This is a genomic window from Salarchaeum japonicum, from assembly GCF_020614395.1.
GTDB classification, from domain to species: domain Archaea; phylum Halobacteriota; class Halobacteria; order Halobacteriales; family Halobacteriaceae; genus Salarchaeum; species Salarchaeum japonicum.
Genome location: NZ_CP085324.1, coordinates 1 through 433046 on the forward strand (window position 1 = coordinate 1; position 433046 = coordinate 433046).

Annotated in this window: 483 protein-coding genes and 8 tRNA genes (1 of these 491 running past the window's edge); 227 read left to right on the forward strand and 264 right to left on the reverse strand. The window is 68.5% G+C overall.

Annotated features, from left to right (window positions below; genetic code table 11):
• Positions 1-22 precede the first annotated feature (22 nt).
• The gene (locus LI334_RS00005) at positions 23-1024 is read left to right on the forward strand and encodes an AAA family ATPase (RefSeq protein WP_227261116.1); all 1002 of its coding nucleotides are present in this window, start codon (positions 23-25) and stop codon (positions 1022-1024) included.
• Between the two features lie 13 nt (positions 1025-1037).
• On the opposite strand, the gene LI334_RS00010 is transcribed toward LI334_RS00005, so the two are convergent.
• The 6 genes from LI334_RS00010 to LI334_RS00035 all read right to left on the reverse strand — a co-directional run bounded on the left by LI334_RS00010 (position 1038) and on the right by LI334_RS00035 (position 6208).
• Entirely contained in the window at positions 1038-1529 is a 492-nt protein-coding gene (locus tag LI334_RS00010) for a dihydrofolate reductase (protein WP_227261117.1), read from the reverse strand.
• Entirely contained in the window at positions 1526-2518 is a 993-nt protein-coding gene (gene thyA, locus LI334_RS00015; RefSeq protein WP_227261118.1) for a thymidylate synthase, read from the reverse strand. The genes LI334_RS00010 and thyA overlap by 4 nt, the downstream gene beginning before the upstream one ends.
• Positions 2519-2563: 45 nt before the next feature.
• Complete coding sequence (locus LI334_RS00020) at positions 2564-3442, reverse strand: ABC transporter permease (protein WP_227261119.1); 879 nt, start codon at positions 3440-3442, stop codon at positions 2564-2566.
• Positions 3439-4431 carry an ABC transporter ATP-binding protein gene (locus LI334_RS00025; RefSeq protein WP_227261120.1) on the reverse strand — a complete coding sequence of 331 codons (993 nt, stop codon included), beginning with the start codon at positions 4429-4431 and terminating at the stop codon, positions 3439-3441. The genes LI334_RS00020 and LI334_RS00025 overlap by 4 nt, the downstream gene beginning before the upstream one ends.
• Before the next feature lie 46 nt (positions 4432-4477).
• Positions 4478-5089, reverse strand: coding sequence for a hypothetical protein (locus LI334_RS00030; RefSeq protein ID WP_227261121.1), 612 nt, complete (start codon positions 5087-5089; stop codon positions 4478-4480).
• A 150-nt stretch (positions 5090-5239) separates the two neighbouring features.
• Positions 5240-6208, reverse strand: coding sequence for a TIGR01177 family methyltransferase (locus LI334_RS00035; RefSeq protein WP_227261122.1), 969 nt, complete (start codon positions 6206-6208; stop codon positions 5240-5242).
• 108 nt (positions 6209-6316) lie between these two features.
• On the opposite strand from LI334_RS00035, the gene LI334_RS00040 reads away from it, so the two are divergent.
• Complete coding sequence (locus LI334_RS00040; RefSeq protein WP_145844647.1) at positions 6317-6877, forward strand: TATA-box-binding protein; 561 nt, start codon at positions 6317-6319, stop codon at positions 6875-6877.
• A gap of 185 nt (positions 6878-7062) precedes the next feature.
• Here the strand turns inward: LI334_RS00040 and hisG are convergent, their stop codons facing one another.
• Positions 7063-7905 carry an ATP phosphoribosyltransferase gene (gene hisG / locus LI334_RS00045; protein WP_227261123.1) on the reverse strand — a complete coding sequence of 281 codons (843 nt, stop codon included), beginning with the start codon at positions 7903-7905 and terminating at the stop codon, positions 7063-7065.
• A gap of 74 nt (positions 7906-7979) precedes the next feature.
• Here hisG and LI334_RS00050 point away from each other — a divergent pair, with 74 nt between their 5' ends.
• The 3 genes from LI334_RS00050 to LI334_RS00060 all read left to right on the forward strand — a co-directional run bounded on the left by LI334_RS00050 (position 7980) and on the right by LI334_RS00060 (position 11705).
• Positions 7980-9269, forward strand: coding sequence for an amidohydrolase (locus LI334_RS00050; RefSeq protein WP_227261124.1), 1290 nt, complete (start codon positions 7980-7982; stop codon positions 9267-9269).
• A 126-nt stretch (positions 9270-9395) separates the two neighbouring features.
• Positions 9396-10229 carry a hypothetical protein gene (locus tag LI334_RS00055; RefSeq protein WP_227261125.1) on the forward strand — a complete coding sequence of 278 codons (834 nt, stop codon included), beginning with the start codon at positions 9396-9398 and terminating at the stop codon, positions 10227-10229.
• A gap of 192 nt (positions 10230-10421) precedes the next feature.
• On the forward strand, positions 10422-11705 hold the full coding sequence (locus tag LI334_RS00060; RefSeq protein ID WP_227261126.1) for an adenosylhomocysteinase: 1284 nt from the start codon (positions 10422-10424) through the stop codon (positions 11703-11705).
• Between the two features lie 6 nt (positions 11706-11711).
• On the opposite strand, the gene LI334_RS00065 is transcribed toward LI334_RS00060, so the two are convergent.
• Positions 11712-13136, reverse strand: a complete 1425-nt coding sequence (locus tag LI334_RS00065; protein ID WP_227261127.1) for a hypothetical protein — start codon at positions 13134-13136, stop codon at positions 11712-11714.
• Positions 13137-13176: 40 nt separating this feature from the next.
• Positions 13177-13971, reverse strand: a complete 795-nt coding sequence (locus tag LI334_RS00070) for a formate/nitrite transporter family protein (RefSeq protein ID WP_227261128.1) — start codon at positions 13969-13971, stop codon at positions 13177-13179.
• 86 nt (positions 13972-14057) lie between these two features.
• On the opposite strand from LI334_RS00070, the gene hjc reads away from it, so the two are divergent.
• On the forward strand, positions 14058-14558 hold the full coding sequence (gene hjc / locus LI334_RS00075; RefSeq protein ID WP_227261129.1) for a Holliday junction resolvase Hjc: 501 nt from the start codon (positions 14058-14060) through the stop codon (positions 14556-14558).
• Here hjc and LI334_RS00080 read toward each other — a convergent pair.
• Complete coding sequence (locus LI334_RS00080; RefSeq protein ID WP_227261130.1) at positions 14555-15346, reverse strand: hypothetical protein; 792 nt, start codon at positions 15344-15346, stop codon at positions 14555-14557. The two genes, hjc and LI334_RS00080, sit on opposite strands and share 4 nt — an antisense overlap.
• A gap of 39 nt (positions 15347-15385) precedes the next feature.
• The gene (locus LI334_RS00085) at positions 15386-16033 is read right to left on the reverse strand and encodes an SWIM zinc finger family protein (RefSeq protein ID WP_227261131.1); all 648 of its coding nucleotides are present in this window, start codon (positions 16031-16033) and stop codon (positions 15386-15388) included.
• A gap of 284 nt (positions 16034-16317) precedes the next feature.
• Between LI334_RS00085 and LI334_RS00090 the strand changes: the two genes are divergently transcribed.
• The gene (locus LI334_RS00090; protein ID WP_227261132.1) at positions 16318-16518 is read left to right on the forward strand and encodes a DUF7472 family protein; all 201 of its coding nucleotides are present in this window, start codon (positions 16318-16320) and stop codon (positions 16516-16518) included.
• On the opposite strand, the gene priL is transcribed toward LI334_RS00090, so the two are convergent.
• Positions 16515-17588, reverse strand: coding sequence for a DNA primase regulatory subunit PriL (gene priL / locus LI334_RS00095; RefSeq protein ID WP_227261133.1), 1074 nt, complete (start codon positions 17586-17588; stop codon positions 16515-16517). The two genes, LI334_RS00090 and priL, sit on opposite strands and share 4 nt — an antisense overlap.
• 84 nt (positions 17589-17672) lie before the next feature.
• Between priL and LI334_RS00100 the strand changes: the two genes are divergently transcribed.
• Complete coding sequence (locus LI334_RS00100) at positions 17673-18260, forward strand: protein sorting system archaetidylserine decarboxylase (protein WP_227261134.1); 588 nt, start codon at positions 17673-17675, stop codon at positions 18258-18260.
• 21 nt (positions 18261-18281) lie between these two features.
• Here LI334_RS00100 and LI334_RS00105 read toward each other — a convergent pair whose 3' ends face one another.
• The gene (locus LI334_RS00105) at positions 18282-19025 is read right to left on the reverse strand and encodes a DNA polymerase sliding clamp (protein WP_227261135.1); all 744 of its coding nucleotides are present in this window, start codon (positions 19023-19025) and stop codon (positions 18282-18284) included.
• 114 nt (positions 19026-19139) lie between these two features.
• Between LI334_RS00105 and LI334_RS00110 the strand changes: the two genes are divergently transcribed.
• Positions 19140-19808: an SOUL family heme-binding protein gene (locus tag LI334_RS00110; RefSeq protein WP_227261136.1), complete on the forward strand. Its 669-nt coding sequence runs from the start codon at positions 19140-19142 to the stop codon at positions 19806-19808.
• A 24-nt stretch (positions 19809-19832) separates the two neighbouring features.
• Entirely contained in the window at positions 19833-20603 is a 771-nt protein-coding gene (locus tag LI334_RS00115) for a 23S rRNA (uridine(2552)-2'-O)-methyltransferase (RefSeq protein WP_227261137.1), read from the forward strand.
• Here the strand turns inward: LI334_RS00115 and LI334_RS00120 are convergent.
• Genes LI334_RS00120 through tatC form a run of 3 tightly spaced genes read right to left on the reverse strand, consistent with a single transcriptional unit; the run spans position 20600 to position 23672 of the window.
• Positions 20600-21280, reverse strand: a complete 681-nt coding sequence (locus tag LI334_RS00120; RefSeq protein ID WP_227261138.1) for a queuosine precursor transporter — start codon at positions 21278-21280, stop codon at positions 20600-20602. The two genes, LI334_RS00115 and LI334_RS00120, sit on opposite strands and share 4 nt — an antisense overlap.
• Entirely contained in the window at positions 21273-21446 is a 174-nt protein-coding gene (locus LI334_RS00125; protein WP_227261139.1) for a ribbon-helix-helix domain-containing protein, read from the reverse strand. The genes LI334_RS00120 and LI334_RS00125 overlap by 8 nt, the downstream gene beginning before the upstream one ends.
• A 24-nt stretch (positions 21447-21470) precedes the next feature.
• Positions 21471-23672 (reverse strand): Sec-independent protein translocase TatC, encoded by a 2202-nt coding sequence (gene tatC, locus LI334_RS00130; RefSeq protein WP_227261140.1) that lies wholly within the window; start codon positions 23670-23672, stop codon positions 21471-21473.
• Positions 23673-23769: 97 nt separating this feature from the next.
• Here tatC and LI334_RS00135 point away from each other — a divergent pair, with 97 nt between their 5' ends.
• From LI334_RS00135 to rpiA, 4 genes are read left to right on the forward strand one after another with little or no spacing between them, the layout of a single operon-like run.
• Positions 23770-24930: a twin-arginine translocase subunit TatC gene (locus LI334_RS00135; RefSeq protein WP_227261141.1), complete on the forward strand. Its 1161-nt coding sequence runs from the start codon at positions 23770-23772 to the stop codon at positions 24928-24930.
• A 39-nt stretch (positions 24931-24969) separates the two neighbouring features.
• Positions 24970-26961 carry a MutS-related protein gene (locus LI334_RS00140; RefSeq protein WP_227261142.1) on the forward strand — a complete coding sequence of 664 codons (1992 nt, stop codon included), beginning with the start codon at positions 24970-24972 and terminating at the stop codon, positions 26959-26961.
• Positions 26962-27005: 44 nt separating this feature from the next.
• Positions 27006-28130 carry an ORC1-type DNA replication protein gene (locus LI334_RS00145; RefSeq protein WP_227261143.1) on the forward strand — a complete coding sequence of 375 codons (1125 nt, stop codon included), beginning with the start codon at positions 27006-27008 and terminating at the stop codon, positions 28128-28130.
• Between the two features lie 37 nt (positions 28131-28167).
• Entirely contained in the window at positions 28168-28845 is a 678-nt protein-coding gene (gene rpiA, locus LI334_RS00150; RefSeq protein WP_227261144.1) for a ribose-5-phosphate isomerase RpiA, read from the forward strand.
• A 44-nt stretch (positions 28846-28889) separates the two neighbouring features.
• Here the strand turns inward: rpiA and LI334_RS00155 are convergent, their stop codons facing one another.
• Positions 28890-29057: a DUF1931 family protein gene (locus LI334_RS00155; RefSeq protein WP_145844708.1), complete on the reverse strand. Its 168-nt coding sequence runs from the start codon at positions 29055-29057 to the stop codon at positions 28890-28892.
• A 175-nt stretch (positions 29058-29232) separates the two neighbouring features.
• Between LI334_RS00155 and LI334_RS00160 the strand changes: the two genes are divergently transcribed.
• Together LI334_RS00160 and LI334_RS00165 are read left to right on the forward strand one after the other, a co-directional pair.
• Positions 29233-29472: a GIY-YIG nuclease family protein gene (locus tag LI334_RS00160; protein WP_227261145.1), complete on the forward strand. Its 240-nt coding sequence runs from the start codon at positions 29233-29235 to the stop codon at positions 29470-29472.
• A 61-nt stretch (positions 29473-29533) separates the two neighbouring features.
• On the forward strand, positions 29534-30910 hold the full coding sequence (locus tag LI334_RS00165; RefSeq protein WP_227261146.1) for a phosphoglucomutase/phosphomannomutase family protein: 1377 nt from the start codon (positions 29534-29536) through the stop codon (positions 30908-30910).
• On the opposite strand, the gene LI334_RS00170 is transcribed toward LI334_RS00165, so the two are convergent.
• From LI334_RS00170 to LI334_RS00180, 3 genes are read right to left on the reverse strand one after another with little or no spacing between them, the layout of a single operon-like run.
• Complete coding sequence (locus LI334_RS00170) at positions 30903-31280, reverse strand: GNAT family N-acetyltransferase (protein WP_319799819.1); 378 nt, start codon at positions 31278-31280, stop codon at positions 30903-30905. The genes LI334_RS00165 and LI334_RS00170 overlap by 8 nt on opposite strands.
• On the reverse strand, positions 31264-31467 hold the full coding sequence (gene samp2 / locus LI334_RS00175; RefSeq protein WP_227261147.1) for a ubiquitin-like small modifier protein SAMP2: 204 nt from the start codon (positions 31465-31467) through the stop codon (positions 31264-31266). The genes LI334_RS00170 and samp2 overlap by 17 nt, the downstream gene beginning before the upstream one ends.
• Positions 31468-31474: 7 nt before the next feature.
• Positions 31475-32482, reverse strand: coding sequence for a bactofilin family protein (locus LI334_RS00180; protein WP_227261148.1), 1008 nt, complete (start codon positions 32480-32482; stop codon positions 31475-31477).
• A gap of 120 nt (positions 32483-32602) precedes the next feature.
• Between LI334_RS00180 and LI334_RS00185 the strand changes: the two genes are divergently transcribed.
• Positions 32603-33565: a replication factor C small subunit gene (locus tag LI334_RS00185; protein ID WP_227261149.1), complete on the forward strand. Its 963-nt coding sequence runs from the start codon at positions 32603-32605 to the stop codon at positions 33563-33565.
• A 131-nt stretch (positions 33566-33696) separates the two neighbouring features.
• On the opposite strand, the gene LI334_RS00190 is transcribed toward LI334_RS00185, so the two are convergent.
• The 3 genes from LI334_RS00190 to LI334_RS00200 all read right to left on the reverse strand — a co-directional run bounded on the left by LI334_RS00190 (position 33697) and on the right by LI334_RS00200 (position 35731).
• On the reverse strand, positions 33697-34125 hold the full coding sequence (locus tag LI334_RS00190; protein WP_227261150.1) for a hypothetical protein: 429 nt from the start codon (positions 34123-34125) through the stop codon (positions 33697-33699).
• An 86-nt stretch (positions 34126-34211) separates the two neighbouring features.
• On the reverse strand, positions 34212-34688 hold the full coding sequence (locus tag LI334_RS00195) for a TspO/MBR family protein (protein WP_227261151.1): 477 nt from the start codon (positions 34686-34688) through the stop codon (positions 34212-34214).
• Positions 34689-34717: 29 nt separating this feature from the next.
• A complete protein-coding gene (locus LI334_RS00200) occupies positions 34718-35731 on the reverse strand; it encodes a glutathione S-transferase family protein (RefSeq protein WP_227261152.1) in 1014 nt (337 codons plus the stop codon).
• Positions 35732-35840: 109 nt separating this feature from the next.
• Here LI334_RS00200 and alaS point away from each other — a divergent pair, with 109 nt between their 5' ends.
• Entirely contained in the window at positions 35841-38615 is a 2775-nt protein-coding gene (gene alaS / locus LI334_RS00205; RefSeq protein ID WP_227261153.1) for an alanine--tRNA ligase, read from the forward strand.
• Here the strand turns inward: alaS and LI334_RS00210 are convergent.
• On the reverse strand, positions 38609-39793 hold the full coding sequence (locus LI334_RS00210) for an HD domain-containing protein (RefSeq protein ID WP_227261154.1): 1185 nt from the start codon (positions 39791-39793) through the stop codon (positions 38609-38611). The genes alaS and LI334_RS00210 overlap by 7 nt on opposite strands.
• Before the next feature lie 194 nt (positions 39794-39987).
• Between LI334_RS00210 and LI334_RS00215 the strand changes: the two genes are divergently transcribed.
• Positions 39988-40674 (forward strand): type 1 glutamine amidotransferase, encoded by a 687-nt coding sequence (locus LI334_RS00215; protein ID WP_227261155.1) that lies wholly within the window; start codon positions 39988-39990, stop codon positions 40672-40674.
• Here LI334_RS00215 and LI334_RS00220 read toward each other — a convergent pair.
• Together LI334_RS00220 and LI334_RS00225 are read right to left on the reverse strand one after the other, a co-directional pair.
• A complete protein-coding gene (locus LI334_RS00220; protein ID WP_227261156.1) occupies positions 40671-41042 on the reverse strand; it encodes a thiol-disulfide oxidoreductase DCC family protein in 372 nt (123 codons plus the stop codon). The two genes, LI334_RS00215 and LI334_RS00220, sit on opposite strands and share 4 nt — an antisense overlap.
• The gene (locus LI334_RS00225; protein WP_227261157.1) at positions 41035-41508 is read right to left on the reverse strand and encodes a cupin domain-containing protein; all 474 of its coding nucleotides are present in this window, start codon (positions 41506-41508) and stop codon (positions 41035-41037) included. Before LI334_RS00225 ends, LI334_RS00220 begins: the two co-directional genes overlap by 8 nt.
• A gap of 96 nt (positions 41509-41604) precedes the next feature.
• Here LI334_RS00225 and LI334_RS00230 point away from each other — a divergent pair, with 96 nt between their 5' ends.
• Positions 41605-41922, forward strand: a complete 318-nt coding sequence (locus LI334_RS00230) for a 4Fe-4S dicluster domain-containing protein (RefSeq protein ID WP_227261158.1) — start codon at positions 41605-41607, stop codon at positions 41920-41922.
• Here LI334_RS00230 and LI334_RS00235 read toward each other — a convergent pair.
• Positions 41919-42080 (reverse strand): DUF6757 family protein, encoded by a 162-nt coding sequence (locus LI334_RS00235; protein WP_168219932.1) that lies wholly within the window; start codon positions 42078-42080, stop codon positions 41919-41921. The two genes, LI334_RS00230 and LI334_RS00235, sit on opposite strands and share 4 nt — an antisense overlap.
• A gap of 46 nt (positions 42081-42126) precedes the next feature.
• Positions 42127-42924 carry a PHP domain-containing protein gene (locus tag LI334_RS00240; RefSeq protein WP_227261159.1) on the reverse strand — a complete coding sequence of 266 codons (798 nt, stop codon included), beginning with the start codon at positions 42922-42924 and terminating at the stop codon, positions 42127-42129.
• Positions 42925-43025: 101 nt separating this feature from the next.
• Between LI334_RS00240 and LI334_RS00245 the strand changes: the two genes are divergently transcribed.
• On the forward strand, positions 43026-43310 hold the full coding sequence (locus tag LI334_RS00245; protein ID WP_227261160.1) for a DUF5789 family protein: 285 nt from the start codon (positions 43026-43028) through the stop codon (positions 43308-43310).
• Between the two features lie 212 nt (positions 43311-43522).
• Complete coding sequence (locus LI334_RS00250) at positions 43523-43696, forward strand: DUF5786 family protein (RefSeq protein ID WP_227261161.1); 174 nt, start codon at positions 43523-43525, stop codon at positions 43694-43696.
• Here the strand turns inward: LI334_RS00250 and LI334_RS00255 are convergent.
• Both LI334_RS00255 and LI334_RS00260 read right to left on the reverse strand, forming a co-directional pair.
• Complete coding sequence (locus tag LI334_RS00255; protein ID WP_227261162.1) at positions 43683-44366, reverse strand: DUF7530 family protein; 684 nt, start codon at positions 44364-44366, stop codon at positions 43683-43685. The genes LI334_RS00250 and LI334_RS00255 overlap by 14 nt on opposite strands.
• On the reverse strand, positions 44363-45241 hold the full coding sequence (locus LI334_RS00260) for an NAD(P)H-binding protein (protein WP_227261163.1): 879 nt from the start codon (positions 45239-45241) through the stop codon (positions 44363-44365). Before LI334_RS00260 ends, LI334_RS00255 begins: the two co-directional genes overlap by 4 nt.
• 75 nt (positions 45242-45316) lie before the next feature.
• Between LI334_RS00260 and LI334_RS00265 the strand changes: the two genes are divergently transcribed.
• Both LI334_RS00265 and LI334_RS00270 read left to right on the forward strand, forming a co-directional pair.
• Positions 45317-45541, forward strand: a complete 225-nt coding sequence (locus tag LI334_RS00265) for a DUF7561 family protein (RefSeq protein ID WP_227261164.1) — start codon at positions 45317-45319, stop codon at positions 45539-45541.
• Between the two features lie 26 nt (positions 45542-45567).
• The gene (locus LI334_RS00270) at positions 45568-47340 is read left to right on the forward strand and encodes an ATP-dependent DNA helicase (protein WP_227261165.1); all 1773 of its coding nucleotides are present in this window, start codon (positions 45568-45570) and stop codon (positions 47338-47340) included.
• A gap of 117 nt (positions 47341-47457) precedes the next feature.
• Here LI334_RS00270 and LI334_RS00275 read toward each other — a convergent pair whose 3' ends face one another.
• Together LI334_RS00275 and LI334_RS00280 are read right to left on the reverse strand one after the other, a co-directional pair.
• On the reverse strand, positions 47458-48468 hold the full coding sequence (locus LI334_RS00275; RefSeq protein WP_227261166.1) for a class I SAM-dependent methyltransferase: 1011 nt from the start codon (positions 48466-48468) through the stop codon (positions 47458-47460).
• Positions 48461-49564: a 60S ribosomal export protein NMD3 gene (locus tag LI334_RS00280; protein ID WP_227261167.1), complete on the reverse strand. Its 1104-nt coding sequence runs from the start codon at positions 49562-49564 to the stop codon at positions 48461-48463. The genes LI334_RS00275 and LI334_RS00280 overlap by 8 nt, the downstream gene beginning before the upstream one ends.
• A gap of 153 nt (positions 49565-49717) precedes the next feature.
• On the opposite strand from LI334_RS00280, the gene radA reads away from it, so the two are divergent.
• Positions 49718-50752 (forward strand): DNA repair and recombination protein RadA, encoded by a 1035-nt coding sequence (radA, locus tag LI334_RS00285; protein WP_227261168.1) that lies wholly within the window; start codon positions 49718-49720, stop codon positions 50750-50752.
• Positions 50753-50838: 86 nt separating this feature from the next.
• On the opposite strand, the gene LI334_RS00290 is transcribed toward radA, so the two are convergent.
• The 4 genes from LI334_RS00290 to LI334_RS00305 form a co-directional block, all read right to left on the reverse strand.
• Positions 50839-51264, reverse strand: a complete 426-nt coding sequence (locus LI334_RS00290) for an iron-sulfur cluster assembly scaffold protein (protein ID WP_227261169.1) — start codon at positions 51262-51264, stop codon at positions 50839-50841.
• A gap of 187 nt (positions 51265-51451) precedes the next feature.
• A complete protein-coding gene (locus tag LI334_RS00295) occupies positions 51452-52705 on the reverse strand; it encodes an aminotransferase class V-fold PLP-dependent enzyme (protein WP_227261170.1) in 1254 nt (417 codons plus the stop codon).
• Between the two features lie 78 nt (positions 52706-52783).
• Positions 52784-53074, reverse strand: a complete 291-nt coding sequence (locus LI334_RS00300) for a DUF424 domain-containing protein (protein WP_227261171.1) — start codon at positions 53072-53074, stop codon at positions 52784-52786.
• Positions 53071-53808 (reverse strand): tetratricopeptide repeat protein, encoded by a 738-nt coding sequence (locus LI334_RS00305; protein ID WP_227261172.1) that lies wholly within the window; start codon positions 53806-53808, stop codon positions 53071-53073. Before LI334_RS00305 ends, LI334_RS00300 begins: the two co-directional genes overlap by 4 nt.
• Before the next feature lie 54 nt (positions 53809-53862).
• Here LI334_RS00305 and thpR point away from each other — a divergent pair, with 54 nt between their 5' ends.
• On the forward strand, positions 53863-54417 hold the full coding sequence (thpR, locus tag LI334_RS00310; RefSeq protein WP_227261173.1) for an RNA 2',3'-cyclic phosphodiesterase: 555 nt from the start codon (positions 53863-53865) through the stop codon (positions 54415-54417).
• On the opposite strand, the gene LI334_RS00315 is transcribed toward thpR, so the two are convergent.
• The 3 genes from LI334_RS00315 to LI334_RS00325 all read right to left on the reverse strand — a co-directional run bounded on the left by LI334_RS00315 (position 54414) and on the right by LI334_RS00325 (position 56711).
• On the reverse strand, positions 54414-54797 hold the full coding sequence (locus LI334_RS00315; protein ID WP_227261174.1) for a DUF7522 family protein: 384 nt from the start codon (positions 54795-54797) through the stop codon (positions 54414-54416). The genes thpR and LI334_RS00315 overlap by 4 nt on opposite strands.
• 367 nt (positions 54798-55164) lie before the next feature.
• Positions 55165-55791: a rubrerythrin family protein gene (locus LI334_RS00320; protein ID WP_227261175.1), complete on the reverse strand. Its 627-nt coding sequence runs from the start codon at positions 55789-55791 to the stop codon at positions 55165-55167.
• A 59-nt stretch (positions 55792-55850) separates the two neighbouring features.
• Positions 55851-56711: a sulfurtransferase gene (locus tag LI334_RS00325; RefSeq protein WP_227261176.1), complete on the reverse strand. Its 861-nt coding sequence runs from the start codon at positions 56709-56711 to the stop codon at positions 55851-55853.
• Positions 56712-56921: 210 nt separating this feature from the next.
• On the opposite strand from LI334_RS00325, the gene LI334_RS00330 reads away from it, so the two are divergent.
• Positions 56922-57710, forward strand: a complete 789-nt coding sequence (locus tag LI334_RS00330) for a sulfurtransferase (RefSeq protein WP_227261177.1) — start codon at positions 56922-56924, stop codon at positions 57708-57710.
• On the opposite strand, the gene LI334_RS00335 is transcribed toward LI334_RS00330, so the two are convergent.
• Entirely contained in the window at positions 57703-58692 is a 990-nt protein-coding gene (locus LI334_RS00335; RefSeq protein WP_227261178.1) for an AI-2E family transporter, read from the reverse strand. The genes LI334_RS00330 and LI334_RS00335 overlap by 8 nt on opposite strands.
• Positions 58693-58774: 82 nt before the next feature.
• Here LI334_RS00335 and LI334_RS00340 point away from each other — a divergent pair, with 82 nt between their 5' ends.
• The gene (locus LI334_RS00340; RefSeq protein WP_227261179.1) at positions 58775-59893 is read left to right on the forward strand and encodes a thiamine ABC transporter substrate-binding protein; all 1119 of its coding nucleotides are present in this window, start codon (positions 58775-58777) and stop codon (positions 59891-59893) included.
• Positions 59854-61755: an ABC transporter permease gene (locus LI334_RS00345; protein ID WP_227261180.1), complete on the forward strand. Its 1902-nt coding sequence runs from the start codon at positions 59854-59856 to the stop codon at positions 61753-61755. Before LI334_RS00340 ends, LI334_RS00345 begins: the two co-directional genes overlap by 40 nt.
• Before the next feature lie 138 nt (positions 61756-61893).
• On the opposite strand, the gene LI334_RS00350 is transcribed toward LI334_RS00345, so the two are convergent.
• A complete protein-coding gene (locus tag LI334_RS00350; protein ID WP_227261181.1) occupies positions 61894-62571 on the reverse strand; it encodes a class I SAM-dependent methyltransferase in 678 nt (225 codons plus the stop codon).
• Positions 62572-62766: 195 nt separating this feature from the next.
• Between LI334_RS00350 and LI334_RS00355 the strand changes: the two genes are divergently transcribed.
• The 7 genes from LI334_RS00355 (at position 62767) to LI334_RS00385 (ending at position 72145) form a co-directional block, all read left to right on the forward strand.
• Positions 62767-63204 (forward strand): DUF2391 domain-containing protein, encoded by a 438-nt coding sequence (locus tag LI334_RS00355; RefSeq protein WP_227261182.1) that lies wholly within the window; start codon positions 62767-62769, stop codon positions 63202-63204.
• Between the two features lie 132 nt (positions 63205-63336).
• On the forward strand, positions 63337-66333 hold the full coding sequence (locus LI334_RS00360; RefSeq protein ID WP_227261183.1) for a PKD domain-containing protein: 2997 nt from the start codon (positions 63337-63339) through the stop codon (positions 66331-66333).
• Positions 66334-66564: 231 nt separating this feature from the next.
• Positions 66565-68616: an excinuclease ABC subunit UvrB gene (gene uvrB, locus LI334_RS00365; protein WP_227261184.1), complete on the forward strand. Its 2052-nt coding sequence runs from the start codon at positions 66565-66567 to the stop codon at positions 68614-68616.
• 38 nt (positions 68617-68654) lie between these two features.
• On the forward strand, positions 68655-69629 hold the full coding sequence (locus LI334_RS00370) for an ABC transporter ATP-binding protein (RefSeq protein ID WP_227261185.1): 975 nt from the start codon (positions 68655-68657) through the stop codon (positions 69627-69629).
• Positions 69626-70474, forward strand: coding sequence for an ABC transporter permease (locus tag LI334_RS00375; protein ID WP_227261186.1), 849 nt, complete (start codon positions 69626-69628; stop codon positions 70472-70474). Before LI334_RS00370 ends, LI334_RS00375 begins: the two co-directional genes overlap by 4 nt.
• Before the next feature lie 154 nt (positions 70475-70628).
• Entirely contained in the window at positions 70629-71708 is a 1080-nt protein-coding gene (locus tag LI334_RS00380; RefSeq protein WP_227261187.1) for a sulfite exporter TauE/SafE family protein, read from the forward strand.
• A complete protein-coding gene (locus LI334_RS00385) occupies positions 71708-72145 on the forward strand; it encodes a universal stress protein (protein ID WP_227261188.1) in 438 nt (145 codons plus the stop codon). Before LI334_RS00380 ends, LI334_RS00385 begins: the two co-directional genes overlap by 1 nt.
• Here LI334_RS00385 and LI334_RS00390 read toward each other — a convergent pair.
• The gene (locus tag LI334_RS00390) at positions 72142-72333 is read right to left on the reverse strand and encodes a hypothetical protein (RefSeq protein ID WP_227261189.1); all 192 of its coding nucleotides are present in this window, start codon (positions 72331-72333) and stop codon (positions 72142-72144) included. The two genes, LI334_RS00385 and LI334_RS00390, sit on opposite strands and share 4 nt — an antisense overlap.
• A gap of 135 nt (positions 72334-72468) precedes the next feature.
• Positions 72469-73557, reverse strand: coding sequence for an SPFH domain-containing protein (locus LI334_RS00395; protein WP_227261190.1), 1089 nt, complete (start codon positions 73555-73557; stop codon positions 72469-72471).
• Between the two features lie 204 nt (positions 73558-73761).
• On the opposite strand from LI334_RS00395, the gene LI334_RS00400 reads away from it, so the two are divergent.
• Positions 73762-76161: a ribonucleoside-diphosphate reductase subunit alpha gene (locus LI334_RS00400; RefSeq protein WP_227261191.1), complete on the forward strand. Its 2400-nt coding sequence runs from the start codon at positions 73762-73764 to the stop codon at positions 76159-76161.
• Positions 76161-77156 (forward strand): ribonucleotide-diphosphate reductase subunit beta, encoded by a 996-nt coding sequence (locus LI334_RS00405; RefSeq protein ID WP_227261192.1) that lies wholly within the window; start codon positions 76161-76163, stop codon positions 77154-77156. The genes LI334_RS00400 and LI334_RS00405 overlap by 1 nt, the downstream gene beginning before the upstream one ends.
• Here the strand turns inward: LI334_RS00405 and LI334_RS00410 are convergent.
• The 3 genes from LI334_RS00410 to LI334_RS00420 form a co-directional block, all read right to left on the reverse strand.
• Complete coding sequence (locus tag LI334_RS00410; RefSeq protein ID WP_227261193.1) at positions 77138-77614, reverse strand: acyl-CoA thioesterase; 477 nt, start codon at positions 77612-77614, stop codon at positions 77138-77140. The two genes, LI334_RS00405 and LI334_RS00410, sit on opposite strands and share 19 nt — an antisense overlap.
• A gap of 163 nt (positions 77615-77777) precedes the next feature.
• Positions 77778-79514, reverse strand: coding sequence for an excinuclease ABC subunit C (locus tag LI334_RS00415; protein WP_227261194.1), 1737 nt, complete (start codon positions 79512-79514; stop codon positions 77778-77780).
• Positions 79515-79541: 27 nt separating this feature from the next.
• The gene (locus tag LI334_RS00420) at positions 79542-80099 is read right to left on the reverse strand and encodes a hypothetical protein (RefSeq protein WP_227261195.1); all 558 of its coding nucleotides are present in this window, start codon (positions 80097-80099) and stop codon (positions 79542-79544) included.
• Positions 80100-80185: 86 nt separating this feature from the next.
• On the opposite strand from LI334_RS00420, the gene LI334_RS00425 reads away from it, so the two are divergent.
• The 9 genes from LI334_RS00425 (at position 80186) to LI334_RS00465 (ending at position 87973) form a co-directional block, all read left to right on the forward strand.
• Positions 80186-80629 carry a pyridoxamine 5'-phosphate oxidase family protein gene (locus LI334_RS00425; RefSeq protein WP_227261196.1) on the forward strand — a complete coding sequence of 148 codons (444 nt, stop codon included), beginning with the start codon at positions 80186-80188 and terminating at the stop codon, positions 80627-80629.
• A 45-nt stretch (positions 80630-80674) separates the two neighbouring features.
• Positions 80675-82111: a sensor histidine kinase gene (locus LI334_RS00430; RefSeq protein ID WP_227261197.1), complete on the forward strand. Its 1437-nt coding sequence runs from the start codon at positions 80675-80677 to the stop codon at positions 82109-82111.
• Positions 82112-82136: 25 nt separating this feature from the next.
• Entirely contained in the window at positions 82137-82388 is a 252-nt protein-coding gene (locus LI334_RS00435; protein ID WP_227261198.1) for a hypothetical protein, read from the forward strand.
• A gap of 35 nt (positions 82389-82423) precedes the next feature.
• Positions 82424-83230, forward strand: a complete 807-nt coding sequence (locus LI334_RS00440; protein ID WP_227261199.1) for an ABC transporter permease — start codon at positions 82424-82426, stop codon at positions 83228-83230.
• A 48-nt stretch (positions 83231-83278) separates the two neighbouring features.
• A complete protein-coding gene (locus LI334_RS00445; RefSeq protein WP_227261200.1) occupies positions 83279-84190 on the forward strand; it encodes an ABC transporter ATP-binding protein in 912 nt (303 codons plus the stop codon).
• On the forward strand, positions 84187-85020 hold the full coding sequence (locus LI334_RS00450; protein ID WP_227261201.1) for an ABC transporter permease: 834 nt from the start codon (positions 84187-84189) through the stop codon (positions 85018-85020). Before LI334_RS00445 ends, LI334_RS00450 begins: the two co-directional genes overlap by 4 nt.
• Positions 85021-85199: 179 nt before the next feature.
• The gene (locus LI334_RS00455; protein WP_227261202.1) at positions 85200-85781 is read left to right on the forward strand and encodes a DUF7090 family protein; all 582 of its coding nucleotides are present in this window, start codon (positions 85200-85202) and stop codon (positions 85779-85781) included.
• Between the two features lie 59 nt (positions 85782-85840).
• Positions 85841-86755 (forward strand): malate dehydrogenase, encoded by a 915-nt coding sequence (gene mdh, locus LI334_RS00460; RefSeq protein WP_227261203.1) that lies wholly within the window; start codon positions 85841-85843, stop codon positions 86753-86755.
• A gap of 180 nt (positions 86756-86935) precedes the next feature.
• Positions 86936-87973, forward strand: a complete 1038-nt coding sequence (locus LI334_RS00465) for a zinc-dependent alcohol dehydrogenase family protein (RefSeq protein WP_227261204.1) — start codon at positions 86936-86938, stop codon at positions 87971-87973.
• Here LI334_RS00465 and LI334_RS00470 read toward each other — a convergent pair.
• Both LI334_RS00470 and LI334_RS00475 read right to left on the reverse strand, forming a co-directional pair.
• A complete protein-coding gene (locus tag LI334_RS00470; protein WP_227261205.1) occupies positions 87970-88209 on the reverse strand; it encodes a ferredoxin in 240 nt (79 codons plus the stop codon). The two genes, LI334_RS00465 and LI334_RS00470, sit on opposite strands and share 4 nt — an antisense overlap.
• 39 nt (positions 88210-88248) lie before the next feature.
• Positions 88249-88701: a Rieske (2Fe-2S) protein gene (locus LI334_RS00475; RefSeq protein ID WP_227261206.1), complete on the reverse strand. Its 453-nt coding sequence runs from the start codon at positions 88699-88701 to the stop codon at positions 88249-88251.
• 56 nt (positions 88702-88757) lie between these two features.
• Here LI334_RS00475 and LI334_RS00480 point away from each other — a divergent pair, with 56 nt between their 5' ends.
• From LI334_RS00480 to LI334_RS00490, 3 genes are read left to right on the forward strand one after another with little or no spacing between them, the layout of a single operon-like run.
• Complete coding sequence (locus tag LI334_RS00480) at positions 88758-91001, forward strand: ATP-dependent DNA helicase (RefSeq protein ID WP_227261207.1); 2244 nt, start codon at positions 88758-88760, stop codon at positions 90999-91001.
• Complete coding sequence (gene cgi121, locus LI334_RS00485) at positions 90998-91486, forward strand: KEOPS complex subunit Cgi121 (protein WP_227261208.1); 489 nt, start codon at positions 90998-91000, stop codon at positions 91484-91486. Before LI334_RS00480 ends, cgi121 begins: the two co-directional genes overlap by 4 nt.
• A 38-nt stretch (positions 91487-91524) precedes the next feature.
• Positions 91525-91893 carry a DUF5789 family protein gene (locus tag LI334_RS00490; protein WP_227261209.1) on the forward strand — a complete coding sequence of 123 codons (369 nt, stop codon included), beginning with the start codon at positions 91525-91527 and terminating at the stop codon, positions 91891-91893.
• A 65-nt stretch (positions 91894-91958) separates the two neighbouring features.
• Here LI334_RS00490 and LI334_RS00495 read toward each other — a convergent pair.
• Both LI334_RS00495 and LI334_RS00500 read right to left on the reverse strand, forming a co-directional pair.
• Positions 91959-92032: transfer RNA gene (locus LI334_RS00495), tRNA-Gln, on the reverse strand.
• Positions 92033-92060: 28 nt separating this feature from the next.
• Complete coding sequence (locus LI334_RS00500) at positions 92061-92639, reverse strand: homing endonuclease associated repeat-containing protein (protein WP_227261210.1); 579 nt, start codon at positions 92637-92639, stop codon at positions 92061-92063.
• 109 nt (positions 92640-92748) lie between these two features.
• On the opposite strand from LI334_RS00500, the gene LI334_RS00505 reads away from it, so the two are divergent.
• The 3 genes from LI334_RS00505 to LI334_RS00515 are packed head-to-tail and all read left to right on the forward strand — an operon-like array spanning position 92749 to position 94844.
• On the forward strand, positions 92749-93321 hold the full coding sequence (locus LI334_RS00505) for an IMP cyclohydrolase (RefSeq protein WP_227261211.1): 573 nt from the start codon (positions 92749-92751) through the stop codon (positions 93319-93321).
• A gap of 24 nt (positions 93322-93345) precedes the next feature.
• Positions 93346-94011 (forward strand): metallophosphoesterase family protein, encoded by a 666-nt coding sequence (locus tag LI334_RS00510; protein WP_227261212.1) that lies wholly within the window; start codon positions 93346-93348, stop codon positions 94009-94011.
• A 38-nt stretch (positions 94012-94049) separates the two neighbouring features.
• On the forward strand, positions 94050-94844 hold the full coding sequence (locus LI334_RS00515) for an aldo/keto reductase (protein WP_227261213.1): 795 nt from the start codon (positions 94050-94052) through the stop codon (positions 94842-94844).
• On the opposite strand, the gene LI334_RS00520 is transcribed toward LI334_RS00515, so the two are convergent.
• Positions 94841-95296, reverse strand: coding sequence for an RDD family protein (locus LI334_RS00520; protein WP_227261214.1), 456 nt, complete (start codon positions 95294-95296; stop codon positions 94841-94843). The genes LI334_RS00515 and LI334_RS00520 overlap by 4 nt on opposite strands.
• A gap of 91 nt (positions 95297-95387) precedes the next feature.
• Positions 95388-96572 (reverse strand): aspartate kinase, encoded by a 1185-nt coding sequence (locus LI334_RS00525; RefSeq protein WP_227261215.1) that lies wholly within the window; start codon positions 96570-96572, stop codon positions 95388-95390.
• Positions 96573-96680: 108 nt separating this feature from the next.
• Here LI334_RS00525 and LI334_RS00530 point away from each other — a divergent pair, with 108 nt between their 5' ends.
• Entirely contained in the window at positions 96681-97061 is a 381-nt protein-coding gene (locus tag LI334_RS00530; protein ID WP_227261216.1) for a hypothetical protein, read from the forward strand.
• On the opposite strand, the gene LI334_RS00535 is transcribed toward LI334_RS00530, so the two are convergent.
• The 3 genes from LI334_RS00535 to LI334_RS00545 are packed head-to-tail and all read right to left on the reverse strand — an operon-like array spanning position 97058 to position 98807.
• The gene (locus LI334_RS00535) at positions 97058-97771 is read right to left on the reverse strand and encodes a Zn-ribbon domain-containing protein (RefSeq protein WP_227261217.1); all 714 of its coding nucleotides are present in this window, start codon (positions 97769-97771) and stop codon (positions 97058-97060) included. The two genes, LI334_RS00530 and LI334_RS00535, sit on opposite strands and share 4 nt — an antisense overlap.
• 1 nt (position 97772) lies before the next feature.
• On the reverse strand, positions 97773-98153 hold the full coding sequence (locus LI334_RS00540; RefSeq protein ID WP_227261218.1) for a DUF2073 domain-containing protein: 381 nt from the start codon (positions 98151-98153) through the stop codon (positions 97773-97775).
• Between the two features lie 6 nt (positions 98154-98159).
• Complete coding sequence (locus LI334_RS00545; protein WP_227261219.1) at positions 98160-98807, reverse strand: Era-like GTP-binding protein; 648 nt, start codon at positions 98805-98807, stop codon at positions 98160-98162.
• Between the two features lie 863 nt (positions 98808-99670).
• On the opposite strand from LI334_RS00545, the gene LI334_RS00550 reads away from it, so the two are divergent.
• Positions 99671-101146 carry a Cdc6/Cdc18 family protein gene (locus tag LI334_RS00550; protein WP_227261220.1) on the forward strand — a complete coding sequence of 492 codons (1476 nt, stop codon included), beginning with the start codon at positions 99671-99673 and terminating at the stop codon, positions 101144-101146.
• A 3-nt stretch (positions 101147-101149) separates the two neighbouring features.
• Here the strand turns inward: LI334_RS00550 and LI334_RS00555 are convergent, their stop codons facing one another.
• Positions 101150-101836 carry a S26 family signal peptidase gene (locus LI334_RS00555; RefSeq protein WP_227261221.1) on the reverse strand — a complete coding sequence of 229 codons (687 nt, stop codon included), beginning with the start codon at positions 101834-101836 and terminating at the stop codon, positions 101150-101152.
• A 125-nt stretch (positions 101837-101961) separates the two neighbouring features.
• On the opposite strand from LI334_RS00555, the gene LI334_RS00560 reads away from it, so the two are divergent.
• The 6 genes from LI334_RS00560 to LI334_RS00580 all read left to right on the forward strand — a co-directional run bounded on the left by LI334_RS00560 (position 101962) and on the right by LI334_RS00580 (position 107247).
• Entirely contained in the window at positions 101962-103701 is a 1740-nt protein-coding gene (locus LI334_RS00560) for a DNA-directed DNA polymerase II small subunit (protein ID WP_227261222.1), read from the forward strand.
• 52 nt (positions 103702-103753) lie between these two features.
• Positions 103754-105259 (forward strand): MATE family efflux transporter, encoded by a 1506-nt coding sequence (locus LI334_RS00565; protein WP_227261223.1) that lies wholly within the window; start codon positions 103754-103756, stop codon positions 105257-105259.
• A 30-nt stretch (positions 105260-105289) separates the two neighbouring features.
• Complete coding sequence (locus LI334_RS13130; RefSeq protein WP_424524774.1) at positions 105290-105379, forward strand: hypothetical protein; 90 nt, start codon at positions 105290-105292, stop codon at positions 105377-105379.
• A gap of 1 nt (position 105380) precedes the next feature.
• Entirely contained in the window at positions 105381-106148 is a 768-nt protein-coding gene (locus tag LI334_RS00570) for a DUF7089 family protein (RefSeq protein ID WP_227261224.1), read from the forward strand.
• A 38-nt stretch (positions 106149-106186) separates the two neighbouring features.
• Complete coding sequence (locus LI334_RS00575; protein ID WP_227261225.1) at positions 106187-106717, forward strand: Sjogren's syndrome/scleroderma autoantigen 1 family protein; 531 nt, start codon at positions 106187-106189, stop codon at positions 106715-106717.
• Between the two features lie 137 nt (positions 106718-106854).
• Positions 106855-107247 (forward strand): universal stress protein, encoded by a 393-nt coding sequence (locus tag LI334_RS00580; protein ID WP_227261226.1) that lies wholly within the window; start codon positions 106855-106857, stop codon positions 107245-107247.
• Here the strand turns inward: LI334_RS00580 and LI334_RS00585 are convergent.
• The 11 genes from LI334_RS00585 to LI334_RS00635 all read right to left on the reverse strand — a co-directional run bounded on the left by LI334_RS00585 (position 107244) and on the right by LI334_RS00635 (position 121534).
• Positions 107244-109649 carry a DEAD/DEAH box helicase gene (locus LI334_RS00585; protein ID WP_227261227.1) on the reverse strand — a complete coding sequence of 802 codons (2406 nt, stop codon included), beginning with the start codon at positions 109647-109649 and terminating at the stop codon, positions 107244-107246. The two genes, LI334_RS00580 and LI334_RS00585, sit on opposite strands and share 4 nt — an antisense overlap.
• 222 nt (positions 109650-109871) lie before the next feature.
• A complete protein-coding gene (locus tag LI334_RS00590) occupies positions 109872-110432 on the reverse strand; it encodes a dolichol kinase (protein WP_227261228.1) in 561 nt (186 codons plus the stop codon).
• Entirely contained in the window at positions 110429-112153 is a 1725-nt protein-coding gene (gene glyS, locus LI334_RS00595; protein ID WP_227261229.1) for a glycine--tRNA ligase, read from the reverse strand. Before glyS ends, LI334_RS00590 begins: the two co-directional genes overlap by 4 nt.
• Complete coding sequence (locus LI334_RS00600; protein ID WP_227261230.1) at positions 112150-113001, reverse strand: CBS domain-containing protein; 852 nt, start codon at positions 112999-113001, stop codon at positions 112150-112152. The genes glyS and LI334_RS00600 overlap by 4 nt, the downstream gene beginning before the upstream one ends.
• 41 nt (positions 113002-113042) lie before the next feature.
• Positions 113043-113612, reverse strand: coding sequence for a DUF7529 family protein (locus LI334_RS00605; RefSeq protein ID WP_227261231.1), 570 nt, complete (start codon positions 113610-113612; stop codon positions 113043-113045).
• Positions 113613-113658: 46 nt separating this feature from the next.
• Positions 113659-114216 carry a DUF7555 family protein gene (locus LI334_RS00610; RefSeq protein ID WP_227261232.1) on the reverse strand — a complete coding sequence of 186 codons (558 nt, stop codon included), beginning with the start codon at positions 114214-114216 and terminating at the stop codon, positions 113659-113661.
• A gap of 1 nt (position 114217) precedes the next feature.
• Positions 114218-115771 (reverse strand): ABC transporter ATP-binding protein, encoded by a 1554-nt coding sequence (locus LI334_RS00615; protein WP_227261233.1) that lies wholly within the window; start codon positions 115769-115771, stop codon positions 114218-114220.
• Positions 115768-116964: an ABC transporter ATP-binding protein gene (locus LI334_RS00620; protein WP_227261234.1), complete on the reverse strand. Its 1197-nt coding sequence runs from the start codon at positions 116962-116964 to the stop codon at positions 115768-115770. Before LI334_RS00620 ends, LI334_RS00615 begins: the two co-directional genes overlap by 4 nt.
• Complete coding sequence (locus LI334_RS00625; protein ID WP_227261235.1) at positions 116964-118442, reverse strand: ABC transporter permease; 1479 nt, start codon at positions 118440-118442, stop codon at positions 116964-116966. The genes LI334_RS00620 and LI334_RS00625 overlap by 1 nt, the downstream gene beginning before the upstream one ends.
• Position 118443: 1 nt before the next feature.
• Positions 118444-119541: an ABC transporter permease gene (locus LI334_RS00630; protein ID WP_227261236.1), complete on the reverse strand. Its 1098-nt coding sequence runs from the start codon at positions 119539-119541 to the stop codon at positions 118444-118446.
• A gap of 154 nt (positions 119542-119695) precedes the next feature.
• The gene (locus LI334_RS00635) at positions 119696-121534 is read right to left on the reverse strand and encodes an ABC transporter substrate-binding protein (protein ID WP_227261237.1); all 1839 of its coding nucleotides are present in this window, start codon (positions 121532-121534) and stop codon (positions 119696-119698) included.
• Between the two features lie 172 nt (positions 121535-121706).
• Between LI334_RS00635 and LI334_RS00640 the strand changes: the two genes are divergently transcribed.
• The 3 genes from LI334_RS00640 (at position 121707) to serA (ending at position 124042) form a co-directional block, all read left to right on the forward strand.
• Complete coding sequence (locus LI334_RS00640) at positions 121707-121871, forward strand: DUF7556 family protein (protein ID WP_227261238.1); 165 nt, start codon at positions 121707-121709, stop codon at positions 121869-121871.
• A 35-nt stretch (positions 121872-121906) separates the two neighbouring features.
• The gene (locus LI334_RS00645) at positions 121907-122326 is read left to right on the forward strand and encodes a PPC domain-containing DNA-binding protein (protein ID WP_227261239.1); all 420 of its coding nucleotides are present in this window, start codon (positions 121907-121909) and stop codon (positions 122324-122326) included.
• Positions 122327-122458: 132 nt separating this feature from the next.
• Positions 122459-124042, forward strand: coding sequence for a phosphoglycerate dehydrogenase (gene serA, locus LI334_RS00650; RefSeq protein ID WP_227261240.1), 1584 nt, complete (start codon positions 122459-122461; stop codon positions 124040-124042).
• Here the strand turns inward: serA and LI334_RS00655 are convergent.
• The 11 genes from LI334_RS00655 to LI334_RS00705 all read right to left on the reverse strand — a co-directional run bounded on the left by LI334_RS00655 (position 124039) and on the right by LI334_RS00705 (position 135789).
• Positions 124039-125712: a histidine kinase N-terminal 7TM domain-containing protein gene (locus tag LI334_RS00655; RefSeq protein WP_227261241.1), complete on the reverse strand. Its 1674-nt coding sequence runs from the start codon at positions 125710-125712 to the stop codon at positions 124039-124041. The two genes, serA and LI334_RS00655, sit on opposite strands and share 4 nt — an antisense overlap.
• A gap of 16 nt (positions 125713-125728) precedes the next feature.
• Positions 125729-126976: a threonine synthase gene (gene thrC, locus LI334_RS00660; RefSeq protein WP_227261242.1), complete on the reverse strand. Its 1248-nt coding sequence runs from the start codon at positions 126974-126976 to the stop codon at positions 125729-125731.
• Positions 126977-127023: 47 nt separating this feature from the next.
• A complete protein-coding gene (gene argF, locus LI334_RS00665; protein ID WP_227261243.1) occupies positions 127024-127899 on the reverse strand; it encodes an ornithine carbamoyltransferase in 876 nt (291 codons plus the stop codon).
• The gene (locus LI334_RS00670) at positions 127887-128897 is read right to left on the reverse strand and encodes a [LysW]-lysine hydrolase (protein WP_227261244.1); all 1011 of its coding nucleotides are present in this window, start codon (positions 128895-128897) and stop codon (positions 127887-127889) included. The genes argF and LI334_RS00670 overlap by 13 nt, the downstream gene beginning before the upstream one ends.
• Complete coding sequence (locus LI334_RS00675) at positions 128894-130021, reverse strand: aspartate aminotransferase family protein (RefSeq protein WP_227261245.1); 1128 nt, start codon at positions 130019-130021, stop codon at positions 128894-128896. Before LI334_RS00675 ends, LI334_RS00670 begins: the two co-directional genes overlap by 4 nt.
• A complete protein-coding gene (locus LI334_RS00680) occupies positions 130014-130844 on the reverse strand; it encodes an acetylglutamate/acetylaminoadipate kinase (RefSeq protein WP_227261246.1) in 831 nt (276 codons plus the stop codon). Before LI334_RS00680 ends, LI334_RS00675 begins: the two co-directional genes overlap by 8 nt.
• Entirely contained in the window at positions 130845-131873 is a 1029-nt protein-coding gene (gene argC, locus LI334_RS00685; protein WP_227261247.1) for an N-acetyl-gamma-glutamyl-phosphate reductase, read from the reverse strand.
• Entirely contained in the window at positions 131870-132778 is a 909-nt protein-coding gene (gene lysX, locus LI334_RS00690) for a lysine biosynthesis protein LysX (protein WP_227261248.1), read from the reverse strand. Before lysX ends, argC begins: the two co-directional genes overlap by 4 nt.
• A gap of 1 nt (position 132779) precedes the next feature.
• Entirely contained in the window at positions 132780-132944 is a 165-nt protein-coding gene (gene lysW / locus LI334_RS00695) for a lysine biosynthesis protein LysW (protein WP_227261249.1), read from the reverse strand.
• A gap of 194 nt (positions 132945-133138) precedes the next feature.
• The gene (gene argH / locus LI334_RS00700) at positions 133139-134584 is read right to left on the reverse strand and encodes an argininosuccinate lyase (protein ID WP_227261250.1); all 1446 of its coding nucleotides are present in this window, start codon (positions 134582-134584) and stop codon (positions 133139-133141) included.
• A complete protein-coding gene (locus LI334_RS00705; protein WP_227261251.1) occupies positions 134581-135789 on the reverse strand; it encodes an argininosuccinate synthase in 1209 nt (402 codons plus the stop codon). The genes argH and LI334_RS00705 overlap by 4 nt, the downstream gene beginning before the upstream one ends.
• 255 nt (positions 135790-136044) lie before the next feature.
• Between LI334_RS00705 and LI334_RS00710 the strand changes: the two genes are divergently transcribed.
• Together LI334_RS00710 and LI334_RS00715 are read left to right on the forward strand one after the other, a co-directional pair.
• Positions 136045-136227, forward strand: coding sequence for a DUF7554 family protein (locus tag LI334_RS00710; RefSeq protein ID WP_227261252.1), 183 nt, complete (start codon positions 136045-136047; stop codon positions 136225-136227).
• 39 nt (positions 136228-136266) lie between these two features.
• The gene (locus tag LI334_RS00715; protein WP_343750018.1) at positions 136267-136791 is read left to right on the forward strand and encodes a 2'-5' RNA ligase family protein; all 525 of its coding nucleotides are present in this window, start codon (positions 136267-136269) and stop codon (positions 136789-136791) included.
• On the opposite strand, the gene LI334_RS00720 is transcribed toward LI334_RS00715, so the two are convergent.
• Both LI334_RS00720 and LI334_RS00725 read right to left on the reverse strand, forming a co-directional pair.
• Positions 136788-138980 (reverse strand): ATP-dependent DNA helicase, encoded by a 2193-nt coding sequence (locus LI334_RS00720; RefSeq protein WP_227261254.1) that lies wholly within the window; start codon positions 138978-138980, stop codon positions 136788-136790. The two genes, LI334_RS00715 and LI334_RS00720, sit on opposite strands and share 4 nt — an antisense overlap.
• 45 nt (positions 138981-139025) lie before the next feature.
• Positions 139026-139970, reverse strand: a complete 945-nt coding sequence (locus tag LI334_RS00725; protein ID WP_227261255.1) for a cation diffusion facilitator family transporter — start codon at positions 139968-139970, stop codon at positions 139026-139028.
• A 77-nt stretch (positions 139971-140047) separates the two neighbouring features.
• On the opposite strand from LI334_RS00725, the gene LI334_RS00730 reads away from it, so the two are divergent.
• Complete coding sequence (locus tag LI334_RS00730; RefSeq protein WP_227261256.1) at positions 140048-140443, forward strand: hypothetical protein; 396 nt, start codon at positions 140048-140050, stop codon at positions 140441-140443.
• Positions 140440-140955 carry a metallophosphoesterase gene (locus LI334_RS00735; protein WP_227261257.1) on the forward strand — a complete coding sequence of 172 codons (516 nt, stop codon included), beginning with the start codon at positions 140440-140442 and terminating at the stop codon, positions 140953-140955. The genes LI334_RS00730 and LI334_RS00735 overlap by 4 nt, the downstream gene beginning before the upstream one ends.
• Before the next feature lie 107 nt (positions 140956-141062).
• Here the strand turns inward: LI334_RS00735 and LI334_RS00740 are convergent, their stop codons facing one another.
• Positions 141063-141635, reverse strand: coding sequence for an ArsR/SmtB family transcription factor (locus tag LI334_RS00740; RefSeq protein ID WP_227261258.1), 573 nt, complete (start codon positions 141633-141635; stop codon positions 141063-141065).
• A gap of 76 nt (positions 141636-141711) precedes the next feature.
• On the opposite strand from LI334_RS00740, the gene LI334_RS13035 reads away from it, so the two are divergent.
• Positions 141712-141840: a DUF7859 family protein gene (locus LI334_RS13035; RefSeq protein ID WP_264476814.1), complete on the forward strand. Its 129-nt coding sequence runs from the start codon at positions 141712-141714 to the stop codon at positions 141838-141840.
• On the opposite strand, the gene LI334_RS00745 is transcribed toward LI334_RS13035, so the two are convergent.
• Positions 141837-142853 (reverse strand): threonine aldolase family protein, encoded by a 1017-nt coding sequence (locus LI334_RS00745; RefSeq protein ID WP_227261259.1) that lies wholly within the window; start codon positions 142851-142853, stop codon positions 141837-141839. The two genes, LI334_RS13035 and LI334_RS00745, sit on opposite strands and share 4 nt — an antisense overlap.
• 85 nt (positions 142854-142938) lie before the next feature.
• Between LI334_RS00745 and LI334_RS00750 the strand changes: the two genes are divergently transcribed.
• Together LI334_RS00750 and LI334_RS00755 are read left to right on the forward strand one after the other, a co-directional pair.
• Positions 142939-144042: an aminopeptidase gene (locus tag LI334_RS00750; protein WP_227261260.1), complete on the forward strand. Its 1104-nt coding sequence runs from the start codon at positions 142939-142941 to the stop codon at positions 144040-144042.
• Positions 144043-144292: 250 nt separating this feature from the next.
• Positions 144293-144445 (forward strand): hypothetical protein, encoded by a 153-nt coding sequence (locus tag LI334_RS00755; protein WP_227261261.1) that lies wholly within the window; start codon positions 144293-144295, stop codon positions 144443-144445.
• Between the two features lie 214 nt (positions 144446-144659).
• On the opposite strand, the gene LI334_RS00760 is transcribed toward LI334_RS00755, so the two are convergent.
• Positions 144660-144734 (reverse strand) — tRNA-Arg (locus tag LI334_RS00760).
• A gap of 38 nt (positions 144735-144772) precedes the next feature.
• Positions 144773-145681, reverse strand: a complete 909-nt coding sequence (locus LI334_RS00765; RefSeq protein ID WP_227261262.1) for an amino acid kinase family protein — start codon at positions 145679-145681, stop codon at positions 144773-144775.
• Between the two features lie 81 nt (positions 145682-145762).
• Here LI334_RS00765 and LI334_RS00770 point away from each other — a divergent pair, with 81 nt between their 5' ends.
• Together LI334_RS00770 and LI334_RS00775 are read left to right on the forward strand one after the other, a co-directional pair.
• A complete protein-coding gene (locus LI334_RS00770; protein WP_227261263.1) occupies positions 145763-146293 on the forward strand; it encodes an AAA family ATPase in 531 nt (176 codons plus the stop codon).
• On the forward strand, positions 146290-146697 hold the full coding sequence (locus tag LI334_RS00775; RefSeq protein WP_343750017.1) for an RNA-binding domain-containing protein: 408 nt from the start codon (positions 146290-146292) through the stop codon (positions 146695-146697). The genes LI334_RS00770 and LI334_RS00775 overlap by 4 nt, the downstream gene beginning before the upstream one ends.
• Here the strand turns inward: LI334_RS00775 and LI334_RS00780 are convergent.
• From LI334_RS00780 to LI334_RS00805, 6 genes are read right to left on the reverse strand one after another with little or no spacing between them, the layout of a single operon-like run.
• A complete protein-coding gene (locus LI334_RS00780; protein ID WP_227261265.1) occupies positions 146694-147680 on the reverse strand; it encodes a hypothetical protein in 987 nt (328 codons plus the stop codon). The genes LI334_RS00775 and LI334_RS00780 overlap by 4 nt on opposite strands.
• Positions 147681-147719: 39 nt before the next feature.
• Complete coding sequence (locus LI334_RS00785; protein ID WP_227261266.1) at positions 147720-148277, reverse strand: magnesium transporter; 558 nt, start codon at positions 148275-148277, stop codon at positions 147720-147722.
• Positions 148278-148856, reverse strand: coding sequence for a magnesium transporter (locus LI334_RS00790; protein WP_227261267.1), 579 nt, complete (start codon positions 148854-148856; stop codon positions 148278-148280).
• 43 nt (positions 148857-148899) lie between these two features.
• The gene (locus LI334_RS00795) at positions 148900-150072 is read right to left on the reverse strand and encodes an MFS transporter (protein WP_227261268.1); all 1173 of its coding nucleotides are present in this window, start codon (positions 150070-150072) and stop codon (positions 148900-148902) included.
• A complete protein-coding gene (locus LI334_RS00800; RefSeq protein ID WP_227261269.1) occupies positions 150073-151458 on the reverse strand; it encodes a signal recognition particle protein Srp54 in 1386 nt (461 codons plus the stop codon).
• A gap of 52 nt (positions 151459-151510) precedes the next feature.
• Positions 151511-151981 carry a cupin domain-containing protein gene (locus LI334_RS00805; RefSeq protein WP_227261270.1) on the reverse strand — a complete coding sequence of 157 codons (471 nt, stop codon included), beginning with the start codon at positions 151979-151981 and terminating at the stop codon, positions 151511-151513.
• A 75-nt stretch (positions 151982-152056) separates the two neighbouring features.
• Here LI334_RS00805 and LI334_RS00810 point away from each other — a divergent pair, with 75 nt between their 5' ends.
• Positions 152057-152509 (forward strand): hypothetical protein, encoded by a 453-nt coding sequence (locus LI334_RS00810; RefSeq protein ID WP_227261271.1) that lies wholly within the window; start codon positions 152057-152059, stop codon positions 152507-152509.
• Here LI334_RS00810 and ftsY read toward each other — a convergent pair.
• The 5 genes from ftsY to LI334_RS00835 form a co-directional block, all read right to left on the reverse strand.
• The gene (gene ftsY / locus LI334_RS00815; protein WP_227261272.1) at positions 152495-153649 is read right to left on the reverse strand and encodes a signal recognition particle-docking protein FtsY; all 1155 of its coding nucleotides are present in this window, start codon (positions 153647-153649) and stop codon (positions 152495-152497) included. The two genes, LI334_RS00810 and ftsY, sit on opposite strands and share 15 nt — an antisense overlap.
• Before the next feature lie 3 nt (positions 153650-153652).
• Positions 153653-154120 carry a prefoldin subunit alpha gene (pfdA, locus tag LI334_RS00820; RefSeq protein WP_227261273.1) on the reverse strand — a complete coding sequence of 156 codons (468 nt, stop codon included), beginning with the start codon at positions 154118-154120 and terminating at the stop codon, positions 153653-153655.
• A gap of 114 nt (positions 154121-154234) precedes the next feature.
• Positions 154235-154900 carry a translation initiation factor IF-6 gene (locus tag LI334_RS00825; RefSeq protein ID WP_227261274.1) on the reverse strand — a complete coding sequence of 222 codons (666 nt, stop codon included), beginning with the start codon at positions 154898-154900 and terminating at the stop codon, positions 154235-154237.
• A gap of 3 nt (positions 154901-154903) precedes the next feature.
• Entirely contained in the window at positions 154904-155185 is a 282-nt protein-coding gene (locus LI334_RS00830; RefSeq protein ID WP_145845049.1) for a 50S ribosomal protein L31e, read from the reverse strand.
• Positions 155185-155337 carry a 50S ribosomal protein L39e gene (locus LI334_RS00835; RefSeq protein ID WP_145845054.1) on the reverse strand — a complete coding sequence of 51 codons (153 nt, stop codon included), beginning with the start codon at positions 155335-155337 and terminating at the stop codon, positions 155185-155187. The genes LI334_RS00830 and LI334_RS00835 overlap by 1 nt, the downstream gene beginning before the upstream one ends.
• A gap of 320 nt (positions 155338-155657) precedes the next feature.
• Here LI334_RS00835 and LI334_RS00840 point away from each other — a divergent pair, with 320 nt between their 5' ends.
• On the forward strand, positions 155658-157058 hold the full coding sequence (locus tag LI334_RS00840; protein WP_227261275.1) for a sodium-dependent transporter: 1401 nt from the start codon (positions 155658-155660) through the stop codon (positions 157056-157058).
• Here the strand turns inward: LI334_RS00840 and ligA are convergent.
• Positions 157055-159205 carry an NAD-dependent DNA ligase LigA gene (ligA, locus tag LI334_RS00845; protein ID WP_227261276.1) on the reverse strand — a complete coding sequence of 717 codons (2151 nt, stop codon included), beginning with the start codon at positions 159203-159205 and terminating at the stop codon, positions 157055-157057. The two genes, LI334_RS00840 and ligA, sit on opposite strands and share 4 nt — an antisense overlap.
• A gap of 106 nt (positions 159206-159311) precedes the next feature.
• Here ligA and LI334_RS00850 point away from each other — a divergent pair, with 106 nt between their 5' ends.
• Positions 159312-160484, forward strand: a complete 1173-nt coding sequence (locus tag LI334_RS00850) for a pyridoxal-phosphate-dependent aminotransferase family protein (protein WP_227261277.1) — start codon at positions 159312-159314, stop codon at positions 160482-160484.
• 12 nt (positions 160485-160496) lie between these two features.
• On the opposite strand, the gene LI334_RS00855 is transcribed toward LI334_RS00850, so the two are convergent.
• Together LI334_RS00855 and LI334_RS00860 are read right to left on the reverse strand one after the other, a co-directional pair.
• Complete coding sequence (locus LI334_RS00855) at positions 160497-161654, reverse strand: MFS transporter (RefSeq protein WP_227261278.1); 1158 nt, start codon at positions 161652-161654, stop codon at positions 160497-160499.
• Between the two features lie 39 nt (positions 161655-161693).
• Entirely contained in the window at positions 161694-162242 is a 549-nt protein-coding gene (locus tag LI334_RS00860; protein ID WP_227261279.1) for a DUF7344 domain-containing protein, read from the reverse strand.
• Positions 162243-162420: 178 nt separating this feature from the next.
• On the opposite strand from LI334_RS00860, the gene LI334_RS00865 reads away from it, so the two are divergent.
• The 4 genes from LI334_RS00865 (at position 162421) to LI334_RS00880 (ending at position 167110) form a co-directional block, all read left to right on the forward strand.
• Positions 162421-163698 (forward strand): O-acetylhomoserine aminocarboxypropyltransferase/cysteine synthase family protein, encoded by a 1278-nt coding sequence (locus LI334_RS00865; RefSeq protein WP_227261280.1) that lies wholly within the window; start codon positions 162421-162423, stop codon positions 163696-163698.
• Positions 163695-164852 carry a homoserine O-acetyltransferase MetX gene (gene metX, locus LI334_RS00870; RefSeq protein ID WP_227261281.1) on the forward strand — a complete coding sequence of 386 codons (1158 nt, stop codon included), beginning with the start codon at positions 163695-163697 and terminating at the stop codon, positions 164850-164852. Before LI334_RS00865 ends, metX begins: the two co-directional genes overlap by 4 nt.
• 61 nt (positions 164853-164913) lie before the next feature.
• The gene (locus tag LI334_RS00875) at positions 164914-166218 is read left to right on the forward strand and encodes an O-acetylhomoserine aminocarboxypropyltransferase/cysteine synthase family protein (RefSeq protein ID WP_227261282.1); all 1305 of its coding nucleotides are present in this window, start codon (positions 164914-164916) and stop codon (positions 166216-166218) included.
• A gap of 55 nt (positions 166219-166273) precedes the next feature.
• Positions 166274-167110, forward strand: a complete 837-nt coding sequence (locus LI334_RS00880) for a hypothetical protein (RefSeq protein ID WP_227261283.1) — start codon at positions 166274-166276, stop codon at positions 167108-167110.
• On the opposite strand, the gene serB is transcribed toward LI334_RS00880, so the two are convergent.
• Both serB and LI334_RS00890 read right to left on the reverse strand, forming a co-directional pair.
• On the reverse strand, positions 167097-167738 hold the full coding sequence (gene serB / locus LI334_RS00885; RefSeq protein WP_227261284.1) for a phosphoserine phosphatase SerB: 642 nt from the start codon (positions 167736-167738) through the stop codon (positions 167097-167099). The two genes, LI334_RS00880 and serB, sit on opposite strands and share 14 nt — an antisense overlap.
• A gap of 51 nt (positions 167739-167789) precedes the next feature.
• A complete protein-coding gene (locus LI334_RS00890) occupies positions 167790-169514 on the reverse strand; it encodes a flippase activity-associated protein Agl23 (RefSeq protein ID WP_227261285.1) in 1725 nt (574 codons plus the stop codon).
• A 109-nt stretch (positions 169515-169623) separates the two neighbouring features.
• Here LI334_RS00890 and LI334_RS00895 point away from each other — a divergent pair, with 109 nt between their 5' ends.
• Positions 169624-173145: a DNA polymerase II large subunit gene (locus LI334_RS00895; protein WP_227261286.1), complete on the forward strand. Its 3522-nt coding sequence runs from the start codon at positions 169624-169626 to the stop codon at positions 173143-173145.
• 161 nt (positions 173146-173306) lie between these two features.
• On the opposite strand, the gene LI334_RS00900 is transcribed toward LI334_RS00895, so the two are convergent.
• Positions 173307-174473, reverse strand: coding sequence for an ABC transporter permease (locus tag LI334_RS00900; RefSeq protein ID WP_227261287.1), 1167 nt, complete (start codon positions 174471-174473; stop codon positions 173307-173309).
• Between the two features lie 101 nt (positions 174474-174574).
• On the opposite strand from LI334_RS00900, the gene LI334_RS00905 reads away from it, so the two are divergent.
• Positions 174575-175510, forward strand: coding sequence for an ABC transporter permease (locus LI334_RS00905; protein WP_227261288.1), 936 nt, complete (start codon positions 174575-174577; stop codon positions 175508-175510).
• Between the two features lies 1 nt (position 175511).
• On the opposite strand, the gene LI334_RS00910 is transcribed toward LI334_RS00905, so the two are convergent.
• Positions 175512-176825 carry a phosphoribosylamine--glycine ligase gene (locus LI334_RS00910; protein WP_227261289.1) on the reverse strand — a complete coding sequence of 438 codons (1314 nt, stop codon included), beginning with the start codon at positions 176823-176825 and terminating at the stop codon, positions 175512-175514.
• Between the two features lie 48 nt (positions 176826-176873).
• The gene (locus LI334_RS00915; RefSeq protein WP_227261290.1) at positions 176874-178004 is read right to left on the reverse strand and encodes an outer membrane protein assembly factor BamB family protein; all 1131 of its coding nucleotides are present in this window, start codon (positions 178002-178004) and stop codon (positions 176874-176876) included.
• Between the two features lie 169 nt (positions 178005-178173).
• Between LI334_RS00915 and LI334_RS00920 the strand changes: the two genes are divergently transcribed.
• The gene (locus tag LI334_RS00920) at positions 178174-178467 is read left to right on the forward strand and encodes a DUF7130 family rubredoxin-like protein (RefSeq protein ID WP_227261291.1); all 294 of its coding nucleotides are present in this window, start codon (positions 178174-178176) and stop codon (positions 178465-178467) included.
• Here LI334_RS00920 and LI334_RS00925 read toward each other — a convergent pair.
• On the reverse strand, positions 178464-178817 hold the full coding sequence (locus LI334_RS00925; protein WP_227261292.1) for a NifU family protein: 354 nt from the start codon (positions 178815-178817) through the stop codon (positions 178464-178466). The two genes, LI334_RS00920 and LI334_RS00925, sit on opposite strands and share 4 nt — an antisense overlap.
• Positions 178818-178855: 38 nt before the next feature.
• Positions 178856-179176, reverse strand: coding sequence for a DUF5783 family protein (locus LI334_RS00930; protein WP_227261293.1), 321 nt, complete (start codon positions 179174-179176; stop codon positions 178856-178858).
• A gap of 127 nt (positions 179177-179303) precedes the next feature.
• Here LI334_RS00930 and LI334_RS00935 point away from each other — a divergent pair, with 127 nt between their 5' ends.
• Positions 179304-179516, forward strand: a complete 213-nt coding sequence (locus LI334_RS00935; protein ID WP_227261294.1) for a hypothetical protein — start codon at positions 179304-179306, stop codon at positions 179514-179516.
• On the opposite strand, the gene LI334_RS00940 is transcribed toward LI334_RS00935, so the two are convergent.
• Genes LI334_RS00940 through hemL form a run of 5 tightly spaced genes read right to left on the reverse strand, consistent with a single transcriptional unit; the run spans position 179508 to position 184835 of the window.
• Entirely contained in the window at positions 179508-180917 is a 1410-nt protein-coding gene (locus tag LI334_RS00940) for a single-stranded-DNA-specific exonuclease RecJ (protein ID WP_227261295.1), read from the reverse strand. The genes LI334_RS00935 and LI334_RS00940 overlap by 9 nt on opposite strands.
• A gap of 39 nt (positions 180918-180956) precedes the next feature.
• On the reverse strand, positions 180957-181676 hold the full coding sequence (locus LI334_RS00945) for a uroporphyrinogen-III synthase (protein WP_227261296.1): 720 nt from the start codon (positions 181674-181676) through the stop codon (positions 180957-180959).
• A complete protein-coding gene (gene cobA, locus LI334_RS00950) occupies positions 181669-182415 on the reverse strand; it encodes a uroporphyrinogen-III C-methyltransferase (RefSeq protein ID WP_227261297.1) in 747 nt (248 codons plus the stop codon). The genes LI334_RS00945 and cobA overlap by 8 nt, the downstream gene beginning before the upstream one ends.
• Positions 182412-183530: a hydroxymethylbilane synthase gene (hemC, locus tag LI334_RS00955; protein ID WP_227261298.1), complete on the reverse strand. Its 1119-nt coding sequence runs from the start codon at positions 183528-183530 to the stop codon at positions 182412-182414. Before hemC ends, cobA begins: the two co-directional genes overlap by 4 nt.
• A 39-nt stretch (positions 183531-183569) precedes the next feature.
• Positions 183570-184835, reverse strand: coding sequence for a glutamate-1-semialdehyde 2,1-aminomutase (gene hemL / locus LI334_RS00960; RefSeq protein ID WP_227261299.1), 1266 nt, complete (start codon positions 184833-184835; stop codon positions 183570-183572).
• 106 nt (positions 184836-184941) lie between these two features.
• Between hemL and LI334_RS00965 the strand changes: the two genes are divergently transcribed.
• The gene (locus tag LI334_RS00965) at positions 184942-185775 is read left to right on the forward strand and encodes a VOC family protein (RefSeq protein WP_227261300.1); all 834 of its coding nucleotides are present in this window, start codon (positions 184942-184944) and stop codon (positions 185773-185775) included.
• 90 nt (positions 185776-185865) lie between these two features.
• Here LI334_RS00965 and LI334_RS00970 read toward each other — a convergent pair whose 3' ends face one another.
• Positions 185866-187695, reverse strand: a complete 1830-nt coding sequence (locus tag LI334_RS00970) for an ammonium transporter (protein ID WP_227261301.1) — start codon at positions 187693-187695, stop codon at positions 185866-185868.
• A gap of 395 nt (positions 187696-188090) precedes the next feature.
• Positions 188091-189125 carry a porphobilinogen synthase gene (hemB, locus tag LI334_RS00975; RefSeq protein WP_227261302.1) on the reverse strand — a complete coding sequence of 345 codons (1035 nt, stop codon included), beginning with the start codon at positions 189123-189125 and terminating at the stop codon, positions 188091-188093.
• 83 nt (positions 189126-189208) lie between these two features.
• Here hemB and LI334_RS00980 point away from each other — a divergent pair, with 83 nt between their 5' ends.
• Positions 189209-190450: an MFS transporter gene (locus LI334_RS00980; RefSeq protein ID WP_227261303.1), complete on the forward strand. Its 1242-nt coding sequence runs from the start codon at positions 189209-189211 to the stop codon at positions 190448-190450.
• Between the two features lie 93 nt (positions 190451-190543).
• Here LI334_RS00980 and LI334_RS00985 read toward each other — a convergent pair whose 3' ends face one another.
• The 4 genes from LI334_RS00985 to LI334_RS01000 all read right to left on the reverse strand — a co-directional run bounded on the left by LI334_RS00985 (position 190544) and on the right by LI334_RS01000 (position 194752).
• A complete protein-coding gene (locus LI334_RS00985; RefSeq protein ID WP_227261304.1) occupies positions 190544-192655 on the reverse strand; it encodes a (Fe-S)-binding protein in 2112 nt (703 codons plus the stop codon).
• Positions 192656-192747: 92 nt separating this feature from the next.
• Positions 192748-193476, reverse strand: a complete 729-nt coding sequence (locus LI334_RS00990; RefSeq protein WP_227261305.1) for an energy-coupling factor transporter transmembrane component T family protein — start codon at positions 193474-193476, stop codon at positions 192748-192750.
• A complete protein-coding gene (locus tag LI334_RS00995; RefSeq protein ID WP_227261306.1) occupies positions 193470-194171 on the reverse strand; it encodes an energy-coupling factor ABC transporter ATP-binding protein in 702 nt (233 codons plus the stop codon). Before LI334_RS00995 ends, LI334_RS00990 begins: the two co-directional genes overlap by 7 nt.
• Positions 194171-194752 carry a biotin transporter BioY gene (locus LI334_RS01000; RefSeq protein ID WP_227261307.1) on the reverse strand — a complete coding sequence of 194 codons (582 nt, stop codon included), beginning with the start codon at positions 194750-194752 and terminating at the stop codon, positions 194171-194173. Before LI334_RS01000 ends, LI334_RS00995 begins: the two co-directional genes overlap by 1 nt.
• A 111-nt stretch (positions 194753-194863) precedes the next feature.
• On the opposite strand from LI334_RS01000, the gene LI334_RS01005 reads away from it, so the two are divergent.
• Entirely contained in the window at positions 194864-195460 is a 597-nt protein-coding gene (locus tag LI334_RS01005; RefSeq protein ID WP_227261308.1) for a conditioned medium-induced protein 4, read from the forward strand.
• A 33-nt stretch (positions 195461-195493) separates the two neighbouring features.
• Complete coding sequence (locus LI334_RS01010; protein WP_227261309.1) at positions 195494-196141, forward strand: CRISPR-associated protein Cas4; 648 nt, start codon at positions 195494-195496, stop codon at positions 196139-196141.
• Here LI334_RS01010 and LI334_RS01015 read toward each other — a convergent pair.
• The 3 genes from LI334_RS01015 to LI334_RS01025 are packed head-to-tail and all read right to left on the reverse strand — an operon-like array spanning position 196124 to position 197505.
• Complete coding sequence (locus LI334_RS01015; protein WP_227261310.1) at positions 196124-196705, reverse strand: L-threonylcarbamoyladenylate synthase; 582 nt, start codon at positions 196703-196705, stop codon at positions 196124-196126. The two genes, LI334_RS01010 and LI334_RS01015, sit on opposite strands and share 18 nt — an antisense overlap.
• A complete protein-coding gene (locus LI334_RS01020; protein ID WP_227261311.1) occupies positions 196706-197215 on the reverse strand; it encodes a peroxiredoxin family protein in 510 nt (169 codons plus the stop codon).
• On the reverse strand, positions 197215-197505 hold the full coding sequence (locus LI334_RS01025) for a glutathione S-transferase N-terminal domain-containing protein (protein ID WP_227261312.1): 291 nt from the start codon (positions 197503-197505) through the stop codon (positions 197215-197217). Before LI334_RS01025 ends, LI334_RS01020 begins: the two co-directional genes overlap by 1 nt.
• Positions 197506-197637: 132 nt before the next feature.
• On the opposite strand from LI334_RS01025, the gene LI334_RS01030 reads away from it, so the two are divergent.
• Positions 197638-198963, forward strand: coding sequence for a hemolysin family protein (locus LI334_RS01030; protein ID WP_406675875.1), 1326 nt, complete (start codon positions 197638-197640; stop codon positions 198961-198963).
• Here LI334_RS01030 and LI334_RS01035 read toward each other — a convergent pair.
• Together LI334_RS01035 and LI334_RS01040 are read right to left on the reverse strand one after the other, a co-directional pair.
• On the reverse strand, positions 198960-200117 hold the full coding sequence (locus LI334_RS01035) for an inorganic phosphate transporter (RefSeq protein ID WP_227261314.1): 1158 nt from the start codon (positions 200115-200117) through the stop codon (positions 198960-198962). The two genes, LI334_RS01030 and LI334_RS01035, sit on opposite strands and share 4 nt — an antisense overlap.
• A 37-nt stretch (positions 200118-200154) precedes the next feature.
• Complete coding sequence (locus LI334_RS01040) at positions 200155-200838, reverse strand: DUF5828 family protein (protein ID WP_227261315.1); 684 nt, start codon at positions 200836-200838, stop codon at positions 200155-200157.
• 207 nt (positions 200839-201045) lie between these two features.
• On the opposite strand from LI334_RS01040, the gene upp reads away from it, so the two are divergent.
• The 4 genes from upp to LI334_RS01060 are packed head-to-tail and all read left to right on the forward strand — an operon-like array spanning position 201046 to position 202747.
• A complete protein-coding gene (upp, locus tag LI334_RS01045; RefSeq protein WP_227261316.1) occupies positions 201046-201720 on the forward strand; it encodes a uracil phosphoribosyltransferase in 675 nt (224 codons plus the stop codon).
• Positions 201721-201760: 40 nt separating this feature from the next.
• Positions 201761-202126 carry a hypothetical protein gene (locus tag LI334_RS01050; RefSeq protein ID WP_227261317.1) on the forward strand — a complete coding sequence of 122 codons (366 nt, stop codon included), beginning with the start codon at positions 201761-201763 and terminating at the stop codon, positions 202124-202126.
• Positions 202127-202165: 39 nt separating this feature from the next.
• A complete protein-coding gene (locus tag LI334_RS01055) occupies positions 202166-202369 on the forward strand; it encodes a DUF7569 family protein (protein ID WP_227261318.1) in 204 nt (67 codons plus the stop codon).
• 30 nt (positions 202370-202399) lie between these two features.
• Positions 202400-202747 carry a hypothetical protein gene (locus tag LI334_RS01060; RefSeq protein WP_227261319.1) on the forward strand — a complete coding sequence of 116 codons (348 nt, stop codon included), beginning with the start codon at positions 202400-202402 and terminating at the stop codon, positions 202745-202747.
• Between the two features lie 94 nt (positions 202748-202841).
• On the opposite strand, the gene LI334_RS01065 is transcribed toward LI334_RS01060, so the two are convergent.
• The 5 genes from LI334_RS01065 to hisA are packed head-to-tail and all read right to left on the reverse strand — an operon-like array spanning position 202842 to position 207486.
• Positions 202842-204971: a S9 family peptidase gene (locus LI334_RS01065; RefSeq protein ID WP_227261320.1), complete on the reverse strand. Its 2130-nt coding sequence runs from the start codon at positions 204969-204971 to the stop codon at positions 202842-202844.
• A gap of 44 nt (positions 204972-205015) precedes the next feature.
• The gene (locus tag LI334_RS01070) at positions 205016-205636 is read right to left on the reverse strand and encodes an IMPACT family protein (protein WP_227261321.1); all 621 of its coding nucleotides are present in this window, start codon (positions 205634-205636) and stop codon (positions 205016-205018) included.
• On the reverse strand, positions 205636-206139 hold the full coding sequence (locus tag LI334_RS01075) for an amino acid-binding protein (protein ID WP_227261322.1): 504 nt from the start codon (positions 206137-206139) through the stop codon (positions 205636-205638). The genes LI334_RS01070 and LI334_RS01075 overlap by 1 nt, the downstream gene beginning before the upstream one ends.
• Complete coding sequence (gene hisB, locus LI334_RS01080) at positions 206140-206727, reverse strand: imidazoleglycerol-phosphate dehydratase HisB (protein ID WP_227261323.1); 588 nt, start codon at positions 206725-206727, stop codon at positions 206140-206142.
• Positions 206728-206757: 30 nt separating this feature from the next.
• The gene (gene hisA / locus LI334_RS01085; RefSeq protein WP_227261324.1) at positions 206758-207486 is read right to left on the reverse strand and encodes a 1-(5-phosphoribosyl)-5-[(5-phosphoribosylamino)methylideneamino]imidazole-4-carboxamide isomerase; all 729 of its coding nucleotides are present in this window, start codon (positions 207484-207486) and stop codon (positions 206758-206760) included.
• Between the two features lie 81 nt (positions 207487-207567).
• On the opposite strand from hisA, the gene LI334_RS01090 reads away from it, so the two are divergent.
• The 6 genes from LI334_RS01090 (at position 207568) to LI334_RS01115 (ending at position 212125) form a co-directional block, all read left to right on the forward strand.
• Positions 207568-208722 carry an inorganic phosphate transporter gene (locus LI334_RS01090; protein WP_227261325.1) on the forward strand — a complete coding sequence of 385 codons (1155 nt, stop codon included), beginning with the start codon at positions 207568-207570 and terminating at the stop codon, positions 208720-208722.
• A gap of 52 nt (positions 208723-208774) precedes the next feature.
• Complete coding sequence (gene fer / locus LI334_RS01095; protein ID WP_227261326.1) at positions 208775-209164, forward strand: ferredoxin Fer; 390 nt, start codon at positions 208775-208777, stop codon at positions 209162-209164.
• Positions 209165-209311: 147 nt separating this feature from the next.
• Positions 209312-210280 (forward strand): A24 family peptidase, encoded by a 969-nt coding sequence (locus LI334_RS01100; protein ID WP_227261327.1) that lies wholly within the window; start codon positions 209312-209314, stop codon positions 210278-210280.
• 37 nt (positions 210281-210317) lie between these two features.
• Positions 210318-210623, forward strand: coding sequence for a hypothetical protein (locus LI334_RS01105; RefSeq protein WP_227261328.1), 306 nt, complete (start codon positions 210318-210320; stop codon positions 210621-210623).
• A gap of 37 nt (positions 210624-210660) precedes the next feature.
• On the forward strand, positions 210661-211035 hold the full coding sequence (gene hisI / locus LI334_RS01110) for a phosphoribosyl-AMP cyclohydrolase (RefSeq protein ID WP_227261329.1): 375 nt from the start codon (positions 210661-210663) through the stop codon (positions 211033-211035).
• The gene (locus LI334_RS01115; RefSeq protein WP_227261330.1) at positions 211019-212125 is read left to right on the forward strand and encodes a DUF7118 family protein; all 1107 of its coding nucleotides are present in this window, start codon (positions 211019-211021) and stop codon (positions 212123-212125) included. Before hisI ends, LI334_RS01115 begins: the two co-directional genes overlap by 17 nt.
• Here the strand turns inward: LI334_RS01115 and glmM are convergent.
• Both glmM and LI334_RS01125 read right to left on the reverse strand, forming a co-directional pair.
• On the reverse strand, positions 212122-213468 hold the full coding sequence (gene glmM / locus LI334_RS01120; RefSeq protein WP_227261331.1) for a phosphoglucosamine mutase: 1347 nt from the start codon (positions 213466-213468) through the stop codon (positions 212122-212124). The genes LI334_RS01115 and glmM overlap by 4 nt on opposite strands.
• A gap of 36 nt (positions 213469-213504) precedes the next feature.
• Positions 213505-213912 (reverse strand): hypothetical protein, encoded by a 408-nt coding sequence (locus tag LI334_RS01125; protein WP_227261332.1) that lies wholly within the window; start codon positions 213910-213912, stop codon positions 213505-213507.
• 65 nt (positions 213913-213977) lie between these two features.
• Between LI334_RS01125 and LI334_RS01130 the strand changes: the two genes are divergently transcribed.
• On the forward strand, positions 213978-214757 hold the full coding sequence (locus LI334_RS01130; protein WP_227261333.1) for an HVO_0234 family beta-propeller protein: 780 nt from the start codon (positions 213978-213980) through the stop codon (positions 214755-214757).
• On the opposite strand, the gene LI334_RS01135 is transcribed toward LI334_RS01130, so the two are convergent.
• Positions 214754-215572 carry an ArsR/SmtB family transcription factor gene (locus tag LI334_RS01135; protein WP_227261334.1) on the reverse strand — a complete coding sequence of 273 codons (819 nt, stop codon included), beginning with the start codon at positions 215570-215572 and terminating at the stop codon, positions 214754-214756. The genes LI334_RS01130 and LI334_RS01135 overlap by 4 nt on opposite strands.
• 87 nt (positions 215573-215659) lie before the next feature.
• Here LI334_RS01135 and LI334_RS01140 point away from each other — a divergent pair, with 87 nt between their 5' ends.
• Entirely contained in the window at positions 215660-216502 is an 843-nt protein-coding gene (locus LI334_RS01140; protein ID WP_227261335.1) for a ribose-phosphate diphosphokinase, read from the forward strand.
• Here LI334_RS01140 and ileS read toward each other — a convergent pair.
• The gene (gene ileS, locus LI334_RS01145) at positions 216499-219708 is read right to left on the reverse strand and encodes an isoleucine--tRNA ligase (protein WP_227261336.1); all 3210 of its coding nucleotides are present in this window, start codon (positions 219706-219708) and stop codon (positions 216499-216501) included. The two genes, LI334_RS01140 and ileS, sit on opposite strands and share 4 nt — an antisense overlap.
• 48 nt (positions 219709-219756) lie before the next feature.
• The gene (locus LI334_RS01150) at positions 219757-219984 is read right to left on the reverse strand and encodes a hypothetical protein (RefSeq protein ID WP_227261337.1); all 228 of its coding nucleotides are present in this window, start codon (positions 219982-219984) and stop codon (positions 219757-219759) included.
• 169 nt (positions 219985-220153) lie between these two features.
• Between LI334_RS01150 and LI334_RS01155 the strand changes: the two genes are divergently transcribed.
• From LI334_RS01155 to LI334_RS01165, 3 genes are read left to right on the forward strand one after another with little or no spacing between them, the layout of a single operon-like run.
• Positions 220154-220723: a GNAT family N-acetyltransferase gene (locus LI334_RS01155; RefSeq protein ID WP_227261338.1), complete on the forward strand. Its 570-nt coding sequence runs from the start codon at positions 220154-220156 to the stop codon at positions 220721-220723.
• A 37-nt stretch (positions 220724-220760) separates the two neighbouring features.
• Positions 220761-221201: an HIT family protein gene (locus tag LI334_RS01160; RefSeq protein WP_227261339.1), complete on the forward strand. Its 441-nt coding sequence runs from the start codon at positions 220761-220763 to the stop codon at positions 221199-221201.
• A gap of 51 nt (positions 221202-221252) precedes the next feature.
• Positions 221253-221993, forward strand: a complete 741-nt coding sequence (locus LI334_RS01165; protein ID WP_227261340.1) for an AAA family ATPase — start codon at positions 221253-221255, stop codon at positions 221991-221993.
• Here the strand turns inward: LI334_RS01165 and LI334_RS01170 are convergent.
• Positions 221985-222431 (reverse strand): DUF7858 family protein, encoded by a 447-nt coding sequence (locus LI334_RS01170; RefSeq protein WP_227261341.1) that lies wholly within the window; start codon positions 222429-222431, stop codon positions 221985-221987. The two genes, LI334_RS01165 and LI334_RS01170, sit on opposite strands and share 9 nt — an antisense overlap.
• Positions 222432-222602: 171 nt before the next feature.
• On the opposite strand from LI334_RS01170, the gene LI334_RS01175 reads away from it, so the two are divergent.
• A complete protein-coding gene (locus LI334_RS01175) occupies positions 222603-223433 on the forward strand; it encodes a transcription initiation factor IIB (RefSeq protein WP_227261342.1) in 831 nt (276 codons plus the stop codon).
• Here the strand turns inward: LI334_RS01175 and LI334_RS01180 are convergent.
• From LI334_RS01180 to LI334_RS01205, 6 genes are read right to left on the reverse strand one after another with little or no spacing between them, the layout of a single operon-like run.
• Positions 223415-224077 (reverse strand): nucleotide-binding protein, encoded by a 663-nt coding sequence (locus LI334_RS01180; RefSeq protein ID WP_227261343.1) that lies wholly within the window; start codon positions 224075-224077, stop codon positions 223415-223417. The two genes, LI334_RS01175 and LI334_RS01180, sit on opposite strands and share 19 nt — an antisense overlap.
• The gene (locus LI334_RS01185) at positions 224074-224532 is read right to left on the reverse strand and encodes a DUF7857 domain-containing protein (protein ID WP_227261344.1); all 459 of its coding nucleotides are present in this window, start codon (positions 224530-224532) and stop codon (positions 224074-224076) included. The genes LI334_RS01180 and LI334_RS01185 overlap by 4 nt, the downstream gene beginning before the upstream one ends.
• A 32-nt stretch (positions 224533-224564) precedes the next feature.
• A complete protein-coding gene (locus LI334_RS01190; protein ID WP_227261345.1) occupies positions 224565-225305 on the reverse strand; it encodes a DUF7856 family protein in 741 nt (246 codons plus the stop codon).
• Positions 225302-225640, reverse strand: coding sequence for a DUF7855 family protein (locus tag LI334_RS01195; RefSeq protein ID WP_227261346.1), 339 nt, complete (start codon positions 225638-225640; stop codon positions 225302-225304). Before LI334_RS01195 ends, LI334_RS01190 begins: the two co-directional genes overlap by 4 nt.
• Positions 225641-225675: 35 nt before the next feature.
• Positions 225676-225957 carry a DUF7854 family protein gene (locus LI334_RS01200; RefSeq protein WP_227261347.1) on the reverse strand — a complete coding sequence of 94 codons (282 nt, stop codon included), beginning with the start codon at positions 225955-225957 and terminating at the stop codon, positions 225676-225678.
• Positions 225957-228050 carry a minichromosome maintenance protein MCM gene (locus tag LI334_RS01205; protein WP_227261348.1) on the reverse strand — a complete coding sequence of 698 codons (2094 nt, stop codon included), beginning with the start codon at positions 228048-228050 and terminating at the stop codon, positions 225957-225959. Before LI334_RS01205 ends, LI334_RS01200 begins: the two co-directional genes overlap by 1 nt.
• Positions 228051-228150: 100 nt before the next feature.
• Between LI334_RS01205 and LI334_RS01210 the strand changes: the two genes are divergently transcribed.
• Together LI334_RS01210 and LI334_RS01215 are read left to right on the forward strand one after the other, a co-directional pair.
• Positions 228151-230373, forward strand: a complete 2223-nt coding sequence (locus LI334_RS01210; protein ID WP_227261349.1) for a thermonuclease family protein — start codon at positions 228151-228153, stop codon at positions 230371-230373.
• Positions 230374-230466: 93 nt separating this feature from the next.
• Positions 230467-230883 (forward strand): DUF7522 family protein, encoded by a 417-nt coding sequence (locus tag LI334_RS01215; protein ID WP_227261350.1) that lies wholly within the window; start codon positions 230467-230469, stop codon positions 230881-230883.
• Between the two features lie 119 nt (positions 230884-231002).
• Here the strand turns inward: LI334_RS01215 and LI334_RS01220 are convergent, their stop codons facing one another.
• Genes LI334_RS01220 through LI334_RS01235 form a run of 4 tightly spaced genes read right to left on the reverse strand, consistent with a single transcriptional unit; the run spans position 231003 to position 232865 of the window.
• Positions 231003-232025, reverse strand: a complete 1023-nt coding sequence (locus tag LI334_RS01220; protein WP_227261351.1) for a tyrosine-type recombinase/integrase — start codon at positions 232023-232025, stop codon at positions 231003-231005.
• Complete coding sequence (locus LI334_RS01225; RefSeq protein ID WP_227261352.1) at positions 232022-232276, reverse strand: hypothetical protein; 255 nt, start codon at positions 232274-232276, stop codon at positions 232022-232024. Before LI334_RS01225 ends, LI334_RS01220 begins: the two co-directional genes overlap by 4 nt.
• The gene (locus tag LI334_RS01230; RefSeq protein ID WP_227261353.1) at positions 232273-232548 is read right to left on the reverse strand and encodes a hypothetical protein; all 276 of its coding nucleotides are present in this window, start codon (positions 232546-232548) and stop codon (positions 232273-232275) included. Before LI334_RS01230 ends, LI334_RS01225 begins: the two co-directional genes overlap by 4 nt.
• The gene (locus tag LI334_RS01235; protein ID WP_227261354.1) at positions 232545-232865 is read right to left on the reverse strand and encodes a hypothetical protein; all 321 of its coding nucleotides are present in this window, start codon (positions 232863-232865) and stop codon (positions 232545-232547) included. The genes LI334_RS01230 and LI334_RS01235 overlap by 4 nt, the downstream gene beginning before the upstream one ends.
• A 252-nt stretch (positions 232866-233117) precedes the next feature.
• On the opposite strand from LI334_RS01235, the gene LI334_RS01240 reads away from it, so the two are divergent.
• From LI334_RS01240 to LI334_RS01270, 7 genes are all read left to right on the forward strand, one after another.
• The gene (locus LI334_RS01240; protein ID WP_227261355.1) at positions 233118-233411 is read left to right on the forward strand and encodes a MarR family transcriptional regulator; all 294 of its coding nucleotides are present in this window, start codon (positions 233118-233120) and stop codon (positions 233409-233411) included.
• On the forward strand, positions 233408-233713 hold the full coding sequence (locus tag LI334_RS01245) for a hypothetical protein (protein ID WP_227261356.1): 306 nt from the start codon (positions 233408-233410) through the stop codon (positions 233711-233713). Before LI334_RS01240 ends, LI334_RS01245 begins: the two co-directional genes overlap by 4 nt.
• Positions 233714-233756: 43 nt before the next feature.
• The gene (locus tag LI334_RS01250; RefSeq protein WP_227261357.1) at positions 233757-234506 is read left to right on the forward strand and encodes a hypothetical protein; all 750 of its coding nucleotides are present in this window, start codon (positions 233757-233759) and stop codon (positions 234504-234506) included.
• Positions 234507-234688: 182 nt separating this feature from the next.
• Positions 234689-235546 (forward strand): hypothetical protein, encoded by an 858-nt coding sequence (locus LI334_RS01255; RefSeq protein WP_227261358.1) that lies wholly within the window; start codon positions 234689-234691, stop codon positions 235544-235546.
• Positions 235547-236000: 454 nt separating this feature from the next.
• On the forward strand, positions 236001-236507 hold the full coding sequence (locus LI334_RS01260; protein WP_227261359.1) for a hypothetical protein: 507 nt from the start codon (positions 236001-236003) through the stop codon (positions 236505-236507).
• Positions 236508-236604: 97 nt separating this feature from the next.
• Positions 236605-237612, forward strand: coding sequence for a hypothetical protein (locus LI334_RS01265; RefSeq protein ID WP_227261360.1), 1008 nt, complete (start codon positions 236605-236607; stop codon positions 237610-237612).
• Between the two features lies 1 nt (position 237613).
• Positions 237614-238144 (forward strand): hypothetical protein, encoded by a 531-nt coding sequence (locus LI334_RS01270; protein ID WP_227261361.1) that lies wholly within the window; start codon positions 237614-237616, stop codon positions 238142-238144.
• A 9-nt stretch (positions 238145-238153) separates the two neighbouring features.
• Here the strand turns inward: LI334_RS01270 and LI334_RS01275 are convergent, their stop codons facing one another.
• On the reverse strand, positions 238154-238819 hold the full coding sequence (locus LI334_RS01275; RefSeq protein WP_227261362.1) for a hypothetical protein: 666 nt from the start codon (positions 238817-238819) through the stop codon (positions 238154-238156).
• Positions 238820-238879: 60 nt separating this feature from the next.
• A complete protein-coding gene (locus tag LI334_RS01280; RefSeq protein WP_227261363.1) occupies positions 238880-239467 on the reverse strand; it encodes a tyrosine-type recombinase/integrase in 588 nt (195 codons plus the stop codon).
• Between the two features lie 162 nt (positions 239468-239629).
• Between LI334_RS01280 and LI334_RS01285 the strand changes: the two genes are divergently transcribed.
• On the forward strand, positions 239630-239827 hold the full coding sequence (locus LI334_RS01285; protein WP_227261364.1) for an antitoxin VapB family protein: 198 nt from the start codon (positions 239630-239632) through the stop codon (positions 239825-239827).
• Entirely contained in the window at positions 239824-240222 is a 399-nt protein-coding gene (locus tag LI334_RS01290) for a PIN domain-containing protein (protein WP_227261365.1), read from the forward strand. Before LI334_RS01285 ends, LI334_RS01290 begins: the two co-directional genes overlap by 4 nt.
• Positions 240223-240238: 16 nt before the next feature.
• On the opposite strand, the gene LI334_RS01295 is transcribed toward LI334_RS01290, so the two are convergent.
• The 21 genes from LI334_RS01295 to LI334_RS01390 all read right to left on the reverse strand — a co-directional run bounded on the left by LI334_RS01295 (position 240239) and on the right by LI334_RS01390 (position 249343).
• Positions 240239-240424: a hypothetical protein gene (locus tag LI334_RS01295; RefSeq protein WP_227261366.1), complete on the reverse strand. Its 186-nt coding sequence runs from the start codon at positions 240422-240424 to the stop codon at positions 240239-240241.
• Entirely contained in the window at positions 240421-240831 is a 411-nt protein-coding gene (locus LI334_RS01300) for a hypothetical protein (protein ID WP_227261367.1), read from the reverse strand. Before LI334_RS01300 ends, LI334_RS01295 begins: the two co-directional genes overlap by 4 nt.
• Complete coding sequence (locus LI334_RS01305) at positions 240828-241028, reverse strand: hypothetical protein (RefSeq protein ID WP_227261368.1); 201 nt, start codon at positions 241026-241028, stop codon at positions 240828-240830. The genes LI334_RS01300 and LI334_RS01305 overlap by 4 nt, the downstream gene beginning before the upstream one ends.
• A gap of 2 nt (positions 241029-241030) precedes the next feature.
• Positions 241031-241489, reverse strand: a complete 459-nt coding sequence (locus LI334_RS01310; RefSeq protein ID WP_227261369.1) for a hypothetical protein — start codon at positions 241487-241489, stop codon at positions 241031-241033.
• On the reverse strand, positions 241489-242073 hold the full coding sequence (locus LI334_RS01315) for a hypothetical protein (protein WP_227261370.1): 585 nt from the start codon (positions 242071-242073) through the stop codon (positions 241489-241491). The genes LI334_RS01310 and LI334_RS01315 overlap by 1 nt, the downstream gene beginning before the upstream one ends.
• A complete protein-coding gene (locus tag LI334_RS01320) occupies positions 242074-242640 on the reverse strand; it encodes a hypothetical protein (RefSeq protein ID WP_227261371.1) in 567 nt (188 codons plus the stop codon).
• Positions 242637-243029, reverse strand: coding sequence for a hypothetical protein (locus LI334_RS01325; RefSeq protein WP_227261372.1), 393 nt, complete (start codon positions 243027-243029; stop codon positions 242637-242639). The genes LI334_RS01320 and LI334_RS01325 overlap by 4 nt, the downstream gene beginning before the upstream one ends.
• 3 nt (positions 243030-243032) lie before the next feature.
• A complete protein-coding gene (locus tag LI334_RS01330; protein WP_227261373.1) occupies positions 243033-243389 on the reverse strand; it encodes a hypothetical protein in 357 nt (118 codons plus the stop codon).
• Between the two features lie 91 nt (positions 243390-243480).
• A complete protein-coding gene (locus tag LI334_RS01335) occupies positions 243481-243759 on the reverse strand; it encodes a hypothetical protein (protein WP_227261374.1) in 279 nt (92 codons plus the stop codon).
• Between the two features lie 3 nt (positions 243760-243762).
• Positions 243763-244485 carry a hypothetical protein gene (locus tag LI334_RS01340; RefSeq protein WP_227261375.1) on the reverse strand — a complete coding sequence of 241 codons (723 nt, stop codon included), beginning with the start codon at positions 244483-244485 and terminating at the stop codon, positions 243763-243765.
• Between the two features lie 2 nt (positions 244486-244487).
• Positions 244488-244991: a hypothetical protein gene (locus LI334_RS01345; RefSeq protein WP_227261376.1), complete on the reverse strand. Its 504-nt coding sequence runs from the start codon at positions 244989-244991 to the stop codon at positions 244488-244490.
• Between the two features lies 1 nt (position 244992).
• Complete coding sequence (locus LI334_RS01350) at positions 244993-245283, reverse strand: hypothetical protein (RefSeq protein WP_227261377.1); 291 nt, start codon at positions 245281-245283, stop codon at positions 244993-244995.
• Between the two features lie 114 nt (positions 245284-245397).
• The gene (locus LI334_RS01355; RefSeq protein ID WP_227261378.1) at positions 245398-245544 is read right to left on the reverse strand and encodes a hypothetical protein; all 147 of its coding nucleotides are present in this window, start codon (positions 245542-245544) and stop codon (positions 245398-245400) included.
• Complete coding sequence (locus tag LI334_RS01360; protein ID WP_227261379.1) at positions 245544-246338, reverse strand: ATP-binding protein; 795 nt, start codon at positions 246336-246338, stop codon at positions 245544-245546. The genes LI334_RS01355 and LI334_RS01360 overlap by 1 nt, the downstream gene beginning before the upstream one ends.
• A complete protein-coding gene (locus LI334_RS01365; RefSeq protein ID WP_227261380.1) occupies positions 246335-246913 on the reverse strand; it encodes a hypothetical protein in 579 nt (192 codons plus the stop codon). Before LI334_RS01365 ends, LI334_RS01360 begins: the two co-directional genes overlap by 4 nt.
• A gap of 7 nt (positions 246914-246920) precedes the next feature.
• Positions 246921-247448: a DNA polymerase V family protein gene (locus LI334_RS01370; RefSeq protein WP_227261381.1), complete on the reverse strand. Its 528-nt coding sequence runs from the start codon at positions 247446-247448 to the stop codon at positions 246921-246923.
• On the reverse strand, positions 247445-247861 hold the full coding sequence (locus LI334_RS01375) for a hypothetical protein (protein ID WP_227261382.1): 417 nt from the start codon (positions 247859-247861) through the stop codon (positions 247445-247447). The genes LI334_RS01370 and LI334_RS01375 overlap by 4 nt, the downstream gene beginning before the upstream one ends.
• Positions 247862-248500 carry a hypothetical protein gene (locus tag LI334_RS01380; protein WP_227261383.1) on the reverse strand — a complete coding sequence of 213 codons (639 nt, stop codon included), beginning with the start codon at positions 248498-248500 and terminating at the stop codon, positions 247862-247864.
• Positions 248497-248619 (reverse strand): hypothetical protein, encoded by a 123-nt coding sequence (locus tag LI334_RS13040; protein ID WP_264476815.1) that lies wholly within the window; start codon positions 248617-248619, stop codon positions 248497-248499. The genes LI334_RS01380 and LI334_RS13040 overlap by 4 nt, the downstream gene beginning before the upstream one ends.
• Positions 248616-249083, reverse strand: coding sequence for a hypothetical protein (locus tag LI334_RS01385; protein WP_227261384.1), 468 nt, complete (start codon positions 249081-249083; stop codon positions 248616-248618). The genes LI334_RS13040 and LI334_RS01385 overlap by 4 nt, the downstream gene beginning before the upstream one ends.
• On the reverse strand, positions 249080-249343 hold the full coding sequence (locus LI334_RS01390; RefSeq protein ID WP_227261385.1) for a hypothetical protein: 264 nt from the start codon (positions 249341-249343) through the stop codon (positions 249080-249082). Before LI334_RS01390 ends, LI334_RS01385 begins: the two co-directional genes overlap by 4 nt.
• Positions 249344-249547: 204 nt before the next feature.
• Between LI334_RS01390 and LI334_RS01395 the strand changes: the two genes are divergently transcribed.
• On the forward strand, positions 249548-249763 hold the full coding sequence (locus LI334_RS01395) for a hypothetical protein (protein ID WP_227261386.1): 216 nt from the start codon (positions 249548-249550) through the stop codon (positions 249761-249763).
• A 14-nt stretch (positions 249764-249777) separates the two neighbouring features.
• On the opposite strand, the gene LI334_RS13045 is transcribed toward LI334_RS01395, so the two are convergent.
• The 5 genes from LI334_RS13045 to LI334_RS01415 all read right to left on the reverse strand — a co-directional run bounded on the left by LI334_RS13045 (position 249778) and on the right by LI334_RS01415 (position 251584).
• Positions 249778-249906 (reverse strand): hypothetical protein, encoded by a 129-nt coding sequence (locus tag LI334_RS13045; protein WP_264476816.1) that lies wholly within the window; start codon positions 249904-249906, stop codon positions 249778-249780.
• On the reverse strand, positions 249903-250109 hold the full coding sequence (locus LI334_RS01400; protein WP_227261387.1) for a hypothetical protein: 207 nt from the start codon (positions 250107-250109) through the stop codon (positions 249903-249905). The genes LI334_RS13045 and LI334_RS01400 overlap by 4 nt, the downstream gene beginning before the upstream one ends.
• Positions 250102-250641: a CopG family ribbon-helix-helix protein gene (locus tag LI334_RS01405; RefSeq protein WP_227261388.1), complete on the reverse strand. Its 540-nt coding sequence runs from the start codon at positions 250639-250641 to the stop codon at positions 250102-250104. The genes LI334_RS01400 and LI334_RS01405 overlap by 8 nt, the downstream gene beginning before the upstream one ends.
• Before the next feature lie 138 nt (positions 250642-250779).
• Complete coding sequence (locus LI334_RS01410; protein ID WP_227261389.1) at positions 250780-251226, reverse strand: SWIM zinc finger family protein; 447 nt, start codon at positions 251224-251226, stop codon at positions 250780-250782.
• A gap of 285 nt (positions 251227-251511) precedes the next feature.
• Positions 251512-251584 (reverse strand) — tRNA-Pro (locus LI334_RS01415).
• A gap of 67 nt (positions 251585-251651) precedes the next feature.
• On the opposite strand from LI334_RS01415, the gene LI334_RS01420 reads away from it, so the two are divergent.
• Positions 251652-253571 carry an SLC13 family permease gene (locus LI334_RS01420; protein ID WP_227262343.1) on the forward strand — a complete coding sequence of 640 codons (1920 nt, stop codon included), beginning with the start codon at positions 251652-251654 and terminating at the stop codon, positions 253569-253571.
• On the opposite strand, the gene LI334_RS01425 is transcribed toward LI334_RS01420, so the two are convergent.
• The 4 genes from LI334_RS01425 to LI334_RS01440 form a co-directional block, all read right to left on the reverse strand.
• Positions 253568-253708, reverse strand: coding sequence for a rubrerythrin-like domain-containing protein (locus LI334_RS01425; protein ID WP_227261390.1), 141 nt, complete (start codon positions 253706-253708; stop codon positions 253568-253570). The two genes, LI334_RS01420 and LI334_RS01425, sit on opposite strands and share 4 nt — an antisense overlap.
• A gap of 66 nt (positions 253709-253774) precedes the next feature.
• Positions 253775-255835: a DEAD/DEAH box helicase gene (locus LI334_RS01430; protein ID WP_227261391.1), complete on the reverse strand. Its 2061-nt coding sequence runs from the start codon at positions 255833-255835 to the stop codon at positions 253775-253777.
• A 28-nt stretch (positions 255836-255863) separates the two neighbouring features.
• Positions 255864-257840, reverse strand: coding sequence for a prolyl oligopeptidase family serine peptidase (locus LI334_RS01435; protein WP_227261392.1), 1977 nt, complete (start codon positions 257838-257840; stop codon positions 255864-255866).
• Between the two features lie 173 nt (positions 257841-258013).
• Entirely contained in the window at positions 258014-258379 is a 366-nt protein-coding gene (locus tag LI334_RS01440) for a cupin domain-containing protein (RefSeq protein ID WP_227261393.1), read from the reverse strand.
• 79 nt (positions 258380-258458) lie between these two features.
• On the opposite strand from LI334_RS01440, the gene LI334_RS01445 reads away from it, so the two are divergent.
• Positions 258459-259613, forward strand: a complete 1155-nt coding sequence (locus tag LI334_RS01445; protein ID WP_227261394.1) for a CBS domain-containing protein — start codon at positions 258459-258461, stop codon at positions 259611-259613.
• On the opposite strand, the gene LI334_RS01450 is transcribed toward LI334_RS01445, so the two are convergent.
• The 3 genes from LI334_RS01450 to LI334_RS13050 all read right to left on the reverse strand — a co-directional run bounded on the left by LI334_RS01450 (position 259610) and on the right by LI334_RS13050 (position 261152).
• A complete protein-coding gene (locus LI334_RS01450; protein WP_227261395.1) occupies positions 259610-260809 on the reverse strand; it encodes a glycosyltransferase family 2 protein in 1200 nt (399 codons plus the stop codon). The genes LI334_RS01445 and LI334_RS01450 overlap by 4 nt on opposite strands.
• Before the next feature lie 102 nt (positions 260810-260911).
• Positions 260912-260984 (reverse strand) — tRNA-His (locus LI334_RS01455).
• Positions 260985-261029: 45 nt separating this feature from the next.
• Positions 261030-261152 (reverse strand): hypothetical protein, encoded by a 123-nt coding sequence (locus tag LI334_RS13050; RefSeq protein WP_264476817.1) that lies wholly within the window; start codon positions 261150-261152, stop codon positions 261030-261032.
• Between the two features lie 79 nt (positions 261153-261231).
• Here LI334_RS13050 and LI334_RS01460 point away from each other — a divergent pair, with 79 nt between their 5' ends.
• Complete coding sequence (locus LI334_RS01460) at positions 261232-261687, forward strand: DUF5814 domain-containing protein (RefSeq protein ID WP_227261396.1); 456 nt, start codon at positions 261232-261234, stop codon at positions 261685-261687.
• Here LI334_RS01460 and LI334_RS01465 read toward each other — a convergent pair.
• From LI334_RS01465 to LI334_RS01475, 3 genes are read right to left on the reverse strand one after another with little or no spacing between them, the layout of a single operon-like run.
• Positions 261684-262085 (reverse strand): CopG family transcriptional regulator, encoded by a 402-nt coding sequence (locus LI334_RS01465; protein WP_227261397.1) that lies wholly within the window; start codon positions 262083-262085, stop codon positions 261684-261686. The genes LI334_RS01460 and LI334_RS01465 overlap by 4 nt on opposite strands.
• Positions 262086-262130: 45 nt before the next feature.
• A complete protein-coding gene (locus tag LI334_RS01470; protein ID WP_227261398.1) occupies positions 262131-262724 on the reverse strand; it encodes an RPA family protein in 594 nt (197 codons plus the stop codon).
• The gene (locus LI334_RS01475; protein WP_227261399.1) at positions 262725-263657 is read right to left on the reverse strand and encodes a replication factor A; all 933 of its coding nucleotides are present in this window, start codon (positions 263655-263657) and stop codon (positions 262725-262727) included.
• A 124-nt stretch (positions 263658-263781) separates the two neighbouring features.
• On the opposite strand from LI334_RS01475, the gene LI334_RS01480 reads away from it, so the two are divergent.
• Entirely contained in the window at positions 263782-264774 is a 993-nt protein-coding gene (locus LI334_RS01480; RefSeq protein WP_227261400.1) for a mannose-1-phosphate guanylyltransferase, read from the forward strand.
• On the opposite strand, the gene LI334_RS01485 is transcribed toward LI334_RS01480, so the two are convergent.
• Entirely contained in the window at positions 264771-265238 is a 468-nt protein-coding gene (locus tag LI334_RS01485) for a Tfx family DNA-binding protein (protein WP_227262344.1), read from the reverse strand. The genes LI334_RS01480 and LI334_RS01485 overlap by 4 nt on opposite strands.
• Positions 265226-265666 (reverse strand): TRAM domain-containing protein, encoded by a 441-nt coding sequence (locus LI334_RS01490; RefSeq protein WP_227261401.1) that lies wholly within the window; start codon positions 265664-265666, stop codon positions 265226-265228. Before LI334_RS01490 ends, LI334_RS01485 begins: the two co-directional genes overlap by 13 nt.
• A 241-nt stretch (positions 265667-265907) precedes the next feature.
• Here LI334_RS01490 and LI334_RS01495 point away from each other — a divergent pair, with 241 nt between their 5' ends.
• A complete protein-coding gene (locus LI334_RS01495) occupies positions 265908-268151 on the forward strand; it encodes a DUF2298 domain-containing protein (RefSeq protein WP_227261402.1) in 2244 nt (747 codons plus the stop codon).
• A gap of 15 nt (positions 268152-268166) precedes the next feature.
• Here the strand turns inward: LI334_RS01495 and LI334_RS01500 are convergent, their stop codons facing one another.
• Complete coding sequence (locus tag LI334_RS01500; protein ID WP_227261403.1) at positions 268167-269162, reverse strand: radical SAM protein; 996 nt, start codon at positions 269160-269162, stop codon at positions 268167-268169.
• A gap of 115 nt (positions 269163-269277) precedes the next feature.
• On the opposite strand from LI334_RS01500, the gene LI334_RS01505 reads away from it, so the two are divergent.
• Positions 269278-270357 carry a DUF373 family protein gene (locus LI334_RS01505; RefSeq protein WP_227261404.1) on the forward strand — a complete coding sequence of 360 codons (1080 nt, stop codon included), beginning with the start codon at positions 269278-269280 and terminating at the stop codon, positions 270355-270357.
• Here LI334_RS01505 and LI334_RS01510 read toward each other — a convergent pair.
• Positions 270354-271193: a polyprenyl synthetase family protein gene (locus LI334_RS01510; RefSeq protein WP_227261405.1), complete on the reverse strand. Its 840-nt coding sequence runs from the start codon at positions 271191-271193 to the stop codon at positions 270354-270356. The genes LI334_RS01505 and LI334_RS01510 overlap by 4 nt on opposite strands.
• A gap of 82 nt (positions 271194-271275) precedes the next feature.
• On the opposite strand from LI334_RS01510, the gene LI334_RS01515 reads away from it, so the two are divergent.
• The 3 genes from LI334_RS01515 to LI334_RS01525 are packed head-to-tail and all read left to right on the forward strand — an operon-like array spanning position 271276 to position 272436.
• Positions 271276-271572, forward strand: coding sequence for a hypothetical protein (locus tag LI334_RS01515; RefSeq protein WP_227261406.1), 297 nt, complete (start codon positions 271276-271278; stop codon positions 271570-271572).
• Positions 271569-271922 (forward strand): hypothetical protein, encoded by a 354-nt coding sequence (locus LI334_RS01520; protein WP_227261407.1) that lies wholly within the window; start codon positions 271569-271571, stop codon positions 271920-271922. The genes LI334_RS01515 and LI334_RS01520 overlap by 4 nt, the downstream gene beginning before the upstream one ends.
• Entirely contained in the window at positions 271915-272436 is a 522-nt protein-coding gene (locus LI334_RS01525; RefSeq protein WP_227261408.1) for a DUF7504 family protein, read from the forward strand. Before LI334_RS01520 ends, LI334_RS01525 begins: the two co-directional genes overlap by 8 nt.
• 63 nt (positions 272437-272499) lie before the next feature.
• On the opposite strand, the gene LI334_RS01530 is transcribed toward LI334_RS01525, so the two are convergent.
• The 3 genes from LI334_RS01530 to LI334_RS01540 are packed head-to-tail and all read right to left on the reverse strand — an operon-like array spanning position 272500 to position 275400.
• On the reverse strand, positions 272500-273471 hold the full coding sequence (locus LI334_RS01530; protein ID WP_227261409.1) for an electron transfer flavoprotein subunit alpha/FixB family protein: 972 nt from the start codon (positions 273469-273471) through the stop codon (positions 272500-272502).
• Positions 273468-274268, reverse strand: a complete 801-nt coding sequence (locus tag LI334_RS01535; protein ID WP_227261410.1) for an electron transfer flavoprotein subunit beta/FixA family protein — start codon at positions 274266-274268, stop codon at positions 273468-273470. Before LI334_RS01535 ends, LI334_RS01530 begins: the two co-directional genes overlap by 4 nt.
• A gap of 49 nt (positions 274269-274317) precedes the next feature.
• Positions 274318-275400, reverse strand: coding sequence for a helix-turn-helix transcriptional regulator (locus LI334_RS01540; RefSeq protein WP_227261411.1), 1083 nt, complete (start codon positions 275398-275400; stop codon positions 274318-274320).
• Between the two features lie 96 nt (positions 275401-275496).
• Between LI334_RS01540 and LI334_RS01545 the strand changes: the two genes are divergently transcribed.
• Entirely contained in the window at positions 275497-276723 is a 1227-nt protein-coding gene (locus LI334_RS01545) for a DUF7094 domain-containing protein (protein ID WP_227261412.1), read from the forward strand.
• Positions 276724-277182: 459 nt separating this feature from the next.
• Here the strand turns inward: LI334_RS01545 and LI334_RS01550 are convergent, their stop codons facing one another.
• Complete coding sequence (locus tag LI334_RS01550) at positions 277183-277806, reverse strand: methyltransferase domain-containing protein (protein WP_227261413.1); 624 nt, start codon at positions 277804-277806, stop codon at positions 277183-277185.
• Positions 277807-277897: 91 nt separating this feature from the next.
• Between LI334_RS01550 and ahaH the strand changes: the two genes are divergently transcribed.
• From ahaH to LI334_RS01610, 12 genes are read left to right on the forward strand one after another with little or no spacing between them, the layout of a single operon-like run.
• On the forward strand, positions 277898-278230 hold the full coding sequence (gene ahaH / locus LI334_RS01555; RefSeq protein WP_227261414.1) for an ATP synthase archaeal subunit H: 333 nt from the start codon (positions 277898-277900) through the stop codon (positions 278228-278230).
• Positions 278217-280349 (forward strand): V-type ATP synthase subunit I, encoded by a 2133-nt coding sequence (locus LI334_RS01560; RefSeq protein ID WP_227261415.1) that lies wholly within the window; start codon positions 278217-278219, stop codon positions 280347-280349. Before ahaH ends, LI334_RS01560 begins: the two co-directional genes overlap by 14 nt.
• A 6-nt stretch (positions 280350-280355) precedes the next feature.
• Positions 280356-280634 (forward strand): F0F1 ATP synthase subunit C, encoded by a 279-nt coding sequence (locus LI334_RS01565; RefSeq protein WP_227261416.1) that lies wholly within the window; start codon positions 280356-280358, stop codon positions 280632-280634.
• Position 280635: 1 nt separating this feature from the next.
• Positions 280636-281220 carry a V-type ATP synthase subunit E gene (locus tag LI334_RS01570; protein WP_227261417.1) on the forward strand — a complete coding sequence of 195 codons (585 nt, stop codon included), beginning with the start codon at positions 280636-280638 and terminating at the stop codon, positions 281218-281220.
• Complete coding sequence (locus LI334_RS01575; protein WP_227261418.1) at positions 281217-282272, forward strand: V-type ATP synthase subunit C; 1056 nt, start codon at positions 281217-281219, stop codon at positions 282270-282272. Before LI334_RS01570 ends, LI334_RS01575 begins: the two co-directional genes overlap by 4 nt.
• Positions 282269-282610, forward strand: coding sequence for a V-type ATP synthase subunit F (locus LI334_RS01580; protein ID WP_227261419.1), 342 nt, complete (start codon positions 282269-282271; stop codon positions 282608-282610). Before LI334_RS01575 ends, LI334_RS01580 begins: the two co-directional genes overlap by 4 nt.
• Positions 282607-284364, forward strand: a complete 1758-nt coding sequence (locus tag LI334_RS01585) for an ATP synthase subunit A (protein ID WP_227261420.1) — start codon at positions 282607-282609, stop codon at positions 284362-284364. The genes LI334_RS01580 and LI334_RS01585 overlap by 4 nt, the downstream gene beginning before the upstream one ends.
• Positions 284364-285800 carry an ATP synthase subunit B gene (locus LI334_RS01590; protein ID WP_227261421.1) on the forward strand — a complete coding sequence of 479 codons (1437 nt, stop codon included), beginning with the start codon at positions 284364-284366 and terminating at the stop codon, positions 285798-285800. Before LI334_RS01585 ends, LI334_RS01590 begins: the two co-directional genes overlap by 1 nt.
• Before the next feature lie 4 nt (positions 285801-285804).
• Positions 285805-286461: a V-type ATP synthase subunit D gene (locus LI334_RS01595; protein WP_227261422.1), complete on the forward strand. Its 657-nt coding sequence runs from the start codon at positions 285805-285807 to the stop codon at positions 286459-286461.
• Between the two features lie 45 nt (positions 286462-286506).
• The gene (locus LI334_RS01600; protein WP_227261423.1) at positions 286507-286902 is read left to right on the forward strand and encodes a DUF6276 family protein; all 396 of its coding nucleotides are present in this window, start codon (positions 286507-286509) and stop codon (positions 286900-286902) included.
• Positions 286903-286944: 42 nt separating this feature from the next.
• Complete coding sequence (locus tag LI334_RS01605; protein WP_227261424.1) at positions 286945-288498, forward strand: succinic semialdehyde dehydrogenase; 1554 nt, start codon at positions 286945-286947, stop codon at positions 288496-288498.
• On the forward strand, positions 288495-289556 hold the full coding sequence (locus LI334_RS01610; RefSeq protein ID WP_227261425.1) for an SDR family oxidoreductase: 1062 nt from the start codon (positions 288495-288497) through the stop codon (positions 289554-289556). The genes LI334_RS01605 and LI334_RS01610 overlap by 4 nt, the downstream gene beginning before the upstream one ends.
• On the opposite strand, the gene prf1 is transcribed toward LI334_RS01610, so the two are convergent.
• Both prf1 and argS read right to left on the reverse strand, forming a co-directional pair.
• A complete protein-coding gene (gene prf1, locus LI334_RS01615) occupies positions 289553-290809 on the reverse strand; it encodes a peptide chain release factor aRF-1 (RefSeq protein ID WP_227261426.1) in 1257 nt (418 codons plus the stop codon). The genes LI334_RS01610 and prf1 overlap by 4 nt on opposite strands.
• A 336-nt stretch (positions 290810-291145) precedes the next feature.
• Positions 291146-292897 carry an arginine--tRNA ligase gene (gene argS, locus LI334_RS01620; RefSeq protein WP_227261427.1) on the reverse strand — a complete coding sequence of 584 codons (1752 nt, stop codon included), beginning with the start codon at positions 292895-292897 and terminating at the stop codon, positions 291146-291148.
• Between the two features lie 90 nt (positions 292898-292987).
• Between argS and LI334_RS01625 the strand changes: the two genes are divergently transcribed.
• Positions 292988-293233, forward strand: coding sequence for a hypothetical protein (locus LI334_RS01625; protein ID WP_227261428.1), 246 nt, complete (start codon positions 292988-292990; stop codon positions 293231-293233).
• Here the strand turns inward: LI334_RS01625 and LI334_RS01630 are convergent.
• On the reverse strand, positions 293230-294138 hold the full coding sequence (locus tag LI334_RS01630; protein WP_227261429.1) for an ABC transporter substrate-binding protein: 909 nt from the start codon (positions 294136-294138) through the stop codon (positions 293230-293232). The genes LI334_RS01625 and LI334_RS01630 overlap by 4 nt on opposite strands.
• A 37-nt stretch (positions 294139-294175) precedes the next feature.
• The gene (locus tag LI334_RS01635; protein WP_227261430.1) at positions 294176-294349 is read right to left on the reverse strand and encodes a hypothetical protein; all 174 of its coding nucleotides are present in this window, start codon (positions 294347-294349) and stop codon (positions 294176-294178) included.
• A gap of 110 nt (positions 294350-294459) precedes the next feature.
• On the opposite strand from LI334_RS01635, the gene twy1 reads away from it, so the two are divergent.
• The 4 genes from twy1 (at position 294460) to LI334_RS01655 (ending at position 297824) form a co-directional block, all read left to right on the forward strand.
• Complete coding sequence (twy1, locus tag LI334_RS01640) at positions 294460-295401, forward strand: 4-demethylwyosine synthase TYW1 (protein WP_227261431.1); 942 nt, start codon at positions 294460-294462, stop codon at positions 295399-295401.
• A gap of 62 nt (positions 295402-295463) precedes the next feature.
• Positions 295464-296165: a CTP-dependent riboflavin kinase gene (locus tag LI334_RS01645; protein WP_227261432.1), complete on the forward strand. Its 702-nt coding sequence runs from the start codon at positions 295464-295466 to the stop codon at positions 296163-296165.
• Entirely contained in the window at positions 296165-296818 is a 654-nt protein-coding gene (ribB, locus tag LI334_RS01650; RefSeq protein ID WP_227261433.1) for a 3,4-dihydroxy-2-butanone-4-phosphate synthase, read from the forward strand. Before LI334_RS01645 ends, ribB begins: the two co-directional genes overlap by 1 nt.
• Before the next feature lie 70 nt (positions 296819-296888).
• Positions 296889-297824, forward strand: coding sequence for a branched-chain amino acid transaminase (locus LI334_RS01655; protein ID WP_227261434.1), 936 nt, complete (start codon positions 296889-296891; stop codon positions 297822-297824).
• Here the strand turns inward: LI334_RS01655 and LI334_RS01660 are convergent.
• Complete coding sequence (locus LI334_RS01660) at positions 297821-298402, reverse strand: DUF502 domain-containing protein (protein ID WP_227261435.1); 582 nt, start codon at positions 298400-298402, stop codon at positions 297821-297823. The two genes, LI334_RS01655 and LI334_RS01660, sit on opposite strands and share 4 nt — an antisense overlap.
• 38 nt (positions 298403-298440) lie before the next feature.
• Positions 298441-299277, reverse strand: coding sequence for a proline dehydrogenase family protein (locus LI334_RS01665; protein WP_227261436.1), 837 nt, complete (start codon positions 299275-299277; stop codon positions 298441-298443).
• Positions 299278-299360: 83 nt separating this feature from the next.
• On the opposite strand from LI334_RS01665, the gene LI334_RS01670 reads away from it, so the two are divergent.
• From LI334_RS01670 to LI334_RS01690, 5 genes are all read left to right on the forward strand, one after another.
• Positions 299361-299906 carry a CDP-2,3-bis-(O-geranylgeranyl)-sn-glycerol synthase gene (locus LI334_RS01670; protein WP_343750008.1) on the forward strand — a complete coding sequence of 182 codons (546 nt, stop codon included), beginning with the start codon at positions 299361-299363 and terminating at the stop codon, positions 299904-299906.
• Between the two features lie 49 nt (positions 299907-299955).
• Positions 299956-300483: an orotate phosphoribosyltransferase gene (pyrE, locus tag LI334_RS01675; protein ID WP_227261438.1), complete on the forward strand. Its 528-nt coding sequence runs from the start codon at positions 299956-299958 to the stop codon at positions 300481-300483.
• 72 nt (positions 300484-300555) lie between these two features.
• The gene (locus LI334_RS01680; protein ID WP_227261439.1) at positions 300556-301272 is read left to right on the forward strand and encodes a phosphoribosyltransferase family protein; all 717 of its coding nucleotides are present in this window, start codon (positions 300556-300558) and stop codon (positions 301270-301272) included.
• Positions 301273-301379: 107 nt separating this feature from the next.
• Positions 301380-302816, forward strand: a complete 1437-nt coding sequence (locus LI334_RS01685) for an NCS2 family permease (RefSeq protein ID WP_227261440.1) — start codon at positions 301380-301382, stop codon at positions 302814-302816.
• Positions 302817-302862: 46 nt separating this feature from the next.
• Positions 302863-303108, forward strand: coding sequence for a glutathione S-transferase N-terminal domain-containing protein (locus LI334_RS01690; RefSeq protein WP_227261441.1), 246 nt, complete (start codon positions 302863-302865; stop codon positions 303106-303108).
• On the opposite strand, the gene LI334_RS01695 is transcribed toward LI334_RS01690, so the two are convergent.
• Positions 303105-304064, reverse strand: coding sequence for a transcriptional regulator (locus LI334_RS01695; RefSeq protein ID WP_227261442.1), 960 nt, complete (start codon positions 304062-304064; stop codon positions 303105-303107). The genes LI334_RS01690 and LI334_RS01695 overlap by 4 nt on opposite strands.
• Before the next feature lie 90 nt (positions 304065-304154).
• Here LI334_RS01695 and LI334_RS01700 point away from each other — a divergent pair, with 90 nt between their 5' ends.
• Together LI334_RS01700 and LI334_RS01705 are read left to right on the forward strand one after the other, a co-directional pair.
• On the forward strand, positions 304155-305411 hold the full coding sequence (locus tag LI334_RS01700) for a tRNA(Ile)(2)-agmatinylcytidine synthase (RefSeq protein WP_227261443.1): 1257 nt from the start codon (positions 304155-304157) through the stop codon (positions 305409-305411).
• Positions 305412-305605: 194 nt separating this feature from the next.
• Positions 305606-305827 (forward strand): DUF7511 domain-containing protein, encoded by a 222-nt coding sequence (locus tag LI334_RS01705; protein ID WP_227261444.1) that lies wholly within the window; start codon positions 305606-305608, stop codon positions 305825-305827.
• Here the strand turns inward: LI334_RS01705 and LI334_RS01710 are convergent, their stop codons facing one another.
• The 3 genes from LI334_RS01710 to LI334_RS01720 all read right to left on the reverse strand — a co-directional run bounded on the left by LI334_RS01710 (position 305828) and on the right by LI334_RS01720 (position 309104).
• Entirely contained in the window at positions 305828-306895 is a 1068-nt protein-coding gene (locus LI334_RS01710) for a pyridoxal-phosphate dependent enzyme (RefSeq protein ID WP_227261445.1), read from the reverse strand.
• Positions 306892-307848: a succinylglutamate desuccinylase/aspartoacylase family protein gene (locus LI334_RS01715; protein WP_227261446.1), complete on the reverse strand. Its 957-nt coding sequence runs from the start codon at positions 307846-307848 to the stop codon at positions 306892-306894. The genes LI334_RS01710 and LI334_RS01715 overlap by 4 nt, the downstream gene beginning before the upstream one ends.
• 65 nt (positions 307849-307913) lie before the next feature.
• Entirely contained in the window at positions 307914-309104 is a 1191-nt protein-coding gene (locus LI334_RS01720; RefSeq protein ID WP_227261447.1) for a potassium channel family protein, read from the reverse strand.
• Between the two features lie 87 nt (positions 309105-309191).
• Here LI334_RS01720 and citZ point away from each other — a divergent pair, with 87 nt between their 5' ends.
• Positions 309192-310343 carry a citrate synthase gene (gene citZ / locus LI334_RS01725; RefSeq protein WP_227261448.1) on the forward strand — a complete coding sequence of 384 codons (1152 nt, stop codon included), beginning with the start codon at positions 309192-309194 and terminating at the stop codon, positions 310341-310343.
• Positions 310344-310386: 43 nt separating this feature from the next.
• On the opposite strand, the gene LI334_RS01730 is transcribed toward citZ, so the two are convergent.
• Complete coding sequence (locus LI334_RS01730; RefSeq protein ID WP_227261449.1) at positions 310387-310590, reverse strand: hypothetical protein; 204 nt, start codon at positions 310588-310590, stop codon at positions 310387-310389.
• A gap of 269 nt (positions 310591-310859) precedes the next feature.
• Here LI334_RS01730 and ilvA point away from each other — a divergent pair, with 269 nt between their 5' ends.
• Positions 310860-312071, forward strand: a complete 1212-nt coding sequence (gene ilvA / locus LI334_RS01735) for a threonine ammonia-lyase (protein ID WP_227261450.1) — start codon at positions 310860-310862, stop codon at positions 312069-312071.
• A gap of 1 nt (position 312072) precedes the next feature.
• Here ilvA and LI334_RS01740 read toward each other — a convergent pair whose 3' ends face one another.
• Positions 312073-313020: a hypothetical protein gene (locus LI334_RS01740; RefSeq protein ID WP_227261451.1), complete on the reverse strand. Its 948-nt coding sequence runs from the start codon at positions 313018-313020 to the stop codon at positions 312073-312075.
• A gap of 80 nt (positions 313021-313100) precedes the next feature.
• On the opposite strand from LI334_RS01740, the gene LI334_RS01745 reads away from it, so the two are divergent.
• The 3 genes from LI334_RS01745 to LI334_RS01755 all read left to right on the forward strand — a co-directional run bounded on the left by LI334_RS01745 (position 313101) and on the right by LI334_RS01755 (position 313778).
• On the forward strand, positions 313101-313481 hold the full coding sequence (locus LI334_RS01745; protein WP_227261452.1) for a Rid family detoxifying hydrolase: 381 nt from the start codon (positions 313101-313103) through the stop codon (positions 313479-313481).
• Entirely contained in the window at positions 313482-313667 is a 186-nt protein-coding gene (locus LI334_RS01750; RefSeq protein ID WP_227261453.1) for a hypothetical protein, read from the forward strand. It begins immediately after the preceding gene.
• Between the two features lie 29 nt (positions 313668-313696).
• Positions 313697-313778: transfer RNA gene (locus tag LI334_RS01755), tRNA-Ser, on the forward strand.
• Between the two features lie 182 nt (positions 313779-313960).
• Here LI334_RS01755 and LI334_RS01760 read toward each other — a convergent pair.
• The 3 genes from LI334_RS01760 to LI334_RS01770 are packed head-to-tail and all read right to left on the reverse strand — an operon-like array spanning position 313961 to position 315405.
• Positions 313961-314833, reverse strand: coding sequence for an E3 ubiquitin ligase family protein (locus tag LI334_RS01760; RefSeq protein ID WP_227261454.1), 873 nt, complete (start codon positions 314831-314833; stop codon positions 313961-313963).
• Positions 314834-314879: 46 nt separating this feature from the next.
• Positions 314880-315128: a hypothetical protein gene (locus LI334_RS01765; RefSeq protein ID WP_227261455.1), complete on the reverse strand. Its 249-nt coding sequence runs from the start codon at positions 315126-315128 to the stop codon at positions 314880-314882.
• A 37-nt stretch (positions 315129-315165) separates the two neighbouring features.
• Positions 315166-315405 (reverse strand): hypothetical protein, encoded by a 240-nt coding sequence (locus tag LI334_RS01770; RefSeq protein WP_227261456.1) that lies wholly within the window; start codon positions 315403-315405, stop codon positions 315166-315168.
• A 179-nt stretch (positions 315406-315584) separates the two neighbouring features.
• Between LI334_RS01770 and thsB the strand changes: the two genes are divergently transcribed.
• Positions 315585-317249 carry a thermosome subunit beta gene (thsB, locus tag LI334_RS01775; protein WP_343750004.1) on the forward strand — a complete coding sequence of 555 codons (1665 nt, stop codon included), beginning with the start codon at positions 315585-315587 and terminating at the stop codon, positions 317247-317249.
• A gap of 103 nt (positions 317250-317352) precedes the next feature.
• Here the strand turns inward: thsB and lrp are convergent, their stop codons facing one another.
• Positions 317353-317811: an HTH-type transcriptional regulator Lrp gene (gene lrp / locus LI334_RS01780; RefSeq protein WP_227261458.1), complete on the reverse strand. Its 459-nt coding sequence runs from the start codon at positions 317809-317811 to the stop codon at positions 317353-317355.
• 126 nt (positions 317812-317937) lie between these two features.
• Here lrp and glnA point away from each other — a divergent pair, with 126 nt between their 5' ends.
• Complete coding sequence (gene glnA / locus LI334_RS01785) at positions 317938-319311, forward strand: type I glutamate--ammonia ligase (protein ID WP_227261459.1); 1374 nt, start codon at positions 317938-317940, stop codon at positions 319309-319311.
• Here the strand turns inward: glnA and LI334_RS01790 are convergent.
• The 6 genes from LI334_RS01790 to LI334_RS13055 are packed head-to-tail and all read right to left on the reverse strand — an operon-like array spanning position 319308 to position 324932.
• The gene (locus LI334_RS01790) at positions 319308-320111 is read right to left on the reverse strand and encodes a phosphatase PAP2 family protein (protein WP_227261460.1); all 804 of its coding nucleotides are present in this window, start codon (positions 320109-320111) and stop codon (positions 319308-319310) included. The two genes, glnA and LI334_RS01790, sit on opposite strands and share 4 nt — an antisense overlap.
• Positions 320112-321275, reverse strand: coding sequence for a YihY/virulence factor BrkB family protein (locus LI334_RS01795; protein ID WP_227261461.1), 1164 nt, complete (start codon positions 321273-321275; stop codon positions 320112-320114).
• A gap of 31 nt (positions 321276-321306) precedes the next feature.
• Entirely contained in the window at positions 321307-322419 is a 1113-nt protein-coding gene (locus tag LI334_RS01800) for a tRNA (guanine(26)-N(2))-dimethyltransferase (protein ID WP_227261462.1), read from the reverse strand.
• Positions 322420-322461: 42 nt separating this feature from the next.
• Positions 322462-323772 carry a malate synthase AceB gene (gene aceB, locus LI334_RS01805; protein WP_227261463.1) on the reverse strand — a complete coding sequence of 437 codons (1311 nt, stop codon included), beginning with the start codon at positions 323770-323772 and terminating at the stop codon, positions 322462-322464.
• Positions 323765-324814 (reverse strand): isocitrate lyase/PEP mutase family protein, encoded by a 1050-nt coding sequence (locus tag LI334_RS01810; RefSeq protein WP_227261464.1) that lies wholly within the window; start codon positions 324812-324814, stop codon positions 323765-323767. Before LI334_RS01810 ends, aceB begins: the two co-directional genes overlap by 8 nt.
• Positions 324807-324932 carry a hypothetical protein gene (locus LI334_RS13055; protein WP_255473823.1) on the reverse strand — a complete coding sequence of 42 codons (126 nt, stop codon included), beginning with the start codon at positions 324930-324932 and terminating at the stop codon, positions 324807-324809. Before LI334_RS13055 ends, LI334_RS01810 begins: the two co-directional genes overlap by 8 nt.
• Positions 324933-325139: 207 nt before the next feature.
• Here LI334_RS13055 and LI334_RS01815 point away from each other — a divergent pair, with 207 nt between their 5' ends.
• Positions 325140-325478, forward strand: a complete 339-nt coding sequence (locus LI334_RS01815; protein ID WP_227261465.1) for a hypothetical protein — start codon at positions 325140-325142, stop codon at positions 325476-325478.
• A 276-nt stretch (positions 325479-325754) separates the two neighbouring features.
• Positions 325755-326909: an MFS transporter gene (locus LI334_RS01820; protein ID WP_227261466.1), complete on the forward strand. Its 1155-nt coding sequence runs from the start codon at positions 325755-325757 to the stop codon at positions 326907-326909.
• A gap of 43 nt (positions 326910-326952) precedes the next feature.
• On the opposite strand, the gene hisH is transcribed toward LI334_RS01820, so the two are convergent.
• From hisH to LI334_RS01840, 4 genes are read right to left on the reverse strand one after another with little or no spacing between them, the layout of a single operon-like run.
• Positions 326953-327663, reverse strand: coding sequence for an imidazole glycerol phosphate synthase subunit HisH (hisH, locus tag LI334_RS01825; protein ID WP_227261467.1), 711 nt, complete (start codon positions 327661-327663; stop codon positions 326953-326955).
• 47 nt (positions 327664-327710) lie between these two features.
• Positions 327711-328298: a uracil-DNA glycosylase gene (locus LI334_RS01830; protein WP_227261468.1), complete on the reverse strand. Its 588-nt coding sequence runs from the start codon at positions 328296-328298 to the stop codon at positions 327711-327713.
• Between the two features lie 24 nt (positions 328299-328322).
• Positions 328323-328865 (reverse strand): endonuclease dU, encoded by a 543-nt coding sequence (locus tag LI334_RS01835; RefSeq protein WP_227261469.1) that lies wholly within the window; start codon positions 328863-328865, stop codon positions 328323-328325.
• Entirely contained in the window at positions 328862-329038 is a 177-nt protein-coding gene (locus tag LI334_RS01840) for a DUF5786 family protein (RefSeq protein WP_227261470.1), read from the reverse strand. The genes LI334_RS01835 and LI334_RS01840 overlap by 4 nt, the downstream gene beginning before the upstream one ends.
• 69 nt (positions 329039-329107) lie before the next feature.
• On the opposite strand from LI334_RS01840, the gene LI334_RS01845 reads away from it, so the two are divergent.
• Both LI334_RS01845 and LI334_RS01850 read left to right on the forward strand, forming a co-directional pair.
• Positions 329108-329719, forward strand: coding sequence for an MBL fold metallo-hydrolase (locus LI334_RS01845; RefSeq protein WP_227261471.1), 612 nt, complete (start codon positions 329108-329110; stop codon positions 329717-329719).
• Between the two features lie 88 nt (positions 329720-329807).
• A complete protein-coding gene (locus tag LI334_RS01850; RefSeq protein ID WP_227261472.1) occupies positions 329808-329957 on the forward strand; it encodes a 50S ribosomal protein L40e in 150 nt (49 codons plus the stop codon).
• A gap of 60 nt (positions 329958-330017) precedes the next feature.
• On the opposite strand, the gene LI334_RS01855 is transcribed toward LI334_RS01850, so the two are convergent.
• Together LI334_RS01855 and LI334_RS01860 are read right to left on the reverse strand one after the other, a co-directional pair.
• On the reverse strand, positions 330018-330176 hold the full coding sequence (locus LI334_RS01855) for a hypothetical protein (RefSeq protein ID WP_227261473.1): 159 nt from the start codon (positions 330174-330176) through the stop codon (positions 330018-330020).
• Positions 330173-330673 carry a DUF367 family protein gene (locus LI334_RS01860; protein WP_227261474.1) on the reverse strand — a complete coding sequence of 167 codons (501 nt, stop codon included), beginning with the start codon at positions 330671-330673 and terminating at the stop codon, positions 330173-330175. The genes LI334_RS01855 and LI334_RS01860 overlap by 4 nt, the downstream gene beginning before the upstream one ends.
• A 78-nt stretch (positions 330674-330751) precedes the next feature.
• On the opposite strand from LI334_RS01860, the gene LI334_RS01865 reads away from it, so the two are divergent.
• Positions 330752-331072, forward strand: a complete 321-nt coding sequence (locus LI334_RS01865; RefSeq protein WP_227261475.1) for a nuclear transport factor 2 family protein — start codon at positions 330752-330754, stop codon at positions 331070-331072.
• Here LI334_RS01865 and serS read toward each other — a convergent pair.
• From serS to LI334_RS01905, 8 genes are all read right to left on the reverse strand, one after another.
• Positions 331069-332442: a serine--tRNA ligase gene (gene serS, locus LI334_RS01870; protein ID WP_227261476.1), complete on the reverse strand. Its 1374-nt coding sequence runs from the start codon at positions 332440-332442 to the stop codon at positions 331069-331071. The two genes, LI334_RS01865 and serS, sit on opposite strands and share 4 nt — an antisense overlap.
• Positions 332443-332492: 50 nt before the next feature.
• Positions 332493-332696, reverse strand: coding sequence for a hypothetical protein (locus tag LI334_RS01875; RefSeq protein WP_227261477.1), 204 nt, complete (start codon positions 332694-332696; stop codon positions 332493-332495).
• 1 nt (position 332697) lies between these two features.
• The gene (locus LI334_RS01880; RefSeq protein WP_227261478.1) at positions 332698-333159 is read right to left on the reverse strand and encodes a universal stress protein; all 462 of its coding nucleotides are present in this window, start codon (positions 333157-333159) and stop codon (positions 332698-332700) included.
• Positions 333159-334847 carry a sodium:solute symporter family transporter gene (locus LI334_RS01885; protein WP_227261479.1) on the reverse strand — a complete coding sequence of 563 codons (1689 nt, stop codon included), beginning with the start codon at positions 334845-334847 and terminating at the stop codon, positions 333159-333161. Before LI334_RS01885 ends, LI334_RS01880 begins: the two co-directional genes overlap by 1 nt.
• A complete protein-coding gene (locus LI334_RS01890) occupies positions 334847-335233 on the reverse strand; it encodes a DUF4212 domain-containing protein (protein WP_227261480.1) in 387 nt (128 codons plus the stop codon). The genes LI334_RS01885 and LI334_RS01890 overlap by 1 nt, the downstream gene beginning before the upstream one ends.
• 42 nt (positions 335234-335275) lie before the next feature.
• Complete coding sequence (gene acs, locus LI334_RS01895; RefSeq protein WP_227261481.1) at positions 335276-337270, reverse strand: acetate--CoA ligase; 1995 nt, start codon at positions 337268-337270, stop codon at positions 335276-335278.
• Between the two features lie 84 nt (positions 337271-337354).
• Positions 337355-339031 carry a bacterio-opsin activator domain-containing protein gene (locus LI334_RS01900; RefSeq protein WP_227261482.1) on the reverse strand — a complete coding sequence of 559 codons (1677 nt, stop codon included), beginning with the start codon at positions 339029-339031 and terminating at the stop codon, positions 337355-337357.
• A 108-nt stretch (positions 339032-339139) separates the two neighbouring features.
• Positions 339140-341050, reverse strand: coding sequence for an acetate--CoA ligase (locus LI334_RS01905; protein ID WP_227261483.1), 1911 nt, complete (start codon positions 341048-341050; stop codon positions 339140-339142).
• 93 nt (positions 341051-341143) lie between these two features.
• On the opposite strand from LI334_RS01905, the gene LI334_RS01910 reads away from it, so the two are divergent.
• The 4 genes from LI334_RS01910 to LI334_RS01925 all read left to right on the forward strand — a co-directional run bounded on the left by LI334_RS01910 (position 341144) and on the right by LI334_RS01925 (position 346291).
• On the forward strand, positions 341144-342055 hold the full coding sequence (locus LI334_RS01910; RefSeq protein WP_227261484.1) for an MBL fold metallo-hydrolase: 912 nt from the start codon (positions 341144-341146) through the stop codon (positions 342053-342055).
• 9 nt (positions 342056-342064) lie between these two features.
• Positions 342065-343996, forward strand: a complete 1932-nt coding sequence (locus LI334_RS01915) for an AMP-dependent synthetase/ligase (protein ID WP_227261485.1) — start codon at positions 342065-342067, stop codon at positions 343994-343996.
• Between the two features lie 119 nt (positions 343997-344115).
• Positions 344116-345981 carry a cation:proton antiporter domain-containing protein gene (locus LI334_RS01920; protein ID WP_227261486.1) on the forward strand — a complete coding sequence of 622 codons (1866 nt, stop codon included), beginning with the start codon at positions 344116-344118 and terminating at the stop codon, positions 345979-345981.
• Between the two features lie 31 nt (positions 345982-346012).
• Positions 346013-346291, forward strand: a complete 279-nt coding sequence (locus LI334_RS01925; RefSeq protein WP_227261487.1) for a hypothetical protein — start codon at positions 346013-346015, stop codon at positions 346289-346291.
• A gap of 52 nt (positions 346292-346343) precedes the next feature.
• On the opposite strand, the gene LI334_RS01930 is transcribed toward LI334_RS01925, so the two are convergent.
• On the reverse strand, positions 346344-347489 hold the full coding sequence (locus tag LI334_RS01930; protein ID WP_227261488.1) for a thiolase family protein: 1146 nt from the start codon (positions 347487-347489) through the stop codon (positions 346344-346346).
• 125 nt (positions 347490-347614) lie between these two features.
• On the opposite strand from LI334_RS01930, the gene LI334_RS01935 reads away from it, so the two are divergent.
• From LI334_RS01935 to LI334_RS01945, 3 genes are read left to right on the forward strand one after another with little or no spacing between them, the layout of a single operon-like run.
• Entirely contained in the window at positions 347615-349384 is a 1770-nt protein-coding gene (locus LI334_RS01935; RefSeq protein ID WP_227261489.1) for a flippase activity-associated protein Agl23, read from the forward strand.
• Between the two features lie 41 nt (positions 349385-349425).
• Complete coding sequence (locus LI334_RS01940; protein ID WP_227261490.1) at positions 349426-350763, forward strand: ATP-binding protein; 1338 nt, start codon at positions 349426-349428, stop codon at positions 350761-350763.
• Positions 350764-351588: an MBL fold metallo-hydrolase gene (locus tag LI334_RS01945; RefSeq protein WP_227261491.1), complete on the forward strand. Its 825-nt coding sequence runs from the start codon at positions 350764-350766 to the stop codon at positions 351586-351588.
• Here LI334_RS01945 and LI334_RS01950 read toward each other — a convergent pair.
• The 3 genes from LI334_RS01950 to LI334_RS01960 are packed head-to-tail and all read right to left on the reverse strand — an operon-like array spanning position 351585 to position 353995.
• Positions 351585-351932 carry a hypothetical protein gene (locus LI334_RS01950; RefSeq protein WP_227261492.1) on the reverse strand — a complete coding sequence of 116 codons (348 nt, stop codon included), beginning with the start codon at positions 351930-351932 and terminating at the stop codon, positions 351585-351587. The genes LI334_RS01945 and LI334_RS01950 overlap by 4 nt on opposite strands.
• 48 nt (positions 351933-351980) lie before the next feature.
• Positions 351981-352952 carry a DUF5787 family protein gene (locus LI334_RS01955; RefSeq protein ID WP_227261493.1) on the reverse strand — a complete coding sequence of 324 codons (972 nt, stop codon included), beginning with the start codon at positions 352950-352952 and terminating at the stop codon, positions 351981-351983.
• 29 nt (positions 352953-352981) lie between these two features.
• Positions 352982-353995: a lysylphosphatidylglycerol synthase transmembrane domain-containing protein gene (locus LI334_RS01960; RefSeq protein ID WP_227261494.1), complete on the reverse strand. Its 1014-nt coding sequence runs from the start codon at positions 353993-353995 to the stop codon at positions 352982-352984.
• Between the two features lie 100 nt (positions 353996-354095).
• Here LI334_RS01960 and LI334_RS01965 point away from each other — a divergent pair, with 100 nt between their 5' ends.
• The 10 genes from LI334_RS01965 to rdgB are packed head-to-tail and all read left to right on the forward strand — an operon-like array spanning position 354096 to position 360061.
• Positions 354096-355334 (forward strand): translation initiation factor IF-2 subunit gamma, encoded by a 1239-nt coding sequence (locus LI334_RS01965; RefSeq protein WP_227261495.1) that lies wholly within the window; start codon positions 354096-354098, stop codon positions 355332-355334.
• 1 nt (position 355335) lies between these two features.
• The gene (locus LI334_RS01970; RefSeq protein ID WP_227261496.1) at positions 355336-355716 is read left to right on the forward strand and encodes a DUF188 domain-containing protein; all 381 of its coding nucleotides are present in this window, start codon (positions 355336-355338) and stop codon (positions 355714-355716) included.
• Positions 355717-356277: a DNA-directed RNA polymerase gene (locus LI334_RS01975; RefSeq protein ID WP_227261497.1), complete on the forward strand. Its 561-nt coding sequence runs from the start codon at positions 355717-355719 to the stop codon at positions 356275-356277.
• Positions 356278-356475 (forward strand): transcription elongation factor subunit Spt4, encoded by a 198-nt coding sequence (gene spt4 / locus LI334_RS01980; protein WP_227261498.1) that lies wholly within the window; start codon positions 356278-356280, stop codon positions 356473-356475.
• Entirely contained in the window at positions 356475-357011 is a 537-nt protein-coding gene (locus LI334_RS01985; protein ID WP_227261499.1) for a GTP-dependent dephospho-CoA kinase family protein, read from the forward strand. The genes spt4 and LI334_RS01985 overlap by 1 nt, the downstream gene beginning before the upstream one ends.
• A gap of 52 nt (positions 357012-357063) precedes the next feature.
• Positions 357064-357390, forward strand: coding sequence for a 30S ribosomal protein S24e (locus tag LI334_RS01990; protein ID WP_227261500.1), 327 nt, complete (start codon positions 357064-357066; stop codon positions 357388-357390).
• Entirely contained in the window at positions 357390-357521 is a 132-nt protein-coding gene (locus LI334_RS01995; RefSeq protein ID WP_227261501.1) for a 30S ribosomal protein S27ae, read from the forward strand. The genes LI334_RS01990 and LI334_RS01995 overlap by 1 nt, the downstream gene beginning before the upstream one ends.
• 15 nt (positions 357522-357536) lie before the next feature.
• Positions 357537-359180, forward strand: coding sequence for a bifunctional N(6)-L-threonylcarbamoyladenine synthase/serine/threonine protein kinase (locus LI334_RS02000; protein ID WP_227261502.1), 1644 nt, complete (start codon positions 357537-357539; stop codon positions 359178-359180).
• A 28-nt stretch (positions 359181-359208) separates the two neighbouring features.
• On the forward strand, positions 359209-359481 hold the full coding sequence (locus tag LI334_RS02005; protein WP_227261503.1) for a DUF5808 domain-containing protein: 273 nt from the start codon (positions 359209-359211) through the stop codon (positions 359479-359481).
• 37 nt (positions 359482-359518) lie between these two features.
• A complete protein-coding gene (gene rdgB / locus LI334_RS02010) occupies positions 359519-360061 on the forward strand; it encodes an RdgB/HAM1 family non-canonical purine NTP pyrophosphatase (RefSeq protein ID WP_227261504.1) in 543 nt (180 codons plus the stop codon).
• A 104-nt stretch (positions 360062-360165) separates the two neighbouring features.
• On the opposite strand, the gene LI334_RS02015 is transcribed toward rdgB, so the two are convergent.
• On the reverse strand, positions 360166-360639 hold the full coding sequence (locus LI334_RS02015; protein ID WP_227261505.1) for a DUF7384 family protein: 474 nt from the start codon (positions 360637-360639) through the stop codon (positions 360166-360168).
• Between the two features lie 81 nt (positions 360640-360720).
• Positions 360721-361494, reverse strand: coding sequence for a DUF6517 family protein (locus LI334_RS02020; RefSeq protein ID WP_227261506.1), 774 nt, complete (start codon positions 361492-361494; stop codon positions 360721-360723).
• An 83-nt stretch (positions 361495-361577) separates the two neighbouring features.
• Here LI334_RS02020 and LI334_RS02025 point away from each other — a divergent pair, with 83 nt between their 5' ends.
• The 10 genes from LI334_RS02025 (at position 361578) to LI334_RS02070 (ending at position 373833) form a co-directional block, all read left to right on the forward strand.
• The gene (locus LI334_RS02025; RefSeq protein ID WP_227261507.1) at positions 361578-362735 is read left to right on the forward strand and encodes an MFS transporter; all 1158 of its coding nucleotides are present in this window, start codon (positions 361578-361580) and stop codon (positions 362733-362735) included.
• 54 nt (positions 362736-362789) lie between these two features.
• Complete coding sequence (locus tag LI334_RS02030) at positions 362790-363329, forward strand: ribbon-helix-helix protein, CopG family (RefSeq protein WP_227261508.1); 540 nt, start codon at positions 362790-362792, stop codon at positions 363327-363329.
• Positions 363330-363483: 154 nt separating this feature from the next.
• Positions 363484-364761: an ABC transporter substrate-binding protein gene (locus LI334_RS02035; RefSeq protein WP_227261509.1), complete on the forward strand. Its 1278-nt coding sequence runs from the start codon at positions 363484-363486 to the stop codon at positions 364759-364761.
• 77 nt (positions 364762-364838) lie between these two features.
• On the forward strand, positions 364839-366893 hold the full coding sequence (locus tag LI334_RS02040; protein WP_227261510.1) for a hydantoinase/oxoprolinase family protein: 2055 nt from the start codon (positions 364839-364841) through the stop codon (positions 366891-366893).
• Positions 366893-368593 (forward strand): hydantoinase B/oxoprolinase family protein, encoded by a 1701-nt coding sequence (locus tag LI334_RS02045; RefSeq protein ID WP_227261511.1) that lies wholly within the window; start codon positions 366893-366895, stop codon positions 368591-368593. Before LI334_RS02040 ends, LI334_RS02045 begins: the two co-directional genes overlap by 1 nt.
• Positions 368590-369708 (forward strand): MFS transporter, encoded by a 1119-nt coding sequence (locus tag LI334_RS02050; protein WP_227261512.1) that lies wholly within the window; start codon positions 368590-368592, stop codon positions 369706-369708. The genes LI334_RS02045 and LI334_RS02050 overlap by 4 nt, the downstream gene beginning before the upstream one ends.
• A gap of 37 nt (positions 369709-369745) precedes the next feature.
• Positions 369746-370948 carry a branched-chain amino acid ABC transporter permease gene (locus LI334_RS02055; RefSeq protein ID WP_227261513.1) on the forward strand — a complete coding sequence of 401 codons (1203 nt, stop codon included), beginning with the start codon at positions 369746-369748 and terminating at the stop codon, positions 370946-370948.
• Positions 370948-372351: a branched-chain amino acid ABC transporter permease gene (locus tag LI334_RS02060; RefSeq protein ID WP_227261514.1), complete on the forward strand. Its 1404-nt coding sequence runs from the start codon at positions 370948-370950 to the stop codon at positions 372349-372351. Before LI334_RS02055 ends, LI334_RS02060 begins: the two co-directional genes overlap by 1 nt.
• Positions 372344-373129 (forward strand): ABC transporter ATP-binding protein, encoded by a 786-nt coding sequence (locus LI334_RS02065; RefSeq protein ID WP_227261515.1) that lies wholly within the window; start codon positions 372344-372346, stop codon positions 373127-373129. The genes LI334_RS02060 and LI334_RS02065 overlap by 8 nt, the downstream gene beginning before the upstream one ends.
• The gene (locus LI334_RS02070; protein WP_227261516.1) at positions 373126-373833 is read left to right on the forward strand and encodes an ABC transporter ATP-binding protein; all 708 of its coding nucleotides are present in this window, start codon (positions 373126-373128) and stop codon (positions 373831-373833) included. The genes LI334_RS02065 and LI334_RS02070 overlap by 4 nt, the downstream gene beginning before the upstream one ends.
• Positions 373834-374030: 197 nt before the next feature.
• On the opposite strand, the gene LI334_RS02075 is transcribed toward LI334_RS02070, so the two are convergent.
• Positions 374031-374102: transfer RNA gene (locus tag LI334_RS02075), tRNA-Thr, on the reverse strand.
• A gap of 42 nt (positions 374103-374144) precedes the next feature.
• On the reverse strand, positions 374145-374813 hold the full coding sequence (locus LI334_RS02080) for a DUF7114 family protein (protein WP_227261517.1): 669 nt from the start codon (positions 374811-374813) through the stop codon (positions 374145-374147).
• Between the two features lie 112 nt (positions 374814-374925).
• Between LI334_RS02080 and LI334_RS02085 the strand changes: the two genes are divergently transcribed.
• Positions 374926-375600, forward strand: coding sequence for an enoyl-CoA hydratase/isomerase family protein (locus tag LI334_RS02085; protein ID WP_227261518.1), 675 nt, complete (start codon positions 374926-374928; stop codon positions 375598-375600).
• Here the strand turns inward: LI334_RS02085 and LI334_RS02090 are convergent.
• From LI334_RS02090 to LI334_RS02100, 3 genes are all read right to left on the reverse strand, one after another.
• Positions 375595-376407 (reverse strand): NAD+ synthase, encoded by an 813-nt coding sequence (locus tag LI334_RS02090; protein WP_227261519.1) that lies wholly within the window; start codon positions 376405-376407, stop codon positions 375595-375597. The genes LI334_RS02085 and LI334_RS02090 overlap by 6 nt on opposite strands.
• A 158-nt stretch (positions 376408-376565) precedes the next feature.
• A tRNA-Gly gene (locus LI334_RS02095) sits at positions 376566-376636 on the reverse strand.
• 41 nt (positions 376637-376677) lie between these two features.
• Positions 376678-377319 carry an SdpI family protein gene (locus LI334_RS02100; protein WP_227261520.1) on the reverse strand — a complete coding sequence of 214 codons (642 nt, stop codon included), beginning with the start codon at positions 377317-377319 and terminating at the stop codon, positions 376678-376680.
• A gap of 60 nt (positions 377320-377379) precedes the next feature.
• On the opposite strand from LI334_RS02100, the gene LI334_RS02105 reads away from it, so the two are divergent.
• Positions 377380-377781 carry a hypothetical protein gene (locus tag LI334_RS02105; protein WP_227261521.1) on the forward strand — a complete coding sequence of 134 codons (402 nt, stop codon included), beginning with the start codon at positions 377380-377382 and terminating at the stop codon, positions 377779-377781.
• 113 nt (positions 377782-377894) lie between these two features.
• Here the strand turns inward: LI334_RS02105 and LI334_RS02110 are convergent, their stop codons facing one another.
• Genes LI334_RS02110 through LI334_RS02125 form a run of 4 tightly spaced genes read right to left on the reverse strand, consistent with a single transcriptional unit; the run spans position 377895 to position 380211 of the window.
• Positions 377895-378152 (reverse strand): glutathione S-transferase N-terminal domain-containing protein, encoded by a 258-nt coding sequence (locus LI334_RS02110; protein ID WP_227261522.1) that lies wholly within the window; start codon positions 378150-378152, stop codon positions 377895-377897.
• Positions 378153-378184: 32 nt separating this feature from the next.
• Positions 378185-378865 (reverse strand): Nmad3 family putative nucleotide modification protein, encoded by a 681-nt coding sequence (locus LI334_RS02115; protein WP_227261523.1) that lies wholly within the window; start codon positions 378863-378865, stop codon positions 378185-378187.
• Positions 378866-379756, reverse strand: a complete 891-nt coding sequence (locus LI334_RS02120) for an acyltransferase (protein WP_227261524.1) — start codon at positions 379754-379756, stop codon at positions 378866-378868.
• 56 nt (positions 379757-379812) lie between these two features.
• Positions 379813-380211 carry a hypothetical protein gene (locus LI334_RS02125; RefSeq protein ID WP_227261525.1) on the reverse strand — a complete coding sequence of 133 codons (399 nt, stop codon included), beginning with the start codon at positions 380209-380211 and terminating at the stop codon, positions 379813-379815.
• Positions 380212-380317: 106 nt separating this feature from the next.
• Here LI334_RS02125 and LI334_RS02130 point away from each other — a divergent pair, with 106 nt between their 5' ends.
• Entirely contained in the window at positions 380318-381370 is a 1053-nt protein-coding gene (locus tag LI334_RS02130; RefSeq protein ID WP_227261526.1) for an aldo/keto reductase, read from the forward strand.
• 233 nt (positions 381371-381603) lie between these two features.
• On the opposite strand, the gene LI334_RS02135 is transcribed toward LI334_RS02130, so the two are convergent.
• Positions 381604-381999: a hypothetical protein gene (locus tag LI334_RS02135; RefSeq protein ID WP_227261527.1), complete on the reverse strand. Its 396-nt coding sequence runs from the start codon at positions 381997-381999 to the stop codon at positions 381604-381606.
• A 207-nt stretch (positions 382000-382206) separates the two neighbouring features.
• Complete coding sequence (locus LI334_RS02140; protein WP_227261528.1) at positions 382207-383679, reverse strand: heme-binding protein; 1473 nt, start codon at positions 383677-383679, stop codon at positions 382207-382209.
• Positions 383680-383801: 122 nt separating this feature from the next.
• On the opposite strand from LI334_RS02140, the gene LI334_RS02145 reads away from it, so the two are divergent.
• Complete coding sequence (locus tag LI334_RS02145) at positions 383802-384323, forward strand: PadR family transcriptional regulator (protein WP_227261529.1); 522 nt, start codon at positions 383802-383804, stop codon at positions 384321-384323.
• On the opposite strand, the gene LI334_RS02150 is transcribed toward LI334_RS02145, so the two are convergent.
• From LI334_RS02150 to pyrH, 3 genes are read right to left on the reverse strand one after another with little or no spacing between them, the layout of a single operon-like run.
• Complete coding sequence (locus tag LI334_RS02150; protein ID WP_227261530.1) at positions 384312-386102, reverse strand: site-2 protease family protein; 1791 nt, start codon at positions 386100-386102, stop codon at positions 384312-384314. The two genes, LI334_RS02145 and LI334_RS02150, sit on opposite strands and share 12 nt — an antisense overlap.
• A gap of 39 nt (positions 386103-386141) precedes the next feature.
• Positions 386142-387776 carry a lysine--tRNA ligase gene (gene lysS, locus LI334_RS02155; RefSeq protein ID WP_227261531.1) on the reverse strand — a complete coding sequence of 545 codons (1635 nt, stop codon included), beginning with the start codon at positions 387774-387776 and terminating at the stop codon, positions 386142-386144.
• Positions 387773-388486 (reverse strand): UMP kinase, encoded by a 714-nt coding sequence (pyrH, locus tag LI334_RS02160; RefSeq protein WP_227261532.1) that lies wholly within the window; start codon positions 388484-388486, stop codon positions 387773-387775. The genes lysS and pyrH overlap by 4 nt, the downstream gene beginning before the upstream one ends.
• A gap of 87 nt (positions 388487-388573) precedes the next feature.
• Here pyrH and LI334_RS02165 point away from each other — a divergent pair, with 87 nt between their 5' ends.
• From LI334_RS02165 to LI334_RS02180, 4 genes are all read left to right on the forward strand, one after another.
• Positions 388574-389350, forward strand: coding sequence for a molybdopterin synthase (locus tag LI334_RS02165; protein ID WP_227261533.1), 777 nt, complete (start codon positions 388574-388576; stop codon positions 389348-389350).
• Positions 389351-389563: 213 nt separating this feature from the next.
• Positions 389564-389812 (forward strand): DUF7123 family protein, encoded by a 249-nt coding sequence (locus LI334_RS02170; protein WP_145845667.1) that lies wholly within the window; start codon positions 389564-389566, stop codon positions 389810-389812.
• A gap of 39 nt (positions 389813-389851) precedes the next feature.
• On the forward strand, positions 389852-390796 hold the full coding sequence (locus tag LI334_RS02175) for an AEC family transporter (protein ID WP_227261534.1): 945 nt from the start codon (positions 389852-389854) through the stop codon (positions 390794-390796).
• 25 nt (positions 390797-390821) lie between these two features.
• Complete coding sequence (locus tag LI334_RS02180; RefSeq protein ID WP_227261535.1) at positions 390822-391934, forward strand: site-2 protease family protein; 1113 nt, start codon at positions 390822-390824, stop codon at positions 391932-391934.
• On the opposite strand, the gene thiL is transcribed toward LI334_RS02180, so the two are convergent.
• Positions 391931-392767, reverse strand: a complete 837-nt coding sequence (gene thiL / locus LI334_RS02185) for a thiamine-phosphate kinase (RefSeq protein ID WP_227261536.1) — start codon at positions 392765-392767, stop codon at positions 391931-391933. The genes LI334_RS02180 and thiL overlap by 4 nt on opposite strands.
• Positions 392768-392856: 89 nt before the next feature.
• Here thiL and LI334_RS02190 point away from each other — a divergent pair, with 89 nt between their 5' ends.
• Together LI334_RS02190 and LI334_RS02195 are read left to right on the forward strand one after the other, a co-directional pair.
• Positions 392857-393873: a lysylphosphatidylglycerol synthase transmembrane domain-containing protein gene (locus tag LI334_RS02190; RefSeq protein WP_227261537.1), complete on the forward strand. Its 1017-nt coding sequence runs from the start codon at positions 392857-392859 to the stop codon at positions 393871-393873.
• A 39-nt stretch (positions 393874-393912) separates the two neighbouring features.
• On the forward strand, positions 393913-394368 hold the full coding sequence (locus tag LI334_RS02195) for a 30S ribosomal protein S19e (protein ID WP_227261538.1): 456 nt from the start codon (positions 393913-393915) through the stop codon (positions 394366-394368).
• Positions 394369-394436: 68 nt separating this feature from the next.
• Here the strand turns inward: LI334_RS02195 and LI334_RS02200 are convergent, their stop codons facing one another.
• Together LI334_RS02200 and LI334_RS02205 are read right to left on the reverse strand one after the other, a co-directional pair.
• Entirely contained in the window at positions 394437-394925 is a 489-nt protein-coding gene (locus LI334_RS02200) for a universal stress protein (RefSeq protein WP_227261539.1), read from the reverse strand.
• Between the two features lie 74 nt (positions 394926-394999).
• Complete coding sequence (locus LI334_RS02205; RefSeq protein ID WP_227261540.1) at positions 395000-395557, reverse strand: hypothetical protein; 558 nt, start codon at positions 395555-395557, stop codon at positions 395000-395002.
• Between the two features lie 113 nt (positions 395558-395670).
• Between LI334_RS02205 and LI334_RS02210 the strand changes: the two genes are divergently transcribed.
• The 5 genes from LI334_RS02210 to truA all read left to right on the forward strand — a co-directional run bounded on the left by LI334_RS02210 (position 395671) and on the right by truA (position 399772).
• Positions 395671-396435 (forward strand): beta clamp domain-containing protein, encoded by a 765-nt coding sequence (locus LI334_RS02210; RefSeq protein ID WP_227261541.1) that lies wholly within the window; start codon positions 395671-395673, stop codon positions 396433-396435.
• Positions 396436-396669: 234 nt separating this feature from the next.
• Positions 396670-397023, forward strand: coding sequence for a DNA-binding protein (locus LI334_RS02215; RefSeq protein ID WP_227261542.1), 354 nt, complete (start codon positions 396670-396672; stop codon positions 397021-397023).
• A complete protein-coding gene (locus tag LI334_RS02220; protein WP_227261543.1) occupies positions 397024-397614 on the forward strand; it encodes a DUF7411 family protein in 591 nt (196 codons plus the stop codon).
• A 76-nt stretch (positions 397615-397690) separates the two neighbouring features.
• The gene (gene hisS, locus LI334_RS02225; protein WP_227261544.1) at positions 397691-398986 is read left to right on the forward strand and encodes a histidine--tRNA ligase; all 1296 of its coding nucleotides are present in this window, start codon (positions 397691-397693) and stop codon (positions 398984-398986) included.
• Positions 398987-399772, forward strand: coding sequence for a tRNA pseudouridine(38-40) synthase TruA (gene truA, locus LI334_RS02230; protein WP_227261545.1), 786 nt, complete (start codon positions 398987-398989; stop codon positions 399770-399772).
• Here the strand turns inward: truA and LI334_RS02235 are convergent.
• Entirely contained in the window at positions 399760-401076 is a 1317-nt protein-coding gene (locus tag LI334_RS02235) for a M28 family peptidase (RefSeq protein ID WP_227261546.1), read from the reverse strand. The two genes, truA and LI334_RS02235, sit on opposite strands and share 13 nt — an antisense overlap.
• 90 nt (positions 401077-401166) lie before the next feature.
• On the opposite strand from LI334_RS02235, the gene pepF reads away from it, so the two are divergent.
• From pepF to LI334_RS02260, 5 genes are all read left to right on the forward strand, one after another.
• A complete protein-coding gene (gene pepF / locus LI334_RS02240) occupies positions 401167-402957 on the forward strand; it encodes an oligoendopeptidase F (protein WP_227261547.1) in 1791 nt (596 codons plus the stop codon).
• Positions 402958-403004: 47 nt separating this feature from the next.
• Positions 403005-404231, forward strand: coding sequence for a proteasome-activating nucleotidase Pan2 (pan2, locus tag LI334_RS02245; protein WP_227261548.1), 1227 nt, complete (start codon positions 403005-403007; stop codon positions 404229-404231).
• A gap of 44 nt (positions 404232-404275) precedes the next feature.
• Positions 404276-404755, forward strand: coding sequence for a pyruvoyl-dependent arginine decarboxylase (locus tag LI334_RS02250; RefSeq protein WP_227261549.1), 480 nt, complete (start codon positions 404276-404278; stop codon positions 404753-404755).
• Positions 404756-404851: 96 nt separating this feature from the next.
• Positions 404852-405424: a DUF7110 family protein gene (locus LI334_RS02255; protein WP_227261550.1), complete on the forward strand. Its 573-nt coding sequence runs from the start codon at positions 404852-404854 to the stop codon at positions 405422-405424.
• A 50-nt stretch (positions 405425-405474) separates the two neighbouring features.
• The gene (locus tag LI334_RS02260) at positions 405475-405840 is read left to right on the forward strand and encodes a DUF5811 family protein (protein ID WP_227261551.1); all 366 of its coding nucleotides are present in this window, start codon (positions 405475-405477) and stop codon (positions 405838-405840) included.
• A 1-nt stretch (position 405841) separates the two neighbouring features.
• Here the strand turns inward: LI334_RS02260 and LI334_RS02265 are convergent, their stop codons facing one another.
• Together LI334_RS02265 and infB are read right to left on the reverse strand one after the other, a co-directional pair.
• Positions 405842-406102 (reverse strand): hypothetical protein, encoded by a 261-nt coding sequence (locus LI334_RS02265; RefSeq protein WP_227261552.1) that lies wholly within the window; start codon positions 406100-406102, stop codon positions 405842-405844.
• A 268-nt stretch (positions 406103-406370) separates the two neighbouring features.
• A complete protein-coding gene (gene infB / locus LI334_RS02270; protein ID WP_227261553.1) occupies positions 406371-408173 on the reverse strand; it encodes a translation initiation factor IF-2 in 1803 nt (600 codons plus the stop codon).
• A gap of 120 nt (positions 408174-408293) precedes the next feature.
• Here infB and LI334_RS02275 point away from each other — a divergent pair, with 120 nt between their 5' ends.
• Together LI334_RS02275 and LI334_RS02280 are read left to right on the forward strand one after the other, a co-directional pair.
• On the forward strand, positions 408294-408536 hold the full coding sequence (locus tag LI334_RS02275; RefSeq protein ID WP_227261554.1) for a PRC-barrel domain-containing protein: 243 nt from the start codon (positions 408294-408296) through the stop codon (positions 408534-408536).
• Positions 408536-408994, forward strand: coding sequence for an NOB1 family endonuclease (locus LI334_RS02280; RefSeq protein WP_227261555.1), 459 nt, complete (start codon positions 408536-408538; stop codon positions 408992-408994). The genes LI334_RS02275 and LI334_RS02280 overlap by 1 nt, the downstream gene beginning before the upstream one ends.
• Here LI334_RS02280 and LI334_RS02285 read toward each other — a convergent pair.
• The 3 genes from LI334_RS02285 to LI334_RS02295 are packed head-to-tail and all read right to left on the reverse strand — an operon-like array spanning position 408991 to position 411159.
• Positions 408991-409122 carry a CopG family transcriptional regulator gene (locus LI334_RS02285; RefSeq protein WP_227261556.1) on the reverse strand — a complete coding sequence of 44 codons (132 nt, stop codon included), beginning with the start codon at positions 409120-409122 and terminating at the stop codon, positions 408991-408993. The two genes, LI334_RS02280 and LI334_RS02285, sit on opposite strands and share 4 nt — an antisense overlap.
• A gap of 58 nt (positions 409123-409180) precedes the next feature.
• Positions 409181-409882, reverse strand: a complete 702-nt coding sequence (locus LI334_RS02290; protein WP_227261557.1) for a CPBP family intramembrane glutamic endopeptidase — start codon at positions 409880-409882, stop codon at positions 409181-409183.
• The gene (locus tag LI334_RS02295) at positions 409882-411159 is read right to left on the reverse strand and encodes a glucose-6-phosphate isomerase (protein WP_227261558.1); all 1278 of its coding nucleotides are present in this window, start codon (positions 411157-411159) and stop codon (positions 409882-409884) included. The genes LI334_RS02290 and LI334_RS02295 overlap by 1 nt, the downstream gene beginning before the upstream one ends.
• An 85-nt stretch (positions 411160-411244) precedes the next feature.
• Between LI334_RS02295 and LI334_RS02300 the strand changes: the two genes are divergently transcribed.
• Positions 411245-411715, forward strand: coding sequence for a DUF5812 family protein (locus LI334_RS02300; RefSeq protein WP_227261559.1), 471 nt, complete (start codon positions 411245-411247; stop codon positions 411713-411715).
• Here LI334_RS02300 and LI334_RS02305 read toward each other — a convergent pair.
• Complete coding sequence (locus LI334_RS02305; protein ID WP_227261560.1) at positions 411703-412308, reverse strand: hypothetical protein; 606 nt, start codon at positions 412306-412308, stop codon at positions 411703-411705. The two genes, LI334_RS02300 and LI334_RS02305, sit on opposite strands and share 13 nt — an antisense overlap.
• A gap of 76 nt (positions 412309-412384) precedes the next feature.
• On the opposite strand from LI334_RS02305, the gene LI334_RS02310 reads away from it, so the two are divergent.
• The 4 genes from LI334_RS02310 to LI334_RS02325 are packed head-to-tail and all read left to right on the forward strand — an operon-like array spanning position 412385 to position 416526.
• Positions 412385-412984 (forward strand): metal-dependent hydrolase, encoded by a 600-nt coding sequence (locus LI334_RS02310; protein WP_227261561.1) that lies wholly within the window; start codon positions 412385-412387, stop codon positions 412982-412984.
• A gap of 51 nt (positions 412985-413035) precedes the next feature.
• Positions 413036-413926: a protein translocase subunit SecF gene (gene secF / locus LI334_RS02315; RefSeq protein WP_227261562.1), complete on the forward strand. Its 891-nt coding sequence runs from the start codon at positions 413036-413038 to the stop codon at positions 413924-413926.
• Positions 413923-415452 carry a preprotein translocase subunit SecD gene (locus LI334_RS02320; protein ID WP_227261563.1) on the forward strand — a complete coding sequence of 510 codons (1530 nt, stop codon included), beginning with the start codon at positions 413923-413925 and terminating at the stop codon, positions 415450-415452. Before secF ends, LI334_RS02320 begins: the two co-directional genes overlap by 4 nt.
• Before the next feature lie 39 nt (positions 415453-415491).
• Positions 415492-416526, forward strand: coding sequence for a sensor histidine kinase (locus LI334_RS02325; protein ID WP_227261564.1), 1035 nt, complete (start codon positions 415492-415494; stop codon positions 416524-416526).
• Here LI334_RS02325 and nucS read toward each other — a convergent pair.
• The 3 genes from nucS to LI334_RS02340 are packed head-to-tail and all read right to left on the reverse strand — an operon-like array spanning position 416513 to position 419220.
• The gene (nucS, locus tag LI334_RS02330) at positions 416513-417262 is read right to left on the reverse strand and encodes an endonuclease NucS (protein ID WP_227261565.1); all 750 of its coding nucleotides are present in this window, start codon (positions 417260-417262) and stop codon (positions 416513-416515) included. The genes LI334_RS02325 and nucS overlap by 14 nt on opposite strands.
• Before the next feature lie 46 nt (positions 417263-417308).
• A complete protein-coding gene (gene rnhB / locus LI334_RS02335; RefSeq protein WP_227261566.1) occupies positions 417309-417947 on the reverse strand; it encodes a ribonuclease HII in 639 nt (212 codons plus the stop codon).
• Positions 417940-419220: a tRNA pseudouridine(54/55) synthase Pus10 gene (locus LI334_RS02340; protein ID WP_227261567.1), complete on the reverse strand. Its 1281-nt coding sequence runs from the start codon at positions 419218-419220 to the stop codon at positions 417940-417942. The genes rnhB and LI334_RS02340 overlap by 8 nt, the downstream gene beginning before the upstream one ends.
• A gap of 72 nt (positions 419221-419292) precedes the next feature.
• On the opposite strand from LI334_RS02340, the gene trmY reads away from it, so the two are divergent.
• The 4 genes from trmY (at position 419293) to LI334_RS02360 (ending at position 421537) form a co-directional block, all read left to right on the forward strand.
• Positions 419293-419886: a tRNA (pseudouridine(54)-N(1))-methyltransferase TrmY gene (trmY, locus tag LI334_RS02345; protein ID WP_227261568.1), complete on the forward strand. Its 594-nt coding sequence runs from the start codon at positions 419293-419295 to the stop codon at positions 419884-419886.
• Between the two features lie 47 nt (positions 419887-419933).
• A tRNA-Pro gene (locus LI334_RS02350) sits at positions 419934-420006 on the forward strand.
• 246 nt (positions 420007-420252) lie between these two features.
• Positions 420253-420954: a hypothetical protein gene (locus LI334_RS02355; protein ID WP_227261569.1), complete on the forward strand. Its 702-nt coding sequence runs from the start codon at positions 420253-420255 to the stop codon at positions 420952-420954.
• A 40-nt stretch (positions 420955-420994) separates the two neighbouring features.
• Positions 420995-421537: an NUDIX domain-containing protein gene (locus LI334_RS02360; protein WP_227261570.1), complete on the forward strand. Its 543-nt coding sequence runs from the start codon at positions 420995-420997 to the stop codon at positions 421535-421537.
• Here the strand turns inward: LI334_RS02360 and LI334_RS02365 are convergent.
• Entirely contained in the window at positions 421522-423471 is a 1950-nt protein-coding gene (locus LI334_RS02365; RefSeq protein ID WP_227261571.1) for an outer membrane protein assembly factor BamB family protein, read from the reverse strand. The genes LI334_RS02360 and LI334_RS02365 overlap by 16 nt on opposite strands.
• A gap of 79 nt (positions 423472-423550) precedes the next feature.
• Between LI334_RS02365 and tgtA the strand changes: the two genes are divergently transcribed.
• Entirely contained in the window at positions 423551-425050 is a 1500-nt protein-coding gene (gene tgtA / locus LI334_RS02370; RefSeq protein ID WP_227261572.1) for a tRNA guanosine(15) transglycosylase TgtA, read from the forward strand.
• The gene (arcS, locus tag LI334_RS02375; protein WP_227261573.1) at positions 425047-426804 is read left to right on the forward strand and encodes an archaeosine synthase subunit alpha; all 1758 of its coding nucleotides are present in this window, start codon (positions 425047-425049) and stop codon (positions 426802-426804) included. Before tgtA ends, arcS begins: the two co-directional genes overlap by 4 nt.
• On the opposite strand, the gene LI334_RS02380 is transcribed toward arcS, so the two are convergent.
• Positions 426805-427575, reverse strand: a complete 771-nt coding sequence (locus LI334_RS02380; RefSeq protein WP_227261574.1) for an HpcH/HpaI aldolase family protein — start codon at positions 427573-427575, stop codon at positions 426805-426807. It abuts the gene before it with no gap.
• 51 nt (positions 427576-427626) lie between these two features.
• Positions 427627-429429, reverse strand: a complete 1803-nt coding sequence (locus LI334_RS02385; RefSeq protein ID WP_227261575.1) for a S9 family peptidase — start codon at positions 429427-429429, stop codon at positions 427627-427629.
• 102 nt (positions 429430-429531) lie between these two features.
• Here LI334_RS02385 and LI334_RS02390 point away from each other — a divergent pair, with 102 nt between their 5' ends.
• Positions 429532-430218, forward strand: a complete 687-nt coding sequence (locus tag LI334_RS02390) for an AzlC family ABC transporter permease (protein WP_227261576.1) — start codon at positions 429532-429534, stop codon at positions 430216-430218.
• Entirely contained in the window at positions 430215-430535 is a 321-nt protein-coding gene (locus LI334_RS02395) for an AzlD domain-containing protein (protein WP_227261577.1), read from the forward strand. Before LI334_RS02390 ends, LI334_RS02395 begins: the two co-directional genes overlap by 4 nt.
• Here LI334_RS02395 and LI334_RS02400 read toward each other — a convergent pair.
• Genes LI334_RS02400 through LI334_RS02410 form a run of 3 tightly spaced genes read right to left on the reverse strand, consistent with a single transcriptional unit; the run spans position 430532 to position 431858 of the window.
• On the reverse strand, positions 430532-430900 hold the full coding sequence (locus LI334_RS02400; RefSeq protein ID WP_227261578.1) for a DoxX family protein: 369 nt from the start codon (positions 430898-430900) through the stop codon (positions 430532-430534). The two genes, LI334_RS02395 and LI334_RS02400, sit on opposite strands and share 4 nt — an antisense overlap.
• A 42-nt stretch (positions 430901-430942) precedes the next feature.
• Entirely contained in the window at positions 430943-431173 is a 231-nt protein-coding gene (locus tag LI334_RS02405) for an Lrp/AsnC family transcriptional regulator (protein ID WP_227261579.1), read from the reverse strand.
• A gap of 1 nt (position 431174) precedes the next feature.
• The gene (locus LI334_RS02410; RefSeq protein WP_227261580.1) at positions 431175-431858 is read right to left on the reverse strand and encodes a potassium channel family protein; all 684 of its coding nucleotides are present in this window, start codon (positions 431856-431858) and stop codon (positions 431175-431177) included.
• A gap of 82 nt (positions 431859-431940) precedes the next feature.
• Between LI334_RS02410 and LI334_RS02415 the strand changes: the two genes are divergently transcribed.
• Positions 431941-432174, forward strand: coding sequence for an Lrp/AsnC family transcriptional regulator (locus LI334_RS02415; protein ID WP_227261581.1), 234 nt, complete (start codon positions 431941-431943; stop codon positions 432172-432174).
• Here LI334_RS02415 and tmk read toward each other — a convergent pair.
• Positions 432171-432746 carry a dTMP kinase gene (gene tmk / locus LI334_RS02420; RefSeq protein ID WP_227261582.1) on the reverse strand — a complete coding sequence of 192 codons (576 nt, stop codon included), beginning with the start codon at positions 432744-432746 and terminating at the stop codon, positions 432171-432173. The two genes, LI334_RS02415 and tmk, sit on opposite strands and share 4 nt — an antisense overlap.
• Before the next feature lie 82 nt (positions 432747-432828).
• Here tmk and LI334_RS02425 point away from each other — a divergent pair, with 82 nt between their 5' ends.
• Positions 432829-433046 carry the start of a complex I NDUFA9 subunit family protein gene (locus LI334_RS02425; protein ID WP_227261583.1) on the forward strand. The gene runs 661 nt beyond the window's last position, so 218 of the gene's 879 nt are visible here — the first part of the coding sequence; its start codon is at positions 432829-432831; the stop codon falls past the right edge of the window.

The following is a 433046-nucleotide window of genomic DNA, read 5'->3' on the forward strand; positions in this document are numbered from 1 at the left end:
CCGCGCCGCGACTCCTTCCGGTATGGACGACCCGCTCTGGATAGAGACGCACGCGCCCTCCCTCGACGACATCCCGCAGGAGGACGTGCGCGAACGCCTCCAGGACGCCGTGGACGAACCCGTGAACCTCGTGCTCCACGGGCCCGTCGGCGTGGGGAAGACCGCGGCGGTGCGCGCGCTCGCGGCCGCCGCACACGAGAGCGAGAACGACCTGTTCGAGTTGAACGTGAAGGACTTCTTCGGGATGACGAAAAAGGAGATAGCGAACGACCCCCGGTTCGAGCACTTCATCACGCCGAAACGCAAGCGCGAGTCCTCGAAGGCCGACCTCATCAACTACGTGCTGAAGGAGTCCGCGAGCTATCCGCCGGTGTCGGGCGACTACACGACCGTCCTGCTCGACAACGCCGAATCCATCCGCGAGGACTTCCAGCAGGCGCTCCGCCGCGTGATGGAACAGCACCACGAGGCGACCCAGTTCGTCATCGCGACCCGCCAGCCGACGAAGCTCATCCCGCCGATTCGCTCGCGGTGCTTCCCGGTCTCCGTGCGCGCGCCGACGGCGGACGAGACCGTCGGCGTCCTCCGCGACATCGTCGAAGCCGAGGAGGTCGCGTACGAGGACGACGGCCTGGAGTACGTCGCGGGGTACGCCGCCGGCAACCTCCGGAAGGCCGTCACCGCCGCACAAGCCACGTACGAGGCGGAGGGCGAGGTGACGATGGACGCCGCCTACGAGACCCTCCAGGACGTGGGACTGGACGACGAGATTTCGGGGATGCTGGACGACGCCGAGGCCGGCGACTTCACGGACGCGCGCTCCACCCTCGACGACCTGCTCGTGGACGAAGGCCTGGACGGAACCGAAGTCCTGGACGAAATCCTCAGAGTCGGCCGCTCGCGGTACGCGGGCGACGACCTCGCGGAACTCCACGAACTCGCGGGCGACGTGGACGTGATGCTCGCCGAGGGGAACAGCGACCGCGTCCAACTCGGGCGGATGCTCGCGGAACTCGGGCGCTAGCCGCCGTGCGGCCTTACGATTCGTCGGTTCGTCGGCGGTAGGTGACGAACGCGAACTCCTCGCGGTCGTCGCGCTCGACTTCCGCCCAGTCCTCGCGATTCCAGTCCGGGAAGTGGGTGTCGCCCTCGTACTCCTCGCGGAGTTCGGTGAGAATCAGTTCGTCGGCGTCGGGGAGGAACTGGCGGTAGACGGTTTCGCCGCCGACGACGTACGCCTCGTCGTCGCGGGCGCGGGCGGCTGAGACGGCTTCCTCGACGCTTCCGACGCCGACGACGCCGTCCGGGAGGCCGTCGGGATTGCTGGTGAGGACGACGTTCGTGCGGTCGGGGAGCGGGCCGCCGATGCGCTCGCGGATGCTCTCGAACGTCCGCCGACCCATGATGACGGGATGGCCGGTCGTGGTTTGCTTGAAGTGCGCGAGGTCTTCGGGGTAGTGCCAGGGCATCCCGCCCTCGCGGCCGATGACGCCGTTCGCGGCGACGGCGGCGACGATGCTGAGTTTCATTCCGCCACGCCGAAGTCCAGGCCGGGATGCGACTCGTAGTCCGAGAGCGCGATATCGCCGAATTCGAGCGCGTCGAGGGGTTTGTCGGCGACGTCGATGTCGGGCTTGGGCTTGGGGTCGCGGGAGAGCTGTTCGAGGAGGCCGGGGACGTGGTCGTACGGCTTCCCGCGCGGGTCGGTGCTCCCCGCGGGGGCTTCGGCTTCGACCCACGATTTCACGTCGAGCGGGTCGTCGTCGGCGAGCCGGGACTGGAGTTCGGCGAGGTTATCGCCGTACCAGTCGCCGCGCGCGCCCTCGCCGCAGTAGACGTGGGCGTCCACGACGGTGTGCGCGAACGTCCCGGGTTCGAAGCCGGTGCGTTGAGCAATCGCGGTGAGGAGGAGCGCGTACGCCGCGAGGTTGAACGGCACGCCGAGCGCGATGTCGCCCGAGCGCTGGGTGAGGTGGAGGTTCAGCCGGTCGCCCTGGACGTTGAACACGAACGTGTAGTGACACGGCGGGAGCGTGGAGACGGCGGCGTTCGCGGGATGCCAGGCGTTCACGACGATACGCCGCGAGTTCGGGTTCTCCTCCAGCTGGTCGAGGACGTACTGAATCTGGTCGAACGTCCCCTCGTCGTTCACCCAGTCATTCTCCTCGCCAGCCCACGTCTCGCCCGGCAGTCCCTCGTCCGGGATGGGGTAGCGCCGCCAGAACCGGCCGTAGGCGGTGTCGAGGTGGCCGTCCTCGTCCGCCCACTCGTCCCAGATACCGGTCTTCTCGCGGAGGTCGCGGACGTGCTCCTCGCCGGAGAGGTACCAGAGGAGTTCGTGCAGCATCGACTTCCAGCGGAAGCCGTCCATCTTCTTCGTCGTCAGGAGCGGGTAGCCGTCCGCGAGGTCCGTCTCGTAGTGCCGGCTGAACGCCGAAATCGTATCGACGCCCGTCCGGTTCGGCTTGTGGTTGCCGCCCCGGAGGGTCTCGGATACGAGCCCGAGGTACTGTTCCATACGCGTGCAGAACGCGCCTGCACCCTAAAGTGGTACTCCTCTCGGTCAGCGCGCGTCGGCGCTGGTGGCGCGCGCCATGTAGTAGACGGCGACCGCGCCGAGCGCGAGGTCGAGCGCGCCGAGCACGGCGACCGCGGGGACGAGCGTGTCCCACATCCCGCCGAACGCGGTGACCTCGATGACGGTCATGGTGTCCCGGCCGAACATCAGCGCGCGGGCGGCGTCCACGCCGTACGTGATGGGGTTGAAGGCGGCGACGGTCTGCACCCAGCCCGGCAGGCTCTCCAGGGGGAGGAAGGCGCTGGAGAGGAAGAGCAGGGGGAACTGGAGGACGTTCACGGCGATCATCGTGGACTCCTGGTCGCGGGTGGCGAGCGCCATGACGTTAGAGAACGCCGTGAACCAGATGGAGAAGAGGATGCCGACGGCGACGATGCCGAGCGCGCCGAGGACGCCGGTGTCGATGTAGTCGGTGAAACTCCCGCCCTCGCCGAGGAGGAGGAGGACGTAGCCGAACGCGAGGATGATGACGACCTGGACGACGATGCGGATGACCTCGGAGAGCGACTTCCCGAAGAACACCGCGCCGCGGTGCATCGGCGAGACGAGCGCCTTCTCGAACATCCCGGACTCGATGTCCTCCACGAGGCCGACGCCGGACGTGGTCGCGGCGATGAGCGACACCTGGATTGCGATGGCGGGCACGAGGTAGGTGACGTAACTCACGTCGCCGCCGACCATGCCGCTAATCGCACCGCCCGCGAGGTTCCCGAACACCTCCGTGAACAACACGAGGAACATGATGGGGTTCAGGAGGCTGAACGTCACCACGAACGGGTTGCGGATGGTGCGAATCAGCCAGCGCTTGAGGTTCACCCAGGTGTCCACGACGAAGCCGTTTCCGGCCGCGCGGCCGTCGCTCATTCGCCATCACCCGCGTCGGCGTCGTCCGCGGGGTCGGCGTCGTACTCCTCGCCGGTGATGGCGAGGAACACGTCGTCCAGGGTCGGACTCCGGACGTTGAACCCGGTGACGGTGAGGCCGGCGTCGGAGAGCGCGACGAGGAGGTCGGTGCCGTGCCGGCGCGCCTCCGCGGACGTGACGACGATGCCCGCGTCGGTCGTCTCGACGGCGTCCGGGCCGTCCACGAGCCGCGAGTCGAGCGCGAGGTCGCGGGCGCGCTCGACCTCGTCCGCGGTCGGGTCGTCGAGGTCGATTTCGAGCACGTCGCCGCCGACTCGCGACTTGAGTTCCTGCGGGGAGCCGTCCACGGCGATTTCGCCGTCCCGGATGACCGCGATGCGGTCGCAGAGGTGGTCGGCCTCCTCCAGGTACTGCGTCGTGAGGAAGATGGTGGTGCCGCGGTCGTTCACGCGCTCGAAGTACTCCCAGAGGCGGTTTCGCGCCTTCGGGTCGAGGCCCGTCGTCGGTTCGTCCAGGAAGACGATCGGGGGTTCGTGGACGAGCGCGGTCGCCACGTCGAGGCGTTTTTTCATCCCGCCCGAGAAGTCCTTCGCCTGCTTGTCCGCCACGTCCGCGAGGTCGACGAGGTCGAGGAGTTCGTCGATGCGGTCGCCGCGCGCGTCGGCGCGGACGCCGTACGCCTCGCACGCGAACCGGATGTTCTCCCGTGCGGTCAACTGGGGGTCGATACTCGTCTCCTGGGCCATGTACCCGATGGATTTGCGAACCTCGCGGGGGTCGTCCTCGACGTCGTAGCCGTTCACCGTCACCGACCCCGCGGTCGGTTTCAGGAGGGTGACGAGCGTCTTGATGGTCGTCGTCTTCCCCGCGCCGTTCGCGCCGAGGAACCCGAAGAACTCGCCCTCCGGCACGTCCATCGACACGTCCGTGACGGCCTCGGTTCCGTCGGCGTACGTCAACGCCAGGTGGTCGGCATCTATCGCGCTCACACGGGGAGGAAGGAACTCAGCCGACTAAGCCGTTTTGACTGAACGGTCAGTCACTTTCGGTGGTTGCGTAGTAGAGCGCCGGGAGACCGAGCGGGAGCGCGAGCACGCCGAACGCGCCCGCCGCGACCACCGCCCGGTCGCCGTCGGTTCGAGCGACGAGGAACGCGGCGACGCCGACGGCGGCGATAGCGTACGCGAGCGTGCTCCAGACCGTGACGTACGACGAGCAGTACGCCCAGCAGACGAACGTGTACGCGGGCGCGTTCCACGTCGCCGGGTCGGGCTTCGGCCAGAAGTACCGGCAGTACGTGGTGAGCGCAACCATCAGGACGGCGGGCAATCCGACGAGCCACGTCGAGCGACGGAGGCCGGTCGCGGGGGCGTATCGGCGGTACGCCGCGAGCAGCGCGAACGGGAGGCCGAACACCCACAGCCAGACGGCGAGCGTGTACGACACCGGCCAGTGCTCGATGCGGGGTTGCGCGTAGGGGAGGCGGAGCGACGGCGGGAGCGTCGCCCACGGGAACGAGGGGTCGGGGACGGGGTTCGTGACGAACGCGACAAGGCCGAGGAGCGTGCCGGCGACGAGCGCGTACACGCCCCAGTCGGCGGCGCGGTCGAGACGACCGGGGAGGGACGGGGTAGCCGGACGTGGCATGTGGGGTCGTACGTACTCGTCGTTCACGGGCGTTTCCCGTTCGAAACCCCGGCGAAACACCCGTCTCCTCGAACAGTCCCGAACGGGTACCAGGGAAAACGTCGGAATCCGAACCGGGTTGGCGTCATCGGCGAGCGCCGCGAGCGCCGGTCACTCCAGGACGAGGACGTGCCGGTCGAGCGAGCGGTGGACGCGCCGCACGAACCGGGATTCGACGGTCCAGCCCGCGGCCGTAGCCTCGTCCCGCCAGTCGCGGTCGGCGACGAGCACGCACCGCCCGGTGGTGACGCGTTCGACCTCGGAGAGCGCGCCGCCCACGAGGTCGCGGAGACCGTGCGTCTCGATTTTCGACTGTCGGCCGTATGGCGCGTCGAACACCGCCGCATCGACCGCGTCCGCGCGGAGGGGCAGGCGGGTGGCGTCCCCGCGCCACACCGCGAAGTCGTCGGCGTACTCGCGGAGGTTCTCTCGCGCCCCCCGCACCATCTTCTCCTGCGCGTCGTTCCCGAGCGGGCGCGCGCCGACCAGGCCGGCCTCGATGAGCACGCCGCCCGTCCCGCACATCGGGTCGAGGAGGCGGGTTCCCGACCGCGCGCCGGCGAGGTTGACGAGGGCGCGGGCGAGCATCGGATCCATCGACCCCGGCTGGAAGAACGGGCGCTTCGTGGGTTTGCGGGCGTCGTAGTCGCGGTCGGTCGCGACCGCGAGCCAGCCGAGCGCGCACGCGTCGTCGCTGAACGCCGCGCGCAGGACGAAGTCGGGGTCGTCGAGGTCCACGGAAAACCCGCGGTCTGTGAGGACGCCGCCGAGTTCGCGCTCCGCGCGCTGCGTGTCCACGCCCGCGCTCCCCCGTACGTCCGTCGCGCGCACCGCGACCGTCCCCTCGATGCCGACGTTCGCGGCGTCCAGGAGGGTCGCGGCGCTCTCGACGCTCGCGTCCGTGCGGCCGACGAGGCGGCTCGCGTACCGCGTGAACGCGAGGTCGGCGGCGCGGTCGAGGTCGAGCGACGGCGCGACGGCGAGACCGGGCGCGACCAGGTCGGCGTCCGGCGCGGCGGCCGCGCGCGCCTCCGCGAGCGCGAAGTCGTCGTCCGACCCGACGAGTTCGAGGAGGTACACACCGGCGGTTGGGGGCGTCCACACAAGGCGTTTGTTAAAAGCAGGTAGGCGTCCGGCTCGCCGGACCGCCAAACTTTATAAAGGTTAAATACGATATTTAAGTCGTATATGACCGACCCCAAGGAAACCATCAACATTGAAAACGTGGTCGCCTCCACGGGAATCGGCCAGGAGCTCGACCTTCAGAGCGTCGCCATGGACCTCGAAGGTGCCGACTACGACCCCGAGCAGTTCCCCGGCCTCGTCTACCGCACCCAGGAGCCGAAGAGCGCCGCGCTCATCTTCCGCTCCGGCAAAATCGTCTGCACCGGCGCGAAATCCACCGCAGACGTCCACGAAAGCCTCCGCATCGTCTTCGACAAACTCCGCGAACTCAACATCGAAGTCGAAGACGACCCCGAAATCGTCGTCCAGAACATCGTCACCTCCGCCGACCTGGGCCGCCAACTCAACCTCAACGCCATCGCCATCGGATTGGGCCTCGAAAACATCGAGTACGAACCCGAACAGTTCCCCGGCCTCGTCTACCGCCTCGACGAACCCGAAGTCGTCGCCCTCCTCTTCGGCTCCGGCAAACTCGTCATCACCGGCGGCAAGAAACCCGAGGACGCCGAACACGCCGTCGACAAAATCGTCAGCCGCCTCGAAGAACTCGGCCTGCTCGAGTAAATTTTTGCGTCGGGGGTTCGCTCTGCGAACCCCGCTCGCAAAAAGTAACATAAAAAGGCCGCTCGCCGACGGCGAGCGGTGAATCCGCTCGTTCGGGCTCTTCGAGCCGCTCACTCGCGGAACAGAGGCGTTTCGTTCCGGCGAAGGCCACAGAACCCGGCGAACGCCTCCGCGACTAGTCCCGATTACTCGACGAGTCGCTCGATTTCGGTGACCAGCACGTCGCTCGCGCCCTTCTCTTTGAGGTCGGTGATGGTCTGGAAGACCTCGCGTTCGGGGACGACGGCGTGGACGGCGACGGTGTTCGGTTCGTCCACGTCCAGCACCGTCGGGCCGCCGAGACCGGGAATCACGTCCTCGATTTCGTCGAGGCGGTCGGCGGGCGCGTTCAACATCAGGTAGCGCTTGTCCTCCGCGGCGATGACCGAATCCAAGGCGGTCTCGACCTGGCTCGCCTTCTCGCTCTCGACGTCCGGACGGGCGAACAGCCGGACGGAGCTCGCGAGCACTTCGTCCACGATTTCGAGGCGGTTCACGCGGAGCGTCGTCCCCGTCGAGGTGATGTCGATGATGGCGTCCGCCATCTCCACGTGCGGCGTGAGTTCGGTCGCGCCCGACACCTCCACGATGTCGGGCGAAACGTCCGCGTCCGCGAAGTAGTCGCGGGCGACCCGCGGGAACTCGGTGGCGACGGTCTTTCCCGCGAGGTCATCGACCGACGCCAGGTCGTCCTCCTCGGGGGCGGCGAGGACGAGCCGACACTCCCCGTAGCCGAGGTCGAGGCGGTCTTCGAGGTCGACGCCGGACTCCCGAACCTGGTCGAGGCCGGTGATGCCGAGGTCGGCCGCGCCGTCCGCGACGTACTCGGGGATGTCGGCGGCGCGCGCGAACAGCACCGTGATGTCGGGGTCGACGGTGTCGGCGTAGAGCTGGCGGTCGGCGGTCGGTTCTATCGAGAGCCCCGCGCGGTCGAGCAGGTCGACGGTCGGGTCGTGCAGTCTGCCCTTGTTGGGGACGGCGATTCGCATAGCGGGGATTGGCGGGCGACCGGCAAAGAGGTATGCACCAATAGATTCAGGACTCCGAAGCCGCGAGAGGGGGTATGACGACGCTCGAAATCACCGGTGGGCGGGTGCTTCGCCCCGACTTCTCGGTCGAACGCGCGGACGTGCTGGTAGACCAGGACGCGGGCGAGATTCTGGACGTGGGCGACGTACCCGAAGGCGACGAGACGCTGGACGCCGCGGATTGCCTGGTGATGCCCGGGCTGGTGAACGCGCACACGCACGCCGCGATGACGCTCCTCCGCGGGTACGCGGACGACAAACCCCTCGACGCGTGGCTGCAGGAGGACATCTGGCCCGCGGAGGCCGAACTCACGGCGGCGGACGTGCGCGCCGGCACCGAACTCGCGCTCGTGGAGATGATTCGCGGCGGCGTGACGGCGTTCGCCGACATGTACTTCGAGGAACCGGCGGTCGCCGACGCCGTCGCTGACGCGGGCGTGCGGGCGCGACTCGGCCACGGCGTCGTCACCGTCGGGAAGGACGACGAGTCGGCGCGCGCGGACAACGAGGAGAGCCTCGACTTCGCCCGCGAGTACGACGGCTACGCGGACGGCCGCGTGAAGACGGTGTACGCGCCGCACAGCCTCACCACCGTGGACGACGCCCTCCTCGCGGAGTTCACCGCGGAGGCGCGCGGCGCGGGAGTTCCCCTGCACTTCCACGCGAACGAGACCGCGGGCGAAGTCGAACCCATCGTCGAGTCCGAGGGCGAACGACCGCTCGCGCACGCGGACGACCTCGGGATGCTCACCGAGGACGACTTCCTCGCGCACGGCGTGCACGTGGACGGCGAGGAGATCGACCTGCTCGCGGCGCGCGGGACGGCGGTCGTGCACTGCCCGGCGTCGAACATGAAGCTCGCGTCCGGGATGGCTCCCGTCCAGCGACTCCGGGAGGCGGGCGTGACGGTCGCGCTCGGCACGGACGGCGCGGCGTCGAACAACGACCTCGACGTGTTCGACGAACTGCGGGACGCCGCGATGCTCGGGAAGCTCGCCGCCGAGGACGCCGCCGCCGTGCCCGCCGAGGCCGCGGTGGAGATGGCGACCGCGGGCGGCGCGGACGCGCTCGGGTTCGACTCGGGCCGCGTCGAGGCGGGCGCGAACGCCGACCTCGCCGTCGTGGACTTCGACGCCCCCCACCTGACGCCCGTCCACGACCACGTCAGCCACCTCGCGTACGCCGTCCGCGGGAGCGACGTGCGTCACACCGTCTGCGACGGCCGCGTGCTCATGGAAGACCGCGACCTCGTCACGCTCGACGAGGCGGAAATCAGGGGGCGCGCCGCCGACCGCGCCGCCGACCTCGCGGAACGCGCCGACTAACCCCGAATCCGCTGTTTTCGCGGCGCGTGAACTTTCCTGAACGGGTTTTCGCGCTCGCTCGAACCGAGTGAACGGGTCGAACGCTCATCCCTCCTTTTCTCCGTCCCGGTGGTAGGGTGGGATGCGATGCGCTCGATGAAATTCACCGCCGCGCTCGTCGCGGCCATGGCAGTACTCGCGGTCGCAACGCCCGCGGTCGCCGGCGCGACGGCGACCGGCGAACTGAGCGTCGGCGTCGACCAGCCCGACGCCGGGAGTGACGCGACCGTCACCGTGACGGCGAACGACACCGCGGTCGCGAACGCGACCGTGAACGTCACGGAGACAACGAACACCACGTACAACGGCACGGGGACGTACGCGACGGACGCGAACGGCACCGTCGTCCTCCCCGCGCCCGACACGAACGTCACCGTGGCGGTGACGGCGACGCACAACAACACCACGGCGTCCGCGACCGTGACGCTCCTCGCGGAGACGAACGCGAGCGAGAGCGAGGAGAACGAGACGGTCACCGAGGAGAGCCCGTTCGGCCAGCAGGTCGAGCAGTTCATCGCCGCGACGTTCGCTGACGGCGCGGTGGACGGCCGCGTGCTCGCGGACTTCGTCACCGCGAACAACCCGGGCGCTGACGACCGGCCCGACCACGCCGGCCCGCCCGAAGACCGTCCCGGTCACGATGACGGCAACGAGACCGACGACGTGAACGAGACCGCGGAGAACACCACGCAGGGCCCGCCCGAAGACCGCGGCCCGAACGGTGACGACGCGAACGAGAACGCCGAAAACGACAGACAGGGCCCGCCTGAAGACCGCGGCCCCGACCACGAGGCGTCCACGAACGACGACGCTGACGACGAAGACGACGAAGACGATGAAGACGATGAAGACGACGAGGAGGACGACGACGAGTCGGCGGGTAACGGGAACGGTCGCGAGAGCGCGCCCGGCCTGAACTAACGCGCTCGCCGCGTACCGAGCGGTCGGTTGAGGCGGCCACCGGTCTTTTTCCGAACGCGCTCGAAGTACGGGTGTCGTCGCGGTGCCGACGCGACGGTTGGTCGTATCGGAACCACCCCGGCGGTTCGCCGTCTCCCACCCTCACGCGGTTCTCTTCGGTAGGGTTTTGGGTCGCGTACGTAAGGGATACGTATGGAAACGGCCGCACCCATCAGCGAACGCGTCTCCGACGTGGACGCGAAACACGAGTCGGGCCGACAGAAGATAGACTGGGCCCGCGAACACATGCCGATTCTCTCCGCGCTCGAAGACGAGTTCACCGCGGAGCGCCCGCTCTCGGGCGAGGTCGTGGGGATGGCCCTCCACGTGGAGGCGAAGACGGCGGCGCTCGTCGAACTGCTCGCGGAGGGCGGCGCGGAGGTCGCTATCACGGGCTGTAACCCGCTCTCGACGCACGACGACGTGAGCGTCGCGCTCGACGCCCACGAGAACATCACGTCGTACGCCGAGCACGGCATCGACGACACCGAGTACTACGAGGCCATCGACGCCGTCATCGACCACGAACCCACCATCACGGTGGACGACGGCGGCGACCTCGTCTTCCGCATCCACGAGGAGTACCCCGAGCTCGTGGAGTCCATCATCGGCGGCACGGAGGAGACCACCACGGGCGTCCACCGCCTCCGCGCGATGGACGCGGACGGCGCGCTCGACTACCCGATGTTCAACGTGAACGACACCCCGATGAAGCACCTCTTCGACAACGTGCACGGCACCGGGGAGTCCGCGCTCGCGAACATCGCGATGACCACGAACCTCTCCTGGGCCGGCAAAACAGTGGTCGTCGCCGGGTTCGGGTACTGCGGGCGCGGCGTCGCGAAGAAGGCGCGCGGACAGAACGCGCACGTCATCGTCACCGAAATCGACCCGCGGCGCGCGCTCGAAGCCCACATGGAGGGCTACGAGGTCACGAGCATGGACGACGCCGCCGAGCGCGGCGACGTGTTCGTCACCACCACCGGAAACCGGGACGTAGTCACCGCCGACCACTTCGAGGACATGAAGGACGGCGTCGTGCTCGCGAACGCCGGGCACTTCGACGTGGAGATCAACCTCGAAGACCTCCGGAACCTCTCCGTGAACGAACGCGAAGTCCGCGAGGGCGTGCAGGAGTACGAACTCGCAGACGGCTCCCGCGTGAACGTGCTCGCCGAGGGCCGCCTCGTCAACCTCGCCAGCCCGGTCAGCCTCGGGCACCCCGTCGAAGTGATGGACCAGTCGTTCGGCGTGCAGGCCGTCTGCGTCCGCGAACTCGCGACGCACGGCGACGGCTACGACGACGGCCTCCACGACGTGCCGGACGCGCTCGACCGCGAGGTCGCTGAACTCAAACTCGACGCCGAGGGCATCGAACTCGACGAGCTCACGGACGTCCAGCGCGAGTACATGGACTCCTGGCAGCACGGCACGTAAGCGCCGTTACTCGTCCGACTCCGTTCTTTTGAGCGCCGCGACTGTTCCGCCGACGAGCGCCGCGAGTCCCGTGCCGACGCCGAACCCGGGCGTGCTCCCGGACGCGGCGTCAGTCGAGGTGCCGGTGTCGGTCGCGGTGTCGGTCGTCGCGGCGCGCGTCGTCGTTGCGTCGGTGGTGGTCGAGATGTCGAGCGTGTCGCGGGAGACACCGGGGAGGACGAAGTACTGGGGGTCGGCGGGGACGCCGGGGAGGCCGTCCGAGTTGACGTACCGGTCGAGCCAGTCGTCCATCGGTTCGCCGGCGTAGCGCGCGACGGCGTTCTCGAACCCCTGGTAGGACGTGAGGGGGAACGAGGTGTCCGCGAGCGCGTCGATGAGCGCGCGGTCGCCGCCGGAGCGCGCCTGAATCTCGGCGTCGAGCGCGGCGAGCACCTGCGAGCCCTTCCGGTAGTGGGCGCTGGTGCCGGTCCACGTGTACGGCTGTGCGAGCACGATGTCGGTGTAGCCGGCGTCGTAGTTCTCGTTCGTGTCGAGTCCGTTGTGGAACTCGGTGAAGCTCGCGAGACCGCGATTGAAGAGCGTGAGACGCGCGTAGTACTCCGCGCTCGCCTCGGTCAGCCACCGCATCCGTCCGCCGCCGAACGTTCCGAACATGACGTGCGCGAACTCGTGGGGGAGCACGCCGTTGAGCGACCCGGAGGGGACGGCGGCGGCGGAGACCACCATGTCGGTCGTAGACGCCATCCCGCGGGGGCTGATGCGTTCGCGGGGAAGGAGGAAGAGCGCCGTGTCGGTGTAGCGTTGGCGCTGCGAGAGGTGGGTCTGCTGAAACGCGAGTTCCTCGAAGAGCGCGGCGGTGTCGATGTCCCGCGAGACCGCGTCGGGGACGACGACGGTCGCTTGCGCGTCGCTCACGAACTCGCGGACGGTCGTGTGCGGGCCGGCGAACGCGAACGACGAGGTGGCGACGCCCTCGCCGTCGAACGACCGCGAGCGGGACACGTCGCGCAGGTCTCGGTCGGGGGAGCTGACGCCGAGCGACGGTATCCACACGAACGCGGAGTCGGCGGCGACGTACCCCCAGTTCTGCGTGGTGAGGGAGTCGCCGACGGCCGACGAGTCGGCGGGGAGGAAGACAGTCTGGCGAGGGGAGTCGGTGCCGTCCCAGACGTACTCGCGGCCGTCGCGCTCGAAGCCGTCGGACTCGACGGTGAACCCGGACGGCATCGCGGAGATGGAGAAGGAGGACACCGAGTCGGGAACGTCGTACTCGTAGTCGAAGCGGATGCGGGGTGCGTCCCAGTCGGCGGACACCGTCACGGACACCGAGAGCGTGCCCGCGGACTGGGAGGCCCGAACCGACCGAGCGGGGAGCGCGGTCAGCGCGGTGGTGGTCGCGGCGGCCCCGAGAACCTCTCGACGAGATTTCATACACCCACTATCGGGTTTGGGAATAAAAATTTTCGGCGGGTCACTCCTCGCCCCGCACGACGTAGCCGTACTTGAGGAGCGCGACGAACAGCGACCCGCCGACGACGTTCCCCGCGGTCGCGAGCAACAGGAAGCCGGCGTACGTGGAGACGCCGACCGCGGACGAGGAGAGGACGGCGGCGAGCACCTCGACGTTCCCCGCGATGGAGTGCGGGAGGTGCGCGAGCCCGATGCCCATGGTGACGAGCCAGACGAGGACGATGCGCGCCATCGTGGAGTCCGCGGCGGTGATGAGCCAGGAGAGCAACCCCATCAGCCAGCCGGCGAGCACGCCGCCCATCAGGAGGACGAGCGGCGGATGGGAGACCAGCGGCACCGCGAGGTGTTCGAAGGCGTCCGGGCCGGCGACCCCGTACGCGGGCGCGAGCACGACCATCGCCGCCGCGAACACCGCGCCGGCGAGGACGTTCCCCGTGTAGACGAGTCCCCACAGGCGCGCGAGCCTGCGCACGGAGGCGCGGCCGTCGAGCACGGGGAGGACGGCGAGCGTCGTGTGCTCGGTGAACAGTTCGGAGCGCCCGAGGATGACGAACACGAACCCGAACGTGTACGCGTTCGCGACGAGCAGGGTCGTCACCGGCTCGGGGAGCGTGCCGCCGACGAGCGTGAGCACGACGGCCATGAAGAACGGCCCGAACCCGATGTCGAGGCCCGCGGATATCGCGGACAGGAAGAGCGCGCCCGCGGGCCGTTCGAGTTCGTCCGTCCCCTCCTCGATTTGCGCGGCGAGGATGTCCGTCTTCGACTTCTTGTCCACGGGGTCGCTGTCGCTCACTGTCCCGCGGTTCGACCGTCCGGAGGAAAAACCGCGCGGCCGCGGCGACACGTGTCGCTCTTTACCGCGGGCGTCAAAGGAGGGGTATGGTCAGGAACCGGAAGGGCGACCGGCGGGAGCGCGAACTCGTGAACCGCCTCGACGAGGCCGGGTTCGCGGTGATGCGCGCGCCGGCGTCCGGGAGCGCGACCCAGCGCGAACTCCCGGACGTGCTCGCGGGCGACGGCGAGAGCTTCTACGCCGTGGAGGCGAAGTCGTCGTCGGGCGACCCCATCTATCTCACGGGCGAGGAAATCGAGGCGCTCGTCTACTTCTCCCAGAACTTCGGCGCGCGCCCGAAGGTCGGCGCGCGCTTCGACCGCGAGGACTGGTACTTCTTCCACCCGCACGACCTCCACCAGACGGACGGCGGGAACTACCGCGTGAAGAAGGAGACGGCGCTCGAATCGGGCGAAACCATCGCCGACCTGAAAGCCGCGAGCGACGACGGTGGGAGCGACGCGAACCGCGCCGAGAACGCGCGGAAGGTGTTGAACGCGGTGGCGCAGGGCGTCCTCGACGTGGACGAGGCCGCCGAGATGCTCTAGGTGCGCCACGCGCGCCGCGCGAGGACGAGGCAGACGACCGCGCCCAGCCAGCCGAGGAGCGTCGGAATCGACCGCACGAGCATCGTGTTCTCCACGCGCTCGCAGAACCCGTCTCCCTCCGAGCCGCAGGACGTGAACCCGCCGCTCGAGTACCGGTGGGCGGTGGCGAACACGACGTAGTAGTCGCCGTCGTCGCGGAGGACGCGACCGGCGTCGTCGAGTTCGTGGAACGTCGTCACGGAGCCGTCGGCGAGCACACGCTGGACGGTCGGGCCGGCGTCACCCGCGGGCATCGAGAGGGCGCGCAGGGCGGCCGCGGCCGGGACGCGCTCGTGCCCGACCCGGTAGGCGTCCTCGCCCTCGACGGGGACGCCGGTGCGGCGGTAGAACTGGCCGTCGCCGCCGAGGAAGTAGGGGTTCTCGGCGGGCGTGGCGAGCATCTCGTAGGGGACGGTGACGTTCACCTCGCCCGCGCCGATGGCGTGTTCGAGCGTGCACGCGCGGTCGTAGGGCACGTCCGCGCAGAGGACGCCGTCGAGCGGGAAGCGGTCTTCGGTGTCGTCGTCCGCGAGGCTGTGCACGACGAGGGAGTCGTCCGTGGGTTCGACGCGGTGCGCTTCGTACTGGTAGGCGTGGTCTGCGCCGAGGAGAAGGCCGTTCGTGTAGAGCGGGTTGGCGAGCAGGACGAGCGCGACGAGGAGGTAGAACGCGCCGCGTCGCGGAACCTCGACCGTGATGGTGTCGGGTGCGTCGGACGAGTCGGGCGGGTCGGACGGCGTGGAGGGCACGCGAGACGCGTCACCACGCGAATCCTTAAACGTCGGGTGTCAGTCGGGCCGACCGAGGGATTCGAGGCGGCTCCGCGGGAACGCGTACCGTTTGAGGTCGGTCGGCGCGAGGTCGTCGGGCGTGAGGTCGCGGCCGATGGGGTAGAGGACGTCGACGACCACGTCCGTCTCCGGGTAGCCGCGGTTGGTCGGGTAGTCGGCGACGGTGGTGTTCCAGCCGGGAACCTCGACGGTGTTCGCGCGGTCGCGGGTGGTGCGGGCGACGACGAGGAGGTCGCCGCGTTCGCGGTCGCGGACGAACCGGCCGGTGTCGAGCGTGCAGGAGTCGCAGTAGACGGGACTGGGTTCGTCCGCGGCGACGTACACCGGGCGCTCGCAGTCCGCGCAGGCGGCCTCGCGCTGGCCGGGCGCGGGGACGCGGCCGGCGGTCACGTCGATGGCGACCCGCCGGAGGTGTTTACAGCGCGCGCGGCGGTGCCGGTAGTCCGGGCACGTGCAGCGGCTCTCGGGGAGGTGGACGGTGTAGACGGTGTCGTACTCGGTCACGACCTCGTAGCGTCCGCCGCCGAGCGGGGTGACGGCCATGCGTTCGGTGCGCGCGCGGTCGGCGCGCGTCCGCGTGGGGCCGCCGGGGGAGAGCGCGGTCGGTTCGCTGGTCGTGGTGCTGGTGTGTTTCGAGGGCACCATGGGAGTGCGTAGGGACTCGGCGACCGTAAGGCGCTCAGTTCCGGTAGACGTTTACGCGCTCGTTCGGGCGTCAGGGGCGTGCAGGCGGCCGTTCCGCGGCGTCGGGCGGGGGCCGCGCAAGTCGCGAACGCCCGACGGCGAGTGTCACGTCACGCCCCCGGTTGGCCGCGGTATCCGTCATGAAGTCTCGGAAGACGGAGGGAGCGAGCGGTGGGCGTGCGAGCGGTGGGCGTGCGAGCGGGCGCTTCGAAGCCCTTTTGGCGTGTTCTCGGGAAGCCCTTGGTATGGCATTCGAGCGGGAGAAACTGGTCGAGGCCGGCTGGGCGACGTTCGGCGTGGTCGTGTTCATCGCGGCGCTGGTCGGAACCGCGTCCGTGAACGGTGAGTCGCTCGGTCGTCAGGGAACGCTCGCGGTCGTCGGGAGTCTCGTCCTCTTCCTCGTCGTGATGGGCGGAATCGGGTTCTACCTCTCGACGCGCGACTAGGCCTCCGACTGGTCGTTCTGGTCGCGCCAGTCGTCGAGTTCGTCCTCGTCGGCGTCGTCGAGTTTCGCCTCGTAGTAGGAGAGCGGGTGGCTGATGTGGTCGCAGAGCGCGTCCGGGTTCACGCAGTCGCCGTACGACTTCATCGTGGCGCAGGCGGGCGCGGTGTACTCGGTGGGACTGCTCTCGCCCTGAATGTGGTCGGTCTGGTAGCGCGTCATCTCCTCCCCGAACCCGGGGTTCACTTCGTATATCTGGACGATTTCGTCCGTGCTGAGCCCGATGTTCGCGAGGAACGCCGTGATGGCGAACCGGCTGTGGTGGGGGAGGTGGTCGCCGCGCTGCACGCGTTCGAGGAGGTTCGTCATACAGGGCGGGAACAGTTCGGGGACGACGGTGTCGATGTCCCGAGTGAGGTCGAGTTCGGAGAGCACGGTCTTCACCTCCGAGACGGCTTCGCCGAGTTCGCTCCCGATGGCGTCCGGCACCGAGAGCGGGAGGCCGTCCGCGACCCGGTCTTCGACCGCCTGCCGGAGCAGGTCGTCGAGTTCGAGGCCGGACACGGGAACGCGGCCGTCGTCCAGCCGGCGGTTGACGAGCCGCCAGTCCTCCCCGCGGATGCTGGAGGAGAGCAGGAGGTAGGTGGCGACGCCGACGTCGAACCCCTCCTCGGTGGGGGTGACGTGGTCGCGGAGGTCGAACTCGCGGAGCAGGTCGTCGCGGGAGACGCGTTCGTCGCCGCCGACGCTCGCGAGGTCGTCGTCGGTCGTGAAGTCGTCGCGGAACCGCTCGTAGGCGGTGTTCGCCTCGCCCTGCGCGTACCGCCGCACGAGGATGTTCTCGTCCACGAGCGAGACGATGACGCGCGCCACCGGATAGGAGAGGAGTTCGACGCGCGTGCTGTGCGCGGCCTCGCCGATTTCGCGGTCGGTGACCGCGGTGGTGACGCGCTCCAGCGCGCGCTCCACGACCGCGTCGTCGTTCTGCACCACGTCCGCGAGATCCACGCCGGCCTCCTGAACCGCCGTGCGGGCGCTCGCGAGGAACGGGTATCGGGCGTGGCGCGCGTCCATTCGTTCACGTGGTCGTTCCGAACCCGAATAAACGCCGCGGATAGCGACCGAACCACCCAAACCCCCGGCGCGCGAACGCTGCGTGTGCAATTCGCCCCCGGCGCGCGACGGCTCGCGGCGTACGCGCTCGTCGCCGCGCTCCCGTTCGCCTTCGTCCCGCTCGGCCTCGCCGTCGTCGTGCTCGCGCCCGCGTTCGTGCTCTGGTTCCACCGCGACCCCGACCGTGACACGCCGGCGTCGGGCGTCGTCGCGCCCGCCGACGGCACGGTCTCCGTGATTCGTGAGGAGGACGACTGGCTCCGCGTTGGCGTCTACATGAGCGCCGCCGACGTGCACGTCAACCGCGCGCCCAAATCGGGGTTCCTCGAACACGTCACGCACACGCCCGGCGCGCACAAGCCCGCGTTCTCGAAGGACTCAGACCGGAACGAGCGCGTCACCCTCCAGTTCGACGACTACGAGGTCGTGCTCATCGCGGGCGCGTTCGCCCGCCGCATCCACCCCCACCTCGACCCCGGGCGGACGGTGGAACGCGGCGGCCGCATCGGCCACATCAGTTTCGGCAGCCGCGCCGACGTGAAACTCCCGCCGACCTACGAGAAATCCGCGCTGCTCGTCGAAGAAGGCGACACCGTCCGCGCGGGCGAGACAGTGCTGGTAGAAGAACAGTAGGAGACGCCGAAATCCGGGTTGTTAGTCGCTCTGGATGCGGGGGGCGAGCATGTAGGTGACGCTCCCCTGGCCTTCCGCGAGGTCGAAGTGGAGTTTGACCGGGAACTCCTCGCCGAGTTCGGCCGTGATTTCCGCGTCCTTCGGAATCGCCTTGTTCATGTCCTTGAGGTAGTCGAGGCTGAACAGGCTGTGCGCGGGGCCGACTTCGAGGTCGATGAGGTCGTCCGCGTCGAGTTCGAGATGGACGTCGTCCGTGTCGCCCTCCGCGTCCACGTAGAACAGTTCGGACGTGTCGTCCACGCCGAGCGCGATGTGGTCGGAGACCATGTCGGCGGCGCGGACGGCGCGGTCGAGGTCGCCGCCCTCGATGACGACGGTCGCGGGGAGGTCGAGGTCGGGGAGGTCGGGTTCCTGCCGGATGCTGTCGGGGTCGATGAGCGCGAGCGTGTATTCGAGGCCCTCGATCTGAATGTGGAGCTTCCGGGTCTCCTCGTCGAGTTCGAGGTGGATGAGCTGGCCGGCGTCCGCCATTCCGGCGATGTCTTCGAGCCGGGAGAGGTTGACGCCGATGAGACCGCCGTCGGCGTCGTACGACTCGAAGGCGTCGCTGGAGAGTTCGAGGTCGACCATGCCGACGTTCGCGGGGTCGACGGCGCGAATCGCGAGTCCGTCCTCGTTGAGGTGGATCTTACATTCGTCCACCAGCACGCTCACGGCGTCGAGTGTCGTGCGGAGCGTGTCGGCGCTAATAATCGCCTTGAACATCTTGTCCAGAGGTAGAACGAGGTGACATAAAAAGGCACACGGTACGCGCGCGTGCGTGAAGCGCGTGACGCGACCCCGAACCGGCTTTACCGGTGGGCGTCCTACTCGTCGCGTATGGACGCGCGGACGACCCTGAAACTGGCCGGCGGTGCGGTCGGCGCGGCGGCGGGCGCGCTGGGCGCGTGGACGCTCGCGGACGCCCTGGCGAAGTGGCGGGTGGAGACGCTCGACTACACGCACGTCGCCGACCTCGACGGCGTGGAACTCCGGCGCTACCCGGAGACCGTTCGGGTGGAAACCACGGCTCCCTCCGAGCGCGCGGCGTTCCGCCGACTCTATCGCTACATCGACGGCGCGAACGAGGGCGGCGACGCCGTCGACGCGACCGCGCGCGTCGAGACCGGCGAGCGGGTGGCGATGACGGCCCCAGTCGAGACCGAGGACACGGACGGTGGCGTGACGATGTCGTTCTTCCTCCCGGCGTCGTACACGCCGGAGACCGCGCCCGAGCCGTCGAACGACGCCGTCTCCCTCGCCGTCGAACCGCCGAAGACGGTCGCGGTGCTGTCGTTCTCGTGGTGGACGCCCGAATTCCGGGTGCGGCGGAAGCACGCGGAACTGCTCGACGCGCTCGACGCCGCGGACATCGACGCGGTGGGGGAGCCGGCGCTGTGGCGGTACGACGCGCCGGCGACGCCGCCGTTCCGGCGGACGAACGAGGTCGTCGTCGCGGTCGAGTCCGGGAGCGTCCGCCGGTATCTCGCGGGCGAACGAAGCACGTAACCGCTCGCGGGCTCATTTTCGGGTATGAGCGGGAAGGACGAGTACTACAACCGCGCGAAACAGCAGGGGTATCGCGCCCGGTCGGCGTACAAACTGAAGCAACTCGACCGGGAGCTGGAGCTCCTGCCGTACGGCGCGACCGTGGTCGATTTGGGGGCCGCACCGGGCGGCTGGATGCAGGTCGCCGCGGAGGAAGTCGGGTCTGGCGGTCGCGTTGTCGGCGTGGATCTCCAGCGAATCGACGACATCGAGGACGTGCCCGCGGCCGTGGAGACGGTGCGGGGCGACATGACCGAGGACGACACGAAGGCGGAGGTGCGGGAGGTCGCGGGCGGCGACGTGGACGTGGTGGTGTCGGACATGGCGCCGAACATGACCGGCGAGTACAACCTCGACCAGGCGCGCTCCGTCTACCTCGCCCAGCAGGCGCTCGCGACGGCGCGCGACCTCCTCACGCCCGGCGGGCACTTCGCGGTGAAGGTGTTCGAGGGCCCGGACTTCGACGCGTTCGTGGAGGACGTGGAGGAGTCGTTCAGTTTCGTTCGCGTCACCAGCCCCGACGCCTCCAGAGAGTCCTCCTCCGAGCTGTACGTCGTCGGGAAGAACTACGTGAACGCGCCCGTCGCGGCCGGCGACACCCTCACCGTCACCGTCGAGGACGAGGGCAAGGAGGGCGACGGCATCGCGTACGTCGAGGGGTTCACGGTGTTCGTCTCCGGCGCGAGCGAGGGCGACGAACTCGAAGTAGAAATCGAGGACGTGAAGCCGAACTACGCGTTCGCCTCGAAAGTTTAGCGCCGGAAGTACGCGACCGTTCCGTAGACGAACGGCGTGTCGGCGAGCGCGATGGCGAGTTTCAGGACGTACTGACCGACGATGAGCGACGCGACCATCGAGAGTTCGTACGCGCTCCCGACGCCGAGGTACGTCGGCGCGAGGTAGAACGCGACCGTGACGAAGATGACGGTGTCGATGGCCTGACTCGTCGCCGTGGAGGCGATGTTGCGAAGCCAGAGGTACTTGTTATCCGTGCGGCGGCGGATGGCGTGGAAGACGTAGACGTCCCAGTTCTGGCTCACGACGTACGCGAGCAGACTGCCGGCGACGATGTTCGCGCTCGACCAGAGCACGCGGCTGAACTCGGCCTGGCCGACGCCGGAGAACGGCGCGATGGGGGCTTCGATGGTCGTCCAGACGAGCGCGAGCATCACGAGCGTCATCGCGAACCCGACGTTCACGAGCGTTCGCGCGGCGTTCCGGCCGTAGAGTTCGCTGTAGCAGTCGGAGGCGAAGAACGTGAGCGCGTACGCGAGCGCCGCGCCCGGCATCACGAGCGAACTCCCCGTGACGGGGATGCTGAACGGCAACTGGAACATGAGGAGTTTCGACGCGGTGAGCTGACTCGTGACGAGCGCGGTCATGAAAATCCCGATGAGGACGACGCGGCCCGTCGCGAGCGCGTCCCTACTCATCGTCGAGCCTCCCGTGGCGGGCGTCGATTTCGTCGAGCTGGTCGAGCGTCTTCCGGATGCAGGCGCGGAGCGCTTCGCTCCGGTTGACGAACTTCCCGTTCTCGCCGACGTGCGCGTCGAGGTCGTCGAGGAGTTCCTCGGGCACGTCCACGCTTATCTTCGGCATACCCGAGTATTCGCAGGGTATTACTTAGGCCGTGCGTTCCGCGGGTGTCGGGCCGCCGCCGCGTCGGCCGCCGAGCGTCACCACCCAGAGCACGCCGAGGCCGACGAAGTACGCGGCGGAGAGCGGGACGCCGACGATGAGCATCGTGTACACCGTGTCCGGGGTGAGGAGCGCGCCGAGCGCGAAACTCACGAGCACGGCGACCCGCCAGCGCTCCCGCATGGTGTGGTAGGAGACGATGCCGCCGCCGTGGAACAGCGCCATCGAGATGGGGACGTCCATCAGGAGGCCGATGCCGGCGGTGGTGAGGAACACCATCCAGAGGAAGTTGCTGATGCGGTAACTGATGACCATGTCCGCGCGGAGCGCGTCCGCGACGAGGTACGTGATGACGTTCGGCGCGACGAACAGGTAGCCGAGCGCGCTCCCGACGGCGAGGCCGCCGAACGCGCCGCCCGCCCAGACGACGATGGTGCGGCGGTCGCCGGTGAGGATGCCGCGCTCCGCGAGCACCGGCCACGCGTAGTAGACGACGAGCGGGAGGGTGGCGAGGGCGGCGGCGACGGCGCTCACCTTCGCCTCGAAGACGAGCGCCTCCACGGGGTGGAGGGTGATGGGCCACTGCATCGCGGTCGCGGCGGTACCGGGGTCGGCGGCGGGGCCGGCGCTGGCGTTGCTCGCGGTGCGAACGTCCGCGGGCAGGCGGCCGATGAAGTCGTCGCGGAGCGTCGCGAGCCCGCCGTAGTAGAGGAAGCCGAACGAGGCGACGAGCACGCTGAGGAACACCGCGGCGATGCGGAACGCGCGCCCGCGGAGCGCGCCGAGCACGGCGAGGATGTCCTCGTAGTACCCGCCAACGTCGTCCTCCGTCGTCTCGTCCTCGGTGAACGCGTCCAGCATTCCCGCGGTGCGCTTCGTGATCGTGCCCGCCTCCTCTTCTTCGGCCTCGGCTTCCGCGGCCTGCTCCTCGCGCTCGTCCGCGGCGTCGTCGAAGCGGTCGAGGATGGCCTGGGCCTTCTCGTCGTCGCCGTCGTCGATGGCGGTGCGGGCGGCGTCGAGCGCCTCCTCCTCGTCCATCGCCACGAACCGCTCCTCGGGGGCGGCGCGGACGCCCGCGGCGTCCAGCACGTCGAGGTTGAGGTTCTCCGGGCTCGGAACCTGCCCGCCGTACACTTCGGCTTCCGCGGACGCGGCGCGTTCGATGGCGACGAACACGACGTACGCGAGCGCGCCGACCAGCGCGACCGCGCCGACGGCGATACCGACGGGGAGCGGGTCGTACTGGGGGAGGAGGTAGGCCTGCGGGTAGATGGTGCCGGAGAGCGCGTCGTTCACGCGCGTGACGACGCCGTAGCGGTACGCGCCGTACCCGAGCGCGAACCCGACGACGGCGACGGCGAGCGGGAGGTTCCAGCGCGCGCGGAGGACGCCGGTGACGTCGATGCGTTCGCTCCCGCGCTTCGCGGTGACGACCAATCGCGTGATGTAGAGGCTGACGCCGTAGAGCAGGCAGAGCGGGAGCGCCCAGAGGATTTGCGTGAAGGGGTCGGGCGGGGAGAACACCGCGCCGAACGCGAAGATGCCGACGACGGCGTACTTCCACTTATCGCGGAACGTCTCGTACTGGACGACTTCGGCGTACGCGAGCGCGGACATCACGAGCGGGAGTTGCGCCGCGAGACCGAAGGACACCGCGAGCATCAGGATGAACTCCGTCCACATCACGATGGAGTACATCGGCGCGAGACCGGCCTTCACGGCGTAGTCCGCGAGGAAGTAGAAGACGATGGGGAAGAACAGCCCGTAGGCGTACGCGACGCCGAGCGCGAACAGGAGGACGGCGGCAACGCCGAGCACGACGAGGTGCCAGACCTTCACCTGCACGTCGGGGAGGATGCCGCGCTCCTTCAGGGGGTCGCGGGCGTGGTAGAAGAGGACGGGGACGGTGGCGAGGACGCCCGTTATCAGCCCGATCTTCACCTGCATCAGGATGACGTCGAACGGCGTCTGCGTGATGATGCGGGCCTCGGTGGCGAGGAGGTCCGCGCGGAGTTCGGGCCAGATGAGGAGGCGCATCGCGAGCACGCCGCCGAGCAGGCCGACGACGAAGAAGACGAACGCGACCTGGAGTTTCTTCTGGAGGGTGCGGAGCGTGACGCCGACGGTCTCGCGGCCGACGCCGACAGCGCGCGCTGCGTCCTCGCGTACGCCGCCCGAACTACTCATTCCCTTGCGGGTAGCCGACTCCGAGTTATCAATCTTCTCGTCTGGGCCACGAAGTAAAAAGCCTATAACGCGGGACGCGCGTATCTCCGCGCAACGAATGGGTGACGGCGAGGACGCGGAGCGCGCCGACACCGGGGAGGCCCGGCGGCCCGGCGCGGACGTACCGGTCGGAGACCACGACGAGTCACAGCACCCGAAACCCGACGACGGGAGCAACGCGTCCGCCGACACCAGCGGGGAGCGCGAGCCAGACGACGACGCGAACGAGGCGTCCGCGGACGACGTGACGCCCGCGGTGCGGCGGGTCGAACCGACGCCCGCAGTCCGCCGAGTCGCGCCGACGCCCGCCGTCGAGCGCGTCGAGGACGCGGAGCCGACGCTCGCGGAGCCGGAGCGCCCGCTCGAAGACGAGGCGACGGTGGAGAGCGACGAGGCGTTCCCGGACATGCCCGAGGACTCGATGGGCGGCGCGACGCCCGTCGAGCGGAAGAACGAGACGGTCGGGGGCGTCGAGGGCCCGGAGACGGACGAGGAACTCCCGCTCGCCGACCACGTCGAGGAGATGATAAAACGCCTCGCCATCGTCGTCGGCGTCGCGGGCCTCGTCAGCATCGCCGTCTGGCCGCTCGGCGAGGAAGTCATCAACCACCTCTGGTACGCCGTCATCCCCGCGACTCCGCCCGCGCCCACCGGAACCGCGGGCCGCGGCGCACCCCACCTGTACCAGCCGCTCGAACTCCTCATCACCCAGTTCAAGGTCGCGAGCCTCGCCGGCCTCATCGCCGCCCTCCCCGTGTTCGTCTACCAGACGTACGCGTTCATGCGCCCCGGCCTCTACCCGAACGAACGCCGATACTACCTCGCCGCCGTCCCGATGAGCCTCGTGCTCGCCGTCCTCGGCCTGACGTTCGCGTACTTCGTCGTCCTCCCCGCCGTCTTCGGCTACTTCTACAACTACAGCCAGCCCGTCGCCGACATCGCGTTCGCCCTCTCCGACACCTTCAACCTCATCCTCATCCTCATGGGCTACCTCGCCGTCGTCTTCCAGATCCCCCTCTTCATCATGCTCGCCATCATGATGGGCATCACGACCCGGCGGTGGCTCGAAAGCCGCCGCCTCCTCTTCTGGGGCGCGTTCCTCGGCATCTCCTTCCTCTTCACGCCCGACCCCACCGGCGTCGCCCCCATCCTCGTCGCCGTCACCATGGTCGTCCTCTTCGAAGGAACGCTCGGCGCGCTCCGCTGGACCGGGAACTGAGGTAAGGTTTTTCCGGTGGGGCGAGTAGAGAGTTGTCGAATGGAACTGGAGGACGTGCCGGGCGTCGGCGCGAAGACGGCGGAGTCGCTCCGCGAGTTGGACGACCCGGAGGGCGCGCTGGAACGCGGGGACGTGGCCGCCGTCGCGAGCGCGCCCGGCATCAGTGAGGGGCGGGCGGCGCGCGTCGTCCGGGGGGCGATTCGCGCGCGCCACGACGACCCGGGCGGCTTCCTCGCGACCGACCGCGCCCGCGAACTCTACGAGGACGCGCTCGCGCTCCTGACGGAGCGCGCGGTGACGAGCTACGGCGAGAAGCGCCTGCGGACGCTGTACCCCTCGCGGAGTCCCGACCGCATCGCGGAGGTCCGGGAGTTCGTGGATAGGGCGCGTTCGCGGGAGGTCGAAGAGGGCGTGCTGGACGCGCTCGCGGGCGTCGAACCGCTCGCGGAGCCGGAGGGCGTGCGGGTGCGCGACAGGTGTCTGGCGACGACGGACGCGGAGACGTACAGCGAGGCGCAGGAACTGATTCCGGAGGTGAGCGTGGAAATCGTCGAGGACGCCCGGGGGCTCGCGGAACTCGCGCGCGGCTACTCGACCGTGGTCGCGCTGGACGAGGCGTTCGCGGGCGTGGACGTGGAGGGCGACGTGCGCGTCGAACCGAACGCCCTCGAACACCCCGCGGAGGTGGTGCCGGAGCGCGCGCTCGCGTTCTTCGCGGAAAACCGCGACCGCCTGGAGGCCGCGGTCGCGGTGCACCGCCGGAGCAGTCTCAACCCGCCGCTCGACCTCGACACGCTGGAGGGCGCGCTCTCCCGCCTCGACGCGGACGGGAGCGTCGCCGGCGACGACGAACTCGACCGCCTCACGAACGCCGTGGACGACCTCGATGCGGCCGTCTCCACCGCCGAATCGGTGGCGAACGACCGGCTCCGGGAGGCGATTCAGGAGCGGGACGTGACCATCGAGGGGGCCGATTTGTTGTCGCTCGTGGAGCGCGGCGCGGGCGTGGACTCCCTGCTTTCGCGCGAACTGGCGGACGAGTTCGACGCGGCGGTCGGGGCGGCGCGCGACCACCTCGTGGACGCGCTCGACCTGACGGAGGGCGAGGCGAGCATCGCCCGCCAGGTCTTCGCGGACGACCCGACGTTTCCCGTGGAGCGCGAGGAGGACGCCGTCTCGCGGCTTCGAGAGGAACTCGCGGCCGCGCGCGACCGGCGGGCCGCGCGGCGGAAACGCGAACTCGCCGCCGACCTCGCGGACGCCCGCGGGGACGCGACGGCGCTCGTGCGGGCGGCGCTCGAACTCGACGTGGAACTCGCCGTCGCGCGGTTCTGCGACGACTTCGACTGCGCGACGCCGGAGCGCGCGGGCGACGGGTTCGACATCGAGGGCGGACGCTCGCCCCTGCTCGACGTTCCCTTCGAGGACGTGGAGCCGGTGGATTACGGCGCGGACGGCGTCGCGCTCCTCTCCGGCGTGAACTCCGGCGGGAAGACGAGCACGCTCGACCTCGTCGCGACGGTGGTCGTGCTCGCGCACATGGGCCTCCCCGTCCCCGCGGAGTCCGCGCGCGTGCCAGAAGTCGAGGAACTCCACTACTACGCGAAGTCCCAGGGGACGCTCGACGCGGGCGCGTTCGAAGCCACGCTCCGAGATTTCGGCCGGCTCGCCACGGGCGCGTCCGAGGCGACGACGCTCGTGCTGGTGGACGAACTCGAATCCATCACGGAACCCGGGGCGTCCGCGAAGATCATCGCGGGCATCCTCGAAGCGCTCGACGACGCGGGCGCGAGCGGCGTGTTCGTCAGCCACCTCGCGGGCGAGATCCGGGACGCCTGCGGGTTCGACGTGACCGTGGACGGCATCCAAGCCGTGGGACTGGAGGACGGCGAACTCGTCGTGAACCGCTCGCCCGTGAAGAACCACCTCGCGCGCTCGACCCCCGAACTCATCGTGGAGAAACTCGCGGACGGCGACGAGGGAAGCGACCGCGAACGCGCGTTCTACCGGCGCTTACTGGAGAAATTCTAGGCCCTGCAGTACTGTTAAGTGGACTGCGGCGAATCTCTCGCGTGATGGCCGAGGACCCCGAGGAGGGGATGCTGTCGTGGGACGAGACGGTGTTCCGCGACGAACACGTCTTCGAAATCGACTACGTCCCCGAGGTGTTCCGGCACCGCGAATCCCAGCTTCAGACCCTCCAGTACGCGCTCCGGCCCGCGGTCCGCGGGAACCGCCCGCTGAACGCGATGGTCAGGGGGCCGCCCGGCACGGGGAAGACGACGGCGGTGCAGAAGCTGTTCGGGGAGCTCGGCGCGCAGACCGGCGTCCGCACGGTGCGGGTGAACTGCCAGCACGACTCGACGCGGTACGCGGTGTTCAGCCGCATCTTCGAGGCGATTTTCGACTACGAGCCGCCTTCCTCCGGTATCTCGTTCAAGAAGCTGTTCAATCAGGTGACGGACAAGCTCGTGGAGCGCGAGGAAGTCCTGGTGGTGGCGCTGGACGACGTGAACTACCTGTTCTACGAGAACGAAGCGTCGGACACGCTGTACTCGCTGTTGCGGGCGCACGAGACCCACGCCGGCGCGAAGGTCGGCGTCATTCTCGTCTCGTCCGACCTCGACCTGAACGTTATCGAGGAACTCGACGGCCGCGTGCAGTCCGTCTTCCGTCCCGAGGAAGCCTACTTCCCCGTCTACGACCGCACCGAAATCGCGAGCATCCTCGGCGACCGCGTGAAAGCCGGGTTCCGGGACGGCGCGGTCTCGACCGAACTCCTCGACCGCGTGTCCGAGTTCACGGCGGACGCGGGCGACCTCCGCGTCGGCATCGACCTCCTCCGTCGCGCGGGCCTGCACGCGGAGATGCGCGCGAGCCCCGTCGTCGAGGAGGAGGACGTGGACGCCGTCTCCGAGGAGGCGAAACACCTCCACCTCGCCCGGCGACTGGACGGCCTCACGGAGAACGAGCGCGCGCTGATGGAGGTCGTCGCCGACCACGACGGCGAGCGCGCGGGCGACGTGTACGAGGTCTTCTCCGAGCGCACCGACCTCGGGTACACGCGGTACACGGAGATCGTGAACAAGCTCGACCAGCTCGACCTCATCCGCGCGGAGTACGAGAGCCTGGAGGGCCGCGGGCGTTCGCGCGTGCTGAGCCTCGAACACGACCCGGGCGCGGTTCGCGAGCGCCTGTAGTGAGTGTTTTTTGCCGGCGGAGTTCGACCACCCACGTATGAGTGACACGCAGGCGTTGAAGCGACGCGCGGGCGAGTCCGCCGCGAACCTCGTGGAGGACGGGATGGTCGTCGGTCTCGGCACGGGAAGCACGGCCGCGGAAGCAATCCGAGCGCTCGGCGACCGCGTCGATGCCGGACTCGATATCGCGGGCGTCCCGACCTCGTATCAGTCCCGCGAACTCGCACGCGAGGCGGGCGTCCCCCTCACCACGCTCGCCGACGTGGACACGCTCGGCATCGCCATCGACGGCGCAGACCAGATAGTGGGCGCAGACCTCGTGAAGGGCGGCGGCGCGGCGCACGCCCGCGAGAAGTACGTGGACGCCGCCGCGGAGCGCTTCGTCGTCGTCGCCGACCCCTCGAAAACCGCATCGGTGCTCGACCACCCCGTGCCCGTGGAGGTGTTGCCGGACGCGAAACCCGTCGTCGCGGACACCGTCCGCAACCTCGGCGCGGAACCCTCGCTCCGGGAGGCCGAGCGGAAGGACGGCCCGGTCGTCACCGACAACGGGAACCTCGTGTTGGACTGCGACTTCGGCGAGCTCCCGAACCCCGGGGCGACCGCGCTCGACCTCGACGCGGTTCCGGGAATCGTCGAACACGGCGTGTTCCCGTCGATGGCGGACGAGGTACACGTGGGAACCGAGGACGGCGTGACGGTCGAGTACCCGTAGCCCGGGCTACGCGGCGCGAAAAATACGAAAGGAACGAAGCCTGTTTAGAGGTCTCGCGGCTGAACGGTCTTGCGACCGTTCTCCTCGGCGCGGCGCGCCGCGTCGGCGAGAATCTCCTCGACTTCCTCGTCGAGGGCGTCGTAGAAGTCCGAAGCAACGTTCTTGTCGTCGAGCGCTTCCTTCACTGCGGCTTTGACGATGAGGTCTGCCATACACGCCGTTTTTTCCCGCCCCGCTTAATAAGACTTCCCATAAGAGAACGGCCACACCGGCCTCACTGGGGCGGTTTTCGCCAGAATTCGACCCTATCCACCCCGTCGAATATACCTCCATCGGCTCGCAGGAGGAACGGAAACCCCCAAGCCCGCGGGACGCGACGACTCGGCCGTGTCCCACTACGTCTACGTGCTCGAATGCGCCGACGGCACGTACTACACGGGCTACACCACCGACGTGGAGCGCCGCGTCGCCGAACACGACGCCGGCGACGGCGCGAAGTACACCCGCGGCCGCACGCCCGTCACCCTCCGGCACGTCGAGGAGTACGACACGAAGTCCGCCGCGATGAGCCGCGAGTACGAGATAAAACAGCTCTCCCGCCGACGGAAGGAACGGCTGGTGGAGTGACCGGCATCCCGCGTGGGGTGTGAAGCGAGGCGTTTTACGGGGTGGCGGTGAGAGTCCCGGTATGGACGAAATCGCGTTCGGAACCGACGGCTGGCGGGAGACGCTGGACGTGTTCACGGACGACCGGGTGCGGATGGTCGCGCAGGGCGTCGCCACCTACCTCGACGAGGCGGGCCGGAGCGGGGAGACGGTCGCGGTGGGGTACGACGCGCGGGAGACCTCGGAGGGGTTCGCGGACGAGGTGGCGCGGGTGTTGGCGTCGAACGGCTTCGACGTACTGCTGCCGGAGCGGGACTGTCCGACGCCGCTGGTGGCGCACGCCATCGTGGAGCGCGACCTCGCGGGCGCGGTGGTCATCACGGCCTCCCACAATCCGCCCGAGTACAACGGCGTGAAGTTCATCCCGGCGGACGGCGCGCCCGCGCTCCCCGAGGTCACGGAGGCCATCGAGTCACACCTGGACGAGCCGACGGTGAAGCCCGAGGCGGACTGGGGCGAGGTCGAGGAGGTGGACTTCGTGAGTCCCCACCGCGAGCACGCGCTCGACCTCGTGGACGCCGACCTCTCGGGGCTGACGGTGGTGTACGACGCGATGCACGGGAGCGGCCGCGGCGTCACCGACGAACTCCTGCGCGCCGCGGGCGCGGAAGTGATTTCGCTCCGGGACGAGCGCGACCCGGACTTCGGGGGAACGCCGCCCGAACCCGACTACGCGAACCTCGAAGGCCTCGAAATCGCCGTGGACGAGTACGACGCCGACCTCGGCGTCGCGAACGACGGGGACGCGGACAGGGTGGCGGCGGTCGCGCCCGACCGCGGCTACCTCGACGGGAACCAGTTCTTCGCCCTGCTCTACGACTACCTGCTCGAAACCCGCTCGGGGCCGGCGGTGCGCACGGTGTCCACGACGTTCCTCGTCGACCGCATCGCGGAGGCGCACGACGCCGACGTGGTCGAAGTGCCGGTCGGGTTCAAGTGGGTGGCCGAGGCGATGGGCGACCACGACGCGCTCGTCGGCGGCGAGGAGTCCGGCGGGTACTCGGTTCGCGGGCACGTCCGGGAGAAGGACGGCGTGCTGATGGCGCTGTACGCCGCGGCCGCCGCGAACGACGGCGGTATCGACGAGCGCCTCGACCGCATCAGCCAGGAGTACGGCGACATCCACCAGGAGAAGACGAGCCTCGACTGCCTCGAAGAGCGCAAACAGCCGGTGCTCCGCGAGCTCGCAGACCGCCTACCCGAGACGGTGGCGGGCGAGCGCGTGGAGCGCGTGAACGACGCGGACGGCTTCAAAATCCTGCTCGCTGACGGGTCGTGGCTGCTCGTCCGGCCGTCGGGGACGGAGCCGAAGATGCGGGTGTACGCCGAGGCCGGGAGTCAGGAGCGCGTCGCGGAACTGCTCGACGCGGGCCGCGACCTCGTCGAACCCCTCATCTGAGCGTCCCGCGGTAGCGGTCTCCCCGTTCCTCGATGTCGAAGCCGAGCGACGCGTAGAACGGCCTGACTTCGCGGCGGAAGTCGGCGGTGAGCGGCCGCCAGCGCTCCGCCGCGGACTGGACGAGGCGGGAGCCGATGCCGGCGTCCCTGCGGGCGCGACGGACGGCGATTGCCTCGACGTGCGCGCCGGTCTCCCGGGGGAGGGTGAGGAGCGCGCCGACGACGCGGTGGTCGTCGTCCGCGACGAACACGCCGCCCGCCGCGATGCGTCGCTCGACGGTGTCGCTGTCCACATCGAGCATCGCGCCGTCCAGCACCCGCATCACGCCGAGGTGGTCGCGGGCGACCGCGCGTCTAACGCTGACCGCCACGGATGAGCCGGAGAACCTTCACGGAGTCCGTTTCGACGGGCTGGTCTTCCGGGACGGGCCGACCGTCCACCATCACCGACACCTCGTGGGGGCTGAGGCCGACGCGGTCGAGGAGGTCGGCGTACGTCGCGTCCGAGACGTCGAACTCGTGGGTGTCGTCGCCCACGACTTCGACCGTGACGTGCATACCGGGGTTAGGCCGCGGGCCCGTTTGAGGGTGTCGCGTCCGCGTCGCCGTCCCCGCCGCGGCGGGCGCGATACGCGCCGACGAGCGCGCGGACGAGCGCGCCGACGCCGACGAGGAACACCGCGAGCTGGACGAGTGCGCCGACGAGCGGCGCGAGGTCGAGAACGCCGACGAGGAGGACGCCGACGAGGAGGGCGAGCCAGCGGTTCTCCATCTCGCGAATCGAGAGGATGTACCGGCCGAGCGCGTAGTTCCCGGCGACAAACCCGACCGTGAGGAGGACGGCGTACGCGACGACCCCGAGGATGGTGACGGGGATGCCGATGAGCGTGAACGCGACGAGTATCAGGAGGAGGGGGACGCCGACGAGGAAGCCGACGGCGACGAGCGCGGCGCGGCCGGGCGCGTCCACGGCGGCGTCCGCGACCCGGTCGGTGAATCGGGGGAGGACGGCGACGAGGAGCGCGCCGACGACGAGCGTGGAGAGGACGCCGGAGACCGCGCCGACCCAGTCGGGGATGGCGGGGAGCGGGCCGAACCCGCCGGTGCCCTGGACGACGCCGCCCTCGACGGTCGCGCCGGGCGCGCTGACGAGGTCGCCGTCGTAGGAGAGCGTGCCCGCGACGACGGCGGTGTCGGTGAGCGTGACGGTGTCCGCGGCGGCGTTCACGTCGCCGCCGACGCGTCCGGCGATGGTGACCGTGCCGCCGGCGGCGGTGAGGTCGCCCCGGACGACCGCGCCGTCGTCGATTTCGACCGTCCCGCCGAGCGCCGTCACGTCGCCCGTGACGGTGCCGTAGACGACGACGGTGCCGCCGAGCGCCGTCACGTCACCGTCCACCGTGCCGTGAACGACGACCGCGCCGCCGAACGCGGTGAGACCGTCCACCGTCTCGTTCTCCGCGACGACGACCGTGTCGCCCGCGCGGGTGTCCGCGGCGGCGCTCCCGGGGACGACCGCGAGCGCGAGCACCGCCACGAGGAGGAGGGCCAGCAGACGCTGTGTGCGTGCCATACGGGGAGTGAGGTCGCCCGAGGAGATAAGCGTTCGTCGCGCGACAGGACTGGCGCGTGCGAGCACGCGACCCACCGGGGTCTCGCGGAACTTAAGGCGCGCCCGCACCTCCCCCAAGGCATGAGTGAGAGCGCGGGCCGCCAGGAGATCTGGGTCGAGAAGTACCGACCCGAGCGCCTGGAGGACGTCGTCGGCCACGAGAACATCATCTCCCGCATCGAGAGCTACGTCGAACAGAACGACCTCCCCCACCTCCTGTTTGCCGGGCCGGCGGGCGTCGGAAAGACCGCGACGAGCGTGAGCATCGCGAAGGAAGTGTACGGCGACGACTGGCGCGAGAACTTCCTCGAACTCAACGCGAGCGACGAACGCGGCATCGACGTGGTGCGCGACCGCATCAAGAACTTCGCGCGCGCGAGTTTCGGCGGCTACGACTACCGCATCATCTTCCTCGACGAGGCGGACGCCTTGACGAGCGACGCGCAGTCCGCGCTCCGCCGGACGATGGAGCAGTTCTCCAACAACACCCGCTTCATCCTCTCCTGTAACTACAGCTCGCAGATTATCGACCCCATCCAGTCGCGGTGTGCGGTGTTCCGGTTCAGCCAGCTCAGCGACGACGCCGTCGCCGCGCAGGTGCGGAACATCGCCGAACGGGAGGGTATCGAGTACACCGACGACGGCGTGGACGCGCTCGTGTACGCCGCGGACGGCGACATGCGCCGCGCCATCAACAGCCTGCAGGCCGCCGCCGCGACCGGCGAGCGCGTCGAGGAGGACGTCGTGTACGGAATCACCGCGACCGCGCGCCCCGAGGAAATCGAGGAGATGGTCACTTCGGCCATCACCGGCGACTTCGTCGCCGCGCGCAGCGTCCTCGACGAGATGCTCACCGAACGCGGCCTCGCCGGCGGCGACATCATCGACCAACTCCACCGCTCCGTCTGGGAGTTCGAGCTAGAGGAAGAGGCCGCCGTCCGCCTCATGGACCGCGTCGGCGAAGCCGACTACCGCATCGCCGAAGGAGCCAACGAAAAAGTCCAGTTAGAGGCACTGTTGGCCTCCGTCGCACTCGAAAACTAATCCACGCTTTTAGCGGAGGTTTTCCGGCCGAGCGAACGCGAGGCCGGAAAAAGTCCGTGCAGAAAGTCCAGCTAGAAGCGCTGCTCGCGTCCGTCGCACTCGAAAACTAGGGTTTCGGTTCTCCGTCTGTTCTATTCGACGAGGTCGCTGAGCGGGTCGTCGGGGACGGTGTGGTGGACGTCGCCGTAGAGGACTTCGGAGCACTCGGCGACGAAGCCGATGAGGCGGGAGCCGGTCTCGTAGTCGAAGGTGAACGCGACGCCGCCCTGGGGGTCGGTGGGGTCGCGGAGGTTGAGGATGAGGCCGATGTCGAAGAGGTGGAGGGAGGCGGTGAGGGAGGTGAGTTCGACTTCGTCGTCGCCGCGTTGGACGAGTTCGCGGTACTCGTTCTGGTAGAGTTCGACCATGAGTTCGCAGCGTTTCTGGACGAGGTCGCGGGGGAGGTCGTCGCGGACGTACGAGAACGTCACCTCCTCGCCCTGGTAGTCGAAGACGAGGCGGAGGTTCGGCCCGAGGCGCTCCCGGAGATGGGTGGTGAGCGCGGCGGTATCACGGGACATACAGGAGTGAGGGGCGCGAGAGGGAAAACTGTACGCCACGGTTCGACCCGTCCGGGGCTGTGGCGGTGCGAACGGCGGGAGACAGGTCAGTTCAGTCGGTAGAACTCGTAGTTGAGGAACGCGGCGAAGGACACCCAGGCGAGGTAGGGGACGAGGAGGATGGCGGCGGTGCGGTTCACCCGGGAGAACGCGGCGATGGTGGCGACGATGAGCGCCCAGAGGCCGGCGATGACGGCGAGGCCGCCCGCGATGTTCTCGCCGCCGAAGAAGACGAGCGTCCACGCGACGTTGAGCGCGTACTGCGCGACGAACAGCCCGAACGCGAGTTCGCGCTCGCGGCCGCGGCCGTCGCGGAGGACGAGGTAGGCGGCGACGCCGAGCAGGAAGAACAGCGTCGTCCAGACGGGGCCGAACACCCAGTTCGGCGGCGCGAACGCGGGCCTGACGAGCGTCGCGTACCACGACCCGCTGCCGGTCGCGGTGACGAGCGCTGGCGCGGCCCCGACGGCTTCGCAGACCAGGACGGCGAGCGCGAGTCCGGGGAGGTCGTCGCGGGAGAACATACGCTCCCGTTGGCGCGCATCCCCCTAAGTTACGCGGCGAGCACGTCCGGCAGGTCGCCGGGGAGGTCGTCGCGGGCGTGCGGCGCGAAGAAGTCGGGGTCGGGGCCGATGGGAACCCGGCGCTTCGGGTTGATGTCGCCGTGGCTCCGGTAGTAGTGCTGTTTCACGTGCCACATGTCGCAGGTCGCCTCGACGCCGGGGAGCTGGCAGAGTTCACGGAGGTAGCCCCAGAGCGCGTCGTAGTCCGTGATTTGGCGGTAGTTGCACTTGAAGTGGTTGTGGTAGACCTCGTCGAACCGATAGAGGGTGGTGAACATGCAGACGTCCGCGAGCGTGAGCGAGTCCCCGACGAGGAAGCGCTGCTCGGAGAGCCGGGCGTCGTACTCTTCGAGGGCGTCGAAGAGGTCGCGGACGGCGTCGTCGTAGGCGTCCTGGGACTCCGCGAACCCGGCGCGATAGACGCCGTTGTTGATGCGGGGATAGACGTCGTCGATGACGTCGTCGATTTCGCCGCGGTCGCCCTCGGGGTAGAGGTCGACGCCGTTGTCGTACTCCGAAAAGGCGGTGGCGAACATCCGGATTATCTCCTCGGACTCGTTGTTCACGATGGTGTCTTCTTCCGTGTCCCAGAGGACGGGGACGGTGACGCGGCCGGTGTAGTCGGAGTCGGCCTCCCGGTAGACCTCGCGGAGGTAGTCGGAGCCGAACAGGTGGTCTTCGGTGCTTCCGGGTTTCGAGGCGTCGAACTCCCAGCCCTGGTCGTACCGGACGGGGTCGACGACGCTCACCGAGATGTCGTCTTCGAGGCCGAGGAGGGCGCGCACGGTGAGCGCGCGGTGCGCCCACGGGCACGCGTAGGAGACGTAGAGGTGGTAGCGTCCCGACGCGGGTTCCGGGCCGTCGGTGACGACCTCGTCCGGGCGCTTCCGAGAACCCCGAATCCAGTCCCGGAAGGAGGTTTCGGCGCGCTCGAACTCCCCGGACTCGTCGTGTTCTAGCATCTCCTCGTCCGTGTGCCACTCGCCGTCGACCATTCGTCCCATACACGAGGCCTGGGGCGGACGCCGCAAAAAGACGAGGGCCACGGCGACCGATGCGGGTGTCGTGCGGAAGTACAAGGGTTTTACCGACAGGACGGCCTACCTGTGCGCAATGAGCGACCTCACCGAGGAGTACCGTCTCGACTACTTCGAATCAGAGGGCTTCACGCGAAAATCCTGTACGGAGTGTGGAGCGAACTTCTGGACGCGGGACGACGAGCGGGAGACGTGCGGCGAACCCCCCTGTGAGGACTACGGGTTCATCGACGACCCCGGGTTCGACGACGAGTACACCCTCGAAGAGATGCGAGAGGAGTTCCTCTCCTTCTTCGAGGAGCACGACCACGAACGCATCAGTCCGTATCCGGTGGCGGCGAACCGCTGGCGGGACGACGTTCTCTTGACGCAGGCGTCTATCTACGACTTCCAGCCGCACGTCACGAGCGGGCAGTCCCCGCCGCCCGCGAACCCGCTCGCGGTGAGTCAGCCCTGCATCCGCATGCAGGACATCGACAACGTCGGGAAGACCGGACGCCACACGATGGCGTTCGAGATGATGGGCCACCACGCCTTCAACGCGGACGAGGGCACGGACTACGCGTACGAGGGCGAGGTGTACTGGAAAGACCAGTGCGTCGAGTACTGCGAGGAGTTCTTCGCGTCGTTCGGCGTCCCCAAGGAGGACGTGACGTTCATCGAAGACCCCTGGGTGGGCGGCGGGAACGCCGGCCCCGCGTTCGAAGTCATCTACAAGGGCCTCGAACTCGCGACGTTGGTCTTCATGTCGATGGAGCAAGACCCGGACGGCGAGTACGAGATGAAGGACGGGAACACGTACGCGCGGATGGACCGCCGCGTCGTGGACACCGGCTACGGCCTCGAACGCTGGACGTGGATGAGCCAGGGCACGCCCACCGTCTACGAGGCCATCTATCCCGAGATGATTGCGACGCTGAAGGAGAGCGCGGGCATCGAACTCAGCGATGAGGAAGCGGAACTCGTCCACCGCGCGTCGAAGCTCGCGGGCCACCTCGACATCGACGAGGTGGAGGACATGGACGCCGCGCGCGACAATCTCGCGGACAAACTCGACGTGGAGACGGAGCGCCTGCACGACCTGATGCGGCCGCTCGAAGACCTCTACGCCATCGCCGACCACTGCCGCACGCTCGCCTACATGTTCGGCGACGGTATCGTGCCGTCGAACGTCGGCACGGGCTACCTCGCGCGGATGGTGCTCCGGCGGACGGTTCGCCTGATGGACACCGTCGGCGTGGCGGACGACCTCGCCGACCTCGTGGACGTACAGGCAGAGCGGCTCGGGTACGAGAACCGCTCGACGATTCGAGACATCGTGCGCAAGGAGGTCGGGAAGTACGAGGAGACGCTCGAACGCGGGAGTCGGAAGGTCGAGCAGTTGGCGCGCGACCACGCCGAGCGCGGCGAGCCGATTCCCGCTTCGACGCTCGTGGATCTCTACGACAGCCACGGCCTCCAGCCGGACATGGTGGAGGAAATCGCGTCCGAAGAGGGCGCGGAGGTGGACGCGCCGGACGACTTCTACTCGCTCGTCGCACAGCGCCACGACTCCGCGGAGGCGTTCGAGGAGGAGGAGTCGCGGGACGAACGCCTCGGCGACCTGCCGGAGACGGAGGCGCTCTACTACGAAGACCAGGAGCGCACGGAGTTCGAGGCGGTCGTGCTGGACGTGTTCGAGCGCGAGATGGACGGCGAGACGGTGTACGACGTGGTGCTCGACCAGACGCGGTTCTACCCGGAGGGCGGCGGGCAGCCCGCAGACCGCGGGACGCTCTCGACGGACGACGCGACCATCCAGGTGCAGGACGTGCAGAAGCGCGACGGCGTCGTCCTCCACCGGACGAACGAGAACCCGGGGAAGGGCGAGTTCGTGCGCGGCCAGGTGGACTGGGAGCGCCGCGAGCGCCTGATGGCCCACCACACCGCCACCCACATCGTCGTGCACGCGGCCCGCCAGGTGCTGGGCGAGCACGTCCGGCAGGCGGGCGCACAGAAGGGCGTGGACTCCTCGCGCATCGACATCCGGCACTACGAGCGCCTCGACCGGGAGACGGTGAAGGAGATAGAGCACCGCGCGAACGAGGTCGTGCGGGAGAACACGACCGTCCACCAGGAGTGGCCCGACCGGAACGAGGCGGAGGCCCAGCACGGCTTCGACCTCTACCAGGGCGGCATCCCCGCCGGGGAGAACATCCGCCTCATCCACGTCGGCGACGACGTGCAGGCCTGCGGGGGGACGCACGTCTCCCGGACGGGCGACATCGGCACCATCAAAATCCTGAACACGGAGCGCGTGCAGGACGGCGTGGAGCGGTTCACGTTCGCCGCGGGCCGCGCGGCCATCGAGCACGTCCAGGAGCAGGAGGCGTACCTGCTGGACGCCGCGAACACGCTCGACGTGACGCCGGACGAACTCCCCGAAACGGCACAGCGGTTCTTCACGGAGTGGAAGGAGCGCGGCAAGCAGATAGAAGACCTCAAGGAACAGCTCGCGGAGGCGCGCGCCGGCGGCGGCGCGGACGCCGAAGAAGTCGAGGTCGCGGGCACCACGGCGGTCATCCAGCGCGTGGACGGCGACATGGACGAGCTCCGCGCGACCGCGAACGCGCTCGTCGAGGACGGCAACATCGCGGTCGTCGGCTCCGGGGCCGAGGGCGCGCAGTTCGTCGTCGGCGTCCCCGATGGCGTGCCCGTGAACGCCGGCGCGGTCGTCAGTGAGTTGGCGAGCCTGGTCGGCGGCGGCGGCGGCGGTCCGCCGGACTTCGCGCAGGGCGGCGGTCCCGACAGCGAGAAACTGGACGACGCCCTGGAGAGTGCGGCCGAAATCCTCGAATCGGTCGCTCAGTAATCGACGGCGTCCCCGACGCCGGAGAGGCCGAGTTCGCGCTCGGCGGCCGCACCGACCGCCTCCGCGTGTTCTTCGGGTGCATAGACGCCGAAGCGCCACTGAACTTCCTGCGAGTGTTGCATGCCTTCGACGAGCGGGCTGTGGTCGGCGAGGCGTTTCGTGTCTCCGTTGACGACGACGCGCGCGCTGGATTCGGGCATCGACGGCCGGCCGGGGGTGTCCACGACGACGTGCTTCTCGGGGACGCCCGCCGCGTCCGCGATATCGCGCGCGAACGCCCGAACCCGGTCGTGGTCGGCGACCACCACGTCCTCGGGGACGGCGTCGCGCTCGCACCAGGCCGCGCGCTTGTAGAGGTCGCGTTCGGCGAGGCGGCGGACGAACTCCTCGGTTTCGTCGTGGTCGCGGAGGGCGGCGAGGAGTTCGTCGTCGGTCATGCGCGCGAACGCGGCGACGGCGAGGTCGCTCGTGTCGAGGAGGCGTTCGCTCGCGCGTTCGAGCATCCCGCCGGCGATGCGGGAGACGTGGTGGCGGTAGACGGTCGCGTTCATCAGCGCGCGGGCGACGAGGAGGGATTCTGCGGTGGCGACGTTCCCCTCCGCGAGCACGAGGTCGTCGTCGCGGAAGGTGAGCGCGCGCACGAGTCGGCCGTGGTCGACCGTGCCGTAGGGGACGCCGGTGTGGTGGGCGTCGCGGACGAGGTAGTCCATCCGATCCACGTCGAGTTCTCCGGCGACCAGCTGGCCGAGTTTACCGTTGCCGGCGATGAGGTCGGCGACGCCGCCGGGGTCGAGGCCGTAATCCGCGAGCACGTCGGCGACGGGGCCGTCCGCGAGAAGGTCGGTCACGTCGTCGTGGTGGCGGCCGAGGCGGCGCTCGATGATGCCCTCGGTCTGGTGGCCGTAGGGGCCGTGACCCACGTCGTGGAGGATGGCGGCGGCGCGGGCTTTGTCGGCGCGCGCGCCGGAGACGTCGAGGTGGGCGAGCGCGCGGTCGGCGAGGTGGTAGACGCCGAGGCTGTGCTCGAAGCGCGTGTGGTTCGCGGACGGGTAGACGAGGCGGACGGTGGAGAGCTGTTTGATGTGGCGGAGCCGCTGGACTTGGGGGGTGTCGAGGAGGGCGGACGCGACGCCGTCCACCTCGATGTAGTCGTGGACGCTGTCCTTGATGGCGCGCATGGTGGAGAGCGCGACGGGAAGCCCGTTATCTCTCCCGGTTCAGTTCTTTCCGCGACCGCACGCGCTTTATGCCGGCCCGCCCATCCGTATCGTGTGGTGTGATAGTTCACCACAACCACTTCCATCCCCGCTTCGATACCGACGCAGAGTGACACCGCCGAAATGCATTTTCACGCGGACGCAGTACGCGGGGTATGAGCACCCCGCGTATCGCGTTCGTCAACGCCGCGCACGACGGCGCTGACACCCTGAAGAACTTCCGCCGCGAACTCGACGCCGACCTGGTGGAGTTCCACGTCACGGAGGGCACCGTCCCGACGGACTTCGAGTTCGACGCCGCCGTGGTCTCCGGGAGTCGCGCGTCCGTCTACTGGGACGAGGACTGGATTCAGCCCACCCGCGAGTGGGTCGGAGAGGCCGCAGAGCGCATGCCCGTGCTCGGCGTCTGTTTCGGCCACCAGCTCCTCGCGGACGCGCTCGGCGGCACCGTCGAGGGGATGGACGAGTACGAAATCGGCTACCGCACCGTCTCGAAAACCCGGGACGACCCCCTGCTCGATGGGTTGGGCGAGGAGTTCCTCGTGTTCACCACGCACTCCGATGCCGTGACGGAACTCCCGCCGGACGCAGAGCTGCTCGCGGAGAACGACTACGGCGTCCACGGGTTCCGGAAGGGCGACGCGGTCGGCGTCCAGTTCCATCCCGAGTACGACATGGAGACCGCGGAGAGCGTCACCCGCCGGAAGGACGACCTCCCCGCGGAGCGCAAGGACGCCGTCACCGACGGTATCACGCCCGAGAACTTCGAGAAGGCCTGCGAGGCGAAACGGTTGTTCGAGAACTTCACGGAGTACGCGCGGTCGGCGAGCGCGGCCGACTAATCCGTCGCGGGCGGGTCGCAACGCACGATTTTCCCCCACCAGTCGCGGCGGTCGGCACCCCACCGGTAGAGTTTCTCGCGGAGCGACGGGTAGCCGGGAACCTCGCGCAACACCGCGACGGCGGCGTCGAAGACGGGATGGATGCGCGCGAGCGCCTGCTCCATCGCTTCGCCGCAGTCGTAGACGGCGTCGTCGGTGAGGAGGTGCGCGCAGGTCTCGTAGTCGTCGGGGAGGCGCGCGCGCTGGTCGGGCGTGAGTTCGTGAAATCCCACGAGTTCGAACTCCCCGAGGTCGTCCGCGACGCGCGCACACCACGTGCAGAACCCGCACTCGTCGTCGTAGACGAGTCTCGGGGGATGCTCACTCATCGGTGAATCGCCCCGTCTCGCCCCCGCAGTTCTCGCAGCGCGCGACGATGGACTCGCGGTCGTCCGCGAGTTCGATAGTCTGGGTCGTCTCCGCCTCGCACTCCTCGCAGTACCGGAGAATCGTCGTCTCCCCGGCCTCCCGGGGCGCGCCGACGGCGAGCACGATGGCGCGGTCGGCGTGCTCGTTCACCGCGTGCTTGTACTCGCCGGGCGCGAAGCGCGCGAGTTCGCCCGACCGCACCGGCACGCTCTCCTCCTCGGTGCGGAACGTGACGGTGCCGGCCTGCACGTAGAACACCTCCTCCTGTGATTCGTGGGCGTGATAGCCGAAGGACGTGCTGTCGCCCTCGTCCAGTTCGTAGTAGTTCAGGGAGACGTTCGTCGTCCCGAGCGCGTCCGCGAGCGGATAGCTCACGTCCGCCGGACTCATTCGGGAGGAGAACTCGGAGAGTCGAACCTTGCGCATACCCAGTGTTGGGGTGCGCGACGTTTCAATTGTGGTGGCCGGCGTCCAGCGAGGGCGCTGCGCGCCAATTAAGTAGCGCGACACGAACCATCGAGTATGGCTATCGACCCGAGTTTCGACGAGAACAGGGAGGTCGTGGATTCGCACAACGGCCACGACGTCTGGGGGCCCGTGGACGAACCGGAGAAACTGGGGATTCACGGCACGCACGTCGCGGTGGACTTCGATATCTGTAACGCGGACGGCGCGTGCGTGGAGGACTGTCCCGTGGACGTGTTCGAGTGGGTGGACACGCCCGGGCATCCGGAGTCGGAGCGGAAGGCCGACCCGGCGAACGAGATTCAGTGCATCGACTGCATGCTCTGCGTCGACGTGTGTCCGGTGGACGCTATCGACGTGGATTCGAGCCGTTAGGCGCGGTCGATGTCGAGCTGCTCCCGGAGGTCGTGGAGGGCGTCCGAGTCCGCGAGTTCCTCCAGGCGGTCCTGGAAGTGGTCCTCACAGAGGCCGACCTGGAGGCCGTCCTTCTCGACGGACACGTCGGCGCTCCGGTCGCAGTAGTGACAACGCATACTCGATAGTCCGGCCCGCAGCTACCTTAACTTGGTGCCTCCGGCGTTATAGGCGGTCTCGGAGGCGGTCGTACTCGGCTTCGCTCACGCCCGCTTTCGCGAGTTCGGTGCCGTGGGCGTCGGTGCCGCCGGTGGCGAGGAGGTCGTGTTCGTCGATGGTGTCGCGCACGCGGTCGAAGCCGGCGTCGGTCGGGTGTTGGCCGACGGGCCGGTCGTAGGGGTAGTGGAGTTCGACGGCGTCGAGGTCGCTCGCGCGGGCGAGCGCGGCGTCGGGGTGGTCGTACCGGAGGGGGTGGGCGAGGCCGACGACGCCGCAGGCGTCGCGGAGGAGGCGGACGCCTTCGTCGTAGCCGGTCACGTCGCGCGCGACGTAGCAGGGTTCGTCGTCGCCGATGAGGTCGTCGAACACGCCGGACACGTCGTCGTACCGGGTGTCGGGGTGGGCGACGACGGCGCGCGCGATGTGGGGGCGGCCGATTCCCTCGCGGGCGTCGAGGTCGAGGTCGATATCGAGGTGGGATTCGACGTTCTCGATGATGCGGCGGCCGCGGGTCTCGCGGTCGCGCTGGAGGCGGTCGAGTTCGGCGGTGAGCGCGTCCGTGGGGGTGACGCCGTACCCGAGGAGGTCGATCTGTTCGTCGGGGGTTTCGACCCGGAGTTCGATGCCGTGAATCAGTTCGACGCCCGCGCGGGTGGTGACGGGCGGGAGGTCGGGCTGGACGCGGTCGTGGTCGGTGATGGCGACCGCTTCGAGGCCGGCGTCGGCGGCGGCGGGCGCGACCTCGCCGGGTTCGAACGTGCCGTCGGAGCGGGTCGTGTGGACGTGGAGGTCCGCGTGCACCATACGGGACGCTGAACGGCCAGCGGCTTGTGTTTAAGGAAACTATTATTCTACACCATCGTTCATGGAGAACGTTCTTAATGGTCTATCATCCAGAAGCGTGTATGACGCTCAGAGACGCCGCGCGACTGCTCGAAACCCAGGAGTACCCGACCACCGCCGACGACATCAAGACCACCCACGGCGACTTCGAACTCGACCTCCCCAACGGCACCGAGACCCTCGGGGACATCATCGACCGCGCCGGCGACGACACCTTCGACGACGCCACCGCCGCCCAGCACGCCCTCATGGGCGCAGTGGGCGGCGAAGCCATCGGTCGCCGGAACTACTCCGACCGCGACCCCACCCCCATGGGCGTCGACGGCCCCACCCAGGTTTCGTTTTAATCCCCCGACCCCGTAGGTTCACGGCCGCGGCCACGACCCCGGCCGCACTCCGCTGACGATTCTCTCACGAGCCGCGCGTTCTGCGTCCGAACCCACACCGATTCGATTCTGTGGTGTCCGAACGGTCGATTCGATACGGATTTCGTGTCACTTGTCGTGCTAGTCGGCGATACATTGATATGGCAAAGCCGCTAACCTTGGTTTGTCTTACCATGTCAATCGGGTCTTACGACGAAGCCGAACACGAGCGCCGCGAACGCAAGAACTCGTCCGTCGATACGACGAACGACGACACCCGCACGCAGTACGAGGGAACCGTCGAGTACGACTCGGGCGAGTCCGCGGACGACCTGCTCGAAACCTTCCAGCGCATCAAGAAGAACTGAACCGAGCGACCGCCACCACACTTCCTACCGCGAGTACGTGTCCCGCGACGGCGAGCGCCAGCACCGGCTGGTCGCCGAGCAGGGGGACGAGGACGAGTTGGAGGAGCGCGAACCCGACGTTCCGCGAGTCGAGCGCGCGCAGTTCCGCGGCCGTCTCGCCGTCGAACGAGTACCGGAGTTCGCGGTAGGCCGCGAGCACGGCCGCCCACCAGCCGGTGCCGATGCGGTAGCAAACGTCCCAGAGCACGAGCAACGCGAGGGCGACGGCGGGCGCGGCGGGCGACGGCCCGAACAGCTGTTCGAGGAGCGTCGCGCCGTCCCGCGGATCGACGACGAACAGGTAGGTGACGAGCGCGACGTACGCGAGCACGCCGAGCACGACTTCGACGCTCGACCCGAACAGGAGGCGCGTGTAGTCGTCCGGGAGCGAGAGCGTGCGGACGCGCCGCCCCATGTCGAGCATGAACGCGCTCCCGGCGGCCGCGACGGCGACGGCGACCGTGCCGGGAACGACGGCGTTCCAGTAGCCGTAGGCCGCGGCGGCGGCGAGCACGAGCGCCTCGAACAGGACGAACTGGACGGCGACCGCGAGTCGGTCGGGGAGCGAGAGCCCGGGAATCGCGCCGACGATGCTCTCGTACACCCACGTGCGACCGTACCGGTCGCTCACGCGTCCTCCGCGAGCGCGGCTCGCACGGCGTCCTCGAACGCGGTCGGCGTCACGTCACACAGCTCGCGGAGGCGGTCGTCCTCGCAGACGACCGGGTTCTTCAGGCCCTCGACGAGCGGGCGCGCGACGGACGTGGGTACGTCGGTGACGAGCGCGAGCCAGTACGACGACAGCCGCGGGGAGAGCACGGGCACGGGCAGGAGGTGGAGCGCGTTGTCGGTGACGCGCGCGGTCGTGCGAAGCATCTCCTCGTACGTAAGCACGTCCGGCCCCCCGATTTCGTAGGTCTCTCCCGCGGTCTCCGGGTGGGCGAGGACGCACGTGAGGTACGCGACAACGTCCGCGATGGCGATGGGCTGGCAGGGCGTGCGCACCCAGCGCGGCGTCACCATCACGGGGAGGTGTTCGACGAGCTGGCGCACCACGGAGAAGCTCGCGCTCCCCGCGCCGACGATGACGGCGGCGCGGAGGACGGTGAGGTCGTAGTCGCCGTCCGCGAGCAGGTGTTCGACCTCGCGCCGGGAGCGGAGGTGGTCGGAGAGGTCGTCGCGGTCGCCGCCGAGGCCGCCGAGGTAGACGGCGCGCTCGACGCCCGCGTCGCTCGCGGCGGCCGCGAAGTTCCGAGCGCACCGCCGGTCGCGCTCCTCGAAGTCGCCGCCCGACCCCATCGAGTGCACGAGGTAGTAGGCGGCGTCCGCGCTCGGGAGCGAGAGGTCGTCGTCGAGCAGGTCGCCCGCGGCCACCTCGACGCCGTCGGGCGGGTCGTATCGGTCGGGGTCGCGAACCACCGCGACCACGTCGTGACCGGCGTCCGCGAGCGCGGGGACGAGGCGACCGCCGACGAACCCGGTCGCGCCGGTGACGAGCACGCGCATACCAGTAGATGGGCGGGAGACGCCATAGGTGTGGGGGAGCGGGAGGCCTATACGGCGCTCGCTCCTTCACGACCCATGGCGAAATCCACGTGCGACTGCTGTGGCGACCCCGTCGCCATCTCCGGGGGCGCGGGCGACTTCTGGGACTTCGGCGACCTGGAGAAGGCGTCCTCGGGCGGCCTGACGCTCGAACTCCGGGACGACACGGAGTTCTTCCTGTGTTTCGACTGCATCGAGGCGCTCCCCGAGAACCCGACCGCCGAGGACGTGGCGGACGTTCGGGAGAGTCGCACGACCTAAGGCGCTCCCCGCGCTCCACACCTGACGTGAACCCCGCCCGCATCCACGAGGAGTTCCCCGCGCCGAGCTATCGCGGCGCGCAGGAGCAGGCGCTCTCCGACGTGCGGGACGCGTTCGCGGACGGGAACGACGTGGTGCTGGTGCGCGCGCCCACCGGGAGCGGGAAGAGCCTGCTCGCCCGCGCCATCATGGGGTGCGCGCGGCAGGCGGGCGAGGCCGGCCCCGCGGAACCCGTGGGCGCGTACTACACGACGCCGCAGGTCAGCCAACTGGACGACGTGTCCTCGGACGACCTGCTCTCCGACTTCAAACTCATCCGCGGGAAGTCGAACTACACGTGCATCCTCCCGGACGAGCAGGACACGCCGGTCGACCGCGCGCCCTGCGCCCGCGAACGCGGCTACGACTGCGCGGTCAAACACCGCTGTCCGTACTTCTCCGACCGCGCCATCGCCTCTTCCCGCGAGTTCGCGGCGATGACGCTCGCGTACTTCATGCGCACCGCCGGGAGCGAGGTGTTCAGAGCCAGGGACGTCTGCGTCATCGACGAGGCGCACGGCCTCGCGGAGTGGGCGGAGATGTACGCGACAATCGACCTCTCGCCCGCGAGCGTCCCCGTCTGGGGCGACGTCTCGATACCCGACGTGGACGGGGACGTGGAGGCGGCGGCGCGGTTCGCGGACTCCCTGGTGCGCGTCTGCGAGTCGCGGAAGGACGAGCTCGTCGGCGTGGACGAACTCACCGCCGAGGAAGCCCGCGAGCGCGACCGACTCCAGGAGCTCATCGGGGAGCTGGAGTGGTTCGCGGAGGACTCCCGCGACCACGAGTCCGCGACGACGTGGGTCGTCGACCAGTCCGAGCGCGGCATCACGATCAAGCCGATGAACCCCGAGCGGTACCTCCAGCACACCGTCTGGGATCGCGCGGAACGGTTCGCGTTGCTCTCCGCGACCATCCTGAACAAGGAGGCGTTCTGTCGCGGCGTGGGGCTCGACCCGTCAAACGTCGCATTGGTGGACGTGCCGCACACGTTCCCGGTGGAGAACCGGCCGCTGTACGACGTGACCCGGGGGAAGATGACGTACGACGAGCGCGACGAGACGCTTCCGAAGGTCGCGCGGGTGGTGGCGAGAGTGATGCAGAAACACGACGACGAGAAGGGAATCGTGCACTGCCACTCCTATGGCATCCAGGAGCGCCTCCGCGACCACCTCCGCGAATTAGGCGTGGCGGGCCGAGTGCGGACGCACACCTCGGAGAACCGGGACAACGAACTGGACGCGTGGAAGGCGAGCGGGAAGCCCGAGGTGTTCCTCTCGGTGAAGATGGAGGAAGCCCTGAACCTGGAGGGCGACCTCGCGCGCTGGCAGGTGGTGTGCAAGGCACCGTTCCTGAACACGGGCGACTCCCGTGTCGCGCGCCGCCTGGAGGACGGCCAGTGGGCGTGGTACTACCGGAGCGCCCTCCGCACCATCATTCAGGCCGCGGGCCGCGTCGTCAGAGCGCCCGACGACTACGGCGCGACCTACATCGCGGACGACTCCGTGCTCGACGTGTTCGAGCGCGCCCGCACTGACATGCCCGAGTGGTTCGCGGAACAGGTAGACCGGATGACGACGCCCGCCCTCCCCGAGTTGGACGCGGACGCCGCGCGCGCCGGCGTGAACGACATCGAACACGCCACCCAGCAGACCCAGCAGACCGACCGCGGGCGCGCCACGAGCGACGACGCGGACGGCGAGTCGGGGAGCGGGCGGGAGCGCCGGAGTCCGATGGCGGACGTGTGGGACGTGGACTAGACCGAGGAGACGACGTAGAACACCGCCGACGTGAGCATGACGACGGCGAAGAATATCGCGAGGAGCTGTTGACGGTTCATACTGGCCGTACCGAGCGCTGGCCCTTCTGTGTTCCCCCTACGCGAGACGAACGTCGGCGACGACGTGCCAGACGCCCTCCGCGTGGGATTTCACGCGCCGAACCGCGACGGATTCGACGGCGCGGTCTGCGTTCCGTGCGGCCGCTTCGACGCGCTCGCGGGGCGCGTCGGGGAGGTCGGTTTCGTGGACGGTGGCGTGCGCGTGGAGGGTTCCACCGGGCGCGAGGGCGTCGAGCGCGGTGGCGAGGTAGTCGGCGTCCGGGTCGAGCGCGTCGTAGTACCCCATCACGACGCGGTCGGCGGTCGTCTCGACGTCCCGGCAGTCCCCGAGCACGAGGTTCATCGAGTCCGAGACCTCGTTGAGCTGGGCGTTCTCCGCGAGGTAGCGGAACGCGTCGGGGTTCTTCTCGACGGCGGTCACGTCCGCGCCGGCGCGCGCCATCGGGAGCGCGAAGTACCCGATGCCGGCGAACATGTCGAGCACGCGCTCGCCCTCGACGGCGAGGTCGCCCATCCGGGCGCGCTCGTGCTGGTTTCCGGGCGAGAACATCACGCGCGAGAGGTCGAGCGCGTACTTCGTGCCGTGCTCGACGTGGACTGTCTCGGTGTCGCCGCTCCCGGCGAGCACGGTGACCGTGGGCGTGCGGAACTCCCCGCTGACGGGGCCGCGGTCGAGGACGGTGTCGGCCTCCCGATGGAGGGTAAGGAGCGCGTCCGCGACCTCGCCCGGTCGCGGGCAGTCCGTGAAGTCCGCGAGCAGCACGTCGCCGACGACCGCCCACGAGGACGGCGCGCGCTCGCGTTCGGCCTCGCTCCAGCCGCGCTCGCGGAGCAGGTCGTCCAGGCCCCGGGAGCGGTAGTCCGGGTCGGTCTGTTCGACGGTGGCGAGCACGTCCGTCTCGGCGGGCGCGGCGAGCACGGGGAGTTCGACGCGGTCGTCGTCGCGCTCGCGGACGCGTCGGTCGTCGTCGTACACGCCTTCGGCGCGCAGGCTCTCGATGCTGGCCTCGGCGTCGGGTTTCGCGACGAGGACGGCGAGGTCAGGCATCGGGGAGGACGTGGATGCCCTCGCGGCTCCGGAGGACGGGGACGGTGTCGCTCGACTCGTCCATGTAGTCCGGGCGCGCGACGGTCTTCGCCTCGTACGTCTCCGGGTCGAGGAGTTGGACGGCGTTCTCGTCCTCCACGGTGACGACGGTGGTGTCCACGGCGTCCTCGGTGGTGCCGAGTTTCCGGGCGTCGGGCGCGTCCCCGACCTCGTAGCTCGCCTCGTACGGCTCGCCCGTCGTCACGCGCACGCCCTTGAGGTTCCCACGAACCGAACGCACGAGCACGGGGCCTCCGTCGTCGTCTTCGAGGTCGATGACGTCGCCGGCGACGAACTCGGGGAGGCGAACCGCGAACGTCACCCGGTACACCTCGTTGCCGTCCTCGTCCTCGGTGACGAGCGTCTCCGAGTCGGAGAAGGAGCCGCCGAACTCCTCGGTGAGTTTGCGGCTGACGTTCTTCCCGATTTTCGTCGTGGAGAGCTTCATGTCGAGGCCCTCCGGTTTCTCCGAGAGTTCGGTGACGAACGCGTTCCGGTCGCCGGTCGCCTCCATGTCCGCGACGATGTCGTTCGCGATTTCCTTCGCGCGCTCCGTCTCCTCGGTGGTGGGCGTGCGGTCGCCGACGGCGCGCACCTGGACGACGCTCGCGTAGTAGTCGCCGGCGATGCGGCCACAGCGCAGGCAGGTCTCCTTCGAGATGCGGACGGGAACGGTGACCTCCTCGGTCATCGGTTCGCCGCGAACGATCCCCGAAAAGCGGCAGTGCATCCGGATGGTGGTCGCGTCCACCTGCTCGGGGCGCACCTGCCAGTCGAACTCGCTCGCGCCGACGTGCACGCCGAGCGCCTCCGTCGTCTCCTCGATGGCGATGTCGGTGTAGTCCTGCGCGCCCACGTCCACCCAGCGGTTCCCGCGGTGAACCGCGCCGCAGCGCGCGCACACCCGAACCTCGATGGTGTCCGGGACGTCCACGAGGTCGAAGTCGTCGAAGTAGCAGTCGTTGCAGAGCGCCCGCTCGCGTCGCGTCGCCCCCGTCTCCGCTTCCGTCGTGGGGTCGCCACAGCGCGGGCAGAACGTGGCGGACTCGGTACTCATAGGATTGCGAAGGCGACTGACGCGGTTAAGTCCCGCGCACCGGGTTTCAACCTTCGCACGCGGACGGACGCGACCCCCGCCACGCCCGCCAGTTTCACTTTCACTCCGGTGTTTACGAGGGTTTAAGGTCGTATGGGCGAAAGAACAGGGTACATGCCAGCAGACGCAGACCTCGAAACCCTCTCCGGCGTCGGGCCCGCCACGGCCGAGAAACTCCGCGACGCGGGCTACGAGTCCTTCCAGAGCATCGCCGTCGCCAGCCCCGGCGAACTCTCGAACACCGCGGACGTCGGCGACTCCACGGCCGCCGACATCATCCAGAGCGCCCGCGAGGAAGCCGACGTGGGCGGGTTCGAGACCGGGAGCGCCATCCTCGAACAGCGCCAGCGCATCGGGAAACTCACGTGGAACGTCCCCGACGTGGACGAACTTCTCGGCGGCGGCGTCGAAACCCAGTCCATCACGGAAGTCTACGGCGAGTTCGGTGCCGGAAAGTCCCAGGTCACGCACGAACTCGCGGTGACGGCCCAGCTCCCCCAGGAGCAGGGCGGCCTGCACGGCCGCGTCATCTTCCTCGACAGCGAGGACACCTTCCGCCCCGAACGCATCGACGACATGGTTCGCGGCCTCTCCGACGAACAGCTCGCGGCGACGATGGAAGACCGCGAAATCGAAGGTGAACCCGGCGACGACGACGCGATGGAGGAACTCATCCAGGACTTCCTCGACAAGATTCACGTCGCGAAAGCCTTCAACTCCAACCACCAGATGCTCCTCGCCGAGAAGGCGAAGGAGATCGGGAGCGAGTACGAGGACGACGACTACCCCGTCCGCCTCCTCTGCGTGGACTCCCTCACCGCGCACTTCCGCGCCGAGTACGTCGGCCGCGGCGAGCTCGCGAACCGACAGCAGAAACTCAACAAGCACCTCCACGACCTCGAAAAGGTCGGGAACCTCTACAACAGCGCCGTCGTCGTCACGAACCAGGTGCAGTCCAACCCCGACGCGTTCTTCGGCGACCCCACGAAGCCGGTCGGCGGGAACATCCTCGGCCACAAGTCCACGTTCCGCATCTACCTCCGGAAATCCAAGAACGACAAGCGCATCGTCCGCCTCGTCGACGCGCCCAACCTCGCCGACGGCGAAGCCGTCATGCGCGTCCAGGACGGCGGCCTGAAACCCGAATAACGCGACGACGCTCCACGACGTCCGGCGCTCTATCTATTCGCTCTGGTATCCGAAAAACCGCGAACCGACGAGAGAGAAGAATCGGGTTATTCGTCGTCTTCGGTGCTGGTGGCGGCTTTTTCGAGTTCGCCCTGGTAGACGCGCGCGCCGTCCTGCACGACCTTCTCCGCGAGCACCGCGCACTTGATGCGCATCGGCGTCACCTCGACGCCGAGCATCTCCAGTACGTCGTCGCGGTCGAGGTCGTCGACCTCGTCGAGCGTCATCCCCGGGAGTTTCCCGGAGAGCATGCTCGCGGACGCCTGACTGATGGCGCAGCCGTCGCCGTCCCACGCGACGGTCTCGATGGTTTCGCCGTCGTCGGCGAGAGTCACGTCGAACTCGATTTCGTCGCCACAGGAGGGGTTGTAGCCCTCGTGGGTGAACGTCGGGTCCGGCAGTTCCCCGTAGTTCCGGGGGTTCTTGTAGTGGTCGAGGATCTGCTGCCGGTACATGTCCGAACCCATGCTCATACGGAATACGTGGGTCGTGCGGCGTAAAAGCCTACCGTGCGGCCGTACGGTTTCGCAGGCCGGAGGAGACACCTGGGGTGTGTCGTTTCGGGCGCGGCTCGCGCAGACGCTCGTGGGCGTGTTCGGGGCGTACGGCTACAGCGGCCTGCTCGGCGCGGAAGAAGTGGTGGGAGAGCGTCTGCAGTAGTCAGGCGAAGATGTCCTTCGCGGACTCGATTCCCTCGACGAGCGCGTCGAGTTCCTCGACGGTGTTGTAGAGGTAGAAGGACGCGCGGACGGACGCGGCGATGTCCATCTTCTGGTGGAGGGGCTGGGTGCAGTGGTCGCCGGCGCGGATGGCGACGCCGTGGTCGTTGAGGATGCTGGAGAGGTCGTGGGCGTGCACGCCGTCGAGGTTGAAGGAGACGAGTCCGGCGCGCTCCTCGTCCTCGCGGGGGCCGTAGATTTCGAGGCCGTCGATTCGACTGAGGCGGTCGTAGGCCTCGGCGGTGACGCGTTCTTCGTGCGCGCGGATGTTCTTCAGGCCGAGGTCGTCGAGGTAGTCCGCGGCGACGGCGAACGCGATTCCCTCCGCGATGAGGGGCGTGCCGGCCTCGTACTTCCAGGGGAGGTCGTTCCACGAGGAGTCCTCGTAGGTGACGCGGCGAATCATCTCGCCGCCGTACATGAACGGCTCCATCTCCTCCAGAATCGCCTTCTTCCCGTAGAGACCGCCGACCCCGGTGGGGCCGGCCATCTTGTGGCCGCTGAACGCGTAGAAGTCCACGTCCAGGTCTTCGACATCGACGGGGCGGTTCGGGACGGCCTGCGCGCCGTCCCCGAAGATGAGCGCGTCGTGTTCGTGCGCCATGTCCGCGAGCTCGCTCAGGGGGTTCACGGTGCCGAGGACGTTCGAGACGTGCACCACCGACACCATCGCGGTGTCGGGGCCGATGAGTTCCTTCGCGTGCTCCATGTCGAGGCTGCCGTCCTCGGGGTCGACGCGGATGTACTTCACCTCGGCCCCGGTGCGTTTCGCCATCTGCTGCCAGGTGACGAGGGTGGAGTGGTGTTCCATCTCCGTGAGGACGATTTCGTCGCCCTCCCCGAGCTCGTTCAACCCCCACGCGTACGCGACGAGGTTCGCGGCCTCAGTCGTGTTCTTCGTGAAAATCATCTCCTCGCGCTCGCCGCTCGCGCCGACGAACTCCGCGAGTCGGTCGTGGGCCTCCTCGTACGCGATGGACGCCTCCTGACTGAGCTGGTGGATGCCGCGGTGGACGTTCGCGTTGTACCCGCGGTAGTAGTCGCCGAACGTGTCGATGACCTCGTTCGGCGTCTGCGTGGTCGCCGCGTTGTCGAAGTAGACGAGGGGAACCCCGTCCCCGACCTCCCGGTCGAGAATGGGGAAGTCCTCGCGAACCCGCTCGACGTCGAGCGGGCTCTGTTCACCCGTAGCCATGTACGAAAGGAGGGTTCGGAGGCGTTTGGTTCCTTCGATGCACCGGGGTTTCGCCGGCGTGCGCGACGACGTGGGCGCTCAGAGCCGGAGGACTTGGGCGTGCCGGGTGTCCGCGATGTCGAGGACGACTGTCTCGTCCACGAAGCCCTCGTCGATGGCGAACTCGACGGTGCGCGTGCCGACGAGGTTCGCGACGCTCGCGCGGGTGAGGCTGTCGAGCACGTCGTCCTCGCCGACTTCGTCGCCGCCGTAGAACTCTTCGGTGACGGTGAGCGACACGTCGCCGTCCTCGAACGTCTCCCCGATGAGGCCCGTGTCGCAGACCGTGACGAGGAGTCCCTGGTCGGTCTGTCGCTCGCTGACGATCATTCCTGGTCGACGAGGCGCTGCTCCTGCTCCTTCCGGATGCGGTCGGCCCGCGCCTCGACCTCGCCGGCCTCCTCCTCGCGGCCGAGTTCGTCGAGCGCGCGAGACTTCTCCTGATAGACGTCCGCCTGCTTGAATCCGAGTCGGATGGCGTTATCCAGGCATTCGAGGGCTTCCTCGTGGCGGCCGCGCTCGTTCTCCATGAACCCGAGGTTGTACCAGGCCTGCGGGAGGCGGTCGTCCTTCCGAACCGCGCGCTCGGCGTGGTAGATGGCTTCCTCGTCGTCGCCGAACTCCCAGAGCGCGTACGCGAGGTTCGTCTCCGCCTCCGCCGCGAACGGGCCGTCCTCGTCGATGAAGACGGCTTCGCGGTGCGCGCCCGCAGCGTCGTCCCACTCCTCCATCTCGGCGTGCGCGACGCCCTTGTTCACCCACGCTTCCTGCGCGGTCTCGTCGTCGTCCGCGTACCGGGCGGCGCGCTCGAACGCGTCCGCGGCCTGCTCGTGGCGGTTGATACCCATGTAGTTCAGGCCCACGTCGATGAGGTCGTCCGCGTCCACGTCCTGCGTGGAGAGGTTCCGCTCGTCGAGGCTGTCAGCGACGACGCGGGAGTCCACGGGGTCGACCTCGTTCAGGTCGGGTTCGAGCTCCGGCGGGTCGAGGTCGAACCCCTCGTAGGGGTCGTCGAAGCCCTGGCCCTCGGAGAAATGATGGCGTTCGTCCTCTCGGTCAGTCATACCCGCGAATATGGGAGGGACGGGGTTAAGGGCTACGCAGACCGACTCCCGGCCATGCGGCTGTTCGTCTCCGTCGACCTCCCCGAATCCCTGCACGACGCCGTCGCGGCCGTCCAGGGCGAGTTCGCGGACGCAGACGGGCTCTCCTTCACCGACCCCGCGCAGAGTCACGTGACGGTGAAGTTCCTCGGCGACGTGCCCGACGGCGAGGCCGGGGCGGTCGCGGACGCGCTCGAAACCGCCGTCGCGGACGCGGGCGTGGAGCCGTTCGACGCGACGTACGGCGGGCTCGGCGTGTTCCCGAACCTCGACTACATCAGCGTGCTCTGGCTCGGCGTCGAAGCCGGGACGGAGCCGTTCGTCCGCCTGCACGAGGCCGTAGAGCAGGAGTTCGTCGCGTTCGGGTTCGACCCGGACGACCACGAGTTCACGCCGCACGTCACGCTCGCGCGGATGCAGCACGCCGGCGGGAAAGACCGCGTGCAAGAACTCGTGCGGGAGTGGTCGCCGACGGTCGGGACGGCGCGCGTCTCCGAGGTCAGGCTGACGAAGAGCACGCTCACCCACGAAGGGGCGGAGTACGAGACGGTCGCGTCGGTCTCGCTCTAGTCCCGGCGGTCTTCGAGCACGGATTCGAGCGCGTTCGCGGCCTCGTCGAATTGCGTGACGGTGAGGCCGTCCGTGGTGACGAAAACGCCGTCGCGTTCGGTGGCGACGCGGAGGAGGAAGCCGTTCTCGAACGACCGAACCGTGTACTGGTACTCGCCGAGTTCCGAGCCCTTGTACGTGTCCTGGGTGAGCTGGAACGCCTGCCACTCGTGGCCGATGAAGGAGGAGAGGTCGGCGTCCTGTTCGAGGTCGTCGCGGAGGTAGAGCTGTTCGTAGTCCGTGCGCGTGAAGAACGTCAGCGAGCGCAGGCTATCGCCGAGCGCGGTGCGCGCGACGGTGACGAATCGGCTCGCTGCGTCGTCCGACAGGGGAGCGGTCATACCCCTGTCTGCACACCCGGGCGGTATAGAACTACTCCCGAACCGGGGGGCGCTCACGGCGGCGCGTCCTCGCTCGCGGGCGGGCGCGCCGCCGGGGTTTCGCGCTCCCGTCCCGCGCTCCTCTCAGAGCACGCCACCTGCTCGCCCCGCCATCCTACTTCAACCCACGCCACGGGCGCGGAGCGGGCGCGGGGCGGTTAGCGGAAGCGGAGCGGGGCGGTTGGCGGGACGCGTTCGCGCGAACGAGCGGTTCGAAGAACCCGGAAGTGAGCGGGATTGACCGGTTGCCGGAGGCGACCGGCATTTTTCGTGCAGGGTTTTGCAGTGAGTGGGTCGCGAAGCGACCCCGAACTGGAAAACGGTGCGTCTAGCAGACCGGTTTAGGGTTGACGCCGAGGGATTCGAGTTGTTGGGTGTATTCGTCGTAGGCGGCTTGGATGGTGTCGGTGGCGGCGTCGATGGCGCGCTGGTAGTCCTCGGCGGTGTCGCAGACGGCGTCGAGGAGGTCGCGGGCGCGGACGTCCTGGTCGTCGAGGTCGCCCTTGAGGTCGCGGAACAGTTGTGCGGTCTGGGGGTCGGCTTGCCCGACGAAGAACCCGACGTACTGTTCCTTGGATGCGCGGGTCGCGAAGAGGCGGCCGACGTATCCGCCAGCGCGTTCGATGGGGTCGTCGAGCGCGCGGAGGCGGTCGTGCATCGCGGAGACGTCCTCGCTCGGGACGTGGTCGTCGAGTTTGGCGGTGACGCGGTCGTAGTGGTCTGCTTCCTCGTCTGCGGTCTCCTGGTAGCGGTCGCTCGCGGGGTCGTCGCTCGTGTCCGCCCACTCCTGGAAGGTCTCGTAGGCGGCGTACTCCGCGTCCGCGGCGGCGCGCAGCACGTCCTCGGTCTCCATCTCGCCGCCGGTGGCGGCGTACAGCGATTTCGATGAGCCGAGCCGGGAGAGCGCGGTGTCGTTCTCCTCGCGAACCCGCTCGAACACGTCGTCGGGAGTCATACATAGAGCGTGGACTGCTGGGGCCTTCTAGGCATCGTCCGCGGAAAGAAGGGTGCGAGTTATTCGCCCTGTTCGATGGGAGCGTCGACGAGGTTCCCCCACTCGGTCCACGAGCCGTCGTAGTTGGTGACGTCGTCGTAGCCGAGGAGTTCGCTGAGCGCGAACCACGCGATGCTGGAGCGTTCGCCGATGCGGCAGTACGCGACGACTTCCTGGTCGTTCGTCACGCCGGCGTCCTCGTAGAGGTCGGCGAGTTCGTCCTTCGTCTTGAACGTGCCGTCCTCGTTAACGGTCGCGGCCCACGAGACGTTCTGCGCGCCGGGGATGTGGCCGCCGCGCTGCGCGGTCTCCTGGAGTCCCGGGGGCGCGAGAATCTCGCCGGAGTACTCCTCGGGCGAGCGCACGTCCACGAGCGGGATGCCGCGGTCGATTGCGGTCTCCACGTCGTCCCGGTAGGCGCGGATGCCGTCGAAGGGGCCGCGCGCCTGATAGTCCTGTTCGGGGAACTCGGGAACCTCGTCCGTGGTCGGGTAGTCGTTCGCCACCCAGTAGTCGCGGCCGCCATCGAGGAGTTTCACGTCCTCGTGGCCGTAGTACTTGAACTGCCAGTAGGCGTACGCGGCGAACCAGTTCGAGTTGTCGCCGTACAGGACGACGGTGGAGTTCTCGGTGATGCCGTGGGAGCCGAGGAGGTCGGCGAAGTCCTCCTTTTCGAGGATGTCCCGCTGCACCTGGTCTTGGAGTTGGGTCTCCCAGTTGAACCCGACCGCGCCGGGCGCGTGGGAGTCGTCGTAGGATTCGGTGTCAACGTCGACCTCGACGAGCCGGTAGTCGGGGTCGTCGGACTCGAACTCGTCGAGGTGCTCCTCGACCCAGTCCGCGCTCACGAGCACGTCGTTCGCGTAATCGTCTTCTGCCATGCTATCCGGGTATTGTTCGGCCACCCACATAACCTCATCCGCCGTCGGCAGGAACCCCCTCTCGACACGAGTGGAGGCAAGTATATCCGGCTATTCGCGGCTTGTTCCGCGTTCACCGAGAGTTATCCAGATACAGCGGCGCTTTTTGCCGGTAGTTCGTCCGAGTGTCGCGTCCCGCGAGGCTAAGGACGGGCCGTTCGTAGGCCGGGTATGAGCGAGACGGACGACCTCGTGGTGTCGGCGTCGTGGGTCGCGGAGCGCCTGGACGACCCGGGCGTGCGCGTGGTGGACGTGCGGGACGCCTGGGAGTACGACGGCATCGGGCACGTCCCGAGCGCGGTGAACGTCCCGTTCGATGCGTTCCGCACGGCGGACGGCGAGTCCGGGATGATGCCGCCGCGCGAGGACTGGACCGGACTGCTCTCGGACGCGGGCGTCGAATCCGACACGCACCTCGTGGCGTACGACGACACGCACGGCGTGTTCGCGGCGCGCTTCCTCGTCACCGCGCTCTACCACGGCCACCCGATAGAGCGCCTGCACCTGCTCGACGGCGACTTCAGTTCGTGGACGCGCGACCACGAGGCATCCGCGGAGGCGGTGTCGGTCGAACCGACGACGTACGACCCCGAGCCGCCGGAGACGACGCCGTTCGTCGGCGCGGACGCCGTGGCGGCGGCGAGCGAGGGCGACGCCGTGGTCGTGGACACGCGCGAACCCGGTGAGTACGACGAGGGCCACATTCCGGGCGCGGTGAACCTCGACTGGAAGGCGCTCGTGGACGAGGGGACGCGCGGCATCAAGCACCCGGACGAACTGGAGGTCGCGCTCGGCGAGAAAGGCATCGTGCCCGGCGAGCGCGTCGTCCTCTACTGCAACACGGCCCGCCGCATCAGTCACACGTTCGTCGTGCTGCGGTGGCTGGGGTTCGCGGACGTGCAGTTCTACGAGGGGAGCCTGACGGAGTGGCGGGAACTCGGGCGGGACGTGGCTACGTAGTGCGGTTCCGGGTCTGTTCTGCGGCGAGGAGGCGGATGGCTTCCGCGAGGAGCGCGGCGACGAGCGGTCCGGCGATGATGCCGACGGGGCCGAGCGTGAGGAGGCCGCCGACGAACCCGACGAAGTAGAGGCTTCCCGGCAGGTTCGCGGTCTCGCGGGCGAGGCGCGGCCGGATGAGCACGTCCGGGAGCCACGCGACCAGCACGCCGGCGACGACGACGACGAGGACGGCGCTCGTCACGTCGCCCGTGGTGAGGTGGTAGCCGGCGAGCGCGAGGACGACGATGCTGGGGCCGACGACGGGGAGGAACTGGAGGACGCCGGCGGCGAGCGCGAGCGTCGGGAACGGCCCGTACCCGAGCGCGAAGAAGACGGGGAGGGCGATGAGGAACGTTCCGAGGCCGGTGGCGGCCTGGAGGACGTAGATGGCGTAGAGGGTGGCGCGGGCGCGGCCGGCGAGCGCGCTCGTCACGTCGTGGTAGGTGTGGGGGATGGCGGCGAGGACGGCGCGTTCCACGTCCCGGTGGTGGATGAGGAGCGCGAAGACGAGGAAGGCGAACACGGTGAGTTTGAGGCCGAGCGTGGGGAGGGCGGTGGCGGCGTCCACGGCGACGGCGCTCGCGGCCTCGCGGGCGGCGGCGAGGAGCGTGCTCACGTCCACGACGACGGGCGTGTCGAGGACGACGAACGTGAACTCGGCGGGTATCTCGCGGATGAACTGCACGATGTCGTCGGCGCGGCGCGCGAGCAGGAGCGTGACGGAGGCGAGCGCGAGCAGGACGCCGGTGGTGACGGCGACGGTGGTCGCGGCGGCGGCCGGCCACGGCGGGAGGCGGTCGTTGAGGCGGCGGTGGAGCGGCGCGAGGAGGTAGGTGACGGTGAGCGCGAAGAACACGGTTCCCAGCACGTCGAAGAGGACGGCGGCGGCGAGGGTGGCGAGCGCGGCGACGAGGGCGGTGAGGGCGACGCGTCTGGACGGCACGCCCGGAGGTTCTCCAGCCCCCGAGTTAACGCTTCGGTCGGAAACGCCCGATTTATGTACCACCTAGTGAAACAACCGAGTAATGAAGCGGCGTACGTACCTCAAGACCGGCGGCGCGGCGGCCATCGCGGGACTCGCGGGCTGTCTGAACGTCAGCGAGTCGAACGACGGCACGACCACCGACACGACCACGGGAGGCACGACCGAGGGGACGACGACCGGGACGGCGAGCGAACCCGACGAACCCCTGACCATCGCGACCTACGACTCCTTCTTCGGGGACGAGGGCACCGCGGGGAACTGGCTGAAGCAGGCGTGGGAGGCAGAGCGCGACACGAAAATCGAGTTCACCGCGCCGTCGAACGGCGTCAACGAGTTCATCAGCCGGAAGAAGCAGGGCGCGAGCATCGACGCGGACCTCTTCGTCGGCCTGAACACGGGCGAGCTCGTGCGCGTTGACGAACAGCTCCCGGACGCGACCCTGTTCGACACGCCGGGCGGTCTCTCGCACGCGAGCCGAATCAAGGACAGCCTCCAGATCGACCCCGAGCGCCGCGCGCTCCCCTACGACACCGGCTACATCAGCCTCGTCTACGACAGCACGGAAATCGAGGAGCCGCAGACGTTCGACGACCTCACGAGTCCCGCCTACCAGGGCGCGCTCCTCGCGGAGAACGCGCAGACGAGCGACCCCGGGCGGGCGTTCCTCCTCTGGACGATTCACGAGATGGGCGCGGACGGCTACCTCGACTACTGGCAGGACCTCGTGGAGAACGACGTGCGCATCCTCGACGACTGGCAGCCCGCGTACAACGCGTACATGAACCGCGAGCGTCCCATCGTCGTCTCCTACTCCACCGACCAGGTGTACTACCACGGCGAGGACGAACTCCCCCGCCACCAGATCGGGTTCCTGAACGACCAGGGGTACGCGAACCCCGAGGCGATGGCGCGGTTCGCGGACACGAACCAGCCCGAGACCGCCGCGGCGTTCATGGACTTCGTGCTCACCGACGAGGCGCAGGCGAACATCGCGGTGAACAACGTCCAGTTCCCGGCGACGACGACCGCCGACCTCCCCGACGAGTACGACCAGTACGCGCACGAGCCGCCGGAGCCGGTGACGTTTACGTACGAGGAACTCGCAGGAAACCTCGACGGATGGATAAACGAGTGGGCGCGCCAGATAGCGAGCAACTAGCGCCGACGCCGGCGCGAGCGCTCCTGCTCGCGACCGGATTGGCGACCCTGCTCGTCCTGCTCGTCGTCTTCTACTACCCGGTCTGGACGGTGTTCGAGAACGCCGTCCTCAGAGATGGGTACGGCGTGTTCAGCGCGCTCGCAGACCCGCTCGCGGCGGTGACGCCCGACGTGTTGCTCGGCGTTCTCAGCGACCCGTTCTTCCTCGGCGCGGCGCACACGCTGTTCGAGGCCCCGCTCCGCGTGCCCGGGGACGCCGCGGCGTGGACCGTCGAGTTCCTCGCGACCGCGCGGCCCGCGCTCGTCTCCCGGCCGCCGTTCGTCGTGCTCGTCCACGAGGCGGGGAACGTCGAGTTCGGACTGTTCGGATTCACCGCCTATCAGGCGGTTCTCTCCACCGTTCTGAGCGTCCTGCTCGGCGTGCCAGGCGCGTGGGTGCTCGCTCGCTTCGAGTTCCCCGGGCGGAGCACGCTGAAGTCGCTCACCATCCTCCCGTTCGTCCTGCCGTCCATCATGGTGGTCGCGGGGTTCGTCGCGACGTTCGGCACCTTCGGCACCGTGAACGACGTGCTCGCCTGGCTCGGGTTCGGACGGGTGGAGATGCTGTACACGCTCGAACTCGTCGTGCTCGCGCACGCGTTCTACAACGCGCCGCTGGTGACGCGGATGGTCGGGACGGCGTGGGAGAACGTGAACGCGAACGCCGTCGAGACCGCGCGAAGCCTCGGCGCGGGCCGCGTGCGGTCGTTTACGGACGTGGTGCTCCCCCAGCTCGTGCCCGCGCTCGCCGCGAGCGCGCTCCTCACGTTCGTCTTCACGTTCATGACGTTCCCCATCGTCCTCGGGCTGGGCGGCCTGCGGCTCGCGACCGTGGAGGTGTGGCTGTACGCGAGCGTGAACCAGCTCGACTACGAGACGGCGGCGGCGCTCGGCACGCTCGAAACCGCGTTCTCGCTGTTCTTCATGTACGTCTACCTCCGGTACGAGGCGCGGCGCGCGAGCAGCGGCACGGGGAAACCGCTCCCGCGCGCCCGGCTGTTCTCCGCGGACACGCTCCGCGACTGGCTCTCCCGCGCGGGAATCGCCGCCTACGGCCTGGTGATAGTCGTCGTGTTCGTCCTGCCGCTCGCGAGCATGGTTCTCGCGAGCGTCGGCGGCCTCGACGACCCGACGCTCGAATGGTGGCGGCTCCTGGTCGAGCGCCAGGGCGGGAGTCGAACGGAGCCGTCGGTGGCGGTCTGGAACTCCCTGCTGTTCGGGCTGGGCGCGCTCGCGGTCGCGCTCCCGATGGGCGTCGTCGTCGCGGCGTTCAGCACCCGGGGCGGCCGCCTCCGCAAACTCGGCGACACCGTCCTCATGGCTCCCATCGCCGTCTCCGGCGTCGTCGTCGGGTTCGGGTTGCTCCAGGGGCTCGTGTTCGGCGTCGATATCGGCTCCTATCGCGTGAGCGTCGTCGGCCCCGCCGTGGTCGTGATGGCGCACGCCGTCGCCGGCTACCCGTTCGTCGTGCGGAACGTCGCGCCGATGCTCGCCGACCTCGACGACCGACTCGTGGAGGCCGCGCGGAGCCTCGGCGCGGACCGCGCTCGCGCGCTCTGGGACGTCGAACTCCCGCTCGTCTGGCCGGGCGTCGTCGCGGGCGCGGCGTTCGCGTTCGCCATCAGCATCGGCGAGTTCGACTCCACGGTCATCCTCGCGGGCGAGAACACGTACACGATGCCCGTCGCGCTCAAGCGCTTCCTCGTGGACAGAACCGCCGGCCCGAGCATCGGCCCCGCGGCCGCGATGGGCACCGTCCTCCTCGTCGTGACCGCGGTGAGTTTCGTCGTCATCGACTACGTCGGCGGGCGCTACCGGCCGTAACTCCACGCGAAACGGGGAGGTCGCGTCAGAACGAGAGCGGCGTCGAGAGGCCCGGGAGGGTGCGTGGGACGGGACTGTGTGGCACATCCCATTCCCGACACCCCGAACCAACCCCTGTTTCGAGTGGAGCGGGCGCGGTCAGGGTGCGACGCCGACGGTGAGGAGCGTGCCGAGTCTGCGGTAGCGCTCGACCATCTCCTCGCGCGTGTCGAACTCCTCCGTCGGGAACGCAGCGGCGTCCGGAATCTCGATTTCGCGGTCGGCGACGTTGTCCTGCTCCGCCACGACCAGTCCCGCCTCCCGGAAGTTCCGCCGGTAGTCCTCGCGACTCCACCGCGTCATCTCGACGCTGATGGAGTCCTGCCAGGCGTGCGAGTACGTGTTCTCCTCGTAGTAGTTCACCGCGCAGTAGAACGTCCCGCCCGGACGCAGCACCCGCCGCACCTCCGCCAGCGTCTCCAGGGGGTCGGCCGAGTAGTAGAACGCCTCCATCGAGAACACGTGGTCGACGCTGTCCGTCGCGAACGGCAGACTCCCGAAGTCGCCCACGACGTACCCGACGCGGTCGTCCTCGGTGTACGAGCGCGCGTTCCGCGCCATCTCCGGCGCGCCGTCCAGGCCGTACGCCCGCCCCACGTCGCGCTGGCGGAGCGCGCGGAGCGCGTACCCGCTCCCCGTCCCGAGGTCGAGCACCGTGTCGCCCGCCTCGACCGGCATCCGCGCGAGCACGTGCTTCGCCGTGTGCCAGTGTCGCTCCTCCATGCCCTTATCGCGGCCCGACGCCGCCCACTCGTCGAACTCCTCGCGAACGCTCATACCAAGGGAAGGAGGAGTGGACAAGTATCGGTTGTGGTGTCGGAGAGCACGAACAGCGAGAGTGCTCTCCGAATAAGCGAGCGGGGAACGGAGTGACCCGCGAACAGGATAACTCGAACAGCGTGAGAGTCCGCCGAACGAGCGAGCGCCGCTGGGCGTCGAAAGTGCCTTTTGGGTGGTGGTTCTGTGGCTGGTATGGTCGGGCGAGGGAAGCGGTACGCGTTGGCTGACACGGCCCAGCAGGTGGTGGGCGGGTTCCTGTTGGCGGGGCCGTTCGTGGTGACGGAGGAGGTGTGGGTGCTCGCGGGAGGGATGCGGTGGTATCACGTGCTCGTGACGGTGCTCATCGTGTCGGGTATCGGGTACGGCGCGCTGTACAAGGCGGACGACGACCGCGACCCGGACAGGGAGGCGGAGGTCGGTGGGGTGCCGGTGCGGTTCCTCAGCCTCCTGCTCGTCGCGTTCGGGTCGGTGTTGGTGTTGGCGTTCGCGTTCGGCGCGCCCTCGACGTTCGCGGAGGCGGCGGGCGTGGCGGCGGAGCCAGTGGCGCTCGCGGCGCTCACGTTGAAGGCGACGTGCGTCGGCGCTATCTTCTCCGTGGTCGGCGCGGCCACCGCCGACTCCGTCTTTTAAACCACCCTGATTTTTCGGTTTTCGGCGACGTAAACTCCACACGCACGTACGGCCCGATATCAGCGGCCACAACGTTCAAGAGTGGTAAATCGGCGAGAAGGCCTTTCCGTGTGAGTGGCGTCCAACTGACAAATGACTCACCGAAGTGGGCGAGCCGCCGTACTCGCCCTCGCCGCGATGCTCGTCGTCGCCCCCATCGCGACGAGCATCGCCGCGCAGAGCGCGGCCGCGGCGACCGGCGACACCGACCCGGTCGTGAAGTTCGCGTACGTCGATAGCAGTTCGGGGAACGTTACGCTCGCGACGGCGTCCGGCGACACGATAGACATGGGCGTGAGCGCGGAAATCGTCGGTCGCGCCGCGAACCTCGACGACGACTACTACGTCGAGGTTCCGTACGTCAACGAGAACAACGAACTCCGCGCCATCGACCGCACCGGCGAGGACGTGTTGCTCGCCGACCAGGCGAAGAAGTCGAAGACCAAGGTCGCCGTCGGTGACTTCGACGGCGACGGCACGAACTCCGTCTACTACGCGAGGGAGACGTCCACGAGCGGCGGGGACTTCCTGATGCGCGTGAACTATTCGAGCGCCGGGTCGCCCCAGTTCGTCACCGACGACTTCGAAGTCGAGGCCGCGGTGGGCGTCGGGAACTTCTCGGCCGACGCGGGCGACGAACTCGCGTTGGTCGGGCAGGCGTCCGGCCAGGTGATGGTGTGGGACGGCTCCAGTTCGACCCGCCTGAGCGATAAGAACCCCTCGAACCCCGGCGCAATCGGCGCACCCCGAGACTTCGACGGGGACGGCACGGCGAGCGTGCCGATAGTGGACGGGAGCGGGAACGTGCGGTTGCTGTACGCGAACGGAACCTCCGAGAGCATCCACGCGGGCGCGAAGAAAGACCCAATCGCGGCGGTGGACTGGGCCGGAGACGCGACGCCCGAACTCCTCTACCTCCAGTCGAACTCGCCAGCGAACCTCGCGTACACGTACCTGAACGGTACCGCGGACACCGTGACGCTCGACGGGAGCGAAGTCAATCCCGCGCTCGGCGCGGGCGTCGCGGCCGCCGCGGACACCGACGAACCCCTCGAATTCTCGAACTTCTCCGTGACGAACGAGTCGAACAGTCTACGGGTGTCGTTCGACGCGACCGAAGACCTCCAGTCGGTCTCGGTGACCGTCTCGGGGCCGGACGGCACCGACCTGTCGCTCTCGGACTTCGACGAGGTGTCGTTGAGCGGTGACTACACGTACGTCGCGAACTACACGCCGGTCGCGGACGGGACGTACGAGGGGACGCTCGAATCCGGGACGGCGATGGACGGCGACGCGGCGAGTCCTGGCGTGACGGACAGCGCGACGATCGACCGGATGTTCGACGTGACGAACCTGAACGCGACCGCCGCGCCCGGCCAGGACGTGAACGTCTCGTTCGAGGCGACCGACGCGCTCGACTCGCTGACGCTCACCGTTGACGGCGCGGAGAACGCGACCCTCGACCTCGACAATTTCTCGACGAGCGATTCGAGCGCGCCCTACGTCTACAACGGCACGTACGACGGGAGCAGTGACGGGAACTACACCGTGACGTTCGACTCCGCGACCTCGCCCGAGGGGACGGACGACGACGACCTCGTGGACGAGGTGACTATCGACCAGGTGTTCCGGACGTGGAACTTCACGCTCGCGAACGAGTCCGGGAAGCTCGGCGTGTCGTTCGAGGCGGACGAGCGGTTGAGCGCGACCACCGTCGATATCACGGGGCCGTCGAACCGCACGCTCGGCGTGGACGACTTCTCGGTGAGCGACACGGACGACGGCTACCGGTACGGGACGGCGTACGTTCCGGACGCGAACGGCGAGTACAACGGCACGCTCGCGTCCGCGACCTCGCTCGACGGACAGGAGACGAGTCCCGGGTACGAGGACAACGCCACCATCGACCGCGGATTCACGGTCTGGAACCTCACGCTGAACACGACCGCGGACGGCGACCTCCGGTTCGGGTTCAACTCGACCGCGGGCGTGGAGAGCGCGTCGCTCGGCCTCTCGGGCGCGGAGAACGAGACCCTCGACAGGAGCGACCTCGACGAAATCTCGTCCAGCGACCCCTACCGGTACGAGGGGACGCACGCGGTGGCGACGGACGGGAACTACACGCTCGCGCTCGACTCGGCGTCCACGGGGGTGAACACGTTCGACGGGACGCTCACGGCGAACGCGACGCGGAACCAGACCGGCGTCGCGCTGGTGAACGCGACCCTGCGTGACGCGACGAACGCCGACGGTATCGTGAACGCCTCCGACGCGGTGACCATCACCGCGAACGCGACGGGTGACGTGGGGAGCGTGACCGCGGACGCGTCCGCGTTCGGCGCGGGCACGGTCGAACTCACGCACGCGAGCGGCGACACGTACACCGCGACCGTGGGCGTCGATGCGGACGACACCGCCGGGAACGAGACCGCCACCGTCACCGCCCGCGACGGCCAGGGCGCGGTCGCGACCGACACCTCGGGCGACATCCTGCTCGACGCGGTCGCCCCGACCGTCGCCGTCGGCGCGAACCGCACCGTCGATGTCGGGGAGTCCGTGACGTTCGCGCCGGACACCGCGAGCGACGACGCGTCCGGCGTCGCCGACTACACGTGGAACCTCGGCCCCGCGGTCGCGGACAACCGCACGACCACGTACGCCTACGAGACCGCCGGAACGTACACGGTCAGCCTCGCGGTCACCGACGACGCCGGGAACACCGAAACCGCCGCCCTCACCGTGACCGTCACCGCCGACACCACCACGGACACGCCCACGGAGACGACCACCACGGAGACGGCGACCGACGAATCCACCACGACGACGGCGACCGCGACAACGACCACGACCACGGTGACGACGACGGACGGCGCGCCGGCTGCGACGGCGGACGACACGACCACCACGACCGCCGCGACGACGACCGCCGCGACGGCAACGACGACGACCACGACGGCTGCCGCCACGTCCACGACCGACACCGACCCGAACGCGACGAGCACGGAATCCACGGCGAGCGTGCCCGGGTTCGGCGTCGTCGTCGCAGTCCTCGCGCTCCTCGGCGTCGCGCTGCTCGCGCGCCGCGACTGACGCCGCGAACCCAACCGACGTTTCGGTGGGCGCGGCGCTCACGTTCCACTTTTTCCACCCTCCCGCTGGTCGGGCGCAAAACCTGGAGGAAAAATCCCGGCGTTTCGGTGGGCGCGGCGCTCACGTTCCACTTTTTCCACCCTCCCGCTGGTCGGGCGCAAAACCTGGAGGAAAAATCCCGGCGTTTCGGTGGGCGCGGCGCTTACGTTTCTTCGTCCCCATGAATCGGTAATGAGTGATTCCGAGGGTGCGTTGCAGCCGGACCGGCCGGACGCGGAGCAGCCGTTTCGGGTGGACGCGCCGTTCGACCCCGCGGGCGACCAGCCCGAGGCCATCGAGCAGTTGGCGGCGGGGTTCGAGAACGGCGTGGACAAGCAGACGCTGCTCGGGGTGACTGGGTCGGGGAAGACGAACACCGTCTCGTGGACTATCGAGGAGATTCAGAAGCCGACGCTGGTCATCGCGCACAACAAGACGCTCGCCGCGCAGTTGTACGAGGAGTTCAAGAACCTCTTCCCGGATAATGCAGTAGAATACTTCGTCTCCTACTACGACTACTATCAGCCGGAGGCGTACGTCGAGCAGACGGACACGTACATCGACAAGGACGCGTCCGTGAACGAAGAGATCGACCGCTTGCGGCACTCCGCGACGCGGTCGCTTCTCACGCGGGACGACGTCATCGTGGTGGCGTCCGTGTCCGCCATCTACGGGCTGGGCGACCCGTCGAACTACGTGGACATGAGCCTCGAACTCGCCCGCGGACAGGAGATAGACCGGGACGAACTCCTGGGGCGGCTCGTAGACCTCAACTACGAGCGCAACGACGTGGACTTCACGCAGGGCACGTTCAGGGTGCGCGGGGACACGGTCGAAATCTTCCCGATGTACGGTCGGTACGCCGTCCGCGTGGAGTTCTGGGGCGACGAAATCGACACGCTCCGCAAAATCGACCCGTTGGAGGGTGAGGTGCAGTCGGAGGAACCCGCGGTGCTCGTCCACCCGGCGGAGCACTACTCGATTCCCGAACAGCGTCTGGAGAACGCCGTCGAGCGCATTGAGTCGGACATGGAAGACCGCGTCGAGTACTTCGAGCGGCAGGGCGACCTCCTCGCCGCCCAGCGCATCGAGGAGCGCACGACGTTCGACCTCGAAATGCTCCGGGAGGCCGGGTACTGCTCGGGCATCGAGAACTACACGCTCTACTTCTCCGACCGCGAGCAGGGCGACGCGCCCTACACCCTCCTCGACTACTTCCCCGACGACTTCCTCACGGTCATCGACGAGTCACACCGAACCGTCCCCCAAATCAAGGGCCAGCTCGCGGGCGACAAGTCCCGGAAGGAGAGCCTGGTCGAGAACGGCTTCCGCCTGCCGACGGCGTACGAGAACCGCCCCCTCTCCTTCGAGGAGTTCGAGGAGAAGACCGACCAGACGCTGTACGTGTCCGCGACGCCGAGCGACTACGAGCGCGACGTGTCCGGGAACGTCGTGGAACAGATCGTCCGCCCGACCTACCTCGTCGACCCGAAGGTGGAGGTGTCGCCCGCGGACGGCCAGATAGAGGACTTGATGGAGCGCATCCAGAACCGGGCGGAGCGCGACGAGCGCGTGCTCGTCACGACGCTCACGAAGCGCATGGCCGAAGACCTCACCGAGTACTTAGAGGAGGCCGGGGTGGCCGTGGAGTACATGCACGACGAGACGGACACGCTCGAACGGCACGAACTCGTCCGCGGCCTCCGACTGGGCGAGTTCGACGTGCTCGTGGGTATCAACCTCCTCCGGGAGGGATTGGACATCCCGGAGGTGTCGCTCGTGGGGATTCTGGACGCCGACCAGCAGGGGTTCCTGCGCTCGCGCACCAGCCTGATTCAGACGATGGGACGGGCCGCGCGGAACGTGAACGGCGAGGTCGTCCTGTACGCGGACGAGACGACGGACGCGATGGCGGACGCCATCGACGAAACCCAGCGCCGCCGGAGAATCCAGGAGGAGTTCAACGAGGAGCACGGCACGACCCCGACGACGATAGAGAAGGCGGTGTCGGAGACGAACCTCCCCGGCGCGAAGACCGACACGAGCGACGTGACCGGCGACGGCCCCGCCACCGAGGCGGAGGCACGGGAACGCATCGAGGTCCTGGAGGAGCGGATGCGGGAGGCCGCGGACAACCTCGAATTCGAACTCGCGGCGGACATCCGCGACCGCGTGCGCGACCTCCGGGAGGAGTGGGACTTCGAGACGAAGGACGCCGGCGTCGAACCCGAGGCGGACTGGTAGTCCGGTGGATTGATAGGCCGACTCACCAATCCCCGGGTGTGTCCGCCCTCCAGACAACGTCGCTGACGAAGCGGTTCGGCGAGTTCGTCGCCGTGGACGGCATCGACCTCGACGTCGAATCCGGTGAAGTGTACGGCTTCCTCGGGCCGAACGGCGCGGGGAAGTCCACCACTATCGACATGCTCCTCGGGTTTCTCGACCCGAGCGAGGGGAGCGCGACCGTGCTTGGCCACGACGCAACCCGGGAGTCCCGGGCGGTTCGCCAGCGCACCGGCCTCCTGCCGGACGGCCTCGAACTCTACGAGAACCTCACGGGCCGCGAGCACGTCGCGTCCGCCATCGAGACGAAAGGCGCGAACGACGACCCCGACGAACTCATCGAGCGCGTCGGTCTCGCGCCGGAGGCCGCGCGCCGCCGCACCGGCGGGTACTCGAAGGGGATGAAACAGCGCCTCGGCCTCGCCATCGCGCTCGTCGGCGACCCCGACCTCCTCGTGCTCGACGAACCGTCGTCCGGCCTCGACCCCGAGGGCATCAAGCGCCTCCGCCGCATCGTCGAGGCGGAAGCCGACCGCGGCGCGACCGTCTTCTTCTCCAGTCACATCCTCGAACAGGTGGAGAAGGTCTGCGATAGGGTGGGCATCATGAGCGGCGGCGAACTCGTCGCCGTGGACACCATCGACAACCTCCGCGCGGAACTCAGCGCGGAGTCCGTCATCGAGGCGGACGTGGACGGCGCGCCGAACCTCGCATCCGTCGAGGCCGTCGAGGGCGTGACCGCCGTCAGCGAGCGCGGCGACACTGTCGAACTCACCGTGAATCGCCCCGCGGCGAAGATGCCGGCGCTCCGCGCGCTCGACGACACCGCGCCCGTCGTGGACGTGACCATCGACGACGCGTCCCTCGAAACCCTCTTCGAGCGGTACACGAACGGCGACGAGACGCCCGCGACCACCGGCGACGAGACGGCGGAGGAGAGCGCGCCCGCGGACGCCGGGGGTGAGTCGGCGTGAGCCTCCGCACCGTCGCGCGCGACGACCTGAAGAACGCCGCGCGGTCGTACGTCGTGCTCGGCGTCGTCGGCGTGTTCGCCGCGCTCGTCGCGCTCGTGTTCGTCTCCGAGCGCAACATCTACCCCGACCCCTACCGGACGCTGTTCGACGTGTCATTCATGACGTTCCTCGTGTTCCCGCTGTTCGTCGCGCCGCTCTCCTACCTCGCCGTCGCGGGCGACCGGGAGTCCGGCGTCGTCAAGTACGTGCTCGGCCTCCCGAACTCCCGGCTCTCGTACGTCCTCGGGAAGTTCGCGTCCCGCGCGAGCGTCACGCTCGGCGCGGTCGTCGTCGCCCTCCTCGTCGGGTTCGTCGTCGCGCTCGCGACGTTCGAGAACGCGCCGAACCTCGGCCGGTTCGCCACGTTCGCCGGGGTGTCCGCGCTCTACGGCGTGTCGCTCACCGGCCTGTTCGTCGGCGTGTCCGCCGCGACCAGGCGTCGCTCCCGGGCGATGCTCGGCGTGTTCGGCGCGTACTTCCTGCTCGTCCCGTTCTGGTTCGGGTTCCTCCCCATCGTCAACATCGGCACCGTCCTCGACGCCGTCGCGACCACGTTCGGCACCACCGTCACCGAGTCCACGCGGTCGTTCGTCAACGCGCTCTCCCCCGCGACCGCCTACCTCTACGCCACCGAACCCGTCTACAGCGGCGTCACCGACCAGTACCCGCAACTCGCGGGGACGTTCGGCGGCGAGTCGTCCCGCATCGAAGCCCAGCTCTGGTTCAACGTCCTCACGATGGCCGCGTGGGGCGCGCTCGGCCTGCTCGCCGGCTACGCGTCCTTCCGGCGCTCCGAACTCGGGTAGACTCGTCAGGCCTCGCCCGTATATCAAGACTTTTCCACCGAAACGGGTGTATAGGCTTGCTATGTCGAGTACGAGTATCCCCCGAGAGGCGCAGGTGGCGAACCCCGGGCGCGTTCGCGTTCCCGCACCGAGTCGCCGCGAGGTGTTCACATAGATGTCGTCGTACGACCGCGCGGTGAAGACGTTCCTCAAGTACCAGCACGTGTTCGTGTTCACCGCGCCGCTCCTCTTCATCGCGGGCGTCGTCGGGTTCGCGCCGACCGGTGACGCGGGCGGCACGGGCTACTGGCTCGAATACTGGTGGCTGTTCCCGTTCTTCCTGCTCGGCGCGACCATCGTCAACACCGTCGGCATCAGTGGGTCGGCGCTGTTCGTGCCGTTCCTCATCTTCGTCTTCCCCCTGCTCGCGCACCCGCTCGAACCGGAGACGCTCGTGAAGGTCGGCCTCATCAGCGAGGCGTTCGGCTTATCGAGTTCGTCCATCGCGTTCATCCGGTACGGACTCGTAGACCGCCGGCTCGCGCTCTCGCTCGTGCTCGGCGGCATCCCGTTCGTCGTCGGCGGCGCGCTCCTCTCCTTCGTCATCCCCGAGTGGGTGTTCCACGGCCTGCTCGCGCTCGCGCTGTTCGCGGCGTCCTACCTCCTGTTCCGCATCGACCTCGCGCACGGCGACGAATCCGAGGGCGAGGCGGCGACCGACGGCGGCCACCCCGGCGATGACGAGGCACTCCCGGACGACAGCGACAAACTCGGCCCCGCGGGCGTCCGCACGGACGACGAGGGCCAGGTGACGCGGGTCGACCGCGACGGCGAGGACTACCGGTACTCGCGCTCCGGCTACCTCGAACGGTTCGGCACGTACAGCGTCGGCGGCGTCTTCCAGGGGCTCGCCGGGTTCGGCATCGGCGAACTCGGCATCATCTCGATGCTCCGCACCGAGGTGCCGGTGCGGGTCGCCATCGGCACGAACCACATCGTCGTCGCCACCACGGCCATCATCGCGTCGCTCGTCCACGTGTTCGGCGGCGGGCTGGTCGGCGGGCACTCGCTCAGCCTCGCCTCGACGCCGTGGAACATGGTCGTGTTCACGGTGCCGGCGACGGTGACGGGCGGCCAGATCGCGCCCTACGTCTCCGCGGCGCTCGACACGGACACCATCAAGTCGGGCGTCGGCGGCCTGTTCGCGATAATCGCCGTCGCCCTCTTCGTGATGGCGTCCGGAGGTGTCATCTGATGTACGACGACATCCTCCTCCCGACGGACAACAGCGCGGGCACGGCGGCGGCGGTGACGCACGCGAGCGAACTCGCCTCGACGTACGACGCGACGGTGCACGTGCTCGCCGTGATGGACACCCGGAACCGCTTCGAGAGTCCGAGCAGCGGCATCGCGTCCGACGCCTGGGACGACGCGGAGCGCGAACGCGCCGAGGACGCCGTCGCGGAGACGGCCGCGATGCTCCCCGAGCGCGTCGAAATCGAGGAGGTCGTGCGGAGCGGCGTCCCCCGCACCGTCATCCTGGAGTACGCCGAGGACGCGGGCGTGGACATGATAGTGATGGGGACGCACGGACGCACGGGGCTCGACCACTACCTCATCGGGAGCGTCACGGAGAAAGTAGTTCGGCGCGCGCCGGTTCCGGTCGTGAGCGTCCGACCGAGCGACGACTAGTTCTCGTAGACGTTCGCCTGCTGTTCGACGTACCGACCCGGCCACTCGCGGACGTGCGTCCGGAGGCGCTCGTAGACGCGCCAGAGCGCGTCGAGCGGCGTCGGTCGGTCGTCCGTTTCGTCCGTCACGTCCGGCGGGCGCGGGACGTCCGCGCCCACGGCGTCGGAGGAACTGTCGTCGAAACTCATCACACCCACCTATTATTCATGATAGACAATAAATGCCGTGGGTGGGGTCGCGGTCGCTATCGGCGCGGCCGGACGGCGGACGCGACGCTGTCGCGGACGGACGGCGGTGAAAACGGGAGTGGAGGACGGTGAGGGTTACTGGCGTTCTGCTTCCGCGAAGTCGGCCTCGTAGTCGTCGATGCCGATGAGTTCGCGCGTCTCCGCGTCGAAGTCGAGGCTCTCCAGGCCGGTGCCGGATTCGACGCCGCCGGAGAGGTGAGTGCCGTACCGGCCCACCAGACTCGTGAGTTCCTGGGGGATGACGAAGGTCGTGGAGGGCGAGCGGCCGATGGCTTCGAGGGATTCCATGCCGCGTTCGACGATGGCGCGTTCGCCCATCGACTCCGCCGAGCGCGCGCGGAGGACGGTGGCGACGGCGTCGCCCTGGGCTTCGAGAATCTGGCTCTGTTTCGACCCCTGCGCGCGGATGATGGCGGCCTGCTTGTCGCCCTGCGCGGTCTCGATGGCGGACTGGCGTTCGCCCTGCGCTTCGAGAATCATCGCGCGGCGGCGGCGCTCCGCGGACGCCTGCTGTTCCATCGCGCTCACGACGCCCTGACTCGGCATCACCGTCTGCACCTCGACGCCCTCGATGCGGACGCCCCACGCGTCGGTGGGCTCCGCGAGCTCGTCGTCGATGCGCTGATTGATGGTGTCCCGGCGGGAGAGCGTGTCGTCCAGTTCCATGTCGCCGATGACGGCGCGGAGCGTCGTCTGCGCGAGCGACGCGGTGGCGTTCCGGTAGTCCTCGATTTCGAGGAACGCGCGCTCGGCGTCCATCACGCGGACGTAGACGACGGCGTCGGCGTGGACGGGCGAGTTGTCGCGCGTGATGGCGTCCTGCTGGGGGACGTCGAGGGTCTGCGTCCGCATGTCGAACGCGTACGTGTGGGAGACGAACGGCGGGACGACGTGGATGCCGGGGTCGAGTAAGCCCCTGTATTCGCCGAAGACGGTGAGCGCGGCTTTCTCGTAGGCCTGCACGACTTCGACGGAGGCGGTGACGGTGGCGGCGGCGAGCACGAGGAGGAGCGCGCCCGCGGCGTACAGCGGCGAAAGGATGGAGAAGAGGACGGCGGCGAGGGCGAGCACGGCGAGCGCTCCGAGGACGCCGACGAGGCGGCGGGGGAGGCCGCCGGCGGTGAGCCGGCCGAGCTGGTAGAACAGGTCGTCGCGTCCGCTCATGTGTGGTGGTTCGCCACGAGTGACATAAAGCCACGGCACGCACGTTAAACTGTACTTTATCTTGTGCAAGTGTGTTGGAAAACCTTATGTCGGTTCCGGCGCACTACATCGAGTACGCCCGACGCGCCGAATCCGTCGGGAGCGACCGAACAGCCGCCCTTCTCCGGGAGCGACAGCTCCGGCCAGCGGCGGCACTCACCACACATGAGCCAGCAACACCAGACCGCGACCGTATCGCTCCGCGCGGTGCTCGACCGCGCCCGCGACGGCCACGAGGACGCCATCGACGACGCCACCGCGAGCGACCTCGTCGCCGCCGCCGAACGCAACAGCTACGCCGACGCCAGCGCGCGCGAACAGTACGACGCCCTCACCGACACGCTCACCGCGCGCATCGACCGCGACCCCGCCTACGACGCCGTCGCCGCGCGCGTCCAGCGCGAACGCGACCGCCGCGAACGCCTCGACGACCCCACCAGCGACGCCGCGTACCGCGAGTCCCTCGTCGACGGTATCGAGCGCGGCGTCGCCGCGGACATCCTGGACGAGCGCATGCTCACCTACGACCTCGACGCGCTCGCCGACTCCCTGGAACTCGACCGCGACGACCGCCTCGACTACACCGCGATGGACACCCTCTACCAGCGGTACTTCCTCCGAGACGACGACTCTCCAATCGAACTCCCGCAGACGTTCTGGATGCGGGTCGCGATGGGCGTCGCGCTCCGCGAGGACGAGGGCGACCGGCAGGCGTACGCCGAGGAGTTCTACGACATGCTCTCCACCCTGCGGTTCGTCCACTCCACGCCCACGCTCTTCCACGCCGGCACCACGCACGCCCAGCTCTCCTCGTGCTACCTCACCACCATCCCCGACGACCTGGACGGGATCTTCGAAGGCTACCACGAGCACGCGAAGCTCTCGAAGTGGTCGGGCGGCCTCGGGAACGACTGGACGCCCGTCCGCGCCACCGGCGCGGAAATTTCCTCCACTGGCGTCGAGTCCACTGGCGTCGTCCCCTTCCTCAAGATTTCGAACGACGTGACGGGGGCCATCAACCGCTCCGGGAAACGCCGGGGCGCGGCCGCCGCCTACCTCGCGTGCTGGCACCTCGACTTCCCGGACTTCCTCGACCTCCGGCGGAACACCGGGGACGAGCGCCGCCGCACCCACGACCTCAACACCGCCGCGTGGGTGCCCGACCTCTTCATGGAACGCGTCCAGAACGACGGCGAGTGGACGCTGTTCTCCCCCGACGAGGTTCCCGACCTCCACGAGACCTACGGCCAGGAGTTCGTCGAGAAGTACGAGGAGTACGAGCGCCTGGCGGACGCCGGGGAAATCGAGAACTACGAGCGGCGGGACGCGAGCGACCTCTGGCGGACGATGCTCACCCGGCTGTTCGAGACCGGCCACCCCTGGATTACGTTCAAAGACCCCTGCAACGTCCGGTCGCCGCAGGACCACGCGGGCGTCGTGCGCTCCTCGAACCTCTGCACGGAAATCACGCTCAACACCTCCGAGGAGGAGACCGCGGTCTGCAACCTCGGGTCGGTGAACCTCTCCCGGCACGTCACCGAGTCCGGCCTGGAGCGCGAGAAACTCCGGGAGACCATCGGGACGGCGATGCGGATGCTTGACAACGTCGTCGATTTGAACTTCTATCCGAGCGAGAAGTCGGAGCGCTCGAACATGCGCCACCGGCCCGTCGGCTTGGGCGTGATGGGGTTCCACGACGCCCTGCTCACCCAGCGCGTCCCGATGAACTCCGCGGACGCGCTCGACTTCGCGGACCGCGCACAGGAGTTCGTCGCCTACCACGCCATCGAGTCCTCGACGGAGCTGGCGGCCGAGCGCGGCGCGTACGAGTCCTTCGAGGGGTCGAAGTGGAGCCGGGACATCCTCCCGCAGGACACGGTCGAACTCCTCGAAGAAGAGCGCGGCCGCGAGACACCCATCGAGGTCGAAGAACGCCTCGACTGGAGTCGGGTGCGGGAGAAGGTTAGCGAGTACGGGATGCGGAACTCGAACACGATGGCGGTCGCGCCCACCGCGACGATTTCGACCATCGCGGGCACGACGCCCTCCATCGAACCCGTCTACTCGAACCTCTACGTGAAGTCGAACATGAGCGGGGACTTCACGCGCGTCAACACCCACCTCGTCGAAGACCTGAAAGAACGGGGGCTGTGGACGGACGAACTCCGCGACAAGCTCACCTACCACGACGGCTCGGTGCAGGAGATAGACGAGGTGCCGGACAGCCTGCAAGAGCTCTACCGGACGGCGTTCGAAATCGACCCGCGTCACCAGCTCCGGCTGTCGGCGGAGCGCGCGACCTGGATAGACCAGAGTCAGTCCCACAACGTCTTCTTCCCCTCGACGGACGGGAGTAAGCTGGACGACGTGTACACGACCGCGTGGGAGCTGGGGTTGAAGACGACGTACTACCTCCGCACGCTCGGCGCGAGCCAGATAGAGAAGTCCACGCTCGACATGACGGAGTACGACGACACCCAGTTCCGGGGCGACGACAGCGACGACGATGACGAGGGGAACAGCCTGCCGAGCGTCGAGGATCCGACCTGCGAGGCCTGTCAGTAATGCCCGTCATCAACACCGACAGCCAGCACGACCCGAACAAGATACTGCCCATCGACTACGACTGGGCGCGCGAGTACTACCAGCAGGGCGTCGCGAACAACTGGACGCCGGAGGAGGTGCCGATGCAGGACGACGTGTCCCAGTGGCGCGGCGACGCACTCAGCGACGCGGAACGCCAGCTCGTGGAGTGGAACCTCGGCTTTTTCTCCACGGCGGAGTCGCTCACGGCGAACAACCTCGTGCTCGCGGTGTACGAGCACGTCACCGCGCCGGAGTGCCGGCAGTACCTCCTCCGGCAGGCGTACGAGGAGGCCATCCACACGGACACCTTCATCTACTGCTGTGACAGCCTCGGGTTCGACCCGGACTACATGTACGGGATGTACGACCGCATCCCCGCCATCGAGGCGAAAGACGAGTTCGTCGTCGACCTGACGCGCGCGCTCGACCGAGACGACTTCACCATCGACAGCACGGACGACCTCCGGGAGTTCGTGCGCGACCTCGTGGGGTTCTACGTCGTGATGGAGGGCGTGTTCTTCTACGCGGGCTTCGCGATGATGCTCGCGCTGAAGCGCCAGGGGAAGATGGTGGGTATCGGCGAGCAGTTCGAGTACATCATGCGCGACGAGTCCCTCCACCTGAACTTCGGCGTCGACCTCATCAATCAGATTCGGGACGAGAACCCCGGCGTCTGGACGGACGCGTTCGAGGACGAGGTCGAGGGGCTGATTCGGGAGGCCGTTGACCTCGAAGCGCGGTACGCGCGGGAGGCGTGCCCGGACGACGTGCTCGGGATGTCGAGCGAGCAGTTCGTGGAGTACGTCGAGTACATCGCGGACAGGCGGCTCCGCCAGCTCCGCATGGAGCCCGTGTTCGGCACGGAGAACCCGTTCCCGTGGATGGCAGAACAAGCGGACTTGAACAAGGAGAAGAACTTCTTCGAGTCCACGGTGACGGAGTACCAGTCCGGCGGTCAGTTGGACTGGGACTGAATCGCCTCCCGGCGCTCGCGGCGTTCGCGGAGCGCGTCGGCGCGCAGTTCGGCTTCCTCGTCCGTCGGCGTCGCCACGTCCGGGACGCTCGCGGGGTTCTCGTCGTCGTCGAGCGCGACGAACGTGAAAAAGGAACTCGTCGTGTCCCGTTTCTCGCGTTCGCTGGGGCGCTCCGCGCTCACGTCCACCTTCACGTCGAGGCTGGACGCGCCGGTGTCGAAGACGTAGCCGCGAACCGTCACGATGTCGCCGAGGTCGATGGGCGCGAGGAAGTCCACGTGGTCCATGGAGGCGGTGACGACCTGCCGGCGGGCGAACCGCCGGCCCGTAATCGCGCCGCAGATGTCCATCCAGTGGAGGACTGCGCCGCCGAGCGCGCGCCCGAGGTTGTTCGTCTGGTTCGGCATGAGAATCTCGCTGCGTTCGGTGTAGGAGTCGAAGAGCGGAACCGAGTCCATACGCGTTCGGGGACGCCCACCCCAGTAAAACAACTAGGTTTGAATTAGTGTAAGTAGGTTTTATTATTGGTGAGCGTGTAGCGAACACCGGCGGCGACCTCCTCCCCGTTCGCCGCCACCGACGCGGCCACTGTCCCCTCCGCACCCCGGCCGCGTCCCCTTCTCAGAGCCGGCGCGCGAGCGTCTCCGCCGTCGCCTCGCCGACGCCCTCGACGCCGCGGAGTTCCTCTTCGGACGCCCCGCGCACGCCCTCGACGCTCCCGAACCGCCGGAGGAGGCGCTTGCGGAGTTCCGGGCCGATGCCCTCGACGTCGTCCAGCGCGGTCGAAACGTCGTCGCGGAGGCTCTGGTGGTACTGGACGGCGAAGCGGTGGGCCTCGTCCCGGACGCGCTGGAGGACGTGCAACTGAGGGGCGTCGCCCGGCCAGTCGTACGAGCGGTCGGGCGCGACCACGACCTCCTCCTGCTTCGCCAGCGCTACTATCGGAACCTCCCAGCCGGTCTCGTCGAGCGCGTCGAGCGCGGCGTCGAGTTGCCCGCGGCCGCCGTCGATGAGGACGAGGTCGGGGTCGGGGCGGTCGTCCTCGCCGGCGAGCGCGCGTTCGGCGCGCCAGCGGACGAGCCGCCGCATGTTCGCGTAGTCGTCGTTCTCCTCGGTGAGCTTCTTCCGCCGGTAATCGGATTTCTCGGGGCGGCCCTCGACGAACGTCACGTCGCTCCCGACGACGGATTTGCCCTGCGCGTGGCTCACGTCGAACCCCTCGATGCGCGTCGGGCGGGAGATGCCGAGGGCGTCCGCGAGCGCGCCGAGTTCGTCCCGGCCGCCGGCGCGCCGGTGGGCGTTCTTCAGCGCGAGGTCTACCAGGGTCGCTTCGCGGCCCGCGCCGGGCACGCGCACGTCCACGCCCTCCGCGTCCAGCCACGCGTCCAGGTCGGGGTCGTCGGGGTCTTCCGGGAGGAGGAGGGCGTCCGGGAGGTCGCGCTCGGCGTAGTACTGCGGGACGAACGCGGCGAGCACGGCCGCGACGCGGTCTTCGCCCTCGGGGGCGTCCACGCGGTGCTGGTCGCGCTCCACGAGCTGGCCGTCCTCCGCGTGCAACCGCGCGACGGTCGCGCTGTCCCCCTCGATGACGGCACCGAGCACGTCCACGTGGCGCTCGTGGCCGTGGCCGGCGACGGCCTCCCCGCCGCCGCCGTGGAACGCCCGCACGGCGTCCAGTCGGTCGCGGAGGTTCGCCGCGCGCTCGAACTCCTCGCGGTCCGCCGCCTCGGTCATCGCGCGCTCGATCGGGTCGGCGAGAATCCCGGTTTCGCCCTCGAAGAAGCGCTTCACCGCGTCAGCATCGGAGACGTAGTCCTCGCGGCTGATTTCGCCCGTGCAGGGCGCGGTGCACAGGCCGATGTCGTGGTCGAGGCAGGGGCGGTCGCGGTTCGAGAACTTGTGGTCGGAACAGCCCCGCACGCCGTACTGCTCGCGGACGGCCTTCACCACCGTCTCGACGCGCGATTTGTCGGTGTAGGGGCCGTAGGCGGTCGCGCCCTCGTCGGGGTCGCGCGTGATTTCGATGCGGGGGTAGTCGTGGTCGGTGAACTGCACCAGCGGGTAGGACTTGTCGTCCTTCAGGCGGACGTTGTACCGGGGCTGGTGGCGCTTGATGAGGTTCGCTTCGAGGAGGAGCGCCTGCGTCTCGGTGTCCGTCACCGCGAAGTCGAGGGCGCTCGCGCGCTCGACCATGCGGGCGATGCGGTCGCTCCGCGGGTCGGCGTAGGAGCGCACGCGCGAACGCAAATCCACGGCCTTCCCGACGTAGAGCACGACCCCGTCCTCGGTGAGGAACTGGTAGACGCCGGGGTCGGCGGGGAGGTCGCGGGCGCGCTCGCGCACCTGACTCGCGTCCATCACCCGAAGTTTGGCGCTCGCGGGGTTTCAGTCGAGCGCTTCCAGAACCCGTCCCGCGGTCTCGGCGTCCGCGTCGGGCGCGGGAACGCGGAGTTCGTCGCCGCCGTACGTCTCCACGACGAGCGCCCGCGAGCGAGAGCGGAGGTAGCGCGCGAACCCGAGTGCGGCGAGCAGGGCGGTGAGGCCGCCGAGGGCGACGAGCGCGTCGTCGAAGTACCGCGCGAACAGCGCGACCATCGAGAGCACCTGCACGAGCGACCCGACGCCGACCTCGCGCGCGGTGCCGGTCGCGCCCGTCACGGAGTCCGCGATGCCGTCGAGCGAGAACAGCGTCCCGGCGGCGAACAGGAAGAGGGCGAACGCGGTCTGCCGGAGGCCGAAGCGGAGATGGCGGGTCGCGCCCGCCGTCTCCACGCGCACCGTCTCGACGTTCGGGCGGTCGGCGTACCGCACGCGCTCGCCGCTCCCGGTCGGCGTGAGCGCGACGACGCGGTGCGTGGTGACGACGAGCGCGTTCGCGCCGCAGTCCACGCGCTCCACGACCGACTCGCCGTCGAACAACACCTCGGAGAGCGCGACGGACATCACGGAGGGGTTCGCCGGCGGCGCTGATAAGCGTGCCCGCCGACCGCCAGCACAACGCGTATCCGATAGGCTACCACATCGCCCGCATGGGCACAGCCGAACTCGACGCGACCGCCATCGACGACGTTCTCACCGAACGCGGCACGGGCACGCTCTCGCTCGCGACCGACGACGACGCCTACGCCGTGCCGCAGTCGTTCGGGTACGACGGGGACGCGCTCTACTTCCAGCTCATCTACGACGAGGACAGCGAGAAGATGGCGCGCATCGAGGCGACCGACGTGGCGTCGTTCACCGCGTACAGCGAAGCTCCGCCGCGGAGCGTGCTCGCGCGCGGTCCCATCGAGGCCGTTTCAGGCGACGGCGAATCGGCGGCGACGGCGGCCATCGCGGAGAACGCGTGGCTCCCGACGGTGAACGTGATTCCGGAGCGCGGGTTCGACGAACTCGACTCCGCGTACTACCGGCTTCGCCCCCGGAAGCTCACGGGGCGGTCGTTCGGGGTCGGGTTCGACGCGCCCACGGCGTGAGGGTGCGAGCCACGCTTAAGTAGCGGTGGTGCCTTCAACTACGTAATGGGTTCGCACGGTGTCCCGGACGCGCTCGCGGAGGTCGAACCGCGGGCGTTCCGGGCGGCCGTGGAGAGCGCCGGGCACTCCATCTACTGGACGGACAGGGCGGGGACTATCGAGTACGTCAACCCCGCGTTCGAGGAGCAGACGGGGTATGACGCGGCGGAAGTCGTCGGGTCGAACGCGAACGTCCTCCAGTCCGGCGTGCACGACGACCGGTTCTACGAAGACCTCTGGGACACCATCCTCTCCGGGGACGTGTGGACGGGCGAAATCGTGAACGCGCGCAAGGACGGCACGCGGTACGTCGCCCAGCAAACCATCTCGCCCGTGACGGGCGACGACGGCGACATCGTCGGGTTCGTCGCGGTGAACGAGGACGTGACCGACCTGCACGCGGCGCAGGAGCGCGCCGAGCGCGAACGCGACCGGTTCGCCGCGCTGTTCGACGCGGTGCCCGTGCCGCTCGTGCTCACGTCCTTCGCGGGGGACGGCCCGGAAGTGGAGCGCGCGAACGAGGCGTTCGTCGATACGTTCGGCGTGAGCGCGAGCCGCCTCCGCGGCGCGGCGCTCGACGACCTCATCGTCCCGGACGGCGACGAGGACTCCGCGGACGCCGTGAACGCGAACATCCGGCGGGGCGAGAGCGTCCGCCGGCAGGTCGAGCGGGAGGTCGCGGACGGCGAGCGCCGCACCTTCCTCCTCACCGCGACGCCGCTCGACCCGGACGGCGGCGAGTCCCTGAACGCGTACGTGGACGTGACGGAGCGCGAGCGCGCGAGCGCCGAACTCGCGCGGAAGAACGCGCGACTGGAGCGGTTCGCGGACGTGGTGAGCCACGACCTCCGCAGTCCCCTGAACGTCGCGATGGGGTACGCGGAACTGCTCGACGGCGACGACGAGCGCGTGGACGCCATCAGAACCGCGCACGACCGGATGGCGGAACTCGTGGACAGCCTCCTCGTGCTCGCGAAGGAGGGCAAGGGCGTGGAGACCATCGAGACCGTCGACCTCGCGGCGCGCGCGGAGGCGTCCTGGGAGACCGTGGACGCGCGGGACGCGACGCTCCGCGTTCCGGCGACGAACCACGTTCGCGCCGACCGGAGCCGTCTCGGCCAGGTGTTCGCGAACCTCTACCGGAACGCCGTCGAGCACGCCGGACGGGACGCGACGGTCACCGTCTCCGACCTCCCGAGCGGGTTCGCGGTGGCGGACGACGGCCCCGGCATCCCCGTCGAGGAACGCGAGCGCGTGTTCGAATCCGGGTACACGACCACGGCGGACGGGACGGGGTTCGGGCTCGCTATCGTCGCGGAAATCGCGGACGCGCACGGCTGGACGGTCTCCATCGGGGAGAGCGACTCCGGCGGCGCGCGCTTCGAGTTCACGGACGTCGGCGTGGTCGAGCGCGCGGACGAGACCGAGAGCGGCCAGCGTTAAGGTGTCGAGCGCGAAACCCCGGAGTATGAGCGAGACGCGCGTGTGGCTGGTCTACCGCGAGTACACGGACAAGGGACTGTTGAGCCTGGTGTACGCGACGCCGGACGGCGAGCGCGTGCTCCACAAGGAGCGGTCGCTGCACGCCGCGGAACCGACCGCCGCGACGACCGTGGACGACGACACACTCGAACCCGTGACGGACGCGGAGCGCCGCGAGCAGTACCAGAAGGAGGTCGGGCGGATGATGGAGCGCCACGACCCCGAGGACGTGGTGTAGGTACGTTTAGGGGAGTGGGGCCGGGAACGCCGAGTATGCCCTCCAGAACGCCCGGCTGGCTGGTCGTCGCGCGACAGGACGTGCGGGTGGCGCGCGCCGACGGCAGTCTCGCGTGGTCGACGGCGGGCGCGGCGCTGTTCGCCGTGCTCGTCGCCGGCGGCATCGACTTCCTGACCGAGAGCGCGTGGAGCGCGCCGAACACGATGCGGCTGTTCGGGCCCGTGCTGTTGCTCGTCGTCCCCATCTCGGTGGCGTCGAACTGCTACGACGCCGTGAACGGCCCGCTGCAGTCCGGCCGCCTCCGCATCCCGCTTTCGCTCCCCGTCTCGCGGCACGAACTCGTCGCGGGCACCGCGCTCGCCCGGTTCGTCACCACCGCGATACCCGTGGCCGTCCTGCTCGCGGTCGGCGCGGCGTTCGCGGTGACGCGCGCCCACCCCATCGACGGACTGGTCGCCGCGGCCGGCATCCTGCTCGCCGGCCTGGCGCTCACCGCCGCGTTCGTCGGCGTCGCCGTCGGCTGGTCGGCCGCGACCCGAACGCCGACCCGCGCGCTCCTCGGCTGCATCGGCGTCGGCGGCCTCCTCCTCTACTGGTGGTTCCCCGTTGACGCCGCGCGCTACGTCCTCAACGGGTTCGCGTGGCCCGGAACCCTCCGACCGGACTGGCTGTCGTGGTATCCGGCGCTCAACCCGACGACCGCCTACATGGACGTGCTCCGCGCCGCCGGCGTCCCCGTCGAGGGCGCGGGGAACCTCGCGGTCGCGCTCGCCGTCCTCCTCGCCTGGGCGGTCGTGCCGCTCGCACTCGGGAGCGCTCGGTTCGCCACAGTAGACCTCTAGGCAGTTTTTTCCGGTATCTTCTTCACATCAGGGTGACATTCGCCGGACATGGCAGCGATAGAACTAGCCGGAGTCCGAAAGGAGTTCGGCGACGTCACAGCCCTCCGCGGCGTCGACCTCGAAGTCGAGGACGGCGAGGTGTTCGGCTTCCTCGGCCCGAACGGTGCCGGGAAGTCCACCACAATCGACATCATCCTCGACTTCGTCCGCCCCACCGAGGGCGACGTGCGCGTCCTCGGCCGCGACGCCCACGACGACTCGCTCTCCATCCGCGACGACATCGGCGTGCTCCCCGAGGGGTTCTCCGTCTACAACCGCCTCACCGGCCGCCAGCACGTCGAGTTCGCCGTCGAGTCGAAGGGCGCGAGCGACGACCCCGACGCCCTCCTCGACCGCGTCGGCATCGACCCCAGTGACCGCGACCGGAAAGCCGGCGGGTACTCGAAAGGGATGCAACAGCGCCTCGCGCTCGCGATGGCGCTCGTGGGCGAACCCGAACTCATCATCCTCGACGAACCCAGCACGGGCCTCGACCCGAACGGCGCGCGCGAGATGCGCGAACTCATCCTCGAAGAAGCCGACCGCGGCGCGACCGTCTTCTTCTCCAGTCACATCCTCGAACAGGTCGAAGCCGTCTGTGACCGCGTGGGCATCCTCCGGAAGGGCGAACTCGTCGCCGAGGACACCATCCGCGGCCTCCGGAACGCCGTCGGCACCGGCACCGTCCTCACCGTCGTCGTGGACGAAGTCACCCCGGACGCCATGGAAGCCGCGCGCGGCGTCGAGGGCGTCCAGCACGTCGACGCCAACCGCGACACCATCCGCGTGCGCGCCAGCAGCGACGCGAAAACCCGGGTGCTCGACGCCATCGAGAGCACGGGCGTGACCGTCAACGACTTCGCCACCGAGGAAGCGAGCCTGGACGAAGTGTTCGCGGCGTACACGGAGGACGCACAATGAGCTGGACCGTCGTCGCGAAAAAGGACTTCCAGGACGCCGTGCGCTCCCGGATGCTCTGGGGGCTCACCATCCTCTTCGTCCTGTTCATGGCCGGTATGGCCTACCTCTATCAGGTGTTCACGGAGAGCGGCGGAACCGGCGACCCCACCGTGGACACGCTCGGCCTCATCGCCTTCCTCTCCAGTCCCGTCACGCTCCTCGTCCCCATCACCGGACTCGTCGTCGGCCACAAATCCATCGCGGGCGAAGTCGAGTCCGGGAGCGCGAAACTCCTCCTCTCACTCCCCCACAGCCGACGCGACGCCGTCGTCGGGAAGGTCGTCGGACGCGCCGCCGTCCTCTCCCTCTCCATCGTCGTCGGCCTCGCCGTCAGCCTCCTCGTCATGCTCGCGCTCTACGACGAGTACACGCTCGCGTCCTTCGCCGTCTTCGGCGTGTTCTCGCTCGTCCTCGGCGCGGTCTACACCGCCATCGGCGTCGGCATCTCCAGCCTGACGAACGACAGCGGGCGCGCCACCATCGGCGCGGCCGGGTTCTTCATCCTCGTCGAGTTCATCCTCCCCCTGATTCCCACCGGCCTCGTCGCCCTGCTCGACCTGAACGTCTCCCCGGACGCCGTCTGGCCCCTCGTCTTCAACGTCATCCCGCCGTCCGGCGCGTACACGTTCGCGCTCGCGAACTTCGTCCCCGAAGCCGGGTTCGGCACCGGCCTGGGCAGCCTCCCGGACACCGTCCTCCTCGACGGCCCGACGATGATAGTCCTCCTGGTCGCGTGGCTCGTCCTCGCGCCCCTCGTCGGCTACCTCCGGTTCAACAGCCGCGACCTCTAGGCGACCGTCTCGTTTCTCCGCCGCCGAACCTTCACATACGAAGCCGCGGCCAGCGGACGGCGTGACCTGAACTGGGTCGAGGACGCCGGCGCGAAACCCGGCGAACGGGCGTCCGCGGAGCGGAGTGTTCGCCGTGCACGCCAGCGGAAGTTAAGTTCCGGGCACCCCTGTCCCAGTGTGTGGACTACGAACTCGCAATCGAGGGCGGGCCGGCGTCGATTCCCGGGGGAACCGGCGTCCTCCTCCTGCATCCGAGCACGGCGGAGACCGACCGAATCGACACGGACTTCCTGAAGACGGACACGGATCGCTTCCTCGTCATCTCCACGCGCACCACCGCGCGGGAGGTCGAGCAGAAACTCGACTACTACGACGTGGACGAATCGCGAGCGGACGTCCTGGACGCGTTGAGCGTCGACCGCGGGTACTCGCGGCGGGGCTCCGAGCACATCCGGTACGTGTCCTCGCCGGACGACGTGGACGGCATCGTCGCGGTGGCGGAGGACTTCCTCGACGCCACCGAGGGGAAGCGCCGCGTGAGTTTCGACTCCATCACGGAACTCGCGTACTACGCGGACGAGGAGCGCGCGCTGGACGCGCTCGACCGGCTCGCCGACCTCCTCCGCGAGCACGACGCGGTCGGGTTGTTCCACGTGTCCACTGAGGTGCACGATCCCGAGGTCATCGAGCGGTTCCGGGAGCGCTGTGGGCTGGTCGTGGAACTCGACGGCGACGGCTCCGTGTCGGTCTCCGACCCCTGAAGCCGGCGGTCGTCGGTGGTGTCGAAGCGCTTAACAGAACGCCGCGAGGACTCTCGGGTATGGCGAAAGTCAGCATCGTCGGCGCGGCGGGTACGGTCGGCGCTGCGGCAGGCTACAGTCTCGCGCTCCGCGACGTGGTGGACGAACTCGTGTTCGTGGACATCCCCGAGAAGGAGGACGAGGCGGTCGGGCAGGCCGCGGACGCGAACCACGGCATCGCGTACGACTCGAACACGGAGGTCGTGCAGGGCGACTACGCCGCCACCGAGGGGTCGGACGTGGTCGTCATCACGGCCGGGATTCCGCGCAAGCCCGGACAGACCCGCATCGACCTCGCGGGCGACAACGCGCCCATCATGGAGGACATCGGGTCGAGTCTGGCGGAGTACAACGACGACTTCGTCTCCATCACCACCTCGAACCCGGTCGACCTCCTGAACCGCCACCTCTACGAGACGGGTGAGCGGGCGCGCGAGAAGGTCATCGGGTTCGGCGGCCGCTTGGACAGCGCGCGGTTCCGGTACGTGCTCTCCCAGCGCTTCGACGTGCCCGTACAGAACGTCGAGGCGACCATCCTCGGCGAGCACGGCGACGCGCAGGTGCCGGTGTTCTCGAAGGTTCGCGTGGACGGCCGCGACCCGTCGTTCGACGAGGACGAGCGGAGCGAAATCCTCTCCGACCTCCAGGAGTCCGCGATGAACGTCATCGAGCGGAAGGGCGCGACCCAGTGGGGGCCGGCGACGGGCGTCGCGCACATGGTCGAGGCCGTGCTCCGCGACACGGGCGAAGTGCTCCCGGCGAGCATTCCCCTCGCGGGCGAGTTCGGGCACGAGGACACGGCGTTCGGCGTGCCGGTGAAGCTCGGCGCGAGCGGCGTCGAAGAAGTCGTGGAGTGGGATTTGACGGAGTACGAGCGCGACCAGCTCGGCGAGGCGGCGGAGAAGCTCTCCGAGCAGTACGCGGAAATCAGCTAGGCGGGACTTCGCGCTGGACGTCCGCCATCTCCGCGTCCTCGTCGTCGTCTTCCTCCGTCCAGACCGGTACTTCCTCCCAGGGGTGACACATGGTAGACACCCACACGTTTCTCATGGAAGTATAAAAGTGTTGGCTGGTGAGGGCGTGGGTTTTTGCGAATCGCGGACGGGGCTATAGGTATGGACGCCGCTGTCTACCACGGCCCCGGCGACGTGCGCATCGAGAGCGTTCCCGACCCCGAGATAGAGGAACCGACGGACGCCATCGTCCGCATCACCCACACCGCCATCTGCGGCTCCGACCTCTGGCCGTACCGCGGGCAGAGCGACCGCGAGGCGGGAAGCCGCATCGGCCACGAACCGATGGGTATCGTGGAGGAGGTCGGCGACGACGTGCGGCACGTCCGGCCCGGCGACCGCGTGCTCGCGCCCTTCTCCATCTCCTGCGGCGAGTGCGAGTTCTGCCGGAAGGGACTCCACACGTCGTGCGTGAACGGCGACGGCTGGAGCGGCGCGAACGGCGGCGCGCAGGGCGAGCGCGTGCGCGCACCCACCGCGGACGGCACGCTCGTCCGGGTTCCCGAGCGGTACGCGGACGACGAGGACACGCTCGAAGCCCTCCTACCGCTGACGGACGTGATGTGCACGGGCCACCACGCCGCCGTCAGCGCGGGCGTCGAGGCGGGCGACACCGCCGTCGTCGTCGGGGACGGCGCGGTCGGACTGTGCGGCGTGCTCGCCGCCTCGCGGCTCGGCGCGGAGCGCGTCGTCGCCGTCGGCCACCACGAGGACAGACTGGAAATCGCGGAGGAGTTCGGTGCGACCGAAACGGTAGCGAGTCGCGGCGAGGACGCCGTGGAGGAAGTCCGGGAACTGACGTACGGCGGCGCGAACCACGTGCTCGAATGCGTGGGCGCTGAGTCCTCGATGAGCACCGCGTTCGACGTGGCGCGCCCCGGCGGAACCGTCGGATACGTCGGCGTCCCCGCCGGTGTCGAGGAGGCCGAGTTCCTCGGGACGGCGTTCTCGAAGAACGTCACGCTCCGCGGCGGCGTTGCGCCCGTTCGCGCCTACGTGGACGACCTGATGGCGGACGTGTTGCAGGGCACGCTCGACCCGTCGCCCATCTTCACGAAGACGGTCGGCCTCGACGGCGTGCCGGAGGGCTACGAGGCGATGGACGAACGCGAGGCCGTGAAAGTCCTCGTGAAACCCTAGACGACCTGCTCGCCGTCGTCGTAGACGCGGATGGCGTCCACGGGACACGACCGCGCCGCGAACTTCGCGTCGAACTCCGCGTCCTCGGGGATTTCCCGGCTGAACACGCCGTCCTCGACCTCCTCGCCGTCAACGAGCACGGCCTTCCCCGCGTCCGCGTCCTCCTCGAAGCCGTCCCACTCCGCGACGCACTGGTACATCCCGATGCAGGTGTCCCGGTCGAACTCGACTCGCATACCCGGGCTTGGGGCTGGACGGGGGTAAAGCGGTCGGGATTAGAAGGAGAGGTGGCTCGTCGAACTCGGCCCCTCGTCGGTGTCGTCGATGCCGCCCTCGTGCCGGAAGACGTAGTCCTCGTCGTCGAGGTAGACCGTGCCGTCCTCCACCGCGAGGTCTACGTCCACGAGTGTCGTTCCGGCGGCCTCGCCGTTGTCGCAGCCCCCCGAGCACGTGTCGAACATCGACCCGTGTTTCGGACAGATGACCTGGTATCCGACGGCTTCGCCGTCTCCGGAGGACGCCTCGGGCGTCCTCTCCCGCATCGCCGCGCCCGTCCCGCGGTCGAACCGCTGGAACTCGTGAGGGCACGTGTTCACCCAGGCCTCCACGGAGTCCTCGCAGGGCACCAGAATCACCTCTTCTTCGTTCCCGTAGTCGTCCACGACCGTGAACAGCCAGGAGCGCTCGTCGTGAACGGCCTCGACCGTCGTGAGTTCCGCGCGCGCCATACCCGAGGGAGGGGAGGACGATACTTTAAACCGCGTGACCCCCCTACGTTCGCCCAATGAGACCATCGGACCTCGACGGCCTCCCCGCGGGTGTCGCGGGCCACCTGGAGGGGGAGGGTATCGAGGCGTTCTACCCCCCGCAGGAGGCCGCGGTCGAGGCGGGCGTCACGGCGGGCGAGAGCCTCGTCGCGAGCGTTCCCACGGCGAGCGGGAAGACGCTCATCGCCCAGCTCGGGATGCTGTCGGCCGTGGAGCGCGGCGGGAAAGCCCTCTACATCGTGCCGCTGCGCGCGCTCGCCGGGGAGAAGGCGCGGGAGTTCGAGGCGTTCGAGGAGTACGGCGTCTCCGTCGGCGTCTCCACGGGGAACTACCAGAGCGACGGCGACTGGCTCGGCTCCAAGGACATCATCGTCGCGACCTCGGAGAAGGTGGATTCGCTGATTCGGAACGGCGCAGATTGGGTTGACGACCTCTCCTGCGTCGTCGCGGACGAAGTCCACCTCGTGGACGACGCCCACCGGGGGCCGACGCTCGAAGTGACGCTCGCGAAGCTCCGCCAGCGCGTCCCCTCGCTCCAGGTGGTCGCGCTCAGCGCGACCGTGGGGAACGCGGACGAACTCGCGGACTGGCTGGACGCCGAACTCGTGGACTCCGACTGGCGACCCATCGACCTCCGGACGGGCGTCCACTACGGCCAGTCACTCCACCTCGACGACGGCAGTCAGCGCGAACTCTCAGTCGGCGGAAACCGGAATCAGACGAGCGCGCTCGTGGAGGACACGCTCGCCGACGGCGGCTCCACGCTGGTGTTCGTGAACTCGCGGCGGAACGCGGAGTCCGCGGCGGGACGGCTCGGGGACGTGAGCCGCCGGTTCCTCGACGGCGACGAGCGCGAGGCGTTGGCGGACATCGCCGAGGAGATTCGGGGCGTGAGCGACACGGAGACGAGCGACGACCTCGCGGACGCGGTCGAGCGCGGCGCGGCGTTCCACCACGCCGGCCTCGCGCGCGAGCACCGCGAACTCGTGGAGGAGGCGTTCCGCGACAGACTCGTGAAGGTCGTGTCCGCGACGCCGACGCTCGCCGCAGGCGTGAACACGCCGAGCCGCCGCGTGATTGTTCGAGATTGGCAGCGCTACGACGGCGACGCCGGCGGCATGCAACCGCTCTCGGTGCTGGAGGTTCACCAGATGTTCGGGCGCGCCGGCCGCCCCGGGCTCGACCCGTACGGCGAGGCCGTGCTGCTCGCGAACACCCACGAGGAACTCGAAGAGCTGTTCGACCGGTACATCTACGCCGACCCCGAGCCGGTGCGGTCGAAGCTCGCGGCCGAACCCGCGCTCCGCACGCACGTCCTCGCCGCCGTCGCCACCGGGGTCGCGCGGAGCCGGGACGCCCTCCTCGAATTCCTCTCCGGGACGCTGTACGCGACGCAGACGGACGACCCGGAGCGCCTCGAATCCGTGACGGACGACGTGCTCGACTACCTCGTCGCGAACGACTTCGTGGAGCGCGAGGACGGCGGGCTCTCGGCCACGTCGAGCGGCCACCTCGTGAGCCGGCTGTACGTCGACCCGATGAGCGCCGCGGAACTCCTTCACGGCCTGGAGGACGCAGAGAACCCGACGCCGTTCGGCCTCTACCACCTCGTCGCCCGCACGCCCGACCTCTACGGTCTCTACCTCCGCTCCGGCGACCGCGAGCGCTACACCGAACTCGCGTACGAGCGGGAGACGGAGTTCCTCGGGCGGATGCCGAGCGAGTTCGAGGAGAACCAGTGGGAGGACTGGCTCGCCGCGACGAAGACGGCGAAACTCCTGGAGGACTGGGCGAACGAACTGGACGAGGACACCATCGCCGAACGCTACGGCGTCGGCCCCGGCGACATCCGCGGGAAGGTCGAGACCGCGGAGTGGCTGTTGAACGCCGCCGAACGCCTCGCCGGCGACCTCGGGTACGGGAACACGAAGGCCGTTCGGGACGCCCGGAAGCGCGTCGAGTACGGTGTCGGCGAGGAACTCCTCGACCTCGCGGGCGTGCGGAACGTCGGCCGGAAGCGCGCGCGCCGCCTCTACGAGGCCGGCATCGAGACGCGCGCCGACCTCCGGAACGCCGCGAAACCGGTCGTGTTGGGCGCGCTCCGGGGACGCCGACGGACGGCCGAGACGGTGCTGGAGAACGTCGGCCACGAGAACCCGTCGATGGCGGACGTTCGCGCCGACGCGGACGCCGAAGCCGCGGCGCGCTCCGCGGACATGGACGGCGAGGACGGCCAGGCGAGCCTGGGTGACTTCGAGTGAGAACCGTCGAGGGCCGCGTCACCGTGTCGGACGTGGACGCGTTCGTCGAGACCCTGAACGCCGTCGGCGACGAGCACGGGAGCGCGGTGCAGGCGTTCGACGCCGCGTACGTCGCCGGCCGCCTCCACCTCGAAACCGCCGTCCGGCACGCGAACCGCGCGTTCGACCGCGGGGAGAACGTCGCGCGCGACCGCGCCGTCGAAATCCTCCTCTACGCCGCCGGCCGCCGCCAAATCCGGCAAGCCCTCGAAATGGGCGTCCCGGAGGGCGAAACGGACGCCGTCATCCTCGCGGACGGCGGCGACGAACCCGCCGCACTCGACGACCTCCGCGCGCTCGTGGACGAACACGACACGCTCGACGCGCTCGACGAACCCGCGCTCGCGTCGTTCTTCGACATCTCGGACGCGGAGCGCGCCGCCACCGACGCCACCCTCACCGACCTCGTCAGGGAGCGCGTCGCCCTGCTCGACGTGGAGAAGTAGCCACCACCGTTTTCCAGCATCACACAGTACACTCGCGTATGAGCCGCGACGACGTCACCGACAGCGCGCGCGAACGCCAGCACGAGCGCACCGAACGCGTCGAGGAAACCCTCGAAGCCGTGGACGCGACGCTCGACGGCCTGAGCTACCCCACGAACCCGAGCGAGATGAAAGCCGTCTACGGGGAAACCGCCGAGGAACTCCCGAACGAAACCGAATCACTCGGCGACGTGTTCGACCGCCTCGAAGACACGGAGTACGACACCCACGAGGACGCCCGCGAAGCCGTGCTCGGCGAACTCACCGGCGCGGCCGGCCGCGAACACGGCGACGACAACGAGTACAACTCCGAACGCGAACTCGACGCGCTCGAAGAACAGGAGTCCGAGAAGTACGGCGAGAAGTAACGTTCCAGTCGAAACGACGCCCGCGGAGAGCGGACGAGCGTCTGACGGACGAACGACGGGAGAAGTAGTCCCGGGAAGATTCGAACTTCCGTCTCAGCCCCCAGAAGGCCGAAGGATTGGCCAGCTACCCCACGGGACTACAATCTGACAGAGGAGACTCGTATTTATTAGCCTTGCGAAGGCGGTTCGTCGGGGACGACGTAGTGCTCCTCGCGGTGGCAGTTCGCGCAGAGCACTTCGCACTCGGCTATCTCTGCGAGAATCGAGTCGCGACTGAATCCGCGGACGACCATCCGGCTGATTCCCATCGTCTTCTCGCCGGTGTGGTGGAAGTCAAGCGTCGCGGGCCGGTCTTCCCCGCAGCGTTCGCACGCGCACTCCTCACCCTTGTACGTGTGAAGCCAGTAGCGGAGGCGAGCGCGTCGGTCTTCCTTCCGGTCAATTTCTCGCTGTCGGTTCTTGTAGTACCAGCGCTGATTTCCGGAGAGCGACTCCCAGTCGGTATCCTCCGGGATATCAACGTCGTCCGGTTTCGGTTCGATATCGCTTCCGCCGAACTCGCCGGCGTAGTACGTTTCGAGGCCCGCGGCTTCCTTGGCCGCGTTCCAGCTGCCCATAACGCGGAGGATAGTCGCGTGCGCCGGAGTTAATCCAAGGTCTTCGTACTGCTGTTTCGTAGGGGACTCACCGAGCCGAGTGGCAGCGGTGCGAAGCGCGGCAACGCACTCTCGTTCAGTTGTCTTCACAGTAGTTGATATCGATTATTAGGATATGAAGTCTGGCCTCGACACCCCCGGGAAGCTTGTTCGTGCATACTCCGACACCTATTTTTGCGTGGTGTGCGCACGTTCTCGCATGTACGTTGGGCGGTTCGTGGTCGTCGGTCCGGGCGTGGGCGCGTATCGAGTGTCGTCGCGGTCGTTCCCGAATCGGACGATTGTGGAGCGTGACGGCCTGTTAACGGTCGTGCCGACCGAAGACGCTGAAGCGACGGACAATCCGTACGTGTCCTACAACTGCGTGCGGGAGTCTGACGGGCGGGCGGTCGTGGGGAACGGGTCGCACGTCGACCCGATTACGGAGAAACTGGACTTGGGGTATCCGCCCCGGGACGCGCTGGTGTCGGGGTTGTTCTCGCTGGATTACGAGAAGGACGACTACGACACGCCGCGCATCGCCGGCGTCGTCGGAGCCGAGGAGGCCTACGTCGGTATCGTGCGGAAGGACGCGTTGCTGGTGCGAGCGGTCGCGGAGCCGACGCTCGTCGCGACCTACGAGAAGGACAGCCCGGAGGCATACGCGCTCGACGCCGACACCCCGGAAGGCGCGGCGCGCGAGGTGCTGGACGCGGCGTTCGAGCACGCGGTGTGCGCGGCTGGCGTCACCGTCGATGACGAGGTGTCGGTCGCGTTCGCCGACAACGAATAGGGGGCGGAGGCCGAAGACCGGGGTATGCGAGTCGGCGTTCTGTCCGATATTCACGCGAACCGGGTGGCGCTCGACGCCGTGTTCGATGACATGCCGGACGTGGACGCGGTCGTCTGCGCGGGCGACGTCGTCGGGTACAATCCCTGGCCAGCCGAGTGCGTCGCGGCGCTCCGGGAGCGCGACGTGCCGACGGTGATGGGGAACCACGACCGGACGGTCGCCACGGGCGCGAGCTTCCACGGGAACGGGATGGCGAGCGCGGGCGTCACGCACGCGAAACGCGACCTCTCGGACGCCCAGGCGGAGTGGGTGCGGGGGTTGCCGCGCGAGCGCGTGCTGTTCGACGGCCGATTGAAGGTCGTGCACGACCACCCGACGCGGCGCGACCACTACACGTACCCCGAGCAGTTCTCGTCCGACCTCTTGGACGGCGAGGACGTGCTCGTGCTCGGCCACACGCACGTGCAGGCGCACGAGGAGTTCCCGGACGGTGTCGTCCTCAATCCGGGGAGCGTCGGCCAGCCGCGCGACCGCGACCCGCGCGCCGCGTACGCGCTCGTGGAGTTCGCGGAGTCCGGCGTTTCTGTCGAGGAGCGCCGCGTCGCGTACGACATCGGCGCGGTCGCGGACGCCGTGCGCGACGCGGGACTGCCCGAGGCGACCGCGAGCCGGCTGCGGGACGGTCGCTGAACCGGTACACTCAGGCGGCGGGCGCGACGACCACGGGTATGAGCGAGTTCGACTCCGTCGGCCTCGGCACCTACCAGCTCACGGGCAGTCAGTGCGCGGACAGCGTCGCCGCCGCCATCGACGCGGGCTACCGGCACGTCGACACCGCGCAGAGCTACGGGAACGAGGGGCTCGTCCGGCGCGGCATCGAGCGCAGCGACGCGGACGCCTCCGAGGTGTTCGTCGCGACGAAACTCTCCACGGACAACCTCGAATACGAGGACGCCGTGGACAGCGCGCACGAGTCCGCGGCGCGCCTCGGCGTGGACACCATCGACCTGCTCTACGTCCACTGGCCGCTCGACACCTACAGCGAGGCGGAGACCATCGACGCCCTGAACGACCTCCACGAGGCGGGCGTCGTCGAGCGCGTCGGCCTCTCGAACTTCCGAATCGACCAGCTCGACGCCGCCCGCGACCGCCTCGACCCCGACCTGTTCGCCCACCAGGTCGAGTGCCATCCGCTCCTCCAGCAAGCGGAGTTGCGGTCGTACGCCCGCGAGCACGACCACTGGCTCGTCGCGTACTGCCCCATCGCCCGCAACCAGGTCGCGGACGTGGACGTGATTCGGGAGATCGCGGACGCCCACGACGCGACGCCCGCGCAGGTGAGTCTGGCGTGGCTCGACGGCCTCGACCACGTCGCCGCCGTCCCGAAAGCCACCTCGACCGACCACCTCACGGAGAACCTCGCGAGCCGAAACATCACGCTCACCGACGACGAGATGGCGCGCATCGCCGCCATCGAGGAAGAACACCGAATCGTGGACTTCGACGCCGCGCCCTGGAACTAGGCGCGGACGACGACCGTGTCCGCGACCCGGTCACCCAGCCGCTTCTTCCTGTCGGACGCCAGGATGGAGACGATTCCCACGAGGTAGAACGCGGGGAGCACGTCCACGAGGCGGAAGACGTTCCGCACCGCTGCCGCCCGTAACGTCGGCGTCCCGCCGTCGTCCGCGACCACCCGAACCGCCACGAGGTACTTCCCGACCGTCTGCCCGTACCGGTACTCCATCAGCACGTGGTACTCGATGGCGAGCGCGAGCCACAGCAGGAACGCCACCTGCGCAGGGAATCCAGATAGCTCCGCGTCCGCCGACGCCCCCGTCACCCGCAGGTCACCGGTCACGAACCCCACCGCGTACACCGCCGCGAACAACAGCGCGAACCACACCCCGGAATCGACCGCCAGCGCCACGCCGCGAATCCCGACGCCGCACTCCTCGGACTCGTCCTCGGTCATGCCACTCACCACGCCCAACCGACGGAAAACCGTTTCCACACGAAACACCCGGGCGCTCGCGCAGTAGCGAACCCCCGCCTCTCGGGTTCGCTTATTCCGCGAAGAGTTCCTGGATGATGTCGAGGACGTCGTCGCGGTCGTCCCAGTCCACGAAGAGCGCGACCGAGGTAGCGGACGTGATGACGTCGTGGAGGTTGATGCGGGCGTCCGCGATGGGGTCGACGATGCGCTGGATGACGCCGGGCTGGTTCGGGAGTTCGCCGCCGAGCACGCGGATGACGGCCACGTCGTCGGAGACGGTGACGCTGGAGAGCGTGTCGTCCTCGATGACCTCGCGGTGGAGGACGTTCTCGGCTTCCTCGGCGAGTTCGGCGTTCACGTAGAACGTCATCGAGTCCATGCCGGACGCGACGGCGTCGACGTTGATGTCGGCGTCGGAGAGCGCCGTCGAGAGCCGGGACATGATGCCGGGTTTGTTCCGCATCGCGCGGCCCGCGACGGTGAGGCAGGCGAGCGGCTGTTCGCGCATGTCGATGATGTTCTCGAAGCGCCCCTCGATGCGGGTGCCGCCGGAGAGCAGGTCGCCGTGCTGGTAGTGGACGACGCGGACTTCGAGGTCTTCGTCCTTGTAGGAGAGCGCGCTCGGCGCGACGACCTCCGCGCCGCGGAAGGAGAGGTTGCGGAGTTCGTCCACGGTGATTTCGCCGACGTTCCGCGCGCCCTCGACGACGCGCGGGTCGCCGGTCATGATGCCCTCCACGTCGGTGACGATGACGACCTCGTCCGCGTCGAGGTAGCGCCCGAGCATCACGGCGGTGGTGTCGCTGCCACCGCGGCCGAGCGTCGTGACGTTCCCCTCCAGGTCTTCCGCGAGGAAGCCCGTGATGACGGGAACCGCGTCGTCGAGTTCGGCGGCGAGCGCCGTCGCGCGCTTCTGGGTCTCCTCGATGTTGACCTCGCCGCGGCTGTTCGTGACGACCGGCCAGTCCGGGTGGCCGGGTTCGAGGAAGACGGCGTTCACGCCCCGAGAGGAGAGCGCGGCCTTCAGCATCCGAACGGACGTGCGTTCGCCCATCGAGACGATTTCCGCGCGGTCGGCGGAGTCCGCCTCGAACGTGATGTCGTCGAGGAGTTCGTCCGTCGTGTCACCCATCGCGGACGCGACGACCGCGACCTCGTGGCCGGCGTCGACCGCGGACGCGACCGACGCGGCGGCGCGCTCGATTCGCTCCCCGCTCCCGAGACTCGTTCCGCCGAACTTCGCTACGACGCGCATCGCGATGCCTCCCTGTGACTCAGAGCGTTCATAGCCCGTGGTTGCGCGGGCACGAAGATAACGGCTTCGTCGCACGGAACTTTTGCCCGTGTACACGAACGGTCACGTATGCACGTCAGAGAGGCGGTCGAAGCGGACACCGACGCGATTTCGAGCCTGCTCGACGCGCCCGCGGGCGTCGCGAGCCGACTGCTCCGCGAACGCACCGTCTCCGTCGCTGTTCGAGACGAAACCGTGGTCGGCGTCGTCGCGTACGAGGCGGACGGCGACGCGGTGCACGTGACGCGGCTCGCGGGCGAGCGCGACGCGATGGCGCGACTGCTGAACGAACCCATCGAGTTCGCAGAACACGAGGGGCTTCCGGTGGAACTCCTCGTCGAAGAATCGAAGGCGGGCGTCGAGTTCGCAGTGGAAACGAAGGGGTTCGAGAACGTGGGACAGGGACCGCGGTTCGCGGGCGAAGAGACGGCCCGATACCGGTACGACTAGTCCTCCTCGCGCCAGGATTCGGGAACCTCGATGACGTACCGGCCGTTCTCCTGGAGCGCGATGATGTACTCCTCGCGGTCGTACAACTCCATGAGGTTGAGTTCGTACTGGCCGGGCGCGACGACCTTGATGGACTCGAACTGACTGTTCAGCTCCTCGCGGAGCTCGTCCATGTCCGGGCGCTCCTCGGACTCGGGTTCCTGCACCACCCGACCCTCGCGCTCGGGTTTCGGCGGCAGGTCGTCCGAGGCCACCATCTCGGAGCGCGCCGACGCCTGCGCCGTGTCCTCGCGGTCGGCGTCCGCCGCCTCGATTTCGTCCGGAACCTCCGCGTCCTCCGTCGAAGCGCTCGCGGACGCCGCGTCGTCGGTCGATGTCTCGGACGGGGAAGTCTCGGCGCTCGGCGCGTCCGCGGACGCGGTGTCAGTCGCGTCCTCCGTGTCCCGCGAGTCGCCGGGCCAGTCGTCGGGCTCCTCGCTGGACGACGAGGAGAGAGTGTCGCGGACGCTCGCGGCCGCGCGCCCGACCGCCGAGGTCACCGACCCACTCTCGGGTTCGGGTGGCTCCGGCGGTTCCGAGTCCCCGGGGTCGTCGGGGGCGGCGTCTGGATGGAACTGGAACTTGTTCCCGCCGCACTCCGGGCACCCAGACAGCATCTCCTTCGAACCGTCGGGGAACGTGTGCCCGCAGTTCGTGCACTGGTGGGGCATCCTAGTCGCGGGAGATGAGCGCGCTGATGAGGGTGTCGTCCTTGTGCAGCGACTTTATCTGGTTCGCCGGTCCGATGACCGTGAGCTTCGAGGACTCCTTGTTCCCCATCAGGCGGTTGAGGAACCCGCCGTCGTTCGCCTCGGAACGCGGGAACGACTCGATTTCGATTCCGGAGAAGCCGTCGGGGTTGATTTCGCTCATCGTCACCTCGATGAGCTTCGACTCCTCGTCCGGGCTCAGGCCGCGTTCGAGCACCACGATGTTACCGTCGTGGACGCCGTCGAGGATGAGCCGAATCTTCTCCATCGAAGTCTTTCCCTCCATCCGCTCGCCGCTGATGAAGTCGATCTGCACGCCGTCGTCGTGTTCTATTTCTGGCATCCTGTGTCACCCGAATTTCGTCGCAATCTCGTCGTACACTTCGTCCATGTTGTCGCCCTCCAGCGCGGAGAGCGGGATGGTGTCGTGCTGGGGGAACGCGTTCTTGATGCGCTGGATGTTCGCGTCCTCCAGGTCGGTCTTGTTCGCGAGGATGAGAACGGGGAGGTCGCGGCTCTCGATGATGCCGATGAGCATCGTGTTCACCTGCGTGAACGGGTCGGTGGTCGCGTCGAGCACGTAGATGACGCCGTCCACGTCCTCGCGCAGCCAGTGCATCGCCTCCGCGACGCCCTCGGTCGCCTCGCGGGAGCGCCGGACGGCCTCGTCCTTCTCCATGCCGTGCTCGACGAACTCCTCGTAATCGACCTTCGTCGCGACGCCGGGCGTGTCGACGATGTCGATGCTGACGGTGCGGCCGTTGCGCTCGATTTCGACGTTCTCCTTCCGGCGCGCGCGCCGGGTTTCGTGCGGAACGTGGCTCTCGGGGCCGATGGCGTCACCGGTCCAGTCGCGCGCGATTCGGTTCGCGAGCGTCGTCTTCCCCGCGTTCGGCGGTCCGTAGATTCCGATGCGCTTGGGTTCGTCACCCTCGCCGGCGAAGAGCTTCGCCGTCACACCGGAGATGCTGTCTTTGAGGTCTGCGAACAGTCCCATCCTTGGCTCTCCTACGCACCCCCATACGTGTAAGGCTAACGCAGAATGCGCGCCGATACGGCCGATATCGCGTCAGACGGACGGCATCCGGCCGGTTCGTAGACGGGAAACGGAGGGGTTGGAGAACAGCGTGCGATGTGAGCACGGGGAACAGTCCCGAACACGGGCCGGAGTCGGCGGGAGGACACGACCGGCCTAGCCCCCCACCCCCTCGTTTCGAGTGGAACCCGCGGGAGGAGTGGGGTGGGTGTCGCGACGAGCGGCGAGAACTCCACTAGAAACCAACACTACGACCCACCAAACTACTCTTCTTATTGCAGTACGGGTTTGGTTGTGCTGCATTCCTCTTAGTTCTTTCTCGTGTCTAGCGGCCCGCTCGCGAACCCCCACCCTCCGTTCTCGCTCTCCACCCGAAACGAAGGGGTGGGGGGGTTCGCCCCGTCCCGGGTCTCGACCCGTCCGTTTCGAGTGGAACCGAACACTCGCTCCGAACGCCACCGGGTTCGCGACCGCTCACGCACTCCTCACGCTCGGTGACACTCTCCCCGTCTCGCGTGTCGCCCTCGACGGCACGTGCGCTCCGCGTTCGACGACGCCAGCTCACATCGTGCGCCCCGCGGTTCCAGTCGAACTCCTCGCTGACCGGCCATCGGGGCGCAGCCGGGCGGTTTCTCGACGTTCCCGCCGACACAGCAGTCCGGACCGAAAGTTATTAACTACTGTACTTTCCATTGTTTCATCTGCATCAACTGCATACGCCTCACGGGCGGCCACCGTGATTCCGGCGGTACGGTCTCACTCACGCCGGTTCTCGCTGCCTCGCGGGCATCTCCACCTGAAATAGAGGGGTGAACGATTCAGATATGGATGACAACACACCGGCGGACGACCGGCGCACGGCACGCGACTTCGACGTGGAGATAGACGACGTCCTCGACGAGGACGGCGACGACGAGGACGGCCTCTTCGACGACCTCCTCCGCGGCGAACCCATCTTCGAGAACAAGGAAGTCCTCCGCCCCTCCTACACGCCCCACGAACTCCCGCACCGGAACGAACAGATAAACAACATGGCGACAATCCTCGTCGCCGCGCTCCGCGGGGAAACCCCCTCGAACATCCTCATCTACGGGAAGACGGGCACGGGAAAGACCGCGTCCGCGAAGTTCGTCAGCCAGGAACTGGAGAAGACCTCCCGCAAGTACGAGGTTCCGTGCGAGGTCGAGTACATCAACTGCGAGGTCACGGACACCCAGTACCGCGTGCTCGCACAGCTCGCGAACACGTTCATCCAGCAGAACCGCGAGTTCGTGGACGACCGCGTGGACGAACTCGAATCCCTCGCGGAACGCGCCCGCGACGACCCGACCGTGCTCGCCGACACCGAGTTCGACTCCGTCGAGGCGGTCGTCGAACGCGTCGACTCCCTGCTCGACGACCGCGAGGAGATGGAGGACGTCCCCATGACTGGGTGGCCGACCGACCGCGTCTACGCCGAGTTCTTCGACGCCGTGGACTACGTCGAACGCGTCGCCGTCATCATGCTCGACGAGATCGACAAGCTCGTCGAGAAATCCGGGGACGACACCCTCTACAACCTCTCCCGGATGAACTCCGAACTCGACAACTCCCGGGTCTCCATCATCGGCATCAGCAACGACCTGAAGTTCACGGACTTCCTCGACCCCCGCGTCAAGTCCAGTCTGGGCGAGGAGGAAATCGTCTTCCCGCCCTACGACGCGAACCAGCTCCGCGACATCCTCGAACACCGCTCCGAGACCGCGTTCAAGGCGGACGCGCTCTCCGAGGACGTCCTCCCGCTGTGCGCGGCGTTCGCCGCGCAGGAACACGGGGACGCGCGGCGCGCGCTCGACCTCCTCCGCACCGCGGGCGAACTCGCCGAGCGCGACCAGGCCGACATCGTCACCGAGGCGCACGTGCGGCGCGCGCAGGACAAGATAGAACTCGACCGCGTCGTCGAGGTCGTCCGCACCCTCCCCACCCAGAGCAAGCTCGTCCTGTACGCCATCCTCGTCCTCGAAAAACACGGCGTGCACAACATCAACACGGGCGAGGTGTACAACATCTACAAGCGCCTCTGCGACGAGATCGACGCCGACGTGCTCACCCAGCGCCGGGTCACCGACCTCATCAGCGAACTCGACATGCTCGGAATCGTGAACGCCGTCGTCGTCTCGAAGGGCCGCTACGGCCGCACCAAGGAAATCAGCCTCTCGGTTCCCGTCGAGGAGACCGAGGCCGTCCTCGAAGCCGACAGTCGGCTCGGGGACGTGGAGAACGTCACGCCGTTCGTGCAGGCGCGCTTCGACAACGAGTGAGTTCTACGAGACGAGTTCGGTGACGGCCTCACCGACCGTGGCTTCCCCGGAGAAGACGAGGCGAACGTACCCGAGCCACGGCACTCGGAACTGCGCGCGGCCCCGCACCCACTCGGGCTTGACGGGACTGCTGATGCCGTTCACCTGGTCGTAGTACTGGTTGTTGTCACCCTTCGTGACGAATCCGGCGTGGGGCGCGGGACAGTTCGCTATCGCGGCACAGCTCTCGCCGTCGACGTACGCGGGGTTCGCCCTGTCGTACCAGTTCTCGCCGTCCGCGACCCAGAACCGCGCGCGGTGGATGATGGGCGTGGTGCCGCCCGCGCCGTCGCGCTGGTAGACGACGACGTCGCCGTACCCGCCGAAGCGCTGGTAGTCCACGTCCTCGGCCATCTCGTGCGTGATGACGCCGGTGTCGGCGTACCCCATGTCGCCCGCGAACCGGTGTTCTTCAGTGACGAACACGAGGTCGCCGCGCTGCATGTGCGGTTGCATGCTCCCGGATTCGACGGCGACGAGCGGCGGCCACAGCCCGCTCACCCCGAACAACAGCATGCCGACGAGCAGGACGGCGAGCGCGCTCGACACCATCTCGCGGACGAACACCACGAACTCGTGGTCGGTTCGGAACACCCACCGCACGGCGTCCGCGGGGCTTCGTCGCGGGTTCGGCGCGTCGTCGTCGGCCATACAGGACGGACGACGCGCCCGGGGGACAAAAGCCCCGCCGGTCCGCCCTCACGCGGCTCGACCCGTCGTTCCGCGGGAACCGCTCACCGCAGGGCTTTTGCTCGCGTCCCGCCTCCCGAGTGAGTGTGCCGAACTCGACGCCGGTCGTGGTCGTGCGGGAACTCACGAGCCGCGGCTACAACGCGGACCGGGACGCCGTGACCCTGCTCGCGGACGAACCCGACCCCGCGCGCGCCGTCGAGCACGTCGTCGAGCACGCCCCGGCGGACGTGCTCACGATCTCCGCCGCGCAGGTTCGCGAGGCGCTCGACGCCCGCGACGACACGGAGGAAACGGCCACCGAGGGCGACCGGAGCGACCGCCCGGGGCCGTCCGCGACCCCCTCCAGTGAGTCCGCCGAGTCCGACGAATCCGCGAGTCCCACCGCCGAGTCCGCGAATTCCGCTACGGAGTCCGCGTCTGCCACAACAAACTCGGAGTCCTCCATTTCGACTGGACGAGAAACAACTCGTACTGGCGAGCAGGATAGTGGTTCTGCACCTGAAACGAAGGGGGTTGGTGGGGGTGATGGTGCCGCTCCCGGCGGGTCGGACGGCGTCGCGGACGCGATGGACGCAGACTCAATCGGGGCGTTCGAGCGCGCGGTGGACGAGACGCTCCACGAGGTCAGCATCGCGAACGACATCACGGGCCAGTCCACGGGGACGGGCGAGTACGGCGACTTCGTCTCCGTGTTCCGCGACCGGTACGACCGTCTCTCCTCGAAACTTCGGGGGCGCGTGAACCACCGGCCGACGAACGCGCTCGAATCCATGGGCGGCGGGAGCGAGGCCGCCATCGTCGGGATGGTGAACGACATCCGCTCGACCGCGAGCGGCCACTGGCTCATCGAACTGGAGGACACGAACGGCGTCTTCCCCGCGCTCGTGATGAAAGACCGCGACATCGCCGCGCACGTGGACGAACTCCTCATGGACGAGGTCATCGCCGTCGAGGGGTCGCTCGCGCAAGACGGCGGCATCCTCTTCGTGGACTCCATGCACTTCCCGGACGTCCCCCGCACGTACAAGCCGAACACGGCCGACCGGCACGTGCAGGCCGCGCTCATCAGCGACGTGCACGTCGGCAGCCAGGAGTTCGCGGACTACGCCTGGGAGTCGTTCGCGCGCTGGCTCCACACCGAGGAAGCCGAGCACGTCGAGTACCTCCTCATCGCGGGCGACATGGTGGAGGGCGTCGGCGTCTACCCCGAGCAGGACGAGGAACTCGACATCGTGGACATCTACGAGCAGTACGAGGCGTTCGCGGAGAAACTCAAGCAAGTCCCCGGGGACATGGAGATCGTGATGATTCCGGGGAACCATGACGCGGTTCGGCTCGCGGAACCCCAGCCCGCGTTCGACGAGGAGCTCCGCGACATCATGAGCGCGCACGACGCCCGCATCACCGGGAACCCGAGCACGGTGACCGTCGAGGGCGTGAACGTCCTGATGTACCACGGCGTCAGTATCGACGAGGTCATCGCGGAACACCCGAGCGAGTCCGTCTCCTACGACGCCCCGCACCGGGCGATGGAGCAACTCCTGAAGAAACGCCACGTCGCCCCCCAGTACGGCGGCCGGCTCCGCGTCGCGCCCGAGGAGAAGGACTACCTCGTCATCGACGACGTGCCCGACGTGTTCCACACCGGTCACGTCCACAAGCTCGGCGTCGGGACGTACAACAACGTCCGCCTCGTGAACTCGGGGTGCTGGCAGGAGCAGACCGCGTTCCAGAAGTCCGTCAACATCGACCCGGACGTGGCGACCGCGCCCATCCTCGACCTCGACACGCTCGACGTCACCGTCCGGAAGTTCGAGAACTAAACGCGCTTGCCGGCTGGCGAAACCACTTTTGTGCGCGCCGAGAACCCCCGCCGTGTTACGCGCCGCGTTCCGCCGCGTCACCGCCGCGCTCTACGCCTTCCCCGCGCTCCTCTCGCGACTCGGGTTCCTCGACCGCGAGAAGGGCGAGGAGGCGTTCGACCTCGCGGTGCCCGCGATGGTCACGGGCGGCCTGCGCACGCTCCTGCGAACCGCGGACTTCTTCATGGTCAGCGTCGCCGCCGGCGGCGGCGCGGCCGCCGCGGGAAGCATCGCCGCCGGCGAGAGCGCGGTCGCCGCGCTCGAATTCGGGTTCCAGTACTACTTCATCCCGTTCGGCCTCGCGCTCGCGCTCACCTCCGGCACCATCAGCGTCGTCTCCCGCCTGAAGGGAGCCGACCGCCACCGGGAAGCCGACTTCGCCATCAAGCAGTCGCTCTGGCTCTCCATCCTCATCTCCGTCCCCATCACGGTCTTCACGTGGCTGTACGCGGAACCCCTCATCGACCTCCTGACGAACGACCCCGTCGCCGTCGCGGAGGGCGCGACCTACCTCCGCATCGTCATGCTCTCCGTCGCCTTCCGGTTCTGGGGGATGATCGCGTCCCGGGCGCTCGCCGGCGCGGGCGACACCCGCACCCCGATGTACGTCCGCCTGCTCACGCTCCCCACGAACGTCGTCATCAACGCCGTCCTCATCTTCGGCCTCCTCGGGTTCCCCGCGCTCGGCGTCGCGGGCGCGGCCATCGGCACCGCCGCCGCGAACGTGCTCGCCGCCGCCATCTTCTTCGCCCTCCTCGTCTCTGGACGGTACAGCGTCCAACTCCGTCTCGGCGGGAAGCAGTGGGACTGGAGTCTCGCGACCGAAATCGTCCGGGTCGCCGTCCCGCTCGCCGGAACCCGGCTCTCCCGGACGTTCGGCCGGTTCCCCTTCCTGTTCGTGCTCGGCGTGTTCGGGAGCGAAGTCGTCGCCGCGTACGCCATCGGCCGCCGCGTCATGCTCCTCGCGCTGATGCCCGCGTGGGGGTACTCCACGGCGTCCTCCACGCTCGTCGGCCAGGCCATCGGCGCGGGTGAGGACGACGAGGCCGCCGAGTACGGCTGGCAGACCCTCCGCATCGCGCTCGCCACCCAGCTCGTCATCGCCGCCGCCATCTTCGCCGCCGCGCGCCCGCTCGCCGCGGCGTTCGCCGCCGCCGACCTCGACCTCACCGTCACCTTCATCCGCGTGTTCGGCCTCGGCGTCGCCGCGTTCAGCGTCTCCCGCACGCTCCGCGGCGGCCTCCGCGGCGCGGGCGACACCTCCTGGCCGTTCTACGGCGGCCTCATCAGCACCTACCTCGTCCGCCTCCCCATCGCGTTCGCCGCGCTCCCCGCGACGTTCGTCGTCGCCGTCCCCCTCCTCGGCGTCAGCCTCACGCCCGGCCTCGGCTGGGCGCTCCCCGCCATCTACGTCGCCATCGTCGCCGACATGTACACGCGCGCCGCCGTGAACTTCGTCCGGTTCCGCTCCGGGAAGTGGCGCGAAATCGGCGCGCGCGCCACGAACCAAACGACCTGATTTAAGTGGGACGCGGCCCCGAGAAGGGGTATGAGCAAAGCGACGAAGTTCGTCCTCGGCACCGTCGGCGCGTCCGCCGCGCTCTCACTCGTCATCGCCGCGCAGATAGCGCTCGCGTAGCGTGTTCGAGGCGCGCGACCTTCCCGCCGACCTGGCGAGCGTCCGCGACGAGCACGCGCCCGACGCCGTCGTCCTCGACGCGTCCAGTGACTTCGAGACCCTGCCCGGGTACGCGCTCGACGACCTCGCGACCCGCGCGGACGCGCTCACGCCGACCGCGTACGACCCCGACTGGCTCCCCGCCGACAGCCCCGAGATGCTTCAGCGACTCGCGTCCGCCGACCTCGTCGTCGGAATGCCCGGCGACGGCAGCGTCGCGTGGACGCGCCAGACCGACCCCGCGTTCGTCGTCGTGAAACCCCGGGTGGAGGGCGCGCCCGACGACTTCGTGGACTTCCTCGTCGCGGAGGCGCTCGTCGAACTCGGCCGCGACCTCCCCGAGCACTTCCTCGGGTTCTTCGCGGACGCCTACCCCGACTTCGCGAGCGCGGTGGACGCCGACCCGACCACGACCTACCAGGTCGCGCTCGCCGCCTTCGACGCCTACCGCGGCCTCCACACCCGCGACGCCTTCGAGTCCTGGGCGGACGACCGCGACCGCCTCCACGACGCGTGGCGGGACGCCGGCGACCGCCTCCAACCGCGCCTCGACGACCTCCCGTCCGAGGTCGCGCGCGGCACCACCGACTTCGCGGACGCCGCCGAACTCGCGTGCAGCGCCGTCAAACACGACCTCGACGTTCCCACGCCCTTCGGCGCGCTCGACACCGCCGCCTACCGCGACCACGGCCCCCAGTACGCCGTGAAGTGGGCGGAGAAACTCTTCTAACCACAGCGAAGAAGTCCCCAGACCCCCTCCAGTCCCGTATGAGCGACGAGTTCGACCGCGAGGAGGAGAAACGAAAGCTCCGCGAGAAGTACGCGAAAGACCGGGAAGACCGCGAGGTCACCGGCCGCATGAGCGACCTCCTCCTCCAGGGCGCGACGATGACGAACAAGCACTGCGACCGCTGCGGCAGCCCCATCTTCCGACAGAACGGCGAGGAGTTCTGTCCCACCTGCCGCGCCGAAGGCAACCAACCCCAGACCGACGAACCAGCCGACCAATCCGGTCGGACCGCCGCGGAACCGACCGAAACCGGCGACGCACAACCCACCCCGGAACCCACGCGCGCCCCCGCCACGACCGCGGACACGCCCGACCCCGCCGCGGACGAGCCCACCGAACCCGCAGGCTCCCCGGCGTCCGCGGACACCGCGGACGCACGCGCCGCCCTCGCCACCTCCATCGAAACGCTCGCCCAGCGCGCCAGCGACGCCGACGACCCCCGCCGCGCCAAGGAGTTCCTCGAAGCCGCACGCGAAGCCGCCGACACCCTCCACGCCCTCGACCGCTAACCCCGACCGTTCAGGTGGTTTCCCGCGTGGCTCTGCCACGCGGGTATCTCGCGGCGTTGCCGCTCGCTTCTCTCCGACGGCGAAGCCGTCGGAATGGGCCACCAACACTTAACCTCCTTCTCCGCTCACGTTCCGCTATGAAGATACTCGTCCCCGTGGACGGTAGCGACATCAGTTTCCGAGCGCTCTCCTTCGCGGCGGAGATGGCGCGGCGGTACGAGGGCACGGTGCACGTGATTCACATCACCGACCGGAAGAACGACGTGACGGACGACATCGTCGAGCGCGCGAAGGACATCCTGGACGCGGAGGGCATCGAGGACGACCCCGAGGTCAGTCTCGACCTCGAACTCGACTTCCGGCCGTCGAAGCGCGTCGGCGAGGACATCCTCACGCTCGTGGACGAACGCGGCTACGACCACGTCGTGATGGGCCACCACGGCTCCGGCGCGGTGGAGCGCGCCATCCTCGGGAGCGCCGCCGAGACCGTCATCAAGTCCGACACGGTCGCGGTGACGGTCGTCCCCTAGGGGTCGTACTGGGAGCCGACGACCTCCCGCACGCGCTCGGCGGTGACCTCGCCGACGCCCGACACCGCCAGGAGGTCGTCTTCGCGCGCGGTCATCACTTCCTCCACCGTCCCGAAGTGCTCCAGGAGCGCGCGCGCCGTCACCGGCCCGATGTCCGCGATGGACTCCACCACGTACTCCTGTTGTTCGTCCAGCGTCTTCGCGGACTTCTCGCCGTGCGCGCTCACCTCGCGGTCGCGCGACAACTGCTCCCGGCCCGCGATGGTTTCGAGCAAGTCCGCGGTATCGGACTCGTCCTCGGTGCGGAGGACGCTGACGCCGTAATCGACCGCGAGGCTCGCGAGCGCACCCCGAATCGCGTTCGGGTGGACGTTCCGCGCGCCGTACAGGTCGTCGCCCTCGATGACGTACACCGGCCGGTCGTAGTGCCGGACGAGGTCGGTCGCCTGCTCGAACACCGAGCGGTCGCCCCCCAAGAGGGTGTCGAGGAAGTCCTCGATGCTCTTGCGCTCGACCGCCACTCGGTCGGAGAGCACGTAATCACCCACGGCGAGCGTCTCCAACCGCGTCTCCACGGCGTCCCGCTTCGAGAGGTCGCGGGCGATGTGTGAGTCGAGTTCGCGCTGATCGACCACGACCTCGACCGTCTCCGCGTCGTCGTGATGCGGGTCGTCCGGCGTCTCCTTCGCCTCGACGTCCTGCTCGTCCGGGTCGGGCGGCTCGAACCCCGACAGCGCCGCCTGCCCCTCGCTCTCGCCTTCGCGCTCCGCCTCGTCGCTCGCGTCGTCCGCGTCGCCGGTGTCGCCCCCGCTGTCGAAGTCCGTGAGCGCCTGCTGGCTGTCGTCGAGTTCCTCCTCGACCTCGTCCGCGACGCCCTTCAGGTCGCGGAGCTCCTGCTCCATCTCCTTCTCGCGGCGACGGCTTATCCAGAAGTACGCCTCGTCGCGGGTGTCCTCCGCCATCAGCACGACGACTCGGCCCTCGTCCTGGCGGCCCGTCCGGCCCTTCCGCTGGACGGAGCGAATCGCGGTCGGCACCGGCTCGAAGAACAGCACCAAATCGACCTCCGGCACGTCCAGGCCTTCCTCGGCGACGCTCGTGGAGACGAGCACCTCGAACTCGCCCGCGCTGAACGCGTCCAGGCGGTCTTTCTGCTCGGTCTGCGTCATCCCGTCCGAGCCGTCCTTGTCGCCCTGGCCGACGAACCGCTCCGTCTCGAAGTGATTCCCCAGGAACTCCGTGAGCGCCTCCGCCGTGTCCCGCGACTCCGTGAACACGATGACGCGGTCGCCGCCCTCGATACCCAGCGTCTCCGCGAGCAACATCCGCACCCGCCGGAACTTCGGATGGAGGTCGTCGTACTCCTCCACGCGACGCATCGCCTCCTTCACCCGCGGCTCGCTCACCAGCCGCTGGGAGGCCTTCGACGCGCCCGACGACCGCGCCGCGTTCCGCTGCCGCTCGAAGTACCGACGCACGGATTCGACGCTCTGCGTCTCCACCAGTTCGACCGCCCGCCGGAGCTTCATCACCTCCGCGTGCGCGCTCATCCCCTCGTAGCCTTCCGACTGGTCGTTGTCGATGAGTTTGCGCAACTGCGCGCGCATCCGATTCAAGTCCTTCTGCGAGACGTCCGGCTGGGTCGTGTTCGTCACGCCCAACTCCTTCAGGGCCTCCAGGCGCTCCTGAATGACCTCGTTCAGTTTGTCCCGGATCTCGATAATCTCGTCGGGGAGGTCGATGCGCTCCCACTCCACGTCCGTGTCGTGCGTGAACGCGGCCACGTCGTCGTCGTCCTCCGTCTTCACCTCCACCGACGTGATGCCGAGGTTCTCACACACCTGCCGGATGTCCTCCTCGTTCCCGCCGGGACTCGCGCTCATTCCCGTCACGAGCGGGTCTGCGGCGTCCGCGAGGTAGCGCTCCGCGATGTACGTGTACGCGTAGTCGCCGGTCGCGCGGTGGCACTCGTCGAACGTGCAGTGCACCACGTCCCGGAGGCTCACGCGGCCGCCGACGAGGTCGTTCTCCACCACCTGCGGCGTCGCGATGACGACGCGCGCGGACTCCCAGAGTTCCGCGCGGTCGTCCGGCCGGACTTCGCCCGTGAACACCACGATTTCGTCGTCCGGGATGTCGAGCGCGTCCCGGTAGAACGTCGCGTGCTGTTCCACCAGCGGCTTCGTCGGCGCGAGCAACAGCGACTTCCCGCCGGCGTCGTCCGCCAGGCGTTCCGCCGTCACCAACAGACTCACCGCCGTCTTCCCCAGTCCCGTCGGGAGGCAGACGAGGGTGTTCCCGGAGAGCGCTCGCTCGGCGAGGTCGACCTGGTAGTCGCGGCGCTCGATGACGCCCGCCGAGAGGAGCGGGCGACTCACGTAGTCGGCGTCGGTGGCGGCCATTCACCACGGTGTTGGCCGCTCACGCGTTTAAGGGTTCGCGTGGCGGGGTGAAAGTGAACTAGTCCACGAGTTCCGCGAGTTCGAGGAGGGTGTCGAGGTCGAGCACGGCCACGACGAGCGCGACGACCACGAGCGCCACTATCGCGATGACTGCCCACTCGACTGGTGTCATACTCGCGGGTTCGGACGCCCCGGAAAAACCGTTTGTGGCCCCGCCCCGGGCTACACGAGGTGGATAGTCGCCCACATCGCGCTCGCGGACGCGACGGGGATGGAGAAGTTGTCGTCCACGACGTACGTGAACACCACGGGCTTCACGCCGTCCGCGACCGCGGCGGCCGCCGCGCCCGCGATAGCCGCGGGGACGGGGACGCGGAGGAGGCTGGCGATGGCGAGGCAGAACCCGAACGTCGCGAGCATCACCCACGACTGCTTCATCCCGAGGTCGCCGCTCGACAGGATTCCCGAGATGGGGTCGCCGAGGGTCAGCATGAACATCGCGGGCACCGCGACGAACGGGTCGAACGCGAGCGCGACGAGCGTCATCGCCACCGCGCCGAGCGCGTACCCCGCGGGGTTCTCCCGCTCGTACTCCCGCGTGAGCTTCGAGAAGATACGCCAGTGGTCGATTGTGCCGGCGAGGCGGAGCGCCTCCGCCGCGGCGACGACGACGCACGCGAGAACGAGGAAGCCCCGAATATAGGCCCACGGCGCGCCGAGCAGGTACGCGAGGGGGACGACCGACGTGCTCGCGTGGACGGCGCGCCGCGGGAGTTCGCTCACAGTTCGGAGAAGTCAGCGCGGCCGGCGCGGAGGTCGCCGAGCACGCGCGGGAGGTCGTCGATGTCGACGCGCGTCTGGTCGGTCGAGTCGCGGTCTCGAAGCGTCACGTCGCCGTCTTCGAGGCTCTCGTAGTCGACGGTGACGCAGAACGGCGTGCCGACCTCGTCCTGCCGGCGGTACCGGCGGCCGATGTTTCCGGAGTCGTCGTACGTCACGGAAAACCCGGCTTCGCGGAGGTCTCGCGCGAGGTCGCGCGCCTCCTCGCCGAGGCCGTCCTTGTCCATCAGGGGGAACACGCCGACGAACGTCGGCGCGACCTCGGGGTCGAGGCGGAGCACGTCGCGCTCCTCGCCGTCCACCTCGTCGGTGTCGAGCGCGTGCGCGAGCACCGTGTAGACGACGCGACCGACGCCGAACGCCGGTTCGACCACGTGGGGCGTGATGTGCCGCCCGGCCTCCGTCACCTCCTCCACCGCAAAGCCGGTCTTTTCGACGGGCACCTCGTACGTCTCGCCGTCCACGTCAACCGCAACAGTGTCGTCGTCGAACGCCGCGCGGTCGCGCTCCGCGAGGGTTTCGAGCGCGTCCGCCACGTCGCCCGCCGCGCCGCCGAACTCGGGGCCGAGGTAGGACATGTCGGGGTCGACGGTCGCGCGCTCGACGGTCTTCGGCTCGTCGAACTGCTTGAACACCGTGAAGTTCTCCCCGGAGTGTTTCGCGTGCTTCGAGAGGTCGTAGTCCGTCCGGGACGCGAGCCCCTCGATTTCTATCCAGTCGCCGTCCACCTCGGACTCGGCGTCCCAGCAGTCGCTCGCGTAGTGCGAGAGTTCGCCGGGGAGGTGCTGGCGGAACCGGAAGCGGTTCATGTCCACGCCGACGCGGTCGAACCACCGCTGGCTCACGCCGAGCCAGTACGCCGTCCACTCGTCGCCCACGATACCCTCCTCGACGGCCTCGCGCGGCGTCTTCTGGACGTACTCGCCGTCCTCGGCCTGCTGTTCGGAGACGGGGTAGAGGGTGAGCGAGATGTCGCTCACGGCGTCGAGGTCGGGGCTGTCCGACTCGGGGTCGAAGAAGTACTCCAGCTCCGCCATCGTGAACTCGCGAGTGCGCAGGAGGGCGTTCCGCGGGCTGATTTCGTTCCGGTAGCCCGTTCCGACCTGCGCCGCGCCGAACGGCAGTTGCTCGCGCGCGTACTCCTTCAGCCGGGGGAACTCCACGAACATCCCCTGCGCGGTCTCCGGGCGCATGTAGCCCGTCTGGCCGTCGCCCGGCCCGATCTGGGTCTTGAACATGAGGTTGAAGTTCTCCACGTCCTCGCCCGCGAGCGGCGTGTTACAGTTCGGACAGACGAGGTCGTGGTCGCGGATGAGTCCCTCGACCTCGGGAATCGGGAGGCTCTCGGCGTCCTCGATGCCCGTGTTGTCCTCGATGAGGTGGTCGGCGCGGTGGCTCTCCCCGCACTCCGGGCACTCGACGAGCATGTCGTCGAACGTCTCGATGTGCCCGGACGCCTCGAACACGGGTTCTGGCGTGACCGTCGGCGCGTCTATCTCCATGTTCCCCTCGCGGGTGACGAAGCGGTCGCGCCACGCGTCCTCGACGTTCCGCTTCAGGCTCGCGCCCTCCGGCCCGTACGTGTAGAACCCGGCGACGCCGCCGTACGCCTCGTTCGCCTGGAAGAAGAAACCCCGTCGGCGGGCGAGTTCGTCCAGGTTCATAGCGCGGAGAGCAGGTCGATGTCCCGGACGATGCCGGTGAGGTCGTCGCCGCTCACGAGCGGGAGCTGTTCCACGTCGTGCGTGAGCATCAGTTGTGCGACCTCCTGGGCGGTCTTCGTGCTCGACACCGTCACGGGGTCGGTCGTCATGAACTCCCGCACGGGCTCGCCGGGAATCTCGACGTTCCGCGTCGGGAAGTAGCGGTTCCCGACGGCCTTGATTCCCTCCCACATCCAGTCGTCGTCCTGGCCCGCGATGGAGTCACCGATGTCGTCCTCGCCCTCCACGACGCGCGCCACGTCGATGACGTCCACTTCCGTGATGATGCCCGCCATCTCCGCGTCGTCGTCGAGCACGACCGCGTACGGGACGTTCGCGTACGCGATTTCGCGCTCCGACACCGGGAGCGGCGTCCCCTCGTAGACGGTGTTCACGTCGCGCCGGGCGAGCCCGCCGACCTCGCTGTCGCCCGCCACGTCGCCGTCCGCGATGGCGCGCACCACGTCCGTGATGGTGACGATGCCCTCCAGTTCGTCGTCGCCCCCGACGACGGGGACGCGGCGCGCGCCCTCGGCGACCATCAGGCGCGCCGCCTCCACGATGGAGGCGTCCGCGCTCGCCGTCGGCACGTCCTGCATCAGCAGCGCGAGCTGGTCTTCGTCCGGCTGTTCGATGAGGTCTTCGCGCGAAACGAGTCCGCGGTAGCGTTCGCCCGCGTCGGATTCCTTGACGACGGGGACAGAAGAGAACTCGCGCTCCTGCAGATACGTGAGCACGTCCTCGCGAGTACCCGGAAGCTCGACCGTCACGAGCTCCGAGCGGGGTGTCATCGCGTCAGCGACGTTCATGTGGGCGGTCTACGATGCCCGCCCATTTGTAGGCTACGCCCTCAGTTCTCGGCGACGACGCGGTCGGCCTCCGGGAAGAACTTCTCGTAGCCGTCGTGCTCGAACGACCCGAGGTGGGTGCCGTCGAGGCGCTGGACGTGCGTGTACAGCGTTCCGTGTTCGACCGCCGCCTCGACGAGCGGCTGGGCGTAGTGCCGGAGGAAGTTCCCCGCGATGAAGACGGCCGTCTCCGTCTCGGGGTCGCGGAGCTCCGTCACGAAGAACACGCGGCCGTCCACCTCGGCGCGGTACACGTCGTAGACGGGGAAGCCGTCGTCGCGGAACACGTCCGCGAACGCCTCCGCGTCGTTGTCCGGAACGACGTGCACGATGCCGTACTGCACGTCGTCGTCCGCGGGGTCGTCGTTCGAGTCGAGCCCCTTCGTCGCGGTGTCGCCCGCGCGGAGCGTCACCGTCGTCCACCCCTCCGCTTCGAGTTCCTCCGCGAGCGCGTCCATGTCCGCGAGCGTCTGCGCCCACGCGTCCTTCTTCGCACCCGGGTTCTCCGTTATCTGCTCGCGTCGCTCCGCGAGCTCGTCCTTCTCCGGCGAGTCCGGTCCCTGTTTGACCATATGCGTGGAAGTGGGCGATTCGGACGGAAGAACGTTCCGCTGGCCGTTAGACGCCGAACGCGACTTCGAGCGCGAAGGAGACGACGAGCAGGCAGACCGCGGTCGCCGCGACCGTCACGCCGTCCCGCGGCCGGTCGTTCGGGTGGAGCGGGACGAGCGCGGCCGGCGGGAGTCGGGCGACGTACCGCGCGAACGTCCCGCTCTCCGCTTCCTCCTCGCCGAAGTTGTCCGGGCCGCTCCTGTCCGCGCCGACGCGGCCGTCCGCGCTCGCAAAGGGGTTCAGGACGCTCGCCGCGGCCGCCGCTTTCTCCCGGTCGCTCCGCTCGTCGTCCTCGACGGGGTCGGCGGTTCGCTCGACGCGCGCGCTCGTCGCCTCGTCGCTCTCCGTGTCGCGCTTCCACGCCGCCGTCGGTCGGAGTTTGATGGCGGCGTACCCGAGGAGGAGCCAGCCGAGGACGAACTGCCCGAACTTCACGCCGGACGCGCCCGCGCTGTACAGCGCGCTCACGGCCGCGAGAACGAGGGAGACGCAGAACGCGCCGGCGGCCGCGTACGTCACCACGTACGCCGTCTTCCCGAGCCAGCGCCGACGCGTTCCGGTCATGCTAGTCGAGAACGTGCGTTTCGAGGTACTCCGCGGGTTCCTCGTACTCGTCCTGGTGGCGGTGACACCGGCTCTGTCGGCCGCTCGACGACACCTGGTGGTCGGCGGGGCGTTCGCGCTCGCAGACGCTCCCGAACTCCTCGCGGAGCGCCGCGCGCGCCGCCTCGCTCTCGCCCGCCCGAATCTGCTCGACGGCCTCCTGGACGTGCGTCTCGACTTCGCTCGGGAGGTCGAGGTCGCCGAACACCTCCTTGACGAGTTCGTCGATGTCCTCGTAGGGGTCGGAGAGCCCCGCGAGTTCGAACACCTGCTGGGTCACCGACTTCTCGCGGCTCTCGCGCTGGCGGAGCACGTCCCGAAACATCTCGACGGCCTCCCAGACGTCGTTGTCGATGTCGCCGTACTTCTCGGGTCGAATCTTCATCGGGCACCGCGTGCTGAACGGACACCCGCTCGGGGGGTCGCGCGGACTCGGCGGCGTCCCCCGCAGGGTGATGCGCTGTTTGTCCGCGGTCGGGTCGGGTTCCGGAATCGCCGACAACAGCGAGTGCGTGTACGGGTTCGCCGGGTCGTCGAACACCTCCTCCGACGGCCCGAGTTCCATCACGTTCCCGAGGTACATCACCGCGACGCGGTCGCAGATGTGCTCGACGACCGCGAGGTCGTGCGCGATGAACAGGTACGTGAGGTCGAACTCGTCCTGGAGGTCTTCGAGGAGGTTCAGAATCTTCGCCTGCACGGACGCGTCCAGCGCCGACACCGGCTCGTCGAGGATGACGAAATCCGGTTCGAGTGCGAGGGCGCGGGCGATGCCGATGCGCTGTTTCTGGCCGCCACTGAACTGGTGGGGGTAGCGGTAGTAGTGCTCCGGCTGGAGGCCCACCGTGTCGAGGAGTTCGCGGACGCGCGCCCGACGCAGGCGGCGCTTCGTCGTGTTCACGCGAACCCGAACCCGGTCGCTCTCCACCGTCACGTCCACGCGCTCGGGTTCGAGCGGAATCTCCTCCCGGATGTCCACGGACGCGCCGCTCTCACTCACGCCGATAGTGATGTCGGGGCGGTCGTGGGCGTCCCGGTCGAACGCCGACACCATGTCGCCCGCGACCTCGCGGCCGTCCGCGTCGGTGAGCGCGACGGAGAGGTACGGCCAGTCGTGCACGTCCAGGGGTTCCTGGACGATTTCGCCGATGGTCATCCGGTCGTTCAGACTGCTGTCCGGGTCCTGGAACACCATCTGGACGTTCCGCCGCCACTGCTTCAGGGCCTTCCCGGAGAGCGCGGTGGCGTCGGTTCCGTCGTACGACACCTCGCCCGCGGTCGCCTGCTCCAGGCGGATGAGCGTGCGGCCGAGCGTCGTCTTCCCGCAGCCGGACTCGCCGACGAGCCCGAGCGTCTCCCCGCGCTTGATGTCGAAGGACACGCCGTCCACGGCCTTCACGGGCTTGTTGTCGAACACGCTGTCGCCGCCGTAGTACGTCTTCAGGTCGCGGACGCGGACGAGCGTGTCGTCTTCGCGGGTCGATTCCGTCGTCGGGTTCGAATCTATCGTGCTCATCGTTCGGCCTCCGCGCCGGTGGTCTGCGACCGGTGGCGCTCGACCGCCGCCTCCTGCGTCTCGTCCTCCGGATAGAGGAGGCAGGCGGCCTCGTGGTCGTCGTTCGCTTCGTTCACGTCCACGAGGACGGGGTGGACGTGGTCGCACTCGTCGAACGCCTTCGGGCACCGCGGCGCGAACCGGCAGTACGTCGCGGGCTCGTTCGGCGTCTCGACGTCGCCCTCGATGATGCTGAGACGGTCGCCGCCCGTGTTCCGCGAGGGAATGCTGTCCAGCAGGCCCTGCGTGTACGGATGCTTGGGGTTCCCGAACAGCTCCTCGGCGCTCGCGCGCTCCACGAGTTCGCCCGCGTACATCACGTTCACGCGGTCGCAGATTTCGGCGACGACCCCCATGTCGTGCGTGATGAACATGATGGAGAGGTCGCGTTCTTTCTGCAACTCCTTCAGGAGTTCCAGAATCTGCGCCTGAATCGTCACGTCGAGCGCCGTCGTCGGCTCGTCACAGATGAGGAGTTCGGGGTCGCAGGCGAGCGCCGTCGCGATGACCGCGCGCTGACGCATCCCGCCCGAGAACTCGTGCGGGTACTCGTTCACGCGCCGGGGCGCGTCCGGAATCCCGACCGCTTCGAGGAGTTCGATGGCCTCCCGGGTCGCCTCCCGGCCGCGCAGGCCCTGGTGGAGCTTGAGCGCTTCCTTGATCTGGTTTCCGACCGTGTAGACGGGGTTGAGGCTCGTGAGCGGGTCCTGGAACACCATCGAGATGGCGCTCCCGCGGAGGCGCTGGCGCGCGTTCTCCGGCATGTTCGCCACGTCCACGTAGCCCGCGGTGACCGTGCCGTCCGCGTCGCGTTCCTCCACGACGACGAAGTCGTCGTCCCCGACGGTGTCGCCGTCGGTGCGGTCGGCGGTCGAGCGACTGTACCGGTCGGCGAACTTCCGCACCGTCTCGATGCCGCGGTACTTGATGTGGCCGTCCGTTATCTTTCCGGGACTCTCGACGAGCCCCATGATGGAGCGCGCGGTGACAGACTTCCCGCTCCCGGACTCGCCGACGATGCCGACGGTCTCGCCGTACCCGATGTCGAACGAGACGCCGTCCGCCGCGCGAATCGTCTCCTTGTCGGTGAAGAACGCCGTGTGGAGGTCTTCGACGGACAGGATGGCGTCCGTGTCGGGGCGTGCGCGAGGCATCACGCACCACCCCCGGTCGCGGCGACCTCGTCGGCGCTCCCGCCTTCGCTCTGCGGGTCGATGGCGTCACGGATGCCGTCGCCGAGCGCGTTGAACCCGACGACGACCGTCGTGATGGCGAGTCCCGGCAGCACCGAGATGTGCCAGGAGTCCGAGATGATGTAGTTCTGGCCGACCGAGACGGCGCGCCCCCACTCGGGCGTCGGCGGTTGCACGCCGATGCCGATGTAGGAGAGGCCGGCGGTCGCGATCATGTACCCGCCCATGCTCATCGACGCGTAGATGAGGAGGTAGCCGACGATGTAGGGCGCGACGTGCTTGCGCATCAGCACGTCCGCGCGCTCACCGAAGGACTCCGCGGCGTCGACCCACTCGTTCTCCACGGTCTGGAACGCCGGGCCGCGAACCGCGCGCCACAGCCCCGTCCACCCCCAGATTCCGAAGATGAGCGCGAGGACGAACGCGCCGCTGTATATTTCGGATATCCACGTGTCGCCGAGCGCGACGCTGAGCATGATGAGCACGAGGAGCTGGGGCATCGCCTGGAACGAGTCACTCACGAGCACGGTCGCGAGGTCGAACACGCCCTTGTAGTACGCGGACATCAGCGCGAGCGACACCGCGATACCGCCCGCGATGGTGATGGCGACCAGGCCGATGAACAGGCTCACCCGCGCCCCGTACGCCATGAACGTGAACAAGTCCTTTCCTGATATCAGCGTGCCGAACGGATGGAATCGGTCGTGGGGGTCGTAGGAACCGATACCGAAGTTCTGACTGTCGCCCTGGGACTTCGAGGCGATGTTCGCCGCGCCCACCGTCACGGTCTGCACGCTCCCGGAGGCTTCGTCGTAGTACTGCACCTGGTGGCTGTACGGGTTCTCGATGTTCGCGTTCGCCGTCGTCGGACTGACGGTCGGCGCGAAGATGGCCATGACGATGAACAGGAAGACGACGACCAATCCGAACGTCCCCCACGAGTGCCCGCGGAGCCGGTCTATCATGTCGTCGGTCGGCGTCCACGCCGCGTACCGGTAGTGCTCGCGGAACACGAGGTAGCCGCGCCACACCCAGTAGAGCACGAAGAACGCGTACGCGTACACGACGACGAGGCGGAGCGCCCACGCGAACGCCGGCGACAGCCCGAGGAACGTGTTCTCCCAGGAACCGTCGGGCATCTGGTAGCCCTGGTTCGGGATGACGCTCCGGTCGAGCAGCGTCGGCAGGCCGTCCACGGCCGCGCCCGCGTCGGCGACGACGCCGAGCACGCCGCCGAGCGGCCCCGAGATGACGCTCGGGAGCGCGCCGAGCAGGGGTTCCGTGATGACGTCGTACGGGAGCGCCATCACGAACCCGGCGAGCGCGCCGAGTTCGAGGGCGATGAGCGCCACGAACACGCCCGCCCAGATGGCGGCGGGCCGCGGGTTCGCCTTGATTCGGTCTGCCAGCGGTTGGTCCGAGTAGTCCGTTGCAGCCATACTATTGTCCCTCGAAACCGACCCGTGGGTCGATTATCGTGTAGAGGATGTCTTGAACGATGTTCATGATGACGAGCAGCAGGATGAAGACGTACATGAGCGCGCTCGCGAGCGGGATGTCGCCGTTCATCATCGATTGCAGGAACACGTAGCCGATGCCGTTGATGGCGAACACGTACTCGATGAGCACGCTCCCGCCGACGAGCACGAACGCCTCCGCCGTGATGACGGGCACCAGGGGGATGAGGGCGTTCCGGAAGATGTGCTTCCAGACGATGGTGCGCGGCGGCAGGCCCTTCGCCTTCGCCATCTCGACGTAGTTCGAGTTCTTCGATTCGAGCATCGCGGTGCGGCCGATACGCATCTCGTTCCCCATCGACGCCGACCCGAGCACGATGGACGCCGGGAGGATTTTCTTCGTCGCCGCGAGGAGGTTCTCCCAGTTCGGCATCGGCAGGCCGAGCGTCGTGTTCGGCCCGAGGAGCTGGCTCAGGTCGGGCGGCCCGATGACTTTCGTCTGGACGACCCAGGTCTCCCAGTTGAACGGCTGGATGCCGCTGACGGCGGGGAGGCTGTTGAGGAAGTTCGCGATGCCGACGGTCGCGCCCTGCGAACTGGACAGGAACTGCATGATGATGACCGCGAGCCAGAAGTTCGGCATCGCACGCCAGACGATACCGCTGAAGGAGGCGGTGTAGTCGCCGAGCGTGTTCGGGTTGAGTCCCGCGTAGAACCCGAGCGGTATCCCGATGAACAGCGGGATGAGAACCGCCCACGCCCCCATCCACATCGTCCGGGGGAGGAATTGGACGACGATTTCGAAGGCGGGCGTCGAGGGCGAGAACACGTAGGACTGCCCGAGGTTGAACGTCAGGAGGTCGGCCATGAAGTCGAAGTAGCGACTCCAGAGCGGTTCGTTCAGGTTCAATTTCCGTCGAATCTCCGCGGCGGCGGGACCGTTCGCGTTCCCGCGCCCGAGGATCGCCGAAACCGGGTCGATCGGCCCTGCGTACAGGATGATGAACGTCAGGGACGTCCCGAAGATGACGACGGGAATCGAGAGGAGGATTCGTTTGAGGAGGTAGGCGAGCCTGTTCATGGCTCTACCCACCGCCCCGTGCCAACCACTTCCATGTTGCGTGCGGTATTGTAGCCCGTGAGCCGTAATTAGGCCTGTCGCTTTAGGTTTCCATTCGTCCGGATAAATGCGTGGCTACCCGCAGAAAATAAATAAACGAGTCGTGTTTCTTTTGTTACTCGTACTGGCCGCGGTCGCCGATGGAGACCTGGTTGAACTTCGTCGCGGCCGTGCCCATCGGGCCGACGCGCGGCTTGTCCACCCAGGGGTACGACATGTGCTCCGCGTTCACGTGGAAGCAGTTGATGAACACCGCGTCCTCCCAGTTCGCCTTCTCCATGTCGACGTAGGCCTCGGCACGCGCCTGCTGCGCTTCCTCGGTCAGGCCGTAGTTCTCCGTGATGGTGTTCCAGGCTTCGCGGGCCGTCTCGGCCGCGTCCGTCCCCTCCCAGTTCGTGTAGGAGACAGCGTTGTCCTGGTCGACCTGCGAGAACTGCGGGGCCATAAGCTGGAGGAAGTTGTCGCCGCCGGGGTAGTCCGCGCCCCAGCCCAGCGTGTAGCCTTCGAGGTTGCCGTTGCGGCCGCGCTCCGTGAGCGTCGCGAACGGAACCTGCTCGTAGTTCATCTTGATGTGGCAGGACGCGAGCTTATCACGCATGAGCTTCGTCTCCTCAGACCACGTCTGGGACTGGTAGGAGGTCATGGTGAACTCGTACTTGTTGTCCTCGCTGTATCCGGCGTCCTCCATGACCTCGCGGGCCTTCTGGAGCATCGTCTCCGCCGCCTGGTTCTCACCGTACCCGTACGGGTAGTCCTGGGCCGCCTCGTTGTAGGCGGACGCGCCGCCGGGGTAGAGACCCGGGGGCAGGAAGAAGTACGCGGGCTTGTACGGACGGCCGAACACCGTGTTGACCATCTGGCGCGCGCTGAACGCGTACGCGAACGCCTGCCGCGCGGGCTTGATGACCTCGTCCGTGTTGAACGCGTAGTAGTACGTCGTGAGTTCGGACGTGCGGTAGTAGTCCGCGGTCATGTCGTTGACGAGCGGACCGTACGTCCCGTAGGGGTGGCCGTTCTCGTCCGTCCCCTCGATGGTGATCTTGTTCGAGTCGTACTTCGAGGACGGGACGTACGGGTGGTCGGCGTTGACGTTCTTCGTCGCGTACGTGTACTGGGCGTTCGTCTTCTCGACGATCTGGAAGTGGACGCCCGCGACGTTCGCGGTCTCGCCGTGGAAGTCGTCGTAGCGTTCGAGGGTCGCTTCGGTACCCTTCGTCCACTTACCGAGCGTGAACGGACCGGTACCCATCGGGCTCTCGGTCGCGTACTCGGACTGGCTGACCTCGCCGCCGTAGCCGTCGATGTCGCCGACGTAGCCCTCCTTCTGGGCCGCGAAGGGGTCGTACGCCATCATTTCGAGCGCCGCGTAGAACGGCTGGTTGAGCTCGACGCGGAACGTGGTCTGGTCGACGGCTTCGACGCCGAGCGAGCCGGAGACGTAGGAGCCGTCGTCGTTCGTCTCGTGCGTGACGCCGAGCACGTTCAGGAGGAACGAGGCGCGGCGGCTGCTGTCGGAGGCCGCGAGGCGCTCCCACGAGTACACCATGTCGGACGCCGTGAACGACGAGCCGTCGTGGAACGTCACGTCCTCCTTGAGGTTGAACGTGAGGACGGTGCTGTCGTCGTTGAGGTCGTAGCCCGTCGCGAGGAAGGTCTCCGCCGTCGTGTACGCGTTCGGATAGACGGTCAGCGTATCGTAGAGCTGGTGGATGAGATACGCGGACGCCTCGTCCGTCGAGGCGACGGGGTCGAGCGTCGTGATGGTGGAGTTGGTCATCCGGTACGTCTTGTCCGAACTCCCGCTCTCGCCGTCGTCGGTCGTCGTACCCGAAGTCGTGGTGTCCTCCGTCGTCGTGTCCGAGCTGCCGGAACAGCCCGCGAGCGCGGCTGCTGTCGCCGCGCCGCCGGTCGCTTGCAGGAAGCGACGCCGGCTGACGTTGTCATTGTCTGTCATCCGGGCAGGTATTGCCACCCTACTGTGATAAACTTGCTGATTTGAGGGTTTCGCCTGGGTATGCTGGCAATCTATCGATAAACTCCCTCGGTTCCTGACTATTGGTAACTCTTGACGCGGCAACTGTCGGAACGACGGGGTTAAATAGGACTGTTACTTTGTACCATACGTCATGGCAACCTCTGCCACTGCCGTCCCGGCCGCCGGCGCTGATGTGATGGCCTCGATAGACGACGAGGGCACGGAAGAGCGCCTCGTCATCGCAGACGTCTCCCGCGACGACGCGTGGGTAACCATCGGCGCACGGGACGCAGCGCCGCTCGCCGAGTGGCGATAACGCACTTTTTTCCCGACTCCCCGACTCTCCCCGGTATGGAATACCGCGAAGTCACCACGAACCGGGAGTTCCTCGCGCGCCTCGACCACGGCGCGGACTGGCGCGAGGAGATAGAGGGCCTCGCCCGCGACGAGGGCATCGAGGCCGGCTGGTTCGTCGCGATGGGTGCCGTGCAGGACGCCGAACTCTGGTACTACGACCAGGACGAGTTCGAGTACAAGCCCGCGCGGTTCGACGAACCCCTGGAGGTCGCGGCGTGCGTCGGGAACGTCTCCCTCCTCGACGGCGACGTGTTCGCGCACACCCACGCGGTGCTCTCCCGGAAGTCGGGGCAGGCGCTCGCCGGCCACCTCGACCGCGCGACGGTGTTCGCGGGCGAGGTCTCCCTCCGCGAGTTCGAGACGCCGCTCGAACGCGAGCACGACGACGTGACCGACCTCGACCTCTGGCTGTAGCGCGGGCGTGGGTATCCCCATCCCCCGAGCGAGCGAAAAATACACGATTGTGGGTATTATGGGTGGTGTTCGGCGGCGACAATTCATGCACGTGCAGAAACCTTTAGGCGGGTGGGCCGATTCCACAACGACATGAAGGTACTCGTCACGGACCCCATCGCGGACGCCGGTCTGGAGCGACTGCGCGACGCAGGCCACGACGTGGTCGAAGCCTACGAAATCGAGGGCGACGCCCTCCTCGACGCCGTCGCCGACGCGAACGGCCTCATCGTCCGCTCCGGCACCGAAGTCACCCGCGAGGTGTTCGAACACGCGCCCGACCTCCAGATCGTCGGCCGCGCCGGCATCGGCGTGGACAACATCGACATCGACGCCGCCACCGACCACGGCGTCATCGTCGCGAACGCCCCCGAGGGCAACGTCCGCGCCGCCGCCGAACACACCGTCGCGATGATGTTCGCCACCGCCCGCTCCATCCCGCAAGCCCACGCTCGCCTCACCGACGGCGAGTGGGCGAAAGGCGACTTCCTCGGCACCGAACTCAACGGCAAAACCCTCGGCATCGTCGGATTGGGCCGCGTCGGCCAGGAGGTCGCGAAACGCCTCGGTAGCGTGGGCCTGGACCTCGTCGCCTACGACCCCTACATCGGGGAAGACCGCGCGAACCAGCTCGGCGCGGAGCTCGTCGACCTTGACGACTGCCTCGACGCCGCGGACTTCGTCACCGTCCACGTCCCGCTCACGGACGAGACCCACCACCTCATCGGCGAGGACGAACTCGCGCAAATCGAGGGCGGCTACCTCGTGAACGTCGCACGCGGCGGCGTCGTGGACGAGGACGCGCTCGCCGACGCCGTCGATGACGGCGTGCTGAAGGGCGCGGCGCTCGACGTGTTCGAGGACGAACCGCTCCCCGCCGACTCCCCCCTGCTCGACGCCGAGGACATCATCACCACCCCCCACCTCGGCGCGTCCACGGAGGCCGCCCAGGAGCACGTCGCCACCACCACCGCAGACCAGGTCGTCGCGGCGCTCGCGAACCAGCCCGTCCTGAACGCCTTGAACGCGCCGAGCGTGGACGAGACCGCGTACGAGCGCATCGAGCCGTACATCGAACTCGCCGAGACCGCGGGGAAGGTCGCCGCCCAGCTGTTCGGCGAGCGCATCGACCGCATCGAGGTGACGTACGCCGGCGACATCGCGGACGAAGACCTCGACCTCGTGACCGCGAGCGCGCAGAAGGGCGTCTTCGAACCCCTTGAGTGGAACGTGAACGCCGTCAACGCCCCCCGGGTCGCCGAGGAGCGCGGCATCGACGTGACCGAATCCAAGACCCACACGACCGAGGACTTCCAGAGCCTCCTCACCGTCACCGTCGGCGTCGACGACCGCGAACTCTCCGTCTCCGGCACGCTGTTCACGGGCGACGAACCCCGCATCGTCTCCATCGACGGCTACCGCGTGGACGCCATCCCGCACGGCACGATGCTCGTCGCGCGCAACCGCGACGAACCCGGCGTCATCGGCCTCATCGGCACCGTGCTCGGCGAGAGCGACATCAACATCGCCGGGATGTTCAACGCCCGCGAAACCATCGGCGGCGAAGCCCTCACCGTCTACAACCTCGACAACCCCGTTCCCGAGGACGTGCGCGACGACCTCGTCGCGGACGACCGCATCATCTCCGTCCAGGAGATCGACCTGAACGGCGACTAACTACCGCGGCTCTTTGCCGCCGTCCGGTTCCCGGTCTCGACGCTCGTTTCGAACGCGAAGCGAGCGCCGCCCTCGTCCGCGCCGTCGAGCGTCACCGTCCAGTCGTGCGCGTCCGCGATGGCCTGCACGATGGAGAGCCCGAGGCCGGTTCCCGCGTCGCTCGTCGTGTACCCCGTGTCGAACACGCGCTCGCGTTCGTCCGCCGCGATGCCCGTGCCGTCGTCCGCGACGACGAACCCCGCGTCCGTCGCCTGCACCCGAACCGTCTCCGCGCCGCCGTGCGCGACCGCGTTCCGGAAGAGGTTTTCGAGGAGGCTCCGCACCTGCGAGCGGTCCGCGAGCACGGTTCCCGTGGACTCGACCGCGAGCGCGGCGTCCCCGGTCTCGCTCGTCTCCCAGGCGTCCCGCGCGACGGACTCGATATCGACGCGCTCGCGGTCGGGGACGCCGAGGTCGGTGCGCGCCGCGCGAACAGTGCTGTCCACCACGCGCTCCACGCGGTCGAGCGCGCGCTCCGCCCGGTCGAAGTCCTCCACGCTCCCGGTCTCCCGGGCGAGCGCGAGCGACCCCGCCGCGACCGTGAGCGGACTCCGCACGTCGTGACTGATGGTGTCCGCGACCCGGTTCAATCGGTCGTTCTCCCGCGCGAGTTCCCGGCGCTTGCGTTCGAGTTCCGTCACGTCCCGAATCCGGACGAGGGTGCCCCCGTCGTCGAGCGCGCTCTCCGTCACGGTCACCCAGCGCTCGCGCCCGTCGGCGTCCGTCACCGACACCGGCGTCTCGTCGTCGGCTCCCCGAACCCGCGCGGAGAGCACGTCGTCCACGGACTCCCCGACCACGTCGGTCGCGTCGAGCAACCGCTCGGCCGCACCGTTCGCGTCCACGACCCGGTTCGCGGCGTTCACGACGAGCACGCCGTCGTCCAGTTCCTCGACGAGCGTGTCGCGCGCGACCGGCACCACGTCGAGGAGGGCGTGCCGGGAGAGCGCGTACCCGAACGCGACCGCGGTGACGCCGACGAACGCCTCCGGTTCGAACGGACTCGCGCCCGCGAAGTACGCGACCTGCGCGACCGCCGGCACGCTCACCCCCACCAGCACCGCGACGACCTGCCCGCGGAACGCGGGCGGCGACCCGACGAGCGACCCGAGGAGGAAGAGCGTGCCGAGCGTGTTCGTCACGCCGAAGTACGCCCACGCCACCCAGAACCACGGTCCGAACTCGCGGGTGAGCGTGACGACACCGCCGGTGGTTTCGAGCGCGGCGTCCGTCCGCACGAGTCCGTGGAGGCCGTTCGTCCACGCGAGCGCGAGCGTCGCCGCGGGAAGGAGACAGAGCAGTGCGAGCGTTCGCGGGGTGAGCCAGCTATCGCGGTCGGCGTACTGCGCGGCGAACACCAGCCACGCGACCGGCGCGAACGCGATGCCGACGTACTGCGCGTCCACCGCGAGGAGTTTCTGGGGGAGCGTCGTCGCCGCGACCTGCGCGGCGTTCCCGGCCGCCCACACCGCGGACGCCACGAGGAACGCGGTGAGCGCCCGCGCGCCCGGCGCGGTTCGCGACCGCCACGCGTAGCCGGCGACGAGCAGCGCCGCCGCTCCGGACACGAGCGACACCCAGACCTCGGGCGTGACCTGCATCCCCCTCTGGATGGAGTTCAGCGCGTCCACTGGGATAAGAATGCCGCTAGAGCGCGTCCAGCACGCCGTCGGCGTCCGCGGGCACGGACACCGGTTCGCTCCCGGCCGCGGCCGCGGCGTCCGGGTCTTTGAGCAGGTGGCCGGTGGTGAGGCAGACGACGTGTTCGTCCGCGCTGATTTCGCCCGCCTCGCGGAGTTTCCGCACGCCCGCAACCGAGGCGGCGGACGCGGGTTCGACGCCGACGCCCTCTCGGGCGAGCGCGCGCTGGGCGTCCGTGATTTCGTCGTCGTCGACGGCGACGGCGGTGCCGCCGGTCGCGCGAATCCCCGGAAGCGCTTTCGGCGCGTTCACCGGGTTGCCGATGCGGATGGCGGTCGCGCGCGTCTCCACCTCGTCCCACGGCTGGACTTCGTTCCAGTCGTTCTCTATGGCTTCGACCATCGGGGCCGCGCCCGCGGCCTGCACGCCCGTCAGTTTCGGCATCTCCGACTCGTCCATCGCGCCCGCCGCGACGAGCTCGCGGAAAGATTTGTACAACGCCGCCGTGTTCCCCGCGTTCCCGACCGGGAGCGCGATGCGGTCGGGGTACGCGCCCGTCTCGGCCTTCGACTGTTCGAGGATTTCGAGCCCGATGGTCTTCTGCCCCTCCAACCGGAACGGATTGAGGCTGTTCAGGAGGTAGGCCTCGCCCCGGTTCGCGAGTTCCGCGACCACGTCGAGGCAGTCGTCGAAGTTCCCGTCCACCTCGCAGATTTTCGCGCCGTGCAGGCTCGCCTGCGCGACCTTCCCGGCGGCGACCTTCCCCGCGGGGAGCAGGACGAGCACCTGCTTGCCGGCGCGGGTGCCGTAGCACGCGAGCGCCGCGGACGTGTTTCCGGTGGAGGCGCAGGCGAGGCGGCCGACGCCGAGTTCGTCCGCGACCTTCACGCCGACTGTCATCCCGCGGTCCTTGAACGACCCCGTCGGGTTCATCCCCTCGTGTTTCACGCGGAGGTCGGCGAGTCCGAGGTCATCCTCGATGCCGGGCACCGTGTAGAGCGGCGTGTCGCCCTCCTCGATGCTCACGCCGGACTCGAAGGGGAGCGCGGCGCTGTACCGCCAGACGCCGCGCCCCTCGAACTCGCTCCAGTCCGGGTAGTCGTCGTACCGGGCTTCGAGGAGGCCGTCGCAGTCCGGACACCGGTACACCACGTCGTCGAACGGCGCGACCGCGTTCTCGCACTCGATGCACGAAAGCCAGACGCCGCCGTCCGCCTCGGGCGGCGTCGGCACGTCGAGACTCAGGTCTGTCATTGTCGAGTGTGGGACGGCGAGGCACAAATAGGGGGCGCTTCGCGCAACTACACCAGCTGGACGAGCAGGCCGTTCTGGCCGTGCATCCGGTTCTCGGCCTGCCGCCACACCAGCGAGCGCTCGCCCTCCAGCACGTCCTCGGTTATCTCCTCGCCGCGGTGCGCGGGCAGGCAGTGCATCACCTTCGCGTCCGTCCCCGCGAGCAACTCCTCGTTCACCTGGTACGGCTGGAGGGCGTCGAGGCGCTGTTCGCGTTCGTCCTCGTCGCCCATGCTCACCCAGACGTCCGTGTACACCACGTCCGCGCCAGCGACCGCTTCCTCGGGGTCGGTGGTCGCGGTGACGGTGCCAGGGTAGTCGCTCGCGCGGTCGAACACGCCGTCGTCGAGCGCGTACTCGGCGGGCGTGGCGACCGTCACGTCGTGGCCGCGCATCGCCGCGCCGACCGTGAACGACGCCGCGACGTTGTTCCCGTCACCGACCCACGCGACCGACGCGTCGTCGCCGACGACTTCCTCGACGGTGAGGAGGTCGGCGAGCGTCTGCACCGGATGCGCTTCGTCCGACAGCCCGTTCACGACCGGAATCGAGGAGTACGCGGCGAGCGTTTCGAGGGTCTCGTGGTCGTCCACGCGCGCCATCACCGCGTCGGCGTAGCACGCGAGCGCGCGGGCGGTGTCCTTCACGGGTTCGCCGCGGCCGAGCTGGATGTCCTCCTTCCCGAGGAAGACGGCGTGCCCGCCGAGTTTCGTCATCCCGACCTCGAAGCTCACGCGGGTTCGCGTGCTCGCCTTCTCGAACAGCATCGCCAGGCTCCGGTCGGCGAGCGGCGTTCCGGCGTAGTCGCCCTTCAGGTCGCGGGCACTGGTGAGGACGCTGTCCAACTCCGTCGGTGTGAGGTCGTCTACGGTCAGGAAGTGCATAGGCGGTCTGCGGTCGCCGAGAGCACCCGGACGCTCCGGTCGTACTCGGCGAGACTGATGTGTTCGTTCGGCGTGTGGTCCAACTCGGAGTCGCCGGGGCCGTAGGTCGCCATCGGGCAGTCCCAGGCCGCGGCGTACACGTTCATGTCGCTCGTTCCGGTTTTGCGGACGTGCCCCGGACTCCCGCCCTCCTCGCGGATGGCGGCGCGGAGCGCGCCCGCGACCGGCGTCCGCGGCGACACCATCACCGGCTGGTAGTGCTGGTCGTAGGAGACGCTCCCGTGCTCCGTGAGGCCGGCGAGCGTCTCCTTCACGTCCTCCGCGCCGGTTTCGGGCGGCAGGCGGAACGAGGCGGTGAGCGTCGCATCGACGCTGAGGCCGTCCCCGCTCGTCCCGCCGTTCAGGTCGAGCGGCGTCGGCGTCACCGTCTCGAACACGTGCTCCGACTCCTCGTCGAAGGCCGCCCGCACCGACTCCCACCACGCGGTCGCGTGGTCGATGGCGTTCGCCTCCGGGAGCGACCCGTGCGCGGTCGGCGTCTCCACCTCGTAGCGCGCCGGCAGGAGTCCGCGATAGCCGAGCGTCACCGCGTCCCAGCCCGAGGGCTCGCCGTTCACCACGGCGTCCGGGGCCTCGCGGTTCGCGACGAGGTGGCGCGCGCCCCGGGAGTCCCGTTCCTCGCCGACGACGCCGACGAACGACACGCCGGTTTCGACGGCGGCGGTCGCCATCGCCGCGAGCGGGCCCTTCGCGTCCACGCTCCCCCGGCCGTAGAGCGTGTCGTCCTCGACGCGCACCTCGATGTCGCCGGGGACGGTGTCCACGTGCGACGTGAGGAGCACGGAGTCGTCGGCGGGCGCGCGGACGTTCCCGACCGCGTCCGTCCACGCCTCCCGGCCGTGCTCCTCGAAGAACTCGACGAGCACGTCGGCCGCCGCGGCCTCGTCGCCCGAGACGGACGGCGTCTCCACGAGGTCGCGGAGCAGGCTCCGGGTCATCCGACCACCGATTCGAGCGCGTCCGCGACCGCCAGGCAGTCCTCCTCGGTCGCGACGAGCGGCGGGAGGAACCGCACGACGGTGCGGCCGGTCGGGAGCGCGAGCACGCCGTGGTTCAGCGCGAGGCTTCTCAACGCTCTGTTCGCCCCCCGTTTCACCTCGACGCCGACCAGGAGCCCCTCGCCGCGCACGTCCCGGAGGTCGTCGATTTCCTCCAGGCGGTTCTTGAACGTCTCGCCCAGGCTGGCGGCGTGCGCGGGCAAGTCCTCCTCGACGATGGCGTCGAGGGTAGCGTTCGCGGCGGCGCAGACGACGGGGCCACCGGAGAACGTCGAGCCGTGCGACCCCGCGTCCTCGGCGATCCAGTCCGCGCAGAGCGTGGCGGCGACGGGCAGGCCGTTCCCCAGTCCCTTCGCGGTGGTGAGGATGTCCGGGGTGACGCCCGCGTCCTCGCACGCCCAGAGCGAACCCGTCCGGCCCAGGCCGGTCTGGATCTCGTCGAACACGAGCGCCGCACCCGCCGCGTCGGTCGCCTCGCGCGCGGCCTGCAGGTAGCCGTCGGGCGCGGGGTTGATGCCGCCCTCGCCCTGCACAGGTTCGAGGATGACCGCCGCGGTGTCCGCCGTGACGGCCTCCGCGAGCGCCTCCGCGTCGCCGTACGGGACGTGCGTGAACCCCCCGGGGAGCGGGCCGAACCCCTCCTTGTACTCGTCCTTCCACGTCGCCGCGAGCGACCCCATCGTCCGCCCGTGGAACGCGCGGGTCGCCGCGACGATTTCCGAGTTCCCGGTGGCGTGCCGCGCGAACTTCAACGCGGCCTCGTTCGCCTCCGTCCCCGAGTTGCAGAGCCAGACGTTCGAGCAGTCGCCCGGCCCGAGGCGTCCGAGGCGCTCGTAGAGACCGTCGCGGGCGTCCACGGGATACGACCCCTGGACGAACGTCAACTCCGCGACCTGCTCCTGGACGGCCTCGACGACGGCGGGATGGCTGTGCCCCAGCGGCGTGCACGCGTAGCTCGCGCCGAAGTCGAGGTACGCGTTCCCGTCGTCGTCGTAGAGGTGGACGCCGTCGCCGGACTCGATGCGGATGGGTTTCTCGCCGAAGACGAACGACGCCTCAGGCATCGCTCTCACCCCCGACCGCGCCCTGCGTGAAGCGCGTGCCGTGACCGGAGAGCGCGGAGACGATGGGGTCGTTCGCGTTCGCGTCCGCGATGGTCACCGACTCCGCGCCGCCGTCGAGCGCCTCCGTCGCGGCGAGCACCTTCTTCGACATGAAGCCCTCCGCGTACTCCTCGACAGCGTCGAGGTCGTCGGGGGAGTCCACGGACTCGACGAGCGTGTCGGGGTCGTCGGGGTTCGCGTACACGCCCGCCACGTCCGTCAACACGACGAGGTCGGCGTCGAGCGCGCCCGCGACCGCCGCGGCCGCCCGGTCGGCGTCCGCGTTCACCGCAACGCCGTCGTCCGCGAGCATCGGGAGCGAGACGACCGGCACGTAGTCGTCGAGCAGCGTGTCGAGCAAGTCCGTGTTCACGCTCGTGATTTTCCCCGAGTGGTCGCCGCGCCGAATCTTCTTCTTCCCGTCCTCCACGACCTTCACGGCGGACTTCCGGGGGCCGGTGAGGAGCGCGCCGTCCACGCCCGACAAGCCGACCGCCGGCACGCCGGTGTCCTGGAGGTCGGCGACCAAATCGGTGTTCACGCCGGCCATCGCCATCGTGAACGCGTCCATCGTCTCCGCGTCCGTGAACCGCCCAGTCATCCCGGACGGGGACTCCACGTAGTCGGGTTCGATGTCGAGGCGGGAGAGGAGGTCGTCCACCGCGGTCGACCCGCCGTGCACGACCACCACGTCCTCGTCGTTCAACACGAGGTGCGCGATGTCCGTCAGCGCGCCCTCCGGGTTCACCGCGCGCGCTCCGCCGATTTTCACGACCAGCGTCATCTATGGAGCACCTACTGGGTGGAGTCCGTCGAACTCCAGGCCTGCTTGCTCGTCGATGCCGAGCGCGACGTTCGCGGCGTGGACGGCTTGGCCGGCGGAGCCTTTCATCATGTTGTCGATGGCGGAGAACACCACGACGCGGCCGTTGCGCTCGTCGAGCTCGAACCCGACGTCGGCGTAGTTCGTGCCCGCTACGGCCTTCGGTTCGGGGTAGCGGTAGACGCCGCCGCTCCCGGCGACGAGGCGGACGAACGGTTCGTCCTCGTAACATTCACGAAACGCCTGCCAGAGGTCGCCCGTTCCCGGTACTTCCTCGGGGTAGACGTGGCAGGTCGCGGCCGCGCCCCGGGTCATGTCCACCGCGTGCGCGGTGAACCCGACCTGGACGCCGAGCTCCTGTTCGATTTCGGCCTCGTGGCGGTGGCCGGTCGGCGCGTACGGCCGGACGACGCCCGAGCGCTCGGGGTGCGAGGACGCCGCGCCGCCGCCCGCGCCGCCCTCCGACGACCCGACCTTCACGTCCACGGTCACGTCCGCGCCGTCGAGGATGCCGGCGTCCGCGAGCGGTTTCAGTCCGAGAATCGTCGCGGTCGCGTTACAGCCGCCGGACGCAATCAGGTTCGCGCCCGCCAACTCCTCGCGGTGGAGTTCCGGGAGCGCGTACACGCCGTCGGGGATGTGGTCGGGCGCGCTGTGGCCGTCGTACCACTCGTCGTACTGCTCTTCGGAGTCGAGCCGGAAGTCCGCGGAGAGGTCGACCACGAGGTCCGCGATGTCCCGGTACTCCTCGACGTGCTCCATCGTCACGCCGTGCGGCGCGGCGACGAACAGCACGTCGAGGTCGTCGAGGTCGTCCGGGTGCGAAAAGCGCAGGTCGAGGCCGCGCAGGTTCGGGTGGACGCTCCCCACCGTTTTGTTCGCGTACTCGCGGCTCGTCGCCGTCACGAGGTCGAACTCGGGGTGGGCGCTGACGAGCCGGCAGAGCTCGCCGCCCGTGAACCCGGACGCGCCGACGACGCCGACTTTCATGCCGGCACCCCCGTCTCAGCCTTCGCCTCCAGCCAGTCCACCACGGCCGCGGGCACGTCCGTGTCCACGCAGTCGTTCAGCGCCTTGAACTCGACCGTGTGGTTCACCTCGTGCACGGTGTACGAGGGGTCTCGCGGCTCGTCGCCGCTCGACTGTTCCGCGGCGCTCTGCGCCGCGTTGGTTTCCATCAGGTCGACACCCAGCAATCCGCCGCCGACGGCGTCGCTCGCCTTCTCGACGAGGGCTTCGACTTCGGGCGTGAGTTCGAACTCCTGGGTCTGTGCGCCCTTCGCGGCGTTCGTGAGCCAGTGGTCGGCGGAGCGCGTCATCGCGGCGACGGGTTCGCCGTCGAGCGCGACGACGCGGATGTCGCGGCCGGGTTTCTCCACGAACTCCTGGATGTAGAACACCTTGTGCTCGTAGTGGCCGAGCGTGGCCTTGTGTTCGAGCACGGCCTCGGCGGCGCTCCGGGATTCGAGTTTCGCCATCAGGCGACCCCACGACCCGACGACGGGCTTGACGACGCAGGGATACCCGAACTCCTCGATGGCGGAGAGCGCGCTGTCCGTGTCGAACGCCACCGTCGTCTCGGGCGTCGGGACGCCCGCGTCGTCGAGCGCGATGCTCGTCTTCGCCTTGTCCGCGCAGAGGTCGGCGGTGTCCGGCGCGTTCACGACGGGGACGCCGTAGCTGTCCACGAACTGGGTGGCGTACCGGCTGCGGCTGGTGGCGAGACACCGGTCGAGCACGATGTCGAGGTCGGCGACGCCCTCCGGCGGGTCGCCGACGCCGAATTCGAGCTTGCGAACGTCGAGCTTCTCGACGTCGTGGCCGCGCTCGCGGAGTTCGGAGAGGAGGAGTTTCTCGTCCTTCCGTATCCGCGAGTAGAGGATGCCGATCTGCACGTTACTCCCCCCAGTCCTCGTCGAGCTCGGGTGCCCGGTCGAGGACGGGAGGTTCGGTGTCGACGACTTCGAGTTCCTGCCCGCAGGTGTCACAGTCGACGATCTCTCCGACTTCGAGGTCCTCGTGCAGGGAGACCTCCGCCCCGCACTCGACACATTCTGTCATACACCCTCGTCTACCCACCACTCCCACTTAAACACGTCGAACCTGTCAGAGAAATTAAATATTCGCAGGGGCGTCGCTACCGGGGCGAAACGCCCGAAAAACGCGACCGAAACCGCGAACCGAAGCCGGTACTGTAGTTATAAAGTCCCCCGAGTGGGGGTCGCGGTCGTCGCAGCCGTCCCGCCGACGCGGCCTCACTCATAGCTCGCCACCTCCGCCGCGAGTTCGTCCGCGGCGTCCGCGAGCGCGTCCCGGCGCGCCTCGACGGCGTCTACGTCCGCGGCGACCCCGTCGGCCGCGCGGTCGAGCGCGCCCGCCACCGCGTCCGGCGCGGGGCCGCCGAAGGAGTCCCGCATCGCCACGCTCGCCGCCGGGTCGAGCGCCGCCTCCACGGCCTCGCCGTCCGCGAGGTCAGCGAGCGGCTCGCCGGTCACTTCGCGGGCGGCGCCGTCCAGCGCCGCGAGGTCGCCCGTCCCGGCCTCGGCGACGATTTCGTGCGCCGTGCGGAACGGGAGCCCGGCCATCGCGAGCGTGTCCGCGACGCCCGTCGCCGTCGAGAACCCCTCGCCCGCGGCGTCCGCGAGCGCGTCCGCCGGCCACTCCGCCGTGGCGACCGCGCCCGCCACGACCTCGACCGCCTCCGCCACCTCGTCCACGGCCGTCCAGCCGTACCCCGTCGCGGACTGCAGGTCGCGGTTGTACGCCCGCGGCAGTCCCTTCAGGGTCGTGAGCAGACCCTGGAGCGCGCCCGTCGCGTCGCCCGCGGTCGCGCGGACGAGCTCGAGCGTGTCCGGGTTCTTCTTCTGCGGCATAATCGAGGACGTGGAGGCGTAGTCGTCCGAGAGCGACACGAGGCCCTTGTTCGAGAACACCACCAGGTCTTCCGCGAGCCCCGAGACCGTGGTGGCGAGCCCTGCGAGCGCCGACACGCCCTCCACGAGGAAGTCCCGGGTCGATGACGCGTCCATGCTGTTCTCCACGACCGAGTCGAACCCGAGCAGGTCGGCGGTGCGCTCGCGGTCGATGTCGAACGGCGTCCCGCCGAACGCCGCCGCGCCCAGCGGACTCCGGTTCGTCCGCGCGTAGGCGTCGAGGAGGCGTTCGGTGTCGCGGGCGACCGCGGACTCGTAGGAGAGCAGGAAGTGCGCGACCGTCACCGGCTGGGCCGGCTGGAGGTGCGTGTACCCCGGCATCACCGTGTCCGCGTGCGCCGCCGCCGTCTCCAGGAGCGCCTCCCGGAACGCGATAGTGGTCTCCGCGGCGTCCAACAGGTCGTCGCGGAACCGATGGCGGATGCAGGTCGCGACCTCGTCGTTGCGCGAGCGCGCCGTGTGCATCTTCCCGCCGACCGGGCCGACGCGGTCGATGACGGCGGTCTCGATGGCCTCGTGCACGTCCTCGCCGTCGGGGAGCGCGTCGAAGCCCGCCGACTCCACGTCGTCGAGCGCGCCGAGAATCGTCTCGGCCGCCGACGCCTCGATGATCCCCTGCTCCGCGAGCATCACGACGTGCGCGCGGTCGACCGCGAGGTCGGCGGCGAAAATCCGGGCGTCGGCGTCCATCGAGGAGAGGAACTCGCGGGCGGGGCCGCCGCTGAAGCGGTCGCGGCGAACCGCCGTCGAGTCCTCTCCCCCCGTCATTCGTCGTCGCCCCCGTCCGTCGTGAGCGTCGGCTTCGTCTTGTTCGCCAACCGGGACTGGAACCCGTGGTACTTCGCGACCCCGGTGGCGTCGGCCTGCTCGATGCCGTCCACCGTCTCGGTGTTGAACGACGCCGCGGACTCGGAGTACACCGCGTACTCGCTGTCACGGGCGACCGGACGGGCCTGCCCGCCCTCGAACTTGATGGTCACCGTCCCCGTGACGCGCTCCTGCGTCGTCGAGATGAACCCGTCGAGGGCATCGACGAGCGGCGCGTCCACGAGCCCCTCGTAGGCCTTCTGCGACCACTGCGCGTCCACTTCCTGCTTGAAGTCGCGCTCCTCCTTCGTCAACACCAGGCCTTCGAGCGCCTCGTGCGCGTTCAGGAGCGTCGTCGCCGCCGGATGCTCGTAGTTCTCGCGCACCTTGAGACCGAGCATGCGGTCTTCCATCATGTCCGTGCGACCGACCCCGTAGCTCCCCGCGAGGTCGTTCAGGTACTGAATGAGCTGGACCTGCGGGAGTTCCTCGCCGTTCACCGCGACCGGCACGCCCGCCTCGAACTCGATTTCGACCAGCTCGGTCTCCTCGCCGGGGTCGTCCGTCCACTCGTAGATGTCCGTCGGCGGCACGTATCCGGGGTCTTCGAGCTGACCGCCCTCGATGCTGCGGCTCCAGAGGTTCGAGTCGATGCTCCACACGCCCTCGTTCCCGCCCTCCACGGGCAGGTTCTTCTCGTCCGCGTACTCGACCTCCCACTCGCGGGTGAGCCCGAGTTCGCGCACCGGCGCGACGACCTCCAGGTCGGAGTTCCGCCACACCGCCTCGAACCGGAGCTGGTCGTTTCCTTTCCCCGTACACCCGTGCGCGACCGCCGCACAGCCCTCCTCCTCCGCGACTTCGAGGATGGCCTTCGCGATGACCGGGCGCGCGAGCGCGGTGCCGAGCGGGTAGCCCTGGTAGTCCGCGTTCGCCTGCACCGCGTCCATGCACAGCGAGGCGAAGTCGTCCTTCGCGTCCACGACGAAGTGCTCCAGCCCGAGCGCCTCGGCGGTCTCCTCGGCCTCGTCGAACTCCGATTCGGGTTGGCCGACGTCAACCGTGACGCCGATAACCTCGTCGTAGCCGTACTCTTCTTCTAGCAGCGGTACACAGACCGTCGTATCGAGCCCGCCCGAGAAGGCGAGCGCCGCTTTTCCTGACATTCTCGTTGGATTCCGTGGTTAGTGAGCGCGCGAACGACCGACCGACGTGGGGTAGTAACTAGGTGGGGTCAGGGAGACCCCGGTCGTCGTCGTCGCGCGAGGAAAGCGGCGGACGGCTCGCTCACCGGACGCGAACGCGCGATGGCGGGAGCCGTCGTCATCGTACCCCAGTCTACATCCGTCCTCGTATTAATGGGTTTCGTCATCCGTCCGCGCGCCACATACGTTATGGTGGCCGCCCGCGAACCCCGGGGTATGCTCGACCGCGCTGAACTGGAGGTCGAAGACCTCCTCAAACTCGTGCTCGTCCTCGTCGTCGTCTGGCTCGCCATCGAAATCGTCGGCGAAGTCGTCGGCACGCTCGCGGCCATCGCCGGCCCCATCGTCGGCCTGCTCATCGCCGCCATCATCGTCCTCTGGCTCCTCGACCGCATCTGAGCCGACGAACGCAAACCCCCGCACTCCCTTCCTCTTCGCGTGTACAGCGTGAACGTCCCCGTCCCCGACGCGGTTCACGACGTGGTCGAGGGGTTCCGCCCGCTCCTCACGCCGTTCGACCGCGTCCGTGAGCGCCGCACGCGCTCGCTCGTCGCGAAACGCCTCCCCGCCGAGAACCGCCGCGAGTACCGCGAGAACGAGCGCCGCGCCCGCGACGCCCTCCGCGGCGCGCCGAGCTTCGAGTGCCGAATCAGCGATGTCGGCGTCTTCGAGCACCCGCCGAGCGGCACGAGCCCCGTCGTCTACCTCGCCGTCGAGAGCCCCGGCCTCCGCGAGGTTCACGGATTGCTCTGCGACGCCTTCGACCCCGTGCCGGGGATGGAGGGCGACGACTACGCGCCGCACGTCACGCTCGCCCGCGACCTCTCCGGCTTCCGCGCGCAGTCCGCGCTCGACGACGTGCTCGCCGCCGACTTCGACCCTGTGACGTGGACCGTGACGGAACTCGAATTCAGGGACGCCACCCACCACGAGCGCATCAGCACGCTCTCGCTCCCCGCCTAGGGCGTCGGCGGACTGCCGTCCCAGGCGTCCATGTCGCCGTAGAAGTTCAGGGTCGCGAACTTCAGTTTCTCCGGGCCGATGTCGATGAGTTCCGAGCGCTCCTCCGGCGGGAACGCGTTGTTCACGCTGTACTTCCGCATCTCGGTTCGCGACGCCTTGGTGTACCGGCGGTCGAAGAGCGCGCGCACCCCGAAGTCGTCGGGCGACCGAATCACGCGCCCGAGCGCCTGCCGGGTCTTGCGCACCGTCGGAATCTCCACGGCGTACCGCCAGCCCGGGTCTTCGCCGCGGCGCTGGCGGCCCGTGTCCTTGAACGCCTCCCCGTACGCGTCCTGCACGGCCTGCGCGCGCTCGTCCAGGTGGGGGTAGGGCACGCCGACCACGCCGACGGAGCGCGCGTCGTCGCCGTCGAACGACACGCCCTCCGCGAGCGTCCCCCAGAGGCTCGTGAACAGTACCGCGCCGTCGTCCGCGACGAACGCCTCGCGTAACTCCTCGGCGCTCACGCCCGGTTCGTCCAGGTAGCGTTCGGCGTCCGCGTCCGCGAGCAGGTCGTGGTAGCGCTCCGCCTCGGCGTAACTCGGGAAGAACAGGAGGGTGTTCCCCGCCGAATACTCCACGAAATCCCGGATCGCGTCCGCGTACTCCCGCTGGACGGCGGGGTCTTCGCGGTTACTCGAAAACAACGGCTCCGTGTCCACGGCGAACGTCCGTCTCCGCTCTTCGGGGAACTGGAGGCCGTACGCCATCGTCTCCGGGTCGTCCAGTCCGAGCACGTCCGCGGTCACGTCGAACGGCCGGAGCGTCGCGCTCATCAGCACGCTCGCGTGCACGTCCTCGAACAGTTCGGTGGTCACGTCCCGCGGAATGCAGGTGTAGAGTTCCGCGCGCCCGTAGACGGTTCCCGTCCCCGAATCCCGGCGCACGGAGACCGTGGGGTACTGGCCGAGCTCCGTGCCCTTCGTGAGGTAGGCGTCCACGAACCGCGCGCACTGGAGGGTCTGACAGTCCTCGCGGGTCGTCGCGTCCCCGTTCCGGTACGCGTCCTCGTACTGCTCGTCCAAGTGCTCGCCGAGCGCGAACGCGTCGTCCACGTCCTTGCTGATGCCGCGGCCCTCGTAGTGCTCCAGGAACGCGAGCGTGAGGTCGTCGCGCTTGTCCTCGTTCGCCACCGGCACGTCCTCCCAGTTCTCCCCGACGCGCTCTGCGTCCCCGTACCCGAAGGAGTCCTCGTACGTCTCGACGAGCGCGTCCCGGAACGCCTCCACGACGTTCAGCGCCGCGTCCGCCCGCACGTCGTCCGCGTCTTCGAGTTCGGAGACCGCTTCGTCCAGCGTGTTCTCCGTCAGCGTCTCCGAGGCGTGGTCGCGCGCCGCGCCCTCGACGTTGTGCGCCTCGTCGAACACCACCACCACGTCCTCGGGGTCGCGGCCGAGCCAGCGGAAGAACTGCGCCCTGATGCCCGGGTCGAGCAGGTGGTGGTAGTTACACACCGCGAGGTCTACGCCCTCGATGCCGTCTTTGAGGAGTTCGTAGCCACACAACCCCTCCATCGCCGCGTACTCGTAGATGTCCTCGGGCGTCCGCACGTCGTCGTACAGCCACGCGTAGAAATCGTCCGTATCGGCGGTGAGGTTCTCGTAGTAGTGCTCGCAGGTGTTCTTCTCCCGGAGGTCTTCGAGTTCCGCCTCGACGGATTCGAGTTCGTCCATCACGGCCTGCCGGGCGTCCGCCGCCCCCGACTCGCCGTCGTTCGCCGCGTCCAGCAACTCCCGCTGTCGCTCCGCCAACTGCTCCCGGTCGCGCTCGGCCTCGACGACCTCGTGGGTGTTGTCCCGGAGCACCTGGCACTCCTCGTACCCCACGTCGATGTGGCACATCTCGCCCTTCCCCTTGAACACGATACCCCGGATGGGTTCCTCCGCGTGAATCTCCCGGGCCTCCCGGACGAACTGCCGCATCTGCTGGTGGACGTTCGTCGTAATCACGACCGTCTTGTCCGTCTCGCGCGCGTACGACAGCGCCGGCGCGAGCGACGCCAGCGTCTTCCCCGTCCCGCACGCCCCCTCGAACAGGACGTTCCGCCCGTCCTCCAGGGACTCCCGAATCCGCGCCATCGCCTCCGACTGATTGTCGTACGGCGACGGTTTCGGGAAGAACCGGAGGTAGTCCGCGTTGCTCGAAGCCACGTTGAGAACGTATTCGCCGCCAAACGGCTTAAACTCGGGGTTCGCCTACACCTCGGGTTCGATGTAGACCTTCTTCACGTCCGTGTTCGCGGCCTGCAGGTCGTCCTCGATCGCGGTGATGGCGTCGTCGATGCGCTCGGTGTCCCACGAGGAGTCGAACGACACGTCCGCCGTCACCAAGACCTGGTTCGGGCCGAAGAAGACGGTGCGGAAGTCCACGACCTCCTCGACGCCCGCCCAGTCCGCGACGATGGCGCGGAGCTCGTCCTCCTCTTCCTTCTGGAGGCTTTCGCCGAGCAGGAGGCGTTTGTTCTCCCAGGCGAGCGCGACCGCGAACCCCATCAGGAGCACGCCGATGAGGAGCGCGGCCGCCGCGTCGTAGACCGGGTTCCCCGTGAAGTCCGTGAGGAACACGCCGACGAGCGCGAACACGAGACCGGCGACGGCGATGAGGTCTTCCGTGAACGCGGTGAGCGTCGTGACGTTCGAGGTCTTCCGGAACGCCTCCCCGAACCCGCTCCAGTCGTGCCGGCGGATGTCCGCGCGCATCCCCAAGATGGCCTGTCGGAGCGCGTACGACTCGAACGCGATGCCGCCGAGGAGGACGCCGTAGTTCACCCAGACCGCCGGGAACGTCTGCGAGAACAGGGTGACCGTGCCGGAGAGCGCCGCGGACGAGTGGCTGGTGAGCGCGTGATACCCGTGGTTGAAGCTCTCCCAGCCCGCGATGCCGAACAGGAGGACGCTCACGAGGAACGCGTAGAAGAACTGCGCCTTCCCGTACCCGAACGGGTGGGCGCGGGTGCGCTCCCGGCCGCCGTACCGCAGGCCGATGAGGAGGAACACCTGGTTCCCGGTGTCGGAGAGCGAGTGGTACGTCTCGGAGAGCATCGCCGGACTCCCCGTCAGGGTGAACCCGACGAACTTCAGGACGGCGATGGCGGCGTTCGCGAACAACGCCGCGAGAACGACAGACTTGCTTGACGCCATTACAGAGGGGTTCGATCCGGGACGTGAAAAAAGCGGCCTCCGGAACCGTTTCGGTGGTCGCCGCCCTCCCCCCGCGTATGACCGAGTACCAGCCAGGGGCGTGCAACATCGGCGGGGGCGAGCAACGCAAGCGGTACGCGTTCGGCGTCGCGGGGTTCGCCGTCGCCGCCGCGGCGTTCGTCGCGGTGTACGCGCTCTCGCTCCCCGCCGTCTGGACGCTCGCCACACTCGTCCCCCTGCTTGCGGGGTTCGAGGGCGTTCTCCAGGGCGCACAGCGGTTCTGCGCCGGGTTCGCGACCGCCGGCATCTACGACGTGAGCGCGGACGGGAACGACCGCCGCGACGTGACCGACGACGCCGCGCGGCGCGCCGACCGCCGGAAGGCAGTCCGGATTCACGTCCAGTCCCTCGTCGGCGCGACCGCCACCGGGGCCGCGCTCTACCTGCTCGCCGTCGCGGTGCCGCCGACATGATAGCCGTCGTCTCCGACACCCACAGCGAGACGGGCCACGAACTCGCCGGCCGAACCCGGGACGCCGTCGAAGCCGCTGAGGTCGTGCTGCACGCGGGCGACTTCACCACCGAGGCGGCGCTCGACGCGTTCCACGACGCCGCCGACCGCCTCCACGCCGTCCACGGGAACGCGGACACGCCGGCCGTCCGCGACCGCCTCCCGGACGCCCGCACCGTCGAACTCGCCGGGGTGCGGGTCGCGATGACGCACACGGAACGCGGCGGCGACACCGGTCTCGCGATGTTCGGCCGGCAACGCGGCGCAGACCTCGTGATTTCGGGCCACACTCACCGCCCCCGAGTCGCGGACGCGGGCGACGTGGTGCTGCTGAACCCCGGGACGCACGCCGAACCGCGCGGCCACCCGGTGACGCACGCGGAACTCGAACCGACGGACGACGGGCTACGCGGGAAAATCAAACGGCAGGACGGAACGGTCGTCGAGGCGTTCGGGGTGGAGGGCCGAACGTAGCGGGTGCGTCGCGAGGACGCGGGCAGGCCACGGGGGGAGGCGGCCTGTACCCGCTCCTACCACCCGGTACGTCAAGTAGTTCGTGAAGACTCAAACGGCCGTTTGAGTCATCTCCAGTACCGGTAGCCCGCGGCGAGCGCGAGCACGAGGAGGCCGCCGAGGAAGAACAGCACGCCCGGCGGCACGCCCCAGGCCGCGTTCGACGCCGTCTCGACGCTCGCGGTGGAGACCCCGCCGCTCGGCGCGAACACGCGCTCCGCGAGGTACTGGACGAGCAACGACGCGACGCCGAGCACGGCGACCGCGCCGAGGAGCGCGCCGAGCATCGACCGCACCGTACTCCCCGTGTTCTCGTCGCCAGCGAACAACACGAGCGGCGCGTCCGTCGGCGCGTACACGTTCATCTCGCGGCCCTTCTCCGAGTAGGAGGTGCCCGCGACCTCCACGAGGTCGGCGTCCCGGAGTTTCCCGAGGTGGTACTGGGCGTTCTGGAGGCTCGTATCCACTTCGTCCGCGAGCTCGGACGCCGTCGCGGGCTCCTCGTGCAATGTGGTGAGCATCGTGCGAGCGGTGCCGGCGGAGAGCGCGGACAGCACGCGGTCGGCGTCCTCTGAGTCCACGCCGATGACGCGCGGGTCGCCGTCCGGCGCGTCCGGCTTCTGGGAGGGCAGAAGGGACATACCCCCTCTTGCGCGTCCGACGGCTTTAGCGTTACTCGGCGAAAACCCTATACGCGACTACGGGCACTCCTCACGTGTGCTCCCAGGCGACCCCGTCTTCTACGCGATTGCAGGTATCTTCGTCGCGTTCGTCCTCTACGTCTACCGCTTCCTCACGCGAACCGTCTCCGGGTTCCGGGACGGGTTCCAGGACGGGAAGAACTAGACCGCGCCCGCGACGACCTCGATAGCGCGCTCCACGTCCGCCGCATCCACGTCCTGGTGCGTGCAGAAACGCACGGTGTGCTCGCCGAACTCGGACGCCAACACGTCCTCGCGCTCGCACCGCTCGATGAGCGCGCCCGCGGTGAGACCGGCGTTCTCGGTGTGAACGAGGACGATGTTCGTGTCCGGTGCGGGCGCGCGGAGCCCATCGATGTCGTCGAGGCCGGCCGCGAGCGCCGTCGCGTTCTCGTGGTCGTCCGAGAGCCGCGAGACGTTCTCCAGCGCGACAAGCCCGGGCGCGGCGACCATACCGGCCTGCCGCATCCCGCCGCCGAACAGTTTGCGGACGCGGCGCGCGTTCTCGATGAACGACGCGTCGCCCGCGAGAATCGACCCGACGGGCGCGCCCAACCCCTTCGAGAGGCAGAACATCACGGAATCGACGTGCTCGGTGATGTCGCTCGCGGGCACGCCCAGGGAGACGGCGGCGTTGAACAACCGCGCGCCGTCGAGGTGGACGGGGACGCCGTGGTCGCGCGCCGCGTCCGCCGCCGCGCCGACGGTGTCCGGCGGGACGGCGACCCCGCCCTTCACGTTGTGCGTGTTTTCGAGACAGAGCAATCCCGTGCCCGGTCGGTGGAGTTCCTCCGCCACGTAGCCCGCCTCGACCTGCTCGGGCGTGGGCGCGCCGTTCTCACCGCCGTCGAACGTCCGCACCTGGAGTTCCGAGTGCTGGGCGAACCCGCCGAGTTCGTACTTGTAGACGTGACTCGTCTCCTCCACGAGCGCCTCCTGGCCGCGCTCGGTGTGGACGCGCGCCGCGATCTGGTTCCCCATCGTCCCCGACGGCACGAACATCGCGGCCTCCATCCCAACGCGCGCCGCCGCCTCGGCTTCGAGTTCGTTCACGGACGGATCCTCGCGGTAGACGTCGTCGCCGACGGCCGCCGTCCGCGCGGCCTCCCGCATCTCCTCGGTCGGCCGCGTGACGGTGTCGCTCCGGAAGTCGAGCATACCCCCGACTCGCCCGCCGAGCAGGAAAACGCTCGCGGTTCCGGCACTCCGAAAGCGGTTTTCGCCGCGGACGCGACTCTCCGGTATGGACCCCCGCGTCCGCGACCACGCAGACGTCATCGTCTCGCACTCCACCAGCATCGAACCCGGCGACCGGGTCGCCGTCACCGCGCCGCCGGTGGCGGAAGACCTCGCCGTCGCCGTCTACGAGCGCCTCGCTGAGGCAGGCGCGACGCCCGTCATGCTGTACGGCGGAGACACAATCCTCGGCGCGGACAGCGCCGCGCGCGCCTACCTCCGGGAGGCCGAGGAGTTCGAGAACCCCGACCACCTCCAGGCGCTCTTCGCGGAGACGGACGCTACCATCCGCATCCGCGGCCACGACAACGTCGCGGAGCGCGCGGACGTGGGGGACGAACAGAACGCCGCGTACCAGCGCGCCATCCAGCCAGCGCGCACCGAACTGCTCTCCACGAAGTGGTGTCTCACGCAGTACCCGACGCCCGCGGACGCACAGCTCGCGGGCATGAGTACCGCCGAGTACGAGGAGTTCGTGTGGAACGCCGTCAACAAGGACTGGGACGCCCAGCGCCGCCACCAGGAGCAGATGGTGGAGATTCTCGACCCGGCGGAGGAGGTGCGCATCCGCTCGGGCGACGAGACCGACCTCACGATGAGCGTCGCCGGGATGAAGACGCTGAACGACCACGGCGAGCACAACCTCCCGGGCGGCGAGGTGTTCACCGCGCCCGTCCCGGATAGCGTCGAGGGAACCGTTCGATTCGACCTCCCGCTCTACCACCAGAGTCAGGAGATAGAGGACGCCTACCTCGAATTCGAGGACGGCCGCGTCGTCCAGCACGACGCCGCGAAGAACCGGGACGTGCTCACGGGCGTCCTGGAGACGGACGAGGGAGCGCGGTACCTCGGGGAGCTGGGCATCGGGATGAACCGAGACATCGACCGGTTCACGTACAACATGCTGTTCGACGAGAAGATGGGCGACACCGTCCACCTCGCCGTCGGCATGGCGTACGACGCCTGCGTGCCCGACGACCGCGAACCCAACGAGTCCGCGACGCACGTGGACATGATCGTGGACATGAGCGAGGACTCAGTCATCGAAGTGGACGGCGAAGTCGTCCAGCGTGACGGCACCTTCCGATTCGAGGACGGGTTCGACGACTAACCGACGTTTCTCCGTCGTTTGGGGCTGACAGGCGGCGATTCTCTGGCCGGGGTGTGCCGCGCTCCCGCCTCGTCCCCCGACCGACCGTAGTTACGTCACGCCGCCCGCTGGCCGCGCCTTCCTACTTGAACGCTCGCCCCGGCTTCGTGTGAATCCCTTGTGGCCGCGGGCTGTCGAACTCCCCCACGCCGCGGGTGTGGTACGGACTTCCATACCACGTTTTAAGTGTTTGGCAGGTGTGTGTCACAGTATGCCCCAGCTCGACTGCCCGGAGTGCGAACGCGGCATCGCGATGCACGAACTCGAAACGCGCACCGTCGCACAAACCACGGGGTTCGAGACCAACTATCGCTGTCCGTTCTGCCGCAGCGACTTCGACGAAGTCGCCGAACTCATGACGTAACGCCGCCAGCAGGCGGACGCACACCACCGGGCACCCGCGGGCCGCACCCGCGAATTCCGTCCTCTCCGGGACGACACGAGCTCTCTCGTTCTACCGCGCTCGAAAACCGACAGCGACGGGCACGGGGGGATTTGAACCGACGCGAGACGCTGGACGCGTCTCGCTGGGTGCAGAATCTCTCGTCCGGTTCGCTCGACACGCCGTTCTCGCTGCACGGGCACGGGGGGATTTGAACCCTCGCGCTTCTGGTTAGAAGCCAGACGCTCTATCCGAGCTGAGCTACGTGCCCTCGGGCTTCGTACGCGCTGGCGGGCAAAAGCCGTTGGGTTACGAAATCCGGGTGCCCGCGTCGCCCTCGACGGCCGCCGCGGCGTCGTCGATGGTCGTGATGATGGCGCGCTCGCCGTCCGCGTCGAGGAAGTCGAGGCAGGCGTCCACTTTCGGCCGCATGCTCCCGGCTTCGAACTCGCCCGCGTCGAGCAAGTCGCGCATCCGGCCTACACTCGCGTCCCGAATCGGCTCCTGGTCGGGCGTGTTGTAGTTCCGGTACGCGCAGGGCACGTCCGTCACCAGCAGGAGCGTATCGGCGTCGGTTTCGCGGGCGAGCAGTTCCGCTGTGTAGTCTTTGTCCACCACCGCTTCCACGCCCCGCAGGGACTCGTTGCCGTCGTCACGGGCGACCGGAACGCCTCCACCGCCGCCGCAGACGACGGGCGTGCCGGCGTCCGCGAGCCGTGCGACGTGTTCCGATTCGAGGAGGCCGCGCGGTTTCGGACTCGGAACGACTCGGCGGTGGACGGTTCCGCGCTCGGTCTCCACTTCCCGCGTGGAGTAGTCGGCGTTCCGGGCCGTGTCCGCGTCGAGGTAGGGGCCGACGGGCTTCGCGGGGTCGGAGAATGCGTCGTCGTCGGAATCGACGACCGCGTGCGTCACCACCGAGACGGCCTGCGCGTCGAGTTCGGCGTCGAGCGCGCGCACGACGAGCGTCCCTATCTGCGCCTGCGTCTCCGCGACCAGCACGTCCAGCGGGCGCTCCGCCGTGTCCGCGGCCGCCTGCTCCCGCAGGAGACCGCCGACCTGCGGGCCGTTCCCGTGCGTGACGACGAGGTCGTGACCGCGCTCCGCGAGCGTCCCGAGTTGCGGCGCGACCCGCGCGAGGTGGTCTCGCATCTCCGCGACGCCGCCTTCGCCGCCGGACACGAGCGCGTTCCCGCCGAGCGCGACCACGGTTCGCATACGCCCGTCTTCTCCGGCGACCCACTAAGCCGTACTCCCCGAAGGGGTGTGTTTTTAGGGGGGACGCGGCTACCTCCTCTCATGACTGTCATCGGTATCGTCGGCCTCCCCGGAAGCGGGAAGAGCGAGGCCGCGGCCGTCGCGGAGACGCTCGGCGTGCCCGTCGTGACGATGGGAGACGTCATCCGGCAGGCCTGCCGCGACCGCGGCCTCGACCCCGCCACCCACCACGGCGAGGTCGCGCAGGCGCTCCGCGAGGAGGGCGGCCCCGCCGCCATCGCCGACCGCTCGCTCCCGATGATTCGGGACGCGCTCGACGAGAACGACACCGTGCTCGTGGACGGCATCCGCTCCGGCACCGAGGTCGAAGCGTTCGAGGACGCGTTCGGCGACGACTTCCTGCTCGTGAACGTGTACGCGCCCTTCGAGCTGCGGAACGAACGCATCACGACACGCGGGCGCGACAACGCCGAGGCCGAGTCGCTCCGGGAGCGCGACGAACGCGAACTCGGGTTCGGGATGGACGACGCCATCGAGCGCGCGGACGTGACCGTCGAGAACACGGGAAGCCTGGAGTCGTTCCAGGAGGAAATCGAGGAGTTGCTCGCGTGATGTACGCCGTCACCGCCACCATCGACGCGCCCGTACAGCCGACGGAGGTTCCGGAGCGCGTCGCGGACGCGATTCGCGAACTCTTCCCGACCGCCGACCTCACCGTCACCGACGACGCGGTTCGCGGGACGACCCACGACTTCGACGCGTTCCGCGAGCGCCTCTACGAGCAGGAAATCCTCGACACCGCGCGCTCCGAATTCCAGCGAAACCGTACGGACGAGGGGTTCTCGTTCGACCTGAAGAAGCAGGCGGCCGTCCAGGGCGTCGTGAACTTCTCCGTCGGGAACCCCGCGGAACTCGGCGACATCCACGTCGAGGTCGAGGTCGAGGAGCCGAGCGTGGACGCGTTCGTCGCGCACCTCGCGCCCGAAACCCGGGACGGCAAGCCGGTCGAGGACTAGGCGAGCAGGAGGACGAGCGTCGCGCCGATGAAGACGACTTTGAGGACGGTGTTGAGCGCGACGACTTTCGACCCGAAGCTCGGCCCCCAGACGCCGTACTGGAAGGGGATGGAGCGCTTGAACGTGGAGAACGCGAAGGAGACGATACCGCCGATGAGCATCGTCGCCACCGCCTGCCGCGGCGTGAACGTCCCGTCGAGCATGGGGGCGATGGTCGCCGCGCCGCTCGTCGTGTCCACCGCGAACACCGCCACCACGGGCACGGCCGCCGCCGGCAGTCCCACCGCGTCGAGCAGGGATCGCGCCGGTACGTCCGGAATCGCCGTCCCCGTCGCGCCCGTGAACGAGTCCGCGAGCAGGCGGGCGTTCGCGAAGTCGTTCGTCGTCAACCACGCCACCGCGACGTAGACGAGGGCGAGACGCGGAACGATGGTTTTCAGTTTCGACGCCGTGCGCTCGCCCGCCTCCGCCAGTTTCTCGCGCCGCGTCGCGTCCGCGGTGTCGGGGCCGCTCGGCGTCGCGGACAGCGACTCCGGCGACGAGAGCAAGACCATCCCCGCGAGGATTCCCGTGAGCGTGATCGCGAGGCTGATGGCGGCGCGCGCCCCGACGTACATGACGCCGACTTCGAGGCCGAGAATCGGAATCAGCACCGGGAGGTAGAACGTGAAGATGTGCTGGACGAACCCGAAGAACGTGTTTATCGTCACCGCGACGAGGGTCGCGGCGTCGCTCAATCCCTCCTCGCGGAACTCCGCGAGCATCCCGTAGCCCGCGGTCGGACTCGCCGCCGTCGCGAGAATCGCCGTCCCGACCGCGTCCGGGAGGTTCGCCGGCCCCGTCAGGTAGCGCGCGAGACCCGCCACGCGCTCCACGAGGCCGAACGCGACGAGGAGGTTCGCCGCGAACAGCCCTATCGAGATGAAGACCGCGATGGACGCGACCCGGGGGAGCACGTCGCCGAGGAGACCCGCGAGTGACACACGCTGGAATAGGAACTCGGGGGAGAAAGGCAGTCCGCTTCAGACGAACAGTTCGACGGCGGCGAGCAGAACGACGACGCCGAGCACGTCGCAGACGTTCGTGACGACGGGAATCACCACGTCGTCGGGGTCGAGGCGGAACCGGTAGGCGGCGTAGGTCGCGGCGGCGGCCACGAGAACGGCGACAACGGCGAGGACGACGCCGCTCGCGGTGGCGACGAGCAGGACGGTCGCGAGCGGGAGGACGAGGCCGCCGAGCGCGAACTGGACGGCCCACGCGCCCGCGCCGACGAGCGGGAAGAGCGTGAGCGCGAGCGCGACGGTGGCGACGGCGTTCCCGGCGAGTTCGTCGTCCCGGGAGTCGAAGGAGAGCGTGCCGAGGTGGAGCGCGGTGGAGAGCCGGCTGGCGAGCACGCTCCCGAGGTTTCCCGCCATCCCGATGGTTACGGGAACCAAGGTGAGGAGGCTCGGGTACGTCGTCAACACTTCTTGGCCGGTGTCGAGGACGAGGCCGCTCGCGAGTTCGACGAGCGTCAGGCCGACGAGCAGGGGGAAGGTCGCGCGGACGATACCCGCGACAGTCCAGTCCTCGGGCATCTAGGTCACCCCGAGCGCGATTGCGAGGCGCGCGCCGGCGAGCATGGTGGCGATGCCGATGACGTCGCCCGTGGTCGTGACGACGGGGCCGGCGAGCGTGTCCGGGTTCATCCCGCGACGGTACCCGAGGAAGACGGCGGCGACGACGACCACGGTGAGGCCGATTCCGGACAGCACGCCGGCGACGAGCGCGACGACGAGCAGGGCGGAGAGCGGGGCGACGGGGCGGCCGAGGCCGAGCAGAACGAGATACCCGAGGACGGCGGCGACCGCGGAGACGGCGACGCCGTTCGCCATCGCGGCCGCGATCGCGGCGCGCACCCGGTCGTCCGCGAGCGAGAGGTCGGGTTCGACGAGCCCCTGGTGGAGGCCGGTGGCGAGGCGCGCGCCGAGCGACCCGTACACGTTTCCCCGGGTGGCGAGCAGGGCGGGGACGAGCACGAGGAGGCCGGGGACGACGGTGAGTTCGCGCTCCATCCCGCCGAGCACGACGCCGGAGAACAGGCCGCCGAGCGCGGAGAGCGCGAGCACGCCGAGCGCTTCCTCGTACGCCTCGCGCGCGACCGCCCGGATGCTCATGTACAGTGGGGTGTGCGGGAACGGTTAAAAAACCGGGCTGCGGTCACTCCGAGACGGCGAGCGCGACCGCGACGGCCGCCGCGACCGCGAGCGAGGCGAGGAGGAGCGCGAACGCGGCGACGTACGACACGCTCTCGGAGACGACGCCGACGACCGCGGGCGCGAGCGCGCCGGCCCCCATCAGGATGGTGCGGACGACGCCGAGGCCGCCGCCCGCCATCGAGTCCGGGACGAGGTCGAGGAGGTACGCGCCCCGGACGGGCCGGAAGCCGTGGCTCCCGAGGCCGAACGCGACGACGCCCGCGGCAACGACGACGAGCGGCGCGCTCGTCAGGAGCAGGGCGGCGAGGCCGACGGCCGCGAGCGCGAGCGTGCCCGCGACGACGCGAATCCGACTGAAGCGGTCGGCGAGTTCGCCCGTCACCGGCTGCACGAGGCTCACGAGGAACAACCCCGAGTAGAGCAGGCTGGCGACGCCGCCGTCCACGCTCGCGGCGTCCGTGAGGTAGAGCGGGAGGAACGCGACGACGCCGTTGTACGCGAACGAGAACCCGACGGTGACGAGGACGAACGCGCTGAACCGCGCGTCCCGGAACAGCCCGAGGTACGCGCGAACGCCCGCGCCGCCGCCCGAATCCGACGCACTCTGCTCGGGGTCGTCGACGCGCGCGACGAACACGGCGGCGAGCGCGAGGCCGAGCAGTCCCGCGGGGAGGAAGACGGCGTGCCAGCCCGCGTGCTCCGCGAGCACGAGCACCGCGGCGGGCGCGACGACGCCGCCGAACGCGCCGAACGTGTCCAATACGCCGAGCGACCGGCCCGTCCGCGAGGGATAGGTCGCGGAGAGCAACCCCACGGCGACAGTCTTGTGGACGCCCGTCCCCGCGCCCACCAGCACCATCGCCGCGACGAGCACGAGGTAGGGAACGTCCACGGAGAGCGCGAGCGCGCCCGCCGCCGCCACGACCGCACCTGCGGCGATGACGGGAACGCGGCCGAGGCGGTCGGCGAGCGCGCCCGACGGGAACTGGAGACCCGCGTACACCAGCATCATCGCCGTGAACGCCAGCCCGAGCGCCGCGTTGCTCACGCCGTACTCCGCGCTGAACGCCGGGAACAGCGGCGGGAACGCGTACCGGAGGAACTTCGCGAGGAACCAGATACCCGCGGCGAGAACGAGCGCGTCCAGGTCCGCGAGCGTCTCCCGAACCGTCACTTACCCGAACGGCCCCATGCCGCCCATGCCACCGCCGCCGCCACCGCCGCCCATCTTCTTCATCATGCGCTGCATGTCGCCGTCCCCCATCCCCTGGAACTGCTTCATCGTGCGCGCCATCATCTTGTGCTGTTCGAGGAGTTCCCGCACCGTCTCCTCAGACACGCCCGCGCCCTTCGCGACGCGGCGAATCTGGCTCGCGCCGACGCTCCGCGGGTTCTCCAACTCCTCCTCGGTCATGGAGTCCATCACGACCTCGAACTGCCGCATCCGGTCTTGGGTCACGTCCATCGCGTCGTCCGGGAGCTGATCCATCATCCCGCCGCCCATCCCGGGAATCATGTCCATCACCTGCGACAGCGGTCCCATGTTGTTCAGGGCGTTCATCTGCTGACGCATGTCCTTCAGCGTGAACTCGCCCTTCAGCATGTCCTCGGGGTCCCAGTCCTCCTCCTCGTCGCCGGTCTCCTCCATCGCGCGCTCCACGCGCTCGGTGAGCTGCTTCAGGTCGCCCATCCCGAGGAGGCGGGAGATGAAGCCGTCCGGCTCGAAGCGCTCGATGTCCTGCACGGTCTCCCCGGTTCCGAGGAACGCGATGGTGGAACCGGTCTCGTTCACGGCGGTGAGCGCGCCGCCACCCTTCGCCGTCCCGTCCAGTTTCGAGATGACGACGCCGTCGATACCCACGGAGTCCTCGAACTGCCGCGCCTGGTCTTTCGCGCCCTGCCCGATGGCCGCGTCGAGCACGAGCAGCGACCGGTCGGGCTGGACTTCGGCCTCGATGTCCTCGATTTCGTCGATGAGGTCGTCCTCCAGCGCGTGCCGGCCCGCCGTGTCCACGATCTGCACGTCCGCGTCGGACGTGGCTTCGAGGCCGTCGCGCGCGATTTTCACGGGGTCGTCCTCGTCCGGGTCGCCGTAGAAATCCACTTCGGCGCGCTCCGTCATCTGCTTCGCCTGGTCGTACGCGCCCGGCCGGAACGTGTCCGTCTGGATGACCGCGGGACGGAGGCCTTTCTTCGAGAACCACCACGCCATCTTCGCCGCCGAGGTCGTTTTCCCCGACCCCTGGAGGCCCGCGAGCATGATGGTTTGTTCCTCCAGCGGGAGGTTCGTCGAATCGCCGACGAGTCCGACGAGTTCCTCGTAGACGATGCGGAGCACGTGGTCGCGCGCCGTCGTGCCGCCCGGCGGTTCCTCCTCCAACGCCCGCTCCTTGATGGAGTCGGAGAGATCCATCACGAGGCTGACGTCCACGTCCGCCTGCAGCAAGGAGCGCTGAATCTCCTTGACGACCTCGTCCACGTCCTCCTCGGAGATGCGGGACTGCCCGCGCAGTTTATCGAGAGTGCCCCGCAGGGAACTCCCCAGGTCGTCGAGTACCATTTGAATACGAGTAGTCGCCGCGTCCGTTAAAGGCTTTTTCTGCCCGTTTCACCTACTCCGGGTACGGAACGTCGTCCTCGATGCGGTAGTACCCGTGGAGCGTGCGCTCCCCGCGACCGCCGGGCGGCGACCCGACGAACACCCCGAACCGTCCCGCGTCCGGGTACACCGTCACGTCCGGTTCGTTCATCGTGGACACCGCGAGATATCGGAGCGGTTCCGCGGAGTCGTTGACGACGCGGTGGCCGCCCGACTCGTCCGCAGGAAGGGAGACGTAGTCCCCGGCGGACAGGTCGTGTTCGCCGCCGTCCGCGCGGAGCGTTCCCGTTCCGTCAAGGACGTACAGCGCCTCCTCGTTCGCCGTGTGGTAGTGGTAGGGCCACGACGCCTCCCCCGGTGGAAGCTCGTACAGACTACACCCGATGTCGTCGCCGTCCCCCTCTTCTCCCAGGTGTTTCCGCCGAATCCCGCCACTTCCGCCGCTCTCCGACCACTCCAGGCTCTCCGATGTCACGCGCTCCATACGCCGCCGTCCCCCGCGACCGTGATAAGAATTGGCGTGCGACGGCCTTTCCCCGGCGGCCCGCCTACCGTGGGTGTGACCGAGACGCTTCACGCCACGCGCGCGCTCCTCTCCGTGCTCTGCGACCTCGCCGCGGACGCCGACCCCCGCCCTATCGACGTATCGCTCGCCGCCACGCCCGCCCGCGACCTCCAACCCACCACCGAGGACGCGGGCGTCGCGCTCGCCAGCATCCCCGACGACACCCGCGTCCTCAGCGACTTCTACTTCCCTGACGCCGGCGACTCCATCAACCGCGTGTTCGGCATGGATCTCACCACGCCCTCGGGGAAGACGGACGCGCGCTTCCTCTCCCACCCGAAGGGCGACCCCTCGGTATCGACGACGGACGACCTCCACGCCCGCCTCCTCGTCGGCGTGCCGCCGTGGAACCCGGACGACGTGCGCGCGTACGACCGGAACGGCAGACGGCTGTCGCTCACCGTCGTCGCCGCCGAAACGGAAGAAGACGCGTCAGTCCTCGACTAAGTCCGCGACCAACGCTTCGGGGTCGAAGCGTTCGAGGTCGTCGTACCCCTGGCCCGTCCCGAGGAAGAGGATGGGCTTTCCGGTGACGTGCGACACCGAGATGGCCGCGCCGCCCTGCGAATCGGCGTCGGCTTTCGTCAGAATCGTGCCGTCGATTTCGGCGGCGTTATCGAACTCGCGCGCGCGGTTCACCGCGTCCTGCCCCGCCACCGCCTCGTCCACGAACACGGTCATGTCGGGGTCGACGACGCGCTCTATCTTCTCCAGTTGACTCATCAGGTCGTCGGACGTGTGCAGGCGGCCGGCCGTATCCCCGAGCACCACGTCCACGTCGTTCGCCTCCGCGTACTCCACTGCGTCGTAGATGACGGCCGCGGGGTCGCCGCCCTGCTCGTGCGCGATGAGCTTCCGGTCGAGGTTCCGCGCGTGCTCCCGAATCTGCTCGTTCGCGCCCGCCCGGTAGGTGTCGCCGTTCGCCAACACGGACGAGAAGCCGTGGTCGGCGAGGTACTCGGAGAGCTTCGCGATGCTCGTCGTCTTCCCCACGCCGTTCACGCCCGTGAAGATGACGACGACCGGCTTCTCGGACTCCGCGATGCGTTCGAGGAAGTCGAACTGCCCCACCGAAATCACGGACAGCAACGCGTCCTCCAGGGCGTCCTCGACGATGGAACCCGTGGACTCGGTGAACTTCCGCTCCTCGCCCACGAGGTCGTCCCGAATCGCCTCCAATATCTCGTCCACGACGCTCATCTCCACGTCGCCCGACAGGAGCGCGAGTTCGAGCTCTCGAAGCGGCTCCTCCAGGTCGTCCTCGTCGATAACGACCCGACCGCGCGCGAACGACTTCGCGCGCGACGCCAACCCCGCGGACGACGACTCGTCCTCCTCGTCGGGCTCGGACTCGTCCTCGGACGGCTCGGCGGGTTCGGCGTCCGCGGTCTCGGTTTCCGCCTCCGCGACCGCGTCCGACTCCGGTTCCGACTCGGCGACGTCCGCGGATTCCGATTCCGCGACCGCGGATTCAGCGTCGGCTTCCGCGTCCGCCTGTTCGGCGTCCGCTTCCTCCGCGGCCTCCTCCACGGACTCCTCCGCGTCCGACTTGAACCGGCCGAGTTTCTCCTTCAGCCCGTCGAACATTCCCTATTCGTCCTCGCCCTGCTCCTGCATGCCCTGCATCTGCTGCTGCATCATCTGCTGCTGGGCCTGCTGGGCCTGCTGTTCGAGCTGCTGGCTCTCGGACTCCAGCTCGGCGATCTCCTCCTGCACGTCGTCGATGCGGTCGTCCACCGTCTCCTTCTTCGACTCCAGCGTCTCCACGGCGTCCGCTTCCTCCTGCTCGGCCGCGTACCCGCCGCCGAGACCGACGACGACCTCGTCGATGTCCTCGACTTCCGCGCGAACGTACGCGTCGCCGCCGAGCGGCACCTGCACCGTCGAACCCGTTTCGAGCAGGTCGAGCGCCTCGATGGCCTCGTCTATCTCCGTCTTCTCCGCTTCGAGGGACTCGACGTCCGCGCGAAGCTCCTCGATCTCCTCCTCGATGGCTTCGATTTCCTGTGAGAGCGCCTGAAGCTGCTGTCGACCGCCACCACCGCCTCCAAGACTCATGATACCAGTAGAGCGGGCCGCGAGCGGGAAGTATCTTTCCAAGCCCTCACACGACACCGGCGCGTGCGCCCTCGAAGCGTCCACCGGCGCGCACCCGGTCGGCCGCGCGAAAAATCAGTCGATGTAGCCGAGCGCGTCCTCGATACGGCCGAGCTCCGGCCCCGTCGTGTCCTCGCCGACGACGTAGCCGTTCGAGTTCGCGACCAGACCGGAACCGACGAGCGGCGCGCCGTAGTTGATAGTGCCGATGTCCGCGGGGACGGAGAGCGCGTCCTCCACGGCGTCCAGTTCCTCGTCGGTCGATTTCGGGTGGCAGAGCACGCCGCGGTCGTTCGCGACGCCCGCCGTCCCGACGGTGTCCACGCCGCCCAGCGTCCCGCGCTCCACCGGCACGCCGAGCGTGTCCGCGACGATATCGACGGCGTCGGCCGAGAGGTCGGGATGGACGTACGCGCCGTCGTCGTTCGCCAACACGACGTTCCCCGCGGCGTTCACGCGCCCCGGGAGCGCGCCGACCGCGAGGTCTGTCTCCGCTTCGAGACGCTCGCGCTCACGGTCGCGAGCGCGACCGCTCAACACGAGGCCGTTGCTGTTCCCGGCGACCAGCGACCCGACCGTCGACGACCCGCCGACGGTCGTCCGAACTACTGGTGCCTCCAACTCGTCTTCGAGCGACGCGGCCACGTCGTCCTCGACGTCAGGCCGCACCACCACACAGTCGTCGGTCGCCCGCGCGAACACACCGACGTACGGGGACCCCGCGAACGACGTACGGAACACGACTTACTCGTCCGCGTACTCCGCTTCCACGACGGGCTCGCCCTCCTCCGTGAAGCGAGCAGCGCGAACACGAACCTTGCTCGGCGGCTTCTTCTGACCGCGCGCCCACGCGACCTCGTTGATGGAGGGATCGAGACGCACCGCGTCCTCGTCCACGCTGAAGTGCTTCGCGAGGTGTTCGCGGATGAGCGTCATCGCCTTCCCCGCACGCTCGTGCTTCGGCTCCGCGAGCACGTCACGGAGGGGAACGGTCACGATCCGCTCCTCGAAATCACTCGCGCTCATTATTCGTCAGTGTCGCTACGCCGCCAGTTCCGGCGCTTCGGGTTTCGCTGCACGTCACGATCCGTCTTCATGATAACCCACGCCGGAACCCGGCTGTTCTGGCGCTCCAGCTTCGCCAGCCGCTTCTTCTTGGACTTCGACTTCTTACCCATAGTGCCCGACGCTACACCTGCCGAGCATAAAGAATTGTCCTTTCCCACCCACCTTTTTGCAGGCGAGGCGCTGAGCGGCTCGTCTCGAAACACCTGACGCGAAAAAGCGCGACCGCTTCGCAGTCGCGTCCGGTACGACCGTGCCGCACAACAAACCGCGACCGCTCCACATGTTGAAGTAGGATGCCGGGGCCAGCGTGCGGCGTGCTCTGAGAGAAGCGCGGGCGAGAGCGCGAAACCCCGGCGGTGCGCTCGCCCGCGAACGCCGACGCACCGCCGTGAACGCACACCTACTTGACGGCTCACGTCGCACGCCCGGTATGGCGACGGAACGCTGGTCTTCCAGGCTCGGATTCCTGCTCGCGACGGTCGGTGCCGCGGTCGGCCTCGGGAACATCTGGCGGTTCTCCGCGGTCGTCGGCACGAACGGCGGCGGCGCGTACCTCGTTCCCTACCTGCTCGCCGCGTTCGTCTGCGCCGTCCCCCTGCTCGTCCTCGAACTCTCCGTTGGGCGCGCACTCCGCACCGACGTGGTGTCCGCGTTCGCGTCCGTGAAACGCCGGTACGCCGCGTTCGGCTGGCTCGTTGTCGCGGGCGTCCTCCTCGTTCTGAGTTACTACCTCGTCCTCACCGGCTGGGTACTCGGGTTCGCCGTCTCGTGGACCGCCGGCTCCGGCACGGCGTTCGCGGCGTTCACGAGCGGCTGGCAGCCGGTCGCGTACTTCGTGCTCGCCACCGCGCTCACCGGCGGCATCGTGTCCCTCGGCGTCCGCGGCGGCATCGAACGCATGGCGACGGTGGTGATGCCGGTCGTCTTCTTCGTCCTCGTCGCGCTCGCCGTCTACGCCGTCACGCTCTCCGGCTGGAACGAGGCCGCGAGCTTCCTCTTCACGCCAGACCTCTCCGTCCTCGGCGACCCCGCACTCTGGAGCGCCGCGTTCGGCCAGGTGTTCTTCTCGCTCTCCGTCGGCCAGGGAATCATGCTCACGTACGGGAGCTACGTGGACGAGGGAACCGACCTCCGGCGGTCGGCGCTCCTCATCACCGTCGCCGACATCGCGGCCGCTGTCGTCGCGGGCCTCGTCATCTTCCCCATCGTGTTCAGCTTCGGCCTCCAGCCAACGCTCGGCACGGAACTCGCGTTCACGACGCTCCCGACGGCGTTCGCCGCGATGCCGTTCGGGCGCGTCGTCGCCGTCGCGTTCTTCGGCCTGCTGTTCTTCGCCGCGCTCTCCTCCGCCGTCTCCCTCCTCGAAGTCGGCGTCGCCGCCGCGACGAACAGCACGCGCCTCGACCGCCGCACCGCGACGGTCGCGCTCACCGCGGGCGTCTTCCTGCTCGGCGTTCCGTCCGCGCTCAGCTACAGCCCGCTCGACTTCGCGGTCGCCGGCACGCCGGTTCTCGACCTCGTGGACGAGTCCGTCGGGACGTACGCGCTCCCGGTCTCCGCGATTCTCGTCGCCGCCGTCTTCGCGTGGCGCGCCGACCTGCCCGCCGTCCGCGCCGACCTCGGGCCGTTCCTCGCGCTCGTGAAGTACCTCACGCCCACGCTCCTCGTCCTCGTCACCGCGGCGAAAGCACTCGGCGTCGCGCGGCCGGCGTGGCGGCTTCTCGTCGCCCGGAGCCGCGACCACCCCCTGCTCGCGCTCGGCGTCGCGCTCACCGCCCTGGCCGCTGTCGCCGCCGTCGCCTACACTCGCGGGACACGCGACCGCCGCTAGACCTCGATACCGCGGTCGTCGAGCAGTTCGAAGAACTCCTCGGGCGAGAGCACGGGAACGCCCTCTGTGTCTGCGTCCTCGCGCTTCGTCGTTCCGGGGTTGTCGCCGACGACGAGGTAGTCCGTGTTCGAGGAGACGCTTCCCGTTGCGTTCCCGCCGTGTTCCTCGACGAGCGCTTCGAGTTCGTCCCGCGTCCAGTCCTCGACCGACCCCGTGAACACGACCGTGAGTCCATCCAGTTCGCTCCCCGTCTCCTCGGATTCGACGTGCGGCGTGACGCCGCGGTCGCGCAGGCGCTCGATGACGTCGCGGTTCCGCTCGTTCTCGAAGAACTCCCGAATCTCGCCCGCGACGGTCTCTCCGACGCCGTCCACCTCACGGAGGTCGTCCTCGCTCGCGTCGAGCACCGCGTCGAGGCCGCCGAAGTGCCGCGCGAGGTCGCGCGCGACCGTCGGCCCGACCTCGGGGATGCCGATGGCGGCGAGGAACTCGGCGAGCGACGGGTCTCGGGAGTCCGCCAGTTCGTCCACGAGCTTCCGCGCGCTCGTCTCCCCCCACCCGTCCAGTTCCGCGATGTCGTCCACGGTGAGCTCGTAGAGGTCGGCGACGCTGTCCACGAGCCCTTCCTCGACGAACTGCTCGGCGGCTTCCGTGCCGAGTCCTTCGATGTCGAGGCCGTCGTCGCTCGCGAAGTACTCGACGGAACGCTTCAACTGCGCGGGACACGCGAGCCCGCCCGTGCAGTAGTGTAGCGGCCCGCGGCGCTCGGTCTCGCTCCCGCAGACCGGGCACTCGTCGGGCATCTCGAAGTGGCCCGTAGCGTGCTTCTCCACGACTTCGTCCACGTACGGGATGACTTCGCCCGCGCGCTCGACCCGGACGTCGTCCCCGACGTTCACGTCCATCGCCGCGATTTCGTCCTGGTTGTGGAGGCTCGCGCGCGACACGGTCACCCCGGCCACGTCCACGGGTTCGAGCAACGCCACGGGCGTCAGACGGCCCGTCCGCCCCACCTGCACGACGATGTCCGTGATGCGCGTCGTCTCGGAGCGCGCGGGGAACTTGTACGCGTACGCCCAGCGGTAGTGTCGGCTCGTCGTCCCGAGGTCGGCGCACTGCGCGCGCGAGTTCACCTTGTAGACGACGCCGTCTATCTCGTAGTCCAGGTCCTCGCGTGCGTCCTGCAGTTCGTTCCGGTACGCGATGGCGTCCTCGATGTCCTCGACGAGGCGGGTGCGGTCGTTCACCTTGAGCCCCCAGTCGGGGAACTGCTCGTGTTCGCTCCAGTGCGTGTCGAGGCCCTCCGCGCCGAGCGCGCCCCGGGACGCCGTCGCGTCCGCCACGTCCTCCTCGCGCTCGCCGGCGGCGAGGATGTCGTAGAAGAAGCAGTCGAGCGGCCGGTCGGCGGTCACGGACGGATCGAGCTGGCGGAGCGTGCCCGCGGCGGCGTTCCGCGGGTTCGCGAACGGCTCCTCGCCCGCTTCGACGCGCTCCCGGTTGTGCTCCTGGAACGCCTCGCGCGGCATGTACACCTCCCCGCGGACGGCGAGGAAGCCGGGGTGGTCGCCGCGGAGGCGGGAGGGAACGCTCTCGATGGTGCGGACGTTCTCCGTCACGTCCTCTCCCGTCTGGCCGTCGCCCCGGGTCGCGGCGCGAACGTACCGGCCGTCCTCGTAGACGATTTCGATCGAGAGGCCGTCGAATTTCGGCTCGCAGACGTAGTCCACGTCGCCGTCGACGTTCCGCCGCACGCGCTCGTCGAACTCCCGCACGTCCGATTCGTCGCCGCTCGAATCGATCGACAGCATCGGCGCGACGTGCTCGACGGTGCCGAGTTCCTCGACGGGTTCGCCGCCGACGCGTCGCGTGGGCGAGTCCTCGGCCCGGAGGTCGAACGCGTCTTCGAGTTCCTGCAGGCGCTCGAACAACCGGTCGTACGCGCGGTCGGAGATGACGGGGTCGTTCAGCACGTAGTACCGGTAGTCGTGGAACCGCACGGCCTCCCGGAGGCGCGCGACCTGCGTTTCCGCCTCCCCCTCGCTGAGGGAGTCCGCGTCCTCGAACGCCGTCTTCGGGTTCGTGATGTAGGGGTTCTCGGGGTCGAGGTTCGCGGCTCCCTCCAGGTCGTCGAACGCCGCGTCTGACATGCCTCGGGGTACGACAGGGGGCGAGGTAAAGCACGGGGCTGCCCGCTCGCCGGCACTAGTTGCGCTGACCCACGACGCTTAACCCGCGTCCGCCCAATCCACGGGTATGCGAGAGGACTTCCTCCTCCTGAACCCGGGCCCCGTCCCGTTGTCGGACGACGTCCGCACGGCGATGTCGGAGCCGATGGTGTCGCACCGCTCCAGCGAGTTCGAGGCCGTCTACGAGCGCGCGCAGGACGGACTCGACTACGTGTTCGAGCGCTCCACGCTGGACGAGGCCGAAACGTCCGCGGGCGGGACGAGCCTCGTCCTGAACGGCACGGCGACGATGGGGATGGAGGCCGCCGTCGCGAACCTCGCGGACGAGGACGACGAGGTCGTCGCGGTGGTGAACGGGAAGTTCGGCCGCCGGTTCGCGCGCATCGCCGACCGGCACGCGGACGTGACGCGCGTCGAGTTCGACTGGGGGAGTCCCGTCGATGTGGATGCGGTCGCTGACGCCGTCTCCGACGACACCGCGGTGGTGACGATGGTGCACAACGAGACGAGCACGGGCCTCCTCAACCCCGTCGAGGCGGTCGGCGAACTCGCGGCCGAACACGACGCGCGGTACGTCGTGGACGGCGTCACGTCCATCGGCGGCGACGAGTTCCGCATCGACGACTGGTACGTCGACATCGCCATCACGGACGGCCAGAAGGCGCTCGCCGGCCCGCCCGGCGTGAGCGCGCTCTACGTCTCGAAGCGCGCCGAAGCCCACATCGAGGGCGAGGACGCGCCGTTCTACGAGGACCTCGACTGGCACCTCCGGAAGTCCGAGAGCCACCAGACGCCCTTTACGAGCGCCGTCCCGCTCTTCCGCGGACTGGCGGTCGCCGTGGAGGACATCCGCCACGAGGGCATGAGCGAGCGCATCGCCCGCCACCGCCGGCAGTCCGCGGCGTTCCGCGCGGCGTTCGAGGCGATGGGACTCGACCTCTTCCCCGACCTGAACGAGCACTCGACGTACTCGAACACGCTCACCGCCGTCAGTCTCCCCAACGAGGTGTACGGCGACCCCGACGAGTTCATGAGCGAAATCAGTGAGCGCGGCGTCTCCATCAGCGGCGGCCAGGCCCACCTCGGCGGCCAGATATTCCGCGTGAGCAATATGGGGAACCTGACGAGCGAGCACGTCCTCCGCGGGGTTCGCACCATCGGCGAGTCCTTCGACGCGGTCGGCGTCGATGTCGATACCGAGGCGGCGCTGGACGCGGCGCGCGACCACCTCCGCCAGTAGCGTTCCGGGCGGTCAGCGCCCGAGCCGAACGAGCGCGGGCAGCGCGACGGCGGCGAGGAGGAGTTCCGCGCCGCCCGCCGCGAGGAATGCTTCTTGATACCCGTACTCGTCCGCGACGTAGCTCCCGCCGACGATGCCGACGAGGAACCCGAGGCTCCCGGCGGCGTTGAACCCCGCCATCCCGACGCCGCGTTCCGTTTCCGCCGTGAGGTCGGCGACCAGCGCCATCGTCGCGGGAGCCATCAGCGCGCCGAGCACGCCGACCGCCACCATTCCGACCTGCGCGTACAGCAGGGCGGGGACGAGGCCGACGGCGGCGACGACGACGCCGTAGAGCGCGGAACCGCCGGCGATGGGGAGCGTGCGGCCGATCCTATCGGAGAGCCGACCGAACGGGTACTGGAGGAGCGCGAACGGCGCGAAGAACAGCGCGAGCGTCAGTCCCGTTCCGGCGCCGTCCAGGCCGAACGCGTCCCGGAAGTAGTAGGTACCGACGAGCGCGAAGAACCCCGCGGTGAACCGGTCGACGAACCCGAACGTGTATGGGACGGCGAGTTCGGGGCGGCGGCGGAGCGTGCGGAGCGCGTCCAGGGCGGACGCGGCGCGGTCGGGCGCGCGGTCGGTGACGAACAGCGCCAGCAGTCCTGCGATACCGAGGGAGAGCGCGCCCGCCCAGAGCGGGAGCACGGGGTTCACGTCGGTGAGTTGGCCGCCGACGGGCGCGCCGAGCGCGGTGCCGAGGCCGATGGCGAGGCCGGCCGCGCCCATGTTCTTCCCGCGCTCGCTGGAGAGGTCGGCGAGCATCGTGATTGCGAGGCTGAACGCGCCGACGGTGAGCGCGCCCTGGAGCACGCGGAGCGCGACGAGCGCGGGGAAGGAGAGCGTGCCGGCGGTCGCGGCGAGCGCGGCGTAACAGAGAGCGCCGCCGACTGCGCCCGCGGTGATGTAGGGGACGCGGCGGCCGGTTCGGTCGCTCACCGCGCCCCAGACGCCGGCGAACGCGACGAACGCCGCGAACTCCGCGCCGAGGAACCACGTGCTCGCGTCGATGCTCGTGCTCGCGCCGAGCGCCGCGACGAGGTCGGGAATGCCCGGGTAGAGGAGAACCTGTGCGAACAGCGTCGCGAAGACGACGGCCGCGAGCGCGACTCGTTCACGTCGTTCCGTCACACGCCGAAGCCACGGCCGCGAGTCGTATAGCCGGTGCGGTTACTCGCGGACGCGATGGAAGACCGAACTCCCCTGCGCGTACGTCTGGTAGACCGCGCACGTGATGATGAGGCAGAAGGTGAACACCGCCCAGTAGGCGGGCGAGACGTAGTCGAGGTAGGGGACGCCGACCTCGGTCGCGAGCACGAGCAGGATGCCGAGCACGCTCAGGCCCGCGTAGAACTCGCTCCACGACAGCCCGTACTTCGGGACGACTTCGAGGTAGATGCTCACGTCCCTCGCGTGTTCGGAGAGCGTGACGGTCTTCTCGTTCTCGTCGTACTCGACGATGTCGAGTTCCGCGAGCTTCGGGAGGTGGGTCTGCTGGAGGGTGACGTAGACGGACTGCCGGACGTTCCGCGGGGGCGGGGACTCGCCGCTCTCCTGTTCCGCGATGTACTCGGAGAGTTCGCGCGCCGTGCTCTCGCCGTCGCGGTCGCGGAGGTACTCGATGACGTGGCGGCGGCGGTCGTTCCGGAGCACGTCGTGCACGTCGGCTTTATCGAGACGGCTCGACCGTGGCTGTGAGAGCAGCGTCCGCCCCTTCATCGTACATTCGTACGTTTCACGACATATTGAACGTGTTGTATTCTTCGCCGCGATTCCCGTCCACATATTTGTGGTTTCGCCGGGCGTTCGGTCGGTCGGCGTGCCAGCCGTCGCGCCAACCGGCAAGCGTCGCCGTAACTGTCAGTTATAGAAGTATGTAGGAGTATGCGTGTAGTGTATGAGTGACGAGGGTGAGTCGGGTTTCGACACCCGAACCGTCCACGCCGGCAGCGACCCCGACCCCGCCACGGGGGCGCGCGCCACCCCGATCTATCAGACCACGTCCTACGAGTTCGAGAGCGCCGACGCCGCCGCCGACCTCTACGCGCTCGAAGGCGAGGGCGACATCTACACGCGCATCACCAATCCCACGGTCGCCACGCTCGAAGACCGCCTCGCCAGCCTCGCCGGCGGCAGTGCGGCCGTCGCGAACGCGAGCGGGATGGCGAGTTTCGACGCCCTGAACTTCGCGCTCGCCTCCGCGGGCGACAACGTCGTCTCCGCGAGCGCCATCTACGGCGGTACCCGCGCGTACCTCGCGCACACCGCCCGCCGCCGCGGCGTCGAAGCCCGGTTCGTGGACACGCTCGACTACGACGCCTACCGGGACGCCATCGACGAGGACACCGCGTACCTCCACGCCGAAACCATCGGGAACCCCGCGCTCGTCACCGCCGACCTCGAACGCCTCGCCGACATCGCCCACGACAACGACGTGCCCTTCGTCGTGGACAACACGTTCGCCACGCCCGCGCTCTGCCGCCCCCTCGAACACGGCGCGGACATCGTCTGGCACTCCACCACGAAGTGGCTGCACGGCGGCGGCACCACGCTCGGCGGCGTCGTCGTGGAGGACGGGAGCTTCGACTGGGACGCCCACCCCGAGAAGTACCCGGAAATCGCGGGCGAGAACCCGGCGTTCCACGGGATTCGATTCACCGAGCGGTTCCCGGACGCGCCGTTCGCCGCCGTCGCCCGCCACCGCGCCACCCGAAGCATCGGCCACGCCCAGAAGCCCTTCGACGCCTGGCAGACCCTCCAGGGACTCGAAACGCTCGGCCTCCGGATGGACCGCCACAGCGAGAACGCGCACATCCTCGCCGAATACCTCGAAGACCACCCCGCGGCGGACTGGGTGTCCTACCCCGGTCTCGCCTCGCACGAGACCCACGAGAACGCCACGAAGTACCTCGACGGCGGCTACGGCGGCATGGTGACGTTCGGCCTCGGGAGCTTCGACGCCGCGAAGGAGTTCTGCGAGAGCGTCGACTTGGCGTCGTTCCTCGCGAACGTCGGGGACGCGAAGACCCTCGTCATCCACCCCGCGAGCACCACGCACGCCCAGTTGAGCGAGGACGAACAGCGCAGTTCGGGCGTCCTCCCCGACATGGTTCGCGTCTCCGTCGGAATCGAAGACCCCGCCGACATCCTCGCGGACTTCGACGACGCGCTATGACCGTCAGCCTCGGGAGTTTCACGTTCCAGTGCGGCGAGACCGTCCCCGAGTTCGAGGTAGCGTACGAGACGTACGGCGAGTTCGAGGGCGACAACGCCGTCCTCGTCTGTCACGCGCTCACCGGCAGCCAGCACGTCGCGTCCGGCGCGCGCGAGGCCGAGGGAACCGCGGGCCAGGCGCGGGCGTGGTGGGACGACGTGGTCGGCCCCGGGAAGGCCATCGACACGAACGAGTACTTCGTCGTCTGCGCGAACGTCCCCGGGTCGTGCTACGGCACCACCGGGCCCGCGAGCGAGAACCCCGAGGGCGAACCCTGGGGGACGGACTTCCCGGCTGTCACCGTCGGTGACTGGACGCGCGCCCAGCGCCAACTGCTGGACGAACTCGGCGTCGGCCGCCTCCACGCGGTCGTCGGCGGGAGCGTCGGCGGGATGAACGCGCTCGACTGGGCGAAACGCTACCCCGACGACGTCCACCGGGTCGCCGCCGTCGCAACCGCCGCCCGCCTCGACGCGCAGTGCCTCGGATTGGACGCGGTCGCGCGCCGCGCCATCACCACCGACCCCGACTGGCAGGGCGGCGACTACTACGGCGACGAGGGGCCGACCGACGGCCTCGCGCTCGCCCGCCAGCTCGGCCACCTGATGTACCTCTCGAAGGACTCGATGGAGCGGAAGTTCGGGCGGCGGAGCGCGGGCCGCGAGGGCGGCCGCGACCGCTTCCCCAGCGACCCCGCGGGCGGGTTCTTCCCCTACCGCGAGGTCGAGTCCTACCTCGACTACAACGCGAGCAAGTTCACGGAGCGCTTCGACGCGAACAGCTACCTCTACCTCACGCGCGCGATGGACGACTACGACCTCGCGAACGGCTACGAGAGCGACGCGGACGCGCTCGCCGCGTTCACCGGCGAAGCCCTCGTCATGTCCTTCACGGGCGACTGGCACTTCACCGTCGAGCAGTCCCACGACCTCGAAGCCGCGTTCGAGGACGCGGACGTCCCCGTCACGCACCGCGTCGTGGACTCCGACCACGGCCACGACGCCTTCCTCGTCGAACCCGAGAACGTCGGCCCGCCCCTCCGCTCCTTCCTCGACAGCGGCGTCTCCACGGACGGCGGGCACGCGCCCGTCCACAACAGCCTCTTTCCCGGCTAGACGCCGGTAGGTTCTGCAGGTGTACCCCTGCTTTACGTCTCGCCGGGAGAAATCACGGGGTATGTCCGACGAGAGCGACGACGCGCCCGGATTCGACACGCAGAGCGTGCACGCCGGCAGCCAGCCCGACCCCGCGACGGGGGCGCGCGCCACGCCAATCTACCAGACCACGTCCTACGAGTTCGCGGACGCGGAGGACGCGGCCGCGCAGTTCGCGCTGGAGAAACCCGGCCACATCTACTCCCGGCTGATGAACCCGACCGTGGACGTGCTCCAGGACCGCCTCGCGGCGCTCGAAGACGGCGTCGGCGCGGTCGCCACATCGTCCGGGATGGCCGCGCTGAACGTCGCGACGTTCCTGCTCGCGGAGGCCGGGGACAACATCGTCGCGGCGAACGCGCTCTACGGCGGCACCCACACCTACCTCTCGCACACCGTCGAACGCCGCGGCGTCACCACGCGCTTCGTGGACACGCTCGACGTGGACGCGTACGAGGAGGCTATCGACGAGGACACCGCGTACGTGCTCGTGGAGACCATCGGGAACCCCGCGCTCGTGACGCCCGACCTCGAAGCCATCGCGGACGTGGCGCACGAGCACGACACGCCGCTCCTCGTGGACAACACGTTCGCCACGCCCGCGCTCTGTAACCCCATCGAGCACGGCGCGGACATCGTCTGGCACTCCACCACGAAGTGGCTGCACGGCGGCGGCACGACCGTCGGCGGCGCGCTCGTCGATGCGGGGAACTTCGACTGGCAGGCGAACGCCGACTCGTACCCCGAAATCGGCGCGGACAACCCCGCCTACCACGGCGTGAACTTCGCGGAGCGCTTCGGTGACGCCGCGTTCACGTACGCCGCCATCGCCAGGGGCCTCCGCGACCTCGGGAACCAGCAATCCCCGTTCGACGCGTGGACGACCCTCCAGGGCATGGAATCACTCCCGCTCCGCATGAACCGGCACTCCGAGAACGCGCAGGTCGTCGCCGAGTACCTCCAAGACCACGACGCCGTCTCCTGGGTGAACTACCCCGGCCTCGACAGCCACGAGACGCACGACGCCGCGAGCGAGTACCTCGACGGCGGGTACGGCGGCATGCTCACGTTCGGTCTCGACGCGGGCTACGACGCCGCCCGCGCGACCGTCGAGAACACCGAGCTCGCCAGCCTCCTCGCGAACGTCGGGGACGCGAAGACGCTCGTCATTCACCCCGCGAGCACCACCCACCAGCAGCTCAGCGACAAGGAACAGGCGGACGCGGGCGTCCTCCCCGAGATGGTGCGGCTCTCCGTCGGCATCGAAGACCCCGCGGACATCATCGACGACCTCGACGCCGCTATCGCCGCCGCCACCGACGACTGAAACGCCTCTTTCACCCTGCTGAAGACACTTACCGGGGCCGCGCGAGCCCTCGGGTATGCACCGACGCCGCGTCCTCACGACCGCCGGCGCGCTCGCCGCCACCGCCGCCGCGGGCTGTCTCACGGCCGACTCGAACACGAGTCCCGCGGAGACGACCGACACCACGACCGACACGACCACGGACACGCCCGCGGTTCCGCTGTCCGTGTCGCTCGACCGCTACCAGCCCGGCGTCGTCGCGATGACCAGCCCGGACTCCATCGGGATTCGCTGGGGCGACCGGGCCGCGCTCTTTCTCCACGTCGCGCCCGACGGCGACGACGCGCCCCCGCGCACCGACTTCCGGCTCCGGTTCGACGGGTCGTCGTACGCGCCCGTCGACCCCGACGACGTTCGGCTCTGGCGCGAATACGGCGACCGCGCGAGCGCGTACGGCGTCGAGGGACGGGACGGCTGGATGCTCTTCGACCTCCCCCGGTCGGGCGATGCGGGGGACGCGCGGCTCTCGTGGCCGGGCGGCGAGTGGGGTCTCCCCGAGGGGCTCCGCGAGCGCCTCGCCGCCGGCTTCGACTTCACAGTCGAGTACGACTTCCCCGAGACCGTCGAACACCACGACCGACCCACAATCGCGTTGACGGTGACGAACGACGCGGACGTGCCCGCGCGCTACCTCGGCGCGCTCAACCGGAGCGGCCCCCGGGTCGCGCACGCGCCCGTCGAGACGATTTCGTTCGTGCTCGCCCCCGGAGAGACGCGGACGTGGACGTACGAGGACGACTACTTCGGGTCGGGGCTGGCGGACGAGCGCGAAGTCGGGGACGGCCAGCCCGACATGACGTACTACTTCGAGTCCGCGGGCGAGAACAGGGAGTTCCGCGTCAGGATTGTATGAGGCCGTCCTCCGCGAAGACCTCGTGGAGGACGTCCATGCGCGCGACGACGAGGTCGCACTCGGGCCGAACGTTCGGCTTCGGGAGGAACCCGACGGCGCGGCCGGCGCGTTCGAGCATCGGGAGGTCGTTCGCGCCGTCCCCCACCGCTATCGTGTCCGCGCGGTCGATACCGAACTCGGTCATCGCGGCGTCGAGCGCGTCGTCCTTCGTTCCCTCGATGAGCGGCCCCTCGACCTCGCCGGTGAGGTGGCCGTCCTCGACGGGGAGCGAGTTCGCCGTGATTGCGTCCACCTCGACGTTCTCCTTCTCCAACGCGGCCTGTACGCCCTCCTCGAACCCGCCGGTGAGGATGACGACCGTGTGCCCGGCGTCCCGGAGCGATTCGATGAGGTCGGCCGCGCCCGGCCGGAGATACACCTGCTCGTAGGCCGCCTCGGCCTCCGCCTCCGGGAGGCCGTCGAGCAGGGCGGCGCGCTCGCGCAGGCTCTCCGCGTACGCGAGTTCGCCCCGCATCGCCCGCTCCGTGATGTCCTCCACGTCCGCCGCGACCCCGTACTGCTCCGCTAACAGTACGAGCATCTCGTCGTCGGACAGCGTCCCGTCGAAATCGAACGCGATGAGCGCCATACCCCCGGTTGGTCGTCGGTGGGTTCAAAGGATGCGGTTCGCGCAACCGCGTTACGCGCCGTCGGCTCGCGTGAACACCACGACGATTCGGTCCCCGATATCGTCGAGCGCGTGCGTTCTGCTCGTGTACGCGTCCCCGAGTTTCTGAGCGACCGTGGGTTTCAGCGCCGGTGTCGTGATGACAACGGGCGGCGTGTTGTTTCCAACGGCTCCGGGGCGTTCGACGCTCGTCACGTCCGCGCCGAGTGCCTCGGTGTACCACGGGAGCGGCATTCGCGCGTGCCACGCGCCCGTCGCGGGCGGGTAGTCGACTCTGGTCTCGTTCATCGCGAGCCGTTCGCCGACGTAGAGGACATCTGTCTCCCCGCCGCCCGTCGACGCCGCTCGGTCGATGTCGTCGACGACGGCGCGGAGGTCGTCGGGTGCCTGTGCGTAGTAGACGATTTGGTGGCCGGGGTCGCCCAGTGGGCTCTCGTGGGGCTGCTGGTAGCTCGTCTGCGCGAGTGTCGCACCCGCCGAGGCGACGAAGAAGACGAGGAGGCCGGCGGCGACCGCGGCGCGCACGACGTGCATCGGCGCGCGCTCGCGGAGCGCGGCGGGTTCGCGGGCGGGAAGCCGGCTGCGTCCCCAGCGGTAGACGGCGACGCCACCGACCGCCGCCGGAACGCAGAGCGGGACGATGGCGTGGACCGTTGACCACGGGACGGGGAGGTTGTTCGCGAGCGGGTAGCCGACGATGGCGGCGACGCCACAGTAGAAGTTGAACGCGACGAGCGCGCGCGGCGAGTCCCCGGTGTACCGGTCGTAGAGGAAGCCGAGAGCCGCGAGAACGGTGACGCCGAGCGCGCCGGCGACGATGGTTTCGGCGGTGTCCGTGAAGTACGGGAGGTAGGCGTGATTCTGAATGCTTCCTTCGGCCCAGTACTCGATGGCGGCCTGGAAGGAGCCGAGCGTGGCTTCGCCGACGACGGCGGGGAGGCTTGCGATGTCGCCGGTGAGGCCTTTCCAGAGGCCGATTGGGTGGCCGGGGCCGGCGCGCGGCGCGTAGAAGTAGACGACGACAGCGAGAAAGAGCACGCCCGAGAGCACGCCGTGTGTCCACCACGCGCGGACGCCCGCGACGGCGCGGTTCGCGAGCGACTGGAGCGTGGTGAGCGCGTCGCCGTCAGTGTCGCGGGCGCGAACGAGGACGCGGTCGAACACGAGCACGCTCGCGCCGAGCCACGTCACCAGCCAGAGGAGCACGCTCTCCTTCGTCGCAAACGCGAGGCCGAGTGTCACTCCGCTCGCGTACAGGTAGCGGGGAGTACGGGTGTCGTACGCGCGGACGAGCAGGCCGAGCGTCACGAGCATGAACGCGGCGAGCGGGAGGTCCTTGCGCATGAACCGTGAGTAGTAGAACAGGACGGGGTTGAACGCGAGCGCGACGCCGAGTGCGACGACCTCGGCCCGGCGGAGGTGTTCGCGGAAGAGCCAGGCGGCGAGCGGGAGGAGCGCGCCGATGCCTGCGACGACGACGCGCGCGGTGAAGTCGTTCGCGCCGACTACGGGGAAGACGACCGAGTTCACGCGAGCGAAGAACGGGCCGTGGAGGATGGGCCGGTACTCCCAGACGCCGTTCTCCATGAACCGGAGCACCCAGTAGCCGAACCAGGCTTCGTCGTAGTAGAAGACGCGGTCGCCTAACTCGACGAGGCGAGCGAGGAGACCGCCGACGGAGAGCGAGACGAGGATCGCGAGGACGCGTCGCTTCGTGAGCTGCTGGTGGAGGGCCATCATCCGCTGCTGCCCCCTCCGACGGCATATCTTTTGTGCTGACACTTTATGCGAGTTCCCGAACGAACACAACCCCTAATAGTCCGTCCGGTGTATCCGGTAGGCGTACATGCGCTCCGAGGACGAGGCCTACTTCGAGCGACTCGAATCCCGGTTGGACGAGGCGTTCGACCTCGCGGAGCGCGCGAAGCAGAAGGGCGGCGACCCCGAGCCCGAGGTGGAGATTCCGGTCGCGAAGGACATGGCCGACCGCGTGGAGAACATCCTCGGCATCGACGGCGTCGCCGAGCGCGTCCGCGAACTCGAAGGCGAGATGAGCCGGGAGGAGGCCGCGCTCGAACTCACCGAGGACTTCGTCGAGGGGACGGTCGGGGACTACGAGACGGACGCGGGGAAGGTCGAGGGCGCGGTTCGCACCGCGGTCGCCCTGCTCACCGAGGGCGTGGTCGCCGCGCCCATCGAGGGCATCGACCGCGTCGAGGTGTTGGAGAACGACGACGGGACGGAGTTCGTGAACGTCTACTACGCCGGCCCAATCCGCTCCGCGGGCGGGACGGCGCAGGCGTTGAGCGTGCTGGTCGCGGACTACGCCCGCGCGCTCCTCGGGATGAGCGAGTACAAGGGCCGGGACGACGAGATAGAGCGGTACGCGGAGGAAATCGCGCTCTACGACTCCGAGACCGGCCTCCAGTACACGCCGAAGGACAAGGAGACGAAGTTCATCGCCGAGCACATGCCCATCATGCTCGACGGGGAGGCGACGGGCCAGGAGGAGGTCTCGGGCTTCCGCGACCTCGAACGCGTGGACACGAACAACCCCCGGGGCGGGATGTGTCTCGTGCTCGCGGAGGGAATCGCGCTGAAGGCCCCGAAGATTCAGCGGTACACGCGCGGACTGGACGAGGTGGACTGGCCGTGGCTCCAAGACCTCATCGACGGCACCTACTACGACGACAGCGCGAGCGACGAGGCCGACCAGGCGGACGAGAGCGAGGACGCCGAGGGCGACGACGCGGACGCCGACGGCGCGGACGAGGGCGAGGGCGAGTCGGACGACCCCGCGGGGCCGCCCCGGGTCGAACCCGCGAAGAAGTTCCTCCGCGACCTCATCGCCGGCCGCCCCGTCTTCGGCCACCCCTCCCGCGAGGGCGGGTTCCGACTCCGGTACGGGCGCTCGCGCAACCACGGGTTCGCGACCGCGGGCGTCCACCCCGCGACGATGCACCTCGTGGACGACTTCCTCGCGACCGGCACCCAGATAAAGACCGAACGCCCCGGGAAAGCCGCCGGCGTCGTCCCCGTTGACAGCATCGACGGCCCCACCGTCAAACTCGCGAACGGCGACGTCCGCCGCATCGACGACCCCCGCGAAGCCCTCGAAGTCCGGAACGGCGTCGAGAAAATCCTCGACCTCGGCGAGTACCTCGTGAACTACGGCGAGTTCGTCGAGAACAACCACCCGCTCGCCCCCGCGTCCTACGTCACGGAGTGGTGGACGCAAGACCTCGCCGCCGCCGGCGCGGACCTCCAGGCGCTCGAAGACTCGCCCTACGTCGACCTCGAACACCCCAGCCCCGAACAAGCCCTCGACTGGGCGGACGAGTACGACGCCCCCCTCCACCCCGAGTACACCTACCTCTGGCACGACATCACTGTCCCTGAGTTCGAAGCGCTCACGGACGCCGTCGCCCGGGGCGAAATCGACGGCGACGAACTCGCCTTCCCCTACGACGACGACGTGCGGGAGACCGTCGAGGCCCTCATCCTCCCCCACCACCAGGGCGAGTACATCCGCACCACCGACTGGGAGCCGTTCGTCCGGTCGCTCGGCCTCACCACCGACCTCGAAAAGCAGTGGGACGACCTCAGCCCCGACGCGAGGGAGTGGGAGAACGCGATGAAGGCCGTCGAGGAAGTCGCGCCCTTCTCCGTCCAGGAACGCGCCCCCACCCGCATCGGGAACCGCATGGGCCGCCCCGAGAAATCCGAATCCCGCGACCTCAGTCCCGCCGTCCACACCCTCTTCCCCATCGGCGAAGCCGGCGGCAGCCAGCGCGACGTGGCGAAAGCCGCGAAACACGCCCCCGACATGCAGAGCACGCCCGGCCAGATCGACGTCCAGCTCGGCGTCCGCGAATGCCCCGACTGCGCCAGCCACACCTACGAAGCCCGGTGTCCCGACTGCGAGGTCTGGACCGACCCCTACTACGAGTGCCCCGACTGCGGCGTCGAAGCCCACCCCGACGAATCCGGCCGCGTCGAATGCCCGCGCTGCGACCGCGAACTCGACAACGTCACAACCCAGACTATCGACCTCCGCCAGGAGTACGCCGACGCCCTCCAATCCGTCGGCGAACGCGAGAACGCCTACGACATCCTCAAAGGCGTCAAAGGACTCACCTCCTCGGAGAAAGTCCCCGAACCCATCGAGAAAGGCGTCCTCCGCGCCAAACACGGCGTCACCACGTTCAAGGACGGCACCGTCCGATACGACATGACCGACCTCCCCGTCACCTCAGTCCGCCCCAGCGAACTCGACGTCACCACAGAGCAGTTCCACGAACTCGGCTACACCCACGACATCAACGGCGACCCCCTCAAGCACGACGACCAACTCCTCGAACTCAACGTCCAAGACATCGTCCTCAGCGACGGCGCGGCCGAACACATGCTCAAAACCGCGGACTTCGTCGACGACCTCCTCACCCAATACTACGACGTCGAACCCTTCTACGAACTCGACGACCGCGACGACCTCGTCGGCGAACTCGTCTTCGGCATGGCCCCCCACACCAGCGCCGCAACCGTCGGACGCGTCGTCGGCTTCACCTCCGCCGCCGTCGGCTACGCCCACCCGTACTTCCACGCCGCGAAGCGCCGCAATTGCGACGGTGACGAGGATTGCGTGATGTTGTTGATGGATGGGCTTCTCAATTTCTCGAAGTCGTTCCTGCCGGACAAGCGGGGCGGGCAGATGGACGCGCCGTTGGTGATGTCGAGTCGTATCGACCCGTCGGAAATCGACGACGAGGCGCACAACATGGACGTGGTGCGGCAGTATCCGCGGGAGTTCTACGAGGCGAGTCGGGAGATGGCTGACCCGGAGTCCGTGGACGTGGAGATCGCGGAGGAGAACCTCGGAACCGACTTGGAGTACACGGGGTTCGACCACACGCACGACACCTCGAATATCGCGCTCGGTCCCGACCTCTCGGCGTACAAGACGCTCGGGAGTATGATGGAGAAGATGGACGCGCAGCTCGAACTCGCGCGGAAGCTCCGCGCGGTGGACGAGACGGACGTGGCGGAGCGCGTCATCGAGTACCACTTCCTCCCCGACCTCATCGGGAACCTCCGGGCGTTCAGCCGGCAGGAGACGCGGTGTTTGGATTGCGGGAAGAAGTACAGGCGGGTTCCGCTCACGGGTGATTGCCGGGAGTGCGGCGGGACGGTGAACCTCACCGTTCACCGCGGCTCCGTCAACAAGTACATGGACACCGCGATTCAGGTCGCGGAGGAGTACGACTGCCGCGAGTACACCAAACAGCGCCTCGAAGTCCTCGAACAGTCCCTCGAAAGCATCTTCGAGAACGACAAGAACAAGCAGTCGGGCATCGCGGACTTCATGTAATCGACCGCGGGCCGGATGCTCGCGGGCTGTTTTCGTCCAGGTTTTGCGAGGAGCGGTGCGCGAAGCGCACTCGACGACGGAAAACGTGGGTCGAGGGCGACGAGAACAGGCAGTCGGGCATCGCGGACTTCGTGTAATCGACCGCGGGCCAGTGGTCGGCTCTAGGTTGAGCGGGGGCCGAGGAGGTCTTGAATCGCGTCGCTGAGGAGGCTGACGGCGAGGATGGTGGCGAGGAGGGCGGCGACGGGTATCGCGACGGTCCACCAGTACCGCTGGACGGACGAGATGTTACTGCCTATCATGTCGCCCCAGGAGATGACGGTCGTCGGGCGGAGCAGGAGGGGGGACGGCGGCGTGCCGAACCGGAGGAATGAGAGCGTCGCTTCGATGGTGATGAAGAGCGGTATCTGGGAGACGGCGGCGACGGTCGCGCTCCGGGAGACGTTCGGGAGGAGGTGCCAGCGCACGACCTGCACGGCGCTCGCGCCGCTCGCGTTCGCCGCGCGCACGTAGTCCGTCGCGACTTCGTCGAGCGCGCGACTGCGGACGACGGTGGCGACGCTCCCCCAGTTGACGAGGCCGAAGGAGACGACGAGCATGAAGAGTGTGCCGTCGCCGGAGAGCCACCGCCAGACGAAGAACACGAGGAGCGCCGGCACCGCCTTCAGGCTCTCCGCCGACCCGGCGAGCACGCGGTCGGTGCGTCCGCCGGCGTACGCGCTGACGGTGCCGACGAGGGTGGCGAGCGGGACGATGAGCGCGACGGCGACGAGCGCGAGCTGGACGACGTTCCGCGCGCCGAACACGAGCAACTGCACCATGTCCTGTCCGAGCGCGTTCGTCCCGAGCGGGGCCGACCAGGTGCCGTAACACCGGTCTCCCACGGGGTTGTAGCACTGTACGACGTCGTACTGGGGGACGCTCGTGTACACCGGCGGCTGGTTCCGGTAGGGGATGTTGACGGCGGGCGGGTCGAGAAAGACGGGGCCGAGCGTGCCCGCGAGGAAGACGGCGAGCGCGACGAACGTCCCGGCGGCGGCCGCGGGGTGGCGGGCGAAGTACGCGAGCGCGTTCCGGGCGTCCCCGCGGTCGGCGTTCGCGACGACGCTCGCGCTCGCGACGACGAACAGCCAGAGGCTCGCCACCCACAGCCACTCCAGTCGGCCGATTTCGTACCCGAGCAGGCTCCGGCCCGGCGTGACGGCCGTGTACGCGAACGCCGCGAGAACCGCGAGCAGTCCCGCGAGCGCGGCGACGGCGGGCGGCGAGTAGCCGCGACTGGTGTCCGCCGTCCAGTCGATGCGTCGGTCGCCGGGCGTCCCGGTCATTCGCGTTCACACCGCCACGAGACACCCACGTAACGCCGCGCCAGCCGGACAGAACATCCGGTACACGTGGATTTATCAGTGCTGTTTCGTCCATCGTGGGTATGGCCTCCCTCGGCGGCGACGCCCGCTACGTCCTCGGCCGACTCGCGTGGGCCGTCGCCGTCGTCTGGGTCGTGCTCACCGCGACCTACCTCGTGCTCGCCGTCCTCCCCGACACCCGCCGCGTCTTCTTCGCGGAAGTCGAGATGGGGCTCGGAGCCGTTCTCGACGCCGACGGCGGCCCCCTCGACCAGTACCTCGCGTGGATGCGCGCCTTCCTCACGCTCGACTGGGGGCGCTCGCTCTACTACGACACGTCGGTCGTCTCGCTCTACGCCGGCCGGCTCCCCGTCACGCTCGCCTACCTCGTCCCCGGCGTCCTCGCCTCGCTCGCCGTCGGCCTCGGTCTCGGCACGTACGCCGCCGTCGAACCCGGAAGCCGCCTCGACCGCGCGCTCTCCGTCGTCTCCTACGTCGGTCTCGCGGTGCCCGCGTTCCTCCTCGCGGAACTCGCGTTCGCCTACCACCCCACCGTCCTCGGCTGGGTTCGCGTCTACGACCCCGAACTCGGCCTCCTCCACGCCCAGAACCTCACCCGTCTCGCGCTCCCCGCCGGCATCGTCGCGCTCTCCCTCACCGCCGTCCAGATACGCCACGTCAAAGGCGTCACCGCCGACCGCCTCGACGACCCCTTCGTCAAGACCGCGCGCTCGAAGGGCGCGGGCCGCCTCCGCGTCGCCCGCCACGTCTTCCGGAACACCTGGCCGACCCTCGTCTCCACCGTCCTCGGCGAAGCGCTCGGACTGCTCGTCCTCACCACCATCGTCGTCGAGGGCGTCCTCGACGTTCCCGGGGCCGCCGTCGCCGTGTTCAACGGGTTCGGCGCGGGCGACCCGATGCTGAGCTTCACCGCCGTGTTCGGCATGGTCGCGCTCGGCGTGCTCGGCTCCCTCCTCCGCGACTTCGTCCGCCTCACGGTCGACCCCCGCGTGACCTGACCTACGCCGGCCCGAGGTAGCCCCAGGCGTGCAGGCGGTCGCCGTCACCGTCTATCCAGCGCTCCCCGATGTCGTCCCGGTAGTAGCGGTTCGGGATGGTGATGTCCTCGATGCGGCCGTACGCCTGCTCGCGCGCCGCCTGCATCGTCTCACCCGTCCCCGTCACGACGAGCGGCATCCCGGACTCGCCCGCGACCCGCCACTGGCCGTCCACGAGCTTCGCGTCCTCGATGTGCACGCCCTCTCGGTCGTTCGATTCGAAGACGACCGCGGCGTTCCGCGAGTTCTCGTCGTACGTCTTCTCGTCGTCGAACGGGAACGGCGGGAGGACGACGCGAACCCCGACCTGGTAGCCGCGGTGCACCCGGAGGTCGGGGTCGCGGCCGTGCGCGAGGTCGAAGAAGAACGCGCCCGTCCCGGACTCGAACGCCTCCTCCTGGAGCGTGATTGTCGGATACCCGAACCGGGGCGTGAACTCCAGTGGGTAGACGCCGGTGTCGTTCACGATGCAGTTCAGGTCGATGCTCCCGACGTACCCCTCGTCCGCGAGCCAGCCCTCCAGACGGCCGAGCGTCTCCGCGAACAACCGATTCCGGCCCGCCCAGAACATCGACGTCCCCATCTCGCCCGTCGACGGCCCGATGTTCCCCGGGAAGAGCTTCTTGTGCTCGAAGTTGAAGTTGATGGGTTCGACGAACGACTCGCCGTTGAAAAAGCCGCAGACGGCGACCTCGACGCCCTCGACCTTCCGCTGGAGCTGGAACCCCTTCATCCGGTGACCCCACGCCTTCTCGTACGCCCGCAACACGTCTATCACGTCGCCCCCGTCGTCGTCCGACCCGACGTACAGCAGGCGCTTCACGTTCTGCACCTCCCCCAGCGGCTTGATGACGTACGGCGCGGGGTTCGCCTTCACGTACTCGACCGCCGCCCCGAAGTCCGTGAACTCGCGGTGGTCGAGCGTGTTCACGCCGTTCTCCTCCAACACCTCCATCGCGTACCCGCGGTCTTCCTCCAACCGGTCCGTGTTCGGCGTCCCGCCGACTACCGCCGTCCCCTGCGCTCGCAACTCCTCCGCGAGTTCGCCGGTGCCGATGTCCGACCCGACCCAAATATCGTCGAAAATCACCACGTCCGCCCACTCGACCTCCGCGCGCCAGTCGTCCGTCTTCTCCACGAACCCGTCCGCTATCTCCCGGTCGCTCTCCGCCTCGATGTAGTACTTCACGTCGTGACCCTCCCGCGACACCTGCCACGCCACGTCCCCGATGAGCGCCGCGTCCAACGAACAGAACAGGAAGTTCTTCGCGTCCATACACATCCGAGAACCCCCCACTCCCTAAACTGTGCGGGCATTCGCGCACTATTTCACTGTGAACAGGTCTCCGTCAGTAGTCAGCACGCCCACGGAGCCCTCCAGTCCCCTGATTCCCGCTATCTGTGACTCGAACGGAATCTCGTAGACAACGTCGCCGTCCAGCGTCATTACGACGACGCTCTCTCTGTCCCCGCCCCTGCCCCCTGTGTATATCTGATTGTCGAATTTGAGGGCCTGCCAGCCAGATAGGTCTGCAGAGCGTGATTTCTCCTGTTCGATGCGGCCGCTTTCTCGGTCTATTTTGTAGAGGTAGCCACGCGATTCATCGGGATTCCCACCGACGACGTAACAGCTGTTCCGCGTTACAATCGGCGTAATCGCCCACTCCGTGGGAAGTGCGCGCTCCCATACGGTCCGCAACTCACTGTCGAATCGGAAGACAATGCCGTCCCCGACGACGTAGATTTCGCCATCGACGATATGCGGGGCTGAGCCGTTCGTAAACGGGTCGTCTCCTCCGGTAGATCCAAGTGTTCGCTGGCGTTCGATATCGCCCGACTCCGGATTCAGCATCGCAATCACTCCCTTTGAGTGGATTGCGATTACGGAGTTCTCAAGGACGTCCAAGCCAGCAACCCGCTGACTCTCTACGAGTGATGTTTTCCAGAGGACCTCGCCCGTCTGTCGGTGGAGTGCGCAGACGCCGCCGGTGGACAGCCCGAAATAGACCGTATCGTCGGTGACGCGCGGCGGGCGTAGCGAGGACTGTGCTTTGAATCGGTCGGGGAGATCGATCGTCCACAGCTTCTCGCCGGTGAGCGTGTAGGCGACGGGTGCACGTCCGCCGATGAACACCTGCTGGTCGTCGACGACCGGTCGCGTGGATTGCAGGGGGAGCTCGTGATCCCAGGTCGGGTACTCGACAATGTACGGTATCTCATCCGTCAGCGTCCCCGAAGAGAGGTCGACGCCGAGGAGCGTGCCCGCGTTCACTTCGTTAAGCCGGGAGCTACGGACTCGAATTGTGAAGTAGGCCGTCTCGTTCGTAATCGTCGGGCCAGCGATCACCGGCTCGTCTGCCGAATAGACGAGCGTTTTCGTATAGTCCGGGGAGAGACAACCGGCGAGCAGGAGTCCACTCGCACCCACGCCCGAGAGGAACTGCCTTCGATTCATGGGTGTAAATATAATATTTACTTGGAGATAAGTGTCTTTTCCCTAATCAGAAAGCACGCTCGTGTACGTACAGGTGTTGAAACCGCACCCCACTATTCTATATCGCGATATATGATTTATCGGGCGGTTGGCGGGTGCTTTTATCCCGGAGGGCGTCGATTCGCCGCCTATGGCAGACGACTCCCCAGAAGTCGCGCTCGGCGCAACGATTTACGACGACGACGGCCGGAAACTCGGCACCGTTCGCGGGTTCGACGAGGACGGGTTCTACGTTACCACCCGCGACGGCGTCGAATCGCTCTCCATCGAACACGAGCGCGCCGGCCACGAGTTCGGGGAGGCCGAACTCACCTGGCGCTGCTCGGACTGCGGCGAGATGGGCGACCTACACGACGGACTCCCCGAGGAGTGTCCGTCCTGTGGTGCCGAAAAAGAACAGCTCTTCTACTGGACTGAGGACTAGAACGGGGCCTGCGGGCCTTCGTCGTCCTCGCCGTCCTCGGATGTTTCACCAGGGAACGAGGGACTCATCCCGCCGGTGTCGTGACCGCCGCCCATGCCGGTGTCGGCGTGGACTTCGTTGATTTCGGGAATCTCCTTCGTCATCCGGGACTTGATCGCCTGAATCGTCATCGGGCTGATGCCACAGCCGGAACACGCGCCGCCGAGCGCGATGCTGACCGTGCCGTTCTCTCGGTCGATGTTCTGGATGGCGTGGTTCCCGCCGTGCATCTGAATCTGAGGGAAGTTCCGGCGGAGGAAGTTGTTGATGCGCTCCTCCAGGTCGTCGCCGGACTGGCTCTCGGTGCTCATACTGGAGAACACGGTGTCTGGCGGCTTAAGTTCTTGGACTACGCGAAATCGAACGTCGCGCGCAACTGCGTCTTCAACTCCTCCACGTACACGTCGAGCGTCTCCGCCGCCTTCTCGTCGCTCACGGGCACGCCCGTCAGGCGGTCGATGGGGTCGTCCGGCAGTTCGATCGAGAACTCGCCGTCGCCCTCGTAGTGCGGTTCGCTCTCGTTCAGTATCTGCTGGTCGATGGCGTGAATCAGCGTGGAGTCGTACGTCCCGTTCAGCTCGTTGAACGCCCGCTTGTACGCGGTCTGGAGCTGCGAGAAGTACTCCGTGTACTTCTCCTCCTCGAACTCCTCGGGCGTGAAGTCGCTCATACCCTTCCTCGGGGGAGTCGGGAGTAAAAACCGGCCGATTCACCGGCGATAAACCAAATAGGACGATACGGAATCGTGGCTGGCGGGTGACCGACACCGATTTGCCGGCGCTCCGCCACGTCCCGGTATGCGCCTCCGTGACCGCCTCGTCACCGCCGCCGTCGTCACGCTGGTCGCGACGCTCTGCGGGTTCGTCGTCATGGGCACCACCAGAGGATTCGTCGGGTACAGAACCGCCCGCTTGCTCTCCGTGCCGTTCATCGCACTGGCCGCCGCGAGCGCCGTCTACGCCTTTTCGGTCTCCGTGCTCGTGTACGCGGGCGTGCTCGACTTAGGCTAACTGCGCCGCGACCAACCGCCCGACCTCGGTCACGAACGCCTCGACGGCGTCGTCCGGGATGGTCGCGCCCGCGGCGACCGTGTGCCCGCCACCGTCACCGCCGACGGCGCGCGCGGCCTCTCCCATCACGACGGAGAGGTCGAGGCCGTCGTCCACGAGCCGACCCGTCCCCCTCGCCGACGCCTTCAGCTCCGTCTCGTTCTTCCGCGCGAGCGCGACGATGGGTTTGTCGTACCGCACGCCGTCCGCGCTCATCGCCATCCCCGCGACGATGCCGACGATGGTGTCCCTGATTTCGTCGCCCGCGTCGAACCACTGCACGTGCTCCTCCTGGGTGACGCCGTGTTCCTCGACCCAGCGAACGCCCGCGGAGAGGTTCCGCCGGTGCTCGGCGAGGAGGTCTCGGGCCTCCGCGAGCGCGCCGTCTCGGTCGCCGAGACACACCGCGAGCCCCACGTCCGCGCGCTCGTAGCGCGCCGTCGCGTTCAGGAGCGTGGAGAACTCGCTCGCGTCCCTGACTTCCGTTCCCAGTTCCTCCTCGGTGAGCGTGTACGTCGTTCCGACGAGGTCTTCGACGTCGTCCGTGCTGACGCCGTTGCGTATCGCGCGCCGGATGAGCGCGCTCGCGACCGTCTGCTTCTCCTCGACGGTGAGTTCGGCCCACGTCGGCCACTCGCCGCCCTGCTTCAGGTCGATGTCGAGGCCGGCGAGGAAGCGCACCGCGCCCTGCCGGTCGTTCGTGATTCCCGGGATGTGCACGTCGCTCGCGTACGCGAGGAGTTTCGGGAGGGGGCGGGTCTGGACGCCGTACACCGCGAGGCCGCGTGCGGTGTCGAGCACGCCCGCCTCCACGCCCTCCTTCGCGACGACGGTGTTCGCGCCGACCAACTCCCCGCCCTCGGTCTGCATGTCGCCGACCGCGCCGACGACGGCGAGCGCCGCCAAGTCCCTGTTCTCGGGGCCGCCGAGCGCCCGCGCGAGCACGTACGCCGCGCCAGCGCCCGAGAGCTCGCTCCCGCCGTCCACGCCCTCCAGGAGCGGGTTCAGGTGGTGTTCGATGTCGACGTCGGCGAGCTGGTGGTGGTCGGCCACGACGGGCGTGAAGTCGTACTCGACTATCTCGTCGAGCTGGCCGCTCCCGAAGTCCGTGAAGAGAACGGTGTCGTACTCGGTCGCGGCGATGTCCGCGATCTCCTCGGGGCCGAGCTGGTTCTCGAAGCGAGTCTCGTGGTCGATGCCCGCCCGCGAGAGGGCTTGGGACGCGACGCCGGCGCTCGTGAGGCCGTCGGCGTCGATGTGGGACGCGAGCAGCACCGCGTCCGCGTCGCGGAGCGCGTCCGCACACCGGCGTGCGCGCGCTTCGAGTTCCGGCACGGGAAAGGACGCCGTCGTCTCACTCATCGATACTCGCTAGGTCGCTCCCGGCTATAAACGTCCGCCCTACAGGTCGTCGAGCACCGCGTCCGCGAGCGCCTCGAAACTCGCCTCCGCGGGCACGACATCGACCTCGATACCGCGCTCCTCGGCGGTCTTCCGGGTCGGTTCGCCGATGGTGCCGACGACGGCGCGGTTCAATCCCTCGATCGCCTGGGCGCGACAGCCGCGTTCGTCCGCGGCGTCGAGGAAGTGTTCGACGGTGAGACTCGACGTGAACAGCGCCGCGTCCAGGTCGCCCGCGGCCGCGCGCGCCGCCGACACGCCGCTCTCTCCCGGACGAGTGAGCCGGTAGAGCACGGTCTCGTGGACGTACGCGCCCGCCTCGGTGAGACCGTCGAGCAGCACGTCGCTCCCGTGGTCGGAGCGCGCGACTTCCACGCGCAACCCACCGACCCGGTCTCGCAGGACGTTCACGAGGCCGGTAGACGAGTACTCCCCGGGAACCACGTCCACGCCGAACCCCTCCGTTTCTAGTGCAACCCGCGTCGATTCGCCGATCGCGCACACCCTCGCATCGCCGGGCGTCCAGCCCGCGTCCGCGACGAGCTCCGCGCCGGTCTTGCTCGTGAACACCACGTAGTCCGCGTCACCGCGGGGCGCGTTTCCCGTCGGCGCGACTTCGAGCATCGGGTCGAGCACGGGCGTCACGCCCCGGGATTCGAGGTAGTCGCCGGCGCGCGCGAGCCGGCCGTCGTCGGGCCGGAAGACGGCGACTTCAGGCATCCAGCCACGCCTCCACGCGCTCGCGGACGCTCGCGACCTCGCCGATGACGGTCACGGCGGGCGGTTCGATGCCCGCCTCGTCGCGCACGTCCACGATGGTGTCGAGCGTGCCGGTCGCGACGCGCTGGCCGGGCCGCGTCCCCTTCTCCACGAGCGCGACGGGCGTCTCCGGACTCAGTCCCGCCTCGCGGAGCTCTCTGGTGTACTCGGGGAGTTTCCCGACGCCCATCAGCACGACGAGCGTGCCGCCGGTGGCGGCGAGCGCCTCCCAGTCCACGCTCGCCTCCTCCTTCGTCGGATCCTCGTGGCCGGTGACGAGCGTGACGCTCGACACGAAGTCGCGGTGGGTCGCGGGAATCCCGGTCACCGCGGGCGCGGCGAGCGGGGAGGTGACGCCGGGCACGACCTCGAACGGAACCTCGTGGTCGGCGAGGAACTCCATCTCCTCGCCGCCCCGCCCGAACACGAACGGGTCGCCGCCCTTCAGCCGAACCACCTGCTTGCCCTCGCGCGCGAGTTCGACGAGCCGTTCGTTAATCTGGGACTGCGGCGTGCGCTCGCCGCCCGCGCGCTTCCCCACGTCCTCGCGCTTCTCCTCGGGGATGGTCTCCAGGATGTCGGGGCCGGGGAGCTTGTCGTGCAACACCACGTCGGCCTCGTCCAGCAGCCGCCGGGCCTTCACGGTGAGGAGTTCGGGGTCGCCCGGGCCGCTCCCGACCAGGTACACGGTTCCGGTCATTCCCGGCGGGCCTCCGCGATGAGGTCGGCCGCGCCGCGTTCGCGGAGGTCGTTCGCGAACTCGCGGGCCTCGGGCGCGTAGTCGTCGATGTCGAGTTCGCGCGTCTCCACGACGGACTCGCTCCCGTCCTCGTTGAACACCTGGACGTGCGTGCGGACGACGCCGCCCTGGATGAACGCGTGCACGCCGATGGGCGCGATACAGCCGCCGCCGAGCTCTTCGAGGACGACGCGTTCAGTCGTCGTCTCCACGCGCGAGCGCGGATGGTCGAGCGCGGTGTGCACCGCGTCCGCGACCTCGCCGTCGAGCGCCGTCACCGCGAGCGCGCCCTGCCCCGGCGCGGGCACGTGCTCGTCCGTCGGGAGGTCGGTGAGCGCCACGTCGTACGCCAGCCCGCTCCGTTCGAGGCCGGCGCGCGCGAGCACGACGGCGTCGTACTCGGTCTCGACCTCGCGCTCCATCGCGGCGCGTTCGAGCTCGGAGAGCGAACTGAACCACTCCTCCACGTCCCGGTCGTACTCGCGCTCGTCGTCCTGATGGATGTCGTCGCCGTCGCGCTTCTGGTCGCGCGCCTCCGCGGACTGCTGTTCCTTCTCGTAGTCGAGGCGGCGCTCGTGTTCCGCCTGGAGCGCGGGCGCGAGCAGTTTCTCCAGCCGGGTGTCCACGTTCCCGCGAATCGGCTCCACCGTGAGGTCGGGCCGCGCGTTCAACACCTGCGCCTTCCGCCGCAGGCTCGACGTCCCCACGGTCGCGCCCTCCGGCAGGTCGTCGAGGCTCTCGCCCTCGACGGTCGCGAGCACGTCGCCCGCGCTCGCGCGCCGCGGCACCGCCGCAGTCACCAGGTCGTCCGGCACGTCCGTCGGCACGTCCTTCATCGAGTGCACCGCCGCGTCCACCTCGCCCTCAAGAACGCGTTCGTCCAGCGCGCGCACGAACGCACCCGTCTTCCCGAGGTCCTGGATGCGCTCGTCCGTGATGCGGTCGCCCTCGGTCTCCACCTCCACGAGTTCCACCGTATACCGGCGGTCTTCGAGGGCGGCCTGCACCTCGGCCGCCTGCCGGCGCGCGAGCTGAGACCCCCGCGTCGCCAGCCGAATCGGCTCGCTCTTGTCCATACCGATACTGGGAGGGCGTCGTTGAAACCCCCTTCCCTTCTAGAGCGCGTCCGCGTACGCCTCGATAGTTCGCTCCACGTCCTCCTCCGTGTGGCCGGCCGCGACGAACTGGCTCTCGAACTGGTTCTGCGAGAGCATGATTCCGCGGTCCTGCATCTGCGGGCGGAACACGCGGTTCCAGCGCTCCACGCTCGCGTCACCGACGTCCCCGCCGTTCCGCGGGCGTTCGCCGTCTCGCGTGAACACGACCTTGAACAGGCTGTCCGTCCCGACCACCGAGTACTGGGGGGCCTGGTCTTCGACCACGTCCTCCAGGCCGGATCTGAGTTGGTCGCCGAGCCCGTTCACGTGGTCGTACACGTCCTCCTCGGCGGCGTACCGGAGGGTTTCGAGGCCCGCGGCCATCGTCACCGGGTGCCCGGAGAACGTCCCCGCCTGGAACACGTCGCCCGACGGCGTGAACTCGTTCATGATCTCCGTTTTCCCGCCGATTGCGCCGACCGGGAACCCGCCGCCGATTATCTTCCCGAACGTCGTGAGGTCGGGGTCGAAGCCGTACTTCCCCTGCGCGCACTGCAGACCGCCGACGCGGAAGCCCGTGATGACCTCGTCCCAGACGAGGAGCGCGCCGTGGTCGTCCGCCAGGTCGCGGAGGGTCTCGTGGTAGCCGGGTTCGGGTTCGACGATGCCCTTGTTCGCGAGAACCGGCTCCACGAGCACTGCGGCGATGTCGTCGCCGTGTTCCTCGAACACCTCGTGGGCGGCCTCCGGGTCGTTGAACGGCACGGGGAGCGTGTGCTCCGCGAACGACGCCGGAATCCCGGGCGAGGACGGTTCTCCCTGCCCCTCGACCAGCGTGGACTCCTGCGCGCCGTGGTAGCCGGACTCCATCACGACGACCTTCTCGCGGCCCGTGTAGCCGCGCGCGAGCCGGACGGCGGAGACGGTGGCTTCCGTCCCCGAGTTCACGAACCGCACCATCTCCACGGAGGGAACGTGGCGCGTCACGAACTCCGCGTGCTCGACTTCGAGTTCGGTCGGCATCCCGAACATCGGACCGTCCGCCGTCCGGGACTGAATCGCGGACGTGACGCGGTCGGGGAGGCTGTGCCCGAGCAGGAGCGGCCCCAGCCCCATCACCCAGTCCACGTAGCGGTTCCCGTCCGCGTCCACGACGTGGCCGTCCTCGCCCGACCGGACGAACGTCGGGTACGGCACGGGTGCGGCGCGCACCGAGGAGTTCACGCCGCCCGGGAGCGAGTCGAGCGCGCGGTCGTAGAGGTCGCGAGACGTATCGCGGTTCATACCCGAAAGTTTGGGTCGGACTCGGGAAAAGGATTGACGCTCCGGGGTCGCGGCGACCCGCGCCGCCGCCCCCGGCGTTTATACGCTCGCTCGCGTCCGTCCGGGTATGACTGACCGTCTCGACGGAGCGCGCGTCGGTCGCGTCGCGCTCGCCGTCACCGACCTCGACGCCGTCACCGCGTTCTACCGGGACGTCGTCGGCCTCGCGGTTCTCGACCGAACCACCGACGCCGCGACGCTCGGTGCCGGCGACACGCCTCTGCTCGAACTCCGCGCCGACGAGGGACTCCCGGAGCGCCCGCGCTCGGCCGCCGGCCTCTACCACGTCGCGTTCCGGTTCCCGTCCCGCGGCGCGCTCGCGGACGCCCTCGACCGCGTTCGCGACGACTGGCGGCTCGGCGGCGCGTCCGACCACGGCGTGAGCGAGGCGCTCTACCTCGCCGACCCCGAGGGCAACGGCGTCGAACTCTACCGCGACCGCCCCCGCGAGACGTGGCCGGTCGCGGACGGTCGCGTGGCGATGACGACCGACCCGCTCGCCCTCGACGCCCTCGCCGCGGACGCCGACGGCGCGAGCGACGCACCGCCCGGAACCGACATGGGGCACGTCCACCTCGAACCAACCGACCTCGCGGCCGCCCGCGAGTTCTACGTGGACGCGCTCGGCCTCGCCGTCCGCCAGGAGTTCGGCGCGGACGCGCTGTTCGTCGCCAGCGGCGACTACCACCACCACGTCGGCCTCAACACGTGGCGGGGCCGCACCGCGCCCGCCGAGGGCCGCGGCCTCGACTGGTACGAACTCCTCGTCCCGACCGAGGCGGCGCTCGACGCGGCCGCAGACCGCCTCGTCGCCGCCGGCTACTCGGTCGAACGCACGCCGAACGGCCTCGCGGTCGCCGACCCGGACGGCATCACGCTCCGCCTCCGCGTCGCCGAGTAGCGCCGCCGCTCACCGGCTGGAACAGCGAAAAGTGGATGATGGATGGGAGTTCGCTGTCGGTTTCCGCGCGATACTATCCGGTGGTTCGTGTCAGACTGCGTCCGGGCCGGTCTTGCCCGTACGAACCTGGTAGGCGTCGGAGACGGGGATGACGAACACCTTCCCGTCGCCTTTCTCGCCCGTGTGCGCCGCGTCCGCGATGGCTTCCACCACGTCCGCCGTGGGGATGTCCGCGACGACGCACTCGATTTTCACCTTCTGATGGAGGTCGACCGTGTACTCCTCGCCGCGCCACTGCCCGGTCTTCGCGGGCTGACTGCCGCGCCCGGAGACGTTCGTGACGGTGAGCGACGGCGCGCCGATTTCGGCGAGCGCGGTCTTCACCTCGCTCAGGCGGTCGGGCCGAATGACCGACATCACGAGCTCGATCTCCGAATCGGATTCGAGTTCGAGGGCTTCGTCCTCGCCACCGTCGGTAACGGGACGTTCGTCCGTGCGTTCCCCACTACCGTCGGTAACGGGACGTTCGTCCTCGGGGAGGTCGACGCCGCCGTCAGTGACGAGTTCGGGGTCGTCGTCCTCGTGACCGCCGTCGGTGCGGAGTTCGCCGCTGCCGTCCGCGCGGACGGTGGCTTCCTCGCCGCCGAACTCGGGGTACGCGGCGATGCCGTGTTCGCCCTGGTCGAGGCCGATTTCTTCTTCGTCCTCGTCGACGCGGAGGCCCCAGATGGCGTCCGCGATGGTGAGGACGATGCCGGTGGTGACGATGGTCCAGACGGCGATGACGATGACGCCGGCGACCTGCATCGCGAGCTGGCTCGCGCCGAAGCCGTCGGCGGCGAACACGGGGATGAGGATGGTTCCGATAGCGCCCGCGCTTCCGTGCACGGCGAACACGCCGCAGACGTCGTCGATGTTGAGGTTACGGACGACCCAGCGGTGGACGATGGGGGTCTGGACGCCGCCGATGAGGCCGATGATGAGCGCGCCCCACCAGGTGACGTGGAAACACGCACCGGTGATGGCGACGAGGCCGGCGAGCAGGCCGTTCGCCGCGAAGAGCGGGTCGGGTTTGCCCTCGCGGAACGCGGTGACGAGCGTCGAGCCGATCGCACCGATACCCATGGCGAGCGTGGTGTTCAGCGCGACGCGGCCGAGCGAGGTCTCGCCGACGGAGACCGCGGCGAGTTCGGTCGCGTCCGAGGGAATGCTGATGATGAACTGGGTGCCGACGTTGAAGCCGTACCAGCCGAACGCGAGGATGAACGTCCCGATGACGGCGAACACGACGCTGTGGCCGGGAATCGGGTGTGGGTTGCCGTCCGCGTCGAAGCGGCCCTTGCGGGGGCCGACCATGTACGCGGCGACGAGGCCGGCGAGGCCGCCGAGCATGTGGACGACGGTCGCGCCCGCGAAGTCCTCGTAGCCCGCGCCGATGGCGTCACCGAGGAACCCGCCCGCGGAGAGCAGGCCGCCCGACCACGCGAACCCGCCGATGACGGGGTAGATGAACGCGGTGAGGCAGATGGCGGTGAACACGTACGCGCTGAACTTCATGCGTTCTGCGACTGCGCCGGAGACGATGGTGGCGGCGGTCATCGCGAACACCGCGCCGAACAGCCAGCCGACGCCCGCGCTCGGGTCGCCGATGTAGGCGAACGCGGCGCCGATGTCGAGCGCCGTGTCCGCGTTCGTCAGCTGGCCCGCCATCGCGTAGATGGCGTTTCCGAGCAGGAAGAACACGACGACGCCGAGCGCCCAGTCCATCATGTTCTTCATGACGACGTTCGCGGCGTTCTTCGCGCGAACCTGGCCGGCTTCGAGCAGCGCGAACCCGGGCTGCATGAAGAAGATGAGGAAGCAGACGACGAGCGTCCAGACCGTCTGGACGCTGCTGGCGAGTTCGATGATGCTCGCCATTACGCCACCCCCATCGCGCCGCAGTCAGTCAGTGGACGTTCGTCTACCGATGTTACCGTGTTGTGTTGCAACATGCGTCTAACTCACGGGAAGACACCATGAAAGAGGGGAGTATAATGGTTTGCTTCAGGATTCAAAATTATCGGGGTTGATTGTGTGCATATGGACAAAACCTAATCGGACATTATGCCCTTAAGGATGTATTCTGTCCAGTTGTGTGGCAATTGTTTCCACAGCACTTTCCGAACGTAGTGTCGGATTACTATCTATAATGGGTGTGTGGCGGCCGCCGACGCCGCGCGCGCACCCCTGAAACCCGCGACGCACGGCGATTCCACACGAAAAATAACGCTCTTCGGCGCACGCGCCACCGCCGCCGCGCCACCCCTCGCCGGTCAGTCGAGGAGGGGAGCCACGTCCTCCGCGAAGTACGTGACGATGAGGTCGGCCCCCGCGCGCTTGACCGAGAGCAGGCTTTCGAGCGCGGTCTCCTCCACGTCCAGCCAGCCCTTCTCCGCGGCGGCGTGCAGCATCGCGTACTCGCCGCTGACGTTGTACGCCGCGACGGGGTGGTCGAACTCGCGGCGCACGTCGCTCACGATGTCGAGGTAGGGGAGCGCGGGCTTCACCAGCAGCGCGTCTGCGCCCTCCTCCACGTCCAACCGGGCTTCCCGCATCGCCTCCCGCCGATTGGCGGGATCCATCTGGTAGTGCCGGCGGTCGCCGAACGCGGGCGCGCCGTCCGCCGCGTCCCGGAACGGCCCGTAGAACGCGCTCTCGTACTTCACGGCGTAACTCATCACGGGGAGGTTCTCGAAGCCCGCGTCGTCGAGGCCCGCACGAATCGCGCGAATCATCCCGTCCGTCATCGAGGACGGCGCGACCATGTCCGCGCCCGCTTCCGCGTGCGACACCGCGGTCTTCGCGAGCAGGTCGAGCGTCTCGTCGTTTTGCACGGTCAGCCGACCGTCCGCCTCCGCGTCCGCCTCCAAGACATCGTCAGAGCGGCGCTCCTCCCAGCTCTCCCTCGCTTCGCTCGCGAGAACCCCGCAGTGGCCGTGTTCGGTGTACTCGCAGAGGCACACGTCCGTGATGACGTAGGCGTCGGTCTCCGCCGTGATGTCGCGGACGGCGCGCTGCACGACGCCGTTCTCCGCCCACGCCCGCGTCCCGCGCTCGTCCTTCGACTCGGGGATGCCGAACACCATCACCGCCTCCACGCCCGCGTCCAGCGCCTCCTCGACGCGCGCCACCGCGTCCTCGACGGGCACGCGCTCGTGGCCCGGCATCGACTCGATGGGCACGCGCTCGTCCGTCGTCGCGTCCACGAATATCGGCACGACGAGGTCCGAACTGTCCAGGCTCGTCTCGCTCACCAGTTCACGGATGCCGTCCCGCCGCAGCCGGCGCGGCCGCCGCGTCATGTCCATACCCGAACTGGGGTCGCGGCGAGTAAAAGCGTTCGCGAACCCCGTATCGGAACCGACTTTTCGCCGCCCGCGCACCTCCCTGTGTGTCCTCTCGCAGACAGTTCTACGCGCTCTACCTCGCGCGGTTCGCCGCCGGGTTCGGCATCGCGACCGTCTCCATCCTCCTCCCGTTCTACGTCGAAACCCTCCGCGCGTCCGACTTCATGGCGGGCCTGTTCTACACGGCGTTCACGCTCGTGCAGACGCTCGCCGTCGTCCCGCTCGCCTACTGGGGCGACAGCGGGGACAAGCGCCGCGTCCTCCTCGCCTGCCTCGCGCTCGGCGTCCTCACCTACGCCGTGTTCGGGTTCGTCGCGTCCACCACCGGCGTCCTCGTCGCGCGCGGCTTCCAGGGCGTCCTCGCGACCGGCATGGGCCTCCTCACGCTCGGCATGGTCGGCGAACTCGCCACGGGCGCGACCCGCGCGAACCACATTGGGAAGGCGAACGCCAGCCGGTTCGCCGCGTCCATCCTCGGCATGTTCAGCGCCGCCGTCCTCTACCAGACCTCCGGGTTCGCCGCCGCCTACGTCCCCGTCGTCGTCCTCTTCTTCGCCACCTTCCTCGCAGTGCTCGCCGTCCTCGACCCCGACGACACCCGCGTCCCCGGCTTCCCGTTCAGCGACCTCGCGCTCAACCGCCGCATCCTCACCCTCACGTCATTCCGCGCGCCCTACGCCGTCGCCGTCACCCTCACGCGCTCCTGGCTCGCGCTCTTCGCCGGCGTCACCGCCGCCCGCGGCGGCCTCGGCTACGCCCCCATCGTCGTCACGCTCGTCCTCACCTCGGAGAAGTTCACGAACATGCTCTGCCAGCCGTTCACCGGCCGCCTCAGCGACCGCTTCGGCCGCTCGCTCTTCGTGTTCGCCGGCGGCCTCACCTACGGCGTCGTCGCCCTCCTCGTCCCCTTCACGCCCGCCATCGGCGACGCGCTCGGCGTCCCCACCAGTTTCCCCTATCTCGGCGAACTCAGCGCCGCCTTCCTCCCGCTCGTCCTCCTCAATGGACTGCTCGGCGTCGCCGACAGCGTCCGCGAACCCGCGAGCATGGCCCTGTTCGCGGACGAGGGCTCCGACGGCGACGGCGTCGCCTCCAGCTTCGGCATCCGCGAACTCGTCTGGCGGCCCGGCAGCGTCCTCGCACCACTCCTCGGCGGCTGGGCGTGGAGCGCGTACGGCATGGACTCCGTCTTCTACATCGGCGGCGCGTCCGCCGTCCTCGCCGCCCTCCTCTTCCTCGCCGTGCTCGCGTACTCCCACGGCCCCCGCGCGCTCACCGAGTGGTAACGCTCACGCTCGCTCGGGGCGTCGATACCAACCGCGAAAACGCGTACTGCTAGTCCGCCGCCGCGGTCTCCTTCTTTGCACCGAGGCTCGCGGCTACGCCGCTCGCTCGTTCCGCGGCGTCTCCGACGCCGCGAGCGCCTCCACGACGAGTTCCGCGATGTCCGTGATTTCGATCTGGTCTTCGAAGCTCCCCGTTTTGCGGCCGTCCTCGTACATCGTCATGCACATCGGGCACGCGACGACGAACCGGTCGATGTCCGCGCCGGCGTCGGTGTCTTCGAGGGCTTCCCGGATGCGCTCCTCGGACGGCTTGGGTTCCTCGTCGAAGTCCATCCAGAGGCCGCCACCGCCGCCCCCGCAGCAGAAGCTGTTGGAGCGGTTGCGCGGCATCTCGTCCAGGGTGACGCCGGTCGCGCGGATGACCTCGCGGGGCGCTTCGAACTCGCCGTTGTACCGCCCGAGGTGGCAGGGGTCGTGGTAGGTCACCGTATAATCGAGTTCCGTGCCCGAGAGGCCGAGGCGGTCGTTCGTGACGAGTTCCTCGACGACCTGCGTGTAGTGGTAGACGGCGTCCGTGTTCTCGAACCCGAACTGGTCGTACTCGTTGCTGAACGTGTTGTACGAGTGCGGGTCGGTGGTGACGATCTTCTCGTAGTCACAGGACTCGAACGCCTCGATGTTGTCCTCGGCGAGCATCTCGAACAGGCCCTCTTCGCCGACGCGGCGCACGTCGTTCCCGTCGTTCTGCTCGTCCTCGTAGAGGATGCCGTAGGAGACGTTCGACTCGTGGAGGATGCGCGCGAGCGACCGCGCGACCTTCTTGTTCCGCTCGTCGTAGCTCGGGTAGTCGCCGACGTACCAGAGGAACTCGACCTCCTGCTCGCGGGCGTCCGGCACGTCGAAGTCGAGGTCTTCGACCCAGTCCGGGCGCTTGCGGGCGGGGTCGCCGAAGCTGTTCCCGTTCTGGAAGAGGTCCATCATCGTCTCCTGGACGTTCTCGTCCATCTGGCCGGACTCGGTGAGGCGGCGGTTCATCTCCGTGAACTGCGTGACGTGCTCGATGTCCACGGGGCAGGCGTCCATGCAGGCCATGCAGCTCATGCAGGACTCCATCGTCGAGGCGTCGATGACGGACGTGCCGCCGTCCGCGACGATGGCTTTCTCCTCGCCGCCCGCGTCGAGGCTCTCGCGGTAGTTCTTCAGGTCGAGAATCACGTCCCGGGGGTCGAGGTTCCGGCCGCTCGCGTTCGCCGGACAGACCGAGGAACAGCGGCCGCACTTCGTGCAGGCGTCGTGGTCGAGCAGTTGTTTCCACGAGAAGTCGTCGATGTCGGACGCGCCGATCTCGTCCGGGCTGGCGTCCTCGGGAACCCGGGGGAGGCGGCTACCGGCGTTCTCGTCGCGCGTGACGACGTTCGCGAACGAGGAGATCATGTGGAACGGCTTCGCGTACGGGATGGCGGCGATGAACGCGAGCGCGAGCAGGGCGTGACTCCACCAGAGCGGCGCGTACGCCGCGGTCGCCATCTCGGGCGTGACGCCGACGATCTGGAGCACGTCCTTCGTGAACCAGCCGACGAAGCTCGCGGTCTCGAAGGAGACATCGCGGGTGGCGCTCGTGCCGAGGATGCGGACGCCTTCCTGGATGTAGCCGCCGACGCCGAGCGCGAACAGCGTCCAGAGGAAGAGGCCGTCTTCGGCGGACGTGTGTTTGCCGTAGAGGCGGTCGGTCTTCGCCCAGTAGCGGCGGTAGAGCGCCATGCCGACGCCGACGACGAACAGCAGGCCGAGGGCGTCCATGACGAGCGAGTAGGCCAGGTAGAAGTCGCCCGTCCAGAACGAGGGCTGGCCGAGCGCCTTCGTCCAGATGTCCATGTCGATGGCGAGGATGGTGGTGCCGATGAGGAGGGTGAGGAAGCCCCAGAGGATGAAGAGGTGCATCACGCCGGCGTACCGGTCGCGGTCGAACTGTTTCTCGTTGGACGCGACGATTTTCGCGGCGGAGACGACGCGGCCGGCGAGGTCGTTCACGCGCTCGCGGGGATCCTCGCTCCCCCGGGTGTAGCGCGCGAACCGGTCGTAGACGCCGTACAGGAAGATGGCGATGGCGACGGCGGCGAGGTAGTAGAACAGGGCCTCGCCGACGTGGCCGATGCGCCAGAATGTCGGACGGGTCACGTCCGACGCCTGCGCGAGTAGTGACATACGCGTTATCCCGGACAGGACGCGCTTAAAGGTTGCCACAACGGCTAACGCTGTGAGGTGAGTTGTCCGTCTCGGCTACCACTTGTAACCGGTCACGCGACGGCCGCGGCGAGCGGGCCGGCGTACGCGCTCGCGGCGAGCAGGAGGGTGAGCGCGACGGCGAGCCAGTCCCGGCCCGCGAAGGCGAGCGGGGGCGGCGTGGGGTTGTATGAGAGACAGCGCGCGCGCAGGGCGAGCGCGAGGCGGTCGGCGCGCTGGAGGGCGCGACGGAGACCGCCGACGCCGACGAGTCGCACGCGGTCGCGGACGCTTCGCTGGTCGCCGAGGCGGGCGCGCGAGGCGTCCCGGAGTCGCCGCACGTCGCGCTGGAGGAGCGGGAGGAAGCGGAAGACGAGGCCGACGCCGACGCCGAGCAACCGCCCCGGTCGGCCCGGGACGAGCCACGCGACCGCGGCCCGCGACTCCGAGACGGGCGTGGTGTGGACGTAGGCGGCGGCGAGCAGGAGGAGGAGGAGCGTCCGCCACGACGCGAGCGCCGGCTGGACGGCGTCTTCGAGCACCAGCCAGGGCGCGCCCCACGTGAGCGCCTGAATCAGGGGCGCGAGCACGAGGAAGGGGAGGACGGCGAGGTACTCGCGGAGCGCCGCGCGGGGGGAGAGCCCGCACGCGAGCGTCGCGGCGACGGCGAGCGCGGAGAGCGCGAGCAACCCCCGGAGTGTCGTGTGGGCGAACGCGGCGGCGGCGAACCCGGCCTGGAGCGCGAGCTTCGACCGGGGGTCGAGGCGGTGGCCGGCGGAGTCGCCGGGTTCGTGGGTCAGCACGGGTCGCGCACGCTCGCCGCGGAGAGTCTGTCGCGCACCTCCGCCGGTGGATCGTCCGCGAGCACCCGTCCGTCGGAGAGGAGGCAGACGCGGTCGGCGCGCTCGAACACGTCCCGGAGGTCGTGGGTGACGACGACGAGGCTCGTTCCGGCGGCGTGGAGGGCGTCCAGGCGGTCGAGCACGCTCTCCCGCGCCGGCTGGTCGAGGCCCGTGAAGGGTTCGTCGAGCACGACGTGGTCGGGCCGCATCGCCAGCACGCCCGCGATGGCGACGCGCTCCTGCTCGCCGCCGGAGAGCCGGCTCAGGAGGTCGTCGCCCCGACCCGTCATGTTCACCGCGTCGAGCGCCGCCGCGACGCGCTCCTCGACTTCCTCGCGGGGGAGGCCGAGGTTCTCCGGGCCGAACGCCACGTCCTCCCGGACGGTGCCGGCGACGAACTGGTCGCGGGGGTCCTGGAACACCATCCCAACGCTCGCGCGCGCCGCGACGAGGTCGTCCGAGACCGGCGTTCCGTTCACGCGCACGTCGCCCGCGTCCGGTTCGAGCAGGCCGTTGAAGTGCCGGACGAGCGTGGTCTTCCCGCTCCCGTTCGCGCCCGCGACGGCGACGAACTCCCCGTCCGCGACGTCGAGGCTGACGCCGTCGAGCGCCCGCACGCCGTCGTACTCGTGGACGAGCGAGCTGACGGAAATCATCAGGCGGCGGTGATGTCGTCAGCGCGAACCGCGGCCAGGGTCGCGCCCATCTTCAACAGCTCGGCGGGGACGAACGGAACCGCCGCGGTGAGCGCCGCCTCGACCAGTCCGACGTTCCCGACGTACGCGAAGAAGACGGTGCCGAACGCGTAGATGAGGACGGTGGCGACGGCCATCCCGGCGACCAACCGGGGGAGCGAGATGGCGTCGAGGTCGCGGAGGCCGCCCGCGCCGTGCGCGGCGTACCCGACGACGGCGGCGGCGAGCGGATAGCTCCAGAGGTAGCCGCCCCACTGGCCGAACAGCTGTCCGAGGCCGCTCCCGCCGTACGCGTAGACGGGGACGCCGACCGCGCCCGCGACGACGTACAGCGCCATCGCCGCGAACCCCCAGACCGGCCCGAGGAACGCGCCCGCGAGGAACACGCCGAGCACCTGGAGCGTGAACGGAACGCTCGACACCGGGAGCTGGAAGGAGACGTACGCGAACACGCCCGTGAGCGCTGCGAACAGCGCCGCCCGCGCGAGGTTCCCGACGACCTGGTCGCCGACCAGTTCGACCGACTCGTGGTTCGTACTCATACCCACACGGCCTCCGTCAACCGTGTTCAAATTACTGGTTTACGGAACGCTCTCACCGCGTGAGAAACCCCAACAAGCCTTTAATGAAGCGGGACGTGCCTTTTGACCATCATGAACGAGAAGACCGAGGAACTCCGCGACATCTTCCTCGACGTCACCGAGGAGGACACCGTCACCGAAACCCAGACGGAGACCCACGGCACTCTCGCGTCCGACGACGAGGTGGACGACCGCCTCCGCGACACCGTCGCCCACATGCAGGACGCCCTCGACTTCACCACCGACCTCACCACTGAGGAGTACGTCCGCGTCGTCCGCGGGTTCTACGCCGACGAAGCCGACGCCGCCATCGCCCGCGACCTCGACACCACGCCCGACACCGTCGCCCGCGCCCGCCTCGACCTCCACCTCCTCACCGACACCGACCTCGACGCCCCCTTCGAGTTCGACGCGCTCGACGCCGCGCTCGACGACCACGACACCCTCGCCGACGCCGCCGACGCCCTCGACGTCAGCCCCAGCACCGTCCGCCGCTACCGCCGCGTCCGCGACGCCCGCCGCGACATCCGCCGCGTCAACGACCGCTACCGCGACGAGTTCGAAGCCATCCTCACCGACCGCGAACTCACCGACCCCCTCACCGAGAGCGTGCAGGAGGACGGCCTCGACGAAGCGACCGAAGGCCAGGAGATGGACGTCTCGTTGTAGGGTTCAAGTAGGAAGACGGGGCCAGCGGGCGTCGTGCCCACCTTCAGCGCGCTGGCGACGGCGGCGTACTGTCCGCGCCAGCTCTACTATCGGCGGCGCGACCCGCCCGACGGAACGCCCGCGGCGGCCGAGCGCGCGTACGACCTCTCGACGCACTACCCCGAGTTAGTGGTCGCGTCCGACACCGCGCTCCGAACCTTCGACCTCGCCGTCTCTCCCGCTACGTATCGGCGGCGGCTCCGCGCGCTCCGCGAACGCGACTGCTGGCAGACACTCACCGACCCGCCCGAGAGCGACGCGCTCGTCGAGGGACGGGACTGCCGTGGGCGCGTGCAGAAAGTCGGGTACGACCCGCTCCGGCCCGTCCTCGTCTCGCCCGGCGACCCCGCGGACTCCGGCGTGTGGGAGCCACAGCGGGTGCGCGCGGTCGCGGCGGCGCTCGCGCTCGCGTGGCGCGAACGCACGCCCGTCGAATCGGCGCTCGTCGAGTACCCCCGGCACGGCGTCGTCCGCGAAGTCAGGCTGACGGCGGGGAACCGCGCGCTCTACCGGCGCACCCTGCGCGCCGTCGAGGGCCTGGACGGGCCGCCGCCCCGCCTCCGCGACACCGCGCGCTGCGGGAGTTGCGACTACCGCGCGGAGTGCGGAACGAAAACGCGGAGTCTACGCTCGCTCCTCTAGCCAGGCCTCGATGCGGTCGGCGTCCCGGCCGCGGCGGTGAATCACGCCCGCGGCCGCGTCCACGACCGTGCTCTCCCCGCCCCGGGTCTCGCCGCCGTCCAGCACCACGCGGGCGGCGTCACGGATTTCGGGGTCGAGGTCGGTGACGCGGCGGGCGTTCGAGCGGCCGCTCCGGTTCGCGCTCGTCGCCGTCACCGGCCCCGCGGCGTCGAGGAAGTCGAGCGCCAGTTCGTGGTCGGGCACGCGCACGCCCACCTTCGGTTTCCCGCCGGTGAGCGCGTCCGGAACCCGGTCGCGCTTCTCGCAGACCACGGTCACCGCGCCCGGGAGGAACTCGCGCATGAACGCCTCTTCGCGCTCGCTCGCGTCCACGTAGTCGAGCGCGGCGTCCACGCTCCCGACGCCCATCGAGAGCGGTTTCGAGCGGTCGCGGCCCTTCGCGGCGAACACGCGCTCTATCGCCTCGGAGTCGAGGGCGTCGCCCGCGAGGCCGTAGACGGTGTCCGTCGGGTAGACGACGAGACCGCCGTCCGCGACGGCCGCGGTGGCGTCCGCGAGCGACATCTACAGGTCTTCGACCGCGGCCTCGATTTCGTCGTAGTCCGGGAACTCCGGCCACTCCTCCGCGACCCACGCGTACTCGACGGTTCTGTCCTCGTCGATGACGTACACGGCCGGCCGCGGCTCCTCGATACCCGTCATGCCGTCGAGGTCGTGCTCGATGCCGTACTTGCGCGCCACGTCGTTCGCGGGGTCGCTGAACAGTTCGTACTGCTCGATGCCGCGCTCCTCGATGGTGCGCTTGTGCTCGTACGGCGACGAGATGGAGAGGCCGACCACCTGCACGCCGTACTGCTCGAACTCGCGGTCGGCGAGTTCCTGCCACGCGTACGTCGCCGGGAACGCGCCGTCCATCGAGTGGAACACGAGCACCACGGGCGAGTCGTCGAGCAGGTCGGTGAGCGAGGCGTCCTCCCAGTACTCGTCGTTCACGAGCGGTCGCGTGAAGTTCGGCGCGTTCTCGCCCGCCTCCACGTGGTCGGCCTCGGGGAGGCTCACGATGTCGAAGTCCATCAGTCGTCACCCCCGTAGGTTCGGTCGAGGTACTTGACGATGTTCCCGGATTCGGCCATCGCGACGCCCGTGTTCTCGTCGATGATGGCGGGGACGGTGCGCGCGCCGACGACGCGCTTCACGGCGTCGCGCTCCGAGTGCAGCGGTTCGACGAACCGCGAGTGGTAGTCGATGTCGTACTCGTCGAGTTTGTTCACGACGCGCTCGCAGAACGGACACGCCTGCAGTCGATAGAGCAGGATGTCCGCGTCCGCGCTCTCCGGTTTCGGCGTTGCTTCGCTCGCGCTCATACCTCGTCGTTCGGTCGAACCCGGCGTAAACGTGTTGCCCGCGGCACGCAGGGGGTAACGTTTAATCGGACGGGGACGAAACCCACGACTATTGTGGGTTTGTCTCCGGTACTGACACCGCTGGTGTTCGGCGTGACACTCGGGACTGATACGTACGCCGCGCTCGGCGTGGTTGCGATAATCCTCCTGATGGCGCTTTCGGCGTTCTTCTCGTCCTCCGAGATAGCGATGTTCTCCATCGCTCGCCACCGTATCGACGCGCTCCGCGAGGACGGCGTTCCCGGTGCGAAGACCGTAGCTGACCTCAAAGAAGACCCGCACCGACTCCTCGTGACGATTCTCGTCGGGAACAACCTCGTGAACATCGCGATGTCCTCGCTCGCCACCGCGCTCGTCGGGATGTACGTCACGAACTCCGGCGTCGCGGTGCTCGTCTCGACGTTCGGCGTCACCGCGCTCGTCCTCCTGTTCGGGGAGTCCGGCCCGAAGTCGTACGCGGTCGAGAACACGGAGTCGTGGTCGCTCCGCGTCGCGCCCTTCCTCAAGCTCTCCGAACGCGTCCTCTACCCGCTCGTCGTCACGTTCGACTACCTCACGCGGCTCGTCAACCGCGTCACCGGCGGGCGCGCGGCCATCGAGACCTCGTACGTCTCCCGGGACGAGATTCAGGAGATGATCAAGACCGGAGAGCGCGAGGGCGTCATCGAGGAGGACGAACGCGAGATGCTCCAGCGCATCTTCCGGTTCAACAATACCATCGCGAAGGAGGTGATGACGCCGCGGCTCGACGTGGACGCGGTGCCGAAGGACGCGTCCGTCGACGAGGCCATCCAGACGTGCGTGCAGTCCGGCCACGAACGACTCCCGATTTACGAGGGAAGCCTGGACAACGTCATCGGGGTCGTCGCGCTCCGCGACCTCGTGCGCCAGCACGTCTACGGCGAGGGCGAGACGGTCGCGCTCTCCGACCTCATCGAACCGACTCTGCACGTCCCCGAGTCGAAGAACGTGGACGAACTCCTCGCGGAGATGCAGGACGAGCGCGTCGGCATGGTCGTCGTGCTGGACGAGTTCGGCACCACGGAGGGCCTCATCACGACCGAAGACCTCATCGAGGAAATCGTGGGCGAAATCCTCGAAGGCGAGGAGGAAAAGCCGGTGACGTTCGTGGACGACGACGCCGTGCTCGTGCGCGGCGAAGTGAACATCGACGAGGTGAACGACGCGCTCGACATCGACCTCCCGGAGGGCGAGGAGTTCGAGACCATCGCGGGTTTCATCTTCAACCGCGCGGGCCGCCTCGTGGAGGAGGGTGAGACGTTCGAGTACGACGGCGTCGAACTCCGCGCGGAGACCGTGGAGAACACGCGCATCATGAAAGCGCGCGTCTCCCGCGTCGAGGAACCCGACGACGACGCGGAGTCACTCGAAGCCGAGGAGGAAGACCCCGAGGCCTAGAACACCGCGTCCACGCCGACGTACGCGCCGTAGCTCGCGCCGAGCGCGAGCGCGAGCGACCCGACCCACGCGAGCACGGTGAACACCATCTTTCGCTTGCTCACGCCGCCGCCCGCGCCCGCCGCGGCGTACCCGCTACCGACGATGGCGGAGACGATTATCTCGTTGAAGGAGACTGGAATCCCGAAGAAGACGGCGGTCTGTGCGATGGCGAAACTCGGGATGAGCGCCGCGATGCTGCGGCGGGGGCCGAGGCTGGAGTAGTCCTGGCTGAGCGCTTTTATCATGCGGGGCGCGCCCGTCCACGACCCGGCGAGCAGGCCGATGCCGCCCCCGACGAGCACGTACGTGATGGGGACGTCCCCGCCGACGAGCGGGAGGAGCGGGCCGACCGCGAGGCCGACCTGACTGCCGCCGGCGCTGAACGCGACGAGGCTGCCGAGCGCGAGGAGGAAGCGCCGCTGGCCGCGCGCGGGGTCGCGGTCGATTTCGCGGTAGAGCACGAGCGCGACGAGCGCGGCGACGACGAGCGACACGGCCGCGCGCCCCGGGAGACCGGGCGTAACCGCGGCGGAGAGCGACCGACTGGTTCCGGCGGGGCCGAGGAAGACGAACCGGATGTTCGCGATGATGAGGCCGACGACGCCGCCGAGAACGGGGATGACGACGCGGTCGCGGTCGAGGCGGCGGAGCGCCCGCGCGGTGGCGTACGCGATGCCGCCGCCGACGAACGGTACGAGCACCCAGAGCGTCGCTATCTGCTGGTACTTCGCCCACGCGGGACTGCCGCCCATCGCCAGGCCGGTGCCCACCACCGCGCCCGTGACGGTGAACGCGGTGGCGATGGGGTAGCCCGCGAACACGCCGACGGCGACGAGCACGGCGGCGATGGTGAGCGCGATGACCGCCGCCGTCGGGGAGAGCGACTGTCCGATGATGAGGTCTTGGCCGACGGCTTCGCTCACGTTCGCGCCCTGAAACACCGCGCCCGCGAGCCCGAGGATGCCGACGAGGAACCCCGCGCGCATCACCGGAATCGCGTTCGCGCCGACCGCGGGCGCGAACGGCGTCGACCCCGACGACCCCGCGCCGATAGCCCACGCCATGAAGAGGCTCGCGACCGCGGCGACGACCAGAATCACGAGACCTGCCATACGCGTCCGTGTGGTGGCCGCGGCTTGAGGGTGTCGCTTAGTTCGTCGTCGGGTTCGTGTCCGCGTCCCCGTCCGTCTCCGGGAGTTCGACGCCTTCGGCGGCCGCGACGGACTCCACGTCCTTCTCCGCGTCCACGTGCCAGCGCTCTACGTCCTCCTCGTATGATTCGAGGTACTCCCGCACCGCGTCCTTCAGGTCGTCGTCGTTCACGTTCACCTCGAACACGAACTCCTCCTGGGAGCGCACGTACCGGACGTTCGCGCTCACGAGGTCGTTGTCGAAGTAGTAGGGCGCGATCTGCGTCATCACCTTCCGGTACACGGTGTTCTCGATGGTTCGCAACGCCTTCCGGCCCGCCGTGTCCGCGGCGCGCGCCACGTAGTCGATGGAGTCCTGCCACTTCGACACCGCGCCGTCCACGTCGTCCTCTCCGAGTTTCTCGTAGGACTCGGTCAGGCGCTCGCCCGCCGACCCGAGGTCGTCGTCCGCCGACCGCCCCGCGCGCTCGCCCTCGCCCTCGTCCACGCTCGCCTGCGCGGCCGTCTTCTCCGACACCTCCTCGTCGATGCGCTCGTGCGCCTTCGGCCGCCACTCGTCCCACGCCGACAGCGCGTCGGACTCGACGCCCGCCTCGCGCAACGCGTACGTCACGCGCTCGCCGTGCTCGACGATATCGCCCCAGTCACCCCGAACCTTGAACCCGGAGATACTCTCTTCCATCGCGGTTTGACGCGCATAGGACGCCCGCCGCCTTACGTGTTGTCGCTGTCACCCGCTCGCACGGACGCTCCCGCTCCCGGCTCCACCGTCGCCGCACCGCGCCGTTCGACGGAACCGGCGTTCCGCCTGTCCCCCGCTCGCGTGTTCCGCGGCGCTACGCGCCGCGTAACCGATACCTTAACGCAATCCCCGGCCCGTTTTTCCGGTATGCCAATCGAGGACCGCGAGAACGCGCACGTCATCACGCACGCGCTCGCGAAGGACACGCTCTCCCGGATTCGGGACGAATCGACGGAGCAGGTCGGGTTCCGCAAGGGACTGGTGAAACTCGGCCGCATCTGCGGGTACGAGGTCATCGACGGCGTGATGGAGACCGAGTACGTCGAACTCGAAACCCCGCTCGCGCCGACCACCGGGGAGCGCGTGAAGGGACTGGACGACGTGGTCATCATCAACGTCCTGCGGGCGGCGACGCCGTTCGTCGAGGGGCTTCTGAAGGCGTTCCCGCGCGCGAAGCAGGGCGTCATCAGCGCGGGCCGCGACGAGTCCGGCCAGCGCGAGGACGGCACGTTCCCCATCACCGTGGACTACGTGAAACTCCCCGAAATCACGGCGGACGACACGGTCATCGTCGCCGACCCGATGCTCGCCACCGGCTCCACGATGTGCACCGTCCTCGAAACCGTCCTCGACGGACAGGCCGACCCGGAGAACCTCTTCGTGCTCTCCGCCGTCTCCGCGCCCGACGGCCTCCTCCGCGTCCAGGAGGGGTTCCCGGAGGCAGACCTCCTCACGGTCAGCATCGACGACCACCTCAACGAGGAGGGCTACATCATCCCCGGTCTCGGGGACGCGGGCGACCGCGCGTTCCGCACGAAGTAGGAACCGTAACGCCCAACCTCGCCCACGAGCGTCTTCACGTATGACTCCGGTCGCGTTGTTCGCGCTCGCCGTCGCGCTCCCCCTTCTCGTCGTCGCGGTCGTCTACGGGGGTGCGGTGCTGGTCGGCGTCGCGCCCGACTTCGCGCTCATCGTCCTCACTCTCCCGTTGCTCGCGCTCCTCCTCTACGCGCTCTCCGTGGTCGAGACGAAGACGGAGCGCGAGCGCGACCTCCCGGACTCGCTCTGGAAGCGCCTCGCGTCGTTCGCGCGCGGCGGCGACGGCGGCCCCGACATCGAGGCGCGCGACCGCATGGATCCCGAGGAGCGCCAGCGCATCGCGCGACAGATCCTCGTGTTCTCCGTCGCGGGCCTCCTCTGGACGTTCGGGGTGGCGTACGGCTTCTGACGCCGCAGTTCTTTATACCTCGGCGTGTATGCGGTACGTATGTCGGAGGACTCCTGCGCGCACTGCGGGGACGACGTATCGGACGCGCTCGCCCGCACCGTCCGCGTCACGGTCGACCGCTCTCAGATTGACCAACAGCGGCTCTGCCCGACGTGCTTCGCGGACTGGATCGACCGCTACGAGGCCGAGATGCAGCCCGAGGAGACGACCACCGTGGACGACGAGAACATCATCGTCGACTAATTTACTTATCCCGGATACGTCGGCGCGCGTATGAAACGACTGCTTCGCATCGTCGCACTCTACGGCGTCCTCGTTCCCGCCGCCGTCGTCGCGATAGCGCTCGGCGTCGCCGCCTCCCAGGCGTTCCCGCCGGGGAACGTCGCGCTCGCGCTGGCGTTCGTGTTCGCCTGCGTCTCGCTCGCGTTGACGAGCGGAGCGGACGACCACGTCGAGAACGCGAAGGTGATGGGGCGAAACCCGATGACCGCCTGGCAGGACCTCCACGAGCACGACGAGTGGAATCGCACGTCGCCGCGCATCGTCGCGGTTCGCGCGTTCTTCATGGGCGGGTTCGTCATCGCCGGCGCGTGCATCGTCGCGATATACGTCCTCGCCTAACCCCTTCGCTTCACCTCGAAGCCCCGCGCAGTCTTGCGGTTTTATCGCGTTCGTTCCGAACGAAGCCGACCCCCGGACGGCTACCGAGCGCTCCTTACGACTCGGTGTCCGTATCGTCGTCCTCGTCCTCGTCGTCGCCCGCGCTCAGGCCGTCGTTCGCGGGGCGGTCGAGCGCGCGCTCGGCGTCCGAGTGCGCGGAGTAGCCGTCGAACCACCGGACGATGCGCTCCAGGCGATCGACGACGTGCCCGGGTTCGCCCGACCGGGAGAGTTCGTGGCCCTCCCGCGGATACCTGACGAGGCGGGTGTCCACGCCGTTTTTCTTCATGAAGAGGTAGAACATCTCGCCGTTGTTCACGGGGACGCGGAAGTCGTTGTCCGCGTGCACCACGAGCGTCGGCGTCTCCACCCGGTCGGCGTACGCGACCGGGGATTGCTCCCAGAGGAAGTCGGGTTCCTCCCAGGGCGTCGTGCCGAAGTCGCCCTCCACGAGCTTGAACGCGTCCGTGGAGCCGTAGAAGGAAGAGAGGTCGTAGACGCCGCGCTGGGCGACCGCGCCGTCGAAGTAGTCCGTGTGGCCGACGATCCAGCCCGTCATGTACCCGCCGAAACTTCCGCCGGTGACGAACGCGTCGTCCTCGTCTACGTACTCCCTGCTCGCGACCTCCCGGACGCCGGCCATCACGTCCGTCATCGTCACGTCGCCCCAGTCGCGCTCGATGGCGGTCGCGAACGCCTCGCCGTAGCCGGTCGAGCCGCGGGGGTTCGACCAGAAGACGACGTAGCCCGCGGCGGCGAGCGTCTGGAACTCGTGCCACATCGTGCCCGCGGTGCTCCACATCGCGTGCGGGCCGCCGTGAATCTCCACCGCGAGCGGGTACGTCTCGTCGGGGTCGAAGTCGGGCGGGGTGAGCACCCAGCCCTGAATCTCGGTATGACCCGGTTCGGCAGACGGGTCAGTATTGGTCTGGCCCGGTTCGGCAGACGGGTCAGTATTGGTCTGGCCCGGTTCGGCAGACGGGTCAGTACTGTCGCCCTCGCCGTTCTCGAACCACAGTTCTTCGGGTTCGGAGACGGCGCGGTCGTCGAGGTAGTCGCTGTTCAACCGCGTGAGGCGGACTTCCTCTGCGCCGCCGGGGGTCGCGGCGAACACGTCGCCGGGGTGGTCCCACTCGGACTGCGTGAACGCCACGGCGTCCGACGCGACGGAGAACCCGTCGATGTGGCCGCCCGTGTCGAGCACCGTCTCGACGCCGTCGTCCGTCGCGCGTCGCAACACGACCCGGCCTTCGTCGGGCGTCGCGAAGTACAGTGCGTCCTCCCGGAACTCCAGTCCGAGCGCGCTCACGGTGCGGTCGATGTCGTCGGTGACGGTCTCCACGCCGCCCGTTTCGCGGTCGAGCACGTCGATTTCGGACTGCCGCATCGACGCGTTCTCCAGCGGCGTCCACGTGTACGCGAGCGTCTCCGGGGTGGCGGCGAGCATCGGCATCCAGCCCGTCACCTCCGTCACGGTCTCCGCCGTCCCGGCGTCGAGGTCGTAGGCGTCCACGTCGAACGTCATCGAATCGTCCGGCTCCGCGCCGCGCTTCACGCCGAAGAAGACGGTGCTGGAATCGCCCCAGGTCGCGGAGACGTGGTCGAAGTCGCCGTCCGTGACGCGCTCCAGCTCCTCGGTGTCCGTGTCGAGGACGTAGACGTGGTTGCGGGCGTCGTCGATGTAGCGCGCGCCGGCGCGGTAGATGTGGCGGTCGATGACGCGGGGGTCGGGCGGGTCGCGCTCGTACTCCTCGTCGGGGAGTTCGAGGTCGATGCCGTCCTCGCGCTCGGTGGGGGTGACCGACTGCGTGAACAGGAGGCGCTCGCCGTCCGGACTCCACTCGGGGTTCGAGACGCCGCCCGGCACGTCCGTCACGCGCCGCGCCTCCCCGCCGCTCGTCGGGAGAATCCACAACTGGGGGCGGTCGTCGTCGCCGCCGCGCGTGCTGACGAACGCGAGGCGGTCGCCCGACGGCGACCACCGCGGCTGGGAGTCCGCGCCCTCGCCCGTCGTGAACTGCCGCGGCTCCCCGCCGCCCACGGGCACCACGTACACGGTGGCGTCGTAGGACTCGTCGTCCTCGGGCACGCGCCGCACGAACGCCACCCGGTCGCCGTCCGGAGACACCCGGGGGTCGCTCGGCTTCGCGATGTCGTGATACTCGCTCGCACGAATCCGATTCATACCATCGCGTGGGAACCCGCCACAAAGGACATTTCGGTTCGAAACTACGCGATGTCCGCGCGGCCGCTCGTCGCGTTCCGAATCCGGTCGCGGAGCGCTTTCGCGTCGTCCGTGGCGACGGTCACCGAGAAGGCCACGTTCTCGCCGTAGTCGGCGTCGAACGCGCAGTCCGCGGATTCGAGGATGCCGCGCACCGTCCCGGAGTCGTCGTATTCGACCGTCACCGAAAAGGACTCCTGCGGGCGCTCCTCGACGGTTCCGGCGTCCGCGACGGCGTCCTTCACGGCCTTCGAGTACGCCCGCACCAGCCCGCCGACGCCGAGGTTCGTCCCGCCGTAGTACCGGGTGACGACGACCGCGACGTTCTCCAACTCCTCGCCCTGCAGGACGTTCAACGCCGGTTTCCCCGACGACCCCGACGGCTCCCCGTCGTCGCTCTGGTACTCCCGCAGCATGTAGTCGTCGCCCGGCCCACCCGATTCGACTCTGACTCGATACGCCGGAACGTTGTGGGTCGCGTCGTCGTACTCGTCGCGCACGGCGTCGATGAACGACTCCGCGTCGTCGGTCGTGGCCGTGGGTCGGACGTGCCCGATGAACTCGGAGCCCCGCACCTCGAAGGACGCCCGTCCGGGGGTCGCGACGGTTCGGTACGAGTCCGCCATCAGGACAGCTCGACCGACCGCACGAAGTCGAGGTTCATCAGGTCGGTGACGAGGTCGCCGGGGAGGGCTTCGTCCGTGACGAGGTAGAGCCGGGGTTCGTCCGTGAACTCGGGGTCTTCGCTGATGGTCTGCCGGATGCTGATGTCGTACTCGGCGACGAGGCTCGTGACCTGCGCGACGATACCGGACTCGTCGGCGTCGTTCACGGCGATGGTGATGACGGTGAGGTCGAGGACGGGCGCGAGGTCCATCAGGCTCGGAATCTGACTGATGTTCCGGAAGATGCGGGTGAGGTCGTCGTCCGCGAGGATGGCGTCCGTCGTCGAGTCCACCACGCGCCTATCGACGCCGGCCTCCTGCGCTATCTGGGTGTAGGGGATTTCGATGTCGCCGGAGACGACGCGGCCCTCGTCGTTCACGGAGAAGCCGCGTTCGAGCAGGAGGCGGATGACGGCCTGCTGGCCGGGGCTTCCCTCGAACTTTTCGAGTATCTCGTCGAACATCTACAGCTGGCCTTTCGTGCTCGCGACGCCCTGCCGGCGGTCGTCCACGCGCGTCGCGTCGTCCAGCGCGCGCGCCACGGCCTTGAACGCGGCCTCTATCTCGTGGTGGGCGTTCTCGCCCTCGACGTCCACGTGGAGAGTCGCGCCGGCGTTCACGGCGAACGACCGGAAGAAGTGCCGGGCCATCACGCTCGTGAACTCGCCCACGTACTCCTGGCTGAACTCGCCGCTGAACTCGTAGAGCGGGCGGCCGGAGAGGTCGAGGACGACGCTCGCGACGGCTTCGTCGAGCGGGACGCGGCGGTCGGCGAACCGCTCCAGGCCCGATTTGTCGCCGAGCGCGTCCGCGAACGCGCGCCCGAGGACGATGCCCACGTCCTCGACGGTGTGGTGGTCGTCGATGTCGAGGTCGCCCGCGCAGGAGACCGTGAGGTCGAACAGGCCGTGTTTCGCGAACGACTCCAGCATGTGGTCGAAGAAGCCGATACCCGTCTCGATGTCGCTCTCCCCGGTTCCGTCCACGTCGAGGGCGACCTCGATTTCGGTTTCGGCGGTCGCGCGTGCGACGCTCGCGCTTCTCTCGCTCATACCCCTCCTACTATCGGCCCCCACAAGGGTCTAGCGCTGCCCGACGGCCTCCTGGGCCTCGCGGAGCGTGAAGTTCCCCTCGTAGAGCGCGGTGCCGACGACGGCGGCGGCCGCGCCCGCGTCCCTCGTCGCGACCACGTCCTCGACGGTGGCGACGCCGCCGGACGCGACGACGGGGATGTCCACGGCGCTCGCGACCCGCTCGATTTCCCCGGTGCGCACGCCCGCCTCCTGGCCCTCCACGTCCACGTCCGTGAACAGGATGCCGGACGCGCCGAGTTCCTCGTAGCGCTCCGCGGCGTCCGCGGGGTCGAGACCCGTGCCTTCGGTCCAGCCGGAGACGACGACCTCGCCGTCCTTCGCGTCGAGACTGACGAGCACGCCGTCGGGGTAGCTGTTCGTCACCACGTCCACGATTCCGGGGTCTTCGACCGCCGCCGTCCCGAGGATGACGCGGTCGACGCCGAGGCGGAGGAGTCCCATCGCGTCCGCCGCGGTGCGCACGCCGCCGCCGAGCTGGATGTCCACGTCCACGGCCGCGAGAATGGCTTCGACGGCGTCCGCGTTCTTCCGCTGCCCCTCGAACGCGCCGTCCAAATCCACGAGGTGGAGGGTTTGTGCGCCCTCACTCACCCAGTTCTCCGCGGCGGCGAGCGGGTCGCCGTACGTCGTTCCCGTGCCGCGCTCCCCCTGCACTAACTGCACCGCCTCCCCGTCCTGCATGTCCACGGCGGGGACGACCTCGAAAGACTCGAACATACCCCGAGTTCGAACCCGACGCGGAAAAACGCCGCCGGTTTTTCGGGGGGTTCAAACGCCGCGAACGAGTATCCCGGATAGATGGAACTGCTCCTGGTCGTCGGCCTCGCGGTCGCCGTGTTCGTCGGATTCAACATCGGCGGGTCATCGACCGGCGTCGCGTTCGGGCCCGCCGTCGGGAGTAACGTCGTCTCCAAGCTCGGCGCGGCCGGCCTCATGACGGGGTTCGCGTTGCTCGGCGGGTGGACGGTCGGTCGGAACGTCATCGACACGATGGGCGGCGACATCGTCCCCGCCGACACGTTCACGCTCGCGGCGTCCGTCGGCGTCCTCTTCTTCGTCGGCCTGGCGCTCCTCGTGTCGAACACGTTCGGCGTCCCCGCCTCCACGTCCATGACCGCCGTCGGCGCGATCGCCGGACTGGGCGTCGCGTCCGGCACGCTCGACTGGGCCGTCATGGGCGAAATCGTCGTCTGGTGGCTCGTCGCGCCCATCCTCGCGTTCTGGGTGTGCGCCGTCATCGGCCGCTACCTCTACCCCTACCTCGACGCCGCGTTCCCCATCGAGAAATCCGAGCGCTCCGTCGTCTCCCTGGAGGGACTCCGGCCGCGCATCGCGGACGACGCCACCGGCCGCGAACTCGTCGCGAGCGCGCTCGTCGTCGTCATCGGCTGTTACATGGCGTTCTCCGCGGGCGCGTCGAACGTCGCGAACGCCGTCGCCCCCCTCGTCGGGAGCGACGCCATCACCGCCAGCAACGGCGTCCTGCTCGCCGGCGCGGCCATCGGCCTCGGCGCGTTCACCATCGCCCGCCGCACCCTCGACACCGTCGGGAACGACCTCACCGACCTCCCGTTGCTCGCCGCGCTCATCGTTGAGGTCGTCTCCGCGAGCCTCATCACCTTCCTCTCCACCATCGGCATCCCCGCCAGCCTCGCCGTCTCCGCCACGATGTCCATCGTCGGCCTCGGCTGGGGGCGCGCCACCCGCACCGTGAAAGCCACCGACGTGGCGCGCCGGGACGTGGACGCGAAAGTCAGCATGAACGCGCTCGCCGCAGACCGCCCCGACGAGGTTCCCGCGATGGGCGAGGAAGACCCCGACGAACTCGTCGCCAGCGACCTCTTCGACCCCTCCACCACCGCCCGCGTCGTCGTCCTCTGGGTGCTCACCCCCTCCATCGCCGCCGTCGCCTCGTGGGGACTGTTCAGCCTGATACCGCTTTACACGCCCTGAGGACGGACGCATCCCACAAGCCATATGACTCCGGCCGTAGAACCGTCGGGTGATGCCAACCGTCGAATACCTCAACTACGAAGTGCTGGACGACCACGGCTGGGATATCGAGGACGACGACCTCTTCGAGAAAGCCGCAGACGCCGGTCTCGACGCCGAGGACTACGGCGAACTCGACGTCCCCCAGGGCGGCTACATCCTCGAAACCGCCGAGGCCCAGGGCTACGACTGGCCGTTCTCGTGCCGCGCCGGTGCGTGCGCGAACTGCGCGTCCATCCTCAAGGAGGGCGAAATCAACATGGACATGCAGCAGATCCTCTCCGACGAGGAGGTCGAGGAGAAGAACGTCCGCCTCACCTGCATCGGCAGCCCCGAGACGGAGGAAGTCAAGATCGTCTACAACGCGAAGCACCTCGACTACCTCCAGAACCGCGTCATCTAACGCGACAGCGTTACGGTTCGCAGGACAGCCGTCCTGCGTCACTCTAACGCGGCGTCCAGCTTTCTCCGTTCTTTCCACCTCCGTAGCCGGCGGCTCGGCGGGCGCGGGCAGTAACGCCTAACACGCCGGCCCCCGCTGATTGGGGTAGTGTACGCGACGATTCCCGACCTCCTTCGACTCCTCTTCGTGCCGGCGTTGGCGTGGGCGGCCTACCACGACGTGCGCGTGCGGCGGGTGCCGAACGAACTCTGGTATCCGTTCGTCGCGCTCGGCCTCGGCCTGCTGGCGTGGGAGTACGTGCTGGTTGAGCGGACGAGCGTCTTTCTGGTGCGGGCGGCGGTGAGCCTGCTGGTGATTCCGCTGGCGTACGTGTTCTGGTTCATCGGCGGGTTCGGGGGCGCGGATTTCAAGGCGTTCTGCGTCGTCGCCCTGCTCTATCCGACGTATCCGAGTTACTACGTCGCCGACCTCGCGCTCCCGCTCGTCCGCACCCAGCTGGGCGTGTTCTCGGTGACGGTGGTGACGAACGCGATGCTCGCCAGTCTGGGGTATCCGCTCGCGCTCGGCCTGCGGAACGCGCTCACGGGCGTGGTCTCGAAACTGATGTTCGTCGGGCGGCCCGTCACCACCCACCAGTTGGCGGAGGCGCACGGAAGCCTCCTCGAAACCCCCGAGGGGTTCTCGCGCGGCGGCCTCGACCTGGACGCGCTCCGGATGTACCTGCGGTGGCGGGGCGTCACGCTCGGCCAACTGCTCGCGCACCCCGAGCGCTACCGCGACCCCGCGACGGTGCCCGAGGAAACGAACGACCCCGGTGACGGGTCGGTGACGACGGAGGAGATTCCCGACCCCGCGTCCGAACCCGACCCGCGCGAGGCCGCGGGCGAGTACGACGACCCGTGGGGGGCGGCGCGCTTCCTCGACGACATCGACTCCACGGCGTACGGCACCACGCCCGCGAAACTCCGCGACGGCCTCGATGTCATCACGAGCCAGACCCGGGTCTGGATAACGCCGGGCGTCCCGTTCATCGTCCCGCTGTTCGTCGGTCTCCTGCTCGCGCTCACCGCCGGCGACCTCCTGTTCGCCCTGATGCGACTCATCGGTCTCGTGTAGGCGAAACGGCCTTGGTGTCCGCGCGAAACCCTCGAACATGGCTCTCGACCGACACGACGCCGCCGCTGGCGTCCTCGCCCTCCTCGGACTCGCGGTGTTCGCGTACACGCTCCTCGTCACGTTCACGCCGATTTTCGGCGGTATCGTCGCGCTCGCCGCGCTCGCCGTCGCCGCGCTCGTCCGCGCCCGCGACCTCGAACACGCCGCGGTCGTCGCCCTGCTCGCCGCCGTCGTCGTCGCCGCGACGGCCGCCACCGGCACCCTGTACGGCCTCCTCCTGGGACTGATTCTCGCCGCCGTCTGCTACGTCGGGTGGCGGGTCGTGACGGGACGAACCGGCTGACAGAAAGACTATCCGTCCCAGCACCGTCGATTCGACTATGTCAGCAGAGTTCGGCGTGGACCTCGACTTCGGGAACGACGGCCTCGTCCCGGCGGTCGCGCAGGACGCCGACACGGGCGACGTGTTGATGCTCGCGTACGCGAACCGCGAGGCGCTCGCGAAGTCCCGGGAGACGGGGCGCGCGCACTACTACAGTCGATCCCGGGAGGAACTCTGGGAGAAGGGCGCGACGAGCGGCCACACCCAGGAAATCGATGAAATCCGCGTGGACTGCGACGGCGACGCCATCCTCTACCTCGTGGAGCAGGCGGGCGGCGCGTGCCACACGGGCTACGAATCGTGCTTCCACCGGACGCTCGACGGCGACACCGTCGGTGAACAGGTGTTCGACCCGGATGCCGTCTACGAGTAGCGTCCTCGCGGAACTCGACGCCGCCGAGACCGCCCGCGAGGACGCGGAGGCGGCCGTCGAGGAGGTCGGCGAGGACACCATCGACCGCGTCGTCGAGAAACTGGAGCGCGCGGAACGCCTCCTCGAGAAGTACGAGGAGACCGCGACCGGCACCGGCGACTTCCAGTCGTTCGTCGCGTTCCAGGGCGAGGTGGACGACCTGCTCGACGACATCCCCGACGACTTCCCCGTCCGGGGCGCGTTCGAGGCGTACGACGACCGCCTCGACAAACGCCGGGTCTCGGAGTCAGACTTCGAGAACGCCCGAGACGCCCTGGAGCCGGCGCGCGAGTACCGCGACCTCCTCGAAACGCGGGCGGACGCCCGGGAGCGCTACCGGGAGGCCGTGCGCGCGGTTCGCGACCGCCTCGACACGGTGGAGGAGCGCCTCGCCGACCTCGAACGCCTCCACGAACTCGGGAACGCCGACCTCGACGCCCCGACGGAGGAACTCCGCGACCCCATCGAGTCCTACAACGACGCCGTCCGCGACGACTTCTCCGACTTCCGCGGGGCGGCGACCGCCCGCGACTTCCTCGACTTCGCGGAGACCGCCGCCGGCTACCCGCTCGTGGGTATTCCGCATCCGCCGAGCGACCTCGACGCGTACGTCCGCGAGGCCGACGCGGGCGAGAAACCTATCTCGGAACTCCTGGAGTTCGCGGACTACTCGGTGTCGAAACTCGACCACTACGTCGAGCAACCCCAGCGGCTGAAGCGCGCGGTCGGCGGGAACACGACCTACCTCGACCGCCTCGACGCCGACCCCCTGACGGTCGAGTGGCCGCCGTTGCCGGCGGACGAACTCCGGTATCGGGCGCGCGAACTCGTCGCCGTGGTCGCGCGGTTCGCGGACGACGAGACGGTCGCGCTCGCCCGCGAGGTGCGGAACGTCGCGCTCCGCGGGGACTACGCCCGCCTCCGCACCGCCGCCGTCGCGGCGGACGAACTCACCGCCGAGGAGCAGGCGGAAATCGAGTCCGGGCAGGTCGCGGACGACCTCGAACAGGTACGGGAGGAACGGGAGAAACTGGACGCGGCGCTCGACTAGTCGAGCGCGGCCGCGAAGTCTTCTGCGAGGTCGCGGGCGTGGTCGGCGCTCGTCGCTTCGGCGTACACGCGAACGACGGGTTCGGTGCCGCTCGGGCGCGCAAGCACCCACGCGTCGCCGTAATCGAGGCGGTAACCGTCCACGGTGGTGAGGTCCGCGTCGGCGTCGCGGGCGTACGATTCGGCCGCGCCGAGAATGCGTTCGCGTTCCGACTCGGAGTCGTAGGGGACGTTCACGCGGACGTTCCAGTAGTCGGCGTAGGGTTCGACGACCTCGCTCGCGGATTTCTCGGCGAGGAGTTCGAGGAAGCGCGCGCCGGTGTACGCGCCGTCCCGGGTGAGTCGGTAGTTCGGGAAGATGATGCCGCCGTTCCCCTCGCCGGCGACGGGCACGGTCTCGCCCTCGGCGTGGAGCTGGCGGATGCGGGTCATGATGCGCGTGCTCCCGACCGGCGTGAGGTCGAGGGTCGCACCCGCGTCCTCGCAGACGTCCACGAGGCGCTGACTGACGTTCACCGCCGACACCGCGGTGTCGCCCTCCCCTAACTCGGCGGCGGCGAGTGCGGCGAGCGCGGCGTCGCCCTCGACGTACGTGCCGGTCTCGTCGAAGAAGATGGCGCGGTCGGCGTCGCCGTCGTGCGCGATGCCCACGTCGGCGTCCGCGGCCTCCACGAGCCGTCCGAGGTCGGCGAGGTTCTCCTCGACCGGCTCGGGGTCGCGACCGGGGAACCGGCCGTCCGGCTGGCTGTTCACGGTGACGACCTCGCAGCCGAGTTCGCGGTAGAAGTCGGGGCTGGTGAGCGCGCCCGCGCCGTGTCCGGGGTCGAGCGCGACCGTCAATTCGGCGTCCCGGATGCGGTCAGTATCGACGGCGTCGATGAGCTGGTCGGTGTACCGCCGCCGCGCGTCCTCCACGGCGCGGTCGTCGCCCGTCTCGTCCCACGCGACGGTCTCGTAGGCGTCCCCGAGGAAGACGTTCTCCACGCGTTCGAGTTCGTCCACGGAAAGTTCGATTCCGTCGGGGCCGACGAGCTTCACGCCGTTGTACTCGGGCGGATTGTGCGACGCGGTAATCATCATCGCCGGCACGCCCTCCTCCTCGCAGTACACCTGGGTTCCCGGGGTCGGAACGACGCCGAGTCGGTCCACGTCCGACCCGACGGCCTGCAAGCCCGCGGTCGCCGCGTTCGCGAGCATCCGGCCGGTCGCGCGCGTGTCCCGCGCGACGGCCACGCGGTCCGCCCCCCAGAGCGTCCCCGCCGCCTTCGCCACGTCGAGCACGAACCCGGGCGTGAGCTCCTCGTTCGCCACGCCCCGCGTCCCGCTCGACCCGAACACCTTCATACGCGTCCCTTAGTCCGGCCGTCCTAAGGCGTTCCGTTAGTGGTCGTGCGCGCCGTGTCCCTGGTCGTTCTCGGGTCGGGTGTCCACGAGGCTGATGTAGTACGGCTGGTCTTTGTAGTAGTACGCGCCCCGGATGGAGCCGCCGCAGAACTCGTAGAGCGCGTCCCCGAGTTCGTTCCCGGCTTCGAGTCGCACGCGAACTATCTGCCACTCGCCGGTCTCGGCCTGCGCGGCGAGCGCGAGCACGTTCTGGAGGTTCGGGTACGCCTCCACGAACGGCTCGTTCAGCGTGCACGTCGTCTCCGTCTCGCTCGCGGTGTCCTCCGTGATGGCCATCGCGCGCAACCGCCACTCCGGGGACTGCGTGCTCAGGGCTCCCGCACAGCCGGCGAGCGCGCCCAGCGTTCCGGTTCCGGCCGCCGCGAGGAACCCGCGTCGCTTCATACGCGGCCTTCTCGGTCGAGGCGGATAGCCGCAACGCTTTCACGCCGAAACCCGATGGGTCGGGTATGCCGACCATCGACGAGAAACGCGTGTACGCCGAGAAGGAGGACAGCGAGGTCGTGCTCGTCGCCACCGGGATGGGCGTCGCCTCGGTGTCGGTGTCCGCCGACCAGATCGGTCGATTCGGCCTCGCACACCGCTGTACCGCCCGCGGCGTCGCGGCCCGTCCCGGCGAGGGCGCGGTCGCCACCGAGGACGGCGTCGTCGTCACCGCCGACGAGGACGAGTTTGAGGAAATCGGGTTCTCGCGTTCCGTCGCTGTCGGGTACGGAACGGGACTCCTCGCCGCCGACTCGTCGGGAACGCTCGCCGAGTACGCCGACGGCGAGTGGGTCGAACGCGGCGCGGTCGCGGACGCTCGCGCCATCGACGGCGACCTCGTCGCGGCCGCGGACGGCGTCCACCGCGTCACGCCCGACGGCGTCGAACACGCCGGCCTGGACGACGCCGCCGACGTGGCCGCCGCCGGGCCGTACGCCGCGACCGCGGAGGGCCTGTTCCGACTCGGGAACGGCTGGCTCGACGAACTTTCGGGAGACGCGACCGCCGTGGTCGCGGACGGCGAGCGCGCGCACGCCGTCGTGGACGGCGCGCTCCACGAACGCACGCCCGACGGCTGGCGGGAACGCTCGACTCACGCGGACGCCGCGCTGGTCGATGTGGCGCACGGCGACGGCGCGGTGTACGCCATCACCGCGGACGCGACCCTGCTCGTGGACGCGGGCGACGGCTGGCGCTCCCGAACCCTGGGACTTCGCGACGTGGCGGGCATCGCCGTCCCCTAGCGGGCGTGCCGGTACGCCAGCACCGCGAGCAACACGACCAGGCCGCCCGCGAAGAACACGAGACCGGGCGCGAGCACGTCCGGACTCGCCGCCGCGGCCTCCGCGGTCGTGGTCGCGGTCTGCGTCACCGTGTCCGCCGTCGTCGGTGCCGCCGTCTGCGTCACTGCCTCCGTCGTCTGCGTGTACGACACCTGCGTCCCCGTCGCCTCCGCCGTGGTTCGCGTCATCGTCGTCGCGCCGTCGGTGGTCTGCGCCGCCGTCGTCACCGCGTCCGTCGTCGTCTCCGTTGTCGTCGTCTCCGCGACCGTTCCGCCGTCGGTCGTGGTGGTGGTTTCGGTGACGTTCCCGGTCGGCGCGCCGGAACTGGGGGCGAGCGTGCCTTCCTCGGCGAACCGCTGGACGGCGACCGCGCCGACCGCGAGCGCGCCGACGCCGCCGACGAGTTCGCGGAGCACCGTCAGGAGCGTGGAGCGGTCGTCGTCGTCGCCCGCGAACACGACGAGGCTCGTGTCCGTCGGCGCGTACACCTTCATCTCCGTTCCGCGCTCCGAGTACCACGTGTCTACGACCTCCACCAGGCCCGCGTCCTGGAGGTTGTCGAGGTGGTAGCGGACGTTCTGCACGGTCGTGTCCGTCACGTCCGCGAGGTCAGACGCCGTCCGGGGGTCGTCGTGGAGCGCCGCGTACGCGGCGCGCGCCGTTCCCGAGGAGAGCGCGGCGAACACGTCGTCCGCGGCGTCCTCCGAGATATCGACCAGCCGCGGCTCGTCGGCGTCGGCGGACGCGGACGACCGGAACGGGAACAGCCGACTCATCGACCGGGAGTGTGGAGTGCGCCGACAAGTGCTTTCCGTGTGCCGCGGACCGAAACCGATACCCCCCGTCGGACGCAGGACTCACGTATGATACTCAGCGGGTCGTCCTCGCAGGGGCTCGCCGCCGCGCTCGCCGCGGAACTCGGGGAGCCGCTCGCGGACGTGGAGTACGAGCGGTTCCCGGACGGCGAACGCCTCGTCCGCATCCCCCCCGTGGATGGCCGGGCGGTCGTCGTCTGCAGCACCACCGGGGACGAGGACTACGTCGAACTCCTCCAGTTACAGGACGCCGCCCGGGAGGCGGGCGCGAGCGAGGTCGTCACCGTCATCCCCTACATGGGGTACGCGCGCCAGGACGACGCCTTCGAACCCGGCGAACCCGTCTCGGCGCGGGCGCTCGCGCGCGCCGTCTCCACCGGCACGGACAGAGTCCTCACCGTGAACGTCCACGAGACCGGCGTCTGCGACTTCTTCACCGTGCCGACGGCGAACGTGAACGCCGCGCCCCGGCTCGCCGCCGCGCTCCCCGACGACCTCCGCGACCCCGTGTTCGTCGCGCCCGACGCCGGCGCGATACACCTCGCGCAGTCCGTGCGGGACGCCTACGGCCCCGGCGACGCGGACTACTTCGAGAAGACTCGGCACTCGGGAACGGACGTGGATATCGAACCGAGCGACACCGACGTAACGGGGCGGGACGTGGTCGTCGTGGACGACATCATCGCCACCGGCTCCACGATGAGCGAAGCCATCAGCGTCCTCGACGCGCCCGAACGCGTCTACGTCACGTGCGTCCACCCGCTGCTCGCCGGGAACGCGCGCACCAAACTTGCGAACGCCGGCGCGGAGAAAATTTATGGCACTGACACCATCGAGCGCGCCGTCAGCGAAGTCAGCGCCGCCGAAGCCGTCGCCGCCGCCCTCTCCTAGACTTTCTGCACGCCGAGTATCATTCGCACGCCCTCGACGTCCTCGTACTCCTCCACGACCGCGTTCGCGGTGTCCTCGCTGACCTCCGCGAGTTCGCGCGCCCGCACCTCTTCCGTGATGAGGTCTTCGCGCTCGTGGATGAGGCGGGCGACCCGGTCGTCGAACACTCGGACGTCGAGGCGAATCTGGGCGTCCATGTCGAGGTCGAGGTCTTTCCGTAGCTCCTGGGCGCGCCGGATGACCTCGCGGGCGTAGCCCTCGCTCTCCACATCGTCGTCCAACGTGGTGTCGAGGTAGACGGTGCCGCCGTCGAAGTCCGTCGCCGCCACGTCCGCGGGCGTCTCCTCCACGAACTCCACCATCTCGGGCGTGAGTTCGACCTCGCGGCCGAGCGCGTCACGCACGACGGCTTCGAGTTCGTCGAGGTCGTCGCTCGCGACCCGCGCCTCGTTCAGCGCGTCCATCACGTCGCCGGCGTCCCCGCCGAACGCCGGGCCGAGCACGCTCATGTCGGCGCGCGCGGAGTACTCGACGTTCCCGTAGTTCTTCTCGGGGCCGACGACCGTTATCGTTCTCGCGTTCAGGCGGTCTGCGAGCATGCCGCGGTGGCTCTCCACGGCGTCCACGACCGCCTCGGAGTCGGCGTCCACGGTGACCTCCGCGACCGGCCACCGGAGCTTCCGACCGGCCTGCTGGCGGGCGTTCCCGCCCGCCTCCTCGATGCGGCGGAGCACGGCCACGTCGTCTTCGAGCGCCGGCTGGCGGTAGCGCTCCTCCTCCGCGGGGTAGTCGCACATGTGGACGGTCGGGTGGCCGTCGTCGCCCGTGAGGTATCCGTAGATTTCCTCGCTGACGAACGGCGCGTACGGCGCGAGCAGCCGCACCACTTCGAGGAGAACCTTGTAGAGCGTCGCGTACGCCGCGGTCTTCGCCTCGGTCTGGTCTTCCTCCCAGACGCGGTCGCGGACGAGCTGGACGTAGTACCGCGAGACGTCCTCCACGACGAACGAGAGCAGTTCGTCGAGCGCGCGGTGCTGCTCGAAGTCGTCCCAGTAGGCGTTCATCTCGTGTTTGACAGCCTGCAACCGGGAGAGCAGCCACTCGTCCTCCACGAGCAGGGCGTCGTCGTCCACGGCGAGTTCGACGCCGCTCCCGCCCGCGGACTCCGGCACGTCGGGATCGAAGCCGTCCATCCGCATGTAGGGGAGAGGGAAGCGGAAGACGTTCCAGAGGATGTTGAGGTCGCGCGCCATGTTCTCCGTCTCGTCCCAGGAGAAACTCATATCGTCGCCCTGCGGCGTGACGGACAGCAGGAACAGCCGCATCGGATCCGCGCCGTACTCCGAGATGACCTCCTGGGGTTCGATGGTGATGCCCTTCGACTTCGACATCCCGCGGCCGTCCGGCATGTTCGCGTACCCGTGCATGAGGACTTCCTCGTAGGGCACTTCGTCCATCGCGGCCGTCCCCATCCCGAGCTGACTCCAGAACCAGCCCCGGGTCTGGTCGTGCGCCTCCATGATGAGGTCGGCCGGCCAGAGCTCCTCGAAGTCCGCCGTCTCGCTCGGGTAGTTCAGCGTCCCCCACGAGGCCACCGAGGAGTCGAGCCACACGTCGAACACGTCCGGCACGCGCTCGTACGTCACGCCCTCTCTGGTGATGGTCACGTCGTCCACGGTCGGCTTGTGGATGTCCAACTCCTCGGGGTCGAGGTCTTGGTCTGCGAGTTCGGCGAGTTCCTCGCGGCTCCCGACGACGATGCGGTCGTCGGGGTGCTCGCCCTTCGTCCCCTCCGCGACCCAGATGGGGACGGGAATCCCCCAGTAGCGCTGCCGGGAGACGTTCCAGTCGGGCGCGCTCTCGATGAAGTCCCGGAACCGGTTGTCGCGCGCCCACTGCGGGTGCCACTCCGAGTCCTCCATGTTGTCGAGGAGGTCGTCCTTCACGTCGGTGATGGTGATGAACCACTGGTCGGTCGCGAGCTGGAGGATGGGCGTGTCGCACCGCCAGCAGTGGCCGTACGAGTGCGTCACGGTACCGGACGCGAGCAGGAGGCCCTTCCGCGCGAGGTCGTCCGTGATTTCCTCGTCGGCGTCCTTCACGAACTGCCCCTCGTACTTCCCGCCCTGCTCGGTGTACGTGCCGTCGCCCGCCACGGGACAGAAGACGGGGAGGCCGAGTTCCTCGCCGCGCTCGAAGTCCACCTCACCGTGGCCGGGCGCGGAGTGCACGAGACCGGTGTCTTCGGCCTCGACGTAGTCCGCGTGGTAGACGCGTCCAGTGTCCTCGGTGTCTGGGTTGTCCGGGACTTCCTCCCGGAGCGGGTGGTCGTACTCCCAGCCGAGCATGTGACTGCCGGGGAAGGAGTCGAGAACCTCGTAGTCGTCGTAGCGGCCCTTCGAGAGGACGTTCTCCACGCAGTCCTCCGCGACGTAGAGCACGTCGCGTTCGCCGTCCTTCTCCGCCGCGACCTTCTGGTACGTGAGGTCTTCGTGCACGGCGACGAACTCGTTCGCGGGAATCGTCCACGGCGTCGTCGTGTAGATGACGAGACTTCCCTCCTCGTCCGCGAGGGGGAACTTCACGTAGACGGTCGGGTCTTCGACGTCCTCGTACTCGACTTCGTTGTTCGCGATGGCGGTCTCACAGCGCGGGCACTGACTGATGGAGCGCTTGCCCTGCTCCACGAGGTCGCGTTCGGCGGCGCGCGAGAACCCCCACCACGCGGCCTCCATGTACGTCGGGTCGATGGTCTTGTAGGGGTTCTCCCAGTCCATCCACACGCCGAACGACTTGAAGTCGGACTGCAGGCCCTCCAGCTGGGACTCCGCGAACGACTTGCACTCCTCGATGAACGCCTCGATGCCGTACTCCTCGATGTCCTTCTTGTTCTCGAACCCCAGTTTCTCCTCGACCTTCGTCTCGATGGGAAGCCCGTGCATGTCGTAGCCCGGGCGGTCGGTCACGTCGTAGCCCTGCATCCGGTGGTAGCGGATGTAGGCGTCCTTGAGCGTCTTGTTCCACGTCGTCCCCATGTGCGCCGCGCCGCTCGTGTACGGCGGGCCGTCCACGAAGAAGAAGTCCTCGCCGTCCGCCCGGTGCTGTTTCGTCCGTTCGTATGCGTCGACCTCGTCCCAGTACTCGAACACCCGTTCTCGTACGTCCTCGGGGTCGTACTGGTCGGGGACCGAAGCGAAGCGTTCCATACGCGTGACTCTGACGCGCCCCGCTAAAAGGGTGTTCGGTCCTGCAGTCTACGCGTTTCGCGACGCCAGGCGCTTCCGGGCTTCCGCGCCGAACAGGAACACGCCGGCGTACAGCGCGGCCGACCCGACGAACGCCAGCCAGAGCGCGAGCGTGGTTCGTCCGCCGCTGTACGTCGAGACGGCGGTGAGGTCTACCAGCGCGCCCGCCACGGTGAACAGGAGCGCGCCGAGCGCGAACGCGACCGGTTCCGCGAGTTCCACGAGGAGTTCGAGCATACCCTTCCTCACGCGCGAACACTCAAGGCTCTTTTCGAACCGCGAATACCTAATACGCATATAATCTCATTAGCACTCACTAGTGACCTCACCTTATCCCCTTCTAATTGGACGAATATATGGGGAAATCGTATATACGTGTCCGAAAGTACGCCTAGTCGTGAGAACGATGGCTGAAACGGACGCAAAACACGACGCTGGAACGCTGGTCGGCGACCACTCGCCGCGACCCGTCGTCCGGTCGGTCGTCGACGACGAAGACCGCACCCTCACCCTCCGCACGTACCCCCGGCTCCCCGAACCCGAACTCGACGCGCTCGTCGGGATGTACGACGACTTCAACCCGGCCGACCGCGCGCAGGGCATCCCGCCCGCCGGCGTCCCCCAGATAGCCGCGTGGCTCTCCGGCCTCCGCGACGGCTACCACGTCGTCGCCAGCCACGACGGCGACCCCGTCGGGCACGCCGCGCTCGTCCCCGACCACGACGGCGCGTACGAACTCGCCATCTTCGTCCACCACGACTACCAGGGCGCGCACGTCGGCACCACCATCCTGCGCTCCCTGCTCGCGCGCGCCGACGAAGCCGGCATCGCCGTCCGTCTGCACGTCGAACGAACCAACCGGCCCGCGGTCTCGCTCTACGAGAACCTCGGGTTCGAGACCGTCCGCACGCGGCCCTGCGAGTACACGATGCGCCGTTCGCCCGAGGACGGCGTCTGGACGGACACCTCCCTGTAGCCGTACTTTCTTACTCCCGCCCGCCGTGGCCCCGCGTATGGACGACTGCATCTTCTGTCAGATCGTCGCCGGCGACATCCCCGCGCGCGTCGTGTACGAGGACGAGGACGTGCTCGCGTTCCTCGACGCGAACCCACTCGCGCCCGGGCACACGCTCGTCATCCCGAAAACCCACTACGAGACGCTGGACGAGGTACCGCCCGAACCCGGCGAGATGATGTTCGCCGCCGTCCACTACCTCACGCCCATCGTGGAGGACGCCGTGGACGCCGACGGGTCGAACATCGGGTTCAACAACGGCGCGGCCGCCGGCCAGGAAGTCCCGCACGTCCACGGCCACATCGTCCCGCGATTCGAGGACGACGGCGGCAGCCCCATCCACGCGGTCGCCGGCAGTCCCCCCGACCTCGACGACGACGAACTCGACGCGCTCGCGGACGACATCGCGGACGCGGCCGGCGACCACACCCCGGACTAATTCCGCGGAAAATAGGGATATTTTAATCCGAGAGGGGGCGTAGAGTTGTCGATGGACTCCCCCCGAACTGCGGCGTTCGTCGGTACCGTCGGCGGCGCGGGCACCACCCGCGCGTGCCTCGAAACCGGCGCACGCCTCGCCGCCGCCGACCGCGACACGCTCGTCCTCGACCTCGACTTCGACACGCAGGGCCTCGCCCGCCACGTCCGCGGCGACATCGACGCCGACGCGACGATGCTCCTCACCGACCCCGACGCCGCGCTCGCGGACGCCCGCTACGACCATGCGCTGGACGCTCCGGGCCGACTCGCGCTCGTCCCCGCCCACGCGCCGTTCGGCCGCGTCGCCGCCGCCAAGACGGTGGACGCCGCCCGACGGCTCCGCGGTATTCTCGACGCCGCGCGCCGCGACTTCGACCACGTCATCCTCGACACGCCCCCGGTCGCCTCTAACCCCGCCGTCGCCGCGGTGACGGACGCCGACCGCGTCGCGCTAGTCTTCCCCGGAACGCCGCGCGGCACCGACGCCACCGCCCGCGAACGCGGCCGCCTCGCCGACGTTGGCGCGAGCGCCGACGCCCTCGTCGCCACCCGAACCACGCCGGACGCCGCGCCGCCGGACGCCGACCACGCGCTCCCCGACCTCGCGGACGAACCGGTCGCCGCCGCCGCCACGCCCGGCACGACCGCCGCACGCGCGACGGGACTGCTCGCCGAACGGCTGTTCGACCTCGACCTCGACCGCGAAGAACCAGCTGGACGACTGGACGCGCTCCGCCGCCGGCTACCGTAAGAATTCGCCGTCCACGACCGCTCGCGCGCCCGGGAGCGGGTCGTGGGCCTCGACGAACGCGCCGAGCGCGAATTCGTGTTCGCCCGCGCCGGTCAGCGCGAGCGCGTCCGACCGCGACAGTTCGCCGGCGAGCCAGTCCGCCACGACGTCGCGTGCGAGCGGCGACAGCGGCGTGAGGCCGTCCACGCCGAGCAGGTGGAGGGCTTTCGCGCCCGCGACCGGCGCGACCCCGGCGGCGCGCGCGGCGGATTCGACGCTCCCCCCGTCGTAGTAGGTTTCGAGTAGTACCGCCGCGGTCGGGGCGTCACACGGCAGGTCGGGCGCGAACTCGCGGAGGCGGTCGGGGAGCGCGCGCTCCGTCCCGTCCACGGTCGTCGGCCCGCGCGCTCGCTGGCTCGCCGTCACCTCCAGTCCCGCCGCGATGTCCGACAGCGCCATACAACCACTCACCACGCCTTTCCTACATAACACTTACTCGGGAAAATACGGCGGCAGCGCCGACGCTCGCGGGAACGTTACGGTTACCGGGACGTTCCGTCCGCCGATTCCGGGTTCGACCCCCCGATTCCTCGTTCGTTTAAATACTCGTGTGGGGCCAAGCGTGGAGTGATGAGTCGAAGTTGCCCCGAATGTCAGGGTTCGCTCGCCACCGAACGCATCGAGACCGTCTGCACCGACTGCGGGCTGGTCGTCGCGGACGACCCCCTCGACCGCGGCCCGGAGTGGCGGGCGTGCGACGCCGACGACCGCGAACGCACCGGCGCGCCGCTCACGCGCTCCCGGCACGACCGCGGTCTCTCCACCGAAATCGGCCGCAGCACGCGCGTGAAGGGACGAAAGCGCCGCCGGCTCGCGCGGATGCGCCGCCAGCACGACCGCGCCCGCATCGCGTCCAAGACTGACCGGAACAAGGTGTACGCGTTCACGGAGATTCGCCGCGTCGTCTCCCAGCTGTCGCTCCCGTACAGCGTCCGCGACCAGGCGTGCGCGCTGTTCTCGTCCGCGCAGGACGAGTCCCTCCTGCGCGGCCGGAGCCTGGAAGGGTTCGCCGCCGCGGCCGTCTACGCCGTCTGCCGGACGAACAACGTCGCGCGCACCGTCGGTGAGGTCGTCGCCGTCGCGCGCGCCGACCGGAGCGAACTCCGCGCCGCCTACGCCGCCATGAACCGCGACCTCGGCCTCCCCGTCGGCCCCATCGACCCCCGCGAGTACCTCCCGCGGTTCGCCACCGAACTCGACCTCCCGCCCGCGCTCGAACGCCGCGCCCGCGGCCTCCTCGACGACCTCGCGGTCGGCGGGAAGAACCCGAGCGGCGTCGCCGCCGCCTGCCTGTACGCCGCCGCGCGCGACACCGACCACGCCGTCACGCAGGCCGACGCCGCCGAAGTCGCGGACGTGACGCCCGTCACCCTCCGCAGCACCTACCGCGCACTCGACTGAACTCGCGACGCGAGGCGACCGAACGCCTCGCTCGCGTCCGAATCCGGCCGCGCCAGCACCACGGGCAGGCCCCGCCCGCCCGCGACCGCCACCGCTCGCCGTTCCGGTATCCACACCACCGGCCCGCCGAACGCGCGCTCGTACGGCTCTCCCGGCTCTTCTCCCGTCGTTCGGTTGAGCGCCACGGCGGCGAGGCCGGCGTCGAGTTCCCGCGCGAGTTCCCGGGTTCTGAGCGCGTCCGCGAGCGCGGCCGGCGCGGGCGTCGTCACGACAACGCAGGCGTCCGCCGCGGCGAGCGGCGCGCCCACGGCCGCGTTCAATCCCGCCGGACAGTCCACCACCACGTCGCCGTACTCGTCTTCGACCGCCGCGAGCGCGGCCTCGATGCGCCCGAGGTCGCAGGCTCGCGCGCCCGAGAGCGACCGCCCGCAGGGCAGAATCCGCACCGGGCCGTCCTCGCGCACGGCCTCGACGGCGCTCGCGCGGCCGGCGAGCACGTCGTGGAAGTCGGGGCCGCGCGCCGTCGGCAGGTCGGCCATCGCGAGGTCGCCGTCCACGACCACCGCGTCGCGGAGCGCCGCGAGGTTGAACGCCGTCGTGGACTTCCCGACGCCGCCCTTTCCGCCGCAGACCGCGAGAATCACGCGTCCTCCCGGAGCCGCGCCGCACGCTCCAGGGCCGCACGCTCTCCGTCGGTCGGCCGGCCCCGGCGTTCCAGGTCGTCCAGCCACGCCGTCACCGCCGCCGGAACCGCGGGTTCGACCGCGTCGCGCGGCGGCCGCGGGTCGGAGAGGTCGCGCACCGGGTCGAGCGCCCCGGACGAGGGCTGTCGCTCGATTGATTCGACGCGAACGGGGGTCGGGCCGGGCGGCGCGGGCGTGGCGTACCCGACGCCGCGGCGCTCGCCGGGCGCGAGCACGCCCTCGTAGCCCGACTCGCTCCACCCCTCGTCCGGCACGCCGTTCGTCCGCGGCGGCCACACCGGCCCGTCGAGCAGGTTCGTCACGCGGACGCCGCGCTCGCGCGCCGCGTCGTTCTCGACGAGCACCGCGACGAGCGTCACACCTCCCGATTCCGTCGTTCGCGCGTCGTACTCCATACCGGCCGCTGGCCGCGGATTCGTACTTGAACTTAGAGGAGAATCACGGGCGCGTCGAGGCACGCCGCGGCCTGCCCCGGGTGGCGGAACGGGCCGTCCTCCACGAGAACTGGTGCGGAGAGTCGCGCGGCCCGCGCGGCGGCGAGCGCGTTCGGGTTCCAGTCGGGAACCGCGGCGCGGGCGCGTTCGACGAGCGGTCGCGCGCGCTCGGCGAGCGCCCGGGTTCGCCGCTCGGGATGGTTTCGGCGCGCGTCCGCCCGCCGCAACCCCCGCTCGCGCCGGTCGCGCTCGCGGCGTAACCAGGCTTCCGCGGCGTCGAGGCGCTGTTCGGCGGCGACGCGCTCCGTCTCTGCGTCGGTGAGTTCGAGGGTCGCCCGGCGGAGGTCAGCCGCGGCCGCGTCGGTGTCCGCGTCGAGGTCGCGGAGGGCTTCGAGGCGGCCGCTCGCGCGCTCCACGCGCTCCCGCAGCGCGACTACGTCCGCCGTCGCCGCCGCGACCGCGCGCCGTTCTGCCGTTGCGTCCGTCGGCGGCCGCCCCGATTCGGGTTCGAGGTCGCGCGAGGCCGCGACCGCCGCCAACGCGTCCGTGCTCGGCGGGTCGGCGGGCGCGGCGATGTGGCCGACGTGGCGGTGCGCGGGCCCGGGACGGCGGCAGACGACCAGTTCGCCGTCCGGGTCGCGTATCGCCGCGAGAAGCTGATGCGGGTCGATGTCGCGGCCGCGGAGGTCGAGCGCCCGCCCGCTCGCGCGAACGCCCGCGACGGCGAGCCTCACAGCTCCGCGTCCCGCATCGCGTCCGTCTCCGGATGCCCGGTTCCGGCGCGAAACTTCGCGTACGGCGTGCTCGCGGACGCCCGGGATTCGTAGGCGTCGGCGGCGTTCCGGACGCGTTCGGGCGCGTCCCGGAACTCGTTCCAGGGGCTGGTGCGTTCGACCTGCACGTCGCCGGCGTGTTTCGCGCGGAGGCGGAGCGCGAGGAACGCCCCGAGTTCGGTCTCCGCGAACAGCGCGGCGCGTCCGAACCGCCGCACGACCGTCTCGTCGTACGTCCCGCACATCGTCCGGAGCGTCTGTCGCGCCTCCCGCGAGTACGTCACCACGAGCAACACTAACTTCGATACTCGAATAGAGTTAAAATAAGTTCCTATCCGACGTGTTCGAGGTCGAATTCGACCTCGTCCGCGTCGAGCAGGCCGCGAACGCGCTCGCGAGCTTCTGCCGCCGATTCCGCGACGACCACGAGCCCGTCCGCGCGCGCGTCACCGCGCGCCCGGTACGCCGCCAGGTCGGACTCGGGTTCGAACTCCGTCGCGTACGTCCGGAGCACGCCCAGCACGCGCGCTTCCATCCCCTCCAGGTCGATGTCGCCGTCCTCGTACGCGGACAGGGCGTCCTCCACGTTCCGGAGCGCGCTGATTCTGTCCATCAGGTAGTGCGGAGGTGGCCCTGGCTCGGCTGGTACACCTCGCCCTTCTGCTTGAGCTTCTCTATCTCGTGTTCGGCCTTCGACGCCTCCATCCCGACCTCCTCCGCGCGGTCGAGCACTTCCTCGATGGGCGCGCCCTCCTCGAACTCCTCCTGAATCTCGCCGATGATGCTCCGGATGTTCTTCACGCGGTCGCGCTGGGTCTTCGACCGCCCCGTCTCCACCACGTCCGCGTCGAACTCGCCCGTCTCCGGGTCGACGCCGATGTCCTGCAGGCAGGAGCGGACGATTTCGATGACGCGCTCGGCGTCCTCTTGCGTCACCTCGTCCGCCAGCCGAACGCGCGCGGACGCCTCTGCGAGCCGCACGAGCGCCTCCAACTGCCGGGCGGTCACGGGCACGGGCGCGTCCTCGCCCTGCCCCTCGGCGCGGAGGTCGACGTAGAAGTCCTCGATGGCCTGCCGTGCCTCCTCCGTCATCGTCGGGTAGACGTTCCGCCGCGAGTACGCGACGTACTTCCGGAGGAGTTCGGGGTCGACCGCGGGCGCGACCTCCTCCGTCTGCTCCTCGACTTCCGCTTCGCTGAACTCGCTCGACGCCACCTTCGAGCGCTGCGTGTTCAGTTCGCCCGCGTAGTTCGTCTGGAGGATGTGGCGCGCGAGCCGCGAGTCTTCCTCGGGGTCGGGCTTGTCCGTCACCGTGAAGATGAGGTCGAACCGCGACACCAACGCGGGTTCGAGGTCGATCTGCTCCCCGATGGGTTCGTACTGGTCGAACCGCCCGTACTTCGGGTTCGCCGCGCCCAAGAGACTGCAGCGCGACTTGAGCGTGGCGTTGATACCCGCTTTCGACACCGAAATCTGCTGCTGTTCGAGCGCCTCGTGCATCGCGGAGCGGTCGTCAGCCGCCATCTTGTCCAGTTCGTCCACCGCCGCGATACCCTGGTCGGCGAGCACGAGCGCGCCCGCCTCCAGCGTCCACTGCTGGCCGTCACCGAAGTCGTCGCGGACGGCGGCCGCGGTGAGACCCGCCGAACTACTGCCCTTCCCGGACGTGTACACCGACCGCGGCGCGATGTGCCGGATGTAGGAGAGCAGCTGACTCTTTCCGGTTCCGGGGTCTCCGATGAGGAGCATGTGGAGGTCGCCGCGGATGCGGGAGCCGTCCGGGAGGTGTTTGGTGACGCCGGAGAAGAGCTGGAGGAGCATCGCGAGTTTGGCCTGTCGGTGGCCGTAGATGGAGGGCGCGATGGAGTCCACCATCGTCTCGTAGATGTCGGGGTCTTGGGAGATTTCGATGATGTCCTCCTTGTCCTCCTCGTTGATTTCCATGTCCTCGAACTCCTCGTCCTCGATTTCGATGAACGACCCCTCCATGTAGTGGTCGAAGACGGGGGAGTCGTTCTCGGTGTTCGAGTCGTCGAGGCGGAGGACGCCGGTGGCGGTGACGTGGTCGCCGGCGGTCACGCGGCCCGGGATGTCGTCCTCGATGTGCACGTCGATGGCCTGCGGCGTCTCCCCGCCGCTGAGGCCTTCCGGGCTCTCCTGGATGCGGAGTTTCTGGCTGTCCACGAACTCGGACTTCTCCGAGTCGAGCTGGAAGGGGCCCTGGCGTTCGCAGGACTCGCACTGGTAGGGCTCCTGGAAGCCGCCGTCGCCCTGCGGGACGTGCTGTTCGCTCCCGCAGCGCTGACAGACGAACACGGCGGTCTGGATTTTCGGTTTCACGTCCGTCGCCTTCCGAACGATTCCCTGCACGGCGACGAACGTGTTCATGTGTTCGGCGCGCAGACGCCGAATCTCCGTGGACTCGCCGAGGTTGCGGACGCGGACGTGCGCCTGGCCGAGCGACACGTCGATGGGGAGGTCGTAGACCCGGAGGGCTTCCTCCGCGGCCTCCTGGAGCTGGTCGGGGTGGCGGACGAAGTCCTCCGCGAAGTCCGGGTCGAACTGGTAGAGGTCGTCCCAGTCGACCACGAGTGACTTCTTGTCCCGCGGGTACTGCCGCGCGAGCGCGCCGACCTCGTCGCTGTAGTACCGACGGAAGAACGTCTCGAAGCGCTCCGTGAGTTCCTGGTCCTGGGACTGCGCCATTCTCTCCGAGGTAGGGCGTACTCGCGTAAGAACCTTCCCAACACCCCGACTATATAGACCTCATAGGTATCTTTTTCCGACCATTTCGTCAGTGGTCGATATGCGCCGCCGGGCCTTCCTCAAGACCGCCGCCGCCGGCACGGCCGCCGCCGCGACCGCCGGCCACGCCGCCGCCCTCCCCCAGGAAACGATTCCCCCGCTCGTCTTCGACTCGACGAGCGCCCTCCTCGACGCCTCCATGAACCCCGGGCTCGCCGACGACCACGTCGCGGTCCGGGCGCACGAGAGCGCGACCGCCGTGGACGAGGACGGAAACGGCGACACCGTCCCCTATCCCGATACGCGTCCGCCGCTCGTCGCCGTGGACGGCGACGTGGTCGCGTTCGGCGCGCCGTTCGCCACCGACGAGACGGACTTCGCGTCCGGGAACGACGAGTTCCTCCTGAACGCCTGGGACGAACACGTCGGCGGGGGAACCGTCCTCTGGGACGAGGGCCACGGCCAGTACTACGCGCTCTCGAAGTTCTCGCGCTTCGAGTCCTACGCCGAAGCGAACGGCTACACCGTCGAACCAACCACGTCCCTCGCGGACGACCTCCCGGACGCGGACGCCGTCGTCGTCACGTCCCCGGACGCCTTCTCCGCGGCCGAACTCGACGCGCTCGCGTCCTTCCGCGACCGCGGCGGCGCGGTGTTCTTCCACCACCAGGCCGACTACGGCGGCTACGACCGCACCGACGCCCTGAACGAAATCGCGGGCGCGCTCGGCCTCGCGTTCCGGTTCAACGACACCGAAATCGTCGACAGCGACCACAACGCGGGTGCGCCGTACGTCGTCCGAACCGACCAGTTCAACACCGCCTTCCCCTACTTCGCGCCCCGCGAGGGCATCAGCAGCGGACTGACGTTCGAGGTCGGGGAGCGCTACACCGCGACCGTGACGAACGTCGCCGACGGCGACACCGTGGACGTGGAACTCGACGGCGGCGCGACCGAGACCATCCGCATCCTCGGTATCGACACGCCCGAGACCGCCGGAAACGCGGACGCCGAGAACCCCTACGAGTGGGAGGGCCTCGGGGACGAACCCAGCGGCCGCGACCCCGACGGCGAGTACCCCTACCTCTCGGAGTGGGGCGCGAACGCGTCCCTGCTCGCGGAGGAGACGCTCGCCGGCGAGACCGTCGAGTTCGCGTTCGACCCGAACGAGGGCGTCCGCGGGCCGTACGGCCGCCTCCTCGCCACCGTCCACTACGACGCCGACGACACCGGCGACTACGACACGAACTGGTCTGAGACCGTGGTGGAGACCGGGCACGGCCGCGTCTACGACTCCGGGTACGCCGGCCACGACGCGCTCGTCCAGGCCGAACTCGCCGCGCGCGCCGACGGCACCGGCGTCTGGGCGGAGAGCGACCCCGACGACAGTCCGACCCTCGCGAACGACCCCGTCGAATCGCTCGCGTTCCCGAACGCCGTCCCGCTCACGGCGACGAGTGGGTCGGTGCCCGAGGAGTCCGTCGTCGTCGCCGCGCACTCGTCCGCCTCCCGCGCCGACGCGCCGCTCGTCGCCGCCGACCCCGACCGCCGGGTCGCGCTCGTCGCCAGCACGTTCCTCGCCGACGACTACGGCTTCCTCGACCTCGCGGACGACGCCACGCCCTACGGGAACTACGCGTTCCTCACGAACCTCGCCACCGCGCTCGCGGAGCGCGACGGCTACCTCGCCATCGACGGCGGCCACGGCCAGTTCAGCGCCGGCTACGCCGTCTCCGCGGAGAGCGCGCAGACCTACCAGCGCTACCTCGAAGGCGTCGACCGCGGCATCGAGGGCGTGAACGACTACACGTCCGGCGTCCTCGACGGCGCGAGCGCGCTCCTCGTCACCGCGCCCGCGACCGGCCTCGCGGACGGCGAACTCGACGCCCTCCAGTCCTTCCAGGCCGACGGCGGCGCGGTTCTCTTCCTCGGCAACGCCACCGCACCCGGGAACGCCACCGCCCGCCAGAACTCGCTCGCCACCGCGCTCGACACCGACCTCGCGTTCACCACCGGCACCATCACCGACCCCGACCACAACATCGACGGCACCGACGCCGCCCCGACCACGACCGTCTTCCCCGGCGACGACAGCCTGTTCGCCCCGTACGACGGCACCGCCACCCTCGACCAATCCACGACCACACGCTCGACCACGCGTTCGACCACCGACCCGGCGACGAGTACCTCCGGCTCCACCCCGGGATTCGGCGCGCTCACCGCCGCCGCCGGCGTCCTCGGTGGCGCGGCCTACGCCCTCCGCGACCGCTTCGACGCCGACTGACGGCCGTGCGAACACCTGTCAACCACCAGTAGAAAATTACGGGGTTATTTCGACCGAGAAAAGGTGATATGTGTCCCCCGCCTTCGTTCCGCTATGCCGGAGCAACCCGTGAACGAGCTAGTCGAATTCCTCCGCGAGCAGGCGGGCGAGTACCTCCGCACCGTCCTCCACTACACGGAACGCGACTACGACGTTCTCTACATCCGCGACGACGTCGCGGGCGACTACACCGACGCCGAACTCGCCACCTTCGTCGACCACTACCGAACCAAGAGCCGCCAACAGCAACCCGACCGCCCCTTCGACCTCGGCCACGACCACTGCACCATCTCCGTCTACGACGAAGCCATCCTCTTTCACTTCACCCTCACCACCAGCGTCGGCACCATCATCACGCTCGCGCCCGAAGCAGGCCGCGACATCGTCCAGTTCATCACGCGCTGCCTCGAACAACTCCACAACAACTCCCCCCAGGAAATCGGCCCCGTCCCCGCCTGGCTCCAGGACTAAGCGAACCGCTCCACACGAACACGCGCCGAAGAATGGGACCGCCCGAACCTGAACTTCTTGGGAAGTCGCGGGTTCTGGGTCGGTTCGCTGACTGTTCTGGTGGGTGGTGGTCGTTGAGTTCATGATTCGAGGTGGAGCTGGTCGATGTAGCTACGACGGCGGCGCTCCATGCGCTCGCGGGGAGTCGCCTTGTCGTAGTGCTGATTTATCGTTTCTACCGAGGCGTTCACGCGGACAGAGACGACTTCCGGGGGAAGGCCGGCGTCGAGTTGCCACGTTATCGAACCCGTACGAATCTGGTGTGGGCTTCGCGATGACGGGCACTTGCTGGCGTGGTTGCGTTCGGTGAACTGGCAGGTGTCTGGGTCGCGGTCGTGGGGGCAGTCAACGGCGATGCAGGGGAGCGTCGCCATGTACGTCCAGACGCGGACGGTGTTCTGGCTCGGGCGGCCCTGTCGGCTCGCGAACAGCGGCTTCCTGCCGTGCTCGTCGTAGCTGTCCCAGCGGTTGCCGCCGTTCAGGTAGTGGTCGAGGGCGTCTGCGGCTTCGTCGGACAGGGCGACCGGGCGCTCGCCCTTGTGCTTCTTCTTCAGGGGCGTGCCGGTGTCTGGCCGATGCCTGAACTGGAGGTACTGGTCGTCGGGGTAGTAGTCGCGAGCGTCGAGGGCGCGAATCGCGCCGAGTCGGCAGCCGACGTTCCAGAGCACTTCGAGCAGTGCATGGCGTCGTGAGCCGCGCTCGTGCTGGCGGTAGTGGTTGAGGAGGATGCGCGCGGCGTCAGTGGTGAGTTTCGTGTCGTTGGTCTTCTCGTCGGCGTTTACCTTCGGGACGTGGATTTTCTCGCTGAGTCTGTCGTCGACGGCTTCGATGCGTTCGAGGTAGCGGACGAACTGCCGGAGCGTCTTCATCTCGTTGTGGAGCGTGATGGGGGCGAGTTCGTCGCCTGAGCGTGCGGTTTCGTAGTTCTCGAACGCCCAGCCGGTGAGGTCGCTGACGGTTTCGATGCCGTTTTCCTCGCACCACTCGACGAACTGTTTCAGTCGGTAGTGGTAGGTCTGGGTGCTGTGCTCGGTGTACTCCGGACGGCGTCGGTCAACGTACCGCTTCCAGGCCTCCCGCGGCGTGAGTTCCTCCGGCCTCATGAGTCGCCCTCGTCCTCTTGGGCGCGTTCCGCGAGGAGTGATGCTTCCACGTCGGCGGCGGGAACTGTGATGTCGCCCTCGATGACCGGCGTGTCAATCTCGGGGACATGGACGTCGAGACTGATGGGGAGGACGAGTTCGGTGCGCCCGCGCTCGCCGGCCTCGGGCTTCGTCTTCCGCACCCGGAGCGTCTCGTCCTGCCAGTTCACGGTGAGGAAGCCCTCGATGGTCTTCGTCTCCGCGTCGCTCACCGTTCGACGCCTCCGTTCACGTCGGCGAACACGTCTTCGGCCATCGCGACGAGCTCAGGGTCGTCTTCGCTGACGGCGTCGAGGAACTCGCGGGCGTCGTCGCGTGCGGTGATGGCGGCGGAAAGGCACGATGCAACGCCCTCAGAGCCGTGGTGGGTCGTGTCGCGGTAGGTTCCCCAGTTGCCGTTCTCGGTTTCGGCGACGACGAACAGCGTGTCGGCGTTCTCGACGATGTCCGCGAGTTCGGCGCGGGAAAGCTCCTCGTCACTCATGGCTGAACGTCCTCCACTTCCGCGAGTTCGAGTCCTTCGTGGACGATGCCGTTGTGAATCGAGGCGTCGCCTTCGGCGGCAGAACGGAGTCGGTGGGCTTCCCACGTACGTCCGCAGGTGCGACAGCGAGCCTGGTAGACGGTGTCGGCGTCCGGGAACCGGTCGGTCGCGCAGTCGGCGCACGTGGGTTCGTGCGTGAGCGCGTCGAGGCCGGCGGCGGGCGCGCCGCATTCGCAGCGGGTCGCGTCGGATTTATCGGGAGTCGGTGCGTCTGTCGACGTACGGGCCTTTGTGCCCGTGATGCGTTTCGCGTGCATGGTCGCTTATGCGAAACCGCATTACGGGGCGTGTTCCAGCACGCCCCGGTCTTCTACGACCAACAAGATTCATCTCCGACCGGCAACGGGGTCTCGCATTCGCTACAACAACACACTATCCCATAAATGCAACGGTAAACCATAATCTGTTACAGATACTGTTTTAGAATAGATTTAGCGTTATCAGTATATTCCGCGGGAAAATGACTCTCCGTGTTGAATTTGGTCTTAATGAGATACAGTGGGGACTACATGAATATCTGGGACGACAGAATACTCGAAATCCTGGAAGACGAAGGGCCGCTCCCAGTCGGGAAACTCGCCAACCACAAGGCGATTCATACTTCGAAGTCCACTATCTCACGGCGCTGTCGGAAGCTCGCCGAGAAAGGACTACTCCAGAAAATCGGAAACGGAGTCTACTCTATCAGCGATATCGGACTCGCTTATCTCGACGGAGAATACGACGCGGAGGCCGAGGAATTCATTGAGGATCCGTCTACGTACGACTTCGAATCCAGCGAACAGGAGGCCAACGGAGCATGAGCGCACGCCGCGTCGGATACTGGATGGAAGTCCTCGACGACCGCATCCTCGAATACCTCGCGACGGACGCGGCGGCTACGCCCGAGACTATCGCACGATCTCGGCGGCGGCCCGTGAGTACGCGGAAGATTCGCGAACGCCTCCGTGTTCTCAGTCAAGCCGGCTACGTGAAGCCGTTGAGCGACGACTACGAGGTCTACGAGTTGACTATCTGGGGCCGGCTGTACCTGGAAGGCGAAGCGCGTGCTGACCAGCTGGTTCCCGAGCCGGACGAGAGACGGCCGGGTCACGTGCTGGGATGAATCTCTGGAATCATCCTCTGAGCGAATATCTGTTGATACAGTAATGTCCGTACAGGCTGCTGCAAGCGTCTCTATTTACGACTTTTTCACCCGAATTATTCCTGGGTCAGTGCTCGTAGCTCCTGGTATAATATCTCTTTCAGCTTTTGAACCAGACCTGTTCAACAACATCACTGTGGTCATTATATCAGCTGCACTCCTCTGTTTCTTAGCTGGAGAGCTCATGAACCTGCTTCGTGAGATCCTATTTCGGGTTCCGTGGACGTTTCGGCGGTTTCTAGCACGTATTACCGACGACGACCGCCATCTAACATCGCTACAGAGGGTTCTCAGGCGTGTAGAGATGGTTATTCGAGATTTCGGCAGCACAATCAGACGGAAAATCGGTGTTCCAAAGGAACAATCAAGTCGACCAAGAGATCTTGAGAAGCGGCTGTCCTTCGGGTTCAAAGAATCGATTAAAGAAGAGCTATCCGTCGATTTCACGACGTTCAGCACGTACGATATCTACGATTTATTAGTTCTTGAACTGGAGCCGGAGTTCCGGAGAAGCACCCGGAGAGCTCGATTAATGCACGAGTTCACGATGAATCTGAAAATCGCCGCTGGTTCCGGGGTTCTCATCTACTCTGCATTCTACCTACCTGAGGGCAGAAATCTTGTGTTGAGGTATGCAGTCGCATTCAGCTTAGGTTTGCTCGCGTTGTCTTGGCTGATTTCACGAATCTCCGAGAGTTCATCTAATATCTATACCGAGGCGCTCCTCAAGCAGTACTACCAGAAGTTCCGATAAGTGTTATCGAATCTCCGCGATTCTCTCACTTTTCCATGTTGAGTTAATTTTGGGAACGGACTTAGTCAGCTATTCAAACGGCTGGGCTGTGTGATGAAGTACTCCAGGAAGTCTTTTCTCCAAGAATTACTATTAGAGTAAAATGTTAAGTTGACGCCTGTTCGTAGGGTAGCCAACAGAGGATGGGTGAGGAAGATACTCCGACGGAACGATTTCTTGAGTCGGAGCCGTCTACCTATATAGAGTTTGCCCTGCAGAGAGCAGAATATAACGAACAAAAAGAGAGAGGAAATATCCGCGATAATATGGCGAAATCTGACTCACAAGAGAGATCTAGCGATTATTTCTCTGAGGCGGTTGGAGAGTTCAAGGAGAGTGTAGAAAAAGCGAGGAGCTCTGGTGGAAAAGTGTATCAAGCGACGCAGCAGTGGTTCCAGAGCCTCGGCACGATACCAACGCTGGTTATCACTGGAGTTCTCTGGATTTTGGGCGAGGAGGCCTATCCTATCGTCAAATCGTCATTATCTCCAGCTTTCGGGATTCCAGGAGACATCAGCCAAGAGATCATCGGATACGTTTCCCCTATCTATCTCTCAAATACGCAACTAGCGTTGATAATCGTCGGCCATTTAATCGTCAACACAGCCGTTCGTGGGAAACAATTAAACGCTCTGAAGGACAAGATTTCAGGTATGAATCCTCGGCAAACGCGGACTGATGGAGGCAAGTCAGTCAAAGCTGAGGACAACGGAAACGTTGAGACTGGGCCGAGTACTAGTCACTCCAAGTACCGTCTCAGCGAGATGAACCCAGCAGATTCAACGGATCATCACGAAGCTATTGGCGAAAGCGAAAATACGAACCTAACCCTCACACAGAGCGAGTCGGAGGGAACTTCTGGAGGGGGTTCACTCGGGGGTGTGCTGATCGGAGCGGCACTCGGATCCGCATTTGGCCCTGGTGGAACGCTAGCTGGAGGTTTCTTAGGGGGGCTACTCGGAGACCGATTTGAGCAAAACGCCGATGAAGATATTAGCTAAACAGGGACTCTTCTACGTCTCTCAATAACATCGTTCAGTTGTCCGTTTCTACGCGGTTTTCGTCTTGACGCCGGGAATTACCCGATCTTCTTCTGAGCTGCGTTCTCGTGCGCGCTGCCCACGCCTGATTCGCAATCTCGTCTCGTACGCCTGCGAGCGCGAGGATGATAGCGAGAAGCGCGGAGCAAGTCGCGACAGCGTACAGGTAGAGGGAGAGCAGTGTATCCCATGCAAGCGCCCCGTAGAGGGCGACACCGGCGTTTAGCGTGCAGAACAGTGCGAGGCCGAACGGATCGAGGTTCCGACCAGTCATCACAAGCAACGCTTCGAGGGCGATGCGTCTAGTTCTTTCGCTGCAGGTGGTAATCGATCACGTACTCAGAATCTGCATAGTAGGCGGCGGTTCAGCTAGATGTTTTTATCAAGGCGGCGTGATGTTCGGGTTGGATTCAACGTGGCGTCAGATATCCAGGTATACATCGCGGGTGCGACGACACTCGGGCTCGTCCTCACCGCAGAATCAATGCGAAGGACGAAGATGGACGTAGCGGCGAGCGAGCGGCGAATCAGGGAAACACTTGTTAGCAACCACTTGAGCGGCTACTGGAACATCGTTCCACAAGTCGTTCAATCCCGCACTGAGAACAATTCAATATTCGATTTCTTCGCGAACTTCGTGCGTCGTCATCCCTCAGGATGGACTAATTTTGAGTTGCACATCGAACAATCCACTGACGGCGTCTGGTCACGGGAAGGCTTCAAAGAGCTCTGTGAGGAGCTCGGGGTAGACGCATCATTCAGGGTTCGTGAAAACGGCCCTCCAGTCGTAGTTGATCTTACCGTCCAGTCAACTGATCCGCATACGGTCGTGGATTTCGTTCGAGGACTGGCTGAAGAGGTTCCTCAAGACGTGCTTGGGGAACGAGAACGAGAAGTCGAGGTAAGTATAGGTGAAACATAGATAGTTCTCGACACCCACTTCTTTTTGTTGTCCTCCTTCTTTCGACCGACCGGTTCTATCAGTCAAATTTATATTCGTTTGTTTCGATGGTTCGCCAATGCCATCTCACGGAATCATTCCATACCGTCTCGGTCTTCGGGAGAAAGGAGATCGCGACAATTTCTACGACTTGACCGACTTGTACAAGGCCGATGACTCGCTTCCCCACGACAATATCTTCGACTACTTCGAGAAACTCCTCAACAAGTACAAAGGCCAGCTGGATAATAATTCGCAGAAGCAGAAGACGTTCGTCGTTGACAAGTACAATATTAACCGGGTGGATAACGTCGTAGAAGGCGTTGTAAGAACCGGTGACTACGGTTACACCGCAGATCTACACGACATCAATACGGGCAAGAGAACGCATCAGAAAGGAACAGACGAGACGGAATTGATTCCGTATTACTTCCTGTTCCACTTACCTAAGACCCAAGCGGGGAAGGATCATGACGGCGCACGGAAGGGCGTAATGGCCTTCCAGCAATTCAATGGCCGGAGCGTCAAAACCGCGTTTACACGCCGTTTCTATAGGGAATTCCTCAAAGCGGACGACGTAGCGAAGGACACTATGTTCGAGTGTCGCCCTGTGATGACTCAGGAAGTTCTGAATAAAATCGTTGACGCAGAACGCGTGCTACGAGCCGAGTTTGATGTCGAAAAAGTCCCGGAGAGTAATGACGCAGAAACCCAATTAATCGAAGGAGTGAGTCTCGCGCAAACGGATCGCCAATCACTGGTGTTCAAGCCGAAACATGGTGGCTCACTTAGCCCATTGCAGGAACGAGCTAAACAGTTGAAGAAGGACAACGGAAGTTTCGCGGAAATCGTCCAGGGGCCAGTAGAAGACCTCACAATCACGATTGAGAAAGAAAACGGCCGAGACGAAACGTTCTCGGTGATGGATGAAGAACTTAGAATGAAGAAAGAATTGGAGCCAAGCTCACGACAGCTGAGTGGCGGACATCCAAAGACGGACTACATATCCAAAGCGGCCGTCAACGTGATTAACGACGTTACACCAAATAGAATTGTGAAGCGTCTCCGGCACTCAACCGCCCTATGACATGTTCGCCACGAATCTCTGGAAGATAGTTCGGCGTAACTACGGTTCACTAGTCGAGGAAACAGGCGTTGGATCGCCTGCTTCAGAGATTTCTGTGGCAGCGTTCTTTGGGGCAGTACCGATACTTTTGGGAAGTTGGTTCGGCTACGCCATCCCGATCTGGACAGGATTTATTGGTTCATTGGTTCCGGTAGTTGGCGTGCTCACTGGATTCTCAATTAACTCGATAGTTCTTCTGAGCGGGCAGTCTGATGAAGATTCGTACGAGCAGAGAAAGGCTGCGATACGCCAAACAAAAGACTTCTCCCTGTACTCAATACTGGTTGGTATCGTGTTGCTCAGTGCTCTTACGGTGGGTTTTCTCCTCGCAAAAGCTAACCCAGGTGCACAGATTGTTATATTTGATACCGTCGTGACGGCCCTCCAAATCGCATCGGTAGCGGTTTATACGATTCTTATACACTATCTGATAGTCCTCCTGCTCATAACCCACCGACTGTTCACGATGGTTCATATTGACGCAGTTGGGTAGCGATTTCCGCTACCAGAAAGGAGCGATTTCGTCCTCAACGAACCCAAGGAAGGTTTCGGTTCGCAGAGACGGCTCCAGGACTCGAACGAAACCATTCCCGGAGACCTCCATTTTAATTTGGGTTCCCGAGTACTCAAACTCCAGGCCGATTTGCGTCTTGTCCGAGCTATCGATTACGTCCCCCATATTTAGATCGTCAGTCACATCGTGACCGTAGACTGTACCGGACTCAATGTTCCCGTGAGCGTTACTGAAGCCGCACTTCCACGGATTTGCGTTCGGACGGCTCTCAGCATAGGCATCAATGTCCACAGAAGCACGGCTAACCACCGCATCGGTTCGGCGAGTTAATTCATCGAACAGGAATTCGCCATCAGTCCCATCAATTAGAACGAAGTCATTAGGAACTGCCTCGAACTCGGTATATTGGAACGTCTTCTGTGGGCTTGTCGAGCTTGTAATATTTCCGTCTTCTACAGAGGGAATAGAGACATCTGCTATGTCCTCCGTGAGTGCTTCACCGCTCTGTCCAGCAAGCTCACCCAAGAGATCTTGCTGAACAGGGCCAGCGGTTACGCAAGTATGGAGTTCGAAGTCTTCAGTCGTAACCACATCGTCAAAGCTCGGAATGGACTCCAAGTCTCCGTCAATCGATCCAATTATCCCCGACTTCATGAGCGGCTAGTAACATATCCCAGTATAAATATTTTCTTCGACCCCACTCAGATTTAGTTCCTATAACCACTCTACCTTTCCGCGTTCTCGTTTCTGCGCATCCGGTGAGTACGTTCCGCGGTAGTGTTCCAGGAACGTCTCCAGATCGTCCCAGCCGCCCCAGTCGCAGACGAGGAGGGAATCGACTTCTGCGCTCTTGAGTGCGGTTGCCCAGGTACGGCGGAGGTCGTGGAAGGTGAGGTAGTTCCAGCCGGGGTCGTCGGTCTCGTCGGCCAGCTCGCCGGCGGCGCGTTCGACCCAGCGCCGGAGTGTCCTGGTCGTCGTGATATCAAGGAGTGGGGCATCGCGTGCGGCGTCGCGGAATTCGTCGAGGGTGCGGACGGTGGTGTAGAGGTCGCGCGGTATCGGCGTCTCACGGAACTGCTCGCCTTTCCCGTGCCAGACGCGGAGCATCGGGCCGGCTTCGGTGTCGACGACGTGTTCGGGAGCAACGTCGAGGACTTCGTGACTGCGGAGGCCGCAACGCGCACCGAGCGCGAGTGCGATGCGCTGTTGCTGGGTGTCGGTGGCGTCGAGCAGCTCGTCGACTTCGTCTTCGCTGAGCCATACCTTCATGTCGTCGCGGGAGTCGTGCTCTTGGAGATTCATGATGTCCGGCTTCCCCGTATAGGAGACAAATTCGCCCGTCCATCTAGTTCTATCGGTGGTGTGAACGCGAAAATCGGGCGAGAAATGTCCGACTCTCAGTGTCTAATCGGACAGGTGGGTGTCGGCGTAAGATAGATACTCTCGTATACAGTACGTATACACATGAGTACGACACTCCGCGTCTCGGACGACACGAAAGCGCTCCTAGAGCACTTGAAACGGGACGACGAGACGTTCGACGAACTCCTCGAACGACTCGCACAGAGCGAGAAACCGATTAACGTCGGCGCGTGGAGCGAAGATCAGGCCGACCGTGCGCGAACGGCCGTGAAGCGCTCACGGGAGAGCTTCGAACGGTGACCTTCCTCGATTCCTCGGTCATCATCGACATGCTCGAAGGCGTCCCCGAGGTCGTCGAGTACGTCGAAGCCCGCGGGCAACCCTACCTCACGTCCTCCCTCTGCGTCTTCGAAGTCATCAACGGCGAGCTGGGCGTCGGCTCGACCGATGTCGTCGAAGTCCGCCAGGACTTCGGCGGGGTGCAAGCCCTTGACTTGAACGAGAACATCGCCCTCGAAGCCGCGCGAATACAGGACCAACTACTCGACGACGGGGAGCGAATGGCGACTCGGGATCTACTGATCGCCGCGACGGCGCGCTCCACGGGCGCGGAACTCGTCGTCGCCGACGACGACTTCGAAACCCGCCTACTCACCGACCTGATGGAGGTAACGAACCTCCGGACCGAGACCTAAACCGCGCGCAAAAAAGTTAGTCTACCGCGTCGGGGTCGGTGATGACCGCGGCCGCGTCGACAGACAAGCGCGTGTCACTCCCGCTCTCTCCTTCGTAAACGACCACTCGATCGCCGATAGTGAGCCCGTCGAGTTCCGGGCTCGTGTCGGGACTGGGGCCGTCGACGGTATCCCACTCCTGTTCGAGGTCGTCGTGGGTCACGTGAACTGGATGGCGAGTTCGAGGACGCGCCGGAGATCAAGGACGCCACCGCCGCCGAGAACGGTTCCGATGACCGCCCCGAGCACGACGCCGCCGATGGCGTAGTGGGGTTCCTGGCGGATGTCGGCGACGACCTTCGGGTCGAGGGCGTGCGCGACCGCGGTCTTCCCGCCGCCCTGGCGTTTCACGCCGAACGCGATGCTCATGACGACGCCGATGAAACGCACGTCACCGGTCTTCGCGGCGGCGAATCCCGCGCCGATACCGACGCCGGCGGCGTGGCTTTCGGCGTGATAGGAGAGAAAGCCGTTCCGGTCGGTGTCTGCTTCTCTCGCCGCGCCCGCCGTGGAGACGAACGATTTGAGGAACGCTACGACTGCCTGTCGAGTGCTGGTGAACGTAGTCATGAGTCGAGGATGTCTTCGCGTTCGAGGACGCGTTCGAGCTGCGCGAGACCGCGCGTGTTCTCCTCCGTCTGGTCTTCGAGCTCGTCAACGTCCTCCTGGTCGGCGTGCTTCTCGTCCGCGCGGAGGTGGAGGGTAATCACCGTGGCTTCGATGATGCCGAGCATCGTGAGCACGGCCCCGGCGCTGAAGTCAGCCATCGCTAGAGGAGTCCGCCGACGAAGTCGCCGGCGTCGTCCGCGAGGTCGGCTGCGCCGCCCACGGTCTCGTTGACGGCGTCGCCGGTCGCGTCGGTGATGTTCTCGATGTTGTCCGCGGTACCGCCGATCGCCCAGTCCGCGGAGTTCTCGACGGCGTCCGCGCCGCCGCCGAACCACCAGTCCATCCCGTCGCTCGTAACGTCGCCCGCGCCCTCGGCGACATCGACGCTGCCCTCTGCGAGGTCGCTCCCCGCCCAGTTCGAGAGTCCACCGAGCCAGTCGCCCGTCGCGCGGCCCGCGCCGCCGACGCCTTCGCTGACGCCGTTGATGGTCTTGTAGCCGATGTAGGCCGCGCCTGCGGCGACGATGACGAGCATGATGTTGAAGCCCGTCGAGTCGCTCGCCGCGTCCGCAACGTCGCCCGCGGAGTCGCCGGCGAGCGCGCCAGCGGCGGCGCTCATCAGGAGCCTCCGGCCGCCGAGACGGCCAGGACGAGCACGACGCCGGCGGCCACGAGCGTCCGCGGGTCACCGAAGTCAATCGCCTCGAACGTGCCGCCAAGGCCGGGGCTTTCGTTGTCTGGGTGTTCTACGTCGGGAGTGGTATCCCCGCCGGGCTGGACGCCGCCACCCGAGTTCTCGATCTGTTCGTTCGCGACATCCTCGACGACATCACCAACGGCCTGTTCGCTCGTCTGGTCGACGGCGTCGCTCACCGTCTCCTCATCGACATCGAGGAAGCGGGAGGCACTCCCGACGAGCCCGCTCCCGCCGGCCGGCGACGAGTCGTCGGGGTCGCTCGTGTCCTCGACCACGATATCGGTGTCGTCCTCACCCGTGTCGACGAGCGCGGAGTCCTGGTCGCCGGTGCCGGTCGTGGTGCCGAGACTCCTGGTTCCAAGGGTGTCGCTCCCGGTCTGGAAGGTGTCTTCGTCGGTCGATTCGTCGGTCGTCGTCGTGGGCACGGCGGGCTCGATCGTGATGGGGCCGCCCCCACCAGTCCCCGAGACACCGCCAGCGCCCGTGCTGGGTCCAAGTAATGCCATCTATATCGTGTGATTGTGAGCTGCGACAACTACGAACGATAACTCGAAGTTCCCGCTCGGATAGCTCTGGTAATTGGGGTTTGAAGCGGTTATACTGGTAACTCCTTGCGCGGGAAAGCTCTCGTACACGGTGTCACTACCTCCTGCAGGGACGGTTATTGAACCAGATCTGTCGGAGGATTCCGCCAAGTGAATCGTGTAGTCATAGGTTTCCTGCGAATCCTCGGGGTTGTTCGCTGTTATTCTACAGCTGTCGGAGACTTTCCCGATGGTCCACGTACTGGAAGACCCATCGTTTGGAAACGTCGCCGGAGTCGAGAAGTATCCGCTACCCGAACTCTCGACTGCCGTTTGTGTCGGCGGGCTGTGGTGGTCGTTCGCGCTGACGTTCGAGAGCTGGTCGTGCGAGACGACCGTCTGCTCGACCCACTCCGTTCCGGTGTAGACGAACGCGGCGTTCGCGTCCGTGTCGTACCAGGATTCGCCTTCCTCGGGTTCGGCTGGCGCGGGTGCCTGGACGTAGTCGAAGCCACCGCCGCCACTTCCGCCGCCGACGATTCCGGTCATGCGTCGGCCTCGAAGGTGACGACGACCGCGTCGCCCGCCGTCGGCGTGCGGACGTAGATCGTGTCGGTGTTCGCGACCGCGAACGTCCGGCCCTGTCCAACGGCGGTCAGCGGCGACTCCTGCGTATCGCTGTTCCCGACGTAGACGGTTCCACCGTTCCCCTGCTTGTACTCGACGAGGACAGTGACGCCGTCCGGAACGCTATGCGACGGGAGCGGTTCGCCCGTGGTGCCGTCCGTGGAGTGGACGAATTGGGTTACCGAACCGCGATTCCCGAGCGCCTGATTCGTCTTCTGCTGCTCGACCGTGTTCGCGGGCGGCTGCGGGTCACCATTCTCGTCGGTGACACGCTGGATGTCGTCGACATCCGCCTGGGTTTCAAGACCCATGGATTAGGCCTCCCACCCGATGACCTGGACGATGAACCGACGCGGTGCGCCGTCCGCACGAACGTCCTTCACAGTCATCTTCAGCGTCCGCTGGAGCTGGAGCGCCGGGAGAAACGTCGTGTCGAGGTCGTCCGGGTCAGTCGGCGGCACTCCAGCTTCGCCGAACCGAAGCGTACCGTCCACCTCGATCTTGTACGTCGCGAGCGAGTGCTTCGAAATCGCGACGACAGGGAGGTAGTGCAGGTTCCCCGACGTGGACGGCGACATCGTGATGGTCGCCTTCTGCCCCGGTTCGAGGGTCACGGTCTCCGTCTCGTGAACGGGCGCATCGTTCGCGCCCGGTTCTGGAACGACCTGCATCAGGCGTCCTCGTCGCGGAGAAGCCCAGCCTCGCGGGCCGCCTTCTCGCGCTCGTCGTCGTCCATCTCCTCGATGTCGACGCGGTCGGTGTTCACTTCTGCACCTCCAGGTAGAGCAACGCAGTCCACATCAGAATCTGGATGCCGGCGGCGACGACCATGATGTCCTCGCGCGTCCAGCCCGATCCGCTGAAGAACGAATCGAGGTGGCTGTCGATGCTCGCGGCGTCGACATCAACGTCGCTCGCGAAGTCCGCGGTGGCCTGGTTGCTGTTACCCCCAGCGAGGCCACTCGCGTTCGCGCCCGTGCTCGACGCCGCCGTCGTCGTGATGTGCATGTCGCCGTCGGTGCTGGCCAGTCCGCCCTGCATGGGTTAGCGCGTCGCCGCGACCTGCGCGACGACGTCCTCCACCCAGTCGGGAATCTCGCGTTCGCTGCGTTCGATGGGGATGGAGACGAGCTGGTTCGTCGCGCTCGCGCCGTTGTCGAGACTCCAGGCGACTTCGTAGGGGCCGTCGACGTAGATGTCGAGGCTCCAGTCCGTCGGGAGGACGCCCTGGAGCGGGTGGTCGAAGTCGAAGCGGAGCGGGGTCTTGTTCTGGTTCCGGCGGTTCGCGAGGCCGATGTCGGCCTCGTCGATGGTCTCGAACGTGCCGTTCGGCGCGGTCTTCCGGATTTCGAGGCGTGCCTGGTCGGCGGAGACGTAGAACAGGTCGATGGTGCTGTCGGCGTTCGCCGGGGTCACGGACACCGTGTCCGCACCGTAGTCAACCGAATCGACCGAGAGTCGGCTTCCGTCCTCGTAGGCGACGACATCGACGGGGATGCTCGGCGACTCGAACACGTTGTGCGAGACGGTGAACTCCTCCTGGTCGCCCGTGGTGCCGTCGCTCGTGAAGCGTTCGTGGGCGATGAGGTCGATGTTGTACGTCTCGCCGCCCTTGACGGCGACCGGTCGGTTGAACTGGTGAGTGGCGACGCGCGTGCGTTCGCCGGCGACGGCGTCCTTCGTCTCGAAGTCGGACGCGGAGAGCGTGTTACGCGCCGTCGGCACCTGCTGGAGCTGGCGGACGGCCTTCTCGACCGGGTTCGCCACGATTAGCTCACCTGGCGGACGGCGTTCTTGTCGACGTACAGCGCGCTCTGCGCCCAGTCGATCTGCGTGTCGCCCTTCAGGCTGACGTAGAGGCTGTCGATGTCCCGCACCTGGACGGTCGGAACCTTCCCCTCGGCCTGCGCTTCCTGCGTACCCTTGAGCACGTGCTTGACGGCGTCGATGTTCTCGACGTTCTGCTGTTCGTCGATGGCGAGACTGTTGTACGCGCGGATGTTGTCCTGGATGAAGGAGACGGTGTCCGCCTTGTCCATCGAGGGGGCCTCGTATTCGAGCGCGATCGCGGTGTCCGTGGGGAGCGGGTCGCCGTCGGAGTCGCGGAGGTCGGCGTAGATCGGGATGCCGGCCTCGCTTCCCTGCGCGACCATACCGCGAATGATGAGCCCGAGCCCGTCGTCGGGGCTGATTTCGAGGACGGGCGTCATCTGCCCGGGGACGTTCTGCTTCTCGGTTGCGATGTCGCTGATGTTGCTGAGTTGCTTCGTCATCTTAGGCCCCCAGATCCGTGACGGTCTGCTTCAGGCCGAAGCGCTCCATCGCCTTGTCGGCGGTGTAGAGGCCGCCGCCGACCTGGAGTTCGCGCGTGTACATCGGCGAGTAACCAGCGCCGAACATCACCGCGAGGCCGTAGGCTTCGTCGGGGATGTCGAACGGGGAAGCGCCCTCAATGACGTTTCGGGCGACCGTCGGGGCGAGATAGCCCGCGAGGGTCGCAGCGATGCTCTCCCACTCGTCCGCGTCGAGTAGGGTGTCGAACTGCGTGGTCAGGTTGGATGCCATTCCATCCGAACCTAACCGCGGTACCTTCCTGACGGCTCAAGCGGCCCAGCACGGCCATACGGGGCCGCGACGGGTTACGAGTGGTGTGGGGTGGCTATGGGTTGCCGGCCGCCGTCAGAGGTCTGACTCCCCGAGAATATAGGCGACTACCTGCGACTTCGTCGGCTCGAACCCCCAACGGTCTTCCAGCCGGGAGCGAGCGTCCCGGAACGCTTCCGCGGGTTCCCCGTAGAGCGTGATGTCTTCGCGTTGCTTCGGCATCAGGCGTACTCCGGCATATCGAGGTGCTGGCCTTCCGGCCCGTAGTGCGTCGTCTCCATGCGGTCGGGGAGTCCCGTGGTGTCGAGGCGCTGGCGTTCGCCGCGGTCGTTCGAGTAAATCCACTCGCTCCCGGTCGTCTGGCCGTTCTCGTTCGTCCAGCGACGGACGGGAACCGGGCCGTCGTCGTCCGCGTGAAGTTCCTCCGGGAGTCCGCGAATCGCGGCCGTTCGTTCGGGATTGTGAACATCGACGGAATACTCGACATCGAGCTTCTTCCGGTCGCGCTCGCTCGTGAACCCGCCGAGAATCTTCTCGTTACACTGACTCAGGTAATCCTCGTCGAGCTTCTGGAGGCGTTGCGTGATGGCGATCGAGGAGACGCCCATCGAGCGGCCGGTGGTCGCCACTTCGATGACGCGGTCGGGCGTGCCTTTCCGCTGGGAGGCGACGAAGTGGGCTTCGTCGAACGCGAAGAGTCCACTTCCGTCGAGTTCGAGGAGCGCGGCGGCGACACGGTTCGCGACCGTACGCCAGGTCTCGACATCGACGGCGCGAGCGAGCACGAGACGGGGATTGTTCTGAAGGAGCTTCTGCCAGCCGGCGACGGAGAGCCGGGCGAGTTCGGCGTCGACTCCGACCCACGAGGCGAGGCCGGCTTTCACCACGCCCCTGTACTCGTCTTTGTAGTCGAGGATGACGGCGTGGTCGAACTCCGCGAGGTTGCGCTCTAGCCAGGCCTGTGCGTTGATCGACTTCCCCCAGCCGGAGACGCCGCCGAGGAGAAGATGGGTCACGTGTCGGCGCTGTCGGCGTCTTCGTGTTCGAGGTGTGCGGCGACCTGATGGATGGTTCCGACGGCGGCCTGGAGGTTCTTCCGGGCGAGGCCTTCGGCGTGTTCGACGCGATCCCACTCAACGACTTCGTCGCTGAACGTGTCGAGGTCGACGCCGAAGGTGTCCTCGACGTGGAACGCGGCGACCTGCGCGTCGGTCATCGACTGGACGGCGTGGTCGGGGCCGGCGCGCTCCCGATAGGTCTCCGCCCACATCGACATACGTTCCTGCCACTGGTCTTTCGAGAGGCCGGCGCTCTGCCGGGCTTTCTGGGGATTGTCGAGGAAGTCGGGCGCGACGTTCTCCCACCACCAGGTGTCGAACTCGTCGTCGGCGAACGCGTCGGCCATCGAGAGGAGTTCGTCTCGTCGCTCTTCGGCGGTTTGGCTGACGGCGAAGTCGCCGGCGTTCGCGGCGTCAACGAGTCGATGGATGGCCTGGAAGAGCTGGTACTCGCTCGCGGAGAGGATGCTGGCGAGCGCCTGGGCTTGTGGCATCTCGGAGGGCGTGACGGACTTGAGCGCCCGCTTCATCATCGATTCCCTAAACATCGTCGAGGAGGCGTTCGAGTACGTCCGTTTGTGCGACGACGTTGCCGACGACGAACATCGCGGTGCCCATGAACACCCACTGCTGGGGTGGCACGTCCTCGGGACGGCCGCGTTCGGCCATCATCTCGTTGAATGCGTCGTCAACGTCGAGGTCGCGGAGGTCGTCGCCGGACACCTCGGCGTCGCCGTCGAGGCCCTCGATGAGGGATTCGGTGGCGGTGACGGCGATGTTACAGTACATGTCACCCCACTTCCGCCGGTCGTGGGACGGCGTCGAATCACGCGCTTCGTCGGCCGACTCGGTTTCGTCGCTCTCTTCGTCGCCGTCATCGGATTCAGCGTCGTCGAGTTCGTCCTCGATCTCCTCGCCGATGCCGGCGAGGTCGGCCATCTCGTCGTCGTCGAGGTCGGGTTGTTCGTCGGCGTTCTCGGCGTCCGGTTCGACATTCGGGTCGTCGGTGTCGAGCGATTCGGGACCGGCTGCGCTGTCGTCGCTTGGGGTGTCTGTGTCGGTCGTCATTCGAGGAGTTCGTCGCGGGTGGAATCGTCGATTTCAGTCGCGCTGTCTCGAAGAATCGCCGTGAGGAGGCGGTCGTTCTTCTCGCGGCGGTCGTAGCCGCTGTAACCGCCGGGCGGTTCGGTCTCGTCGAGGAGTGAGAGTCGAAGAACTTCGACGTACGCCGGCGGAACGTGCCAGGAGACGTTGCCGTCGGGCGTGGCGGCCCAGACGACGGGCCACTCGGCGTCGTCGTCGGATTCCGTGGGAAGATACCAGCCCGAGTTCGGGTAACGGTAGGTTGCGAAGGCGACGGCGAGGAGGTTCCGGTCGGTGTACGCGCGCTCTTTCTGTCCGCGGAGGTCGGCGGCGTCGGTGAGACCGTCGACCGCGCCCTTCGCGACCGCGTGGAGGATGTTGTCGGCGGCGTCCGCCATTCAGACGAGCCCTCCGTCCATGTCGTCGGGCGTCTCGATGGACTCGTCGTCTTCGTCCTCGACGCCTGCTGTCGGTTCGACGACTTCCGTCTCGTCGTTCGAGCGCTTCCGGAGCGCGAGGTAGATCGTGAGGAAGGCGACGAGGAGGAAGGCCCCCCAGAGGAGGGTCGTGGTGTCGATGCTGGGCATCGAGAAATCGAGTGAATGCGCCGAGTTCGAACCGTCGTTCGCCGGGGGTTCGTCGGTGGTGTCGTTCGGGGCGGGGTTCGGTGTCGTGTTCTCTCGTTGGCGGGCTAGTTCTTCCTGTGTCGGCATCTCGTCGCCTTCGCTGGATTGGTCGTCGTTCTCGTCAGTCGATTCGTCGGGCGTCCCGGAAGCGTCAGTGGGAGTGGTGGAACTGTCGGAATCGTCGGAATCGTTGTCTCTCTCTGTCGATTCATCGATATCTGGTTCGTCGTTCGATTCGTCCTCGTGTTCGTCGTCTGTGTCGGCGGTGTCGAGTGGTTCGGGGGTGAGTTCGTCGAGGTCGTGGTCGCCGTCGTCGGTCATCCGGATGTGCTGGGTGACCTGGGCGCGGCTCTTCTCGACGCCCTCTCCGAATTCGCAGTCGTCGACGGGGCACGTGTGGGGGTCTGTCATTCGGGGCAGATGTAGCGGAAGACGTACTGGCCGTCTTCCTGGCGGGTGCGCTGGCGTTCGTGTTCGTAGGCGGGCCGCCCGCAGTCGTCGCAGGGTTCGTCGGCGAGGCGGTCGCTCATACGTCGATGACGGTGTCGATTGGGAGCTTGTGCTGGTACTCGAACTCGGCGTGCCCGGCGTGGTTCCAGCCGCCGCGCTCCTCGACGAGCCGGGTCACGGTCGGCGGCCTGCGGCGCTGGAGCGTGATCCGGTTCTCGTCCTCGTCGAAGAGGACGAAGATGTACCAGGCGGTCGCGTGGGCGTTCGAGACGGTGAGGCTACGATGCTGGTCGCGACGAACGCGGAAGCGGCCGGCCTCCGGGTAACTGTCGCCGATGGTGCGGTGACAGGATTTCACTTCGCCCTTCGTCGCGCGGTCGTCGTGCTCGTAGGCGCGGACATCGTACCAGAACTTTTCGTGGGCGGCGTGGGCGAGGCCGTACGCTTCGCTGGCGAGTTCTTCGGCGACTTCGCCGTGGTCGCCGCGACCGACCTTTCGGCGCTGGCCGCGCGTGAGGTCGTCGAACGTCCGGGTTCGGGTCACGCTTCGACGGCGTCGGTGGCGGTCGTGGCGAGCTGGCGGACGTGCGATTCGGAGCGAAGCGCGGCGCGCGGCACCTGGACTTCGTGAACGAGGTGGGAGCCATCGTGGGTGCGTCCGAGGCGGACGCGCGCGCCCTGCGCGATGTTCTGGACATGGTCGGGCGCGATGTAGTCGTCCTCGATGGTCTCGAAGTCGTGTCCGTAGCGGATGGTGGCTGTCCAGAAGGTGCTGCCCTCCTGAATGCGTTTCACGTCAGGCATCGCTGGCGCGGGTGTCGTGGGTGGTTGTAGTGGGCGTCACACGCCGTAGAGGGGGTTCGTGAAAGCTAGTCCCTCGGAATATCGGGAGTGTGGTCTGGGGATGTTGTGACAGAACGGGGTTTTATGGTATTATGCCGGGAAAGAACGGCTGTAATGGCGATTAACTGCCTCGTGAATGTGGGGTCGAACTCGGCAGGGGTGACCTTGCCGAAGGACGATCTCCGCGAACTCGGTTTGATCGCGGAGGGCGGCTCCATCGAGAGTTGTAGTCTACGTGTTGAATCAGTCGGAACCGGGGCGTGGGTCGTGACGGTGACGGACGAAGTCGGGCTCGACGAGTTCGCGCGACTGCGCGCGGCGGCCTCGATGTCCCTGCTCGACGATCCGGGTCACGAAAAACAGGAGGGTGCGGTCGCGTAAGGCCGCTCTTCTTCTCACGCGGTACGGCGGCGGAGGCGGGAGAATCGGCGGTGGTGTGTCCAGGCGCGGACATTCACGCCGCCGGCTCCGTACGCCCAGATGGTCGCGCCGAGCACGTGTTCGCGAGCGATAGAGCGAGTCATTGTGCCCCTCCCGCGTTGGACTCCTCAACGACGAGCGACCGAACCTTACTGTGGAGCGATTCAGCGGTCTCACGGCTGTCTCCGTACTGAACCTCCTCTTTACCGACCTCGCGCTTCATCATTTTCCAGAGGTAGGCGGCTTCGTCGTCAGTCAGATTCAGCGGGACGGGGCGTTCGGTTGCGTGGTCGAACTCTTCAGTCATCGGCCTGCCCTCGTGCTGGCGTCGCGTTTTCGAGGCGGCCAAGGGTTTCCTCGGGTGTCATGGATTCGAGTTCAGCGACGTACTCGGGGTCGTAGACTTCTGAGTACCGCCAGGCTCGCGGGTTCGCGCAGAGGGGCTTAATGCGCCAGAAGTCGGCATCGGAGCCGGAGCCGAGCGCGTCACCCATCTGGTGTTTCACGTATCCCTCGCGCTGGAGCGACACCAGGTAGCCGCGGAGCGCCGTTCCGGGGATTCCGGTCTCGGTCGCCATCTTGCTCTTGTGGAGGTCGAACCGGAGCTGGTGCTGTTTCGCGTGGTCGACCGCGACGGTGTAGACGGTGTTCAGCGACGGGTCACTCGGTCGGTACTCGTCGTTGTCGTCGGGGAGGCGTTCACCGACTTCGGCCTCGATGAGCTCGACGATCTTCTCGCTACGACTCTTGTCTTCGGCTTCGGCGAGCGCGTCGAGTTCGTCGAGGGTGTCGTCGGGGATGCCGGAGACGCTGACGCGGGAGGTCGGCGCGGATTTCATACGCCCCACGCTACAGACACCCCCGATTATTACGGCCGTAACACGGGGACGGGTCGAGGTTCGGCAGTATGTATGAAGCCCCCTCCCCTGTCGTGCTGCCAGACTCGTGCGCGGGCAGGTGTGCGCGTGCGAGGTCGGTCATCGGCCCGTCCACCTCGGTTCGGTGCGGAGGTCGGCGGGCCGTTCGACGTGCTCGACGACGCAACCGCCGTCGGCGCGGGCTTCGGGTGTCGCGTCGGGCTGGTCGTTGGGGTCGTCGGTGGTTTCGGGAATGTGGACGTGGTTGCCGTGGATGTCGAGTCCTGCGGGGTCGCTGGGTTGGTGTTCGGCTGTCCAGTGGGCGCGTCTGAGGGCGCAGAGGTGGGCGCAGGGGCCGTCGTTGTATTCGTAGCCCTTGCAGTCGCAGGTGCCGAGCCATGCGCCGTGGTCGCGGTGGAGGCGTACGTCGTGGTACTCGCCGTTGGGGAGTTTCACGTCGTAGGTGTCGCCGAGTCGGGGGCGGATGACGGCGTGGAGGGGGTCGCTCCGCGCCCACGAGTCGGTCTCGTGGTCGCGTTCTCGCTCGAAGTCGAGCGGGCGCTTCATGGCCCTCTCCATGCGTCGTTCGTCTGTGGGGCGAGCATTGCACCGCAGCGGCCGCAGTAGGGTTGGTCGCGTTCGTCGTGCTGGCGGACGGGTGGGCCGTCGCAGCGGCACGTCATGGGCGGCACTCACCTCGTTCGAGGGCGGGGCAGAGTTGGGCGTCGTGTTCGATGTAGCCGCCGCAGTACCGACAGATGTCGCTGGTGTCGGTGGAGGTGTCGGCGCTCATGCGCACCACCTCGTGGTGGTGAGAACCGGCGATTTAGGCCGTTTCTGCCTTAAATAGTATGGGACCGCCCGAATTTGAATCGGGGTCACGGGCACCCAAGGCCCGAAGTATACCAGGCTAACCCACGGTCCCGCGTCCAGTTCTTGCCCTGGCTGGCGGTAAAGCGTTTCGTTGCGTGGTGAGTGGTTTCTTATTGGGTGTGGTCGTAGCGGGGTGTATGTCTCTCTGTCCTCTAGCGTTGCCGTTCGGGCTGACGCTCGATATGGCGGTGGTGTTCGCGTTGGTGGGGGTGGCGTTGGTGTTGTTCGCGACGGAGGCGTTGCCAGTGGACGTCACGGCAATGGTGGTGATGGTGGCGTTGATGGTGCTCGAACCGTGGACGCAGATTTCGGCGCGGGAGGGGATTTCGGGGTTTTCGAGTCCGGCGACCATCACGGTGTTGTCGATGCTGATTCTGTCGACGGGTATCAGTCGGACGGGCGTGGTGCAGCGGTTGGGGAATCGGCTCGCTGATTTCGCGGGCGACGACCCGTTCCGGCAGTTGGCGGCGACGGTCGGGGTGGCGGGGCCGGTGTCGGGGTTCATCAACAACACGCCGGTGGTGGCGATTCTGGTGCCGGTTATCTCCGATTTGGCGCACGAGGGGAAGACGAGTCCGTCGAAGCTGTTGATTCCGTTGTCGTTCGCGTCGATGCTGGGCGGGATGTTGACGCTCATCGGAACCTCGACGAACATCCTGGCGAGCGACGTGGCGGCGCGGTTGGCGGAGCAACCGGAGTACGCGGGCCTGGGTCTGCGGGAGTTCTCGATGTTCGAGTTCACCCTGCTCGGGGTGGTGGTGCTCGTGGTGGGTATCGTCTACTTGATGACTGTGGGGTATCGGTTGCTGCCGGAGCGCGTGCTCCCCGAGGAGGACTACGTGGAGGAGTACGAACTCGAAGATTACCTGACGGAGGTGGTGGTGCGGGAGGACTCGCCGGTCGCGGGCGTGACGGTGGAGGACGTGGGCGCGCAGACGCCGCTCGATTTCGACATCCTCCAGATAGACCGGGACGGCGAGTCGTTCGTCGAACCGCTCGATAAGAAGACGCTCCGGCCGGGCGACCTCCTGAAGGTGCGGACCGACCGGACGAGCCTCGAACGACTCATCGACCTCGACGGCCTCGACCTCGTGGGGGCGATTACGGAGGACGAACTGGAGCAGGACGAGGAGGAGCAGGGGTTGGTGGAGGTCATCATTCCGGCGCGGAGCGGTCTCGTCGGGGAGACGCTGGCGAGTTCGACGTTCCGCGACCGATACGACGTGAACGTGCTCGCGTTCCGGTCGCGGGGCGAACTCGTGCGCGAGCGCATGGATCACACGCCGTTGAAGGTCGGTGACACCCTGCTCGTGCAGGCGACGACGGGGAGTCTCGACCGATTGAGTCAGAACCGGGACTTCATCGTCGCGCACGAACCCGACGACCCGGACTACCGGACGGAGAAGATTCCGCACGCGGTCGCCATCATCGCGGGCGTCATCGGGTTCGCGGCGATGCCGTGGGGCGTGTTCTCGGGCGTTCCGGTGCTCGACGCGCTGTCGGTGATTCCGACGTTCGACATCGTGACGACGGCGCTCGCGGGCGTCGTGGCGATGGTGTTGTTCGGCGTGCTCAAACCCCCCGAAATCTACGATTCGGTGGACTGGAACGTCATCTTCCTGCTCGCGGGCGTCATCCCGCTCGGCATCGCCATCGAGCAGACCGGGGGCGCGGAACTCCTCGGGAACGCGGTCGCGAGCACGGGCGAGTTCCTGCCGGTCATCGGCGTGCTCTGGGTGTTCTACGTCGCCACCGCCCTCCTCACGAACGTCATCAGTAACAACGCGAGCGTCGTGTTGATGATTCCGGTGGCGGTGGAGTCCGCCCAGCAGGTCGGGTCGAACGCGTTCGCGTTCATCCTCGCCGTGATGTTCGCCGCCTCGACGGCGTTCATGACGCCCGTCGGCTACCAGACGAACCTCTTCGTCTACGGGCCGGGCGGCTACAAGTTCAGTGACTTCTTCCGCGTCGGCGGCCCCCTCCAGTTACTCCTCTCCTTCGTCACCGTCGGCGGTATCGCGGTGCTCTGGGGCGTCTAGAAGTCCCGGGGCGCGCCGATGTTGTTGAGTTCGCCGCCGCACTCACTGCAGGTGCGGCCGGACGGCGCGGACACGCGCGCGCCGCACGAGAAGCACTCGAACACGCCGCTCCCGTCCGCATTGTCAGTCGGTCGCATACGAGAAGGTTTAGCACGCCACGGTTTACGTTCGTCCCTAAAACCCCTAGAATCGGTTTAGAGACGCTAGATATCCTCGCCGTACAGTTCGAGTTCCGCGACAATCTCGAACGGCGTGCGCTCCTTCCGGACGCCGTCGAGAATCTGGAACGCCTCGTCCGGTTCGAGGAAGTGCGAGGTCACCACTTCGCCGAGCGGCGTCGGACTGAACCCGTCGATGAACTCGTACTGGAGCAGGCGTCCCAGCGCCTGCTTCGTCGGAATCTCGCCTATCATGCGGTCGTTCAGGCGCTTCGCGCCCTTCCCCGCGACGGTGACGTTCGCGAGCGTCTCCTCGACGGCGCTCGTCTCGTCGTACGTCGTCACCACGTCCTCCATCTCGCCCTTCAGGAGTTTGAACGCCACCTCGTCCTCCGTCATCTCCATGGAGTTGTGGTAGACGGCGTCCGGTTCGACGAGCATGTACACCTTCCCGCGGTCGTGGTAGTCGGGGCGGCCCGCGCGCCCGAGCATCTGCTCGAACTCCTGCACGCTGAGCCACTCGATACCCATCGCGAGCGAGTCGAACACCACCTGCGAGGCGGGGAAGTCCACGCCCGCCGCGAGCGCCGCCGTCGTCACGACCGCCGCGAGGTCCTGGTTTCCGAACTCGCGTTCGACCTTCTTGCGCTTCCCGTAGTCCAGGCCCGCGTGGTACGCGCCCGCCGGATAGTCGAGCTTCCGCGCTATCTGGTGACAGCGCCGCCGACTGTTGGTGAACACGATGGTCTGCCCCCGATAGCCCTTCGAGGACTCCTTGTCGAACTCCCTGCGCACGAGCTTGTTGATGATGCGCGGCTTCTCCTGGCCGTCCGCGAACGTCACGTGCCGCTCGATGGGCACCGGCCGCTCCTCGAACTCCACGAGGTTCGCGCGCAACCCCCGCGCGAGCGCGCCGGGGTTCCCGACCGTCGCGGAGAGGTAAATCCACTGCGCGCCCTCGTACTCGGCGCGCTCCCGCTCGCGTTGCTCGCAGTAGTACTTCAGGCGACTGATGAGGCCGTCGAGCCGGTGTCCTCGCTCCTCCTCTTGGAGCGTGTGCACCTCGTCGATGACGACCGTCCCGATGTCGCCGAGGTCGCGGCCGGTGCGGAGCGCGTGGTCGATCCCCTCGTAGGTGCCGACGATGATGTCCGCGCTCGGGTCGAACGCCATCCCGTCGTCCCGAATCCGCGACGACCCGACGCGGATGCTGACGTTCGCGATGTCGCCGTAGTCCTCCTCGAAGTCCTCGTGCTTCTGGTTCGCGAGCGCCACCAGCGGCACGAGAAACAGCATCTTCCCCTTCCCGGAGAGCATCCGATGGAGGCCCGCGATTTCGCCGATGAGCGTCTTCCCGGTCGCCGTCGCGGACACCACGAGCTGGTCGTCGCCCTCGGCCAGCCCGTTCTTCGCCGCGAGCGACTGCACGGGAAGCAGCGTGTCGAAGCGGTCTTCCAGCCGGTCGCGCATCCCCGGATGGATGTCGAGGTCGCTCACCGGCACGGGGTCGATGTCGTCCGTGTTCGCGCTAATCTCGTCGAACTTCGTCAGGTCGGGGTCGAGCTGGCCCTGCAGGAGGCTCGTGATGCGGTCGAGGTCTTGTACCTCCAGCAGGAGGTCTTCGAGCCTGTCCTGGGCCGCGCCCGTCAGGTCGCCGTTGAACGCGAGTTCGCGCTCCAGCTCCTGTTTCGCGCAGTCCTGACAGATGTGCTCGCCGTCCGCCTCGATGGCCGTCTCGGTCGTGATGGGCGAGTACCGCCCCTGGTTCGCGCAGTACCGACACGTCCGCACCGCCTTCGCCTTCTCCGCGAGCTGGTACCCGGAGAGCATCTCTCGGAGTTCCTCGCGCTTCCCGCGCCGGGTCTGCTGGCTGATGCGGATGCGGGTCGCTCGGCGCGCTATCTCCACGAACTCGTCCGGCGGCCGCGGGTCTTCCGACGACCCGTCCTGCACGCGGAACTTCACGGGCCGCGGACCCGCCGCCTTCTCCGCGAGTTCGAGCTTCGCGCGGAACAGCCGCTCGTCGTCCCGCTCCGCCACCACGAGGTACTCGTCGCCGACCTCGTGGAAGAACAACGTATCCACGCGCTGAACCTGCGTCGCCACGATATCCCTCCTACTATAGCCGGCTATTTCAGGGGTTCGCCTCCGCGCCGAGGAACCCGTAGAGGAACGTCCACCGGTCGAGCTGTTCCTCCACCGCCATCGACATCGACTTCCCCGTTCCGTGCCCGGTGTCCGTCTTCGTCCGGCAGAGGAACGGCCCGCCCCGACCCTCCGACTGGAGGCGCGCGGCCATCTTCCGCGCGTGACTCGGATGCACCCGGGAATCCCCGACGGCGGTCGTGAACAGCGTCGGCGGGTACTCCCGGGATTCGACGTTGTGGTAGGGCGAGTACTCGCGGATGTACGCGAACGCCTCCGGGTCGTCGGGGTGGCCGTACTCCCCCGTCCACGACTCCCCGAGCAGGAACTCGTGGAACCGGAGCATGTCGAGCAGGGGGACGGCGGACACCACGGCCCCCCAGAGGTCGGGGCGCTGCGTGAGCACCGCGCCCGCCATCAGCCCGCCGTTGCTCCCGCCGACGACGCCGAGCTTCTCCGGGGACGTGTACGATTCGTCCACGACGTGCTCCGCGGCCGCGATGACGTCGTCGAACGTGTGCTGTTTGCGCTCGCGCATCCCCGCCTCGTGCCACTCCTCGCCGAACTCCGACCCGCCGCGCGCGCACACCTGCACGAACACGCCGCCGTCCGCGAGGAACGGCAGACGGAACCGCGAGAACGAGGGCGTGCGGTTGATGCGGAAGCCGCCGTAGGCGGACAGCACCGCGGGCGTCTCCGCGTCCGGCGTCGTCCCGCGGGCGTGCGCGACGAACACCGGAACCATCGCGCCGCCGGTCGATTCGACGTACTCCTGGGTCACGTCCACGTCCACCTCGGTGTCGAGGCGCGGGGCGTCGAGCGTCTCCGTCTCCCGCGCGTCGAGGGCGCAGCGCGTCACCGTCGCGGGCGTGCCGAACGACTGCACGCGGTAGTGACACTCGTCGGCTTCGGTGTCGGCGTCGAGGCCGTCCACGCTCACGTAGTCCGGGAGCGGCACGTCGAACGCCGGCGCGCCCGCCCGGTCGTACACCGCGAGGTGGGAGTGCGCGTCCCGGTGTTCGTGCACCACGAGGTGCGAGTCGGCGACCGCGACGCTCCGCACGACGCCCTCGCCCTCGGGGACGACGGTCTCGAAGTCGGGGTCGCCGGCGAGGAAGGCGTCCGCGTCCGCCCGCAACACCCGCCCCCGGGGCGCGTCCTTCTCGGTGCGGACGTAGGCGTCGTCCCCCGCGAACGACACGTCCGCCGCCGCGTCCCCGCCGTCGAACACCGTGACGAACTCGCCGTCGTCCAGCACCGCGAGTTCGGTGCCGCCGCTCATCTCGCTGAACGACACCACGAGGCGGCCGCGGTGGGCGTCCAGGCCCGGCCAGACGTGCTGGTCGTCGTGCGTCCCGACGACCGTCCGGTCGCCGTCGAGGGTTTCGTGCCGGAGCTCTTTCGCCATCTGCTCGCCCATCCCCCCGGTGGCGACGTAGTAGAAGCCGTCGTCCGCCCACGCGAACATCCCCGGATTGGTTCTCCCCACCTCCGCGACCTCGTGCACGACCTCGCCCGACGGCACGGCCGCGATGCGGAGGTCGTACTGCTCGTTCCCGCCCGTCGCGACCCCGTACGCGACGTGCTCGCCGTCCGGCGACGGCGTGAACCAGTCCATCGACGCCTCGCCCGCCCACGCGTTCGGGTCGGCGAGCACCGTCCGGTCGCCGCCCCCGCGGAGCGTCAACACCGGCCGCTCCTGGTCTGCGTCCCGCACCGACTGGAACGCCCGCCCGCCCCGCGCCGTCACCGACCCGAACGACGGCACGTCCGCCAACGGCTCGAACGTCGGCTCCAGCGCCTCGCGCACGTCGTCGTCCAGCACCGAATCCACGTACTCGTTCTGCCGCTCCGTCCACGCCGCCACCTCGTCGCCGTCGCCCTCCAGCCACCGATACGGGTCTTCGACCCGCTCGCCGTGCAACTCCTCCACGACCGCGTCCCGCCGCGTCTCCGGAGAATCCATGCCACTACTCGACAACCGTCCACCAAAAAACTCGGGAAGCCGGACATCCCGAAGCGTTCCGCGCGTCCGACCCCGCGACTTCCCCTACTCCACGAGGTGGATTTCGTCCATGGCCGCGAACCACGCGGTTCGCTGCATCGGCGCGCTTCGCGCGTCCGACCCCGTGGTCGTCCTCACTCCACGAGGTGGATTTCGTCCTCCCCGTGCGGCACGACGCAGATGAACGACCCGTCCGTCTCGCCCTCGTTCCGGTACCAGTGGACGACGCCCGCGGGGATGAGGAGGCTGTCGCCCGCCGCCACCTCGTACTCCTCGTCACCGATTCCGACGGTGTACTCGCCGGCGAGCACGTACTGCTCGTGTTCGACCTCGTTCGTGTGCTCGGGGACGCTCGCGCCCGCGTCGAGGACGAACCGCCGCATCGCGAAGTTCGGCGCGCCCTCCTCGACCCCGACGAGCACGCCCTTGCGCATCCCCTCCGCGGCGTCAACGGTCTCGTACGATACGTCGTCCGCGCGTCGAACCACCGGCTCGGTCATACCCACGGGTTCGCGCTCCCCGGCGTAAAGCCTTCGCCGGCCACCTGCTTTTATGCGTATCTCGCTCCACTCCCCGGGTATGCGCAGTTTCAAAATCGGGAGCGCGTTCGGCATCCCCATCAAGGTCGATTTGACGTTCCTCCTCATCCTCCCGCTCCTCGCGTGGATTATCGGCACGCAGGTCGGCGACTGGGTGACCATCCTCAACGGCGTGTTCGGCACGAGCCTCGACCAGGCCGTGCTCACGCAGGACAGCCGCGAGTGGTACCTCGGACTCGCGGCCGCCGTCGGCCTGTTCGCCGGCGTCGTCCTCCACGAACTCGGACACTCCGTCGTCGCGATACGGTACGGCTACCCCATCGACTCCATCACGCTCTGGATTCTCGGCGGCATCGCCAGCCTCAGCGAGCAACCCGAGGACTGGCGTCACGAGTTCTCCATCGCCATCGCCGGACCCATCGTCAGCATCGTACTCGGCGCGCTCTCCTGGGTCGTGCTCACGCTGTTCCCGCCGAGCCTCGACCTCGTGCGGTTCGTGTTCGGCTACCTCGCGCTGATGAACTTCGCGCTCGCCGCGTTCAACCTCCTCCCCGGGTTCCCGATGGACGGCGGGCGCGTCCTCCGCGCGCTCCTCGCGCGGAACCGACCGTTCGCGCGCGCCACCCAGATGGCCGCCGAGGTCGGGAAACTGTTCGCCATCCTCCTCGGCATCGTCGGCCTGTTCGCGAACCTCTTCCTCATCCTCATCGCGTTCTTCATCTACATCGGCGCGTCCAGCGAGAGCCAGCGCACCACGATGACCGCCGCCTTCGAGGGCGTCACCGTGGACGACGTGATGACGCCCGAGCGCGACCTGAAAACCGTCGCGAAGGACACCACGGTCGCCGAACTCATGGAGCGCATGTTCAGCGAGCGCCACACCGGCTACCCCGTCACCGAGAACGGCCGCGTCGTCGGCATGGTCACCCTCGAAGACGCGCGGAACGTGAAGGAAGTCGAGCGGGACGCCTACACGGTCGGTGACGTGATGACGAACGACGTGTACACGATTCCGCAGTACGGCGACGCGATGAGCGCGCTCGAAGCGATGCAGGAACACGGCGTCGGCCGCCTCATCGTCGTGGACGCGAACGGCGACACCGTCGGCCTGGTCTCCCGCACCGACCTGATGACCGCGTTCAACATCATCCAGAACACGGGCCGGAAAGCCGAATCCCCCTCTCTGCGCACCTAGTCGTCTAACTCCACGTCCAGTCCGTGGTTCTCCTCGATGACGTCCGCCAGGTCGACGGTCTGGTCTTCGTCCTCGGGGATGTCCTCGAACGCCACCTTCTCAGTCACCTCGAACGTCCGCGGCGGGAACAGCACGCCGTACGCCGCGCCGACCGAGTGCAGGAAGTTCGTCACCGGCGTCGCTACGACCGCAAGTAGGGTCGTTTTGAGGTTCGCGCCGACCGCTCGCGCGCCGAGGAAACTCCACCCGAACAGGAATCCGAGCAGGCAGAGCGTCCCCAGCGTGTACACGCGGGGGTAGGGGAGCGCGCCCGGTCGGAGGTAGGACACCACCGCGAAGACGGGGACGACGAGCGACAACCCCCACGCGGCGTTCCGTAGGCCGTAGAACAGCCAGTACCGGCGGGGGAGGCCGTGCGCGTCCTCGCGCGACCCCGACATCCACCGACGGCGTTGCTTCACGAGCGCCCGCAGGGAGGGCGGTGCCTGGTTCACGAACTGCCGGCGGAGCAATCGGAAGTCGAAGTCGGGCACGTCGGCGGCCTGCCACGCGAACTTCGTGTCCTCGATGAGCGTCCGGCGGTTCCACGTCACTGCATCCTCGAACTCCCGGCGTACCGCGATACCGCCGCCCCACGCGTACAGCGGCACGGACAGCCGGTGGAACGCGCGCTGTTCGAGGTGGTAGCCCAGTCGGAACACGTCCGTGAGGTACGCGAGCCGCGACCCCGTGTTCACGGGGCGCTCCGAGAACTGCACGATGTCCGCGTCCGGGAACCCGTCCACGTCCGTGATGAGCGTGTCCTCGTCCAGGTACAGCACGAACTCGCGCTCGCACGGCACGTGCTGGCGCGCCCACTCCAACGCCCGGCCCTTCCGCTCCGCCACGCACTCGAACTCCGCCGGAACCACGAACACGTCCGCGCCCGGCACGTCGATGTCCTCCTCCGCGATGACCTGCGGCCGCCCCATCTTCGCCGGCACCGCCTCCACCGTCCGCCGCACCACGTCCGTCGCGTTCACCGTCATAATCCGCACCCGCGCGTCCGACGCGTCGTACGGGAACTCGTCCGTCCGCCACCCCCGCGAGAACCACCCGACTTCCAGCCCCCACGACACCACCGACACCGCGTACAACACGAACACCGTCCAGAGCACCGCCGCCAACCCGGCGTCACCCAGCGCCCACACGTCCATACCACGCCCTCACGCCCCCGACAGTTCAAACCCACCGAACGACCCGCGACAGAACCGACGCGGACGGCTCTCAGCACTCGTCACGTTCGTTTCTCGGAGAAGGTCCAGGTGCGAGAATTGAACCCGCGTCTCAGCCTCCACAAGGCTGAAGGATAGTCCACTACCCCAACCCGGACACTGCACTCCTGGCTAGTCGCCGTGTGCAAATATGCGTTACGAATCAGCCGGGTGTGACGGCGGTGTCGCAGACGGGGCAGGCGGCGGTGTCGTCCGCGCCGTCGAGGTCGGTTTCGCGCCCGGTCCACCCGCAGGTCGGACACTGCACGTACTCGGTCGTCGCCATACCGGACGTGTGCCGGTGAAGCCCCGAAAACCCTGTGCCGAGGCAGTACGCTTTTGGCTCGCGTCCCCCTATCGGGCGTGTGGCGTTCCCGGACAAGATCTACGTGAAGAACCACCGGCAGGTGGTGTCGCAGTTGGACGCGAACTTCCCGAAGGGCGCGTTCCACGGCGCGACCCTGGACGTGCTGTTCAGCGGGAGCAACCTCGATCAGTTGAACGAGGCGACCCAGGAGCGCGTGCTGGACTTCGCGAAGGACTTCCTCGACTGCGACTGCGAGTCGAACCCGTACTGCGGGCACCCGGAGCGGAAGTTCATCCAGTACGTGCTCGAACTCCGCGCGCAAGGCCTCGACCCCGAAGCCATCGTGGACGTGATGACGGAGGACTACATGGTGTACGCGTATCCCGGCGACGTGTACTCCTTCCTCGACAACGCCGTCCGCACGCTCGAAGCGGTCGAGGAACTCGCCGCCGTGGACGGGAATCCGGAGGCCGAGCGGCGGGCGGGCGAGAAGAAACGCGAACTCTCCGGCTAACCCAACTGGTACGGCTCGTCGTCCTCGTCGTCGTCGAGGTCGTCCAGGTGAACGACGTCCTCCACGCCCTCCCTGTCTTCGAGTTCCGCGCGAAGCTGGGAGATGTACTGCTTGTGCTCGTCGAGCTGGTCGCGGAGGTGTTTCGCTTCGAGTTCGAGGCGTTCGTGCTCGCGCACGAAACTCTTCGACACCTCGACCGTCGGCGGGAACGCCGACTCGACCTCGGTCGTCTCGTCCTCGGGGACGACGCGAACCTTCCCGTCGTGTGCGACGAGCTGGTCGACGTAGTCGCGGAAGACGGCCGACAGGGAGAGGTCGCGCTCCTCCGCGATGTCGCGGAGTGCGTCGAACGTGTCCTCGTTCACGCGAAAGGAGACGGTCTTGTTCTTGTTCCCCATCTCCCGCGTAACTGGCGCGTCCAGTTACTTAACTGATTCCCCGCCCTAGGCGGGCTGTTCGACCGATTCCTCCTCGTCGAGGCTCTCAAGGGCTTCGATAGCGCCCTCGGTGTACCGCGCGAGCGGGAGGTCGTACTCCTCCTCGGCGCGGCGGGCGTACTCGTTGCCCTCGTCCTCGAACGCCTCGACGCGTTCGAGCGTTCGCTCGGCCGTCTCGACCACCCAGCGGTCGCGCACGTCGGCGGTGACTTCGGTGATGGATTCGGGCCGCACGGAGACGTTCACGGACCCGTCCTCGGTCTCGTACGTCCGTGGTTTCCCGACGATGGCGACGTAACTCGGCGTGTCGAGGTCGCGGAGCGCGGACGCGGCTTCCGGCTGGTACTGGCCGGCGTAGACGAAGAACGTCCCGGTCGGGTCGACGACCCGGCCGCGCCAGTACTCGGAGTCCTCGCCCACGTCCTCCGTCTCGGTGAGCGTGCCGACGATGAACACGCGGTTCGCGCGTTCTCCCGTGGGGAGGAGGCTGTAGACGGGCGCGCGCTCGTCGTCGGATTCCTTGAACGTGAACGTGGCGTCGTTGAACTCGGTGGCGAAGACGCGGCGGGCGACCTCGCGCGTGGGGGCACTCTGACTCATTTACATCGACCTCGCTTTGATGAGAACCGCTTCGGCGTCGTCCGGCGCGGACAGTTCCTCGATGTCGTTCGCGAGTACGTACCGGCCGAGCGTCGGACCCGTAACGCGGTAGTACCGGCCGAGCACGCGGTCACGCATCTCGTCCGCGACGACGGTGGTGTCGAGCGCGTCCTTCGCCATCTGCTTCGCCTCCTCCAGACCGATTCCGGTGAGGGACTCGGTGGACTCGTCGTTGAAGATGACTTCGTGCACGTCATCGCCGTCGTCCAGCACGCCCTTGATGCGGAGGTCGAACTCGCCCTCGACCTCGCCGTGCTCGCTACACCGGCCGTTCTGGAGGACGCGCGTGCAGTCCTCCTCCGGACAGCGCTTGATGAGGCCGCTCCCGGACTGGATGTCCACGAGCGCGCCCTCGACGGTCTCGTCGTTGTCGCCGACCTCAATGTCCTCGTCGAGTTCCTCGATGGTCGTCGTCCGGTTCAGTTTCACCGAGAACCGGCCCTGGTACTCGTCCGTCACGACGTTCCCGAACCGGTACACGGAGCCGTCTTCGAGTTCGGGGAGGTCGGACTTCGCCCACTTCGTGAACTTGATGGTTCCCGTGGGGTCGCCGAGCAGGCCGACCTGGCCGACGGAGTCGCTCCGGGGTTCCCAGAGGTCGACGACCTTCGCCGTGATGTCCACCCACTGTTCCGCCTCGTCCACGTCCTCGACCTGCACCGTCTCGTTCCCGCCCCTGCTGCCGATGTCGTCGCGTTCGAGGCCGGCCTCGTCGAGGTAGTGGCTCTCGACGCTCCGCCGCGCCTCGCTCAGGGGGACTTTGTACTCGGAGACGAGTCTGTCGAGGCGCTCCTCGATTTCGTCTTCGGTGACGTCCACGTGATCCGAGAACTGTTCGTACAGGTCGCTCGCTGTCTGCTGTATGTCGCTCATCGTTGGTTCCTGTCTCCGCGTGTGTGTTCGATGGGAGACACCAGTGGCTAGGCCGTCTTTCCGTATAAACCCTCGTCAACCGCGGTGAAAGTAGAGTTTAGGGGATGGCGACAGACCACCCGGTATGGACACCGTCGCGCTCCTCCTCGCGGGCGGCACGGGCACTCGACTGTACCCCGCGAGCCGGAGCGACCGCCCGAAACAGTTCCTCGCGCTCGACGGCGAGCGCTCGCTCCTCCGACAGACCGCCGACCGCGTCGGGTTCGCAGACCACGTCTACGTCGCCACCCGCGAGGCGTACGCCGACCGCGTCCGCGACATCGTCCCCGAGGCGGGCGTGCTCGTCGAACCCGCGGCGAAGGACACCGGGCCCGCGCTCGCGTACGCCACCCACCGCGTCCGCGACCAGGTCGGCCCCTGCGCGATGCTCTGCCTCCCCAGCGACCACCGCGTCCGGGGCGACTTCGAACCAACCGCGGAAACCGCGCTCGCCGCCGCCCGCGACGGCTTCCTCGCGACCGTCGGCGTCGAACCGACCCGGCCCGCCACCGGCTACGGCTACATCGAACCCGGCCCCGACCTCGGGGACTACCGCGAGGTCGCCGCGTTCCGCGAGAAACCGGGGGAGGAGGCCGCCCGCGAGTACGTCGAACGCGGCTGGCTCTGGAACGCCGGCATGTTCGCGTGGACGCCCGACGCGTTCCTCGACGCCGCCCGCGACGGCCCGCTCCGCCCGCTCGGGGACGCGCTCGACGCCGGCGACCCAGAGCGCGGATTCGAGCGCGTGGACGCCGTGAGCGTGGACTACGCCGTGATGGAAGACACCGAGAACGCCGTCGTCGTGCCCGCGGGCTTCGACTGGGACGACCTCGGGTCGTGGGACGCGCTCGCCCGCGTCCTCGACGCCGACGCCGACGGGAACGCCGTGCTCGGGGACGCGCTCGCAATCGACACCGCGGACTCCGTGCTCGCGAGCGACGACACACACGTCACCGCCATCGGCGTCGAAAACCTCGTCGTCGCGGCCTACGACGACCGCGTGCTCGTCGTCCCGCGTGAGAAGAGCCAGCGCGTCCGCGACGCCGTACGCGCCCTCCGCGAGGACGGCCTGTTCTAGTCGGGCGCGACCCGCACCCGCACGTCCCCCTCACGGGTCACGCCCACCAGCATCGTCGTCTTGACCTCGCGGCCGACGACCGCGTCCCCCGCCGCCTCGCTCACGCGCGTCATCATATCCACGCCGGAGTACGCGACCTTCACGCCCGCCTCGTCGCACGCGTCGAACACGGCCTCCGGCACGTCGTAGAGGTCGGTGCCCGCCTCGACCTCCACCTGCACCGGCGCTTCCAGCGCCTCCACGAACGCCACCGTCTCCCGCGCCTTCGCGACGTTCTCCCGCGCCGCCGCCTCCACCTTCGAGATGTTCGCGCGGGACGTCCCGAGCGAGTCGGCGACGTCCGCCTGCGACAGCCCTCGCTCGCGGAGCGCCAACACCTCCGCCTGCCGGCGCGTCAACGCGCTCTCCGACGCGTCGAACCCCGCCCGCGCCAGCACGTCCTCGACGTCGCTCAACTCCCCCAGAAGTTCTCCCGACTCCCCAGCCGCGGATTGTCCTCCTCCGCGTCCTCCGCGCCCGACTCGTCGCCCTCCGCCTCCTCGTCCTCCGACGGCTCCTCGGGCAGTTTCTCGACGAGGTCGGCGCGAGCGTAGTTCGACTTCACGTTCGTCACCTTCGCCCGCACGCGCGCCGGCGGCAACACGCCGTCCACCATCACGATGAACCCCGTCCCCTCGTGACGGCCCACGCCCGCACCCGACTCGTGCATGTCGTCCACCTCGATGACGACCTCCTCCCCCGGAACCACCGGCGCAGTCTTCAGCTCCTCTATCGGCTGATTGTAGTGATTACACCACTCCTTCCCGCCTCTGTCCCCGTAATACTGACACCCCATCCCCTCGATACGCTCCGAGAAGCTCGGGCACTCGTCCGCGATTGGACACTCGGCCATACCACATACTGGCGGCGGCCGCTCTAAAAGCGTTCCTCACCCACCTTTTTACTCTGCGGGTCGCCGGAGGCGACCCCTTGAGTAAAAACCTGGAGGGAAAAAGCCGCTCGCCGGAGGCGAGCGGTGAACCTCGCGCAGAGCGCGAGGACAAACTGTTTCCGCGCCGCCCCGCTCCGCTCGTGTTCGTCTCGCCCGCTGACACGACACAAGACTCATACGCGCGCCGGACAACCGAGTTGGCGTGGAGTTCACCCCAGTCGTCGCGTGGCTGGGGGTCGTCCTCGCACTCGCCGCCGCTGCCCTCCCCATCGCCGACCGCGTGTTCCGCGGGTTCCCCGACAGCGGCGCGTCGTTCGCCCCGGCGACGGCCCTCGCCACCGTCACGGTCTCCGCGTACTGGCTCGGCCACCTCGCCTACGGCCGGTTCGTCAGCCTCGCCGCCGCCGGCGTGTTCGTCCTCGCCGGCGTCGCGCTCTGGGGCTGGCGACGCCCCCGTCTCGCCCGCGCCCGCCTCCCGCTCGCCGTCTTCCTGCTCGCGTTCACCTTCCTGGTGGTCGTGCGCGCGTACGACCCCGGCATCCACCCGGCGGGCGGCGAGAAGTTCCTCGACTTCGGCCTCCTGAACGTCATCCTGCGCGCGGACTACCTGCCCCCCGAGGACGTGTGGTTCGCCGGCGAGCGCCTCCGATACTACTACGGCGCGCAACTCGCCACCGCGACGCTCGTCCACCTCACCGGCGTCACGCCGAGCGTCGCGTACAACCTCGCGCTCGCCACCTTCTACGCCACGCTCGTCACGGGCGCGTTCGGCCTCGCGCGCGCCGCCGCCACCCACGCCGACCAGAACGGAACGCTCGCCGGCGTCCTCGCCGCGTTCCTCGTCGGCCTCGCGGGCACGCTCGCCACGCCGGTTCGCTTCCTGCTCGCGAATCTCGCGCCCGGGTTCGCGGCCGACCACGCCGCGTTCGCATTCACCGGCATCCGCACCACGATTCCGAACGCCGTCGAAGCCGTCGCCGCCGACTGGTCGTACTGGCTCGGCCGCTACGTCATCGACGGCACACTGACCGTCTCGCCGTTCTGGGCGTACCTCAACGGCGACCTGCACGCGCACGTCGTCGCCGCGCCCTTCCTCGTCCTCGTCGCCGCGCTCGCCTACACCGTCTTCCGCGCCCGCGGCCGCGCCCGACTGATTCGTCTCGCCTGCCTCGGCGTCGCCGGCGGCTTCCTCACCCTCGTCAACACGTGGGGCCTCCCCACCACCGTCGGCATCGCGACGCTCGCGCTCGCGTTCTCCCCGCACACGCCCAGCCCCCGCCGATTCGCGCACCCGGTCGTTGACGAACTCGCGCGGTACGCCAGCGCCGCCGCCGGCGCGCTCTGCGTCGCCGCGCTCGCCGTCACCACCGCCGCGCCCTTCCTCCTCTTCCACACGCCCGTCAACCGCGGCGTCGGCTTCCTCCCGCCCCGCACCGCCCTCGGCCCGCTCCTCCTCGCCTACGGCGTCTTCCTCGCCGCCTTCGCGCTCGCCGTCCGCCGCTACGACGTCCCGCTCCCCGGCCCCCGGGCTTCGTTCGCCCTCGGCGTCCTCGCGGTCGCGCTCGCGGGCGTCCTGCTCGCGCTCGACCTCGCCGCCGTGCTCGTCGTCGCCCCGCTCCTCGCCGCCGCCTGGTACGTCCTCCGCCGCCGCACGCCCGCGTTCTGGCTCGTGCTCTGCGTCGCCGGCGCGGGCCTCGTCCTCGCCGTCGAGTTCGCGTACGCCCGCGTCTACCCGTTCAGTCCCGCCGTCCCCCGCTGGAACACCGTCTACAAGGTCTCCATGCAGGTCTGGGTGCTCTGGGGAATCGGGGCCGCCGTCGCCGCCGCCGCCGTCCTCGAACACGCCGTCCGCCGCGCCCGCGAACGCGCGCCCTCGCTCGCCGCCGCACGCGCCCTCGCACCCGCCGCCGTCGTCGCCGTCCTCCTCGTCGGTGCCGCCGTCTTCCCCGCCGCGGCGCTCGTCCAACACCACAACCTCGCCGGCGACGACCCCTCCCTCGACGGCACCCGCTACGTCGAAACCACCCATCCCCACGAAGCCGCCGCCATCGACTGGCTCGACAGCCAGGTCACCGGCACGCCCGTCCTCCTCTCGAAACCCGGCCGCACCACGTACACCTGGGTCAACGCGCCGTCCAGCCTCACCGGCATCCCTACCGTCGCCGGCTGGACGCACGAGAAGGGCTACCGCGGCACCGACGCCTACGACGCCCGCGCCACCGACGCCGCCTACATGCTCGACGCCGACTGGGACTCCGCCGCCCTCCTCCTCGACTACTACGACGTCCAGTACGTCTACTACGGCCCGAACGAACGCGCCGCCTACGGCCCCAGCATCTACGACAACCGCACCGGCGTCACCGTCGCCTACCAGAACGAGCAAGTCACCATCTACGAAATCGACGCCGACGAAGCCTGCGCCGCCGTCCGCGACACCTGCCCCTGACTCTCCGCAGAAAACTCAGGCGAGCGGCGTGCGCTCGACGACCTGGCCGTCGTAGGTCGGGTACTGCTCGACGATTTCGCCGTCCTCGACGTCGCCGTCCTCGATCATCTCTTCGAGCAACCACCACGCGACCTCGACGTGGTCGGACTTCGCGGTGTAGAACTCGTCGGGGACGCCGAGTTCCTCGAAGCGCTCGCGGTCGGCGTACGTCTTCCCGTAGACGAGCGTGCCGTCGTCCGTGACTTCGTCGAAGTCCCGGCGGATGTTCTCCGCCATGCGCTTCAGGCGGTTGCGGTGCTGGGCAGCGTCCTTGAACACGCTCGTGCAGAAGTACACCTTCTCGTGGCCCGCCATCTCCTCCAATATCGCGTCCTTCGAGCCGTCCACGGCGCTCATGTGGCCGTCCTGAAGCTCGTAGCCGGCGTCCTGCATGCGCTCGTAGTTCCCCTGACTCATCTCGAACTCGTTGACGTTACAGAAGTCGGCCGCGCCCTCGTCGAGGAAGTCGAGGAACTCCTGTTCCGCGCGGATGCCCGGAATCTCGAACGCGGGCGTGAGGCCCTCCTCGCGGGCGATGTAGAGGATGTCCTCCCACTCGGTGCCGTGGAGGTCGCCCCACAGTTCGTACGGCGGGTGGAACCGAATCTCGTCCAGGCCGGCCTCCGAGAGCCGCCGCATGTTCTCGCGGCCGCCCGTGATACCCGTGTAGAGGTGGGTGTGGTGGTCGTCGCCGAACTCCTCCTTGAGCAGGCGGAGATACCGGCAGGTCTTGTCCAGCGCCTCCTGCGGTTCGCCGCCCGTGATGGACGTGCCGAGCGCGTCCATCTTCTTCGCCTCCCGGATGATTTCCTCGTCGTTCTCGACCGGACGCTCGTTCGCGTACGTCTGCGTGACGTTCTTCCGGTTCTCGCCGAGCGGGCAGTAGAAGCAGTCGCGCTGGTCGCAGTAGCCGTAGACGAACAGCACCATCTTCCCTCCTTTCGCGCACTGCTCACAGCCCTTCGATATCATTCGTTGTCCACGTTACTGCGTGAAGCGTCAAAAGCCGTGCGCTCCCGCCTCGCGCGTGCCACCGCGTCCCGCGTCTCCCGAAAGTCCTTAACCCTCACCGGCGTACCTATCGCTGATGCTGCTCGTTCTCTGCGTCGACCTCGACGACGACCTCGGCCGGAAGACCGGCCTTGACACGCCGGTCGTCGGCCGGGACGCCGTGGAGGACGCCGCCGTCTCCCTCGCCACCGCAGACCCCGAGGACTCGGACGTGAACGTCCTCTTCGAGGGCGTCCACCTCCACGACCGCCTCGACGCCGACGAGCGCGTGGAGGTCGCGGCGGTCACGGGCGTCGAGTCCGGCGGGGTCGCCGCGAACCGCGAGGTCGGCCGCGAGGTGGACGAAATCCTCGCCGGCCTCCAGACGAGCGACCCCGTCCGCGCCATCGTCGTCACCGACGGCGCGCAGGACGAGTCCGTGGTTCCCGTCATCCGCTCCCGCGTCACCATCGACGGCGTCCGCCGCGTCGTCGTCCGGCAGGCCCAGGATCTCGAATCGATGTACTACACCATCAAACAGGTCTTGAACGACCCCGAGACCCGCGGCACGCTCCTCGTCCCGCTCGGCGTCCTCCTCCTCATCTACCCCCTGACCGTGCTCGCGAACGCCGTCGGCCTCCCCGGTACCGTGCTCGGCCTCGCGTCCGCCGTCCTCGGCCTCTACGTCCTCTTCCGCGGCCTCGGCCTGGAGGACGCCGTGGACTCCGCGGTCGACCGCGCGCGCAACGTCCTCTACACCGGCCGCGTCACCATCATCACGTACGTCGTCGCCGCCGCCCTCCTCGCAATCGGCGGCATGCAGGGCGTCACCCACCTCCAGACCGTCCGCGACGCCGCCCCCGACCCGGACGCCGCGACCATCGTCGCCGCGCTCCTCTTCGGAGCCGTCCGCTGGTTCGCCGCCGCCGGCCTCACCAGCAGTCTCGGCCAGATCACGGACGAGTACCTCGCCGGCCGGTTCAAGTGGCGCTACCTGAACGCGCCCTTCTACGTCCTCGCCATCACCGCCGTCCTGCACGCGCTCAGCGCGTACGTCCTCGGCTACGTCACCCTCCCCCTGCTCGCGCTCGTGCTCACCGCCGGAACCATCCTCAGCGTCGTCAGCACGCTCGCGTTCGCCGTCGTCGAGAGCCGCAGAAACCCCGCCCAGGGTTAGCGTTCGCGCTCGACGACGAACGCCGCGAGTTCTTCGAGGTAGGTGCGGGCGTCGCCGTCCACGAGGTCGAGGCTCTCCAGGGCCGCCCGCGCCTGCCTGCTCTCCGCGTCCGCGAGGTCGTTCACCTCTGCCACGGGCCGGTCGGTCACCCGAACCACCGAGGGGCGCTCCATCACCTCGTCCTGGCCCGCGGGCTTCCCGAGCGCCGCGGTGTCCCCCGTGGCGTCGAGCACGTCGTCCCGAATCTGGAACGCCACCCCGACGTGCTCCGCGTACTCCCCCACGGTCTCCACCGCGGTCTCGTCCGCGCCCGCCGCGATAGCGCCGAGTTCGGCCGCCGCGCGGAACAGCGCGCCCGTCTTCCGGCGCGCAAGCGTCATGTACTCGTCCTCCGTCTCGGGACGGTCGACGAGCTCCATCGCTTCGCCTTCGCCGAGTTCGACCATCGCGTCCGCCACCGCGCTCATCGCGCGCGGGTCGTCGAACAGCGCGAACGCCTCCCCGAGCAGGCCGTCCGACGCGACCAGCGCCGGCCCGTATCCGGCCGCCGCCCACGCCGACGGCTCCCCCCGCCGCAGTTCCGAGCGGTCGATGATGTCGTCCACCACGAGCGACGCGTTGTGCACGAGTTCGATGCCGACCCCGAAGTCGAGCGCATCCTCGGGGTCGCCCCCCATCGCCTCACACACCAACAGCGTCAACGTCGGGCGCACCCGCTTCCCGCCCGCGAGCACGGCGTCCGCGAGCTGGTCGGAGAGCTCCACGGGGTCGACGCGCGCCACCACCTCCGCAAGCCGCTCCTCGACGCGCTCGCGCCGCGCCTCGACGTACTCCATTACCACTTCGTCGGGGCTTCACGCATTTCACTCCCTCGGAACGCCCCGTCAACGTTACGTGCCAGCGGCCGTCTCTCGACGTATGGCCGGGCTCGTGGAGGTACTCGGGGAGGGAATCGTTCACTTCGAACTCGTCTGTTACACGCTCAGCACCGCGTTTTCGTTGCTCGCCTACCGCGAGTACCGCGGCACCCCCTGGGGGAGCGTCGTCGCCGCCGTCACCGTCTTCTCCGGCACCCTCCTCGCGTGGACGTTCGGCGTCCAGTTCCTCGACACCCTCCTGTTCAGCGCGCTCGCGTGGTTCACCGCCTCCCTCGCCGTCGCGTACGCCGCCGTCCAGTACTACCGCATCGGCACCGGCCGGGTGGTCGTCCGATGAGCGCGCTCGACGCCCTCGCCCGCGCCCTCATCGGCGTCTCCCTCGTCGTCTTCGTCACGGCGAGCCTCGTCGGCATCTACGTCAGCACCCGCTACCGGGACGCCCTCCACTACCGCGACGGCGTCGAAGCCATCGGCTACGGCGTCCTCCTCTTCACCGCGTCCGCGGTTCTCCAAACCCTCCACTTCTGGGCGGGCGTCGGAACCGACCTCCTCGTCGCCGCGTCCTACCTCGTTCACGGGTTCGCCGCGCTCGCGTTCGCCGTCGGCGCGTGGTACCTCGTCCGCGACCTCATCGTCACCGACCGCGACGACCCCTTCGCCGCACTCGACGAGGGCCGCGATGAGTGACGACCCTTTCGCCGGCGTCGCACCCGGCACGCAACTCCTCGTCTCCCAGACCAACCACGCCGCCGACATCGCCCCCCTCCCGACGGACGCCGACCGCCTCCTCGTCGCCACCTACCGCGACACCCCGAACCGGCTCGAACGCCGCCTCCGCGACCACGGCATCGACCCCAGTACCGTCACCGTCGTCCCCGTCTCCAGCACCAGCATCGACTACACCGGCCCCCTCACCGTCACCGACCGCGTCGCCCCCAGCGACCTCACCGGCCTCGGCATCCGCCTCGCCACCGCCCTCGATGACCTCGACGCCGGCGACTGGCTGTACGTCCGCGGCCTCTCCGCCGCACTCATGTACGTCACCCCAGACCGCCTCTACCGCTTCCTCGACTTCCTCACCCGCGCCGCCAGCGAACGCGACCTCCGCGGCGCCTACGAGTTCTACCGACCCGCCCTCAGCGACACCGTCCACGCCCGCTTCCGCAGCCTCTTCGCCGACGAAGTATCCACCAGCACTTAGCCACCACAAAACCACGCCACGCTACGCAGGAACCACGACACCGCAAAAATCGGGGAGACCGCTCTATACGTCGGGTGCGTCGCCGCCGAACTCCTCGATGAGGGCGGGGACGACGTCGAAGAGGTCGCCGACGACGCCGTAGTCCGCGATGTCGAAGATGGGGGCGTCGGGGTCGGTGTTCACGGCGATGATGGTCTCCGCGCCCTTCATCCCGGCGACGTGCTGGACCGCGCCGGAGATACCGATGGCGAGGTAGACGTCGGGGGTCACCTGCTTGCCGGACTGGCCGACCTGGCGGTTCTTCGGGAGCCAGCCGTTGTCCACGATGGGGCGGCTGGACGAGAGCGTCGCGTCCGTCGCCTCGACGAGCGCTTCGATGAGCGGGAGGTTCTCCTCCTCCTCGATACCGCGGCCGATGGAGACGAGGAACTCGGCCTCGCTGATGTCCACGTCGCCCGCGCCGACCTCCTCGAAGCCGGTGACGGTGGAGCGGATGGCGTCCTCGTCGAAGTCAACGTCGAACGCCGAAACGTCGGCGTCGCCGACGCCTTCGGCGGCCGGCCACTCGCCGCCCCGGATGGAGACGGCGTACGGGCCCTCCGCGACCTCGATGGTCGTCTCGACCTTCGACCCGTACATCTCGCGGGTCGCCGTGAGGCTGCCGTCGTACTCGACGTCGACCGCGTCGGAGACGTAGGGGAGACCGAGTTTGTTCGCGATGGCGGGCGCGTAGTCGAGGCCGTTCACGCTGTTCGGAACCACGAGGAACTCGGGGTCGAGGTCGCCGAACAGGGCTTCGGTGGCCTGCACGTACACGTCGTGGTTGAACTCCTCGCCGTACTCGACGGCGTGGAGTTGATCGACGCCCTCGCGGTTCAGCGCGTCCGCGAACGAGTCGGTGTCGCCGCCGACGACGGCGACGTGGAGGTCGCCGCCCGTGGCGTCCGCGAGCTCGCGGCCCGCGGTCACGAGTTCGAAGGACACGTCGCGGAGTTCGCCGCGGCGGTGCTCGGCGACGGCGAGAACGTCACTCATCCGTCCACCACCCCCTTCTCGCGGAGCACGTCAGCGAGCTGTGCGGCCTGCTCGCTCGCGTCGCCTTCGAGGTACTGGGCGTCGCTCTCGGTTTCGGGTTCGTACATGTCGGTGAGTTCGAGCGCGCTGTCCGCGACGCTCGCGTCGAGACCGAGGTCGTCGAACGACTTCGGCGCGATTTCCTTCGACTGCGCCTGCCGGATGCCGCGCAGGCTCGCGTACCGGGGTTCGTTGATACCGGTCTGGATGGTGAGCACGGCCGGGAGTTCCACGTCCGTGAGCTCCTCGACGCCGCCTTCGAGCTCGCGGTGGACGGACGCGACGCCCTCGTCGAGCACTTTCTCGGTGTCGAGCGCGTTCACGACCGCCGCCCACTCGAACCCGACCTCCTCGGCGAGCGCGACGCCGGTGCCGCCGAACGCGTCGTCCGCCGCCTGCACGCCGGAGAGCACGATGTCGGGGTCTTCCTCCTCGACCACGGCGGCGAGGATGTCGGCCTTCGCCTCCACGTCGAGGATGTCGGCGTCCTCCAGGGCGTCGTCCCACACGCGGACGGCGCGGTCTGCGCCCTTCGCGAGCGCCATCCGAATCGTCTCCTCGGAGCGCTCGGGGCCGATGGTGACCGCGACGACTTCCACGTCGTCGCCGGCCTCCTGAAGCTGGACGCCCTCTTCGACGGCGTAGTCGTCCCACTCGTTGAGGTCGTAGTCCAGGTAGGTCTCCTCGATCTCGCCGTTCGAGATCTCGAAGTCCTCCTCGACTTCGGCCACCTCCTTGACGGTGACGAGAACTTTCATCGTCAATTACTGCTGTCGCATCGACGTAAACGCTTTCGAAACGCTTCGCCTACGACTCGTCGTTTTCTCCGGGGAGCGAGATGAGGTTCTCCCGGCCGATGCGGAGCTTCTCCACCCGGCCCTCCTCGGCCATCGAGGAGAGCAGTTGGGAGACCTTCGCGTTCGACCACCGCGTCTCCTCCACGATTTTCGCCTGCTTCATCCGCCCGCCGTGCTCTTCGAGGAGGCGTTCGACGCGCTCCTCGTCGCTCAACAGCTCCTCCGCGGCCGCCTCGTCCGCCTCGGACTCGGCGTCGGTCGCGCCCGCGGCGTCCGTCGCGTCGTCACCGGGCGCGTCGTCCGGCGGCGTCCCCGCGGCGGCATCGCTCGATTGCGACGCGGTCGCGTCCTCGCGGTCCGGGAGAATGGCGTCCCGGATGCTTCGGTCTTTCCAGACGTAGACGACCGCCGCGCCGACGACCAGCGCGACCACCGCCGCGCCCGCGACGAACAGCCACGGGACGCCCGCGCCGGACGGCCCGCTCTCGGTGAACGTCATCGACGGCCCGCTCTCGAACGACTGCGGGCCCGCCCACTGGAGCGCGCCGTTCACCAGTCCGGTCTCCGGCACCGCCGTGTCCGGCGAGTAGCCGTCCGGCGCGTAGACGAGCAGTTCCTCGCCGTCCTCCAGGCTTCCGAACCAGCCGCCGTCGAACACGTCGGCGACGCGCAGGCTGTCGTTCTCCACCACGCCGAAGTCCGTCCACGTGAAGGAGAGCGTGAGCACGCCGGTCGTGTTCCCGTCCGACTCCCGCACGGCACCGGTTCGTTCGACCTGCCGAATCGTCATCTCGCGGCCGACGCGCTCGGACTGCTCCGCGACCACGGTCTCGAACACGTCCACCGTCGGCCCGACGTCGGCCCCGTTCTTGTAGTCCGCGAGCATCGACTCGAACGCCGCCGTCTCGTTCGCGTCCGAGAGCGCGTACCGCACGGAGACGTTCCAGCGCGCGTCACCGTCCGCCTGGAGGTGGACGGCGACGGTCGTCCCCGACGGTTCCGGGGTCGCGGACTGCGCGCCGGCGACACCGCTGACTGCCGCAGGCGCGACGAGGAGGGCGACGAGGGCGAATATCAGGGCGGCCTGCCGCATGAACACTCCCGAGTGGTTGTCGTGACGGCAAAACGCTTTCCATCATTCGGACAGGTCTCGCGTGGGTTTTTGTAGACCGCGCTCCACCACCCGCGTATGTCCCGCGTTTCGGCCTCGCTCGCGCTCGCCGCGCTCCTCCTCCTCGCGACGCCGCTCGCCGTCGCCGCCGCGGACGACCCCGCGCTCGCGGAGTCGTCCACCGCGGACGCGCAGACCGCCGCGACGGTCGTCGGCCTCTCCGAGAACACGAGTCGCGTCCTCGCCCTCCCCGACGCCCAGCGCTCGAACTTCACCACGCCCGACGCGTCCGTGATGGCGTCCCTCCGCATGGACACCGCCGCCGCCACGTGGACGCTCTCCCGCGAATCCCTCGCGCAAAAACTCGCCGCCGCGGGGACGCAAGCCGAACGCCAGCGCGTCCTCGAAAACGCCACCGAGAACGCCGCCGCCGCCGTCGATAGGCTCCTCGAACGCGAACGCGCCGCCCGACAGGCCTACCTCGACGGCGACAGCACCGCCGAACGGTACGCCACCACGCTCGGCGAACTCCAGACCCGCGCCGACGCCCTCCTCTCCTACATCGGCCCGCGCAACGACCCCGCGCCGAACTCCCTCCTCTCCTACGCCGACCGCGGCTCCGACCTCCGCTCCACCCTGTTCGCCCTCCAGGCCGAAGTGACGCCGCTCGTCACCGACCCCGGCGCGAGCGCGGCGCGCGCCGTCCGCGGCGGCCTCGGCGACCGGCTCTCCGTCCTCGCCGCCCCCAGCGGGTTCGCGCTCTCCACCATCGCGGACGGCCTCTACCAGCGCACCGTCTACCGCACCGACCTCCTCGACGAGAACGGCGCGCGAGAAGTCAGCTCTTCCGAGCTCGACAGCATCCTCGACGCCCTCTACCCGTGGGCGCGCGGTGGTGACGGCTTCGTTAGCTCCGGCCGGTATCAGTTCGGCGGCTACGCGTACCGTGCCCGCATCACGCACTTACACGGTACAATTCTCTCCTACATGGACGCGAGTAGTGGCCAGCCCTACCACGAGACCCGGGAAACCGCGCTCTCCGTCGTCGCGACCGACCCCGGGTGGACGAACGCAAGCGGGAACTACACGCTCGCGGTGAACCGGTCTTATCCCGGCGGGCCGCTCCGCGTGAGCGTCACGCACGACGGCTCCGCGGTGAGCGTGCCGATAACCATCGACGGTGAGCGCGTCGGCACGACGGGCGTCGAGGACGGCGTGCTGTGGACGCTCGCGCCCCGCGGCGAGTTCGCGGTGACGACGACCGTGGCCGGCGAGGAGCTGCGCGTGAACGCGACCGCGACTTGAAGTAGGAAGCCGCCGCCAGCCGGTGGCGTGTCCAGTCGTGCGCTCGCGCCCGTCGTCGGCGTCGCGCTGTTCGCCCTGCTCACCGTCCTCCTCGCCGCGACCGTCGCCGGACTCGCGGTGTCGGTGACGCCCGCAGACCCGGCGGTCGTCTCGCTCGACGCGAACGCGGACGGCACGCTCACGTTCCTCCTCGTCTCGGGGTCGCTCGACGCCAGCGACCTCACGCTCGCCGTGCGCGTGAACGACCGGGCGCTCGCCCACCAGCCGCCGGTGCCGTTCTTCTCGGCGCGCGGGTTCCGGAGCGGCCCCACGGGGCCGTTCAACAGCGCGTCCGACCCCGCGTGGTCGGCGGGAGAACGCGCGTCGTTCCGCATTGCGGGGACGAACGCGCCGGTGCTGGCCGTCGGCGACGACGTGGAAGTGACGGTGAGAACGAGCCGTGGCGTGGTCGCGGTCGCGTCAGCCGTCGTCGGGAACGCGGCCGAACGACACGATGGCTCGCGGCCGGTTCGGTTCCGCCTGCAGGACGCGGTGCTCGACGTCCACGAACCCGGCGTCCCGGAACATCCGGTCGGCCTCGGCCTCGTCGTAGAACAGCATGATGGCGTCCGCGACCTTCTGCATGACCGTGGAGTCCGGGTAGTCCGGGCCGACGACGAGCACTTTCCCGCCGGGGCGGACGACCCGTCGGAACTCGCGGAGCGCGAGGTGGGGGTTCGGCCAGTACTCGATGGAGCCGGACGACCAGATGGCATCGAAGGAGTTCGTCGCGAACGGCAGGCGTTCGGCGTCCCCGCGCGTGAAGTCCACGTCGTCGGTGCCGAGTTTCGCGATGGCCTTCTCTAGCTGGTGTTCGGACTGGTCGAGGCCCGTCACGTCGTCCGTGTACCGGAGGAGTCCCTCGGTGCCGAACCCGGTGCCACACCCCACGTCGAGCACGGAGTCGTCGGAACCGAGGTCGAACCACTCCAGGGTCTCGTCCCGCATCTCCTCGGTCCAGATGAACGCGTTCACCTCGTCGTACACCTTCGAGAGGTACTTGTAGAAGACGCGCGCCCGGCCTTTGTCTTCGAGGACTCCCATTACGTCGGCGTTCGGCCGGACGCGCCATAGTTCGCTCGGTTCTTTCGCAACTACCTTATACGCGCTCGCTCAATATTTCGCCCGTTAGCCCATGGCGAGGCCAGAGGTTCTCACACGACTAAAGGAGGCGGAGTCCGACGCCGACGACATCATCGCGGAGGCGAAGGAGGCGCGCGAACAGCGCATCTCCGAGGCCCGCGAGACTGCGGAGGACATCCGTCAGGAGGCCGAGGAGGAGGCGGCCGAACTCAAGGAAGAACGCCTCTCCGAAGCCCGCGAGGAGATACAGAAAGAGAAAGAACGCATCCTCGAAGAGGGCGAGGCGGAGCGCGAGGCGTTGCTCGCGACGGCCGCCGAGAACGAGGATGACGCGGTGACGTTCGCCCTCGACCGGTTCACGGAGGCGGTGCATGCTCAGACCTGAGCGAATGAGCAAGGTGTCCGTCGTGGGCACCAACCGAGTCGTGCAGGACGTCATCGAGGCGGCGCACGACCAGAACGTCCTCCACTTCAGCGACTCCAGCGGCGACGTCGGCGTCGAGGGGTTCGACGCCGGAAACCCGCTCGACGGCGCGGACGACGCCTCGGACAAACTGGTGACGGTTCGGTCGCTCCTCTCCATCCTCGGCGTCGAGGAGGAGGACGCCGGCCCCACCCGCATCGTCACGGACGACGCGCTCGAAAACGAGTTCGCGGACATCCGCGACGAGGTCAACGAACTCGACGAGCGCCGCACCGAGGTCGAAGACCGACTGAGCGAACTCGAAGACCGCGTCGCCGCGGTCGAACCGTTCGTCACGCTCGGCATCGACCTCGACCTCCTCCAGGGGTACGACACCGTGGAGGTCGCGGTCGGCGAGGGCGACACGGACGAAATCGAGCACGCGCTCGCCGACGAGGGCGACGTGCGGTCGTTCGAGACGTTCAGCGAGGACGGCGTCGTCGCCGTCTTCGCGTACCCGAGCGGCGACGCGACGGATGTCCTGGAGGACGCGCTGGTCGGCGTGGAGTTCGTCGAACACGAGATTCCGTCGGGTAACGGCAGTCCCGACGACTACCTCGACTCGCTCGAACACAAGCGCCAGAAGCTCGAATCGGAACTCGCGACCGTCGAGAACGAACTCGAAGGACTCCGACTCGAACACGCTGGCTTCCTCCTCGCCGCCGAGGAGAAGCTCAACATCGAAGTGCAGAAGGCCGAAGCCCCGCTCAACTTCGCGACCACGGAACACGCGTTCGTCGCGGAGGGCTGGGTTCCGACCAGCGAGTACGCCGAGTTCGCGTCCGCGGTGCAGGACGCCGGCGGCGACGGCGTGGACGTTGAGGAACTCGAACGCGCCGAGTACGAACCGCCCGAGCACGAAATCGGCCACGGCGAGCAGGGAGCCGCGCCCGACGGCGGCACCGCGGAACAGCCGCCGGTCGTGCAGGACAACCCCGGGCCGGTGAAGCCGTTCGAGATGCTCGTCCGCGTCATCAACCGCCCGAACTACTACGACCTCGACCCGACGATCATCCTGTTCCTCACGTTCCCGGCGTTCTACGGGTTCATGATCGGGGACGTCGGGTACGGCGTCATCTACGCCGCGGTCGGCTGGTGGATGTACACCACCCTCGACTCGGACGCGCTCGCCGCGCTCGGCGGCGTCGCCGTCCTCTCCGGACTCGCGACAATCGTGTTCGGGTTCCTGTACGGCGAGATATTCGGCTTCCACCTCATCGGCGAGTACCTCTGGAACGGCAGCCCGCCGCTCCACAAGGGCCTGAAGCCCGGGAACGCGGACTGGGCGCGCCTCTGGCTCGTCGTCTCCGTGCTGGTGGCGCTCGGCCACCTCACGCTCGGGTACGCCATCGACACGTACAAGCGGATGCGTCACGGCGTCTGGGACGCGCTCACCGAGGGTGCGTCGTGGGCGATTCTGATGGTCGGGCTCTGGGTGTGGATCTTCAGCCACGCGCTCGGCGGCGCGAAACCCGACCTCCTGTTCACCGCGCTCTCCGGTCAGCCGCTCGGCTTCACCGGATTCGGCGCGACGGTGGGCTGGGCGGCGCTCGCGGTCGGTCTCGTCGGGTACGCGCTCCTCATCTACGCCGAGGGCGCGGTCGGCGGCATCGAGGGCGCGCTGAACTCGCTCACGCACGTCCTCTCGTACACGCGGCTCGCCGCCGTGATGCTCGCGAAGGGAGGAATGGCGTTCGTCGTCAACCTCCTCTTCTTCGGCGCGTACGAGACGCAACCCAACGACCCCGAGAGCGGGGAGTTCCACTTCATGCTCGAACACGACTGGAGTTACGTACAGACACACTACCCCGAGGCCGAACTGATGTTCGGCGGCCTCGTGCACGGCCCGATCACGGCCGTGCTCGGCGGCATCCTCATCTTCGTCCTCGGTCACCTCTTAGTGCTTGCCCTCGGCGTCACGAGCGCCGGCCTACAGGCCGTTCGCCTGGAATACGTCGAGTTCTTTGGGAAGTTTTATGAAGGTGGTGGGACGAAATACGAACCGTTCGGCTACGACCGATCCTACACGACCCAAGACTAATTAGTCATGTTTGAATTCGTTATCGCGTTCGTCAACGCTATCGCACCGCTCCTGAACAACGCCGCTCTCGCCCCCGCTGAACTCACCGGAAACATCGCCACCGCCGGCGCCGCGCTCGGCGTCGGTGTCGCCGCGCTCGGTGCCGGTGTCGCGGAAGGCGGAATCGGTGCCGCGGCCGTCGGCGCTCTCGCCGAGGACGAGGAGTTCTTCGGGAACGCGATCCTGTTCACGGTTCTCCCCGAGACTCTCGTCATCCTCGCGATCGTCGTCATCTTCATCATCTAAGATGAGTCTGGACACGGTAGTCGAAGAGATCCGCGAGGACGCCCGGGAACGGGCCGACGAAATCCGCCAGGAGGGCGAGGAACGCGCCGACGACATCGTGTCGGCCGCCGAGTCCGAGGCCGACGACATCCGTGAGGAGGCCGAGGCGGAGGTCGAGCGCGAAATCGAACGCGAGCGCGAACAGGCGCTCTCCAGCGCGAAGCTCGACGCGAAACACGAGCGAATGAGCGCGCGCCGCGACGCCCTCGAATCCGTCCGCGAGGAAGTCGAGAACCGAATCGCGGGCCTCGACGGCGACGAGCGCGAGGAACTCACGCGCGCTCTGCTCGACGACGCGCTCGACTCGTTCGACGAGGACGAGCAGCTCGCCGTCCACTACGCGTCCGGCGACGAGGAACTCCTCTCGGACATCCTGGACGATTACACGCACGTCTCGCTCGCCGGCGAGTACGACTGCCTCGGCGGCGTCGTCGTCGAGAGCGAGTCCTCGCGAGTGCGCGTGAAGAACACGTTCGACTCGGTGCTCGACGACGTCTGGGAGGACGACCTCAAACAGATCAGTAACCGGCTCTTCGACGAACAATGAACGTCATCAGCCGCGACGCATCGAACTACGCGTACGTCAACGCCCGCGTGAAGTCGCGGCGTGCCGTCCTCTTCGACGAGGACGACTACCGGACGCTGATGCGGATGGGGACGAGCGAAATCGCTCGGTTCCTGGAGGAGTCCGAGTACGAGGCGGAAGTGAACGACCTCGGCTCGCGGTTCTCGGGCGTCGACCTCGTCGAGTACGCGCTGAACCGAAACCTCGCGAAGCACTTCGACGACCTCCTCCAGTGGTCGCAGGGGACGCTCCGCGACCTCCTCGTCCGCTACTTCCGGAAGTTCGACGCGTGGAACGTCAAGACGGCGCTTCGCGGCGTCTACGCGGACACCGATCCGGCGGAGATCGAGCAGGACTTCATCCGAGCGGGCGAGCTCGACGACGACACGCTGTCGGTGCTCGCCGAGGCGGACGAGGTTCGGACGGTCGTCGACGCGCTCTCCGAGACGCTGTTCGGGGACGCGCTCGACGACGCGTACGGCGAGTACGAGGAGACGAACTCGCTCGTGCCGCTGGAGAACGCGGTCGACCTCGCGTTCTACGACCGCCTCCTGAAGCAAGTGCAGGGCACGTCCGCGGGCACCCGCGAGTTCGTGAAGTTCCTGCAGGCCGACATCGACTTCCGGAACGTCCGGAACGCGGTTCGCCTCGCGCGAAGCGGCGCGAACCTCGACCCCGCCGAGTACTACATCGAGGGCGGTCGGCTGTTCGAGCCGTCCGAACTCGACGCGCTCGCGGACAACTGGAACGAGCTCGTCGCCCGACTGCGGGACAGCCACTACGGGAACGAGTTGGCGGACGAACTGGACGAACTGGACGAAGCGGGCAGTCTCATCGCGTTCGAGCACGCGCTCGACGCCGCGCTCCTCTCCTACTCGAAACACCTCTCGCACGTGTTCCCGCTGTCCGTGTGTCCCGTGCTCGGGTACGTGCTTGCGAAGGAGCGCGAAGTGGACAACGTCCGCGCCATCGCGCGCGGCCGTGAGGTCGGTCTCACGGAAGAAGAGATCGAGGAGGAACTCGTCATCCTATGAGTCAGGAAATAGCCGTCGTCGGGAGCGCCGAATTCACCACGGGTTTCCGACTGGCTGGCGTACAGACGTTCGAGAACGTCCCCGACGACGAGAAACCCGAGGAGCTCGACGAGGCCGTCGAAGGCGTGCTCGCGAACGACGATGTCGGTATCGTCGTGATGCACGCGGACGACCTCGACTACCTCTCCCGGCAGACCCGCCAGAACGTGGAGACGAGCGTCGAACCGACGGTCGTCACCATCGGGAGCGGCGAGGCGGGCGGGAGCGGCCTCCGCGAACAAATCAAGCGCGCCATCGGTATCGACCTGATGGCGGAAGAAGACGGTGAGAACGAATGAGTCAGGCAGAAACAATCACTGATTCCGGCGAAATCGAGAGCGTGAGCGGTCCCGTCGTGACCGCCACGGACCTCGACGCCCAGATGAACGACGTCGTGTACGTCGGTGAAGAGGGGCTGATGGGTGAGGTCATCGAAATCGAAGGCGGCGTGACGACCATCCAGGTCTACGAGGAGACGTCCGCGGTCGCACCCGGCGAACCCGTCGAGAACACGGGCGACCCGCTGACCGTGGACCTCGGGCCGGGCATGCTGGACTCCATCTACGACGGCGTCCAGCGCCCGCTCGACGTGCTCGAAGACGAGATGGGTGCCTTCCTCGACCGTGGTGTCGACGCACCGGGTATCGACATGGAGAAGGAGTGGGAGTTCACGCCCACCGTCTCCGAGGGCGACGTCGTCGAACCTGGCGACGTCGTCGGTACGGTCGACGAAACCGAGAGCATCGAACACAAGGTTCTCGTCCCGCCCCGCCACGAGGGTGGCGAGGTCACGAGCGTGAGCGAGGGCGAGTACACCGTCACAGACCCCGTGGTCGAACTCGACTCGGGCGAGACGGTGACGATGCACCAGGAGTGGCCGGTTCGCGAAGCCCGACCCACGGTGGACAAGCACACGCCCGAGACGCCGCTCGTCACGGGTCAGCGCGTCCAGGACGGCCTGTTCCCGCTCGCGAAGGGTGGGACGGCGGCGATTCCGGGGCCGTTCGGATCCGGGAAGACCGTCACTCAGCAACAGCTCGCGAAGTGGTCTGACGCGGACATCGTCGTCTACATCGGGTGCGGCGAGCGCGGAAACGAGATGACGGAAGTCATCGAGGACTTCCCCGAGCTCGAAGACCCCAAGTCGGGGAACGCGCTGATGGCGCGCACGTGCCTCATCGCGAACACCTCGAACATGCCGGTCGCCGCACGCGAGTCCTGCATCTACACGGGCGTCACCATCGCGGAGCACTACCGCGACATGGGGTACGACGTCGCGCTGATGGCCGACTCCACCAGCCGGTGGGCGGAGGCGATGCGCGAAATCAGCAGCCGGCTCGAAGAGATGCCGGGCGAAGAGGGCTACCCCGCCTACCTCGCGAGCCGTCTCGCGCAGTTCTACGAGCGCGCGGGCCTGTTCGAGAACCTCAACGGCAGCGAGGGCTCCGTCTCGGTCGTGGGCGCGGTCAGCCCGCCGGGCGGCGATTTCTCCGAGCCGGTCACCCAGAACACGCTCCGCATCGTGAAGACGTTCTGGGCGCTCGACTCCGACCTCGCGGAACGCCGGCACTTCCCCTCGATTAACTGGAACGAGTCCTACTCGCTCTACAAGGATCAGCTCGACGACTGGTGGCGTGAGAACGTCGCCGAGGACTGGCCGGACGAGCGCCAGTGGGCAGTGGACGTGCTCGACGAGGAAGCCGACCTCCAGGAGATCGTGCAGCTCGTCGGCGAGGACGCGCTCCCGGACGACCAGCGCCTCACGCTCGACGTGGCGCGCTACATCCGGGAGGCGTTCCTCCAGCAGAACGCGCTCCACGACGTGGACACGTACTGTCCGCCCGAGAAGACCTACCTCATCCTCACCGCCATCCACCACTACAGCGAGGAGGCGTTCCGCGCGCTCGAAGCGGGCGTCCCCGTGGAGGAAATCACGGACGTCGACGCCGCGCCCCGTCTGAACCGGCTCGGCACGACGCCGGACGACGAGACCGAGGCGGAGGTCGAGGAGATCAAAGAACAGCTCACCGAACAGCTCCGGGAGAAGTACTAATGAAAGAGTACCAGACCATCACCGAAGTCAGCGGCCCGCTGGTCTACGTCGAGACCGACGAACCGATCGGGTACGACGAGATCGTCGAGATCGAAACCCCGAGCGGCGAGACCAAGCGCGGTCAGGTCCTCGAATCCAGCGACGGACTCGTCGCGATTCAGGTGTTCGAGGGCACGGAAGGTATCGGTCAGGACGCCTCGGTGCGGTTCCTCGGCGAGACGATGAAGATGCCCGTGACCGAGGACCTCCTCGGTCGCGTGCTCGACGGCTCCGGGAACCCAATCGACGGCGGTCCCGACATCGTGCCGGACGAGCGCCGCGACATCATCGGCTCCGCTATCAACCCGCACGCCCGCGAGTACCCCGAGGACTTCATCCAGACGGGCGTCTCGTCCATCGACGGGATGAACACGCTCGTGCGCGGCCAGAAACTCCCCATCTTCAGCGCGTCCGGCCTCCCGCACAACGACCTCGCGCTCCAGATCGCGCGTCAGGCCGAGGTGCCGGAGGAGGGCGACGAGGACGACGACACGGAGTTCGCGGTCGTGTTCGGCGCGATGGGTATCACGCAGGAGGAGGCGAACGAGTTCATGGACGACTTCGAGCGCACCGGCGCGCTCGAACGGTCCGTGGTGTTCACGAACCTCGCCGACGACCCGGCCGTGGAGCGGACGATTACGCCGCGGCTCGCGCTCACCACCGCCGAGTACCTCGCGTTCGACAAGGACTACCACGTTCTCGTCATCCTCACGGATATGACGAACTACTGTGAGGCGCTGCGCGAAATCGGCGCGGCGCGCGAGGAAGTCCCGGGCCGCCGTGGCTACCCCGGGTACATGTACACCGACCTCGCGCAGCTCTACGAGCGCGCGGGCCGCATCAAGGGCCGGGAGGGCACGGTGACGCAGCTCCCCATCCTGACGATGCCGGGTGACGACGAGACGCACCCGATTCCCGACCTCACGGGCTACATCACGGAGGGCCAGATCATGATGGATCGCGACCTGAACAGTCAGGGCGTCACGCCGCCCGTGGACGTCTCCCCCAGCCTCAGCCGGCTGATGGACGACGGTATCGGCGAGGGTCTCACCCGCGCCGACCACGGCGACGTGGCCGACCAGCTGTTCGCCGCGTACGCGGAGGGGAAAGACCTCCGCGACCTCGTGAACATCGTCGGGCGGGAAGCGCTCAGCGAGCGCGACAACAAGTATCTCGACTTCGCGGACGCGTTCGAGTCCGAGTTCGTCGACCAGGGCTTCGACACCGACCGCAGCATCGAGCAGACGCTCAGCATCGGCTGGGACGTGCTGTCGATGCTCCCGAAGGAGGAGCTCAACCGCCTCGACGAGGAGCACATCGAGCAGTACTACACGGAGGACGTGGAGGTCGAGACGGACTCCGAGGAGTCCGACGACTCACCCGTCAGCGCGGACTAGAACGATGGCAGGAGACGTCAAACCCACGCGCAAGAACCTGATGGAGATCGAGGAGCGCATCGAGTTCTCCGAGAGCGGGCACGACACGCTCGAACAGAAGCGTGACGGCCTCATCATGGAGTTCATGGACATCCTCGACACCGCGCAGGACGTGCGCTCCGACCTCGAAGACGACTACGAGGACGCGCAGAAGAAGATCAACATGGCGCGCGCGATGGAGGGCGACGTCGCCGTTCGCGGGGCTGCGGCCGCCTTGAAGGAGGAGCCGGAGCTCAGCGTGGAGTCGAAGAACATCATGGGCGTCGTCGTCCCCCAGATCGAGTCCTCGAAGGTGAAGAAGAACCTCGACGAGCGCGGGTACGGCGTCATCGGCACGTCCGCGCGCATCGACGAGGCCGCGGACGCCTACGAGGAACTCCTCGAATCCATCATCCTCGCGGCCGAGGTGGAGACGGCGATGAAGAAGATGCTCGAAGAGATCGAGCAGACGAAGCGCCGCGTGAACGCCCTCGAATTCAACATCCTGCCGGAACTCCGGGAGAACCAGGATTACATCGAGCAGAAGCTCGAAGAGCAGGAGCGCGAGGAGACGTTCCGCATGAAGAAAGTGAAGAACAAGAAGGAAGAAGAGGCGAAGCAGGCGCGCGAGGCCGAGACGTAGCCCGCGCAACGCCACCTACATCCGTTCTCACCGCGTTTTCGACGTATGCCGTGTGCTCTCTGTGACGGCGACCAGCTCTCCTTTCCGGTGCCCGACGCGGCGGGCGAGCACCTGCCGGACGACCGGCCGGGTGCGGCGCTCTGCACGCACTGTCTCGCGGTCGAACCCGTGGACGACCCGCCATCGGCGTATCCCGCGTTCTCGGAGTCGATTCCTGGGTTTCCCGACGGCGAGGCGGGCGCGGTAGTCGCGTGCGTGTTCGCGCTCGTGGACTCGCTCGCGCTCTACCGCGCGGAGGTATCGGCGCTCGCGGACGCGGCGGAGCGCCGGGGCGTGGACGTTCTCCTCCTCATCGACCGCCTTGCCGCGACCGACGGCGTGGAGCCGTACTTCGACGTGTCCCGGCGGGGTACGCAGCTCGAACAGCTCCTCTACGAGTAGCGCGCCCCTGACACTTATTCTGGTTCGGGACGACTGACGGGTATGGATACCGCCTGGGCGAACCCCGACCGGCTGGCGGCGTTGCGCGAGGGCCTCACGCGAGTCGGCGACCGACCGACGTTTCCCGTGGAAGCGCCGTTCACGGGCGAGCGTATCGCGGACGTGCCCGCGTGCATCGCGGCGGACGTGGACGCGGCCGTCGCGCAGGCGCGGGAGGCGGGCACGGCGTGGGCCGCCCGTCCGGTGGCGGAGCGCGCGGACGTGCTCTCGGACTTCCACGATATCGTGCTCGACCGCCAGGACGACCTGCTGGACGTGATGCAGCTCGAAACCGGGAAGACGCGGCGGGACGCGTTCGAGGAGGTGTTGGACGTGGCGGCGACGGCCCAGCACTACGCGACACGCACCGACCTGCTCGCGTCTGAGCGCCGCGCGGGCGCGCTCCCCGGCCTCACGAAGACGGTCGTCCACCGCCACCCCGTCGGCGTCGTCGGCCTCATCACGCCCTGGAACTACCCGCTCACGCTCACCGTCTCGGACGCCCTCCCGGCACTCCTCGCGGGCAACGGCGTCGTCCTGAAGCCCGACGAGTCCACCACGCACACCGCGTTGCTCGCCCGCGACCTCCTCGAAGACGCCGGCCTCCCGCCCGGCCTCCTCCAGGTCGTCTCGGGAGACGGTGCCGACCTCGGCGAACCCCTGATTTCGCGCGTCGACCACATCGGATTCACGGGTTCGACGGCGGTCGGACGGGAGGTCGGCGCGCTCGCGGGCGAACACCTCACCGACGTGTCGCTCGAACTCGGCGGGAAGAACCCCCTGCTCGTGCTGGACGACGCCGACCCCGAGAAGGCGGCGGCGGGCGCGGTTCGAGCGTCGTTCGCGAACGCCGGTCAGCTCTGCATCTCCACGGAACGCCTCTACGTCCACGCCGACGCCTACGACGAGTTCGTGGACGCGTTCGTCCGCGAGACCCGGAACCTCGCGCTCGGCGCGGGGTTCGAGTACGGCCCCGAGATGGGGAGCCTGCAGTCCGAACAGCAACTGGAGAAGGTCGCGGCGCACGTCGAGGACGCCGTGGCGCGCGGCGCGACCGTGCTCGCCGGCGGCCGCGACCGCCCCGACCTCGGCCCCTACTTCTACGAACCCACGGTTCTGGAGGACGTGACCGCGGAGATGACGCTCTCCGGCGAGGAGACGTTCGGGCCCGTGGTCGCGCTCTACGAGGTCGATTCCGTCGAGGAGGCGGTCGAGCGCGCGAACGACTCCCCGTACGGGCTGAACGCGTCGGTCTGGACGACGGACACCGACCGCGGGGAGCGGGTGGCGGAGCGCATCGAGTGCGGAACGGTGAACGTGAACGAGGGGTACGCGGCCGCGTGGGCGTCCATCGACGCGCCGATGGGCGGGATGAAGGACTCCGGGGTCGGTCGCCGGCACGGCGACGAGGGCCTCCTGAAGTACACGGAGTCCCAGACGGTCGCGACCCAGCGCGGCGTCCGCATCGACCCCGGGCCGCTCCCGCAGTCCCTCTGGACGGCCGGTCTCACGCTCGGCCTGCGCGCGCTGAAGCGCGTCTCGGGGTGGGTGCGGTGAGCGTCTTCCTCACGGGCTTCCCGGGCTTCCTCGGGTCGGCGCTCGTCGAACGCCTCCGCGACCGCACTGACCGCATCGACTGCTTGATTCAGTCCCGGTACCGCGAACAGGCCGAAACGCGCGGCGAAGCCATCGCCGGCGACGACTGGCGGGAGACCATCGCACTCCACGAGGGCGACATCACGCAGTCCCACCTCGGCCTCGGCCCCGACACCTACGACCGCCTCCAGGCGGACGCCGACGAGGTGTTCCACCTCGCCGCCGTCTACGACCTCGCCGTCGAGCGCGAGGTCGGGATGGCAGTGAACGTCGAGGGCACGGAGCGCGTCCTCGACTTCGCCGCGGACGCCGACCTCCGCCGCCTCCAGTACGTGAGCACGTGCTACGTCTCCGGCCGCCACGACGGCGTGTTCCGCGAGACCGACCTCGACGTGGGCCAGTCCTTCAACAACCACTACGAGGAGACGAAGTTCCTCGCCGAACGCGCCGTCCAAGCGCGGATGGACGAGATTCCCACGACCGTCTATCGGCCCGCCATCGCCGTCGGCGACTCCGCGACGGGCGAGACCCAGAAGTACGACGGCCCCTACTTCGTCCTCCAGTGGCTCCTCCGCTGTCCCGGTATCGCGCCCGTCCCGTTCATGCCGGGGTCGCTCGACACCGAACTGAACGTCGTCCCCCGCGACTTCGTCGTGGACGCCATCGACGAACTCAGCCGACTGGAGCGCTCCTCGGGCACCGTCTACCAGCTCTGCGACCCGAACCCGCCGACGATTCCCGAACTCACCGCGTTACTCGCGGACGCCGCCGACACCCGCACGCTCCCCGTCCCGAGCACGCGCGGCCTCACGAAACGCCTCCTCCGCACCCGCCTCGGCCGCGAAACCGGCATCCTCCCGGAGTCCGTGGACTACTTCACGCACCCGACGACGTACGTCTGCCCGAACACCCGCCGCGACCTCGAACACGCCGCGTGTCCGCCGTTCGAGAGCTACGTCGACACGCTCGTCGACTACGTCAGAGAACACCCGGAGATAGACTCGAACGCGATGGTTTAGATTCCGGTGTCGTACCGGAGGAGACCCGCGATACCGCCGAACGCCGTGAGGAGCTGTTCGCCCTTCTCGAAGTCCGTGCTGATGAAGTGCGTGTCCGTCCCGCGCTGGTCGGCGATCTCCATCAGGAAGTCGATGACGTCCTCGCGCTCGCCGTCGTCCGCCGCGACCGTCGCGTCGCAGTCCGTGCAGTCGTGACTCGGCGTGGACGCGCGCCGGTCGACGACCTCGTACTCCTCGTGGCCGTTCTCGCACTCGTAGACGACCACGTCCTTCCGCAAGTCCTCGCTCAACAGGAGCCTATCCACGGACCCCATCACGAGGTTCTGGCGGGTCGGCTCGAACCCGTACGTGGCGAGGCCGCCGCCCTGGAGTTCCGAGAAGAACTCGTTCATGTCGTCCTTGTCCTGCATCAACTCCGCCTCGGAGAGCGCCTCCGACCCCGCGTCCACGAGGTCGCTCAGCCCGGACTCGTCCGTGTACGAGACGTCGAACTTCCCGAGCACCTTGTCCTGGAGTTCGTGGTGGAGGTAGTCGCCGTCGAGGAACTCGTCCTTCGTCGGACTCGGGCCGCCCACCAGAATCCCGTCGAGTTCGTGGCGCTTCGCGACGAACAGGTCGTTCGCCATCCCCGCGACCTCTTGGTAGAAGTTGTCGATAGCCTCCAACCGCAGTCGCGCGAACCGCTGCGCTGACTGTCCACCTTTCCGCTGCTTCCCGGGGACGAGCGAACTCGCGGACTTCACGGGCTCCACGCGCTTGCCCTTCAGCCACCCGACGTTCGCCTCCCGCCGGTCGAGCACGATGAGACCGTACAGGCCCTTGTCCGCTAGCATGTGCTCCAGCGGCTCCGTCAGGAACTCGCTGTCGCAGTGGTAGCGGAACGACTCCACCGGCTGCGGCGGATTCTCCAGCACCTCCGTCACCATCTTCGTCTGCCCGCCGCCCGAATCCACCGCGCCCGAGAACAACACCATCCCGTTCTCCGGCGGGAACGTATCGTAGTACCGCAAGCGGTCTTTGATAGACGTCAGGGCGTCCTGCACGTTCGTCCGCGTCTGCTTCGACTTGATGTTCGACGCCTCCGAGTGCTCCTGCGTGACGTGCGCCACCACGTCAGAAATCTGGCGATCCGGCGGAATGTAGATAGTGACGAGCTGCGTCCCCGAACCGGAGTACTCCTTCAGCTCCTCGATGAGCTTCCGGAACTCGTACTTCTTCCGGTCTTCGGACTGCTCCTCCTGCTGTTCACTCATTACGCCGAACTAGCCCGCGAAACGGTAAGTAACCTTTGACACTCCCAGCACGCCCACACGCGGCCGCTGCGCACCCGACACACACCCCGCGCCGGCCACTCCTCCGCGTCCGCTCACGGGTCACTCGCGTTCCCCGCTCGCTCGTTCAGCGGACACGGAGTGTCCGCTCACGCCTCACTTCGTTCAGCGTTCGCTCGTTCGGGCAACTCTCCGAGTCGCCCTGCTCGCGGGTCGTTCCTCTCCGCTCGCTACTTCCGGGAAATCGAAGATTTCCCGTCCTACTCACGGGTCGTTCCTCCCCGCTCGCTCGTTCGGGCAACTCTCCGAGTTGCCCTGCTACATCGACTCGGGCGCTTCCACACCCAGGAGGCCGAGGCCGGTGTCGAGGGCTTCGCGGGCGGCGTTGACGACTGCGAGCCGCGCGTCCCGCACGTCGTCGTCCACGTCGTCGGCGAGGACGGGGCACTCGCGGTAGAACGTGTTGAAGTCGTCGGCGAGGTCGCGGACGTAGGTCGCTATCTGGTGGGGTTCGAGTTCGTCCGCGCTGCGTTCGACGACGACGGGGAGGCGGGCGACGGACCGCACGAGCTGGATTTCGGCGTCCTCGGTGAGGAGGCCGGCGTCGATGTCGTCGGGGACGGTCTGGCCGTCGAGAATCCCGCAACTGCGGGCGTGGGCGTACTGGACGTAGGGCGCGCTCTGCCCCTCGAAGTCGAGGGCGTCGTCCCAGTCGAACGTGATCGACTTCTGCGGCTGTTTCGCGACGATGTCGTAGCGCACCGCGCCGATACCGACCTGGCGGCTGATGCGTTCGATGTCGTCCTCGGTGAGGTCGTCCTCGCGGATGCGGTCGTCGAGGCGTTTTTCCACCTCGTCGCGGGCGCGCGAGACGGCTTCGTCCAGGAGGTCGTCCATGTCCACGCCGGTGCCGGCGCGCGTGCTCATCGACTCGCCGCCCGGGAGGTTCACCCAGCCGTAGAACAACTCCTGGAGCTGGTCGGTGTCGTTCCCGAGGATGTCGAGCGCGGCGCGGAGCTTGTTCGCGTGGAGCTCCTGGTCTTCGCCGAGCACGGTGACCGCGCGGTCGAACTTCTCGAACTTCCACTCGTGGTGCGCCAAGTCCCGGGTCGTGTAGAGGGTCGTGCCGTCCGAGCGCAGGAAGACGAACGACTGCTCGATGTCCCAGTCGTCGAGGTCGAGTTGCCACGCGCCCTCCTCCTTGTACGCGTACTCGGCGTCCTTCAGGCGTTCCGTGACCTCGTGGGTGGACTCGTCCTGGAGGAATCGAGTCTCCTTCACGAACTCGTCGAACTCCGCGGGCAACCGCGAGAGCGTGTCCGTCATCCCCTCCAAGACCTGGTCGACGACCTCGCTCACGCGCTCGTACGTCTCCTCGTCGCCGCTGTCGAGGCCTTCGATGATGTCCGCGATTTCGTCCTCGGCGGCCGCGACCTCGTCCTCGTCGCCGTTTTCGAGGAAGGCGTTCCCCTTCCGGTAGTACCGGACGAGGTCGTAGTCGGGTTTCTCGCGCTCGGGACTGGGGAGGTCGGACTCGTCGAACGTCTCGTACGCCCACGTGAACACGGCCATCTGGCGGCCGGCGTCGTTCACGTAGTACTCGCGGGTCACGTCGTTGCCGGCGTAGTCGAGCACGCGCGCCGTCGCGTCCCCGATGATGGGGTTGCGGGCGCGCCCGACGTGCACGGGTCCGGTCGGGTTCGCGCTCGTGTGCTCCACGACCACGTCGTCGCCGGTGTCGGGGAGGCGGCCGAACTCCGCGGACTGGGTCGCGGCGAGCGTGTCCGCGTCGTACTGCCGGGTGACCTCGAAGTTCACGTACGGCCCCTGGGCGGTCGCGTCCCCGAGGTAGTCGTAGCCGTCCGTGTCGAGTTCCGCGACGATGTCGGCGGCGACGCTGGCGGGCGCGGCCCCCACTTCGCTGGCGAGGCGGAACGCGACGCTCGATGCGAGCACGGCGGGCACGTCCTCGGGGGGTTCTTCGAGGCCGAGGTCGTCGGTCGGGAGGTCGAGGGTCGAGAGCGCCCCGGTGAGGGCGTCTTCGACCTCCGCGCGAAACGCTAGGAACATACGGATTCGTGGGGTGTCGCCGCCTAAAGGCGTTGTGAGTTACGCGGGCCACCACGCATAACAGGCGTCCGCCGGTAGGCCGTGGATGCCATGTCCGACGACACGACTGCCGACGTGACCGACCGCGAACCGGACGTCGAGGACGACGACGGACACGGCGTCACCGTCGACGGCGGCGGTGACGCGGGCGCGTCAGCACCCGAAGCCACCGAGGACGTGGCCGCCGACCGCCCCGAGGACGCGGAACTCGGGGCGCGAGACGACGTGCGGGAGAACGAGGCCGCGGACGCCGAGAACCCGGACAACCACCGGGACGGCGAGCCGTTCGAGTCCTAGGCGACCCGTCGCGCCACCCGCCGCGCGTCCGCTTTCTCCGGCGTCTCGAACGCCTCCGGATGCAGGCACCACGCGAGCAGTTCGAGCGTGTCCACCAGCCGCGGCCCCGGCCGATTGACGTAGTGGTGGCCGTCCACCGCGAACACCCGGCCTGACTCGACCGCGGCGAGGTCGCGCCAGCCCTCGCGCTCGCGGAGTTCGTCGAGGTTGTCGAGCGTCTGTTCCATTCCGAACCCGCAGGGCGCGGCGACGAACACCTCCGGGTCGAACGCGACGACGTCCGCCCAGTCCTCGTACTCGCTGTACGCGCCCGGCGCGGCGAGTCCGTACTCGCCGCCCGCCGTCTCCACGAGTTCGGGCACCCAGTGGCCCGCTATCATCGGCGGACTCATCCAGTCGCACACGAGCGTCCGCGGGCGCTCGCCGTCCGGCACGCGCTCCGCCACCGCCCGCACGCGCGCTCGGAGGCGTTCGACCAGTTCGGCCGCGCGCTCGTCCCGGCCGACCGCCGCGCCGATGCGTTCGATGTCGCCGAACACGTCGTCGAGGTGGTGGGGGTCGGTCGTCACCACCTCGCAGTCCAGTCCGAGGTCGCTGACGGCGTCCGCGACGAGGACTTCGTCCACCGCGCACACGTCGCAGACGCCCTGCGTCACCACCACGTCCGGGTCGATGGCTTCGAGCACGTCCCGCCGTATCTCGTACACGTCGCTCGCGCCCTCCAGCTGGTCGTTTATCTCCTCGCTGGACACGTCGGGGTCGATGAGGAGGCGGTTCGCCGCGGGTTTCTCCGCCGCGTCGGGCGGGTAGTCGCACTCGTGGGAGACCGCGGCGGGCTCGCAGGCGAGCGCGTACAGGATTTCGGTCGCGGAGGGGAGGAGGGAAACGACGACTGGGTCGCTCATACCGGGGGAGACGGACTGCGAGTCCTAAAGCGCTCGCCTACTCGCGGTCGAGGTAGCCGTTGATGGCGAGCGGAGCGAGGATGCCGACGCCGAACAGCACGGCGGCCGCCGCGAGGTCGGAGTTCGTGGACTCGGTGACGACGTACCAGCCCGTGAGCGCGACGACCGCACACGCCGTTATCACCTGGTTCTCGCGGGAGAATTCGACCATATCGTCCGGACGAACGCCCCGTAGAAGAGCGTTCCCCTCGGTTTCGCGCAGGGAAACCGCGGCGCGGGGAGCAACGACTACTTGACCCGGGAGCGTGTGCACTCCCGGTAATGAGCGAGTCGGACGGGCCGAAGCAGGTGTCCTCGCCGGAGTATCACAGCGAGAACCACACCGCGGCCCAGACCTGCGGCTGGACGGCGAACTCGCTGCGCGGCGAGGGCACGTGCTACAAGTACGCGTTCTACGGGATTCGCTCTCATCGCTGCATCCAGATGACGCCCGTCGTCCGGTGCAACGAGCGCTGCGTGTTCTGCTGGCGCGATCACGCCGGCCACACGTACGAACTGGACGGCGTGGAGTGGGACGACCCCGAGGCGGTCGTGGACGCCTCCATCCGTCTCCAGAAGAAACTCCTCTCCGGGTTCGGCGGGAACGACGACGTCCCCCGCGAGCGCTTCGAGGAGGCGATGGATCCCCAGCACGTCGCCATCAGTCTGGACGGCGAACCCACGCTCTACCCGCACCTCCCCGAACTCGTGGAGGCGTTCCACGACCGCGGGCTGACGACGTTCCTCGTGTCGAACGGCACGCGGCCGGACGTGCTCCGGGAGTGCGAGCCGACCCAGTTGTACGTCTCGGTGGACGCGCCGGAGCGCGCGACGTTCGAGGACGTGGTGGGCGCGATGGAGGCGGACGCGTGGGAGAAACTGGTCGAGACGCTGGACGTGCTGGCCGGGAAGGACTGCCGGACGACGCTGCGGACGACGCTCGTGAACGGCGAGAACATGCAGAACCCGGACTGGTACGCCGGCCTCTACGGGCGCGCCGACCCGGACTTCGTGGAGTTGAAGGCGTACATGCACGTCGGGCACTCGCGGGGCCGCCTCGACCGGTCGGCGATGCCGCGCCACGAGGACGTGCTCGACTTCGCGCGCGAGGTGCAGTCCCACCTGCCCGAGCACTCCGTGCTCAAAGACCAGGAGCAGTCGTCGGTGGCGTTGCTGGCGCGCGAGGAGGACACGTGGGTGGAGTCGCTGAAACACCCCTCGTAGGCCGTAGCAAAATTGAGAGGCTTCCCAAAACCATTATAGCCTGCGGCGGGTTAGTGAACTCCATGTCGAACACCACGCGGACGGCGGTCGGCTCCGACGAGCTGGCCGTCCTCAAACTCCTCGCCCTGGACGGCGCGCGCCGCGGCGAGGTGAAGGTGTCCTGCGCGAACCTCGCCGACCGGCTCGACGCCTCCAGCCAGACCGCGTCCCGCCGCCTCCAGTCCCTCGACGAGGGCGGTCTCGTCGACCGCGACCTCGTCAGCGACGGCCAGTGGGTGCAGGTCACCGCGGACGGCGAACGCCTCCTCGAAAGCGAGTACGAGGACTACCGCCGCATCTTCGAGGAGTCGAACGACCTCTCCCTCACCGGCACCGTCACCGGCGGGATGGGCGAGGGCCGCCACTACATCAGCCTCCCGGGCTACAAGCGCCAGTTCGCGGAGAAACTCGGCTACGAGCCGTTCCCGGGCACGCTCAACGTCTCGCTCTCCGCGCAGAGCCGCCGGGAACGCGCCGCGATGGAGGCGCTCGACGGCGTCCCCATCGACTCCTGGGAGGACGACGAGCGCACGTACGGGAGCGCGACCTGCTACCCGAGCGCGCTCGAAGCCGACTCCGGCACGTACGAACCCGTCCACGTCATCGTCCCCGACCGCACCCACCACGACGAAGACCAGCTCGAACTCATCGCGCCCGACCGACTCCGCGACGAACTCGGCCTCGACGACGGCGACGACGTGGTCGTGCACGTGGAGGGCGAGTGATGCCCGCGCTCGACACCTCCGTGGACGCCGCCATCGACGCGTTCCGCGACGGCCAGCCCGTCCTCGTCCACGACTTCGCCGACCGCGAGGGCGAAGTAGACCTCGTCTACCCCGCGACCGCCGTCACGCCCGCGGACGTGGCGCGGATGCGCACCGACGCAGGCGGCCTCATCTGCGTCGCGCTCTCCCACGAGGCCGCGGCCGCGTTCGACCTCCCCTTCCTCGTGGAGGAACTCGACCACCCCGCCGCGGACGGCGGCGACCTCGGATACGACTCCCGGTCGTCCTTCTCCCTGCCCGTGAACCACCGCGACACCTACACCGGCATCACGGACGACGACCGCGCGCGCACCATCACCGAACTCGGGCACGCCGCCGCCGACCCCGACGGCACGGACTTCGCCGCGGAGTTCCGCGCACCCGGCCACGTCCACGTCCTCCGCGCCGCGCCGTCGCTCGCCCACCGGACGGGCCACACCGAACTCGGCGTCGCGCTCGCCGCCGCCGCCGACCGCGAACCCGCCGCCGTCGTCTGCGAGATGCTGGACGCCGAAACCGGGGGCGCGCGCTCCGTCGCGGACGCTCGCGCGTACGCCGACCGCCACGACCTCGCCTTCGTGGAGGGCGCGGCGCTCGTGGACGAACTCGCCTGACCCCGCCGCTCGCGGCCGTCCGGGTGCCGAACTGACAACCTCTATTACGGGGGCTTTCGATTTCTCGGGTATGGCTGGCTTCGACGAGATGGAAGGCTCCGGTACCATCTGGATGAACGGCGAGTTCGTGGACTGGGACGACGCCCAGATTCACGTGCTCACGCACGGCCTCCACTACGGCACGGGCATCTTCGAGGGCGTTCGCGCCTACGACACCGACGAGGGCACGGCTATCTTCCGCTGGGAGGAACACCTCGACCGCTTCTTCGCGTCCGCGAAGCCCTACGACATGGACATCGACTTCACGCGCGAGGAACTCACCGAGGCGACGCTCGAACTCCTCGACCGCAACGACCTCGAATCCGCCTACATTCGGCCGCTCGCCTACTACGGCTACGATTCGCTGGGCGTCAGTCCGAAGGACTGCCCGACGGACGTGGCGCTCGCGGCGTGGCCGTGGGGCGCGTACCTCGGCGAGGACGCGCTCGAAAACGGCATCGAGGTCATGGTGTCCTCGTGGCGCAAGCACGCGTCCAGTCAGGTTCCGACGAACGCCAAGACCACGGGATTGTACGTGAACAGCCTGCTCGCGGGCGAGGAGGCGCGCCGGAACGGCTACGCGGAAGCCATCGTCCTGAACAAGGAGGGGAACGTCGCGGAAGGCCCCGGCGAGAACATCTTCCTGGTGCGGGACGGCGAGATTTTCACGCCCGGCCTCAGCGAGTCCATCCTCGACGGCATCACCCGGAACACCGTCATCGAACTCGCGGAGGAGCGCGGCTACGAGGTTCACGACAACGTCTCCATCTCGCGGGGCGAACTCAACACCGCCGACGAACTGTTCTTCACCGGGAGCGCCGCGGAAGTCACGCCCATCCGTCAGGTGGACAACGTCACCATCGGCGAGGGCACGCGCGGCCCCGTCACCGAAGAACTCCAGACCGCCTTCTTCGACCTCGTCGAACGGAAGACCGACGACCACGACGAGTGGTTCACGTACGTCTAATCGACTAGTTCTTCCACGTCGTCGTCGTGCGCTTCCCCGAACCCGGCGGAGAGCACGCGCGTCAGGGCGTCCTCGGTGGACTCGTCGAGTTCCTGGATGTCCTCGGGTTCCGCCTCGACGACGAACCCCGTGGTGATGTTGGGGCTGGTGGGGATGAAGACGATTTCGCGGCCGTCGTCGGTGCTCTTCCCGGTCTTGAACGCGGTCATGCGGAGGCCGTCCCAGGTCTCGACCTTCACGGGTTTCTGGAACTCGCCCGTGCCGCCGGAGAGCACGGTTTCGACGCCCATCTTGGAGGCGTTGTAGACGACGCGCAGGCCGGGGAGGCGGTTGATGGTGTCGTCGATGTAGCCCTCGGCGACGCTCCCGACCGCGGTTCGCATCAGGTAGCCAACGGCGAACACGAGGCCGACGAACACGACGACGGCGAGCGCGACCCGGAGCGCGGGCGGGTCGATAGCGCCGAGCAGGCCGAAGTTCGCTATCTGCGAGTAGATCCAGTACACCACGAACAGCGTCAGGAGAAGGGGGACCAGTACGACGAGGCCGCTCGCGGCGTCCCGTTTCCACGTTGCCATCGCCCGAACAAACAGGACGAGCGACTATCAGCCTTCTCCTACCGGCCCAGGACGGCGCGCAGCGCGAACAGGAGGTTCTCCTTGCGCTCCATCGCGCGCCGGTAGAAGTAGGAGAACCACTTCCCGCCGTACGGGACGTACTGGTAGACCTCGTAGTCGTCGGCGAGGTCGAACTGAGCGTCCTCCCGCACGCCCATCAGCATCTGGAGTTCGAACTCGGTGCCGTGCTCCTCGTGGAGGTCGGTCGCGTAGTCTATCATCGCGGGGTCGTGGCTGCCGACCGCGATACCGCCCTCGAAGTGCTCGAACATGTAGTCGAGGTACTCGCGGTACGCCTCGTTCACGCGCTCTTTTTTCTTGTACGCGAGTTCTCGGGGTTCGTCGTACGCGCCCTTCACGAGCCGCACCTTCCCCGGGAGCGGCGCGAGGCGTTCGAGGTCGTCGCGCGTGCGCTTGAGGTTCGCCTGCACGCAGACGCCGACGCCGCCGTCGTACTCGGTCGCGAGGCGCTCGTAGGCGTCGAGCGTCACGTCCGTCGTCTCGTGGTCTTCCATGTCTATCCAGCAGAACACGCCGTGCTCGTCGGCCGCCGACGCGATGCGCTCGATGTTCTCCTCGAACACCGCGTCCTCGACGCCGAGACCGATTTGGGAGGGCTTCACGCTGATGCAGGCGTCCACGTCGCTGTGCGCGATGTCCGCCACGAGGTCGACGTAGGCGTCCGCGTCCGCGTCCGCCGGCCCGCGGTCGTGGTAGTGCTCGCCGAGCAGGTTCACGATGGCGTTCACGCCGCCGTCGTTCAGCTCCGCGACGTGGTCGAGGGCTTCCGCCGGCGTCTCACCCGCGACGAACCGGCTCGCGATGGGTGGAATCATACCCCAAGATTTGCCGGTGACCGGCTTAACTTCCCTGCTCTCGACCCCGGCCGTTTATGGCTCGCGCGCGCCGAGACTGGCGTGTGAGTCTCTACGCGACGGTCGTGACCGCGATGTGGGTGATGCTGCCCGCGTACGTCCCGAACAACGCCGCCGTGCTCGCGGGCGGCGGCGCGCCCATCGACGGCGGCCGCACCCTGAACGGGAAACGCGTCCTCGGCGACGGAAAGACGTACCGCGGCACCCTGTTCGGCGTCCTCGCCGGGTTCGCCGTCGCCGCCGCGCTCGACGTCCTCCAGCTCGACGCTACCGGCCTCCTCGGCGTCTCCGTCCCCTGGTTCCCCTTCGAAGCCATGGTCGCGCTCCCCGCGGGCGCGATGCTCGGCGACATCCTCGCCTCGTTCGTCAAGCGCCGCACCGGCCGCGAACGCGGCGCGTCCTTCCCCCTCCTCGACCAGCTCGACTTCGTCGTCGTCGCCCTCGCCCTCACCGCCCTCGTCGACCCCGCGTGGTTCGGCCGCTACTTCACGCTCGACGTGCTCCTCGCCATCCTCGTCCTCACCCCCCTCCTCCACCTCGCCACCAACGGCATCGCCTACCAGCTCGGATTGAAGGACGAACCCTGGTAGTGCGGGCAACGCGAACCGTTTTTCACCCGTCCTCTCGACGTTCTCCGTAATGGCGAACGACGACCTCATTCGGGCGTTGCGGGACGCCGACTCGGTGCAGTTCGGGGAGTTCGAGCTGTCGCACGGCGGCACCTCGGAGTACTACGTGGACAAGTACCTGTTCGAGACCGACCCGGGGTGTCTGCGGCTCATCGCGCGGGAGTTCGCGAGCCTCGTCGAGGACGAGAAACTGGGCGGGGTCGCGCTCGGCGGCGTGCCGCTGGCGGCGGTGACGAGCGTGGAGACGGACAACCCGTACGTCATCGCGCGCAAGCAGGCGAAGGAGTACGGCACCGGGAACCGCATCGAGGGCCGGCTCTCGGAGGGCGAGGAGGTCGTGATTGTGGAGGACATCGCGACGACGGGGCAGTCGGCGCTCGACGCCGCCCAGGCCCTCCGCGAGGCGGGTGCGGAAGTGAACCGCGTGCTGGTCGTCGTCGACCGCGAGGAGGGCGGGAGCGAACTGCTCGCGGAGCACGACCTCGAACTCGAAGCGCTGGTGACGGCCGAGGAACTGCTCGCCGACGCCGACCGGTAAGCGCGCGGACGTGCCGCTTTCTCCCCTGAACGAATCCGAGTTATTCATACTTGTGGAATCGTGAATAGGGGTATGAATCGCGCCGAGAAGGCGACCCTCCAGTTGCAGGCGGTATCGGTTCTCCGAACGCTGAAGGAGACGCGGACGTACGACGAACTCGCGGCGGAAACTGACCTCCCGGCCGGCGACCTGAACCGGTACGTGAACGGCCACGTCCTCCCGAGCGCCGACCGCGCCCGCGAGGTCGTCGAGGGCGTCGGGACGGAGACGCTCCGCGACGAACTCGAAGCCCGGGTCTCCGTGGACGACGAGGGCTACGTGGACAACTCCGGCGTCGTGTTCGACCAGTCCTTCCTCGACCTCGTCGCGCCGGTCGCGGCGGAGTCCTACGACTTCGGCCAGCCGGACGTGGTGCTCACCGCGGCGACGGACGGCATCACGCTCGCGGCGGCGCTCGCCTCGTACTTCGACGCGCGGTGTGCGTACGCGAAGAAGTCGAAGGAGACGGCGGTGGACGAGTTCATCGAGGCCCGCCAGCGCCTCGACTCCGGCATCGAACTCACGTACTACCTCCCGGAGTCCGCGCTCTCCGCGGGCGAGTCGGTGCTGGTCGTGGACGACCTCATCCGGTCCGGCGAGACGCAGGAACTCCTCCTCGACATCGCGACGACGGCGGACGCGGACGTTGCGGGCGTGTTCACGCTCATCGCGGTCGGCGACGAGGGTGTCGGGCGCGCCCGCGAGCGCACCGACGCGCCGGTCGGCACCCTCGCCGAGTTCGAGAAGTAGGCACGAACGTGCTTCTTCTGGGGTAGTATGAGTCAATTATTGCACGACTAGCACAACTGTGTGGTAACGTTTAAGTAAAGTCTGTCGTGTACGCTCGAACGTGCATCATGGGACTCGCTGATACCCTCGCCGACTACTTCGGGTTCGACGAACACGACACCGACCTCAGGACAGAGACCGTCGCGGGAATCACCACGTTCCTCGCGATGAGCTACATCATCGTCGTCAACCCCGCCACGCTCGCCAAACAGGGCGACGAGTTCGGCGGGTTCGTCGTCGAGGGCTACACGTACGCCGAGACGGTGCAGATGCTCGCCGTCGTCACCATCCTCGCGTCCGCCGCGGCGATTCTGGTGATGGCGTTCTACGCCAACCGGCCGTTCGGCCTGGCACCCGGCCTCGGCCTGAACGCCTTCTTCGCGTTCACCGTCGTCGGCGCGCTCGGCGTCCCCTGGCAGACCGCGCTCGCCGCCGTCGTCGTTGAGGGCGTGCTCTTCATCGTCCTCACCGCAATCGGCGCGCGCGAGTACGTCATCAAACTGTTCCCCGAACCCGTGAAGTTCGCCGTCGGCACCGGTATCGGGCTGTTCCTCGCGCTCATCGGCTTCCAGGCGATGGGCGTCGTCGTCACCGACACCGCGACCGCCGTCTCCCTCGGCAACCTCGCGCAGAACCCCGTCGCCATCCTCGCCATCGTCGGCCTGTTCTTCACGCTCGCGCTCTACGCCCGCGGCGTCACCGGAAGCATCATCATCGGCATCCTCGGCACCACCGTCGCCGGCGTCGCGCTCACCCTCGCCGGCTACGGCGGCGGCAACCTCGCCGCGGACTTCGTCACCACCTCCGGCTTCCAGTGGAGCGAACTCCCCGACGCCCAGTACGACATCACGCCGCTCGCCGGCGCGTTCATCGAGGGCTTCCAGAACGTCGAAGCCCTGAGCTTCGCGCTCATCGTCTTCACGTTCTTCTTCGTGGACTTCTTCGACACCGCGGGAACGCTCGTCGGCGTCGGCCAGGCGGGCGGATTCCTCGACGAGGACGGCGACCTCCCCGACGCCGACAAACCCCTGATGGCGGACGCCATCGGCACGACCGTCGGCGGGATGCTCGGCACGTCCACCGTCACCGCCTACATCGAATCCGCCGCCGGCGTCGAGGAAGGCGGCCGCACCGGCATGACCGCGCTCGTCATCGCCATCCTCTTCCTCGTCTCTCTCGTCTTCGTCCCGCTCGCCGCCGCCATCCCCCAGTACGCGAGCCACATCGCGCTCGTCGTCATCGGCGTCATCATGCTCGGGAACGTCACCGGCATCGACTGGAACGACCTCACGTACGCCATCCCCGCCGGCCTCACCATCCTCGTCATGCCGTTCACCTACTCTATCGCGTACGGCATCGCCGCCGGCATCGTCTCCTACCCCATCGTCAAGACCGCCGTCGGCGAGTACGACGAGGTCAGCGTCGGGCAGTGGCTGCTCGCCGCCGCCTTCGTCGTCTACTTCTTCGTCCGCACCAGCGGAATCCTCCAGAGCACCGTCGCGTAACGCCCCTACCCCACCGCTCTTTGTTCTCCGCGCTCTCCGTCCGGGTATGAGCACGCTCACGCTCTACAACCTCCCCGGCTGCCCGTACTGCGCGAAAGTCAAGGACACGCTCGCGGAGCTCGACCTCGACTACGAGCAGATCGACGTGCCGCGCGCGCACTCCGAACGCACCGAGGTCGAGGAGGTCAGCGGCCAGACCGGCGTCCCCGTTCTCGTCGACCCCGAGCACGGCGTCGAGGGAATGCCGGAGTCCGACGACATCGTCGAGTACCTCGAAGAACAGTACGCTTAGGCTTCGCTCGGCTCGCCGCGCTCCTTGAGGAGGTCGCGGAACTCCTCGGGGTCGTCCATGTCCTCGACCTCGCTGCGCTCGATGATGGCGGTGCCGTCGATGGACGTCTGCTTGGACTTATCCACGAAGTAGACGGAGCGGGTGTGGGTGACGCGGCCGACGCTCGCCATGATTCGCGCGCGCTTCACCGCCGCCTCCGTCAGGTCTGAGTTCCCGGTGAGGAGGCTGGGTTCGCGCTCGTCCTCGCTCACGGCCTTGAACGGCGCGCGCGTCGTCGGGTGCACGTCGAACCCGACGCGGGTGAGCACGGTGAGCACGGGCTGGTCGGCGGGGTCGACGTCCGGGTCTTCCGGGGTTGGGTCGGCGTCCCGCACGTCCTCCGCGCCGTCCATCACGTTCACGGGACTCGTGAGCGAATCCCCGAACAGCTCTTCGAGCTGGACGGCCACGTCGATGCTCGCGTTCATGCCGTCCTCGTACTTCGAGACGGTGCGCCGGGAGACGCCGAGCTCCTGGGCGAGCTGGCCGAGGCTCAAGCCCTGTTCTTCGCGTTCGTCCGCGAGCACGTCGCCGTCGATGTTCACGTAGAGACCGCCGGGCGCGGCGTAGATGAGCGGCGGGACGCCGTCGAGGAAGTAGTCGAGCGCGGTGTCCGGGCTGATGGCGGGGACGCCGTGCCGGAAGTAGACCACGCCGTGCTCCAACTCCTCGTCGCGACTGCGCAGGCCGATGACGAGCGGGGTGGCGTTCAGGTAGTGGCCGAGCCGCCGCATCTCCGCCCCGGTGGGTGCGTCGAACGCGTCGATGTTCGCGAGTATCTTGAGCAACACGACGTCCTCGCCGCGGCGCGCGGCGACGTCGAAGCTCTTCGGTCGGATGGTGGCGCGGTCGCTCACCGAAAACCCGGCGTCCGCGAGCATCGCGGTGACGTTCTCGATGAGAGCCGACCGTGACATAACCGGAGATAAGCCGCTAGGCGCATATATGCGTTGTGCCGGCGGGAGAGCGTCCGAAAGCTGTTAATCCGCCGCGAGAGAACGGTGCGTGTGACTATCGTCGGCCTGGACGACACGGACTCCCGGGAGCGCGGGATGTGCACGACGTACGCCGCCCACGCGGTCGCGGAACGCCTCGACTCCGCCGGCCACGGCGTCGAACGCGTCCTGCTCGTCCGCCTGAACCCCGCCGCGCCGCACAAGACGCGGGGGAACGCCGCGCTCGCGATTCATACGGACGCCGACCCCGACTCGGCGTTCGACGCCGCCAGCGCCGTGGTGAGCGACGCGGCCGCGGTCGAGGACTCGAACACTCAGCCCGGCGTCGTGGTCGCGCCCGACGACGGCGCGGGCGCGAGCGAGTTCGCGTGGACGGCCGTCCGCGACCTCCTCGACCTCGACGACGCGCTCGCGCTCGCCGACGACCTGGACTATCGCCACGAGGGCTGGCGGGGCGGCCGCGGCCGCATCGGCGCGCTCGCCGCCGTCGGCGCGTGGACTGCCTTCTCGGACTGGACGTACGAACGCATCTCGTACCGCGAGCACGAGCGCCGCGGCACTCCCCGCGAGTTCTCCCACGAGTCCGTGTTCGCCGCCGCCGACGAGGGCTACCCCGACGTCTGGGACACGGTCGATAGGGGCGAGGGCGAGGCCGTTTGCGTGCCGCACACGCCCGGCCCCGTCCTCCACGGGATTCGCGGCGACAGTCCGGACGCCGTCCGCGCGGTCGCCGACGCCATCGAGTCCGAACCCGTGTACGCCGCGCGCACGTTCGTCACGAACCAGGGAACCGACGCCCACCTCCGGGACGCCGCGCTCACCGAAGTCGCAGACGGCGGCGCGTACCGCGTCGCGGGCACCGTCGCGTCGGAACCCGAGACCCGGCGGGGCGGCCACGTCTTTCTCACGCTCGAAGCCGACGGCGACACCCTGGATTGTGCGGCGTTCGAGCCGACGAAGCGCTTCCGCGACCGGGTGCGCGCGCTCCGGCCCGGCGACCGCGTGCTGGCGTGCGGCGAGGTGAGCGAGGGAACGCTCAAACTCGAAAAGCTCCGCGTGGACGCGCTCGCGTCCGTCGAGCACGTGACGCCGACGTGTCCCGACTGCGGGACTCGCATGGAGTCCGCGGGCCGCGACCAGGGGTACCGGTGTCGGGACTGCGACACCGCCGCGCCGGGGAAGGTCGAGCAACCGCTCCGCCGCGACCTCTCGCCCGGGTGGTACGAGGTGCCGCCGTGCGCGCGCCGCCACGTCTCCAAGCCGCTCGTCCGCGGCGGGTTCGACGCGCCGACCCATCTGGAGGGATAGACGCGATGTTGACGAACATCGAGTCCACTCCGGAGCGGTTTCGACATATATGTCCTCGGGCCGACTTCGGACGGGGTTTGTATGCTTTCGATTTTAATTTCGGGACGAAATAGGTGGGTGTAAATACCGGGGGTGCGTAGTATGGGATAGCCGATGCGCGATTCGACTGTCGCACACACGGCGGAGGTGGCCGCATGAGCGGCACCGACGCCCACGACGCTGCGACGTGCGCCGAGCGCGGCGAACTACCCCGCGCGAGCCAGCGCTGGCCGCGATTCCAGCTCGACTGTCGCGTCGAGTCCTATCCGGGCGGCGACGAGTGCACGGTGTACCCCGCCGACGCCCCCGAGGATGACGTGACGACGTGGCTCACCGCGAAAGGAGAGGCGTTCGTCTCGCTCGCAGACTGCCGCTAACTACGTTTTCAGTCCGCTCCCCGTGAGCGGCACCACCACGTCCTCGCCGTCCCTGATTTCGCCGCGTTCGCGGTACGCGCGGAGGCCGGCGGGCGCGACGGCGCTCGTCGGCTCGCAGTAGAACCCGCGGTCGTGCAGGCGCTCCAGTTCGTCGCGGGTGGTGTCGGCGTCGAGCGCGATGGCGTCGCCGCCCGTGGCGTCGATGGCGTCGAGAATCTGGTCGGCGCGCGCGGGGTCGGCTATCTGGATGCCGTCCGCCACGTCGTTCTCCCCGTCGCCGTCCGCGTGCAGGCGGTTCGCGATGGGAGCGACGCCCGCCGCCTGGACGCCGTACAGCCGCGGAATCGAGTCCGTCCAGCCGGCGTCGCGGAGCCGCCTGAACCCGCGGTACGCGCCGAGGAAGAGCGTGCCGTGGCCGAGCGGGAGCACGACGGCGTCCGGCACGTCCATGTCGCGCTGGACGGCGAGTTCGTACGCGAACGTCTCCGTGCCCGCGTAGAACGCGGGGTTCCAGGCGTGACTCGCGTACCAGCCGTCGCCCGCCGCCACCGCCTCGACGCACGCCTCCGTCACGTCGCCCCGCGTCCCCTCGATTCTGACCGGCGTCGCGCCCGCGGCCTCGATGGCGCGGAGTTTCGAGGGTTTCGCGTCCGCCGGCACGTAGATGTCCGCGTCGATGCCGGCGCGCGCGGCGTACTGCGCGACGGCCGCGCCCGCGTTCCCCGAGGAGTCCTCCAGCACGCGCTCCACGCCGAGTTCGGCCGCGCGCGACAGCAGGACGGTCGCGCCGCGGTCCTTGTAACTCCCCGAGGGGAAGACGAAGTCGAGTTTGAACTCGGCGTCCCACGCGGGCGCGTCGGTCAGCGGCGTGAACCCCTCGCCGAGCGTCACCGCCGGGGTCGCGGGGAGGAAGTCAGCGAACGCCCACAGCCCCCGAGAGGCGTCCACGTCGCGGGGTTCGGGGAGCGCGCGCTCCGCGAAGTCGAGCGCGTGCCCGCACTCGCAGCGCCACGGCTCGTCGGGGCCCGCCGCGTACGTCGCGCCGCACGCGCCGCACTCCAGGGTCATGCGGTGTCGATGTTCGTGCCGACGGAGCAGACGTACTCGCCGGTCGCCACCTGGGGGAGTCGCCGCGACCGCCAGAAGACGCCGTCGCCGCGCGCCGCGACCTCCGCCTTCAGCGACCCGAACACGTCCGTCACGCGGAACAGCACGTCGCCCGCGGACACCTCGTCCCCGAGTTCGGCCTCGAAGTTCACGATACCGCCGGCGGGCGCGCCGTACCGGTCGAAGCGCTTCGCGCGCGTCTGCGACTCCGGCTCCGCGTCGCCCTCGACGAACCCGTAGTGTTCGAGGACGTTCCAGACGCCGCGGACGCCGTACTCGATGGACTCCTCGTCCCAGCCGACCGCGCCGCCGAGTTCGGGGTCGATGGTCGGGATGCCCTCGTCGGGCGCGGCGCGCGCGAGCTGGCCGTCCGGCCCCTTCTGGTCGAGGACGTGCCCGCAGTCGAACACCTTCGCGAGTTCGAGACACTCGTCGTGGAGGCGGTGGCGGCGGCCGCACCGCACCCGCACCTCGTTCAGCATCCGGCTCGTCGAGCCCTGGTGGAGGTCGAGCACGAGGTCGGCGCGCTGCGCGGCCTCGAACGTCGCGTGCGCGACGCGCTCCGACGAGGAGCCGTTCGCGTCCCCGGGGTACGCGCGGTTCATCTTCGTGTCGTCGATGGGGTTGCGGTGCTCCGCGACCTGGAACGCGTGCCAGTTCGTGATGCCGACGACGAGCACCGTCCCCGAGAGTTCCTGGGGGTCGAGCTGGGGGACGACGCGGTTCACGACGCCGACGCCGTTGAGTTCGTCGCCGTCGCTCGCCGCCTGCACGTACAGCGTCTCTCCCTCGTCAGCGCCGTTGATGACGGCGACGGGGAGTCCGATGGTGGTTCCGTCCCGCGTCTCGCCGACGTCGAGGCGGCCGAACCCGGCCTCCCCCGGCTCGGCGCTCGCGGAGCCCAGCGTGGTCATTACCTACAATCCGCCGCTGGAAGGTATTGATTGGTTCGGTCCCGGAGAATCCCCGGAGAGCGCGGTCACGCGGACGCGAGCGCGTCGAGGCGTTCCGCGCCGGCGCGGGTGCCCTTCGCGAGCAGTACGTCGCCCGCGCGGAGGTCGGTGTCGGGGCCGGGTTGCACCACCCACTCGTCGTCCGTGTCCGGCCGCCGCACCGCGATGACGCGCATCCCCGTCTCGGTCTTCACCGCGCGCTCGCCGAGCGTCGCGCCGTCGAGGGCGCTGTCCGCTTCGACCGTCTGCCGGACGATGACCTCGTCGGACTCCTCGACGGCCTCCTGCACGACGACGTGCGTGTCCAGTCCGCGGAGGACGCCCTCGCTGATTTCGAGCGCCGCGTCGCTGATGACCTCGGTCGCGGTCGCGAGGTGCATCAGGCCGCGCAACCGGACTGGGTCGGGGACGTCCGCCGCCGCGCGGAGCGTCCACGCCTCGAAGCGCGACTTCAGCGCGTCCACCTCGGCTTCGAGTTCCACGACCTCCTCGGCTATCTCCGCGGAGTCGAACAGCACGCTCCCGTACGCGAGGTCCACGGCGAGCTCGCTCATGTTCTTCATCAACACGAGCGAATCGACCGCGCGTTCGAGGTCCGTGATGTCCGGTTCCGCCGGCGCGGGCGGGGCGTACGGCTCGCCCGTCGCGGCCTCCACCACGTCCCCAATCGTCTCCTCGGGGCCGCGCAACAGGAGTACGTCGCCCGCCTCGAACGCCGTCTCCCGGTCGGGGTTGAGGAGCCAGTCGCCGCCGCGCCGCACGGCGATGACGCGCACGCCCGTCTCCGTTTCGAGGTTCACGTCGGCGAACGTCCGGCCCGCGTACGCGGAGTCCGCGGCGAGTTCCGCGCGCACCAGCGTCTCCACGGCCTCCGGGAGCGCCGCTCGAATCGCCTCCGGCAGGCCGATGTCTTCGAGGACGACCTTCGCGATGTCGCCGGCGGCGTCGCTCACCTTCTCCGCCGCGCCCGTGATGCCGAGTACGGGCGCGAGCGACTCCACCTCCTCGGGGTTGCGCGCCGCCAGCATCACGCTCATCCGCGCCCGCATCTGCAGGACGTCCATGCGCTCCTCCAGCGCGAGCACTTCCTGCGCCACGTCGTCGCTCCCGTGGAGCACCGCGGAGTACGAGAGGTCGATGAGGAGTTCCGCCGTGTCCTTCATCTCCGCGAGGAGGGCTTTCACGCTCGCCGGCTCGTACTCCACGCGGCCACTCATGCGTCCGGGTTCAGCGCCCGCGAACAAAAACCCTCGCGCGCTTCCTAATAGACAATCCTTTTGAAAGACCGCGAAGAACCCCTGGCTATGGCAGACGAACTTCACAAGGGGCTTGAAGGCGTGCTCGTCGCCGAGTCCTCGCTGAGTTACATCGACGGAGACGAGGGCAAACTCGTCTACCGTGGATACACCATCGAGGACCTCGCCGAGAACGCGAGCTACGAGGAAGTCCTCTACCTCCTCTGGCACGGCGAACTCCCCACCCGGGCGGAACTCGACGCGTTCGAGTCCGAGATGGCCGCAGAGCGCGACATCGACGACGCCGTCGTCGACCTCCTCCGCGACCTCGTGGACGCGGACGAGGATCCGATGAACGCGCTCCGCACCGCCGTCAGCCAGCTCTCCGCGTACGAACCCGAGGACGACGCCGACCCCGAAGACCTCGACGCGAGCCTCCGGAAGGGCCGCCGCATTACCGCGAAGATCCCCACGATTCTCGCGGCCTACGACCGCCTCCGCCGCGGCGAGGACGTCGTGGAACCCCGGGAAGACCTCGGGCACGCCGCGAACTTCCTCTACATGTTCACGGGCGAGGAACCCGACGACGTGGCCGCGGAGACGTTCGACATGGCGCTCACGCTCCACGCCGACCACGGCCTGAACGCCTCCACGTTCACGAGCATGGTCATCGCGTCCACGCTCGCGGACATGTACTCCTCCGTCACCGGCGGCATCGGCGCGCTCTCCGGCAGCCTCCACGGCGGCGCGAACCAGGACGTCATGGAACTCCTCGTGGAAGTCGAGGAGTCCGGCAAAGACCCCCTCCAGTGGGTGGACGACGCCATCGCTGACGGCCTCCGCGTCCCCGGCTGGGGCCACCGCGTCTACAACGTCAAAGACCCGCGCGCCGTCATCCTCGAACGCAAGTCGAAGGACCTCGGGAACGCGAGCGGCGAGAAGAAGTGGTACGACATCGCCCACGACATCGAACAGTACCTTATCGATGAGAAGAACTTCGACGAGAAGGGCCTCGCCCCGAACGTCGACTTCTACTCCGGCACCGTCTACTACCAGCTCGGCATCCCCCTCGACCTCTACACGCCCATCTTCGCGATGAGTCGCGTCGGTGGCTGGGTCGGTCACGTCCTCGAATACCAGGAGGACAACCGCCTCATCCGGCCGCGCGGCCGTTACATCGGCGACGAGTCCAACGACTGGACGCCCATCGACGAGCGGTAGACGCCGTTTCTTTTCGGGCGGTTTCGTTCGTTAGTGTGGTCGGTCAGTCGGTGGTGGCGCGTTCGTCCATCCTGTCGGCGGCGCGCGCGGCCCAGTCGCCGTCCCGGAACCCCCAGGCGGCGACGGGGCTGAACGTCGCGGTGACGACGATGTCCACCGCCCGCATCAGCGTGCGGAGCGTCTGCTCGCTCATCACCGGCCACGCGAGCGAGAGGACGCGCGTCCAGACCGCGCGGTGAGAGCGCACCACGTCCAGCGACAGGGCCGAGCGTGTTCACCGTACCGGAACCGACAGCCCGACCCCGGTGAAACTGAACGCGACCGGAGAAACGCTCGAAAACGACACACTGGGGGTTCAAGGGGCGGATTCCGTTCTCTATGAGAACGCCGCCCGGTTTCACTTTCACTCCGCTTCCCGCGGGTTTATGATTCGAGCGCTCGTCGGGTCGAGTGGAGTCACACGCTCCCCCTCTGCGACATCGCTATTCTTACTGTAGCCCCTGCTCTCTCCCCGGTATGCTCGAACTCGCGGACGTCCTCGAAGCCGAGGACCGCGTGAGCGACGTCGCCCGCCACACGCCGCTCGACTACTCGCACACGTTCTCGGACATCACCGGCGCGGAAGTCCACCTGAAACTGGAGTGCTTCCAGCGCACCGGGTCGTTCAAGATTCGGGGCGCGGCGAACCGCATCCGCACGCTCTCCGACGAGGAGGCGGCCGCGGGCGTCGTCACCGCCAGCGCGGGCAACCACGCGCAGGGCGTCGCGCTCGCCGCCAGCCGGTCGGGCGTGGACGCGAAGGTCGTGATGCCCGAGACCGCGCCCATCTCGAAAATCAAGGCGACGCGGAGTTACGGCGCGGAGGTCGTCCTGCACGGCGTGGACTACGACGCCGCCCAGGAGCGCGCGCACGAACTCGAACGCGAGGAGGGCCGGACGTACGTCCACGCGTTCGACGACGAGACGGTGATGGCGGGCCAGGGCACCATCGGCCTCGAAATCCTCGACCACCTCCCCGAGGTCGAGACCGTCGTCGTCCCCATCGGCGGCGGCGGCCTCATCTCCGGCATCGCCACCGCCATCAAGGCCCGCAGCCCCGACACGCGCGTCGTCGGCGTGCAGGCCGACGGCGCGTCCACCGTCGCGCAGTCCCTCCGGAAGGGAAGTCCGGAGGCCATCGACGCCGTGGACACCATCGCGGACGGCATCGCCGTGCGGCGGGTCGGCGAGCAGACGTTCCCCGTCATCCGCGAGCGCGTGGACGACGTGGTCACCGTCACGGACGACGAAATCGCGAGCGCCGTCACGATGCTCCTCGAACGCGGGAAGACGCTCGTCGAGGGCGCGGGCGCGGTGCCGCTCGCCGCGCTCCTCGAAGGCAAGTTCGTCTACGAGAAGGACGAGGTCATCGTCCCCGCGCTCTGCGGCGGGAACATCGACCTCAACCTCCTCACCACCGTCATCACGCGCGGCCTCGTCGCCAGCGGCCGCTACATCAAGATTCGCACCGTCCTCAAGGACCGGCCCGGCGCGCTCGACGACCTCATCGAGGTGCTCAGCGACGCCCGCGCGAACATCTACGCCATCCAGCACGACCGAACCAACCGCGACATCGCGATGAACGCCGCCGAGGTCGAACTCGACCTCGAAACCCGGGGCGAAGACCACGTCGAGGACCTCCTCGACAGCCTCCGCGAACGCGGCTACGACGTGGAAGTCCTCGTCTAAGCTATCGCGCGATGCCGTACGTCACGGTGAGGAATTTCTGACCCAACAGCCACATCTCGTGGGTCGCCACCACCGCCCCGTCGCCGGGCGCGTCCGGCGCGTCCGACGCGTCCGCGGGCCACACCGTGAACGTCTGCTCCATCGGCAGCCAGAACCCCGCGCCGTCCCGCACCCAGTAGAGGCCGGGGTCGCCGGGCGCGCGCGTCGTCAACCGCACGCCGTCCCCGCGCGCGCTGTCCGTCGCGACCGATTCGAGGTGGAGTACCGTCGAGAGATTTCCGCCCGGTAGGGGGGCGGCGATGTTCACGAAGCGTTCCGGGGTTTGTGAGCCAGCAGGCCGGTGGTCTGCGTTGTTCACGAAGCGTTCCGGGGTTTGTGAGCCAGCAGGCCGGTGGTCTGCGTTGTTCACGAACCGCTCGTTTTGCGCGTCGTGGTGGGCGTAGAGCGCGACGAACACTGCCTCGCCGGTGTCGGGGTCGGTGCGTATCCACGCTCGCGCGCCGGGCCGCGGGTCGGCGTCGGGGTCAATGGGGACGAAGCGGCTCTCCAGTGTTCGCGTCCCGTCGTCGCCGGGTGCGGGGAGGTTCAGTTGCTGGAGGTGGGTCGTGAGAGGGGCGGCGAGGCGCGCGCCGGTGCGGAACGGGCGGTGCCAGCGGGTTCGATAGGCCATCTCGTAGTCGCTCGTCGCCTCGTAGAACGCGCGGATGTCGGGGGCGACGCGGTCGGTGTCGAAGTCGGGGCGCGCGAACGCGTCGAAGTTGTCCATCTCGCCCGTCGGGGTCGGCGCGGCCTCGTCCGAGAGTCCTGTGCGCTCGGGGAAGTCCGCGCCGATGCGACGACCGCCGTTCACGGGGCTGAACGGAATCCCGCGCGCACGCTCGCGCGACCCCGCGAGACCGGCGAGTCCCGCGAGCGCCGCCGCGACGCCGCCCGCCCGCAGTCTGTTCATACGTCCGGTTGGGGTCGGGCCGCCATCAGCGCGACGGCTAGTCGCGGGGAGTTAAGTCCTCCCGCGGTCTCCCCTCGGGTATGAAGCGAACGATCTCCACCGGTGACGCGCCCGAGGCCGTCGGCGCGTACAGCCAGGCGACGACGAACGGCGACCTCGTGTTCACCGCCGGCCAGATTCCGATGACGCCGGACGGCGACCTGCTCGACGACGAACCCATCGCCACCCAGACCCGGCAGAGCCTCGAAAACGTGAAAGCCATCCTCGAAGAGGAAGGCCTCACCACCCAGGACGTGCTGAAGACGACGGTGTTCCTCGCGGACATCGACGACTTCGACGAGATGAACGAGACGTACGAGGAGTACTTCCAGGACAACCCGCCCGCGCGGAGCGCCGTGCAGGCGGGCGCGCTCCCGAAGGGCGTCGGCGTCGAAATCGAAGCCATCGCCACCCGCGACTAGATGAACCGCGACGCCGCCGTCTGGGGGCTCGTCGGCGCGCTCACCTTCCTCGTCCTCGCGCAGGGCTACCGCCTCGCCACCGGCGACGGCCCGGGCTTCCCCGTCCTCCTCGCCGTCGCCCTCGCCGTCTTCCTTGCCACCACGCTCACCGTCCCCGTCGTCGCCGCCCGAATGAGAAGGGTTTAAACGCCGGAGTCGGCTACGAAGTGGTGTAAGCCGGGATGGCCGAATGGCAAAGCGCACGCCTGGAAAGCGTGTCCCCTTACGGGGTTCTGGGTTCAAATCCCAGTCCCGGCGTTTTCTACTGAGACCGAGACGCCCAGTCTCGGCTGGGCGTCTCCGGTCGAGGATGCGGTAGCCCGGTCGGGATTTGAGCCAGTCAGGCGACCGTAGGGAGTCTGACGCTGTTCAAATCCCAGTCCCGGCGCTTCTCTCCACGAACGACACTCCTGAGCGACGCGTAGCGGTCAGCTCTTCGATTACACGACGCCTGCGCCGTACGCGATGGCGGCGATGCCGGCGAGTGCGAGGGCGGCGGCGATGGCGTACGCGTACGTGTAGCGGCCGAAGGTTTCGACGAGTTCGTCTTCGGGTTTGTCGGAGACGATGAAGGTCTCGCCGTCGATGGGTTCGACGACGACGTCCTCGGGTTTGAGGGGGTGGGTGGCGGTCTCGCTGGCGCGGGCGTGCCCGAGGACGTACACGTCGTCGCCGGGGGAGAGCGTGCCTTCGTAGTAGCGGCGTTCGCCGTGGGCGTTCCCGATGTCGATGACGTTCGTGATTGAGTCGGCCTGTGTGGCGACGCTGGTTTCGCCGCGCACGAACTCCGTGATTCGTTCGGGGGGTTCGGTGTCCGGCGGGACGGTGAGTTCGACGCCGAAGTCGTCGAGGGCGGCGATTACGTCGCCGACGGTGACGCCGGTGGAGAGGAAGCGATCCACGTCGATGGCGCTCACCTGAATGTCGTCGATGCCCGTGCCCGTCGACGTGTCGTCCACGTGCGTGCCGATGTCGATGGTGACGTTCCCGGTGCCGTCGTCGAGCGTGAACGGGGTGGCGTAGACGCCTTCGGCGCGCGTCTCCCACATGTCCGAGCTTCCGCCTTCGTCCCACTCCTCGACCTCCCACGCGGAGAGCACGGCGGGGTCGCCGCGGATGGGGGCGTCGAACGTGCTGTCGCTTCGAACCGTGCCTTTCAGTTCGACGCGGCCTTCCTCGCGGATGTCCCGCACGGCGGTCGTTTCGGTGGCTTCGACGAGCGCGCGCCGGCGGTGCTGGCGGCGGCCGTACACGCCGGCGGCCGCGGCGACGAGAAGGAGTATCGCTCCGACCGCGATGAGGGCGGATGCCATGGTCTGGGGTTGCGGGACGCGGAAGGTAAAACCAGGGGGCGCGGGGTTAGTCGCGGACGGCGCGGACGCGTTCGCGGAGGCGGGGGTGGCCGTAGAGGCCGGCCGCGACGGTGAGGAGGGAGACGGCGAGCGCGAGCGCGAACCCGAGCGCGCTCCACGGCGCGGGGCCGACCGCTCGCAGGAACGTGTAGCCGACGCAGAGCGCGCCGGCGAACGCGAGCAGCCAGGCGAGCGCGCCCGCGAGGGTTCTCCCCGCGTGTTCCGCGCCCCGCGCCCATCGTGGTTCGGTCGTCATACGGCGAACTGGTCGAGTATGTGACTTAATTCTTGTTCTATATGTCCGCGTGGACGCGGACTTCCTCGTCGGTGACGGTGTCCACGGCGTCGCCGCTCACGGTGTAGTCGTCCTCGCCTTTCTCCGTCCAGCCGAAGGCGGCGAGCACGGATTCGCCGAGGCCGGGTTCGGGGTCGACCCAGGCGGTGTTGTCCTCGACGGCGGTGACGATTCCGAGCTGTTCGCCCTCGATGTCCACGAGGAACTTGCCCTCGTCTTCCGGCGTGAGTGTCGCCATGCTCGGGGGTTCTCGGAGCGGCGTGAAAGGCGTGGTGGGCGGACGCCGACACACCACTCCCCGACTGTACCGTGTGAACACACAACACGAATTCTGGGGTTTCGGGGCGTCTCGCCGGCGTTCTCTCCCCGCGGGTGGCAAAGTTTTATATAGAAGGACAAACAATCATTCGAGTAGCTATGTCGCAACAGCGTATGCAGGGCCAGCCCATGATTATCATGGGAGACGACGCCCAGCGAGTGAAGGACAAGGACGCGCAGGAACACAACATCTCCGCGGCACGCGCCGTCGCGGACGCCGTCCGCTCCACCCTCGGGCCGAAAGGCATGGACAAGATGCTCGTCGACTCGATGGGTGACGTAACCATCACGAACGACGGCGTCACCATCCTCGAAGAGATGGACATCGACAACCCCACCGCGGAGATGATCGTGGAAGTCGCCGAGACCCAGGAGGACGAGGCCGGCGACGGCACCACGACCGCGGTCGCCATCGCGGGCGAACTCCTCAAGGAGGCCGAAGACCTCCTCGAACAGGACATCCACCCGACGGCCATCATCAAGGGCTACAACCAGGCCGCCGAGAAGGCCCGCGAGGAAGTCGACGACATCGCCGTCTCCGTCGACCCCGAGGACGAAGCCCTCATCCGCTCCGTCGCGGAGACGTCCATGACGGGCAAGAGCGCCGAAATCGACAAGGAACTCCTCAGCAGCCTCCTCTACGAGGCGCTCAAGCAGGTGTCCGTGGACGCCGAGGACGGCTCCACCGTCGTCGACGTGGCGAACATCAACATCGAGACCCAGACGGGTCGCTCCGTCGGCGAGTCCGAGCTCCTCAAGGGCGCGGCCATCGACAAAGACCCCGTCCTCGACTCGATGCCCACGGAACTCGACGACGCGAACACGCTCCTCCTCAACGAACCCATCGAGGTCGAGGAGGCGAACGCCGACACCTCCGTCAGCATCGACAGCCCCGACCAGCTCCAGAGCTTCCTCGACCAGGAGGAGAAACAGCTCCGGGAGAAGGTCGACAAAATCGTCGAGACCGGCGTCGACGTGGTGTTCTGCCAGAAGGGCATCGACGACATGGCCCAGCACTACCTCGCGAAGGAGGGCGTGCTCGCCGTCCGCCGCGTGAAGAAGTCCGACATCGGCTTCCTCAAGAACGTCCTCGGCGGCAGCGTCGTCCAGGACCTCGACAGCCTCACCGCCGACGACCTCGGGCGCGGCAGCGTCCGCCGCGACGAGGAGGACGACCTCTTCTACGTCGAAGGCCTCGCCGAGGAGGCGCACGGCGTCACGCTCCTCCTCCGCGGCAGCACTGACCACGTCGTCGACGAACTCGAACGCGGCGTCACGGACGCCCTCGATGTGGCCGCCCAGACCATCACGGACGGCCGCGTCCTCCCCGGCGGCGGCGCAATCGAAGTCGAACTCGCCGACCGCCTCCGCTCCTACGCGGACTCCGTCAGCGGCCGCGAGCAGCTCGCCGTCGAGTCCTTCGCGAACGCGCTCGAACTCATCCCGCGCGTCCTCGCCGAGAACGCGGGCCTCGACCCCATCGACATCCTCGTCGACCTCCGCGCGGCCCACGAGACGGGCGAGCAGAACACCGGCCTGAACGTCCTCACGGGCGACCTCGAAGACACCTACGAGGCCGGTGTCGTCGAACCCGCGCACGCCAAGGAGCAGGCGCTCAGTAGCGCCACCGAGGCCGCGAACCTCGTGCTCAAAATCGACGACATCATCTCCGCCGGCGACCTCTCCACCGACAAGGGCGACGACGACGGTGGCGCGGCCGGCGGCATGGGCGGCATGGGCGGCGGCATGGGCGGCATGATGTAAGAATCGGCCCGCCTGCCCCGCTCCCACCCCCGACTGCACTGCGTTCGCACCGCTCGACGACTATCTTCTGCGTTCTTTTCGAACTGGAGAGCGACGCGTCCGGTTACTCCTGGATGTCGAGTTCGAACTGTTCGTGTTCGGCGGCGGCGTTGAGGACGACGCTCGTGCTGGACTCCTTGATGTCGGCGTCCCCGAGCAGGGTCTTGATGAGGTCGTTCATGTCGTCGGTGTCCCGGAACTTCCCGACGGCGAAGATGTCGTAGTCGCCCGTGACCTCGTACACGGAGACCATCTGCTTGTGCGCGCGCATCCGGTCGGTGATGTCGGGGAGGCTGTTCCCCTCGACCTTGAGCTGGAGGACGGCGGTGACGTCGTAGCCGAGTTCGTCGTAGTCGACGATGGGTGTGTAGCCGTCGATGACACCGGCGTCTTCGAGGTCTTTGAGGTGGTTGGAGACGGTGGTGACGGACACGTCGAGGTCGTCGGCGAGGCTCCGGAGGCTCGCCCGTCCGTCCCCGAGCAGTGCGTTGATGAGTTTCGCGTCGAGGTTTTCGTACGTCATCGAACCCTACTACGTCATCGGGGGTTTAGAATTTAACGAATGTCCAGTTCAGGCTCGGGTGGTGGAGATTGCGCCAACCGGTACCGCTAATATGGTGGCTCCTTTCTTCACTTACTGTCGAAACCAATGACAAAAGGGAACCTTTCTCCGGACGGCGGTCTGAGCGAGACGGAACAGGACGTCCTTGACGAAATCGAGGAGAAGAACGTCGACTTCCTTCGACTCCAGTTCACGGACATCCTCGGCACGGTGAAGAACGTCTCCGTCCCCGCCGATCAGGCGGAGAAAGCCTTCACTGACGGTATCTACTTCGACGGCTCCAGCATCGAGGGCTTCGTCCGCATCCAGGAGTCCGACATGCGCCTCAAGCCCGACCCCGAGACGTTCGCCGTGCTCCCGTGGCGCGACCTGGAGGACGGCGCGTCCGCCCGCCTCATCTGCGACGTCATCGACACGTCCACGGGCGAGCCGTTCGAGGGCGACCCGCGCCGCGTCCTGAAGAACGCCATCGACCGCGCGGAAGAGATGGGCTATCAGGTGAACTTCGCGCCCGAACCCGAGTTCTTCCTCTTCGAGGAGGACGAGAACGGCCGCGCGACCACCGAACTCTCCGACGTGGGCGGCTACTTCGACCTCGCGCCGAAAGACCTCGCCGCGGACGTGCGCCGCGACATCATCCGCGGCCTCGAATCCATGGGCTTCGAGATCGAAGCCTCCCACCACGAGGTCGCCGAGTCCCAGCACGAGATCAACTTCGAGTACGACGACGCGCTCGCGACGGCGGACAACGTCGCGACGTTCCGCTCCGTCGTTCGCGCCATCGCCGCCGAACACGACCTGCACGCGACGTTCATGCCGAAGCCCATCGCCGAAATCAACGGCTCCGGCATGCACACGCACATGTCGCTGTTCACCGAGGACGGCGAGAACGCGTTCCACGACGAGTCTGATGAGTTCGACCTCTCCGACACCGCGCACTCCTACCTCGCGGGCGTCCTCGAACACGCGCCCGCCATCACGGCGGTGTCGAACCCGACCGTGAACTCCTACAAGCGCCTCGTCCCCGGCTACGAAGCGCCCGTGTACGTCGCGTGGTCCGACCGGAACCGCAGCGCGCTCATCCGGAAGCCCGCGGCGCGCGTCCCCGCCGCCTCCCGCATCGAGGCGCGGTTCCCCGACCCGTCCTGTAACCCCTACCTCGCGTTCGCCGCGCTCATCCACGCCGGCCTCGACGGCATCGAGAACGACCTCGACGCGCCCGACCCGGTTCGCGAGAACATCTACGAGTTCGACGAGGAGAAGCGCGAGGAGTACGGCATCGAGACGCTTCCGTCCAACCTCGGCGAGGCCGTGGACGCCCTCGAAGCGGACGAGGTCGTGCAGGACGCGCTCGGCGAGCACGTCTTCGAGAAGTTCGTCGAAGCGAAGCGCGAGGAGCACACCGGCTACCGGATTCAGGTGTCGGACTGGGAGAAAGAGCGCTACCTGGAGAAGTTCTAGAGGCGCGTCGGCACCCACACCACGCCGAACCCTAACACTATTCCTGCCGCCGTCGCGACCGGGAGCGAGAGCGGTATCGCGAGCGGAAGTCCGCCGACCGCGAGCAGCGGCGCGAGCGCGAGCACCGACCAGGGGGACGCGTCGCGGAGTCGGTGGACGCGTTCGCGGGCGACCCGCCAGCCGAGGACGCCGCCGACCGTCGCGCCGAACACGGTCGCGGCCTCCGCCGTCCACGCCAGCGCGAGACCGACGGTACCGGCGGCGAGCGCGGCCGCGAACGCGTGTTCGACGCGCGAGCGCGAGACGGTGAGCGCGAACGCGACGTAGAGGCTTCCCGCGAGGACGCCGGCGGTCACGTCGGCGAGGTAGTGCACGCCGAGCGCGAGCCGCGTGCCCGCGACGACGGCGACGACGACGCCCGCGACCGCGTACCGCGTTCGTCGAGTGCCGGTTCGGAGGAGCGCGGCGAGCGAGCCGTAGAAGACGGTCACGCCCGTCGCGTGCCCGCTCGGGAACCCGTAGCCGTCGGCGTGCACGAGCGCGACCGCCGCGGGCGGCCGGTGGAACGCGAACAGGCTCTTGAGCGCGACGACGAGCGCCAGCCCGCCCACCACGACGCCGAGCAGGCGTGCGGCGCGCTCGGGAGAGAGCACGTCGTATCGGGGGCCGAGCCAGTACAGCAGGGGTGTGGCGACGAGGAACAGTTCGGGGTCGCCGAGCGCGGTGAGCGCGCGGACGAGGGGGACGAGTCCGTCGGGCACGCTCCCGGCGAGCGCGTCGGTGACGCCGAGGCCGTGCATCTACCGGCGGTCGTTCACCCAGCCGAGGATGCGACCGGGGATGCCGGCGGCGTTGAGTCCGACGCCGAACAGCAACATGAGGGCGTAGAGGCCGAGCGTGGACAGCCACACCACGAGCATCGCGAGGATGGCCCAGCCGCCGGAGAGGAAGTAGAACGCGCCGAGCGTCATCAGCGTCCCGTAGAGGAGGACGAGGTAGGGCCCCCAGCCGCGCGCGTGGTTGCGCCGCATCCGCGTGCGGACGTAGGTCTTGAGGTCCGATTCGAGGTCGTCCTTCGACACCGTCTTGGCGTCGAGTTCGGCGCGGAGCGCCCGCACCTCTCGCTCCATCTCCGCGATGTCGGGCGCGGAGTCCGGTTCGTCGACCTCGTCGTGTACGTCGGTTTCGTCGGTTCGTCCCGCGAGCACGGCGTTCAGTACCGCCCCTATCATGATAATCGTACCGCCAACGTACAGCACCGTCACGAGGAGCAAGGCGGCCCCGAGGATGCCGTACGCCTGGTACTTCCCGGCGAGCGGCGCGTACGCCTCGAAGATACCGGTGAGCGCGGTCCAGCCGCCGGCGGCGAGCAGGGTGCCGGGCACGGCCTCCTCGGGGGTGAGGTCGGCGTCCGGGAAGATGTAGAAGACGGGGTAGAAGACGAGACAAAGCGTGACGACGAGCAGGCAGAACGCGACGACGCCGACGAACGGGCCGGTGGCGACGAACCCGGCGACGACGGCGGCGACGGTGGCGGCGACGACGCCCGCGGCGATAGCGCCGAGGACGAGCACGCCGTCCTTCAGTTGGTGGGCGAGCGGGCGCGCGCCGAACACGCCGTAGACGTGCGCGAACGCCACGTCCAGCCCGCGGAAGAGTTTGAGGCCCGACCACGCGAGCACGACGAGGGAGACGACGGTGGCGGTGGAGCGGCCGCTCGCGTCCTGGAGAGCGTTCCGCACGGCGGCGCTCCCCTCGGGCGTGAGGAGGCTCCCGACGAGTTCGACTATCTGCTCGCCGACGGACTCGACGCCGAGGTAGGACGCGGCGGCGAGCGTCAGCAGGAGGAGGGGGATGAGGGAGACGAACCCGTAGTAGGCGACGGCGGCCGCGAGGAACGTTATCTGGCTGTCCTGGGCCTCGGCGACGACCTCGCGGACGACCGAGACGGCGCTTCGTGACACAGTCGGGGTTCGCCCCCCGTCTGAAAAAGCCCTACGGGGCGAGGTCGCGCAGTTCGGTGACGGACGCCGTCGTCTTGAACGTCGTGCCGCCGTAGTGCGCGCGGGACGCCTCGTGGCCGCCGTCGCGAACCGCGTCGAGGAACTCGTCCATGCCGACTGCGGGTTCGTTCCAGCGCTTGTAGAGCTTGTGCTGGTCGTAGTGCGTGGGTTCGTGGAGTTCGCCCGCGATGCGTTCGAGGAGGCGTTCGGCGCGCTCGGCCGCCCCCATCTCGCCCGTGAGTTCCAGAATCACGTTCTCGACGAACGCGGCGTCGTGCGCGGGGCCGAGCCAGACCGGGCCGGCGGTCTGCACGCCCTCCCCGCAGTTCGGGCAGGCGTCCGGCGACTCGGGGAGCAGGGTCTTCTCCGTCCAGCGGTGGAGGCAGGCCTCGCAGTGGTGGATGTAGCCGAGTTCGTCGATGGCGGCGTTGGCGTCGGTCGCGCGGTGGGAGAGGTCGAGGTAGGTGCGGACGTAGTGGTCGCTCACGTGACTCAATATCGGGGTGACGCCCACGTCGTAGCGCGCGGCGGTGCGCGCGAACGCGGAGAGGAGCACCCTGAGACCCATCTCGGCGTGGTACTCGGTGTTCCGCGGGACGGTGGAGTACTTGCGGACGCCGGACTCGAAGTGCGCGCCACACAGCGGCGCGGTGTCGGTCGCGGTGACGCAGACGAGGTCGCGGGCGTTCGCGAGCGCCGCGTCCGCGAACGGAATCGGCGTGCCAAAGGGGTCGATATCGACCACGTCGAAGTACGCGTCCTCGTCGTGGAGGACGGCGTTCGCGTCCTGCTGGACGGCCGTCCCGTCGAGGTCGTTCCGGTCGAGGTTCCGGCGGGCGAGTTCGACCGCGTCCGGGTCGGTATCGGCGAGCGTGACGTTCCAGCCCTCGTTCGCCGCGCGCACGCCCCGGATGCCGCTCGCGGCGGTGGCGTCGAGGTAGCTGTCGGCCTCGGGCGTTCGCTCGCCATACGCGCGGAGCGCGGCGACGGTGATGTCGCGGTTGAGCTCCTGGCCGGGGTTGAAGAACACGCCGTCAGCCGCGCCCTCGCCACCGCCGGACTCGGACTCGACCTCCACGGTCACCGCACCCTCCTCTACGAGCATACGCGACCTCCGCGACCCGCAGAAAAAAGCCCCGCGAATCGGTTACTCGCCGACCGCGGTCGCGCGCTCCACGACGTCCTCGCTGTACCGCTCGGCGAGTTCGTCGTGCTGGTCGGGACGGTGCTCGTACACGTCCTGGAACAGCGTGATGGGCGTCTTCGCCGCCTGATAGGTGGCTTCGTCCCACATCCGGTCGTTCTCGATGTCCACGGTGACGCCGTCCACCTCGATGGTGGCTTCGCGCGTCATCGCTATCGCGCCGGTGCCGGCTTCCTTCGCGGCCTCGAACTGCTCCATCGAGTCCACGATGTCGTCCATGCTCGGCACGTAGGACGCCCGGTCGAGGAGTTCCTCGCGGAGGCCGTCCGCGTCGCACTCCCGGGTCTCCGCGCCGGCCTGGAACCGGTAGCCGTCGTCGGTCTCCTCTATCCAGAGGGAGTCCCCCGTGTACGCCCAGCGGCCGTTCTCCTCGCGGAGTTCGACCTCGCCGCTCCCGTCGTCGAGCAGCCACTGGCCGTCCTCCGGCGGGAGCGGGGCCGTGTTCGCCTCCACGACCTGCCCGGGCGTGAGCGACCAGATGCCGGTCATGCCCTTCGCGCGGTTCGCCTCCATCCGCCCGCGGTAGCCCGTCACGTCCCGGATGTCGTCGTACGGGCCGTCCACGGCCACGAGGCCGGCGGCGCTCGCGCCACGGGACGTGTTGTGCCGCAACTCCGGCCACTCGGGGAGTTCGCCCGTCGGCGTCATCGCCCGCATGTCCTTCGTGTAATCGACCTCGCCGTCCACGAGCAGGAACATGCGTTCGAGGTTGTTGCTCGGGTTCCCGAGTTCTCCGCGGAGGTCGCTCATCGCGAGTTCGGCCTCTCCTGACTCGATGATGACGGACATCGAGAGGCTCCCGGGTTCGAGGCCGTGTTCGGTCTCCACGATGGTGATGAACTCGTCCGCCTTCTTCCAGTCGTCGAGGTCGCCGACCTCGGGGATGACGAAGCCGTCGATGTGCTCGACCGCGCCGTTCTCGGGGTCGGCGATTTCGAGCATGTGCCGGAAGCCTCGATACCGGGTTTCGGGGCTGTCGCGGTGCCAGACGACCCGCGGGTGGATTTCGCCGGGGAAGTCCGCGCCGTGCTCCGAGACGACCTCGGCGATGTTCCGCGCGCCCTCGTCGCGCATCGAGGGCGCGGTCGCGTCCTCGTTGTCCGGCACCCACACGTCGGGCGCTTCGAGGCCGCGGAGCTGGGCGGCGCGCCGCAGCATCTTCGCGGAGTCGTCCTCGCCGTCCACCGCCGTCGGACTCGTGAAGAACGACCGCACGAACTCGCGGTCGTAGTGGCGGTCGGTCGGGTCAGTCATCCTGCGTCGGCTCCGGCGCGTCTCCGTCGGACGTGATGGGGTCGGACTCGTCCTCGGTGAACCCCGCGGACTCCTCCATCCGCCGCTTCGCGTCCGGGTCGAACTGCGCCTCGATCTCCTGGTAGCGCGGCACGAGCGACATCTCGTGGTGACTCTCCGTCTCGTGACCGAGGTAGCGGTCTTCGAGGTCGAACTGCGCCTGCTCGTCGTTCTCCGCGATGTTCTTCATGTCCTCGTACACCGCGTGCGCGCCGGAGTGGAGGGCGTACAGCGTGATGAACTGGTACGTGTAGCCGAGGTCGCCCAGTTCCTGGAACGTCAGCGGGTCGTCCTGCTCGCTCCACGCGAACGACGACGAGTAGTTGAACGCGAGGTCGAGGTCGGGATGGGTCTCGTGGATGGTCTCCGCGTAGTTGACCGCGTCCTCCCGGCTCGGGTCGGGCATCTCGGGCCAGACGAGGTCAGCGCCGGCGTCCGCGAAGAGGCGGCCGCGTTCGAGATGGTCTTCCCAGTCGCCGTTCGCGGAGCCGTAGGAGTCGATGCGGGCGATGATGACCGTGTCCTCGGACTGCTTCGCGTCCACGGCGGCTTCGATGCGCGCTCGGGCGTCCTCCTGGGAGACGACTTGCTTGCCGGCGATGTGGCCGCAGCGCTTCGGCGTGGTCTGGTCTTCGATGTGGATGGCGGCGACGCCGGCCTTCTCGTACTCCCGGACCGCGCGCCGGACGTTGTGGACGCCGCCGTAGCCGGTGTCGGCGTCCGCGACGACGGGGAGGTCGGTGGCGTCGACGATTCGCTTCGCGTTCTCCACCATCTCGGTCATGGAGACCATTTCGAGGTCGGGGAAGCCGAACTGGCCGAGGACGGTGGAGTACCCGCTCATGTAGGCGGCGTCCAACCCGGCGCGCTCGGCGAGCCGGGCGTCGAGCGCGTGGTACAGGCCGGGCGCGAAGACGTAGTCCTGGTTCTCCAGCTTGTCGCGGAACTCGCGGCCGGCCGGGTTGTCGATGTCGCGGTACGTGTAGTCCTTGTAGTCACTCATTGGTCTGGATGCGGTGGCTGAGGACGGTTTCGTCGTAGTCCTCGCGGGGGTCGGTGGTGTTCGTCAGGTCGGGGACGGCCGGTGCGCCGGTGTTCTCTATGTCGGTGTATTCGGACATTGTATCGTGGTGTCTGGGGCTGGTCGATAGGCGGTGCGTGCGTCGGGTGCGTCGCGGTGTACTACCATTGCGTCCAGTCAGGTGTGGAACACCACGATAAAGTTAATGATTGATAATGTAATATGGCTAGATACGCATTAATAATCATTAAGGATGGGTGGGTGGGGCAATCGAACCGGCTAAACCACGCCCCCACCAAACCCACCCGTGACGGACGACTGGCGCGACGCCCTCCAAAACGCGGGAGAACTCACGCCCAGCATCGTCCAACGAATCCTCACCGAACACGGCGACCGCGGCCAACGCGCAATCGAAGCCGTCAGCGAACGCCGCGTCAAAGAATACAACGACTTCACCGTCGTCGTCGGCCACCACGACGAATACGTCGTCGAAAACGGCGGCTGCCACTGCCAGGACTCCACCTACAACATCGACACCGACCAAGGCCAACGCTGCTGGCACGCCCTCGCCGCCGACATCGCCCACGCCATCGACGAACTCGACCACCACGACATGTACTACTCGGACGTCCGGGACTTCATCTGAAAGCCCTCAGCCCGACGCTTCGCGTCGGGCTGACCCCTTTTCATGTCCCGCCCTTGCCGTGGGCGCACGCAGACGGCGGCCTGCCGGCCGCCGCGGCATCCCCGAAACGCCTACCGGCGTGCCGCACCGCGTCCGCACCGCGACCGCGCCGCATCTGCACTCCACCGTTCCGCCTCTGAACCGCGACGGCGGCGTCTTCCGCCCGCCCCATGTCTGTTTTTCTCACAGTTCTCGCGAATCATCACGTTCAGGTGCCTGCCCGTTCTGACCCGATGGGTGGACAGTCGCTATCGCTACCCCGCGCTCTACTTCGTGTTCTTCGCGGCGTTCAGCGGGTTCGCCGCGTTCCGGAACGTCCTCCTCGAAGAGATGGGGATGTCCGGCGTCGAGATGGGTATCGTCGGGATGGTGATGATCATCGCGGGCGTCGTCGTCCAACCCCTCTGGGGGTTCGTCGCGGACTACACGCGCTCGCCCGCCCGCGTGCTCGTCGTCGCCGCCACCGTCTCCGCGCTCGCGCTCCTCAGCTACCCGCTCGGCGCGAGCCTCTCCGGCGACGCCTTCCTCCTCATCACCGCCGGCACCGCCCTGTTCGCCGTCGGCCGCGCCCCAATCGTCCCGCTGTCGAACGCGCTCGTCCTCCGCGAGGGCTTCGACTACGGCTACGCCCGGAGCTTCGGCTCCACCTCCTTCGGCATCGCCGTCCTCGCTATCGGCTTCCTGCTCGCCTACACGACCACCCTGCTCGTCGTCTACCTCTACATCGCGGGAATGGTCGTGTTCGTCGCGCTCGCGCTCACCATCCCCGACGACGAGGAGTCCATCCTGGAGGGCGGCCTCGGCACGCAAGCGCTCGGCCTGCTCGCACGCCGCCAGTTCCAGGTCGTGCTCGTCGCCGCGTTCCTCCTCGGGTTCGTCTCCCGGTCCGGCGACGCCTTCTTCTCCGTCTACATGCGCGCCGTCGGCCTGGGCGACGGCTACACCGGCGCGGCGTGGGCGGCCAAGACCGTCGCCGAAACCGTCGTCTTCCTCGCCGTCGGCCGCACCGCCCTCTCCTACGGCAGCCTCGTCTCCGTCGGCGGCCTCGGGTTCGCCGCCGGCTACGCCGGCCTCGCCGTCTTCCCCACCCTCGGCTCCGTCCTCCTCGCGAACGTCGGCCTCGGCGTCGGCCTCGCCCTCCTCTTCTTCGCGCTCGTCAACCTCGCGCACGACTGCGCGCCCGACGGCCTCCACTCCACCGCCCAAACCCTCCTCACGAGCGTCGGCGTCGGCGCGGGCGGCGCGCTCGGCCACATCGCCGCCGGCTGGCTCGTGGACGCCGTCGGCGTCCAGTCCATGTTCGCCTACCTCGCCGCCGCCTCCGTCATCCTCGCGCTCGTCGGCATCGCCGTCCACGCCGTCGCTGACAGCCGCGCCCCCACCGCGGCGTAACCGCTCACCGACCCACCCCACGCCCGAAAAACCGCCCACGCCCTCACTCCGCGCAGATGTCCACGAAGTTCCGCAGAATCGTCAGCCCCGTCTCGCCCGACTTCTCCGGGTGGAACTGCGTCCCGAACACGTTCCCCGCCTCGTTCGCGACGATGGACGCGAACTCCACCCCGTAGTCCGTCGTCGCGACGACGTTCGTCTCGTTCTCGGGTTCCGCGTAGTAGGAGTGCACGAAGTACGCGTACTCGCCATCGACGGAACCGCCTCCGGTTCCGTCGGCCAGTCGCGTCTCCGACGAGACGTCGTCCACGCCCTCGACGAGCGGGTGGTCGCGCTGCACGTCGAGTTCGTTCCAGCCCATGTGCGGCACCTTCTGCTCGCCGCTGAACCGGACGTTCCGCCCGGAAATCAGGCCGAGGCCGTCCACGTCGCCCTCGCCGTCCCGGGTGGCTTCCTCGCTTCCCTCCAGGAGCATCTGCATCCCGAGACAGATGCCGAACAGGGGCGTCCCCGACGCCGCCACGTCGAGCAGGGTGTCGCGGAACGGCCCCGCGTTCTCCATGCCCTCGCTGAACGCGCCGACGCCGGGCAGGACGACGCCGTCCGCGTCCAGAATCTCCTCGGTGTCGTCCGTGATGGTGACGGACGCGCCCGCGCGTTCGAGGCCGCGCGTCACGCTCCGCAGGTTCCCCAGGCCGTAGTCCACGACGACGACTGACGCCGCCGCCTGCCGCTGGGCGTCCGTAGTGCTCATGCACGTGGGTACGCCGACCGCGGGCAAGTCGTTTTCCCCTCCGGCTCTCAGTAGTCGTCGAACGTCGCCTGCCCGCCCTCGACGCCCGCGATGGTCGCAGCCTTCTCGATGGTCGCGTCGAACGTCGCCTCCTGACTGCGGTCGTAGAGCGTCGCCGCCGGATGCACGCAGACGAGGACGTCCCGGCGCGCACCCCCGAGTTCGACGGTTTCGACCGTCCCCGCTTCGCTCGTCACCGCCACGTCCCGCCCGAGCAGGTGTTCGCTCGGCACCTTCCCGAGCGTCACCACCACCTCGGGGTCGATGTGGTCGAGTTCGGCCTCCAGGTAGGGCCGGCAGTTCGCGAGTTCCTCCGTGCTCGGGTCGCGGTTGTCCGGCGGCCGACACCGCACGCAGTTCGTGATGCGCACCCGCTTCCGGGGGAGGCCGTGCTCGCCGAGCGCCGAGTCGAGCACGTCGCCGCTCCGCCCGACGAACGGCACGCCCTCACTGTCCTCCTGCGCGCCCGGAGCCTCCCCGACGAACACCACGTCCGCGTCCGCGGGCCCCGTGCCGTTCACGATGCGCGACCGCGACTCAGCGAGGTCGCCGCAGCGCTCGCACGCGGTCACGTCGAGGCCGTCCATGTTCTCCATATCCACCCCTTGCTTGCCGGGGGATTAATCGGTGCGGTAGTCGTCCGCCGCGCGCGCCGCCAGCCGCGCCACCCGCACCGGCTCCGGCCGCCCGCCCGCCGGCGTGAACGCCCGCACCACCTCGGTCGGGGTCTCACAGCCCACCGACCGCACGAACACCGCCTCGTCGTTCACCCATACTTCTTTGCGCGGCGGCTGGCGCTCGTAGCGTTCGAGGCGCTCCCCGGGGTCGTCGAACTCGCGCTCGATGGCGTCACCGAGTCCCGGACTCGCCTCGAACGACACGGAGAGCACGGGTCGTTCGACGGCGTCGTGAATCCGCCGGAGGTCGAGAACGTTGAACCACGCCGGCGCGACGCCCGCCACGAGGAGGTACTGTACGTCCGGCCGGTCGAGGTCGTTCCAGATGTCGATAACGCAGTCGGTGGCGTCGAGGCCGCCGACGGTGCACGATTCGAAGGAGAAGTCGTCTACGACGCGGTCGGCGCGCACCACGGCCCCGGCGAGCGTCGAGTCCTCGCCGGTGTATGACTCCGCGACGCCGAGCGCGCGCGTCCCGGACTTCACTCGCCCTTGATGTCCTTGAGTTTGTCCAGCAGTTCGTCGTTCGACGCGTCTATCTCGTAATCGACCTCCCCCCGGTGCGCGTGTTCTTCGGTATCGACGCTCGCGCTCTCGTCGATGTCCGAGTCGAGGTTCTGGTTCTCCTGTTCGGACTCGTCGTAACTACCGAAGCCCATGTGTGTTCCATGGCGCGACGGATTCAAAAATTCCCCGCCTATTTGTCACGCCCGGCCGTCTCCCCGCGTATGCACGTCACGACCGTCACCGCGGACGCGGACACGTTCACCTGTAACGCCTACCTCGCGCTCGACGACACTCCGACGCTCGTGGACGCCGGCGCGATGCCCGGCGTCGAGGACGTCGTCCGCGAGCACACCGACACCCTCGACCGCGTCGTCCTCACCCACCAGCACGGCGACCACGTCGCGGAACTCGACGCCGTGGTCGAGGCCTTCGACCCCGACGTGTACGCGTACGCCGACCACCCCCACAGGACGCACGAACTCGCGGACGGCGACACCGTCACCGTCGCCGACGAGTCCTTCGAGGTCGTGCACACGCCCGGACACGCCGACGACCACGTCTCCCTCGTCTCCGACACGAGCCTGTTCAGCGGCGACGTGGTCGTCCACGACGACGGCGCGTTCGACGACGGGAGCTTCGGCCGCACCGACATGCCCGGCCAGGACAGGGAGACGCTCATCGAGAGCATCCAGCGCCTTCTCTCGCGAATGGACGACGCCGTCGAACACATGTACAGCGGCCACGGCGACACCTTCCACGGCGACGTGCGCGCGGTCGTCGAACGCGCGCTCGAACGCGCCGAACGCCGCGAACCGAAGTACCCGGACGAGTAGGTGGGTCGGACGAAGCGCCGTCCGGTACTGGGCCGGCGAGTGGGCGCGTTTCTCAAGGTTTAAACGCCTCGGCGTCGAGAACTCCCGTATGAGCAAGGAACTCTCCATCGAGGACCGACTCCTCGGCAAGCAGGTCTGCATGCGCTGCAACGCCCGCAACCCCCAGGAGGCCGCGAAGTGCCGGAAGTGCGGCTACGGGAAACTCCGCCCGAAGGCCCGCGAGCGCCGCTCCGCCTGATTTCCGACTCGTCCGTTCGTTTCGACCGCACCACGCCGCGAGCGTCTCGCTCGCGGTTCGTCACTCCGCGCCGGCGTCGAGGTATTCCTGCTGGACTTCGACGATTTCGGTCGAGTTTTCGCACTCGCTGTATCGTCTGAGGGGATCCTCAGCGAGTTCCAAGCCCTCGTCGCTTCGCTCCTCGCCCTTGGAGAGTCCACCAGGAAGTGGGTGTTTCACTCCGCGCCGGCGTCGAGGTACTCCTGCTGGATTTCGACGACGTCCGTCGAGTTCTCGCATTCGGCGTATCGTCCGAGGGGTTCGTCGTTGAGTTCGAGGAAGGTGTGGCCCCAATTGAACTTCGCGAGAATCTCCTCTGCGTGCTCGCGTTCTCCGAGGATGCAGAGCGCGCCGGCGAACGCCTCGACGGTGTTGAGTTGGAACGGCTGGCCGTAGTTCACGGGGTTCGCGGCGACGAGGAATGGGAGGGCCCGGTGGTCGCCGGGCATCTCGAACATCGCTTTCTCCGCGGTCTCCCACGAGCAGTCCAGCGCCACCAGTCGGTCGTGGTCGGCGTCCGCGGGGCTGAGCGCGGTGTCGGCGTGCGGGTTCAGGACGACGCCGTAGGGCGTGGCGCGGTTCGTGCGGTGGAGCGCCGCCTTCTCGAAGCGCGCGAGCTTTCGCGCCGTGCACTTCTCTGGGTCGTCGTCGCCCTCGTACCGGACGTGTAACTCCACACCGATAGTTCGGCGTCGGGCGGCAAAAGCGCCGCGTTCGCCCCCGGTTTCTTGTCCGTCGAGCGCCCACCACGAGGTATGGACTCGGTCGAGCTCGCGCACGCCTACTACGACGCCATCGACGCGGGCGACTACGCGGCGCTCCGGGACGTGCTCGCGCCCGGCTTCACGCACGTCCGCCCCGACCGCACGCTCGCGGGCCGCGAGGAGTTCCTCTCCTTCATGCGGGACGACCGCCCGCGCACGGACACCAAGCACGTCGTGGACTCGGTGACGGCGGGCGTGGACGGCGCGGTCGCGCACGGCCACCTGTTCGCGCCCGACGAACTCATGTTCGCGTTCGTGGACGTGTTCGAGACCGGCGAAAAGATAGAGCGCCTGCGGACGTACGCGGATTAGTCCTGCGCGCCGAGCGCCGACTCGCCGACTTTCTCCCCGCCCTCGATGACTTCCTGGCCGCCCATGTACGGCTGGAGCGCCTCCGGCACGTCCACCGTTCCGTCCTCGTTCTGGTAGTATTCGAGGATGGCGACGACGATTCGCGGCACGGCGAGCCCCGACCCGTTCAGGGTGTGGACGTACTCCGCGCTCTCGTGTTTCTCCGGCCGGTACTGGATGCCCGCGCGGCGCGCCTGGAAGTCCTCGAAGTTCGACACCGAGGACACTTCGAGCCACCGCCCTCCGACAGCGGGGCCGTCCTCCATGTCGTCGCCGGGAGCCCACACTTCGAGGTCGTACTTCTTCGCCTGCGTGAACCCCAGGTCGCCCGTGCACATTTCCAGGATGCGGTAGGGGAGTTCGAGGCGGCGAAGCACTTCCTCCGCTTCCTCGACGAGTCCCTCGAAGCGCTCGTAGCTCTCGTCGGGTTCGACGAAGTTCACCATCTCCACCTTGTTGAACTGGTGGACGCGCACGATGCCCCGGGTTTCGGTGCCGTGCTCGCCGGCCTCCCGGCGGAAGTTCGGACTGTATGCCTGGTGTTTGAGGGGGAGGTCTTCGCTGAGCAGAATCTCGTCCCGGTACATGTTCGTCACCGGGACTTCGGCGGTCGGGAGGAGCCAGAGGTCGTCGTCGTCGTACGCCTCCTCGTTCGACCCGCCGAGCCGGTACGCGTCCTCCGTGAACTTCGGGAACTGGCCCGTGCCCCGCATCGACGCCGAGTTCACGGGAATCGGCGGGAACACGTCCACGTAGTCCTGCTCGCGGTGCACGTCCAACATGAACTGGACGAGCGCGTGTTCGAGGCGCGCGCCGTCGCCCTTCGCGAAGTAGAACCCACCCCCGGAAACTTTCGCGCCGCGCTCGAAGTCGAGGATGTCGAGTTCCTCGCCGAGGTCGTAGTGCGGCACCACCTCCTCGGGGAGGTCGCGGCGGTCGTCGAACAGCTCGCGGCGGCGCTCGACGTTCTCCGACTCGTCCGCGCCGATGGGCACGCTCTCGTGCGGAATCTGGGGGAGTTCCAGCAGGCGCTCTTCGAGTTCGGCTTCGAGTTCGTCCGCGCGCTCCTCGACCTCCTCGATGCGCTCCTTGAGTTCGCTCGACCGCTCGATGGCGTCCTCGGCCTCCTCCTCTCTGCCTTCCTGCTTGAGTCGGCCGATTTTCGAGCTGACTTCGTTGCGTTCGTGGCGGAGGTCGTCGCCCTCTGCCTTGAGGTCGCGCCACTCCTCGTCCACGTCGAGAATGCGGTCGAGGTCGACCTCGACGCCCTTGTTGTCGAGGGCCTCGCGTACCGTCTCGGGGTTCTCCCGGACGAACTGACGGCTGAGCATACTCTCGCTTCTGCCGGGGCCGCCAAAATCGTGTCGGAGTAGGGGGCGGGCTACTGTTGCGCCCGCGCCATCTCCAGGGACGTGAAGAACCCGAAGTACGCGATTACCCCCGCGAACATGCAGAGGTAGTACGCCCAGTCGGGGCCGTTCGTCAGGTCGAACAGGAGGTTCACGCCCACGACCCAGGCGACGGCGAACACGAGGTCAGCCATCATCCCGGACTTCTGCTCGCGGACGGAGTCGATGACGCCCATCTCAGTCCTCCGGTTCGAAGTCCACGACGAGCACTGGCTTGCGGGTGGAGCGGAGCACGCGCTCGGTGACGCTCCCGAGGAGCGCGCGGCGCACGCCGCTACGGCCGTGACTCCCGATGACGACGAGGTCGATGTCCTCGTCGTCCGCGTAGTCCGCGACCACCGCGTGCGGCTGGCCGACCCGCACGGCCTCCACCACGCTGACGCCGCGGTCGGTCGCGGCGTCCGCGACCGCGCCCGTGGCGGCGTTCGCCTTCTCCTCCACTTCCTCCATCTCGTCCAGGTGGCCCTGGCGGATGCGGTCTACTTGCTCCGCGCCGAGGCCGAAGCTCACGGCGTCCACGTCCACGACGTAGAGCGCGTGCACGTCGGCGTCGTACTTCTCCGCGAGGTCGACGGCGTGCTCGATGGCGACCGCCGAGACGTCGCTCCCGTCGGTCGGGACGAGGATGCGGTCGTACATCACGCGTCACCTCCCTGGACGTCCTCGCCGCCGTCCGTGGACACGACTTCCTCCGCGGACTCCATGCGGTCCATCGGTTCGGGGCTGTGACACTGGCGGACGAGCCGCTTCGTCTCCATGTCGGGTTCCTCGGTCGCGAGCGACACCGCGATGGTGACGATGAACACGACCGGAACCGCGACGAGCGCGGAGCCGATTGCGGGCACCCACTGCGCGAGCGTCGGCGAGATGGTGCTGTCGAGCGACGAGACGTACGTCGGCAGCACTTCGTTTATCATCGGGATTATCCAGATGATGAGGCCGGTGGTCATGCCGGCGAGCGCGCCCTGCCGGTTCGTGTTCTCCCACCAGAGACCGAGGAAGAACATCGGGAACAGCACCGCGCCGGCGAGCGAGAACGCGTACGACACGAGCGCTGCGATGGGCGCGGCGGGGTTGAGTGCCGCGAGCGTCGTGATGACGCCGAGCGCGACGATGCTCAGCCGACCGACGAGCACCTGCTGGCGCTGGGTCGCGTCGGGGTTGATGATGTTCGCGTAGATGTCGTGCGAGATGGCGGACGACCCGGCGATGAACAGGCCGGCGATCGTCGCGATGGCGGCCGCGATGCCGCCCGCGGCGACGAGGCCGACGAACCACGTCGGGAGGTTCGACAGCTGCGCGGCGAGCACGACGATGACGTCACCGGCCGCGCTCGTCATCCCGGGGTCGCCGTACACGTCACCGATCTGGTTCGCGTAGAGGTCGGTGCCGAACGCGGCGAACGCGGGCGAACTCAGGTAGAGGAGGCAGATGAAGCCGAGCCCCCACACCGTCGACCAGCGCGCGGTGCGCTCGGAGTCGACCGTGTAGAACCGCACGAGGACGTGCGGGAGGCCGCAGGTTCCGACCACGAGCGAGAACGCGGTCGCGATCCAGAGGTAGTAGCTCTGGTGGACGAACGGCTCGCTGAACTCGCTGCTCAGCACGCTGAACATCTCCCCGTACTCGATGTGCGGGAGGACGGTGGAGTAGCCGTTCGCGTATCCGACGACGTAGAGGCCGGCGAGGAACGCGACGATGAGGATGACGTACTGGACGGCCATGTTCTTCGTCGCGCCCATCATGCCGGAGATGCTGAGGTAGCCGACCGTTATCGCCATCATGAAGACGACCATCGACTGGTAGCCGGTGAGACCGAGGATGCCGAGGTCGCCGAAGATGTAGAGGCCGACGAGGCCCATGCCGCGCGCCTGCCCGATGGCGTACACGAACCCGATGAGGAACGTGGTGACGGCGGCGATTGCGCGCGCGGTGTCGGAGTTGTAGCGGTCGCCGACGAAGTCGGGCGCGGTGTACTTCCCGAACCGCCGCATCTGGGCGGCCATGAAGATGAGGAGGATGAAGTACCCGGTTGACCAGCCGACGACGAACGCGAGTCCGTAGAACCCGCTCAGTGCGATGAGCGCGGCCATGCCGAGGTAGGACGCGGCGCTCATCCAGTTCGCGCCGATGGCCATGCCGTTCTCGACGTTCCCGATGGAGCGTCCGGCGACCCACATGCCCTCGGTGTCGGCGACCTTGAACACGAAGCCGATGACGAGGAACAGCGCGAGCATCGCCAGCACGAGGATGGCGGGGATGAGTTTGAACGAGACGTTCAGTCCCTCGGGGAGCAGGCCGCTCTGCATCGGGAGGAGCAGACTCATCAGGCGTCACCTCCGTGACTGATGCCGTACTTCTCGTCGAGCGCGTCCCGTCGGCGGGCGTACCAGACCGAGAGGATGAGCGCGCCCGCGGGCGCGCCGATGGCGACGAGGAAGTAGTGCAGCGGGAAGCCGCCCGGGATGGTCATCGTCATGGTGTCGGGGGCGAGCGCGGTCGCGGTCACCGGCCCGAACACGAGCACCGCCCAGATGATGAAGCCCGTCCAGATGAGCCGGAGGTGGTCGCGCATGAACTCCGTGCTCGGTTTGAGGAGGTTCACTTCCTCCTCCAGGTAGTTCGTCTCCCGGTGTCGTTGCGCGGCGGTCGCGGTGCCGCCGTCGGGAGCGGTTCGTTCGCCGTCCGAATCGTGCCTGTCATTTTCTGTCATAGTGTCTCACGTTGAGTATGGTGGAATCGCTGATTGGGGGTGTTAGTTGCGTGCCTGGTCGCGGATTTCGGAGACGATTTCGGGGTTGCGGAGCGTCGAGGTGTCACCGAGTTCCTCGTCGTTCGCCACGTCCTCCAGGAGGCGGCGCATAATCTTCCCGGAGCGCGTCTTCGGGAGTTCGGGCGTGAACACGACCTGCTCGGGGCGCGCGATGGGGCCGATGGCGTCCTCGATGCCCTCGACGATGCGCGCGCGCAGGTCGTCGTCGCCCTCGTAGCCGTCCTCGGTGATGACGTAGGCGTACACGGCCTCGCCCTTGATGTCGTGGTCGCCGCCGACGACGGCGGCTTCCGCGACGCCCTCGACGCCGACGATGGCGGACTCTATCTCCATCGTCCCCAGCCGGTGGCCGGAGACGTTGATGACGTCGTCCACCCGCCCGAGCACGGTGATGTAGCCGTCGTCGTCTATCTTCGCGCCGTCCTCGGGGAAGTACACCCAGTCGTCGGGGTCGTCGCTGTCGGTGTCCGAGTACTCGGCCCAGTACTCGTCGATGTAGCGCTCGTCGTTCTTGTAGAGCGTGCGCAACATCCCCGGCCACGGCTTCTGCACCGTGAGGTAGCCGGCGCGGCCGGGTTCTATCTGGTCGCCCGCGTTGTCCACGATTTCGACGTCGAGACCGGGGAGAGGCGGGCCGGCGCTCCCGGGTTTCATCTTCTTCACGCCGGGAAGCGTCGTTATCATCATCCCGCCCGTCTCGGTCTGCCACCACGTGTCCACGATGGGGCACTCCTCGTTCCCGATGTGCTTGTAGTACCACTTCCACGCGCGCGGATTGATGGGTTCGCCGACCGTTCCCAGCAGGCGGAGGCTGGAGAGGTCGTGCTGGTCGGGGAACTCGGAGCCCCACTTCATGAACGACCGAATCGCGGTCGGCGCGGTGTACAGCTGGGTCGCCTCGTACTCCTCGATTATCTCCCAGAGCCGGTCGCGCTCGGGGTAGTCGGGCGTCCCCTCGTACATCATCGTCGTCGTTCCGAGCGCGAGCGGGCCGTACACGATGTAGGAGTGCCCGGTGATCCAGCCGATGTCGGCGCTGCAGAAGTAGGTGTCCTCGGGCTTGATGTCGAGGACTGCCTGACTCGTCCACGCCGCCCACGAGAGATACCCGCCGGTCGTGTGTTTCACACCCTTCGGCTCCCCGGTTGTGCCCGAGGTGTACATCAGGAAGAGCATGTCCTCGGCGTCGCGCTCGACCGGTTCGACCTCCGCGCCCTCGTTGGCGGCGACCACGTCGTCGTAGTCGCGCTGGGTGTCGGTGAGGTCGTGGCCGAAGCCGTCGTCGCCGAGCCGGTCGACGACCACCACGTCGGAGACCTCGTGTTCGACGCCGCTCAAGCCCTCGTTCGCCTTGTCGAGGTGGTCGAGCGGGTCGCCGCGGCGGTAGTAGCCGTCGCAGGTCACGAGGTACTCGGAGTCCGCGGCGTTCATCCGGGTGGCGAGCGCGTCGGCGCTGAACCCGGCGAACACGACGGAGTGCGGCGCGCCGATGCGCGCGCAGGCGAGCATCGCGATGGGGAGTTCGGGAATCATCGGCATGTAGAGGGTGACGATGTCGCCCTCGCCGACGCCCATCTCCCGGAGGCCCGCGGCGAACTCGTTCACCTCGCGGTGGAGTTCCGCGTACGTGTACGTCCGGTCGGCCTCGTCGGTGGGTTCCCCGACCCACTCGATGGCGGCCTCGTCCCCGCGCTCGTCGAGGTGGCGGTCGAGGCAGTTCGCCGACGCGTTCAGACTGCCGTTCGTGAACCACTCGAAGAAGGGCGGGTTCGAGTCGTCGAGTACCTGGTCGTAGTCCGAGTCCCAGTCGAGGAGGTCTGCCGCCCCCTCCCAGCACTCGGGCCAATTCTCCTCGAACTCGTCGTATACGGACGCGTCGGTGACGTTCGCCTGCTCGACGAACGACTCCGGCGGCTCGAACTCCGCCTGCTCTTCGAGACGCGCTTCCAGTTCGACGTCCGCGTCGTCGCCTGACATGGTGTAGCGTAATAGTTGATAATAGGGATAAAAAGCACCCTCGCTAATTATCGTAATTCTTCACGCGGAAGCGAACCGCTCACCCTACGCGTCGTCCGTGAACGCGGCCGTCAGCAACTTTTGCTGGGCCTTCCGCAGGTGGTTGTGGAGCGTCGGCGCGGAGACGTCCATCGCGTCCGCCAACTCCTCCGCCGTGCTCCCGCGCGGCCACTCGAAGTACCCGCCGAAGTACGCCGCTCGCAGGGTCGCGCGCTGTTTCTCGGTCAGGTCTTCCTGGAGGGTCTGCCGGAGGTCGGTCGTCTGCGGGCGGCGCTCCGTCTCGCGTTTCGCGCGGAGTTCCACGCCGTCGAAGCGGTCGGTGACGGCCTCCACGACGCCCCGCACGTCCACGGCCTTCGGGAAGACGGCGGTGAGGGCCGCGTCGCCCTCCGCGACCGAGAGCGACTCCACCGCGCCGCCGCGGTCGACCACGACCCCGGTCGGCGTCCCCCCGGAGACGACGCACTCGAGGTGCGCGCGGTCGCCGTGGTCGCGGATGAGGCGCACGTCCCGCACCCGGTCGTCCTCGCCCGCGTGCGCGAGGATGTCCTCCACGGACGCCCCGCTCGCGGTGACGAAACACAGGAGGTCGCCGTCCTCCACGGGAACCAGTCCTTCGAGGTCGAACGCGCAGTCGAGTTCGCGGGACGCCGCGACGAAGAACGACCCGCGGGTGACGCCGAAGGAGAGTTCGACGCCGGTGTCCGCGACGAGCAGGCGCTTTCGCTCGACCGCCGCGGTCGTCCAGCCGATTCGCCGGCCCGCGTCCACGAGGAACTCCCGCAGTCCCTCGGTGTCCGCGTCCTCCGTGACCGCGCAGAGGAGGCCGTGGGGCGTGCCGTTCGACCGTATCGCGCTCACCGCGACCGACGCGTTCGGCCCCCAGCGCTCCCCGTCGAGCGCGCGCTGTGCGAACGCGCCCTGCTCGTCCACGCCGTGGCCGTCCAGCAGGCCGGTCTGTCGCACGCTCTCCCGGACGGTCGCGCGCGCCGTCTCCGCGTTCACGCCCGCGCACTCCCGGAGGTCGCCGTGCTCGTCGCACGTCCAGACCGCGCGTACGGACGGCGCGAGCGCCTCGCAGGCCGCGCGGTCGACCGCGTCCCGGGTGGACACGTCGGCGAGCGCCGCGCCGAGCCGCCGCGACGCGCCCGCGAACGGCACCGCCGTCTCCGACTCTCCCGAGTTCTCGTCGGTCATCGCGGCCGCTATCTCGCGGTCGGTCGGCGTCTCCGTGTAGGGTTCGAGGCTGTCGAGGCTCGCCCACCCGCCGGTCGCGCGCACCACTCGGGGGTCGACGCCGTCGTCGAGGTGTCGGCGCGCGAACCCCGCGCGGAGGTCGCGCGCGGCCACGTCCGCGAGCCGGTCGTCGTCCGTCGAGGCCCGGGTCGCCACCTCGGAGACGAGCATCTGGAGCCGGCGCGGCGTCACGTCGAACACGCGCTCGTCGGTTCCGACGTTGTTCGCGTTCACGTACCGCTCGAACTCCCGCGCCACGTCCTCGGGGACGTACGCGCGCCGGCCGTCGTTCGGCACGCGCAGGAACGCGTGCGTCCGCCCGTCGAACGACCGCTCCGTCAGGTGGGCGGGGTTCACGTCCGCGAGTTCGCCCGACCGCAGGCCGACGCGCCCGCAGAGCGCGACGACGAGCGCCTCCCGGTACGTCCGCGCCGCCCGCGCGACCCGCTCGTACTCCGCGACCGTGAGCGCCCCCTCGTCCGCCATATCGTTTCGGAAAACCCCAGTGTACCGAATAAGTGTTGGGGTCGAAAAACTACGGGATGAGCGGAATCGCTCGACAGCCGTCGAAACTGGCCGTACTGGTTTCGGCTTCTACGATGATTCCGAAACGTCTTCGACGATGGATTCGAGTTCGCCGACGATTTCGGGGTTGCGGAGCGCGGACGTGTCCTCGATGTCGTCGCCGTTCGTGATGCGTTCGAGGTAGCGCCGCATCAGTTTCCCCGAGCGCGTCTTCGGGAGGTCGGGCGTGAACACGACCACGTCCGGCGCGGCGAACCGGCCGATGGCGTCCGCGACCGCGTCCCGCACGCGCTCGCGGAGCGGGTCGGTCGCGCTCACGTTCTTCCGCGGGCTGACGTACGCGTACAGCGACGTACCCGCCTCCCCCGACCCGCCGACGACGGCGGCTTCCGCGACGCCCTCGACGCCGACGATGGCGGACTCCACCTCGGCGGTTCCGAGGCGGCGGCCCGCGACGTTCAGGAGGTCGCCGCGCCGCCCCAGCAGTCGGATGTAGCCCGCGTCGTCCACGGTCGCGGTGTCGCCCGTGTCGTACGCCCAGCCCTCACGGGTCGCGTTCTCGCGGAGGGAGTCCGCCATCCCCGGCCACGGCCGCGTCACCGCGAGCATCCCGGACTCGCCCGGGTCGACGGGGTCGCCGCGCGCGCCCACCACGTCCGCCTCGACGCCCGGAATCGGCGGGCCCGCCGCGCCCGGCCGCATCTCGTCCACGCCCGGGAGCGTCGAGAGGAGGATGCCGCCCGTCTCGGTCTGCCACCACGTGTCCACGATGGGGCACTCCCCGCGGCCGATGTGCTCGTAGTACCACCACCACGCCGTCTCGTCGATGGGTTCGCCGACCGTTCCCAGCAGGCGGAGGCTGGAGAGGTCGTGCTTCTCCGGGTACTCCGCGCCCCACTTCATGAAGGAGTGGATGGCGGTCGGCGCGGTGTAGAACACGTCCACGGCGTTGCGTTCCACGATCTCCCAGATGCGGTTGCGCTCGGGGTGGTCGGGCGCGCCCTCGTACATCACGGTGGTCGCGCCGAGCGCGAGCGGGCCGTACACGATGTAGGAGTGCCCGGTGATCCAGCCCACGTCCGCGCTACACCAGTGCGTGTCCTCGTGGGAGAGGTCGAGGACGGTCTCGCTCGTCCACGCGACGTGCGCGAGGTAGCCCCCGGTGGCGTGGCGAACCGCCGTCGGCTCTCCCGTGGTTCCCGACGTGTGGATGACGAACAGGGCGTCCTCGGCGTCCCGGGGAACCGGCTCCACGTCCGCGCCCGCGTGCTCGTCCACGAGGCGGTCGTACGCGTGGTCGCCGTCGAGCGCGCGGCCGTTCCCGAGGCGGTCGACGACGACCTGCTGGACGGACTGCGGCACGGCGAGCGCGGCGTTGTCCGCCTTGCTCTTCAGGTCGTACGCAGTGCCCCTGCGGTAGTAGCCGTCGCAGGTCACCAGCAGGGAGGAGCCGGTCTGTTCGAGGCGGGTCGCCAGCGCGTCCTTCGAGAACCCCGCGAACACGACGGAGTGCACCGCGCCGATGCGCGCGCAGGCCAGCATCGCGATGGGGAGTTCCGGCACCATCGGGAGGTAGAGCGTCACCACGTCGTCCTCTTCGACCCCCAGCTCGCGGAGCGCCGCCGCGAACGCGTTCACCTCCCGGTGGAGATCCTGGTACGTGTACGTCCGCGTCTCCCCGCGCTTTCCCTCCCACTTGATGGCCGCGCGGTTCTTCCGGCCCGCCTCGACGTGGCGGTCCACGCAGTTCGCCGCGGCGTTCAACCGCCCGCCCGCGAACCAGGTCGCGCGCTCGCCGTCGGCGTCCAGTACGTCGTCGTACGCCGACTCCCAGTCGAGCAGGTCGCCCGCGGCCGCCCAGCAGTCGGGCCAGTCCGCGAACTCGCCGCGCAACGCGTCCGTCGCGTTCGCGTCCGCCGCGAATCCCTCGGGCGGCGCGACGCTCGCCGGGCGCTCCCGCCCGGGTCGTCCATCGTCCATCGTCTCACACACGGGTTCGGGGCGAGCGCCCATAAGAGTCGCCCCGTCGCCGGGGCACCAACGCTTTTGCGTGCGCGCGACCGCGCTTCGAGTATGCAACCCGGAGACGTCGCCACGGTTCCCTCCTGCACCGACATCCACTACGTGGACACCGGCATGTACGACACCGCGGAGTACGGCGCGGTCTACGTCGTGGACGCGGAGCGCCCCGCCGTTGTCGATACGGGCATCGGAACGAACTACGAGCGCATCCTCGACGCGCTCGACGAGGTCGGTATCGCCCGCGAGGACGTCGCGGTCATCGCGCCGACGCACGTCCACCTCGACCACGCGGGCGGCGCGGGCCTGCTCGCGGAGGCGTGCCCGAACGCGGACGTGTACGTCCACGAACTCGGCGCGCGCCACCTCGTCGATCCGAGCCGGCTCGTCGCGGGCACGAAGAACGCGGTGGGCGACCAGTGGCAGTTCTACGTCGAACCCACGCCCGTCCCCGAGGAGCGCGTGGTCGAACTCGCTGACGGGGACACGATCGACCTCGGGTCGCGCGCGCTCGACGTGCACCACGCGCCCGGGCACGCCCCCCACCAGGTCGTGTTCCACGACGACCGCGACGACGCCGTCTTCGTCGCGGACGCCGCCGGCATCTACGTCCCCGACCTCGACGCCGTCCGGGAGACGAGTCCGCCGCCGAACTTCGACCTCGACCAGTGCCTCGACGACGTGGAGACGATTCGCGGCCTCGACCCCGACGCCCTGCTCTACCCGCACTTCGGGCCGGTCGCGGACGACGTGGACGCCCGCCTCGCCGGCTACGCGGAGACGCTCACCGAGTGGGTCGGCGCGGTCGAATCGAAGTACGACGAACTCGGGGACGAGGCGGCGGTGCAGGAGTACTTCGCGGAGAACGCCGCCGTGAGCGAGGTGTGGGGGTCGCTGAAGGCGTCTGAGGAAACCGCGATGAACGTGCGGGGCGTGTTGCGATACCTTAAGCACTCTGAGGACTAACCCCATGATATGAGTTGGCAAGACGCCGAGCGGGAGTACGAGGACGAAGTCATCGGCCGAACCACGCTCCCGCGACTCTTCGAGGACGCCGCGGAGCGACACGCGGAGCGTCCCGCGCAGGGGTACAAGGGCGGTATCTACGACCGCACGCTCACCCCCGACGTCCTCCCCGCCGCGCCCGCGGGCGAGTACGCGAACGTCACGTACGACGAGATGCGTTCCATCGTGCGGTACCTCGCCGCGGGCTTCCGCGACATCGGCCTCGGCCCGGACGACCGCGTCGGCGTGTTCGCGCACACCCGGATGGAGTGGGCGCAGACCGACTTCTCGGTGCTCGCCGCGGGCGGCGTCATCACCACCGTCTACCCGAGTTCGAGCGAACGCCAGGTGTCCTACCTCCTCGGGGACTCCGGCGCGACCGGCGTCGTCGTCGAGAACCAGGAACTCTTAGAGCGCGTGCTCGCCGTGGAGGACGACCTCGACGTGGAGTGGGTGGTCGTGATGGACGAATTCGAGAGCCAGCGCGACGACGTGCACTCGTTCGCGGAGGTGCACGAGCGCGGCCGCGAGGTCTACGACGAGGACGCCTACCTCGGGTGGCTGGACGACCGCGACCCCGACGACCTCGCGAGCCTCATCTACACGTCGGGCACCACGGGCCGGCCGAAGGGCGTGGAACTCACGCACTGGAACTTCCGGTCGAACGTCAATCAGTGCCGGAAGCGCTTCGGGCCGCGGCCGGACAAGGGCGACGTGCCCGCCATCACGGAGGAGAGCCGACTGGTGTCCTACCTCCCGCTCTCCCACGTCTTCGAGCGGCTCTCCGGGCACTTCCTCCAGTTCGGGAGCGGCGGCCACGTCTGTTACGCCGAGTCCCCGGACACGCTCCAGGAGGACATGGGACTCGTGAAGCCGACGACCGGGACGAGCGTCCCGCGCGTGTACGAGAAACTCTACGACGCGGTGCGCGAGCAGGCGTCCGGTTCCGCCCTCAGCGAGCGAATCTTCGAGTGGGCGGTCGGCGTCGCGCGCGACCACTACACCGCGGAGACCCCCGGCCTCGTGCTCTCCGCGAAGCACGCGCTCGCGGACCGCCTCGTCTACTCGAAGGTCCGGGAGGCGCTCGGCGGGAACATCGACTACTTCATCAGCGGCGGCGGCAGCCTCGACCCCGGACTCGCGAAGGTGTTCCACGGGATGGGCCTCCCGATGCTCGAAGGCTACGGTCTCACCGAGACGAGTCCCGTCATCTCCGTCAACCCCCCGGAGGCACCGAAGGTCGGCACCATCGGCCCGACCGTCGTCGATACCGACGTGGAGATAGACGAGTCCGTCGCGACGCCCGAACAGCGCGAGCGCGCGGACGGCACGGCGGGCGAACTGCTCGTGAAGGGCCCGCAGGTGTTCTCGGGCTACTGGGAACTCCCGGACGCGACGGACGAGGCGTTCACGGAGGACGGCTACTTCCGCACCGGCGACGTGGTCGACCTCCGCGCGGACGGCTACATCCAGTTCCTCGAACGCGCGAAACAGCTCCTCAAGCTCTCGACGGGGAAGAACGTCGCGCCCGGCCCCATCGAGGACGCGTTCGCGCAGAGCTCGCTCGTCGAGCAGGTGATGGTCGTCGGGGACGACCGGAAGTTCGTCGGCGCGGTCGTCGTCCCGAACGTCGAGGGCGTGCGGAAGTGGGGCGACCGCCAGGACATCGACCTCCCGGAGTCGCCCGCTGAACTCTGCCGGGACGACCGCGTGCACGAGCGCATCCAGCGCGAGGTCGATTCGGTGAACGAGGAGTTCGAGGACTTCGAGACGATCAAGCAGTTCGTGCTCGTTCCCGAGGAGTTCACGGAGGAAAACGACATGCTCACTCCCTCGCTGAAGAAGAAACGCCGGAACATCGAGGCGCGCTACGCGGACGAAATCGAATCCCTGTACGAGTAACGCACTCACGGCGAGATTTTCCGCCTATGTTCGGTTTTTTCCGAGGAGACTGTACACCCTACCGTTTCTCTGAGCGCAAACGCATGCTTTTATGACGCTTGGGTATATGTTTTCGAGTAGTGTCAGGGTCGGAAGTCATCCCACTGGTCGCGGCTATCATCGCGCTCGGCGTCGGGTCGCAGATACTCTCCGATAAGCTCCAGGTGCCGAGCGTGCTGTTCCTCATCCTCGCCGGCATCGTGCTGGGGCCGGAAGGAGCGGAACTCATCACGCCGAGCGCGCTCGGACTGGACGCGCTCTCGGCCATCGTCGGGCTCTCGGTCGCCATCATCGTCTTCGAGGGCGCGTTCCACTTGAAGTGGGAGAAACTCCGGGAAGCCCCCGGGGAGACCTTACGGCTCGTGACTATCGGCGCGGTCATCGCGCTCGTCGGCACGACCGCCGCCGTCCACTTCCTGCTCGGCGCGGCCTGGGACCTCTCCTTCCTCATCGGCGCGCTCCTCGTCGCCACGGGGCCGACGGTCATCACGCCGATTCTCGAAGTCGTCCCCGTCCGCGACCGCGTCGGCGCGGCGATGGAGACGGAAGGCGTCGTGAACGACGTGACCGCCGCCATCCTCGCCATCGTCGTGTTCGAGGTCGTGAACCCGAGTCACGCCTCCATGGGACTCGTGCAGTCGTTCGCGTCCCGACTCGGAGCCGGTATCGCCATCGGCGCGCTCGTCGCCGGCGTCGTCTGGTACCTCCTCCGGCACGTCGACCTCTCCGCGGGCGGCGCGGTGCAGAACGCCCGCCTCCTCGTGCTCGCCGGCGCGCTCGTCGCGTACGCGGCCGCGAACTCCCTCTTCTCCGAAGCGGGTATCGCCGCCGTCGCGACCGCCGGCATGCTCCTCGGGAACGCCGACCTCCCCTACGAGGAGGAGATAGAGACGTTCAAGGGCGACATCACGCTCCTCGTGCTGTCGTTCGTCTTCATCGCGCTCGCCGCGCTCCTCCAGTTCGAAGACCTCATCCGCCTCGGACTCGGCGGCATCGGCGTCGCCGTCCTCGTCGCGGTCGTCATCCGGCCGCTCGCCGTGTTCGCGTCCACGTTCGGCGACCGCTACACGGTTCCGGAGCGCGCGTTCATGAGCGCGGTCGGCCCGCGCGGCATCATCCCCGCGTCCGTCGCGACCCTGTTCGCCGTCGAACTGCAGAACGCCGGACAGGAAGCCGCGGCGAGCACGCTCGTCGGCACCGTCTTCCTCGTCATCCTCCTCACGGTCGTCTTCGAAGGCGGCCCGGCCCGGCAGTTCGCGGAACTACTCGACATCATACCCATGCGCGTCATCATCGTCGGCGGCGGCACCGTCGGTCGAGCGCTCGCGGAGCGCCTCGAAGACCGCGGTGAGAACGTCGTCATCATCGAATCGGACGAATCGATCATCGAAATCGCACGCAACGAAGGATTCACCGTCCACCAGGGCGACGGCACGGACACCGACGTCCTGCGGAAGGCCGGCGCGGAGAAAGCGAAAATCATGGTCGCCGCGACCGGCGACGACGACGCGAACCTCCTCGTCAGCCAGCTCGCGGACTCCAAGTTCGACGTCGAGACCGTCATCGCTCGCGCGAACAACCCCGACAACGTGGACGCCTTCGAAGACCTCGGCGTCCGCACCGTCTCCAGTTCGATGGCGACCGCGTGGGGTATCGACAACCTCATCGAACGCCCCGCGCTCGCGAACTGGATGACCGAAATCGGCCGCTCGGGCGACGTCCAGGAAATCGAAGTCACCGCCGACGAACTCGCCGGCATGACCATCGACGAACTCGACGAGAAACTCCCGAACGGCTGCATCATCGCGCTCGTCGGCCGCGGCGGCGAGAACGAAGTGCCGGAACGCGACCGCGCCCTCCAGAAGGGCGACCACCTCACCTTCCTCGGTCGGAAGGAAGCCGTCCGGGAGGCACTCGACATGTGTCACCCGCGAGACGAACCCTAGATTTAGGGCGTTTCTCCCGTTCACTCTACCCGTGTCCGAGGAGCTAGCGCGAGCGCTCACCCGCGTCGCGCCCGGCGACCGCGCACACGCGACCACCGACAGCCAGCGCTACACCGCCGTCGTCACCACCACCGAACACGACGACACCGGCGTCCGCGTCGCCGCCGTCCCCGAAACCGGCGACGACTGGCTCGAACTCCGCGCCACCCGCACCGCCGGCGAGTGGACGCCACCGACCGTTCACCGACTCCAACACCCCGAGGACGACTGGACGAAACTCGGCAGACTCGTCACCCTCGACCTCGAATAACGCCCTCCCGGAAAATAAACCTATAACGCCGCTCGCGGTGCGAGCGGTCGTGTTACTCGCGCTTGAACGTGATCGCGGCTCCCTGCCCGAAGCCGACGCAGAGCGTGGCGAGTCCCTTCTCGGCGTCCTGCTTCTGCATCTCGTGGATGAGCGTGACGGGGAGGCGTGCGCCGGACGCGCCGAGCGGGTGGCCGAGCGCGATTGCGCCGCCGTTCACGTTGAACTTCTCGTCGTCCACGCCGAGTTTGCGCTGGCTGTACAGCGTCTGGGACGCGAACGCCTCGTTCAGTTCCACGAGGTCGAACTCCTCGATGTCCTCGCCGGTGCGTTCGAGGAGTCCCTGCGTGGCGGGGACGGGGCCGACGCCCATGATGGTGGGGTCGACGCCCGCGACGTTGTTGTCGCCGACGTACGCGAGGATGTCGAGGTCGTGTTCCTCCGCGAACTCCTCGCTCGTGATGAGGGTCGCGGCCGCGCCGTCCGAAATCTGGCTCGCGTTCCCGGGCGTGACCGTGCCGTCGCTCTTGAAGACGGTGGGGAGGCCGGCGAGCGTTTCGAGGTCGGTGTCGCGGCGGATGCCCTCGTCCTCCTCGACGAGCCCGTCCTCGGTCTCGACGGGCACGATTTCGTCGTCGAACCGACCGGAGTCGGTCGCTTCGGCGGCGCGCTGGTGGCTGCGGAGCGCGTACTCGTCCTGTTCTTCGCGGCTCATGTCGAACTCCTCGGAGACCTTCTCCGCGGTCATCCCCATCTGGAGTTCGGGGACGTTGTAGAGGTCGGCGAGTTCCGGGTGGAGGTCGTTGTAGGAGTCGCCGCCCATCGGGACGCGACTCATGTTCTCCACGCCGCCGGCGATGATGGCGTCGCGCTGGCCGGCGCGAACCGCGTCGCTCGCGCTGATGACGGCCTGCATCGAGGACGCACACCAGCGGTTGATGGTGGTCGCGGGCGTGCCCTCGCCGAGTTCTGAGAGCAGTGCGATGACGCGCGCGACGTTGTTGTCCTGCTCGGTGCGCTGCTGTGCGACGCCCCACATCAGGTCGTCGATGGCGTCCGCGTCGAGACCGGTCTCGTCGAGGATGTGGTCGATGAGCGTCACCGAGAGGCCTTCGCTACGCGTGTCCGCGAACACGCCGCCCTCCTTGCCTTGGGGCGTTCGGACGGCCTTCGCGACGACTGGCGTGGGCATTTCTCCCATACCGTCGTCTCGCGCCCACAGGGCCTTAAGCCTGCCACAACGGGCCACACGTTCCGAGACGTTTCTTCGCCCGACCGCGAGCGGAGAGGACAAACGGTTTATCGGGCGGTGCGCTACGCGAACGCATGCGTCGGTTCCTCCGCCGTCCCTCGCGTCCGCTCCCCGCCCTCCTCGCCGTGAGCGCGCTCGCGCTCGCCGTCCGCCTCTACGACCTCGGCGGCCGGGTCGCCCACCAGGACGAGGCCCGGGTCGCGGACTGGATTCTCCAGTACATGGCGATGGGCACGTGGGAGTACCGCCCAATCATCCACGGTCCCTTCCTCCCGCACGCGAACGGCGTCCTGTTCGACCTCCTCGGCCCCTCCGATTTCGTGATGCGCCTCCTTCCCGCAGTCGCGGGCGCGCTCCTCCCGCTCGCGGCGCTCCTCTACCGCACGCGGTTGCGGGACGACGAGACGGTGGCGCTCGGCCTCCTGCTCGCCGCGAACCCCCTCCTCCTCTACTACAGCCGGTTCATGCGGAACGACCTCATGCTCGCCGCGGTGATGTTCGCCGCCGTCGGCTGTTTCGTCCGCGCGTGGGACACCAAGCGCCTGCGCTGGCTCCCCGTCGCCGCCTTCCTCTTCGCGCTCGGGTTCACGATGAAGGAGAACGGCCTCCTCTACCCCGTCGCGTGGGCGGGCGCGCTCCTCCTCGTCGCCGACAGCCGCGTCGTCACCGGCGACCGCGGCTGGGTCGGGCGCGCCGTCGCTGGCGGCCGCCGCGTCTACCGCTGGCTCCTCGGACTGGTGGACGTGCTCGCCGGCGGCCCCCGCGAACCCGACCACGGCCTCGCCGCGCACGTCCGCGGCGGCCTCCGCGCCGCCCTCCGGAACCCCGTGGTTCGGTACGTCCCGCTCGCCGTCCTCCTCGTCGCGGAAGCCGTGCTCGTCGTCGTGCTGTTCTACGCGCCGAAACCCGACCTCTGGACGGCGCTCTCCGGCGGCCGCCCCCTCCTTCCCGTCCTCCGCGAGGCGACCCTCGGCGTCTGGTTCGAGTTCCTCGGCACGTGGGGCGGCGCGGAGATGCACGCCCACTCCACCGTCCAGTTCCTCGGCCACCTCCTCGAAATCACCATCGTCGGCGCGCCCGCCCTCCTCCCGCTCGCCGTCGTCGGGTTCGTCGCCGACCGCTACACCGGCGACTCCCCCCGCGACCTCGTCGCCTTCTCCGCGTACTGGGGGTTCGCGTCCATCTTCGGGTACGCCGCCATCACCGACATCCTCGCCGGCTGGACGGCGATTCACGCGGTCGTCCCGCTCGCCGTCCCCGCCGCCGTCGCGCTCGCCGCGCTCTACCGCATGGGACGGGAGGCGTTCGCCACCGACCGGCCGTCGCTCGCCGCGGGCGTCGTCGCCGCGCTCGCGCTCAGCGCGCTCATGACGGGCGGCGTCGCGGCCGGCGCGTCCTTCGCCTACGACCAGTCCACGGAGAACCCGCTCGTCCAGTACGCCCAGCCCGCCGGCGACATGAAACCCGTCCTCGACGACATCCGCGAGGCCTCCCAGTCGAACGACGGCGTGGACGTGCTGTTCTACGGCGACGAGTTCCACAACCCCACAGGGAGCCACGAGTTCACCATCGACGACTGGGACGACCCCGGTGACGCGGGCGGCGCGTACCCCGGGTGGTTCGCGCGCCTCCCGCTCCCCTGGTACCTCAACCAGTACGACGCGAACGTGACGAGCGTCCAGTCCGTCGCCGGGTTCCCCGACAGTCCGCCGCCGGTCGTCGTCACGCTCGACCGCGAGAGCGACGACATCGAAGACCGCCTCGACGGCTACGCGCGCTACACGTTCCCGCGCTACCTCACCTCGGGCCACGGCGACCTCGCCATCTACGTCCGCGAGGACTGACCGGCGACGGTCTTAAGCGGGTCGCACGGCAAGGGTAGGCGATGAGCGAAAGGGCGCTCGACGTCATCGAAGTTCTCCTCACCGCTCGCGTCTACGGGCGTACGCCGAGTCTCGACGAGGACGACCTCCCACCCCACCTCCGGGAGGCGTTCTGGGCCGAGGACGGCGTGCCGGACTCACCGACGGTGGACGAGGACACCGTCCGCGAGGCCACGGGCATCGCCGACCCGTGGGAGGAGATTTCGGGACTGATGTTCACCGACCGCGACACGTTCAGCGGGCGGTTGAACCTCGTGAACGACGACATGGCGCGCGAGTGGTACGACGAGCGGGCGGACGCCGACCGACTGAACGCGAACCCGGCGCTCGCGCACGAGTTCGAAGACCGCGAGGGCGTGGACTACGAGGCCGCCCGGTCGGAGAACCGGCCGGTGCGCGCCGACCCGCAGTGGATAGACGGCCTCCTCGCGGAGTTCTTCGACGAGGAGGACGAGGAGATGCTCGACCTCGTGGAGGTTCGCGCGCCCTCGGAAATCGACGTGTCGATGGACGACCTCGTGCTCACGCCCGAGCAGGAGGCCGAAATCGGGAAGGTCGGGAAGGCAATCGAACACCGCGACTTCCTCGCCGAGGTCGGCCTGTACGAAATCGGGAAACTCCTCTTCGTCGGCCCGCCCGGCACCGGGAAGACTTCGACGGCGAAGGCGCTCGCGCACAGCCTCGACCTCCCGTTCGTCGAGGTGAAGCTGTCGATGATTACGAGCCAGTACCTCGGTGAGACGGCGAAGAACGTCGATAAGGTGTTCGAGGTGGCGCGACGGCTCTCGCCCTGCATCTTCTTCATCGACGAGTTCGACTTCGTCGCGAAGACCCGGAGTTCGGACGAGCACGCGGCCATCAAGCGCGCCGTCAACACCCTCCTGAAGAGCATCGACGAGATCAGCCTGATTCGGGACGAAGTCCTGTTGATCGGCGCGACGAACCACCCGGACGACCTCGACTCCGCGGTGTGGCGGCGCTTCGACGAGATTCTCGCGTTCCCGAACCCCTCGGAGTCGATGCGGGCGGACATCCTCCGCCTCATCACGCACGACATGGACATCGAGAACTTCGACCCCGCGGAGATAGCGGCGGAGACGGACGGCCTCACCGGGAGCGACCTCCGGCTCGTGATGCGCGAGGCAGTGCTGGACGCGCTGACGGAAGACCGGACGACGCTGACGCAGGACGACCTCCTCGGTGCGGTTCAGCAGTTCGAGGAGCGCGACCACCTCCGCAACCTCGACAACCTGGAGGACGCGCTCACGCACGGCGACCCGATCGACGGCGACGAGGCCGAGGAATCGGGGGACGCACACGACCACGTTCACACGCACTAGATGCGCGTCACACTCCTCGGGACGGGCGACACGACGGGAACGCCGACGCCGGGATGTGACTGCGACACCTGCCTGGAGGCGCGTGCGCGCGGCGTGGAACGAACCCGGTTTTCGGTGCACGTCGAGAACGAACGCACGGGCGAGTCCCTCCTCCTCGACGCGAGTCCGGACTTCCGCCACCAGTTCCTCACACAGGACGTGTCGCTCCCGGACGAGGTCGTCGTGACGCACGTGCACTTCGACCACCTCGACGGTCTCGGGAACGCGTACCGGCTCGTCGACGACCTCCCGGTGCACGCGGCGAACGAACGCGACCCGAAGACGGGAACGTCCGTCGCGGGGACGGTGCGGGAGAAGTACGACTACCTCGACCCGGTCTCCGTCCGCGAGCACGCGCCCGGCGAGACCTTCCGCGCGGCGGGGTTCGACGTGACGCTCGTCCCGGTCGACCACCCGCCGCTCGTGTGTTACGGCGTCGTCGTCCAGGACTCGGAGACGGGCGCGAAACTCTCGCTCACCGGGGATACGAGCTACGACGTGCCGACGAAGTCCCGGGACGCGCTCCGGGACGCCGACCTCCTGCTCGCGGACGCTATCGTCCCCGCCGCGCTCTGCGACCACCACCCGATGGGCGGCCGGCACGAGGACGGCGACGGGGTTCCGCGGACGTTCGGCACGAAACACATGACGCGGGAGGGCGCGCTCGACCTGGCGGCCGAACTCGACGCCGACACGACCCGGCTCGTGCACGTCTCTCACTTCTATCCGGTCGAGGAGGCGTTCGACGACGCGCTCGCGGTGGACGGCGAACAGTACGAGTTCTAGCGGGACGCGCCGACCGCGAATCCAAGGTAGGCGAGGCCGAGGCCGAGGAGGGCGGGCGCGTACCCGAACCCGGTCGTGGCGAACGCGATGCCGAGCGCGCTGAACGTCGCGATGGCCGTGAGTCCGGCCGCGGCGGTGTCGCCGGACGTGCCGAACACCGCGGGGTGGTCGAGCGCGACGAAGGCGAGACCGGCGTACGTGCAGAACAGGCCGACGAGCAACAGCGGTTGCGTGTGCGCGGCGTCGAGCGCGCCCGCGCCGGCCGCGAGCGCCCCGGAGACCGCTGCGAGCGCCGCGCGACCTCGCCGCGAGTACCGCGCTCCCGCGGCCGTTACGAGGCTCATACTCGGAACACACCCGTCCCGGTCATAAAAGTTTAGCAGTGATTTCTATCAATTGAAACGGTCGAGGGCCGTCTGGGTGCGCTTCTCGCCCGCGTCGGGCGTCCACGCGGTTCTGGCCGCGCGCTCCGCGTCGCGGTCGGCGTCCGGCGCGTCCCCCGGTTCGTAGCCGGGGCAGTCCGGGCCGCACTCGCTCGCCGCGTCCACCAGCCGTTCCTTGAACGCGCAGTAGGGAAGCGTCGCCGCGCCCGCCTCGCGCCCGCGTTTGCTCTCCGCGCACGCCGGGAGGCCGTACGTCCGCCAGCCCTTCCCGAACGCGCGCTCCGCCAGTCGTCGCCGCTTCGCCGCCTTCTCGTCCGGGGACGCGAACCCGACCCTCGTTTCGAGTCCGCGCTCGTCCAGGATTTCGACGCCCGGCGCGTCCGGGTCGAGCGGCGTCGCCTCCCGAACCACCGTTATCGGGTCGTCGGCCGCGAAGTCCACGCGCCACACGCCGACCGCCTCGGGAATCCGGTTCAGGTGCGCGCGCGTCACGTACGACTCCGTCGCCAACACCACCTCGTCCAGGAGGCCGAGCGCGGCGTCGTGCCGGAGCTGGAAGTCGAGGTCGCCCGGCGTCCCGAGGTCGGGCTTGTTCTCGATGCCGACGATTCGCCCGAACCAGTCGTCGGGGTAGCGCGCGACCTGCCGCACGACCCGCTGACCGTCCCGCCGCGTGAGTTCCAGGAACCCGGCGTCCGCGCCCGCCTCCGCGAGTCGGTGCGCGCGCTCGGGCGGGCCGTCGAACGCCTCGCTCACGCGCCGCCACCGTCCCGCGCCCACGTCCGCGTCGAGGACGCCCGCCGGGATTTCGTCCGGCGTGAGCGCCACGCGCCCCTCGAACGCGGGGCCGGGCGCGACAGTCACCACGTCGAGAATCCGGTTCCCGGTACCGTGGACGCTCGCGCCGAGCTGTCGGCTCACGACCTCCTCGCGGGATTCCAGATGGGCGCAGAGCCGGAGTTCGAACGCGAACTCGCGCATACCTCCCGTACCTCGTCGCGGGGGAAAAGCTAGTCGGCGATGACGGCCGCGGCCGCGCCGCCGAGCACCATCGGGAACAGGTAGGTGGCGACGCGGTGGACGAGCGCGGCGGCGGCGACGACGCCCGCTGGGACGGGTGCGAGCGTGCTGACGACGAGCACGAGCAGGGCTTCGAGGCCGCCGAGGCCGCCGGGAATGGGGACGACGGCGGCGAGGTCGCCGACGGGGATGGCGACCAGCGCGACGACGAACGGTATCGTGTACCCGAGCGCGTAGAGCGAACTCCAGAGGGAGGCGGCGAGCGCGAGCCAGCCGAGCGCGGAGAACCCGACTGCGAGCAGGAGGCCGCGGCGGTCGGCGGCGACGCGGTCGATGGCGACGAAGAACTCCGCGACCCGCGCCTCCACGGCGTCGGCGTCCGGCGCGCTGATTCGGGGGACGAGGCGCGCGATGAGGTGCGCGACGGGCGTGACGGCGCGGGCGACGCCGCGCTCGACGCGGTCGCGGTTCGTCCACGCGAGGTAGACGAGGACGGGGAGACCGACCGCGAGGACGGCGACCGCGGCGGCGACCAGGGTGAGTCGGTCGCCGAGCGTCGCGGTCGCGGCGAGGTAGCCGAACCCGGCGACGCCGAGCGTGAGCGACGGGACGAAGTGGAGGGCGTCCACGCTCGAAATCGCCGCGAACCCCGTGCCGTACTCCACGTCGGTCTCCCGCGAGATGAGGTACGCGCTGAACGGCTCGCCGCCCGCCTGCCCGAACGGCGTGACGTTGTTCGCGAACGCCGTCGAGGCGTACACAGCGACCGCGCGCGGCACGCTCACGTCGCGGCCGAGCACGCGGAGGACGGTGCGGAGACTGAGCGCCCACGCGACCAGCCAGCACGCCGCGGCCGCCGCGACGAGCAGGAGGCGACGCGGCCGCGCCCGGGCGAGCGCGTCAACGACCGTGCCGACGCCGACCACCCAGAGCAGGAGGGCGGTGACGAGCGCGCCCGCGAGGAAGCCGACGACCACCGACCGGGTTTCGACGGGTGTGTCCACGCCCCCGACTGGGGACGGCGGCGGGATGTAGCTGACGGGCGTCGAACTGTAACAGTAGGTTTATCAGGCGTTCGGGGCGAAAATCACGCAAGATTACTCAATGGCCCAAAACAATCGACAACCGGAGGTGAACATCGGCCTCGTCGGACACGTCGACCACGGGAAGACGACGCTCGTGCGCGCGCTGTCCGGCGAATGGACCGACCAGCACTCCGAGGAGATGAAGCGAGGCATCTCCATCCGTCTCGGGTACGCGGACGCGACGTTCCGCAAGTGCCCCGAGTGCGAGGAGCCCGAGGCGTTCACCGTCGAGGAGACCTGTCCCGAACACGACGTCGAGACCGAGGTTCTCCGCACGGTCTCGTTCGTGGACGCGCCCGGACACGAGACGCTGATGGCGACGATGCTCTCCGGCGCGGCGCTGATGGACGGCGCGGTGCTCGTCGTCTCCGCGAACGAACCCGTCCCGCAGCCGCAGACGGAAGAACACCTGATGGCGCTCGACATCATCGGCATCGAGAACGTCGTCATCGCGCAGAACAAGGTCGACCTCGTGGACGCCGAGCAGGCCCGCGAGAACTACGAGCAGATTCAGGAGTTCGTCGAGGGAACGGTCGCCGAGGACGCGCCCATCGTGCCCGTGAGCGCCGAACAGGGCATCAACACCGACCTCGTCATCGACGCCATCGAGGAGCGGATTCCGACGCCCGACCGCGACCCGGACGCCGACCCCGAGATGTTCGTCGCGCGCTCCTTCGACATCAACCGGCCCGGCACCACCTGGGAGGGCCTCCAGGGCGGCGTCGTCGGCGGCAGCCTCGTCGAGGGCGAACTCGAAGCGGGCGACGAGTTCGAGATTCGGCCCGGCCGCGAAGTGGACGAGGGCGGCGAGACCGAGTGGCGTCCCATCACCACCGAAGTCCGGTCGATTCAGGCCGGCGGCGAGATGGTGGATTCCGCGACGCCCGGCGGCCTGCTCGGCGTCGGAACCGGTCTCGACCCCTCGCTGACGAAGGGTGACGCGCTCGCCGGCCAGGTCGCCGGCCACCCGGACGCCCTTCCGCCGGTCTGGAACGACTTCACGATGAGCGTCGAACTCCTCGAACGCCTCGTCGGCGCGGAGGAGGGCGAGACGGTCGACCCCATCAACACGGGCGAACCGCTCATGCTCACCGTCGGCACCGCCACCACCGTCGGCGCTGTCACGAGCGCCCGGGACGGCGAGTGCGAAGTCCAGCTCAAGCGCCCCGTCTGCGCGAAGGAGGGCTCGAAAATCGCCATCAACCGCCGCGTCGGCGCGCGCTGGCGGCTCATCGGCGTCGGGACGCTGGACGGATAACATGACGCGAGTGGCCGTGGACGCGAACGCGCTGATGATGCCTGTCGAAGCCGGCGTTCGGCTGTTCGACGAACTCGACCGCCTCGTCGGCACGTACGACGCGGTCGTCCCCGAACCCGTGCTCGCCGAACTCGACTCCCTCTCGGAGTCGGGCGGCGAGGAGGGACGGGCGGCCAGCGTGGGCGCGGACCTCGCGGCCCGTTGCGACACCGTCGAGACCGAGGAATCGTACGCGGACGACGCCATTCACGCGCTCGGCGAGTCGGGCGCGGTGGACGCGGTCGTCACGAACGACGCCCCCCTGAAGGAACGCCTGCTCGACGCGGGCGTGCCAGTAATTCATTTACGGGGCCGGAATCAACTCACACGCACTCAACCATAGATGTACAAGCGAGCACGCCTCACGGATACGATAGAAGTTCCCCCCGAACACCTGGCGGACGTCACGCCCGACCTGGTGAAACGACTCCTGCAGGACAAACTCGAAGGTCGGATGGACGAAGACCTCGGGAGCATCGTCACCGTCACCGAAGTCCACGACATCGGCGACGGCGCGGTACTCCCGAACCGGCCGGGCGTCTACTACGAGGCCGAGTTCGACGCGCTCGCGTTCGACCCCGAGATGCAGGAAGTCATCGACGGCGAGGTCGTCGAGGTCGTGAACTTCGGCGCGTTCGTCGGCATCGGGCCCGTGGACGGCCTGCTGCACGTCAGTCAGATTTCGGACGAGTACCTCGCGTACGACGAGGAGAACCAGCAGCTCGCCAGCCGCGAGTCGAACCAGGTGCTCGGCGTCGGTGACTCCGTGCGGGCGCGCATCGTCACGAAGAGCATCGACGAGCGCAACCCCCGCGAGTCCAAGATCGGACTCACGGCGAAGCAGCCCGGGCTCGGGAAGCACGGCTGGCTGCAGGAGAAGCGCGAGGAAGAGGAGGGCCGGTAGATGGCGTCCAACAGGCTGGCGTGCCACGACTGCCACCGCATCGTCGACCCGGACGAGGAGACGTGTCCGTACTGCGGGTCGAACTCGCTCACGGAGGACTGGGCGGGCTACGTCGTCATCACGCACCCCGAGCAGTCCGAAATCGCGGAGAAGATGGAGGTCACGGAAGCGGGCGAGTACGCGCTCAAGGTCCGATAGTGCCCCGGACGGTCGCACGCCTCCCGAAGTCCGCGCGCGCGGAGTTCAAGGAGCCGCTCGGCCGCATCTACACGGACGCCCAGGAACTCCTGGCGGACGCCGGCAGCCCGATTATCGCCGTCGGCGACGTGGTGACGTACCACCTCGAACGAGCGGGCGCGACGCCGCACGTCTCCGTGGTGGACGGCCGCACCGAGCGCGAGGCCGTGGAGGAAGAGATCGTCGAGGGGTTCCCGGACGCGGACACGGACGTGCACGTCGCGTCCGACCCGGCGACGCTCTCCCACGAACTCGTAGAGGCGCTCGTGGACGCCATCGGCCGCGCGGAGACGACGCTTCTCGTCGTGGACGGCGAGGAAGACCTCGCGTCCCTGCCGGCAGTCGTCGCCGCGCCCGTCGGCGCGTCCGTCGTGTACGGCCAGCCCGGCGAGGGGATGGTGCTCGTGAACGTGGACAGCGAACTCAAGGAGCGAGTGCGCGACCTCCTCGGACTCCTCGAAACCGAGGACGCGTTCTGGCGGCTCTTGGACTCGTAGGGGGCTTCGAAATCCTTTTGAGCGAACCGAGACAAGTGAGGGACAACTGACCATGGAAATCGACATTCTGGAGCAGGACGACAACCCCCTGCTCCACCGGACCGAGGTCTCGTTCGAAATCACTCACGAGGACGCGTCCCCCTCCCGTCTCTCCGTTCGCGACAGCCTCGCGGCCCAGCTCGACAAGAACTCGGACGAGGTCGTCGTGCACAGCCTCGACACGAAGTTCGGGATGCGCAAGACCGTCGGGTACGCAAAGGTGTACGACTCCGCGGACTCCGCCGTGGACGTGGAGCAGGAGTACATGCTCGACCGGAACAAGATCTCCGCCGAGTCCGAGGAGGGCGCGGACGCCGCGGAAGCGGAGGGTGAGGAGTAATGGCGCGAAACGAGTACTACGAGGACGGCGAGGCGACGAAAGAGCAGTGCCCCCGGTGTGGGGACACGTTCCTCGCGGCCCACGGTGACCGCCAGCATTGCGGGAAGTGCGGTTACACCGAGTGGAACTGAGGTAACTCGTTTTCGATGCGCGTTCTCGGCGTCGAGGGTACCGCGTGGTGTGCGAGTGCGGCCGTGTACGAGACCACCGACCTGCGGGACTCCGACGCCGGCAGCGTGACGATTCACTCGGACGCCTATCAGCCGGTGGAGGGCGGTATCCATCCGCGGGAGGCGGCCGAGCACATGCGGGACGCGATTCCCGGCGTGGTCGCGGACGCGCTCGACGCCGCGAGCGGCCCCATCGACGCGGTGGCGTTCTCGCGCGGCCCGGGACTGGGGCCGTGTCTCCGCATCGTCGCGACGGCCGCGCGGTCGCTCGCGCAGGCGCTCGACGTTCCCCTGGTGGGCGTGAACCACATGGTCGCCCACCTGGAGGTCGGCCGGCACTACGCGGGCTTCGACGCGCCCGTCTGCCTGAACGCGTCCGGCGCGAACGCCCACGTTCTCGGCTACCACAACGGCCGGTACCGCGTGCTCGGGGAGACGATGGACACGGGCGTCGGGAACGCCCTCGATAAGTTCACGCGCCACCTCGACTGGAGCCACCCGGGCGGTCCGAAGGTCGAAGAGCACGCGAAACAGGGCGAGTACGTCGACCTCCCCTACGTCGTGAAGGGCATGGACTTCTCCTTCTCCGGAATCATGTCCGCGGCGAAGGACGAGGTGGACGCCGGCACGCCCGTCGAGGACGTCTGTCGCGGCCTGGAGGAGACGGTGTTCGGGATGCTCACCGAGGTCGCGGAGCGCGCGCTCGGCCTCACCGGGCGCGACGAACTCGTGCTCGGCGGCGGGGTCGGGCAGAACGCCCGCCTCCGGGACATGCTCGCATCGATGTGCGAGCAACGCGGCGCGCGGTTCTACGCGCCCGACCCCCGGTTCCTCCGGGACAACGCGGGCATGATAGCGGTGCTCGGCGCGAAGATGTACGACGCCGGCGACACCCTGCCCGTCGCGGAGTCCGCGGTGGACTCGAACTACCGGCCGGACGAGGTGCCCGTGACGTGGCGCGACCGCGAGACGAGCGTCCTCCAGCCCGCCGGCGCGGCGGACGTGCAGGGCGCGGAAGCCGTCGTCTCCCTCGGCGAGACGGTGACGAAACACCGCCGGCCGAAGGCGTACCGGCACGCCGCGCTCGACTCGCGGCTCCGCCGCGACCGCACCGTCCTCGAAGCCCGACTCACCAGCGAGGCGCGACGCGTCGGCGTCCCAACGCCCGTCGTATTCGACGTGGACGTCCCCGAGAGCACCATCGAGTTCGAACACGTCGGGTACGCCGACCTCCGGGACGCCCTCACCGAACCCGCGGTCCGCGAGACCGCGCGCCACCTCGCCGCGATTCACGACGCCGGGTTCGTCCACGGCGACCCGACCACGCGGAACGCGCGCGTCGCGACCCCCGGCGAAACGACCGACCGGTCGGGCCGCGAGAGCGGGACGGACGACACCCGGGTCTACCTCATCGACTTCGGCCTCGGATACTACACGGACGACGTCGAGGACTACGCGATGGACCTCCACGTCTTCCAGCAGAGCCTCGCCGGCACCGCCGACGACCCCGACCCGCTCCTCGACGCCGCCGCGGACGCCTACCGCGACCACGGCGACCCGGTCGTCCTCGACCAACTGGACGAGATTCTCGGCCGCGGCCGCTATCGCTCCCCAAACTGATTTAGTCCGCCTCGCCCTACTTCCGGGTATGTCCGAGAAGCCGTCCTCCGGCGAACTGTTCGGCGTGCCGTACAACTTCGACCGTCCGAGCCTCTCCAACCTCCTGTCCGCGTACTGGCAGCCCGGCGAGGGGATGCTCGTGGAGAAGCCGTTCGGCGTCGGGTACACGCTGAACCTCGCGAACTGGCGGTCGTGGGTCGTGCTCGCCGTCGCCGGCGTCCTCCTCTACCAGCAGCAGTCGGGCGACGACAGCGAGGACGGCGTCGTGGACGAAGCGGTCGAAGTCGTCGTGGACGAGTAACCGACGGCGTTTTTCAGCCCGGCCGTTCAGAGAGCGTATGAAGTTCGTCACGACAAACCAGGGGAAGGTGCGCGAGGCCCGCGAGTACCTCTCCGACCTCACCACGGTCGAACAGTTCGATTACGACTACACGGAGATTCAGAGCGACAGCCTCGCGGACATCGCGGCCGCGGGCGCGGAGGAGGCCTACGAGGCGGCGGGCGGCGACGACCCCGTCATCGTGGACGACGCCGGCCTCTTCGTGGAGGAACTCGACGGTTTTCCCGGTCCCTACTCGGCGTACGTCGAGGACACGCTCGGCATCGACCGCGTCTGGGAACTTGCGGAATCGCTCGCCGACCGGCGTGCCGCGTTCCGCTGCACGGTCGCGTACGCCGACGGCGATGTCGTGGAAACGTTCGACGGCGCTGTCTCGGGGACGCTCGTCACCCCGCGCGGGTCGGGCGGATTCGGATACGACCCGATATTCGAACACGACGGCGAGACGTTCGCGGAGATGAGTACGGAGAAGAAGAACGCGCTCAGCCACCGCGGCCGCGCGCTCGCGAAGCTCGCGGACTGGCTCGCCGAGAATTCATAAGTGAAGCCGCGGCCAGACCGGGTGTGCTGTAGCGCTCGCGGGCGGGGAGACAGCGAAATCCGGCGGCACGCTCCCCGTCCATCGGTCGTGCCGCCGTGTTAGCCCTATGCCCGCGGGTCGCGGTCGGGGCCGGGGTACTCGCCGTCCGCGACGACGGGGTACAGTCGCTCGGGGTCGAACAGGCGCGCGAACGCGTCCGGGGACTTCACGCTCGTCGTCACGTACTGCTTCAGCGACGCGTTCGCCTCGACGGACTGGAGGCTGTCGTCGAACGTGACGAGGTGCGCGGCGTTCCCGTGGTACGCACACGCCAGTCCGGGATGGTCGCCCTCGGGGTGTTCGACGAACTCCCCGAGTTCGCTGATGCGGTCGCGCCACGCGTCCGCGAGGTCGGCGTCCGCGAGTTCCGCGATGACCGCGTGGGCGTCGTCCAGCAGCGGGTCGCTCACGACGAGCGTCGTCCACGAGTGCGCGCGCACGTGGTCGAGCGCGTCGCGCGCCGCGCCGCCGCAGAGCAGGTCGGCGGCGAGCACGTCCGCGTCCGCGACGACGGTCGCGGGGTTCGGTTCGTCACTCATCTCGGTGGGCGTCGAGCGCCGCCCGCACCTCCGGCTCCGTGACCGCGTACTCGTCGGCCGCGTCGAACAGCTCCTGCCACGTCATTCCGTCTGGCGCATGAACGCGTGGATTTCCTCGCGGTACGTCTCGGGTTCGAGGCCGAGGTCGACGTCTACGGACACCGTGATGGCGTCGGAGATGTCCTGGGTCGCGGAGCGAGCGAAGTTCTCGCCGACCCACGCGCCGCCGGCGACGAGCGCGTAGTCGCCGTGGTGCCAGACCGCGAGGTCGCCGCGCACGGCGAGCGCGTCCCCGTCGATAGTGACGGTGGTGCCGTCCTCGACGGGGAACTCGAACGTCGGCACGTCGTAGGTCGCCTCGTACTCGGTGAGGCTCGCGGACTCGCCGGTCGCCACGTCGAACGAACCGGTGCCGATGCGCTGGATGTCCGACAGGCCGGCGTCGGCGAGGCGGTCGCGGAACTGGTCGCGCGCGCTCGCCTCGACTTCGTTCAGCACTTCCTCGCGGCCGATGCCGGCGGGGAGGTTGCCCACGTCGGGGCTGAAGTCGATGCGGGTCGCGGAGAACAGCGCGAGCTGGCTCGTCACGCGTCCGAGAGTCGCGTCCTCGATTCGCTGGGTGAGCGCGGTGTCCGTGTGCGTGGTCGTGTAGCCCTTCGCGGTGAACGTGACGGGGCCGTACGACTGCTCGATGAGCGTGCGTTCGCTCGAATCGGTCTGCTCCCAGCCGGCGCTCTGCATCTCCTCGGTCGGGAGGTCGGGCGGCGAGACGGACGCTTGGGCGAGCGTCGAGCAGCCCGCGAGTCCGGCTAGCCCGAGTCCGGCAGTCGTTCCGAGTAGCGTTCGACGGTTCATACCGGGTGTAGGACGCCCATACCCTAAGTCTGTTCGACGCCGCGTCCGCAACGGTCAAGCGGCCGCCGTTCCTGGGTCGAGGCGTGTCGGAGTCCCGCGTTCCCTGGTCGTCGCCCCGCTTCCAGGTCATCGTTCTGAGTTCCCTGATGGGCGTGATGGGCGTCTCGCTCATCAGTCCCGCTCTCCCGACGGTGCGGGAGGCGCTCGCTATCACGGACGGCCAGGCGGCGTTGCTCGTCACCGCGTTCACGGTGCCGGGTATCGTGCTCGCGCCGCTCGTGGGCGTGCTCGCCGACCGGTACGGCCGGCGCGCCGTGCTCGTGCCGTGTCTCGTGGGGTACGGCGTGTCGGGCGCGGCGGTCGCGCTCACCACGGATTTCACGGTGATTCTCGGCCTGCGCGTCCTGCAGGGCGTGGCGGGGAGCGCGCTCGTCACGCTCGCGGTGACGCTCATCGGCGACCTCTACGACGCCGGTCAGCGCAACCACCTGATGGGCGTGAACGGCGCGGCCATCTCCGTCGGGACGGCGTCCTATCCGCTCGTCGGCGGCGCGCTCGCGAGCGTGTCGTGGCGCGCGCCCTTCCTCCTCTACGTCGTCGGCGTGCCCGTCGGCCTCGTCGCGTACCGGTCGCTCGACGATAGTGATGGCCGCGCGCACGGCCTCGATTACTTCCGGAACGTCCTCGCCGCCGTTCCGACCCGGCGGACGGCCGCCCTGTACGGGACGTACGTCGCGGCGTTCGTCGTGCTGTACGGCACGCTCATCACCGCGGTGCCGTTCCTCCTGCACGAGGCGTACGGACTGGGGTCGTTCGGGACGGGGCTCGTGCTCACGTCGGCGTCGGCGATGACGGCGGTGACGGCGAGCCAGAACGGCCGGCTCTCCGCGCTCGCGAGCAACGACCGCCTCGTCGCGTTCGGGTTCGTCGGGTACGGCGTCGGTCTCGTGGGCGCGTTCTTCGCCGGGAGTCCGGTGGGGTTCGCGGTGGCGATTCTCGCGTTCGGCGCGGGGCAGGGAGTCGTTCAGCCGAGCATCGACACGGCGACGAGCAGTCTCGTTGGCGCGGAGTTCCGCGGCGGCGTGATGAGTTTCCGGACGACGGCGATTCGGACGGGGCAGACGCTCGGCCCGCCGCTCGCCACGGCGGCGGACGCGGTGGTCGGCTACCAGGCGTTCCTGCTCGCGGTCGGTGTCGTCGCGCTCGTCGGCGGTGGCGTTGCGCTCGCGGTCGTCGAGTAGCGAGTGTTCCGGTGAGCGACGGAGTTTAACCCCTCGGTGTGGTATGCCGTACCGATGAGTTCAGACCGGTTGACCGTGTCGCTCGACGAGGACGCCCGCGACGCGCTCGACACCATCACGAGCAAGACCGATAGTTCGCAGAGCGAACTGGTGCGGCGGGCGCTCACGTTTTACGCCGCGAACTACGAGGCGGCGAGCACGGACAGCTCGGAGAAACTGGAGGAGTACTACAAGATGTTGACGGGCGGCGAGCACGTCCTGCTCGACATCGACTTCCTCCACTGTTTTCTCGACCACGTGAAGGAGGACGGGGAGCCGAGGTCGGAGTTCGTCGCGGACGCCGACCAGGTCTCGGACTACCACGCCCAGGAGTACGTCGACCGGTTCGATTCGCTGGACGAACTCCTGGAGTGGCTGTCGCTCTGCGGGTTCCTGACGGTTCGGCGCACCACCGAGAACACGTACCACATCGTCTTCCCGTCGGCGGACATCCGCTGGTTCATGACGCGGTTCATCGAGCGGAGCGTCGAACCGCTCCCGTTCGACGTGACCATCAACCCGGGCGTTGCGAAGGTTCTCCTCGTCGAGGAGTAGTCTGGACGTTCGGTCACAAACTGGTCTGTCTCTTTCTGGTTCGTACGTCCTCTGCGACGATTCATATTCGATTCGCACTCGTTCACACGCGATATGCGTGGTGTGTGCATTCCTCACAAGTACCACTAAGTGGGTGCTTTGGTAGTGGTACTCTATGGCACAAGACGACTCGTTCGCCGACCGCCTGACCCGTCGTCGCGCGATGCGCCTCGGTGGCGCGGCCGGTGCCGCCGGCCTGACGGGCCTCGCCGGCTGTCTCGACAGCCTGCAGAACAGCGGGAACAGTAGTAGCGGAAGCATCGACGTGGGCGCGGTTCTCCCGTTCAGCGGGGATCTCAGCGACTTCGGCGCGCCGATGCAGAACGCGCTCCGGATGGCCGAAGAGGACATCAACGCCGCGGGCGGCCCGCTCGGCCGCGAACTCAACGTCCACTTCGAGGACTCCACGTCGTCCTCGACGGACGGCGTGAACGCCGCGAACAAGCTTGTGGACACCACGGGCGTGAACGCGTTGTTCGGCGCGGTGTCCTCCGGCGTCACCATCAGTATCGCGCAGTCCGTCTCGATTCCGAAGGAGACGGTTCACATCACGCCCGCGTCCTCGTCGCCCGTCATCAGCACGCTCGACGACGACGATTACGTCTGGCGCACCCGGACGAACGACCGGTTCGTCGCGAAGGTGATGGCGATGATAGCCGAGCAGAACGACGCAAGCACCGCCGCGGTTCTCTACATCAACAACGACTTCGGGTCGGCGCTCGCGGACGTGTTCTCCTCGTCGTTCGGCGGCGAAGTTACGGCGGAAGTCGGCTACGAGTCGGGGCAGTCGTCCTACCAGCAGCTCCTCTCCGAGCTGTTCGCGGACGACCCCGAGTTCGTCGCGTTCGCCGGCTACCCCGAGTCCGGGACGACCATCCTCTCTCAGTGGGACGAGGAGGGCTACGGCGGGAACTGGATTCTCCACACGAGCCTCCTCTCCGACGACGTCATCGGGAACGTCGGCGCGGACGTGATGAACGGCATGTACGGCGTGCGCACGAAACCGCCGAGCGGGAGCGCGACGGAGAACTTCGTGAGCGACTACGAGTCCGCGTACCCGGACGCCCAGTTGTTCTCGCCGTACTCGTGGAACTCCTACGACGCGCTCGTCTCGTGGGCGCTCGCCGCGCACGCCGCCGGCACGCCCGAGTCCCCGAGCGTGAAGGAGGAACTCCGCCCCGTCGCCACGCCGCCCGGTGAGGCCGTCGGGTACGACGGCTTCGAGTCCGGCGTGAGCCTGCTCGACGACGACACCGACATCGATTACAGCGGGCCGAGCGGGAACGTGAACTACGATTCGAACGGCGACGTGGCGAGCGACATGGTCATCGTGCAGGTCGAGGACGGCGAGTTCGTCGACCAGGAGACCGTGCCCGCGGAAGACCTCACCTAGGGCCTCCAGATTCTCATGTTCGCACTCTCTCACTACTCGATAGTCGCCTCGCACGCACAGCACGGGAGGGCGGAGCCGTGAGCGACGACGACGTTCGCGTCGGCGTCGACATCGGCGGCACCTTCACCGACATCGTCAGCCTCCGGGACGGCGACGTGCACGTCACGAAGACGCCGTCGACGCCGAGCGACCCCGAGGAGGGCGTCGTGAACGGCCTGGAGAAGAGCTCCGCGGACGCGGGCTTCGGGTTCGACGACGTGGGCTTCCTCAGCCACGGGACGACGGTGGCGACGAACGCCGTCCTCGAAGGCACGTGGGCGGACACCGCGCTCGTCACCACCGAGGGGTTCCGGGACGTGCTCGAAATCGGCCGCCAGGACAGACCGGACATCTACGATTTCGACGCGGAGAAACCCGCACCCATCGTCCCCCGCGACCGCCGCTTCGAGGTGCCCGAGCGCCTCGACGAACGCGGGAACGCGCTCCGCGAACTGGACGCGGACGCGGTTCGCTCGCTCGCGCGCACCCTCGACGACCGCGGCGTCGATTCCGTCGCGGTCTCCCTGTTGTTCGCGTTCGAGGACGACAGCCACGAGCGCCGGGTCGCGGAGATTCTGGACGAGGAACTGGACGCGTCGCTCTCGCTTTCGAGCGACGTGCTCCCGGAGATTCGGGAGTACGAGCGCACGCTCACCACGTCGCTGAACGCCGCGCTGAAGCCCGTGATGGACGACTACATCGGGAACCTCGAAGGCCACGTCCGCGACCACGACATCGGCGCGGAACTGAAGATAATGCAGTCGAACGGCGGTCTCATCACGGCGGACGCCGCGCGCACCCGACCCGTCAACACCCTGCTCTCCGGCCCCGCCGGGGGCGTGCAGGGCGCGACGTACGTCGCGGAGCGCGCGGGCGTCGAGGACATCATCACGATGGACATGGGCGGCACGTCCTGCGACGTGTCCCTCGTGGAGGGCGGCGACCCCCTCGTCTCGACGGACGTGCAGGTCGGGGACTACACGGTCGGCGTCCCGATGATAGACATCCACACCGTCGGCTCCGGCGGCGGCTCCATCGCGTGGGTGGACACCGGCGGCGCGCTCCGCGTCGGCCCCCGGTCGGCGGGCGCGGATCCCGGCCCGATTTCGTACGGCCGCGGCGGCACCGAGCCGACGACCACGGACGCCCACCTCCTGCTCGGCCGCCTCGACCCCGACCGCTTCCTCTCCGGCGAACTCGACGTGGAGGTCGCGGACGTGGAGCGCGCGTTCGAGTCGGAGCTCGGCGACGAACTCGGGATGGGGCCCGAGGAGGCCGCGCAGGGCGTGCTCGACGTGGCGAACGCGAACATGGCGCGCGCGCTCCGCGTCGTCTCCGTCGAGCGCGGCTACGACCCTCGGGAGTTCGCGCTCGTCGCGTTCGGCGGCGCTGGCCCCCTGCACGCGTGCGGTCTCGCGGAGGAACTCGACATCCCGAAGGTCATCGTCCCGCAGACCGCGGGCGTGCTGTCCGCGCTCGGCCTCCTCATCAGCGACGTGCTCTACGACTACAGCGTCTCGCGCGTCCGCGAGTGGAGCGAGGTCACGCCCGCCACGCTCCGCGACGCGCTCGCCGACCTGCACGCGGAGGGCGAGGAACGCCTCGCGAACGAGGACATCCCGGAGTCGGGCCGCGTGTACGAGCGCACGGCCGACCTCCGGTACGTCGGGCAGTCGTTCGAGATTTCGGTGCCGCTCCCCGAGGGCGACCTCGACGCGGACGCGCTCGCCGCCGTCGAACGCGAGTTCCACGAGCGCCACGAGCGCCGGTACGGCCACGCCGACCCCGAGGAACCCGTGGAGCTCGTGACGCTCCGGTTGCGGGCGCGCGGCCTCGTGGAGACGCCCGACCTCGCCGCGCCGAACACGGCGGGAAGCGTCGAGGACGCCATCCGGGAGGTTCGCGGCGTGACCTACGACGGAACGGTGCACGACACGACGATTTACGACCGCACGCGGTTGCCGACGGACGCGACCTTCGACGGCCCCGCGGTCGTCGAGGGGCCGGAGTCCACCGTCGTCGTCCACCCGGGACAGACCGTCTCCGTGGACGCGGACGGCAACCTCGTCGTGGAGACCGGAGGTGACGCCTGATGGTCGATTCGGTCACCCTCGAAGTGATTCGGAACGGCTGCATCGCCATCGCGGAGGAGATGAACGCGAACCTCATCCGAACCGGGTACTCGCCGAACATCAAGGAGCGCCGCGACTGCTCCTGTGCGCTGTTCGACGCCGAGGGCGAGATGATAAGCCAGGCGGAGAACATGCCCGTCCACCTCGGCGCGATGCCGTTCTCGGTGTCCGCGGCAGTCGAGGCGTACGGCGGCGACCTCGAACCCGGTGACGCCGTCCTCCTGAACGACCCGTTCCGGGGCGGCGCGCACCTCCCCGACCTCACGCTCGTCTCCCCCATCTTCGACGACCCGGAGAGCGACGACCCCGAACTCGTGGCGTACGCGGCGAACCGCGCGCACCACGCCGACGTGGGCGGGAGCACCGCCGGGTCGGTCGCCGCTGATTCCACCGAAATCTACCAGGAGGGCCTGCGGATTCCGCCGGTGAAGCTGTTCTCGGGCGGCGAGGTCGTGGAGGACGTGATGGAGATGATACTGACGAACGTCCGCACGCCCGACGAGCGCCGGGGCGACATCCGCGCGCAGGAGGCCGCGAACGAGACGGCGCGTGAGCGCGTGCACGAACTCGTCGCGGACTACGGCGCGCGCGACCTCGCGGAGGCGTTCGGCGAGGTGAAGGACTACTCGGAGCGCCGGATGCGCGCCGAAATCGAGGAGTTCCCGGACGGCACGTACAGTTTCGAGGACGTGCTGGACGACGACGGCCGCGGGAACACCGACCTCCCCGTGCGGGCGACCGTCACGGTCTCGGGCGACGAGGTCGGCGTGGACTTCTCGGGTACCGCAGACCAGACCGAGGGGCCGGTGAACGCCGTGCTCGCGGTCACGTCCTCCGCGACCTACTACGCGATCCGGTGCGTGACCGACCCCGACATCCCGCCGAACCACGGCTGTTATCGCCCCATCACCATCGACGCGCCCGAGGGCAGTATCGTGAACCCGGAGCCGCCGGCGGCGGTCGTCGGCGGCAATCTCGAAACCTCTCAGCGCGTCACGGACGTGGTGCTCGGCGCGTTCGCCACCGAAGCCCCCGAGCGGGTGACGGCGGCGGGCCAGGGGACGATGAACAACATCACGTTCGGCGGCACCGACCCGCGAAGCGACAGCCCGTACGCGTTCTACGAGACGCAGGGCGGCGGGTTCGGCGCGCGCGAGGGCAAGGACGGCATGGACGGCGTGCACGTCCACATGAGTAATACGATGAACACGCCCGCGGAGGTGCTGGAGACCGCGTACCCGCTTCGGGTGCGGCGGTACGCCTACCGGCCAGACTCCGGCGGTGCGGGCGAGTTCCGCGGCGGTCTCGGCCTTCGGCGCGACATCGAAGTGCGGGGGCACACGGCGCGGTTCAGCCTGCTCGCCGACCGCCACCAGCACGCGCCCTACGGCCTGCTCGGCGGCGAACCCGGCGAACCCGGCGCGGCGTACGTCTTCGACCCCGACGCGGACGACACCGACGACGCGGACGGCGAGCGCCTCCCGCAGAAGTCCGTGCACGACCTCCCGCCGGGGACGGTCGTGAGCGTCCGCACGCCGGGCGCGGGCGGGTACGGCGACCCCGCCGACCGCGACGCCGACTCGGTCGAACGCGACCTGCGCCTCGGGAAGATAAGCGACGAGTACGCCGACCGGTACCACGAGGGGGGCGACGGTGAGTGACCGCTCGCACGCTCCGGTACGCGCCGCACGTCGCGGTGTTCGCGGTCGGGTACGTGACGTTCACGTACTCCGCCGTCCCGGGGTACGTCGCCGCGCGGTACGGCGCGACAATCACCACAGTCGGCTTCCTGATGAGCGCGGCGCTCCTCTCGTTCGTGCTCGCGCAGGCGGTCGCCGACCGCCTCGCGTCGCGCTGGACGACCACGCAGGCCCTGCTCGGACTGCTGGGCGCGCACGCCGCGCTCGCCGTCGCGCTGGACTTCGCGCCGTCGCTCGAATCCCTGCTCGTCCTGCGCGCGCTCTGGGGGCTCGCGGGCGGCCTCCTCTTGAGCATCGGCGCGACGCACGTCGCCCGACTCTACGACGGCCGCGCCGCCACCCGCCAGCAGGGCGTCTACGGCGGGATGCTCACGCTCGGCGGCGCGTTCGGCTTCCTGCTCGCGGAGCCGGTCGTCTCGCTGACGGGCGGGTTCGGCGTGCACGCGCTCGGCGCGCCGCTCGCGCTCCCCGCCATCGCGATGCTCTGGCCGCACCGCCGCGGCACCCGCACCGCGGGCACCGCCGCCAGCGGCGGGTTTCGGACGGTGCTCGCGAACCGCGTCGTGCTCGTCGCCGCGCTCTGCTACGTCGCCACCATCGGCGCGTACATCACGCTCTCGACGTTCATCACGGCGTACTTCGACGACCTCGGCGTCACCGGCCCCCTGAACGCCGCGGTGCTCGCCACCGCGACCGCCGGGCGCGCGCTCGGCGGCACCGTCTCGGCGCGCTGGGGCGTCTCGGACGCCCGCATCGTCTCGGTGACCACCCTGCTCGGCGCGCTCGCGTTCGTCGGCCTGCTCGTGGACGCCCGCGTCGTCGCGCTCGTCGGTCCGCTCGTCGCGATGATAGCCGTCTCGCTCCCGTTCGGTGCGGTGTACAACCTCGCGGCGGCCGCGACCGCGCAGGAGACCGCGGCGCTCGCGCTCGTCGTCGCCGCCGGGAACGTCGCGGCGGTCGCGCTCCCAACGTTCACGGGCGTCGTCCGCGCCAACACCGGGGGGTACGCCGCGGTGTTCTGCGTGCTCGCCGCCCTGCTCCTCGCCGCCTCGCTCGCGGCACGACAGACACGATGACACGGAACAACACAGTCTCGACTCGCGGAGGCCAGCCATGGTGAGCGCCGGACTCGCGGACGCGCTCGCGCAAGGCCTCGTCACCGGCGGCATCATCGCCGCCGGCGCGCTCGGCCTCTCACTGGTGTACAGCATCGCGGGCGTCCCGAACTTCGCGCACGGCGACATGATAACCGTCGGCGCGTACCTCGTGCTCGCGCTCAACAACCCCGGCGAACTCGCGCTCGTCCCGAACCTCGTCGCGCTCCCGTTCGCCGTCGCTGCCGTCGTCGGCATCGGCGTCGCCGGCGCGTTCGGAAGCGCGTACGAGTTCGCCGTCTTCCGGCGGTTCCGCGGGAAGGACGCCGACCTCATCACGATGGTCATCGTCTCCCTCGGCCTCGCCCTGATACTCAGGAACCTCGTCCTGTTCCTCGTCGGGTCGAAGAACGTCACGTACGACACGCCGAGCGGCGTCAACCTCAACGTCGACCTCTACCTCACCGGGAACGGACTCGCCGTCGAACTCACGCGGCGCGTCCGCGGGTCGCTCCAGACCATCGACGCCTGGGGGTACGGCTGGCCCGCGCTCGTCGCCGTCGTCGCGCTCGCCGTCCTGGCGGGCTACGCCGTCTACCGGTGGCGGCGCGGCGACGCCGGGTTCGACGAGGTTCACTTCGTCGACCCCCGCATCTGGGGGGTCGCCGGGTTCGCGGTGGCGTTCGCCGCGCTCGCGTTCGCGCTCCGCGGCGGCGCGCTCGACGCCGCGAACGCCGCGTACAGCACCCGCGTCGGCGTCAGTCGGAAGTACGGCCTCATCCTCGCCGTCATGCTCGCAACCATGTTCTGCATCAACTACGTCCTCAAACGCACGAAGACCGGTCGCGCGATGCGCGCGACCGCCGACGACCAATCGCTCGCCCGCATCCGCGGCGTGGACATCGACCGCGTCCAGCTCGTCGTCTGGGTGCTCGCCGCCGTGCTCGCCGCCGTCGCCGGCGCGCTCCTCGGCTGGTACTCGTCCAGCCTCAACCCCAACATGGGGTTCTCCCTGCTGTTGCCGGTGTTCGCCGCGGTCATCGTCGGCGGCATCGACTCGCCGTACGGCGCGGCGCTCGGCGGGCTCCTCGTCGGCGTCAGCATGGACGTCGGCGTCTACCTGCTCCCGACGGAGTTCGCGACCTACCGCACCGCCATCGCGTTCGTCATCCTCGTCGTCGTCCTCCTCGTGAAACCCGAGGGCCTGTGGGGTGACGCCTGATGGCGCTCTCGGACTTCCTCGTCAGCCTCCTCACCGTGGTCGGCATCTACACGCTGTTCGGCCTCGGTCTCAACGTGAAGTACGGGTTCACGGGTCTCGTGGACTTCGGGCACGTGCTCTACTTCATGATCGGCGCGTACGTCACGGTCGTCGTGGCGATGCCGTCCGGCGCGGCCGACTACGCCGGCATCGGCGGGTTCGCGCTCCCCGAACTCCTGTCCGCGCTCCCGCTCGGCGGCCTGCTCGGCTGGCTGGTCGCCATCGCGGTCGCGATGGTCGCCGCCGCCCTCCTCTCGCTTCTGGTGGGCGTGCCGACACTGCGGTTGCGCGAGGACTACCTCGCCATCACCGCGCTCGGCGTCGCGACCATCCTGCACTCGGTCGTGAACGACGAGGAGTGGCTGTTCAACGGGCCGTTCGGCGTGCGCGAGGTCTACCAGCCATTGAGCGGCGTGTTCCCGCTCTCGCTCGGCGGGTTCGCCCTGAACCTCGTCGTGTTCGGTCTGCCGTCCGTGCTCGCGCTCGGGTACGTCGCGTACCGGGTCGCGCGGTACGTCCGCCCCATCTCGCGGGACGCCGCCCTGCTCACGGTCGCGGGCGTCGTCCTCACCATCGCCGGGTTCGGCGTCACCACGCTCGGCGGCGCGCCGCTCGTCGCCGCCGGCGCGGCGGTCATCGCGGCCGGCGTGTACGTCGTCGCGCGCGGCGTCCGCACCGCCGGCGGGTTCGGCCGGCCGCTCGCGCTGTTCGCCGCGCTCGTGTTCGCACTCTGGTACTTCGTCTTCCCCGCCGTCACGGACAGCCCCGCCGCCGTCGTCGTGAACCTCGTCTGGCTGTTCGACCCGACCACGGGCGCGAACGGCGCGGTCACGTACAGTCGGTTCGTCCTCCTGCTCACGGGCGCGTTCGTCCTGCTCGCCTACCTCTGGTGCGAACGCACCGTGAACAGCCCGTACGGCCGCGTCCTCCGCGCGATTCGCGAGGACGAGGACGTGCCGGAGGCGCTCGGGAAACCGACGTTCAAGTACAAGGTGCACAGCATGATGTTCGGGTCCGCGCTCGCCGCCGCCGCCGGCGGCCTCTGGGCGACCCACATCGGCTTCATCGACCCCGGGCAGTTCACGTCCTCCATCACGTTCTTCGCGTTCACCGCCGTCATCATCGGCGGCACCGCGAACAACAAGGGCGTCATCCTCGGCACCGCCGTGTTCTGGACGCTCCGCACCGGCACGCGGTTCCTCGACGACTACTTCCCCGCGGAGTACGCGACCCAGCTCGCCGCGCTCCGCGTGATGCTCATCGGCACCCTCCTCATCGTCATCCTCTACTACCGCTCGGAGGGCCTGCTCGGCGAGCAGACCTACGACACCGGCATCGGCCTGGGAGGTGAGTCGAGTGACTGACCCGATTCTCTCCGTGGACGGCGTCGAGAAGCGCTTCGGCGGCATCACCGCGCTCGACGGCGCGTCCTTCGACGTCGAGCCGGGAATCACGGGCCTCATCGGGCCGAACGGCGCTGGGAAGTCCACGATGTTCAACGTGATAACGGGCTTCCTCTCCCCGGACGCGGGCACCGTCGAGTTCCGCGGGAACGACATCACGGGACTGCGGCCGTCCGCCGTCGCGGAGCGCGGTCTCGTGCGGACGTTCCAGATTCCGCACGAACTCCCCGAGATGACGGTGCGGGAGAACCTCGCGCTCGCGCCGCGCGACCAGCGCGGCGAGGGCTTGTTCACCACGTGGACGCGCGGCGACGGCTACGCCCGGGACGAACGCAACGCCCAGCGCCGCGCCGTCGAGATGGCGGAACGCTTCGACATCGACCACGTGCTCGACACGCCCGCCGGCGAACTCTCCGGCGGCCAACGCAAACTCCTCGAACTCGCCCGCGCGCTCCTCACCGACCCCGACCTCGTCCTCCTCGACGAACCGCTCGCGGGCGTCAACCCCACGCTGGAGAACCGCATCCTCGACCACCTCCAAGACCTCGAATCGGAGGGGTACTCCTTCCTCTTCATCGAACACGACATCGACGTCATCATGGAACACTGCCAGGAAGTCATCGTCATGCATCAGGGCCGCGTCCTCACCGCCGGCGACCCCGAGGACGTCCGGTCCGACGACCGCGTCATCGACGCCTACCTCGGCGGCGACGCCGACGACGGAGGTGACGGCGAATGAGCCCGCTCCTCGAACTCGACGGACTGGACGCGGGCTACGGCGACCTCCAGGTGCTCTCCGGCGTCGATCTCCACGTCGAGGACGGCGAGTACGTCACCATCGTCGGCCCGAACGGCGCGGGGAAATCCACCGCGATGAAATCCGTGTTCGGCCTCACCACCCACATGGGCGGGTCGATACGGTTCCGCGACGAGAACGTCCACACCGCCGACACCGCCGACCTCATCGACCGCGGCATCACCTACGTCCCCCAGTCCGACAACATCTTCACGAGCCTCACCGTCCGCGAAAACCTCGAAATGGGCGTCTACGTCGAAGACACCGTCCCCGAGAACGTCCTCGACGAGGTCTTCGACCACTTCCCCATCCTCGAAGAACGCCAACAGCAACGCGCCGGCACCATGTCCGGCGGGCAACGCCAGATGCTCGCCATGGGCTGCGCGCTCATGGCCGACCCCGACCTCCTCCTCCTCGACGAACCGTCCGCGGGCCTCGCGCCCGACCTCGTCCAGGAGATGTTCGACCGCATCGACGACATCAACCAGGCAGGCACAGCCATCCTCATGGTCGAACAGAACGCCAAAGCCGCCCTCCGCCGCTGCGACCGCGGCTACGTCCTCGTCAACGGAGAAAACGCCTACGACGGCCCCGGAAGAACGCTCCTCGACGACCCCGAAGTCCGCCAACGCTTCCTCGGCGGCTAACGGAACCACTCGCTTTCTCGATTTCCACAAAAACACGACCCCAAAGCTACAGCTTTGGGTTGTTCCTCACAGAGAGCCTAGGCCGGAATTATGAACAGCGTCAGACTCCCTCCGGTCGTCTGACTGGCTCAAATTCCGAGACGGCTCGCGTTCGTCACGGATGCGAAGCCAACGGCTTCGGAGTATAGTTCAGAGAGAGCCTAGGCCGGAATTTGAATCCGGGGTCTCGTCCTTACCAAGGACGCGCTTTACCGCTAAGCTACCCAGGCAAGCACTCTCTGGTAGTCGGGTTTCATCTAAAAGGGCTTCGATTACGGGTCGGTGGCGGACCGGGGTTTGGCGGTGTCGTCGGCGCGGGGAGTGCTGACGCGCTGGAGGACGTCCTCGATGGTGTCGGGGAGGAGGTCGTCGGCGGACGCGAGCGGGGGTGGGCTGTTGGAGCGCGCGAGGCCGATGGCGTACCGGCGGAGGTCGAGGGGGGTGTCGTTGCCGGTGGCGGTCGCGCCGGCGACGACGCCGAGTTCGAACACGGTGGTTTCGAGGGTGCGGGCGTCGCTCGCGCGGTCGTGCTGGCGGTCGGTTTCGTGGCGGCCGAACTCCTGGACGGTGGCGACGGCGTCGCCCGCGGCTTCGGTGTGCGCGAGGAGGCGGAAGCCGCGCGCGACGAGCACGTCCGCGGCGAGCACGTCGAGGTCGGCTGGGAGGTCGGTGTCGGGGCTGGCGTGCTCCCAGGGTTCGGTTTCGACGAGGTGGCGGGTGAGTCGGAGGCCCTCGTAGATGAGTTGAACGCCGGCGGCGCGTTCGGCGACGGCGTCGTCGTCGGTGGGGCCGGTGAGCGCGTCCGCGCTCAACACGGTGAGCGCGCCCGGAACCATGGACGCGTCGCTGAGGAGGTCGTCGATGACGTTCCGGAGGTCGCGCGGGGTGATGTCCCCGACCGCGTCCCGGGCGGCGATACGCGCCACTTCGGCCTCGTCCATCGCCCGAAAGAAGGGGTGCGAGCGGCAAAGACCTTTGGAAACGAACCCCCAGCGGGCGGGCGAGGCGCGACGCGAGCGGTAGTTCCTTGGGCTGGCTGTTCCGATGACGTGTATGCTCTCGATTCGTGACGAGGCGCGGGTGCGGGTGGTGACGCTCGACCGGCCGGAGCGGCGGAACGCGCTCACGCCCGACGGGTTGGACGCGCTCGCGGACGCGGTGCGGGACGCCGCACAGCCCGTGGTGTACGTGCACGGCGCGGGGTCGGCGTTCTGCGCTGGCGCGGACCTCGATGTCGTGCGAGACCTGACGGGGGACTCTGCGCCCGATTTCGCGGCGCGCGGGCAGGACGCGCTGAACGCGGTGGAGGACGCGGAGTCGGCGGTTGTGGCGGGCGTGGACGGCGCGGCGCGGGGCGGCGGCGTGGAGCTCGCGCTCGCGTGCGACGTGCGGGTGGCGACGCCGGACGCGACGTTCGCGGAACCCGGCGTCTCGATGGGTATCTTCGGCGCGTGGGGCGGCACCCGCCGCCTCCCCCGGGCTGTCGGGGACGCGCACGCGCTCGACCTCTCGCTCTCCGGGCGCACCGTGGACGCCGAGACCGCGCGCGAGATGGGGCTCGTCTCCCGCGTCACCGACACGCCCCGAGCGGTCGCGGACGAACTCGCCCGCAACGACCCGGACGCGCTCCACTACCTCAAGCGACTCCTCCGAGAACAGTACGACCGCGACGAACAGGACGCGAGAGAACGGGAGGCGTTCGGCGCGCTCCTCGAAGACGGCCTATAGCGGCTCCGGCGCGGGCGGCATCGCGCGTTTGTGCGCGCTCGCCTCGGAGAGGTCGCGCACCGTCTCCACCACCTTCTCGTCGATGTCGAGGTTTCGCGCAGTCGCGGTCGTCGAGAGGTCGCCGTCGATGTGGAGCGCGAGCACCGCGTCGAGCGTGTCGTACCCGACGCCCATCTCCTCCTCGTCCGTCTGGTCTTCCCAGAGTTCCGCCGTCGGCGTCTTCTCCACGAGGTCGTCGGGCACGCCGAGCGCGCTCGCGAGCTGGCGGACCTGTTGCTTGTAGAGGTTCCCGATGGGGTTGCAGTCCACCGCCTGGTCGCCGTATTTCGTGAAGTACCCGACCATCGCCTCCGCGCGGTTCCCCGTCCCGAGCACGACCCGGGACTCGTGGTTCGCGACCATGTAGTTCAGCACGCCGCGCACCCGCGCGCGAGCGTTCCCGACCGCGAGCTGGTCGGCTTCGGCTTCCGGATACACGTCCGTCAGCACGTCCACCACGGGGTCGATTTCGATGACGTCGTACTCGATTCCGAGCATCTGGGCGACGCGCTCCGCGTCGCTCATGTTCTCCTCGCTCGACACCGACGCCGGCATCACCAGGCCGTGCACGGCGTCCGCGCCCAGTTCTTCGACGGCCAGGTGGCCGACCGTCGTGCTGTCGATACCGCCGGAGAGCCCGAGCACGACGCCGTCGGCGTTCGCTGCGGCCACCGTCTCTGCGATGAACGACTCGATGTGCTCGCGACGCTCCTGTAACTCCGCCTCCGAGAACCGCAAGTCCATCGGCTCGATAACGTCCTCAACCATACCCACTCTTTCCCTGCGCCCGACAAAAAGCCACTCGCCACCCGCGGAATCGTGGACGGCCGTCCACTTCGAGCCGGACGAACCGCGGAGAACGCGACACCCCCGAAGTTCTCCGACCACCACCGACCAGTCGCTACCCGAGAGAACCGCGTGAGAACTGCGCTGGCCGGGAATTGAACCCGGGCTATGAGCTTGGGAAGCTCATGTCCTACCACTAGACCACCAGCGCGCGCTTCTGAATTGCCGACTCCGGCACTTGAACGTAGCGCTTCACGCTTCCCTGCGGCGGTAGGCGAAGAAGGAGTAGGCGACGGTGTAGGCGGCGGCGAGCAGGGTGGGGGCGAGCGCGAACACGAGGGCGTAGTCGGAGAAGAGGAGGCCGCCGAGCGCGAGGACGGCGGCGAGTTTGAACGCGAGCGCGCCGCGTTCGTGGGTTTCCCGCCAGACGGTGTCGTCGCTGAGCGTCCACGGGGTGCGGATGCCGACGAACCAGTTCGGTTTCGCGCGTTCGAGGAGGACGCCGCAGGCGTAGAGGAGGCCGGCGAGCGCGGGCGCGAGCGCCTGCCCGATCGGAATCGCGTAGTCGAGGTTCCACGCGAGCACGAGCACGTGGACGTACGCGAGGAAGCCCGCGGTGCCGGCGACGAACCACTCGTAGACGCCGCGGAACGCCTCGTAGTGCCGCTTCCGGGGGTCGATTCGGGGTGCGACGAGCATCAGGGCGACGACGAAGACGGTGAGCGCGGGGAGGAAGAACGCGCCCGCGAACCGGGACATCGTGCCGTCCACGCCGCCGCTCGCGTTCCAGTGCGTCGCCATCCGCGCGGGGAGGTCGGGGTAGGCGAGCGCGCTCGCGGCGAACCCCGCGAGCGCGAACGCGAGGGTGAGCGCTCGCTGACGCCGGTACTGCATACGCCTCCCTGGAACGCCCGGCACCGTCACGCTTTCGCCGGTCGCCCGCGCACTCCCGGTGTGCCCGCCCTCGACACCGACGCCGCCCGGGACGCCGTCCGCGAGCGCGACGCCCTCCTCGACGCCATCGGCGAGTGCGCGGACGCCGTCGCCGCGACCTGGGACGCCGACGCCGTCGCGGACAGCGACCGCCTCACGCCCGTCCTCCGCCGCGCGCTCGACGACGCCGGCGTGCTCGACGCCCTCCCCGCCGTCCTCCAGGAAGCCGTGGACGCCGCCGGCGGCAGTCTCGACGCGCCGCCGGTCGCCGCGCCGCCCTACGTCGTCGTCACCAGCCGCGGCCCCCTCCTCCGCGCCACCCTCGACGACACCCGCCTCCTCGTCTACATCGACTGCTTCACCCTCACCGAGAACACGTACCGCCGCCGCGACGGCGTCACCGTCACCGTCGAAACCGCCTGACCGGCCTTGTTCGGACGCAGCCGTGCGGTCGCGCCCAACGCGTCCGCTTCGACGGCTCGCGAACAGGTCTCACCGGAAGAAAACAGCGCGGCACGCCGTACCGTCGAGCGCGTTCAGTAGTGTTCGTCGAGGTACTCCACGATGTCGTCGCTCTCGTAGATGGTTTCCTCGCGGGCGGTGTCCACGAGGTAGGGAATCTGGTCTTCGCCGCCGTCCTTCAGTTCCTCGTAGGTGGTCTCGTTGGTCACGTCGCCGCCCATACCGCCGGGGAGGCGGGGGTTGTGGGTGACGTAGGAGACGCCGAGTTCGCTGAGCTTCTCGCGGACTTTCGCGCAGTGCGGACAGCCTTCGGACTGGTAGAGTTCGAGCACACCACTCGGTTTTCGCGCGAGCGAGGTAAGCGTTAGCGAACCGGCGGATAGGCGTCTCGGTCTACCCACTCCCGGAGCGCGCTCGCGCCCTCGTCGTCGAAGCGGAGCGGGCGTCGCCACCACGGCCCCTTCCCCGAGTCGTCCGAGTACTCGGTGACGACGCGGTTCGCGTCGATGCCGCGCTCGCCACTCAACGGCACGGCGGTGTCGTACAGTCGGCTCTCCGAACTGCCCTCGACGAGGACGGCGGCGTCGAACTCCTCGCGGGCGAGGTGGGCGTTCCACGGGAACTCCCCGTCCGCGGGCTTCTCGGTGAGTGGGTCGCGGGCGAGCGTGAACTCCCCGACGAGGTACGCGCCCCAGTCGGGCGTCACCCAGGCGTCCGGATGGTCGCCGTGGCTGGTGAGGGTGGCGTAGAAGTAGAGGCGGTCGCCCGCCCGGAGGTCGCTGATGGGGCGGGCTTTCACGCCGTGCGGGTCGCCGTACGTGTACGCGTCACAGCACGCGTACTCGGCGAACGTGGGGTCGAGGTGGACGGGCGTGTCGTCGGGCGTGTCGATGTCGAGTTCGAGGTCGCCGTACGTCGGCACGCGCTCGCGCGTCGGCTCCGCCTCGGGGATGGGGACGTACTCGAACCCGCCGTCCTCGTGTATCGGGCCTCGAAAACCGGGCTGGTTCGTGTTCGCGGCGACGTTGATGGCGAGCGCGCGCATCTAGATGTCGCGCTGGAACTCGTCGAACCCCTCGAAGTCGTCGGGGAGCGTGTAGGGGATGCGGCGGCTCTCGCGGTCGCCCGCGGCGTCCTCGGCGTCCTCGACGGGCACCGCCTCGTCCTCGAACCCGGGCTTGACGCGGACGGAGCGCGCGGGCATCCCGACGGCGACGTGGTGCGCGGGCACGTCCTCCTGGACGACCGCCCGGGAGCCGACGAGGCTGTTCTCGCCGACGGTGACGCCGGCGCGGACGAGCGCGCCCTGCGTCACGCGCGCGTCGTCCTCGATGGTCGTGTGGTAGTTCGTGACCTCGGTCTGGTCGACGACGTCGTGGTCGTGCGTGTAGACGTGCGCGCCGTCGCTGAGGCTCACGCGGTCGCCGACGGTGAGTTCGCCGCGGTCGTCGAGGTGCACGTCGTCGTGGATGACGACGTTGTCCCCGAGTTCGATGTTGTGGCCGTACGTCATCGACACGCCCTTGAAGATGCGCAGGCCCTCGCCGGCGTCCGCGAACAGGTGGCGGGCGAGCATCTGCCGGAACTCCAGCGCGAAGTCCACGTTGTCCGCGACGGGCGTGTTGTCGAACTGCCGCCACAGCCACTGCAGGGGCTTCGACTCCGCGAACGCGTCTTCGTCCTTCTCCGCGTAGTACTCGGACTCCAGGGTGGCGTTCCGCGGGTCGTAGGACTGCAGGCGCGCTTCCTCGATGCTCGACACCGTGTTCCCGTTCTGCCAGGCCTCGTAGGCCTCCCGGTCGCCGTTCAAGTCCACGAGCACGTCCTCGACGACCTCGTAGGTGTCCTCCGTCGAGAGACGGTCGTCCACCGCTCCCACGAAGTCGCGGAGCGCTGTCTCCGCGTCGTCGGGGAGGGAGACGTGGCGTTTCGTCATACCTCGACGGTCGTGTGGGACGTTGATAGGGGTTTCCGTCCCGACGCCGCGTGCCGTTACTCGCCCGCCTCGTCGAGTTTCTCCACCAGTCGCTGGACGAACGGACTCACGCGCGTGTCCACGGACGCGACGAACCCGCCGCCGTCCGGCCCGCGCGCGCAGTGAATCAGGGACACGCTCCCGAACACTCGAATCGAGAAGTGGAGCGGACCGTCGTTCGGCAGGTGTTCGTGCCAGGTCGAGTCGGTCGCCTCGAACGCGGCGTCCTCCACGAGCGCCGCGGCCGCCCGTTCGCGCTCCGCGTCGCTGTACCGCTCGCGCACGTCCTCGCGGACTTGGAGCGTCTCGTGGTCGAGGCGGCCGTCCACGAGCTCGTAGTGGATGACGGTTCGGAACGCGTCGGGGTACGCGTCCTCGACGGCCGCGACGAACGCCGCCGTCGCCTCCTGGTTCATACCCGGGAGTGTTCCGCCCGTCGGATATGTCTGCGGGCCGCCCGCTCGTTCCCGCGTCGTGGGAGGAACCGCACCCGCTAAGTGTCCGCCCACAGTACGCTCACCCATGCAGTACCGTGAACTCGGTAACTCCGGTGTCGAGGTGAGCGAGGTCGGGTTCGGCGCGTGGGTCGTCGGCACCGACTGGTGGGGTGACCGCGACGAGGACGACCAGCGCGAGATGGTCGAACACGCGGTCGAGCAGGGTATCACGTACTTCGACACGGGCGACGTCTACGGCCACGGACAGAGCGAGGAGTACCTCGGGGACTTCCTCGCGCCCTACCGCGAGGAGGTGACGCTCGCCACCAAAATCGGGTACGACTTCTACAACAACCCGCAGGCGGGCCACGGCGAACTCCCGAAGGAGATGACGCCCGACTACCTCCGGGACGCCATCGAGCAGAGCCTCGACCGCCTCGGCGTCGAGCGCGTGGAGTACCTCCAGCTCCACAACCCGAACGTCTCCGAGATGACGCCGGACGTGCTCGAAGTCCTCGACGAGGTTCGCGAGGACGGACTGGCCGACGCCATCGGCGTCGCGCTCGGCCCCTCCATCGGCTGGCTCGCGGAGGGCGACTTCGCCATCGAGAACGAGTTCGACGGCGTCCAGTACGTCGGGAACATCCTCGAACAGGACGTCCACCAGCACTTCGTCGAGACCGTCCGGGACACCGGCGCGGACACCTCCCTCATCGCCCGCGTCCCCCACTCGTCGGGCATCCTGAACGAACAGGTCACGCCCGACACCGAACTCGCGGACGACGACCACCGCGGGTTCCGGCCGGACGAGTGGTACGAGACCGGCTGGGAGAAGGTGGAGGAACTCCGCTTCCTCGAACGAGCGGGCGAGCGCACGCTCGGCCAGGCGTCGATTCAGTGGTTGCTCTCCTTCGACGAGGTCGCGTCCGTGACGCCGACGTTCCGCTCGAAGGAGGACATCACGGAGTGGGCGGCCGCCCCCGACACGCCCGCGCTCAGCGACGAGGAGCGCGAGCGCGTCGCCGACCTCTACGCGTCGAACTTCGGCGTCGACCGCTTCGACGGCATGGAGGCCGCGGACTTCCGGACGAGCGTCGGCGGCGACGACCTGCGCGACGCGGGCCTGCTCGCGGACTGACGACCCAGCCGCGTTTTATGGAACTTTTCGAGGCGGACGGCGTCCGCCGAGGAAAATTTCCGCGATCCGACCTGCGTGACGCGGGCCTGCTCGCGGACTGACCGCAACGCTCCCGGCGTTTTCGGGGCGAACGAGTTCGTCGAGTCTCTTCGCTGGTACATATACGGTTTCGGTTTTCCGGAACCCCCTTATTTCCGGTAGAAACCGCCTGACTGCGTGGCGTTCTCGCGCGACTATTTCACTTTCACTCCGCACTCTCGGAGGCGGTCGCGGCAGTCGTCGATGAACGCGGGGACTTCCAGCTGTACGTTCCCGTCCGTCCAGACGATGACGCTTCGGGTCTCCGAGAGGAACACCTGGTAGCCCACGCCGATATCGGTCACCATCACGTCCGCGTACGTCGTGTGCTCGTACGCCATGCTGTCGAGGTAGGCCTGCGTGGATTCGAGCAACGCCTCCTCGTACACGCCCTCCACCGACCGGTCTTCCGCCCCCGCGAAGTACTCCTCTGCCGCCTCCTCGCCGTACAGTATCTCGTACGAGTCACTCTCGACCTCCATCACTATCTCCAACCCGTCTCCCACGCGCTCCTCCAGGAACGACACGAACCCGTCGTACTCCCCGGTCATACGCGAAGGGCACGAACGCCGCTCGGAAAAGCCTACTCGCCCCCACACTATACGCAGAAAAACCCGCAACGACGACGAACCGCGGTCGCGGAGCGGTGCGATGCGGGGCGACGCGGGTCCGACACCGACCGCGCGCCGGAGGCGCGCGGCCTTTTTATGTAACTTTTTGCAAGAGGGGTTCGCCGTGCGAACCCCCGCAGCAAAAATTTACGCGAGGAACACGTGCCGCGGGCGGTCTGCGAGGACGTCGCGTCCCCACTGGACGGTGTCGCGGAAGGCGTCGCTGCGGAAGAAGCCGGTGGCGGCTTCCTGGGAGTCCCAGCGGGAGTCGATGAAGAACGCGTTCTCGTCGTCGGTGTCCTGGAGGAGGCGGGTCTGGCGGTGGCCGTCGATGCCGGCGAGGGCGTCGCCGACGGCGTCGAACTTCTCGACGAAGTCGTCGCGGTGTTCGGGTTTGACGGTGTAGAACATGCCCATGGTGCCCCAGCCGTCCTCGGATTCTGCGACTTTGCTGGTGATGCCGGGGAGGTCGTTGAGGAAGCCGGCGGCGGTGTCGGCGGCGCTCTGGGTGTCCCAGAGGGAGACGACGGCGGCGGCTCCCTCGCCCGTGGGTTCGTAGACGGTGGTTTCGACGTGGGTGTCGTAGTGGTCGAAGCTCTCCGCGAGGTCGGCGACTTCGGATTCGAGGTCGGCGAGGTCGGCGTCGGAGTAGAGGCCGACGGCGTACACGTCCTCGCCGTGGGGTTTCCCGGCGTACACGTCGAGGTCGGCGAGTTCGTCGCGGAGCGCTTCCTCGCCCGCCTCGTCGCCGTCGTCGCGCTCCTCGGTGGCGTGGTCGTGGTGGCCGTCGTCGTGGCCGTGCGCGCTCTCACCGTGGCCGTGGTCGTGGGCGGCGTCGTCGGGCGTCGGGACTTCCTCGCCGGCGAGGAACGCGTCGAAGTCCGCGGGCGGGAAGCGTCGGCCGACGTAGAAGTCGCCGAACTCGCCGTACTTCGAGGACGCCTCGTCGAAGCGCATCTCGTACACGATGTCCTTGATGTCCGTCGGGTCGTCCCCGAACAGCGTGACGCCCCACTCCCAGTCGTCCAGGCCCACGCTGGACGCGATGACTTGCTTGATCTTCCCGGCGTACTCGCGGCCCACGTCGCCGTGGCCGGCCATCAGGTCGGCGCGCTCCTCGAAGTCGAGGTCGTACCAGTTCTGGCCGGGCTGGCGGCGCTTGCTCATCGGGTAGAAGGAGACGTAGGTGTCGTCGGGAATCTCGGGCGTGAGCTTCCCCTCGATGTAGTTCTTCAGGCCGTCGTCCACCTCCTCGGGGTTCGTGAAGTACTCGTCGCTCACGTACCCCGACACCTCGCTCACGGACACGTAGGAGTGCGCGCGCTCCGTGTACGCCGCGAACTCGGTCTGCTCGAACGACCGCTGGATGCGGTCGAGTTCGTCCAGTGTCTCCCGGAAGTGGACGAACAGGAGGTCGGCCTTGCTTCCCGTGACGCTGAACACCGCGGAGTCGCCCGCGTCGCTCCGCGCGAGCGCCTCCCGGTGTTTCTGGAACGCGGCCGCGTCCTCGATAGCCGTTTCGCGGTCGCGTTCGGGCGCGTCCCGCCACGCGTCCCAGTCCACGGTTCGGAAGTCGTGCAGCGCGAACCAGCCCTCGTCCGTTTCGGGCGCGTCAATCATACACGGGACTTGGGAGACCTCCGACAAGCAACTTTCGCGTTCGCGCTCCCGCTCACGCTCGCGTTGGCCGCTATCGCCCCGACCGAAACCCTTTCCGTGACGCCCGGGGAAACGATGAGAGAATGCGTAAGAGCGGACCGCCGAAGGGACTCGTCTCGTATCTCGTTCTGGAACTCCTCGCCGAACAGCCCCGGTACGGGTACGAGCTCCTCAAGGAAATCACGGAACTCAGCGGCGGTCACTGGGAGCCCTCGTACGGCTCCGTCTACCCCATCCTCTACAAGTTCGAGGAGAACGGCTGGGCGGAGCGCATCGAGCGCGAGGACGAACCCGACCGGAAGTACTTCGAACTCACCGAGGAGGGCCGCGCGGAACTCGCGGAGAAACGCGAGGAGGTCGGCGGCACCGCCCACGACTTCGCGGACATCATCCTCGGATTCTACCACATGTACGCCGTGCTCGGCATCGACGACCGATTCGACGTGGAGAACCCCGCGGAGGGCTGGCGGTTCGGCGAGGAGTTCTCGGCGTGGATCGTGGAGCAGGTCGTCCGCCACCACGAACACTACTTCGACACGACGTTCGAGCGCGTCCCGGACACGCCCGAGGAGTTCAACGAGCGGATGGGCGTCTCAGACGAGTAGGTTCGGGAACAGCATCAGGAGGAGGCAGGCGAGCATCGCGAGGCCGACGCTCGTCGTCACCGCCCTGACCGCGCTCCGCTTGTCCTCGACGGGGAGGCGTGACACCACGGATTCGACGCTCGTCCGGAGGAGGTGGCCGCCGTCGAGCGGATACCCCGGGATGCAGTTGAAGAACCCGAGGTTGATGTTCACCCAGCCCACCCAGAACAGGGCGTTCGCGAGCAGTAACCCGGTGCCGCCGAGCGGTTCGAGGACGCCGGTCGTGGTGTAGAACGCGGCGTTGTCGGGGACGAACCCGGGGAAGTTGTAGGGGACGCCCAGTCCGACTGCGGCGAGGAACGGCAGGAACACGAGGAACATCGCGGACTGCGTGAGGCTCGCGCCGGAGAGGTCGCCGCCGAGCACGTCGAGGTAGAACCCGGCGGGGTAGAGTTCGATGCCGGCGTCGCTCACGGTCATCCCGGAGTAGCCGGGCGACCCCTGCACGCCGAGGAAGCCGATGTCGCTGTTCGGGTTCTCGCCGAGCGTCACCGACGCCTCGTAGCGCTCGCCCTCGACGTAGTACTCGACCGTGACGCTGTCGCCGGGCGTGGTGTCCGCGAGCGCGTCGCTCACGCCCTCGTAGGTGACGACGCGCTCGCCGTCGAGGCGGGTGACGACGACTGAGTCACCGGACGCGAGGCCGGTCTGTTCCGCGAACGGTTCGCCGCCCACGAGCGTCGCGAGCGCGCCGACCGGCCCGGTCGTCGTGTTCCCGGACGCGGTCGTGACGGTCGCTATCGTCGCGTCCGTCACCGCGTCGCGGAAGGCGGCTTCCGTCTCGACGCTCGTCCCGTTCACGGAGACGATGGTGTCGCCAGTGGACACGCCGTTGTCGGGACTGAACGGGGTCGCGGCGGCGAGCGCGCTCCCGGCCGCCGGCACGCCCGTCACCAAGACCGACCTGTTCACGGTGACCGTCTCACCGCTCGCGAGCGTCATCGACACCGCGTGCCCGGTGTGGTTCGCGAGCACGTCCTCGAACTCCTCGTTCGACGCGATGGACTCGTTCCCGACCGCGACGATGCGGTCGCCCGGTTCGATGCCGGCCTGTGCCGCGGGCGACTGTTCGGTGACGCCGCCGACCGCCGCGCCCGGTGCGACCGCGATACCGCTCGCCACCGGCCCGAGCAACAGGCCGAACGCGAGGAGCGCGACGAGGAAGTTGTTCGTCACGCCCGCCGCGAACATCCGCGCGCGGCTCCCGCGGGAGACGAGGCGCTGTTCCTCCTGGTCGGGTTCGACGAACGCGCCCATCGGCAGTATCGCGAGCAGGACGACGCCCATCGACTCCACGCCGATGCCCTCGACGCGACTCATCACGCCGTGTCCGCCCTCGTGCACCACGAGACCGACGAACAGCCCGAGCACGATTTCGGGCGCGACGGCCACCGGGAGGAAGGGGTTCACGCCGGGCACGACGAGCGCGCTCCGCGGATTCCCGACCGCGGACGCCGTCGCCGGCGGGTTCTGCACGAGCGCTATCGCCGTCGTCGCGAGGAGTGCGAACGCGCCGACGAGCACGACGAGCGCGATACCGAGGCCGAAGTTCCCCCACGCTCGCCACGCGCGCTTCGGTCGGGCGAGCCGGTCGAGCAGCCGCTTCCCGCGTTTCGTGTGCACCGTCAGGAGCGGCCCCATCGTGTTCACGTAGTCCGGCAACAGCCCGCGGTTCCGGGCGACGACGACCGCCACCCAGTAGGCGAGCACGCCGGCGAGAACCCACGTCCACTCGTTCATCACGCTACCCTCCGGGCGCGGGACGGTAAGCGGTTTGGGTTACCGCTCGCGGCGCAACCGCGCGACGACGAACTCGTCGTCCAGCGCGGCGAGGAACTGCCCGAGCTTCGGCCCCTCCTCCTCCTCGAAGAACAGCCGGTAGCCGACGGAGAAGAACTCGCCGATGTCGATGTCGTGGCGCTTCGCCGTCTCGTAGATTTCGCCCTGCACCTCCTCGCCGTCGTGGCCCTCCGCGACGAAGTCCGCGAGTTCGTCGAGCGCCGCCTCCGTCTCCGAATCGAGGTCTACGTCGGGGAGGCGCTCGCGGTTGATGCGGTAGTTGTACTCGTTGTCCGTGCGCTCGGCCCACTCGCGGGCGAGTTCGACGCGCGCGAGCGCCTCCTCGACCGCCCACTCGGGCGCGTCCTCGGGGATGTGGCCCTCGCGTCGCGCGATTTCCTCCCGGAGTTCGGGGTCGTCCGTCATCCCGAGCACGGCCGCGAACGTGTACGGGATGCGGATGCGGTCCGCTCGAACCTCGTCCACGACGAGCGGGTAGACGCGCTCCGCGAGTTCGCGCTCGTCCGCGGAGGCGTCCTCGACCTCCCCGAAGTACACGCGCTCGAAGCGGTCGAACTCGTCCACGAGCAGGTCGATGCGTTCCGTGCTGAAGTCCCGGGCCTTCTTCGGTTCCTTCGTGAAGAAGTACCGGAGCACGTCCCGCTCCACGAGGTCGAGCACGTCCGAGACGAGGATGACGTTCCCCTCGGAGGAACTGAACGGCTCGCCGTTCAGCGTGAACCACTCGTACACCATCGGCACGGGCGGTTCGTCCTCGAACACGGTCTCCATGATGTCCACGCCGGACGGCCACGACCCCTCCGCGTGGTCTTTCCCGAACGGCTCGAAGTCCACGCCCAAGACCTGCCACTGCGCCGGCCACTCGAACCGCCACGGGAGCTTGCCGTCCCGCAGGCTCGCGGTTCCGCGGTGCCCGCAGCCCTCGATGGTGCGGTCGCCCGCGTCGAGGTCGGTGCACTCGTACTCGACCGTCCCGCCGTCGGCGTCGATGCCGAGGACGGTCTCCGTTATCTTCCCGCAGTTCTCGCAGACGGGGTTGAACGGGACGTAGGACGCGTCGACCTTGTCCTGGTACTGGCCGAGCACGTCGCGCGCGAGGTCGGCGTTCGCGAGCACGTGCCGGGTCGCGTCCTCGAACGCGCCGGACTCGTAGAGTTCGGTGTTCGAGACCATCTCGACGGGGATGCCGAGGAGTTCCGCGGAGTCCTCGATGAGGCTGGAGAAGTGCGCGCCGTAGGAGTCACAGCACCCGAACGGGTCGGGAATCGACGTGTACGGGTGGCCGAGGTTCTTCCCGAGCGCGCCGGCGTTCACGTCCCCGAGGTCGACGATGTCGCCGTCGAGGTCGGCGAGCTTTCGCGGGAGCTTCCGCAGGGGGTCGCGGTCGTCCGACGTGAACACCTGTCGAACCTCGTGGCCGCGCTCGCGGAGGACTTCCGCGACGAAGTAGCCGCGGGCGAGTTCGTTCATGTTCCCGAGGTGGGGGACGCCGGAGGGCGAGATACCGCCCTTGATGACGATGGGGTCGTCGGGGTCGCGGGCCTCGATGCGGTCGGCGATTTCGTCCGCCCAGAAGACGTACTCCGCGTCGCTGAGAACGTGTGGACTGCTCATTCCTGCCAGAGCGCGGGCGTCTCGGTCGTGTCGTCGGGACTGATGTCCGTGCCGTCGTGCTCGCCGCGAAGCACGGCGTCCACGATGTTCTCGGGGTCGGTGCCGTCGAGCACGACGACGCGCATCCGGGAGCGCTCGATGAGTTTCGCCGCGAGGATGTCCACCGGCGCGCTCGACCCCGCGTTCATCTCGATGTTCCCGATGACGTCCACGAGTTCGCTCGCGGTCATCGAGTCGAAGCGCTGCGCGGAACTGTCCTCGTTCGGGTCGGCGCTGAACACGCCGGGCACGCTCGTCGCGTACACGAGGAGGTCGGCGTTCGTGTACTCCGCGAGCGCCGCGCCGACGGCGTCCGTCGTCTGGCCGGCGGTGACGCCGCCCATCACGGCCACGTCCCCCCGCCGCATCGCCTCGCCAGCGGTCTCGTAGTCCTCCGCGGGACTCGGGGCCGCGTCGTCCAGCGCGGAGATGAGGAGGCGGGCGTTCAGTCGGGTGACCGAGATGCCGATGTCGTCCAGTTCGATCTCGTTCGCGCCCAGGTTCCGGGCGGTGTCGATGTACTCGCGGGCGATACCGCCGCCGCCCACGACCACGCCGACGGAACACCCCGCTTCGACCAACCGTTCGACGGCGGCGGCGTGCGCTCGGATTCGCTCGTGCGCGAGGTCCGGAGCGAGCACGCTCCCGCCGATAGAAACGACTACTCGCATTCTTACCCGGACTAGCCCGGATGCGGCCTTAAGGGTTGTCAACTCCCCGGCGACAGGCACAAGCCACGCGCACGCCACGACTCCCGTATGCACGTGCTCGGCCTCGCGACCGGCCCCGGCGTCCCCGCCGACCCGCTCGCGGACAGACTCGCCGCCGACCTCCCCGGCACCGTCGCCGTCCTCGAACGACGCGCGGACGCCGGCGGAGACCGCACGCGGTACGAACTCGGCCCCCGCGGCTCCACCGTCTCCCGGCCCGACGGCGACCTCCTCGGCGCGCTCGACGACCTGGCGCGCGACCACGACTACGCCGTCCTCGTCGGGTTCGCGGACACCAGCGTCCCGCACGTCGTCGTCGGGGACGCCGACGCCGAAACCGCGCTCCAGCGGGTCGCCGCGCCCGAGGACGTCGATACGGACGCGGTCGTCCGCGCGCTCTCCGACCACGACGAACACGAGTCCCTCGAATCGCTCGTGGCCGCGGTCACCCGGGAGCCGAGCGCCGAGTACGCGGGCGCGGTCGCCACCTTCACCGGCATCGTCCGGGAGCGCGAACACCCCGAGGACGACCGGACGGAGTCCCTGACGTTCGAGAAGTACGAGGGCGTCGCCGCCGAGCGCCTCGCGCGCATCCGCGACGAACTCGAATCCAGGGAGGGCGTCCACGAGGTACGCCTCCACCACCGCACGGGCCGCATCGAGGCCGGCGAGGACATCGTGTTCGTCGTCGTGCTCGCCGGCCACCGCCGCGAGGCCTTCGAGACCGTGGAGGACGGCATCGACCGACTGAAGGACGAAGTCCCGATTTTCAAGAAGGAACTCACGGTCGAGGACGAGTTCTGGACGCACGAACGCGACGAATAGGCCACTCCTCCGACCATCGAAACCACCCGTTAAGCGAACGCCGAAAACAGCTTAGACGGGCCGATAAAATGTCTCGACACTTCTCGTGACTTCGTAAAACGTTCTCGGGGTGGGTGTGAAACGTCGTATCGGCGTGAAACGTGTCGAATACACCCCAACGTTCTCCCCTTTATATGATGCACCGGGTGTTACGGAGGAGTGAGGCGATTACAAATGAGCGCTACCGCCGACCCCTCCACGGCCGACAGCAAGGAAACGCGTCTCGCGAACTACCTGCGTGAGAAGGCTCGCGACGGCGAGCTCTACTTCAAGGGTAAGTTCATCGCGGACGAGGTCGGGCTCTCCCCGAAGGAGATCGGGGCCCTGATGGTGAACCTGAAGGACTCCGTCTCCGACCTCGAAATCGAGAAGTGGTCGTACACGAGCGCGACCACGTGGCGCGTCGCCCCTGCTGACGCGTAGAGCGACACGCATTAAGCCGCCCTCCCGCTTTCTCCCCGTGTGTCGTTCGTCTCCGCGCTGACAGACGCCATCCTCCCCGTCCTCGCGGTCGCGCTCGCGGGCTTCCTGCTCGGGCGCTTCCGCGAGGTCGAGGTGGACGCGCTCGGCACCGTCACGCTCTACGTTCTCACGCCCGCGCTCGTCTTCTCGACGCTCGCGACCACCACGCTCTCCGGGAGCGCCGTCCTCAACATCGCGGTCGGCGTCACCGCGTTCACGGTCGTGATGGCCGTCGTCGCGTACGCCGTCGTCACCCTCACCGACGCCCCGCACCCGAACGGGACGATGCTCGCCTCGACGTTCTCGAACGCGGGCAACTACGGGATTCCGCTCTCCGCGTTCGCGTTCGGCGCGACCGGCCGCAGTACGGCGGTCTTGTTCATCGCCGCGCAGTCCGTGCTGATGTACTCGCTCGGCGTGTTCATCGCCGCGCGCGGCACCGGCGCGGGCGTCCGGGCCTCCGTCGGCCAGATATTCGAACTCCCCCTCCTGTACGCCGTGCTCGCCGCCGGCCTCGCCCGCTTCCTCGGCGTCGTCCCGCCCGAGACCGGGCCGGCGATGGAGACCATCGGGATGGTCGGGAACGCCGCCATCCCCGTGATGTTGCTGATGCTCGGCATCCAACTCGGGAACACCGGCCGCGGCGTCGCGCTCTCCACGGTCACGACCCCGACGGTGCTCAAACTCGCCGTCGCGCCCGTCGTCGCCGTCGCCGTCGCGGTTCCGCTCGGGTTCTCCGACCCCGTGGTCGCGCGGACGTTCGTCCTGGAGTGCGCGATGCCCGCCGCGGTCACGCCGCTCGTCTTCACCGTCGAGTTCAGCGACGACCCCACAGCGCCCGCGTACGTCTCCACCGCCATCCTCGTCACCACCGTCCTCTCCATCCCCGTGCTCGCCGTGCTCCTCACCGTCCTCCGCGGCGGCCTCCCGCTTCCGGGAGTTTAACCGCGTCCGCACCCAACGACTGGTGATGTCGGCCGACCCGCCCGACGCCGGCCCCGCACCGGACGCGTTCAGCGACGTGTTCCGCGTGTACGAGGTTCGCCGCGAGGGCGACACGATTCACTACTACGGCGCGCCGCTCGCGGACTACCAGACGCTCATGCGCGAGGTGTGGCCGCGCTTCGAGAACTCCGGCTACGACGTACAGCTCGAAGAACGTACGGGCGAGTACGTCCTCGTCGCCACCCCCGAACGCGAGGCGGGGTTCCCGACGACGAACCTCGTCCTGTTCATGCTCACCGTGCTCTCGACGCTGTACGCCGGCACCGGCTGGTACTACGTGCAGGACGTGTTGTCGCCCGAACTCCTGCGCGCGCTCCCGTTCACGCTCGGCGTGCTCGGCGTGCTCGGCACGCACGAACTCGGCCACTACGTCCTCTCGAAGTACCACGACGTGGACGCCAGCCTCCCCTACTTCATCCCCGTCCCCACCCTGTTCGGGACGATGGGCGCGCTCATCCGTATGAAGGGCCAGATACCCGACCGGAAGGCGCTGTTCGACATCGGCGTCGCCGGCCCGCTCGCCGGCCTCGCCGCCACCGTCGTCGTCGGCACCGCCGGCCTCCTCCTCCCGCCGCTCCAGGTGCCCGACTACATCCTGAACGCGCCCGCGAGCGACCTCGTGGAGATAGAGTTCCACTACCCGCTCCTCCTCGAAGGCCTCTCGTGGCTGCTCGACACGCCGCTCCACTACCCGAACGACCCCGCGGTGGTGGCGAACCCGCTCGTCATCGCGGCCTGGATCGGCGCGTTCATCACCGTCCTCAACCTCATCCCCGTCGGCCAGCTAGACGGCGGGCACATCCTCCGCGCGATGCTCGGCCCCACCCACGAACGCGTCGCCCCCCTCGTCCCGTTCGCCCTGTTCGGGCTGGCGGGCGGACTCTACGTCCTCACCGACGCCGGGCAGGCCGTCTTCCTCTGGGTGCTCTGGGGGTTCATCGCGGCCTACATGGCGTTCCGGGGGTCGGCGGTTCCGCTCGACGACGGCCCGCTCGACCGCCGCCGGCTCGCCGTCGGCGCGTTCACGTTCCTGGTCGGCGCGCTCTGCTTCGTCCCCGTCCCCGTCACCATCGGCTAGTGCGTGTACCCCTCGTCGGGGAGCGGCTCCCCGTCGAGTCGCACGCCGCCCTCCGTCACCGCCCCGATAACCGAGAGCGGTACGTCCGTTTCGACCTGTTCGACGGACGCCGGCGGGAGCGTGCAGACGAGTTCGAAGTCCTCGCCGAACGTCACCGCGCGCTCGAACGCCACGCCCTCGACCACCGGAATCTCCGCTGAGTCCACGCTGAACCCGCAGTCGCTGGCCTCCGCGAGCTGGTGGAGTGAGCGCGCGAGGCCGTCGCTCGAATCCATCATCGCCGTCGCGTGCGGGGCGAGCGCGACGCCCGCCCGAACCCGGGGCGTGAACCGGAACAGGTCGTTTCCGCGCTCGTGATCGCCGGCGCGGAAGGCGTCGATGGCGGCGGCGCTCCGCCCGAGGTCGCCCGTCACGCACACGGCGTCCCCGGGTTCCGCGCCCGACCGGAACACCGGCGTGTCGGTCGCGCCGACGGCGGTGGTGGCGGTGGTGAACTCGGCGGTGTCGTCGAGGTCGCCGCCGACGTACTCCGCGCCGACGCGCTCGCAGACGTCCCGCGCCCCCCGCACGAAGGCTTCGAGGGCGTCGGGGTCGAAGTCGGGCGCGCCGTACACCGCGACCGCGCCGGTCGCGTCCGCGCCCATCGCCGCCACGTCCGAGAGGGACGCGCCGACCGCCCGCCAGCCCTGCGTGTACCGCGTCGTCCCCGCCGGGAAGTCCGTCCGGTCGTGGAGCATGTCGATGGTCACGACGGTGTCCCCGAGGAGCGCGGCGTCGTCGCCCGCCGCCGGCACGAGGTCAGCGACCCGCGCCAGCGCCGCCCGTTCGTCCATACCCCGGGGGTCGCGTCCGGCCGGGAAAAACGCCGCGGGTCGCCGCTCGGTCGGAGGATTTACCCTCCGTCCACGTCTCGCTCGCAAGCATGGACTTCGACGAACGCGGCATCGTCCTCGGGTTTCTCGCCGCGCTCGCCGTGCTCGGCGGCCTCCTCTGGTTCGTCGGCTTCGACGACATCCTCGCCGCGCTCCGCCTCCTCGACCCCGCCGTCTTCCTCGCCATTGTCGCGCTCGGCGTCGTCTGGCTCGCCGCCTGGGGGCTCGCGCTCCGACGCGTTCTGGACAGCATCGGCGTCACCGCGAGCGCGCTCGACGCCTTCCTCCTCTACGCGTCCGCCGCGTTCGCGAACAACATCACGCCGTTCGGCCAGGCGGGCGGCGAACCGTTCAGCGCGCTCCTCATCTCCAGGGCCACCGGGAGCGACTACGAGGAGGGCCTGGCGGCCATCGCGAGCGTCGACACCCTGAACTTCATCCCGAGCCTCCTGCTCGCCATCCTCGGCCTCGCCTACTACACGCTCACGTACGCCGTCGCCGACCGCGTCCAACTCGTCTCCGCGGCCGTCGCCGCGCTCGCCGTCGCCCTCCCCGTCACCGGCTATCTCGCCTGGCGGTACCGCGACCGCCTCAAAGCCGTGCTCGCCGGCGTTCTCGCGCCCGTACTCGGCCTGCTTTCGCGCGTCGTCCCCGGGTTCAGCGCGCCCGGTGCGAGCGTCCTCCGCGACCGCATCGCCGCGTTCTACCGCTCCATCGGCCGGGTCGCCGCGAATCGCCGCGACCTCGCGTTCGCGCTCGCGTACAGCACGCTCGGCTGGCTCGTCATGTGCCTCGCGCTCTACCTCACCCTCTGGGGGCTGGTGCCCGTCGCCGTGCCCGCCGCCATCGTCTTCGTCGTCGTTCCCGTCGCCACCATCGCGTCCGTCACCCCGCTCCCCGGCGGCGCGGGCGGCGTCGAGTTCGCCATCGTCCTCCTCCTCGTCCCCACCACGTCGATGGACGCCGCCGCCGCCACCAGCGCCGCCCTCGTCTTCCGCGCCGCGACCTACTGGATACCCACCGTCATCGGCGGCGTCGCCGCCTTCCTCCTCGAAAGCCGAGCGTAGAAAGCAAGCGTTTTACTTCGCGGACGAGAAACACCGGGCATGGTAACTCTCTACGACGCCCCCGCCGACGAGCTCATCGACGAGCTCGCCGCGGAACTCGACGACCGACTCGACGAGCCCGACTGGGCCGAGTACGCGAAGACCGGCGCGGACCGCGAACTCCCGCCCGAGCAGGACGACTTCTGGGCGCGCCGCGCCGCCAGTCTCCTCCGCAAGGTCGCGACCGACGGCCCCGTCGGCGTCGAGCGCCTCAGCACCGAGTACGGCGGCACCCGCGACGGCTCCAACCGCTACCAGGTCGCCCCCTCGAAGACCGCGGACGCCTCGAAGAACGTCATCCGCACCATCCTCCAGCAGCTCGAAGACGAAGGCCTCGTCGAGGGCAAGGGCAGTGACGGCCGCGTCGTCACCGGCGACGGTCGCGCGCTCCTCGATGACACCGCGGGCGACGTCCTCGAACAGCTCGACCGCCCCGAACTCGAACGCTACGCGTAACTCGGTTTTCCGCGGTCACTCCCGTCGCTGTTTCTCCCGGCCGAGACTCCTCGTAGTCGCGAGACCGTTCAGGGCGTGTAGGAGAGTTCGCGGCGGACGACCATGACGTTGTAGTCCTGTTCGTTGGAGACGCGCGAGCCGACGCTCATCACGGGCGTGACGATGCGGCCTGCGTTCTCGCTCCCGATGAAGACGGTGGTGGCGTCGAGCCTGCGGGCGTGCCGGCGGATGTGTTGGCCGATAGCGCCCGCGCTGGTCGTGTCCGTGTACTCGTGCACGAAGTCGGCGTTCGGCGCGATCTCCGCGACGCGCTCCCGGAGGCGTTCGACGACGGTCTCGGGGTCGAACGGTTCGCCGTCGTCCAGCCAGCCCTTCCCGCGGGCGTACGAGGCGCGGCGCGGTACGACGGTCACGGCGGTGATGTCCGGCGGTTCCTCGCGGCTGGCGCGCTCTCGGACGGTGGGTGGGAGGTTGTCGAACCCGACTTCGTGGACGCGCGCGTTCACGAGCGCGGCGACAGACAGGCGCGAGCCATCGAACGGCACGACGAACGGCATACGCGTCCTTCGCGTCCGGTTCGTATAGCCCCCTCGGTCGCCGGGGTTCCGGCGCGTTCGCCCCGTCCGTGGGGTTAGAACTCCGTGACTTTCGACTGGATGCGGCCGTCGTCGAAGTCGTCCTCGTCGTCGAGGAGGCGGGTGAGTTCCTCGCGGTTCACGTCGTCGCTCGCGTGGAGGAACGCGAGTTCGGTGAGGGAGAGCGATTCGCCCGCGCGGAGTTCGCGGAGGAGGGTGTCGGCGTCGAGCGCGTGGTAGGTGCGCTCGAAGGTGACGCGGGCGGCGCGGTCGTTCGCGGCTTCCGCGAGGTTGACTCCTTCGGAGAGCACGGTGTCGAAGGCGAGGTCGGTGTCCTGGACGCCGGCGTAGAGGAACGCCATCGCGGACACGAGGGCGTCGAAGGACTCGGTGCCGTCGCGTTCCCCGAGGCGTTTCTCGAAGACGAGTTCGCGGTCGCGCGCTCCCAGTCCGTCGAGCAGTACCTCGAAGTCGAGGAGGGCGTGTTCGACGCGGTCGCGGATTCTCGCGCGGGCGTTCCGTTCGGCTTGCGTGCTCCCCAGGTCGGCGTCACCGCGGAGGTACGCGCGGTCGGCCGCGGACAGCAGTCCGCGCGGGCGCTCTGACTCGGACATAATCCGTTATCGATTACAAAATTGGGTGCACACGTATATAAATAATTGGTTTAGGATTATGTCCTCTCTGTGGCTGGAGAACCCTTTTCCCGTCGGCGGGCGACCGCTCTGGTATGTCTCAGGCAGCCAGCAGTCCGACCGACCCGAGCGTGCAGGCGGTCGTCCGCGCGGACGCGCTCCGCACCGCCGTCGCCACCGCCCGAAGCCTCGTCTCCGAGTGCCGCGTCCGCCTCGACTCCGACGGGTTGCTCGTCGCCGCGACCGACCCCGCGACCGTCGCGTCCGTCCGCGTCACCCTCGACGCCGCCGGGTTCGAACACTACGACGCCAGCGACACCACCGTCGGCATCGACCTCGACCGGCTCGCGGACGTGCTCGCGCTCGGCGACCCCGACGACCTCGTCTCACTCACCATCGAGGACTCACGCGGCCTCCTCCACGTCGAACACGCCGACCTCCACTACACGCTCGGCCTCATCGACCCCGACGCCATCCGCGCCCCGCCCGACCCCGCGAAACTCGACTTCGACCACGCCGGTCGCCTCACCCTCGACGCCGCCTTCCTCTCCCGGGTCGTGGACGCCTCCGAGATGGTGTCCGACCACGTCACCCTCGAACTCGGCGCGGAGGGCTTGCGCGCCGTCGCGGACGGCGACACCGACACCGCCGTCGTCGAACACGACGCCGACCCCGAGACGACGGGCGAGGCGACCGCCATCTACTCGCTCTCCTACCTCGCCGACATCGTCGCCGTCCTCCCCAGCACGTCCGTCGCGGTCGCGCTCGGCGACGACCTCCCCGTCGAACTCGACTACGACTTCCGGGACGACCACGGCCACGCCGAGTTCGTCCTTTCCCCCCGCCTCCGCCGCACGTAGCGGTACGGAATCGGTCGCGGTGACGAACGGCGAGAGCGGTGTCTGTTCCGTCGCCGTCCGGCGCGGCGGAGCCGCGCCGCTTTTTCCCTCCAGCGTCAGAGTGACGCTCTGACTGGCTCCCCTCACTCCGCTCACGGGAACAGGTTTTTGGAGGAGCGGTGCGCGCGGAGCGCACCCGACGAGAAAAAGGTGGGTGTGGAAAATCATTTGTCTCTGCGTCGAGTACATTCGCGTATGAGTCAGGACGACGAGGAGCGCTTGGAGGAGCTTCGACAGCAGAAGATGGAGAAGCTCAAGGAACAACAGCAGGGCGGCGGGCAGGCGAACCAGGAAGCCCAGCAGCAAGCCCAACAGCAGGCCGAACAGCAGAAGCAGGCGATGCTCCGCCAGTACCTCTCGGACGGCGCGCGCCGCCGCCTGAACTCGGTGCGGATGAGCAAGCCCGACCTCGCTGAGCGCGTCGAACAGCAGGTCGTGGCGCTCGGCCGGTCGGGCCGCATCCAGGACCAGCTCGACGAGGAGCAGATGAAGAGCCTGCTCCGCGAGCTGAAGCCGGACGAGCAGTCCTTCAACATCTCGCGCCGGTAGATGGAGCTGGCGCTCCTCTACAGCGGGGGGAAGGACTCGACGCTCGCAGCGCTGGTTCTCGAACGCTTCTACGACGTGACCCTGGTGACGGGGTCGTTCGGCGTGACCGACGACTGGCAGCACGCGCGGGACGCGGCCGAACGCACGCCCTTCGAGTTCGAGCGCGTCGCCCTCGATAGGGAGGTCGCGATGGACGCCGTGGCGCAGATGGTTTCCGATGGATATCCCCGGAACGGCATTCAGCAGGTGCACGAGCACGCCCTCGAAGTGGTCGCGGAGATGGACGTGGACGCGGTGGCGGACGGGAGTCGGCGGGACGACCGCGTCCCCACCGTCTCGCGGGCGCAGGCGCAGAGCCTCGAAGACCGCCACGACGTGCACTACCTCTCCCCGCTCTCCGGGTTCGGGCGGGGCGCAATCGACGACATGGTCGCGGCGTCCCTCGACGTGGAGTCCGGGCCGAGCGAGACGCTCGAAAAGTCGGACTACGAGTCGGAGTTGCGCGAACTGCTCCGCGCGGAGTTCGCGGACGCGTCGGTCTCGGACGTGTTCCCCGACCACACGCAGACGCGGGTGCGGGACGTGCGGTAGCGGCGTGAGACGGTAGCGGCGCGGGCGGCGACCGGAAGGCAGTGGTTTGAAGCGCGCGCCCGCCGAATCCCGGACTATGTACGACCGCTTGAAGGGATTCAGGGACTTCTATCCGCGGGAGATGCGGGCGCGACGCGAAATCATCGACACCGTCGAGGACGTGGCCGCCCGCTACGGCTTCCGGGAGGTCGGAACGCCCGCGCTCGAACGCACCCAGATGTACGTGGACAAGTCGGGCGAGGAGATCGAGGAGGAGCTCTACTCCTTCACCGACCGCGGGGGCCGCGACGTGGCGATGACGCCCGAACTCACGCCGACGGTCGCGCGGATGGTCGTCGCGAAACAGCAGGAGCTCTCGAAGCCCATCAAGTGGTACTCCACGCGGAGCTTTTGGCGGTACGAGGAACCCCAACAGGGCCGGTATCGGGAGTTCTATCAGACGAACGTGGACATCTTCGGGTCGAGCGAGCCGACGGCGGACGCGGAGGTGTTGGCGGTCGCGGCGGACGCGCTCACCGGGCTCGGTCTCTCCCCCGAGGACTTCGAGTTCCGGGTGAGCCACCGCGACATCCTCTCCGGCCTGCTCGCGGCGTTCGGCGGCGACGTGGACACCACAGCGGCGATTCGCGCGGTGGACAAGTCGGATAAGATCTCGCAGGTGGAGTTCTTCGACCACCTCGAAGCCGCGGGGCTCTCCCGCGGCGAGGCCGAGCAGTTCGCCGACCTCCTCGACGCGGACGACCTGGACGAACTCGTGGCGTTCGCGGGCGACGACGTGGCCGACGCCGTGGGGAACCTCCGCGCCGTCCTCGACGCCGCCGAAGACTTCGGCGTGCGCGAGTACTGCGACATCTCCCTGGAGACCGCGCGCGGCCTCGACTACTACACGGGCGTCGTCTTCGAGTGCTTCGACAGCACGGGCGAGGTCAGTCGGAGCGTGTTCGGCGGCGGGCGCTACGACGACCTCATCGAGTCCGTCGGCGGTCAGCCCACGCCCGCTGTCGGGTTCGCGCCCGGCCACTCCACGCTCCCCCTGCTCTTGGAGCGCGCGGGCGTCCACCCGGACGAGGAACTCCGCACGGACTACTACGTCCTCTCTGTGGGCGACACCCGGGACGTGGCCGCTCGCGTCGCGCGCGACCTCCGCGAGCGCGGGAACGTCGTCGAGTCCGACGTGTCCGACCGGTCGTTCGGCGCGCAGATGAACTACGCCGACAGCGTGAACGCCGACACCGTCGTCATCGTCGGCGAGCGCGACCTCGAAGACGGCAACGTCACCGTGAAGGACATGGACTCGGGCGACCAGACCCAGGCTCCGGTCGAGGAGTTCCCGGGCGACTATTCGAGTCCGACGTACGACGACTTCGCGTAGATGCGGGCGTTCCGGCTGGCGTACGACGGCACCCGGTATCGGGGGTTCCAGCGCCAGCCGCACGGCGACACCGTGGAGGACGCCATCTTTCGGGCGCTCCGCGCGCTCGACGTCTTCGAGGACGAGAAACCGGAGGGGTACGCGGCCGCGGGACGGACGGACGCCGGCGTCTCCGCCCGCGCCCAGACGGTCGGGTTCGAGAGCCCCGAATGGTTGACGCCGCGCGCGCTCAACGCCGAACTTCCGGACGCCGTGCGGGCGTGGGCGTTCGCGGACGCCCCCGACGGCTTCCACGCCACCCACCACGCACGATACCGCGAGTACGTCTACCACCTCCACGCGCCCGCCCTGGACGACGAACGCGCCCGCGAGGCCGCCCGATTACTCGCCGGCGAGCACGACTTCCACAACCTCACGTCGGACTCGAAGAACACCGAGCGGGACGTGTCGCTCTCCCTCAGTAGAGACGACGACTACCTCGTGTTCACGGTACGCGCGGGCGGGTTCCCGCGCGGCCTCGTCCGCCGCCTCGCCGCCCTCGTCCGGGATGTCGGCGCGGGCGGGTCGCTCGACCGCGTGGAACGCGTGCTCTCACCGGAACCGCTCGACGGCCCGCTCGGCGTGCCGCCCGCGCCCGCTCACCCGCTCGTCCTCGCCGACGTGGGCTACGACCTCGACTTCTCGCGGGACGACCGCGCGCTCGCGGACTGCCGCGAGACCTTCGCGTCGCTCGCGGTCGAACGCCGCACGCGAGCGCGGGTCGCGGACGCGCTCTACCCCCAGTGAGACGGCCAGATTTCCGCGGCCTTCATCCCCGGCCGCAGTCCCCGTGAGTCGAGGTCGTCGGCGAGCGCGTCCGCGTCCGGCCGCGGCACCGACTCCCGGGTGAGCCGCTGGACGAGGAGCGCGGCGAGCATCCCGTGTTCGCGGACGTTCCGCGCGTCCGTCTTGTCCCACGTGTCGGCGTGCGTGTGCCCCCAGCCCCGACCGCGCTCCGGCGTCACCGAGTGCAGTTGCACCGCCGGTATCTCGCGCTTGAGGAACGGCCAGTGGTCGCTGAACGGGTGGAGCGCGCCCTCCACCCTGAGTTCGCGGCTCGCAGTGTTCGCGACCGAATCGAGCACGTCCTCGAACGCGGGCGTGCCGTGCGTGAACGCCCGCATCGTCCGATACCGGCCTGCGCCGTCCACGTTCACGACCGACCGAATCCTCTCGGCGTCGAGGCGGTCGGCGAGCGCGCTCGCGCCGAGCAGGCCGACTTCCTCGCCGCCGACGCTGACGACGCGAACGCGCGTGTCGAGATCGAGGTCGGCGAGGACGCGCGCCATCGCGACGACCGTGGCGACGCCGCAGCCGTTGTCGAGCGCGGCCTCCGCGATGTCGTGGCCGTCGTGGTGCGCGAGCACGACCACCTCCTCGTCCGTGTCGGGGCCGAACACGCCCGTCGTGTTGTGCCCGTCTCCCGGTGCTGTGTCGGCGGAGACGGAGAGCGAGACCTCGCCGTCGCGGTCGGCGTACTCGCGCAGCCACGTCCCGGTCTCCGCGGAGACGCCGACCGCGGGGACGGCGGCCTCCCGGTCGAACCGGAGCGCGCCCGTCGGCGGCAACTGTCCCTGCTTGTGGTTCGCGAACACGAACGCGCTCGCGCCCGCCGCCACCGCGTGCCCGAACTTCTCCATCCGGTGGTAGAGCCTGTCCATCCCGGGCGGCGTCTCCGTCGACGCCACCACGACCTTTCCCGCCACGTCCGCGGCTTCGATTTCTTCGGGCGTGCCGTGCCCCACGTCCACTAACTCGCCGTGCACGTCCCCGCTCGGCGAGTAGGGGAGCGCGAGCGCCTCGAACGACCGCTCCACGGGACTCGTGACGCCGAAATCGGTGTCTCCGCGCCGCCACGCGTTCATCTCGAACGATTCGACCGCGACGTTCCGTGCGCCCGCGTCCGCGAAGGCGTCCGCGACGAGTTCGGCGGCGCGGCGTTCGCCCGGTCGGCCGCTCATTCGGTCGCCGATTTCCGCGAGGTCGCGGAGGAAGGTTCCGGGGTAGTCGTCCGCCCACAGCCGTCCGAACGCCTCGGGAGTCTCGACCATACCCGGGGTGTCGCGCGCCCGCCCGAAAACTACTGCCCCCAGCGACCCGGTTTGCGAACGCTTAACAGGACTGACCGGTTGGATTCGGCCATGAGTAGCGTTCCCGAGCGCAGTGACATCGAGGAGGAGTACAAGTGGGACTTAGAGAGCATCTACGCCACCGACGAGGCGTGGGAGGAGGCGTTCGAGACGGTGAAGGGCCGTCTCGACGACCTCTCGAACTACGAGGGGCACGCCACCGAGGACGGCGAGACCCTCCTCGACGTGCTGGAGCTCCGCGACGAAATCATGCGGGAGGTGGCGAAGGTGTCGTCGTACGCGCGGATGCGTTCCGACGAGGACACGCGCGACCAGGAGTATCAGGCGCTCTCCGCGCGGGCGTCCAGCCTCGTCTCGCAGGCGTCGAGCGCGGCGTCCTTCATCGAGCCCGCGATTCAGGAACTCACCGAGGACGACATCGCGGAGATGGTCGCTGAGACCGAGGGTCTCGACGAGTACGAGCACTACTTCGAGGACGTGCTCCGGCAGAAAGAGCACACGCGCTCCGCCGAAATCGAGGAACTCCTCTCCGAACTCGGGGAGGTCACGGGCGCGCCTGGTGACATCTACTCGATGCTGACGAACGCGGACATGACGTTCCCCACGGTCGAGAAGCCGAGCGGGGACGCGGTCGAAATCAGTCAGGGGAACTTCACCACCCTCCTCAAGAACTCCGATAGGGAGTTCCGGCAGACCGTCCACGAGTCCTACTTCGAGGAGCTCGAAGCCGTCCGGAACACCATCGGTTCGACGCTGAAGAACAGCGTGAAGGCGGACGTGAAGACCGCGCAGGCCCGGTTCTACGACACCGCCCGGGAGGCCGCATTGGACGACACGAACGTCCCCGTCGAGGTGTACGACAACCTCGTGGACACGGTCAAAGGCAACCTCGACAAACTCCACCACCACGCGGAACTCAAACAGCGCCAACTCGGCGTGGATGAGCTGAAGCCCTGGGACTTCTACATGCCGCTCGCGGACACCGAGAGCCCCGACATCACGTACGAGGAGGCGAAGGAGCACGTGGTGGACGCGGTCGCGCCGCTCGGCGAGGACTACCAGAACCGGGTCGCCGAGGGCCTCGAATCCCGGTGGGTGGACGTGTACGAGAACCGGGGGAAGCGCTCGGGCGCGTACTCCGGCGGCACCTACGACACCCAGCCGTTCATCCTGATGAACTACCAGGACGACATCTCGTCGATGTACACGCTCGCCCACGAACTCGGGCACAGCCTCCACAGCCAGTACACGGGCGAGGAACAGCCGTACGTCTACTCGCACTACGACATCTTCGTCGCCGAAGTCGCCTCGACGGTGAACGAGGCATTGCTCACCCAGCACCTCCTCGACACCGTGGAGGACGACGCGTTCCGCCGGCACGTCCTCAGCGAGTACCTCGAACGCTTCCGCTCCACGCTCTACCGGCAGACGCTGTTCGCGGACTTCGAACACCAGATTCACACGCTCTCCGAGGAGGGCGAAGCGCTCACGCCCGACCGCATGGACGAGGTGTACGGCGACCTGAAGGAGTCGTTCTACGCGCCCGCCGACCTCGACGACCACATCCGCCGCGAGTGGATGCGCATCCCGCACTTCTACTACAACTACTACGTCTACCAGTACAGCACGGGCATCTCGGCGGCCGTCGCGCTCAGCCAGGACATCCTGAGCGAGGGCGACGACGCGGCGCGGCGCTACCGCGAGTTCCTCGCGATGGGGAACAGCGAGTACCCGCTCGACGCGCTCCAGCACGCGGGCGTAGACATGACTTCGCCAGAGCCCATCGAGTCCGCGATTTCGGTGTACGGCGACTACCTGGACGAGATGGACGACCTGGTGTAACGACCCAAAGGGACTTCTACGCGCGGGCCATACTGGCGGCCAACAGGATGTCCCGCAGCCCATCTCTACCCGACCGGCCGACCCTCGACGTCGACCCCGACTCGTCCCCCGAGGAGCGGCTGGACGCCCTCAGATCTCACTACGAGGAGATCCTGACGGTGAACGACCAGCTCGAAGACCAGTTGGCGTCGGTTCGCGACCACCAGCAGGAACTCCGTGAGCGCGTCGAAGACCTGCAGCGGGAGAACGAGACGCTGAAGACCGCGTCGCTCTACATCGCGACGGTCGAAGACCTGAACGAGGACGGCGCTATCCTCCAGCAGCACGGGAACAACCAGGAAGTCCTCACGGACGTGGGTGACCGCCTCCGCCAGAAACTGGAGGTCGGCGACCGCGTCGCCATCAACGACTCCTTCGCGGTGCAGCGCGTGCTCGACGACGAGACGGACGCTCGCGCGCAGGCGATGGAAGTGGACGAGTCCCCGACCGTCGAGTACGAGGACATCGGCGGCCTGGACGAGGAACTCCGGGAGGTGCGGGAGGCCGTCGAAGACCCGCTCCTGAACGCGGAGCAGTTCGAGAAAATCGGCGTCGAACCGCCGAGCGGCGTGCTCCTGCACGGCCCGCCGGGCACGGGAAAGACGATGATGGCGAAAGCCGTCGCGAACGAGACGAACGCGACGTTCATCAAGATGGCCGGCTCGGAGCTCGTCCAGAAGTTCATCGGCGAGGGCAGTCGGCTCGTTCGCGACCTCTTCGACCTCGCTGAGCAGCGCGAACCCGCCATCATCTTCATCGACGAAATCGACGCCGTCGCCTCGAAGCGCACGGACTCGAAGACCTCCGGGGACGCCGAGGTCCAGCGGACGATGATGCAGTTGCTCTCCGAGATGGACGGGTTCGACGAGCGCGGCGACATCCGCATCATCGCCGCGACGAACCGCTACGACATGCTGGACGAGGCGATTCTCCGGCCCGGCCGGTTCGACCGCCTCATCGAGGTGCCGAACCCGGACGCGGAGGCGCGCTCGCGCATCCTCTCCATCCACACGGACGAGATGAACCTCGCGGAGGCCGTGGACTACGACGCGCTCGCGGAACAGACCGAGGGCTTCTCGGGCGCGCAACTGGAGAGTCTCTCCACCGAGGCCGGCATGTTCGCGATTCGGGACGGCCGCGACGAGGTGACGATGCGGGACTTCCAGGACGCCCTCGACAAGATCAAGCGCAACGCCGAGGACGACTCGCCCGGCCACTCCGTCTACGTCCAGTAGTCGGTAACCGACACCCCTTATTCCGCGCGGTCGCTTTTCGAGGTATGAGCAGTATTCGTATCGCGTGGGGAACCGGGACGGCCCCCACGGAGATGGCGGCGTACGACGCCGCGCTGGCGGACGCGAACCTCCACAACTACAACCTCGTGGGCGTCTCGTCCGTCATCCCCGCGGACGTGCCCGTCGAGGTCGTCGGCACCGCGCCCGACCTCGGGCCGGCGGGGAACCGATTGACGGTCGTGGAGGCGCACGCGAGCGTCGCCGGCCCCAGTCGCGCGAGCGCGGGGCTCGCGTGGAGTCGGAGCGAGGATTCCGGGCCGGGATTGTTCTACGAGGCGTCCGGCGAGACGGACGCGGACGAAATCGCGGACGTGGTGCGGACGGGCCTGGACGCGGGCCGCGACCTCCGCGACTGGGCGTTCGCCGGCGAGCAGGTCGAAACGGCGACCGTCACCGCGGACGCGGGCGAGTACGCGTCCGCCGTCGTTCTCGCCGCGTACGGCGACAGCACGCCCATCTGTTAGCGCGCGGACCGAGCATTGCCCCTTTATGCTCGGGCCCCCTACTATCGGGTAGATTGCTGTGAGTCGCTCGCGAACCACGCCAGTAATCGCACACTCATGACAGGCCACGTATACCAGCTCTCCGCGAACTTCGAACTCCCGCTTGAGGACTTAGAGGACTATCTCGACGACCCGGACCTCCCGCCGGAAGTCGAAGACCTCGAAATCGACCGCCGGAACCGCATGCTGTTCATCAAAGCCGTCGCGGCCGACGACTCCCTCAGCAAGTACACGCCGACCGCCCAACTCAAGGCGAAGGTCGAGGAGAAACGCATCTACGAACAGGACGAAGAAGAACGCCAGTGGGCGCGACGGAACGACGAGGAAGAGGAGATTTCGTCCGAACTCGTGGAGTACGCGAGTTTCTCCGGCGACCTCGAAACCGTCCTCCAGAACACCGCCGTTCGCCACCCCATGTTCCTCCTTCTGCGCAACATCGCCCTGCTCGACGTCGAGGGCACCCTCACCGCCATCACCGCGGACGACGAGGAGGACGAACTCCAGGCGACCCGCGTCGTGGACGGCGAAGCCCGACGCGCCGCCGTCGAAGTCGTCGAGCAGTCCCAGGCCAACGGGAACGGCAACGGGAACGGCGGCGTGGACTGGCGCGGCAACGAGTACATCAACTAGTTCGCCCCGGGACGAAGGCTTATCCGCAGTCCCGCCTAAACACGAGTATCATGAACGGGAACACCCCGTACGCCGGGCCGAACACGCCCGACGTGACGCTCTCGTCCGCGCAGCACCGCGCGCTCCGCGAGAGCCTCTCCCGCATCGCGTCCCGAACCCGCGAGTTCCTGCCCGACGAGTACACCGTCGGCTCGGAAGTGAACCAGGGGTCGAACGGCCCGCAGGCCACCGTCGCCGTCCGCCCGCCCGTCGGCAACCCCGTCTCCGCGGGGTTCACGCCCGACTTCGACGAGGGCGACACGGAACTCATCCCGCCCTCGGAACGCGACGAGGTCGCGCGCGGCCTCGCCGCGAGCGCCGCCCTCCAGGTGAAGGCCGCGCTCGCGAACGCGGACATCGACCCGCCCGCACGATAACTCACGTGGCGCGCGGCGGCGCGCCGAACAACCCGTACGCGACCAGCGCGAGCGCGCCGAGACTTCCGGCGCTCACGCTCGCCGTCACGGACGCGCCGACTGCCTGTCCGAGTACGACCCCGGCCAGCAGGAACAACGGCACTCCCACCAGCACGAGGTCGTAGACGGACACCGAGACTGCCGACCCGAGCACGCGGTCGAGCGGCGACGGCCCTTCGCTGGACGGTACAGTCTCACCAGTACTCGTATCGGGTCGATACATCTCATCCCACAGTACGCACTACGAAATTCTAAACGTTACGGCGACAATTCTCGCCCGACACCAGTAGGATACGACAGACACTGCCACACTCCGCGCCCCGAACTCCAAGAAAACCCAACAACGGAAGAAACGAACTTGCGCCGCGTCCCTCGGATTCGCGGCGTCGCCGCTCGCGCGTTCGGCGACTCCTCACGTCGCTCGGCCGCTCCCGTTTCGCGTGCGCTCAGCGGTCGCTCGTTCGGTGGAACCTCGCTACGCTCGGCTCCACCTACTTCCCCCAGAACGGGTCGCGGTTCCGGCGTTTATCCACGAACATGGAGAGCGCTTCGCGTTCGTCGGCGGGAATCTCCTCGGCGAGTTCCTGTTCGAGTACCTTCGCGTGTTTCTCGGGGAGGTCGACCCAGAGTTCGTCGCCCTCCTCGACGTCGCGTCCGACGGTGGGGCCGTCGATGGAGACGCTGACGCGGTTGCCGGCGCGGACTTCGTCCACGTCCTCGCCCTGCTCCTGGATGCCCTTGACGACGCCGACGCGTTCGAGTTCGTTCCCGTCGAACTTCCCGACGGGCGTGTTGCGCTTGAGGGTGCCGGAGAGCACTTCGACGCCGACGACGGCGGGGTCGGACTGCCGGAAGACGTGGTCTTCGAGGATGCGGAAGCGCGCGGGCCGCCGGATGTTCTCGAAGACGGCTTCCTTCTGCTGGCGTTCGATGGCTTCGACGTGTTCCTCGTAGCGCTCGACGAGCTGGTAGATGACGTCGCTCTCGAAGAGTTCGACGCCGTCCTGTTCGGCGCGCTGTTCTGCGTCCGCGAGCACGTCCACGTTGAACCCGAGGATGCAGCGGTGGGTGTCCTCGTCGGCGGTGGTCGCCATGGACACGTCCCGGGGCGCGATGTCCCCGACTTCGGCGCGCATGATGGGGATTTCGGCCTCTTCGAGGGCGTTCGCGAGCGCTTCGAGGCTGCCGAGCGTGTCGGCTTTCACGACGACGCCCTCCTCCTCGGTCTCCACGGCGATTTCCGCGAGCTCGGCCTCGACCTCGTCGATGACGTCCTGGAGCGGTCGGTCACGGACGACGCGGACGGGCGCGCCCGCCATCGCGTCGTCCAACTCGGGCGCGGCTATCTTCACGCCCGTCGCGGCGGAGAGTTCCTCGACGTTCTCGAATCGTTTTTCGGTGCGTATCTCGGCGAGCGGCTGGGGTTTCAGGAGCGCCCTGACCTCGGTGACGATGGTCTCGTTCATCCCGCCGACGACGATGGTGTCGTCCTCGCGGACGGTGCCGTCGTAGAGGATGACGTCCACGGTCGTCCCGAACCCCTGTTCTTCCTTCACCTCCAGCACCGTTCCGGCTCCGGGCCCGGTCACGTCCACCTCCATGTCCTCCTTCATGTAGCGCTGCGCGAGCCCCATCAGGACGGTGAGGAGGTCGGGGACGCCCTCGCCGGTCTCGGCGGAGACGGGGATGACGCCGATGTTGTTCTGGAAGTTCTGGAGCCGCCAGTAGAGGTCGCTGGAGAAGCCGTGGTCGGAGAGTTCGCCGATGAGTTCGTAGAGCGCCTCGTCCAACTGCTGGCGCACTCTGTCCGATTGCGCCTCGTACGTCTCCTGGACGGGCGCGTCCTCGTGCGGCCGCCAGCCCGGAATGGTGTCTATCTTGTTCGCGGCGACGACAAAGGGCGTCTGGGTGTCCTGGAGGATGCGGATGGCTTCCTCGGTCTGCGGCTGGAAGCCGTCGTTCACGTCCACGACGAGGATGGCGATGTCGGCGAGCGCGCCGCCGCGGGAACGCAGGGTGGTGAACGAGTGGTGGCCGGGCGTGTCGATGAACAGCAGGCCGGGGAGGTCGAAGCTCTCCGGGTCGATGAGACTGCCCGCGACCTCCGACACCACGTCGAGCGGGACGGCGGTCGCGCCGATGTGCTGCGTGATAGCGCCGGCTTCGCCCTCGATGACGGCGGATCCTCGAACCTTGTCGAGGAGGCTGGTCTTTCCGTGGTCGACGTGTCCGAGCACGGCGACGATGGGCGTACGGAGGTCGCCGGGTTCGGACGCAGAGTGTTCCTGAGACATGGTGTAACCCCGAAAACGGTTGTTACGTGTGAAGAACGCGTTCGACGGTTTAAGGCTCCCGGAATGCGGGACTTCGGCCGCCCCGCGGGCTTTATGTGGATTCGGGCACCAGCGAGGATTATGGCCGACATTCTCGCCGAGAACCTCTCCGGGAAAGCCGTGATGGGGTCCGATGGAACCGAACTCGGGATGCTGTACAACATCACGATGAACCTCAAGACGGGCGAACTCGTGGACTTGCTCGTCGAACCGAACGAGGAACTCGGTACGGCGCTCGACTTCTCGCGGGACGACCGCGGCCACTACGAGATTCCCGTGGGCCGCGTGCAGGCGGTGAAGGACTACATCGTCGTCCGGCGATAGTGCGCGTCCTCGACTCCTCGGCGTTCATCGCGGGGTACGAGACGGGCGACGACGTGGCCACGATTCCGCTCGTGCGCGAGGAACTCACCGACACGTCCACGTATCGGTTCGACGCGATGGAGGGCGGCGGGATGCGCGTCCACGTCCCGGACGAGGCCGCGGTGAACGAGGCGCGGCAGGCCGCGCGCCGCACCGGCGACCTGGATACGCTCTCCGACACCGACCTCCGGTTGGTCGCCGCCGCGCACGAACTCGACGCCGTGCTCGTGACCGACGACTACGCGATGCAGAACGTCGCCGCCGACCTCGGCGTCGCGGTGGACGCCGTCCAGCAGGACGGCATCACGGAGCAACGCGAGTGGGTGTTTCAGTGTCAGGGGTGCGGGCGGACGTTCGACGACGACCGCGAGCGCTGTCCCGTCTGCGGGAGTTCGCTCACCCGGAAGAACCCCAGCTAGCGGGATTCGAGCCCGAGATAGACGAGTTGCCGGAGCACTTCCTGCTCCGTGAGGTCGTGTTCGCTCGCGAGGCGTTCTATCTCCGCGACCACCTCCTCGTCGTAGACGGCGGACAGCTTCCGACCCATAAATGAGACTTTATGACACGGGAATATAAGCCTCTGTCAGCCGGCCGTCCGCTTCGCGTCAGACACTGATGTAGACGAGGAGGAACTGGACGGCGTTGTAGACGCCGTGCGCGAGTATCGGCGCGACGAGGTTCCGCGTGCGGAGGTATATCGCGCCGAGCACGAGCGAGATGCAGAACAGTTGCGTGAGGGAGGCGGCGACGGCGAGCGGGGGCGCGGTCGCGTACGCGAACACGTGCACGCCGGCGAACACCGCGCTCGCCGCCACGACCGCCAGCCGGGGCGAGTAGTGGTCGTAGAGCGTCTGCTGGACGAACCCGCGCGCGAGCAGTTCCTCGCCCGGCGCGACGAACGCGAGGGAGACGCCGGCCATCACGAGCGCGATACTGGGGTTCGCCTCGATGCGCTCCTGGACGCCGTGGCTCGCGGACGGCACGTCCAGCGCGGTCGTGAGGACGCCGAACGCCCAGAGCAGGCCGAGCATCGCGACGCCCGCGGCGACGCCGATGCCGACGGTGCGCGCGCTCGGCCGCGAGAGGTCGAAGAACGTCCAATCGCCGCCCCTGCGCCGAACGACCGCGACGGCGACCGCGCCGATGACGACGCTCGCGAGCGCGGACTGCACGCCGTACGACAGGCTCTCCGGCAGGCCGGCGGTGGCGGCCGCGCCGACCGCGCCGGCGAGCGACCCGAGGAGGACGGCGGCGAGGCTGACGAGCGCGACGCGCGCCGTCGCCGCGTACGCGTCGAACCCCGCCATCACTCCACGCGGAGCGACGGCGTCTCCGGGAGCGATTCGTCGCCGCGGAGCAGGCCGCGCGCGGCAGTTTTCCCCCACTCGACGGCGGGCTGGGTGAACGTCTCGACGCCGTAGAGTTCGCCGGCGAGCACGCACGCCGCCTCCATCCCGTAGAGGAGGCCGCCGACGCTCTCGGGGTCGAGCGCGTCCAGTTCCACGCGGACGCTCGGACACCCGGATTCCGCGAGGCTCGCCTCGGTCGCGCGGAACTCGGCGTCGAGCAGGCTCCCGAGGCTCGCGCCGTCGAGGTAGTCGAGGCCGTCGAGGTCGCTCGACGGAATCGGCACGTCCGGTCGGTCGCGCAGGGTGACGAGGCTCACCATCTTGTCGCGGGGGCCGGCGCGGTACAGTTGGAGCTGGCTGTGCTGGTCGGTCGCGCCGAGCGCGCGCACCGGCGTCTGCCCGAGGCCGTCCTTCCCCAGGCTCTCCGCCCAGAGTTGCGCGAACCACTCCGCGAACGTCTCCAGGCCCTCAGAGTACGGCATCACGGCGTTCACGCCCGCGCCCCGGCTGTCGAGCGCGTAGGCGAGCGCGCCGTACGCGTACGCGGGACAGTCGAACAGGCTCCCGGTCAGGGAGTCGCGTTCCTCGCGCGCGCCGGCGACGACGCCTTCGATGTCCACGCCGGCGAGCGCCGCGACCGGCAGGCCGACCGTGGAGAGCGCGGAGAAGCGACCGGGAACGCCGTCCGGAACCGAGAGCGCGGGGAGGTCGTGGGCGTCCGCGAGGTCGCGGAGGTTCCCGTCGGGGCCGGTGGTGACGAACGTCCGCTCCGTCCAATCGACGCCCGCGTCCTGCATGGCGTCGCGGACGACGAGGAAGTTCGCGAGCGTCTCCGCCGTCGTCCCCGACCGGGACACCACGTGCATCACGGTCGTCGAGAGGTCGATACCGTCGAGGAGGTCGCGGACGCCCGCCGGATCGACGTTGTCGAGGAACTCGGTTCGGGTGTCGTCGCCGAGCGCGTCACAGAGCGCGGCCGCGCCGAGAGCGCTCCCGCCGATACCCACCGTGAGAACCGTGTCGGCGTCCGCGAACGGCTCGACCGCCGCCCGAATCTCGCCCGCATCGACGGTTTCGGGGAGGTTCAGCGCCGCGTACCCGAACTCGCCGGCGTCCATTCCCTCGCTGATTCGGCGGTGCGCGTCCGCCACGCGGTCGTCCAGTCGGTCGAGCGCGTCCCGCGGAACGCCCGGAGTCGCCGCCTCGGAGAGCGCGTTCCCCACGTCTACGTGCATACTCGCATCCCCGGCGGCCGACGCCTTAACGCCCGCGATGGCCGCGAGCGAAACCCCGAAAAGCCGCCGTCCCCCGTCTAGGGGTATGAGCGAGAAGTCCGGCACGTTTCTGGTGACGCACGCGGACGACGACTCCGCGGTGCTCGCGGACGTCCGCGACACCCACGTCCACACGCTCTCCTCGAACCCCGGCGTCGAGACCGGCGAGGTTCTGGAGGCGACGGTGAGCCCCGACCCCCCGATGGAGGTCACGTGGTCGGTGACCGCGGTCGAGGAGCGAAAGGAGATTCCGGTGGAGCGAAGCGCCGAGCGCCCGACGACGCAGGCCTACGAGATGCACGACGACCTCGCGGAGGGCGACATCGCGACGACGGAACGCGCGGGGACGGGCGAGGTGCACGTGCTCGCGGTGCCGCCGGAACAGACCGAGGACGCGGTCGCGGACGTGGCGGACGACCAGGCGACGCTCGAACGCGCCGCGCGCCTCGGCGTGAACCGCGTGGAGATTCGCTTCGACGCCGACGAGGGCGTCGTGAGCGTGCGCTACCTCCCCTGAAGTCGCCCCTCTATTTCTCGTGAGATACGGTCGAGTCGCGCCGTCCCGAACCACGCCACCAGGAGACCGCCGAGCGCGTCGTACGCGAGGTCGACGATGGCGTCCTCGACGCCGTACACGACGAGCACGGGCCGGAACCCGAGGAGGGTTGCGAGGTCGCGCGCGACGAACTCCGCGGTCTCCCAGAGCACGCCGAATCCGAGGGTCACGACGACGAGGAGGACGCCGACGAACGGCGACGGGAGGTAGATGGCGTCCGTGTGGAGGTCGACGGCGTGCACGACGGCGTACGCGGCCCCGGCGACGACGCCCGCGGAGAACGTGTGCGTGAGGTGGTCCCACCAGACGACGCTGTCGTAGAGGCCGAGCATCCCCACGGAGTGGAGGAAGACGGCGAGCGTCACCCAGAGCGCGGGGAGTGGGCCGAGGACGACGCCGTGGTCGCGTTCGAGGGCGTTCGGGACGAACGTCACGAGCAGGCCGAGCAGGGCGTTCACGGCGACGCTCGGGTTCCGCGTCGCGACGCCGGCGGCGAACACGAGCGCGACGAGCGCCTGGAGGGCGTGGACGAGGGCGCGGGCGGTTCGAGCCACTACCGGGAGTTCGTTCGACCCCCACTTAAGCGTCCGCGAAAGCGCTAAGTTGTGTTCTCTCGTAAGCGACAGTATCATGATGGCGACGACGCACGCGCTCGTGGGGTTCGCGATAGCGGTGCTCGTGGCTCCGGACGCCGCGCCCGCCGTTCTCGCCGCCGGGTTCGCCGGCGGCGCGTTCCCCGACCTCGACCTGTACGCCGGCCACCGCAAGACCCTGCACTTCCCGGTGTACTACGCGCTCCTCGCGCTCCCGCTCGGTCTGCTCGCGGCGTTCGCGCCCGGTACGTGGACGCTCGCCGCCGCGGTGTTCGTGGTCGCGGCCGCCGTGCACTCCGCGATGGACGCGTTCGGCGGCGGCCTCGAACTCCGACCGTGGGAGGGGACGAGCGACCGCGCCGTCTACGACCACTTCAACGGCCGCTGGCTCCCGCCGAAGCGCTGGGTGCGGTACGACGGCGCGCCCGAAGACCTCGGCCTCGCCGCGGTCGCCGCCGTCCCCCCGATACTCGCGGTCTCCGGCGGCCTCGAACTCCTCGCGTTCGGCGCGCTTGCCGTCTCCGCCGTCTACGTCCTCGTGCGGAAGCCGATGGTCGCCGTCGCGGAGTGGCTGGTCGCGCGCACGCCCCCCACGGTTCTCGACTACGTCCCGGAACGGTTCGTACAAGACCTGTAGCGCGTCCCGAAAACTCAACCCTTATCCACGGGGCTTGCGCAAACCGAACGTATGCCATCGTTCGAGGTTCCGGAGGTGGACTTCAGCCGGTACTCGAACCGCCAACTCTTGGTGCCACCGCTCGCCGCGCTCCTGGTGGCGTTGGTGGTTCTCGCCGGCGCGTTCGCCCTCACCGGAACGCCGGTTCCCCTCGGCATCGAGTTCACGGGTGGAACCGAACTCACGGTCACGTCTCCCGCATCGCAATCAGCAGTCGTCTCGACGTTCAGCCAGCACCCGCCGGAGTCCGTTCGCGCAATCCCCTCGCGTCCCGACACGTACGTGTTGACGTTCCAGGCGGAGACCGGACAGACGCAGGCCGCGCTTCAGGACTACATCCGTCAGCGCGTCGCCGCGTCCTCCGTCCAGATGGAGACGGAGGGCCTCCGCACCACGTCCGCGACGTTCGGCGCGAACAACCAGGAGTTCGCGCTCATCGGACTCCTCATCGCGTTCGCGGGCATGAGCGCCGTCGTCTTCGTGCTGTTCCGGTCGCTCGTCCCGAGCCTCGCGGTCGTCGCGTCCGCGTTCAGTGACATCGTGATTCCGCTCGCGCTGATGAACCTCTTCGGCATCTCGCTCTCCCTCGGCACGGTCGCCGCGCTCCTGATGCTCATCGGGTACAGCGTTGACTCCGACATCCTCCTCACGAACCACGTGCTCAGGCGCTCCGGGAGCTTCTACGAGAGCGTCGACCGCGCGTTCAAGACCGGCGCGACGATGACCACCACGTCTCTCGTGGCGATGATCGTGATGACCATCGTCGCGTACCTGTTCGGCATCGAACTCCTGACCTCCATCGGGATGATACTCGCCTTCGGCCTCGCAACCGACCTGATGAACACCTACATGTTGAACCTCAGCCTGCTCCGCTGGTACAAGTACGAGGGGGTGGCGCGATGATTCGCGAGAACTGGCGCGTCGTCCTGCTCTGCGTGCTCGTCGTCGGGAGCGGCATCGCGCTGTTCGCGCCCGGGGTCGCCGGGAACAACTCGGGAACCGCGGCCGCACAGCCGACGAACCTCCAGTACGGCATCCAGCTCGACGGCGGTACCCGCATCCGCGCGCCGGTCACCGGACTGACCGCGACCGTCGATAACGTCACCGCGGACAACCAGCTCGACGTGCAGACCACCGTCGCGAACGAACTCGGCCTCGAACAGAGCCAGGTTCGCGCGCGCACCACCCTCGACACGGTCGAGGTGTACGCCGAGGTGAACGAGACGCCGTTCCGGAACGCGCTCGCGGCGACGAACGTCTCCGTCACCGAGATACGGGACGGCGTCACCGCGCCGACGCGCGAGACCATCGTGGACGTCCTCCAGGACAAACTCGACCAGACGGGACTCGGCGGGACGACCGTCCAGCAGATCCAGTCCTCGCAGACCGGCGAGCACTACATCCTCGTCGAGGTGCCGGGACAGAACGTCTCGGACGTCCGCCAGCTCGTCACGGAACGCGGGAGCGTGCGCCAGGACGCGTACTTCCCGCGGAACGGCTCGATGGTGAACGAGACGGTGCTCACGTCGAGCGACCTCAAGTCCGCGAGCATCGGCACGCCCTACCGGAGTCAGACGCTCGGTCCCGTGGTTCCGGTGACGCTCACGGAACCGGTCGCGGCGGACTTCGCGGCGGCGATGCGCCAGTACGGCTTCACGTCGAACGAGGGCGTCAGCAACTGCCGGTACGAGTCCAACCCGAACGCGACCCAGTACTGCCTGCTCACCGTGAACGACGGCGAGGTCGTCTACTCGTCCTCGATGGGCGCTGACCTCGCGCAGAGCATGGAGAACGGCGACTTCGTGACGAACCCGCAGTTCGTCATTCAGGCGGACACGCTCGAAGACGCCCGCCAGCTCCAGGTCGACCTGCGCGCCGGCGCGCTCCCCTCGACGCTCGACCTCGACCGGGGGACGACGTACTACATCTCGCCCAGCCTCGCGGAGCGGTTCAAGCCGCTGTCCTTCCTGACGGGGTTCATCGCGGCGCTCGCGGTGGGTGTCGTGGTCTACCTCCGGTACGGGGAGGCCCGGGTGGCGGTGCCGATGGTGGCGACCGCGCTCTGTGAGGTCGTCGTCCTGCTCGGGTTCGCCTCGCTCACCCAGTTGGCGCTCGACCTCTCGCACATCGCGGGGTTCATCGCGGTCATCGGAACGGGGGTGGACGACCTCATCATCATCGCCGACGAGGTGATGACGGAGGAGGTGTCGTCCAGCAGGGTGTTCCAGAGCCGGTTCCGGAAGGCGCTCTGGATTATCGGGGCCGCGGCCGCGACGACCATCATCGCGATGAGTCCGCTCGCGTTCCTCAGCCTCGGCGACCTCCGCGGGTTCGCCATCGTCACCATCCTCGGCGTCCTCGTCGGGGTGCTGGTGACGCGGCCGGCGTACGGTGACATCCTCCGCCGCCTCCTCACCGACGACCGCTAACCCGCAACGTCTATTCCTCGATAGCGCCTTCTCTCGGGTATGAACGTCCGCCGCGCCGCCGCCAGTTCCACCATCAGTCTCACCGGTCTCGCGGTGGTCGCGGTCGTCGTCGCGCACGTCGTCACGGCCGCCCCGCCGCTCGTGGGGGTGACCGTGTCGGCGCTCGGCGCGGCCGTCGGTCTCGCCGTGGCCGCGCTCGGGTACGCGGTGTACCGCTTCGAGTTCACGGTGCGCCAGACGGCTCGCATCGCGGGGTGGAACCTGCTCGGCGTCGTCGTCATCGCGCTCGCGCTCGCCCTCATCTACGCCTACCAGGACGCGGTCGGGTCGCCGCCCTCGACGCCCGTGTTCTCGGGGACGGTGCTCGTCGCCATCAGCTCGCTCGCGCACGTCCTCATCGGCATCAACGACGCGCGCCGCATCCGCGCCGGCGCGCTCGAACGCGAACGCCGCAAGCTCTCCGTGCTCTCCCGGCTGGTGCGTCACGACCTCCGAACCATCAGCCAGTACCTGTACGGGGACGCGAGCCGCGCCCGCGCCGCGGAGACGCAGGCGGAGCGGGACGCGGTCGCGGACGACATCAGGGAGACGGCGGCCGACCTCGGCGGCTTGCACGACAACCTCCAGACGCTCCGCGAACTCGTGGAGACCGACAGCGCGGACGCCGCGCCCGCGGACGTCGCGAGCCTCGTCGCGGACGCGGTGGCGTCGGTGCGCGACGACTACCCGGACGCCGAAATCGACCTCGACGCGCCCGAGTCCGCGCCGGCGCGCGCCGGCGAGTACGTCGCGGACGCCGTGCGCGAACTCGTGGAGAACGCGGTCGAACACACGGACGGCCCCGTGACGGTCGCCGTCACCCGCGAGGACGGCTGGGTGTCCGTCGCGGTGCGGGACGCGGGCGACGGCGTGCCGGAGAGCGAGCGCGAAATCGTGCTCGGCGAGCGCGACATCACGCAGTTGCGGCACGCGAGCGGCCTGGGGCTCTGGGTTGCGAAGTGGGTGGCGGACGCCTACGACGGCGACCTCTCCTTCGACGACGGCGTCGTCCGCCTGCGGTTCAGAAGTCGCTGAGTTTCGCGTCCGTCGTCCCCGTCGCGTCCCGGTCGAACTCCGCGAGTTCCACGAACTCCAGTCCGGAATCCCGGAGCGCGCGCCGCACGCGCTCCGAGGCGGAGGGCGCGACCAGCATCCCCCTGACTTCGTCGTTGTCCTCGTAGAGCGAGACGTACCGCTTCAGCTGGTCGAAGTGGTTGAGCGTCGCCTGGATGCGCTTCACCTCGACGACGACGGGGTTGCCCTCCGAGTCGGTGGCGAAGAAGTCGATGAAGCCGTACTTCGTCTCGCGCTCGTGTTCGACGACTCTCAAACCTTCTTCGAGTTCGTCCGGGTGCGCTTCGATGTAGGCGTGCATCTCGTCCTCGGTGCCGGACTCCTCGTACTCGGCCGCGTCGTCCGCGTCGTAGCGAGTGACGCCGTAGGCCTCGATGAGGCGGACTTCGACGCGCTCGCGGGGGTTGACGCGGCGCGCGACGACGACGAGGTCGCCGTCCGACTCGCGGGCGGAGACGGTGCCGCCGGCGGGCATCCAGTTCACGGGCTTGTGGCCGTCCGGCTGGTGGACGAGCAGGGTGCCGTCGGGCTTGCAGACGAGGAGGCGGTCGCCCGGGCCGAGGTAGCCCGACGTGCGGCCGTCGTACTCGACCTCGCACTCGGCCTGCAGCGTCACTATCGCGCCCTCGTGCAGTCCAGTCTCCACGACGTTCGCGAGCGTCTCCGCGTCCGGCGTCTCGTGGTGCTCGGCCGCCATTCATCGACCGATGGCGCGCGGCCCGCTTAAGGAGTGCGTTCGACGCCTAGAACTCGGAGAGCGCCGCCTGCTCGGCCGCCGCCAGCACGTCCTCACAGGTGCTCCACGACGTCCGCGCACACGCCGGAAGCTCTCCGTGAGCGCGCACGTATTCCGCGAGAAACTCTCTGGTAGTCGGGTCGCTCGGGTAGCCGCTCCCCACGTCGCCGTACTCGTCGGCGAGCGCGTCGACGTGCGCGTCCCGCGCGACTTTCGCGACGACGCTCGCCGCTGCCACGATACTGTGGGCGTCGTCCGCGCCGTGCTCCGCCGTCACCGCGACGTCGCGCTCGGCCGCCTCCATCACTCTGGTCGCGAACCGCTCCTCGGAGGTGTCGCCGGCGTCCACGATACCCCGTCCGTCGGCGTCCGCGGCGTCGATGGCGGCCGCGTGCGCGTCCACGGTGAGCGTGTTCATGTCCGTCCCGGGGTCGTCGATGCGCTCGACGGGAACCTCCGCGACGCCGATACGGACGCCCTCCGTGTCGCGGAGCGCGGCGTCCAGTTCCTCGCGCCACGCGGGCGTGAGTTTCTTCGAGTCCCGCAGGCCCTCGGGGAGTGCGTCGCTGTCGGCGACGACGCACGCGGCGAACATCGACCCCAGCACCGGGCCCTTCCCGGCCTCGTCCACGCCGAACTTATACATCGAGGAAGAACTCGTCGCGCTCGAACGGTTCGTCCTCGCCCGTCACCGACACCACGTCGAGCGCCGTCACGACCGCGCCGGTGTCGAGCAGTCCGGCGAGGCTCGGGGTCGTCCGCCCCGCGTCGCCGCTCACGAGTTCCTTGATGTAGAGGCCGCCCTCGCCGAGCACTTCGACGGTCGCGTGCGTGTCGTCGTCGAGGTCGCCGGAGATGTCGAGCACGCGGCGCTCTCGCACCTTGTCCGCGCGGCGGTGGGAGACGCGTTCGGGCGTCCGCTGTTCGATGGTCGCGCCCTCCAGGTCGGCGAGCGCGGCCGCGAACGCCTCGGACTCGACGGGCGCGTCGAACTCGATTTCGGCGCGGTACGTCTTGTCCGCGTCGTGTTCCTTCACGCGCTCGACCATCTCGTAGGTCGCGAGCCGCAGTCCCTCGACTTCGGCCTTCCCGCCCGCGAACGCGTTGATTTCGTCTTCGAGGTCGTCGGCGTCGAGCAGGCGCTTCCGGGGGTTCTTCACCTCGACGACGAACGGCCGCCCCGTCCCCAGCATCAGCGCGTCGATGTCCTCCCGTCCCGCGCCGTGGAACTTCGACTCCGTGCCGTCCATCGCGTCCTCGACGACGGGCGCGGTCAACTGCTCGACGCTCAACGGGTACTGGTAGCCCGTTCCCTTGCAGGTCGGACACACCTCGTCGCCGCGCAACCCGCCGCCCCCGCAGTCGCCGCACGGCCACTCCGTCTGCGGGATGCCGCGCGCGAGCTTCCGATACCGGCCGTAGACGAACGCGGGATTCACCTGCACGTCCACTTCGTCGTCCGCGAGGTCGACGACCGCGAGCACGTCCGGCCGGTCGAAGTCCACGTCAGCGCCCGTCTTCCGTCCGACGCGCTTGCCGACCTCGCGGTTGAACTCGGACTTGAACGCCTCGCCCGCATCGGCGTCGAGGCCCGCGGACTCCCGGAGGAGGCGTTCGTTCTCCTCCACGAGCGGCGGCGTCTTCGTCCCGACCTGGTAGGACGCGAACTCCGTCCCCGCGAGTTCGTCCGTGATGCGTTCCGCCCACGCGTCGAACTCCCGCGACAACCCCTCGCAGACCCAGCAGTCGTCCGCGGGTTCGTGCGGGTCGTCGTCGTCGATGGCGACCGCCGTCCGCAACGCCCGGCCGCGTTCGCGGTTCGTCAACCCGAAACTCCTGTCCGCGAAACACCGCCCCAGACACGGGTCGCAGACCGGGCCCTCGGCCACGACCGCACGCGCGTCCTCGATAACACTCATACCTCCGTTTTCGGCCGGACGCACACGTAGCCCTTTCGACGCACCTTTCCAGTCCCGAGCGAACCCACGGGTATGCGCGAGTTCATCGTCCTCGGCCACGACGCCCCGACGGACGCCGACTTCTCCCTCGATTCGCTCCCGAACGCCGGCCGCCTCGACCTCCTCTGCCGCTGCGTCGGCTCCAGCCTCTTCCTCAGTCACGACATCCGCGACGCCGTTCAGGTGCACCTCGTCCTCCGGGACGAACTCACCGTGCGCTTCGACTCCCGAACCCTCCGGAACGCCCGGCCCGACGAGCGCAACCTCGCCGGCCTCGTCCGGAACGCCCTCGACCACAAGAACGAGGCCATCGGCCACCGCGAAGCCGAACCCAGTCCCGGCGTCCACATCTCGAAACGCGGCCTCGAACCCACGCTCGACCGAATCAGCGACCGCGCCACCGTCGTCCAACTCCACGAGGCCGGCCGGCCGCTCGCCGACGCCGAACCCCCCGAACACCCCGCGTTCGTCCTCTCCGACCACAACGACTTCACCCCCGACGAAACCGACCGCATCCAACAGCATGCCGACCAGCGCGTCCGCGTCGGCCCGCACGCCATCCACGCCGACCACACCATCGCCGTCGCGAACAACTACCTCGACACCGACGCCTACACCACCTACTAGGCCGCTTCGGAAGGGTTAAAGGCCGACCAGCCCCTACAAACAAGTGCGGGCCGGTGGGGTAGCTTGGTATCCTTCGGCCTTCGGGTGGCCGTAACCACGATTCAAATTCGTGCCGGCCCATTTTCACCCCACTTCGCAACGACGAGCGACAGCGAGGAGTCCGTAGTTGGTGTGAGAAATCACCAAGCGAATTTGAATCAGCGAACAGCTCCGCTGTGAGTGAGATTCACCATTCGTGCCGGCCCACTTCTCCCGCACTCTACGCCTCCGAGCGATGCGTCGGTTCGTTCGTGCGTACTTCGCACTTCGTCTACTGTGTGTTTCGTGAGCGGTCTGTTTATCCGGGGTGGCGGCGGAGGATGGGGTATGGATTCGGATTTGTTGAGTGCGGACGCCGCGGTGGAGCGGCGGGACGAGGTTGTGGCGGCGGTGCGGGAGCACGCGGGGGAGTTGGCGCGGTCGCTCGCGCGGCTGGACGCCGGGGAGTACGGGCGGCGGTCGTTCCGGGTGGGGGAGGGGGAGTGGACGGTGAAGTACGAGGACGGCGGCCTCGACTTCTTGCGGTTCGAGGGGAAGGCGGGGTTGGACGTGTACGTCGTGTCCACGAAGCGCGACCCGGAGCCGGAGCCGTTGGCGCGGGCGATGGAGCACTACGGCGGTCTCGTGGCGTCGTTCAACGAGTACGTCGAGTCGATGCGGGGGACGCTGGACGCGGTGTCGACGGCGTTCCCGGAGCCGGCGTCTACGAGCGACATCGTCGGGGAGCGCGACCGCATCGTCTCCGAGATTCGGGACGTGGCCGACCGGATGGCGGGAGAGCTCCACCGGTACGACGGCGGCGATTACGGGTCGTTCGCGAGCCGGGTGGCGGGGACGCGCTGGGAGCTCAAGTATGCGGAGGGTCGTGCGTCCTACCTGCGGGCGGGCGACGTGTACCTCGTCGGGCAGTACGGGCCGCCGTCCGCGCCGGACGTGCGTCAGCACGCACCGGACGTGCCGCTGTTCGTGGAGGCGTACAACGACCACGTGCGGGAGTTGAGCGAGTCGCTCGCCACCGTCGAGTTCTGACACCACAATCACTTTCTCCCGCGTCCGGCTTCACCCGGGTATGACCGAGGAGTTGGCGTGGGAGACGCGTTCGCGGGAGGTGGCGTACTCGTGTCCGGGGTTCGACGTGGTGCGCGAGGACGTGTCGCTCCCGGACGGCACGGAGACCGATTTCGATTACTTGAGCGAGCCGCCGGCGGTCGTGGTGTTGCCGTTCACCGAGGACGGCGAGGTCGTGGTCGTGGAGGAGTGGCGGCAGGCGGTCGGGCGCGTGAACCGCGGGCTTCCCGCGGGCGGCACGGAGCCCGAGGACGCCGACGACCTGGCGGCGGCGGCGCGCCGCGAACTCCGCGAGGAGACCGGCTACGAGGCGGACTCTCTCGAACCGCTCACGACCGTCGAACCGGCGAACGGGTACGCGGACTCCGTCCACCACCACTTCGTCGCGCGCGGCTGCACGCCCACCGGGGAGCAAGACCTCGACCACGACGAGACCATCCGCGTCGATACTGCGGCGTTCGACGACCTCGTCGCGGCCGCGGCCGCCGGTGACGTGCGGGACGCGCGCACGGTCGTCGGCGTCCTCACCTACCACGTCTCCTGAGCGAACGCCGCCCACGCGAGGTACTCGCCGAACCGCCGCGGCGTCCCGTACCGGTCGTCGGGGTCGGCCGCGAGCGCCGTCTCCACGACCTCCCGGAGGTCGTCCGAGACCGGACGGTCGAGCGCGCCGTCCGCGAACCCGTGGTTCTCGGGCGGGCGGCCGGTGAGCGCGTGGTGGGTGAGCGCGCCGAGCCGGTACACGTCGCCCGCCGGCGTCGGTTCGGTTTCGGGCGGCGCGTACGCGTCGTCCTGGTTCGGCCACGCGTCCGCCGCGAGCGCGCCGAACCCCACGTCCCGCACGCGCGCCGTTTCGCTGTCGCCGTCGTCGAGGACGACCGATGCGGGCCGGATGAATCCGTGCGGGCGGTCGAGGCGCGAGAGCGCGTCCGCCGCGCTCGACACCGCGCGGAGTCCGCGCTCGCGTTCGCACAGGTCGGCGAGCGTCGCCGCGTAGGCGGAGGTCTCCACCCACGGCCGCGGCTCCACCCCCCACTCGCGGAGCGCGAGCACGCCCGCGGTGTCGCTCGCGTCCCGCCACGCCTCGCACGCCGCCCGGAACCCCGACTCGTCCAGGTTCCAGTATTCGGTGCGGACGCGCCCGCTCTCGACGCGCGCGGTCGTCCAGTCGTCGGTTCGCTCGATTGTTTCGACGTGGCCCTCGACGCGCCGCCGGTCGCGCCACCACCGAACGCCCGCGACCGCCGCGCCGACCGCGCCGAGGCCGCCGAGCGCCCCGAGCACGCCCAGATTCCGGTCGCCCCAGCGCGCCGCCGCCGCGAGGCCGCCCCACGGCGGCCGCACCGCGTGCAGTTCGAACGATTCGCCGTCCTCGGCCTCCGCGCCGACGTACGCGCGGCCGCCGCGCTCGACGGCGTACACGCCCCGGCCCGGCGTCTCGTACCGCCAGCGAACCAGGCCGTCGCGGAGCGCCCGCGCCTCCACGCCGTCCGCGGTCGGCAGGCGGAGCTCCCCGCGGGAGGTGGTGGCGAGGCCGAACGCGTACTCGAACTCGTCCTGCCAGCGCGCGCGGCCGTCCGCGACGACCGTCACCGTCCGCGACTCCCCGCTTCCGTCCGTGAACACGAGCAGGGCGTCGCTGGTGGCGCTCACGCCCGCGTTGTCCGGGACGCCGTACCGCCACGCGACGCTCCCGTCCGGACTAACGGCGACGATTTCCGTCTCTCCGCGGGCGTTCGCCGCCCGGAGGAGCATGCGGTCATCGACGGCTCCGACGGGCGACCCGGTGCCGCGCCACCACGCGACCGCGCCCGTGTCCACGTCCCACGCCACGAGACGGCCCATCCGTCGCGCAACCACGCGTCCCAGTGAGTCGTGCGCGGTCGTCCACGCGACGTTCTCGTGCCGCCAGCGCTCCGCGCCGTCCGTCACTCGGACGCCGACGAGGCCGCCGTCGGTTTCGAGAGCGGCGGTCTCCGCGGTTCCCGCGGCGTACCCGGTCGCGTCCGCGACCCGCCATCGTTCGTCGCCCGACGCGATATCGACCGCGACCACGCCCGCGTCGGTGACCGCGTACGCGGTTCCCGCGTCGGGGTGGACGGCGGTCTCCCGCACCACGGTCTCCCCCTGGTCACCGAACGTCGTCGTCCACGCGACCGCGCCGCTCGCCGGGTTGACGCCGGTGAGCGCGTCCCGCTCGGGGGTCCGAACGACGACGTGGTCGCCCACCCCGCCCGTCTGCCAGCCGACCGCCCCCGGATGCGTCCACCGCTCGCCGCCGCGTCCGGGGTCGAGGCCGACGGCGCGCTCGCTGTCCGCGCCCCACACGGCCGTCACGAGCGTGTTCTCGGTGACTCGCGGCGGGTAGATGGTGCCGGGCGCGCGGTACGTCCAGTCGTGATGGAGGGCGGTTCCCGGGAGCGACCACGCGGGGAGGGAGGCGGCCGCGCCGAGGAACGCGCGTCGAGTCGCGGGCACACCCGTCACGTTCGCGCGCACCGACAAGAACGTTCGGCGATACACAACCCTCAATGCGCGCGCCCCCGGAAACCGGGTAATGAGAGACCACTTCGAAGTGCGCGCCCAGGACGCCGGGGGGCGCATCGGCGACCTCACCGTCCCCCGCGCGGGCGTGACGGTGGAGACGCCGACGTTGATGCCGGTGGTGAACCCGAACATCATCACCGTCGACCCCGCCCGCTTCCGCGAGTTCGGCGCGGAAATCCTCATCACGAACTCCTACATCATCAAGAACGACGCCGACCTCCGCGAGCGCGCGCTCGACGAGGGCCTCCACGGGATGCTGGACTTCGACGGCGCGATCATGACCGACTCCGGGAGCTTCCAGCTCGCCGAGTACGGCGAAATCGACACCGACACCGAGGAGATTCTGGAGTTCCAGCACGCCATCGGGAGTGACATCGGGACGCCCGTGGACATCCCGACGCCGCCCGACGTGCCGCGCGAGCGCGCCGAGGAAGAACTCGAAGAAACCCAGCGCCGCCTCGAACTCGCGGAGACGGTGGAGACGGGCGAGATGCTCGTGAACGCGCCCGTCCAGGGCTCCACGTACCCCGACCTCCGCGAGGCGGCGGGCCGGCACGCCGAACACACTAGTCTCGACGTGTTCCCCGTCGGTGCCGTCGTCCCGCTGATGAACGACTACCGGTACGGCGAGATGGCGGACGTGGTCGCCGCCGCGAAACGCGGCCTCGGCCGGGACGCGCCCGTCCACCTGTTCGGCGCGGGCCACCCGATGATGTTCGCGCTGGCCGCCGCGCTCGGCTGCGACCTCTTCGACTCCGCCGCGTACGCGCTCTACGCCCGCGACGGCCGCTACCTCACCGTCCACGGCACCGAACACCTCGACTCCCTCCAGTACTTCCCCTGCGGCTGTCCCGTCTGCACCGACCACACGCCCGACGACGTCCAGCGGATGCCCGACGCCGCCCAGGAGGAACTGCTCGCCGAGCACAACCTCCACGTCTCCTTCACCGAGTTGCGGCGAGTGAAGCAGGCGATTCGGCAGGGGAGCCTGCTCGAACTCGTCGAAGCCCGCGCGCACGCCCACCCTCGCGTGCTCGACGGCTACCGCGCGTTCCTCGACCACGCCGGCCAGTACGAACAGTCAGACCCCGTGAGCAAGGACACGTTCTACTACACGTCCCCGGAGTCCGCGCGCCGGCCCGAGGTCGTCCGGCACCGCGAACGCCTCGACCGATTCTCGCTCCCCGAGACGGTTCTCCTCGCGGAGTCCGGGACGGACGACGACTTCGACGAGACGTGGCGCGTCCGCCCGCCGCTCGGCCCGTACCCGCGCGAACTCGCCACCAGCTATCCCTTCACCGCCGAAGTCCCGGAGCGCATGGACGACGCCGGCTACGAGGCCGCCGCGAAGGGCGTCTCTCGGCTCGTCGCGCTCAACCCCGACACCGAGTTCACGCTCGCGCACCGCGACTGGCCGGCGCGCGCGCTCGACTACGTCCCGCCCCGGGTCGAACTGGTGAACCTCGAAACGGGACACACTACTGCCTCCGGCGCGGAGGACGACGCATGACCGACTACTTCGAGGTTCACGAGCGGGACGCGGCCGCTCGCCTCGGCGAACTCCGACTCGCGGAGTCCGTCACCACGCCCGCGCTCGTCGACGACGTGCTGGAGGACGCGGGCAGCGAGTGGTTCCAGAGCCAGGACTTCCCGACGGGTGACGACTCCCAGTTGACCGTTCTCCCCTACCGCGGGTTCCCGTCCGGGACGCGCGAGGAAGTCCAGGAGTCCTTTGCGCCCGACTACCCGGACGTGGAGTATCCGAGCGCGGCCGTCGTCACGCCCCGCACCGCCCGGGACTACGGCGCGGACGCCTACGTGCTGTCGAACGCGCCCGGGTTCGTCGGACACGCGAGCGCGTTCGCGAACGCCGTCGTCGAAGCGAAAGAACGCCTCCCCGCGGACAGCGCGCTCTACCTCTCCGGCGTCGCCACGCCCGCGAACGCCGCCGTCCTCGCGTACGCCGGCGTCGACCTCCTCGACGGCCACCGCGCCGCCGTCTACGGCACCCAGGGAAAATACTTGACCACCGACGGCGAGCACGAACTCGCCGACCTGGACGACCTCCCCTGCGCGTGCCCGGCCTGCCAGCGACCCCGCGAGGAGTTCGGCCGCGAGGACTGCAAGGAACACAACCGCAACGCGCTGCGCGCCGAACTCGCCCGGGTTCGCACCCGCATCCGGCAGGGCCGCCTCCGCGACTACGTCGAGGGGCAGGCGCGTCACGAAGCCTGGCTCACCGCCGCGTTCCGCGAACTCGACCAGGAGTGGGGCTACCTCGAAGAACGAACCCCGGTTCAGCGCGACAACCTCCTGCTCGCCGCGTCCGAGGACACGCTCCGGCGCGTGGAGATTCAGCGGTTCGCCGACCGCGTCACGAGCCGGTACGTGAACCGGTACGGCGACGACCGCCCGCTCCTCCTCGTGCCGTGTAGCGCGCGCAAGCCCTACAGCGACAGTCAGAGCCACCGCCAGTTCCAGGACGCCGCGAAGTACCGCGCGCACGTCGTCTCCATGACCTCTCCCATCGGCGTCGTCCCCCAGGACCTCGAACTCACGTATCCCGCCCAGCACTACGACTCCGTCGTCACCGGCCGCTGGAGCGAGGACGAAAAGGAGTTCGTCGCGCGCGTCCTCCGGCGCTACCTCGAAAACACCGACTATCCGCGAATCATCGCGCACGTCCCGCCCGAGGGCTACCGGGACATCGTGGAGCGCGTCGAGGACGACATCGACGCGCCGGTCGAGTACACGGTCGAAGACCACCCGACCACCGGCGAGAGCCTCGCGAACCTCCGGGACGCGCTCTCCGGCGAAGACCAGATCTGGGTGTCGGAGCGCGAGGAACGCACGCTCCGCGCCGTCGCGGACTACCAGTTCGGCCGCGGCGCGGGCGACGACCTCCTCGGCGACATCACCGTCCAGGGCCGCTACCCCAAGCTCCAGGCGCTCGACGCCGAGGGCGACCAGCTCGCCGCGCTCGTCCCCCAGTACGGCCTGCTCTCGCTCACCCTCCACGGCGCGCGCCGCTGGGTGGACTCCGACGTGGAGACGAAAACCGTCGAAATCGACGACTTCGTGCCCCGGGGCTCCGTGCTCGCGCCCGGCATCGTGAACGCGGACCACGACATCCGCGTCGGCGACGAAGTCGTCGTCCAGGGACCGAGCGCGTTCGCCGTCGGGAAAGCCGAGATGAGTGGTCGAGAGATGGCGGAGAGCACGCGCGGCATCGCGGTGGACGTGCGGCACTCCGCGGAACGGTAGTCAGGCGTCGTAGGCGTCGAGCCAGCCCTCCACCGCACCCTTGAGCGCGCCGGTGGTGCTGCCGAGATTGAGAATCTGGTAGCCGGCGTCGACTTTCTCGTTCACGTCGTCCATCCCGAAGCCGAGACCGCCGACGGGGACGTTCGCGTCGATGGCGGCGGAACGCACGGTCTCCAGGGCGTCCCGTACCTCGGGGTGGTCGAGTTCGCCGGGGTGGCCGTAGGCGACGGAGAGGTCGAGCGGCCCGAGGAAGACGAACCCGAGTTCGGGCACGGAGAGGATGTCGTCGATGTTCTCCACGGCCTCCCTGGTCTCGATGGTCGTCCCCACCACCGTCTCCGCGTCCTCGCGCTCGACGTAGTTCTCCGTCGCTCCCCAGCGCCGCGCGCGCGGCGACCCGAGGCCGCGCTTCCCGGGACGGCCGTCGTACGTGAACCGCGCGGACCGCACCGCCGCCTCCACCTCGTCCGCGGTCTCGACCCGCGGCAGGAAGACGTTCCGCACGCCCAGGTCGAGCGCCTTCCGCACCAGCGTCGGGTCGGTGTCCGGCAGTCGAACCAGGAGTTCGATGCCCGTGCGTTCGGCCGCCCGCAACAAGTCCTCGACCTCCCGCGCGTCCCACGGGTCGGGGCCGCCGTGCTCGAAGTCGAGCCACACGAACTCCAGTCCGAGTTCGCCGTAGAACTCCACCAGCGTCGGACTGTACGCGTTATCCAATACGCCCAGCGCCACGCCACCGGAATCGAGCGTCTCCCGCAACTCGTTCACCATACCCACAGAGTCGTACGCCGACGGAAAACCTCTACCGGCCCCGCGACCGCCTCAGAGCCGGCGGTCGAGGAAGTCGTCCACGAGCGTGAACTGCCGAATCTTCTGGTCGATGTCCGTGGAGCCGTGGCCTTCCGCGCCGAGTTCCTCGTACTCGAAGTCGCCGTCCTCGCCCTCAGTCCAGCCCATGTCGAGGAGGGCGTCGCGGAAGACGCGCGCCTGGTCGATGGGACACCGGGGGTCGTTGACGCCGTGAACGATGAGAATCGGATTCTGGATGTTCTCGACGTGCGTGAGCGGGGAGCGCTCGCGCCAGAACTCCTCGTTCTCCTCGGGGTCGCCGAGTTGCTGTTCGAGCATGGACTGGAAGTGCGGCATCGAGTTCTCGTACATCTGGAGGAGGTCGGTGATGCCGACCTGCGCGATACCGGTCGCCCACAGCTCGGGGTACTGCACCATCTGCCAGTACGCCGAATAGCCGCCGTACGACCCGCCCATCACGGCGACGCGCTCCGAATCGACCCAGTCGAGGTTCTGGAGCCACTCGCCGCCCGCGGCCACGTCCGCCTGCTCGCCGCCGCCCCAGTCGTTGTGGATGCGGTGCTTGAACTCGCGGCCGCGCCCCGTCGACCCCCGGTAGTTCGGCTGGAGGACGGTGTAACCCCGTGAAACGAGGAACTGCGCGTACAGGTCGAAGCGCGGCATCGAATGCGCGTGCGGGCCGCCGTGCACCATCACGACCGCGGGACTCGGACGCTCGCCCGAATCGTAGAGGAGCGCGCCGATCTCCAGGCCGTCCTCGCTCTCGTACGTGACGTACTCGGACTCGACGAACGTATCCGGGTCGATGTCGCCGTAGGCGGGCGCGATGAGCGTCTCCGTCCCGTCGCTCGCGCGGTCGTACGCGTACAGGGTCTTGCGCTCGTCCGAGGTGGTGTGCGCCAGTATCGCTCGGCCCTCGCCGTCGAAGTGTTCGTCGCCCGCGAGGCCGGCGACGCCCTCGTCGAGGTCGTACGCCGTCACGTCGCCCGATTCGAGGCCGTACTCGACGGGCATCGTCGCCGCGTTCCGCACGCGCGAGGCGACGACGGTGTCGCCGTCGGGGCCGAACGCCGCGCCGGACTCCTCGTACTCGCCACTTGAGAGCCACTCCACGTCGTCGGTGTCGAGGTCGTAGACGCCGACCCTGCCGAGGTCGGTCGTGTTGTCGGAGACGAGCAACCGGTCGCCGTCCGGATGCCAGTCGTTCGGGTAGGCCTCCGCGCCGACCTCGCCGATGTCGAGCTTCCGCTTCTCGCTGCCGTCCGCGTTCATCACGTACGCGTCCCGGTTCTCCAGCGCGTCCGTCTCGTTCGCGACGTACGCGACGCGCTCCTCGTCCGGCCCGAACTGCCCGCCGTGCACGGGCTGGTCGTACGCGGTCAGCTGTTCGGTCTCGTCCTCGCGGGTGTCGTACCGGTAGAGGTTCATCTGCTCGCCCTCGTCGCTCCCGTAGAGCACGTACCGGCCGTCGCTCGTCACGTCGTGGAACGCCGCCTGGCCGTCCACCTCGACGACGACCTCCACCTCGCCGTCCAGCGTCATCGCGTGGATGTCGTTCTGCTCGTCGCCGCCCTCGTCCTGGTGGAAGAACACGCGCTCGCCGTCCGCGTCCCACGCGATGGGCCAGCGCGCCGCCCGCGGGACGTTCCCGTCGCTCACCTGCGTGCGCTCGCCCGACGCGATGTCCTGCACGTACAGTTCGTTCCGCCCGGTCTCGTCGTAGTAGAACGCCACCCGGTCGCCGTCCGGCGACACGCGCGGGTGGTAGAACTCGGGAAGGCTCGCGAGCTCTTCGAGTTCGACAGCAGTTGTCACGGACGTGAGTCATCGCGAACGCCCAAAAGCGTTCGCGTCCCCCACACCGGTGGCCGATTCGGGAATCGACGGGTCTTACTGGCGGCCCGCGAACCACCCGGTATGAACGCTCCCGACCCGACCGAGTTCCGGCGCGGCGCGCGCGCCGTCCTCCCCCTCATCCCCGCCATCGCGGGGTTCGGGCTGGTCGTCGGGGTCGCCGCCGGCAACGCCGGCTTCTCGCTCGCGCAGGCCGTCGGCCTGTCGGTGTTCGTGTTCGCGGGCGCGAGCCAGCTCGCGACCATCGAACTCGTGGACGCGGGCGCGCCGCTCGCCGTCGTCGTGCTCACCGCGGTCGTCATCAACCTCCGGATGATGATGTACTCCGCGTCCATCGCCGGCTACTTCGACGACATCGCGGAGCGCTGGCGCGCCGGCATGGCGTACCTCCTCACCGACCAGGCGTACGCGCTCTCCATCAGCCACTACGGCGACGACCCGCCGAGCGACCCCCGCGGCTACTACCTCGGCGTCGCCCTCCCGCTCTGGATAGTCTGGCAGATAACCACCGTCGTCGGCCTGCTCGCGGGCGCGAGCATCCCCGAGAAGTGGGGCGTCACGTTCGCCGTCCCGCTCGTCTTCCTCGCGCTCCTCGTCCCCGCGATGAAAGACCGACCCAGCACGCTCGCCGCCGGCGTCGGCGGGAGCGTCGCGGCGCTCGGCGCGGGCCTCCCGCTCAACCTCGGATTGCTCCTCGGGGCCGTCCTCGGCGTGACCGCCGCGCTCACCATTGGAGGTGGCGAGGCGTGAACGACCTCACGCTCTGGGGACTCGTGCTCGCCATCGGGGCGGCGACGTTCCTCATCCGCTACTCCTTCATCTACCTCGTCGGCCGCACCGGCGACCTCCCGCCCCGCATCTCTCACGCGCTCGCGTTCGTCCCCCCGGCGGTGTTCGCGGCGCTCGTCGTCCCCGAGTTCGTCAGCTACGACGGCGTCCTCCACGTCGCGCCCGACCAACTCGGTGCAGGTATCGCCGCGGCGCTCGTCGCCTGGTACACGGAGAACATGTTCGCCACCATCGCCGCCGGGATGCTCGCGCTCTGGACGCTCCGCTTTCTCGTCTAGTCGAACGCGCTCTTGAGCGCGAGCAGGACGCCGCCGAGCATCGCGAGGTTCCCGAAGAACGCGAGGCGCTCGCCGCTCGCGTCTCCCTCCTCGTTCCAGAAGTCGTGCATCGTCGCCGTCACCGTCACGAGGAAGCCCGCCGCCGCCGTCGTCGCCAACCGGGGGAGTCGCCAGAGCGCGATACCGACACCGGCGGCTAGCATCGCCGCGGACGCGAGCGGCGCGAGCACCGACGGCACTGGGACGCCCGCAGACTCCGCGTACTCCACGTGGTCGTCGAGGTCGCGGAAGTCCTCGCTCGCCTGCAACGCCAGTCCGAGGCCGAGCGCGAGCCGGCCGAGCAGCCACGGTTCGTCGTCACTCATACCCGGTGGTTCCGCCGCCGACAGCAAAAACGTACTCCCCGGCTACTCCATCGAGAGGTAGGTCTCGGTGCTCTCGACGCCGCGGACGCGCTGAATGCCGTTCGCGCTCACCTCCTTCACGTCCGCGGGCGACTCCACGTCGAGCTTCGCGATGAAGTCCACGTCGCCCGCGACGATGTGCGCGTCCACGACGCCGTCCAGGTCGGCAATCTCGTCGAGGATGCGGTCGGCCTCCCCCGAGTTCGCCTTGATGAGGACGTACGCGACCACCACGTCAGTGCACCCCCGACGCCCGCGACGGCTCCTCGCCGACGAGTATCTGGCGCACGTCGTCCAGGGCGTCGAACTCCGCGAGCACGGCGATGCGGTCGCCGACCTCCAGCGTGTCGTCCGGGAGCGGGAGGCCGAGCGACTCCTCCTTCTTCCCGAACCCGAGCAGGCGGCTCCGCGAGGGAAGTTCGAGTTCCGTCACCGTGTACCCCTGCATCGGCGCGTCCGCCGTCACCGTGAACTGCACGACCTGGAGGTTCTCCGCGAGGTCCGCGATGGCGGTGACGTTCCCCCCGAGGAGGGCGTTCTTCGCGCCGATAGCCCCGAGGCGCTCGGGGTAGACGATTTCGTCCACCTCGTCCGCGTACTTCCGGTAGATGTTCTCCCGGTAGTCCTCGTCGATGCGGAGGACGGTGCGACAGCCGTGCGCATTCGCGACCATGCACGCGGCGAAGTTCACGTTCAGGTCGCCGGTGAGCGCGCCGACCGCGTCCACGTCTTCGAGGTCGGCGTCCATCAGCACGTCCTCGCTCGCGCCGTCCCCCTCGATGACCTCGAACCCCTCCGCGCGCGCTTTCTCGACCTTGTCGGGGTTGTTCTCGATGATGACGGCGTCGTGTCCCTCGTTCGCGATGACGCGCGCCGTACGGAACCCCACCCGTCCAGCACCGATGATAACGAAGCGCATACCTCGGAGTAGGCCCGCCCGACCCATATAGGTTTGTGAACATGCGGCAAGCTTTTTGCGGACTGCCGGCGAACCCGCCGGTATGGTACACGCGTTCATCATGGTGAAGACGGCCGCCGGGTCGTCCGCCGACGCCCGCGACGCCATCCTCGACCTGGAGTTCGTCGTGGACGCGCACGTCGTCGCCGGCGAGTACGACGTCATCGCGGAGGCCGACGGGGACGCCGTCGGCGACGTGCTCAACACCGCCTCCACCGAAATCCAGGGATTGGACGGCGTGGAGGACACGAAGACGTACGTCTCGATGTCCGCCTAAACGTCCGCGAGCGCGTCCTCCACGTCGTCCAGCACGTCCTCCGGCGGGCGCGTCGCGTCGATGCGCACGAACCGCTCCGGCTCCCAGTCGATGAGCGTCTCGTAGTTCTCCCGCACCCGCGAGAGGAACTCCACCTGCTCGAACTTGTTCGTCGCGCCAGCGCGCGCCGCCCCCGTCTCCGGGTCCACGTCGAAGTACAGCGTCAAGTCCGGCTCCCTGGTCCAGGGCGAGTGAATCCCCCGCAGGTACTCCATCGGCCGCGGCACGTGCCCGTCGAGCGCGACGCCCTGATACGCGTACCGGGAGTCCGAGTACCGGTCGGAGATGACGAGGTCGCCGTCGTCGAGCGCGGGCCGCACCACCCGGGAGAGGTGGGCGGCGTGGTCGGCGGTGTAGAGGAAGGCCTCCGCCACCGCGTCCGCGTCGTCGTCCTCGATGGAGCGCTGGACGGCGTCGCCGTACCAGGAGTCCGTCGGTTCGCGCGTGAACACGGCGTCCTCGCGGTCGGCGCGGAGGGCCTCCCAGACCGTCGTCTTCCCGCTGCCGTCGATTCCCTCCAGCGTGATGAGCATTCACCGCTACTGCGTGGGGGAGGCCTAAACGGCTTCCGGGACGGGCGCACCATTTAGGGTACCGGCCCGCGTCAGTCCTCGTATGCACGTACTCGTCACGGGCGGAACGGGCTTCATCGGGACGCGACTCTGCGCCGAACTCGCGGAACGCGGCCACGACGTGACCGCGCTCTCGCGCTCCCCCGAGGGCGAGGTACCGGCGGGCGTCGAGACGTACGTCGGGGACGTGACGGCGCTCGACTCCATCCGCGGCGCGTTCGAGGATGTCGATGCGGTCGTGAACCTCGTCGCACTCAGCCC

Excerpts from the sequence above, each read along its gene's own strand:
- LI334_RS00005 (WP_227261116.1), top strand. The coding sequence starts at position 23 with ATGGACGACCCGCTCTGGATAGAGACGCACGCGCCCTCCCTCGACGAC.
- LI334_RS00010 (WP_227261117.1), bottom strand. The coding sequence starts at position 1,529 with ATGAAACTCAGCATCGTCGCCGCCGTCGCCGCGAACGGCGTCATCGGC.
- thyA (WP_227261118.1), bottom strand. The coding sequence starts at position 2,518 with ATGGAACAGTACCTCGGGCTCGTATCCGAGACCCTCCGGGGCGGCAAC.
- LI334_RS00020 (WP_227261119.1), bottom strand. The coding sequence starts at position 3,442 with ATGAGCGACGGCCGCGCGGCCGGAAACGGCTTCGTCGTGGACACCTGG.
- LI334_RS00030 (WP_227261121.1), bottom strand. The coding sequence starts at position 5,089 with ATGCCACGTCCGGCTACCCCGTCCCTCCCCGGTCGTCTCGACCGCGCC.
- LI334_RS00040 (WP_145844647.1), top strand. The coding sequence starts at position 6,317 with ATGACCGACCCCAAGGAAACCATCAACATTGAAAACGTGGTCGCCTCC.
- hisG (WP_227261123.1), bottom strand. The coding sequence starts at position 7,905 with ATGCGAATCGCCGTCCCCAACAAGGGCAGACTGCACGACCCGACCGTC.
- LI334_RS00050 (WP_227261124.1), top strand. The coding sequence starts at position 7,980 with ATGACGACGCTCGAAATCACCGGTGGGCGGGTGCTTCGCCCCGACTTC.
- LI334_RS00055 (WP_227261125.1), top strand. The coding sequence starts at position 9,396 with ATGCGCTCGATGAAATTCACCGCCGCGCTCGTCGCGGCCATGGCAGTA.
- LI334_RS00060 (WP_227261126.1), top strand. The coding sequence starts at position 10,422 with ATGGAAACGGCCGCACCCATCAGCGAACGCGTCTCCGACGTGGACGCG.
- LI334_RS00065 (WP_227261127.1), bottom strand. The coding sequence starts at position 13,136 with ATGAAATCTCGTCGAGAGGTTCTCGGGGCCGCCGCGACCACCACCGCG.
- hjc (WP_227261129.1), top strand. The coding sequence starts at position 14,058 with ATGGTCAGGAACCGGAAGGGCGACCGGCGGGAGCGCGAACTCGTGAAC.
- LI334_RS00085 (WP_227261131.1), bottom strand. The coding sequence starts at position 16,033 with ATGGTGCCCTCGAAACACACCAGCACCACGACCAGCGAACCGACCGCG.
- LI334_RS00090 (WP_227261132.1), top strand. The coding sequence starts at position 16,318 with ATGGCATTCGAGCGGGAGAAACTGGTCGAGGCCGGCTGGGCGACGTTC.
- priL (WP_227261133.1), bottom strand. The coding sequence starts at position 17,588 with ATGGACGCGCGCCACGCCCGATACCCGTTCCTCGCGAGCGCCCGCACG.
- LI334_RS00105 (WP_227261135.1), bottom strand. The coding sequence starts at position 19,025 with ATGTTCAAGGCGATTATTAGCGCCGACACGCTCCGCACGACACTCGAC.
- LI334_RS00110 (WP_227261136.1), top strand. The coding sequence starts at position 19,140 with ATGGACGCGCGGACGACCCTGAAACTGGCCGGCGGTGCGGTCGGCGCG.
- LI334_RS00115 (WP_227261137.1), top strand. The coding sequence starts at position 19,833 with ATGAGCGGGAAGGACGAGTACTACAACCGCGCGAAACAGCAGGGGTAT.
- LI334_RS00120 (WP_227261138.1), bottom strand. The coding sequence starts at position 21,280 with ATGAGTAGGGACGCGCTCGCGACGGGCCGCGTCGTCCTCATCGGGATT.
- LI334_RS00125 (WP_227261139.1), bottom strand. The coding sequence starts at position 21,446 with ATGCCGAAGATAAGCGTGGACGTGCCCGAGGAACTCCTCGACGACCTC.
- tatC (WP_227261140.1), bottom strand. The coding sequence starts at position 23,672 with ATGAGTAGTTCGGGCGGCGTACGCGAGGACGCAGCGCGCGCTGTCGGC.
- LI334_RS00135 (WP_227261141.1), top strand. The coding sequence starts at position 23,770 with ATGGGTGACGGCGAGGACGCGGAGCGCGCCGACACCGGGGAGGCCCGG.
- LI334_RS00140 (WP_227261142.1), top strand. The coding sequence starts at position 24,970 with ATGGAACTGGAGGACGTGCCGGGCGTCGGCGCGAAGACGGCGGAGTCG.
- LI334_RS00145 (WP_227261143.1), top strand. The coding sequence starts at position 27,006 with ATGGCCGAGGACCCCGAGGAGGGGATGCTGTCGTGGGACGAGACGGTG.
- rpiA (WP_227261144.1), top strand. The coding sequence starts at position 28,168 with ATGAGTGACACGCAGGCGTTGAAGCGACGCGCGGGCGAGTCCGCCGCG.
- LI334_RS00155 (WP_145844708.1), bottom strand. The coding sequence starts at position 29,057 with ATGGCAGACCTCATCGTCAAAGCCGCAGTGAAGGAAGCGCTCGACGAC.
- LI334_RS00165 (WP_227261146.1), top strand. The coding sequence starts at position 29,534 with ATGGACGAAATCGCGTTCGGAACCGACGGCTGGCGGGAGACGCTGGAC.
- samp2 (WP_227261147.1), bottom strand. The coding sequence starts at position 31,467 with ATGCACGTCACGGTCGAAGTCGTGGGCGACGACACCCACGAGTTCGAC.
- LI334_RS00180 (WP_227261148.1), bottom strand. The coding sequence starts at position 32,482 with ATGGCACGCACACAGCGTCTGCTGGCCCTCCTCCTCGTGGCGGTGCTC.
- LI334_RS00185 (WP_227261149.1), top strand. The coding sequence starts at position 32,603 with ATGAGTGAGAGCGCGGGCCGCCAGGAGATCTGGGTCGAGAAGTACCGA.
- LI334_RS00190 (WP_227261150.1), bottom strand. The coding sequence starts at position 34,125 with ATGTCCCGTGATACCGCCGCGCTCACCACCCATCTCCGGGAGCGCCTC.
- LI334_RS00195 (WP_227261151.1), bottom strand. The coding sequence starts at position 34,688 with ATGTTCTCCCGCGACGACCTCCCCGGACTCGCGCTCGCCGTCCTGGTC.
- LI334_RS00200 (WP_227261152.1), bottom strand. The coding sequence starts at position 35,731 with ATGGGACGAATGGTCGACGGCGAGTGGCACACGGACGAGGAGATGCTA.
- alaS (WP_227261153.1), top strand. The coding sequence starts at position 35,841 with ATGAGCGACCTCACCGAGGAGTACCGTCTCGACTACTTCGAATCAGAG.
- LI334_RS00210 (WP_227261154.1), bottom strand. The coding sequence starts at position 39,793 with ATGCGCGCCATCAAGGACAGCGTCCACGACTACATCGAGGTGGACGGC.
- LI334_RS00215 (WP_227261155.1), top strand. The coding sequence starts at position 39,988 with ATGAGCACCCCGCGTATCGCGTTCGTCAACGCCGCGCACGACGGCGCT.
- LI334_RS00220 (WP_227261156.1), bottom strand. The coding sequence starts at position 41,042 with ATGAGTGAGCATCCCCCGAGACTCGTCTACGACGACGAGTGCGGGTTC.
- LI334_RS00225 (WP_227261157.1), bottom strand. The coding sequence starts at position 41,508 with ATGCGCAAGGTTCGACTCTCCGAGTTCTCCTCCCGAATGAGTCCGGCG.
- LI334_RS00230 (WP_227261158.1), top strand. The coding sequence starts at position 41,605 with ATGGCTATCGACCCGAGTTTCGACGAGAACAGGGAGGTCGTGGATTCG.
- LI334_RS00235 (WP_168219932.1), bottom strand. The coding sequence starts at position 42,080 with ATGCGTTGTCACTACTGCGACCGGAGCGCCGACGTGTCCGTCGAGAAG.
- LI334_RS00240 (WP_227261159.1), bottom strand. The coding sequence starts at position 42,924 with ATGGTGCACGCGGACCTCCACGTCCACACGACCCGCTCCGACGGCACG.
- LI334_RS00245 (WP_227261160.1), top strand. The coding sequence starts at position 43,026 with ATGACGCTCAGAGACGCCGCGCGACTGCTCGAAACCCAGGAGTACCCG.
- LI334_RS00250 (WP_227261161.1), top strand. The coding sequence starts at position 43,523 with ATGTCAATCGGGTCTTACGACGAAGCCGAACACGAGCGCCGCGAACGC.
- LI334_RS00260 (WP_227261163.1), bottom strand. The coding sequence starts at position 45,241 with ATGCGCGTGCTCGTCACCGGCGCGACCGGGTTCGTCGGCGGTCGCCTC.
- LI334_RS00265 (WP_227261164.1), top strand. The coding sequence starts at position 45,317 with ATGGCGAAATCCACGTGCGACTGCTGTGGCGACCCCGTCGCCATCTCC.
- LI334_RS00275 (WP_227261166.1), bottom strand. The coding sequence starts at position 48,468 with ATGCCTGACCTCGCCGTCCTCGTCGCGAAACCCGACGCCGAGGCCAGC.
- LI334_RS00280 (WP_227261167.1), bottom strand. The coding sequence starts at position 49,564 with ATGAGTACCGAGTCCGCCACGTTCTGCCCGCGCTGTGGCGACCCCACG.
- radA (WP_227261168.1), top strand. The coding sequence starts at position 49,718 with ATGCCAGCAGACGCAGACCTCGAAACCCTCTCCGGCGTCGGGCCCGCC.
- LI334_RS00290 (WP_227261169.1), bottom strand. The coding sequence starts at position 51,264 with ATGAGCATGGGTTCGGACATGTACCGGCAGCAGATCCTCGACCACTAC.
- LI334_RS00295 (WP_227261170.1), bottom strand. The coding sequence starts at position 52,705 with ATGGCTACGGGTGAACAGAGCCCGCTCGACGTCGAGCGGGTTCGCGAG.
- LI334_RS00300 (WP_227261171.1), bottom strand. The coding sequence starts at position 53,074 with ATGATCGTCAGCGAGCGACAGACCGACCAGGGACTCCTCGTCACGGTC.
- LI334_RS00305 (WP_227261172.1), bottom strand. The coding sequence starts at position 53,808 with ATGACTGACCGAGAGGACGAACGCCATCATTTCTCCGAGGGCCAGGGC.
- thpR (WP_227261173.1), top strand. The coding sequence starts at position 53,863 with ATGCGGCTGTTCGTCTCCGTCGACCTCCCCGAATCCCTGCACGACGCC.
- LI334_RS00315 (WP_227261174.1), bottom strand. The coding sequence starts at position 54,797 with ATGACCGCTCCCCTGTCGGACGACGCAGCGAGCCGATTCGTCACCGTC.
- LI334_RS00320 (WP_227261175.1), bottom strand. The coding sequence starts at position 55,791 with ATGACTCCCGACGACGTGTTCGAGCGGGTTCGCGAGGAGAACGACACC.
- LI334_RS00325 (WP_227261176.1), bottom strand. The coding sequence starts at position 56,711 with ATGGCAGAAGACGATTACGCGAACGACGTGCTCGTGAGCGCGGACTGG.
- LI334_RS00330 (WP_227261177.1), top strand. The coding sequence starts at position 56,922 with ATGAGCGAGACGGACGACCTCGTGGTGTCGGCGTCGTGGGTCGCGGAG.
- LI334_RS00340 (WP_227261179.1), top strand. The coding sequence starts at position 58,775 with ATGAAGCGGCGTACGTACCTCAAGACCGGCGGCGCGGCGGCCATCGCG.
- LI334_RS00345 (WP_227261180.1), top strand. The coding sequence starts at position 59,854 with ATGGATAAACGAGTGGGCGCGCCAGATAGCGAGCAACTAGCGCCGACG.
- LI334_RS00350 (WP_227261181.1), bottom strand. The coding sequence starts at position 62,571 with ATGAGCGTTCGCGAGGAGTTCGACGAGTGGGCGGCGTCGGGCCGCGAT.
- LI334_RS00355 (WP_227261182.1), top strand. The coding sequence starts at position 62,767 with ATGGTCGGGCGAGGGAAGCGGTACGCGTTGGCTGACACGGCCCAGCAG.
- LI334_RS00360 (WP_227261183.1), top strand. The coding sequence starts at position 63,337 with ATGACTCACCGAAGTGGGCGAGCCGCCGTACTCGCCCTCGCCGCGATG.
- uvrB (WP_227261184.1), top strand. The coding sequence starts at position 66,565 with ATGAGTGATTCCGAGGGTGCGTTGCAGCCGGACCGGCCGGACGCGGAG.
- LI334_RS00380 (WP_227261187.1), top strand. The coding sequence starts at position 70,629 with ATGTCGTCGTACGACCGCGCGGTGAAGACGTTCCTCAAGTACCAGCAC.
- LI334_RS00385 (WP_227261188.1), top strand. The coding sequence starts at position 71,708 with ATGTACGACGACATCCTCCTCCCGACGGACAACAGCGCGGGCACGGCG.
- LI334_RS00390 (WP_227261189.1), bottom strand. The coding sequence starts at position 72,333 with ATGAGTTTCGACGACAGTTCCTCCGACGCCGTGGGCGCGGACGTCCCG.
- LI334_RS00395 (WP_227261190.1), bottom strand. The coding sequence starts at position 73,557 with ATGAGCGGACGCGACGACCTGTTCTACCAGCTCGGCCGGCTCACCGCC.
- LI334_RS00400 (WP_227261191.1), top strand. The coding sequence starts at position 73,762 with ATGAGCCAGCAACACCAGACCGCGACCGTATCGCTCCGCGCGGTGCTC.
- LI334_RS00405 (WP_227261192.1), top strand. The coding sequence starts at position 76,161 with ATGCCCGTCATCAACACCGACAGCCAGCACGACCCGAACAAGATACTG.
- LI334_RS00410 (WP_227261193.1), bottom strand. The coding sequence starts at position 77,614 with ATGGACTCGGTTCCGCTCTTCGACTCCTACACCGAACGCAGCGAGATT.
- LI334_RS00415 (WP_227261194.1), bottom strand. The coding sequence starts at position 79,514 with ATGGACGCGAGTCAGGTGCGCGAGCGCGCCCGCGACCTCCCCGCCGAC.
- LI334_RS00420 (WP_227261195.1), bottom strand. The coding sequence starts at position 80,099 with ATGTCCGTCGCGCTCTCCGAGGTGTTGTTCGACGGCGAGTCGGTCGTG.
- LI334_RS00425 (WP_227261196.1), top strand. The coding sequence starts at position 80,186 with ATGGGCACAGCCGAACTCGACGCGACCGCCATCGACGACGTTCTCACC.
- LI334_RS00430 (WP_227261197.1), top strand. The coding sequence starts at position 80,675 with ATGGGTTCGCACGGTGTCCCGGACGCGCTCGCGGAGGTCGAACCGCGG.
- LI334_RS00435 (WP_227261198.1), top strand. The coding sequence starts at position 82,137 with ATGAGCGAGACGCGCGTGTGGCTGGTCTACCGCGAGTACACGGACAAG.
- LI334_RS00440 (WP_227261199.1), top strand. The coding sequence starts at position 82,424 with ATGCCCTCCAGAACGCCCGGCTGGCTGGTCGTCGCGCGACAGGACGTG.
- LI334_RS00445 (WP_227261200.1), top strand. The coding sequence starts at position 83,279 with ATGGCAGCGATAGAACTAGCCGGAGTCCGAAAGGAGTTCGGCGACGTC.
- LI334_RS00450 (WP_227261201.1), top strand. The coding sequence starts at position 84,187 with ATGAGCTGGACCGTCGTCGCGAAAAAGGACTTCCAGGACGCCGTGCGC.
- mdh (WP_227261203.1), top strand. The coding sequence starts at position 85,841 with ATGGCGAAAGTCAGCATCGTCGGCGCGGCGGGTACGGTCGGCGCTGCG.
- LI334_RS00465 (WP_227261204.1), top strand. The coding sequence starts at position 86,936 with ATGGACGCCGCTGTCTACCACGGCCCCGGCGACGTGCGCATCGAGAGC.
- LI334_RS00470 (WP_227261205.1), bottom strand. The coding sequence starts at position 88,209 with ATGCGAGTCGAGTTCGACCGGGACACCTGCATCGGGATGTACCAGTGC.
- LI334_RS00475 (WP_227261206.1), bottom strand. The coding sequence starts at position 88,701 with ATGGCGCGCGCGGAACTCACGACGGTCGAGGCCGTTCACGACGAGCGC.
- LI334_RS00480 (WP_227261207.1), top strand. The coding sequence starts at position 88,758 with ATGAGACCATCGGACCTCGACGGCCTCCCCGCGGGTGTCGCGGGCCAC.
- LI334_RS00490 (WP_227261209.1), top strand. The coding sequence starts at position 91,525 with ATGAGCCGCGACGACGTCACCGACAGCGCGCGCGAACGCCAGCACGAG.
- LI334_RS00505 (WP_227261211.1), top strand. The coding sequence starts at position 92,749 with ATGTACGTTGGGCGGTTCGTGGTCGTCGGTCCGGGCGTGGGCGCGTAT.
- LI334_RS00510 (WP_227261212.1), top strand. The coding sequence starts at position 93,346 with ATGCGAGTCGGCGTTCTGTCCGATATTCACGCGAACCGGGTGGCGCTC.
- LI334_RS00515 (WP_227261213.1), top strand. The coding sequence starts at position 94,050 with ATGAGCGAGTTCGACTCCGTCGGCCTCGGCACCTACCAGCTCACGGGC.
- LI334_RS00520 (WP_227261214.1), bottom strand. The coding sequence starts at position 95,296 with ATGACCGAGGACGAGTCCGAGGAGTGCGGCGTCGGGATTCGCGGCGTG.
- LI334_RS00525 (WP_227261215.1), bottom strand. The coding sequence starts at position 96,572 with ATGCGCGTCGTAGCGAAGTTCGGCGGAACGAGTCTCGGGAGCGGGGAG.
- LI334_RS00530 (WP_227261216.1), top strand. The coding sequence starts at position 96,681 with ATGCACGTCAGAGAGGCGGTCGAAGCGGACACCGACGCGATTTCGAGC.
- LI334_RS00535 (WP_227261217.1), bottom strand. The coding sequence starts at position 97,771 with ATGCCCCACCAGTGCACGAACTGCGGGCACACGTTCCCCGACGGTTCG.
- LI334_RS00540 (WP_227261218.1), bottom strand. The coding sequence starts at position 98,153 with ATGCCAGAAATAGAACACGACGACGGCGTGCAGATCGACTTCATCAGC.
- LI334_RS00545 (WP_227261219.1), bottom strand. The coding sequence starts at position 98,807 with ATGGGACTGTTCGCAGACCTCAAAGACAGCATCTCCGGTGTGACGGCG.
- LI334_RS00550 (WP_227261220.1), top strand. The coding sequence starts at position 99,671 with ATGGATGACAACACACCGGCGGACGACCGGCGCACGGCACGCGACTTC.
- LI334_RS00555 (WP_227261221.1), bottom strand. The coding sequence starts at position 101,836 with ATGGCCGACGACGACGCGCCGAACCCGCGACGAAGCCCCGCGGACGCC.
- LI334_RS13130 (WP_424524774.1), top strand. The coding sequence starts at position 105,290 with ATGAGCAAAGCGACGAAGTTCGTCCTCGGCACCGTCGGCGCGTCCGCC.
- LI334_RS00575 (WP_227261225.1), top strand. The coding sequence starts at position 106,187 with ATGAGCGACGAGTTCGACCGCGAGGAGGAGAAACGAAAGCTCCGCGAG.
- LI334_RS00580 (WP_227261226.1), top strand. The coding sequence starts at position 106,855 with ATGAAGATACTCGTCCCCGTGGACGGTAGCGACATCAGTTTCCGAGCG.
- LI334_RS00585 (WP_227261227.1), bottom strand. The coding sequence starts at position 109,649 with ATGGCCGCCACCGACGCCGACTACGTGAGTCGCCCGCTCCTCTCGGCG.
- glyS (WP_227261229.1), bottom strand. The coding sequence starts at position 112,153 with ATGAACCTGGACGAACTCGCCCGCCGACGGGGTTTCTTCTTCCAGGCG.
- LI334_RS00600 (WP_227261230.1), bottom strand. The coding sequence starts at position 113,001 with ATGAACGTCGCTGACGCGATGACACCCCGCTCGGAGCTCGTGACGGTC.
- LI334_RS00605 (WP_227261231.1), bottom strand. The coding sequence starts at position 113,612 with ATGGTCAAACAGGGACCGGACTCGCCGGAGAAGGACGAGCTCGCGGAG.
- LI334_RS00610 (WP_227261232.1), bottom strand. The coding sequence starts at position 114,216 with ATGACCGGAACGCGTCGGCGCTGGCTCGGGAAGACGGCGTACGTGGTG.
- LI334_RS00615 (WP_227261233.1), bottom strand. The coding sequence starts at position 115,771 with ATGAGCACGATAGATTCGAACCCGACGACGGAATCGACCCGCGAAGAC.
- LI334_RS00620 (WP_227261234.1), bottom strand. The coding sequence starts at position 116,964 with ATGCCTCGCGCACGCCCCGACACGGACGCCATCCTGTCCGTCGAAGAC.
- LI334_RS00625 (WP_227261235.1), bottom strand. The coding sequence starts at position 118,442 with ATGGCTGCAACGGACTACTCGGACCAACCGCTGGCAGACCGAATCAAG.
- LI334_RS00630 (WP_227261236.1), bottom strand. The coding sequence starts at position 119,541 with ATGAACAGGCTCGCCTACCTCCTCAAACGAATCCTCCTCTCGATTCCC.
- LI334_RS00635 (WP_227261237.1), bottom strand. The coding sequence starts at position 121,534 with ATGACAGACAATGACAACGTCAGCCGGCGTCGCTTCCTGCAAGCGACC.
- LI334_RS00640 (WP_227261238.1), top strand. The coding sequence starts at position 121,707 with ATGGCAACCTCTGCCACTGCCGTCCCGGCCGCCGGCGCTGATGTGATG.
- LI334_RS00645 (WP_227261239.1), top strand. The coding sequence starts at position 121,907 with ATGGAATACCGCGAAGTCACCACGAACCGGGAGTTCCTCGCGCGCCTC.
- serA (WP_227261240.1), top strand. The coding sequence starts at position 122,459 with ATGAAGGTACTCGTCACGGACCCCATCGCGGACGCCGGTCTGGAGCGA.
- thrC (WP_227261242.1), bottom strand. The coding sequence starts at position 126,976 with ATGACAGACCTGAGTCTCGACGTGCCGACGCCGCCCGAGGCGGACGGC.
- argF (WP_227261243.1), bottom strand. The coding sequence starts at position 127,899 with ATGCACTTCCTGACCGTAGACGACCTCACACCGACGGAGTTGGACAGC.
- LI334_RS00670 (WP_227261244.1), bottom strand. The coding sequence starts at position 128,897 with ATGACCCGGAGCCTGCTCCGCGACCTCGTGGAGACGCCGTCCGTCTCG.
- LI334_RS00675 (WP_227261245.1), bottom strand. The coding sequence starts at position 130,021 with ATGCCTGAGGCGTCGTTCGTCTTCGGCGAGAAACCCATCCGCATCGAG.
- LI334_RS00680 (WP_227261246.1), bottom strand. The coding sequence starts at position 130,844 with ATGACGCTGGTCGTGAAAATCGGCGGAGCGCGCGCGGTGAACCCGGAG.
- argC (WP_227261247.1), bottom strand. The coding sequence starts at position 131,873 with ATGAAAGTCGGCGTCGTCGGCGCGTCCGGGTTCACGGGCGGCGAGCTC.
- lysW (WP_227261249.1), bottom strand. The coding sequence starts at position 132,944 with ATGACAGAATGTGTCGAGTGCGGGGCGGAGGTCTCCCTGCACGAGGAC.
- argH (WP_227261250.1), bottom strand. The coding sequence starts at position 134,584 with ATGACGGGGGGAGAGGACTCGACGGCGGTTCGCCGCGACCGCTTCAGC.
- LI334_RS00705 (WP_227261251.1), bottom strand. The coding sequence starts at position 135,789 with ATGTCAGGAAAAGCGGCGCTCGCCTTCTCGGGCGGGCTCGATACGACG.
- LI334_RS00710 (WP_227261252.1), top strand. The coding sequence starts at position 136,045 with ATGCTCGACCGCGCTGAACTGGAGGTCGAAGACCTCCTCAAACTCGTG.
- LI334_RS00725 (WP_227261255.1), bottom strand. The coding sequence starts at position 139,970 with ATGGCGTCAAGCAAGTCTGTCGTTCTCGCGGCGTTGTTCGCGAACGCC.
- LI334_RS00730 (WP_227261256.1), top strand. The coding sequence starts at position 140,048 with ATGACCGAGTACCAGCCAGGGGCGTGCAACATCGGCGGGGGCGAGCAA.
- LI334_RS00735 (WP_227261257.1), top strand. The coding sequence starts at position 140,440 with ATGATAGCCGTCGTCTCCGACACCCACAGCGAGACGGGCCACGAACTC.
- LI334_RS00740 (WP_227261258.1), bottom strand. The coding sequence starts at position 141,635 with ATGTCCCTTCTGCCCTCCCAGAAGCCGGACGCGCCGGACGGCGACCCG.
- LI334_RS00745 (WP_227261259.1), bottom strand. The coding sequence starts at position 142,853 with ATGCTCGACTTCCGGAGCGACACCGTCACGCGGCCGACCGAGGAGATG.
- LI334_RS00750 (WP_227261260.1), top strand. The coding sequence starts at position 142,939 with ATGGACCCCCGCGTCCGCGACCACGCAGACGTCATCGTCTCGCACTCC.
- LI334_RS00755 (WP_227261261.1), top strand. The coding sequence starts at position 144,293 with ATGCCCCAGCTCGACTGCCCGGAGTGCGAACGCGGCATCGCGATGCAC.
- LI334_RS00765 (WP_227261262.1), bottom strand. The coding sequence starts at position 145,681 with ATGCGAACCGTGGTCGCGCTCGGCGGGAACGCGCTCGTGTCCGGCGGC.
- LI334_RS00770 (WP_227261263.1), top strand. The coding sequence starts at position 145,763 with ATGACTGTCATCGGTATCGTCGGCCTCCCCGGAAGCGGGAAGAGCGAG.
- LI334_RS00785 (WP_227261266.1), bottom strand. The coding sequence starts at position 148,277 with ATGCCCGAGGACTGGACTGTCGCGGGTATCGTCCGCGCGACCTTCCCC.
- LI334_RS00790 (WP_227261267.1), bottom strand. The coding sequence starts at position 148,856 with ATGAGCATCCGGGCGGTCGCGCGCGAGGCGTACGAGGAAGCGCTCGGC.
- LI334_RS00800 (WP_227261269.1), bottom strand. The coding sequence starts at position 151,458 with ATGGTACTCGACGACCTGGGGAGTTCCCTGCGGGGCACTCTCGATAAA.
- LI334_RS00805 (WP_227261270.1), bottom strand. The coding sequence starts at position 151,981 with ATGGAGCGCGTGACATCGGAGAGCCTGGAGTGGTCGGAGAGCGGCGGA.
- ftsY (WP_227261272.1), bottom strand. The coding sequence starts at position 153,649 with ATGTTCGACGGGCTGAAGGAGAAACTCGGCCGGTTCAAGTCGGACGCG.
- pfdA (WP_227261273.1), bottom strand. The coding sequence starts at position 154,120 with ATGAGTCTTGGAGGCGGTGGTGGCGGTCGACAGCAGCTTCAGGCGCTC.
- LI334_RS00830 (WP_145845049.1), bottom strand. The coding sequence starts at position 155,185 with ATGAGCGCGAGTGATTTCGAGGAGCGGATCGTGACCGTTCCCCTCCGT.
- LI334_RS00835 (WP_145845054.1), bottom strand. The coding sequence starts at position 155,337 with ATGGGTAAGAAGTCGAAGTCCAAGAAGAAGCGGCTGGCGAAGCTGGAG.
- LI334_RS00840 (WP_227261275.1), top strand. The coding sequence starts at position 155,658 with ATGGCGACGGAACGCTGGTCTTCCAGGCTCGGATTCCTGCTCGCGACG.
- ligA (WP_227261276.1), bottom strand. The coding sequence starts at position 159,205 with ATGTCAGACGCGGCGTTCGACGACCTGGAGGGAGCCGCGAACCTCGAC.
- LI334_RS00850 (WP_227261277.1), top strand. The coding sequence starts at position 159,312 with ATGCGAGAGGACTTCCTCCTCCTGAACCCGGGCCCCGTCCCGTTGTCG.
- LI334_RS00860 (WP_227261279.1), bottom strand. The coding sequence starts at position 162,242 with ATGAAGGGGCGGACGCTGCTCTCACAGCCACGGTCGAGCCGTCTCGAT.
- LI334_RS00865 (WP_227261280.1), top strand. The coding sequence starts at position 162,421 with ATGAGTGACGAGGGTGAGTCGGGTTTCGACACCCGAACCGTCCACGCC.
- metX (WP_227261281.1), top strand. The coding sequence starts at position 163,695 with ATGACCGTCAGCCTCGGGAGTTTCACGTTCCAGTGCGGCGAGACCGTC.
- LI334_RS00875 (WP_227261282.1), top strand. The coding sequence starts at position 164,914 with ATGTCCGACGAGAGCGACGACGCGCCCGGATTCGACACGCAGAGCGTG.
- LI334_RS00880 (WP_227261283.1), top strand. The coding sequence starts at position 166,274 with ATGCACCGACGCCGCGTCCTCACGACCGCCGGCGCGCTCGCCGCCACC.
- serB (WP_227261284.1), bottom strand. The coding sequence starts at position 167,738 with ATGGCGCTCATCGCGTTCGATTTCGACGGGACGCTGTCCGACGACGAG.
- LI334_RS00890 (WP_227261285.1), bottom strand. The coding sequence starts at position 169,514 with ATGGCCCTCCACCAGCAGCTCACGAAGCGACGCGTCCTCGCGATCCTC.
- LI334_RS00895 (WP_227261286.1), top strand. The coding sequence starts at position 169,624 with ATGCGCTCCGAGGACGAGGCCTACTTCGAGCGACTCGAATCCCGGTTG.
- LI334_RS00900 (WP_227261287.1), bottom strand. The coding sequence starts at position 174,473 with ATGACCGGGACGCCCGGCGACCGACGCATCGACTGGACGGCGGACACC.
- LI334_RS00905 (WP_227261288.1), top strand. The coding sequence starts at position 174,575 with ATGGCCTCCCTCGGCGGCGACGCCCGCTACGTCCTCGGCCGACTCGCG.
- LI334_RS00910 (WP_227261289.1), bottom strand. The coding sequence starts at position 176,825 with ATGGACGCGAAGAACTTCCTGTTCTGTTCGTTGGACGCGGCGCTCATC.
- LI334_RS00915 (WP_227261290.1), bottom strand. The coding sequence starts at position 178,004 with ATGAATCGAAGGCAGTTCCTCTCGGGCGTGGGTGCGAGTGGACTCCTG.
- LI334_RS00920 (WP_227261291.1), top strand. The coding sequence starts at position 178,174 with ATGGCAGACGACTCCCCAGAAGTCGCGCTCGGCGCAACGATTTACGAC.
- LI334_RS00925 (WP_227261292.1), bottom strand. The coding sequence starts at position 178,817 with ATGAGCACCGAGAGCCAGTCCGGCGACGACCTGGAGGAGCGCATCAAC.
- LI334_RS00930 (WP_227261293.1), bottom strand. The coding sequence starts at position 179,176 with ATGAGCGACTTCACGCCCGAGGAGTTCGAGGAGGAGAAGTACACGGAG.
- LI334_RS00935 (WP_227261294.1), top strand. The coding sequence starts at position 179,304 with ATGCGCCTCCGTGACCGCCTCGTCACCGCCGCCGTCGTCACGCTGGTC.
- LI334_RS00940 (WP_227261295.1), bottom strand. The coding sequence starts at position 180,917 with ATGAGTGAGACGACGGCGTCCTTTCCCGTGCCGGAACTCGAAGCGCGC.
- LI334_RS00945 (WP_227261296.1), bottom strand. The coding sequence starts at position 181,676 with ATGCCTGAAGTCGCCGTCTTCCGGCCCGACGACGGCCGGCTCGCGCGC.
- cobA (WP_227261297.1), bottom strand. The coding sequence starts at position 182,415 with ATGACCGGAACCGTGTACCTGGTCGGGAGCGGCCCGGGCGACCCCGAA.
- hemC (WP_227261298.1), bottom strand. The coding sequence starts at position 183,530 with ATGGACAAGAGCGAGCCGATTCGGCTGGCGACGCGGGGGTCTCAGCTC.
- hemL (WP_227261299.1), bottom strand. The coding sequence starts at position 184,835 with ATGAACCGCGATACGTCTCGCGACCTCTACGACCGCGCGCTCGACTCG.
- LI334_RS00965 (WP_227261300.1), top strand. The coding sequence starts at position 184,942 with ATGACTGACCGTCTCGACGGAGCGCGCGTCGGTCGCGTCGCGCTCGCC.
- LI334_RS00970 (WP_227261301.1), bottom strand. The coding sequence starts at position 187,695 with ATGGCGAGCATCATCGAACTCGCCAGCAGCGTCCAGACGGTCTGGACG.
- hemB (WP_227261302.1), bottom strand. The coding sequence starts at position 189,125 with ATGGACATGACGCGGCGGCCGCGCCGGCTGCGGCGGGACGGCATCCGT.
- LI334_RS00985 (WP_227261304.1), bottom strand. The coding sequence starts at position 192,655 with ATGTCACTACTCGCGCAGGCGTCGGACGTGACCCGTCCGACATTCTGG.
- LI334_RS00995 (WP_227261306.1), bottom strand. The coding sequence starts at position 194,171 with ATGATTTCCGTCAGCTCGCTCGTCCACGAGTACGACGGCGTGCGGGCG.
- LI334_RS01000 (WP_227261307.1), bottom strand. The coding sequence starts at position 194,752 with ATGAGTACGAACCACGAGTCGGTCGAACTGGTCGGCGACCAGGTCGTC.
- LI334_RS01005 (WP_227261308.1), top strand. The coding sequence starts at position 194,864 with ATGAACGAGAAGACCGAGGAACTCCGCGACATCTTCCTCGACGTCACC.
- LI334_RS01015 (WP_227261310.1), bottom strand. The coding sequence starts at position 196,705 with ATGTCGCTCGCGGACGCCACCGCGGCCGTCGCGGACGGCGGTCTCGTC.
- LI334_RS01020 (WP_227261311.1), bottom strand. The coding sequence starts at position 197,215 with ATGGACTTCGACATCGTGAGCCTCCCCGAGGCCGACCACGTGGAGGCG.
- LI334_RS01025 (WP_227261312.1), bottom strand. The coding sequence starts at position 197,505 with ATGAGCGCGAGCGAAGCAACGCCGAAACCGGAGAGCGCGGACGCGGAC.
- LI334_RS01035 (WP_227261314.1), bottom strand. The coding sequence starts at position 200,117 with ATGGCAGGTCTCGTGATTCTGGTCGTCGCCGCGGTCGCGAGCCTCTTC.
- LI334_RS01040 (WP_227261315.1), bottom strand. The coding sequence starts at position 200,838 with ATGGAAGAGAGTATCTCCGGGTTCAAGGTTCGGGGTGACTGGGGCGAT.
- upp (WP_227261316.1), top strand. The coding sequence starts at position 201,046 with ATGCCAATCGAGGACCGCGAGAACGCGCACGTCATCACGCACGCGCTC.
- LI334_RS01050 (WP_227261317.1), top strand. The coding sequence starts at position 201,761 with ATGACTCCGGTCGCGTTGTTCGCGCTCGCCGTCGCGCTCCCCCTTCTC.
- LI334_RS01055 (WP_227261318.1), top strand. The coding sequence starts at position 202,166 with ATGTCGGAGGACTCCTGCGCGCACTGCGGGGACGACGTATCGGACGCG.
- LI334_RS01060 (WP_227261319.1), top strand. The coding sequence starts at position 202,400 with ATGAAACGACTGCTTCGCATCGTCGCACTCTACGGCGTCCTCGTTCCC.
- LI334_RS01065 (WP_227261320.1), bottom strand. The coding sequence starts at position 204,971 with ATGAATCGGATTCGTGCGAGCGAGTATCACGACATCGCGAAGCCGAGC.
- LI334_RS01070 (WP_227261321.1), bottom strand. The coding sequence starts at position 205,636 with ATGGCGGACTCGTACCGAACCGTCGCGACCCCCGGACGGGCGTCCTTC.
- LI334_RS01075 (WP_227261322.1), bottom strand. The coding sequence starts at position 206,139 with ATGTTCGACGAGATACTCGAAAAGTTCGAGGGAAGCCCCGGCCAGCAG.
- hisB (WP_227261323.1), bottom strand. The coding sequence starts at position 206,727 with ATGAGCGAGAGAAGCGCGAGCGTCGCACGCGCGACCGCCGAAACCGAA.
- hisA (WP_227261324.1), bottom strand. The coding sequence starts at position 207,486 with ATGTTCGAGTCTTTCGAGGTCGTCCCCGCCGTGGACATGCAGGACGGG.
- LI334_RS01090 (WP_227261325.1), top strand. The coding sequence starts at position 207,568 with ATGGAACTGCTCCTGGTCGTCGGCCTCGCGGTCGCCGTGTTCGTCGGA.
- fer (WP_227261326.1), top strand. The coding sequence starts at position 208,775 with ATGCCAACCGTCGAATACCTCAACTACGAAGTGCTGGACGACCACGGC.
- LI334_RS01105 (WP_227261328.1), top strand. The coding sequence starts at position 210,318 with ATGGCTCTCGACCGACACGACGCCGCCGCTGGCGTCCTCGCCCTCCTC.
- hisI (WP_227261329.1), top strand. The coding sequence starts at position 210,661 with ATGTCAGCAGAGTTCGGCGTGGACCTCGACTTCGGGAACGACGGCCTC.
- LI334_RS01115 (WP_227261330.1), top strand. The coding sequence starts at position 211,019 with ATGCCGTCTACGAGTAGCGTCCTCGCGGAACTCGACGCCGCCGAGACC.
- glmM (WP_227261331.1), bottom strand. The coding sequence starts at position 213,468 with ATGAAGGTGTTCGGGTCGAGCGGGACGCGGGGCGTGGCGAACGAGGAG.
- LI334_RS01125 (WP_227261332.1), bottom strand. The coding sequence starts at position 213,912 with ATGAAGCGACGCGGGTTCCTCGCGGCGGCCGGAACCGGAACGCTGGGC.
- LI334_RS01130 (WP_227261333.1), top strand. The coding sequence starts at position 213,978 with ATGCCGACCATCGACGAGAAACGCGTGTACGCCGAGAAGGAGGACAGC.
- LI334_RS01135 (WP_227261334.1), bottom strand. The coding sequence starts at position 215,572 with ATGAGTCGGCTGTTCCCGTTCCGGTCGTCCGCGTCCGCCGACGCCGAC.
- LI334_RS01140 (WP_227261335.1), top strand. The coding sequence starts at position 215,660 with ATGATACTCAGCGGGTCGTCCTCGCAGGGGCTCGCCGCCGCGCTCGCC.
- ileS (WP_227261336.1), bottom strand. The coding sequence starts at position 219,708 with ATGGAACGCTTCGCTTCGGTCCCCGACCAGTACGACCCCGAGGACGTA.
- LI334_RS01150 (WP_227261337.1), bottom strand. The coding sequence starts at position 219,984 with ATGCTCGAACTCCTCGTGGAACTCGCGGAACCGGTCGCGTTCGCGCTC.
- LI334_RS01155 (WP_227261338.1), top strand. The coding sequence starts at position 220,154 with ATGGCTGAAACGGACGCAAAACACGACGCTGGAACGCTGGTCGGCGAC.
- LI334_RS01160 (WP_227261339.1), top strand. The coding sequence starts at position 220,761 with ATGGACGACTGCATCTTCTGTCAGATCGTCGCCGGCGACATCCCCGCG.
- LI334_RS01165 (WP_227261340.1), top strand. The coding sequence starts at position 221,253 with ATGGACTCCCCCCGAACTGCGGCGTTCGTCGGTACCGTCGGCGGCGCG.
- LI334_RS01170 (WP_227261341.1), bottom strand. The coding sequence starts at position 222,431 with ATGGCGCTGTCGGACATCGCGGCGGGACTGGAGGTGACGGCGAGCCAG.
- LI334_RS01175 (WP_227261342.1), top strand. The coding sequence starts at position 222,603 with ATGAGTCGAAGTTGCCCCGAATGTCAGGGTTCGCTCGCCACCGAACGC.
- LI334_RS01185 (WP_227261344.1), bottom strand. The coding sequence starts at position 224,532 with ATGGAGTACGACGCGCGAACGACGGAATCGGGAGGTGTGACGCTCGTC.
- LI334_RS01200 (WP_227261347.1), bottom strand. The coding sequence starts at position 225,957 with ATGGACAGAATCAGCGCGCTCCGGAACGTGGAGGACGCCCTGTCCGCG.
- LI334_RS01205 (WP_227261348.1), bottom strand. The coding sequence starts at position 228,050 with ATGGCGCAGTCCCAGGACCAGGAACTCACGGAGCGCTTCGAGACGTTC.
- LI334_RS01210 (WP_227261349.1), top strand. The coding sequence starts at position 228,151 with ATGCGCCGCCGGGCCTTCCTCAAGACCGCCGCCGCCGGCACGGCCGCC.
- LI334_RS01215 (WP_227261350.1), top strand. The coding sequence starts at position 230,467 with ATGCCGGAGCAACCCGTGAACGAGCTAGTCGAATTCCTCCGCGAGCAG.
- LI334_RS01220 (WP_227261351.1), bottom strand. The coding sequence starts at position 232,025 with ATGAGGCCGGAGGAACTCACGCCGCGGGAGGCCTGGAAGCGGTACGTT.
- LI334_RS01230 (WP_227261353.1), bottom strand. The coding sequence starts at position 232,548 with ATGAGTGACGAGGAGCTTTCCCGCGCCGAACTCGCGGACATCGTCGAG.
- LI334_RS01235 (WP_227261354.1), bottom strand. The coding sequence starts at position 232,865 with ATGCACGCGAAACGCATCACGGGCACAAAGGCCCGTACGTCGACAGAC.
- LI334_RS01240 (WP_227261355.1), top strand. The coding sequence starts at position 233,118 with ATGAATATCTGGGACGACAGAATACTCGAAATCCTGGAAGACGAAGGG.
- LI334_RS01245 (WP_227261356.1), top strand. The coding sequence starts at position 233,408 with ATGAGCGCACGCCGCGTCGGATACTGGATGGAAGTCCTCGACGACCGC.
- LI334_RS01250 (WP_227261357.1), top strand. The coding sequence starts at position 233,757 with ATGTCCGTACAGGCTGCTGCAAGCGTCTCTATTTACGACTTTTTCACC.
- LI334_RS01255 (WP_227261358.1), top strand. The coding sequence starts at position 234,689 with ATGGGTGAGGAAGATACTCCGACGGAACGATTTCTTGAGTCGGAGCCG.
- LI334_RS01265 (WP_227261360.1), top strand. The coding sequence starts at position 236,605 with ATGCCATCTCACGGAATCATTCCATACCGTCTCGGTCTTCGGGAGAAA.
- LI334_RS01270 (WP_227261361.1), top strand. The coding sequence starts at position 237,614 with ATGTTCGCCACGAATCTCTGGAAGATAGTTCGGCGTAACTACGGTTCA.
- LI334_RS01275 (WP_227261362.1), bottom strand. The coding sequence starts at position 238,819 with ATGAAGTCGGGGATAATTGGATCGATTGACGGAGACTTGGAGTCCATT.
- LI334_RS01280 (WP_227261363.1), bottom strand. The coding sequence starts at position 239,467 with ATGAATCTCCAAGAGCACGACTCCCGCGACGACATGAAGGTATGGCTC.
- LI334_RS01285 (WP_227261364.1), top strand. The coding sequence starts at position 239,630 with ATGAGTACGACACTCCGCGTCTCGGACGACACGAAAGCGCTCCTAGAG.
- LI334_RS01300 (WP_227261367.1), bottom strand. The coding sequence starts at position 240,831 with ATGACTACGTTCACCAGCACTCGACAGGCAGTCGTAGCGTTCCTCAAA.
- LI334_RS01305 (WP_227261368.1), bottom strand. The coding sequence starts at position 241,028 with ATGGCTGACTTCAGCGCCGGGGCCGTGCTCACGATGCTCGGCATCATC.
- LI334_RS01310 (WP_227261369.1), bottom strand. The coding sequence starts at position 241,489 with ATGAGCGCCGCCGCTGGCGCGCTCGCCGGCGACTCCGCGGGCGACGTT.
- LI334_RS01315 (WP_227261370.1), bottom strand. The coding sequence starts at position 242,073 with ATGGCATTACTTGGACCCAGCACGGGCGCTGGCGGTGTCTCGGGGACT.
- LI334_RS01320 (WP_227261371.1), bottom strand. The coding sequence starts at position 242,640 with ATGACCGGAATCGTCGGCGGCGGAAGTGGCGGCGGTGGCTTCGACTAC.
- LI334_RS01325 (WP_227261372.1), bottom strand. The coding sequence starts at position 243,029 with ATGGGTCTTGAAACCCAGGCGGATGTCGACGACATCCAGCGTGTCACC.
- LI334_RS01330 (WP_227261373.1), bottom strand. The coding sequence starts at position 243,389 with ATGCAGGTCGTTCCAGAACCGGGCGCGAACGATGCGCCCGTTCACGAG.
- LI334_RS01335 (WP_227261374.1), bottom strand. The coding sequence starts at position 243,759 with ATGCAGGGCGGACTGGCCAGCACCGACGGCGACATGCACATCACGACG.
- LI334_RS01345 (WP_227261376.1), bottom strand. The coding sequence starts at position 244,991 with ATGACGAAGCAACTCAGCAACATCAGCGACATCGCAACCGAGAAGCAG.
- LI334_RS01350 (WP_227261377.1), bottom strand. The coding sequence starts at position 245,283 with ATGGCATCCAACCTGACCACGCAGTTCGACACCCTACTCGACGCGGAC.
- LI334_RS01355 (WP_227261378.1), bottom strand. The coding sequence starts at position 245,544 with ATGCCGAAGCAACGCGAAGACATCACGCTCTACGGGGAACCCGCGGAA.
- LI334_RS01365 (WP_227261380.1), bottom strand. The coding sequence starts at position 246,913 with ATGATGAAGCGGGCGCTCAAGTCCGTCACGCCCTCCGAGATGCCACAA.
- LI334_RS01370 (WP_227261381.1), bottom strand. The coding sequence starts at position 247,448 with ATGACGACCGACACAGACACCCCAAGCGACGACAGCGCAGCCGGTCCC.
- LI334_RS01375 (WP_227261382.1), bottom strand. The coding sequence starts at position 247,861 with ATGGCGGACGCCGCCGACAACATCCTCCACGCGGTCGCGAAGGGCGCG.
- LI334_RS01380 (WP_227261383.1), bottom strand. The coding sequence starts at position 248,500 with ATGACAGACCCCCACACGTGCCCCGTCGACGACTGCGAATTCGGAGAG.
- LI334_RS13040 (WP_264476815.1), bottom strand. The coding sequence starts at position 248,619 with ATGAGCGACCGCCTCGCCGACGAACCCTGCGACGACTGCGGGCGGCCC.
- LI334_RS01390 (WP_227261385.1), bottom strand. The coding sequence starts at position 249,343 with ATGCCTGACGTGAAACGCATTCAGGAGGGCAGCACCTTCTGGACAGCC.
- LI334_RS13045 (WP_264476816.1), bottom strand. The coding sequence starts at position 249,906 with ATGACTCGCTCTATCGCTCGCGAACACGTGCTCGGCGCGACCATCTGG.
- LI334_RS01400 (WP_227261387.1), bottom strand. The coding sequence starts at position 250,109 with ATGACTGAAGAGTTCGACCACGCAACCGAACGCCCCGTCCCGCTGAAT.
- LI334_RS01405 (WP_227261388.1), bottom strand. The coding sequence starts at position 250,641 with ATGAAATCCGCGCCGACCTCCCGCGTCAGCGTCTCCGGCATCCCCGAC.
- LI334_RS01410 (WP_227261389.1), bottom strand. The coding sequence starts at position 251,226 with ATGAAGCGCCCGCTCGACTTCGAGCGAGAACGCGACCACGAGACCGAC.
- LI334_RS01425 (WP_227261390.1), bottom strand. The coding sequence starts at position 253,708 with ATGCGACCGACTGACAATGCGGACGGGAGCGGCGTGTTCGAGTGCTTC.
- LI334_RS01435 (WP_227261392.1), bottom strand. The coding sequence starts at position 257,840 with ATGGATTCTCCGGAGACGCGGCGGGACGCGGTCGTGGAGGAGTTGCAC.
- LI334_RS01440 (WP_227261393.1), bottom strand. The coding sequence starts at position 258,379 with ATGACCGAGCCGGTGGTTCGACGCGCGGACGACGTATCGTACGAGACC.
- LI334_RS01445 (WP_227261394.1), top strand. The coding sequence starts at position 258,459 with ATGCGCAGTTTCAAAATCGGGAGCGCGTTCGGCATCCCCATCAAGGTC.
- LI334_RS01450 (WP_227261395.1), bottom strand. The coding sequence starts at position 260,809 with ATGGACGTGTGGGCGCTGGGTGACGCCGGGTTGGCGGCGGTGCTCTGG.
- LI334_RS13050 (WP_264476817.1), bottom strand. The coding sequence starts at position 261,152 with ATGGCGACGACCGAGTACGTGCAGTGTCCGACCTGCGGGTGGACCGGG.
- LI334_RS01465 (WP_227261397.1), bottom strand. The coding sequence starts at position 262,085 with ATGGGGAACAAGAACAAGACCGTCTCCTTTCGCGTGAACGAGGACACG.
- LI334_RS01470 (WP_227261398.1), bottom strand. The coding sequence starts at position 262,724 with ATGAGTCAGAGTGCCCCCACGCGCGAGGTCGCCCGCCGCGTCTTCGCC.
- LI334_RS01475 (WP_227261399.1), bottom strand. The coding sequence starts at position 263,657 with ATGAGCGACATACAGCAGACAGCGAGCGACCTGTACGAACAGTTCTCG.
- LI334_RS01480 (WP_227261400.1), top strand. The coding sequence starts at position 263,782 with ATGGACACCGTCGCGCTCCTCCTCGCGGGCGGCACGGGCACTCGACTG.
- LI334_RS01490 (WP_227261401.1), bottom strand. The coding sequence starts at position 265,666 with ATGGCCGAGTGTCCAATCGCGGACGAGTGCCCGAGCTTCTCGGAGCGT.
- LI334_RS01500 (WP_227261403.1), bottom strand. The coding sequence starts at position 269,162 with ATGATATCGAAGGGCTGTGAGCAGTGCGCGAAAGGAGGGAAGATGGTG.
- LI334_RS01505 (WP_227261404.1), top strand. The coding sequence starts at position 269,278 with ATGCTGCTCGTTCTCTGCGTCGACCTCGACGACGACCTCGGCCGGAAG.
- LI334_RS01510 (WP_227261405.1), bottom strand. The coding sequence starts at position 271,193 with ATGGAGTACGTCGAGGCGCGGCGCGAGCGCGTCGAGGAGCGGCTTGCG.
- LI334_RS01515 (WP_227261406.1), top strand. The coding sequence starts at position 271,276 with ATGGCCGGGCTCGTGGAGGTACTCGGGGAGGGAATCGTTCACTTCGAA.
- LI334_RS01520 (WP_227261407.1), top strand. The coding sequence starts at position 271,569 with ATGAGCGCGCTCGACGCCCTCGCCCGCGCCCTCATCGGCGTCTCCCTC.
- LI334_RS01525 (WP_227261408.1), top strand. The coding sequence starts at position 271,915 with ATGAGTGACGACCCTTTCGCCGGCGTCGCACCCGGCACGCAACTCCTC.
- LI334_RS01530 (WP_227261409.1), bottom strand. The coding sequence starts at position 273,471 with ATGAGTGACGTTCTCGCCGTCGCCGAGCACCGCCGCGGCGAACTCCGC.
- LI334_RS01535 (WP_227261410.1), bottom strand. The coding sequence starts at position 274,268 with ATGAAAGTTCTCGTCACCGTCAAGGAGGTGGCCGAAGTCGAGGAGGAC.
- LI334_RS01540 (WP_227261411.1), bottom strand. The coding sequence starts at position 275,400 with ATGCGGCAGGCCGCCCTGATATTCGCCCTCGTCGCCCTCCTCGTCGCG.
- LI334_RS01545 (WP_227261412.1), top strand. The coding sequence starts at position 275,497 with ATGTCCCGCGTTTCGGCCTCGCTCGCGCTCGCCGCGCTCCTCCTCCTC.
- LI334_RS01550 (WP_227261413.1), bottom strand. The coding sequence starts at position 277,806 with ATGGGAGTCCTCGAAGACAAAGGCCGGGCGCGCGTCTTCTACAAGTAC.
- ahaH (WP_227261414.1), top strand. The coding sequence starts at position 277,898 with ATGGCGAGGCCAGAGGTTCTCACACGACTAAAGGAGGCGGAGTCCGAC.
- LI334_RS01560 (WP_227261415.1), top strand. The coding sequence starts at position 278,217 with ATGCTCAGACCTGAGCGAATGAGCAAGGTGTCCGTCGTGGGCACCAAC.
- LI334_RS01565 (WP_227261416.1), top strand. The coding sequence starts at position 280,356 with ATGTTTGAATTCGTTATCGCGTTCGTCAACGCTATCGCACCGCTCCTG.
- LI334_RS01570 (WP_227261417.1), top strand. The coding sequence starts at position 280,636 with ATGAGTCTGGACACGGTAGTCGAAGAGATCCGCGAGGACGCCCGGGAA.
- LI334_RS01575 (WP_227261418.1), top strand. The coding sequence starts at position 281,217 with ATGAACGTCATCAGCCGCGACGCATCGAACTACGCGTACGTCAACGCC.
- LI334_RS01580 (WP_227261419.1), top strand. The coding sequence starts at position 282,269 with ATGAGTCAGGAAATAGCCGTCGTCGGGAGCGCCGAATTCACCACGGGT.
- LI334_RS01585 (WP_227261420.1), top strand. The coding sequence starts at position 282,607 with ATGAGTCAGGCAGAAACAATCACTGATTCCGGCGAAATCGAGAGCGTG.
- LI334_RS01590 (WP_227261421.1), top strand. The coding sequence starts at position 284,364 with ATGAAAGAGTACCAGACCATCACCGAAGTCAGCGGCCCGCTGGTCTAC.
- LI334_RS01595 (WP_227261422.1), top strand. The coding sequence starts at position 285,805 with ATGGCAGGAGACGTCAAACCCACGCGCAAGAACCTGATGGAGATCGAG.
- LI334_RS01600 (WP_227261423.1), top strand. The coding sequence starts at position 286,507 with ATGCCGTGTGCTCTCTGTGACGGCGACCAGCTCTCCTTTCCGGTGCCC.
- LI334_RS01605 (WP_227261424.1), top strand. The coding sequence starts at position 286,945 with ATGGATACCGCCTGGGCGAACCCCGACCGGCTGGCGGCGTTGCGCGAG.
- prf1 (WP_227261426.1), bottom strand. The coding sequence starts at position 290,809 with ATGAGTGAACAGCAGGAGGAGCAGTCCGAAGACCGGAAGAAGTACGAG.
- argS (WP_227261427.1), bottom strand. The coding sequence starts at position 292,897 with ATGTTCCTAGCGTTTCGCGCGGAGGTCGAAGACGCCCTCACCGGGGCG.
- LI334_RS01625 (WP_227261428.1), top strand. The coding sequence starts at position 292,988 with ATGTCCGACGACACGACTGCCGACGTGACCGACCGCGAACCGGACGTC.
- LI334_RS01630 (WP_227261429.1), bottom strand. The coding sequence starts at position 294,138 with ATGAGCGACCCAGTCGTCGTTTCCCTCCTCCCCTCCGCGACCGAAATC.
- LI334_RS01635 (WP_227261430.1), bottom strand. The coding sequence starts at position 294,349 with ATGGTCGAATTCTCCCGCGAGAACCAGGTGATAACGGCGTGTGCGGTC.
- twy1 (WP_227261431.1), top strand. The coding sequence starts at position 294,460 with ATGAGCGAGTCGGACGGGCCGAAGCAGGTGTCCTCGCCGGAGTATCAC.
- LI334_RS01645 (WP_227261432.1), top strand. The coding sequence starts at position 295,464 with ATGTCGAACACCACGCGGACGGCGGTCGGCTCCGACGAGCTGGCCGTC.
- ribB (WP_227261433.1), top strand. The coding sequence starts at position 296,165 with ATGCCCGCGCTCGACACCTCCGTGGACGCCGCCATCGACGCGTTCCGC.
- LI334_RS01655 (WP_227261434.1), top strand. The coding sequence starts at position 296,889 with ATGGCTGGCTTCGACGAGATGGAAGGCTCCGGTACCATCTGGATGAAC.
- LI334_RS01660 (WP_227261435.1), bottom strand. The coding sequence starts at position 298,402 with ATGGCAACGTGGAAACGGGACGCCGCGAGCGGCCTCGTCGTACTGGTC.
- LI334_RS01665 (WP_227261436.1), bottom strand. The coding sequence starts at position 299,277 with ATGATTCCACCCATCGCGAGCCGGTTCGTCGCGGGTGAGACGCCGGCG.
- pyrE (WP_227261438.1), top strand. The coding sequence starts at position 299,956 with ATGGCGAACGACGACCTCATTCGGGCGTTGCGGGACGCCGACTCGGTG.
- LI334_RS01680 (WP_227261439.1), top strand. The coding sequence starts at position 300,556 with ATGAATCGCGCCGAGAAGGCGACCCTCCAGTTGCAGGCGGTATCGGTT.
- LI334_RS01685 (WP_227261440.1), top strand. The coding sequence starts at position 301,380 with ATGGGACTCGCTGATACCCTCGCCGACTACTTCGGGTTCGACGAACAC.
- LI334_RS01690 (WP_227261441.1), top strand. The coding sequence starts at position 302,863 with ATGAGCACGCTCACGCTCTACAACCTCCCCGGCTGCCCGTACTGCGCG.
- LI334_RS01695 (WP_227261442.1), bottom strand. The coding sequence starts at position 304,064 with ATGTCACGGTCGGCTCTCATCGAGAACGTCACCGCGATGCTCGCGGAC.
- LI334_RS01705 (WP_227261444.1), top strand. The coding sequence starts at position 305,606 with ATGAGCGGCACCGACGCCCACGACGCTGCGACGTGCGCCGAGCGCGGC.
- LI334_RS01710 (WP_227261445.1), bottom strand. The coding sequence starts at position 306,895 with ATGACCCTGGAGTGCGGCGCGTGCGGCGCGACGTACGCGGCGGGCCCC.
- LI334_RS01715 (WP_227261446.1), bottom strand. The coding sequence starts at position 307,848 with ATGACCACGCTGGGCTCCGCGAGCGCCGAGCCGGGGGAGGCCGGGTTC.
- LI334_RS01720 (WP_227261447.1), bottom strand. The coding sequence starts at position 309,104 with ATGAGTGGCCGCGTGGAGTACGAGCCGGCGAGCGTGAAAGCCCTCCTC.
- citZ (WP_227261448.1), top strand. The coding sequence starts at position 309,192 with ATGGCAGACGAACTTCACAAGGGGCTTGAAGGCGTGCTCGTCGCCGAG.
- ilvA (WP_227261450.1), top strand. The coding sequence starts at position 310,860 with ATGCTCGAACTCGCGGACGTCCTCGAAGCCGAGGACCGCGTGAGCGAC.
- LI334_RS01740 (WP_227261451.1), bottom strand. The coding sequence starts at position 313,020 with ATGAACAGACTGCGGGCGGGCGGCGTCGCGGCGGCGCTCGCGGGACTC.
- LI334_RS01745 (WP_227261452.1), top strand. The coding sequence starts at position 313,101 with ATGAAGCGAACGATCTCCACCGGTGACGCGCCCGAGGCCGTCGGCGCG.
- LI334_RS01750 (WP_227261453.1), top strand. The coding sequence starts at position 313,482 with ATGAACCGCGACGCCGCCGTCTGGGGGCTCGTCGGCGCGCTCACCTTC.
- LI334_RS01760 (WP_227261454.1), bottom strand. The coding sequence starts at position 314,833 with ATGGCATCCGCCCTCATCGCGGTCGGAGCGATACTCCTTCTCGTCGCC.
- LI334_RS01765 (WP_227261455.1), bottom strand. The coding sequence starts at position 315,128 with ATGACGACCGAACCACGATGGGCGCGGGGCGCGGAACACGCGGGGAGA.
- LI334_RS01770 (WP_227261456.1), bottom strand. The coding sequence starts at position 315,405 with ATGGCGACACTCACGCCGGAAGACGAGGGCAAGTTCCTCGTGGACATC.
- thsB (WP_343750004.1), top strand. The coding sequence starts at position 315,585 with ATGTCGCAACAGCGTATGCAGGGCCAGCCCATGATTATCATGGGAGAC.
- lrp (WP_227261458.1), bottom strand. The coding sequence starts at position 317,811 with ATGACGTACGAAAACCTCGACGCGAAACTCATCAACGCACTGCTCGGG.
- glnA (WP_227261459.1), top strand. The coding sequence starts at position 317,938 with ATGACAAAAGGGAACCTTTCTCCGGACGGCGGTCTGAGCGAGACGGAA.
- LI334_RS01790 (WP_227261460.1), bottom strand. The coding sequence starts at position 320,111 with ATGCACGGCCTCGGCGTCACCGACGCGCTCGCCGGGAGCGTGCCCGAC.
- LI334_RS01800 (WP_227261462.1), bottom strand. The coding sequence starts at position 322,419 with ATGCTCGTAGAGGAGGGTGCGGTGACCGTGGAGGTCGAGTCCGAGTCC.
- aceB (WP_227261463.1), bottom strand. The coding sequence starts at position 323,772 with ATGACTGACCCGACCGACCGCCACTACGACCGCGAGTTCGTGCGGTCG.
- LI334_RS01810 (WP_227261464.1), bottom strand. The coding sequence starts at position 324,814 with ATGAGTGACTACAAGGACTACACGTACCGCGACATCGACAACCCGGCC.
- LI334_RS13055 (WP_255473823.1), bottom strand. The coding sequence starts at position 324,932 with ATGTCCGAATACACCGACATAGAGAACACCGGCGCACCGGCCGTCCCC.
- hisH (WP_227261467.1), bottom strand. The coding sequence starts at position 327,663 with ATGAGCACTACGGACGCCCAGCGGCAGGCGGCGGCGTCAGTCGTCGTC.
- LI334_RS01830 (WP_227261468.1), bottom strand. The coding sequence starts at position 328,298 with ATGGAGAACATGGACGGCCTCGACGTGACCGCGTGCGAGCGCTGCGGC.
- LI334_RS01840 (WP_227261470.1), bottom strand. The coding sequence starts at position 329,038 with ATGGGCTTCGGTAGTTACGACGAGTCCGAACAGGAGAACCAGAACCTC.
- LI334_RS01845 (WP_227261471.1), top strand. The coding sequence starts at position 329,108 with ATGCACGTCACGACCGTCACCGCGGACGCGGACACGTTCACCTGTAAC.
- LI334_RS01850 (WP_227261472.1), top strand. The coding sequence starts at position 329,808 with ATGAGCAAGGAACTCTCCATCGAGGACCGACTCCTCGGCAAGCAGGTC.
- LI334_RS01865 (WP_227261475.1), top strand. The coding sequence starts at position 330,752 with ATGGACTCGGTCGAGCTCGCGCACGCCTACTACGACGCCATCGACGCG.
- serS (WP_227261476.1), bottom strand. The coding sequence starts at position 332,442 with ATGCTCAGCCGTCAGTTCGTCCGGGAGAACCCCGAGACGGTACGCGAG.
- LI334_RS01875 (WP_227261477.1), bottom strand. The coding sequence starts at position 332,696 with ATGGGCGTCATCGACTCCGTCCGCGAGCAGAAGTCCGGGATGATGGCT.
- LI334_RS01880 (WP_227261478.1), bottom strand. The coding sequence starts at position 333,159 with ATGTACGACCGCATCCTCGTCCCGACCGACGGGAGCGACGTCTCGGCG.
- LI334_RS01885 (WP_227261479.1), bottom strand. The coding sequence starts at position 334,847 with ATGAGTCTGCTCCTCCCGATGCAGAGCGGCCTGCTCCCCGAGGGACTG.
- LI334_RS01890 (WP_227261480.1), bottom strand. The coding sequence starts at position 335,233 with ATGACAGAAAATGACAGGCACGATTCGGACGGCGAACGAACCGCTCCC.
- acs (WP_227261481.1), bottom strand. The coding sequence starts at position 337,270 with ATGTCAGGCGACGACGCGGACGTCGAACTGGAAGCGCGTCTCGAAGAG.
- LI334_RS01900 (WP_227261482.1), bottom strand. The coding sequence starts at position 339,031 with ATGGCGGACGAGGGGGCGCTCACGGTCGCGGAGTACGAGCGGGTCGCG.
- LI334_RS01905 (WP_227261483.1), bottom strand. The coding sequence starts at position 341,050 with ATGGACGATGGACGACCCGGGCGGGAGCGCCCGGCGAGCGTCGCGCCG.
- LI334_RS01910 (WP_227261484.1), top strand. The coding sequence starts at position 341,144 with ATGCAACCCGGAGACGTCGCCACGGTTCCCTCCTGCACCGACATCCAC.
- LI334_RS01915 (WP_227261485.1), top strand. The coding sequence starts at position 342,065 with ATGAGTTGGCAAGACGCCGAGCGGGAGTACGAGGACGAAGTCATCGGC.
- LI334_RS01930 (WP_227261488.1), bottom strand. The coding sequence starts at position 347,489 with ATGGGAGAAATGCCCACGCCAGTCGTCGCGAAGGCCGTCCGAACGCCC.
- LI334_RS01935 (WP_227261489.1), top strand. The coding sequence starts at position 347,615 with ATGCGTCGGTTCCTCCGCCGTCCCTCGCGTCCGCTCCCCGCCCTCCTC.
- LI334_RS01940 (WP_227261490.1), top strand. The coding sequence starts at position 349,426 with ATGAGCGAAAGGGCGCTCGACGTCATCGAAGTTCTCCTCACCGCTCGC.
- LI334_RS01945 (WP_227261491.1), top strand. The coding sequence starts at position 350,764 with ATGCGCGTCACACTCCTCGGGACGGGCGACACGACGGGAACGCCGACG.
- LI334_RS01950 (WP_227261492.1), bottom strand. The coding sequence starts at position 351,932 with ATGAGCCTCGTAACGGCCGCGGGAGCGCGGTACTCGCGGCGAGGTCGC.
- LI334_RS01955 (WP_227261493.1), bottom strand. The coding sequence starts at position 352,952 with ATGCGCGAGTTCGCGTTCGAACTCCGGCTCTGCGCCCATCTGGAATCC.
- LI334_RS01965 (WP_227261495.1), top strand. The coding sequence starts at position 354,096 with ATGGCCCAAAACAATCGACAACCGGAGGTGAACATCGGCCTCGTCGGA.
- LI334_RS01970 (WP_227261496.1), top strand. The coding sequence starts at position 355,336 with ATGACGCGAGTGGCCGTGGACGCGAACGCGCTGATGATGCCTGTCGAA.
- LI334_RS01975 (WP_227261497.1), top strand. The coding sequence starts at position 355,717 with ATGTACAAGCGAGCACGCCTCACGGATACGATAGAAGTTCCCCCCGAA.
- spt4 (WP_227261498.1), top strand. The coding sequence starts at position 356,278 with ATGGCGTCCAACAGGCTGGCGTGCCACGACTGCCACCGCATCGTCGAC.
- LI334_RS01990 (WP_227261500.1), top strand. The coding sequence starts at position 357,064 with ATGGAAATCGACATTCTGGAGCAGGACGACAACCCCCTGCTCCACCGG.
- LI334_RS01995 (WP_227261501.1), top strand. The coding sequence starts at position 357,390 with ATGGCGCGAAACGAGTACTACGAGGACGGCGAGGCGACGAAAGAGCAG.
- LI334_RS02000 (WP_227261502.1), top strand. The coding sequence starts at position 357,537 with ATGCGCGTTCTCGGCGTCGAGGGTACCGCGTGGTGTGCGAGTGCGGCC.
- LI334_RS02005 (WP_227261503.1), top strand. The coding sequence starts at position 359,209 with ATGTCCGAGAAGCCGTCCTCCGGCGAACTGTTCGGCGTGCCGTACAAC.
- rdgB (WP_227261504.1), top strand. The coding sequence starts at position 359,519 with ATGAAGTTCGTCACGACAAACCAGGGGAAGGTGCGCGAGGCCCGCGAG.
- LI334_RS02015 (WP_227261505.1), bottom strand. The coding sequence starts at position 360,639 with ATGAGTGACGAACCGAACCCCGCGACCGTCGTCGCGGACGCGGACGTG.
- LI334_RS02020 (WP_227261506.1), bottom strand. The coding sequence starts at position 361,494 with ATGAACCGTCGAACGCTACTCGGAACGACTGCCGGACTCGGGCTAGCC.
- LI334_RS02030 (WP_227261508.1), top strand. The coding sequence starts at position 362,790 with ATGAGTTCAGACCGGTTGACCGTGTCGCTCGACGAGGACGCCCGCGAC.
- LI334_RS02035 (WP_227261509.1), top strand. The coding sequence starts at position 363,484 with ATGGCACAAGACGACTCGTTCGCCGACCGCCTGACCCGTCGTCGCGCG.
- LI334_RS02045 (WP_227261511.1), top strand. The coding sequence starts at position 366,893 with ATGGTCGATTCGGTCACCCTCGAAGTGATTCGGAACGGCTGCATCGCC.
- LI334_RS02055 (WP_227261513.1), top strand. The coding sequence starts at position 369,746 with ATGGTGAGCGCCGGACTCGCGGACGCGCTCGCGCAAGGCCTCGTCACC.
- LI334_RS02060 (WP_227261514.1), top strand. The coding sequence starts at position 370,948 with ATGGCGCTCTCGGACTTCCTCGTCAGCCTCCTCACCGTGGTCGGCATC.
- LI334_RS02070 (WP_227261516.1), top strand. The coding sequence starts at position 373,126 with ATGAGCCCGCTCCTCGAACTCGACGGACTGGACGCGGGCTACGGCGAC.
- LI334_RS02080 (WP_227261517.1), bottom strand. The coding sequence starts at position 374,813 with ATGGACGAGGCCGAAGTGGCGCGTATCGCCGCCCGGGACGCGGTCGGG.
- LI334_RS02085 (WP_227261518.1), top strand. The coding sequence starts at position 374,926 with ATGCTCTCGATTCGTGACGAGGCGCGGGTGCGGGTGGTGACGCTCGAC.
- LI334_RS02090 (WP_227261519.1), bottom strand. The coding sequence starts at position 376,407 with ATGGTTGAGGACGTTATCGAGCCGATGGACTTGCGGTTCTCGGAGGCG.
- LI334_RS02100 (WP_227261520.1), bottom strand. The coding sequence starts at position 377,319 with ATGCAGTACCGGCGTCAGCGAGCGCTCACCCTCGCGTTCGCGCTCGCG.
- LI334_RS02115 (WP_227261523.1), bottom strand. The coding sequence starts at position 378,865 with ATGCGCGCGCTCGCCATCAACGTCGCCGCGAACACGAACCAGCCCGGT.
- LI334_RS02120 (WP_227261524.1), bottom strand. The coding sequence starts at position 379,756 with ATGACGAAACGCCACGTCTCCCTCCCCGACGACGCGGAGACAGCGCTC.
- LI334_RS02125 (WP_227261525.1), bottom strand. The coding sequence starts at position 380,211 with ATGAACCAGGAGGCGACGGCGGCGTTCGTCGCGGCCGTCGAGGACGCG.
- LI334_RS02130 (WP_227261526.1), top strand. The coding sequence starts at position 380,318 with ATGCAGTACCGTGAACTCGGTAACTCCGGTGTCGAGGTGAGCGAGGTC.
- LI334_RS02135 (WP_227261527.1), bottom strand. The coding sequence starts at position 381,999 with ATGACCGGGGAGTACGACGGGTTCGTGTCGTTCCTGGAGGAGCGCGTG.
- LI334_RS02140 (WP_227261528.1), bottom strand. The coding sequence starts at position 383,679 with ATGATTGACGCGCCCGAAACGGACGAGGGCTGGTTCGCGCTGCACGAC.
- LI334_RS02145 (WP_227261529.1), top strand. The coding sequence starts at position 383,802 with ATGCGTAAGAGCGGACCGCCGAAGGGACTCGTCTCGTATCTCGTTCTG.
- LI334_RS02150 (WP_227261530.1), bottom strand. The coding sequence starts at position 386,102 with ATGAACGAGTGGACGTGGGTTCTCGCCGGCGTGCTCGCCTACTGGGTG.
- lysS (WP_227261531.1), bottom strand. The coding sequence starts at position 387,776 with ATGAGCAGTCCACACGTTCTCAGCGACGCGGAGTACGTCTTCTGGGCG.
- pyrH (WP_227261532.1), bottom strand. The coding sequence starts at position 388,486 with ATGCGAGTAGTCGTTTCTATCGGCGGGAGCGTGCTCGCTCCGGACCTC.
- LI334_RS02165 (WP_227261533.1), top strand. The coding sequence starts at position 388,574 with ATGCACGTGCTCGGCCTCGCGACCGGCCCCGGCGTCCCCGCCGACCCG.
- LI334_RS02170 (WP_145845667.1), top strand. The coding sequence starts at position 389,564 with ATGAGCGCTACCGCCGACCCCTCCACGGCCGACAGCAAGGAAACGCGT.
- LI334_RS02180 (WP_227261535.1), top strand. The coding sequence starts at position 390,822 with ATGTCGGCCGACCCGCCCGACGCCGGCCCCGCACCGGACGCGTTCAGC.
- thiL (WP_227261536.1), bottom strand. The coding sequence starts at position 392,767 with ATGGACGAACGGGCGGCGCTGGCGCGGGTCGCTGACCTCGTGCCGGCG.
- LI334_RS02190 (WP_227261537.1), top strand. The coding sequence starts at position 392,857 with ATGGACTTCGACGAACGCGGCATCGTCCTCGGGTTTCTCGCCGCGCTC.
- LI334_RS02195 (WP_227261538.1), top strand. The coding sequence starts at position 393,913 with ATGGTAACTCTCTACGACGCCCCCGCCGACGAGCTCATCGACGAGCTC.
- LI334_RS02200 (WP_227261539.1), bottom strand. The coding sequence starts at position 394,925 with ATGCCGTTCGTCGTGCCGTTCGATGGCTCGCGCCTGTCTGTCGCCGCG.
- LI334_RS02205 (WP_227261540.1), bottom strand. The coding sequence starts at position 395,557 with ATGTCCGAGTCAGAGCGCCCGCGCGGACTGCTGTCCGCGGCCGACCGC.
- LI334_RS02210 (WP_227261541.1), top strand. The coding sequence starts at position 395,671 with ATGTCTCAGGCAGCCAGCAGTCCGACCGACCCGAGCGTGCAGGCGGTC.
- LI334_RS02215 (WP_227261542.1), top strand. The coding sequence starts at position 396,670 with ATGAGTCAGGACGACGAGGAGCGCTTGGAGGAGCTTCGACAGCAGAAG.
- LI334_RS02220 (WP_227261543.1), top strand. The coding sequence starts at position 397,024 with ATGGAGCTGGCGCTCCTCTACAGCGGGGGGAAGGACTCGACGCTCGCA.
- hisS (WP_227261544.1), top strand. The coding sequence starts at position 397,691 with ATGTACGACCGCTTGAAGGGATTCAGGGACTTCTATCCGCGGGAGATG.
- truA (WP_227261545.1), top strand. The coding sequence starts at position 398,987 with ATGCGGGCGTTCCGGCTGGCGTACGACGGCACCCGGTATCGGGGGTTC.
- LI334_RS02235 (WP_227261546.1), bottom strand. The coding sequence starts at position 401,076 with ATGGTCGAGACTCCCGAGGCGTTCGGACGGCTGTGGGCGGACGACTAC.
- pepF (WP_227261547.1), top strand. The coding sequence starts at position 401,167 with ATGAGTAGCGTTCCCGAGCGCAGTGACATCGAGGAGGAGTACAAGTGG.
- pan2 (WP_227261548.1), top strand. The coding sequence starts at position 403,005 with ATGTCCCGCAGCCCATCTCTACCCGACCGGCCGACCCTCGACGTCGAC.
- LI334_RS02250 (WP_227261549.1), top strand. The coding sequence starts at position 404,276 with ATGAGCAGTATTCGTATCGCGTGGGGAACCGGGACGGCCCCCACGGAG.
- LI334_RS02255 (WP_227261550.1), top strand. The coding sequence starts at position 404,852 with ATGACAGGCCACGTATACCAGCTCTCCGCGAACTTCGAACTCCCGCTT.
- LI334_RS02260 (WP_227261551.1), top strand. The coding sequence starts at position 405,475 with ATGAACGGGAACACCCCGTACGCCGGGCCGAACACGCCCGACGTGACG.
- LI334_RS02265 (WP_227261552.1), bottom strand. The coding sequence starts at position 406,102 with ATGTATCGACCCGATACGAGTACTGGTGAGACTGTACCGTCCAGCGAA.
- infB (WP_227261553.1), bottom strand. The coding sequence starts at position 408,173 with ATGTCTCAGGAACACTCTGCGTCCGAACCCGGCGACCTCCGTACGCCC.
- LI334_RS02275 (WP_227261554.1), top strand. The coding sequence starts at position 408,294 with ATGGCCGACATTCTCGCCGAGAACCTCTCCGGGAAAGCCGTGATGGGG.
- LI334_RS02285 (WP_227261556.1), bottom strand. The coding sequence starts at position 409,122 with ATGGGTCGGAAGCTGTCCGCCGTCTACGACGAGGAGGTGGTCGCGGAG.
- LI334_RS02290 (WP_227261557.1), bottom strand. The coding sequence starts at position 409,882 with ATGGCGGGGTTCGACGCGTACGCGGCGACGGCGCGCGTCGCGCTCGTC.
- LI334_RS02295 (WP_227261558.1), bottom strand. The coding sequence starts at position 411,159 with ATGCACGTAGACGTGGGGAACGCGCTCTCCGAGGCGGCGACTCCGGGC.
- LI334_RS02300 (WP_227261559.1), top strand. The coding sequence starts at position 411,245 with ATGAGCGAGAAGTCCGGCACGTTTCTGGTGACGCACGCGGACGACGAC.
- LI334_RS02310 (WP_227261561.1), top strand. The coding sequence starts at position 412,385 with ATGATGGCGACGACGCACGCGCTCGTGGGGTTCGCGATAGCGGTGCTC.
- secF (WP_227261562.1), top strand. The coding sequence starts at position 413,036 with ATGCCATCGTTCGAGGTTCCGGAGGTGGACTTCAGCCGGTACTCGAAC.
- LI334_RS02320 (WP_227261563.1), top strand. The coding sequence starts at position 413,923 with ATGATTCGCGAGAACTGGCGCGTCGTCCTGCTCTGCGTGCTCGTCGTC.
- LI334_RS02325 (WP_227261564.1), top strand. The coding sequence starts at position 415,492 with ATGAACGTCCGCCGCGCCGCCGCCAGTTCCACCATCAGTCTCACCGGT.
- nucS (WP_227261565.1), bottom strand. The coding sequence starts at position 417,262 with ATGGCGGCCGAGCACCACGAGACGCCGGACGCGGAGACGCTCGCGAAC.
- rnhB (WP_227261566.1), bottom strand. The coding sequence starts at position 417,947 with ATGTATAAGTTCGGCGTGGACGAGGCCGGGAAGGGCCCGGTGCTGGGG.
- LI334_RS02340 (WP_227261567.1), bottom strand. The coding sequence starts at position 419,220 with ATGAGTGTTATCGAGGACGCGCGTGCGGTCGTGGCCGAGGGCCCGGTC.
- trmY (WP_227261568.1), top strand. The coding sequence starts at position 419,293 with ATGCGCGAGTTCATCGTCCTCGGCCACGACGCCCCGACGGACGCCGAC.
- LI334_RS02355 (WP_227261569.1), top strand. The coding sequence starts at position 420,253 with ATGGATTCGGATTTGTTGAGTGCGGACGCCGCGGTGGAGCGGCGGGAC.
- LI334_RS02360 (WP_227261570.1), top strand. The coding sequence starts at position 420,995 with ATGACCGAGGAGTTGGCGTGGGAGACGCGTTCGCGGGAGGTGGCGTAC.
- tgtA (WP_227261572.1), top strand. The coding sequence starts at position 423,551 with ATGAGAGACCACTTCGAAGTGCGCGCCCAGGACGCCGGGGGGCGCATC.
- arcS (WP_227261573.1), top strand. The coding sequence starts at position 425,047 with ATGACCGACTACTTCGAGGTTCACGAGCGGGACGCGGCCGCTCGCCTC.
- LI334_RS02380 (WP_227261574.1), bottom strand. The coding sequence starts at position 427,575 with ATGGTGAACGAGTTGCGGGAGACGCTCGATTCCGGTGGCGTGGCGCTG.
- LI334_RS02390 (WP_227261576.1), top strand. The coding sequence starts at position 429,532 with ATGAACGCTCCCGACCCGACCGAGTTCCGGCGCGGCGCGCGCGCCGTC.
- LI334_RS02400 (WP_227261578.1), bottom strand. The coding sequence starts at position 430,900 with ATGAGTGACGACGAACCGTGGCTGCTCGGCCGGCTCGCGCTCGGCCTC.
- LI334_RS02410 (WP_227261580.1), bottom strand. The coding sequence starts at position 431,858 with ATGCGCTTCGTTATCATCGGTGCTGGACGGGTGGGGTTCCGTACGGCG.
- LI334_RS02415 (WP_227261581.1), top strand. The coding sequence starts at position 431,941 with ATGGTACACGCGTTCATCATGGTGAAGACGGCCGCCGGGTCGTCCGCC.
- tmk (WP_227261582.1), bottom strand. The coding sequence starts at position 432,746 with ATGCTCATCACGCTGGAGGGAATCGACGGCAGCGGGAAGACGACGGTC.